Origin of the sequence: Streptomyces spectabilis, assembly GCF_008704795.1 — a bacterium.
Lineage (GTDB): Bacteria > Actinomycetota > Actinomycetes > Streptomycetales > Streptomycetaceae > Streptomyces > Streptomyces spectabilis.
Genome location: NZ_CP023690.1, coordinates 7,932,733 through 8,394,105, shown reverse-complemented (window position 1 = coordinate 8,394,105; position 461,373 = coordinate 7,932,733). Strand labels below are relative to the sequence as shown.

At 73.7% G+C, this 461,373-nt stretch carries 238 protein-coding genes, 1 tRNA gene and 4 pseudogenes (2 of these 243 cut by a window edge); 85 read left to right on the top strand and 158 right to left on the bottom strand.

Annotated elements, in window-relative coordinates; translation table 11 throughout:
* The 3 genes in view from CP982_RS35685 to CP982_RS35675 are tightly spaced (at most 3 nt apart) and all read right to left on the bottom strand, a layout consistent with a single transcriptional unit that may run on beyond the window.
* A protein-coding gene (locus CP982_RS35685) for a succinate dehydrogenase/fumarate reductase iron-sulfur subunit (RefSeq protein WP_150514245.1) crosses the window boundary here: on the bottom strand, nucleotides 1-41 show its start. Its footprint begins 706 nt before the window's first position; the window shows 41 of its 747 coding nt (coding positions 1-41); the start codon lies at nucleotides 39-41; its stop codon lies off the left edge, out of view.
* Entirely contained in the window at nucleotides 38-1,987 is a 1,950-nt protein-coding gene (locus tag CP982_RS35680; protein WP_150514243.1) for a fumarate reductase/succinate dehydrogenase flavoprotein subunit, read from the bottom strand. The genes CP982_RS35685 and CP982_RS35680 overlap by 4 nt, the downstream gene beginning before the upstream one ends.
* A gap of 3 nt (nucleotides 1,988-1,990) precedes the next feature.
* Nucleotides 1,991-2,698, bottom strand: coding sequence for a succinate dehydrogenase (locus CP982_RS35675; RefSeq protein ID WP_150514242.1), 708 nt, complete (start codon nucleotides 2,696-2,698; stop codon nucleotides 1,991-1,993).
* 94 nt (nucleotides 2,699-2,792) lie between these two features.
* On the opposite strand from CP982_RS35675, the gene CP982_RS35670 reads away from it, so the two are divergent.
* Both CP982_RS35670 and CP982_RS41965 read left to right on the top strand, forming a co-directional pair.
* A complete protein-coding gene (locus CP982_RS35670; RefSeq protein ID WP_150514241.1) occupies nucleotides 2,793-3,677 on the top strand; it encodes a LysR family transcriptional regulator in 885 nt (294 codons plus the stop codon).
* Between the two features lie 190 nt (nucleotides 3,678-3,867).
* A complete protein-coding gene (locus tag CP982_RS41965) occupies nucleotides 3,868-6,696 on the top strand; it encodes a hypothetical protein (protein WP_170316562.1) in 2,829 nt (942 codons plus the stop codon).
* Between the two features lie 15 nt (nucleotides 6,697-6,711).
* Here CP982_RS41965 and CP982_RS35660 read toward each other — a convergent pair whose 3' ends face one another.
* From CP982_RS35660 to CP982_RS35650, 3 genes are all read right to left on the bottom strand, one after another.
* A complete protein-coding gene (locus tag CP982_RS35660) occupies nucleotides 6,712-8,844 on the bottom strand; it encodes a putative bifunctional diguanylate cyclase/phosphodiesterase (RefSeq protein WP_144322163.1) in 2,133 nt (710 codons plus the stop codon).
* Nucleotides 8,841-9,653: an SAM-dependent methyltransferase gene (locus CP982_RS35655; RefSeq protein WP_150514240.1), complete on the bottom strand. Its 813-nt coding sequence runs from the start codon at nucleotides 9,651-9,653 to the stop codon at nucleotides 8,841-8,843. The genes CP982_RS35660 and CP982_RS35655 overlap by 4 nt, the downstream gene beginning before the upstream one ends.
* 283 nt (nucleotides 9,654-9,936) lie before the next feature.
* A complete protein-coding gene (locus CP982_RS35650; protein WP_150514239.1) occupies nucleotides 9,937-10,902 on the bottom strand; it encodes an SCO0930 family lipoprotein in 966 nt (321 codons plus the stop codon).
* A 287-nt stretch (nucleotides 10,903-11,189) separates the two neighbouring features.
* On the opposite strand from CP982_RS35650, the gene CP982_RS41960 reads away from it, so the two are divergent.
* Complete coding sequence (locus tag CP982_RS41960) at nucleotides 11,190-11,828, top strand: hypothetical protein (protein WP_170316561.1); 639 nt, start codon at nucleotides 11,190-11,192, stop codon at nucleotides 11,826-11,828.
* Nucleotides 11,829-11,844: 16 nt separating this feature from the next.
* Nucleotides 11,845-12,609, top strand: a complete 765-nt coding sequence (locus CP982_RS35640; RefSeq protein ID WP_150514238.1) for a bestrophin-like domain — start codon at nucleotides 11,845-11,847, stop codon at nucleotides 12,607-12,609.
* Here the strand turns inward: CP982_RS35640 and CP982_RS35635 are convergent.
* Both CP982_RS35635 and CP982_RS35630 read right to left on the bottom strand, forming a co-directional pair.
* A complete protein-coding gene (locus tag CP982_RS35635; RefSeq protein WP_150514237.1) occupies nucleotides 12,543-13,529 on the bottom strand; it encodes an aldo/keto reductase in 987 nt (328 codons plus the stop codon). The genes CP982_RS35640 and CP982_RS35635 overlap by 67 nt on opposite strands.
* A gap of 38 nt (nucleotides 13,530-13,567) precedes the next feature.
* Nucleotides 13,568-14,512 (bottom strand): Rossmann-fold NAD(P)-binding domain-containing protein, encoded by a 945-nt coding sequence (locus tag CP982_RS35630; RefSeq protein WP_150514236.1) that lies wholly within the window; start codon nucleotides 14,510-14,512, stop codon nucleotides 13,568-13,570.
* A 121-nt stretch (nucleotides 14,513-14,633) separates the two neighbouring features.
* Between CP982_RS35630 and CP982_RS35625 the strand changes: the two genes are divergently transcribed.
* A complete protein-coding gene (locus tag CP982_RS35625; RefSeq protein ID WP_150514235.1) occupies nucleotides 14,634-15,599 on the top strand; it encodes a LysR family transcriptional regulator in 966 nt (321 codons plus the stop codon).
* On the opposite strand, the gene CP982_RS35620 is transcribed toward CP982_RS35625, so the two are convergent.
* Nucleotides 15,574-16,434, bottom strand: a complete 861-nt coding sequence (locus tag CP982_RS35620) for an SAM-dependent methyltransferase (protein ID WP_150514234.1) — start codon at nucleotides 16,432-16,434, stop codon at nucleotides 15,574-15,576. The genes CP982_RS35625 and CP982_RS35620 overlap by 26 nt on opposite strands.
* A 541-nt stretch (nucleotides 16,435-16,975) precedes the next feature.
* Between CP982_RS35620 and CP982_RS35615 the strand changes: the two genes are divergently transcribed.
* The 3 genes from CP982_RS35615 (at nucleotide 16,976) to CP982_RS35605 (ending at nucleotide 19,681) form a co-directional block, all read left to right on the top strand.
* Nucleotides 16,976-18,295, top strand: coding sequence for an alpha/beta hydrolase (locus tag CP982_RS35615; RefSeq protein WP_170316560.1), 1,320 nt, complete (start codon nucleotides 16,976-16,978; stop codon nucleotides 18,293-18,295).
* A gap of 258 nt (nucleotides 18,296-18,553) precedes the next feature.
* Complete coding sequence (locus CP982_RS35610) at nucleotides 18,554-18,868, top strand: YidB family protein (protein ID WP_150514232.1); 315 nt, start codon at nucleotides 18,554-18,556, stop codon at nucleotides 18,866-18,868.
* Nucleotides 18,869-19,159: 291 nt separating this feature from the next.
* Nucleotides 19,160-19,681: a hypothetical protein gene (locus CP982_RS35605; RefSeq protein ID WP_150514231.1), complete on the top strand. Its 522-nt coding sequence runs from the start codon at nucleotides 19,160-19,162 to the stop codon at nucleotides 19,679-19,681.
* Nucleotides 19,682-19,770: 89 nt separating this feature from the next.
* On the opposite strand, the gene CP982_RS35600 is transcribed toward CP982_RS35605, so the two are convergent.
* On the bottom strand, nucleotides 19,771-20,259 hold the full coding sequence (locus tag CP982_RS35600) for a hypothetical protein (protein WP_150514230.1): 489 nt from the start codon (nucleotides 20,257-20,259) through the stop codon (nucleotides 19,771-19,773).
* Nucleotides 20,260-20,699: 440 nt separating this feature from the next.
* On the opposite strand from CP982_RS35600, the gene CP982_RS35595 reads away from it, so the two are divergent.
* A complete protein-coding gene (locus CP982_RS35595; protein WP_184925401.1) occupies nucleotides 20,700-21,293 on the top strand; it encodes a class F sortase in 594 nt (197 codons plus the stop codon).
* Between the two features lie 17 nt (nucleotides 21,294-21,310).
* On the opposite strand, the gene CP982_RS35590 is transcribed toward CP982_RS35595, so the two are convergent.
* On the bottom strand, nucleotides 21,311-22,147 hold the full coding sequence (locus tag CP982_RS35590; protein ID WP_150514228.1) for a polysaccharide deacetylase family protein: 837 nt from the start codon (nucleotides 22,145-22,147) through the stop codon (nucleotides 21,311-21,313).
* Nucleotides 22,148-22,348: 201 nt separating this feature from the next.
* Nucleotides 22,349-25,639: a bifunctional lysylphosphatidylglycerol synthetase/lysine--tRNA ligase LysX gene (lysX, locus tag CP982_RS35585; protein ID WP_184925360.1), complete on the bottom strand. Its 3,291-nt coding sequence runs from the start codon at nucleotides 25,637-25,639 to the stop codon at nucleotides 22,349-22,351.
* Nucleotides 25,640-25,740: 101 nt separating this feature from the next.
* Between lysX and CP982_RS35580 the strand changes: the two genes are divergently transcribed.
* Nucleotides 25,741-26,214, top strand: coding sequence for a universal stress protein (locus tag CP982_RS35580; RefSeq protein WP_150514227.1), 474 nt, complete (start codon nucleotides 25,741-25,743; stop codon nucleotides 26,212-26,214).
* A gap of 133 nt (nucleotides 26,215-26,347) precedes the next feature.
* Nucleotides 26,348-27,799, top strand: coding sequence for an amino acid permease (locus tag CP982_RS35575; protein WP_150514226.1), 1,452 nt, complete (start codon nucleotides 26,348-26,350; stop codon nucleotides 27,797-27,799).
* Nucleotides 27,800-27,805: 6 nt separating this feature from the next.
* On the opposite strand, the gene CP982_RS35570 is transcribed toward CP982_RS35575, so the two are convergent.
* Together CP982_RS35570 and CP982_RS35565 are read right to left on the bottom strand one after the other, a co-directional pair.
* Entirely contained in the window at nucleotides 27,806-28,033 is a 228-nt protein-coding gene (locus CP982_RS35570) for a hypothetical protein (RefSeq protein WP_144322147.1), read from the bottom strand.
* A 187-nt stretch (nucleotides 28,034-28,220) separates the two neighbouring features.
* Nucleotides 28,221-29,444, bottom strand: coding sequence for a CapA family protein (locus CP982_RS35565; protein ID WP_229878992.1), 1,224 nt, complete (start codon nucleotides 29,442-29,444; stop codon nucleotides 28,221-28,223).
* 322 nt (nucleotides 29,445-29,766) lie between these two features.
* Here CP982_RS35565 and CP982_RS35560 point away from each other — a divergent pair, with 322 nt between their 5' ends.
* Both CP982_RS35560 and CP982_RS35555 read left to right on the top strand, forming a co-directional pair.
* On the top strand, nucleotides 29,767-30,285 hold the full coding sequence (locus CP982_RS35560; protein WP_150514225.1) for a hypothetical protein: 519 nt from the start codon (nucleotides 29,767-29,769) through the stop codon (nucleotides 30,283-30,285).
* 162 nt (nucleotides 30,286-30,447) lie between these two features.
* Entirely contained in the window at nucleotides 30,448-31,068 is a 621-nt protein-coding gene (locus CP982_RS35555; protein ID WP_150514224.1) for a zf-HC2 domain-containing protein, read from the top strand.
* A gap of 66 nt (nucleotides 31,069-31,134) precedes the next feature.
* On the opposite strand, the gene CP982_RS35550 is transcribed toward CP982_RS35555, so the two are convergent.
* The 6 genes from CP982_RS35550 to CP982_RS35525 all read right to left on the bottom strand — a co-directional run bounded on the left by CP982_RS35550 (nucleotide 31,135) and on the right by CP982_RS35525 (nucleotide 38,975).
* Complete coding sequence (locus CP982_RS35550; RefSeq protein ID WP_150514223.1) at nucleotides 31,135-31,995, bottom strand: Fpg/Nei family DNA glycosylase; 861 nt, start codon at nucleotides 31,993-31,995, stop codon at nucleotides 31,135-31,137.
* 3 nt (nucleotides 31,996-31,998) lie between these two features.
* On the bottom strand, nucleotides 31,999-32,955 hold the full coding sequence (locus CP982_RS35545; protein ID WP_150514222.1) for an RNA polymerase sigma-70 factor: 957 nt from the start codon (nucleotides 32,953-32,955) through the stop codon (nucleotides 31,999-32,001).
* A 119-nt stretch (nucleotides 32,956-33,074) separates the two neighbouring features.
* A complete protein-coding gene (locus tag CP982_RS35540) occupies nucleotides 33,075-35,183 on the bottom strand; it encodes a SpoIIE family protein phosphatase (protein WP_150514221.1) in 2,109 nt (702 codons plus the stop codon).
* Nucleotides 35,184-35,267: 84 nt separating this feature from the next.
* Complete coding sequence (locus tag CP982_RS41955; protein ID WP_170316559.1) at nucleotides 35,268-36,467, bottom strand: DUF6777 domain-containing protein; 1,200 nt, start codon at nucleotides 36,465-36,467, stop codon at nucleotides 35,268-35,270.
* A gap of 517 nt (nucleotides 36,468-36,984) precedes the next feature.
* Nucleotides 36,985-37,839 carry an ABC transporter permease gene (locus tag CP982_RS35530; RefSeq protein ID WP_150514220.1) on the bottom strand — a complete coding sequence of 285 codons (855 nt, stop codon included), beginning with the start codon at nucleotides 37,837-37,839 and terminating at the stop codon, nucleotides 36,985-36,987.
* Complete coding sequence (locus tag CP982_RS35525; protein ID WP_150514219.1) at nucleotides 37,836-38,975, bottom strand: ABC transporter ATP-binding protein; 1,140 nt, start codon at nucleotides 38,973-38,975, stop codon at nucleotides 37,836-37,838. The genes CP982_RS35530 and CP982_RS35525 overlap by 4 nt, the downstream gene beginning before the upstream one ends.
* A gap of 135 nt (nucleotides 38,976-39,110) precedes the next feature.
* Between CP982_RS35525 and CP982_RS35520 the strand changes: the two genes are divergently transcribed.
* From CP982_RS35520 to CP982_RS35490, 7 genes are all read left to right on the top strand, one after another.
* Nucleotides 39,111-40,322: a sensor histidine kinase gene (locus CP982_RS35520; RefSeq protein WP_150514218.1), complete on the top strand. Its 1,212-nt coding sequence runs from the start codon at nucleotides 39,111-39,113 to the stop codon at nucleotides 40,320-40,322.
* A complete protein-coding gene (locus CP982_RS35515) occupies nucleotides 40,319-40,981 on the top strand; it encodes a response regulator (protein WP_150514217.1) in 663 nt (220 codons plus the stop codon). Before CP982_RS35520 ends, CP982_RS35515 begins: the two co-directional genes overlap by 4 nt.
* Before the next feature lie 45 nt (nucleotides 40,982-41,026).
* Complete coding sequence (locus CP982_RS35510) at nucleotides 41,027-42,478, top strand: lipase maturation factor family protein (RefSeq protein ID WP_150514216.1); 1,452 nt, start codon at nucleotides 41,027-41,029, stop codon at nucleotides 42,476-42,478.
* Nucleotides 42,479-42,604: 126 nt separating this feature from the next.
* Nucleotides 42,605-45,982, top strand: coding sequence for a CHAT domain-containing protein (locus CP982_RS43035; protein WP_150514215.1), 3,378 nt, complete (start codon nucleotides 42,605-42,607; stop codon nucleotides 45,980-45,982).
* Nucleotides 45,979-47,076 (top strand): hypothetical protein, encoded by a 1,098-nt coding sequence (locus CP982_RS35500; protein ID WP_150514214.1) that lies wholly within the window; start codon nucleotides 45,979-45,981, stop codon nucleotides 47,074-47,076. The genes CP982_RS43035 and CP982_RS35500 overlap by 4 nt, the downstream gene beginning before the upstream one ends.
* On the top strand, nucleotides 47,073-47,726 hold the full coding sequence (locus CP982_RS35495) for a DUF6338 family protein (RefSeq protein ID WP_150514213.1): 654 nt from the start codon (nucleotides 47,073-47,075) through the stop codon (nucleotides 47,724-47,726). The genes CP982_RS35500 and CP982_RS35495 overlap by 4 nt, the downstream gene beginning before the upstream one ends.
* Entirely contained in the window at nucleotides 47,713-47,931 is a 219-nt protein-coding gene (locus CP982_RS35490; RefSeq protein WP_150514212.1) for a hypothetical protein, read from the top strand. Before CP982_RS35495 ends, CP982_RS35490 begins: the two co-directional genes overlap by 14 nt.
* On the opposite strand, the gene CP982_RS35485 is transcribed toward CP982_RS35490, so the two are convergent.
* From CP982_RS35485 to CP982_RS35450, 8 genes are all read right to left on the bottom strand, one after another.
* A complete protein-coding gene (locus tag CP982_RS35485; RefSeq protein ID WP_229878991.1) occupies nucleotides 47,888-48,835 on the bottom strand; it encodes an amidohydrolase family protein in 948 nt (315 codons plus the stop codon). The two genes, CP982_RS35490 and CP982_RS35485, sit on opposite strands and share 44 nt — an antisense overlap.
* Nucleotides 48,832-49,146, bottom strand: coding sequence for an L-rhamnose mutarotase (locus CP982_RS35480; RefSeq protein WP_150514211.1), 315 nt, complete (start codon nucleotides 49,144-49,146; stop codon nucleotides 48,832-48,834). The genes CP982_RS35485 and CP982_RS35480 overlap by 4 nt, the downstream gene beginning before the upstream one ends.
* Before the next feature lie 16 nt (nucleotides 49,147-49,162).
* Nucleotides 49,163-50,173 carry an aldo/keto reductase gene (locus tag CP982_RS35475; RefSeq protein ID WP_150514210.1) on the bottom strand — a complete coding sequence of 337 codons (1,011 nt, stop codon included), beginning with the start codon at nucleotides 50,171-50,173 and terminating at the stop codon, nucleotides 49,163-49,165.
* Nucleotides 50,170-50,928 (bottom strand): SDR family NAD(P)-dependent oxidoreductase, encoded by a 759-nt coding sequence (locus tag CP982_RS35470; protein WP_150514209.1) that lies wholly within the window; start codon nucleotides 50,926-50,928, stop codon nucleotides 50,170-50,172. The genes CP982_RS35475 and CP982_RS35470 overlap by 4 nt, the downstream gene beginning before the upstream one ends.
* The gene (locus CP982_RS35465) at nucleotides 50,925-52,265 is read right to left on the bottom strand and encodes an enolase C-terminal domain-like protein (RefSeq protein WP_150514208.1); all 1,341 of its coding nucleotides are present in this window, start codon (nucleotides 52,263-52,265) and stop codon (nucleotides 50,925-50,927) included. The genes CP982_RS35470 and CP982_RS35465 overlap by 4 nt, the downstream gene beginning before the upstream one ends.
* A gap of 201 nt (nucleotides 52,266-52,466) precedes the next feature.
* The gene (locus CP982_RS35460) at nucleotides 52,467-53,372 is read right to left on the bottom strand and encodes an ABC transporter permease (protein ID WP_229879010.1); all 906 of its coding nucleotides are present in this window, start codon (nucleotides 53,370-53,372) and stop codon (nucleotides 52,467-52,469) included.
* Nucleotides 53,373-53,484: 112 nt separating this feature from the next.
* Nucleotides 53,485-55,032: a sugar ABC transporter ATP-binding protein gene (locus CP982_RS35455; RefSeq protein WP_150514206.1), complete on the bottom strand. Its 1,548-nt coding sequence runs from the start codon at nucleotides 55,030-55,032 to the stop codon at nucleotides 53,485-53,487.
* Nucleotides 55,029-56,141 carry a sugar ABC transporter substrate-binding protein gene (locus CP982_RS35450; protein ID WP_150514205.1) on the bottom strand — a complete coding sequence of 371 codons (1,113 nt, stop codon included), beginning with the start codon at nucleotides 56,139-56,141 and terminating at the stop codon, nucleotides 55,029-55,031. The genes CP982_RS35455 and CP982_RS35450 overlap by 4 nt, the downstream gene beginning before the upstream one ends.
* A gap of 230 nt (nucleotides 56,142-56,371) precedes the next feature.
* On the opposite strand from CP982_RS35450, the gene CP982_RS35445 reads away from it, so the two are divergent.
* On the top strand, nucleotides 56,372-57,118 hold the full coding sequence (locus CP982_RS35445; protein ID WP_150514204.1) for a FadR/GntR family transcriptional regulator: 747 nt from the start codon (nucleotides 56,372-56,374) through the stop codon (nucleotides 57,116-57,118).
* 35 nt (nucleotides 57,119-57,153) lie between these two features.
* Here CP982_RS35445 and CP982_RS35440 read toward each other — a convergent pair whose 3' ends face one another.
* Nucleotides 57,154-57,639 (bottom strand): MarR family winged helix-turn-helix transcriptional regulator, encoded by a 486-nt coding sequence (locus tag CP982_RS35440; protein ID WP_229878990.1) that lies wholly within the window; start codon nucleotides 57,637-57,639, stop codon nucleotides 57,154-57,156.
* Nucleotides 57,640-57,696: 57 nt separating this feature from the next.
* On the opposite strand from CP982_RS35440, the gene CP982_RS35435 reads away from it, so the two are divergent.
* Entirely contained in the window at nucleotides 57,697-58,539 is an 843-nt protein-coding gene (locus CP982_RS35435; protein WP_229878989.1) for an alpha/beta fold hydrolase, read from the top strand.
* 25 nt (nucleotides 58,540-58,564) lie between these two features.
* Here CP982_RS35435 and CP982_RS35430 read toward each other — a convergent pair whose 3' ends face one another.
* The 5 genes from CP982_RS35430 to CP982_RS35410 form a co-directional block, all read right to left on the bottom strand.
* The gene (locus CP982_RS35430) at nucleotides 58,565-61,582 is read right to left on the bottom strand and encodes an alpha-mannosidase (protein ID WP_150514201.1); all 3,018 of its coding nucleotides are present in this window, start codon (nucleotides 61,580-61,582) and stop codon (nucleotides 58,565-58,567) included.
* A 178-nt stretch (nucleotides 61,583-61,760) separates the two neighbouring features.
* Nucleotides 61,761-63,032: a glycoside hydrolase 5 family protein gene (locus CP982_RS35425; protein ID WP_150514200.1), complete on the bottom strand. Its 1,272-nt coding sequence runs from the start codon at nucleotides 63,030-63,032 to the stop codon at nucleotides 61,761-61,763.
* 50 nt (nucleotides 63,033-63,082) lie between these two features.
* The gene (locus tag CP982_RS35420) at nucleotides 63,083-63,994 is read right to left on the bottom strand and encodes a carbohydrate ABC transporter permease (RefSeq protein WP_150514199.1); all 912 of its coding nucleotides are present in this window, start codon (nucleotides 63,992-63,994) and stop codon (nucleotides 63,083-63,085) included.
* The gene (locus tag CP982_RS35415; protein WP_229878988.1) at nucleotides 63,991-64,965 is read right to left on the bottom strand and encodes a carbohydrate ABC transporter permease; all 975 of its coding nucleotides are present in this window, start codon (nucleotides 64,963-64,965) and stop codon (nucleotides 63,991-63,993) included. Before CP982_RS35415 ends, CP982_RS35420 begins: the two co-directional genes overlap by 4 nt.
* Nucleotides 64,966-64,988: 23 nt before the next feature.
* Nucleotides 64,989-66,293 (bottom strand): extracellular solute-binding protein, encoded by a 1,305-nt coding sequence (locus tag CP982_RS35410; protein ID WP_229878987.1) that lies wholly within the window; start codon nucleotides 66,291-66,293, stop codon nucleotides 64,989-64,991.
* 341 nt (nucleotides 66,294-66,634) lie between these two features.
* On the opposite strand from CP982_RS35410, the gene CP982_RS35405 reads away from it, so the two are divergent.
* Nucleotides 66,635-67,657 (top strand): LacI family DNA-binding transcriptional regulator, encoded by a 1,023-nt coding sequence (locus tag CP982_RS35405; protein ID WP_150514198.1) that lies wholly within the window; start codon nucleotides 66,635-66,637, stop codon nucleotides 67,655-67,657.
* A 13-nt stretch (nucleotides 67,658-67,670) separates the two neighbouring features.
* Here the strand turns inward: CP982_RS35405 and CP982_RS35400 are convergent, their stop codons facing one another.
* From CP982_RS35400 to CP982_RS35380, 5 genes are all read right to left on the bottom strand, one after another.
* Nucleotides 67,671-68,354, bottom strand: a complete 684-nt coding sequence (locus CP982_RS35400; protein ID WP_150514197.1) for a hypothetical protein — start codon at nucleotides 68,352-68,354, stop codon at nucleotides 67,671-67,673.
* Nucleotides 68,348-73,072, bottom strand: coding sequence for a CHAT domain-containing protein (locus CP982_RS35395; RefSeq protein WP_150514196.1), 4,725 nt, complete (start codon nucleotides 73,070-73,072; stop codon nucleotides 68,348-68,350). The genes CP982_RS35400 and CP982_RS35395 overlap by 7 nt, the downstream gene beginning before the upstream one ends.
* 77 nt (nucleotides 73,073-73,149) lie before the next feature.
* Complete coding sequence (locus CP982_RS35390) at nucleotides 73,150-74,421, bottom strand: MFS transporter (protein WP_150515889.1); 1,272 nt, start codon at nucleotides 74,419-74,421, stop codon at nucleotides 73,150-73,152.
* A 74-nt stretch (nucleotides 74,422-74,495) separates the two neighbouring features.
* Entirely contained in the window at nucleotides 74,496-75,266 is a 771-nt protein-coding gene (locus tag CP982_RS35385; RefSeq protein WP_150514195.1) for a helix-turn-helix domain-containing protein, read from the bottom strand.
* A gap of 197 nt (nucleotides 75,267-75,463) precedes the next feature.
* Nucleotides 75,464-75,634 carry a hypothetical protein gene (locus CP982_RS35380; RefSeq protein ID WP_229878985.1) on the bottom strand — a complete coding sequence of 57 codons (171 nt, stop codon included), beginning with the start codon at nucleotides 75,632-75,634 and terminating at the stop codon, nucleotides 75,464-75,466.
* Between the two features lie 34 nt (nucleotides 75,635-75,668).
* Between CP982_RS35380 and CP982_RS41950 the strand changes: the two genes are divergently transcribed.
* Nucleotides 75,669-75,815, top strand: coding sequence for a hypothetical protein (locus CP982_RS41950; RefSeq protein WP_161624921.1), 147 nt, complete (start codon nucleotides 75,669-75,671; stop codon nucleotides 75,813-75,815).
* 160 nt (nucleotides 75,816-75,975) lie between these two features.
* On the opposite strand, the gene CP982_RS35375 is transcribed toward CP982_RS41950, so the two are convergent.
* From CP982_RS35375 to CP982_RS35360, 4 genes are all read right to left on the bottom strand, one after another.
* Complete coding sequence (locus CP982_RS35375) at nucleotides 75,976-77,484, bottom strand: SDR family NAD(P)-dependent oxidoreductase (protein WP_150514193.1); 1,509 nt, start codon at nucleotides 77,482-77,484, stop codon at nucleotides 75,976-75,978.
* Nucleotides 77,485-77,559: 75 nt separating this feature from the next.
* Nucleotides 77,560-78,975 (bottom strand): wax ester/triacylglycerol synthase family O-acyltransferase, encoded by a 1,416-nt coding sequence (locus CP982_RS35370; protein WP_150514192.1) that lies wholly within the window; start codon nucleotides 78,973-78,975, stop codon nucleotides 77,560-77,562.
* A 156-nt stretch (nucleotides 78,976-79,131) separates the two neighbouring features.
* A complete protein-coding gene (gene htpG, locus CP982_RS35365; RefSeq protein WP_150514191.1) occupies nucleotides 79,132-81,012 on the bottom strand; it encodes a molecular chaperone HtpG in 1,881 nt (626 codons plus the stop codon).
* 154 nt (nucleotides 81,013-81,166) lie between these two features.
* Nucleotides 81,167-81,391 carry a DUF5988 family protein gene (locus tag CP982_RS35360; RefSeq protein WP_150514190.1) on the bottom strand — a complete coding sequence of 75 codons (225 nt, stop codon included), beginning with the start codon at nucleotides 81,389-81,391 and terminating at the stop codon, nucleotides 81,167-81,169.
* Between the two features lie 540 nt (nucleotides 81,392-81,931).
* Between CP982_RS35360 and CP982_RS35355 the strand changes: the two genes are divergently transcribed.
* Nucleotides 81,932-82,420: a type II 3-dehydroquinate dehydratase gene (locus CP982_RS35355; RefSeq protein ID WP_150514189.1), complete on the top strand. Its 489-nt coding sequence runs from the start codon at nucleotides 81,932-81,934 to the stop codon at nucleotides 82,418-82,420.
* Nucleotides 82,421-82,452: 32 nt separating this feature from the next.
* Here the strand turns inward: CP982_RS35355 and CP982_RS35350 are convergent, their stop codons facing one another.
* A complete protein-coding gene (locus tag CP982_RS35350; protein WP_150514188.1) occupies nucleotides 82,453-83,184 on the bottom strand; it encodes a response regulator transcription factor in 732 nt (243 codons plus the stop codon).
* Nucleotides 83,185-83,433: 249 nt separating this feature from the next.
* On the opposite strand from CP982_RS35350, the gene CP982_RS43030 reads away from it, so the two are divergent.
* The 5 genes from CP982_RS43030 to CP982_RS35330 all read left to right on the top strand — a co-directional run bounded on the left by CP982_RS43030 (nucleotide 83,434) and on the right by CP982_RS35330 (nucleotide 88,087).
* Complete coding sequence (locus tag CP982_RS43030) at nucleotides 83,434-83,565, top strand: hypothetical protein (protein ID WP_260422975.1); 132 nt, start codon at nucleotides 83,434-83,436, stop codon at nucleotides 83,563-83,565.
* Between the two features lie 881 nt (nucleotides 83,566-84,446).
* Nucleotides 84,447-85,553 carry a helix-turn-helix transcriptional regulator gene (locus CP982_RS35345; RefSeq protein WP_150514187.1) on the top strand — a complete coding sequence of 369 codons (1,107 nt, stop codon included), beginning with the start codon at nucleotides 84,447-84,449 and terminating at the stop codon, nucleotides 85,551-85,553.
* A 97-nt stretch (nucleotides 85,554-85,650) separates the two neighbouring features.
* Nucleotides 85,651-85,848: a ferredoxin gene (locus CP982_RS35340; RefSeq protein WP_150514186.1), complete on the top strand. Its 198-nt coding sequence runs from the start codon at nucleotides 85,651-85,653 to the stop codon at nucleotides 85,846-85,848.
* A gap of 301 nt (nucleotides 85,849-86,149) precedes the next feature.
* On the top strand, nucleotides 86,150-86,953 hold the full coding sequence (locus CP982_RS35335) for a class I SAM-dependent methyltransferase (protein WP_170316557.1): 804 nt from the start codon (nucleotides 86,150-86,152) through the stop codon (nucleotides 86,951-86,953).
* A gap of 66 nt (nucleotides 86,954-87,019) precedes the next feature.
* On the top strand, nucleotides 87,020-88,087 hold the full coding sequence (locus CP982_RS35330) for an acetylserotonin O-methyltransferase (RefSeq protein ID WP_229878984.1): 1,068 nt from the start codon (nucleotides 87,020-87,022) through the stop codon (nucleotides 88,085-88,087).
* A 105-nt stretch (nucleotides 88,088-88,192) separates the two neighbouring features.
* Here CP982_RS35330 and CP982_RS35325 read toward each other — a convergent pair whose 3' ends face one another.
* Nucleotides 88,193-89,446, bottom strand: a complete 1,254-nt coding sequence (locus CP982_RS35325; protein ID WP_150514184.1) for a cytochrome P450 family protein — start codon at nucleotides 89,444-89,446, stop codon at nucleotides 88,193-88,195.
* Between the two features lie 276 nt (nucleotides 89,447-89,722).
* Here CP982_RS35325 and mhpA point away from each other — a divergent pair, with 276 nt between their 5' ends.
* Nucleotides 89,723-91,354 carry a bifunctional 3-(3-hydroxy-phenyl)propionate/3-hydroxycinnamic acid hydroxylase MhpA gene (gene mhpA / locus CP982_RS35320; protein ID WP_150514183.1) on the top strand — a complete coding sequence of 544 codons (1,632 nt, stop codon included), beginning with the start codon at nucleotides 89,723-89,725 and terminating at the stop codon, nucleotides 91,352-91,354.
* Between the two features lie 29 nt (nucleotides 91,355-91,383).
* Here the strand turns inward: mhpA and CP982_RS35315 are convergent, their stop codons facing one another.
* The 15 genes and pseudogenes from CP982_RS35315 to CP982_RS35245 all read right to left on the bottom strand — a co-directional run bounded on the left by CP982_RS35315 (nucleotide 91,384) and on the right by CP982_RS35245 (nucleotide 157,653).
* Nucleotides 91,384-92,628, bottom strand: a complete 1,245-nt coding sequence (locus tag CP982_RS35315; protein ID WP_150514182.1) for a cytochrome P450 family protein — start codon at nucleotides 92,626-92,628, stop codon at nucleotides 91,384-91,386.
* Nucleotides 92,629-92,882: 254 nt separating this feature from the next.
* Nucleotides 92,883-93,857 (bottom strand): ROK family protein, encoded by a 975-nt coding sequence (locus CP982_RS35310; protein ID WP_150514181.1) that lies wholly within the window; start codon nucleotides 93,855-93,857, stop codon nucleotides 92,883-92,885.
* Nucleotides 93,858-93,872: 15 nt separating this feature from the next.
* On the bottom strand, nucleotides 93,873-94,607 hold the full coding sequence (locus tag CP982_RS35305; RefSeq protein ID WP_150514180.1) for an HAD-IA family hydrolase: 735 nt from the start codon (nucleotides 94,605-94,607) through the stop codon (nucleotides 93,873-93,875).
* Nucleotides 94,604-95,707, bottom strand: a complete 1,104-nt coding sequence (locus CP982_RS35300) for a Gfo/Idh/MocA family protein (protein WP_150514179.1) — start codon at nucleotides 95,705-95,707, stop codon at nucleotides 94,604-94,606. Before CP982_RS35300 ends, CP982_RS35305 begins: the two co-directional genes overlap by 4 nt.
* Nucleotides 95,704-96,864 (bottom strand): 3-amino-5-hydroxybenzoate synthase, encoded by a 1,161-nt coding sequence (gene rifK / locus CP982_RS35295; RefSeq protein ID WP_150514178.1) that lies wholly within the window; start codon nucleotides 96,862-96,864, stop codon nucleotides 95,704-95,706. The genes CP982_RS35300 and rifK overlap by 4 nt, the downstream gene beginning before the upstream one ends.
* A 167-nt stretch (nucleotides 96,865-97,031) precedes the next feature.
* Nucleotides 97,032-97,844 (bottom strand): shikimate dehydrogenase family protein, encoded by an 813-nt coding sequence (locus tag CP982_RS35290; protein WP_150514177.1) that lies wholly within the window; start codon nucleotides 97,842-97,844, stop codon nucleotides 97,032-97,034.
* Nucleotides 97,841-99,112 (bottom strand): 3-deoxy-7-phosphoheptulonate synthase, encoded by a 1,272-nt coding sequence (locus CP982_RS35285; RefSeq protein ID WP_150514176.1) that lies wholly within the window; start codon nucleotides 99,110-99,112, stop codon nucleotides 97,841-97,843. The genes CP982_RS35290 and CP982_RS35285 overlap by 4 nt, the downstream gene beginning before the upstream one ends.
* Nucleotides 99,109-100,170 carry a 3-dehydroquinate synthase family protein gene (locus CP982_RS35280; protein WP_150514175.1) on the bottom strand — a complete coding sequence of 354 codons (1,062 nt, stop codon included), beginning with the start codon at nucleotides 100,168-100,170 and terminating at the stop codon, nucleotides 99,109-99,111. Before CP982_RS35280 ends, CP982_RS35285 begins: the two co-directional genes overlap by 4 nt.
* Entirely contained in the window at nucleotides 100,167-101,018 is an 852-nt protein-coding gene (locus CP982_RS35275; protein ID WP_150514174.1) for an arylamine N-acetyltransferase, read from the bottom strand. Before CP982_RS35275 ends, CP982_RS35280 begins: the two co-directional genes overlap by 4 nt.
* A gap of 58 nt (nucleotides 101,019-101,076) precedes the next feature.
* Complete coding sequence (locus CP982_RS35270) at nucleotides 101,077-111,723, bottom strand: type I polyketide synthase (protein WP_150514173.1); 10,647 nt, start codon at nucleotides 111,721-111,723, stop codon at nucleotides 101,077-101,079.
* A gap of 295 nt (nucleotides 111,724-112,018) precedes the next feature.
* Nucleotides 112,019-117,454: pseudogene (locus CP982_RS35265) on the bottom strand (type I polyketide synthase); the annotation flags it as partial.
* Nucleotides 117,455-117,551: 97 nt separating this feature from the next.
* Nucleotides 117,552-128,444 carry a type I polyketide synthase gene (locus tag CP982_RS35260; protein ID WP_150514171.1) on the bottom strand — a complete coding sequence of 3,631 codons (10,893 nt, stop codon included), beginning with the start codon at nucleotides 128,442-128,444 and terminating at the stop codon, nucleotides 117,552-117,554.
* Between the two features lie 36 nt (nucleotides 128,445-128,480).
* Nucleotides 128,481-139,280: a type I polyketide synthase gene (locus CP982_RS35255; protein WP_150514170.1), complete on the bottom strand. Its 10,800-nt coding sequence runs from the start codon at nucleotides 139,278-139,280 to the stop codon at nucleotides 128,481-128,483.
* A 31-nt stretch (nucleotides 139,281-139,311) separates the two neighbouring features.
* The gene (locus tag CP982_RS42775; protein ID WP_150514169.1) at nucleotides 139,312-156,414 is read right to left on the bottom strand and encodes a type I polyketide synthase; all 17,103 of its coding nucleotides are present in this window, start codon (nucleotides 156,412-156,414) and stop codon (nucleotides 139,312-139,314) included.
* A gap of 45 nt (nucleotides 156,415-156,459) precedes the next feature.
* Nucleotides 156,460-157,653 carry a cytochrome P450 gene (locus tag CP982_RS35245; RefSeq protein WP_150514168.1) on the bottom strand — a complete coding sequence of 398 codons (1,194 nt, stop codon included), beginning with the start codon at nucleotides 157,651-157,653 and terminating at the stop codon, nucleotides 156,460-156,462.
* Between the two features lie 331 nt (nucleotides 157,654-157,984).
* On the opposite strand from CP982_RS35245, the gene CP982_RS35240 reads away from it, so the two are divergent.
* Nucleotides 157,985-159,223, top strand: coding sequence for a phthiocerol/phthiodiolone dimycocerosyl transferase family protein (locus CP982_RS35240; protein ID WP_150514167.1), 1,239 nt, complete (start codon nucleotides 157,985-157,987; stop codon nucleotides 159,221-159,223).
* A gap of 86 nt (nucleotides 159,224-159,309) precedes the next feature.
* On the opposite strand, the gene CP982_RS35235 is transcribed toward CP982_RS35240, so the two are convergent.
* From CP982_RS35235 to CP982_RS35195, 9 genes are all read right to left on the bottom strand, one after another.
* Nucleotides 159,310-160,515: a cytochrome P450 gene (locus CP982_RS35235; RefSeq protein WP_150514166.1), complete on the bottom strand. Its 1,206-nt coding sequence runs from the start codon at nucleotides 160,513-160,515 to the stop codon at nucleotides 159,310-159,312.
* 35 nt (nucleotides 160,516-160,550) lie between these two features.
* Nucleotides 160,551-161,249: a class I SAM-dependent methyltransferase gene (locus CP982_RS35230; RefSeq protein WP_150514165.1), complete on the bottom strand. Its 699-nt coding sequence runs from the start codon at nucleotides 161,247-161,249 to the stop codon at nucleotides 160,551-160,553.
* A 212-nt stretch (nucleotides 161,250-161,461) separates the two neighbouring features.
* Nucleotides 161,462-162,754 (bottom strand): cytochrome P450, encoded by a 1,293-nt coding sequence (locus CP982_RS35225; protein ID WP_170316556.1) that lies wholly within the window; start codon nucleotides 162,752-162,754, stop codon nucleotides 161,462-161,464.
* Nucleotides 162,755-162,782: 28 nt separating this feature from the next.
* Entirely contained in the window at nucleotides 162,783-163,346 is a 564-nt protein-coding gene (locus tag CP982_RS35220) for an NADPH-dependent FMN reductase (protein WP_150514164.1), read from the bottom strand.
* 82 nt (nucleotides 163,347-163,428) lie between these two features.
* Nucleotides 163,429-164,424 carry a Gfo/Idh/MocA family protein gene (locus CP982_RS35215; protein WP_150514163.1) on the bottom strand — a complete coding sequence of 332 codons (996 nt, stop codon included), beginning with the start codon at nucleotides 164,422-164,424 and terminating at the stop codon, nucleotides 163,429-163,431.
* Nucleotides 164,421-165,431, bottom strand: a complete 1,011-nt coding sequence (locus CP982_RS35210; RefSeq protein ID WP_150514162.1) for a Gfo/Idh/MocA family protein — start codon at nucleotides 165,429-165,431, stop codon at nucleotides 164,421-164,423. Before CP982_RS35210 ends, CP982_RS35215 begins: the two co-directional genes overlap by 4 nt.
* 168 nt (nucleotides 165,432-165,599) lie before the next feature.
* Entirely contained in the window at nucleotides 165,600-166,820 is a 1,221-nt protein-coding gene (gene glgC / locus CP982_RS35205; protein WP_150514161.1) for a glucose-1-phosphate adenylyltransferase, read from the bottom strand.
* 79 nt (nucleotides 166,821-166,899) lie between these two features.
* On the bottom strand, nucleotides 166,900-168,084 hold the full coding sequence (gene glgA, locus CP982_RS35200) for a glycogen synthase (RefSeq protein WP_150514160.1): 1,185 nt from the start codon (nucleotides 168,082-168,084) through the stop codon (nucleotides 166,900-166,902).
* Between the two features lie 37 nt (nucleotides 168,085-168,121).
* A complete protein-coding gene (locus CP982_RS35195; RefSeq protein WP_184925354.1) occupies nucleotides 168,122-168,871 on the bottom strand; it encodes a (2Fe-2S)-binding protein in 750 nt (249 codons plus the stop codon).
* A gap of 239 nt (nucleotides 168,872-169,110) precedes the next feature.
* Between CP982_RS35195 and CP982_RS35190 the strand changes: the two genes are divergently transcribed.
* Nucleotides 169,111-170,268, top strand: coding sequence for a DMT family transporter (locus CP982_RS35190; RefSeq protein ID WP_150514159.1), 1,158 nt, complete (start codon nucleotides 169,111-169,113; stop codon nucleotides 170,266-170,268).
* 84 nt (nucleotides 170,269-170,352) lie between these two features.
* Here the strand turns inward: CP982_RS35190 and CP982_RS35185 are convergent, their stop codons facing one another.
* Both CP982_RS35185 and CP982_RS35180 read right to left on the bottom strand, forming a co-directional pair.
* Nucleotides 170,353-171,669, bottom strand: coding sequence for a transglycosylase family protein (locus CP982_RS35185; RefSeq protein WP_150514158.1), 1,317 nt, complete (start codon nucleotides 171,667-171,669; stop codon nucleotides 170,353-170,355).
* Nucleotides 171,670-171,789: 120 nt separating this feature from the next.
* Nucleotides 171,790-172,761: an acetylxylan esterase gene (locus CP982_RS35180; RefSeq protein ID WP_150514157.1), complete on the bottom strand. Its 972-nt coding sequence runs from the start codon at nucleotides 172,759-172,761 to the stop codon at nucleotides 171,790-171,792.
* 174 nt (nucleotides 172,762-172,935) lie between these two features.
* On the opposite strand from CP982_RS35180, the gene gndA reads away from it, so the two are divergent.
* Complete coding sequence (gene gndA / locus CP982_RS35175) at nucleotides 172,936-174,375, top strand: NADP-dependent phosphogluconate dehydrogenase (protein ID WP_150514156.1); 1,440 nt, start codon at nucleotides 172,936-172,938, stop codon at nucleotides 174,373-174,375.
* Between the two features lie 10 nt (nucleotides 174,376-174,385).
* On the opposite strand, the gene CP982_RS35170 is transcribed toward gndA, so the two are convergent.
* The 4 genes from CP982_RS35170 to panD form a co-directional block, all read right to left on the bottom strand.
* Nucleotides 174,386-174,586 carry a hypothetical protein gene (locus CP982_RS35170; RefSeq protein ID WP_150514155.1) on the bottom strand — a complete coding sequence of 67 codons (201 nt, stop codon included), beginning with the start codon at nucleotides 174,584-174,586 and terminating at the stop codon, nucleotides 174,386-174,388.
* A gap of 149 nt (nucleotides 174,587-174,735) precedes the next feature.
* Nucleotides 174,736-175,392 (bottom strand): aspartate/glutamate racemase family protein, encoded by a 657-nt coding sequence (locus CP982_RS35165; RefSeq protein ID WP_184925351.1) that lies wholly within the window; start codon nucleotides 175,390-175,392, stop codon nucleotides 174,736-174,738.
* Nucleotides 175,386-175,745, bottom strand: a complete 360-nt coding sequence (locus CP982_RS35160) for a GNAT family N-acetyltransferase (RefSeq protein ID WP_150514154.1) — start codon at nucleotides 175,743-175,745, stop codon at nucleotides 175,386-175,388. Before CP982_RS35160 ends, CP982_RS35165 begins: the two co-directional genes overlap by 7 nt.
* A 77-nt stretch (nucleotides 175,746-175,822) precedes the next feature.
* Nucleotides 175,823-176,248, bottom strand: a complete 426-nt coding sequence (panD, locus tag CP982_RS35155; protein WP_150514153.1) for an aspartate 1-decarboxylase — start codon at nucleotides 176,246-176,248, stop codon at nucleotides 175,823-175,825.
* 624 nt (nucleotides 176,249-176,872) lie between these two features.
* On the opposite strand from panD, the gene CP982_RS35150 reads away from it, so the two are divergent.
* From CP982_RS35150 to CP982_RS35125, 6 genes are all read left to right on the top strand, one after another.
* Complete coding sequence (locus CP982_RS35150) at nucleotides 176,873-178,327, top strand: hypothetical protein (RefSeq protein ID WP_212669203.1); 1,455 nt, start codon at nucleotides 176,873-176,875, stop codon at nucleotides 178,325-178,327.
* A gap of 35 nt (nucleotides 178,328-178,362) precedes the next feature.
* A complete protein-coding gene (locus CP982_RS35145; RefSeq protein ID WP_150514152.1) occupies nucleotides 178,363-179,196 on the top strand; it encodes an AfsA-related hotdog domain-containing protein in 834 nt (277 codons plus the stop codon).
* Nucleotides 179,197-179,218: 22 nt separating this feature from the next.
* The gene (locus tag CP982_RS35140; protein WP_150514151.1) at nucleotides 179,219-180,046 is read left to right on the top strand and encodes a carboxymuconolactone decarboxylase family protein; all 828 of its coding nucleotides are present in this window, start codon (nucleotides 179,219-179,221) and stop codon (nucleotides 180,044-180,046) included.
* Complete coding sequence (locus tag CP982_RS35135; protein WP_150514150.1) at nucleotides 180,043-180,747, top strand: HAD family hydrolase; 705 nt, start codon at nucleotides 180,043-180,045, stop codon at nucleotides 180,745-180,747. Before CP982_RS35140 ends, CP982_RS35135 begins: the two co-directional genes overlap by 4 nt.
* Nucleotides 180,748-180,787: 40 nt before the next feature.
* A complete protein-coding gene (locus CP982_RS35130) occupies nucleotides 180,788-181,789 on the top strand; it encodes a zinc-dependent alcohol dehydrogenase family protein (RefSeq protein ID WP_268255514.1) in 1,002 nt (333 codons plus the stop codon).
* Between the two features lie 305 nt (nucleotides 181,790-182,094).
* Nucleotides 182,095-182,961 carry a LysR family transcriptional regulator gene (locus CP982_RS35125; protein ID WP_150514148.1) on the top strand — a complete coding sequence of 289 codons (867 nt, stop codon included), beginning with the start codon at nucleotides 182,095-182,097 and terminating at the stop codon, nucleotides 182,959-182,961.
* Between the two features lie 70 nt (nucleotides 182,962-183,031).
* On the opposite strand, the gene CP982_RS35120 is transcribed toward CP982_RS35125, so the two are convergent.
* Genes CP982_RS35120 through CP982_RS35105 form a run of 4 tightly spaced genes read right to left on the bottom strand, consistent with a single transcriptional unit; the run spans nucleotide 183,032 to nucleotide 186,582 of the window.
* Nucleotides 183,032-184,273 carry an FAD-dependent monooxygenase gene (locus tag CP982_RS35120; RefSeq protein WP_150514147.1) on the bottom strand — a complete coding sequence of 414 codons (1,242 nt, stop codon included), beginning with the start codon at nucleotides 184,271-184,273 and terminating at the stop codon, nucleotides 183,032-183,034.
* Entirely contained in the window at nucleotides 184,270-184,524 is a 255-nt protein-coding gene (locus CP982_RS35115; RefSeq protein ID WP_150514146.1) for a hypothetical protein, read from the bottom strand. Before CP982_RS35115 ends, CP982_RS35120 begins: the two co-directional genes overlap by 4 nt.
* The gene (locus CP982_RS35110) at nucleotides 184,521-185,129 is read right to left on the bottom strand and encodes a VOC family protein (RefSeq protein ID WP_150514145.1); all 609 of its coding nucleotides are present in this window, start codon (nucleotides 185,127-185,129) and stop codon (nucleotides 184,521-184,523) included. The genes CP982_RS35115 and CP982_RS35110 overlap by 4 nt, the downstream gene beginning before the upstream one ends.
* A 49-nt stretch (nucleotides 185,130-185,178) precedes the next feature.
* Nucleotides 185,179-186,582, bottom strand: coding sequence for an MFS transporter (locus CP982_RS35105; protein ID WP_150514144.1), 1,404 nt, complete (start codon nucleotides 186,580-186,582; stop codon nucleotides 185,179-185,181).
* A gap of 169 nt (nucleotides 186,583-186,751) precedes the next feature.
* On the opposite strand from CP982_RS35105, the gene CP982_RS35100 reads away from it, so the two are divergent.
* Nucleotides 186,752-187,627, top strand: a complete 876-nt coding sequence (locus CP982_RS35100) for a LysR family transcriptional regulator (RefSeq protein ID WP_150514143.1) — start codon at nucleotides 186,752-186,754, stop codon at nucleotides 187,625-187,627.
* A 20-nt stretch (nucleotides 187,628-187,647) separates the two neighbouring features.
* On the opposite strand, the gene CP982_RS35095 is transcribed toward CP982_RS35100, so the two are convergent.
* Nucleotides 187,648-189,312: a class I adenylate-forming enzyme family protein gene (locus tag CP982_RS35095; protein WP_170316555.1), complete on the bottom strand. Its 1,665-nt coding sequence runs from the start codon at nucleotides 189,310-189,312 to the stop codon at nucleotides 187,648-187,650.
* Nucleotides 189,313-189,865: 553 nt separating this feature from the next.
* Here CP982_RS35095 and CP982_RS35090 point away from each other — a divergent pair.
* The 6 genes from CP982_RS35090 (at nucleotide 189,866) to CP982_RS35065 (ending at nucleotide 198,067) form a co-directional block, all read left to right on the top strand.
* Nucleotides 189,866-190,669 carry a hypothetical protein gene (locus tag CP982_RS35090; RefSeq protein WP_150514141.1) on the top strand — a complete coding sequence of 268 codons (804 nt, stop codon included), beginning with the start codon at nucleotides 189,866-189,868 and terminating at the stop codon, nucleotides 190,667-190,669.
* 84 nt (nucleotides 190,670-190,753) lie between these two features.
* Nucleotides 190,754-191,428, top strand: a complete 675-nt coding sequence (locus CP982_RS35085; RefSeq protein ID WP_229879672.1) for an O-methyltransferase — start codon at nucleotides 190,754-190,756, stop codon at nucleotides 191,426-191,428.
* Complete coding sequence (locus CP982_RS35080) at nucleotides 191,425-192,678, top strand: 3-deoxy-7-phosphoheptulonate synthase (protein ID WP_308294321.1); 1,254 nt, start codon at nucleotides 191,425-191,427, stop codon at nucleotides 192,676-192,678. Before CP982_RS35085 ends, CP982_RS35080 begins: the two co-directional genes overlap by 4 nt.
* 92 nt (nucleotides 192,679-192,770) lie before the next feature.
* Nucleotides 192,771-193,103: an antibiotic biosynthesis monooxygenase family protein gene (locus CP982_RS35075; RefSeq protein WP_150514140.1), complete on the top strand. Its 333-nt coding sequence runs from the start codon at nucleotides 192,771-192,773 to the stop codon at nucleotides 193,101-193,103.
* 147 nt (nucleotides 193,104-193,250) lie between these two features.
* Nucleotides 193,251-194,663 carry a helix-turn-helix domain-containing protein gene (locus CP982_RS43025; RefSeq protein WP_150514139.1) on the top strand — a complete coding sequence of 471 codons (1,413 nt, stop codon included), beginning with the start codon at nucleotides 193,251-193,253 and terminating at the stop codon, nucleotides 194,661-194,663.
* Nucleotides 194,664-194,887: 224 nt separating this feature from the next.
* The gene (locus CP982_RS35065) at nucleotides 194,888-198,067 is read left to right on the top strand and encodes a M20/M25/M40 family metallo-hydrolase (RefSeq protein WP_150514138.1); all 3,180 of its coding nucleotides are present in this window, start codon (nucleotides 194,888-194,890) and stop codon (nucleotides 198,065-198,067) included.
* Nucleotides 198,068-198,175: 108 nt separating this feature from the next.
* Here the strand turns inward: CP982_RS35065 and CP982_RS35060 are convergent, their stop codons facing one another.
* Both CP982_RS35060 and CP982_RS35055 read right to left on the bottom strand, forming a co-directional pair.
* The gene (locus CP982_RS35060; protein ID WP_150515881.1) at nucleotides 198,176-198,595 is read right to left on the bottom strand and encodes a cold-shock protein; all 420 of its coding nucleotides are present in this window, start codon (nucleotides 198,593-198,595) and stop codon (nucleotides 198,176-198,178) included.
* Between the two features lie 131 nt (nucleotides 198,596-198,726).
* Nucleotides 198,727-200,379, bottom strand: coding sequence for a flavin monoamine oxidase family protein (locus CP982_RS35055; RefSeq protein ID WP_184925348.1), 1,653 nt, complete (start codon nucleotides 200,377-200,379; stop codon nucleotides 198,727-198,729).
* 136 nt (nucleotides 200,380-200,515) lie between these two features.
* Between CP982_RS35055 and CP982_RS35050 the strand changes: the two genes are divergently transcribed.
* Entirely contained in the window at nucleotides 200,516-201,262 is a 747-nt protein-coding gene (locus CP982_RS35050; protein WP_150514136.1) for a hypothetical protein, read from the top strand.
* A gap of 134 nt (nucleotides 201,263-201,396) precedes the next feature.
* Complete coding sequence (locus CP982_RS35045; protein WP_150514135.1) at nucleotides 201,397-201,678, top strand: DUF5988 family protein; 282 nt, start codon at nucleotides 201,397-201,399, stop codon at nucleotides 201,676-201,678.
* A 115-nt stretch (nucleotides 201,679-201,793) separates the two neighbouring features.
* Here CP982_RS35045 and CP982_RS35040 read toward each other — a convergent pair whose 3' ends face one another.
* The 3 genes from CP982_RS35040 to CP982_RS35030 all read right to left on the bottom strand — a co-directional run bounded on the left by CP982_RS35040 (nucleotide 201,794) and on the right by CP982_RS35030 (nucleotide 206,165).
* On the bottom strand, nucleotides 201,794-203,989 hold the full coding sequence (locus CP982_RS35040; RefSeq protein ID WP_229879670.1) for an MMPL family transporter: 2,196 nt from the start codon (nucleotides 203,987-203,989) through the stop codon (nucleotides 201,794-201,796).
* Between the two features lie 68 nt (nucleotides 203,990-204,057).
* Nucleotides 204,058-205,638 (bottom strand): PH domain-containing protein, encoded by a 1,581-nt coding sequence (locus CP982_RS35035; RefSeq protein WP_150514134.1) that lies wholly within the window; start codon nucleotides 205,636-205,638, stop codon nucleotides 204,058-204,060.
* On the bottom strand, nucleotides 205,635-206,165 hold the full coding sequence (locus CP982_RS35030; protein WP_150514133.1) for a PH domain-containing protein: 531 nt from the start codon (nucleotides 206,163-206,165) through the stop codon (nucleotides 205,635-205,637). Before CP982_RS35030 ends, CP982_RS35035 begins: the two co-directional genes overlap by 4 nt.
* Nucleotides 206,166-206,361: 196 nt before the next feature.
* On the opposite strand from CP982_RS35030, the gene CP982_RS43020 reads away from it, so the two are divergent.
* On the top strand, nucleotides 206,362-207,642 hold the full coding sequence (locus CP982_RS43020) for a sensor histidine kinase (protein WP_170316553.1): 1,281 nt from the start codon (nucleotides 206,362-206,364) through the stop codon (nucleotides 207,640-207,642).
* Between the two features lie 273 nt (nucleotides 207,643-207,915).
* Here CP982_RS43020 and CP982_RS35020 read toward each other — a convergent pair whose 3' ends face one another.
* The gene (locus tag CP982_RS35020; protein WP_030689541.1) at nucleotides 207,916-208,578 is read right to left on the bottom strand and encodes a response regulator transcription factor; all 663 of its coding nucleotides are present in this window, start codon (nucleotides 208,576-208,578) and stop codon (nucleotides 207,916-207,918) included.
* Between the two features lie 9 nt (nucleotides 208,579-208,587).
* Nucleotides 208,588-209,784 (bottom strand): sensor histidine kinase, encoded by a 1,197-nt coding sequence (locus CP982_RS43015; protein WP_170316552.1) that lies wholly within the window; start codon nucleotides 209,782-209,784, stop codon nucleotides 208,588-208,590.
* Nucleotides 209,785-210,206: 422 nt separating this feature from the next.
* Here CP982_RS43015 and CP982_RS41940 point away from each other — a divergent pair, with 422 nt between their 5' ends.
* A complete protein-coding gene (locus tag CP982_RS41940) occupies nucleotides 210,207-210,407 on the top strand; it encodes a hypothetical protein (protein WP_170316551.1) in 201 nt (66 codons plus the stop codon).
* 126 nt (nucleotides 210,408-210,533) lie between these two features.
* Here CP982_RS41940 and CP982_RS35010 read toward each other — a convergent pair whose 3' ends face one another.
* From CP982_RS35010 to CP982_RS34990, 5 genes are all read right to left on the bottom strand, one after another.
* The gene (locus tag CP982_RS35010; RefSeq protein ID WP_150514130.1) at nucleotides 210,534-211,280 is read right to left on the bottom strand and encodes a thioesterase II family protein; all 747 of its coding nucleotides are present in this window, start codon (nucleotides 211,278-211,280) and stop codon (nucleotides 210,534-210,536) included.
* Between the two features lie 139 nt (nucleotides 211,281-211,419).
* Nucleotides 211,420-212,538, bottom strand: coding sequence for an agmatinase (gene speB / locus CP982_RS35005; protein WP_144322087.1), 1,119 nt, complete (start codon nucleotides 212,536-212,538; stop codon nucleotides 211,420-211,422).
* Nucleotides 212,539-212,618: 80 nt separating this feature from the next.
* Nucleotides 212,619-213,890 carry a cytochrome P450 gene (locus tag CP982_RS35000; RefSeq protein ID WP_150514129.1) on the bottom strand — a complete coding sequence of 424 codons (1,272 nt, stop codon included), beginning with the start codon at nucleotides 213,888-213,890 and terminating at the stop codon, nucleotides 212,619-212,621.
* On the bottom strand, nucleotides 213,890-214,840 hold the full coding sequence (locus CP982_RS34995; RefSeq protein WP_150514128.1) for an ACP S-malonyltransferase: 951 nt from the start codon (nucleotides 214,838-214,840) through the stop codon (nucleotides 213,890-213,892). The genes CP982_RS35000 and CP982_RS34995 overlap by 1 nt, the downstream gene beginning before the upstream one ends.
* A gap of 62 nt (nucleotides 214,841-214,902) precedes the next feature.
* Nucleotides 214,903-216,342 carry a class I adenylate-forming enzyme family protein gene (locus CP982_RS34990; RefSeq protein WP_150514127.1) on the bottom strand — a complete coding sequence of 480 codons (1,440 nt, stop codon included), beginning with the start codon at nucleotides 216,340-216,342 and terminating at the stop codon, nucleotides 214,903-214,905.
* Between the two features lie 398 nt (nucleotides 216,343-216,740).
* Between CP982_RS34990 and CP982_RS34985 the strand changes: the two genes are divergently transcribed.
* The gene (locus CP982_RS34985) at nucleotides 216,741-218,207 is read left to right on the top strand and encodes an ArnT family glycosyltransferase (protein ID WP_150514126.1); all 1,467 of its coding nucleotides are present in this window, start codon (nucleotides 216,741-216,743) and stop codon (nucleotides 218,205-218,207) included.
* A gap of 77 nt (nucleotides 218,208-218,284) precedes the next feature.
* On the opposite strand, the gene CP982_RS42750 is transcribed toward CP982_RS34985, so the two are convergent.
* The 8 genes from CP982_RS42750 to CP982_RS34925 all read right to left on the bottom strand — a co-directional run bounded on the left by CP982_RS42750 (nucleotide 218,285) and on the right by CP982_RS34925 (nucleotide 327,434).
* Nucleotides 218,285-230,941, bottom strand: coding sequence for a type I polyketide synthase (locus CP982_RS42750; protein WP_229879608.1), 12,657 nt, complete (start codon nucleotides 230,939-230,941; stop codon nucleotides 218,285-218,287).
* 124 nt (nucleotides 230,942-231,065) lie between these two features.
* Nucleotides 231,066-247,013, bottom strand: a complete 15,948-nt coding sequence (locus CP982_RS34960; protein WP_170316550.1) for a type I polyketide synthase — start codon at nucleotides 247,011-247,013, stop codon at nucleotides 231,066-231,068.
* A gap of 115 nt (nucleotides 247,014-247,128) precedes the next feature.
* Nucleotides 247,129-257,313, bottom strand: coding sequence for a type I polyketide synthase (locus tag CP982_RS34950; protein ID WP_150514125.1), 10,185 nt, complete (start codon nucleotides 257,311-257,313; stop codon nucleotides 247,129-247,131).
* Entirely contained in the window at nucleotides 257,314-272,928 is a 15,615-nt protein-coding gene (locus tag CP982_RS34945) for a type I polyketide synthase (protein WP_150514124.1), read from the bottom strand.
* Nucleotides 272,929-273,160: 232 nt separating this feature from the next.
* Complete coding sequence (locus tag CP982_RS34940; RefSeq protein ID WP_372503534.1) at nucleotides 273,161-287,311, bottom strand: type I polyketide synthase; 14,151 nt, start codon at nucleotides 287,309-287,311, stop codon at nucleotides 273,161-273,163.
* 133 nt (nucleotides 287,312-287,444) lie between these two features.
* Nucleotides 287,445-302,417: a type I polyketide synthase gene (locus tag CP982_RS34935; protein WP_150514122.1), complete on the bottom strand. Its 14,973-nt coding sequence runs from the start codon at nucleotides 302,415-302,417 to the stop codon at nucleotides 287,445-287,447.
* Between the two features lie 39 nt (nucleotides 302,418-302,456).
* Nucleotides 302,457-312,170, bottom strand: a complete 9,714-nt coding sequence (locus tag CP982_RS43010) for a type I polyketide synthase (protein WP_372503469.1) — start codon at nucleotides 312,168-312,170, stop codon at nucleotides 302,457-302,459.
* Between the two features lie 90 nt (nucleotides 312,171-312,260).
* The gene (locus CP982_RS34925) at nucleotides 312,261-327,434 is read right to left on the bottom strand and encodes a type I polyketide synthase (protein ID WP_150514120.1); all 15,174 of its coding nucleotides are present in this window, start codon (nucleotides 327,432-327,434) and stop codon (nucleotides 312,261-312,263) included.
* A gap of 307 nt (nucleotides 327,435-327,741) precedes the next feature.
* On the opposite strand from CP982_RS34925, the gene CP982_RS34920 reads away from it, so the two are divergent.
* Entirely contained in the window at nucleotides 327,742-328,686 is a 945-nt protein-coding gene (locus CP982_RS34920) for an ABC transporter ATP-binding protein (protein ID WP_150514119.1), read from the top strand.
* The gene (locus CP982_RS34915) at nucleotides 328,683-329,498 is read left to right on the top strand and encodes an ABC transporter permease (protein ID WP_150514118.1); all 816 of its coding nucleotides are present in this window, start codon (nucleotides 328,683-328,685) and stop codon (nucleotides 329,496-329,498) included. The genes CP982_RS34920 and CP982_RS34915 overlap by 4 nt, the downstream gene beginning before the upstream one ends.
* A 58-nt stretch (nucleotides 329,499-329,556) precedes the next feature.
* On the opposite strand, the gene CP982_RS34910 is transcribed toward CP982_RS34915, so the two are convergent.
* Entirely contained in the window at nucleotides 329,557-331,185 is a 1,629-nt protein-coding gene (locus CP982_RS34910; RefSeq protein ID WP_150514117.1) for a flavin monoamine oxidase family protein, read from the bottom strand.
* Between the two features lie 556 nt (nucleotides 331,186-331,741).
* Between CP982_RS34910 and CP982_RS34905 the strand changes: the two genes are divergently transcribed.
* The gene (locus CP982_RS34905; protein WP_150514116.1) at nucleotides 331,742-332,491 is read left to right on the top strand and encodes a P-loop NTPase family protein; all 750 of its coding nucleotides are present in this window, start codon (nucleotides 331,742-331,744) and stop codon (nucleotides 332,489-332,491) included.
* 41 nt (nucleotides 332,492-332,532) lie between these two features.
* Here the strand turns inward: CP982_RS34905 and CP982_RS34900 are convergent, their stop codons facing one another.
* The gene (locus tag CP982_RS34900) at nucleotides 332,533-335,382 is read right to left on the bottom strand and encodes a helix-turn-helix transcriptional regulator (RefSeq protein ID WP_150514115.1); all 2,850 of its coding nucleotides are present in this window, start codon (nucleotides 335,380-335,382) and stop codon (nucleotides 332,533-332,535) included.
* A gap of 1,270 nt (nucleotides 335,383-336,652) precedes the next feature.
* Between CP982_RS34900 and CP982_RS34895 the strand changes: the two genes are divergently transcribed.
* Nucleotides 336,653-337,984 carry a glycosyltransferase gene (locus CP982_RS34895; RefSeq protein ID WP_212669202.1) on the top strand — a complete coding sequence of 444 codons (1,332 nt, stop codon included), beginning with the start codon at nucleotides 336,653-336,655 and terminating at the stop codon, nucleotides 337,982-337,984.
* Nucleotides 337,981-338,682 carry a 4'-phosphopantetheinyl transferase family protein gene (locus tag CP982_RS34890; protein ID WP_229879326.1) on the top strand — a complete coding sequence of 234 codons (702 nt, stop codon included), beginning with the start codon at nucleotides 337,981-337,983 and terminating at the stop codon, nucleotides 338,680-338,682. Before CP982_RS34895 ends, CP982_RS34890 begins: the two co-directional genes overlap by 4 nt.
* A 187-nt stretch (nucleotides 338,683-338,869) precedes the next feature.
* Here the strand turns inward: CP982_RS34890 and CP982_RS34885 are convergent, their stop codons facing one another.
* Nucleotides 338,870-339,439: a TetR/AcrR family transcriptional regulator gene (locus CP982_RS34885; protein ID WP_150514114.1), complete on the bottom strand. Its 570-nt coding sequence runs from the start codon at nucleotides 339,437-339,439 to the stop codon at nucleotides 338,870-338,872.
* A 354-nt stretch (nucleotides 339,440-339,793) separates the two neighbouring features.
* On the opposite strand from CP982_RS34885, the gene CP982_RS34880 reads away from it, so the two are divergent.
* Nucleotides 339,794-340,390: a dihydrofolate reductase family protein gene (locus CP982_RS34880; protein ID WP_150514113.1), complete on the top strand. Its 597-nt coding sequence runs from the start codon at nucleotides 339,794-339,796 to the stop codon at nucleotides 340,388-340,390.
* A gap of 83 nt (nucleotides 340,391-340,473) precedes the next feature.
* Here CP982_RS34880 and CP982_RS34875 read toward each other — a convergent pair whose 3' ends face one another.
* The gene (locus CP982_RS34875; RefSeq protein ID WP_170316547.1) at nucleotides 340,474-342,357 is read right to left on the bottom strand and encodes an ABC transporter ATP-binding protein; all 1,884 of its coding nucleotides are present in this window, start codon (nucleotides 342,355-342,357) and stop codon (nucleotides 340,474-340,476) included.
* A gap of 167 nt (nucleotides 342,358-342,524) precedes the next feature.
* On the opposite strand from CP982_RS34875, the gene bglX reads away from it, so the two are divergent.
* Entirely contained in the window at nucleotides 342,525-344,801 is a 2,277-nt protein-coding gene (gene bglX, locus CP982_RS34870) for a beta-glucosidase BglX (RefSeq protein WP_150514112.1), read from the top strand.
* A 17-nt stretch (nucleotides 344,802-344,818) separates the two neighbouring features.
* On the opposite strand, the gene CP982_RS34865 is transcribed toward bglX, so the two are convergent.
* Complete coding sequence (locus tag CP982_RS34865; protein ID WP_150514111.1) at nucleotides 344,819-345,691, bottom strand: GNAT family N-acetyltransferase; 873 nt, start codon at nucleotides 345,689-345,691, stop codon at nucleotides 344,819-344,821.
* Between the two features lie 232 nt (nucleotides 345,692-345,923).
* Here CP982_RS34865 and CP982_RS34860 point away from each other — a divergent pair, with 232 nt between their 5' ends.
* Together CP982_RS34860 and CP982_RS34855 are read left to right on the top strand one after the other, a co-directional pair.
* A complete protein-coding gene (locus CP982_RS34860; RefSeq protein WP_150514110.1) occupies nucleotides 345,924-346,982 on the top strand; it encodes a medium chain dehydrogenase/reductase family protein in 1,059 nt (352 codons plus the stop codon).
* 156 nt (nucleotides 346,983-347,138) lie between these two features.
* A complete protein-coding gene (locus CP982_RS34855; RefSeq protein WP_229879328.1) occupies nucleotides 347,139-349,256 on the top strand; it encodes an ABC transporter ATP-binding protein in 2,118 nt (705 codons plus the stop codon).
* Here the strand turns inward: CP982_RS34855 and CP982_RS34850 are convergent.
* From CP982_RS34850 to CP982_RS34835, 4 genes are all read right to left on the bottom strand, one after another.
* A complete protein-coding gene (locus CP982_RS34850; protein WP_150514109.1) occupies nucleotides 349,216-351,159 on the bottom strand; it encodes a helix-turn-helix domain-containing protein in 1,944 nt (647 codons plus the stop codon). The genes CP982_RS34855 and CP982_RS34850 overlap by 41 nt on opposite strands.
* Nucleotides 351,160-351,215: 56 nt before the next feature.
* Nucleotides 351,216-352,652, bottom strand: coding sequence for an MFS transporter (locus tag CP982_RS34845; RefSeq protein ID WP_150514108.1), 1,437 nt, complete (start codon nucleotides 352,650-352,652; stop codon nucleotides 351,216-351,218).
* A 70-nt stretch (nucleotides 352,653-352,722) separates the two neighbouring features.
* On the bottom strand, nucleotides 352,723-353,520 hold the full coding sequence (locus CP982_RS34840) for a 3-hydroxybutyrate dehydrogenase (protein ID WP_150514107.1): 798 nt from the start codon (nucleotides 353,518-353,520) through the stop codon (nucleotides 352,723-352,725).
* A gap of 111 nt (nucleotides 353,521-353,631) precedes the next feature.
* Nucleotides 353,632-354,654 carry an extracellular catalytic domain type 1 short-chain-length polyhydroxyalkanoate depolymerase gene (locus CP982_RS34835; protein ID WP_150514106.1) on the bottom strand — a complete coding sequence of 341 codons (1,023 nt, stop codon included), beginning with the start codon at nucleotides 354,652-354,654 and terminating at the stop codon, nucleotides 353,632-353,634.
* A 172-nt stretch (nucleotides 354,655-354,826) separates the two neighbouring features.
* Here CP982_RS34835 and CP982_RS34830 point away from each other — a divergent pair, with 172 nt between their 5' ends.
* Complete coding sequence (locus CP982_RS34830; protein WP_150514105.1) at nucleotides 354,827-355,258, top strand: VOC family protein; 432 nt, start codon at nucleotides 354,827-354,829, stop codon at nucleotides 355,256-355,258.
* Nucleotides 355,259-355,291: 33 nt separating this feature from the next.
* On the opposite strand, the gene CP982_RS34825 is transcribed toward CP982_RS34830, so the two are convergent.
* From CP982_RS34825 to CP982_RS34815, 3 genes are all read right to left on the bottom strand, one after another.
* Nucleotides 355,292-356,116 (bottom strand): S1 family peptidase, encoded by an 825-nt coding sequence (locus CP982_RS34825; protein WP_150514104.1) that lies wholly within the window; start codon nucleotides 356,114-356,116, stop codon nucleotides 355,292-355,294.
* 186 nt (nucleotides 356,117-356,302) lie between these two features.
* Nucleotides 356,303-356,788 (bottom strand): phospholipase, encoded by a 486-nt coding sequence (locus CP982_RS34820; protein ID WP_150514103.1) that lies wholly within the window; start codon nucleotides 356,786-356,788, stop codon nucleotides 356,303-356,305.
* Between the two features lie 363 nt (nucleotides 356,789-357,151).
* Nucleotides 357,152-357,694 (bottom strand): heme-binding beta-barrel domain-containing protein, encoded by a 543-nt coding sequence (locus CP982_RS34815; RefSeq protein WP_150514102.1) that lies wholly within the window; start codon nucleotides 357,692-357,694, stop codon nucleotides 357,152-357,154.
* A gap of 706 nt (nucleotides 357,695-358,400) precedes the next feature.
* Here CP982_RS34815 and CP982_RS34810 point away from each other — a divergent pair.
* The 3 genes from CP982_RS34810 (at nucleotide 358,401) to CP982_RS34800 (ending at nucleotide 362,642) form a co-directional block, all read left to right on the top strand.
* A complete protein-coding gene (locus CP982_RS34810) occupies nucleotides 358,401-358,826 on the top strand; it encodes a nuclear transport factor 2 family protein (RefSeq protein ID WP_150514101.1) in 426 nt (141 codons plus the stop codon).
* Nucleotides 358,827-358,906: 80 nt separating this feature from the next.
* Nucleotides 358,907-359,272, top strand: coding sequence for a nuclear transport factor 2-like protein (locus tag CP982_RS34805; RefSeq protein WP_150514100.1), 366 nt, complete (start codon nucleotides 358,907-358,909; stop codon nucleotides 359,270-359,272).
* Nucleotides 359,273-359,354: 82 nt separating this feature from the next.
* Complete coding sequence (locus CP982_RS34800) at nucleotides 359,355-362,642, top strand: AfsR/SARP family transcriptional regulator (RefSeq protein ID WP_150514099.1); 3,288 nt, start codon at nucleotides 359,355-359,357, stop codon at nucleotides 362,640-362,642.
* Between the two features lie 28 nt (nucleotides 362,643-362,670).
* On the opposite strand, the gene CP982_RS34795 is transcribed toward CP982_RS34800, so the two are convergent.
* From CP982_RS34795 to CP982_RS34770, 6 genes are all read right to left on the bottom strand, one after another.
* Nucleotides 362,671-362,988: an AzlD domain-containing protein gene (locus CP982_RS34795; RefSeq protein ID WP_030681519.1), complete on the bottom strand. Its 318-nt coding sequence runs from the start codon at nucleotides 362,986-362,988 to the stop codon at nucleotides 362,671-362,673.
* Nucleotides 362,985-363,614 (bottom strand): AzlC family ABC transporter permease, encoded by a 630-nt coding sequence (locus tag CP982_RS34790; RefSeq protein WP_170316546.1) that lies wholly within the window; start codon nucleotides 363,612-363,614, stop codon nucleotides 362,985-362,987. The genes CP982_RS34795 and CP982_RS34790 overlap by 4 nt, the downstream gene beginning before the upstream one ends.
* A gap of 149 nt (nucleotides 363,615-363,763) precedes the next feature.
* Nucleotides 363,764-364,702, bottom strand: a complete 939-nt coding sequence (locus tag CP982_RS34785; protein ID WP_150514097.1) for a branched-chain amino acid transaminase — start codon at nucleotides 364,700-364,702, stop codon at nucleotides 363,764-363,766.
* The gene (locus CP982_RS34780) at nucleotides 364,699-365,133 is read right to left on the bottom strand and encodes a nuclear transport factor 2 family protein (RefSeq protein WP_150514096.1); all 435 of its coding nucleotides are present in this window, start codon (nucleotides 365,131-365,133) and stop codon (nucleotides 364,699-364,701) included. The genes CP982_RS34785 and CP982_RS34780 overlap by 4 nt, the downstream gene beginning before the upstream one ends.
* 35 nt (nucleotides 365,134-365,168) lie before the next feature.
* Nucleotides 365,169-366,467 carry a DUF6421 family protein gene (locus CP982_RS34775; RefSeq protein ID WP_229879335.1) on the bottom strand — a complete coding sequence of 433 codons (1,299 nt, stop codon included), beginning with the start codon at nucleotides 366,465-366,467 and terminating at the stop codon, nucleotides 365,169-365,171.
* Nucleotides 366,464-367,042 carry a bacilysin biosynthesis protein BacA gene (locus CP982_RS34770; protein ID WP_212669201.1) on the bottom strand — a complete coding sequence of 193 codons (579 nt, stop codon included), beginning with the start codon at nucleotides 367,040-367,042 and terminating at the stop codon, nucleotides 366,464-366,466. The genes CP982_RS34775 and CP982_RS34770 overlap by 4 nt, the downstream gene beginning before the upstream one ends.
* Nucleotides 367,043-367,541: 499 nt before the next feature.
* On the opposite strand from CP982_RS34770, the gene CP982_RS34765 reads away from it, so the two are divergent.
* Nucleotides 367,542-368,423: an alpha/beta fold hydrolase gene (locus CP982_RS34765; RefSeq protein WP_150514095.1), complete on the top strand. Its 882-nt coding sequence runs from the start codon at nucleotides 367,542-367,544 to the stop codon at nucleotides 368,421-368,423.
* A gap of 118 nt (nucleotides 368,424-368,541) precedes the next feature.
* On the opposite strand, the gene CP982_RS34760 is transcribed toward CP982_RS34765, so the two are convergent.
* The 7 genes from CP982_RS34760 to CP982_RS34730 all read right to left on the bottom strand — a co-directional run bounded on the left by CP982_RS34760 (nucleotide 368,542) and on the right by CP982_RS34730 (nucleotide 376,197).
* On the bottom strand, nucleotides 368,542-370,458 hold the full coding sequence (locus CP982_RS34760) for a DUF2264 domain-containing protein (protein ID WP_150514094.1): 1,917 nt from the start codon (nucleotides 370,456-370,458) through the stop codon (nucleotides 368,542-368,544).
* Nucleotides 370,455-371,435 (bottom strand): hydroxyacid dehydrogenase, encoded by a 981-nt coding sequence (locus tag CP982_RS34755; RefSeq protein ID WP_150515871.1) that lies wholly within the window; start codon nucleotides 371,433-371,435, stop codon nucleotides 370,455-370,457. Before CP982_RS34755 ends, CP982_RS34760 begins: the two co-directional genes overlap by 4 nt.
* Nucleotides 371,436-371,458: 23 nt before the next feature.
* Nucleotides 371,459-372,316: a carbohydrate ABC transporter permease gene (locus CP982_RS34750; RefSeq protein WP_150514093.1), complete on the bottom strand. Its 858-nt coding sequence runs from the start codon at nucleotides 372,314-372,316 to the stop codon at nucleotides 371,459-371,461.
* Entirely contained in the window at nucleotides 372,313-373,293 is a 981-nt protein-coding gene (locus tag CP982_RS34745) for a carbohydrate ABC transporter permease (protein WP_150514092.1), read from the bottom strand. Before CP982_RS34745 ends, CP982_RS34750 begins: the two co-directional genes overlap by 4 nt.
* A 31-nt stretch (nucleotides 373,294-373,324) precedes the next feature.
* A complete protein-coding gene (locus tag CP982_RS34740; protein ID WP_150514091.1) occupies nucleotides 373,325-374,653 on the bottom strand; it encodes an ABC transporter substrate-binding protein in 1,329 nt (442 codons plus the stop codon).
* A gap of 212 nt (nucleotides 374,654-374,865) precedes the next feature.
* The gene (locus CP982_RS34735; protein WP_150514090.1) at nucleotides 374,866-375,978 is read right to left on the bottom strand and encodes a substrate-binding domain-containing protein; all 1,113 of its coding nucleotides are present in this window, start codon (nucleotides 375,976-375,978) and stop codon (nucleotides 374,866-374,868) included.
* A 145-nt stretch (nucleotides 375,979-376,123) separates the two neighbouring features.
* Nucleotides 376,124-376,197: transfer RNA gene (locus CP982_RS34730), tRNA-Pro, on the bottom strand.
* Between the two features lie 136 nt (nucleotides 376,198-376,333).
* Here CP982_RS34730 and CP982_RS34725 point away from each other — a divergent pair.
* The 4 genes from CP982_RS34725 (at nucleotide 376,334) to CP982_RS34710 (ending at nucleotide 380,140) form a co-directional block, all read left to right on the top strand.
* On the top strand, nucleotides 376,334-376,864 hold the full coding sequence (locus CP982_RS34725; protein WP_150514089.1) for a DUF309 domain-containing protein: 531 nt from the start codon (nucleotides 376,334-376,336) through the stop codon (nucleotides 376,862-376,864).
* 12 nt (nucleotides 376,865-376,876) lie between these two features.
* Nucleotides 376,877-377,653: a precorrin-6A synthase (deacetylating) gene (gene cobF / locus CP982_RS34720; RefSeq protein WP_150514088.1), complete on the top strand. Its 777-nt coding sequence runs from the start codon at nucleotides 376,877-376,879 to the stop codon at nucleotides 377,651-377,653.
* Between the two features lie 65 nt (nucleotides 377,654-377,718).
* Nucleotides 377,719-379,797 carry an MDR family MFS transporter gene (locus CP982_RS34715; RefSeq protein WP_170316545.1) on the top strand — a complete coding sequence of 693 codons (2,079 nt, stop codon included), beginning with the start codon at nucleotides 377,719-377,721 and terminating at the stop codon, nucleotides 379,795-379,797.
* A 151-nt stretch (nucleotides 379,798-379,948) separates the two neighbouring features.
* Complete coding sequence (locus tag CP982_RS34710) at nucleotides 379,949-380,140, top strand: hypothetical protein (RefSeq protein ID WP_150514087.1); 192 nt, start codon at nucleotides 379,949-379,951, stop codon at nucleotides 380,138-380,140.
* A 22-nt stretch (nucleotides 380,141-380,162) separates the two neighbouring features.
* On the opposite strand, the gene CP982_RS34705 is transcribed toward CP982_RS34710, so the two are convergent.
* The 11 genes and pseudogenes from CP982_RS34705 to CP982_RS34655 form a co-directional block, all read right to left on the bottom strand.
* Nucleotides 380,163-381,350: a thiolase family protein gene (locus CP982_RS34705; RefSeq protein WP_150514086.1), complete on the bottom strand. Its 1,188-nt coding sequence runs from the start codon at nucleotides 381,348-381,350 to the stop codon at nucleotides 380,163-380,165.
* Nucleotides 381,351-381,515: 165 nt separating this feature from the next.
* The gene (locus tag CP982_RS34700; protein ID WP_150514085.1) at nucleotides 381,516-382,217 is read right to left on the bottom strand and encodes a class I SAM-dependent methyltransferase; all 702 of its coding nucleotides are present in this window, start codon (nucleotides 382,215-382,217) and stop codon (nucleotides 381,516-381,518) included.
* A 63-nt stretch (nucleotides 382,218-382,280) separates the two neighbouring features.
* A pseudogene (locus CP982_RS34695) lies at nucleotides 382,281-388,973 on the bottom strand (type I polyketide synthase); the annotation flags it as partial.
* Between the two features lie 85 nt (nucleotides 388,974-389,058).
* Complete coding sequence (locus CP982_RS34690; RefSeq protein ID WP_372503532.1) at nucleotides 389,059-395,577, bottom strand: type I polyketide synthase; 6,519 nt, start codon at nucleotides 395,575-395,577, stop codon at nucleotides 389,059-389,061.
* A gap of 19 nt (nucleotides 395,578-395,596) precedes the next feature.
* Nucleotides 395,597-406,333 (bottom strand): type I polyketide synthase, encoded by a 10,737-nt coding sequence (locus CP982_RS34685; protein WP_425329817.1) that lies wholly within the window; start codon nucleotides 406,331-406,333, stop codon nucleotides 395,597-395,599.
* Between the two features lie 210 nt (nucleotides 406,334-406,543).
* Nucleotides 406,544-407,773 carry a cytochrome P450 gene (locus tag CP982_RS34680; protein ID WP_150514081.1) on the bottom strand — a complete coding sequence of 410 codons (1,230 nt, stop codon included), beginning with the start codon at nucleotides 407,771-407,773 and terminating at the stop codon, nucleotides 406,544-406,546.
* 145 nt (nucleotides 407,774-407,918) lie between these two features.
* Nucleotides 407,919-408,785, bottom strand: coding sequence for an aminotransferase class IV (locus tag CP982_RS34675; protein ID WP_150514080.1), 867 nt, complete (start codon nucleotides 408,783-408,785; stop codon nucleotides 407,919-407,921).
* Nucleotides 408,782-410,875, bottom strand: coding sequence for an aminodeoxychorismate synthase component I (gene pabB, locus CP982_RS34670; RefSeq protein ID WP_150514079.1), 2,094 nt, complete (start codon nucleotides 410,873-410,875; stop codon nucleotides 408,782-408,784). The genes CP982_RS34675 and pabB overlap by 4 nt, the downstream gene beginning before the upstream one ends.
* Nucleotides 410,876-410,959: 84 nt before the next feature.
* Nucleotides 410,960-416,773 (bottom strand): annotated as a pseudogene (locus tag CP982_RS34665) (type I polyketide synthase); the annotation flags it as partial.
* Nucleotides 416,770-417,831: a 3-deoxy-7-phosphoheptulonate synthase gene (gene aroF / locus CP982_RS34660; RefSeq protein ID WP_229879346.1), complete on the bottom strand. Its 1,062-nt coding sequence runs from the start codon at nucleotides 417,829-417,831 to the stop codon at nucleotides 416,770-416,772. The pseudogene CP982_RS34665 and the gene aroF, both read right to left, overlap by 4 nt.
* 140 nt (nucleotides 417,832-417,971) lie before the next feature.
* On the bottom strand, nucleotides 417,972-418,997 hold the full coding sequence (locus tag CP982_RS34655; protein ID WP_150514077.1) for a 4-aminobenzoate N-oxygenase: 1,026 nt from the start codon (nucleotides 418,995-418,997) through the stop codon (nucleotides 417,972-417,974).
* A 378-nt stretch (nucleotides 418,998-419,375) separates the two neighbouring features.
* On the opposite strand from CP982_RS34655, the gene CP982_RS34650 reads away from it, so the two are divergent.
* On the top strand, nucleotides 419,376-420,893 hold the full coding sequence (locus CP982_RS34650) for an AMP-binding protein (RefSeq protein ID WP_150514076.1): 1,518 nt from the start codon (nucleotides 419,376-419,378) through the stop codon (nucleotides 420,891-420,893).
* A gap of 93 nt (nucleotides 420,894-420,986) precedes the next feature.
* On the opposite strand, the gene CP982_RS34645 is transcribed toward CP982_RS34650, so the two are convergent.
* From CP982_RS34645 to CP982_RS34630, 4 genes and pseudogenes are all read right to left on the bottom strand, one after another.
* Entirely contained in the window at nucleotides 420,987-421,784 is a 798-nt protein-coding gene (locus CP982_RS34645; protein WP_170316544.1) for an AfsR/SARP family transcriptional regulator, read from the bottom strand.
* Between the two features lie 705 nt (nucleotides 421,785-422,489).
* Nucleotides 422,490-423,464: pseudogene (locus CP982_RS34640) on the bottom strand (FAD-dependent oxidoreductase); the annotation flags it as partial.
* Nucleotides 423,465-423,487: 23 nt separating this feature from the next.
* On the bottom strand, nucleotides 423,488-424,942 hold the full coding sequence (locus tag CP982_RS34635) for an FAD-dependent oxidoreductase (RefSeq protein ID WP_150514073.1): 1,455 nt from the start codon (nucleotides 424,940-424,942) through the stop codon (nucleotides 423,488-423,490).
* A gap of 95 nt (nucleotides 424,943-425,037) precedes the next feature.
* Nucleotides 425,038-426,486: an FGGY family carbohydrate kinase gene (locus CP982_RS34630; protein WP_150514072.1), complete on the bottom strand. Its 1,449-nt coding sequence runs from the start codon at nucleotides 426,484-426,486 to the stop codon at nucleotides 425,038-425,040.
* A 363-nt stretch (nucleotides 426,487-426,849) separates the two neighbouring features.
* Here CP982_RS34630 and CP982_RS34625 point away from each other — a divergent pair, with 363 nt between their 5' ends.
* Nucleotides 426,850-427,845, top strand: a complete 996-nt coding sequence (locus CP982_RS34625) for a hypothetical protein (RefSeq protein ID WP_150514071.1) — start codon at nucleotides 426,850-426,852, stop codon at nucleotides 427,843-427,845.
* A gap of 92 nt (nucleotides 427,846-427,937) precedes the next feature.
* The gene (locus CP982_RS34620) at nucleotides 427,938-429,464 is read left to right on the top strand and encodes an amino acid permease (RefSeq protein WP_184925575.1); all 1,527 of its coding nucleotides are present in this window, start codon (nucleotides 427,938-427,940) and stop codon (nucleotides 429,462-429,464) included.
* An 87-nt stretch (nucleotides 429,465-429,551) separates the two neighbouring features.
* Here the strand turns inward: CP982_RS34620 and CP982_RS34615 are convergent, their stop codons facing one another.
* The 6 genes from CP982_RS34615 to CP982_RS34590 all read right to left on the bottom strand — a co-directional run bounded on the left by CP982_RS34615 (nucleotide 429,552) and on the right by CP982_RS34590 (nucleotide 434,361).
* Nucleotides 429,552-429,986, bottom strand: coding sequence for an ankyrin repeat domain-containing protein (locus CP982_RS34615; RefSeq protein ID WP_150514070.1), 435 nt, complete (start codon nucleotides 429,984-429,986; stop codon nucleotides 429,552-429,554).
* Nucleotides 429,987-430,029: 43 nt separating this feature from the next.
* Complete coding sequence (locus CP982_RS34610) at nucleotides 430,030-431,160, bottom strand: hypothetical protein (RefSeq protein ID WP_150514069.1); 1,131 nt, start codon at nucleotides 431,158-431,160, stop codon at nucleotides 430,030-430,032.
* Between the two features lie 110 nt (nucleotides 431,161-431,270).
* A complete protein-coding gene (locus tag CP982_RS34605) occupies nucleotides 431,271-431,849 on the bottom strand; it encodes a GNAT family N-acetyltransferase (RefSeq protein WP_150514068.1) in 579 nt (192 codons plus the stop codon).
* A gap of 17 nt (nucleotides 431,850-431,866) precedes the next feature.
* Nucleotides 431,867-432,592, bottom strand: a complete 726-nt coding sequence (locus tag CP982_RS34600; RefSeq protein WP_229879348.1) for an SDR family NAD(P)-dependent oxidoreductase — start codon at nucleotides 432,590-432,592, stop codon at nucleotides 431,867-431,869.
* A gap of 112 nt (nucleotides 432,593-432,704) precedes the next feature.
* Entirely contained in the window at nucleotides 432,705-432,893 is a 189-nt protein-coding gene (locus tag CP982_RS34595) for a hypothetical protein (RefSeq protein ID WP_150514067.1), read from the bottom strand.
* A gap of 124 nt (nucleotides 432,894-433,017) precedes the next feature.
* Nucleotides 433,018-434,361, bottom strand: coding sequence for a radical SAM protein (locus tag CP982_RS34590; protein WP_150514066.1), 1,344 nt, complete (start codon nucleotides 434,359-434,361; stop codon nucleotides 433,018-433,020).
* A gap of 307 nt (nucleotides 434,362-434,668) precedes the next feature.
* Between CP982_RS34590 and CP982_RS34585 the strand changes: the two genes are divergently transcribed.
* Nucleotides 434,669-436,111 (top strand): CAP domain-containing protein, encoded by a 1,443-nt coding sequence (locus tag CP982_RS34585; RefSeq protein WP_150514065.1) that lies wholly within the window; start codon nucleotides 434,669-434,671, stop codon nucleotides 436,109-436,111.
* Between the two features lie 37 nt (nucleotides 436,112-436,148).
* On the opposite strand, the gene CP982_RS34580 is transcribed toward CP982_RS34585, so the two are convergent.
* From CP982_RS34580 to CP982_RS34555, 6 genes are all read right to left on the bottom strand, one after another.
* A complete protein-coding gene (locus tag CP982_RS34580; RefSeq protein ID WP_150514064.1) occupies nucleotides 436,149-437,156 on the bottom strand; it encodes a Gfo/Idh/MocA family protein in 1,008 nt (335 codons plus the stop codon).
* Entirely contained in the window at nucleotides 437,153-438,169 is a 1,017-nt protein-coding gene (locus tag CP982_RS34575) for a Gfo/Idh/MocA family protein (RefSeq protein WP_150514063.1), read from the bottom strand. The genes CP982_RS34580 and CP982_RS34575 overlap by 4 nt, the downstream gene beginning before the upstream one ends.
* A gap of 114 nt (nucleotides 438,170-438,283) precedes the next feature.
* Entirely contained in the window at nucleotides 438,284-439,069 is a 786-nt protein-coding gene (locus CP982_RS34570) for a carbohydrate ABC transporter permease (protein WP_229879349.1), read from the bottom strand.
* Between the two features lie 112 nt (nucleotides 439,070-439,181).
* Nucleotides 439,182-440,129, bottom strand: coding sequence for a carbohydrate ABC transporter permease (locus CP982_RS34565; protein ID WP_150514062.1), 948 nt, complete (start codon nucleotides 440,127-440,129; stop codon nucleotides 439,182-439,184).
* Nucleotides 440,126-441,394, bottom strand: a complete 1,269-nt coding sequence (locus tag CP982_RS34560) for an ABC transporter substrate-binding protein (RefSeq protein WP_150514061.1) — start codon at nucleotides 441,392-441,394, stop codon at nucleotides 440,126-440,128. Before CP982_RS34560 ends, CP982_RS34565 begins: the two co-directional genes overlap by 4 nt.
* Before the next feature lie 65 nt (nucleotides 441,395-441,459).
* Nucleotides 441,460-442,587: an ROK family transcriptional regulator gene (locus tag CP982_RS34555; protein ID WP_150514060.1), complete on the bottom strand. Its 1,128-nt coding sequence runs from the start codon at nucleotides 442,585-442,587 to the stop codon at nucleotides 441,460-441,462.
* Nucleotides 442,588-442,796: 209 nt separating this feature from the next.
* Between CP982_RS34555 and CP982_RS34550 the strand changes: the two genes are divergently transcribed.
* The 7 genes from CP982_RS34550 (at nucleotide 442,797) to CP982_RS34520 (ending at nucleotide 451,162) form a co-directional block, all read left to right on the top strand.
* On the top strand, nucleotides 442,797-443,615 hold the full coding sequence (locus CP982_RS34550) for an SAM-dependent methyltransferase (protein WP_150514059.1): 819 nt from the start codon (nucleotides 442,797-442,799) through the stop codon (nucleotides 443,613-443,615).
* Nucleotides 443,616-443,717: 102 nt separating this feature from the next.
* A complete protein-coding gene (locus CP982_RS34545) occupies nucleotides 443,718-444,752 on the top strand; it encodes an SPFH domain-containing protein (RefSeq protein WP_150514058.1) in 1,035 nt (344 codons plus the stop codon).
* On the top strand, nucleotides 444,749-445,648 hold the full coding sequence (locus CP982_RS34540; RefSeq protein WP_150514057.1) for an NAD(+)/NADH kinase: 900 nt from the start codon (nucleotides 444,749-444,751) through the stop codon (nucleotides 445,646-445,648). The genes CP982_RS34545 and CP982_RS34540 overlap by 4 nt, the downstream gene beginning before the upstream one ends.
* Nucleotides 445,649-445,792: 144 nt before the next feature.
* Nucleotides 445,793-446,767, top strand: coding sequence for a helix-turn-helix domain-containing protein (locus CP982_RS34535; protein WP_170316543.1), 975 nt, complete (start codon nucleotides 445,793-445,795; stop codon nucleotides 446,765-446,767).
* A 142-nt stretch (nucleotides 446,768-446,909) separates the two neighbouring features.
* Nucleotides 446,910-447,971 carry a mechanosensitive ion channel family protein gene (locus tag CP982_RS34530; protein ID WP_150514055.1) on the top strand — a complete coding sequence of 354 codons (1,062 nt, stop codon included), beginning with the start codon at nucleotides 446,910-446,912 and terminating at the stop codon, nucleotides 447,969-447,971.
* Between the two features lie 325 nt (nucleotides 447,972-448,296).
* The gene (locus CP982_RS34525; protein ID WP_150514054.1) at nucleotides 448,297-449,709 is read left to right on the top strand and encodes a family 2B encapsulin nanocompartment shell protein; all 1,413 of its coding nucleotides are present in this window, start codon (nucleotides 448,297-448,299) and stop codon (nucleotides 449,707-449,709) included.
* The gene (locus CP982_RS34520) at nucleotides 449,696-451,162 is read left to right on the top strand and encodes a cysteine desulfurase (RefSeq protein WP_150514053.1); all 1,467 of its coding nucleotides are present in this window, start codon (nucleotides 449,696-449,698) and stop codon (nucleotides 451,160-451,162) included. The genes CP982_RS34525 and CP982_RS34520 overlap by 14 nt, the downstream gene beginning before the upstream one ends.
* 32 nt (nucleotides 451,163-451,194) lie before the next feature.
* Here CP982_RS34520 and CP982_RS34515 read toward each other — a convergent pair whose 3' ends face one another.
* From CP982_RS34515 to CP982_RS34505, 3 genes are read right to left on the bottom strand one after another with little or no spacing between them, the layout of a single operon-like run.
* A complete protein-coding gene (locus tag CP982_RS34515; RefSeq protein ID WP_150514052.1) occupies nucleotides 451,195-451,992 on the bottom strand; it encodes an ABC transporter permease in 798 nt (265 codons plus the stop codon).
* On the bottom strand, nucleotides 451,979-452,632 hold the full coding sequence (locus CP982_RS34510; protein WP_150514051.1) for an ABC transporter ATP-binding protein: 654 nt from the start codon (nucleotides 452,630-452,632) through the stop codon (nucleotides 451,979-451,981). Before CP982_RS34510 ends, CP982_RS34515 begins: the two co-directional genes overlap by 14 nt.
* Nucleotides 452,629-453,285, bottom strand: a complete 657-nt coding sequence (locus CP982_RS34505) for a TetR/AcrR family transcriptional regulator (RefSeq protein ID WP_170316542.1) — start codon at nucleotides 453,283-453,285, stop codon at nucleotides 452,629-452,631. Before CP982_RS34505 ends, CP982_RS34510 begins: the two co-directional genes overlap by 4 nt.
* Before the next feature lie 395 nt (nucleotides 453,286-453,680).
* Here CP982_RS34505 and CP982_RS34500 point away from each other — a divergent pair, with 395 nt between their 5' ends.
* From CP982_RS34500 to CP982_RS34485, 4 genes are all read left to right on the top strand, one after another.
* Complete coding sequence (locus CP982_RS34500; protein ID WP_150514050.1) at nucleotides 453,681-454,466, top strand: AfsR/SARP family transcriptional regulator; 786 nt, start codon at nucleotides 453,681-453,683, stop codon at nucleotides 454,464-454,466.
* 153 nt (nucleotides 454,467-454,619) lie between these two features.
* On the top strand, nucleotides 454,620-457,379 hold the full coding sequence (locus CP982_RS34495) for a polyketide synthase (RefSeq protein WP_150514049.1): 2,760 nt from the start codon (nucleotides 454,620-454,622) through the stop codon (nucleotides 457,377-457,379).
* A complete protein-coding gene (gene redW, locus CP982_RS34490) occupies nucleotides 457,376-458,545 on the top strand; it encodes an L-prolyl-[peptidyl-carrier protein] dehydrogenase (protein WP_150514048.1) in 1,170 nt (389 codons plus the stop codon). The genes CP982_RS34495 and redW overlap by 4 nt, the downstream gene beginning before the upstream one ends.
* A gap of 63 nt (nucleotides 458,546-458,608) precedes the next feature.
* Entirely contained in the window at nucleotides 458,609-458,929 is a 321-nt protein-coding gene (locus tag CP982_RS34485; protein WP_150514047.1) for a RedY protein, read from the top strand.
* 90 nt (nucleotides 458,930-459,019) lie between these two features.
* Here the strand turns inward: CP982_RS34485 and CP982_RS34480 are convergent, their stop codons facing one another.
* From CP982_RS34480 to CP982_RS34470, 3 genes are all read right to left on the bottom strand, one after another.
* Nucleotides 459,020-459,694 (bottom strand): response regulator transcription factor, encoded by a 675-nt coding sequence (locus CP982_RS34480; RefSeq protein ID WP_150514046.1) that lies wholly within the window; start codon nucleotides 459,692-459,694, stop codon nucleotides 459,020-459,022.
* A 420-nt stretch (nucleotides 459,695-460,114) separates the two neighbouring features.
* Complete coding sequence (locus CP982_RS34475; protein WP_150514045.1) at nucleotides 460,115-461,353, bottom strand: nitroreductase family protein; 1,239 nt, start codon at nucleotides 461,351-461,353, stop codon at nucleotides 460,115-460,117.
* Nucleotides 461,354-461,367: 14 nt separating this feature from the next.
* A protein-coding gene (locus CP982_RS34470) for a 4'-phosphopantetheinyl transferase family protein (RefSeq protein ID WP_150514044.1) crosses the window boundary here: on the bottom strand, nucleotides 461,368-461,373 show its end. 756 nt of this gene lie beyond the right edge of the window; the window shows 6 of its 762 coding nt (coding positions 757-762); its start codon lies beyond the right edge, outside the window; it ends in the stop codon at nucleotides 461,368-461,370.

The following is a 461,373-nucleotide window of genomic DNA, read 5'->3' as shown; positions in this document are numbered from 1 at the left end:
CCGGCATCGCGCTGGCGCCAGACGCGCAGGGTGAGCTTCATGCGTAGCTCCGCTGAGTGGGGTGGACGTACTCGAAGACCAGGTCTTCCTTGTGCAGGACGGGGGCGGCGCCGGTGGCGGTGAACTCCCAGGCGGCCGCGTAGGAGAACTCCTCGTCCCTGCGGGCGGCCTCGCCGTCGGGGGTCTGGGACTCCTCCCGGAAGTGGCCGCCGCAGGACTCGGCCCGGTGCAGCGCGTCGAGGCACATCAGCTCGGCGAGCTCCAGGTAGTCGACGATGCGGTTGGCCTTCTCCAGGGACTGGTTGAACTCCTCGCCGGTGCCGGGCACCTTCAGGCGCCGCCAGAACTCGTCGCGGATCTGCGGGATGCGCTCCAGGGCCTTGCGCAGACCCGTCTCGGTGCGGGCCATGCCGCAGAACTCCCACATGAGTTCGCCGAGTTCGCGGTGGAAGGAGTCGGGTGTGCGGTCGCCGTCGACGGCGAGCAGCCGCGCGACCCGCTCCTCGGTCTCGCCGATCACCTCGCGCACCGCCGGGTGCTGGTCGGTGACCTCCGACTGGTGCGGGTTCCTCGCGAGGTAGTCGTTGATGGTGGACGGCAGGACGAAGTAGCCGTCGGCCAGGCCCTGCATGAGGGCGGAGGCGCCGAGCCGGTTCGCTCCGTGGTCGGAGAAGTTGGCCTCGCCGATGGCGAACAGGCCGGGGACGGTGGTCTGGAGGTCGTAGTCGACCCACAGGCCGCCCATCGTGTAGTGCACGGCCGGGTAGATCCGCATCGGCACCCGGTACGGATCCTCGTCGGTGATCCGCTGGTACATGTCGAAGAGGTTGCCGTACTTGGCCTCGACGGCTCCCCGGCCCATGCGCCGGATGGCGTCGGCGAAGTCCAGGTAGACGCCCTGGCCGCCGGGGCCCACTCCCCTGCCCTCGTCGCAGACGTTCTTCGCGGCGCGGGACGCGATGTCGCGCGGGACGAGGTTGCCGAAGGAGGGGTAGATGCGCTCCAGGTAGTAGTCGCGCTCCTCCTCGGGGATCTCGTTCGCCGGGCGCGTGTCGCCCTTGGCCTTGGGCACCCAGATGCGGCCGTCGTTGCGCAGCGACTCGCTCATCAGGGTCAGCTTCGACTGGTGGTCGCCGGTGCGCGGGATGCAGGTGGGGTGGATCTGGGTGAAGCAGGGGTTGCCGAAGTAGGCGCCGCGCCGGTGGGCCCGCCACACGGCGGTGGCGTTGGAGTTCATGGCGTTGGTCGACAGGTAGAAGACGTTGCCGTAGCCGCCGGAGGCGAGGACGACGGCGTCCGCGAAGTACGTGTCGATCTTGCCGGTGACCAGGTCGCGGGCGACGATGCCGCGCGCGTGGCCGTCGACGACGATCAGGTCGAGCATCTCGGTGCGCGGGTGCATCTCGACGTTCCCGGCCGCGATCTGGCGGCTGAGCGCCTGGTAGGCGCCGAGCAGGAGCTGCTGGCCCGTCTGGCCGCGGGCGTAGAACGTGCGGGACACCTGCACGCCGCCGAAGGAGCGGGTGTCGAGCAGTCCGCCGTACTCGCGCGCGAAGGGCACGCCCTGCGCCACGCACTGGTCGATGATCTCCACCGAGATCTGTGCGAGCCGGTGCACGTTGGACTCGCGGGCGCGGAAGTCGCCGCCCTTGACGGTGTCGTAGAACAGGCGGTGCACGGAGTCGCCGTCGTTGCGGTAGTTCTTGGCGGCGTTGATGCCGCCCTGCGCGGCGATCGAGTGGGCGCGGCGAGGCGAGTCCTGGTAGCAGAACTGCACGACGTGGTAGCCCTGTTCGGCGAGCGTGGCCCCGGCGGAGCCGCCCGCGAGGCCGGTGCCCACCACGATCACGGTGTGCTTGCGGCGGTTGGCGGGGTTGACCAGCTTGGCCTCGAAGCGGCGGGTGTCCCAGCGCTCGTTGACCGGCCCCCGCGGCGCCTTGGTGTCGGCGACCGGCTCTCCGGTGGCGTAGTCGGCAAAGGAATTCATCGGTCAGCTCACCACTCCGGTCATGACGCCGACGGGGACGGAGACGAAGCCAGCGGTCAGCAGGAGCGCGAGGCCGTTGGCGCAGGTCTTCAGGGCGCGGTCGCGGGCCGCGCTGCCCACGCCGAGGGTCTGTGCGGCGCTCCAGAAGCCGTGCCGCACGTGGAAGCCGACGGCGACCACGGCGACGATGTAGACGACGTTGCCGTACCAGGTCGAGAAGGTGTCGATGACGTTCTGGTACGGGTGCAGGTGCTGGTACTCGCCGGGGTGCGCGGTGCCCGTCGTCAGGTCCAGGATGTGCCAGACGATGAACAGGCCGACGATGACGCCGCCCCAGCGCATGGTGCGCGTCGCATAGCTGCTGCGCGGCTTCTTGTGCACGTACTTGGTGGGGCGCGCCTTGAGGTCGCGCTTGCTCAGCTGGTACGCGGAGACGGCGTGCGCGACCACGGAGACGACGAGCACGACCCGGATGACCCACAGGGTCCACTCCCAGCGCATCACGGGCCCGCCGAGGGTGCGCAGCCAGTGCGCGTAGTGGTTGAAGTCGTCCGGGCCGAAGAAGATCTTGAGGTTCCCGATCATGTGCGCGACCAGGTAGAGCAGCATGATCAGGCCGCTCACCGCCATCACGGTCTTCTTGCCGACGGTGGAGTCCCACACCGTTCGCGGAAGTGACGGCCGTCGGTCCGTCCGGGTTGCCAGAGCCATGCCAGCAACGCTACGGCCGAAGGTCCCGATCAGTCCAAGAGATGATGGCGCTCATCTCCATAGGTTGAGACTATGGAAAGTCTAGGGTGTAGGCATGCAGTTCCAGCAGCTCTTGTATTTCGTCGCCGTCGCCGAGACCCGGCACTTCACGCGGGCCGCCGAGCGGGTGCACGTCTCGCAGCCCTCGCTCTCGCAACAGGTGCGCGCCCTGGAGAAGGAGCTGGGCGCCGAGCTGTTCAGCCGGGCGCGCGGCAACATCACGCTCACCGACGCGGGCGAGGCGCTGCTTCCGCTGGCCCGGCGCATCCTCGCCGACGCCGACACCGCGCGCATCGAGGTGCAGGAGCTGGCGCAGCTGCGCCGCGGCCGGGTGCGCCTCGGCGCGACCCCGAGCGTCTGCACCGGTCTGCTGCCGCAGGTCCTGCGCGACTTCCACGACCGGCACCCCGGCATCCAGCTCCTGATCGAGGAGGGCGGCAGCCACGACCTCGTCCGCCAGCTCGCGCGCGGCGCCCTCGACCTGGCGCTCGTGGTGCTGCCGCTGCCCAGCCCCTCGCCCGCCCTGACCACGGTGGAGCTGCTGCGCGAGGACCTGGTCGTGGTGTCGTCGCCGGACGCCCCCGACACACCGGACTTCGGCGCGACGGCCCGCGTCGCCGACCTCCAGGGCGAGCGCCTCGTGATGTTCCGGCACGGCTACGACCTGCGGGAGCTGACGGTCGCGGCCTGCCGCGCGGAGGGTTTCGAGCCCGAGTTCGCCGTCGAGGGCGGCGAGATGGACGCGGTGCTCGGCTTCGTGCGCGCGGGCCTCGGCGTCGCCGTCGTCCCCCGCATGGTCGCCGAGCGCGCGGGCAGCGGCCTGCGGATGACGCCGCTCGCCCGGCCCCGCCTTCGCCGCACGATCGCGCTCGCCCACCGCAGCGACGTGGCGCCGCCGCGCGCGGCCCGGGAGTTGCAGCGGATGCTGCTCGCCCGGTGAGGGGCGACGCGGCGTGCGGCGGCGTGATCGGGCGCACGCCGCGTGATGCGCCGGAAAGAGTGCGCCCCCGATCCGCTCCCGTGCGCCCGTCAGAACGGCATGTGCGTAGGAGATTTCCCGCCAACCGATACCTCCCGGCCACCACTCGCCCGGCCCTACCCTGGCTCTCCGAACGCGGGAGGGGGCGCGCATGGGGGCTGCGCGGGGCGTGCGCCACGGGCTCGCCAGGGCTGCTCGCGCGACGGCCGCGCTGCTGCTGTGCGGCGTCGTCGCGGCGTGTGTGACGTGGGCGTCGGACGAGTGGGGTGACACCGCGCGCGGCCAGGTCCTGGCACAGCGGACGGAGGCCGACAGGGCGCGGAATCCGTTCCCGTGGTGGCAGGACACGAAGAAGCCGCCCGACCAGGTGCCCGTGGGCACCCGCCGGGACACCCCGGGCGACGGCAGCAGCGGCGAGGTCGCGGTGCGCATCGAGCGCACGCCCGAGAAGTCCTGGCGGGCCGTGGTCCGCTACCGGCTGCGGCTGCGCGCGGCGGATCCGCTCGCGAACCGCCTCCGGGCGTGGCCGGACCAGTTCGCCCAGGTATCCAGCAGTCTGCCGGGCGGCTACGCCACCGCCGTCGCCCTGCACGGCGGGATGCGGCGGCCCGGTTACCCCCACTGGTGCGCGGTCAGCCAGCCGTCGGCGCGCGACAGGGTGACGGTCACCGCCGAACACCGCGTCACCTTGACCGCCGCCATGGCCGCGGACGGCATCACGTACGCCATCGGGTCCGCCTTCAAGGACGAGAGGGGTCAGCTGGTCCCCCGGCCCCGCCTGCCCGGCCGCTGGGCCTGGAGCATCGAGGTGCCGCGCGGCTGGGGCCTGGCGGTCAGCGGCCCGCCGACCCGGCAGACGGCCCGCGCGGTCACCTTCGTCCTGACCCGCGAGGGGAACCCCGGCCGGGTGACGGCCCGCCTCCTGACGTCCCGGGAGGCGGCCGCCGCCGCGCTCGGCTCGCCCGCTCCGCAGGACCCGCCGGGCAGCAGCCCCGAGGCCCTGCTGTCCCTCGTCGTCCTGGGCGTCGTGGCCTGCGCCGCGCTGACCGGCTACCGCACCACGCCGGGAGGGGGCCCGCGCGCGGGCCCCCTCGTGCCGCTCGTCGCGGTGGGCCTCGCCGTCGCCCTGGGCGCGCTCCTCATCGACTCGTACTCCACCCACTGGAAGGTGCTCTCCTGGCTGTGGGGAGGCCTCGTGTACGGCCACACCGGGCTCGTCTCGGAGCCGCTGCCCATGGAGTCGCGCACCCAGGGCGCGCTGCTCGGCACCGTCCTGTTCGTGCTCCCCGTCCTGACCGTCGTCGTCAGTCACCGGCGGCGCGGCGCCCGCTGTCCCGCAGTCGTCGAGTCGGGCGTCCTCGCCGCGCCCACCGCCGCCCTGGTCCTGCTGGCCTGGCTCATGGGCGGCGGCACCTGGACGCGGGCCGTCGTCACCTGTCTCGTCACCGCCGCGCTCGCCGCCTGCGCCGTCTACGCGGTCCTGCGCCTGCGGCTGTGCGGGAACGCGGCGCGCGCGTGGGCGGTGCCGCTCGCCCTGGCCGCCTGGACCGCGGCGATCTCCTGCGTGGTGCTCCAGGTCCTGCCCTGGGAGACGGACCTCGCGACGCCGTTCACCGGGCAGCGGCTCTTCACCGGCCGGAGCGCCGGGGCGTCCTGGCCGCTGCTCTTCACCCTGGTCGTGCCCTGGGTCACCGCGCTGCTGCTCGTCGTCGTCCCGCTCCTGCCGCCCGCGGCCCGCGTCGGCCGGACGGGGCGCCTCGCGCTCGCGGCCGTCCTCGTCCCCGCCCTGCTCCCGTGGTGGACCGTCATGACCTCCACGGACCGCCCCGCGACCAGCGACCTCCTGGCCCAGCTCGCCGGGCAGTGGCCGGGTGACAGCCTCGTCTACGGCGTGCGCACCATCGCGCCCGGCGCACAGGTGATGTGGTGCGCGACGGTCGCCGTCCTGCTGGCCCAGCTCTACGCCACCGGCGTGGAGAAGGGCCGCTGGGGCGCGGGGGCGCGCCGGAACTGTCTCGCCCTGCTGCTGTGCGCCGCCGCGGCGACCGTCATCGGCGCCCCGAACAACTGGCTGCCGTACTGGACGACCGCCGCCGCGCTCCTCGTCGCCTGGGCGGGCGCGCACCTCTTGCTGCCCTCCGGCCGTGCGGAGCGCGCCCGGAAACTGCACGGCCTCTCCGGCGCCGCGCACGCCCGGCTGCTCAACTCCCTGGCCCGCGCCCTGCTGTTCGCCGAGGGCCGGCACCGCTTCCTGACGTCGTCACGGGGCACCCTCGCCGACACCTCGCTGCCCGCCGACAGCTGGGAGGAGAAGTGGCAGAGCCTGCGCCGGCCCACCGCCGCGGACGCGGCCCGGGAGACGGCGCGGCTCAAGGGCGTCGCGCTCGGCGGCTCCGCGGGCCGCGCCGCCTGGTCGAACGGCGTCGCCGCCGCGGCGGCCACCGCGCTGCTCACCCTGCCGTGGACGGCGTGGACCGCGTGGCAGGCCGAGGGCTACAGCGGCGTACCGGAGTCGGTGACCGTGGCGGGCGCGCCGACCTGCGTCTGGCTGGCCCACGGCTTCACGTACGGCTATCTGTATCCGTGGCTGCGCGGCAACACGCCCGTCGGCAAGGCGGGCTGGCTGTGGGCGGTGATGTCGGCGGTCCAGCTCCTGCTGCTCGTCCCGCGCCTGCGGGTGCCCCAGGGGCCGACCGCGCTCTCCGTCTTCCTGATCCTGGCGCAGAGCACCGTCATGGCCCTGGGCCTCGCGCTGTACTGGGAGATGCGCCTCGTCCGCCGGGCCGACCTGCTGTGGGGTCACATCCGCAACTTCCGCCGCCTGTCGTCCCTGGCCACACCGGTGAGCGCGGTCCTGGTGGCGGCCGTCGCCGCGGTCGCCACCGTCCTGGCCACCACGTGGGCGAGCAACGTCACGGCCCCGGTGGACACCCCCAGCCCGTCCCACTCCACGACGACGGCGCCACCCGGAGAGCCCTGAGGCGGCCCGCCCGCCTCAGGGCACGTCGGCGAGCGCCAGCTCGTGCAGCCGGTCCGGCGGCCCGGGCCGGGCGTAGTACCAGCCCTGCGCGGTGTCGCACCCCAGCTCCCGCAGCTGGTCGGCCTGCGCCCCCGTCTCGACGCCCTCGACCGTCACGGCCAGGTCCAGGCTGTGCGCGAGCGACACGATGCCCTCGACGATCTTCAGGTCGACGGGGTCGACGGGGTAGTGCTGCATGCCCTGTGTGAAGGCCCGGTCGAGCTTCAGGACGCTGACCGGCAGGCGCCGGAGGTTCGCCAGGTTCGAGTACCCCGTGCCGAAGTCGTCGAGCGCGATGTCGACGCCCATCTCGGCGAGCCGCCGCAGCGGCTTGAGCAGGTCCTCGTCGGCGCCGATCAGCGCGGACTCGGTGACCTCCAGGCAGAGCGCGCCGGGCGCGAGCCCGGTCCGCTCCAGGATCTCCACGGTGTCGGAGACCAGGCCGGGGTGGGTGAGCTGGCACGGTGAGAGGTTCACGTTCACGCGCAGCGGTCCCGCGTGCTCGTGCCGGGCCTGCCAGGTGTAGGCCTGGCGCACGGACTCCTCCAGGACCCAGCGGCCGAGCGGCACGATGAGCCCGGTGTGCTCGGCGAGCGGAATGAATCGGTCCGGTCCGATGACGCCGTGCTGCGGGTGCAGCCAGCGCACCAGCGCCTCGGCGCCGCGCACACTGCCGTCCTCCAGATGCACGAGCGGCTGGTACTCGATGAAGAACTCGCCGCGCTCCAGGGCCACCGGCAGCGCCGTCGTCAGGCCGTGCCGGGTGATGGCGCGGGCGTCGGCCTCGGGGTCGGCCAGCTCGTAGCGGTTGCCGCCCGCGTGCTTCGCGCGGTACATCGTGATGTCGGCGCTGCGCAGCACCTCGGCGGCGCCGCGCTCGGCGGCCGGGCCCTCGACGATGCCGATGGAGCCGCGCACGGTCAGCTCGCGGCCGTCGACGCTGATCGGCGTCGCGAGCGCGTTCATGATGCGCCCGGCCAACTCGTCGACCTCCCGCTCCGTGTCGGGTCCGGTGGTCAGCGCCACGAACTCGTCGCCGCCGAGCCGGGCCACCATCTCTCCGGGCGCGGTCGCGCAGGCCTGGAGGCGGTCGGCGACTTCCACGAGCAGCCGGTCGCCCGCCGCGTGCCCCAGGCTGTCGTTGACCGTCTTGAAGCCGTCGAGGTCCAGGTAGCAGAGCCCGAACCGGGCGCGCTCCCCCGCCGCGAGCGCCTTCTCCAGGCGCTCGAAGAACAGCGTGCGGTTGGGCAGTCCGGTGAGCGCGTCGTGCGTCGCCTCGTAGCGCAGGCGCAGGTTCAGGAGCCGGCGCTCGGTGGTGTCCTCGACGAGCGCGAGCTGGTACTGGGGCACCCCGTCGGCGTCACGCAGCAAAGAGACCGTCAGATTGGTCCACAGGACGGTGCCGTCGGGGCGGTAGAAGGCCTTCTCGACGCGGTAGTGCTCGCGCTCGCCGTGCACCAGCTCCTCGTAGAGCTTCCACACGTGCGGGGAGTCGTCGGGGTGCGTCCAGCTGCCCACGTTGCGCCCGCGCAGATGGTGCTCCAGGCCGCCGAACATCCGCACGAGGGCGTCGTTGACCTCCAGGACGGTGCCTTCGAGGTCGGCGATGCCGATGCCGACCGCGGCGCCGTGGAACACCGCGCGGAAGCGGGCCTCGCTCGCGTGCAGGGCCTCGGCGACGGTGCCGCGCGCGTCGAGCGCCGCCCGGGATATGGCCTCCTGCTCGGCCAGGGTGCGCGTCCGCAGCGCCCGCGCGAACCCGGCGGCGACCGCGTGCTGGATGCGGGCGCAGCGGGCCCGCAGCTCCTCGCGCTCCCCCTCGGCGCCGCAGTACAGGACGAGGTAGGCGTCCACCACGTTCAGGGTGCGGCTGAGCGCCTCCGGCTCGGTGCAGTGCGCCTCGACCAGGGCCGCGCCGACCGCCTCGCCGGTGGCGGCGCGGAACGGCCGCTCGTCCAGGGCGTCGCGCAACCACCGGGCGAGCGGCTGGAGTTGCCGCTCGAACTCGGGCCGGGTCAGCGAGGTGGCGGTCACCGGGAAGAGCGCGCGACTCCAGATCGTGGCGAATCTGCGCAGTCTGTCCTCCGGCCCGTCCGGCTCCGCGCTCAACGCTTGCGTCCCACGCCGGCGAAACCGGAGAAGGACCAGGGGTCCTCGTCCGCGAGCTCCGTGTCGGCCCGCCACTGCGGCATCGGCACGAGGCCGGGTTCCACCATGTCGTATCCCTCGAAGAACCGCGCGATCTCGGCACGCGATCGCATGATCAATGGATTGCGGATGTCGTTGTACACGCCGACGGCGCCGGCGGCCTGCTCCTGCGGAACCGGTATCCCTTCGTACGAAATGTGCGTGACGGCCAGCAGGCTGCCGGACGCCGTCGCGTCCCGCAGCTCTCCGACCGCCGCGTAGGGATCGTACGCGTCCTCGACGAAGTGGAGTATGGCCGACAGAAGAAGCGCAGTCGGCTTGTCCAAGTCGATCAGCGCCCTGACCTCGGAACTGCCCAGGATGTCCCGGGGTTTGCGCAGATCGGCGAAGACCGCGTCGTATCGGGGCTCGCCGTCCACGACCGCGCGGGCGTGCGCGACGGCCACCGGGTCGTGGTCCACGTACACGACGCGCGCCCCCGGGGCCGCGGCCCGGACCACCTCGTGGACCGCCCCGAAGGACGGCAGGCCGCAGCCGATGTCGAGGAACTGGTCGATGCCCGCCTCCACGGCGAAACGCACGGCGCGGCGGGTGAAGGCACGATTCGCCTGAGCGATCTTGGGTAACCCGGGCAGGAACTCGAGCGCCCGGCGCGCGGCCTCCCGGTCCGCCTCGAAGTTGTACGAGCCCCCCAGGTAGCAGTCGTTGATCCGGGCCGCGCTCGGCATCGCGATGTCGATGCCGGGCGGAGCCCAGGCGGGACGCTCCATCAACACTCCAAGGCTTAGACATCGGGCGGAGGCGAGCCGGTGTTCGAGGGTGAGGCTACTGATCGCCAGCCAAGGGAGCGAGTCAAACCGGAAATTGGCCGTCCGTTCTCGGTCACTGCCTGGGTGGCTGCCGGTGGCACATGCCGTACGCACCCTGAGAAACGCCAAAGAACCGGCCCATTCCCTCCGTTTGGTACGGAAGGAACGGGCCGGTCGGCCGGGTGCGTCCCGGGCCCCGGGGCGGGGCGCCGGGCGGACCGGGTGCCGCGCGGCGGCGGGGGCCCTACTGAGCGGCGCGCACCGCCTTGCCGTCCGGGGCCGCGGCGAACCAGGTGCCGCCCACACCCTGGCCGTTGGTGTCACCGGGCTTCTTGTCCCCGGCAAAGGTGTACAGCGGCCAGCAGTCGATCGTCTGCTGCTTGCGGCCGTCGGGGCGGTCGAAGGTGACGAACCCCTTCTCCAGGATGCCCTTGGTGTCGTTCTTGGCCACGGGCTCCACGACCGGCCACTTCTCCAGGCAGGCGCCGGTGCAGGCGGACTTCATGGGCCAGGCGGAGTCCTTGGTGAAGCGGTAGACCGTCATGCCGTTCCTGTCGACGACGATCTCGCCGAGCTCGGGGTCGTTGCGCGTGGAGAGCCCGGCCCGCTCGGCGGGCCGCGCGGCGCCCGCACCGCCGCCGGGGGCCGCGGGCTTGGCCTTCTTGCCGTCGGGCGCCGAGGCGAACCAGGTGCCGCCCACGCCCTGCCCCTTGGCGTCACCGGGCTCGGCGTCCTTGGCGAATCGGTACATCGGCCAGCCGTCGATGGTCAGCTGCTTGCTGCCGTCGGACCGGGTGACCTCGCCGAGCAGGGACTCGTCGACGCCGGGGGCCGCCTCCGCGCCCTTCGCGGGCACCACGGGCCAGGCCTGCTCACAGGCGCCGTCGCAGTTCGACTTCGGCGGCTGCGCGGTGTCCTTGTCGAAGCGGTACAGCGTGAAGCCCGCGCTGTCCGTGACGACCTTGCCGAGCTTCTTGCTGTCCCGGACGGCGAGCTGCCCCGCCGACTTGGCCTTGGCCGCCCCCTTCGCGGCGCTGCCCGAGTCGGCGCCGTAGCCGTCACCCGAGCCGTAGCCGTCCCCGGCGGGCGCCTCGTTGCCCACGTTCTGGCCCTTCGGGGACTGCTCCCCCTCGTCCTGACCGCACGCCGTCGTCAGCGCCAGCACGGCCGCAGCTGTCGCTACGAGCGAGGCGCTCCGCCAGGTCTTCATCTCTCACTCACTCCCGCTCCGCTTGGGTGGTGCGCCGCCCACTGGCGTCGCACATGGCCCTAGGTACGGGTGGGGCGGGGGAGAGCGTTCAACACCGGTTCAAGATTCTTTGCGGGCGGGCACGGGGCGGGAACCAGGGGGGCAGGGGTCGCAGGGCCCGCACGGCGCGCGGAGCGGCGCTCCCGGGTGGAGCCCCCGCGCGAACCCGCGTGCGGGCGCTCCCCCCTTCGGTCGATTCGCCTCAGGTTTGCGCGTGAGCCGGTCGCGCGCCCCCCATGATCTGCGTCGTGCCCGGATCCTCCAGGGGCTTCCTCGCCCCCGTCACACGCGTGTTCGCGCTGCTCACGCTCGCCCTGTTCGTCGGCCTTCCGGCGGGCTCGGCCGTCGTCGAGGCCGACGCCTGCGCGTACGCGTCGACCGGCCCGGGCGGGACGGCCACGGCTCACGCGGGCGGCGGTCACTGCCCTCCGCCGCCCACGAAGCCGCCCAAGCCGACCCCGCCGAAGCCCACCCCTACCCCTCCGAAACCCACGCCCACACCTCCGAAACCGACGCCGCCCAAGCCGACGCCCCCGAAGCCCACTCCCCCGAAGCCGACGCCGCCCGCGCCGCCGCAGCCCCCGGCGCCGCCGCGGCCCGTGCCGCCTCCCCCGCCGCGGCCCGCGCCGCCGTCGCCCCGGATCGCCCCGCCGACGCCCGCGCCTCCCGCGCCGTCGGTCAAGCCTCCGCCCCGGCCCGCGCCCCCCGCGCCCCGGCCCACGCCCTCACCACGGCGCCCGGACCGCGCGCCGGAGGCCGTGCACTACCCCGCGTACCACACGGCCCCGCGCAAGAGCCCGCCCCGCGACGGGCCTTCCCTCGTCCATCTCACCCTGCTCATCACCGCACCCGCGGTACTCGCCGTCGCCGCGCTGCGGCCGCGCTGACCGCCGGAGGACTCCCTTGACGGAATGGCTTGTTCTCACCCTCGCGATGGCCGCCGCGTGCGCCGTCGTGCTCCTCATCGTCGTGCTGCGGCACTGGCGGAGCTCCACAAACGCTGACGTATCGGAGACTCCGGACGTGATGGAGTACATGACGATGATGATCGGCGTGGTCTACGCCATCGTCCTCGGCCTGGCCATCGCCGGTGTCTGGGAGGCCCGCAGCGCCGCCCAGGACCACGTCCGTACCGAGGCCCAGGCGCTGCACGAGGTGCATGAGCGGGTCCGTGTCTACCCCGCCGAGGTCCGCGACCGCATCCGCGACGACGTAAGGGCGTATGTCGGCCATGTGGTGACGAAGGAGTGGGACCAGATGGCCGACAACGGTGAACTCACCCCGCGCGGCACCGCCCTGCTGGCCACGCTCCGCCACGACGTCACCGACTACGAACCCAAGTCCGACTTCGAGGCCCAGGCCTACCAGCCCCTCATCGACCAGGTGGCCCTCGCCGACGACGCGCGCGGGGCCCGCGGCGACAGCGCGGAGGCCACCATGCCGGGGGTCGTCTGGTTCGGCCTGATCACCGGCGGCCTCGTGACCGTCGGCCTCATCTTCGCCTTCCAGATCCGCCGCAACGTCCGCGAACTCGTCCTCGCGGGCCTCTTCTCCGCCCTGATCGCCTTCCTGCTCTTCCTGATCTGGGACTTCGACGCCCCTTACAGCCGCGGCATCGCGGCCACGGCGGAGCCCTTCGCGCTGCTCTTCCCCGGCATCGACGGCTGACGCCACGCCGTCCCGCCGGACGCGGCCGCCCCCGGGGCCGCCGCGTCCGGCGCGTTCAGGAGGGCCAGCTCCTCCTCGGTGAGGGTGAGGTCCGCGGCTCCCGCGGAGTCCCGCACCGACGCCGGGCGGCTCGCTCCGGGGACGGGGATCAGCACCGGCGAGCGGGTCAGGAGCCAGGCGAGCGCGATCTGCTGCGGGCTCGTGCCGCGGGCGGCGGCGACCCGGTGGAAGGCCGTACCGGCCGACGCCCCGCCCGAAGGCCCGTCCAGGGAGCTGCGGGAGATGCCGCCGAGCGGACTCCAGGGCAGGAACGCGAGCCCCAGCTCGGTGGCCAGGCGCAGCGCCTCCTCACTGTCCCGGACGGCGGGCGAGTACTGGTTCTGCACGGAGACGAGACCCGCCCCGAGGATCGCGTGGGCCTCCCGGATCTGGCCGGGCGTCACATTGGAGACCCCGGCCGCCCTGATCGTGCCCGCGTCGAGCAGTGCGCGCAGGGCGCCGACGGATTCGGCCCACGGCACGTCCGGGTCCGGCTTGTGCAGCTGGTACAGGCCGATCGCCTCGGTGCCGAGGCGGCGCAGCGAGCCCTCGGCGGCGCGCTTCAGATGACCGGGGGTGCCGGTGACCGTCCAACTGCCGTCGCCGGGCCGCCCGCGCCCGCCCTTCGTGGCGACGAGCACCCCGGAGGTGTCGCCGCCGTAGCGGGCCAGGGCGCGGGCGACGAGTTCTTCGTTGTGCCCCCTCTCGCCCGCGTGCCAGTGGTACGAGTCGGCGGTGTCGATCAGCGTGACGCCCGCGTCGAGGGCGGCGTGGACGGTGGCGACGGCCCTGTCCTCGTCGGGCCGCCCCTCGATGGACAGGGGCATGGCGCCGAGGCCGATGGCGCTGACGGTGGTGTCGCCGATGCGGCGGTGCTGCACGAGTGTCTCCTGGAGGGTGGTTCGGAACGGGGTCCGTGTCAGGCCGCCGCGGCGGTACGCGCGGTCGCGAGCGCTTCCGCGACGGCGCCGGGCAGCCAGTCGGACGTGTGGGAGAGGCGGAAGCCGAGCCGTCCGGCGCGGGCGTTGTCCATCGCGTAGTGGCGGTCGAGGGAGAACGGCGACGCGTCCTGCCCGGTGGCGACGGTGCGGTACCTCGGCGCGCGGCCGGTCCGCTCGGCGATCGCCGCCGTCAGGTCCATGACGTCGAGGGGGCCGTGCGAGGCGGCGTTCAGCGCGCCGGTGAAGTCCGAGCCGGTCGCCGCCCAGCGCAGCAGGGCCGCGATCTCCTGGTGGTGGACGAAGACCGTGGGCAGCGGATCGCGGTGCACGGCGATCTCCGCGCCCCGCAGGATCCGTGACACGTAGTGGTCGAGGCGGCCCGTGAACTCCCGGGCGCCGCCGCCGAGCACGTGGGCGCTGCGCACGGCGGCGAACGGAAGGCCGCCGTCCCGCGCGAGGACCGCCTCCGCCTGGCGCTTGCCCTCGGCGTAGTGGGCCGCGCGGAACTCCGGGTCGTGCCAGGGCAGGTCGAGGCGGACGGGCCAGGTCTCCGGGTCCACGGCGGTCTCCGGCACCGGGGTACGGGACGAGGTGTGCGGCCACGCGGCCGTGGCCGGGTCGTACACCTCGATCGTCGAGGTCATGACGTACCGCCCGGCGCGGCCGCGGAAGGCACGGGCGGCGACGGCGGCCTGGGCGGGCGTGTAGCAGACCTGGTCGACGACGACGACGAAGGTGCGGGAGCCGAGGGCCGCGGCGAGGGCGGCCGCGTCGTCGCGGTCGGCGACGAGGTGCCGGACGCCGGGAGGCGGGGGCATGGCCCCGCGGTTGACCACGGTGACGTCGTGGCCGTCCGCGCGCAGGCGCCGGACCAGGAGTTCGCCGAAGTACCGGCTGCCGCCGATGACGCAGATGGTTGCCATGGGGACAACCCTGGCGGGACATCGACCGCAGCAGAACTGGTCACTTACTGTTCTCGTGTTAAGTACGACTGACGACCGTGGCACCCGGGTGGGGCGGTCGGCGAACGGCTGAGGGTGTCTCGTGATCGATGTGCAGCGGCTCCGCGTGCTCCGCGCCGTGGCGGAGCACGGCAGCTTCAACCGCGCGGCCGCGGCCCTGCGCCTCACCCCGTCGGCCGTGTCCCAGCACGTCGCGGCCCTGGAGCGGAGCCTCGGCGCGGCGGTCGTGACGCGCAGCACGCGCGGGGTCGCCCTCACCGAGCCCGGCCGGGTCATGGTGGACGCCGAGGCCGTGACCGCGGAACTGGCCAGGGCCCGGGCGCGGGTGGACCGGCTCGCGGCGCCCCGGCCCCGGCTCACGGTGGCCACCTTCACCAGCGGCGGCCGGGTGCTGCTTCCCGGGGCCCTGACCCGGTTCGCGGCGGAGCATCCGCAGACGGACCTCACGGTGCTCGAACGGGAGCCGGAGGACAGCGTGCGCCTGGTGTGCGAGGGCGCGGCGGACCTGGCGCTCGCCTACCACTTCGACGGGCCCCTGGCCGACGGCGGCCCGGACGGCCGCCCCGGTGTGGTGTGGACGCCGCTGCTCGACGACCCGCTGTCGGCCGTCCTGCCCGACGACCACCCCCTGGCGGCACGGCCGTCGGTGGACCTCGCGGAACTCGCCGCCGAGCGCTGGGTGCTCGGCTGTCTCAAGACGGAGGCGTATCTGCGCCGGTACGCCGCCCTCGCGGGTTTCGAGCCGGTGATCCGCGGCACCACGACGGACTACTTCTTCGCGCGCTCCCTGGTCGCCGCGCGGGTCGGCGTCTCGCTGGTCCCGTCGGTGGCGCTCGCCCCGGAGCTGCCCGGGGTGAGAGCCGTGCCGGTCCTGCCCCCGGCCCTGACCCGCCGCATCGGCATGGCGACGGCGTCGGGGCGGCACGGCCATCCCCTCGCGGAGGCGTTGGCCCGGGCGCTGCGGGCCGAGGCCGGGGTGCTCGATCCGGCCGTGCCCCGCGACCCGCCGGGGCCGCGTGCCCTCACGCCCCGGGGCGGCGGCCGCTGAAGATGCCCCAGCGCAGGCGCCCGGCGCGGGCCGCGTCCACCCACAGCGGCAGATTGCCGAGCAGTCCGTCGACGTAGCCGGGGCTGATGACGGCGCGCAGTTCGGCCTCCTTGGCGCGCGTCTCGTCGGTGAGGCGGACGTAGTGGCGCACCACCTGGTCGCTGTGGTCGGCGAAGTCGACCGCGTCCAGGCCGAGTCCGGTGAGCCGCTCCCGGTAGAAGGCCGGGGTGGCGAGCGCGTCCACGCCGAGGCGGGACACGGCCGCGTGCAGGACCTCGGGGGGCGTCGCATCGTCGGCCATCAGGTCGGTGAAGGCCAGGGCCCCGCCGGGCTTGAGCACCCGTACGGCCTCGCTGAGCACCCGGTTCCGGTCGCCGCTGTGGCAGAACGCCTCCAGGGAGCACACGGCGTCGAAGTGGCCGTCGGCGTACGGCACGTCGTGGAAGGAGCCGGTGACGACCTCGATGAGGTCGCCGAGGCCGCGCTTGGCGTTGGCCGCGCGGTGCCGCTCGTTCTGGGCGGTGCTGAGGTTGAGCGCGACGACCCGGCAGCCGAAGCGGTCGGCCAGGTAGCGGGCGGTCCCGCCGTATCCGGAACCGAGGTCCAGGACGGTGCGCTCCGGGCCGACGGTGGCCCGGAGCCGGTCCGCGAGTTCCTGGACGGTACGCCGGGAGGCGTCCGCGATCGGCTCCCGCTCGTGCGCGTAGATGCCGGTGTGAATGTCCTCGCCGCCCCACACGATGTCGTAGAACGCGTCGACGTCACTGGTCTCGTAGTAGCGGCGCGTCGCGTCCTCGCCCGTGCTCGTGCCCGCTGCGGTCACGTCCTCGCTCATGGTCTCCTGCCACCTCTCGCCGGTCGGCCTCGCTGCCCTTCGGGGGCCATGGACCAAGCGTCGGCGTCTTCGCAGCGAAGATCAACGAGGGCGAATCAGCCACACCGGAACCTGCGGACGCCCGCTCGGCGACGGCCGTCGCGGTGCGTGCGCGCCGGGCCGGGACCGTCCATGGGGAGGCATGGACGCCGATCCCGCCCGGCTGCCCGGCGGGCCACCGGCGCATCGCAGGGGAAGTACCGGTGGCCCCGCCGCACGGATGCCCCCGCAGTCCCCCGTCGTGCCCCATCCGTGCGGCATATGCGCTATGGAACCCCCTCGTGGTGCGGTCCGGGGAGTGTGTGCGCCGCCCCAGTTCGGGTGCGGCGAGCACACGGCGTGTGACCCGGATGGCGCCACCGCGCGCGCCCCGTCCGCGCGCCCCCTCTCGCACCGAGCCCGCGCGCCCCCGCGGCTCCCGCCCTGCGGTACCGCCCTGACCAGCGCACTCTGAGGGGGAGACCTGCCCCGGAGCGGGGCAACCGTCAGGAAGCGAGCGCGTGTGGAGCGGGTGGTGACGGCCGGGGGGCCGCTGGACTGGTCGCTGGTGGCCGGAACCGTACCGGTCCTGGTGCGGGCGCTCGGCGCGCTGGGGCTCGCCGTGCTGCTTTTCTCGCGGGACCGCCGCTGGTGGACGCGGCTGCTGCCCGCCGCGCTCGTGCTCGCCGCGCTCCTGTCGTTCCTGGTCCCGGTGGTGGTGGACGACTGGTGGCAGCCCTTCCCCGACGCGCTGCCGACCGACGTGGTGGTGTGGATCGGGGTGGCGGTCCTCGGCGTGTGCCTCGCCTTCTTCCGGATGCCGACGCTGCGCCTGCGCGGCCGGGCCGGGGCGCTGGCCGCCGGGGCGTGCGTGGTGCTCCTCGGCCTCTGCGAGGTCAACATCCACTACGACAACTACCCGACCCCGCGCACCCTGCTCGGGCCGCAGGACACCGTCGGCTTCAAGGAGGCCGCCGGGCGCGCGGAGCCGCTCGTCGAGGTGCCGCCGGGCAAGGCGGTGTCCGAGGTCTGGCGGGCCCCGGACGGCCTGCCCGCCAAGGGCACGGTGTCGAAGACCCCGATCCCGGGGACGAGGTCGCACTTCGACGCCCGGGACGCGTACGTCTATCTGCCGCCCGCCTACCAGGCGTCCCCGCGGCCGCCGCTGCCCGTGCTCGTCCTGATGGCGGGGCAGCCGGGCTCGCCGGAGGACTGGATCACCTCGGGGCAACTGCCGGACATGATGGACGACTTCGCCGCCGCGCACGCGGGCCTCGCGCCCGTCGTGCTCGTCGTGGACCCGCTCGGCGGCTCCTTCGACAACCCGCTGTGCATGAACTCCCGGCTCGGCGACGTCCAGACGTACCTCGCAGAGGACGTGCCGCACTGGGCGGCCACCCACCTCCAGGTCGCCTCCGGACGCGCGCACCGGGCGATCTCCGGCCTGTCCAACGGCGGGACCTGCTCGCTCCAGATGGCGGTGAACGCGCCCGGCCGGTACGGCTCCTTCGTCGACATCTCCGGGCAGGACGAGCCGACCCTCGGCAGCCGCGAGAAGACCGTCGACGCGGCCTTCGGCGGCGACGAGAAGGCCTTCGAGAAGGTCAACCCGCTCGACGTGCTCGCGCGCGAACGCTTCCCCGACACCTCGGCCGTCTTCGTCGCGGGGAAGGACGACTCCACCTACCGGCCGCAGGCGCTCAAGGCGTACGCGGCCGCGAAGAAGGCGGGGATGAAGGCCGCACTCGTCGAGCTTCCCGGCGGTCACAGCTGGCAGGTGTGGCGCCCCGGCCTCCAGGAGCACCTGGGCTGGATCGCGTCCCGCACGGGCCTCACGCCGTGATCGCGTGCGCCCGCGCTCCCAGCTGCCGGAACGACGTTGACGGAAACGGAACGTCGCTGACGGAAAACGATCCGGAATAGCGGTTCCTGACGGGTCAAATCGCCCTGCCACATGGCAAGTTCAGTATGCCTTCACCCGATCGGGCAACCCTCGAACACCTACGCCACGTCTGGTCCCACGAGGGCAGCGCGGAGGCAGTGAGTCCGCCGCCCCGCCCTCGGAACCACCGATTCAGTTATCGCTTGCAAGGAGATAGACATGGCTGCCATCGACGCCCCCTCCACCCCCCTGGAGCTGTTCCTCATCACCACCCTCTTCGACGGTGGCCACATCGCCCCCGCGATCGAGGAGCTGCGCGCGGCCGGCCTCGGCGACAAGGTCGACTCCTGGGTCGGCACGGGCGAGAACCAGCCCCTCGCCGCCGACGAGCTGACCAAGGCGCTCGGTGACAACATCGCCCGCATCGCCGCCCTCCTGGGGCTCGGCGCGGACGAGGTCGCCGAGAAGGCCGCGGCCGCCCTTCCGGTCACCTTCGACGCCCTGAGCCCGGAGGGCAAGGTCGTCACCCAGTAGGGCGCACCGCCCGGCTGATGCCCTTGTTCCGCTGATCCCGATCCGCTGAACGACGCGCCGCCCGGTGTCCGTGACCCTCGTCGCGAGGGGCACGGCGCCGGGCGGTTCTCGCTGTCCGGGCCAAGCGCGCCACGCCGTGGTTCCCCTGTCCGGCCCACAGGAATGCCCCGTTCGCACGACAGCGATCGCGGCGCATCTCCGGCCTACCTAGCGTTCACCGCATCGAGGTGCGTATCAGGCGCCGGCGGAAGAAGGTCCGCGGCCGCTCCTCGGGGACCCGGAGGATTCGCCATGCGCGCGATACGCGTCGCCTCGGCCGCCCTGCTCACCACCGCCGCCCTGGCCCTCACCGCACCCACCGCGGGCGCGGCCGTCGCGGGCGACGAGAACATCACCTCGTTCGGCTTCCGCGTCACGCCCTCCACGATCGCCGCGGGCGGGCAGGTCACCCTGAGCGTGGACGGCTGTGAGAACAACACCAAGGTCACCTCCGGCGTGTTCGACGACGTCACCATCCCCAAGGGCCAGTCGTCGGCCACCGCGCACGTCTTCTGGGACGCCAAGCCCGGCGCCATGTACGAGGTGACGTTCACCTGCGGCCAGGAGTCGGGCAGGACCGACCTCACCATCGCCACCGGCAGCGGCCGCTCCAGCCCCGGCACGCACCACTCCAGGGGCGTCCACGCGGGCGTCGGCGGCAGCGCGGGCGGGTTCGACGGGCACCAGATCGCCGTGGGCGGCGCGCTGATCGCGGGCGTGCTCGGCACGGCGTACTACTGGACGCGCCGCCGCACGGACGCCGACCACACCTGATCCCCGGTCACACCGCCCCGTACTCCCGGGGCACACACGGCCGACCGGCCCGGCGCGGAAGGGGACGCGCCGGGCCGGTCGTGGTCTGTTCACACCCGGTTCTCGGACCGGCGCCGCATCCAGAACACACCGCCGCCGACCACGGCGGCGGCCACCAGGGCCCCGCCGATCGCGATGTCGGTGCTGGTCGCACCCGCCGTGGTACTGCCGCCGAGGCCGCCGCGGGCGGCACCGTGGATGACGGTGAAGGCGTGCGGGCGGGTGAGCGGCGGCTTGCCGTGGCAGTGCGCGGTGATGTCGTAGGCGCCGGGGTGGGCGTGGTGGTTCACGGTGACGGTGGCGCTGGACGTGGTGCCGCCGGGGATCTGCTTCAGATCGGTCTTCGGGAAGGCGGGCGACTCGACGCTGCCGGGGTGGTCGCAGCCGTCGACGGTGACCGTGAGCTGGCCGCCGCGCGCGATCACGCTGGGCATGGCGACGATGTTGCTGGGTCCTGCCCAGGCGGCGGCCGTCGGCGCGGCGAGGCCGACGACGGCGCCCGCGGCGACGACGGCCGCCAGTGCTCGAGAGTTACGCATGGAATTCCTCCGCGAGAGGCACCCCGGGGAAACCATTTCCCCGGTCGTTCGGCGAGAGCGCCCTCAGACAGACCCTCAGACGGGGTGCGTACAGGCGCATTTCGGGGATCGTCCGTCCTGGTGAGAGGACACGCCGGGATGTGTCCGTACGCGTGGCCATCACCGCAGGTCACGGACCGTCAGAAAAAACCTGTGGGCGGCGACTCGGATGGCGCAGACCGCCTTGTCCCGCCACCCGTTCGCGCCCGCCCTTTCGCATGCCGCGCGCGCTGCACTTAGCGTTTTCGTACGTGCCACGGACACGGCGGGAACGCCGGGTCGAGAGGGGATAGGGAATGTCGTCGTCCCAGCCGTTCGAGCCCGCGAAGCAGTCTGCTGACACGGCCACGTTCGAGGAGTGCGAGGAGGAGCGGCCGCGCAAGCGCGCGCCGTGGGGCGCGATGGCGCTCGTGCTGCTCACCGGGCTCGCGCTGATCCGCAACGGCTCCGGCGAGTTCGACGTGGGCCCGCCGCAGCCCGCGTCGGCCGCGGCGGCGGACCGCGCGCCCGCCGAGGCCGACGGCGCCCCCGCGCCCCTGGCGTTCTCGGCGGCGGACCGCGTCCGCGTCAAGGCGATCCGCGTGGACGCCCCCGTGATGGCGGTCGGGCTCGACGCGGAGGGCTGGGTGGACGCGCCGCCGCCGGACGACCCGAATCTGGCCGGCTGGTTCACGGGCGCGGTGTCGCCGGGCGAGAAGGGGACGTCCGTCCTGGTCGGGCACGTGGACAACCAGCAGGGGCCCGCGGTGTTCTACGGCCTCGGCTCGCTCAAGAAGGGCAACCGCGTCGAGGTCCGGCGCCAGGACGGGCGCACGGCCGTCTTCGAGATCTACGGCATCGAGGTGTTCGCCAAGAACGACTTCCCCGGCCATCGCGTGTACGGCGACACGGGCGTGCCCGAGCTGCGCGTCATCACCTGCGGCGGCGGCTTCTCCAAGCAGAGCGGCTACGACGGGAACGTGGTGGTGTTCGCCCGCCTGGTCGACGTGCGCTGAGCCTCGGGGCGCGGTGCTCATACGCGATAGCGGCTCGGCACCGTGAGGTGGAATCCGGCGTCCAGGAGCTCGGGCAGATAGGTGTCCAGGGCGTGCACGCTCTGGGTGCGGTCGCCGCCCGCGTCGTGGGACAGGACGACGACGCCGGGGCCCGCGCCGTTCAGGACGCGCTGGACGATGGTGCCGGTGCCGGGGGTGCGCCAGTCGAGGGTGTCGACGGTCCAGGCGAGCGGTTCCATGCCGAGCTCGGCGCCGAGGTGGAAGGCCGCGCGGTTCCAGGCGCCGTAGGGGGCGCGGAACCACAGCGGGGGCGTGCCCACGGTGCGCTCCACCACCTCGCAGGTGCGCTCCATCTGCTCGTGGATCGCGGCCCTGCCCAGGGACGGAAGCAGCGGATGGCTCCAGGTGTGGTTGCCGATCACGTGCCCGTCGTCGGCCATCTGCCGCAGCAGGTCCGGGCTTTCCGCCGCCATCTCGCCGCACACGAAGAACATCGCGCGGGCGTCGTACCGCCGCAGGGTGCGCAGGATGGCCGGGGTGTAGCGCGGGTCGGGCCCGTCGTCGAAGGTCAGGACCATGGCGCGGGCGCGGCCCGGAAGCCGCAGGATCGGCGCCCTGCGCACGGCGGGGCGGGCGGGCGCGGCGCGCCGCGGCCCGGGTCCGGTCATGGGCCGCAGCCGGTACGCGGAGGGCTTGCGGGCACGGAGGGCCCCCGGCCCCGCGGCGGGGGTGGCCGTCCGCCCCGGGGCGCCCGCGCGCTCGGCGCCGACGCAGCCGGTGGTGGCGGCGAGTCCGGCGACGGCGGCGCCGCGAAGGAGCGCGCGACGCCCCGGAGGCAGTTGATCGTCTTTCATGACTAATGCCTCGCACGGCCGAAGCCCCGGGCCTCTCAGCAACACTGCGCCGACGGCCGAATACACCCGATCGGACCAGCCCGGGCAGCGCCCCGAAGGGGCGCGGGGCTCTGCCCATATGCGGCTCCGCCGCGTGGGCGCGACCAGCCACGACGCACCGGCAGGCGACCGACGGCCCATCGCAGCAAATCCAGCGAAGCGTCAACGGCGGCGGACCAGGGGGAACGGGAGCGTCTCGCGAATGGTCAGGCCGGTGAGGAACATGACGAGCCGGTCGACGCCGATGCCGAGGCCGCCGGTGGGCGGCATCGCGTACTCCAGGGCGTCGAGGAAGTCCTCGTCCAGCTCCATGGCCTCCGGGTCGCCCCCGGCGGCGAGCAGCGACTGCGCGGTCAGGCGGCGGCGCTGCTCGACGGGGTCGGTCAACTCCGAGTAGGCGGTGCCCAGTTCGGTGCCGAAGGCGACGAGGTCCCAGCGCTCGGCCAGGCGCGGGTCCGCGCGGTGCTGGCGGGTCAGCGGGGAGACGTCGGTGGGGAAGTCCTTGTAGAAGGTGGGCAGCTGGGTCCGCTCCTCGACGAGCCGCTCGTACATCTCCAGGACCACGTCGCCGCGCCCGTCGTCGGCTGTGTACGGCACGTGGGCGCGGTCGCACAGGCGGTGCAGGCGCTCCAGCGGCGTGTCGGCGTCGAGCTCCTCGCCGAGGGCCTCGGACAGCGCGCCGTGCACGGTCTTGACGGGCCAGGGCCCTGAGATGTCGTACTCCTGGCCGTCCTTGCGGGCGACGGGCGTGCCGAAGGCGGCGGTGGCGGCGCCCTGGATCAGCTCGCGGGTGAGGTCGAGCATCACGTCGTAGTCGGCGAAGGCCTGGTAGGCCTCCAGCATCGTGAACTCGGGGTTGTGCTTGTACGAGACGCCTTCGTTGCGGAAGGTGCGGCCCATCTCGAAGACCTTCTCCAGGCCGCCCACGCACAGCCGTTTGAGGTACAGCTCCGGGGCGATGCGCAGATACAGGTCGAGGTCGTAGGCGTTGATGTGGGTGGTGAAGGGCCGGGCGTTGGCGCCGCCGTGGATCTGCTGGAGCATCGGCGTCTCGACCTCCAGGTAGCCGCGGTCGAGCAGGCCCTGGCGGAGCGCCTGGACGGCGGTGGAGCGGGCCCGCACGACGTCGCGGGCGGCGGGGCTCGCGACCAGGTCGAGATAGCGGCGGCGCACCTTGGCCTCGGGGTCGGCGAGGCCGCGGCGCTTGTCGGGAAGGGGGCGCAGGCACTTGCCGGTGAGCTGCCAGGAGGTGACGAAGACGGTGAGCTGGCCGCGGTCGCTGCGGCCGACCTCGCCGGTGGCGGTGACGTGGTCGCCGATGTCGGTGCGGGCGGTGAAGGCGTCCAGGACGGCGGGGCCCGAGCGGTCGCGGGTGAGGGCGAGCTGGAGGTCGCCGGACCAGTCGCGCAGGACGGCGAAGACGACGCCGCCGAAGTCGCGCACCAGCATGACGCGGCCCGCGACCGTGACCCGCTCCCCCACCAGGTCCGGGCCGATCGCGGCCAGTTCGTGGGTGCGCGGCGGGATGCCCACCGGGTAGGGGTCGACGCCTTCGGCGCGCAGCCGCTCCAGGGCCCGGTGGCGGATGCGGACCTGCTCGGGCAGCGCGTCGAGGGGGTCGAGCCCGGCGTCGGCGCGGCCGCCGAGGCCGAGCGCGGCGATGGACGGCAGGCCCTCGGTGGTGGCGGGCTTGGTGACGCCCCGGGGCTTGTGGCCCTTGCCCCAGAGCTTGCGCAGCGAGGGCACGGAGACGAAGCCCTCGGCGATGCCGGAGGCCAGGCCGATGCGGGCGAGCGAGCCGGTGTCGCCGTAGCAGAGGAACCGCGGGTACCACTCGGGGTGGTACTTGGCGTTGGAGCGGTAGAGGGCCTCCAGCTGCCACCACTTGGAGAAGAAGAGCAGCAGCTTGCGCCACAGGCGCAGGACGGGGCCCGCGCCGATGCGGGCGCCCTCCTCGAAGACGGAGCGGAACACCGCGAAGTTCAGCGAGATCCGCCGTACGCCGAGCTTGGGCGCCACGGCGCACACCTCGGCGACCATGAACTCCATGACGCCGTTGGGCGCACTGCGGTCGCGGCGCATCAGGTCGAGCGAGATGCCGTCCCTGCCCCAGGGCACGAAGGACAGCAGGGCGAGCAGCTTGCCGTCGGGATCGAGGGCCTCGACGAGCAGGCAGTCGCCGTCCTCGGGGTCGCCGAGCCGGTCGAGCGCCATGGAGAAGCCGCGCTCGGTCTCGGTGTCCCGCCAGGCGTCCGCCCTGTCGACGATCGCCTCCATCTCCTCGTCGGTGAGGGTGGCGTGGCGGCGGACGCGGGCGGTGGCGCCGGTGCGCCGGACCCGGTTCACGGCCTGGCGCGTGACGCGCATGTCGCGGCCGTCCAGGTCGAAGTCCGGCACGTGCAGGATGGCCTCGTCGCCGAGCTGGAGCGCCCCGAGCCCGGCGCGGGCGAAGGCCGTCGCGCCGTCCTCGGACGCGCCCATCACGGCGGGCGCCCAGGCGTAGCGCCGGGCCACGTCGAGCCAGGCGCCGATGGCGTGCGGCCAGGCCTCGCGGTCGCCGACGGGGTCGCCGCTCGCCAGGCAGACGCCGGCCTCGACGCGGTAGGTGACGGCGGCCTTGCCGCTGGGCGAGAAGACGACGGCCTTGTCGCGCCGGGTGGCGAAGTAGCCGAGCGAGTCCTGGTCGCCGTAGGCGCCGAGCAGGGCCCGGATGCGGGGCTCCTCGTCGCCGTGCAGGGCGGCTTCCATGCGCTGGGAGCGGAAGAGCGTGGCGGCGGCGTTCAGCAGCGCGAGGGCGCCGAACAGGCCGAGGAAGAAGTACAGCGGGCGCGGCGGTGAGCCGTCGAAGTAGTCGTGGCCCTGCAGGAGGCCGCCGCAGACCCGGTTCGCCGCCCACAGCAGCCGCTCGCCGCGGGGCAGCGTGCCGGGGAAGAGCTCGACGAGGCCCCAGCCGAGGAGGACCGCGATGCCGAGCCCGGCGGCGAGCACGGCGACGGCCCGCCACAGGGCGCCGCGGCGCGAGTCGGCGTAGAACTCGGCGCGCGCCAGGATCAGCACGACGAGCGCCACGCCGCAGACGACGAAGGACGGCAGCGACTCGCCCCAGTAGCCGAGGGCGAAGCCGAGGACGTCGAAGGCGACGAGGAGGCCCAGATAGACCACCACGAGCCACCAGGCGACCTTCTTGCGGGCCGCGATGGCCGCGGCGAGCAGGAAGAGGAAGACGGCGTAGGCGAGGTTCGGGCTGACCGGCACGGTGAGCTGGTCGAGGAAGCGGATCACGGGCCGCAGCAGCCGCCGCAGCGGCGCGATCACGGCGAGCACCGCGCAGCACAGGCCGAGGGTGCCGAAGAAGGCCGCGAACACCTCGGGCACGCGGTTGAGGCCGCTGACGCGGAGGCCGCCGGGGCGCGTGCCGCCCGCGGCGCCCGGCTCCTGCACGGTGGCACTCATGGTCACGACTGTAAGAACAGGTGGGGCGCGCCGCCCGTCGAAGGCCCGGAGCGGTGAGGCCGCCGGACCGCGGAACGGGGTCCTCCGATAGCCTCGGAAGCGTGACCGAAGAGCCGATTCAGCAGCCGTCCCAGCAGTTCGAACGGGGCACCGACGGCCCCAAGGTGATCGTCGTCGGTGTCGACGGCTCGGATTCCTCGCTGCGCGCCGCGGCATATGCCGGTGGCCTGGCCCGACGGCAGCGGGCGCTGCTCGCCGTGGTGTACGTCCAGCCGGTGCTCGCGGCGGGCGCCGCGCTCGGGGCGCCGGTCGCGGAGACCACCGACGAGATCGCCGAGGGTCTGATCGCCGAGATCCGGGACGCCACGGAGCGCGTGAAGGGCATATTCGACGTGCGCTGGGAGTTCCACACCTTCCGCGGCGACCCGTACAACGGCCTGGTCACGGCCGCCGACGAGCTGAAGGCCGACGCCGTCGTGGTGGGCGCGTCCGAGCAGGCGGGCCACCGCATCGTCGGCTCGGTGGCCGTGCGTCTGGTGAAGGCCGGGCGCTGGCCGGTCACAGTGGTGCCGTAGGGCCGACCGGGGGAACCTCGCCCGCGCGAAGGGGGCGCGCCGACGCGTGGTGCGTGGTGTCTTCCGCGCCGGATGCGCCTGAGCCAGGATGATCCGCCAGCAGCCGACCGCCGTCAGCGAAGAGGTGAGGCTCATGGCCGGACTACGGATGGGGCAGGGCGTCCTGCGGCGCAAGCCCATCGAGCACATCGAGGAGACCGAGGCGGGCGGCGGTGGCACGCGGCTCACCCGCTCCCTCGGCCTGTGGCAGCTCACCGCGATCGGCGTGGGCGGCATCATCGGCGCCGGGATCTTCACGCTCGCCGGGACCGTGGCGAACGAGAAGGCCGGGCCCGCGGTCCTCATCTCGTTCCTCATCGCGGGCGTCGCCAGCGCCGCCGCGGCGTTCTCCTACGCCGAGTTCGCGGGCCTGATCCCCAAGGCGGGCTCGGCCTACACCTACGGCTACGTGGTGCTCGGCGAGATCACCGGCTGGTTCATCGGCTGGGACCTGCTCCTCGAGTACACGGCGATCGTGGCGGTGGTCGCGATCGGCATCTCCGGGTACTTCAACTTCCTGCTGAACGAGATGGGCGCGGACCTGCCGAACTGGATGCTGGGCGCGCCCGGCACCGGTGACGGCCACAAGGTGGACCTGTTCGCCGCCGTCCTGTGTCTGTTCATCGCGTACATGCTCACCCTCGGGATCAAGAACGCGGCGCGCTTCGAGATGGTCGTCGTGGTCCTGAAGGTGCTCGTCGTCCTCCTCGTCATCGGCGTCGGCTTCTTCCACGTGGAGACCGGCAACTACTCGCCGTTCTTCCCCTTCGGCGTCAGCGGCGCCTTCACGGGCGCGGCCACGGTGTTCTTCGCCGTCTTCGGGTACGACGCGATGAGCACGGCCGCCGAGGAGTCCAAGGACGCGCAGCGCCACATGCCGAAGGCCATCCTGTACTCGCTGGCGATCTCGATGGTCCTGTACGTCCTCGCCTGTCTGGTCCTGACGGGCATGCAGGACTACAAGGACATCGACCCGGAGAGCGGCTTCTCCTCGGCGTTCAAGGCGGTGGGCCTGAGCGGGCTCGCGGACGTGATCGCGGTGGGCGCGATCATCGGCATCCTCACGGTGATGTTCACGTTCATGCTGGGCTGCACGCGCGTGTGGTTCTCGATGAGCCGCGACGGGCTCCTGCCGAAGTGGTTCGCCAAGACGCACCCGACGCGGCACGTGCCGACGCGCGTGACGTGGATCGTCGGGTTCGCCTCGGCCGCGATCGCCGGATTCCTGCCGATCGGCGAGGCGGCGGAGCTGACCAACATCGGCATCCTGCTGGCCTTCGTCGTGGTGTGCATCGCGGTGATCGTGCTCCGCTACAAGCAGCCCGACCTGCCGCGCACCTTCCGCTGCCCGGGCATGCCGGTGGTGCCCGCGATCGGGGTGGTCTTCTCGATCTGGCTCATCACGTTCCTGGAGTGGCAGACCTGGGTCCGCTTCGCGGTGTGGTTCGCGGTGGGCCTGGTGGTGTACTTCGCGTACTCGTACCGCAAGTCGGAACTCGCCCGGAGCGAGCGGGGCGAGCCGCGGGACCCGGGTCCGGCCGCGTGAGCTCCCTCAGGGGGTGAGGAGGTCCACGACGGCGCCGGTGAGCCCGCTGACGACGGCGCTCACGAAGTCCACCACCCACTGCCCGAGGTCGGTCGGGACGACGAGCACGACGAAGAGCAGCACCACGGCCGCCATCAGCAGGTCGCCGGACCGCCCTCCGGTTAGCGCGTGGCCGCGCACGCGCAGCACGATGACGACGGCCAGCAGGAACGCCACGTTGATCGACATGCTCACCCGGCAGGCCTCCCGTCAGGCGTGGCACCGGCGCGGCGCCGGACGCACCCCACCCTTCCTGCATAGCCATAGCGGGGCGCCGAAGGGGTGGCTTTACCCGTGATTGACGGTGAAAAGCCACCCCGAGGCTGGAATCGTGGGACGTCTGGGCGAGGGCCCGCGCCCCTTCGGCCTCAGGGGGCGGCCCTCACTTCCCCATCACCAGACCGTCCTCGGCGGCACCGCGGCTCAGGACGACACGGCGGATGCGGTCGCGCACGTCCCGTACGTCGGCGCCCCGGTCCAGGGCCGCGTTGAGGTTGACGACGCGTCCGGCCCCGGTGTCGAACCAGTGGGGGACGAACTCGGCCTTCGCCACCTCCCAGCGGCCGCCGGGTGCCGCGGGCGGGGCGAAGGTGAAGCGGCCGACAGTGCCCTGGTTGCCGCGCGGGTCATGGGCGCCCGCGTGGTTGATCATGTCGCCCGCGATCTGGTCGCCCATGCCGTAGACGACCCAGGTGCCGTTGACCTTCTCGTACGCCTGCGGCACGTGGGCGTGGGTGCCGAGGATCAGGTCGATGTCGGGGCGGCCCGCCGTGCGCGCGGCCGTCAGCTGGCGGCCCAGGCGCAGCTGCTGACGGTCGGGCGCGTCCTGCCATTCGGAGCCCCAGTGCAGCGAGACGACGACCACGTCGGCGCCCGCCGTCCGGGCGGCGCGGGCGTCGGCGACGATGCGCTCGCGGTCGATGAGGTTCACCGACCAGGGCCTGCCCTGGGGCAGCGGGATGTCGTTCGTGCCGTACGTGTAGGCCAGCTGGGCGACCTTCGCGCCGCCCGCGCGCAGCCAGGCGGGCGAGCGGCCCTCGGTGGCGGTGCGGCCCGACCCGGCGTGCTTGATGCCGGCCTTGTCGAGCGCCGCGAGGGTGCGGTGGATGCCGGCGGTCCCGGCGTCGAGGGTGTGATTGGAGGCGGTGGAGCAGGCGTCGTAGCCGGTCGCCTTGAGGCCGGTGGCCACCTGCGGCGGGGACTTGAAGGTGGGGTAGCCGGTGTAGTCGCCGTTCGCGCCGTACACCGTCTCCATGTGACAGATCGCCAGGTCCGCGGGGGCGACGACGCGCCGGGCGCCCGCGAGCATCGGCGCGAAGTCGTAGCCGTCGCCGCCCGCGTCCGCCCGGGCCTTGCGGATGATCGAGGCGTGCGGCAGGACGTCGCCGGAGGCGACGAGCGTGAACGGGCGGGACGCGCCCGTGCTGCCGCCCGCCGCGGAGAGGGCGGGCGCGGGCTGCTGCCGGGAGTCCCGGCGCTCGTCGTGGTCCGGCGCGGCGGGGGCGCCGCAGGCCGCGGTGGCGGCGGCCACCGCGGCCGCGAGGAGGGCCAGGGCCCGGTGGGAGGGGTGCGGGTGCCGGGCGGCGGCCCGGATGCGCTGTGTCATCGGCCTGTCTTCCATCCGAGGGGAACATAGGGGGAACATATGAGGGGAAATCAGATAAACAGATACGGATGGTGGGACAGGTGGTGGTCAAGGACCAATGCCGCCCATATCACTGAAACGGACCTCAACGCAGCGTGATCTGAGCGGAAAAACACAGAGGCGCCGACCTGCGACGAAACCGCACGGATGGTCAAGGCTCGGCAAAGTGCCTTGCTCAGCACCCCCGTTGGGTAATCGTCTTGGCTCATCCGTGTTCCGGGTTGGGGGGCCAGAAGCCGGTGACGCACACACGGAGCCTGGAAAGCTAGGAAGGCGGAGCGTGATGCTGCACGAGAGCACGGGCGGCACCGGAGGCCCCAGCGGAGACGAGCTGACGGTGCCGATGGCGTGGCTGTACGCCGAGTACATCGCGGACGAACTGCTGCGCACCGGTGACCTGATGCCACCGACGTCGTTCGAGTACCGGGCGGGGCGCGACGCGCTCGCGCTCACGATCTTCCTGTCGGACACGCGCGGCGAGCTGTCCGGCATCCGCGTGGTCTCGCAGCTGGAGACATGGCTGTCCCTGACGGCCCACGACGAGGAGTGGCAGGACTGGGTGCGCGAGCGCATGGACGGGGCCACGGCGGACGCGATGGCCGCGCGCGGGCCCGCGCCCGACCTCGTGCTCGCCGAGGCCGCGTGGCGCTGGCTGGAGGAGACCGAACTCCTCGCCCCCGACCTGGACGCGGTGCCCGGCGGCGGTCCCGCCGGGCCCGGCGAGGACGACGTGCCGAAGGTGTGGACCCCGGCATGGCAACTGGGGCTTCCGCTCGGCCACTTGGCGATCCAGCTCTTCTGACCGCCGCTCGGCGGGCGTCGGCGGGGCCGGTCCCGGCCGCCCCGGCGCCGCGCCGCGCGCGGTCGGCCGGCTCCGGGTGCGGCGTTCGGCCCGTTGAGTGATTCGGTGGCCGCTTCCGTACGGAAGGGCAGGCACGGAGCACCCCCACCGACAAGGAACGTCATGAGGTCCCTGGAGCGCCACCGCGACGCCGGAGCCTATGCGCTCGGCGTCCTCGACCGGGCGGACGCGTTCCGCTTCGAGGACCACCTCATGGACTGCCCGCACTGCCGGGCCGAGGTCGACGAACTCGCCCTGCCCGCGCGGATGCTGCGCGCCCACGGCCGGGAGCTGCCGCCCGTCCCCGACCCGCTGCTGCTCGACCGCCTGCTCGGCGAGGCCGCGCGCTCGCGGCGCCTCCGGCGCAGGGCCTGGCTCGGCGCCGTGGCGGCCGGTCTGGCGCTCGCCGCCGCCCCCACCGCGGCCGTGCTCAACCCGGCGGATCCCGCCCCGCTGCGCGCCGCCGCGACCGACGCGCGCGGCGACCTCGCGGCCGTCCTCACCGCCCGCCCGTACGCCTGGGGCACCGCGGTCGACCTCCGGGTGCGGGACGCGGCGGGGCGGCGCGTCTGCGCCCTCGTCGCCGTCGGGGTCGACGGCGCCGAGGAGACCGTGACGACCTGGCGCGGCGCGGGGCGGGCGCTGACGACGCACGGCGGCACGGGGCTCGGCCCCGACCGCATCGACCACTTCGAGGTACGCGCCGCGGGCGGAGCCAGGCTGCTCACCCTCCGCCCCCACTGACGTGGGGCAACCCCGGCACAGGGGACCGGGGTTGCCTCTCCGCCCCCTGCTTCCGGGCCGCTGCGGCTACTTCAGGAGCCGCGACATGCGGCGGTCGGCCAGGGGCTTGCCGCCCGTCTGGCACGTCGGGCAGTACTGGAGGGACGAGTCCGCGAACGACACCTCGCGGATGGTGTCGCCGCAGACCGGGCACGGCTCACCGGTGCGGCCGTGGACGCGCAGGCCCGACTTCTTCTCCGCCTTCAGCCGGGCGGCGGCCAGGCCGTGGGCGCGGGCCACCGCCTCGGTGAGGGTGGCGCGCAGGGCGGCGTACAGACGGCTCGTCTCCTCGGCGGTGAGACGGTCCGCGCGCTTGAAGGGGGACATGCGGGCGGCGTGCAGGATCTCGTCGCTGTAGGCGTTGCCGACGCCCGCGATCAGGCTCTGGTCGCGCAGCGCGCCCTTGAGCTGGCGCGGCGCGGAGGCGAGGAGGTCCGCCAGGCGCTCCTCGGTGAAGTCGGCGGCCAGCGGGTCCGGGCCCAGACGGGCGATGCCGGGGAGCGCCCCGGGCGCGTCCGTCACGTACACCGCGAGGCTCTTCTGCGTGCCCGCCTCCGTCAGGTCGAAGCCCGCGCCGGTCTCCAGGGCCACGCGCAGGGCCAGCGGGCCCTTGCCCGGCCGGGGCGCGCCGCTCGGCAGCGGGTCCTGCCAGCGCAGCCAGCCCGCCCGCGCCAGATGCGTGACGAGCCACAGGCCGTCCGCGTCGACGGCCAGGAACTTGCCGTAGCGGGCCACACCGGTGACGGTCCGGCCTTCCAGTGCCGTCACCGGCGGGTCGTACGTCTTCAGGACGCTCACCGCGACGGGCAGCACGCGGACGATCTCGTGCCCGGTCAGCTCGCCGCCGAGGAACTCCCGCAGCGCCTCGACCTCCGGCAGTTCCGGCATCGCTCACCTCTCGTCGCGCCGCGCGTCCCTGTCAGCATCCTCGCGCCCCGGGAGGCTCGCTGCATCCGCGGCCGGGACCGGCCGCTCTCCCCTGTCGAGGGCGCGCACCGTCTCGGCGCGGTGCAGCTTGTCGGGGTTGCGCATGCCGTACAGACCGGTGATCCGGCCGTCGTGGATCTCGAAGGCGAGCAGCCAGTCGAGCGCGCCGTCGACGACGAACCGGGCCGCGGGCATGCCGTTGTACGTGGCGTGCTCGAAGCTGGTCGTGTCGGTGCCCGCGCGGGCCACGCCGAGGGCGAACCGGGCGACGTCCTCGCGGCCGGTGATCGGGCGGCGGGCCGCGGTGACCTTGCCGCCGCCGTCGGAGAGCACCACGACGTCGGGCGCGAGGAGGTCCATCAGCGGCTGCACCTCGCCGCTGGCCGTCGCGAGCAGGAAGCGCCCGACGACATCGCGGGTCGCGGCGGAGTCGGGTTCGAAGCGGCGCCGCCGCGCGTGCACGTGGCGGCGGGCGCGGTGGGCGATCTGCCGGGCGGTGGCCTCGGTCTTGCCGATCGAGGCGGCGATCTCGCCGTGCGTGTAGCCGAACACGTCATGCAGGACGAACACCGCGCGCTCGGTGGGGTTCAGGGTCTCCAGGACCAGCATCATGGCCATGGACACCGACTCGGCCAGGATCGCGTCGTCGCTCACCTCGGGCGCAGTGCGGATCGGCTCGGGCAGCCACGGGCCGACGTAGTCCTCACGCCGTGCCCGCACCGAGCGCAGGTGGTTGAGGGCCTGCCGGGTCACCACGCGGACCAGGTAGGCGCGCGGGTGCTCGACCTCCGCGGGGTCGACCGCGCGCCAGCGCAGATAGCTCTCCTGGAGCACGTCCTCGGCGTCGTCGGCGCTGCCGAGCATCTCGTAGGCGATGGTGAACAGCAGCGGGCGGTGTGCGGTGAAGGCGTCCTCGGCCATGCGGTTCCTCTCCTGACCGGCCTCGCGGTCGCGCGGTTCGTTTCCTGACCGCCCATCGAGACACGGCGCGGCGGGAAACCGTGACAGCGCGGCGCTGTGATCTCCTTCACGCCCGCGGGTCAGGCCGCGCCCCGCACCGGGACGACGAACTCGCACCACACGCACTTGCCGCTCCCCCGCGGGTCCACGCCCCACACGTCCGCGAGCCGGTCCACGAGCAGCAGGCCGCGCCCCGAGACGCCGTCGTCGGAGGCCTCGCGCAGGCGCGGCAGCGCGCTGGAGGAGTCCTCCACGTCCACGCGCAGGCGCCGGTCGGCGCCGCTGACGACGCGCAGGGTGACGATGGCGGGCCCGTCGGTGTGCATGAGGGCGTTGGTGATCAGCTCGTCGGCGGCCAGCTCGATCTCGTCGGCCCGGCCCCGCGCGCCCCAGGCGCGGACGGCCGCGCGGATCATGTGCCGGGCCTCCGCGAGCCCTTCGGGGTCGCCGGGAGCGACGTGCTGCTTGAGCCGTCCGCCGGAGCGCGGCGCGTCCACCGCGACGCGGCGCAGCAGGAGCAGCGCCGCGTCGTCGTCGCCCCGGCCGTCGTCGACGCGGCCGCACAGCAGGTCGGCGAGGCGCTCCAGGTCGCGAGGGCCGGTGCTGACCAGTTCGGCGAGCGCGCGGGTGCCGTCGTCGAGGTCGGCCCCCGGCTCCTCGACGAGGCCGTCGGTGTAGAGCAACAGGGTCTGCCCGGGGTCGAGTTCGTGGGTCGTGACGGGGTAGTCGAGCCGCCCGAACTCGGCGGAGAGGCCGAGCGGCAGGCCACCGTCGACGGGCACCCGGCGGCAGGTGCCGTCGGTGAGCCGGCACAGCGGGTCGATGTGCCCGGCGCGCACGAGCTGCACCACGCCGGTGGACAGGTCGGCCTCGGCGTACAGACAGGTGGCGAAGCGGTCGGTGTCCAGCTCGTGCAGGAAGCCGGAGGCGCGGGCCACGACGGTGGCGGGGGTGTGGCCCTCGGCGGCGTACGCGCGCAGCACGATGCGCAGTTGGCCCATGACGGCGGCGGCGTGCGTGTCGTGGCCCTGTACGTCGCCGATGACGGCGCCCACGCGGCCACCGGGCAGCGGGATGACGTCGTACCAGTCGCCGCCGACGTCGCGGCCGAGGGCGGCGCTGCGGTAGCGCACGGCGATGTCGGCGCCGGGCACGCCGGGGATGGTGCGCGGCAGCATGGCCTGCTGGAGCCCCTGCGCGAGGTCCTTCTCCTGTTCGTAGAACATGGCGCGCTGGAGGCTCTGGGCGATGCTGCTGCCGAGCGCCACGATGACGTTGCGCTCCTCCTCGGTGAAGCCGGTCCTGTCCTGGTAGAGCAGGCCGAGCGCGCCGATGGGCCGGGCCTGTGCGATCAGCGGCAGATAGGCGGCCGCGGTGATGCCCAGGTGCTCGATGTGCGGCCACAGGATCGGGTACGAGGACGCGAAGTCGTCCGGCGACTCGATGAAGCGCGGGGAGAGCGTGCGCACGGTCTCGCTCATCGGGTACGGCTCGTCGACCCGGGTGACGCGGGTGCCGGCCACGTAGCTGCCCGAAGGGCCCTCGGCGACGAGGCGGATGCGCCCGGACTCGACGAGGCCCATGACGATGTTCGACGCGCCGAGGTTGGCCAGGCCGTGCTTGTCCTTCAGGACGTCGATGACGTCGGCGACGGTCCGGGCGTGGGCGAGGGCCGCCGTGGTGTTCTGCACGATGCTCGTGCGGCGGCGCCGGTCCGCCTCCGCCTCGACGCGTTCGCGGTGGGCCGTCCGCTCGCTCAGCTCGCGGGTGGCGTCGCGCACGATGCCGACGATGCGCAGCGGGCGGCCGGTGGCGTCGCGCAGGATGTGGCCCTGGGTGTGGGTCCAGCGCAGGGTGCCGTCGCGGCGGCGGACGCGGAAGTACGCGCCGTAGGTGCGGCTGCCGTCCTTCATGGCCTGCGAGACCTGGCTGTCCAGGCGGTGGGCCTCCACGGGCGGCACCCGCCCGGCGAGGCTCTCGGGCCGGTTGTCGAATTCCTCGGGGCGTACGTCGAACAGGGCGAGGGCTTGCTCGTCCAGGTACAGCAGCCTGCTGTCCAGGTCCCAGTCGAAGCTGCCCATGCCGAGTCCGGGACCGTACTTGGCGAGGAAACAGCAGGTGGCGGCGGATGCGGAGCCGCCGCAGCAGCGCCGCATGGCCGCCTCGACACCTTCCGTGCCCGCGTCCATGGGCCAACGCTAGGCGCACCCGGGGGCGGCCGCATGTGCACGGCGTCGTCCCTGGTGGGGGCGGTCTTCGGGGGTCATCGCGGGTCACCCGGGGAAGGAGTCGGGGCCGGTGGGGCCTTCGGGCAGGCCGGGGAGGTCCGGCTCCGTCTCGGGGCCGACGCCGGGCCCGGTGTCCTGGCCGGGCGGCGGCGCCGTGTCCGGCTCCAGGGGGTCGCCGGTCGAGGGGCAGCCGGGCGGGAGCGGGGACGGGACGGCGCCCTCGGGGGTCGGCAGGCCGGGCGTGGGACAGTCGGTGGACGTGGTGTCCTCGCCGGGGGTGGTGCCCTCGTCGGTGCCGTCGGTGCCGTCGGTGCCGTTGGGCTCCAGGCTCTCGTCCGAGCCGGTGGGGTCGGGGTCCTGACTGGTCTCGTCCGGCGTCGTCTCGTCCGGCGTCGTCTCGTCCGGCGTGGTCTCGTCGGGCGTGGTCGGGTCCGTGGGGTCGGTGGGGGTCGGGTCCGGGGGCGGTACGGGGCGGTCGTCGCCGCCGTCCTCGTCGCCAGTCCGCCGCTCGATCCAGGTGTTGTTGGTGATGTTGATGATCGTGATGTGGGTGATCGGGCGGGGTGCCGGGGTCACGACGATCACCTGGGTGGGCCGGTAGCCGCTCCAGGGCTCGCCGCTGTGGCGCGGGGCCTGCCGGAAGGCGACGGGCGGCTTCAGCGGGTTGCCGCAGGCGCAGCGCACCCGGGGCAGGCCGCGGTCGTCCACGAGGACGGCGGTGCCCGCCTGGAGCACGGACTGGAAGCCGGTGGCGTGCCCGTCGCGGTAGCCGTGGTTGGTGATCCGGGTGTCGGCGCGCAGCACGACGGGGGTGAGGCCGCGCAGGTACGACGGGATGCCGTTATCCGCGATGCCCGACGCCTCGGCGAAGGCGCGGGCCTTGGCGGAGTCGGCGGTCAGAAAGCGGATCTGCCGGCCGACGTCGCAGCTGCCGGTCCGGTGCGTGCCGCCGTAGAGGCCGGGCGTGCCGCCCGCGAGGGAGCGCAGGCCCTGGTCGGTGGGCGAGGCCGAGCCGGTCGGCGAGGGCTGCGGCGAACGGGTGACGGGCGGGGGGCTCGCGGCGGCCCTGGCGGTGGACGCGGTGAACGGGGCGGGGCCCTGCGCGGCGACGGGCTGGAGGAACAGCTCGCGCCCGCTGTCGGCTGTGTCCTTGGTGCCGTCGCCGCCACCTCCTGAGCAGCCCGCGGCCGCCAGGGCCGCGGCTATCGCGAAGGTCGTCGCATAGGTCCGGAACGTCGCACCCACAGGTGCCTCCCGCCTGTCGCCGGGCAGATTGGCCCCCTATTGTCTGAACGGCCCTCTGGCGACCCGCAAGCGGAGTCCCGGGGGCGGGGGGCAGGCAGCACGGGGCGGAGCCCCATGCGTCGGGCGGGCCCCAAGGCCGGGAACCGGACAGCAGGACGGGGCTGGCAGGCTGCGCCGCCAGGGCACGCGAGCGGCGTCTTGAGGCCCCGGAGGTAATCCCACGTAAGCCGGGCCGAAGCCCTGGGACGACGGGACAGGCAGGCAGCAGGGCACGCGGCGGGTGGATCCAGGAGCGGGGACCGGACCCCGGAAGAAGACCCACGCACCTACGCGGGGCGGAGAACCAGGTACGACGGGACAGGCGAGCAGCAGGGCCACGAACCGTGCACGACCGGCGCGCGGTGCCCCGCCCGGGCCGGGCAGGAGGCGCGGGCCGGACGGAAGTGCGGGTGGCGGGCGCGGGTGTCCCGTGGTGCCCGCGCCCGTTGCCTCCCCCGGTCGGGGGCCCCGGTCCCGGTCACTGGTCCCTGCGATGCACCCCCGCCACCGTGACCAGCACCGCCACCGAGGTCCACACCGCGTACACCGTCCACGCGCCGCCCGTCGACCACGGGAAGGGGGTCGCGAAGGTGGCCGGCTGGGTGAGGCGCTGCCAGGCCTCCAGCGGCATCGTGTGCGACGCCAGGGCGGACCAGTACCGGTCGGAGCTGAAGACCACGGGCAGGATCAGGAGCGTGCCGACGGCCAGGACGATCGTCGTGCCCATGTGCCGTACCAGCGTGCCGATCGCCATGCCGGTGAGCGCCCCCACGGGCAGCAGCAGCGCCGAGGCCGCGACGACGCGGACGGCACCGGGGTGGTCGAAGGGGACGCCGAGGTCGCGCCCGGACAGGATGGCCTGGGTGGCGGCGAAGGAGGTCACCGCGATCAGCGCGCCGAGCACGGTCATGACCGCGGCGAGCACGGCGGCCTTGGCCGCCATCACGGAGCGGCGCGCGGGCACGGCCGCGAACGTCGTGCGGATCAGGCCGGTGCCGTACTCGCCGGTCACTGTGACGGCGCCGACGGCCCCGGCCGCGAGCAGCAGGATCGTGGCCGCGTTGCCGGTGAAGGCCTGCTGGAGCGACATGCCGTCCTGGATGAAGTCGGCCCGGCTCCCCGCGTCGCGGCTCGTCCAGTAGCGGTAGGTGTCGTAGGCCGTACCGGCGTTGAAGCCCGCGACGGCGAGGAAGATCACGACGTACGACCATGGGGTGGAGCGCAGCGACCACAGCTTGAGCCACTCGGCGGCGAGCAGGTCGCGGAAGCGGGCGGGAGGCTCGGCGGACGCCTCGGCGGCGACCTCGCTGGGCAGGGTCAGATGCGCGGTCATCGGGACTCTCCTGTGCGGGAAACGGCTTCGCCGGTACGGGAACGGGGTTCACCAGTGCGGGCCGAGGGCTCGGACCTGCGGGAACGGGGCTCGCCGGCACGGGAACGGGGTTCACCGGGGCGGGCAGAAGGCTCGCCCGTGCGGGCAGAGCACTCACCGGTGCGGGCCGAGGACTCACCCGTGCGGGAGCGAGGTTCGCCCGTGCGGGCCGAGGGCTCACCGGCGCGGGGAAAGGGCTCGCCCGCGCGGAATTCGGCGCTGTCCGCGGTGAGTTCCATGAAGGCGTCCTCCAGGGAGGCCTGGCGCGCCACCAGTTCGTGCAGCGGCAGGGCGTGGCGGCAGGCCAGGTCGCCGACCCGGCCCGCGTCGAGGCCGGTCACGGTCAGGCGCGGCCCGTCCCGCAGCACGGTGGCGCCCGCGGCGGTCAGCACGTCCACGAGGTCGGCCGCGCGGGGCGTGCGCACGCGTACGCCCGCTCCGGTGCCGCGGGCCGCGAACCGCTCCAGGCTCTCGGCCGCGATGAGCCGCCCGCGCCCGATCACGACGAGGTCGTCGGCGGTGTGCTCCATCTCGGACATCAGATGGCTGGAGACGAAGACGGTGCGCCCCTCGTCGGCCAGGCGCCGGAACAGCCCGCGCACCCACAGCACGCCCTCCGGGTCGAGGCCGTTGAGCGGCTCGTCGAACAGCAGCACCGGCGGGTCGCCGAGGAGCGCGGCGGCGATGCCCACGCGCTGCTTCATACCGAGCGAGAAGCCGCCGACGCGGCGCCGGGCCGCGTCGGTGAGGCCGACGTCGGCGAGGACCTCGTCGACGCGGCGGCGCGGGATGCGGTTGGACCGGGCGAGGACGGCGAGGTGCGCGGCGGCGGTGCGGCCGCCGTGCACCTCCCCCGCGTCGAGCAGCGCGCCCACGTGGCGCAGGCCCCGCGGGCGGTCGCGGAAGGCGCGGCCGCCGACGGTGACGGCGCCCGACGTCGGGTCGTTCAGGCCGAGGATCATCCGCAGGGTGGTGGACTTGCCCGCGCCGTTCGGCCCGAGGAACCCGGTGACGCGGCCGGGGCGCACGCTGAACGTCAGGTCCTCGACGGCCGTGGTGGGGCCGTATCGCTTCGTCAGCTCCATGGCTTCGATCATGGGGACAACGCTGCCGCGGACAGCGGCCGTTCGGCATCGGACCGGGGCTGACACTTGGCGGTGCGCCGGTGTCGACCGAGGGTGTACACCCCTGGTCCGATGCCTGTCGTCGATCATCTGGCTACCATTCCGGGCATGTCCGCGACACCGGCTCCACCCCTGTTCGAGCGCCGCTCCCCGGCCACCTGGATGGTGCTCGCCTGGTGCGCGGGCTCGGCGCTCACCTTCCTCTTCCGGTTCCGGCTGCCCGGTGAGTCGGAACCGTCCGTCTGGCCGGGCGTGCTGCTCTTCCGGTGGGACGGCATGGTGACCCTCGCCCTCGCCACCGCCGTCACCCTGGCGGGCTGCGTCCGTCTCGAACGCCGTCCGCTGCGGGGCCTCGCGCTGCTGCTCGCCGGTTCCGCCCTGGGGGCGATGCCGCTGAGCGTGGGCGAGATCCCGCTGCTCCAGTTCCTCGCGGTCGACGTCGCGCTGTACTTCGTCGCGGCGTCCCGGCCGCGCCGCACCGGCGCCGCGGCGCTCGCCCTCGCGCTCGGCACCCTGGGCGCGTACCTCGCCGTGCGGGTCCTCAGCGGCTGGCCCGTCGGCACGTCCGCCGAGCTGACCGTGGCGCTCACCGCCGTCATCGCCTGGCTGCTCGGCCGGGCGACGCACGAGTCCCGGGCGCACGCCGAGCAGGTGCGCGCCCAGGCGGCCGCGCAGGCGGTCACCGCCGAACGGCTGCGGATCGCGCGCGAACTGCACGACATGGTCGCGCACACCATCGGCATCGTGGCCCTCCAGGCCGGTGCCGCCCGGCGCGTCATCGACACCCGGCCGGAGCTCGCGCGCGACGCCCTCGGCGCGGTGGAGACCGCGAGCCGCGACACCCTGTCGGGCCTGCGCCGGATGCTCGGCGCGCTGCGGCGGGCCGAGCCCGGCGAGGCCGCCGAGGCGGCGCCGCTCGACCCGAGCCCCGGCCTCGCGGACGTCAACCGGCTCGCCGCCCGCACGACGGCCGCCGGGGTCCGCGTCGACGTGCGCTGGCTCGGCACGCCCCGGCCGCTGCCGCCGGAGGTCGACGTGTCGGCGTACCGGATCATCCAAGAGGCGGTCACCAACGTGGTGCGGCACGCGGGCACCGGGTCCTGCCGGGTGACCGTGGAGCGGCAGAGCAAGGAGCTGCGGATCGAAGTGGTCGACGAGGGGAAGGGCACGGGCACGGCGGACAGCAGGGGTTCCGGATACGGGCTGCTCGGCATGCGGGAGCGGGTGAGCCTGCTGCACGGCGAGTTCTCGGCCCGGCCGGGCCCCCGAGGGGGCTTCCGGGTCGCGGCGCGGCTTCCGGTCCCGGCGGGTGCGCGATGACGGTCCGCGTCCTGCTCGTCGACGACCAGCCCCTGGTGCGGGCGGCCCTGAGCATGGTCATCGCCGAGGCGGAAGGCCTCGAAGTCGTCGGCGAGGCCGGGGACGGCGCCGAGGCCGTCCGCCTGACCGGCGAACTCGCCCCCGACGTCGTGGTGATGGACATCCGCATGCCCGGCGTGGACGGCATCGAGGCCACCGGCCGGATCACCGCCGCCGGGGGCGCCACCCGGGTCGTGGTCCTGACGACGTTCGACGACGACGAGTACGTGTACGGGGCGCTGCGCGCCGGGGCGTCCGGGTTCCTCGTCAAGGACATGGCCCTGGACGACATCCTGGGCGCGGTGCGCGTCGTCGCCGCCGGAGACGGGCTCATCGCGCCGAGCGTCACCGGCCGCCTCATCAAGGAGTTCGCGGAGCGCCCGGCCGCCGCCCCCGCGCCGGAGCGGCCGCGGATCGGGGGCATCACCGACCGGGAGCGGGAAGTCCTGGCCCTCGTCGGCGGCGGCCTGTCCAACACCGAGATCGCCGAGCGCCTGTGCATCAGCGTGGCCACGGCGAAGACGTACGTGACCCGGCTGCTCGCCAAGCTCGACGCCCGCGACCGGGTGCAGCTGGTGATCATCGCGTACGAGACGGGGCTGGTGGCACGGTCGCGGTGACCCCGCCGAGGGGACCGACGGCTCACTCAGCGTCACAATGGGGAGGTGGAGTGGTTCACGGCGGACGGGTACTGGCTGAGCCGCCTGGTCTTCCAGCGGGCGCTCGCCGCGGTCTACCTGGTCGCCTTCCTCGGCGCGGCGCTCCAGTTCCGCGCGCTCATCGGCGAGCGCGGCATGCTGCCGGTGCCCCGGTACGTGGCGCGGGTGCCGTTCCGCGCGGCGCCGAGCCTGTTCCAGCTGCACTACTCGGACCGGTTCTTCGCGGGCTGCGCCTGGGCGGGCTGCGCGGTCTCCGCGGCGCTCCTCGCGGGCGTGGACGGCCTGCTTCCGCTGGGGGCCGCGATGGCGCTCTGGCTGGTGCCGTGGGTGCTGTACCAGTCCGTCGTGAACGTGGGACAGACCTGGTACGCCTTCGGCTGGGAGTCGCTGCTCCTCGAAGTCGGCTTCCTCGCCGTGTTCCTGGCGGGCGACGACGTCGGGCCACCGGTCCTGGTCCTGTTCCTGCTGCGGTGGGTCCTCTTCCGCGTCGAGTTCGGGGCGGGTCTGATCAAGATGCGCGGGGACGCCTGCTGGCGCAGGCTCACCTGTCTGTACTTCCACCACGAGACCCAACCGATGCCGGGGCCGCTGAGCTGGTTCTTCCACCGGCTCCCGGGCCCGCTGCACCGCGTGGAGGCCGCGGCCAACCACGTGACCCAACTCGCGGTCCCGTTCCTCCTCTTCACCCCGCAGCCGGTGGCGACGGGCGCGGCCTGTCTGATGGTCGTCACCCAGCTGTGGCTGGTGCTCTCCGGGAACTTCTCCTGGCTGAACTGGCTGACGGTCGTGCTCGCCCTGTCCGCCGTCGACTTCCGCCTGTTCCTCGGCGACGCGGCGAACCCGCCGACGCACCTCGCCGCCGCCCCGCTCTGGTACGAGGTCCTGGTCATCGCCGTCACCGTCGCGCTGCTCGGCCTGAGCCACCGCCCGGCGCGCAACATGCTGTCCCGGCGGCAGGTCATGAACACCTCCTTCGACCCGCTGCACCTGGTCAACACCTACGGCGCGTTCGGCAGCGTCAGCCGGGTGCGCCAGGAGGTGGTGATCGAGGGCACCGCGGACGACACGCCCCGGCGGGACTCCGAATGGCGGGAGTACGAGTTCAAGGGCAAGCCGGGCGACCCGCGCCACTGGCCCCGCCAGTTCGCGCCCTACCATCTGCGGCTCGACTGGCTGATGTGGTTCGCCGGGCTCTCCCCCGCGTACGCGCGCGCCTGGTTCGGACCGCTGGTGGAGCGCCTCCTCGAAGGCGACCGGGACACCCTGCGCCTGCTGCGCCGCTGCCCCTTCCCCGACCGGCCGCCGCGGTACGTGCGGGCCCGCCTCTACCGCTACCGCTACACGACGTGGCGCGAGCTGCGCGCGACGGGCGCGTGCTGGGAGCGCACGTACGTACGGGAGTTCCTGCCGCCGACCCGGCTCGACGCGGTGCGGGGCCGGGAGCAGGAGCGCGGATAGTACTCCGGCACGCCCGCCTTGTCGCGCGGCGTGGACACCCTCGGCGCCCGGCCCCTACCGTGCCCTCCAGAGGAGAGGAAGGGCCCGCGCCAGGGGGTGCGCGGCGGGCGCCTCCCGGGGGGAACGATGGACTACTCGTCCGTCCTGCGGTTCCGATGGGACTGCCAGGACTGCGGCGCGGCGGCGGACGACGAGACGTACCTGGCCGTCGACGCCGACGCACGCCCCGATCTGGTCGAGAAGGTGATCAGCGGCGAGATACCGGCGGTCACGTGCCCCGGGTGCGCGGCCAGGACCTGCCAGGGGGTGCCGCTGCTCGTGTACGGCAGCCGCTCCCTGCCGCAGCTGTTCTTCTTCTGCCCGCAGGACTCGTCGGCCGCCGCCGACGAGGCGAACCGGAAGACCTATGTGGACGCCCTCCTCGACCGGCTCGGGCCGGTCAGCGCCGAGGAGGCGGAGGAGTACGGCGTCGTCTCCCTGCCCTTCGAGGCGGCGCCCGTCTTCCTGCGCCCGTACGTCTCGGACGGCGTCCCCGCGCCGGAGTCGGGCTCCTTCACCGCCAAGGCCGGGAGCGGACCGCCACCGGCCGAGGCGCTGCGGATCCTCGACCGGATCATGGCGCGGTGGCCGTCCGGCTTCGGCAGGTCCGTGACGCACGGGCCGGCCGGCGACGAGCTGGTCCGTCTTGCCGAGCGGGGCCTGGACCTGCTCGGCGGCGGCGAGGACCATCCCGAACTGCGGACCACCCTCCGGATGTGCCTGGGCCAGGCCCTGTGCGCGACGCACCGCGACGACGAGGCGGTCGACGTCGAACGCGGCATCGGCCTGCTGCTCCGCGCGGCCCGCGGCCTCACCCGGGACGAGCACGCCCCGGCCCGGGCCATCGCGCACCTCGAAGTGGGGCGCGCCTACGGCAGGCGGCCCGTCGGCGACCACCGCGCCGACCAGGAGCACGCGATGCGCCATCTGCGCACCGCCCTCGAAGTGGTGGATCCGCAGACGGACGCGCGGACGTGGGCGCGAGCGCGGACCGAGCTGGCGATCGTGCTCATCGAGCGGGGCACCCAGTCGGACCCGGAGGAGACCGAGGAGGCCATCGGCCTCCTGAAGCCGGTCGTCGAGCGCCTGGACCCCGCCGACGCCAAGCACGTGTGGTGCGACGCCCAGAGCCTCCTCGCGGGGGCCTACAACGTGCGGCTGCGGGGCGATCCCGCCGTGAACCAGGAACAGGTCATCCGCCTGTACGAGCGGCTCAACGAGGTCGAGTCGGAGCGGACCGACCCCGAGCAGTGGGCCAACACCCAGGCCCGGCTCGCGGTCTCGCTGTGCAAGCGGATCCGCGGGGACAGGCGGGACAACCTCCTGCGCGCCCGCGAGCACGCGCTGCGGGCGCTCCGCGTCTACGAACGCGTCGGGGACCGCCGCGAAGCGTCCAGCACGTACGACAAACTCGCCCTGGTCGCGCACCTCCTGGAGGAGTACGACGAGGAGGTGCGCCTGCACCGGGCCGCGCTCGCGGACCGCCCCAGGGGCACCACTCCGCTCCTGTGGGCCCGCAGCACGGTCAAGCTCGGCTTCGCGCTGCTCCAGCAGGCGGAGCGGGGCGCGACGGACGATCCGGTGGCGACGGCCCACCAGGGTCTGCGCCAGGTGCGGGAGGCCGTCGACGCCTACGCAGGGCTGCCGACCGCGGCGGAACTCGCCCTCGTCCACAGCCAGGTGGCGGACGCCGCCCGGCGCTGCCGGGCGCTCGACCCGAGCCGGGACGCCGAGCTGCGGGAGCTGGAGGTGACCGCCCTCGGCACGGCCGCGGCCCAGGCGCACGACCGTCCTGAGATCCTGCGCGACGTGTCGACGGGCCTCGGCGACGCCGTCGCCGCCCGGGGCGACTGGAGCCGGGCGAGCACCGCGTACGGGCAGGCAGTGTCGGCCGACGACGAGATGTTCCGGTACTGCCTGGTGAGCGCCTCGCGGGAGCGGCACCTGAGGTCGGCGGGCGACCTGCACCAGCGGGCCGCGTACGCGCTCGCCCGCGCGGGGCGGCTCCAGGACGCGGTGCTGTGTCTGGAACGGGGCCGGACGCGCACCTTCAACCTGGCGCTCTCGCCGGACCACGCCCAGCTCAAGGAGGTGTCCGGGACGGCCCCCGAGGCGCACGCCGCGTATGTGCGGGCCGCCGAGGCCGTGCAGGCCCTGGAATCCCGCAACCGCGAGCTGGGCAGACCGCGGTCCGCCGCGGGCGACGGACGGCGCGTCGAGGCCGCCGAGTACGAGGTGGGCGGACTCCTGGAGGAGGCCCGCGCCGGGCTCGCGGCCGCCGTCGCCCGGATCCAGGAGCTCCCCGGCATGGAGACGTTCCTGAGGCACACGACGTGGGACGACGTCCGGGCCGCGGCCCGCCCCGGGGAGCCGCTGTGCTTCGTCGCCTGCGCCCCGGCCGGGAGCGTGTCCCTGATCGTCCGGCACGAGGGCGACGCGGGGCCGGGGCTCGAAGCCGTCCGGTCGCCGCTCACCGCCGAGGAGGCCACCGCCCTGGCCCAGGAGGTCGCCGGGGCCGCGCGGGCCGCAGGGCGCGGCCTGCGTCCCCTGCTCGCCCGGCTCGGCAGCCGTCTGGTCGCGCCGCTCGCCGACGCGCTCGGCCCGGCGGCGACGGGCGCGGTCGTGGTGGCCTGCGGTCCCCTCGCCCACCTTCCGCTGCACGCCGCGACGCTGCCCACCACCGGTGAACCGCTGCTCGCCACGCACACGGTGGCCTACGCCCCGTCGGTGCGGCTGCTCCTCGCGGCGCGGCGGCGGGCCGCCGCCGCGCCCTCCGTCCCCGTCCTCGTCGCGGCGTCCGACTCCGGCGCGGACAGCGGCATCCTCGCCGCGCAGGAGGCGCGGGCGGTGACCCGCCTGTTCGCCGCCGCGGGCGAGGGGCACCACGTGACCCGGGACCTGCTCGCCGAGCTCGCCCGCGCCACCCACGTGCACCTGGCCTGCCACGGCGCGTACGACCCGGACGACCCGCTCGCCTCCGGGCTCGACCTGGACGGCGGCCGCGTCACCCTGGCCGATCTGCTCGACGCCCGGCCCCGGCCGCTGGAGCGCGCCCGGCTCGTGACGCTGTCCGCCTGCGAGTCGGGGCTCGTGGACGCCCGGCTGCCCGACGAGGCGATCGGCCTGCCCACGGGCATCATGCTCGCGGGCGGGGCCGGGGTGGTGTGCACGCAGTGGGAGGCGCGCGACACCGCCGCCGTCCTGCTCATGGTCGCCTGCTACCGGCGGCTGCTCGGCCTCGACACCGAGCGGCGCCCCGGCGCGCCGCCACCGCCCGGACCGCCCGCTCCCGCGAGCGCCCTGCGGGGAGCCCAGCTGTGGCTGCGGTCCGCGACCGTGCCCGAACTGCTCGCCCTGGAGGAGCTGCCCGCCGAGGTCCGCCACCGGCTGACGTCCGACGGCGTACCCGAACGGCCTTTCGCGCACCCCTACTTGTGGGCGCCCTTCGCCCTGGTGGGCACATGACGACGCCACCTCCCGGACTGGACTTCGCGACCCTGGAGCGGTTGCCCGCGTACGCGCGGATCGCGCGGCTCCAGATCGTCGAACTCCCCGGGTTCCGGGACGCGACCACCCCCGACGTCGTGGGCTGTCTGCTCGGCTGCCTCTGCCTGGCCTACGCCGAGGAGGAGCGCTACGAGGAGGCGGTCGGCGCCGGTCGGCGGGCCCTGCGGATCGCCACCGAACAGGCCCCGGACGACGCGGCCCTCCTCGGGCACGTGTGGCTGAACCTGGGCGTGGCCCACAGCCGGGCCGGTGACCTCGCGCAGGGACTCGCCGCGCACCTGGAGAGCTGGACGCACTGCCGCCGGGCCGACGCGCGGGAGACGCTGGTCAAGGCCGGGGGCAACGCCTTGCTCGCGCTGGAGTCCGGGCAGCCCACGGGCGAGCGCGAGCTGGCCTTCCTCCAGGACTGCCGCTCCGTCTTCGAAGCCGCGGGCCTGCGCCCGCAGACGGCGCGCGCCTGCCGCCTCCTCGGGGCCGCCCTCGTCGACCGGGGGCGGGCGGCGGACGCCGTCGGCGTGCTGGACCAGGTCCTCGCCCTCACCGAGTCGCATGGTGGGGCCCGGACGATGCGGCGCGAGACGGTACGGCTCCTGGGGGAGGCGGACCGGCAGCTCACCGGCGGGGCGGGCGCACCGGCCCTCGGCCCCGGTCTGCTGTCGGAGGTGCACGCCCTCGTCGCCGACGGGGTGGAGAGCCTGCGGCGGGAGCGGACCGACCGCGCGACGACCTGCTTCTCGCGCGCGCTCGCCCTCCTGGAGCGGCGCGGCCGGGAACCGCAGCGGATGCTCGCCGCCTTCCTCCTGCTGGTGCTCGCCCGGCTCGCCCGGGCGCAGGACAACGAGGCCGCCACGGCCGGGCTGCTCGGGCGGGCCGCGGCGGAACTGTCGCGGGTCGGCCGGGCGCAGGGCGAGTGGGTGAAGCTGCACGCGCACCTGGGCGACCTGGACGATCTGCTGACACTGGCGCAGGGTGTGGCGTGGGAAGCCCGGCGCGGCGACGGTGGCCGGGGCGGCGGACGTGGCCGACGGACACGGCGAAGGGGGCGTGGATGACGCCGGGCACCGTCCAGCAACTGGCGATCGTGGTCCTCCTCGTCCTGCCCGGGACCACGTACCTCTTCGCCAGGGAGGGCTTCCTCGGCATCCGGGAGGCCGAGCAGGAGAGCGGCAACCGGATCCTGCGCGCCCTCGGGGTGGGTGTCCTGCTCGACACGGCGTACCTGATCGCCGCCGGACCCCAGCTCGTCCGGCTGCTGCGGGGCGGCGGCAGGACGCCGCTGGCGGGCGTCGCCGACCATCCGCGCGTGTTCGGCCTGTGTCTGCTGCTGCTCGCCGTCGTCTGTCCCGCCCTGCTCGCCTGGCTCGAGGCCCGCTGGGTGCGGCGACGGCGCGCGGCCCTGCACGAGCGCACCCCCACGGCGTGGGACGCCCTGTTCCAGGACCGCGGGGCGTGTTACGTCCGCGTGCGCCTCAAGAACGGCGGCTGGGCGGGAGGCTGGTACGGAACGCGTTCGCGCGCCTCCGCCTATCCGCAGCCCGGCGACCTCTTCCTGGAATCCCAGTACCGCATGGAGGCCGACGGCTCGTTCGGCCCTCGGCTGCCCCAGACGGGCGGCCTCTACGTACGAGCGAGCGACCTGGACCTCGTGGAGATCCATGAACCGCGCCGCCGGAACCGAGGAGACACCGATGACCGATCCTGACGCACCGTCCACCCCCGCCGACCGCGTTCCCGTCACCCCTGTCGAGCCCGACGAACTCGACGACCTCGGCGTCTGGGCGGGGGCACCGCGCGGCACGCACAAGCCCAAGGCCGAGGAGTTCCCCGAGGAGGAGGCCCTGCCGCCGGAGGGTCCCGCCGGGGTCACGCCCTCGGTCCCGGCGGGCCCGCCGGACCAGGAGAGCTGAGGCCGCCCGGGGCACGGGCGCGCTCCGGCAGGCCGTACACGCGCCGGGCCGTGCCCGCGAACACCTGCGTACGCTCGGCGGGGCTCAGTTCCCCCGCCAACGCCCGTGCCGCGTCGACGACTTGGCCGTACGAGGCGGCGAGCGCGCACACCGGCCAGTCCGAGCCGAACATGAGCCTTCCGGGGCCGAAGGCCTCCAGGGCCGTGTCCGCGTAGGGCCGCAGGTCCGCCACCGTCCAGGTCGCCCAGTCGGCCTCGGTCACCAGGCCCGACAGCTTGCAGACGGTGTTCGGCAGGGACGCCAGGACGCGCAGCGACGACGCCCAGGGTGCGAGGGCGCCGGACGCCACGGGCGGCTTGCCCAGGTGGTCGAGGACGAAGGTGACCTGGGGCAGGCGCGCGGCCGCCTCGGCGCACAGCGGCAGCTGGTCCGGGCGCACCACGAGGTCGTACACGAGTCCGGCGTCCGCCACGGCGGCGAGTCCGCGCCGCGTGTCCGCGCGCAGCAGCCACTCGGGGTCGGGGTCGCCCTGCACCTGGTGGCGGATGCCCACCAGGTGGCGCCCGCCGGGGAGTTCGCGGAGCGCGGCCAGGGTGTCGGCGACGCCGGGCCGGGTGAGGTCGGCCCAGCCGACCACCCCGGCGACCAGCTCGCTGCCGGCCGCGAGGGCGAGGAGTTCCGGGGTCTCCTCGGGCACGGTGACGGTCTGCACGAGGACGGTGGCGGTGACGCCGTGCGCGCGGGCGTGCGGCGCGAGGTCGGCGAGCGAGAAGCCGCGCCGGATCGGGGCCATCGCGGGACCGGTGATCCACTCCTGGTCGCGCACGGCGAGGTCCCAGACGTGGTGGTGGGCGTCGACGATCGTCTCCGTAGCGGCAGTTCGCACCTCGTCCGCCCGCGTCACGGCAGCTCCCACACGATGGGGAGGCCCGCGGCCGCGCCCTCGGCGGAGTAGTCGTGGACCACGTCGAGCAGCTCGGCCATGCGGGCCTGCCAGGCCGTGTTCACCGGCAGCCGCTCCAGCTCCGCGAGCAGGCGCGCGTAGTCCGCGCACTCCACGACGTGGAACAGATCGGCCCCGCTGCGCCAGATCGTCCACGACGTGGCGCCCGCCGCGTGGATCGCGGTGGCCAGCTCGGCGGGGACCTCCCGGTGGGCGGCCTCGTAGGCGTCGATCCGGTCCGCGCGGACCTTGGTGTGCAGGGCGACTCTCACGACGGCCCCTCCTTCCTCATGGTGTCTCCTCCCCCGGTACGGGCACGTGCGGCGGCAGCAGGCCCAGGGCCCGTGCCTGCGTCCAGAACGCGGCGGGCACGTCCACGGCGAACTGCGCCACCGCGTCCCGCACGTGGTGCGGGGCGTGGACCCCGACGAGCACGCTCGTCACGGCCGGGTGCCCGAACGGGAAGGCGAGGGCCGCGGCGCGCAGGCCGATGCCGTGCCGTCCGGCGAGCGCGCGCAGCCGCCGGGCCCGGTCGAGCAGTGCGGGCGGCGCCTGGGCGTAGTCGAAGCGCGCCCCGTCACGGGGGTCGGCGAGGAGCCCGGAATTGAAGACTCCGCCGATGACGACCGACACGCCGCGCTCGTGCGCGGCGGGCAGGAGGGCGGGCAGCGCGGTCTGGTCGAGGAGGGTGTAGCGGCCCGCGCACAGCACGGCGTCCACGTCCGTGTCGCGGACGAAGCGCGTGAGCATCGCGGCCTGGTTCATGCCCGCGCCGATCGCGCCGACGACGCCTTCGGCGCGCAGCCGCTCCAGGGCCGGATAGGCCTCGCGGAAGGCCTGTTCGCCGTGGTCGTCCGGGTCGTGGAGGTAGACGACGTCCACGCGGTCGAGGCCGAGCCGGGTCAGGCTCGACTCCAGGGAGCGGCGCACCCCGTCCGCGCTGAAGTCCCAGCGGCGGCGGTGCGCGGCGGGCACGGCGAAGCCGCCGTCGGCCAGGTCGTCGCCGCGGACGGGCCCGGTGACCGGTTCCAGGAGCCGCCCCACCTTGGTGGAGAGCGTGTACGCGGCCCGGGGGCGCCCGCGCAGGGCCGCGCCGATCCGCCGTTCGGACAGGCCGAGGCCGTAGTGCGGGGCCGTGTCGAAGGAGCGCAGGCCCGCGTCCCAGGCCGCGTCCAGGGCACGGGCGGCGTCCTCGTCTCCGACGGGCGCGTAGAGGTTGCCGAGACCGGCGCCGCCGAGGGACAGCTCCGTGACGGCGACCGGGCCGCGGCCGAGGCGCCGGAGGCGTAGGCCGCTCACCGGGGGGCCGTCTGCCGGAGGCGCAGGCCCTGCATGCCGCCGTCGACCGCGAGCGCGGTGCCGGTGGTGGCGCCGGACAGCGGGCTCGCCAAGTACGCGATGGCGCCCGCGACTTCCTCGGCGCCGACCAGGCGGCCCGTGGGCTGGCGCGCCTCCAGGGCGGCGCGTTCGGCGGCCGGGTCGGGGGCGGCGGCGAGCAGACGGCCGACCCACGGCGTGTCCACGGTCCCGGGGTTGACGCAGTTCACCCGGATCCCCTCGCGGACGTGGTCGGCCGCCATGGCGAGGGTCAGGGAGAGCACGGCGCCCTTGGACGCCGAGTACAGCGCGCGCTGTGGCAGTCCCGCGGTCGCGGCGATGGAGCAGGTGTTGACGATCGCCGCGTGCGCGGAGCGGCGCAGGTGCGGCAGGGCGGCGCGGGTCGTGCGGACCAGGCCGATGACGTTGACGTCGAGGACGGCGTGCCACTGCGCGTCGTCGTTGTCGGCCACGGTGCCCTGGGCGCCGATGCCCGCGTTGTTGACGAGGACGTCCAGGCCGCCGAGGCCTGCGGCCGCCGCCGCGACCGCGTCCCGTACGGCCGTGTCGTCGGTGACGTCGGCGGTGTACGCGCGCAGCGGCCCGGCCACGCCGCTCGGGTCCAGGTCGAGCACGGCGACCCGGGCGCCGCGTGCGGCCAGGAGGTCGGCGGTGGCCCGGCCGATGCCGGACGCGCCGCCGGTGACCAGGGCGGTCAGGCCCTCGAAGTCCGTCATGCGGCTGCTCCCTTCCGCTGCGCGCGGTCGGCGGCCCAGAACGCGCCGTCGGGGTAGGTGAACCGGGCGATGGACTCGGCGCGCATCGTCGCCGAGAATCCGGGGGCGGTGGGCGCGGCGTAGTGCCCCGCGCGCATCCGGACGGGGTCCGTGAAGTGCTCGTGGAGGTGGTCGACGTACTCGATGACGCGGTCCTCGGTGGTGCCGGACAGGGCCACGTAGTCGAACATCGACAGGTGCTGGACGAGTTCGCACAGGCCGACACCGCCCGCGTGCGGGCACACCGGGACGCCGAAGCGGGCGGCGAGCAGCAGGATCGCGAGGTTCTCGTTGACGCCGCCGACGCGGGCCGCGTCGATCTGGAGGACGTCGACGGCGCCCGCCTGGAGCAGCTGCTTGAACACGATGCGGTTCTGGACGTGTTCGCCGGTGGCGACCTTCACGGGCGCGACGGCGTCGCGGATCGCGGCGTGCGCGAGGACGTCGTCGGGGCTGGTGGGCTCCTCCACCCAGTACGGGTCGAACTCGGCGAGGGCGCGGGTCCAGCGCACGGCCTCGTCGCGGTTCCAGCGCTGGTTGGCGTCGATGGCGAGGCGGATGCCGGGGCCGATGGCGGCGCGGGCGACGCGGCAGCGGCGGAGGTCGTCGGCGAGGTCGGCGCCGACCTTGAGCTTGATCTGGGTGAAGCCGTCGGCGACGGCCTGGCGGGCGAGGCGGGTGAGCTTCTCGTCGCTGTAGCCGAGCCAGCCGGGCGAGGTGGTGTAGCCGGGGTAGCCGTGCGCGCGCAGCCGGGCCTCGCGGGCGGCCGCGCCGTCGCGGCCCGCGCGCAGGAGCGCGAGGGCGTCCTCGGGCGTGAGCGCGTCGGCGATGTAGCGGAAGTCGACCTGGGAGACGAGCCAGGCCGGGTCGGCGTCGGCGAGCAGCTTCCACAGCGGGGTGGCGGCGCGCTTGGCCGCCAGGTCCCAGACGGCGTTGACGACGGCGCCGATCGCCATGTGCATCACGCCCTTCTCGGGGCCGAGCCAGCGCAGCTGGCTGTCTCCGATCAGGTCGCGGTGGAGCGTTCCCGGGTCGGCGCACAGCGCGTCAAGGGGGCGCCCGACGACATGGGCGCGCAGCGCCTGGACGGCGGCGACCTGGACGTCGTTGCCGCGTCCGATGGTGAAGGTGAAGCCGTGTCCTTCGTGGCCGTCCTCGGCGTCGGTGCGCAGGACGACGTAGGCGGCCGAGTAGTCGGGGTCCGGGTTCATCGCGTCGGACCCGTCGAGCTCCCGCGAGGTGGGGAACCGTATGTCGTAGGTGTCGACCGCCGTGACGCGGCGGGGAGTCGGGGACACAGAGGGCCTTTCCGGAAGGGAGGCGGGAGGCGACGGCTTAGGGCCTGTCCGGTGGGTCGGCGTGGAGCAAGGAGCGGCGTGTGGTGCGTGCGATCGCAAGGCGCCGGGATGTCCTCGTAGCGGAGCTACTAGGGCATCCCGGCAACGCCGCGAGCGTGCGTGCCAGGCGTCGCGACGCCGCGCCGACCCACCGGACAGGCCCTAGTCCTGGGCACGGCCCGTGGTGAGGCGGGCGATCATCAGGGCGACGAGGATGATTCCGCCGTAGATGGCCTGGATCCAGAAGGAGGGCACCTGGGCGAGCGTCAGCAGGTTCTGGACGACGCCGAGCAGCAGGACGCCGGTGAGCGCGCCGAACATGGTGCCCTTGCCGCCGTCCAGGCCGATGCCGCCGATGACCGCCGCGGCGAACACCGTGAAGATCATGTTCTGGCCCTGGTTGGCGTTGATGGCGCCGACGTAGCCGGTCTGCATCAGGCCCCCGACGGCGGCGAGCGTACCGGCGACGACGAACACGCCGAGCGTGACGCGCTCCACGCGGATGCCCGCGGCGCGGGCCGCGTCCGCGTTGCCGCCGATCGCGTACAGGGCGCGGCCGACCCGGTGGTACTTCAGCACGAGGCCGGTGGCGCCGAACGCGGCCGCCGCGAGCCACACGGAGACCGGCACGGTCAGGAACGTGGAGGTGGCGAGGGTGAAGAAGGGCTCCGGCATGCCGAAGAGCGTCTTGCCCTCGGTGGCGCCGACGAGCACGCCGCGCAGCACGATCAGCATGGCCAGGGTCACGATGAAGGCGTTGAGCTTCAGCTTCACCACGAGGACGCCGTTGAAGGCGCCGATCGCCGCGCCCACCAGGACGATCGCGAGCAGCCCTGCGGCCGTGGGCAGTTCGGTGCCGAATCCGGCCTGTGCGGCGGGCAGCACGAGCAGCGCGCCCAGGGCGGGCGCGATGCCGACGACCGATTCGAGGGAGAGGTCGAACTTCCCGGTGATGAGGACGAGCGACTCGGCGAGGACGACCATGGCGAGGGCCGCGGACGCGCCGAGGATCGAGATGAGGTTCCGCTCGGTCAGGAACGAGTCGTTGACGAAGGCGCCGAGCACCATGAGCAGCAACAGGGCGGGGACGAGGGCGAGTTCGCGGGCGCGGCGCAGCAGGGCGGCCTTGGCCGCGCGGGGCTCCGCGGCCCGCAGGGGGGCGAGCGGGGGTGCCTTGGTGTCAGCCGTGTTGGTCACGGGCCACTCCTTCGATGGAGGCGATCAGCTCGTGGTCGTGCCAGCCGGCGGGGTGTTCGGCGACGACGCGGCCGTGGAAGAGGACCAGGACGCGGTCGCAGCGCCGCAGGTCGTCGAGTTCGTCGGAGACGACGAGCACGGCGGTGCCGTCGTCGCGGGCCCGGTCGACGCGGGCGAGCAGGGACTCCTTGGACTTCACGTCGACGCCCGCGGTGGGGTTGATGAGGACGAGCAGCCGCGGCTCGGAGGCGAGCGCGCGGGCCATGACGACCTTCTGCGCGTTGCCGCCGGAGAGGTCGGACACGGGCTGGTCGGGGCCCTCGGCGTGGATGTCGAGCCGCTCGATGAGCTCACCGGCGAAGGCCCGCTTGCGGTCGGCGGAGACGAAGCCGCGGCGGCCGAGCCGGCCGAGGACGCTCAGGGTGGCGTTGTCGCCGATCGACAGGGAGGGGACGAGCCCTTCGCCGTGCCGGTCGCGGGGCACGCAGCCGACCCCGGCGCGCAGCGCGGCGGGCACGTCGCCGAAGGGCAGCGGGGCACCGTCGAGGGTCGCGCTGCCGCCGGTCGGGGTGTGCAGGCCCGCGAAGGACTCCGCCAGGTTGACCTTCCCGCTGCCGCTCGACCCGGCGAGCCCGACGACCTCGCCGCGGCGCACGGTGAGGTCGACGCCGTCGTACGAGGGGCTGGTGAGTCCGCGCACGTCGAGCAGGACCGGCGCCGTCGCGGGCACCCCGGCCCCGGCCGGGGTGGCGCCCCCGGTCGGCGCCTCGCCCGCCATGGCCTCCACCAGGGCGGCGCGCGGCAGGGCGGCGACGGGCGCGGTGGTGATCCAGCGGGCGTCGCGCAGCACGGTGACCGTTTGGCACACCTCGTACACCTCTTGCAGATGGTGCGAGATGAACAGGAAGGTGACGCCCGACTCCTGGAGCGCGCGCATGCGCGTGAAGAGCCGCTCGATCTCGCGCTTGTCGAGCTGGGCGGTCGGCTCGTCGAGGACGATGAACCGGGCGCCGAGGCCGAGCGCGCGGGCGATCTCGACCAGTTGCCGGTCCTCGACCTTGAGGTCGGCGGTGCGCGCCTCGGGGTCGACGCGCACGTCCCAGGTGCGCAGCACGTCGGCGGCCTCCGCCCGCAGGCGGCGCCAGCTGATGAGTCCGCCGCGGCCGCGCGGCTGCCGGTTGATGAAGAGGTTCTCGGCGACGGTGAGGCCGGGCACGACGGTGGGCTTCTGGTAGACGCAGGCGACCTTGCGGCGCCAGGCGTCGCGGTCGGCGAGCGGCGGCGCGGGCTCGCCGTCGAAGGCGATGCGGCCCGCGTCCGGGGCCTGGAGCCCGGTGAGGAGGGAGACGAGGGTGGACTTGCCCGCGCCGTTGCGGCCGACCAGGGCGTGGGACTCACCGGCCCGGACGGTGAGCCGGCCGTCCTGGAGGGCGACGGTGGGTCCGTACCGCTTGACGATGCCGCTCGCCTCGACGAGCGGCGGGGCGTCGGGGGCCGCGGGGGCGGGGATCGCGGGGCTCGGCGTCGTCATCGGACCGCGTTGCCCCACAGCTCGGCGTCGTCCACGTTGGCCTTCGTGACGAGCGGCGCGGGCAGCTGGTCCTCCAGATTGCCGCTGGGCAGCTTCACGATGGTCGAGCCGTGGTCGGTCGGGCCCGGCGCGAACTTCTTCCCGTTCATCGCGGCCTTGATGTAGTACATGCCGTACTTGGCGTAAGCGTCGGCGGGCTGCGAGACGGTGGCGTCGATCCGGCCCTCGCGGATGGCGTCGAACTCCTGCGGGATCCCGTCGTTCGACACGACGGTGATGTGGCCCTTCTCGCCCGCCTTCTTGAGCATTCCCTTGGACTTGAGGGTCTGGAGCGTCGGCGCGAGGTAGACACCGCCCGCCTGCAGGTAGATGCCCTTGATGTCGGGGTGGGAGTTCAGCAGCGTGTCCAGCTTGGAGGCGGCGGTGTCCGACTCCCACTTGGCGGGGATCTCCAGGACCTTCAGGCCGGGGTACGTGTCCTTGGCGCAGTCGCGGAACGCCTTGGAGCGGTCGCGTCCGTTGACGGACGCGAGGTCGCCCATGATCTGCACGACCTTGCCGCTCCGGACCTTCTTGCCGAGGTAGTCGCAGGCCTTCTTGCCGTAGGCGACGTTGTCGGCGCGGACGACCATCGCGACCCTGCCCTTCTCCGGCGCGACGTCCACGGCGACGACGGGGACGCCCTTGCGCTCGGCCTGGTCGAGCCCCGCGGAGACCGCGGCGCTGTCCAGCGGGGCCACGACGAGGCCCTTCACGCCTTGGTTGAGCTGGTTGTTGATGTCGGTGATCTGCTGCGAGGGGTCGCTGTTGGAGTTCACGGTCTTGAGCGCGTCGACGTCCTCGGCCTTCGCCATCTTCGGTACGTAGTCGTTGTACGACTGCCAGAACGGCGAGGTGAGCAGCGGCAGGACGACGCCCACCTTGCCCTCGCCCCCGCCGCCCGGCCCTCCGGTGTCCTTGGTGCTGCCGCAGGCCGCGAGGGCGAGGGCGGCGCAGGCCACCGCGGCGGTGGCGCCGAGCGCCCGCGACCGCCGGGGCCTGCCGGTGGTGTTCCGCACTCCGGTGGTGTGCCGCACTCCAGTGGTGTTCCGCGCTGTGCTGCCGACCATCTGACGGCTCCTCATCGAGCGAGACTGAGCGGTATCGGGCGGTATCGGGCGGTGCCGAGCGGTGCCGAGCGGGAATCAGCCGCGGTTCAGCGGCGGATGGGCGAATATTTATCAGACCACTTGCGGCGCACAACACCCCTCGACGCCAAGTTTTCCGGCATTCCAGCCGTAGTGGTCGGACCACATCTCTGGCTACACTGCGCGGCACCCGGCAAGCGAAGGAGCGTCACGTGAACCAGGCCCCGCAGAGCGCCGCGCCCGCACAGAAGGGCACCGTGACGCAGCGGGCCATCGAGCAGATCAAGACCATGATCGCGGAAGGGCTCCTGGAGCCGGGCCAGCGCCTGCCCACCGAGCGGGACCTGGCCGCGCAGCTCGGCATCTCGCGCAGCTCCATGCGCGAGGCCATCCGGGCCCTGACCGTGCTTGGCGTCCTGGAGGCGCGGCACGGCTCGGGCATCTACGTCACGCAGCTGGAGGCCGGTGACCTCCTGGAGACCTTCGGCGTGGTCGCGGACCTGACCCGCGGGCCCCGTCTGGTGGAGCTGCTCGAAGTGCGCCGCGTCCTGGAGTCCACCGCCACGAGCCTGGCGGCCGCGCGCATCACCCCGGCCCAACTGGCGCAGGTGGAGGGTCACTTGGCGGCGATGAACGCCACCGACGACCCCGAGGAGATCCTCTCCCACGACCTGGCCTTCCACCGCGCGATCGCCCTGGCGGCGGGCAACGACACGATGGCCGCGATCCTCGAAGGCCTGTCGTCACGCACCTTCCGGGCCCGGGTGTGGCGCGGCTACCAGGAAGAGGGCGCCTTCGAACGCACCCGGCGCGAGCACGACCGCATCCACCGGGCGCTGGTGGCCCGCGACCCGGAGGCGGCACGGGCGGCGGCGGCCGCCCACGTGGGCGAGGTGGAGGCCTGGCTGCGGGGGCAGTACGAGCAGCAGCCCAACGCCCGTGCCACAGCCGGGAGTTGAGCACAGGCGGCGGGCGAACTCGCCCCACCGCGGACTCAGTCCACGTCGACGTCGTCGAACAGCTCCAGCATCCGCGTGAGGACGTGCACGCACGCCGTCACGTCGGCATCGGTGATGTCGCCGCGCACCTGGCGCATCACGGCGTGCTCGCGCGCGGTCGCGGCCGCGATCGCCGACTCCCCCTCCGGCGTGAGCCGGATCAGGGACGACCTCCGGTGGGCGGGGTTCGGCGCCGTCGCGACCAGGCCGCGCGCGGCCGCGTCGTTCACCATGCGCTGGACGAACTGACGGCTCAGGGACTGGGCGCGGCCCATCTGCGGCACGGTCAGGGGGCCGTGCCCGCGCAGCAGGTCGAGGACCGCGCGCACCCCGACGGACAGACCCTCGATCGACTCGGCCTGCTCCACCTTGCGCTGCGTACGCCGGTACAACGGGCCCACCAGGTCGAAGACTTCGGTGAGACGGTCGGCGAGGGCGTCGGGGTCGAGGGGCTCGTCGGGGTTCCGCTGCTCATCACTCACCCCCGCATCATGACACCTCGGTTGCCATCCCGCCGCCCACATGACACCTTGGTTGTCATGAATGACGCTTCTGCTCCGCGCGGGGCGGACCGCTCCCGCCTGCACACGTTCGCGACCGACGACGGCACGCTCGCCTACCGCGACACCGGCTGGGGCGAGCCGCTCGTCCTGCTCCACGGCGGCTTCCTCGACCACCGCATGTGGGACGACCAGACGGATGACCTCGGCCGCCACCACCGGGTCATCGCGCCGGACGTGCGCGGCCACGGCCGGTCCGCGAACGCGACCCGACCGTTCCGCCAGACCGACGACCTGGCCGCGCTCCTGCGCCATCTCGACGTCGGCCCCGCGGTCGTCGTCGGCCTGTCGATGGGCGCGGGCATCGCGGTCGACACCGCGCTCGAACACCCGGACCTCGTCAGCGCCCTCGTGGTCTGCGGCGCGGGCACCAGCGAGCCCGAGTTCACCAACCCCTGGGTGCTCGCCATCCAGGCCGAGTGGGCCCGCGCCACGGCCGCGGGGGACGCCGCGGCCTTCGTCGACGCCACCATGCTGTTCGCCGCTGGCCCTCACCGGTCGCTCGGCGACGTCGACCCGGACGTCGTACGACGCCTGCGGGAGATGACGGAGCAGACCGTCGCCAAGCACAGCGGCGCCGAGGCCTCCCACCTCGTGCCCGTCACCGACACCTGGGCCCGCGCCGCACGCCTGACCCTGCCGCTCCTGGCCGTCACCGGGGACCTGGACACCTCCGACAACATCGGCATGGCCCAGCGCCTGGCCCGCTCGGTGCGCGACGGCCGCACGGCGACGGTCACGGGCACCGCGCACTACCCGAACATGGAACGCCCCGAGGCCTTCAACGCGTTGCTGCGCGACTTCCTCGCGGCGGCGGACTGACCGCCGCCGCGAGGAGCACCGCCCGTCAGGCGCGCCGCACCCGCAGCGTCACCAGCTCGAAGGGGCGCAGCGACACGGCGATCGCGCCCCCGTCGCGCTCCGGCGCGTCCGCACCGGCCAGGGGCCGCTCCAGGAGGTCGGTCACGTCCACGGCCGCCGCCTCGAAGCCGAGGCGCAGCGTGGTGCGGGCCCGGCCGCCCTGCGCCTCGTGGAAGCGGATCACGACGTCGCCGCTGTTGTCGTCGGCGAGCTTGACGGCCGTCACGACCACGGCGTCGTCGTCGACGCTCACCAGCGGCGCGACGTCCGCCCCGGCCCCGGCGACCCGCCGCTCCGGCAGGTTGATCCGATAGCCCTCGCGCACCGCGTCCACGATGCCCGCGCCGGGCGCGAGCGCGTGCCGGAAGCGGTGCACGCCCTGGTCGGTCTCGGGGTCGGGGAAGCGGGGCGCGCGCAGGAGCGAGACACGCACCGTGGTGGTCGTCCCGGCGTCCGTGTCGCGCACCGTGCGGGTCACGTCGTGGCCGTACGTGGAGTCGTTGACGAGGGCGACGCCCCAGCCGGGCTCCTCGAAGTGCACGAAGCGGTGGTTGCAGGCCTCGAACTTCGCGGCCTCCCAGCTGGTGTTGGTGTGGGTGGGCCGGTGGAAGTGCCCGAACTGCGTCTCGGACGCGTACCGCTCGGCGTGCACGTCCAGCGGGAAGGCCAGCTTGAGGAACTTCTCCGTCTCGTGCCAGTCCACCTCGGTGTCGATGTCGAGGCGGCGCTGCCCCGGGGCGAGCGTCAGGACCTGCGTCATCCGCGAGTCCCCGAAGCGGCGCTCGACCCGCACGGACGCGCCCTCGCCGGGAGCGACCTCCGTGGCCTCGGTCAGGTCCGTGACGGTGTGGCGGTAGAACTCGTCGACGTCCCAGGCGTCCCACATGTTCGGGAAGTCGGCGTGCAGCTGCGGCAGGTTCACGGCCTGCCCCGGCGCGACCGTCTCCCGGCCGGACACCAGGTCGCGGGCGGAGACCACGAGCCCGCGCGCGTCGACCTCGACCCGCAGCAGGCCGTTGTCCAGGACGTAGCCGCCCTCGGCGCGCGCGGCGATCGCGGACTGCCCCTCGGCCACCGGGGCGTGGGCGCCGCCCGCGGGGACACCGCCGCGGACGTGCGGGGTGGAGTTGAACACGAGGGTGCGCGACCCCTCGCCCGCGAGGGCCCGCTGCGCCGCGTCGACGATCGCGTTCAGGTCTTCCGCCACGGCCGCGTACGTCGCCCGGGCCTCGCGGTGCACCCAGGCGATCGACGAGCCCGGCAGGATGTCGTGGAACTGGTGGAGCAGCACCGTCTTCCAGATCCGGTCCAACTCCTCGTACGGGTACGGGAATCCGGCGCGCACCGCGGCCGTCGCCGCCCACAGCTCGGCCTCGCGCAGCAGGTGCTCGCTGCGGCGGTTGCCCTGCTTGGTGCCGGCCTGGCTGGTGAGCGTCGCGCGGTGCAGCTCCAGATAGAGCTCGCCGACCCACACCGGCGCGTTCGGATACTCCGCCTCGGCCTTCTCGAAGAACTCCGTCGGGGTCTCCCACCGCACGGTCGGCGAGCCCTCCAGGTTCCGCAGCCGGGCCACCTTCGCGATCATCTCGCGGGTGGTGCCGCCGCCCCCGTCGCCCCAGCCGACCGGCGCGAGGGAGTGCCGGGCCACGCCCTTGTCCTTGAAGTTCCGCGCGGCGTGCGCGATCTCGCTGCCCTTGACCGCGCAGTTGTAGGTGTCGACGGGCGGGAAGTGCGTGAAGATCCGGGTGCCGTCGATGCCCTCCCACTGGAAGGTGTGGTGCGGGAACTTGTTGGTCTGCGACCACGAGATCTTCTGCGTGAGCAGCCACTTGGAGCCCGCGGCCTTGATGATCTGCGGCAGGCCCGCGGCGAAGCCGAAGGTGTCCGGCAGCCACGCCTCGTCGTTCTCGACCCCGAACTCCTCGATGAAGAAGCGCTTGCCGTGCACGAACTGCCGGGCCATCGCCTCCGAGCCCGGCATGTTCGTGTCGGACTCCACCCACATGCCGCCCGCCGGTACGAACCGGCCGTCGGCGACGGCCTTCTTCACCCGCGCCCACACTTCGGGCCGGTGCTCCTTCACCCACGCCCACTGCTGCGCCTGCGACATGGAGAAGACGAAGTCGGGGTCGTCCTCGAGCAGGCCCGTCATGTTGGACGTGGTCCTGGCGACCTTCCGCACGGTCTCGCGCAGCGGCCACAGCCACGCCGAGTCGATGTGGGCGTGCCCGACGGCGCTGATGCGGTGCGCGGAGTCGTGCGCGGGCGCGGCGAGGACGCCCTCGAGGCGGGCGCGGGCGGCGGCGGCCGTGCCGTTCACGTCCTGGAGGTCCACGGCGTCGAGCGCGCGGTCGACCGCCCGCAGGACCTCGTGGCGGCGGCCCGAGTCCTCGGGCAGCTCCTGCATCAGCTCGCCCAGGACCTCCAGGTCCATGACGAGCCCCCACACCGTCTCGTCGAACACGGCGAGGTCCATCCGCTCCAGGCGGTACTGCGGCTCGCTGCCCGCGGTCTCCTTGTCACCCAGCTGGGTGGGCAGGAAGGGGTGGTAGTCGAGGAGGACCGGGTTGGACGCGGCCTCCACGCGCAGCTCCACGGTCTCGCCGCCCTCGGCGGGAGCGGCTATCCGCACCCACTGGTTGCGGGGGTTGAGTCCCTTCACCGGGGTGCCGTCCGGGCGGTAGACGAGGCCCTCGCACTGGAAGCCGGGCATGTTCTCGTCGAAGCCGAGGTCGAGGACCGCCTCCACGGTGCGGCCCGCCCAGGCGGCCGGGACGGTCCCGCTGATGTGGAACCAGCTGGTGCCCCAGGGGGCGCCCCAGCGCGCCCCGACCTCGATGGGCTCGGGGGTGGCGGCCAGGCCTTCGGCCACGGGCACCGGTTCGCCCGGGGCGGTCCAGACGGCCACGGTCAGGGGGACGGACTCGGGGTAGACGGCGGGGCGGATGCGCTCGTCGAGCACGCGCTTGAGCCGGCCTTCTACGAGCTTGCGGTCGTCGTGCATGAGGGTGTCTCCATGGGTCGCGCGTGAGTGGCTGAGGCAGGGGCGATCTTTCAGCCCGTCCGGCGTTTGAGGACGAGGCGCGGAGCGCCGAAAACGGGGTCCAAGGGGGCGGAGCCCCCTTGTTCGGGAAAGGGCGGGTCAGGGGCGTCCCACGAGGGCCGACGGGGGACGGGGACGATCAGAGGACGTCGGACGGGTGGACCACCTCCGTGATGCCGCGCTCAGCGAGATGGCCGTGGTCGGAGACCCGTTCGGCCAGTACCAGCGCGGGCCGCACCCCTTCCCCGGCAAGCCGGGCGAAGGCCTCGAAGACGTCCCCGCCGGGCCCGCACCGGGCCCGCCGCCCCGCGCCGGGCCCGACGTCCACCACCACGGCCGTGCTCCGCGCCGCGGGCACCTCCCAGCGCTCCTTGGCGAGCCGGGCGAGGGCGGCACCGGCGGGCTTCACCCGACCCTCGTTCGTCAGCAGCCCCAGGCTGTACTCCAGCTCCGGGAAGTCCGCGAGGGTGCGCGAGACGTCGTGGGAGCACCACCAGGTGACGCCCCACACGTCAGCGCAGTCGAGCGCGGCCGTCACGGTCGTCTCGGTGAACGCCGCCGCGTCCGCCGCCGGGATGAGCGGGGCGGGCGCGCCGACCTCCTGGAGCCAGACGGGCCGGTGCGGGTCCACGGCCCAGGCCTTGGACAGCTCGATGAGGTACGCGGCGTGCTGCCCGGTCGCGGCCCCGTCGCGCCCGTGGCGCTGCGCGGTGCCGTTGAACACCCACGAGTGCACGGCGGTGACGGACCCGAGCCGCGCGGCCTGCGCGGGCGTGAACGGCTGGTCGTCCTGGTACCAGGCCGCGTCGTACTCGGCGTGCAGGTGGAGGCGTCCGGGCGCCCCCTCCTCGCACGCGGCGAGGACCTGCCGCAGCCAGGCCTCGGCCTGCTCCTGGGTGATCCGGTCGGGGTCGGGGTGCGGCCCGGCGGCGAACTGGTTGATCTCGTTGCCGATGGTCATGCCGATGAAGTTGGGCCGGTCGGCGAGCGCGGCGGCGAGGGTGCGCAGATACTCCCGCTGGCCCGAGATCACGTCCGGGTCGGTGAAGAGGTTGCGCCGGTGCCAGGTCTGCGTCCACGCGGGCAGGAAGTCGAAGCTGGACAGATGGCCCTGGAGGCCGTCGACGTTGACGTCGAGCCCGCGCTCGGCGGCGGCGTCGGCGAGCGCGACGAGCTGCTCGACGGCGCGCGGCCGGATCAGGGTGCGGTTGGGCTGGAAGTACGGCCAGATCGGGAACACCCGGACGTGGTCGAGGCCGAGCGAGGCGATGGCGTCGAGGTCACGGCGTACGGAGTCCAGGTCGAAGTCGAGCCAGTGGTGGAACCACCCTTCGCTGGGGGTGTAGTTGGCGCCGAAGCGGGGCGTCGCGGCGGGGGCGCTGCCCGTGCCGGGCAGGTCGTCTGACGTCAAGGCGGATCCTGGTTCTGGTGGCGATGGGGCGGGTGATCGGCGCGGCGGGGTCAGCCCTTGACGGCGCCCTCTCCGACCCCGCGGAAGAAGTACCGCTGGAGACAGGCGAAGAGCACGATCAGCGGCAGCACGGCGATCACCGTGCCCGCGGCGACGAGGCGCTCGTCGTTGGCGAAGGTGCCGTGCAGATAGTTGAGGCCGATGGTCAGGGTGAACTTGTCGGGGTCGCTCAGGACGATCAGGGGCCACAGGAAGTCGTCCCATGCGCCCATGAAGGCGAAGATGGCCACCACGGCGAGGGTGCCCTTCACGGCGGGCAGCGCGATGCGGAAGAACCGCTGCCACACGTTCGCCCCGTCGACGAACGCGGCCTCCTCGATCTCGTACGGGACGTTGAGGAAGGCGTTGCGCATCAGCAGCACGTTGAGCGCCGAGACGCAGCCGGGCAGCAGCACGCCGACGAGGGTGTTGTTGAGGCCGAGGTCCCGCATCGTCGTGAACTGGGCGATGATGATGCCCTCCACGGGCACGAGCATGGCCAGGATGAACACGAGCGTCGCCGCCTTGCGGCCGCGGTAGCGCAGCCGGGCGAGGGCGTATCCGGCGAGGGCCGCGCCCACGCAGTTGGTGACGACGTTCGCCGCCGCGACCTTCAGGGAGTTGAACGCGTAGTCCCACACCGGGATGGTGTCGGCGACGCGTTCGTAGTTGTGCAGGGTCGGGTCGGACGGCAGGAACTTGGGCGGGGAACTGAAGATGTTCTCGTGCGGCCCCTTGAGGGACGTCGAAAGCTGCCACAGGAACGGGCCGATCATCAGGGCGAGGACGGCGAGCAGCAGGACGTAGCGCAGGGCGAGCTCCCACACGCGCATGCGGCGCCCGTTCTCGTCCGTGGGCCGCCACTTCCGCGGCCGCGGGGCCTCGGCACGGACCGCTTCGGTGTCCGGGGTCGTGGTCGTCATCGGTTCTCCTTCCGGTCCGCGCGCAGCACGAGCAGCATCAGCGCGACGGTGACGACGAAGATGACGACGGAGATCGCGGAGGCGTAGCCGACGCGGCCGGTCAGGCCGGTGCCGGTGCGCTGCACGAGCATCACGAGCGTGGTGTCCTCACCCGCGGGCCCGCCGGTCGGCCCCGCCATCAGATACACCTCGGAGAAGACCTTGAACGCGGCCACGGAGGACAGCGCGGCGACCAGGACCATGGTGGAGCGCACGGCGGGCATCGTGACGCTGACGAAGCGGCGGACCGGTCCCGCGCCGTCGACGGCGGCGGCCTCGTGCAGTTCGCGCGGGACGTTCGCGAGCGCCGCCAGATAAATGATCATGTAGTAGCCGAGGCCCTTCCAGACCGTGACGGCCATGGCGGAGAACAGCAGCAGCCACTGGTCGCTGAGGAAGCCGACCTTGCCCGCGCCGACCGCCTCCAGGACGGCGTTCACCAGGCCCCGCTCGTCGAGCATCCACACCCAGATCAGGCCGACGACGACGATGGAGGCGACCACCGGCGTGTAGAAGGCGGACCGGAAGAACGTGATGCCCGGGATCTGCTTCTGCACGAGCATCGCGAGCAGCAGCGGCAGGATGACGAGCGCGGGTACGACCACGAGGACGTACAGGGTGCTGTTGCGCAGGCCGATCCAGAACATGTCGTCGTGCAGCAGCTCGCGGAAGTTGGCGAGGCCCACGTACTTACCCTCGACCAACTGCCGTTTGTCGGTGAAGGAGTTGAGCACCGTGCTGACGAACGGATAGAGGATGAACCAGCCGACGATCACGAGGCCGGGGGCAGCGAACAGCCAGGGGCTGGTCGGCAGCTGCCTCCGGACGCGGCGGCCGGCGCGAGGGGCGCGCGCGGCCTTCGTCGCCCTGGGCGCGCCCCCGGCGGGCGGCGCCGGGGACGTGGCGGGACTGGGGGTCTTCATGGCGGTCATGGCTGACGTTCCTGGTCGCTGGGTCAGCTCTGCTGGAGCAGTCGGTCACACTGCTTGACAGCGTTGTCAAGCGCTTCCTCGGGACTGTCCTTGCCCTGCAGCGCCTTGGCGACGGAGTTGCGGAGCGCCACCTTCATCTGCTCGCTGAACAGCACGGGGGTGTAGTTCACCGCGGTCTTCAGGGACTTGGCGGCGGCGATGCGCACGCGCGTCTCGTCCGTGCCGTCCGCCTTGGTGAAGTACGGGTCGTCCAGGGAGCCCTTGGTGCTCGGGAAGATCGCGACCTTCTTGGCGAAGGACATCTGGCGCTGTGCGTCGGTGACGAAGTGCGCGAAGGCGACGGCGGCGGGCGTCTGCTTGGTGCGCTTGTTCACCATCACGCCCATCACGTACATGTTGTCCTTGCCGGTGGAGCTGATCTGCGGCGTGATGCCGATGTTCTTGTAGAGGGCCGGGGCGTCCTTCTTGAACTTCTCCAGGTCCAGGGCGCTGCCCGGGTTCATCGCGACGGCCTCGGTGAGGAACTTCTTGCCGGTCGACTCGGGCGTCGCGGTCAGGGCCTGCCCGTCCAGGGCCTTGGCGTCGTACAGCTTCTTGTACTTCGTGAGCAGTTCGACGCCCTTGGCGTCGTTGAAGGTGAAGCCGGTGCCTTCCTTGTTCATCAGCGGGACGCCGTAGCGGCCGAAGTCCTCGATGGTGGGGACGTTGGCGAGCGTGGCGATGTCGCCGTCGCTCTTGTCCGCGATCTCCAGGGCGTCGTCGAAGAGCTGGTCGTACGTCTTCGGCGGCTTGCCCGCGTCCAGGCCCGCCTCCTTGAACAGCCGCTTGTTGTAGAACAGCGGCCCGGTGTTCAGGTACCAGGGGAAGGCGAACGTGCCCTGCACGCCCGGGACCTGGTGGCTCTTCCAGGCGCCCGGCAGATACTCCTTCTCGTACTTGCCCGCCGCCTGGTCGAGGTCGAGGGCGATGCCCGCCTTGGCGAGCGGTGCCACCAGGTCCGGCGAGACGTTCACGACGTCGGGCAGGGTGCCCCCCGCGGCGTCCGCGCTGATCTTGTCGGCGTAGCCCTCGCCGGGCTGGTCGACCCACTTGACCTCGGTGCCCGGGTACTTCTCCTCGAAGTCGTCGACCAGGCCCTCGAAGTACGACTTGAAGTTCGCCTTCAGGTTCCAGGTCTGGAAGGTGATCTTGCCCTCGACCTTGCCGGAGGCGTCGGTCGAGCCGCCGTCGTCACCGCCGCCGCAGGCGCTCAGGGCCAGCAGGGAGGCGACGGCGGCGGCCGCGGGGACCGCCCTGCGGGGGCTGCGGAATATCCGGGAATGACGCACGTGAACGGCTCCTTTGCTCGGCCCGGCGTATGGCGGCGCGGGCCACCGGCAGCGGTGGCGAACCACTTTGTGTCGCAGAATCGCACCGAGGCAGACCCTGCATGGAGTTCCGGTGAAAAGTCAATGGATTGGTGTCGGTTCGTCTTCTCCGAGGCCGTGCCGCCTCGCTAACTCGCAGGTCAGAGCAGTTGGTTGAAAACCTTGTCACCAACAGCTAATGCGCTTTAGGGTGTGCTAGCTCAAGCGCATTAGTACCTGCGCGGCCGGGGTGCATCGGGCACTCCGCACGCGGAAAGGGGCAACGGGTGCAAGGCAAGCGGTCACCGGCTCGCCGGCCGACCATGAAGGACATCGCCCGGCGTGCGGGGGTCTCCGAGAGCGCCGTCTCCTTCGCGCTCAACGACAGGCCCGGGGTCTCCGAGGTCACCCGTGACCGGGTGCGCAGGGTCGCCGAGCAGCTGGGCTGGCGGCCCAGCACGGCGGCGCGCGCCCTGTCGGGCGAGGGCGCGGCCACGGTCGGCCTGGTGGTGGCGAGACCCGCCGCCACGCTCGGCGTCGACTCGTTCTTCCTGCAGCTGATCTCGGGCATCCAGGAGGTCCTGGCCGAGCGCCAACTGGGCCTGCTCTTCCAGGTGGTGGAGGACGTCGAGGCGGAGTGCGCGGCCTACCGGCGGTGGTGGGCGGAGCACCGGGTCGACGGCGTCCTCGTCGTGGACCCGCGCACCGACGACCCGCGGCCCGCGCTCCTCGAGGAGCTGGGCCTTCCCGCGGTGGTCACCGGCGGCGTGCCCGACCCCGACCGGCCGCCGCGCGCGGGGCTCTCGACCGTGTGGGCCGACGACGCGGGCGCGATGGCGTCCGTCGTCGGCCATCTGCACGCGCTCGGGCACCGCCGCATCGTGCACATCGCCGGGCTCCCCGGCCTCGCGCACACCGAGCGCCGCGTACGCACGCTGCGGGCCGAGGCCGAGCGCCGGGGCCTGAACGGGGTGCGGTCGGTCACCACCGACTACTCGGACGCCGAGGGCGCCGCCGTGACCCGCCGGGTGCTGCGCTCGGCGGCGCCGCCGACGGCCCTCGTCTACGACAACGACGTGATGGCCGTCGCGGGCGTGGCGGCCGCGGCCTCGCTCGGCTTCGCCGTGCCCGCCGACGTGTCGGTCGTGGCCTGGGAGGACTCGGCCCTGTGCCGCATGGTGCACCCGTGGCTGACCGCCCTGTCCCGGGACACGGTGTCGTTCGGCCGGACGGCCGCGCGCGAGCTCCTCGGCCTGCTCGACGACGGTCCCGCGGGCACGGTGCAGGTGCCGCTGCCGACGCTGATCGAGCGGGAGAGCACGGGCGCGGCGCGCGCGGCGGGGTGAGGCGTCCGCGCGGTCACGCGAGGCGGCAGCGCGCCTCGACGCCGCCGAGCTTGCCCGTCAGGCGGATCACCCGGCCGAGGCCCTTGGGGACGATGCGGGCGCGCAGGGTCACCGCGGCCTCCACCGGCGTGTCCGCCGGGGCCGAGACGAGCAGCCGCAGCTCCTCGTTGACGTGCAGGAAGGCGCGGTCGGATGTCCTGAAGTCCCAGTAGGCGGTGGTGAATCCGACGCCGGAGGACGTGATGCGCGGGCAGTACACCGTCTTGCGCCGGGTGACCTGCGGGGACAGCTGCGCGCCGAGCCCGGAGGCGGCCACGTTGAAGCTGAGGCCCGCGCCCAACGTGGTCTCCAGCTCCACGGGGCTCTCGCCGTCGACGAGCGTGGGCGACATGTCCGCCACGACCGCGCCGGGCGAGGGGGACAGATCGATCACCAGGCGCGACCAGCGCACATCGGTCTCCGGATGCGTCTGGACCACACAGATCAGCGGGATGTCGTGACCGGTGCGGCCCGGCTCCGCGCCGGCCACGCGCCGCACGGTGCCCCGGGCGAGCCCGATCCGGGTCTCGCGCCGCAGCAGGGTGACCGTGGTCTCGCCGACGGGGGCCAGGGCGCGGTCCTGCTCGTCCTCCTCCACGGCCGGGGTGACGAGGTCGATCAGCTCGTATCCGGCGGGCAGGCCGGTGGCGGTCAGCACGGGGTGCTCCCTGGGGTCGCGGAACGGAGGTCGGGGCGCGGGGCGCGCCAGTCGCCGAGCAGGCAGAAGGCCGCCCAGCGCTCCAGGCGGTCGCCGCCCGGGCGGTCGCGGGCGGCGCGCACGGCGGCGCGCAGCGCGGTGCCGGGCGCCTCGCCCGCGGCGGTCAGATCGTGGAAGTCGCCCATGAGGGCGGCCGTGGAGGCGTCCGGCACCCGCCACAGGCTCATCACCAGGGACCGCACGCCCGCGTACAGCAGGGACCAGCTGAGGCCGAGCGTGTCGTCGGTGCGGCTGGTGCGGCCGAGGCCGGTCTCGCAGGCGGACAGGACGGCGAGCCGCACGCCGTGCAGGTCCTGGCGCAGGATGTCACGGGCCGTCAGGACGCCGTCGGCGAGCACGAGTCCGGAGGACAGCGGGTCGGCGGCGTCGAAGGAGGCGTGGCAGGCGGCGTGGAACACCTCCGCGTCGGGCAGGCCGCGCAGCACCCGCTCCCGGGTCGCCCGCTCACCGAGCAGCGGGGCGCGGCCGAGGCGCTCGCCGAGGGCCACGGCCTCGCCGCGCGCGTGCGGCAGGTCGCCGCCGGGGTCGCCGAGGACGAGGGCGCCGCCGCCCGCGACGGGGGTGCGGTGGGTGAAGGTGCGCAGGAGCGAGACGGTCGGCAGATACGTCACGGCGTTGCGGTCGATGAGCGCCCCGGAGGCGTCGGGGCACAGGGCGTGGAAGGGCACGTGGTGCAGGGCGCCGGTGGGGCAGATGACGACGGTGTCCTCGGGCCGGGTGAGCGCGGCCAGCGGGGCCACGAGCGGGTCGAGGACGCGGTGGAAGAGCCCCGGCATGTCCTCGGCCATCTCGCGGACGCGCCCGGCGCTGCCCAGGTTGTCCGCGACGAAGCGCAGCACCGCCGCGCCGTCGGCGTCCACCGGGGTGACGCGCACGGCGCCACCGTCACCGTCGCCGCCCAGCGTGAAGAGGGCGATCTCACCGGTGTCGAGCAGCGCGTACGAGGCCACCACCGTGCGCTGTCCGGCGAGTTCGCGGGAGACGGCGCCGGGGTCCGTGACGGTGGCGCGGCGGACCGCGACGTACTCCTCGGCGAGCGGGCCGTACCCGGCGAGCTCGCGCCACAGGGCGTCGAGGCGCGCGGTGAGGTCGTAGTGGCGCTGCCAGTCCACGGCGGGCCCCGCCGCGAGGGCCGCGCGCTCGCCGATGAGGGCCGCCTCGTCGGCCAGGAGGGCGGGCGGTACGCCGTCGGGCGCGCGGAGCTGGGCGGTGCTCATGGCGTCGAGCAGGGAGCGGGCGCGCAGCCGCTCGGACGCGGTGAAGGCCGCGGCGACGTGGTGGCGCGGGTCCTGGTCCGCGCGGGCGGGACGGTCCGCGGCCCGGCCCGCCGCGCCGCGGGCCTCGCTCTCCGCGCGCCGCAGGCGGTAGCGGGTCAGCAGTTCGTACGCCTCGGCCCGGCCGTCCGTCAGGTGGGTGCGCCGCTCGGGGTCCGGTTCGGCCGCGCGCACCAGGTCGGCCAGGTCCACGCCGAGTTCGAGCACGTCGGTGGCCGTGTACGTCTCGCCGTACTCCCAGGCCGCGTGGGCCATGGGCAGGATCGCGGGCCAGGCGCGCTCGGCGGACAGGACGCGGTGGCCCCGCGTCGCCGTGGGCTCGCCCCGGGGCGCCCAGAACAGCGGGTCGCCCTTCTGCCCCGGCACGCCCGACAGCTGCAGGACCTGCTCGTACGCGAGCACGGCGTGGCCGAGGTCGGGCCAGCGGCGCAGCACGGCGGCGGTGGCGAGCCAGTCCTGGGCGAGCCGGTCGGCGTTGCCGGAGTTGCGCATCCGGGCTTCGGCGAGGTGGTGCAGGGCCATGCGCGGGAAGCCCTGTTCGCCGAGGACCACGCCCAGGTAGTGGTGGACGGTGGCGAGCGCGACCGGCACCGGGGAGCGCAGCGCCTCCCGCTCGGCGAGCGGCAGGGCCTCGTGGAACCAGCTCAGAGCGCGCTCCCGCTCCCCCAGCTGGTGCCAGGCCATGGCGAGTTCGACGAGCGACACGATCCGCTCATGGTCGCTGGCCGGGACGTCGGCGGTGATCTCGTCGAGCCTGCGCTGGTAGTCCTCGGCCGCGGCCGCGTCGCCGCAGCGGCGCGCCACCCGGGCGAGGTCGCGGTACAGCGCCGCCCAGCCGTCGAGGCTGCTGAACTGCCCGAAGTCGAGCCACGGGGCACGGCCCGCGCGCTCCCGCTCGTGCTCGTCGGTCACCAGCCACCGCTCGGCCTGGCGCAGCAGGTCGTACGCCTCGCTGTAGCGCCCCATGTCGTCGAGGACGGCCGCGGCCTGCTTGAGGGCGTCCGCGAGCAGCCGTGCCCGGCCGGGCTCCTCGGGGTCGCCGGTGGGCCACTGCTGGTCCAGGTGCTCCGCGAGCTGTACGCCGCGCCGGGCGAGCAGCAGGGAGCGCTCGAAGTCGCCCGCCTTGGCGGCCCAGTGGAACACCATCATCCGCAGGGTGTCGAGGGCGCCGGGCCAGTGGTCCGCGCCCTCGGTGCGCAGCCAGGTGTCGAAGCGGTCGTCGTCGGTGGCCGCGGCGAGCAGCTCGCCGAGCGCGGGCTCGCGCTCCCGCACGGCGGCTTCGAGCTCGGCGGGCAGCGCGGCGTTGATCCCGGTGCCCGAGGTGGGTCCGGAGACCGGCAGGCCGATGGGTCCGCCGTAGGGGGCGCCGAAGCGCGCGGGCTCGTGGGGTTCGGCCGCCGCGGGCTCGGCCGTCACAGGTGCGTCCGCCGGAGGTCCGGCCGCGGACGCGTCGGCGTCCGGGGGTTGCGGCACGGTCGCCTCGGCGGCCGGTTCGGGTGCGGGCGGGGGCACGGCGGTCCGGGGCGGCAGCGCTTCGAGGGACTGCCGGGCGCCGCCGTAGCCGGGGTCGAGAGCCAGCGCGCGTTCGTAGGCGCGCCGGGCCTCGTCCGCACCGTCGAGCGCGTCGCGGAAGGTGTCGCCGAGGAAGCGCCAGGCCATCGGCGTCTCCTCGACGGCGAGCGACTCCTGGAAGTAGACCCGGGCGAGCCCCATCTCGCGGCGGACGAAGTGCACGTCGCCGAGCATCAGCAGGGCGAGCGAGCTCTCCGGGTCGGCGTCGAGGGCGCGTTGGTAGTACGTCGCCGCGTCGGCGTACTCACCGCGGTGGAAGTGGTGTTCGCCGCGGCCGATGAGCTCGGACGCCTCGCGCTGGGCGCGGGTCACCAGGGAGACGCCGAGGAGCTTCGCCACCTTGGCCGCGAGGCCCGGCTCGTCCTCGGCGAGGCGCTGGAGCTGGTCCGCGCCCTCCGGGCTGCCCGCGATCATCGCGGCCCACAGCTGGGCGGCGACCTCGCCCGGCGGCACGCTTCCGCTCTTGGGGTCGATGAGCAGTTCGCCGTCCTTGAACAGCGCGTACACGGGCGGACGGGCGGCGGGGGCGGGGGCGTTGCCCGTCGTCGGCAGGACGTCGGTGATGCGGCGGCCGCCGGTGATGCGGGCCAGCTCCTCGTCCCACTCCCCCGCCTCCGGGCGCAGCCTGGCGGCGAGGAGCAGCACGATCAGCTCGACGAAGGGCTCGTCGTCGGGCACCGGCGGGTCCGAGATCCGGGAGCGCAGCAGCGCGACGGCCTCGTCCAGGCGGCCCGCCTCGGCGTAGGCGTTGGCCAGCGGCCGGACCGCCTGCGGGTCCGCGGGGTCGTCGGCCACGAGGTCCGTCAGGACGCGGATCTCGCGGGCCGTCGCGCCCCGGGCCCGCAGATGGCGGGCGAGCGTCCAGCGGAACCTCGGGGCGTCCGGGTAGGCCGCGAGCGCCCGGTCGCCGAGCGCCGCCCACTCCAGGAGCGCCTCGTCGCCACGCTCTCCCTCTTCGCTCCCGCTATCGCTCTCGCTCTCGCTCTCGCTCTCCGACAGCCTGTCGACGAACGCGTTCCTCCAGGCGATCCACAGCTCGGCCTCCGCGCCCGGCCCCCACCGGTCCAGCCAGCGCTTCAGGGCCGCTTCCCGGCTGCCCTCCTCGTGGTCGCCGTCCTCGGCGACCGTGGCCACCACGTCGTACGCCGCGCGGCGCACCCTCAGCGCGCGGCGGAGCACGGCGAGTTCGTACCCGCACATCTCCTCCAGCGGGTCCAGCATGTCCCGGGCGGCCTCGGGGACCTCGGCGAGGGAGTCGCGGTCGGCCTCCTCGTCGGTGAGGGCGGCTCCGACGGTGCCGAGGGCGAAGGCGACGCCGTCGACCCGGGCGGCGGCCGGGTGCGCGGCGAGCGAGAAGTGGCGGTGCGCCTCGTCCCGGTGGCCGATCGCGTCGGCGGCGATGCCGTGCACCAGGTGGGTCTGCGCGGCCAGCATCTGGGCGACGCGCCGGGCGTCGCTCCGGCGGGGGTCGCGGCCGACTCCGAGCGCGGCAACGACCGCTTCGAGCACGTCGGCCAGGAGCCCGGCCTCCGCGCGCACCCGCCAGGGGTCCTCGCAGGTCGCCCCGTACGCGAAGAGGTCCGCGAGCAGGCTGGTCGTCGCGTCGGCCGAGCGCTCCGCCACGTCGTCGCGGCGGGCCGCGGGCGGCAGGGCCGCGAGGGCGCGCAGCCGCTCCTCGGCCGCCGCCCGGTCGACCGCCGGCGCCTGCGGCGCCCGCGCGGTCCCGCGGGCCCCCGGAACATCGGGCGGCTGCGGTCCGAACCGGTCGTGCATCGACCTGGCCCACGTCACCAGCATGGTCAGCCCCAGCACCGCGTCCCCCTCACGCCGTCCGTCACCTCACCCCCCAGGTAACGCGGTGAGCGGCGCCGCGGTTCCACCGCGTCACGTCAACGTTCCGCCGCCGAATCGGAGTTGACCAGCGGGAACCGATCCGCGGGTGCGCCGGGAGCGGCGGCCGGTTCCGTGCGGCGCGCCCACAGCGCGGCGCCCGCGAGCAGCACGGCGGCGCCGAGCAGCCAGCGCGCGGTCCCGGCCGGCAGGAGCCCGGCGGCCAACCCCGTGAGGGCGCCGACCAGTTGCAGTGCGAGGGACTGGACGGACAGCGCGGTGGCCCGGCCCTCGCTCGTCACCCGGTGGTGCAGCAGCTCGTTCTGGCTGGGGTTCGCCGCGCCGAGGCCCAGATACACGAGCGCGTAGCCGCCGACCGCGAGGAGCACGGGGGCCGGTCCCGTGGCGGTCGCCGTGACCGCGAGCAGCAGAAGGCCGCCCCCGGCGGCACCGAGGCAGAGCAGGACGGCGCGCTCCCCGCCGCCGGCGAGGCGGGCGACGGGCGGGGCGAGCTGGCTGCCGAGGGCCGAGCACAGGAATCCGCCGCAGGCGAGTCCCGCGAAGACCACCGCGCCCGACTCCGCCGCGCCGGTCAGGTCTGCGGCGCGGCCCGGGGTGAGCAGTTCGACGGTGACCAGGGCGCTGCCCGCCGCGCCCGCGCTGAGCACGACCCGGCGCACCAGGGCGTCGCTGCCGCCCAGGCGGATCCCGGCGGCGATGGCGCCCGGGACCTCGCGCAGCACGCCGCGCAGGGTGGCGCGGGGCCGTGGCGGCTCGGGCAGCGCCGTCAGCACGTACACGATGAAGGCGAGCGCGACGGCCACGCCGAGCAGCGCCGGTACGGACAGCGGCAGGACGAGCCCCGACGTGGCCTCGTCGAGGCGGCCGCCGAGGTCGGGGCCGAGCCCGAGGAGCCAGGGCAGCGCGCCGCCGACGAGGGTGCCGACCGCCAGGGCGACGGAGGTGGCGGTGGCGCCGCGCGCCAGGCCGGTGCGCAGCTCGGCGTCGGGTCCCGCGCTCGCCTGCACGGTGTCGACGTACCAGGCCTCCGCGGGGCCGCTGGACAGGGCGCGGCCCGCTCCCTTGAGGGCCATGGCGAGGGCGAGCACCCAGGCGGTGGTGCCGAGCGCGTGCAGGGTGAGCGCCACCGCGTCGAGCGCGCCCGCGGCGGCGAGTACAGTCCGGCGGCCGAGGACGTCCGCGAGTCCGCCGGTGGGCAGTTCGAGCAGCGCGGCGGTGAGCGAGTGTGCGGCTATGCATCCCGCGACCGCCGCGAGGGCGAGTCCCCGCTCGGTCATCAGCGGGACCATGGGGGCGATGGCGAGGCCCATCGGCAGCCAGAACAGTCCGCTGGCGATCACGTACCGGCGCCGGGCGACGCGGGGGGCGAGGGGCTGCCGGACCGTCACGACGCACCCCAGCTGACGTTGCGGTGCCCGCCGGGGCCGTCGTGGCCGTGGGGGACGCCGGGCCCGTCCGGTCCGTCCGCGCCGGGTTCCTCCGGCCCCGCGGGCCCGCCTCCGGAAGCGGTGCTTCGCTCCGCCCCGCCGGGCTCGTCGCCTTCGCCGGGTGCCGCGAGCGGGTCGTACTCCCCCGGCATCCGCGCCGCCACCGGCAGGGTCGCGGCGAAGACCACGACCTGCTCCGCCCGCGGGTCCTCGGCGTCCCGCTCCGTCAGCTCCGCCAGCTTCCCCTCGAAGGCCTGCCACAGCTCGGCGAGGGAGTCGGCCGTCAGGCGCGGCATGAGGTCGGTGATCCCGGCGTGCCGGCGCCACTCGGGCCCGATGCGCCCGGCGTCCAGGTCCCGCTCGTACCGGGCCAGGGAGCGGTGCAGATGGTCGAGCTGGCGCCGGGCCATGCGGCTCATGAAGGCGCGGCCCGCCGGCGAGGCGTCCATCTCCTCGTTGTTCCAGCTGGTGACCGCGTGCACCGGGCGCCAGCGCCGCTCGCGTCCGTCGCGGTGCTCGGCCTCGGCCACGAACCCGTACTTCGCCAGGACCCGCAGGTGGTAGCTGGTGGAGGCGGACGACTCACCGGTCTTCACGGCGAGCTCGCTCGCCGTGGCGGGGCCGTCCGCGCGCAGCAGGCCGAGCAGAGTGATGCGCAGGGGGTGGGTGAGGGCCTTGAGGGCGGCGGCGTCCCGCTCGGGGTCGAGGACCCGGTTTTCGTCAGCCATATGGGCAGCGTAGGTCGCCGTCGCCACTTTCCAAAAGAGTTTTTGCAGAGTTTCTTTGGGAAAGTCGTGCACGGCCCGGGCGCGCCCCGGGACGCGACCCCGGGCGGGGCCCGAGACGGCCGGGAACGTGCGGCGTCGACAAACACCCCGCGCCGTGGGGACGGCGCGGGGTGTGTGGTGCGTGCGGGCGGATACCGTCAGTCGATACCCGGCAGGATGTGCGGCTCGGCGAGGTCGTCCTCGTAGCCGGCGAGACGGATCGGGGCCGCCTTGGCCCAGGCCTCCAGGTTGCGGAGCTGCTTCGGGCGGCCCGCCCGCTCACCGCCGGCTTCGGCCGGCTTCTCCTGCTTCGTCAGATCTGGTGTCACCGCGCACTCCTCTGTGTCGCGTAACGGACAAACGATGCTCATTGCTTTCGCTGTCTTCGCGGTCGCGGTGGCGCCGGATGCGGGCGGGATCGCGGCCGTGGTGGCGAGCCTGTCCCTGGACGGCCGCGAGGCGGTGGTGGATGCCTTCCAGCCGTCCGTTCGCACCAGATTAACCAAATGAGCGGGAGTCTGCTCGATAGCGCTAGACCTAAGGGGTGACTTCCGGACATCCGCCTGCGGGCGGACGCCGCGTCACCTCCCGGACGGGCGCGCGGCTCTTGACTTCCGGGCGGGCGCGCTCTCTCGGCCTCCCGGCCGAGGGTGCGCCCGCGCACGGGAGGTCACCACTTGCCGGGCGCGTAGTCCTTCAGGAAGACGCCGTACACGTCGTCGCCCGCCTCGCCGCGCACGACCGGGTCGTAGACGCGGGCCGCGCCGTCGACCAGGTCGAGCGGGGCGTGGAAGCCCTCCTCGGCCAGGCGCAGCTTGTCGTAGTGGGGGCGCTCGTCGGTGATCCAGCCGGTGTCGACCGAGGTCATGAGGATGCCGTCGGTCTGGAACATCTCCTGGGCGCTGGTCCGCGTCACCATGTTCATCGCGGCCTTCGCGGCGTTGGTGTTGGGGTGGCCCGCGCCCTTGTAGCCGCGGCCGAACACGCCCTCCATCGCCGAGACGTTGACGACGTACGCGCGCTTGCTCGCCGCCTTGCGCGCGGCCTCGGCCATCACCTCGCGCAGCTTGCTGATGAGGATGAACGGCGCCGTGTAGTTGCACAGCTGCGTCTCAAGCAGCTCCACGGGGGAGATCTGCTCGATGGACTGCACCCAGGTGTTGCTGTCCACGACGTCCGGCACCAGGCCGCCCGCGTCGATGGCGCTGCCGTCGCGGTGCCGCTCGACGCTGGCGTTGCCCGCGACCAGGGCGAGGTCGGCGACCTTCTGCGCGTCGAGCCCGGTGGCCCCGAGGGGCAGCGCGGCGAGGCCGTCCACCGCGCCGGAGTTGAAGGCGCCGATCACGTGGTGGGCGGGCAGCTCGCCGGCGGGCAGCGGGGCGCTCTCGCCCTCGACGAGCGCGGCGTAGGCGGAGGGCAGCCGGCGCACGGTCTGGGTGGCGTTGTTGATCAGGATGTCCAGCGGGCCGCGCTCGGCGACCTGCTCGGCCAGGGCCACGGCCTGGGCCGGGTCGCGCAGGTCGATGCCGACGACTTCGAGGCGGTCGATCCAGTCCGCGGAGTCCTCCATGGCCTTGAACCGGCGGATGGCGTCCTTGGGGAAGCGCGTGGTGATCGTGGTGTGGGCACCGTCACGCAGCAGCCGCAGCGCGATGTACATGCCGATCTTGGCGCGGCCGCCGGTGAGCAGCGCGCTCTTGCCGGTGAGGTCCGCGCGGGCGTCGCGCTTGGAGCGGTTCAGGGAGGCGCACTCGGGACAGAGCTGGTGGTAGAAGTAGTCGACCTCCACGTACCGCGTCTTGCAGGTGTAGCAGGAGCGGGGGCGCTGGAGTATCCCCGCGATCTTGCCCGCCTCGGTGACCGACGACGGCAGGATGCCCTCCGTCTCGTCGTCGATGCGCTGCGCGGAGCCGGTGGCGGTGGCTTCGGTGACGGCCTTGTCGTGGGCGGTCTTCGCGGCCCGGCGCTCCTGGCGGCGGCGCTGCTTCACGGTGCGGTAGATCCCGGCCGTGGCGCGGCGCACCGTGATCGCGTCGGGGTGGTCGACGTCCAGCTCGTCGAGCTCCTCGAGCACGCTGAGGCAGACGGCGAGACGCTCGGGGTCGATGCCCGGACCGTACGCTTCGACGCCGGCGACGGCGCCGGTGCCCTCCTGCTGGCTCTCGTCTGTGACCGTCATCGCCGCTGTCGTTCCTCATCGCGCTCGTGCCGCGGCTCGCCTGGGATCGACCGCGGATACTCCAAAAGCGGAACTTTACGTAGCGCGGGGGTCCGGTATCAAACTCGTCCGGTCGTCGCAGGCGGCCACGAGCCCGGCGAGCTCCGCGCGCACGCAGGCCGCGAGCCGCTCCAGGTCCGGCACCGCCGCCGCGTCGGCGACCAGGCCGTAGTGGACGCGCCCCCGGTAGGTGGAGACCGCGACGGCGAGGGCCTGGCCGTGCGCGAGCGGGGCGAAGGGGTAGACCTCGGTGAGCGGGCAGCCGCCCAGGGCCAGGCCGAGGCTCGGCAGGGGCACGCTGGTGACCAGGACGTCGAAGAGCAGCCGGGCGGCGTGGGCGAGGGACCGGCCGCCGACGCGGTGCCCGAGCGAGGGCACGTGGTCGGCGAGCAGCGCGACGGCGCCCGCGCCGCGCGTGGGTCCCGCGTCCTTGTTGCGGTCCATGGCGGCGCGCACCGCGGCCAGGCGCGCCAGCGGGGCGGGGTCGTCGACGGGCAGCCGGACCAGATAGCCGGAGAGGCGGTTGCCCTGGGGGTGAGCGGCGCGCGGGCGGCGGCGCGACACGGGGACGAGGGCGCGCGGCGCGACGCCGTCGCTGCCGTCGCCGCGCTCGTCGAGCCAGCGCCGCAGCGCCCCGGCGACGACGGTGATCAGGACGTCGTTGACGGTGCCGCCCGCGGTCTTGCGCACGCGGTGCACGTCGTCGAGGTCGAGCAGGACGCCCGCGGTGCGGCGCGTGCCGGTGGGCCGTGAGGTGAGGGCGGCGGAGGAGCGGGTCCCCCAGGTCGCGCGGGCCACCGCCGCGCCGATGCCGAGCGCCCGGCCGGCGTCACCGACGGCGGCGAGGGCGGCCGACGCGGCACGGCCGGGCACGGCGGCGACGAGGCCCGGCAGCTCCCGCGGGTCGAGGGCCCGCCACCACGGCGGGTGCTCCTGGGGGTGCTCCCGCGGGTGGGCGGCGCGTACGGCCGTGGGCGCGGTGCTCGCGGCCGGGTCCATGACCGCGGCCGCGAGCGTGAGCGCCCGCAGTCCGTCCGCGAGCGCGTGGTGGAACTTGAAGAGCACGGCGAAGGACCCGCCGTCCGCGCCGGGCAGGACGTGCGCCTCCCACGGCGGCCGGTCCCGGTCGAGCGGCTGCTGCAGCAGGGCGCCCGCCGCCGCGTGGAAGTCCCGTACGGGCGCGGCGAGCCGCACGTGGTCCAGCGGGTCGAAGCCGGGCGCGGGGTGCCGCGCGGCGCCGCCGAGGGGCAGCAGCACCCGCCGGATGCGCAGGCGCAGGCCCGGCACGGCGGCGGCGCGCGCGGCGAGCAGTTCGGCGGCGTGCGCGGCGGCCGAGGGCGAGTCGGCCGTGAAGACGCCCAAGGCCCCCAGATGCATGGGGTGTTCGGCGGACTCGATGCTCCAGAAGGCGAGATCGAGGGGTGCGAGCAGGTCTGAGCTCTCAGAGGTCATGGCTTGCTCTCGCGTCGATGACGGGGAGCAAGCAGCCAATCACCCTCTGACAATTACGGTCAAGTACGATCTAGCTACGTACAGTTAACGCCTCATGAAGGCCCGCACCCCTCGCCCGCACCCCTCGTCCGTACTCCTTGCCCCCCTACGGGTGGGTCACACCGTCCTGGCGAGGCGGTCAGCGAGCAGCTTGGCGAAGCGCGCCGGGTCCGCGAGGTCGCCCCCTTCCGCGAGCAGGGCGGTGCCGTACAGGAGCTCGGCCGTCTCGGTCAGCTCCGGGGCGTCGGCGCGCTGCTCGTGCGCGGTCCTGAGCCCGGTGACCAGCGGGTGCTCGGGGTTCAGCTCCAGGATGCGCTTGACCGCGGGGACCTCCTGGCCCATCGCCTTGTACATCTTCTCCAGCGTCGGCGTCAGCCCCTCGGCGTCGCTGACGAGGCACGCGGGCGAGCTGGTCAGACGGGTCGTGAGCCGGACGTCCTTCACGTCGTCGAGGGTCTCCTTGAGCCAGCCGAGCAGCGGCGCGTAGCTCCCGGACTCCTCCTCCGACAGCTCCTCGTCGGCAGGCAGGTCGACCGCGCCCCGCGTGACGGACTGGAACTCCTTGCCCTCGTACTCCGCCACTCCCTCGACCCAGATCTCGTCCACCGGGTCGGTGAGCAGCAGGACCTCGTACTCCTTGGCCCGGAAGGCCTCCAGGTGCGGGGAGTTCTCGACCTGCGCGCGGCTCTCGCCGGTCATGAAGTAGATCTTGTCCTGGCCGTCCTTCATCCGGGAGACGTAGTCGGCCAGGCTCGTGGGCTCCTCGCCCGCGGTGGAGCCGAAGGACGCGATGTCGAGGATCGCCTTGTGGTCCTCGGACCGGTCGAGCAGGCCCTCCTTGACGGCGGGGCCGAACTCGCGCCAGAACGTGCGGTACTTCTCGGCGTCGTTCTTCATGAGGTCCTTGACCGTGGACAGGACCTTCTTCGCGAGGCGGCGGCGGATCAGCTGGATGTGCCGGTCCTGCTGGAGGATCTCCCGGGAGATGTTGAGCGACAGATCGGCCGCGTCCACGACTCCCTTGACGAAGCGGAGGTGGTCGGGCAGCAGCTCGCGGGTGTCATCCATGATGAACACGCGCTTGACGTACAGCTGGACGCCGTGACGGGCGTCGCGCTGGAAGAGGTCGTGCGGGGCGCGCGACGGGATGAAGAGCAGCGCCTCGTACTCGAAGGTGCCCTCCGCCCGCATCTGGATGACGTCGAGCGGGTCCGTCCAGTCGTGGCTGATGTGCCGGTAGAACTCGCGGTACTCCTCGTCGTTGACCTCGGACCGGGGCCGCGCCCAGAGCGCCTTCATCGAGTTGAGGGTCTCGTCGCCCATCCGGATGGGGAACGAGATGAAGTCCGAGTACCGCTTGACGATCTCCCGGATCTTCCGGTCGTCGGCGTAGTCGTACAGCGCGTCCTCTTCGTCCGCGGGCCGCAGGTGGACGGTCACCGAGGTGCCTTCCGGCGCGTCCTCGACGGTCTCGATGGTGTACGTGCCGTCGCCGTCCGACTCCCAGCGGACGCCCTGTTCCGTACCGGCCTTGCGGGTGACCAGGCCGACCTTGTCGGCGACCATGAACACGGAGTAGAAGCCGACGCCGAACTGGCCGATCAGCTCGGCCGACGCCGCGTTCTCCTTCTGCTCCTTGTTCCCGTCGTTCCCGTTGTTCCCGTTGTTCTTGTTCTCCTTGAGGCGGCGCAGGGTCTCGGCCGTGCCGGACCGGGCGATGGTGCCGATGAGCCCCACCACGTCCTCGCGCGACATGCCGATGCCGTTGTCCCGCACGGTGAGAGTGCGGGCCTCGGCGTCCGCCTCGATCTCGATGTGCAGGTCGTCGGCGCGCAGCGCGTCGTCGGTGAGGCCGGCGAGGCGCCGTTTGTCCAAGGCGTCGGAGGCGTTGGAGATCAGCTCGCGCAGGAAGATGTCCTTGTTCGAGTAGATCGAGTGGACCATCAACTGCAGGAGCTGCCGCGCTTCCGCCTGAAACTCCAGCGTCTCGGTGCTCATTGCGTCCCTTCACTAGCCTGATGTACACAGATCGGTCACAGAATGTGCGCGCGTGCGCACATCGAAATCTGGCACACCGCCGCCTGCCCGGACAAGCGGCCACGGCATACGGCGGGCCCTCCCCCGCGTCCTGCCGGGTGGAGGGCCCGCCGTCTCACTCCGCGACGTACGTGCGCTGGGTCCATACGAAGACACGCAGTTCACGGTCGTCGACGCGGGTCGTGTCGGTGCTGGCCTCGAAGTGTTCGTAGCGGTTGCCGCACAGCACCTTGACCTTGTCCACGCTGGGGTCCGGCAGATAGTGCAGTCGGTCCTCGTCCGTGATCAACGAGCGAGAGCCGCCGCTGAGGAACACGTTGGGAGTGCCGTGGTCGACCATGGTTCATCCTCACCTTCGGGGCCAGCGGTTCCGGTTGTGGCGCTGAACTTGGGGTTCCGGGAGGGTGGTTGCGGCAGGGGGAAACCTCGGATCAACGGAAACACGGTCGCCTCTCGGCTCATTCAGTCGGCTTCCGCCATTCCCGACCTCGAATTCTGCCGCTGTCCGGTGACTCACGCCGTCCGGTGGCTCGCGAACGACTCCGCAACGAGGAGATCTTTTCCGTACGGAAAGCCGTTCCGCGCCGTTCCGCGCCGCACCCCCAACCCCCGCTCCCTCAAGGAACTGTCGCCAGCGTACGCGGCGGGTACGGGCAGGGGTATAGGTACCGGCGCCCACATCTGCCCTCAGCATCAGGTCTACCAATGCTAGTAGAGTCGCCGCTCCTCGTGCCGGGGCGTACGGCCGCCGCCCGCGCGCCACCGGAACTATCAATTCTGATGATGGCGCGCCGTGCCCGGTGTCGGGATTATGGGGGCGCCCCACGGTTCGCCGGTCGTCCGCATCCCGAAGGTATTGCAAGGAATTGCGAGGTGCACCTTGAGTGTCGTGCTTCTCCTGAACGGACCCAACCTGGGCGTTCTGGGCCGGCGTGAGCCCGAGATATACGGCACCGACACGCTCGCCGACATCGAGGCGGCGGTCGCCGAGGAAGTACGTGCCCAGGGATGGGAGGTCCTCTCCGTCCAGCACGACGGGGAAGGGGACCTCGTCGGCGCGATTCACCGGCACGGCGAGAGCACGGTCGGGGCCATCGTCAATCCGGGCGCCCTCATGATCGCGGGATGGAGCCTGCGCGACGCGCTGGCGAGCTACGCGCCGCCGTGGGTCGAGGTGCATCTCAGCAACGTGTGGGCCCGCGAGCGATTCCGCCACGAGTCGGTGATCGCTCCGCTGGCGAGCGGGGTCGTGGTCGGCCTGGGGGCCTTCGGCTACCGCCTGGCCGCCCGGGCCCTGTTGCACCTCGCCGCGGCACCGCGGCACAGCCCGCACTCCGCGAACGGCGAGGTCGGCGGGCGGACGCCGTAGCGACGCCCGCGACCGCGGCGGGTCCCGCGCGGCTACGGCGAGTCGCGCGCGCCGGGTGACGGCACGGTGCCGAGCCGGAATCCGATCCCGCGTTTGGTCTCGATCCAGTCGTAGGAACCGAGCTTCTGCCGCAGCGCCCCGATGTGCACGTCCAGCGTCCGCGTCGAGCCGAACCAGTGCTCGTTCCACACCCGGGCGATGATGGCCTTGCGGGTGTGCAGCGTTTCGGGGTCCTCCATCAGCATGGCGAGCAGGTCGAACTCCTTGGGGGTCAGCCGCACCGGCCGTCCGTGCAAGGTCACGTCCCGGTTGCGCGGATTGAGGCGCAGCGGCCCCGCGACCAGGACCTCACCGGCCTGAGCGGCTGCCCCCGGAGAATTCTGGCCGACCGGACAGGGATACGAGCGGCGCATGACGGCGTCCATGCTCGCCTGCAATTCGTGGAGCGAGTCCGATTTCACCACGCAGTAGTCCGCTCCGGCGTTGAGCGCGAGGACCCGGTCGATCTCATTGACGCAGGGGCCGAGGATGATGATGGGCACCGACGCCTGGTCGCGGATTCTTTTGCAGACCTCGCGACTGTCCATGCCCGGGGTGGAGGAGTCGAGCAGCAACAGATCGAAATCGCCGAAGTTCTCCAGGGCCTGGGCGCTGGTCGGCACCGAGATGACGAAGTACTTCGCAGGGAGCGGTGGGTGGTGCAAGGCAGTGCTCAGACGCGCATCATTGCTTACCAGCAGAACGCGTGTGGATGGCTTTCCCAAAGCGCTTCCCTCCAGAAATACTGATGACCTGCCCGGCTCCTCTTGCCTCGATCTGAACTACCCGCCCCCCATTGATCCGACCTGAAGACCTACCCGGCTGATATCGCGCCGAAACGGTAGCTGTTGTTCCGGCTTGAATTTTGCTTGAGTGAACTGGCGGGAGATGCGCGGCAGTTGTCGCCGCCGGCGCGGAAGGAACCCTGGATACGAGTGGTGACGCCGTTGCCGCCGGGCCGGACAGAGCCCCCGGTGATCACCGGGCCCTGCCGCGCCGAAGCGGGAGGCCGCTCCCCCGACCGACTCGCGGGCCACTTCTCGCACAAGGTCCACTCCGTCCTGGACGGTCGCTCCGCACCCGGCTGCCGCAAGGCCCGCACCTGAATCACCCGCCGCCCCGGCCGGGCCGAACTGCCCGCCCCACCAGCCCACTTCGCCCGAGCGGCACACCCGGGCGCGCTCGCGCAGGCACCCACCGTGCCACACCAAGATCATCCTGCAAAGACCCCGAAAGCCCCTGCCGCCACGCGATCCGGCCGCCCCGCAACATGACGAGTCACAGCCAAGCAGGCGCGAATGCACGGGTTACTCGCCCGTAAGTCCGCGCACTGCCGCTAAGGTAAGAAACTGGCCACGGCAAGGAATTGGCCACGGGAATGCCAGGCCCCCGGAAGATCGCTGCAAAATCGGTCAAATCGCAAGCGACACCTCCGCGCGCCCGCCACAGCTTTGAAATTATGCTTCACCTCCGCTGAAGTGCTCCTGCACTTGCGGGGCTTAACGTTGGATCATCGGAACATGTCAGATGCAACTTGAGCCCCCGCCCCCTTCCCGCCAGTTCCGTCTCATCGGCACCGACTCGTGCCGCCGCTGCGGCATGTCTGCCCGCCTTCGGTCGGCGAAGCCGGCGCCACGCGGTAGTCGACGAGGCGTCATATAGCGGTGGCGCGCGCCCCCTTGCGCGCCTGTCCGCCATCACGACAACCGCGCTCGCGCACGCCCCCGTGATCGGTGCTGCCGGAACCGCGCGCGGACCACCAGGCGTTAGTGATGATCCACTGACAGGAGATGTGATGCTCGATTCACCGTTCCGCCTGCAGCTGCCGCCATCCCTTTACGTCATGGGAGCCTGCGAGAACAGCTCCTGCGAAACCGTTCGGCTCGCCACACTCTCCTTTTCCGCCTGGTCGCGCGGCGATCTCACAGAAGGCCTGCGCCTCGCGGAAAGAGCCGGGAAAACAGCACCGGAGTGCTCGGGGAAATGCGTGGGCCTCGCCAGGATCTGGCACTCGGCGCTCCTGGTGAGAATCCGCGAACCGGCGGCCGGAGCACGCGTGCTCGCGGGCGTGGCGGAACTGACGGCCGCCACCACGAAATCCGGCGGCCTGAGGGCGGCCTCACTGACGTGCGCGGCGGAACTCGCCTTCACCCAGGGGGACATCGACACCGCGGTCGACCTGGCGGAGAAGGGGGTGCGCGAGGCACAGCAGCTCGGCCTCACCTGTCTGCTCCCCGAGGCGCACGCCGTGATGGCGCTCAGCGCCCTCAGGCAGGGCAACATGAGCGTGAGCTCGGACTTCGCGAACCAGCTCCGGGACGACGCCCTGCTCGGGCAGACGGTCCACCGCCCCAGCCAGTGCGCCTGGGCGGCGGCCCAGCTCCTGGAGGTGCAGGGCGGTGCGACGAGCGCCGCCCACCTCGTCGTCGGCATCATCACGGACGACCAGCTCATCCTGGAGCTCCTGGCCGCGCAGCCGGCCGCCGCCGCCTGGCTCGTCCGGGCCGCGCGGCAGCTCGGCGACGAGGTCCTCGCCAAGCGGGTGGCCGCCGAGGCGTCCGAACTCGCCGCGCGCAACAGCGGCGTCCGGTCCGTGGAAGCGGCGGGAACGCACGCCGAGGGTCTCCTGGCGGAGAATCCGGAATTCCTGGTCGCCGCGGCCGAGGCGCACCGGGATCTGTGGGCGGCCGCGTCCGCCTACGAAGACGCCGGAAAACTGCTCGCGGACACGCTTCAGGAGCGTGACCGGGCGGTGGACGTCCTCGAACGGGCGGTGGACGGATACTCGAAGTCCTCGGCCCCGCGCGATGCCCGCCGGGTCGTGAGCAGGCTCCGGTCACTCGGTGTGCGGCGCGGCCGCTATCCGCAGTACGCCACCCATGACAGCGTGAAGATCGGCTCCCTCACCAATTCGGAGGTGGCCGTCGCCGAGCTGGTGAGCCAGGGCTTCACGAACTCCCAGGTCGGCGAGCGCCTCTTCATCTCCGGGCACACGGTGGCATTCCACCTCAAGAAGATCTTCCGCAAGATGAACGTGGCCTCACGCGTCGAACTCACCCGTACCTGGAGCCGGATTTCGAGCGCCGACTACTGAGCCAGGAACCGTAGTTCGACGTCCAGTGGTAACGTTACCCGGCTGCGAGCCGGGACATTCTACGAGGCAATTCACCGTGCCGCGGAGGCGAATCCCCATGAGGATCATCGCGGACGCCGACAAATGCGTCGGCTCCGGCCAGTGCGTTTTCACCGAACCGGACCTGTTCGACCAGAGCGAGGACGAGGGCACGGTCGTCGTCCTCAACGCCGAACCCGAGGGCGAACTCCTGGAGCGCGGGGCCCGCGAGGCCGTCGACAACTGCCCGGGCCAAGCCCTCTCCCTGACCGAATGAACCGACCGAATGAACCGCCGGAATGAACGACGGAACGAACTGACGGAACGAACTGACGGAACGAACTGACGGAATCAGCCGCACCTCTCCGGGCAGCGCGGCCTATCAGGTCGAGGGATGCCAAGTGCGGTCGGGGCCGTCCTAGGCTGCGAAGCCGCGGAACGGTTCCAGGAACGGGCCCGCGCGCTCATCCCTTCCGGCGTCCCGGGCGCTCATGACCGCGGTGTCGCGCGAGTGCGGTGTGCCGTTCGGCTCGCGCTCGGGCCGCCGCGGTCTTCCCGGCAGAGAGAGGACTTCGTCGATGACCGCAGTCAACGCCTGGCTGGCCGAGGACTACGCGCAGGTGAACGCGCCCCACATCAAGACGGCCCTGGCCGCGCTCGAACGCGCTGGCGGCGCCCTGGAGAAGGGCGGCACCTTCGCCGAGATCGGCTGCGGCACCGGGGAGGTCGCGCGGGCCGTCGCGGAGCGGGGCTTCGAGGTGTGGGCCAGCGACGCCTCCCCGTCCATGGTGGCGGCCACGCGGCAGCGGTGCGCCGGGCTCTCCGTGCGGGCCGAGGTGTGCCCGGCCGAGCAACTGGAGCTGCCGCGCGGCCGGTTCGACCTGATCCACTCCTCCTGGGTGCTGCACTGGCTGACCGGGGCCGAGGAGCCGCTGCGCCGGATGGCCCGTGCGCTGCGCCCGGGCGGCCATCTCGTACTCCAGTGGTCCGGCGCCCAGCCGCGCGGCGACGGCGCGGGGATGTTCGGGATCGTGCGCGAGGTCTCTGGCAGCGCGAAGTGGAAGGGCCTGCTGGCCTCGGCGCCGCCCGCGATGCGGGACTACCCGGCAGAGGAGGTGGCGGAGGTGCTCCGGGACGCGGGCCTCGAACTGGTCGACTACGACCCGGCGATCGTGCACGCCCTGGGCGGGAACGGCTCCCTGCCGTCCGACGCGGAGCTGGCCGAGATGCGCAGGCGGTACAAGCTGATGGGCTTCGCCACGCAGGCCGACGCGCTGGGCGAGCGCGTCGACGAGTTCGTGGACGAGGTGCTGCTGGCGGCGTTCGCCGCGGGCAAGGCCGGTCTCCACCACGCCAGGATCGTCGCCCGGCGCCCCGAGTGAGCCCTGCCGATCCGGCGAAGTCGGCCCAGCGAACCCGACCCGGCGAACCCGAAGGAATTGAGTGCGATGAATGCAGTGGCCACGTTCACGCGCCTGCGCGAGTACATGGTGGGGCCCTCGCGGTTCATGATCCTGCTGTCCTGTTTCGAGCTCGGCATCGTCGACGCGCTGCGCAAGCGGCCCGGCATGACCGCGGCCCAGCTCGGCGAGGCCGTCGGCGCCAAGCCGGACGCCGTGGAGCAACTCCTGCACCTGCCCGTCAAGGAGGGTTTCGTCGCCTTCGACAAGGCGTCCGGCGGCTACTCCCTCGACGCGTTCGCGGACGTGTCCGAAGCCGATCTCCAGCGGGTGCTCCCCGTCCTGAACATGATCAAGGTGGTCATGCTCCGGCAGCTGTTCTACCTCACCGACAGCGTCAGGACCGGCGGCATCGTCGGCCTGGACAAGCTGTACGGATTCGAGGGGAACCTGTACGAGGCCGTGGCCGAGCACCAGGACCTGCGCGAGTCCTGGGCGACGATGATGGACGACGTCACCGCCCACATGGACCCCTGGTTCTTCCGCAACATCCACATACCGCCCGGCTCGCAGGTGCTCGACCTGGCCGGGAACACCGGGCTCGGCGCGATCCTGACCTACCGTCTGAAGGCGTCGCCCGGCCTGCGCGTGACGACGTTCGACCTGCCCGAGAAGGAGGACGAGTGCCTGGAGAACTTCCGGGCCCAAGGTGTGGCGGAACACTGCTCCTTCATCGGCGGCGACGTCTTCCGCAGCGTCCCCAAGGGGTTCGACGTCGTCCTGATCAAGCACTTCCTCGACATGTTCGACAAGGACGACGTGCGCACGATCCTCAACGGCGTGAGCGAGGCCCTGGAGGTCGGCGGGAAGGTCAACATCCTGGTGCCGGTCTACCCCGAGGACATCGGGGAGCCCAGCAGCGTCGGCGTCGACATCTTCCCCGCCTACTTCCTCGGCTGCACCATGGGCCAGGGCGGGCCGCAGAAGCTGTCGACGTACCGGAAGTGGCTGGAGGAGGCCGGGTTCCGGGTCACCAGGACGGTCGCGCAGGACCTCACCACCATGCCGGGGGCCCTGATCGCCCACGGCATCCTGTGCGCGACGAAGGTCGCCTGACCGTGCCGGGCGCCGTCGACGCGCCCTGATCCCACGCACCGTACGCCCGTACTCCCTCGCCCCCGGGATCTCCGGGAGGGCGAGGGAGTACGGGCGTACGCGCGCTCAGGCGAGGCGCAGCGGGAGCTTCTCGACGCGGGTGACGCCGGGGCGCAGCGTCCAGACGATCTCCTCGCGCGGCACCGCGAGGGACATCCCGGGGAACCGCTCGAACAGCGCGTGCAGCGCCACCTCCGCCTCCTGGAGCGCCAGCGGAGCTCCGAGGCAGTAGTGCGCCCCCTGTCCGAAGCCGAGGTGGCTCTGCCCGGTCTCGCGGCCGATGTCGAGGCGCTCGGGGTCGTCGTACCGGCGCGGGTCGGTGTTCGCGGGCAGGATCAGCGGCATGACGGTGGCGCCCGCGGGGATCGTCACGCCGCCGAGCTCGACGTCCTGCGACGGGTGCCGGGGCAGTCCCCACTGGGTCGGGCCGAGCCGCATCAGCTCGTTCACCGCCTGCGGCCACCGGGACGGGTCGGCCCGGACGAGGGCCAGTTGGTCCGGGTTCTCCAGGAGGGCGAGCACCGAGTTGGCGAGCAGGTGCGTCGTCGTCTCGTGCCCGGTGATCACCAGGGTGAAGACCAGGGTGACCATCTCCCGCTCGGAGAGCCGGTCGCCGTCGTCCTCCTGGGCCTCGACGAGCGCGGAGATCAGGTCGTCGCGCGGCTCGGCGCGCCGCCGCGCGATCGCCTCCAGCATGTGGTCGACGCACTCGCGCATGACCCGCGGGAGGCGCTCGCGGTGCTCCGTGGGCGAGGACAGGCAGTGCCCCCACTCGAACCAGGGCGCGCGGTCGGCCTCGTCGATCCCGACGAGCTCGCAGATCACGGTGAACGGGAGCGGATAGCAGAACGCCGTCAACAGGTCGACGGGCGCGCCGTCGCGGCCCGCGTCGGCCATCGCGTCGAGCAGCGACGTGGTGATCTCCTCGACCCGGGGGCGGAGCCGGGCCACCCGGCGTGCCGTGAACGCCTTCGAGACAAGGCCGCGCAGGCGGCGGTGGTCGGCGCCGTCGATCTGCATGAGCTTGTCTTCGAGGTAGTCGACCAGGTCGGTCGGCAGATTGAGCTGGCGCATGATCGTCGTACGGGTGTCCGGGGCGTCGGGCACCGACGCCGGGTTGTTGTGGAAGCGTGGGTCGGTGAGCACCTGGCGGACGTCCTCGTAGCGGGTGACCAGCCACATCGGGCGTCCGCCCATGATCGAGCCGGTCAGGGTCGGCGCCTGCTCACGCATCCGCGCGTACGCGGCGAACGGGTCGGCGATCAGATCCGGCGAGAGCAGGTCGACCGGCTCGGTCGCGTTCTCGGCGGTGGCTGTCATGGGTCTCCCCTTCGGCGTCGAGGATTTCGCGGCGGCGGAGCTGAATAGGGCACGGCGGACCCGGACTTTGAAGTTCCCGGGTCCGTACGGCCCTTGACACGACTCTTCGGCAGGCTAGGGCAGGAATAGCCGGTGGCGTATCCCTCAACCTGGTAAGGTTTTCCGCTTCTTGACACGTTTCGCGCCCTGGAATACTGTTCCAGCGATTTCCGGCACGGTGGAATTCAGCTCTTCCAGCAGTGCGTATCTGTGAGGTTTTCCTTGACGCATTTCGAAGTGCCTTCGGACCCCACGGACGCGGATGTCGTCGTCGTGGGCAACGGACCGGTCGGTGCCGTGCTTTCGGTGCTGCTCGCCCAGCGCGGCCTGCGCGTGACCGTGCTCGAGCGCCGCCGCCGGCCGTATCCGCTCCCCCGGGCGACCAGCTTCGACGGGGAGACGGCCCGGCTCCTCGCCGCCGCCGGCATCGGCCCGGACCTCGGCCGGATCACCGAGGCGGCCAACGGCTACCAGTGGCGGACCGCCGCGGGCGCGGCGCTCCTCGACATCCCCTTCACCACGGCGGGCCCCTACGGCTGGCCGGACGCCAGCACGATGCACCAGCCCGCCCTGGAGGAGCTGATCGCGGCCAGGGCCGCGGCGCTCGGGGTCACGGTCCTGCGCGGCCACGAGGCTGTGGGGATCGCCGACGGCGAGCGGCGGGTGGAGGTGACGGCGGCCACCGGCGACGGCACCACCCGCGTCCTGTCCGCACGGTGGGTCGTGGGCTGCGACGGCGCCAACAGCTTCGTGCGCGACCACCTCGACGTGCCCGTCACCGACCTCGGGTTCTCCTACGAGTGGCTGCTCTGCGACGTCGAACTGCGCGAGCCGCGCGCGTTCACCCCGACCAACGTGCAGCTCTGCGACCCGGCCAGGCCCACGACCCTGGTGGGCAGCGGCCCCGGGCGGCGGCGCTGGGAGTTCATGCGCCTGCCGGGCGAGAGCGCCGCCGAGCTGAGCGGGGACGCGGCGGCCTGGCGGCTGCTCGCCCCGTTCGGCGTCACCCCCGACACCGCGACGCTGCTGCGCAGCACCACGTACATCTTCCAGGCCAGTTGGGCCGACCGGTGGCGCGTGGGCCGCGTCCTCCTCGCCGGGGACGCGGCCCATCTCATGCCGCCGTTCGCCGGGCAGGGCATGTGCTCCGGCATCCGGGACGTGGCCAATCTGGCGTGGAAGCTGGATCTGGCGCTGCGCGGGCGGGCGGCCCCGTCGCTCCTGGACAGCTATGCGGAGGAGCGCCGCGCGCAGGCCAGGGAGGCGATCCTGGCGTCGGTCCAGCTGGGCCGGCTGATCTGTGTGACGGACCCCGTGGCCGCCGCCGAGCGGGACGCGACCGTGCTGGCGGGCCGGCGCGGGCGCGCGCCGTCGGGGCCGGAGCCCGCGAGGCCGCTCCCGGGCGGGCTGCTGCACCAGCGGTCCGCGGGACAGGCACCCGCGGGCGCGGTCGTCCCGCAAGGGCGCGTGGACCGGGACGGCTCCTGCGGGCTCTTCGACGACGTCGTGGGCCGCGGTTTCGTGCTGCTGACCACGGATGACCCGCGGGCCGCGCTCGACGCGGAGCGGCTCTCCTTCCTCGACGGTCTTACGGCCCACGTGGTGCGGCTGGTGCCACCCGGAGCCGCGGCGAAGGACGCGCCCTTGGCCGTGGACGCCGCGGCGCCCGGCGTCGTCGAGGTGGTGGACACCGATGACGTCTACCGGCCGTATCTCGCCCGGTTCGGGGCGACGGCCCTGCTGGTCCGCCCGGACTACCACGTCTTCGGCGCCGCGAGCGGGCCCGACGGCACCCGGGAGCTGCTCGACGACCTGCGGGACCAGCTGCGCGCACCGGTCCCGGCCGGCGCACCGCGCGGGGCCGTCTGACGGGCCGTCGCACGATCCGCCGCGGGCGGTCAGGCGAGGCGCAGCGGAAGCTCCGCGACCCGGGTGAAGCCGGGCCGCAGCGCCCACGGGATCTCCTCGCGCGGCACCGCGAGGGACATCCCGGGGAACCGGTCGAACAGCGCCCGAAGCGCGACCTCCGCCTCCAGATAGGCCAGCGGCGCGCCCAGGCAGTGGTGCACCCCCATCCCGAAGCCGACGTGGCTCCCGGCGCCCCGGTGGACGTCGAGGCGCTCGGGGTCTGCGTACTTGCGCGGGTCGGTGTTCGCGGCCAGGAGCAGCGGGGTGACCGCCGAGCCCGCGGGGATCCGCACGCCGCTCAGCTCGACGTCCTGCGCCGCGTACCGGGGCTGCGCGAACTGGGAGGGGCCCAGACGCATGAGTTCGCGCACCGCGGGCTGCCAGCGGGACGGGTCCTCGCGCAGCAGGGCGAGCTGGTCGGGGCGTTCCAGGAGGGCGAGCACGGAGTTCCCGAGGAGGTACGTCGTCGACTCGTGGCCTGCGGTCACCATGGTGAAGACGAGGGTGACCATCTCCCGGTCGGAGAGCCGGTCGCCGTCGTCCTCCTGGGCCTGGATCAGCGCGGAGATCAGGTCGTCGCGCGGCTCGGCGCGGCGGCGCCGGATCACGTCCGTGACGTGTGCCGAGCACTCGCGCAGGATGGTGGGGAGGTGCTCGACCTGCATCAGGGACAGCACCCGCCCCCACCCCGACCACTGCGGCCGGTCCGCCTCGTCGATGCCGACCAGCTCGCAGATCACGGCGATCGGCACCGGGTAGCAGAACGACTCGACGAGGTCGACGGGCGTGCCGTCGCGGCCCGCTTCGGCCATGCCGTCGAGCAGCCGCGCGGTCAGCTCCTCGACGCGCGGGCGCATCTCGGCCACCCGTCGCGCGGTGAACGCGCGGGAGACCAGCTTGCGCAGCCGGGCGTGCGGGGCGCCGTCGAGGTTCATCATCGCCTTGGCGATGAGGTCCTCCACGTCGGACGGGATGTTGAGCTTCTTCAGGATGGCGTGCCCGCCGTCGGGGCTCTCGCCCCGTACGGAGGCCGGGTCGGTGACGAACCGCGGGTCGGTGAGGACGAGACGCACGTCGTCGTAGCCGGTGACGAGCCACATCGGTGACCCGAGGACCGTGCCGGCCAGGACCGGCGCCTGCTCGCGCATCCGCGCGTACATCGCGAAGGGGTCGGCGGTCAGGTCCGGCGAGAGCAGGTCGATCGGCTCGGTCGCGTTCTCGGCGGTGGCTGTCATGGGGGTACCCCTTCTGCGTCGAGGAAAGTGACCTGCTGACCCACCGGCGGGCGACAGGAACAGGGACGGGCTCTGCCGTACGGGGCGGCGAATGACCGGCGTCCGGTATTTCTCCGTGCTCCACTTCTCCGTGCTCCGGCGATTCCCCGTGCTCCGCCGATACGCCGTGCTCGCCGATACGCCGTGCTCCGCCGATCCTCCGTGCTTCGCCGATACGCCGGACGATAGGCCAGCCATAACTGGTTGAGCACCCCTCAACCTGATAAGGATTCCCGGCTGTTCTCCCGACGCTCCGCGGAATCCGGAAAGGGGCGTGGTGCGATCAGGCGGGCCAGCGACACCGCGCCGTGCAAGGAGGAAAGGCCGCCGAGCGCGGCCCGCTCCACCGGGAGCGGGGGCAGGCCGGGGCGGGCCAGTTCCGTGACGTGGTCGGCGACGAGGCCGGCGAATCCGGGGATGCCGCTCGCGAAGCCGCCGCCGACGCGTACGAGGCGCGGCCGGAGCAGCTCCTGGACGCCCACCGCCGCGGCGGCCAGGGCCCGGCAGGTCCTGCGCAGCGCGGTGACGGCCCACGGCCGCCCGTCGCCCCAGGCCGTGAGCAGGTCGTCGAAGGTGACCGCGCTCCCCCGCAGCCGGTGCGCGCGGCGCAGTGTCGCGGGGCCCGAGGCCAGCGCCTGGAGGCAGCCCCTGCGGCCGCAGTCGCACCGCGGGCCGCTCAGCTCGACGACCATGTGCCCGGCCTCGAAGGAGCCGCGGCCCGGCCCGGGGCACGGCTCGCCCCCCAGGACGAGGCCGCCGCCGACGCCCGTACCCACGCCGAGGTAGAGCAGGTCGTCGCAGCCCGAGGCCCTGGACTCCGCGAGCGCGCCGAGGTCGCCGTCGTCCGCCCAGGCGAGGGCCGCTCCGGGGAACAGCGGGCGCAGGGCCGCGCCGAGGTCCGTGCCGGTCCACTCCGGTCTGCCCGGCCAGGCGCGGACGTGCCCGTCCGGGTCGACCGTCGCGGGCATCGCGACGCCCACCACCCGGAAGGGGACACCGAGGCGCGCCCGCAACTCGTCGACGGTGTCGGCCAGTTGGCGTAGGTCTCGGGCGGCGCTGTGCCGCGGGTGCCACGCGAACGCGCTCTCGTGGACGCACTCCGCGTCGGTCTCCGCCCGGAAGGCGACCTTGGTGCCCCCGATGTCGACACCCAGGTACAGGGCGCTCTCCCCGGCCGGGGCGCTCTCCATACCGCGGGCCCTTCCTCAGGCGCCCGGCACGGGCGGGCACAGGTCCAGCAGGTCGGCCGGGCGGCGCAGGACGGCGTCCGGCCGGGCGGCGAGCAGTTCGTCCGCGTCGTCCACGGCCCACAGCGCGGCGATCGCGGCCACTCCGGCGCCCTGGGCGCTGGCGAGGTCGGTCGGCGCGTCGCCCACCATGAGGGCCTCGTCGGCCCTCACCCCGAGCAGGCGCAGGGCGTGCTCCACGATGTCGGGCGCGGGCTTCGGCCGGGGCACCTCGTCCGAGCCGAGCACATGGGCGAAGAACGGCAGGAGGCCCAGTTGTTCCAGCAGGGAGCGCGCTCGCGGCCCGCTCTTGCCGGTGGCCACCGCGAGCTTGATCCCGCGTACGCGCAGGGTCAGGAGCAGTTCGACGACGCCCTCGAAGACCGGCACCTTGGGGGCGAGGCGGTAGCTCTCGCGGACGAACGGCTCCTCCATCTCCAGGGGCAGGCCCATGATCCGCATGATGTCCGGGAAGTAGCGCCCCAGGTGGCGCCGGTACTCGTCGAACGGGGCCGGGCCCTCGCCGACGACCTCCTTGTAGGCGAGGGCGAACGCCTCGTTCATCACGGCGAAGCTGTCGACGATGACGCCGTCCAGGTCGAAGACCACGGCGCGCCTGACGGGCGCGAGCGTCGCCGCGGTCCTCTCTCCCCGGCCTTTCGCGTGCTCCTCGTCCAGTACGTCGGACGGCTCTCCCGATACCGCTGATGTCATGGGTTCTCCCCCGTCCACCGCCCGGCGGGCACGTCGTTCCGCGCGGGTGCGGAACGGGCCGAGGCGTAGAAGTCCTCGATGACGCGGACCGTCGTGCGGGCCTCGCCGACGGCCCTGCCGCGGCTGCCCGGTTCCTTCAGGGCGGCGGCGAGGCCGTCGAGCTGCCGCCGGTACTCGTCGCCGATCGGCTCGTCCGGCACGGGGACCGCCGTGGTGGTGCCTTCACGAGTCAGTGTCAGGACCGACGCGGGGTGGCGGTTGGGGCTGAAGCCGAACGTGCACCGCAGCTCGGCGGTGCCCGCGCTGCCCACGAGCTGGACGCGGGTGACGTCCAGGGCCTCGTGCGACGCCCATCCCGCGCGCAGCGACACGGAGATCCCGTCGGCGCGGACGAGGAAGCCCCGCGCGGTGTCCTCGACGTCGCCGGGGGCGCCTGCGGCCTCCGGCCGGTCACGGCGCCAGGCCGCGCCCCAGGCGGCGGCGTTGACGAAGTCGCTCGACGTGACGCCGACGACCTGGGTGAAGGGGACCGGGCCGAGCAGCGAGGCGAGCGTGTCGAAGAGGTGCCAGCCGAGGTCGAACAGCACGCCGCCACCGGCCTCGTCGCGCCGGGTGAACCAGCCGCCCGCCCGGGGGACGCCGCGCGCCCTGATCCAGGAGAGGTCGGCGTGCCGGACGTGGCCGAGGTCCGGCACCAGGCCCGCGAGGGCCGCCACGTCACCGCGGTGCGGGGCGGCACTGCCCGCGAGGAGCGTGGCGCCGCCGTCGCGTTCGGCGGCTTCAAGGACGTCGGCCTCGGCGGCGGTCAGACAGACCGGCTTCTCCAGGAAGACGGGCACGCCCCTGCCGAGGAGGGCTCCCGCCACCTCGGCGTGCAGATGGTTGGGCACGGCGACGACGGCGAGGTCGACGTCCTCGGCGGTGAGGGCGCCCGCCGTCGGGTGCACGGGAACGCCGAGGGCGGCGTCGAAGGCGGCCCGCGCCGCGGGTTCGGTGTCGACGGCGGCCACCACGTCGAAGTCGGCGTGCGCGCGCAGCCGCGGCAGCCAGAGCTCACGGCCCGCCCAGCCGAGCCCGACGACGGCCGTCCTGACGCTCATATGGCGGCCACAGCGTCCGCGACGATCGCGGCGGTCTCGTGCTGGGCCTGCTCGGCGGCGAGCAGCACCCGGTGGTGGAGCCAGACGCAGTCCCGGCTGATGGCCTCCGTGCGCGGGCAGCGCTCGGCGACCTCGTCGGGCGTCTCGTCGGGCGCGCCGATCTCCCAGAAGGCGTCGGTGCGGTAGATCGCGCGGAAGCCCGCGAACGCCGGGACGCCCGCCTCCACGAGCCGGTCGACGAGCGCGTTGCGCTGCTCCTCGCCGATGCCGGGGACGCGGAACATCGCCATGTAGTGCGAGGGGAAGTCGGTGCGCTCGTCGCCGCGCTGCGGGACCACTCCGTCGATCGCGCCGAGGAGTCCGGACAGGAGCGCCCAGCGCCGTTGCCGGGTGGTCACCTGCTGTTCGAGGCGGCCCAGTTGGGCGCGGAGCACGGCCGCCGAGAACTCGTTGAGGCGCAGATTGGATCCGGCGATCTCGTGCAGGTACCGGCGGTCGGTGCGGGGCCGCCCGCAGCTGTGCCGCAGGAACGCCGTCTCGTACATCTCCGTGTCGGGGAAGAGGACGGCACCGCCCTCGCCCGCGGTCATGAGCTTGCCGTTCTGGAAGCTGAACGCGGCGACGGAGCCGAGTTCGCCGACGCGCCTGCCGCGCCACCGGGCGCCGTGGGCGTGCGCGGCGTCCTGGAGCAGCGGGACGCCCGTGTCGGCGGACAGCTTGGCGAGGGCGTCCATGTCGGCCATGAAGCCCGCCATGTGCACGGGCATGATCACCCGGGTCCTCGGCGTCACGGCGGCGGCGGTCGCCGCCACGTCGATGGAGTACGTGTCCTCGTCGACGTCCACCGGGACCGCGACCGCGCCGAGCCGCTGGGCCGCCTGGGAGGAGGAGATGAAGGTGAAGGCCGGGACGACGACCTCGGTGCCGGGGCCGACGCCCATGCACTGCAGGGCGAGTTCGAGCGCGTGCGTCCCGTTGGTGACCGCGAGGGCGTGGGCGGCGCCGTGGTGGTCGGCGAACTCCCGCTCGAAGGACTCGACTTCGCTGCCGCCCATCCGCCACCACTGGCCCTGTTCGAGGGCGCGGACGAGACCTTCGCGCTCCGTCTCGTCGTACTGCGGCCACGCGGGGAATTCCGGCGTCTGTCGCACGTTCATGTTTCTCCAACCATGGATCGGCTCGACGCGGGGTGCGGGACAGTCGGGGCCGCGTGCCGCGGAGGGGAGAAAAGATGACCAACAGGTCCAAAGTAGAGGCCTGGCGACGCCCCCGCATCCCTCGGTCAGGTAGTCGGCGCGCCCTCGGTCCTGCACCGGGCCGGGCCTCAGGAAAGCCCGAAGAAGGCCTGGTAGGCGTCCAGTTGGCCTTCGAGCATGTGAATGCCGTGGTGGACGGGGTGGCCCAGGGCGGCCGCCTCGCGCAGGAGCCTCGTCTCGCGGGGCTTCATCACGATGTCGGCCACCACGCCGCCCGGCGGCAGTCCGTCCGGCGAGAAGGGCAGCGGGTCGTCGGGGCGCAGGCCGAGCGGGGTCGCGTTGACGGCGATGTCGACGTCCCGCAGGTGCGGTCCGTCCAGCGCGCGGACCCGGCCGGGCCAGTGGGCGTCGAGGCGGGCGACGAGGGCGCCGAGCTTCGCGGTGTCCGTGTCGTACGCGGACAGGCGGTCGACGCCCGCGGCGAGGAGGGCCGCGGCGATGGCGCTGCCCGCGCCGCCCGTCCCGACGAGCGCCACGTGGGCGCCCTTGGGCCGGTGTCCGGCCGCGACGAGCCCCGTGACGAAGCCCGAGCCGTCGAAGTTCTCGGCGAGCCAGGCGCCGTCGGCCTCCCGGCGCAGCACGTTCGCGCTGCCGACGATGTCCGCGGTCGGGCCGCACCGGTCGGCGAGCCGGCGTACGGCCACCTTGTGGGGCACGGTGACGAACATGCCGTCGAGGTTGTCGATCCCCCGCAGGCCGCGCACGACGGCGTCGAGGTGCGGCGGCCGGGCGTGCACCGGCACGAGCACGGCGTCCATGCCGAGGCGTGCGAAGAGCGGATTCATCAGGGCGGGCGCCTGGACCTGGGCGACGGGGTCTCCCAGGACGGCGTACAGCCGGGTGGTGCCTTTGATGGGCGTGCCGGGAGGGTGTCCGGTCATCGCAGCCTCACCTCTCTGTTCGTTCTGTTCGTTCTGTCCGTTCCGTCCGTCACACCGGCCGCCGCGAGGTCCGCGACGGCGGTGGCGAGTTCCCTCGACTGCTCCGCGTTGAGGCGGGGGTCGCAGGCCGTGCGGTAGCGGGCGGGCAGGTCGGCCGCGGTGAGGCCACCGGCGCCGCCGACGCACTCCGTGACGTCGTCGCCCGTCAACTCGACGTGCAGGCCGCCGGGGTGCGTGCCGAGGCGCCGGTGCACGGCGAAGAACCCGGCGATCTCGTCGAGGACGTGCCGGACCTCGCGGGTCTTGTAGCCGTTCGCCGCGGTGTACGTGTTGCCGTGCATGGGGTCGCACTGCCAGATCACCTGGTGTCCCGAGGCGGTGACCTTCTCCACGATCGCGGGCAGGACGGCACGGATCCTGGTGTGCCCCATGCGGCTGATCAGGGTGAGGCGTCCCGGTTCGCCGTGCGGGTCGAGCCTGCGCACGTAGTCGACGGCCTGCTCCGGGGTGGTACGGGGGCCGATCTTGAGGCCGATCGGGTTGGCGAGGAGGGCCGCGAACGCGATGTGCGCCCCGTCGGGGTCGCGGGTGCGCTCGCCGATCCACAGGAAGTGTCCGAGGCCGCTGGCCAGACGGGGCTCCGGCCCGCTGGTGTCCACGCGCAGCGAGGACCGCTCGTAGTCGAGCACGAGCGCCTCGTGGCTGACGTAGCGGCCGCTCTCGCCGGGCGGCGGCCGCGTGCCGGGGCGGAAGTCCCGCACCACGGCCATCGCGCGCGCGGCGTCGGCGCGGGCCCGCAGCATCCGGGCGGGGTCAGGGGTGCGGGCCGCGGGCGTGGGCTCGATCGAGTTGACCAGGTCGCCGCGGTAGACGGGAAGACCCCGCGCGTCGAGGGGCCGGGAGCGCGGCTTGGCGTACTGCCCGGCCATCCGGGCGACTTCGACGACCGGCCGTCCGGTGCGGCGGGCGAGGAGCGCGGCCATGTCGGCGAGCACGGTCAGGTTGGCCCGCTGGTGGGCTTCGGTGTTCTCGGCGAAGGCTTCGGCGCAGTCCCCGCCCTGGAGCAGGAACGCCTCGCCGCGCGCGACCGCGGCGAGCCGGTCCGCGAGGCGCGCGGTCTCGGCGGGCGTCACGAGCGGGGCGGCCCGGCTCAGGGACGCCACCACGGCTCGTGCCCGCTCCGGGTCCGGCCAGTCCGGCTGCTGGGCGGCCGGTCTCGCCAGGGCCGCCGCCAGTTCGCCGGCCAGGAGGCGGTGCGCGCGGCTCACGTCCGGGCCACGTGGGTGGTGGCGTCCCCGACGAGGTCGGCGAGGGGCGCCCGCGGCATCTCCTCCAGGACGCGCGCGACCGCCTCGGGCGGCACGTCGCTCACCAGCTCCGCGCCGGCCGGGCCGTCCAGGACGAACGCGAGACCCGTGATGGCCTTCTTGTCGTGCCGCATCAGCCTGAGCAGGGCCTCGGGTTCGACCTCTGCGGGCAGTGCGGCGGGCAGGCCGTAGTACGCGACGACGTCGTGGTGTTCCGCCACCCGCGCCGGGCCGATGCGCCCCAGGGCACCGGCGAGGCGCCCCGTGAAGACCGTTCCGACGGCCACCGCCTCGCCGTGGCGCAGGGCGTAGCCGGTCGCCTTCTCCAGGGCGTGGCCCAGCGTGTGGCCGTAGTTGAGGACGTGCCGCACGCCGGTGTCCCGCTCGTCCGCCTCCACGACACGGGCCTTGAGGGTCACGCTGGCCGTGATCTGTTCCACGAGCGGAAGGCCGCGCAGGTCGGCCGCGCCGATGAAGTGGCAGCGGGCGATCTCTCCCAGGCCGTTGCGGAGTTCCCGGCGCGGCAGGGTCGCGAGGTAGTCCGTGTCGCACAGCACCGCGCTGGGCTGCCAGTACGCGCCGACGAGGTTCTTCCCGGCCGGCAGGTTCACCGCCGTCTTGCCGCCGACACTGGCGTCGACCTGGGCGAGCAGCGACGTGGGCAGGTGGACCACGGGCACGCCCCGGTGGTACAGCGCGGCCGCGAGGCCGACCACGTCGGTCGTCGTGCCGCCGCCGCAGGACACGACGACGTCCGACCTGGTGAGCCCGAACCGCACGAACTCACCGCACAGCGACTCCACGGTGGCGAGGGTCTTGTCCCGCTCGCCGTCCCTGGCCCGCAGCAGCAGGGTCTCCACGCCGGTGTCGGGCACCCACTCCTCGGGGCGCGCCGACACGACGACGGCCCGCCGGGCGCCGAGGCGCCGCACCACGTCGGCGAGCGACGCGCGCACGCCCGGGCCGATCAGCACGTCGTACGCGTGACCGTCGAGACGCAGCACCACGGTGGCCATCATGTCGCCCAGTCGCCGGACAGGATGCGGAAGACCAGGTCGCGGTGCTCGTCGTCGTCCTTGATCGTGCGCACCTCTTCACGGCCGTCGCGGACCGTCAGGTAGCGCCGTCCCTTCAGCACGACCTGGCCGTTGTCGAAGGTGCGGCCGCACAGGACGTCCTGGCCCCCGTGGGCCCCGGTGGCCGCCTCGATCTCCCCGAAGATGCGGTCCGTTCCGCGGGCGATCGGGCACGCGTCGGACGCCGTGGGGGCGGCCGCGTACTCCCGGTTGAGGTACTCCTCCAGCTCCTTCCAGTCGCTCCACCGGCGGGGCGTGGTCGTGAAGGTGTAGACGACGCTCCACCGGCTGACCCGCCCCCGGCGCTGGAGGGCGAACCCGGGCCCGTTCTCGACGAGGCGGTACTGGCAGCCGTACTGGCTCTGCACCGCGTCGGTGATCCGCAGCGGCTCGATGTAGTTGGGGCCCGGGTAGCCGACGTCGACGAGCCACTCCTCGCCGTCCAGGGCGACCCGGCTGAACATGTGCTCCACGTCGAGCCCGAAGTTCTCGCGGCCTTCGGCGGTGCTGCCCGCCATCAGCGTGACGTCGTAGCCGAGTTCGCCGAGCAGCCGGTGGAAGAGCCGAGCGAGCTGGAAGCAGGTGCCGCCGTGCCCGTCGACGACGCTCGTCTCGAACATGGCGTCCTCGTCGAGGTCGACGAGCCGGATGCCGTCGCGGAGGTCCTGCGCCGCGCCGTTGTACGGGATCGCCATGAGGTGGTTCTTGTGCAGCTTCCGCAGCGTCCCGGCGTCCACGCCGGTCTCTGTGCCGCAGCCGATCCGCTGGAGGTAGTTGCCCACGTCGAACACGTCGTCGCCTCTTTCTGCTCGCTGGGGATTCACGTCGTGATGGCCCGGGGCACCGGGATCACCGGGTTCCTGCGGAGGTCGCTGCCGGGGCCGCTGCCTGTGCGCCGCACAGCAGCGCGTGCAGGTGCGCGGCGAGCGCTCCTGGCGTCGGGTGGTCGAAGACGAGGCTGGGAGCGAGTTTCCGCTCGGTGAGGGCGCGCAGCCGGTTGCGGAGCTCGATGGCCGTGAGGGAGTCGAAGCCGATCTCGAAGAGCCCCTGGTCGGCGTCGATGTGGTACGTCGTGCCGTGGCCGAGGACCGCGGCCACCTGCGACCGCACCAGGTCGAGCAGCAGCTGCGCCTGCTCGGCGGCGGGCAGTGCGGCGAGCCGCTCGGCGGGCCGCCGGTCCTCGTCTCCTCCGCCCGCCGCGTGCGCCAGGTGCCGGCCGGCGCGTACGAGGCCGCGCAGCAGGTGCGGCACCCCGCCGCCGGCCGCCGCACCGGCCCGCACGCCGCGCAGGTCGAGCCTGGCCGGGACGAGGAGCGTCTGCCCGGACCCGACGGCGGCGTCGAACAGCTCCATGCCCTCCGTCGGGCTCATCGCCGTCAGACCGCCGCGTCGGCTCATCCGGCTCTTGGTGAGGTCGTCCGTGCGGGCGGCCATGCCGGTGCTCTGCTCCCACAGCCCCCAGGCCAGCGAGAGCGCGGGCAGGCCCGCCGCCCGCCGGTTGGCCATGAGGCCGTCGAGGAAGGCGTTGGCCGCGGCATAGCTGCCGCTGCCCGCGCCCATGAAGACGCCCGACACGGACGAGTAGACGACGAACGCGTCCAGATCCAGGCCGCGCGTCAGGTCGTCCAGATGCCGCACCGCCTCCGCCTTCGGCGCGAACACCCGCTCAAGGCGCTCCGGAGTCAGCGCCCCGATCACGCCGTCGTCCGTCACGCCCGCCGTGTGGACGATCCCGGTGAGCCGATGTTCGCGGCCGTCCGGCACGGCCGCCAGCAGGGCCTTGACCTGGTCGCGGTCGGACAGGTCACACGCTACGACCGACACCGTCGCGCCCTGCCCGGTCAGCTCGGCCACCAGCTCCGGCACGCCCTCGGCGTCCGCTCCCCTGCGACTGGCGAGCAGCAGCCGTCGTACGCCGTACCGGGTGACCAGGTGCCGGGCCGCGAGCGCCCCCAGCGATCCCGCGCCCGAGATCAGGACCGTACCGTCCGGCCCGAACGCCACGGGGGCGTGCGGGACTTGGCCGGTGACGCGGGCGAGGCGGGGCACGGAGAAGCGCGTGCCGCGCACCGCCAGCTGTGGCTCACCGCTGACGAGGACGGTGCCCAAAGCATGTTCCATATCGGTTTGGGTGTCGGTGTCGAGCAGGACGATCCGGTCCGGGTTCTCCGCCTGCGCGGCGCGCACCAGGCCCCACACCGCCGCTCCCGCCGGGTCGGTCACCGCTCCGTCGCCCGCGGGCACCGCGCCCCGGGTCACCACCAACAGCCGCGACTCCTCAAGGCCGGCCCCGGCCAGCCAGCACTGCACCACGTCGAGGACCCGGGAGGCCAAGGACAGCGCCGCGGCCTCCTCGTCGCCGCCGACGGCGTCCATCACCGCCAACGCCGGGGCCGCCGCCGTGCCCGACTCCACGTCGTCGGCCAGTGTCGCCACCTCTTCCGCGGTGGCCACCGCCACCCACGACGGCGAGCGCCGCACCTCCCGCACCGGGGGCAGCTCGGTCCACTCCACCCGGAACAGCGAGTCGACGCGCGCCGTGCCCGACGCCGTCTCCAACTGTTCGGCGGACACCACCCGACCCACCAGCGAGTCCAGCGTCACGACCAGGCCACCGGCCTCGTCCACCGCCTCCAGGGACAGGGCGTCGCGCTCGGGCCTCGCCACGCGAACCCGCAGCGCCGAGGCGCCTGCCGCGTGCAGTTCGAGCCCGTTCCAGGCGAACGGCAGCCGCAGCTCAAGTCCGTCCTCACCGCCGGAGGCGCTGTCGGTGGCCGCCGTGAGCGCCGCCACGGCGTTCAGCATGGTCGAGTGCAGGGCCGCGTCGAGGAGCGCGGGGTGGATGCCGAACCTGCCCGCTTCCCCGCGCTGCTCCTCGGGCAGCGCGACCTCCGCGAACACCTCGTCGCCGCGCCGCCACACCGCCCGCACGCCCCGGAACGCGGGGCCGTAGCCGTAGCCGCCCCGGGCGAGCAGGCCGTAGCCGTCGCCGATGTCCACCGGCTCCGCTCCGGGCGGCGGCCAGGCCGCGAAGTCGTAGCCGCCGCGGGCACCACCGGGTCGGCCGCTGGCCGCGAGGAGTCCGGTGGCGTGCCGCGTCCACGCGTCCGCGCCACCGTCGTCGGCGTCCTCGCGCTGGGAGTACACCTCCACGGTCCGCCCACCCGTCTCCCCGGGCCCGCCCACCGCGACCTGCACCCGCACCCCACCACGCTCGGGCACCACCAAAGGCGCCTCGATCACCAGCTCTTCGAGAACCCCGCACCCGGCCTCGTCACCGGCCCGCACCGCAAGCTCCACAAGTCCGGTGCCCGGGACCAGTACGACTCCACTCACCGCGTGGTCGGCCAGCCAGGGGTGCGTCCGCAACGACAGACGTGAGGTGAAGACCAGGCCGTCGGACTGCGGCAGCCGCACCACCGCGCCCAGCAGCGGGTGTGCAGCCCCCGCGAGTCCCAGCGACGCCGCGTCGGTGGCCGACTCGGCCGGCTTGAGCCAGTAGTGCCGGTGGTCGAAGGCGTACGTCGGCAGGTCCGCGCGCGCCAACTGGGCCCCGGCCCCGGCGGGCAGCGCGCCCGCCCACTCCACGTCCACTCCTCTGACGAACAGCTCGGCCGCCGACGCCAACAGCCTGCGCAGGCCGCCCTCTTCACGCCGCAGCGACCCGGTCACCACCGCCACGCTGTCGGCGTCGTCGACGATCTCGGTGATCGGCTGGACCAGTACGGGGTGGGCGCTGACCTCCACGAACACGCCGTGGCCCTGGCCCAGCAGCTCCACGACCGCCGGGCCGAAGCCCACCTGGCCGCGCAGATTGCGATACCAGTACTCACCGTCCAGGACTCCGGCGTCCTCCACCCAGCCACCGGTCACAGTCGAGTAGAACGGCACCGTGGGAGCCTTTGCGCTGACCTCGGCCAGGGCTTCGGCGAGGGTGTCGCGGATGTCCTCCACGTGGCGGGTGTGGGAGGCGTAATCCACGGCCACGCGCCGCACCCTCACCCCGTCATCGGAGAGCACCTGGAGGACCTCGTCCAAGGCCTCGGCATCACCGGCGACCACCACGGAGGACGGCCCGTTGACGGCCGCGACCTCAACCCGGTCCGACCAGACCTCCAGACGACCGGCCGCCTCGCCCTCGCTCAGCGCCACCGACGCCATGCCCCCACGACCAGCGAGCCGCGCCGCGATGGCCTGGCTGCGCAAGGCCACCACCCGCGCCGCGTCCTCAAGGGACAACGCGCCCGCCACACAAGCGGCCGCGATCTCCCCCTGCGAGTGACCGAGCACCGCATCCGGCTTCACTCCCACGGACGCCCAGACCGCCGCCAACCCCACCATCACCGCGAAACTCGCGGGCTGCACCACATCCACCCGCTCCAACAGGCCGGGCTCGACCTCACCCCGCAATACGTCGACCAGCGACCAGTCCACCAACGGCTCCAACGCCGCCGCGCACTCCCCGACCCGCTCGGCGAACACCGGCGAGCAGTCGAGCAGTTCACGCCCCATCCCCACCCACTGCGAACCCTGCCCCGGGAACACCCACACCACCTTGCCCGGCACGCCAGAAGCCGCAGCCCTGCCGGACACCACCCCAGCCGCGTCCTCACCCCGGGCCAACGCCCGCAGCCCGGCCAGAGCCTCCGCAGACGAGTCGGCCACCACCACCGCACGCTCACCAAGAACCGCCCGCCCCGACACCAACGCCCCCGCCAACGAGACACCACCCGCACCCGACTCCACATACGACACAAGCCGATCAGCCTGACCCACCAACGAACCCGCACTACGCGCCGACACCACCAACGGCACCACACCCGCCCACACCGGCCCCTCCACCACCGGCTCCTCAAGGCCCTCCTCCAGAATCAGATGCGCATTCGTCCCACTGATCCCGAACGACGACACCCCAGCCCGACGCGGACGCCCGTTCCGCGACCACTCCCGGCCCTCGGTCAACAGCTCCACCGCACCCGCCGACCAGTCCACCTCGGCCGTGGGCTCATCCACATGCAGGGTCGGAGGCATGACACCGTGCCGCAGCGCAAGCACCATCTTGATGACACCGGCCGCGCCGGCGGCCGCCTGCGCATGACCGATGTTCGACTTCAACGAGCCCAGCCACAAGGGCTGTTCGGGGTCCCGCCCCTGCCCGTACGTCGCCAGGAGCGCCTGCGCCTCGATCGGGTCGCCGAGGACCGTCCCGGTGCCGTGGCCCTCCACCACGTCCACATCGGACGGGGACAGACCCGCGTTGGCCAGCGCCTTGCGGATCACGCGCTGCTGCGAGGGGCCGTTCGGGGCGGTCAGGCCGTTGGAGGCGCCGTCCTGGTTGACCGCGCTGCCCCGGAGCACCGCGAGGACGCGGTGGCCGCGCTCCCGCGCCGCCGAGAGGCGCTCAAGGACCACCAGGCCGACGCCCTCGGACCAGCCGGTGCCGTCGGCCCCCGCGGCGTAGGACTTGCAACGCCCGTCCGTGGACAGGCCTCGTTGGCGCGAGAACTCCACGAAGGCCCCAGGTGTCGCCATCACGGCGACGCCCCCGGCGAGGGCCATCGAGCACTCCCCCTGCCTCAGCGCCTGCGCTGCCAGGTGCATCGCCACCAGCGACGACGAGCACGCCGTGTCCACCGTCACCGCAGGACCCTCGAAACCGAAGGCGTACGACACCCGGCCCGACGCCACACTCGGCGCCGATCCGGTGCCCGTATAGCCCTCCACGTCCTGTGCGGCCGCGCCCATCCCATAGCCCTGGGTGGAAACGCCGGAGAACACCCCGACGTCCGTTCCCTTCAGCGACAGCGGATCGATGCCCGCCTGCTCAAGCGCCTCCCACGAGGTCTCCAGGAGCAGCCGTTGCTGCGGGTCCATGGCAAGGGCCTCGCGCGGTGAGATGCCGAAGAACCCGGCGTCGAAGAGCCCCGCCCCCTGGAGGAAGCCGCCCTGACTGGCGTATGACGTACCGGCGTTGGCAGGGTCCGAGTCGAACAAGCCCTCCAAGTCCCAGCCCCGGTCCTCAGGAAACCCCGACATACCCTCACGACCCTCACACACCAACCGCCACAAACCCTCCGGGTCCACCACCCCACCCGGAAGACGGCACGCCATCCCCACGATCGCAATCGGCTCATCAGGATCCACGACGACGGGCGCGGCGGAGGCGACGGCTCCGTCCGCCGTCTCGGCCAATTCCTCGCGCAGGTAGCGGGCGAGCGCTTCCGGGGTCGGGTAGTCGAAGACGAGGGTGGCGGGGACCTTGAGCGCGGTCGCCTCCCGCAGCCGGTTGCGCAGTTCCACCGAGGTGAGCGAGTCGAAACCGGCTTCGTTGAACGCCGTGTCCGGTCGCACGCCCCCGGGGCCGGTGTGCCCGAGCACGACCGCGGCCTGGGTGCGGACCAGGTCCAGCAGCAGGGCATCCTGCTCCGCCTCGGTGAGTCCGGCCAGGCGGCGGGTCAGTTCGCCGCCGCCGGAGGAGGCGGCCCGCGCCTGCTGCCGACCCGTCCGTACGAGGCCGCGCAGCAGGTGGGGAACCGCCCCGCCGGATGCCGCACCGGCGCGCGCCGCCCGCAGGTCCAGCTTGATCGGGACCAACAGGGCGTGCCCGGACGCCGCCGCGGCGTCGAACAGCTCCATGCCTTCGGCGGGCGTGATGGCCAGCACGCCGCCACGGTTCGCGCGTGCCTGGTCCACCTCGTCCAGGTGCGCGGTCATGCCCGCGGTCTGCTCCCACAGACCCCAGGCCAACGAGAGGCCGGGCAGACCGGCGGCCCTTCGGTGGGCCATCAGCCCGTCGAGGTAGGCGTTCGCCGCCGCGTAGTTGCCCTGACCTGCCGATCCGAAGACCCCTGACGCGGAGGAGTAGACGATGAACGCGTCCAGGTCCAGGCCCAGTTCACGGGTCAGCTCGTCGAGATGGCGCACCGCGTCCACCTTCGGCGCGAACACCCGCTCAAAGCGCTCCGGAGTCAGCGCTCCGATCACCCCGTCGTCCAGCACCCCTGCGGTGTGGACGACGCCTGTCAGAGGGTGCTCGTCCGGGACCGATGTCAGCAGGGCCTTCACCTGGTCGCGGTCGGAGACGTCACACGCCACCACCGACACCGTCGCGCCCTGCTCGGCGAGTTCGGCCACCAGCCCGGCCACACCCTCGGCATCGGCGCCCCGGCGACCGGCGAGCACCAGATGCCGTACGCCATGCCGCACGACCAGATGGCGGGCCACCAGGCCCCCCAGGGAACCTGTTCCACCAGTAAGTAGAACGCTCTTTCCAGCACCGAATACGTTCCCCGCCCCCGCCACCCCAGCCGAGACACGAGCGAGCCTGGGCACGGAGAGAGTCCCCCCACGCACCGCGACCTCTGGGGCTCCGTCGGCGAGTGCCGCTCCCAAGGCCGCGTCCGGCGTGCCTTCGGCCGCGGGGTCGGCGTCCAGGAGGAGGAACCGGTCCGGGTTCTCCGCCTGCGCGGCACGCACCAGACCCCACACCGCCGCACCCGCCGGGTCGGTCACCGCACCGCCGCCCGCAGGCACCGCACCCCGGGTCACCACCACCAGACGCGACTCCTCAAGCCCGGCCGTGGCCAGCCACGCCTGTACGACGCCCAGGACCCGGGAGGTCACGGCGAGCGCCGCGTCGGCGCCCGTACCGCCCACGGCTTCCAGGACGGCCACCGTCGACGGCTCGGCGCTCCCGGCGAGGGCCGCCACGTCGTCGGCGGTGGCCACCGGGGCCCAGGTCGGCGCGTCCCCCCGCGCCAGGGGCAGCTCGGTCCACTCCACGGCGAACAGCGCGTCGGTGACCGCCGCGTCCGCCGCGCTCTCCAACTGCCCGGCGGACACCGGCCGTGACACCAGCGAGTCCATCGTCACGACCAGGCCACCGGTCTCGTCCGCCGCCGTGAGGGACACGGCACCGGGCCCGCCGGGCGTCAGGCGTACGCGGAGTGTCGCGGCACCGGCGGCGTGCAGCACCAGGCCGTTCCACGCGAACGGCAGCACGGGCTGGTCTGGGCCCTTCGCGGCCGTGTCCGCGGTGGCGGCGAGCATCCCGGCGTGCAGGGCCGCGTCCAGGAGCGCGGGGTGGATGCCGAACCTGTCGGCGTCCTTGCGCTGCTCCTCGGGCAGGGCGACCTCCGCGAAGAGCTCCTCGCCGCGCCGCCATACCGCTCGCAGGCCGCGGAAGGCCGGTCCGTAGCCGTAGCCGCGTTCGGTCAGTCCGTCGTAGAAGTCGCCGGGGCGCACGTCCATCGGCTGTGCTCCGCGCGGCGGCCAGGCGGCGAAGTCGAAGCCGTGGTGGTCCTGGGTCGGGGCGGTGGCCGACAGGAGGCCGGTGGCGTGTCGCGTCCAGGTGTCGGCGGCGTCGTCGTCCTCGCGCTGGGAGTAGACCTCGACCGGGCGAGCGCCCGTCGTACCGGGTGCGCCCACTGCTACCTGCACCCGCGCCGCGCCGCGCGCGGGCACCACCAGGGGCGCCTCGACCACGAGTTCTTCGAGGGCCCCGCACCCGGCTTCGTCACCGGCGCGCACCGCGAGTTCCACGAGGCCGGTGCCCGGGAGGAGTACCACGCCACCGACCGTGTGGTCGGCGAGCCACGGATGTGAGCGGAGCGAGAGCCGTGAGGTGAGGACGAGGCCGTCGGACTGCGGCAGCCGCACCACCGCGCCGAGCAGCGGATGCTCCGCCGCCGTCTGCCCCAGCGACACGGCGTCCGTGGCCGACTCTCCGGGCTGTAGCCAGTAGTGCCGGTGGTCGAAGGCGTACGTCGGCAGGTCGAGGTGCGCGGACGTGGCTCCGGCGGGCAGCAGGCGCGCCCAGTCCACGGCCACGCCGCGCACGAACAGCTCGGCCAGCGAGGTGAGGAGCGTCCGCTCCTCGGGGCGCCCGTCGCGCAGGGCCGCGACGCAGGTCACCCTGGTGGTGGCGGTGGCCGTCTCCTCGACCAGGCCGGTCAGGGCCGCGCCAGGGCCCAGTTCCACGAACAGCGCGCCGCCGAACTCCACGGCGGCGGCGATGCCCTCGGCGAACCGCACCGGGCTGCGCACGTGCTCGGCCCAGTACCGGGGATCGGCGAGTTGGCCGGGCTCGGCGAGCCGCCCGGTCACGTTCGAGATCACCGGGATCGCGGGCCGCCGCCACGCCACATCGGCCAGCTCGGCGGTGAAGTCGGCCAGCATGGGCTCCATCCGCGACGAGTGGAACGCGTGCGAGACCGTGAGGCGCTTCGTCTTGTGCCCCCGTTCCCGCAGCAGGCCCGCCGCGGCGAGGACGGCGTCCTCGTCGCCGGTGAGCACGAGGGCGGACGGGCCGTTGACGGCCGCGACCTCCACGCCCTCGCCCAGGAGCGCGGCGGCCTCCTCCTCGCTCGCGACCACCGCGACCATGGCGCCGCCCGGCGGCAGCGCCTGCATGAGCCGCCCCCTGGCCGCGACGAGGCGGGCCGCGTCCGGCAGTGTCAGCGCGCCCGCGACGTACGCGGCGGTGACCTCGCCGATCGAGTGGCCGATCACCGCGTCCGGGCGTACGCCCCAGGACTCCACGAGGCGGGCGAGGGCGCTCTCGACGGCGAAGAGGCCCGCCTGGGTGAACACCGTCTGGTTCAGCAGGTCGGCGCTGCCCGCCACCGTGCCGAGGACGACGTCGCGCACCGGATGGTCGACCCGGCCGGCGAGGCACGCGTCCAGGTGCGCGCAGGCCTCGTCGAAGGCCTCCGCGAACAGCGGGTGCCGGTCGTACAGTTCGCGTCCCGTGCCCACCCGCTGCGAGCCCTGCCCGGGGAACACCCACACGACCTTGCCCGGCACGCCCGAACCGGCGACCCGGCCGGACACCACACCGGCGGCGCTCTCGCCCCGCGCGAGCGCGCCGAGCCCTGCCAGCGCCTCCTCGTGGGTGCGGGCGACCACCACGGCACGCTCGTCGAGCAGGGCCCGGTCCGACAGGAGTGCCCCGGCGACACCCGCCAGGGGCGGGCCGTCGGCGTCGGGCCACCGGGTCTCCCCGTACGCGGCGAGGCGCGCGGCCTGGCCCGCCAGTGCCCCGGCGCTGCTCGCCGAGACGACCAGCGGCACCGCGCCCCCGGGCTCCACGCGCTGCGCCGGGACCGGCCCGGTCGCGTCGGCGGGTGCTTCCTCCAGGATCAGATGGGCGTTGGTTCCACTGATCCCGAACGAGGAGATCCCGGCCCGGCGCGGGCGGTCGTCGCGCCGCCAGTCCCTGGCCTCGGCCAGCAGCTCGACCGCGCCCGTCGACCAGTCGACCTCGGTGGTGGGCTCCTGGACGTGGAGCGTGGGAGGCATGATGCCGTGCCGCAGCGCCTGCACCATCTTGATGACGCTTGCCACCCCGGCGGCGGCCTGGGTGTGCCCGATGTTGGACTTCAAGGAGCCGAGCCACAGGGGCTGTTGCGGGTTCCGTCCCTGCCCGTACGTCGCGAGGAGTGCCTGGGCCTCGATCGGGTCGCCCAGGGCCGTGCCGGTGCCGTGGCCCTCCACGACGTCGACGTCCGCCGAGACCAGTCCGGCCCCGGCGAGGGCCCGGCGGATCACCCGCTCCTGCGAGGGGCCGTTGGGGGCGGTGAGGCCGTTGGAGGCGCCGTCCTGGTTCACCGCGCTGCCGCGGATGACCGCCAGGACGCGGTGGCCGCGCTCCCGAGCGACCGAGAGGCGCTCCAGGGCCACGACGCCCGCGCCCTCGGCGAGTCCCATGCCGTCGGCGCCTTCGGCGTACGCCTTGCACCGGCCGTCGGAGGCCATGCCGCGTTGCCGGGAGAACGCCACGAAGGTGCCGGGCGTCGACATGACCATCGCGCCTCCGGCGAGGGCCATCGAGCACTCGCCCTGCCGCAGCGCCTGCGCGGCCAGGTGGATCGCGACCAGCGAGGAGGAGCACGCCGTGTCCACCGTCACCGCGGGCCCCTCGAAACCGAACACGTACGACACCCGGCCCGACGCGACGCTGCCCGCGACGCCCGTGCCGGTGAAGCTCTCCAGCTCCGGGGCGACGACCCCGGCACCGGCGCCGTAGCCCTGGCTGGACACTCCGGAGAACACCCCGACGTCGGTGCCCTTCAGCGACAGCGGATCGATACCCGCGTGCTCAAGCGCCTCCCACGAGGTCTCAAGAAGCAGCCGCTGCTGCGGATCCATCGCAAGGGCCTCACGCGGCGAGATGCCGAAGAACCCGGCGTCGAAGAGCCCCGCCCCGCGCAGGAAGCCACCCTGGTCGGTGTAGGACGTACCCGGGTTGTCGGGGTCCGGGTCGAACAACCCCTCCAACTCCCAGCCCCGGTCGTCGGGGAAGCCCGACACCGCGTCGCGTCCCTCGGACACCAGGCGCCATAGATCCTCGGGGCCCGTCACCCCGCCCGGCAGCCGACAGGCCATCCCCACGATCGCCACCGGCTCGCCCGCGTGCGCCGATCCCTGTTTCCGCAGCTGGTGCAGTTCCGTCGTGACGCGCTTGAGGTACTTGAGGAGCTTTTCGTCCGTGGCCATGTGTTCAGTCCTCACGAAGGTTGGATGGCGCCTCGGAGCCTCGAACCCGGGCTCAGACAAGCCCCAGTTCGTCGTCGATGAAGTCGAGGACTTCGTCGGCCGAGGCGGATTCCAGCTGGTCCGCGACCGTGGCGGCGTCCGGCTGCCCGAGCACTCCGTTGCACCTGGCCACCAGGCCCTGAAGGCGGAGCGCGACAGCGGACTTCATGGCCGCGTCGAGGGGCAGCCCACCGATCAGCGCCTCCACGTCCTCGATGCCCGCGTGCACGCGGGCGAGCACGTCGTCGCCGACGCCCAGTTCGTCGCGCAGATGGCGGGCGAGGACCAGCGGGTTCGGCTGGTCGAAGACGAGCGTGGCGGGCAGCTTCAGGCCGGTCGCCTCGCGCAGCCGATTGCGCAGCTCCACCGAGGTGAGCGAGTCGAATCCGACGTCCTTGAACGCCGTGTCCGCCCGTACGCCGCCCGGCCCGCTGTGCCCGAGCACGACGGCGGCCTGCGTACGCACCAGGTCGAGCAGCAGGGCCTCCTGCTCCGCCTCGGCGAGCCCGGCCAGGCGGCGGACCAGCTCGCCCTCGCTCGCGGACGTCGCCCGCGCCTGCTGCCGGGCCGCGGGCACGAGGCCACGCAGCAGGGCCGGTACCCCGCCGCCGCCCGCAGCACCGGCCCGTACGCCCTGGAGGTCCAGCTTGACCGGCACGAGCAGCGCCCGCCCGGACGCCACGGCGGCGTCGAACAGCTCCATGCCTTCGGCGGGCTTGATCCCCACGACACCGGTACGGTTCGCGCGCCGGCTCATCCGCTCCTGGTCGGCCGTGCTGAGGTGGGTGGTCATGTGGGTGGCGTGCTCCCAGGTACCCCAGGCCAGCGAGAGGCCGGGCAGACCCGCCGCCCTCCGGTGCGCCATCAGCCCGTCCAGGAACGCGTTCGCCGCCGCGTAACCACCACTGCCCGCCCCCATGAACACGGACGACGCCGACGAATAGACGACGAACGCCTTCAGATCCAGGCCGCGCGTCAGCTCGTCGAGATGCCGCACCGCCTCCACCTTCGGCGCGAACACCCCCTTCAGCCGCTCCGGAGTCAACGCCCCGACCACACCGGCATCGAACACACCCGCCGTGTGGACGACACCCGTCAACCGGTGCTCGTGCCCCTCCGGTACGGACCCCAACAGGGCCTTCACCTGCTCACGGTCGGAGACGTCACACGCGACGACCGACACCGCCGCGCCCAACCCGGTCAGCTCGGCCACCAACTCCGGCACGCCGTCCGCTTCCACACCCCGCCGACTGGCAAGCACCAAGCTGCGCACCCCGTGCCGGGTGACGAGATGGCGGGCCACCAGCGCGCCCAACGACCCGCCACCCGAGACCAGGACGGTACCCTCCGGCCCGAACACCGGCGCCCTGTCCGGCACTCGATCCGGCACGCGGGCGAGCCGAGGCACGGAGAGAGTCGCCCCGCGCACGGCGATCTGGGGCTCGCCGCTGGCCAGGACCGCGCCCAGGACCGCGCCCGGAACGCCGTCCTCCGTGGGGTCGGTATCCACCAGGACGATCCGGTCCGGGTTCTCGGACTGCGCGGCACGCACCAGACCCCACACCGCCGCTCCCGCCGGGTCGGTCACCGCTCCACCGCCCGCAGCCACCGCACCCCGCGTCACCACCACCAACCGCGACTCCTCAAGATCCGCCTCCGCCAACCACGCCTGCACCACCCCCAACACCCGGGTGGTCAGGGCCAGTACCGCGTCCACCTCATCGCCACCGACAACCTCCAAGACGCCCACCACCGGGACGTCGGCGCTTCCGGCCAGGGCCACCACCTCCTCCGCGGTGGCCACGGTCTTCCACGTCGGCGCGGGCTCCCCCACCGGGGCCGGGGGCAGCTCGGTCCAGTCCACGTGGAAGAGCGAGTTGGCGACCGTGGCCTCCGTCGCCGCCCCCAACTGCTCCGCCGACACCGGCCGGGACACCAGCGAGTCCAGCGTCACCACCAAGCCACCGGTCTCGTCGGCGGCTTGCACGGACAGCGCGTCGGAGCCGCACGGGGCGACCCGTACGCGCAGCGCCGCGGCACCGGCGGCGTGCAGCACCAGGCCGTTCCACGCGAACGCGAGGGTCGGTTGCCCGGAGTCCTCCGCCGTCGGGTCCGCCGCGGCGGCGAACGTCCCGACCTGAAGGGCCGCGTCCAGGAGCGCGGGGTGGATGCCGTACCGGCCCGCCTCCTTACGCTGCTCCTCCGCCAGCCCGACCTCCGCGAACACCTCGTCGCCGCGCCGCCACGCTGCCCGCACGCCCTGGAACGCGGGACCGTAGCCGAAACCGCGTGCGGCCAGGCCGTCGTAGAAGCCGCCCGGCTCCACCTCGACCTTCCGCGCGCCGGGCGGCGGCCAGGCGGCGAAGTCGTACCCCTGCTCCTCCCCCGGCAGGGGTGTCGCTTGCGATGCCGTCAGGAGTCCGGTGGCATGCCGTGTCCATGTGTCGGCGCCGGCGTCGCCCTCGTGTTGGGAGTGCACTTCGAGTGTGCGCGCGCCGGTCTCTCCCGGTGCGCCCACCGCGACCTGCACCCGTACGCCGCCGTGCTCGGGCACCACCAGCGGCGCCTCGACCACCAGCTCTTCCAGAGTCCCGCACCCGGTCTCGTCCCCGGCTCGCACCGCCAGCTCCACGAGTCCCGTACCGGGAAAGATGACCGTATCCCCGACGGCGTGATCGGCGAGCCAGGGGTGGGAGCGGAGCGAAAGGCGGGACGTGAAGACCAGGCCGTCGGCGTGCGGCAGCCGCACCACCGCGCCAAGGAGGGGATGATCGGCCGCCGTCTGCCCCAGCGAGGCCGCGTCGGTTGCTGTCTCGTCCGGCTTGAGCCAGTAGTGGTGGTGGTCGAAGGCGTACGTCGGCAACTCCACACGCGCGGTCCCAGCCCCGGCCCCGGCTCCGGCCCCGGCGGGCAGCACGGCCGCCCAGTCCACGGCCACACCCCGCACGAACAGCTCCGCCATCGAGGTCAGCAGCCGCCGCAGGCCGCCCTCCTCACGCCGCAGCGTGCCCGCGACCACCACTTCGGTGGCGGTGTCCGTCCCGTCGACGATTTCGGTGACGGGCTGGACCAGTACGGGGTGGGCGCTGACCTCCACGAACACGCCATGGCCCTGCGCGAGCAGCTCGGCCACGGCCGGGCCGAACCGCACCTGGCCCCGGAGGTTGCGGTACCAATACCGGGCGTCCAGCATCCCGGCGTCCTCCACCCAACCACCGGTGACGGTGGAGTAGAACGGCACCACCGGGGCTTTCGGGTTGACCCCGGCCAGGGCTTCGGCAAGGGCGTCGCGGATGTCCTCGACGTGGCGGGTGTGCGAGGCGTAGTCCACGGCCACGCGCCGGACCCGCACGCCGTCATCGGAGAGCACCTGGAGGACCTCGTCCAAGGCCTGGGCATCACCGGCGACCACCACGGACGACGGCCCGTTGACGGCCGCGACCTCGACCCGGTCCGACCAGGGCCCCAGACGACCGGCCGCCTCCTCCTCGCTCAGCGCCACCGACGCCATGCCCCCACGACCAGCGAGCCGCGCCGCGATGGCCTGGCTGCGCAACGCCACCACCCGAGCCGCGTCCTCAAGGGACAGCGCACCCGCCACACAGGCCGCCGCAATCTCACCCTGCGAATGCCCCAGCACCGCGTCCGCTTCGACCCCGACCGACGCCCAGACCGCCGCCAGACCCACCATCACCGCGAAACTCGCGGGCTGCACCACATCCACCCGCTCAAGCAACTCGGGCTCGACCTCACCCCGCAGTACGTCGACCAGCGACCAGTCCACCCACCGCTCCAAAGCGGCCGCGCACTCCCCCACCCGCTCGGCGAACACCGGCGAGCAGTCGAGCAGCTCACGGCCCATCCCCACCCACTGCGAACCCTGACCCGGGAACACCCACACCACCTTGCCCGGGTCACCGGAACCGGCGACGCTCCCCGACACGACGTCCGGGACGCTCTCGCCCCGCGCCAGCGCCCGCAGCCCGGTGAGCGCGTCCTCGGCCGAACCCGCCACCACCACCGCGCGATCGTCCAGCAACGCCCGGCCCGACACCAACGCCCCGGCCACACCGGCCAACGGCACCCCCTCGGTGGCCTCGACGTACGCCGCGAGGCGCGCGGCCTGCCCCGAGAGTGCCGCACGGCTCCGTGCCGACAGCACCAACGGCGCCACACCCACCCACACCGGCTCCTCCGAAACCGGCTCCTCGGGCACCTCCTCAAGGATCAGATGAGCGTTGGTCCCGCTCACACCGAACGAGGACACCCCAGCCCGGCGTGGGTGCGCGGCGCGCGGCCATGCGCGCGCCTCCGTCAGGAGCTCGACCGCGCCCGTCGACCAGTCGACCTCGGTCGTGGGCTCCTGGACGTGGAGCGTGGGCGGCAGGACGCCGTGCCGCAGCGCCTGCACCATCTTGATCACGCTGCCCACGCCGGCGGCGGCCTGCGTATGACCGATGTTCGACTTCAACGAGCCGAGCCACAGGGGTTGGTGGGCGTCCCTGTCGCGCCCGTATGTGGCGAGGAGCGCCTGGGCCTCGATGGGGTCGCCCAGGGCCGTTCCCGTGCCGTGGCCCTCCACCGCGTCCACGTCGGACGGGGAGAGGCCCGCGTTCGCCAGGGCCCGGCGGATCACCCGCTGCTGCGAGGGACCGTTGGGGGCGGTCAGGCCGTTGGAGGCGCCGTCCTGGTTCACCGCGCTGCCCCGGAGGACCGCGAGGACGCGGTGGCCGCGCTCCCGGGCCATCGAGAGGCGTTCGAGCACGACCACGCCCGCGCCCTCGGCAAGGCCCATGCCGTCGGCGCCGTCCGCGAACGCCTTGCACCGCCCGTCCGTGGCCAGGCCCCGCTGCCGGGAGAACGCCACGAAGTTGCCGGGCGTGGCCATCACCATCGCGCCACCGGCCAGAGCCATCGAACAGTCGCCGTGCCGCAGCGCCTGCGCGGCCAGATGGATCGCGACCAGCGAGGACGAGCACGCCGTGTCCACCGTCACCGCGGGACCCTCGAAGCCGAACACGTACGACACCCGACCCGACGCCACGCTGGGTGTCGCGCCCGTGCCCGCGAAGCCCTCCGACTCCGGTGTCACCACCCCGGCACCGGCCCCGTAGCCCTGACTGGAAACGCCGGAGAACACCCCGACGTCGGTGCCCTTCAGCGACAGCGGATCGATGCCCGCGTGCTCAAGCGCCTCCCACGAGGTCTCAAGAAGCAGCCGCTGCTGCGGATCCATGGCGAGGGCCTCACGCGGTGAGATGCCGAAGAACCCGGCGTCGAAGAGACCTGCCCCGCGCAGGAAACCGCCCTGCCTCGTGTACGACGTACCGGCATGGTCGGGATCCGGGTCGAACAGCCCCTCCAGATCCCAGCCCCGGTCGTCCGGGAAGTCGGAGACCGCGTCGACGCCGTCGGCCACCAGCCTCCACAGCTCGTCCGGCGACGACACACCACCCGGATACCGGCACGCCATCGACACGATCGCGATCGGCTCCCGCGCCTGGTCCTCGACCTCGCGCAGACGCTTGCGGGCGTCGCGGGCGTCGGCGATGGCCCTCTTGAGGTAGTCGCGGAGTTGTACCTCGTCAGCCACTGAATTCAGCTCCCAGGAATTCGATGCGTGCGCTTGCTGTGGATGCGGGTCGGTCGGTCGACGTGCCGTACGGGTGCTGCTCGGTCGAGCCGTGTTCAGTCGGGTCCCGCTCGGTCGGGTCCTGCTCGGTCGGGTCCTGCTCGGTCGGGTCTGCCCGGTCGGGTCCGCTCGGTCGCGTCCCGGAGCCGAGCCCTGTTCAGTCGAGCCGGTCGAAGATCGCGAACAGCTCCTCGTCGCTCGCGGTTTCGAGATCGTCGTCGGCGCCGTCCACGGAGTCCGGTGCCTCGTTCCGGCGTCCCGCCACTTCGGTCACCTCCGCCGCCTCTGCCGCCTCTGCCGCCTTCAGGAGTTCCCGCAGGCGTACGGTGATCCGGTCGCGGGCCTCCGCGTCGCCCGCCGCCGTCTCGATGGCCGCCTCCAGTCCGGCGAGCCCGGCAAGGACCGGGTCGGCGGGGGACGCGCCGCCGACAGCGAGTTCGTCGAGCAGGTAGGCCGCCAGGGCGAGCGGGGTCGGGTGGTCGAAGACCAGGGTGGCGGGCAGCTTCAGACCGGTCGCCCCGCGCAGCCGGTTGCGCAGCTCCACCGCCGTGAGCGAGTCGAACCCGGCTTCGTTGAACGCCGTGTCCGCCCGTACGCTCCCCGGGCCGGTGTGCCCGAGCACGACCGCGGCCTGAGTGCGTACGAGGTCCAGCAGGAACTTCGTACGCTCCGCCGCGGGCAGCCCGGTCAGACGGTCGGACAGCCGCTGGCGATCGCCGTCGGCGCCTGCCGACGCCCGCGCCGGTTGCCGGGACGCGCGGACGAGGCCGCGCAGCAGGGGCGGCGTCCCGCCCCCGGCCGCCGCGTCCGCACGCGCCTCCCGCAAGTCCAGCTTGACCGGGACCAGCAGCGGCCGCCCGGACGCCACAGCGGCGTCGAACAGCTCCATGCCCTCACCGGACTTGAGCGCCAGGACTCCCCCGCGTCCCTCACGTCGGCTCATCCGAGTCCTGGTGAGGTCGTCGATGGTGTCCGCCATGCCGGTGGTCTGCTCCCACGGGCCCCAGGCCAGCGAGAGGCCGGGCAGACCCGCCGCCCGCCGGTGCGCCATCAGCCCGTCCAGGAACGCGTTCGCCGCCGCGTAACCACCACTGCCCGCCCCCATGAACACGGACGACGCCGACGAATAGACGACGAACGCCTTCAGATCCAGGCCGCGCGTCAGCTCGTCGAGATGCCGCACCGCCTCCACCTTCGGCGCGAACACCCCCTTCAGCCGCTCCGGAGTCAACGCCCCGACCACACCGGCATCGAACACACCCGCCGTGTGGACGACACCCGTCAGCCGACGCTCACGATCGCCCGGCACGGCCGCCAGCAGGTCCCTCACCTGGTCACGGTCGGACACGTCGCACGCCACCGCCGACACCGCCGCGCCCCGCTCGGTCAGCTCGGCCACCAACTCCGGTACGCCGTCCGCTTCCACACCCCGCCGACTGGCAAGCACCAGGCTGCGCACCCCGTGCCGGGTGACGAGATGGCGGGCCACCAGCGCGCCCAACGACCCGCCACCCGAGACCAGGACGGTACCCTCCGGCCCGAACACCGCCGCCTCGTCCGGCGCTTGATCCGTCGCGCGGGCGAGCCGAGGCACGGACAGGGTGGTGCCGCGGAGGGCGATCTGGGGCTCGTCGGTGGCGAGCACCGCGCCCAGCACCGAATCCAGTACGGAACCCACCTCGACACCGGCAGCAGTCGGGTCAAGGTCCAGCAAGACGATCCGGTCCGGATTCTCCGACTGCGCGGCCCGCACCAGACCCCACACCGCCGCACCCGCCGGGTCGGTCACCGCTCCACCGCCCGCAGGCACCGCACCCCGGGTCACCACCACCAGCCGCGACTCCTCGGAGGTCACCCCGGCCAACCACGCCTGCACCACCCCCAACACACCCGAAGACAAGGCAAACACCGCGTCCTGTCGGTCACTACCGAAGGCCTCCAACACCGCCGCCGACGGCACAACCGCACCCTCCGCCACCTCCTCCACCAACACCGCCACCTCATCAGCAGCAACCACCGGCATCCACGACAGAGCCGAACCAACCCCCTGCACCGGAGGCAACTCGGTCCACTCCACATGGAAGAGCGAGTTGGCGACCGTGGCTTCCGTCGATGCCCCCAACTGCTCCGTCGACACCGGACGGGACACCAGCGAGTCCATCGTCACGACCAGGCCACCGGTCTCGTCCGCCGCCTCGACCGACAGCGCGTCCGGCCCACTGGGCACGACACGCACCCGCAGCGCCGAGGCACCGGCCGCATGCAGCACCAGGCCGTTCCACGCGAAGGCCAACACCGGCTCTCCAGAGGCCTCCGCCGTCGGGGCCGCCGCAGCGCCGAAGGTCCCGGCTTGAAGGGCCGCGTCCAGGAGCGCGGGGTGAATGCCGTACCGGCCCGCCTCCTTACGCTGCTCCTCCGCCAGCCCAACCTCCGCGAACACCTCATCGCCACGCCGCCACACCGCCCGCACACCCTGGAACGCCGGACCGTAGCCGTAGCCGTGCTCGACCAGGCCGCCGTAGAGGTCCCCGATGTCGACGGGCTGCGCTCCCGGCGGCGGCCAGGCGGCGAAGTCAAAGCCGGTGCCGGTGCCAGCGGCGTCCGACCGGGCCGTGGCCGACAGCGAGCCGGTGGCGTGCCGCGTCCATGTGTCGGCGCCGCCGTCGTCCTCGCGCTGGGAGTACACCTCCACCGTCCGCGCGCCGGTCTCGCCGGGTCCGCCCACCGCGACCTGCACCCGTACGCCGCCGTGCTCGGGCACCACCAGCGGTGCCTCGATCACCAGCTCTTCCAGAACCCCGCACCCGGTCTCGTCACCGGCTCGCACCGCCAGCTCCACGAGTCCCGTGCCCGGCAGGATCACCACACCCCCGATCGCATGGTCGGCGAGCCAGGGCTGCGTCCGCAGAGACAACCGTGAGGTGAAGACCAGGCCGTCCGACTGCGGCAGCCGCACCACCGCGCCAAGGAGCGGGTGATCCGCCGCCGTCTGCCCCAGCGAGGCCGCGTCGGATGCCGACTCACCCGGCTTGAGCCAGTAGTGCTGGTGGTCGAAGGCGTACGTGGGCAGCGCCGCAAACTCTGATCCGGTCCCCGCGGGCACGATCGCGGACCAGTCCACGGCCACGCCCCGCACGAACAGCTCCGCCATCGAGGTCAGCAGCCGCCGCAGGCCCCCTTCGTCGCGCCGCAGCGACCCGGTCACCACCGCCGCACTGTCGGCGTCGTCGACGATCTCGGTGATCGGCTGGACCAGGACGGGGTGGGCGCTGACCTCCACGAACACCCCGTAGCCCTGCGCGAGCAGATCAGCCACCGCCGGGCCGAACCGCACCTGGCCCCGCAGATTCCGATACCAGTACCGGGCGTCCAGCACCCCGGCGTCCTCCACCCAACTGCCCGTGACAGTCGAGTAGAACGGCACCACCGGGGCTTTCGCACTCACCCCGGCCAGGGCTTCGGCGAGGGTGTCGCGGATGTCCTCGACGTGGCGAGTGTGGGAGGCGTAGTCCACGGCCACGCGCCGCACCCGCACCCCGTCCTCAGCGAGCACCTGTAGAACCTCGTCCAGAGCCTCGGCGTCGCCCGCGACCACCACGGAAGACGGACCATTGACGGCCGCGACCTCAACCCGACCCGACCAGGGCCCAAGACGCCCGGCCACCTCCTCCTCACTCAGCGCCACCGACGCCATGCCCCCACGTCCAGCGAGCCGCGCCGCGATGGCCTGGCTCCGCAACGCCACCACCCGCGCCGCATCCTCAAGCGACAGCGCACCGGCCACACACGCGGCCGCGATCTCCCCCTGTGAATGGCCCAGTACCGCATCCGGGATCACTCCCATGGATGCCCACACCGCCGCCAACCCCACCATCACCGCGAAACTCGCGGGCTGCACCACATCCACCCGCTCAAGGAACTCCGGCTCGACCTCACCCCGGAGTACGTCGACGAGGTCCCAGTCCACCCACCGCGCCAAGGCGGCCGCGCACTCCCCCACCCGCTCAGCGAACACCAGCGAAGAATCGAGCAGCTCACGGCCCATCCCCACCCACTGCGAACCCTGCCCCGGGAACACCCACACCACCTTGCCGGGTGCGCTCGAACCCCCGCTTCCTGACACCAGGTTCAGGTCACTCGCACCCCGCGCCAACGCCGTCAGCCCGGCCAGTGCCTCCTCGTCCGATCCGGCCACCACCACCGCACGCTCGCCGAACACCCCACGCCCCGACACCAACGCCCCGGCAACACCCGCCAGCGTGACGCCACCGGCACCGGACTCCACGTACGACGCGAGCCGACCGGCCTGACCCGCCAGCGAAACGGCACTGCGCGCCGACACCACCAACGGCACCACACCCACCGGCAGCGACTCCCTAACGACCGACTCCTCAACGGCCGACTCCTCAGGCGCCTCCTCCAGAATCAGATGCACATTCGTCCCACTCACACCGAACGACGACACACCCGCCCGCCGCACACGCCCACCGCGCGGCCACTCCCGCGCCTCCGTCAACAGCTCCACCGCACCCACCGACCAGTCCACTTCCGTCGTGGGAGCCTGTGCGTGCAGCGTGGGCGGCAGGACACCGTGGCGCAGTGCCTGCACCATCTTGATGACGCTGGCCACGCCGGCGGCGGCCTGGGTGTGCCCGATGTTGGACTTCAACGAGCCGAGCCACAGCGGCTGTTCCGGGTCCCGGCCCTGCCCGTACGTCGCGAGCAGCGCCTGCGCCTCGATCGGGTCACCCAAGGCCGTCCCGGTGCCGTGGCCCTCCACGACGTCCACGTCCGCGGGGGTGAGTCGCGCCGTGTCCAGGGCCCGGCGGATCACTCGCTGCTGCGCGGGGCCGTTGGGGGCGGTCAGGCCGTTGGAGGCACCGTCCTGGTTCACCGCGCTGCCCCGCAGTACGGCCAGGATCCGGTGCCCGCGCTCGCGTGCCATCGACAGGCGCTCAAGGAGTACGACGCCGACCCCCTCCGCGAGCCCCATGCCGTCGGCGCCGTCCGCGAACGCCTTGCACCGGCCGTCGTCGGCCAGGCCGCGCTGCCGGGAGAAGGCCATGAAGGCTCCGGGCGTGGCCATCACCATGGCGCCACCGGCCAGAGCCATCGAGCACTCGCCCTGCCGCAGCGCCTGTGCGGCCAGGTGCATCGCCACGAGCGAGGACGAGCACGCGGTGTCGACCGACACGGCCGGGCCTTCGAAGCCGAAGGCGTACGACACCCGGCCCGACGCGACGCTGCCCGCGAGCCCCGTGCCCGCGAAGCCTTCCACTTCCGGGGCGATCACTCCGGTGCCGTAGCCCTGACTCGCCACACCGGTGAAGACCCCGACGTCGGTGCCCTTCAGCGAGCCCGGGTCGATCCCGGCCGCTTCCAGGGCCTCCCACGAGGTCTCCAGGAGCAGCCGCTGCTGCGGATCCATGGCGAGGGCCTCACGCGGTGAGATGCCGAAGAACCCGGCGTCGAAGAGACCTGCCCCGCGCAGGAAACCGCCCTGCCTCGTGTACGACGTACCGGCATGGTCGGGATCCGGGTCGAACAGCCCCTCCAGATCCCAGCCCCGGTCGTCCGGGAAGTCGGAGACCGCGTCGACGCCGTCGGCCACCAGCCTCCACAGCTCGTCCGGCGACGACACACCACCCGGATACCGGCACGCCATCGACACGATCGCGATCGGCTCACCCGTGTCGGCCACCACGGCGGTCGGGGGTGCGGACTCGGGTGACACGTCGCCGAGTGCGTCGCGCAGATGGCGGGCCAGGGCGAGTGGGGTCGGGTGGTCGAAGACGAGCGTGGCGGGCAGCTTCAGGCCGGTGGCCTCGCGCAGCCGGTTGCGCAGCTCCACCGCCGTGAGCGAGTCGAACCCCGCGTCCCTGAACGCGATCTCCGTCTGTACGCCCCCCGGCCCGGTGTGCCCGAGCACGACCGCGGCCTCGGTGCGGACCAGCTCCAGGAGGAAGGCCTCCTGTTCGGCCGCCGCGAGCCCGGCGATGCGGGCGGACAGTCGCCGGTGCTCGTCGCTGGTGTCCGCCGCCCGCGCGAGGTGACGGCCCGCTCGTACGAGGCCGCGCAGCAGAGGGGGCACCACCCCGCCGTTCGCCGTGTCGGCGCGCAGTCCACGCAGGTCCAGTTTGACGGGCACCAGCAGCGACTGCCCGGACCCCGCGGCGGCGTCGAACAGCGCCATGCCCTCGGCCGCCGCGATCGCCTGCACGCCACCGCGGCTCGCCCGCGCCCTGTCGACGCTGCTGAGGTGCCCGGCCATGCCGAGGCTCTCCTCCCACAGGCCCCACGCCAGCGACAGGCCGGGCAGGCCCGCAGCCCGGCGGCTGGCCATCAGGCCGTCCAGGAAGGCGTTGGCCGCCGCGTAGCTGCCCTGGCCCGCGCCGCCGGACAGGCCCGCCACGGACGAGAACACGATGAACGCGTCGAGGTCCAGGTCGCGCGTCAGCTCGTCGAGGTGCCGCACCGCCTCCACCTTCGGCGCGAACACCCCTTTCAGCCGCTCCCGGGACAGCGCCGCGATCAGCCCGTCGTCGAAAACGCCCGCCGTGTGGACGACACCCGTCAACCGGTGCTCGTGCCCCTCCGGTACGGACTCCACCAGAGCCTTCACCTGCTCGCGGTCGGAGACGTCACACGCGACGACCGACACCGTCGCGCCCAGCCCGGTCAGCTCGGCCACCAACTCCGGCACGCCGTCCGCGTCCACGCCACGCCGACTGGCGAGCACCAGGCTGCGCACCCCGTGCCGGGTGACGAGATGGCGGGCCACCAGCGCGCCCAACGATCCGGCGCCCGAGACCAGGACGGTACCCTCCGGCCCGAACACCGCGGGACCGTCCGTGACATGACCGGCGACACGGCCGAGCCGGGGCACGGAGAGGGTCGCCCCGCGCACGGCGATCTGGGGCTCGCCGCTGGCCAGGACCGCGCCCAGGACCGCGCCCGGAGCACCGTCCTCTGTGGGGTCGGTGTCCAGCAGGACGATCCGGTCCGGGTTCTCGGACTGCGCGGCCCGCACCAGACCCCACACCGCCGCTCCCGCCGGGTCGGTCACCGCTCCACCGCCCGCAGGCACCGCACCCCGCGTCACCACCACCAACCGCGACTCCTCAAGAGCCGCCTCCGCCAACCACGCCTGCAATACCGCCAGCACCTGGGAGGTGAGGGCCAGTACCGCGTCCTCCTCATCGCCTCCGACAACCTCCAGGACCCCAACCGCCGGGACGTCGGCGCTTCCGGCCAGGGCCACCACCTCCTCCGCGGTGGCCACCGGCACCCACAGCGGGGTCGGCTCCAGCACTTGCGGCGACGGCAACTCGGCCCACTCCAGCTGGAACAGCGATTGGGTGACCGTGGTGTCCGTCGCCGCCCCCAACTGCTCCGTGGACACCGGACGGGACACCAGCGAGTCCATCGTCACGACCAGGCCACCGGTCTCGTCCGCCGCCTCGACCGACAGCGCGTCCGGCCCACTGGGCACGACACGCACCCGCAGCGCCGAAGCACCGGCCGCATGCAGCACCAGGCCGTTCCACGCGAAGGCCAACACCGGCTCCCCAGAGACCTCCCCCGTCGGATCCGCCGCCGCGCCGATCGTGCCCGCCTGAAGCGCCGCGTCCAGGAGCGCGGGGTGAATGCCGTACCGACCCGCCTCCTTACGCTGCTCCTCCGCCAGCCCAACCTCCGCGAACACCTCATCGCCACGCCGCCACACCGCCCGCACACCCTGGAACGCCGGGCCATAGCCATAGCCTCGCTCGGCCAGCGCTTCGTAGAAGCCCCCCACCTCGACCGGTTGCGCGCCGCGCGGCGGCCAGACGGTGAAGTCGACGCCGCCGTTGCCACCCGGCCGTGCCTCTGCCGAGAGGAGGCCGGTGGCGTGTCGCGTCCATACGTCAGCCTCGTCGCTGGTGTCCTCGCGCTGGGAGTACACCTCTACCGTGCGCGCACCGTTCTCCCCCGGGCCTCCCAGCGACACCTGCACCCGCACACCACCGTGCTCGGGCACCACCAGCGGCGCCTCGACCACCAGCTCTTCGAGAACCCCGCACCCGGCTTCGTCACCGGCCCGCACCGCCAGCTCCACCAGACCGGTGCCCGGTACGAGCACCGCATCGCCCACTCGGTGGTCGACCAGCCAGGCATGCGTCCGCAACGACAGACGTGAGGTGAAGACCAGGCCGTCGGACTGCGGCAGCCGCACCACCGCACCCAGCAACGGGTGATCCGCCGTCGCCTGCCCCAGAGAGGCCGCGTCAGTGGCTTGCGCGGCCGGCTTGAGCCAGTAGTGCTGGTGGTCGAAGGCGTACGTCGGCAACTCCGGGCGCGCCGACCCGGCCCCTGCCCCAGCAGGCAGCACGGCCGCCCAGTCCACGGCCACGCCCCGTACGAACAGCTCGGCCATGGAGGTCAGCAGTCGCCGCAGGCCCCCTTCGTCGCGGCGCAGCGACCCGGTCACGACGGCGTCGACACCGCTCTCGTCCACAGCCTCGGTCACCGGCTGGACCAGGACGGGGTGGGCGCTGACCTCCACGAACACACCATGGCCCCGCGCGAGCAGCTCGGCCACGGCCGGCCCGAAGCCCACCTGACCCCGAAGGTTGCGGTACCAATACTCGCCGCCCAAGACCCCGGCGTCCTCCACCCAACTACCCGTGGCAGTCGAGTAGAACGGCACCGCCGGAGCTTTCGCACTCACCTCGGCCAGGGCTTCGGCGAGGGTGTCGCGGATGTCCTCCACGTGGCGGGTGTGGGAGGCGTAGTCCACCGCCACGCGCCGCACCCTCACCCCGTCATCGGAGAGCACCTGGAGCACCTCGTCCAGGGCCTCGGCATCGCCCGCGATCACCACGGACGACGGCCCGTTGACGGCCGCGACCTCAACCCGGTCCGACCAGGCCTCCAGACGACCGGCCGCCTCGCCCTCGCTCAGCGCCACCGACGCCATGCCCCCACGTCCAGCGAGCCGCGCCGCGATGGCCTGGCTGCGCAAGGCCACCACCCGAGCCGCGTCCTCAAGGGACAACGCACCGGCCACACAAGCGGCCGCGATCTCCCCCTGCGAGTGACCGAGCACCGCATCCGGCTTCACTCCCACGGACGCCCACACCGCCGCCAACCCCACCATCACCGCGAAACTCGCGGGCTGCACCACATCCACCCGCTCCAACAGGCCGGGCTCGACCTCACCCCGCAATACATCCACCAGCGACCAATCCACCCACCGCCCCAGGGCAGCAGCACACTCCCCCACCCGCTCAGCGAACACCTCTGAGCAGTCGAGCAGTTCACGCCCCATCCCCACCCACTGCGAACCCTGCCCCGGGAACACCCACACCACCTTGCCCAGCCCACCCGAAACAGCACTGCCGGACACCAAATGCGGATCACCCTCCCCCCGGGCCAACGCCCGCAGCCCGGCCAGAGCCTCCGCAGACGAGTCGGCCACCACCACCGCACGCTCACCAAGAACCGCCCGCCCCGACACCAACGCCCCGGCGACCGAGGCCAGCGACACCCCGTCGTCGCCGTCGGACTCCAGACGCGCAGCCAGCCGCTCCGCCTGGCCCGCCAGCGATGCCCGGCTCCGCGCCGACACCATCAGCGGCACCACGCCCACCGAAACCGGCCCCTCCGACACCGGCCCCTCGGGCGCCTCCTCCAGAATCAGATGCGCGTTCGTCCCGCTCATGCCGAAGGCGGACACCCCGGCGCGGCGCGGGCGCCCGACGCGCGGCCACTCCCGCGCCTCGGTCAGCAGCTCCACCGCGCCCTCGGACCAGTCCACCTCGCCCGTAGGCTCGGCCACATGCAGGGTCGCCGGGAGGAGCCCGTGCCGCAGCGCCAGGACCATCTTGATCACACCGGCCACACCGGCGGCCGCCTGAGCGTGACCGATGTTGGACTTCAACGAGCCGAGCCACAAGGGCTGTTCCGGTTCACGGTTGCGCCCGTACGTCGCGAGCAGCGCCTGCGCCTCGATCGGGTCACCCAAGGTCGTGCCGGTCCCGTGTCCCTCCACCGCGTCCACATCGGCCGGGGAGAGGCCCGCGTTCGCCAGGGCTCCGCGGATCACCCGCTGTTGCGCGGGGCCGTTCGGGGCGGTCAGGCCGTTGGAGGCGCCGTCCTGGTTCACCGCGCTGCCCCGCAGCACGGCCAGGACCCGGTGACCACGCTCCCGCGCCACCGATAGACGCTCCAGGACCACCACACCCACACCCTCGGCCCAGCCCGTGCCGTCGGCCGACGACGAGAACGCCTTGCACCGCCCGTCAGGCGCCAGACCCCGCTGCCGGGAGAACTCCACGAAGGCGCCGGGCGTCGCCATCACCGTCGCACCACCGGCCAGGGCCATCGAGCACTCACCCTGCCGCAGCGCCTGCGCCGCCAGGTGCATCGCCACAAGCGACGACGAACACGCCGTGTCCACCGTCACCGCAGGACCCTCGAAACCGAGCACATACGACACCCGGCCCGACGCCACACTCGTCGAGCCGCCGGTGCCCGCGAAGCCTTCCACCTCCGGCGTCACCACACTGGCTCCCGGGGCGACGTACCCCTGTGTGAACACCCCGGAGAACACCCCGACATCGGCGCCCTTCACCGAACCCGGGTCGATCCCGGCCGCCTCCAGCGCCTCCCAGGAGGTTTCGAGCAGCAGCCGCTGCTGCGGGTCCATGGCGAGGGCCTCACGCGGCGAGATGCCGAAGAACCCGGCGTCGAAGAGGCCCGCCTCATGCAGGAAACCTCCCCGCCGCGTGTACGACGTACCCGCGCTCTCGGGCTCCGTGTCGAAGAGGCCCTCCAGGCCCCAGCCCCGGTCCTCGGGGAAGCCCGACACCGCGTCCCGGCCCTCGGACACCAGCCGCCACAGATCCTCCGGGCCCGCCACTCCGCCCGGCAACCGGCACGCCATCCCCACGATCGCCACCGGCTCGCGGGAGGCGTCGCGGAGACGGCGGTTCTGCTGCTTCAGCGAGCCGACTTCCTCCAGCGACTTCCGTAGCGCCTGGACGACTGTTTCATACGACGCGCTCACTTGAGTTCCCCAATCAGCCAGCGGTTTCGAAGGTCTTCAGTCGCCGAGCGCCAGGTGCACGAGATCGTCGACGTCCAGCTCGGCGATCGCCCGCTTCTCCTCGGCTTCGTAGGCCTCGTCGGACGCGCCGGTGTCCGGTTCGCCGTCTCCGTCGCCGAGTGCGGCCAGCTCGACCAGGGCGTCCATCAGTCCGGCCGCGCGGAAGCGGGCCAGTGGGAGGGACGCGAGCGCGCGCCGCAGCCGCGCCTCGTCCAGCTCCTGGCCGCTCGCGCCGTCGTCCGGGAGCAGTTCACGGTGGAGGTGGCGGGCGAGGGCCAGCGGGTTCGGATGGTCGAAGATCAGCGTGGCGGGCAGCTTCAGGCCGGTCGCCTCGCGCAGCCGGTTGCGCAACTCCACCGCCGTGAGCGAGTCGAACCCGACCTCGTTGAACGCCAAGTCCGCCCGCACACCCGACGGCCCGGCGTGGCCGAGCACGATCGCGGCCCTCCCCCGGACCAGGTCGAGGAGCAGTTCTTCCTGTTCCCCCGGTGCCAGTCCGGTGAGCCGGTCGGCAAGGCGGCGCCGCTTGTCACCACCGTCCGCCGCCTGCGCTGACTGCCGACCGGCGCGTACGAGGCCCCGCAACATGTGCGGCACCCCGCCGCCGGCCGCCGCGTCGGCCCGTACGCCGCGCAGGTCGAGCCTGGCCGGCACCAGCAAGGACTCCCGGGACCCCACGGCGGCGTCGAACAGCTCCATGCCCTCCTTCAGCGCCATCGCCTGCAGTCCGCCCCGGCGGTTCATCCGGTTCCTGGTGAGGTCGTCGGTGTTGGCGGCCATGCCGCTGGTCTGCGCCCACAGGCCCCAGGCCAGCGACAGGCCGTGCAGTCCTGCCGCCCGCCGGTTGGCCATCAGGCCGTCCAGGAAGGCGTTGGCGGCCGCGTAGCTGCCGCTGCCCGCACCCATGAAGACACCGGACACGGACGAGTAGACGACGAACGCGTCCAGATCCAGGCCCAGTTCACGGGTCAGCCCGTCGAGGTGCCGCGCCGCCTCCGCCTTCGGCGCGAACACCCGCTCAAGCCGCTCCGGAGTCAGCGCCCCGATGACACCGGCGTCCAGCACGCCCGCCGTGTGCACGATGCCGGTGAGCCGGTGGTCGTGGTCGTCCGGCACGGTCGCCAGAAGCGCCTTCACCTGGTCGCGGTCGGAGACGTCACACGCGACGACCGACACCGTCGCGCCAAGACCGGTCAGCTCGGCCACCAGCTCCGTCGCACCCTCGGCGCTCTGACCCCGTCGGCTGGCGAGGAGCAGCCGCCGTACGCCGTACCGGGTGACCAGGTGCCGGGCCACGAGACCACCGAGCGACCCGGTGCCGCCGGTGATGAGGACGGTTCCCTCCGACGTGAACACCGCCTGACTGTCCGGTACTTGAGCCGGTACGCGGACGAGCCGGGGGGCCGAGAAGGCCGCTCCGCGCACCGCGATCTGGGGCTCGTCGGTGGCGAGGACCGCGCCCAGCACCGAATCCAGTACGGAACCCACCTCGACACCGGCAGCAGTCGGGTCGAGGTCCAGCAGGACGATCCGGTCCGGATTCTCCGACTGCGCGGCCCGCACCAGACCCCACACCGCGGCCGCCGCCGGATCCGCCACCACCGCGCCCTCACCCGCAGGCACCGCACCCCGGGTCACCACCACCAGCCGCGACTCCTCAAGCCCCACCCCGGCCAACCACGCCTGCACCACCCCCAACACCTGCGAGGACAACGCAAGCACCGCACCCTCACCCTCACCCCCGACGGCCTCCAACACCGCCGCCGACGGCACACCCGCGCCCTCCGCCACCTCCTCCACCAACACCGCCACCTCATCAGCAGCAACCACCGGCATCCACGACAGAGCCGAACCAACCCCCTGCACCGGAGGCAACTCGGTCCACTCGACGCCGAACAGCGAGTGGGCCACCAGCGTGTCCGCCGCCCCCAGCCCGTCGACGGACACCTCCCGCCACGTCAGTGAGTCCGCCGTCACCACCAGGCCGCCTGCTTCGTCCGCCGCCTCCAACGCCATGGCGTCGGGCCCGCCGGGCACCAGCCGAACCCGCAGCGCCGATGCGCCCGCGGCGTGCAGCACGAAGCCGCCCCAGTCGAGCGGTTGCCGCGGCGCCTTGCCGTCCTCGGCCGCGGCGCCCGACTCCCCCGCGTGCAGGGCCGCGTCGAGGAGGGCGGGATGAATGCCGAAGCCACCCGCTTCCTTGTGCTGCTCTTCCGGCAGCGCGACCTCTGCGAACACCTCGTCGCCGCGCCGCCACACCGCCCGCAGGCCCCGGAACGCCGGACCGTACGCGTAGCCCCGCTCGGCGAGGTCGGCGTAGAACTCCCCGATCCCGACCGGGTCGGCACCGGGCGGCGGCCAGGCCGTGAAGTCGAAGCGTGTGCCGCTGTCACCGGGCCGGTCGGCCGCCGACAGGAGGCCGGTGGCGTGCCGCGTCCACACGTCCGCGTCAGCCTCGTCCTCGGCTTCCTCGCGCTGGGAGTACACCTCCACCGTGCGCGCACCGTTCTCCCCCGGTCCGCCCACCGCGACCTGCACCCGGACCCCACCACGCTCGGGCACCACCAACGGCGTCCCGATCACGAGGTTGTCCAGCGCCCCGCACCCGGCCTCGTCACCGGCCCGCACCGCCAGCTCCACGAGGGCGGTACCCGGGACCAGTACGACTCCACTCACCGCATGGTCGGCCAGCCAGGCATGCGTCCGCAACGACAGACGTGAGGTGAAGACCAGGCCGTCGGACTGCGGCAGCCGCACCACCGCACCCAGCAACGGGTGATCCGCCGTCGCCTGCCCCAGAGAGGCCGCGTCAGTGGCTTGCGCGGCTGGCTTGAGCCAGTAGTGCTGGTGGTCGAAGGCGTACGTCGGCAGCTCCGGGCGCGCCGACCCGGCCCCTGCCCCAGCGGGCAGCACGGCCTCCCAGTCCACGGCCACACCCCGCACGAACAGCTCGGCCATCGAGGTCAGCAGCCGCCGCAGGCCCCCTTCATCCCGGCGCAGCGACCCGGTCACGACGGCGTCGACACCGCTCTCGTCCACAGCCTCGGTCACCGGCTGGACCAGGACGGGGTGGGCGCTGACCTCCACGAACACCCCGTGCCCCTGCGCGAGCAGCTCGGCCACGGCCGGGCCGAAGCCCACCTGACCACGCAGATTGCGATACCAATACTCGCCGTTCAGGACCCCGGCGCCCTCCACCCAGCCACCGGTCACGGTCGAATAGAACGGCACCCTCGGCGCCTGGGCGACAATCCCAGCCAACGCCTCCGCGAGGAGGCCTTGGATGTCCTCCACGTGACGGGTGTGCGAGGCGTAGTCCACCGCCACCCGCCGCACCCTCACCCCGTCCTCAGCGAACACCTGTAGAACCTCGTCCAAGGCCTCGGCATCGCCCGCGACCACCACGGACGACGGCCCGTTGACGGCCGCGACCTCGACCCGATCCGCCCACCTCTCAAGCCGCGCGGCTGCCTCACCCGCGCTCAAAGCAACGGACGCCATGCCCCCACGCCCGGCCAGCTCCGCAGCAATGGCGCGGCTCCGCAACGCCACCACTCGGGCCGCGTCCTCAAGCGACAGCGCACCCGCCACGCACGCGGCCGCGATCTCCCCCTGCGAGTGACCGAGCACCGCATCCGGCTTCACTCCCACGGACGCCCAGACCGCCGCCAACCCCACCATCACCGCGAAACTCGCGGGCTGCACCACGTCCACCCGCTCAAGGAACTCGGGCTCGGCGTCACCTCGTAGTACGTCGACGAGGGACCAGTCCACCCACCGCTCCAGGGCGGTGGCACACTCCCCGACGCGCTGGGCAAACACCGGTGAGGAGTCGAGGAGTTCACGGCCCATGCCGACCCACTGCGAGCCCTGCCCGGGGAACACCCACACCACCTTGCCCGGCACGCCAGAAGCCGCAGCCCTGCCGGACACCACCCCAGCCGCGTCCTCGCCCCGGGCCAACGCCCGCAGCCCGGCCAGAGCCTCCGCAGACGAGTCGGCCACCACCACCGCACGCTCACCAAGAACCGCCCGCCCCGACACCAACGCCCCCGCCAACGAGACACCACCAGCACCCGACTCCACATACGACACAAGCCGACCAGCCTGACCCGCCAACGAACCCGCACTACGCGCCGACACCACCAACGGCACCACACCCACCCACACCGGCCCCTCCACCACCGGCTCCTCAAGCCCCTCCTCCAGAATCAGATGCGCATTCGTCCCACTGATCCCGAACGACGACACCCCCACCCGCCGCGCACGCCCGCCACGCGGCCACGCCCGGCCCTCGGTCAACAGCTCCACCGCACCCGCCGACCAGTCCACCTGGTGGGTGGGCTCCTGGGCGTGCAGCGTGGGTGGCATGACCTCGTGGCGTAGCGCCTGCACCATCTTGATCACGCTGGACACACCGGCAGCGGCCTGCGTGTGTCCGACGTTCGACTTCAACGAGCCCAGCCACAGCGGCTGTTCGGGGTCCCGCCCCTGCCCGTACGTCGCCAGGAGCGCCTGGGTCTCGATCGGATCGCCCAGGGTGGTTCCGGTGCCGTGGCCCTCCACCACGTCCACGTCGGACGACGAGAGGCCCGCGTTGGCCAGCGCCTTGCGGATCACGCGCTGCTGCGAGGGCCCGTTCGGGGCAGTGAGACCGTTCGAGGCACCGTCCTGGTTCACCGCGCTGCCCCGGATGACCGCGAGGACGCGGTGCCCGCGCTCGCGCGCCACCGAGAGGCGCTCAAGGACCACGAGTCCCACGCCCTCGGACAGCACCGTGCCGTCCGCGCCGTCCGCGTACGCCTTGCACCGGCCGTCGGCGGCGAGGCCGCGCTGCCGCGACATGCCGAGGACGCCGATCGGGGATCCCATCACGGCGACGCCCCCGGCAAGGGCCATCGAGCACTCCCCCTGCCTCAGCGCCTGCGCGGCCAGATGGATCGCCACCAGGGACGACGAGCACGCCGTGTCCACCGTCACCGCGGGACCCTCGAAACCGAAGGCGTACGACACCCGGCCCGACGCGACACTGCCCGCCGTGGCGGTGGTGACGAAGCCTTCGAGCTCGGCGGGCATGTTGCTGAGGGATTCCAGGTAGTCGTGGATGGAGACGCCGGAGAAGACGCCGATGTCTCCGCCGCGTGTCGCGGTCGGGTCGATTCCGGCCCGCTCCAGGGCCTCCCAGGAGGCTTCGAGGAGCAGCCGCTGCTGGGGGTCCATGGCGAGGGCTTCACGCGGTGAGATGCCGAAGAACCCGGCGTCGAAGAGCCCCGCCTCCTGGAGGAAGCCGCCCTGACTGGCGTACGACGTACCGGCGTTGTCAGGGTCCGAGTCGAACAGGCCCTCCAAGTCCCAGCCCCGGTCCTCAGGAAAGCCCGACATACCCTCACGGCCCTCACGCACCAACCGCCACAAACCCTCCGGGTCCGTCACCCCGCCCGGCAGACGGCACGCCATCCCCACGATCGCAATCGGCTCATCAGGATCCACGACGACGGGCGCGGCAGAGGGGGTGGCGCCGTCCGCCGTCTCACTCAGCTCCTCGCGCAGATGGCGGGCGAGCGCCACGGGGGTCGGGTAGTCGAAGATCAGGGTGGCGGGCAGTTTCACGCCGGTCGCCGCGCTCAGCCGGTTCCGCAGCTCGACCGCGGTCAGGGAGTCGAACCCGATGTCGCTGAACCCCCTTGTGCCCTGGGACAGTTCGGGGCCGCTGAAACCGAGCACCCCGCCCGCCTCGCCCTGGACGAGGGACAGCAGAAGGTCCTCCTGCTCGGCCCGGGGCAGCCCGGCGAGGCGGCGGGCCAGGCCGCCACTGTCCCCGGCCGCGGCCCGCGCCACGCGTCGGCCCGCGCGGACGAGGCCACGCAGCAGGTGCGGCACCCCGCCGCCCGCCGCCGCCTGGGTCCACAGCGTGCGCAGGTCCAGCTTGATCGGCACGAGGAGCGCCTGGCCCGTGTGCAGGCCGACGTCGAAGGCGGCCAGGCCCTCGGCCGGGGTCATCGCGAGGACGCCGCCGCGGCTCATGCGCGCCTGGTCGACGCTGCTGAGGTGCGCGGTCATGCCCGCGGCCTGCTCCCACAGGCCCCAGGCCAGTGAGATGCCGGGCAGGCCCGCGGCCCGGCGGGCGGACATGAGCCCGTCGAGGTACGCGTTCGCGGCGGCGTAGTTGCCCTGCCCCGCCGACCCCATGAGCGCGGCGGCGGACGAGAACACGACGAACGCGTCGAGTTCCATGCCCAGTTCACGGGTCAGCTCGTCGAGATGGCGCACCGCGTCCACCTTCGGCGCGAACACTCCGGCGAGGCGCTCCGGGGTCAGGGTTCCGATCACTCCGTCGTCGAGCACTCCGGCCAGGTGCACGATCCCGCTCAGGCTGTGCTCGCCCGGGACCGATGCCAGCAGGGACCGGACCTGCTCGCGGTCGGAGACGTCACACGCCACCACCGACACCGTCGCACCCTGCTCGGCGAGTTCGGCCACCAGCCCGGCAACACCCTCGGCATCCGCACCCCGGCGACTGGCAAGCACCAGATGCCGTACACCGTGCCGCACGACCAGATGGCGGGCCACCAGGCCCCCCAGGGAACCTGTTCCACCAGTAAGTAGAACGCTCTTTCCAGCACCGAATACGTTCCCCGCCCCCGCCACCCCAACAGAGACACGAGCGAGCCTGGGCACGGAGAGGGTCCCCCCACGCACCGCGACCTGCGGCTCGTCGCTGACAAGGGTCGCGCCGACAGCGGGAGTCAAAGGTCCGTCCGTCGCGGGGTCGGTGTCCAGGAGGAGGAACCGGTCCGGGTTCTCCGCCTGCGCGGCACGCACCAGACCCCACACCGCCGCACCCGCCGGGTCGGTCACCGCACCGCCGCCCGCAGGCACCGCACCCCGGGTCACCACCACCAGCCGCGACTCGTCGGAGGTCACCCCGGCAAGCCACGCCTGCACCACTCCCAGGACCCGGGAGGTCAGGGCGAGCGCCGTGGCCTCACGGTTCTCACCGTCGCCGCCGAAAGCCTCCAGGACGGCCACGGGCGGGGCGGTCGCGCTGCCAGCGAGGGCCGTCACGTCGTCGGCGGTGGCCACCGGCGCCCAGGTCGGCGCGTCCCCCCGCACCAGGGGCAGCTCGGTCCACTCCACGCCGAACAGTGCGTCGTCCCGGCTCCTGTCCGCCGCCGCGTCCAGCTGGTCGACGGAGACCGGCAGCGACACCAGGGAGTCCATCGTGAGGACCATGCCGCCGGTGTCGTCGGCGGCGTGGAACGACAGCGCGTCGGGGCCGCACGGGGCCACGCGCACACGCAGCGCGGAGGCGCCCACGGCGTGCAGCAGCAGCCCGTTCCACGCGAACGGCAGCACCTTGCGGTCGTCGTCGGGGCGGGCGAAGGCGTTCGTGTGGAGGGCCGCGTCGAGGAGCGCCGGGTGGATGCCGAACCCGCCTGCCTCCTCCCGCTGGTCCTCGGACAGCGCGGCCTCGGCGAAGACCTCGTCGCCGCGCCGCCACACGGCGCGCAGGCCCTGGAACGCCGGCCCGTACGCGTAGCCGCGCTCGACCAGGTCGGCGTAGAAGTCCGTCACCGGGACCGGCTCCGCGCCGGGCGGCGGCCAGGCCGTGAAGTCGAACTCGCGCCCGGGTCCGGGCACCGCGGGCGAGGCCGCCAGGAGGCCGGTGGCGTGCCGCGTCCAGGCGTCGTCGTCCTCGCGCCGGGAGTACACGTCCACGGTCCGCGAACCCGTCGCGCCCGGACCGCTGACCGCGACCTGGAGCCGCACCCCGCCGCTGTCGGGCAGCACCAGCGGCGCCTCGATGACGAGTTCCTCCAGGAGGCCGTGGCCGAACTCGTCGCCCGCGCGCACGGCAAGGTCGACGTACACCGTGCCGGGGACGAGGACCACGCCGCCGATGGCGTGGTCGGCGAGCCAGGGGTGCGAGCGCAGCGAGAGGCGTGAGGTGAAGACCAGTCCGTCGGACTGCGGGAGCGGTACGACCGCGCCGAGGAGCGGGTGGTCGGCTCCGGCGAGGCCCAGCGCCGCGGAGTCCGTGGCGGAGGCGCCCATCCGGATCCAGTAGTGCTGGTGGTCGAAGGCGTACGTCGGCAGGTCGACGCGCCGCGAGGTGGCTCCCGTGGGCAGCGTCCCGGCCCAGTCCAGCGGGGTGCCGCGGACGAACAGCTCGGCCATCGAGGTGAGGAGGCGCCGGGGGCCGCCGTCCTCGCGCCGCAGGGTTCCGGTCACCACCACGTCGGCGTCGGCGGCGTCGACGGCCTCGGTGATCGGCTGGACCAGTACGGGGTGGGCGCTGATCTCGACGAACACCGTGTGCCCCTGGCCGAGCAGGTCGGCGACGGCCGGGCCGAACCGCACGGGCTCGCGCAGGTTGCGGTACCAGTACGCGCCGTCCAGGGCCCCGGCGTCCTCCACCCGGCCACCGGTCACGGTGGAGTGGAACGGCACCGTCGGTGCCTGCGCGGTGATCCCGGCAAGGACCTCGGCGAGGGTGTCGCGGACGTCCTCGACGTGGCGGGTGTGCGAGGCGTAGTCCACGGCGACGCGCCGGATGCGGACGCCCTGGTCGTCCAGCGCCTCCAGCGCCTCGTCCAGGGCTTGGGCGTCGCCCGCGACCACGACGGAGGAGGGCCCGTTGACAGCCGCGATCCCGACCCGGTCCGACCAGGGCGCCAGACGTCCGGCCGCCTCGCTCTCACTCAGCGCGACCGATGCCATGCCGCCGCGCCCGGCGAGGCGCGCCGCGATGGCCTGACTGCGCAAGGCCACCACCCGGGCCGCGTCCGCAAGGGACAGGGCGCCCGCCACGCACGCGGCCGCGATCTCGCCCTGGGAGTGGCCGAGCACCGCGTCCGGTTCGACCCCGACCGATGCCCAGACCGCCGCCAGACCCACCATCACCGCGAAACTCGCGGGCTGCACCACGTCCACTCGCTCAAGGAACTCGGGCTCGGCGTCACCTCGTAGTACGTCGACGAGGGACCAGTCCACCCACCGCTCCAGGGCAGCAGCGCACTCCTCGACGCGCTGGGCGAACACCGGTGAGGAGTCGAGGAGTTCGCGGCCCATGCCGACCCACTGCGAGCCCTGCCCGGGGAACACCCACACGACCTTGCCGGGCGTGCCCGCCCCGGTCACCAGACCGGTCGTGTGCTCGCCGCGCGCCAGGGCCCGAAGGCCGGTCAGCGCCTCGTCGGCCGTGCCCGCCACCACGACCGCGCGTTCGCCGAGGACGGCCCGGCCCGTGGCGAGGGTCCCGGCGACCGCGGGGAGCGACGCTCCGTCGGGGCCCGACTCCAGGTGCGAGGCGAGGCGTTCGGCCTGGGCCGCGAGCGAGGCCGTGGTGCCCGCCGAGACCACCAGCGGCACCACACCGGAAGGCTCCGGCTCCGCCGCGGCCGGAGCCTCGGGCGCCTCCTCCAGGATCAGATGGGCGTTCGTGCCGCTGGCGCCGAACGCGGAGATCCCGGCCCGGCGCGGACGGCCGTTCCGCGCCCAGTCCCTGGCTTCGGTGAGCAGTTCGACCGCGCCCGCCGACCAGTCCACCTGCGGGGTGGGCGCGTCCACGTGGAGGGTCGCCGGGAGCACGCCGTGCCGCAGCGCCTGGACCATCTTGATCACACCGGCCACGCCGGACGCCGCCTGTGTATGGCCGATGACGGACTTCACCGAGCCGAGCCACAGCGGTCGCCGCGGGTCCCGGCCCTGCCCGTACGTGGCCATCAGCGCCTGGGCCTCGATCGGATCGCCGAGGACCGTGCCCGTGCCGTGGCCCTCCACGGCGTCCACGTCGGCCGGGGCGAGGCCCGCTCCGGCGAGGGCCTTGCGGATCACCCGCTGCTGCGCGGGGCCGTTGGGGGCGGTGAGGCCGTTGGAGGCACCGTCCTGGTTGACGGCGCTGCCCCGGATGACAGCGAGGACCTGGTGGCCGCGCTCGCGCGCCACCGACAGGCGCTCCAGGAGCACCACGCCCACGCCCTCGGCCCAGCCGGAGCCGTCGGCGCCTGCGGCGTAGGACTTGCAGCGGCCGTCGAAGGCGAGCGCCCGCTGCCGCGCGAAGCCGACGAAGCCGCCCGGCGTCGCCATCACCGTCGAGCCGCCCGCGAGCGCCATCGCGCACTCGCCCCTGCGCAGCGCCTGCGCGGCCAGATGGATCGCCACGAGCGACGAGGAGCACATGGTGTCGACGGTCACCGCGGGGCCTTCGAGCCCCAGGGTGTACGCGACGCGCCCGGAGGCGACGCCGCCCGCGGTGCCCAGGGCGCGCTCCAGGCTGAGGAACCCCTCGAAGCCGCTGAGGTCAGGGGCGTAGTCCTGGTGCACGATCCCCGCGAACACGCCGACGTCGGCGCCGCGCATCGAGTGGGGGTCGATCCCGGCGCGTTCGAAGGTCTCCCAGGACACTTCGAGGAGCTGCCGCTGCTGCGGGTCCATGGCGAGGGCCTCGCGCGGCGAGATGCCGAAGAACCCGGCGTCGAACCGTGCCGCGTCGTGGAGGAAGGCGCCTTCCCGTACGTACGTCGTACCGGGGTTGTCGGGATCGGGGTGGTAGAGGCCCTCGACGTCCCAGCCCCGGTCGTCGGGGAAGGCGCCGTAGACGTCGGCGCCTTCGGACACCACGCGCCAGAAGTCCTCCGGGCCGCGGATGCCACCGGCGTAGCGGCAGGCCATGGAGACGATCGCGACGGGCTCCGCGGCGGCCGCGACGAGTGTGCTGTTCTCCTGCTGAAGCCGGGCGTTCTCCTTCAGCGAGGCACGCAGTGCCTCAACGACCTGCTCGTCTGGCGCCGGCATAGCCATCCTTCCGGGACTCGTTCGGTGGTGGTCAGCTCGTCGTGCCCAAGGCCCGTTGGACCAGGTCGGCAACGTCCATCGCGTCGATCAGTTCCGCGTCCGCGCTCACATCGGTATCCGTATCGGCCTGAGTCCCAGTCCCGGTCCCGGCATCCGCCTCGGCGAGGCCGAGGAGGGCGTCGAGCACCCCGGCCTCCTTGAACCGGGCGAGCGGCACGGACGCCAGGACCCGCCTGAGGTCGTCCTCCCGCCCCGCGAGAGTGTCGTCGGCCTCCCGGAGGAGCTCGGTGCGCAGATGGCCGACCAGCGCCTCCGGGGTGGGGTAGTCGAAGATCAGCGTGGCGGGCAGGCGCAGTCCGGTCGCCCCGTGCAGGCTGTTGCGCAGATTGACGGCGGCCAGCGAGTCGAAGCCGACCTCCTGGAAGGCCTGGCGCGGGCCGATGCCCTCCGCGCCGCCGTGGCCGAGGACCGTCGAGGCGTGGCCGCGGACCAGGCGCAGCAGGAGGCGGTTCTGCTCGGCGTCGGAGACCGCCCGCAAGGAGGCCGCGAGGGATGCCGCGGCGTCGCTGTCCTCGCCGTCGTCCCGCGCCGCGTCGAGGACCGCCTTCGCCTCGGGCAGCTCGGCCAGCAAGGGGCTGCCGCGCACGGACGTGAACGCGGGGACGAACGCGCCCCAGTCCATGTCGGCCACCGTCACGAACTTCTCGTCGCCCCGCGCCGCCTGCACCATCGCGGTCACGGCCAGCTGCGGCGCCATGGGCAGGACGCCCCGGCGGCGCAGCTGGGCGAGGGCGGCCTCGTCCATGCCGACGCCAATTCCGTCGAGGGCTCCCCAGGCGATCGACGTCGCCCGCAGCCCCCGGGCGCGGCGCCGCTCGACCAGGGCGTCCAGGACCGCGTTCGCCGCTCCGGACAGGCCCTGCCCGCCGCCGCCCCACACGCCGGCGATCGAGGAGAAGACGACGAACGCGTCGAGCGGCGTGTCCTCGAACAGCTCGTCGAGACACACCGCCGTGTCCACCTTGGCCGCGAACACCTCGGCGACGTCGTGCGCGCCGGTGTCGTCGACGGCGCTGGTCCAGGTGAGGTCGGCCGCGTGCACGACCGCCGTGAGGGGCTGCTCCGGGTCGGTCTCGGACACGAGGCGCACGAGCGCGTCCCGGTCGGTGTCCGCGCAGGACTCCACCACGGTGGCGAGACCCAACCCGGCGAGTTCGGCCCGGAGTTCGGCAGGTCCGCCGTCGGGTGCGTGCGGGGTGGTGGTGACGAGGAGCCGTTCGACGCCGGAGAGCGCGAGCCACAACGAGACGTGCCTGCCGAGCCCTTCGGCGCCGCCGGTCACCAGGACCGTGCCCCGGGGCTGCCAGGCGTCGGCGCCGGTGGACTGCGGCACGGCCTTGCGGACCAGCCTGCGCGCGTAAACGCCCGACCTGCGGACCGCCAGCTGGTCCTCGCCAGTGGCGGAGTTCAGCACGCCGAGGAGGTACGGGGCCGTGCGCGGGTCGGCCGCGGCGGGCAGGTCGATCAGGCCGCCCCACCGGTCGGGCCGTTCGAGCGCGGCGGCGCGGCCGAGGCCCCAGAGCGCCGCCTGGGCCGGTGCGGTGAGGGTGTCGTGGATGCCGATGTTCACCGCGCCCCTGGTGACGCACCACAGCGGCGGGGTGGCGCCGGTGTCCCCCAGGGCCTGGATCAGGGCGAGCGCCGCCGCCGTGACGGCGGCCGGGTCCTGCGGGCCGCCGCGCGTGCCCCGGTCCAGGGAGAGCAGCGAGAGCACCCCGGCCACGTCGTGCGCGGCGAGGACTCCGGCAAGGCGCTCGGCGAGCCGCTCCCGGCTGCCGTCGCACACGCCGACCTCCAGCGGCACCGCGTCGAGCCCGAGACGGGTCAGCTCCTCCAGGAGCGCGTCGGTTCCGCTGTCGTCGGTGCGTTCGGCGGGTACGACGACCAGCCACCGGCCACCGGGCACCCCGGCGGCTTCGCGTGCGAGGGGCTGCCAGGTGACGTGGTAGCGCAGCTTCTCGGCCGTCGACCGGCGGCGGCGCTTCCCGCGCCACTCGGCGAGCACGGGCACGAGGGCGGTGAGCGCGCCGAGCTGGTCGCCCGACGCCGTCTCCAGGAGTTCGCCGAGTGAGTCCACGTCGGCCTGCTCGACCGCGGCCCAGAAGTCGGAGTCCTCGCCCTCGGCCGCGTCGGCGGCGCCGACGGCCGTCTCGGCCTCGCGCAGCCAGTAGTGCTGGCGGTCGAAGGCGTACGTCGGCAACTCCGTGTACGCGGCCCCGGAACCGGGCGGCAGCACACCGGCCCAGGAGACGGCCACGCCCCGTACGAACAGCTCGGCCATCGACGTCAGCAGCCGCCGCAGGCCGCCCTCCTCGCGCCGCAGGGATCCGGTCACCACCGCGTCGGCGTCGACGGCCTCGCTGACGGGCTGCACCAGGACGGGGTGGGCACTGACCTCCACGAACACGCCATGGCCTTGCGCGAGCAGCTCGGCCACGGCCGGTCCGAAGCCCACCTGACCGCGCAGATTGCGGTACCAGTACGCGCCGTCCAGGGCCCCAGCGTCCTCCACCCAACTGCCCGTGACAGTCGAGTAGAACGGCACCACCGGGGCTTTCGCACTCACCCCGGCCAGAGCTTCGGCGAGGGTGTCGCGGACGTCCTCGACATGGCGGGTGTGCGAGGCGTAGTCCACCGCCACGCGCCGCACCCGCACACCGTCATCGGAGAGCACCTGGAGAACCTCGTCCAAGGCCTCGGCATCGCCCGCGACCACCACCGACGACGGGCTGTTCACCGCGGCCACCTCGACCCGTCCCGCCCACGGCTCCAGGCGCGGGGCCGCGTCCTCCGCGCCAAGGGCGACGGACGCCATGCCGCCGCGCCCGGCCAGCGCGGTGGCGATGGCCTGGCTACGCAAGGCCACCACTCGGGCCGCGTCCTCAAGGGACAACGCACCCGCCACGCACGCGGCCGCGATCTCGCCTTGCGAGTGACCGAGCACCGCGTCCGCTTCGACCCCGACCGACGCCCACATCGCCGCCAGAGCCACCATCACCGCGAAACTCGCGGGCTGCACCACATCCACCCGCTCAAGGAACTCGGGCTCGACCTCACCTCGTAGTACGTCGACCAGCGACCAGTCCACCCACCGCTCCAACGCGGCCGCGCACTCCCCGACCCGCTCGGCGAACACCGGCGAGGAGTCGAGCAGTTCACGCCCCATCCCCACCCACTGCGAACCCTGCCCCGGGAACACCCACACCACCTTGCCGGGCGCACGCGATGCGGCGCTGCCGGACACCAGGTGGGGACCGCTCTCGCCCCGGGTCAGCGCGCGCAGCCCGGTTAGTGCCTCCGCAGGCGAGTCGGCCACCACGACCGCACGCTCACCGAGGACGGCCCGACCCGACACCAACGAACCGGCCACCCCCGCCAGCGACGAACCACCGGCACCCGACTCCACGTACGACGCGAGCCGACCGGCCTGCCCGGCCAACGAGCTCCGGCTGCGCGCCGACACCACCAACGGGACCACACCCACCGGCACCGGCTCCTCCGACACCGGCTCCTCAGGCAGCTCCTCAGGCGGCTCCTCCAGGATCACGTGGGCGTTCGTGCCGCTGGCTCCGAAGGCGGAGACCCCGGCCCGGCGCGGACGGCCGTTCCGCGGCCACTCACGGCCCTCGGTCAGCAGCTCCACCGCGCCCGCCGACCAGTCCACCTCAGCTGTGGGCTCGTCCACATGCAGGGTCGGAGGCATGACGCCGTGCCGCAGCGCAAGGACCATCTTGATCACGCCCGCCACGCCCGCGGCGGCCTGGGTGTGGCCGATGTTGGACTTCAACGAGCCGAGCCACAGGGGACGTTCGGGGTCCCGCTCCTGCCCGTACGTGGCGAGGAGCGCCTGCGCCTCGATCGGGTCGCCGAGCGCTGTGCCGGTCCCATGGGCCTCCACCACGTCCACGTCGGACGGAGACAGCCCCGCGTTCGCCAGGGCCCGGCGGATCACCCGCTGCTGCGAGGGGCCGTTCGGGGCGGTGAGCCCGTTCGAGGCGCCGTCCTGGTTCACCGCACTGCCCCGCAGCACCGCGAGGACGCGGTGGCCGCGCTCCCGCGCCACCGAGAGACGCTCAAGGAGCACCACGCCCACGCCCTCGGACCAGCCGGTGCCGTCGGCCGTCGAGGAGAAGGCCTTGCAGCGCCCGTCGGCGGACAGACCGCGCTGCCGGGAGAACTCCAGGAAGGCGTCCGGGCCGGCCATCACGGTCGCACCACCGGCCAGGGCCATCGAGCACTCACCCTGCCGCAGCGCCTGCGCGGCCAGATGGATCGCCACCAGGGACGACGAACACGCCGTGTCCACCGTCACCGCGGGACCCTCGAAGCCGAACGCGTACGACACCCGGCCCGACGCCACGCTCGACGCCGTGCCGGTCATGAGATAGCCCTGCACGTCCTCGGGCACCTGGTGGAGCCGGGTCACGTAGTCGTGGTGGACGATCCCGGTGAAGACGCCGATGTCGCTGCCCCTGGCCGACAGGGGGTCGACGCCCGCCCGTTCCAGGGCCTCCCACGACGTTTCGAGGAGCAGCCGCTGCTGCGGGTCCATGGCGAGGGCCTCGCGCGGCGAGATGCCGAAGAGCCCGGCGTCGAACCGCGCGGCCTCGTGGAGGAAGCCGCCCGAGCGCGTGTAGCTCGTACCGGGGTGGGCCGGGTCCGGGTGGTACAACCCCTCCAGGTCCCAGTCGCGGTCCACCGGGAAGCCCGAGACCGCGTCCCGGCCCTCCACGAGCAGCTGCCACAGCTCCTCGGGGCTGTCGGCACCGCCCGGCAGCCGGCTGCTCATCGCGACGATCGCGATCGGCTCGTCGGAGGCCGCCGCCGTCGTGGTGGGCGCGGGCACCACGGGCCGCTCGCCGAGCAGTTCGGCACGCAGGAAGCCCGCGAGGTGGTCGGGGGTCGGGTAGTCGAAGACCAGGGTGCTGGGCAGGTCGACGCCGGTGAAGTCGCGCAGGCGGTTGCGGAGCTTGACCGCGCTGAGGGAGTCGAAGCCGAGGCTGTTGAAGGGCTGCCCGTCGTCGAAGCCGTCCCCGTCGCGGTGGCCGAGTACGACCGCGGTGCTCTCCCGCACCAGGGCGAGCACCACCCGGTGCTGCTCCGCGGCCGGAAGGCCGGCCAGCCGGTCGGCGACGGTGTCTCCGGGGCCTTCCTTCCGCGTCACCACGCGGCGGGTGACGGTGCCGGAGGCGGCCGGTGCGTCGGCGGCCTCGTGCGCAGCGGGGTGCTCATCGCCCGCGCCGTTCCCGCTCGGGGCCCTGAGGTCCAACGGGCCGAGCGCCGCGACGGGTTCGCCGTCCGCGTCGGCCAGCTCCAGCAGATGGCGGCCGTCCCGCTGGGGCGTGATCCGCAGCCGCAGGGCGGCGGCGCCCTCCGCGTACACCGCGAGACCGGCGCAGGCGGCGAGTTCACGGTCCGGGTGGGCGTCGTCGTCCGGTGCGGGGTCCGCGGCGGTACGAGCGGCCAGGACGCGCAGGGCGGTGTCGACGAGGACCGGGTGCAGCGTGAACTCGGACGCCTCGGCGGCCAGTTCGCCGGGGAGCGTGATCTCCGCGCAAGTGCGGCCGTCGTGCCGCCACACCCGCGCCCCGGGCAGGAGAACAGCGGCGTCCGAGGCGGGCGGCTGCCAGGTCCGCAGGTCGAAGGCCGGGCGCGGCGCTCCGGGGACGAGCACCGCTCGGGCGTGGCACGTCCAGGGCTCCCGCTGCGGGCCGTCGGCAGCGGGGCGGCCGTGGACGGCGACGCGGCGGCGGCCGTCCGGGGCCGGGGCGGCCACGGACACCCGCACGTGGGTGTGGCCGCGCTCCGCCACCGTCAACGGGGCCTCGACGGCGATCTGTTCGACGCTGCCGCAGTCCACTTCGTCACCGGCCCTGACGATCATGTCCAGGAGTACGGCGGCCGGGATCCTGGTGGTGCCGTCGGCCGCCGGGGGTCCGGGGAGGCGGCCCGGTCCGCGCGGCGCGAGCCGTCCGGTGAGCACGACGCCGCCGCTGCCGTCGGCGTCGCCCGGCACGTCGACGACGGTGCCGAGCAGCGGGTGCCGGGCGCTGGTGGTGCCGAGCGCTTCCGCGCCCGCCGGTGCGGCGCCGTCGGACTCGACCCAGTACCGCTGGTGCTGGAAGGCGTAGGTGGGCAGGGCGGTTCCGAGCGCCGCGTCCGGGTCTCCGAGTACGGCCGTCCAGTCCACCCGGGCGCCGCGCACGTGCAGTTCCGCGAGCGCGGTCAGGACGTCGACGGCTTCCGCGCCGTCCTTGCGCAGGGTGGCGACGCAGCTCCGCTGCGGTGCGCCGGGGGCGCCGTGCGCCAGCGCGGCGAGGGCTCCGCCCGGGCCCAGTTCGAGGAACGTCGTCGCGCCCCGCCGGCCCAGCTCGGTGACGGCGTCGCCGAAGCGGACCGTGTTCCGCACCTGGTCGGCCCAGTAGCCGGGGGTGGCGAGCTGCCCGTCCCCGGCGAGGCCGCCGGTGAGCGTGGAGACGACGGGAAGGTGACCCGGCCGGTAGGGAAGGCGCTCCGCGACCGCGCGGAACTCGTCGAGCATGGGTTCCATGAGCGGCGAGTGGAAGGCGTGGCTCACCGACAGCCTGCGCGTCTTGCGGCCCCGGCGCGCCAGTTCGTCGGCGGCGGCGAGCACCGCGTTCTCGGCGCCGGAGAGCACCACGGCGTCGGGGCCGTTGACCGCGGCCACGCAGACCGCTCCCCGTGCGCGGGCGAGCAGCGGTGCGACGTCGGCCTCGGTGGCCTGCACGGCGACCATCGCGCCGCCTTCGGGCAGGGCCTGCATCAACCGGCCGCGTGCGGCGACCAGTTCGCCCGCTTCGGCCAGGCCGAGGACGCCGGAGACGTGCGCGGCGGTGAGCTCCCCGATGGAGTGCCCGGCGAGGAGGTCCGGCCGCACCCCCCAGGACTCGAAGAGCCGGAACAGCGCCGTCTCCAGGGCGAACAGGGCGGCCTGCGTGTACATGGTCCGGCCGAGGAGTTCGCTGCCGGGCGCTCCGGGCGCGGCGAACACCACGTCGTGCAGGGGGCGTGCCACGAGCCCGCTCAGATGCTCCTCCACGGCGGCGCACGCGGCGGCGAAGGCGTCCCGGAAGACCGGGTACGTGGCGGCCAGTTCGCGGCCCATGCCCGCCCACTGGCTGCCCTGACCGGTGAAGAGGACGGCGAGTCCGCCCGCGACCGGGGTGCCGGAGACGACCGCGGGGCTCTCCTCGCCCCCGCCGATGGCGCGGAGGTCCGCGCCGAGCCGCGGCCTGTCGGAGGCCAGGACGACGGCGCGGTGGTCGAGCCGGGGGCGTGTGGTGGCGAGGGCGTGCGCCACGTCGGTGAGGCGTGCGTCGGGCCTGCCGTCGAGGAAGCGGGCGAGCCGGTCGGCCTGGCCGCGCAGCCCGGCGGACGTCCGCGCCGACAGGGGCACGGGCACCGGCACCGGGAGCTCCGCCGCGTCCCGAGGGGCGGGCCCGGGCGCGGGGGCAGCGGTCTGCTCGGGGGCCTCTTCCAGGACGACGTGCGCGTTGGTGCCGCCGATGCCGAAGGAGGACACCCCGGCCCGGCGCGGCCGGCCGTTCCGCGGCCAGTCACGGGCCTCGGTCAGCAGCTCCACGGCGCCCGCGGACCAGTCGACGCGCGACGAGGGGCGGTCCACGTGCAGCGTCCTGGGGAGCGTGTCGTGGCGCAGGGCCATGACCATCTTGATCACGCCCGCGACGCCCGCCGCCGCCTGGGTGTGCCCGATGTTCGACTTCACGGACCCGAGCCACAGCGGCCGTCCGGCGGGCCGGTCCTGGCCGTACGTCGCCAGGAGCGCCTGCGCCTCGATCGGGTCGCCCAGCGTCGTGCCGGTGCCGTGCGCCTCCACGGCGTCCACGTCGGACGGGGCGAGGCCCGCTCCGGCGAGGGCCCTGCGGATCACCCGCTGCTGCGCGGGGCCGTTGGGGGCCGTCAGGCCGTTCGACGCGCCGTCCTGGTTCACGGCGGAGCCGCGGACCACGGCCAGGACGGGGTGGCCCAGGCGGCGGGCGTCGGAGAGGCGCTCCACGAGGAGCAGTCCCGCGCCCTCGGACCAGCCGGTGCCGTCGGCGCCGTCCGCGAACGCCTTGCACCGGCCGTCGGGGGCGAGCCCGCGCTGCCGGGAGAACTCGACGAACGTCTCCACGGTGCCCATCACCATCACGCCGCCCGCCAGGGCCATGGAGCACTCGCCCCGGTTCAGGGACTGCGCCGCCATGTGCAGGGCCACCAGGGAGGAGGAGCAGGCCGTGTCGACCGTGATGGCGGGGCCCTCGAAGCCGAAGTGGTAGGCGACGCGGCCGGAGGTGACGCTGCCGGAGCCGCCGGTGAGGCGGAACCCCTCCACGCCGGACGCCCGGTGCATCCGCACGCTGTAGTCGTGGCTGTTGACGCCGACGAAGACGCCGACGTCCCGCCCGGCAAGGGCGGTCGGGTCGATCGCGGCCCGCTCGAACGCCTCCCAGGACGTTTCGAGCAGCAGCCGCTGCTGCGGGTCCATGGCGAGGGCCTCGTTCGGGGAGATGCCGAAGAAGGCGGCGTCGAACCCGGCGGCGTCGTCGAGGAAGGCGCCGTGGCGCACGTAGGTGGTGCCCTCGTGGTCGGGGTCCGCGTGGAAGAGCCGGTCGGTGTCCCAGCCCCGGTCGTCGGGGAACTCGGTGACCGCGTCGATCCCTTCGGACACCACCCGCCAGAGGTCCTCCGGGCTGTGGGCTCCGGCGGGGAAGCGGCACGCCATGGCCACGATCGCGATCGGCTCGTCGGCCGTCCGCGCGGGTGCGCCGGTCTCGGCCGGAGGCTCCGGCCGTACGCCGAGGAGCTTCTCGCCCAGGTGTCCGGCGAGCGCGGCCGGCTTCGGATAGTCGAAGATCATCGCCGGGGAGAGGGTGAGCCCGGTCGCGGCGGCGAGCCGGTTGCGCAGCTCCACGGCGGTCAGCGAGTCGAACCCGGCCTCCTTGAAGGTCCGGTCCGCCCGCACGGCGTCGGCGGTGGTGTGCCCGAGCACCTCGGCGGCGTGCCTGCGCACCAGGTCGACCAGGGCCTCGGTCCGCTCGGCGGCGCCGAGTCCCGCGACGCGCTCCCGCAGCGACGCGGACCCGGCGGGGGCGGCCGCCCGCGCCGTGGGCCGCGGCGACGGCGCGAGGCCGCGCAGCAGGGGCGGCAGCGGCCCCTCTGCGGCGGTCGCCCGCAGGCCGGGTACGTCGAACTTGGCCGCCACCAGCGGACCGGCCGTGCGCAGGGCGGCGTCCAGGAGCGCCATGCCCTCGGCCGAGGACAGGCCCACCATGCCGATGCGCCGGTTGCGCCGCAGGTCGGCGGCGCCCAGGTGCTCGGTCATGCCGCTGGCCGTCGCCCAGTAGCCCCATGCCAGGGACACCGCGGGCAGTCCCGCGCGGTGGCGTCGGCGCGCCAGGGCGTCCAGCGCGGCGTTGGCCGCGGCGTAGTTGGCCTGCCCGGGGTTGCCGAGGACACCCGCCGCCGAGGAGTACAGGACGAACGCGGCGAGGTCCAGGTCCCGGGTCAGCTCGTGCAGGTGCAGGGCGGCGTCCAGCTTCGGCCGCAGCACGGTGTCGACGCGTTCGGGGCTCAGCTCGGTGAGCACCCCGTCGTCCAGGACCCCGGCGGCGTGCACGACGGCGGTGAGCGGATGCGCGGCCGGTATCGCCCGCAGCAGCCGCGCCACCTGGGCGCGGTCCGCCGTGTCGCAGGCGGCGACGGTGACGGACGCGCCGAGTCCGGTCAGCTCGTCGCGCAGTTCCGGGGCCTCGCCCCGGCGCCCGGCCAGGACCAGGTGCCGGACGCCGTGCGCCGTGACCAGGTGCCGTGCCGTCACGGCGCCGAGCGTTCCGGTGCCGCCGGTGATCAGTACGGTGCCCTCGGGGTCGAGCGGCCGGGGCAGCGGCCCGCCCTCCGGGACGGGCACGGGCACGGGCACGCGGGAAAGGCGGGGCACCGTCGCGACACCGCCGCGCACCCTCAGCTGCGGTTCACCGCTGAGCACCACGGCGGGCAGGGCGTCCCGGGACGCCTCGTCGAGGTCCACGAGGACGATCCGGCCCGGGTGCTCCGACTGCGCCGAGCGCACCAGGCCCCACACCGCGGCCGCGTCGAGTTCGGCGCAGTCCGCGGTGACGACGGCGATCCGGGTCTCCGCGAGGGCGGGCTCGGCAAGCCAGGCCTGGAGCACGGCCAGCGTCGCATTGACCGGGACACGGGGGTCGGCGGCCGCGCGCACTGCTTCGTGCACGAGAACGTCAGGGACGGCCCGCCCCGTCCCGTCCGGCCCGGCGACGGCAGTGACGTCCTCGCCGGTCACCACGGTCACGAGGTCGAGCGGGCACTCGACGGCGGGCAGCGGCAGCGCCGTCCAGTCGACCGCGAACAGGGCGTCGCCCGCCAACTCACCTGCACTCAGGGCCTGTTCGGGAGACAGGGCTGCTGCTCCGCGTACGGATGCGACGGTCATCACGGGCTGCCCCGTGGGGTCGGTGAGGCACAGGCCGGTGCCCTCCAAAGACGTCTCGCCCGCTCGCACGCGGAGCGCGGTGGCGCCCGACGCCAGCAGGGTCACCCCGGTCCACACCGCCGGAACCATGCCGTCGGGGACGACCGTGCGGGCGGCGGCGTCCAGCAGCACGGGGTGCACGCCGTAACGACCCGCGTCACGCAGCGCGGCGCCGTCCAGTGCGACGTCGGTCGTGGGTCCGGCCGCCGAGACCTCGGCGGCACCGGTCGACAGCGTGCCGTGCGCGTGGCGGGTCCACCGCGCGTCCAACGGGGCGTCCCCGGCACGGGAGTAGACCTCCACCGACCGCCGTCCCGTGCCGTCCGGCTCCCCGACGACGACCTGGACGGCACGGCTGTCCCGCCGCGGCAGCACCACGGGCGCGTCGACGGTCAGTTCGTCGAGTACGGGCGTCGCGGCGAGGTCGCCGAGCCGGATGGCCACCTCGACCAGGGCCGCGTTCGGCGCCACGACCACGTCCGCCACCAGGTGGTCCCCGAGCCAGGGCTGCGACCGGAGCGACCACCTCGATGTGGCCATGAGACCACCGGAGTCCGGCATGCCGACGACCGCGCCGAGCAGCGGATGACCACCCGCCGTCTGCCCGAGCGAGGCCGCGTCGGTGGCCTGCGCGGCCGCATCGAGCCAGTAGTGCTGGTGGTCGAAGGCGTACGTCGGCAACTCCATGTACGCGGAACCGGATCCGACCCCGGCGGGCAGCACGGCCGCCCAGTCCACGGCCACGCCCCGTACGAACAGCTCGGCCATGGAGGTCAGCAGCCGCCGCAGGCCCCCTTCGTCGCGGCGCAGCGACCCGGTCACGACGGCGTCGACACCGCTCTCGTCCACGGCCTCGGTCACCGGCTGGACCAGGACGGGGTGGGCGCTGACCTCCACGAACACGCCATGGCCCTGCGCGAGCAGCTCGGCCACGGCCGGTCCGAAGCCCACCTGACCACGCAGATTGCGGTACCAGTACGCGCCGTCCAGGGCCCCGGCGTCCTCCACCCAACTGCCCGTGACAGTCGAGAAGAACGGCACCACCGGGGCTTTCGCACTCACCCCGGCCAGAGCTTCGGCAAGGGTGTCGCGGATGTCCTCCACATGACGGGTGTGCGAGGCGTAATCCACGGCCACGCGCCGCACCCTCACCCCGTCATCGGAGAGCACCTGGAGGACCTCATCCAAGGCCTCGGCATCACCGGCGACCACCACGGACGACGGCCCGTTGACGGCCGCGACCTCAACCCGGTCCGACCAGGCCTCCAGACGCCCGGCCGCCTCGCCCTCGCCGAGCGCAACCGACGCCATGCCACCCCGCCCGGCCAACCGTGCGGCAATGGCCTGACTCCGCAACGCCACCACCCGGGCCGCATCCTCAAGGGACAGCGCACCCGCCACACAGGCCGCCGCGATCTCGCCTTGCGAGTGACCCAGCACCGCGTCCGCTTCGACCCCGACCGACGCCCACACCGCCGCCAACCCCACCATCACCGCGAAACTCGCGGGCTGCACCACATCCACCCGCTCAAGAAACTCGGGCTCAACCTCACCCCGTAGTACGTCGACCAGCGACCAGTCCACCCACCGCTCCAACGCGGCCGCACACTCCCCCACCCGCTCAGCGAACACCGGCGAGGAGTCGAGCAGCTCACGCCCCATCCCCACCCACTGCGAACCCTGACCCGGGAACACCCACACCACCTTGCCCGGCGTGCCCGAACTCCCCCTTACAGACACCAGGTTCGGCCCACTCTCGCCCCGCGCGAGCGCCCGTAGACCGGTCAGCGCCTCCGCAGACGATTCGGCCACCACCACCGCACGCTCGTCCAGGACGGCCCGGCCCGACACCAACGCCCCGGCAACACCCGCCAGCGTGACGCCACCAGCGCCCGACTCCACGTACGACGCGAGCCGACCGGCCTGACCCGCCAGCGAAGCGGCACTGCGCGCCGACACCACCAACGGCACCACACCCACCGGCAGCGACTCCCCAACGGCCGACCCCTCAGGCGCCTCCTCCAGAATCAGATGCGCATTCGTCCCACTCACACCGAACGACGACACACCCGCCCGCCGTGCACGCCCACCGCGCGGCCACTCCCGCGCCTCCGTCAGCAGCTCCACCGCACCCACCGACCAGTCCACCTCGGCCGTGGGCTCGGCCACATGCAAGGTGGCCGGGAGGAGCCCGTGCCGCAGCGCCAGGACCATCTTGATCACACCGGCCACACCGGCGGCGGCCTGGGTGTGCCCGATGTTGGACTTCAACGAGCCGAGCCACAGCGGCTGTTCCGGGTCCCGGCCCTGCCCGTACGTCGCGAGCAGCGCCTGCGCCTCGATCGGGTCACCCAGGGCCGTCCCGGTCCCGTGGGCCTCCACCGCGTCCACGTCGGCCGCGTTCAGCCCGGCTGCGGCGAGCGCCTTGCGGATCACGCGCTGTTGCGACAGGCCGTTGGGGGCAGTCAGGCCGTTGGAGGCGCCGTCCTGGTTCACCGCGCTGCCCCGCAGCACGGCCAGGACCCGGTGCCCGCGCTCCCGCGCCACCGACAGGCGCTCCAGGACCACCACACCCGCGCCCTCGGCCCAGCCCGTGCCGTCGGCCGACGACGAGAACGCCTTGCACCGCCCGTCAGGCGCCAGAGCCCGCTGCCGGGAGAACTCCACGAACGTACCCGGCGTGGCCATCACCGTCGCGCCTCCGGCGAGGGCCATCGAGCACTCGCCCTGCCGCAGCGCCTGCGCCGCCAGATGGATCGCCACCAGGGACGACGAGCACGCCGTGTCCACCGTCACCGCGGGACCCTCGAAACCGAGGACGTACGACACCCGGCCCGACGCCACACTGCCCGCCGAGCCCGTGCTGGCGAAGCCCTCCACCTCGGGTGCGACGAGGCCGGTACCGGTCGCCCCATAGCCCTGGCCGAACACGCCGGAGAACACCCCGGCGTCGGAGCCCTTCAGCGACAGCGGGTCGATGCCCGACCGTTCCAGAGCCTCCCACGACGTTTCGAGGAGCAGCCGCTGCTGCGGGTCCATGGCGAGGGCCTCACGCGGCGAGATGCCGAAGAACCCGGCGTCGAAGAGCCCCGCCCCGCGCAGGAAGCCTCCCTGGTCGGTGGAGGAGGTGCCCGCACGGTCCGGGTCCGTGTCGAAGAGGCCCTCCAGGTCCCAGCCCCGGTCCTCGGGGAAGCCCGACACCGCGTCCCGCCCCTCGGACACCAGCCGCCACAGATCCCCCGGGCCCGCCACTCCCCCCGGCAACCGGCACGCCATGCCCACGATCGCGAGCGGTTCGCCGGGGTCGGCCGCGAGGGCGGGTTCGGTCACCGGCCGGGTGACTCCGCCGAGGATCTCCGCGCGCAACCGGGCCGCCAGGGCCTCAGGGGTGGGGTGGTCGAAGACGACGGTGGTGGGCAGCGGCAGGCCCGTGCTCTCCGTCAGCCGGTTGCGCAGTTCGACGACGGCCATCGAGGTGAGGCCCAGGTCGCGGAAGGCCCGGTCGGACGGTATCGCTTCGGGCCCCGACCGATGCAGCACGGCGGCGGCGTGCGTACGGACCAGGTCGTCGAGGAGCACCCGTCGCGCACGCTCGTCCAGAGCGGCGAGGCGGTCGCGCAGTGCCGCCGTGACGGCCTCGTCGGGTTCGCTCCTCCGGGACGGCGCCTGCTCCGCCAAGGCCGCGAAAAGGGGCAGCAGTTGAGAGCCGTCGGCAAGTACGCCCGGGTCGATGGACAGGAGCGTCGGCGGGTTCGTCAGCGGGTTCGCCGTCAGGGCGAGGTCGAACGCGGAGAGCAGCGGGCCGCACGCCCACCCGATGCCGTCGTCCGCCGGGCCCGGGTCGGCGGGCCCTCCGACGCGGGCGAGGAACGTGCCGGGCAGATTCCGCAGCCGCCGGTTCCGCACCACCGCCTCGACCAGGGCTCCGTCGACAGACACACCAGACGCACGAGACTCACCAGACGCGCCAGACACGCCCACGCCGGACACCGCCACGAAGGCGGCCAGTTCACTCCCGGCAGTCAACTCATCGATCAACAGGGCCAGTTCGGGGTCATCGGCAGCGTGCACCACCGCGCTCACCGGGCGGGGCGCATCGGCGAGTGCGGCCCGCAGCGGCTCAGGATTCCGCCCATCGGCAGCCACGCGTACGATGCCCGCCCCCGTCGGAGCCGGTGCGGCGACGGACTGCGTACCGGCGTCTGCGACGGAGTCGACCAGCAGGAGGCTCTCCGCCTTGTGGACCGTGACGAGCCGGTGCGCGAGCGCCGCGCCGTGCTCCGTGTCCGCCCCGGTGACCACCACCGTGCCGGTGGCTCCGGGCCAGGCTTCCGGCCCCGGCCCGTCGGCCACCGGCAGCCGCCTCAGGCGTGGGGCCAGCAGGTTGCCCGACCGCACCGCCGTCCGCGGCTCGCCGGAGGCGAGCGCGGCGAACAGCGTGTCCGGGCCCGCGTCGGCGTCGAGGTCCAGGAGGGTGAGCGCCCCCGTGCCCTCCCCCTGGAACTCCTCCTGGAACTCCTCCTGGAAGAGCGGGGCGACCGCCCACAGCGGGGCTTCGGCCACGTCCTGCGGGCCGTCCTCCGCGGTGGCCGCGACGGCGGCGCGGGTGAGCAGCACGAGGCGGGTCGTCGCCGACTCCGGACGTTCCAGCCAGGCCCGCAGCTGATCGGCCAGCAGCCGGGCGGCGGCGCGGCCCGCGGCGATCGCGGCCCCCGGTGCCGACGGGGCCGACTGGGCCGACGGGGCCGACGGGGCCGACGGCCGTACGACGACCGCCGCTTCGGGAGCCGTGCCCCCGTCGGCCACCGCCGCTCCGAGCGCCGTCAGGTCCGGGTAGTGCCGTACGTCGACACCCGCGGCCTTGAGGACGGTGCCGAGTTCGGCCGCCGGGCCCGTCGGACCGACCACGGCCCAGTTCCGCGCCGGGAGGCCGGGGTCCCCCGGTGCCGTCACCGGGGCCCAGTCCAAGGTCAACAGCCCTTCGTGGTGGCCGCTCGCCGCGTACCGCAGCCTGCTCGGCCGGTCGGCGAGGAAGCGCCTCCGCGTCTTGCCGGACGCGGTCCGGGGGATGCCGGTGACCTCGTGGATCCGCTCCGGCACCTTGTACGCGGAGAGCCGCTCGCGGCACCGGTCGAGCAGGGCCGCGGTGTCGAAGCCGGCGGGGCCGGGGACCACGTACGCGACGGGCACCTCCCCGAGCGTGTCGTGCGGCGCGCCCGCGACGGCCGCGTCGGCGACGCCCTCGACGGTGCGCAGGACCGCCTCGATCTCCTCGGGGTGGATGTTCTCACCGCCGCGGATGACGAGTTCCTTGATCCGGCCGCGGATGGTGAAGTACCCGGCGTCGTCGCGCCGGGCCAGGTCGCCGGTCCTGTACCAGCCGTCGCGCAGCGCCTCCGCGGTCGCCTCGGGGCTGTTGTGGTAGCCGACCATGACGTTCGGCCCGCTGACCCACACCTCGCCCTCCTGCCCTGCGGGGACGTCGAGCCCCGTCCTGGGGTCGACGACGCGGACCCCGACGCCCGGCACGGGCAGACCGCAGGAGCCGTCGACGCGGGCGCCGTCGGGCGGGTTGACGGTGATGGCCCCGCAGGTCTCGGTGGAGCCGTAGGCGTCGACCAGTGGGACCCCGAAGGTGTCCTCGAAGTCCCGGCGCAGGCCGGGCCCGGTGACCGCGCCGCCGACGAGGCCGATCCGCAGGGCGGGCGCGGAGAAACCGTTCTGCCGGGCGGCCGCCACCAGATGGTGGTACGTGGTGGGGACCCCGGCGAGGAACGTCGTGCCGTCCTCGTGGAGCGCCTTGATCACGTCGTCCGCGGAACTGCCGTCCATGATCCGGGCGGTGGCGCCGACCACGGTGACGGACAGGACGCACGCGATGTGCGAGAGGCTGTGGAAGAGCGGCAGCGGCCAGAGCACCCGGTCCCGCTCCGTCAGGCCCGGTATGGGGACGTAGCAGGAGGCCACGGACCAGAGGCAGTTGCGCTGCGTCGACAGGACTCCCTTGGGGCGCCCTGTCGTCCCGGACGTGTAGAACATCCAGGCCACGTCGTCGAGGCCGAGGTCGTCCCGCGCGGGCACGGGCGGCTCGGTGACGGCGAGTCCGTCGTACGCGTGCGCTCGCGGCCCTTCACAGTCCTCGGCCCCCGCCGGGACCTCACCCGTCACCAGCAGTGTGGTGGCGGGGCCCACGGCCGCCGAGCGCCGCAGCCGCTCCGCCCGCGCGGTGTCGGTGATGACCGCCGTGGCGCCGCTGTCGGCCAGTACGTACTCCAGTTCGGCGAGGGCCGAGGCAGGATCGAGTGGCACGCCGATGCCGCCGGCGCGGACGACCGCGAGGTAACTCTCCACCGTGGCCACGGTGTTGCCGAGGCAGATGGCCACCCGGTCGCCGCGGGCCACGCCCAGGCCCGCGAGGTGACCGGCGAGCCTGCGCGTCCGCGCCTCCAGGCCGCCGTAGGTGACCGTCCGCCGGTCGTCCTCGAAAGCCACCTTGTCGGGGTGGCGGGCCGCGTTCTCCAGGAGTGCGACGGGCAGCGGCTTGATGAGGTCGGTGCGCACGATGCCGCGGTTCCTTTCGGAGGGAGAAGGAGGCTCACCGGTGGCTCACCAGGAGACGGGAAGGCTCTTCACGGCGAAGACGGAGCCCTTGAGCCGGAGCGGCACCTCGTCCGTCCCGACGGCGAGGCGCAGGTCGGGAAATGCCCCGAGGAGGGCCGCGATACCGGCGCGCAGTTCGACGCGGGCGAGATTCTGGCCCAGGCACTGGTGGATGCCGTAGCCGAACGCCACGTGCCCGGCGGTGTCGCGGCCGACGTCCAGCTTCTCGGGGCAGGTGAATTTGGCGGGGTCGCGGTTGGCCGCGGGCAGCGACACCGTCACGGTGTCGCCCTTCTTGACCGTCTCACCGTTCAGTTCGATGTCTTCAAGGGCGGTCCGATAGGTGTGGTACTGGTTGACGGTGAGATAGCGGAGGAGTTCCTCGACCGCGCCGTCGAGTTTCTCCGGATCCGCGCGGACGAGCGCCAGTTGTTCCGTGTGGTGAAGGAGTGCGAAAACACCGACGGACAGCGCGCTCTCCGTGGTCTCGTAACCGGCGAACAGCATCAGGACGACGATGTTGCACAGTTCTTCCGTGGTCAGCCGACCGTCCACGACCAGGCGGCTGAGGAGGTCGTCGCCCGGCTGTTTCCGCTTCCTCTCGATGACCTCGACGAAGAAGGAACTCGCCTTCTCGAAAGCGGCGGCGACCTCCTGCGGGTCCGCGTCCGGGTCGTGCAGGAGCGTCGGCGCGTGCTCGTAGTGTTCGCGTTCGCCGTAGGGAAGGCCGACCAGCTCCGAGAGGACCCTCAGGACGAGCGGCCTGGCGAAGGTCTCCACCAGGTCGGCGGGCGCCCCGTGCGCGCGCATGACGCCGATCTGCTCGGCGGCCACGGCCTCCACGCGCGCCGTCAGCAGGTTCGCCCTGCGTACGGTGAACTCGCCGGTCAGCAGCCGTCGGTAGCGCGTGTGGTCGGGCGGGTCCATGTGGATGAACATCCCGGGTATCTTGGGGTGGTTCGGCACCTGCTGGCCTTGGTGGGTCACCGGGAAGTGCCCGATCTCCGTGCTGTGGCTGAACCGCGGATCGCCGAGGACCCTGCGCACCACATCGTGTCCGGTGGCGAGCCAGCCCTCGTGCCCGTCCGGGTAGGTCATCCGCGCCAGCGGCCGCTCGGCACGCAGCGCGTCGAACACGGCGGGAGGGTCGAACTGATGGGTCCGCGCCCACGGCACCTCATAGGAAATCGCGTCGCTCATGGAATCCTCCCGCTCGGGGTAATGTCCAGCGTTCGCCGCGGCTCGCGGAAATGACGTGTACGGGCGCGAACACGGGGTCATGGACCAAGCAGCGGAATTCCGAAAGACACGGGATGCGCACTGCGCGCATGCTGCTTGAATCTCTGTGGCCAGGCTAGTCGAGGGGGGACGGCGCGGAATCCCCCAACCTGGTAGGCCCGGCCGCCGGGTCGGCCGGAACGGCCCGCGGCCTGGCGGAGACTACCCACGCTGGTGATGGCCCCACGGTATCCGGTGGGCAAAAATGATCAGGCTTCGGACATGCCGGCGCCGGCAGAAGGGTCATTCATTCATGACGACAGCCGCAATTCAGCGTGCGCTGACACCCACCGAGAAAATCTATGCCGACGTGGAGATGTACGTGGGCTACACGGTGCGCACCGTCGGCCGACTGGATACTGCCGCGCTGCGGACCGCCTACGCGGCGGTGTGCCGCGCGCATCCGCAGCTCGCCGCCCGGCTCGAAGCCGACGCCGGCGGGCTCGTCTTCGTGGCGTCCGGCGCCCCGCCCGAGGTCCAGGTCTGCGAGGGCGATCCCGACCACCCGCTGACCGGCGTGGAGTTGGACGAGTACCGGATGCTGAGCGCGGTCAACGTGGTGCGCGACGGCACCGACGCGAGCGTGACCCTGCTGACCCATCACAGCATCGCCGACGCCCACCACTCCATCGAGCTGCTCTCGGCCCTGTGGGCCTGCTACGCCGACGTGGTCCGGGGCGCGCCCGTCGACCTGCCGCGGCAGCCGTACCCGCGGTCCCTGGAGGACCTGCTCGCCGAGCGCGGCATCCACCGGACGGCGTCCGGCGACGAGGACGCGTCGGCGCCGCTCAGGACCGTGACGGAGCTGCCCGCCTCCGCGCGGGTCCCGATCGTGCGGCACGTGGTGCAGCACCGCCTGACGCAGGCTCAGACGGCTGCCCTCGCGGAGCTGGGCCACCGCGAGCAGGTGACGCTCAACGGCCTTCTGTCGGGCGCCGTCCTCCTGGTCGAGGCCGAGGTCCGGGGCCTGCCGGTGTCCGAGCTGCTGTTCCGGTACACGGTGAACCTGCGCGGCCGCCTCACTCCGCCGATCGGCCCGACCGAGGGGACGAACGTCGTCGGGGGCGGCCTCTTCCGGGCCGCCGACGACGTGGAGCCCAGCGCCGTCGCCCTGGGCCGTGCGCTGGGCGAGCGGCTGCGGGCGGGGCTCGCCGACGGTTCCATCCAGCGCAGCCTCCTGGACATGGTCACCCGGCCCGCGCCGCACGCGAGGCCGAGCGCCACGGGCCCGGCCCCCGCCGTGGTCAGCGTGTCGAACTGGGGCGTCGTGCCGACCCTGCCGACGCCGGACGGCCTGCTCCTGGCCAACTTCCACTCCTCCTCGCGCAGGAAGGTGGCCCCCGGTGAGTTCGCGGCCATCGGCGGCTATGTGGCCACCACCTTCGACGGGCGGACGGGCATCGACCTGGCGTGGCCCGAGGGCGATCCGGAGCTGCCGGGGCGCCTGGACCGCCTGCGGGAGGGGATCGACCGCCTGACGTCGCGGATCTGACCCGCGGTCGGGTCCGCGACCACGGACACGACGCTGCCGGAGCCCTGATGCCAGGGGCTCCGGCAGCGTCACGCGGCGTCCCGTCCCTACCAGGTGACCGGCAGCCGGTGCACGCCGTAGGGGATGACCAGGTCGTCCCGCATCGGCAGGTCCTCCGCGGGCACCGCGAGGCGCAGCGCGGGGAACCGGGCGAACAGGGCGGGGAAGGCCACGCGCATCTCGACGCGGGCCAGTTGCATCCCCAGGCACTGGTGCACGCCGTAGCCGAACCCCAGGTGCCCCACCGCGTCGCGCCGGATGTCGAGCGTGTCCGGGTCGCCGAAGCGCGCCGGGTCGCGGTTGGCGGCCTGGACCGAGAACGCCACCGACTCTCCGGCCCTGACGACCTCCCCGGCCAGCTCGACGTCCTCCAGCGCCGCGCGGGAGCCGGTGTGCACCACGCTCATGTAGCGCATCAGTTCCTCGACGGCACGGCCCGCGAGGTCGGGACGCGCGCGCAGGGACGCCAGTTGGTCCGGTCGTTCGAGGAGCGCCCAGGTGCCCAGGGCCAGCATGTTCGAGGTCGAGTCGACGCCCGCGTGCATCATGACGGCGCACAGGCCCACCAGTTCGTCCTCGGTGAGGTCGGACGTCGTCAGCTCGCTCAGCAGGTCGTCGCCGGGAGCGGCGCGCTTGGCCGCCACCAGCTTCCGGAAGTACTCCTGCATGTCGGCGTACGTCATCTCGACGTACGCCGCGACGTCCGCCGCCACCGCGGCGGCGTCGTCGGCCCCGCCGACCGGCGGGTGGAAGGTGGCGCGGTCCCGGAGCGGCACGCCGAGCAGGGCGCAGACCATCAGCGTCGGGATCGGGCGGGCGAAGAACTCCATCAGGTCCAGGGGGCCGCCGTGCCGCTCCATGGCGTCCAGCTTCCCGGCGACGATCTCCTCGGCGCTGCCGGTGAGGCGGCGCATCCGGCGCATGGTGAACTTGCCCGCGAGCAGCTTGCGGTAGCGCGTGTGCTCCGGCGGGTCGATGTGGAGCATGTCGCCGGGCAGCGGCGGGAACCCCCGGCCGATGTCGGCCAGGGGCCAGTGCCTCCTGTCGTTGCGGTGGCTGAAGCGCGGGTCGGCGAGCACGGCGCGCACCACCGCGTGGCCGGTGGCCAGCCAGCCGACGTGACCGTTCGGGAACTCCATGCGCGTCAGCGGGGCCCCGTCGCGCAGTTCGGCGAGGCCCGGAGGCGGGTCGAGCGGGCAGCCGGCCGCGCGGGCGGTGGGCAGGCCCGTCGGCGTGGCGGGCGTTTCGGTCATGACGGCACCCTCGTCGGCGGGTTCGGGGGGGGCACTCAGTCGCGCGTCGCCTCTAGGAGCCAGATCGGCAGCAGTGTGGCGCCGCTGTCGTCGGTGTCGAGCTGCCCGCCTTCGTAATCCTTGCGCAGGGGCTCGTCCAGGACGGTCGTCGTCAGGTGCTGGGCGCGCAGCGTGGTGATGGACCAGCCGGGGCCGCTGAAGGCGTCCCGTATGGTCTGCTCGGTGATCGGCTCGGGGCCCGCCGCGGCACCGCGCGAGCACCACTGGAGCAGCCGCCCGCCGGGCCGCAGGACCCGGGCGATGGCGTCGGCGTAGGTGCGGCGGCGGTCCGGTCCGAAGCAGTGGAAGACGAGGCTGCTGGTCACCGTGTCGAACTGGTTCTCGTAGCCGTCCAGGCTCGTCGCGTTGCCGACGGCGAAGGTGACGTCGGCGCCCTTCTCCGCGGCCCGGGCGCGCGCCTTCTCGACCGCGGTGGGCGCGACGTCGAGGCCGGTCACGCGATAGCCGCACCGGGCCAGGTGGATCGCGTTGTCGCCGACGCCGCTGCCGATGTCGAGGACGTCGCCGACGACGCGGCCGGCCCTTTCCAGTTCGACCAGGACCGGCTGCGGTCCGCCGATGTCCCAGGGCATCCGCTCCAGCACCACGCCCTCCACCAGGGAGCTGGTCCGATACGCGTGTTCGTAGTCCAGGGTCGTCGCGTCGAAGTGCTGGTATGCGTTGTCGTCGGTCATCCGGTCCGTCCCTGTCGTCGACGATTGGCTGGTGGCATCTCCCAGGGTGGGGCAGCGGCGGCCCGCGGGAGCACTCCTCAACCTGGTAATTTTCGCGGGCGTTCCGGAATGCGCCGGAATTCAGGGCGAGCCGGTCCGCGGCGGAATTCCGCTTTTGAACGGCGTGTTCTCGTACGGCATTTCCGTACGCCGCATTTCGAGGGGCGGGCGCGTCACGCGTCGGGCGCGTCCCAGGTCACGGGGAGGCTGTGCAGCCCGTACACGGCCATCTTCTCGCGCAGCGGCACCTGGTCGGCCGGGACGGCGAGGCGCAGGCCGGGCAGGCGCCGCAGCAGTTCCGGGAAGGCGATCGTCATCTCGCTGCGGGCGAGTTGCTGGCCGATGCACTGGTGGATGCCGTGCCCGAAGGCGAGATGGGTGCGGCGCGGGCGGCTCACGTCGAGGGCGGCCGGGGTGTCGTAGTGGCGCGGGTCCCGGTTCGCCTCGGACACCGAGATGATGACCAGGGACTCGGCGGGGATGGTCCGCCCGGCGATCTCGACGTCCTCGGTGGTGGTGCGCAGCAGGCCGTGGTGGACGATGGACAGATAGCGCAGCAGTTCCTCGACCGCGCCGTCCATGAGTTCGGGGCGGTCGCGCAGCGCCCTGAACTGCTCGGGGTGTTCCAGGAGGGCGAAGGTGCCCAGGGACAGCATGTTCGCGGTCGTCTCGTGGCCGCCGACGAGCAGCAGGTTGGCCATGCCGACGACTTCCTCGTCGGTGAGCGCCGGTTCGGTGTCGGAGCGGATGAGGTCGGACAGCATGTCGTCGGTGGGCGTCGCGCGCTTGCGCCGCACCTGGCCGAGGATGAACTTGCGCAGTTCGTCGAGGGCCGCCAGCTGCTTCTCGAACGGGATGTCCAGATTGAGCAGTTCCTCGGTGCGGGCCTGGAACTCCCCGCGTTCCTCGTAGGCGACGCCGAGGAGTTCGCAGATCACCAGGGACGGCACGGCGAGGGAGAAGTCCCGGACGAGGTCGGCGCCGGTGCCCCGGGCGAGCATGGCGTCGATGCGCTCGGTGACGATCTCCAGGATCCGCGGTTCCAGCTGTCGTACCCGGCGCAGCGTGAACTGCCGGGTCAGCATCCTGCGGTAGCGGGTGTGGTCGGGCGGGTCCATGGCGATGAAGTTGCCCGCGACCGCCTCGTCGGCCATGAGCTGGGCGCGCAGCTGGGCGGGCAGCTTCACGACCAGCGGGTTGCGCAGCCGGTCGGAGCTGAGCCGGGGGTCGCTGAGCAGCGTGCGGCCCTCCTCGTAGCCGGTGACGAGCCAGCCGGTGCTGCCGTCGGTCAGGGCGACCTCGCGCACCTCGCCCTGGTCGTGGTGGTCGCGGAGCATGGGGGGCGGGTCGAAGGGGCAGCCGCCGCGCTCGGTGAACCCGGGCGGAAAGGGCAGTCGGTAGACCGAGGGGGTGGTGTCCTCCGGCGGCGTGGGCCCGCTGGCGGGCGCCGCGGTCGGCAGGCTCATCGGTGGTCCTCCTTGCGCGTGCGGTGGTTCACGTCCGGCGCAGCGGCGCGAGCGTGTGGGTCCGGGTGATCAGTTCGCTGAGCATCCGCTGGAGCGCGGCGTCGTGGCGTCCGGCGGGGGTGAAGGTCTCGTACTGCTCGAAGTCCGTCAGGAGCGACAGGTTGACCTGGGTGTACACGGGCGAGAGCTGGACCGCCGCGGCGATGGTGCGCAGGTGCTCGACGGCCCGGACGCCGTTGGCGCTGGCGCCGTAGCCGACGAACGCGGCCGCCTTGTCGTTCCACTCGTTGTAGACGAAGTCGATGGCGTTCTTGAGCGCGGCCGGGATCGACCAGTTGTACTCGGGGGTGACGAACACGAACCCGTCGAGCTCGGCGATCTTGGCGCTCCAGGCGCGGGTGTGGGCGTGTTCGTACGCGCCCATGCGCGGGGAGCGCGGCTCGTCGAAGAGCGGCAGGTCGTAGTCGGCGAGGTCGACGAGTTCGAAGTCCGCCTCGCCGTGCGTACGGGCCGCCTTCTCGACCCACTGGGCGACCTGGGGTCCGACGCGGCCCGGCCGTGTGGTGCCGAGGATGATCCCGATCCTTGTCATGCGCGTCTCTCCCTGTCACGGCGGAGCGGTGCGGGGCGCGGGGCCCCGCACCGCTCCGCTGAGGCTGGACCGAGCGGGTCCGCTACGGCCGTACGGGCTGCGGTGCGGCGACGTCGACGGTCTCGCCGGTGCGCGCCGATGCGTAGGCTGCCCTGATCAGCCGGAGTGTACGCGCGCCGGTCGCGCCGTCGGGACCGGCCCGGTGGCCGGTGCCGACCGAGGTGAGGAAGGCGTCGAGCACGGCCGCGTACGGGTCGTCCGCGGCCGTCGTCCACCGTTCGCGGGCCGTGGCGGCGTCGAAGCCGCCGAGCAGTTTGGGGCGGGCCGTGAACTCGACGCTGCCCCGTTCGCCGACGAAGGTCATGGTGGGTCCCGCGCCCGCGTGGTGGTGCGCCGGCGGGCTCCAGCCGCAGTCGAGGGCCGCGACGGTCCCGCCGGCGTAGCGCACGGTGAGCAGGGCCGCGCTCTCGATGTCCGGGTCGCCGCTGAGGACGCTGTTCGTCTGGGCGTACACCCGCACCGCCGGTTCGCCGTCGAGCAGCGTGTCCACGAGGTCGAGGAGGACGGGCGCGTGGGTGCGCAGGACGCCGCCGACGGCCGGGTCTCCGGGGCCGTCGTACGCCCCGTGGACGGTGGTGAGCGGGCCGATGGCCGCGCCGTCGGCGAGCTGCCCGCGCACGGCGGCGAAGGCCGGGCTGACGCAGGCCGGTGCCGCGAGGGTCAGCCGCACCCCGGCGTCGTCGCAGGCCCGTGCCATGGCCTCGGCGTCGGCCTCCGTGTCCGCGTGCGGCTGTTCGCACAGGACGTGGGCGCCGATCTCGGCGGCCCGCTCGACCAGTTCGCGGCGGCGGGCGACCTCGCTCGTCACGACGACGGCGTCGGGGCGCAGCGCGAACGCCTTGTCCCAGCTGTCCGCGTACGCCGCGGCGAGCCGCCGGGCCGCCGCCTGCCCGCGGGCCGGGTCGTCCGGGGCCCCGTCGGGGTCGGCGAGAAGCAGGTCGACGCCGGGCGCGGCGTGCAGAAGGCCGGCGTACGTCGCGGCGCGCTCGTGGGCGAACGATAGGACGGCGACCTTCATGCGGCCCCCTTCACGGGCAGTTCCACGGCGCGGCCCGTGTGGGCGGATTCGGCGGCGGCCTGGGTGATGCGGACGGCGGCCAGCGCGTCCCGGGGGCCGAGGCGCGGCTCGGGGCCGCCCCGGAACGCCCGGGAGAACTCGCGGATCTCGGCGCTGAACGGCGATTCCCCGTGCGGGCCGAAGGCCCCGGCGTCGCCGCCGAACACCGTGATCTCCTGGGGCCATTCGGAGTCGTGGAGCACCGTGCCGCCGGTGCCGGAGACCTGGTACGCGACGCGGATGGGCGGGTGCGGCGTCGCCGTCCACCGGCTCACGATCCGGCTGAGCGCGCCGTCGGCGTGGGTGAGGACGGCCGTGCCGACCGCGAAGGCGCCCTCGGGGGCCGGTGCGGCGATCTCGCCCTGGTAGTGGGCGTGCACGCGGACGACGTCCCCGAAGATCCAGTAGGCGATGTCGACGCCGTGCAGCATCTGGTCGGTGAGGATGCCTCCCGAGCGGGCGGAGGCGTGGCCGGTCCAGGGCCGCGGGTGGTATCCGGCGACGTCGAACCTGGCGACCGCGCCCGCGCCGAGCCCGCCCGCCGCCACCAGGTCGTGGAGGCGGGCGAACGCGGGGGCGAAGCGCGCGTTGTGGGTCGGGCAGAGCCGCACCCCGGCCCGCTCCGCCGCGGTGACGATCTCCTCGGCCTGCGCCACGCTGGCGGCCAGCGGTTTCTCGCACACCACGCCGACGCCCGCCGCGATGGCGGCCAGGGCGATCGCGTGGTGGCTGTTCGTCGGGGAGCAGATGTCCACGACGTCCGCTCCGTCCAGCGCCTCGTCCAGGGTGTCGACGGCCCGCGCACCGTACTCCCGGGCCAGGCCGGGGGCGCGGCCGTCCGTGGAGTGGACGCGCACGGACGCCCCCGTACCGGTCCAGGCGTCGAGGTGCAGCCGTGCGATCAAGCCTGCGCCGATCAGGGCCACCTCCAGCGGCCGCGCGCCGTCCCCAGCTCTGCTTTCGGTCAAGTGAGGTCCTTCGGGTGGAGTGCTGCCGTGGCGAGCGGGCCGGCGACGTCGCTCCCGGCATGGCTGCCGACGCACTGCGGGTCTGAAGTGCGCTCAGTCTCGCCCGTGCCGCCCGCCGGGACCATCACCAGCGTGGGTAGTCTCCGCCGGGCCCGCCGCCCGGGCCGCTCACTCCGGGACGCGCTGCCCCTTGCCGAGGGCGATGACCCCGGCCCGCGAGACCGTGTACAGCTCGGCGTCCCGCTCGGGGTTCACGCCGACCGTGGCGCCGGGCGGGACGTCCACGTTCTTGTCGAGAACGGCGCCGCGCACCACCGCGCCCCGGCCCACGCGCACGTTGTCGTGCAGGACCGAGCCCTGGACGACCGCGCCCTCCTCGACCGTGACGCCGGGCGAGAGCACGGACCGGGTGACCTGGCCGCGGATGACGCAGCCGGGGCTGACGACGGACTCCCCCGCGATGCCGCCCGCGCAGAACTTGGCGGGCGGGAGCTGGCCGGGGTGGGTGTAGATGGGCCAGCAGCGGTTGTCGAGGTTGAACACGGGCTGGTCGGAGATCAGGTCCATGTGCGCCTCGTAGTACGCGTCGAGCGTGCCGACGTCGCGCCAGTAGCCGTGGTCCCGGGCGGTCTCCCCCGGCACGTGGTTGCCGTCGAAGTCGTACACCTGGGCGAGGCCGCGCTCGGTGAGCATGGGCAGGATGGAGCCGCCCATGTCGTGCGCCGACTCCTCGTCCTCGGCGTCCTGGCGCAGGGCGTCCACGAGGGCCTTGGTGGTGAAGATGTAGTTGCCCATGGAGGCGTACACCTGGTGCGGGGCGCCCGGGAGCCCCGGCGGGTCCTGCGGCTTCTCCAGGAAGCGCTCCACCAGTGTGCCGTCGCGCGCCGGGGTGATGACGCCGAACTGCCGGGCGTCCGCGCGCGGCACGCGGATCCCGGCGACGGTGACGCCCGCGCCGGACTCGACGTGCTGCTCCAGCATCTGGCGGGGGTCCATGCGGTACACGTGGTCGGCGCCGAACACCGCGACGTGCTGGGGCTGTTCGTCGTGGACCAGGTTCAGGGACTGCAGGATCGCGTCCGCGCTGCCCAGGTACCAGCGCGGCCCGAGGCGCTGTTGGGCGGGGACCGGCGTGACGTAGTTGCCGAGCAGGCCCGACATGCGCCAGGTGGTGGACACGTGCCGGTCCAGGGAGTGCGACTTGTACTGCGTGAGGACGCAGATGCGCAGGATGTCTCCGTTGACGAGGTTGGAGAGGACGAAGTCGACGAGTCGGTAGGTGCCGCCGAAGGTCACCGCCGGTTTCGCGCGGTCGGCGGTGAGCGGCATCAGCCGCTTGCCCGCGCCGCCCGCGAGCACGATCCCCAGTACCGAAGGTCCGCCGCGCATCGCCGCCCCCTCATACCGCCCTGTGGGTCCTGACCGCTGCTCCACGGGGCCGCTCGCCCCCTGGTGTCCGTGTGCCCGCTCACGCCGCTTTGAGTACGTCCTCGTACACCTCGACCGTGCGCCGTGCCACCGTGTCCCAGCCGAACTCGCGCCGGGCCCGGTAGCGTCCGGCCGCGCCCATGGCCGCCGCCCGGCGCGGGTCGGCGGCCAGACGGTTCAGGAGCAGGCCGAGGTCGTGCTCGAAGCGTTCCTCGTCGTGCCGGTCGTAGGGCGCGAGGAGTCCCGTCGTGCCGTCCGCGACGACCTCCGGGATGCCGCCGACGCGCGAGGCGACGACGGCCGTGCCGCAGGCCATCGCCTCCAGATTGACGATGCCGAGCGGCTCGTACACCGAGGGGCACACGAACACCGCCGCGTGGCTGAGGAGTTGGACCACCTCGGGGCGGGGCAGCATGCGCGGGATCCAGTGGACGCCGTCGCGGGCACGGCTCAGCTCGGCGAACAGGGCGCGGAACTCCCGGTCGATCTCCGGGGTGTCGGGCGCGCCCGCGCACAGCACCAGCTGGACGCCGGGCTCCAGGCTCCGGGCGGCGCGAAGCAGATGGGGCACGCCCTTCTGCCGGGTGATGCGGCCGACGAACAGGACGTACGGGCGGCCGGGGTCGACGCCGTGCCGGGCGAGGGCGCTGGTGCCCGGGTCGGGGCGGTACAGCTCGGTGTCGATGCCGTTGTGGACGACGCGCACCTTCGCGGGGTCGACGGCCGGGTAGCAGGCGAGGATGTCCTCGCGCATGGCGCCGGAGACGGCGATGACGGCGTCGGCGGCCTCGACGGCGGTGCGCTCCGCCCAGCTCGACACGGCGTAGCCGCCGCCCAGTTGCTCGGCCTTCCAGGGGCGCAGCGGCTCCAGCGAGTGCGACGTCATGACGTGCGGGATGCCGTGCAGGAGCTTGCCGACGTGGCCCGCGAGGTTGGCGTACCAGGTGTGGGTGTGGACGAGGTCGCGGCCGTCGAGCGCGGCCGCCATGGCGAGGTCGACGGACAGGGTGCGCAGCGCGTCGTTGGCGGTGTCGAGCGCGCTCCACGCGCGGTGGCGCACCACCTCGTCGGCGGCATCGGCGTCGTCGGCGGCCGCGTCGGCGCCCCAGCAGTGGACGTCGAGGTCGGTCAGCGCGCGCAGCTCGCGGGCGAGGAACTCGACGTGGACGCCCGCGCCGCCGTAGACGTCCGGAGGGTACTCGCGGGTGAGCAGTCCCACTTTCACGAGCGGAGCCCCCCGTCGTCGGCCGGCCCCCTCATGGTCACCCAGCGGGCGCTTCGAGGGAAGACCGCTGCGGCGGCCGGTCGAAGCAGCAGTCGCCGCACAGGCCGCCGTTCGGGCAGCGGTAGTACAGACAGCAGCTGCGCCGCCGGAACGCGGTGCCGTCCAGGGTGCCGGTGGAGCGCAGCTCCGGCAGGGCGAAGAGGTCGGTGGCGAGCGCGAGCGCCCGCTGCCCCACGTCGGGGCGGCCGGTCCGCCGCGCCCAGGCGTCGAGTTCGCGGGCGGCGCCCGCGAGGGCCGAGCCCGCGTTGCCGCGCAGGAGGGCCGGGGAGACGCGGTAGCGGGCGCGCAGGGCGGCCGCGAGCGGGGCGAGGTGGCCGTCCAGGACGACGTCCCGGATGCGCGCGGCGTCGGCCGGGAAGGTGCCGTCGCCGCTGAGCCACAGGTCGTCCGGCGAGCTGCCGTCGGCGTCCCAGCGCAGCAGGCGCGGATCGAGGTCGGGCACGCGCCCGTACAGGGCGGCCGGGCCGAGCGCGAGGGACCACAGCCGGGCGGCGAGGCCGAGGTGGGCGATGGAGGCCGCGACGCGCGGTTCGGGAGCGGCGAGCCGGGCGGCGACCTTGGTGACGCGGAAGGACAGCGGGTCACCCTCCGTGACCGCCCTGCCGATCTCGTACACGCGTGCGACCATGGGGAGTGTCCGCTCCGGCGGCTCCCCCGTCCGCAGGGCGAAGAAGCCGCCGACGGATCCGACCACGTCCCAGGCGATGTCAGGGCTGCGAGATGTCACCGCAGCAGTACATCAGAAGCCCCCGACCTCGTGGGTAACCAGACCTGGGGAGGACATACGGGAGGTCGTACTCCATCGGTAGTAGGACGGATTGACTGCTCAGGGACGACGACTTGGCGCGCTCCGCGCGACATTGTGGTGAACATGGAAGCCGACCGCACGCCGCACCGTTCGCACCGGACGTTCGGGCACGACACGTACCGGGCCGACCGGCGCTGCCCTCACCGGCGGAGCGCCTCATGAGCGCCCTCGCGCTGTCCGTCCTGCTCTCCCTCGTCTCCGCCGTGGCGTACGCGGGCGGGGCGATCCTCCAGGAGCAGGTGGCGGCGAAGGCCTCGCAGCACGCGTACGCGCCGCTGCGCCGCGGCATGTGGTGGGTCGCGGTGGTCCTGAACGGCCTGGGCGGGCTCCTGCACGTCGTGGCGCTCGCCTACGGGCCGCTGAGCCTGGTGCAGCCGCTGGGCGCCCTGACGATCGTGTTCGCCCTGCCGATGGCGGCGGTGTTCGTGCGCCGCAAGGCCGGTGCCACCGCCTGGCGCGGCGCCCTCATGGCCACGCTCGGCCTCGCGGGCCTGCTCTCGCTGACCCAGGCCGCCGACTCCCGGTCCCTGGCCGACACCGAGCGCGTCATGCTCGCGCTCGGCACGGGCGGGGCCGTGGTCTGTCTGATGCTGCTCGCGCACGCGGTGCACCGGCACCCGGCGGTCCGCAGCGTGCTGCTCGCCACGGCGGCGGGCATCGCCTTCGGCATCTCCTCGGTCTTCACCAAGACGGTCGCGGTGGACTGGGACGCCCACGAGCCGCTGACCCGGCAGGTCCCGAGCCTCGCGGTGATCGCGGTGCTCGCGGTGGCCGGACTCCTCCTGTCCCAGGCCTCCTACCGGGGCGCGGGCCTCGCGGCGCCGCTGTCCACGGTGACGGTGGTGAACCCGGTGATAGCGGCCGCGGTCGGCCTCACCCTGTTCGGCGAATCCTTCCGCTACGGGGCCATGGGTACGGCGGTGGCGCTGACCTGCGGTGTGATCGCGGGAGGCGGCCTGATCCTGCTGACCACGGAGCGCATCGGGGCGGAGGCGGCCCCGGCCGCGGCCCGCGACGACGCCGCACCGGCCGCGCCCCGCGACGAGCGGCCCGCGGAGCCGGTGGCCCGCTCGGCCCCGGCCGCCCGTGTCTCCCCCGCCACGGCGGAGGAGACGGCGTCCACGGTCATCGAACAGCGCCCGCCAGGCCATGACGAGCGCCCCGCCGCCGACGCGGGCACACGGGCACGGCCGGGCGAACAGGCCGCCCCGGAGCAGTCGTTCCTGCCCGAGGGCCTCGCCGGGCTCGCGGGCGTACCGATGCAGCCGGTCATGCAGGGGTTCCCGCGCGCGGACGCCAGGACGGCGCGCGCGTAACCGGCAGCGGAAGCACTCGTACGGGCCCCGGTCTCCCACGGAGACCGGGGCCCGGCGCGTACGTGTGCCCGGGGCGCGGGCGGCTCAGATGCGGACGCCGCGCGCCCGCAGATACGCCAGCGGATCGACGTCCGAGCCGAAGCCCGGGCCCGTGCGGATCTCGAAGTGCAGATGCGGGCCCGAGCTGTTGCCGGTCGACCCGGAGCGGCCGATGCGCTGGCCCGGGACGACCTTCTGCCCGGCCTTCACCGAGAGCGCCGACATGTGGCCGTACTGCGAGTACCTGCCGTCGGTGTGCCGGATGACGACCTGGTAGCCGTACGAGCCGCCCCAGCCGGACTCGACGACCGTGCCCGCGGCGACGGCCTTGACCGACGTGCCCGTGGGCACGGGGAAGTCGACGCCCGTGTGGTAGCCCTTCGACCAGGAGCTGCCGGACGCGCGGTAGGGCGTGCCGATCGACGCGGCGACGGGCGCCGTGGCCCCCGACTGCGCCGAGGTGGCCGGTTTCGCCTTCTGCCGCGCGGGGGCCGTGTCGCGCTTCGGGGCGGGCCTGGCCTGCTTCCTCTCCTGCTGCTTGGGGGGCTTCGCCGGGGCGTGCGCGCGCTGCTTCTCGGGCGCGCGCTCGGGCGGCCGCGCCGGGCGTTCCTTGCCCTCCGGCTTCCTGCGCTCGGGCGGCCGCGCGGGGCGCTTCTCCTTGCCGTCGGCACCGCGCAGCGAGAGCCGCTGGCCCGGGGTGATGAGATCCGGATCGTCGCCGATGGCACGGCGGTTGTTCTGGTAGAGCTGCGGCCAGCCGCCCCGCACCCGGCGCTCGTCGGCGATGCCGGAGAGGGTGTCGCCGCGCACCACCGTGTACATGCGGGCGGTGCCCGCGGCGGACTGCGGGGTCACCTCGGGCTTGACGTCCTTGACGGTGCGCGGCGGCTTCGGCGCGGTGCGTCCGCCCTCCGCCCTGGCGTCGTTCGCCGTGCCCGTGCGCTTCTGGGGCGCCGTGGCGGGCTTGATGTCCGGGGTGTCGCCGCCCCGGGTCAGGCCCGCCCGCACCGAGCACACGGGCCAGGCGCCGGGGCCCTGCCCGTCGAGGACCTTCTCCGCGACGGCGATCTGCTGGTCCTTGGTGGCGAGGTCGGCGCGCGGCGCGTACCGCGTGCCGCCGTAGGCCTCCCAGGTGGACTGGGTGAACTGCAGGCCGCCGTAGAAGCCGTTGCCGGTGTTGATGCTCCAGTTGTTCGTGGACTCGCAGGCGGCGACCTTGTTCCAGGTGTCGACGTCCGCCGCGTGGCCCGTGCCCGCGGACACCAGGGGCAGCGCGATGCCCGCGCCGCCCGCCGTCACGGTGAGCGAGGCACGGTTGATCCGGCTCGGCTGGTACCGGCGATGCCGGCCTCGTAAGGCCATGAAAGCCCCCTCAGACACGCGTTGTACGCAAGGTCACACGTCAGCCACAGGACAGGGCGCAAGCTAGCCGGTCCGTCGTCGTTGTGACAAGAGTGCGGCGCCGAGAGGGCGTTGAACTGGTCATTTCCTCAAATGCCCCGGAAGCCACCGGAGTTGCACATCCTGGAGGAAGACGCCCCCGCCCTCGTGGTCGTTGAAGCGGTAGACCTCCATCGACCGCTCGCTGCCCGTGTAGGCGTTGAAGGCGGCGAAGACCGTCGACGGCGGGCAGGTCTCGTCCTCCAGGGCGGCCGAGAACAGTGCGGGCGCACGGCCGCGCGCCGCGAAGTGCACGCCGTCGAAGTACGAAAGGGTGCGGAAGACCTGGTCCTCGCTCCCCCTGCGCGCCCGCAGGTACAGGCCGATCTCCCGGTACGGAGGCCGGGCCGTGAGCGTCGCCGCGCGCGGGAAGTCGCACAGGAACGGCACGTTCGGGCTGATCGCGGCGAGGTCCGGCACGAGTCCGCCGACGGCGAGCGTGATGCCGCCGCCCTGGCTGTCGCCGACCGCGGCCACGCGCGCGGCGTCCACCAGCGGATGCGCCCGCACCGCCTCGACGGCCCGCACGGCGTCCGTGAAGACGCGGCGGTAGTAGTAGTCGTGCGGGTCCTCGATCCCGCGCGTCAGGAAGCCCGGGTACGCCGGCGCACTTCCCACGGGGTCGGGGGTGTCGCCCACCGAGCCGCCGCTGCCCTGCCCGCGCGTGTCCATGATGAAGTGCGCGAACCCGGCCGCCGACCACAGCAGTCGCTCGTGCGGAAGGCCGCGTCCGCCGCCGTACCCGATGTACTCGACCACCGCGGGCAGCGGTGCGCGCGCTCCCGCCGGGAGCAGCAGCCAGCCCTTGACGGGGTGGCCGCCGAAGCCCGCGAAGCTCACGTCGAAGACGTCGACCGAGGCGAGCGGCACCTCCACGGGCGCGAACCGGACGTCCAGGTCGTGCTCCCGCGCGGCCGCGAGGGTCTTCTCCCAGAAGGCGTCGAAGTCCTCGGGCTCCGGCAGGTCCGGGCGGTACCGGCGCAGTTGGTCGAGCGGCAGGTCGAAATGCGGCACGGGCGGCTCCTCCTTCGGGCACGGTGTCCAAGGTCACGGTACGCCGCGGAGTGATACTGACGGGCGGACGCGTTACCTACGACACATGCGTCACCCATGACATGCGCGGCACGTCGGGCAGTGCGCCGGACGGTCGCGGTACTTCGGACCTCCCAGGAACCCAGGAGCCAGCACATGAGCAGTTCAGCGCAGATCGGCGTCACGGGTCTCGCGGTGATGGGGCGCAACCTCGCCCGGAACTTCGCCCGCAACGGCTTCACGGTCGCCGTGCACAACCGCACCGCGGCCAAGGCCCGCGCGCTCGTCGACGAGTTCGGCGACGAGGGGGACTTCGTGTACACGGAGACCGCGAAGGAGTTCGTCGCGGCGCTCGAGCGCCCGCGCCGCCTCGTCGTCATGGTGAAGGCGGGCGAGCCGACGGACGCCGTCATCAAGGAGTTCGCGCCGCTGCTCGAACCGGGCGACATGATCGTGGACGGCGGCAACGCGCACTTCGCGGACACCCGCCGCCGCGAGCGCGAACTGCGCGAGCTCGGCATCCACTTCGTCGGCGCCGGCGTCTCCGGCGGCGAGGAGGGCGCGCTCAACGGCCCGAGCATCATGCCCGGCGGCTCCGCCGAGTCCTACGCGGCGCTCGGCCCGATGCTGGAGAAGATCTCCGCGAAGGCCGCCGACGGCAGCCCCTGCACGGCGCACATCGGCCCGGACGGCGCGGGCCACTTCGTGAAGATGGTGCACAACGGCATCGAGTACGCGGACATGCAGCTGATCGCCGAGGCGTACCAGCTGCTCCGCGAGGTCGCGGGCTACTCCCCCGCCGAGATCGCCGACATCTTCCGCACCTGGAACCGGGGGCGCCTCGACTCCTATCTGATCGAGATCACCGCCGAGGTCCTGGCGCACGTGGACGCCGCGACGGGCAAGCCGTTCGTGGATGTCGTCGCGGACCGGGCCGAGCAGAAGGGCACCGGCCGCTGGACCGTGCAGATCGCGCTCGACCTGGGCGTGCCGGTGTCGGGCATCGCGGAGGCGGTGTTCGCCCGATCCGTTTCGGGGCACACGGATCTGCGCGCCGCCTCGCGCGGCCTGGCGGGGCCGGCCGCCGAGCCGCTGTCCGACAAGGAGGCGGCGGCCTTCGCCGACCGCGTCGAGCAGGCGCTGTACGCCTCGAAGATCGTGTCGTACACGCAGGGCTTCCACGAGATCGCGGCGGGCAGCGCGGAGTACGGCTGGGACATCGACCTGGGCGCCGTCGCCTCGATCTGGCGCGGCGGCTGCATCATCCGGGCGGCGTTCCTCGACCGCATCCGCGCCGCGTACGACGCGCGCGCCGATCTGCCGAGCCTGCTGGCCGACGAGGGCTTCGCGCGCGAGATCGGCGCGGCGCAGGACGACTGGCGCGCCGTGCTCGTCGCCGCGACGCGGCAGGGCGTGCCCGCGCCGGGCTTCGCCGCGGCCCTCGCCTACTACGACGCGCTGCGCGCGGAGCGGCTGCCCGCCGCTCTCACGCAGGGGCAGCGGGACTACTTCGGCGCGCACACCTACCGCCGTACGGACCGCGAGGGGTCGTTCCACACGCTGTGGGGCGGCGACCGCTCGGAGGTCGAGGCGTAGCCCGCAGGCCTCAGCTCATCGGCTCGGGCGTCGGGTCCGGATCCGGTACGGGGTCCGGGCCCGGCGGCTTCGGCACGGGGGACGGCGGGGGCTGCGGCACGGGCACCGGGCCCGGGGCGGGCCTCGGGTCGGGCGCGGGCTCCGGGCCGGGGTCCGGGAGGGGCCCCGGGGTGGGGCCCGGCGGGACGGGGTCGGGGAACGGGTTGGTCATGCTTCCTCCCATCGGCGGGTGGAGGCGGCCGGCACCTCTCCGGCGGAGACGACCGCCCGTGGCGGCGCGGGGGCCGCAGGCCCCCACTCTCTCCCGCCTCGCGTGCCCGCGCGCGCCGAGTCCACTCCTCCCGGCGGTGCGCACGCCCACTAGGGGCGCGGCCCTGCGCACAGCGCGGCGGCGGCACGCAGGCCGGGGCGCGGGCTCGCGAGGACCGGCACACGGACGGCACCGCGGGCGGCGGCGTCCGCCATCGAGGCCTGGGCGAGCACGACGACGTCGGCGCCGTCGGCGGCCGCCCGCTCGACCGCGGCGGCGATCAGGCTCACATACCCGTCCCGGTCCCCCGCCTCGAAGCGCTCCCAGGCGCCGTCCACCACGACGGTACGCACGTCCACGGGGCGCGCGGCGCGCTCGGCCTCCTCCGTCAGGAGGGCGACGGTGGGCCCGAGGGTGCTGGCGACCGTGGCGAGGACGGTGACCGCGGGGCCCGCCGTGACGGCGGCGGCCGCCATGGGCCGGTCGACGCGCAGTACGGGCGCGCCGAGCGCGGCGGCGCGGGCCTCGGCGACGCCTCCGATGGTCGAGCAGGTGCACAGGACGGCGCCCGCGCCGTCGGCGACGGCCCGCTCCAGGACCGACCCCAGCTCGTCCGCGACGGCCTCGGGCCCGTCGCGGCGGGCGCGGTCGAGCAGTTCCTCGTGCACGAGGTGGCGCAGGGCGAGTCCCGGATGGTCCGCGTCCCGGAGTGCGTCGAAGACCGGCACATGGACGGGCGAGGTGTGCAGGAGCGCGAGGGTCACCATGTCGACGGGTCGTCCTCGACCTTGGCGAGCGCGGCCTCGACGAGCGCCGGGGAGGGCGCCGGGACCTGGTGCCGCCGCGCCCACGTGGCGACGTACGGGCACAGCGGCACGACCGCGCGGTCCTCGCGGGCCGCGCGCGCGTACAGCTCCGCGGCCAGGGCGCTCGCGATGCCGCGGCCCTCGTGGGCGGGCGGCACCTCGGTGTGCACCGGCACGAGCGCGGGCTCGGGCGCGGCGAGGGTGAAGTAGACGATCTGCCCGACGACCCGGCCGTCCTCCTCGGCGAGCAGGAGGCCGCGCGCCCGGTCGTCCCGGATGCCGAACGGCCGCCCGGCCGCTTCGGTGTCGCTCATCGTCGCCGCTCCTCGCCGCGCCCGGCCGGGCGCCGTCTGGCCGTACCGCTGTCGCGCGGTGCCGTCGCGCGGTGCCGCTAGGCGCGCGCCGCCGCCTGTGGGGAGCGCGCCATGTCGGCGGCGCCCGGCACCGGCGCGGCGGCGTCGTCGCCGAGGGCCACGACGCGGTTGCCCTCGTCGACGTGCACGACCCGCGGCCGCAGGGCACGGGCCTCGGCGTCGTCGACCTGGGCGTAGCTGATGATGATCACCTTATCGCCGGGGTGCACGAGGTGCGCGGCCGCGCCGTTGATCCCGATGACACCACTGCCGCGCTCGCCCTCGATGGTGTACGTCTCCAGGCGGGCGCCGTTGGTGACGTCGACGATGTGGACGAGCTCGCCGGGCAGCAGGTCGGCCGCCTCCAGGAGGTCGGCGTCGATGGTGACGGAGCCGACGTAGTGCAGATCGGCCTGGGTCACCGTGGCGCGGTGGATCTTGGATTTGAACAGGGTGCGAAGCATCGGGGTACTCCTGAGGTGTGGGCTCCCTGCCTGCCTTTTTGCAGGTCAAGTGCTAGGGCCGCACCTTACATCCCGCCGCGCGCCCGGGGCAGCCCTCGCTGGGCGGCGGGATTCCCCGAGGCCGCGCCCTCTCCGTTTGCTGTGCGCATGACGTAAGGACTCGCCCATGGCCCTGCAAAAACTGCGTAGTATTTGTCGGCGCGCCGCGAGATCGGCTTTTCCGATCCAACCGGCGGCGAGATACATCAGATTGACTCGAATGGGGTGGACCGACGCGCCGGGGAGGTAGCGCCAGGAGGGCTTCCTGCCAACGTCCACCTGCGTGTACTGCCTGTCTGTTCGCCTCTCGTAGGAGAGCCGCGATTCCTACGGCTGATCAGCGGCCAACCGGAACCACCCTGATTTATTTCTGCCGCACCACAAAACTGGCTCATTCCTTTCGGCAGCGAAAAGACATCGTTGAGTGCCTGCACCACGCTTCGTACAGTCGTTTCCGGTAGGCAAACCCTCCCCAGTTGCCACTGCCGTGACGGAGCGTCAATTGTCCGCACGCCTCCGGGGATCCTTCCGTCCCCTCGGCGCCGCGTCCACACGCAGAGAACAGTCGGCATCGTTGGAGTAGTAATGGGTCGGCAGGCCAAACCCGGAAGCAAGGCGCACCGCAGGCAGTTGCGTGATCGTCTGGCCGCTCTGGGATTTCCAGAAGAGATCATCCCCGCCCGGGTCGCGGAACACTTGATCGCGAAGTGTCAGATCCGACCGCGCACCGCATGGCGATTGGCAGCCGATCTGTCACTGGACCAGGCGGCCCGTCACTACAACGTCATTCGCGGGGACGCGGGTGCGGGCATGCGCGGCTCTCGCATCTGGGAATACGAGCAGTGGCCGGACCGTGGTGTCCGGCCGACCCTGCCTGCGCTGCGCACCCTGGCCCAGGTGTACGGCGCGGGCTTTCGGGATCTGCTCGATCTCTGCGATCTGGAGCAGCTGCCACCCGGCTATCTCGCCGAGTACCACGCTGCGGCGGCGGGAGCACCCGGCACGCCGTCCGTCGCGGTGACCGGGCAGCAACCGCAGGGGGCCGCGGTGCCCACACCCTCTCGCGCGACCGCGGTCGTCGGGGAGAACGTGCTGGCCGAGGCCATGATTCTGACCAAGACAAACGTCGACGACGTCCAGCTGGACGACCTGTGGTCGGACATGACCTACCTCGGCAACGCCTATGCGCACGCTCCGCCCGCATCCGTTCTCCGTCAGTTGTCCTTGGTGCGGGAGCGGGCGGCGGCCCTGTTGAAGAACCGTCAACGGCCGAAGCAGACACGAGATCTGTATGTGATGAGCGCGAAGTGCTGCGCGATGATGGCATGGACTTCTGCCGATCTGGGACGGTACGACACCGCGCAGGAACTCAATTCCGCAGCTTGGCTCTATTACCAGTACGCCGATGACCCGCTCGCGCGGCGCTGGGTCCGCACCGCTCAGGCGCGGGTCGAGTACTGGGCGGGCAATGGCGCCGAGTCCGCCCGCCTCGCCGCGGACGGGTTGGCCGCCAGGGTGGGCAAAGGCATGGCCGACGGACCGCTGATCCTGGCGGAGGCAAGAGGGTGGGCAACCGTTCAGGCGGAGCAGCGGGTTCTCGACGCCGTCGGACGGTGGGCGAGGATCGAGGACGTCGACCCGGCGATCGCCGAAGAGGACCGGTTCTTCAACATCAGCAAAGACCGACGGCACTACATGGCAGGAACATCACTGCTGTCGGTGGGGCGTACCGATCTCGCGCTGAAGGAACTCCGCACCGCACGCCAGGCATACGGGGCCCTGGCACCGGAGCTCCGGTGGGAAGTGATGGAACTGATGATCCGGATCGAGAAGGCCCGCGCCTATCTGCGCCTCGGCGAGCTCGACGGCGCCGCTGCCGAGCTCGAACCGTTTCTCTCCACGGATGTCGGCGAGCAGCCCGACATGGTGCGCGCGGTGCTGAAGGCGGTGGCCACGGAACTCGCCGCCCCACGGTGGCAGCACACGAAGGCGGCCCGGGACTTGATGGATTCCTTGTCAAGCGCACAAATGTCTGTCTGACATCGGGGCGGGCCCGGTGGCGAAGGGGGAACATCGTGCTTCATGAGTCGGCGGGCGCCGCTGCGGATCGGCGTCGATCGAGTCGGTCGCGACCGGAAGGCGAAGGCGAAGGAGGTGACTTACGGCATGTCATTCTGGTGGCGGACAGGTTTGCGCAGTTCGCCGATGGCGAGCAGGTCCTTACGGTCTCGGAGTGCACCGCGCTGGCCGCCGCCGGCAAGGCGGAGCCGGCCGACGGTGAATGGATGCTGCACCTCGGCCAGGGAATCGAGCGATCGGATCTGGACGCGCTGTTGGACGACGGCGCGACCAAGAAGGGATCCGGAATGCGCCTCGCGGCCCCGGGACTTCCGCTCTCCCGGCCGGTACGGCCCCCAGTGGTGCACAAGCATCGCGCGGAGAACGTCCTGCTCGCGGATTTCCGGAACTTTTCGGCGACGCACTGTGCGGCCGGGCTCAGAATACACAGGGACAACGAGCACCTCCTTGACCATCACGCCACGCGGCATGTTCCAGGAATGCTGATCGTCGAGGCCATGCGGCAGATCTGCACCGCGCAGTTCGAGACGAGCCACCGGCCCGGATCGCCATCCGAGTACGCGGGCATATGGCACCGCATCGACATAAGCTTCGACAGTTTCCTCTTCCCGCTCCACGCGGAAGTGCACTCCGTGATCACCGAGTTCGACGAGGCGAGGAAATCCAGTCTTCGGTTCCGTACGACGACGTCGGCGCGCCAGAACGGCGGGGTCGTGGCCAGGGCCGAAATCGAGTACTCCATGGTCAAACAGGAACGTATCGACCTTCTGGAACACCGCAAGGCGGCCGGGGCCGTTCAATCGCAGCTCGCCGGGCCTCAAGGACTCTGACGGGCAAGGAAAGGGAGCGGAGATGGTTGACAAGCAGGGGACCGAACCCAGGTCGGATTTCGATCGGGGACTGCATCTGATGCGGCGCATGGGCGAACTGGAACGCCCGGCGGTTCTCGACCTGTTCGAGAGCGTGAACGAGGGCGCGTTCGGCGAGCAGTGCGTCGCGTTCATCTATGGGAATGTCTACCACCGGGAGGGGCTTTCGCTGGCGGAACGGCAGTTGGCCACCATCGGCACGCTGACCGCTCTCGGATACGCGTCCGCGCAGCTTCGGTTCCACGCCAAAGCCGCACTGAACGTCGGCTGCGACCGGCGGCAGATCATCGAGTCCATCATCCAGGTCAGTTCGTTCGCGGGTTTCCCAGCCGTGCTCAACGCGCTCCTGGCGGTGAAGGAACTCCTTGCCGAACCGGGGAAGGCGGAAAGCCCGTCCGACGAGGCGGACCCCACACGGTCATCGGGTGCGGAGGACGACCGGTACGAACGCGGCCTTGCCGTCATGCAGCAGGTGGACGGCGAAGCGGGCAAGCAGGTGGTGGCGGCTCTCCAGGACATCGCGCCCGACCTCGCGCGGTACATCATCGAGTTCACCTTCGGTGAGATCTACCCTCGGCCGCATCTGGACCTGCTCCGTCGGGAGATCGTCACGGTGGCGGCCTGCACCGCGCTCGGCTCGGCACTGCCACAGCTGAAGGTGCACATCCACGGACTGCTGAACGTGGGCGGCACCCGGCAGCAGGTGGTCGAGACGGTGCTGCACGTGGCGTTCTACGCCGGATTCCCGGCAGCGCTCAACGCCATGGCAGTGGCGCGGGAAGTGTTCGCCGACCGCGTCGAGGACCGATGAACGAGATCCGCAAGGTTCGTCTCGTCGCGCTCGACTGCGACGGCGTACTCATCAATGACACCTACCTGGCCGTCATCGAGCGCTTCGTCACCCGGCACGGGGGCTGCTACGACGCGCGGGCCGAGCGGGACATCGTCGGTCTGCGGGACGTGGTCGTGGCCGAACGCATCGGGCGGCTCTGCGGCCTCGACCAGCCGGTCGCAGACACGCTCGCGGCGATCTGGGCGGAACGGGAGCAGTATCTGCGCGAGCGGCCCATCAAGGCCCGCGACGGTGTCGTGGACCTGTTGACATCGCTCCGGAACCTCGACGTCCGGGTGATCTGCTACGGCGGGCGGAAGCGGGAGCACACGTTCGACCACCACCTCGGGCACGTCGTGGGCCTCCTCGACCCCGAGCACCCCTACGTGAGCATCAATGAGCACAGACCGGGCGTCGCGTGGATCGTGCGCGACGTCATCGGCTGCGATTTCGACGAGGCAGTCTTCATAGACGACGTCAGCCGGGTGGCCGAAGCCGCGCGGGAACACGGGTCCGGCTTCGTCGGCTTCCCCAGCGGCGCCGCTCATCGGCGGCAACACCAGTTCATGGTGGAGGGCGGGGTGCGGCACATCGTCAGCTCGCTCAGCGAGATCACGCCGCGACTGCTGGCACGTATCGACGGGGAACTCGCCACGTCGAGCCACTGGAGCACGAGATGACGGAGATGACGGACTCCCCCCTTCGAGACTTGGATCAATCGTGAAACTCTTCTGCACAGCGAAGCCAGGTGCCGGCTTGGTTCGACGGGAACGCGACATCCCTGAACCCGGTCCCGGCCAGGTGCTTGTCCGTATGCGCGGATGGTCGGTCAACTTCCGTGACCTGATGATCGCGAAAGGGCTCTATCCGAAGCCGGTGAAGCCCGACGTGGTGGCGCTCTCCGACGGGGCGGGCGAGGTCGTGCGGGTCGGTGCGGGCGTGACCCGGTGGGCGCCGGGCGACGGCGTCGTCGGACTCTACTTCCCGCGGTGGCTGTCGGGTCCGGGAACCCCCGGCAGGACCGCGGACGAACTCGGCGGCACGGTGGACGGTGTGCTGGCGGAGTACGTGACGTTCGGCGAGGACGCCGTCGTCGCCGTACCCTCGCACCTCGACTTCGGTGAAGCCGCCACGCTGCCGAGCGCGGGTCTCACCGCATGGCGGGCAGTCATGGAGGAAGCCCGGTTGACGCCCGGCACGAGTCTGCTCACCCAGGGCAGCGGCGGCGTCTCGACGTTCGCGCTGCAGTTCGCGTCGCTGGCCGGTGCCCGGACCGTCGCCACCTCCAGCTCCGACAAGAAGCTTGAGGCCCTCAAGGCGCTCGGCGCCACGGATGTGATCAACTACGTGACGACGCCCGCGTGGGGAACCGCGGCGGCCGAACTCACCGCCGGCGGTGTCGATCACGTCGTCGACGTGGGCGGCGCCGGAACCCTCCCGGAGTCCGTCAACGCCGCTCGGGTGGGCGGGCACATCAGCGTCGTGGGCGTGCTGGCGCACGGAAGCGGTCTCGATCCCCTGCTGGTGCTCGCCAAGCAGCTCACCCTGAGAGGGCTCACCAACGCCAGCCGGGAGTCGTTCGAGGAGATGAACCGAGCGGTCGAACGGCATGGCCTGCGGCCGGTGATCGACAAGCGCTTCGGGTTCGACGAGATCGACCGGGCGTACCGGTACCTGGAGTCCGGCGTGCACATCGGCAAGATCGTCGTCGACGCGGGCTGAGCTCCGTCCAGCGACGCGGGCCGCGTCCCGCGGAGCCGGCCGCCAGGGTAGGGCGCTTCGCTCCCGCAGGGTAAATATGGCTGCCCTCCCCGACGTACTCGCTGGTCAACGCAGTGCGCGGGCGGAAAACTCCCGTGTGCCAACAGGGATGGCAACGCATCGACCGGACGACTCATAGTGGGACTGACCGGCCGTCGAGGCCGTAGGTCCCGCAAGGAGGTGACGGTGGATCGTCCGTGCTCACCGGGCATGGTGTGCGGAACGGCGGACGACACCGTCACCACCGGAACAGGTGTGAGTCAACGATGCAGCGCGACATCGAGGTGAAACTTCTCCGCACTCTGCTGGCCGTCGTCAACGAGGACGGATTCTCCCGGGCCGCACAGTCGCTCCACGTCACCCAGCCGACCGTCAGCCAACAGATCCAGCGCCTTGAGTCGATCGTCCGGGCGCCCGTGTTCCAGCGCGCCAAGCGGCCCCCCATGCTCACTCCGGTGGGCCGGGAACTGGTGGCGCACGCCCGGCGCGTCATCATGTTGAACAACGACGTCATCAGCCGCGTGTCGGCGCTGTCCAGTCAGGACTCGTTCACCATGGGCTGCTCGACCCACTTCGCCGACGGGCTGGGGACGATGCTCACCCGGCTGGCGGTGGAGCGCCCCCACATGCGGTGCTCGATGGTCACAGGCCAGAGCTCCGCGCTCGCCGACGGGGTCCGCACGGGGGAGCTCGAAGCGGCGTTGCTGCTCGGCACGGCCACCCCCCGCTCCGACCTGCTGGGGCGACTGCGGCTCGACTGGTTCGGCCACGCGTCGCTGACAGCCGGAAAACGGATACCCATCGCTCTGCTCGGCGGCCGCTCGGCGCTCAGCCTGCACATCGCCGAGACCCTCAATCGCAACAGCGTCCCCTGGTACTCCCTCACCGGGTGCGCCGACCCGGTGGCCCTGCTGGCGTCCGTCCAGGCCGGCTTGGCCTACACGGCCCTATGCGCGAACGCCCATGTGAAGCAACCGGCGATCCGCCAGGCGCCGCCCGGCTCCCTGGGACCCGCGCCGGCGCCCCTGCCGGTGTACCTGGCCTTCTCCGCCACGGCCCGCGAGTCCGTCGTGGACGCGGCGCGGGTGGCGGCCCGGACCGTCCTGGAAAGCGCGCCTGTCTCTCCGCCCTGAGCGGAGGGCAGGACTGGTCTTCGCTGCCCCGCGCGCGAGAGGCCACCGCCGGAGGTGGATCCGCCGCCGCTCAGTACGAGCTGCGGGCCGCCCCGCGCGCCGTCAGCTTCGGCCCGTACGGCGCGGAGTCCAGCCACTCGCCCGCCCTGCGGCCGACCGTGGCGACCGCTGCCGCGGCGCGCTGCCGGAGCCAGAGGGACGGACTGCGGGCCAGCATGTGGTCCAGCGCGGAACCGGCGCAGGCCCGGTTGTAGAGGGCCGCCTCCTTGCGCTCCTGGGCGAAGCGGCTGACGGCCGCCCCGGCGGCGGCCCGGTCACGGCCGGCTTCCAGCGCCTGGAGAACCGCCCCCACCGCGCGGACCGCGTCAGGAATGCTGGAGTTCATCCCCCGGGCGCCGAACGGGGCGAACAGGTGGGACGCCTCGCCCGTCAGCAGGATCCGCCGGTGGGCGTCCGTGAAGTCGGCGGCGACCTGCTGGGCGAACCGGTACGTCGAGACCCAGCGGACGCGTTCGCCGTACGCCTCCGGCAGGACCCGCGGGATCCAGCGGCGCAGCCCCTCCGGAGAGAGGAACCGCATCGGATCGTCGTCCACCCGTAGGTTGACATCGACCCGCCAACCGCCCGCGAAGGGCAGGGTCAGCACGTTGCGGCCGCCGAGGTCCGGGTGCCGGTAGTGGAAGGTCCGCTCGATCGGCATGGGGTGGTGCTCCGGGTCGTCCTCGAGGTCGACCACCACGAAGGTGTTCGGGGAGCGCGGCCCCTCCAGCGGGCTGCCGCATGCGGCGCGCAGCACGGAGCGCGAGCCGTCGGCGGCCACCACGTAGTCGGACCGCCACTCGCGTCCGGCCGAGTCCGTGAGCAGGACGCCCTCGGCAGTGCTCCGCGCCGAGGCCACCTCCACGTCCCAGTGGAACGTGACGCCCTGCATGCGGCAGGCGGCCACCATCAGGTCCTCGGTGATCACCTGCGGCAGACTCGTGAAGTGCGGCAGTCCCCCGCGCGCCGTCTGCGGGTAGGTGCGGGCGTAGATCTCCTCGCCCGCCCAGTACGAGCGCTTCGTCGCCCACAGCAGGCCGCGGCCGGCCACTTCGTGGCCGAGTCCCGGGCTGAGCCGCTCCAGTTCGCGCAGCGAGGCGCCGTGCAGATAGGCGGCACGGCTGCCCGGTCGAACGGCGCCTTCCGTACGGCGTTCCAGGACCACGGCGGGCAATCCGGCGGCGCGCAGGGCCAGGGCGGCGCTGAGGCCCGCCGGGCCGGCGCCCACCACGAGGACCGGGTGGCCTGCGGAACTGTCCGTGCTCGCGCTCATCCCGTCTCCTTGGCGAGGTGGAGGGTGTCGGAGGTGAAGCTGACGATGCGGCCATCGAGGCCACCGGTGAGGGCCGCGTGCCACACCGCGGCGCGGATCACCGCACCGTCACGGCGGAGCACGGCCTCCGGTTCGTGCGTGCGCAGCTCGACGTAGTCACCGACGTGCTGTGTGGTCAGGCCGGCGGCCTCGGCGGCACGCACCACGGGCTGGAACTCGGGCACGTCGAGCACGTACAGGGCGAGGCTCACAGACCAGCTCCTTCCGTGCTCTTGCGGATCAGTTCCGCCTTGCGCCGCCACAGCGATTCCACCGACGGGCGCGGGGACTCGGCGACGTCGGCGAGCGCCCTGACCGTCAGTTCGGCGTCCCGGGCGTCGATGTCGGACATCGCGCGCAGAGGGCGGGTGATCTCCAGTTGGATGCCGTTGGGGTCGTCGAAGTAGATCGACTCGATGAGTTCGTGGGCGAGCGGCCGAGTGACACGGATGCCGCTGGCCTTCAACCACTCGCGCCAGGCGTGGAGTTCCAGCTCGGTGTCGACGTGGAAGGCCACATGTCGGGAGCGGTGCATGAGGTCGCTGGGGGCGCTCTCCTCCGGCAGCCCGAAGTAGTAGAAGAACGCGATGCGGTTGCCCGCCCCCGCGTCGAAGAAGAAGTGCACGAAGTCCGGGTAGTCCTCGGTGACCCAGCCGTTGGCGGTGATGGCGTGCACCAGTGGCATTCCGAGGGCCTGGGTGTAGAACTCGACGGTGGCGCGGGGCTTCCAGGTGACGTACGCGAGATGGTCGACCCCGTTGACGCGCAGGGTCGGTGCGCCGGCCCGGGGGCGGGCGGACGGTGACGCGGTTGCCAATGCTCCTCCTGAGATGGGGCGGGGCGCTGCGGGCCGGGGCCGGGGCCCGTCAGCCCGCGGTGCGCCCCTTGAGTCCGGTCCCGGCGACGACGGCCCCGAACAGCAGGCTCACGCCGCCGACGACGAGCGCCCACTTGGTGCCGTCGGCGTTGGTCGACGACAGGTTGAGAGCCACGCCGAGGACGGCCACGCCGAGTAAGGCGCCGACCTGGCGGGCCGAGTTGAGCGCACCGGCACCGATGCCGGCCAGATCGGGCGGTACGGAACTCGCCATGCCGGCGACCAGTGCGGGCAGGGCGAAGGACACACCGAAGCCGAACGCCAGCAGACCGACCACGGTGACGCCGAGGGCGAGCGCGGAGTCGTCGGTGAACGGGGCCTGCAGCAGGGCGCCGATGCCCATCAGGGCGAACCCGAGGGTGGCAGGGCGGCGCGGGCCGATCCGGCCGACGAGCCGTCCGGTGTAGATGGGGTTGAAGGCGGTGGGCAGGGTCAGCGGCAGAAAGGCCAGACCGGCGCTGAGCGAGGAATAGTGCCGGCCTTCCTGAAAGAACAGCGACAGCACGAACAGCAGCCCGGACAGGCCGAAGTTCGCGATCAGACCCACCCCCAACGCGGTGGAGAATCCCCGGCTGCGGAACATGCGCAGCGGAAGCATCGCCGCGTCCTTCGCCCGTGACTCGGCGGCGACGAACACCGCGGCCGCGAGGGCCGTCAGGACGAAGGCGCCGACCACCGCGCCACTGCCCCAGCCCGTGTCCGGGCCCTCGATCAGCGCGTACGACAGCGCGCCGAGGGTGACGACGGCGCTGAGCTGGCCGGTGACGTCCAGACCGCTGCGCTGCTTCCGCGGTGTCTCCGGGGCCAGGCGCAGGGTGATGACGAGGCTGATCAGAGCCAGCGGCACATTGATGAGGAAGATCGCGCGCCAGCCGACGGTGTCGGTGAGCGCGCCGCCGACCAGGGGGCCCGCCGCGAGCGCCACACCGGTGATCGCCGCCCAGTTGCCGACGGCGCGGGCGCGGTCGGCCGGGTCGCTGTAGGCGTGGGTGATCACGGCGAGCGAGGCGGGAAGCATCAGCGCACCGGCCGCGCCCAGAGCCAGGCGCAGCGCGACCAGGGCGCCCAGGGAGTCGGCCGCGGCACAGACGCCGGACAGGACGCCGAAGGCCACGAGGCCGCAGACGAAGACCCTGCGGCCGCCGAGTCGGTCGGAGAGCCAGCCTGCGGTGAGCAGCAACGCGGCGAAGGTGATCGTGTAGCCGTTGGTGACCCACTGCAGGCCGCTGAGGCCGACGTGCAGTGAACCGGAGATGGCGGGCAGCGCCACGGCGACGATCGTCGTGTCCAGCAGGACCATGAAGTAGCCGAGCGAGAGCCCGATCAGCAGGGTCGCCGAGGGCTTCTCGATGCGCGCCGGTGCGACGGAAACGGCTTCCGCCTGCGTCGACATGTTTCTCTCCTTCATTTCGACAGCGCTAATGGGCCGCCATACACACGGAGTTGACGGAGTTGCAATCCATTCAAGCGGAACCGAAAGGCGCTCTGCCGCCGGTGACGACGGGAATGCCCTATGGGTAACATCGGCTCAGCCGATCGGTGTTCGAGGGGGGAGCCAAGACATGGAGTTACGGCATCTTCGGACGTTCGAGGCGGTCGCCAGGACGCTGAGCGTCACCCAGGCGGCCCGGGAGTTGCACTACGCGCAGTCCAGCGTCAGCGACCAGATTCAGGCACTGGAACGCGAGCTCGGGGTGGAGCTGCTCGACCGCTCGCAGCGGCAGATTCGGCTGACGCCGCAAGGCGTGGCGCTGTCGGAGTACACCGAGCGCATCCTCAAGCTGATGGAGGAGGCACGCTGGGCGGTGAGCCGACCGGACTCGGAGGTCGCGGTCGGCGCACTGGAGACGGTGTGTCTGCATCTGCTGCCCGAGGTGCTCTCGCGCTATCGCTCGCTCCATCCGGAGGCACGGGTACGCATCACTCAGGACAATCGGGGTGAGCTGTACAAGGCGGTGCGCCGGGGTGACCTCGATGTGTGCCTGACGTTCGGCGACGCGCCGACGGACGCGGGGCTGCGGGCCGAGACCCTGGGCGAGGAGCCGTTGGTGGTCATCACCCCGCCGGACCATCCGCTGGCCGCACGCCGGCGGGTGCACCTCGGGGAGCTGGCATCGGAGCCTTTCCTCGCCACCGAACGCGGCTGCGGCTTCCGGCAGATGTTCGACGACTCCTTCTCCGGCCGGACCGCGAAGGAGCCGGTCGCGGAGGTGTCGAGCATCGGCACCCTCAGCGCGTGCGTGGCCGCGGGCATGGGGTGCGCGCTGCTGCCGTCCCTCGCGGTGCGCGCCCAGGCGCGCCGGGGTGAGATCGCTGTCGTCGAGGTCGACGACGTGTCCCTGCGCACGTCCATCACCATGACGTGGCTCGACCGGAACTCGTCCAACCCGAACCTGGCCGGTCTGCAGTCGGTGCTGCGCGGACAACGGGACGCCTGAGGCGGCCCCGGTCACCCCGGTCATCGGGCGGCCTCCGCGCCGCCCGGCCTCAGCGCCGCGGCGCGCCCGGGGGGCCGCGCGGGGAGAGGGGGCAGGGGGATCGCCCTCAGCCGGGCGCGGGCCGTCTTGCCGGTGACCGTCGTGGGCAACTGGTCGACCACGACCAGTTGTTCGGGGAGTTTGTAGGTGGCAAGGCCCTTGGCCACCAGATGGCTCGTGATGTCGTCCAAGGTCACGCGCTCGCCCCGGCGGAGCGCCACGACCAGGCAGGAACGCTGGCCGAGTCGCGGGTCGGCGCGCGCGACCACGGCGTGCTGCGCCAACTGCGGCAGGTCGCTCAGCAGTTCCTCCACTTCCAGCGCGCTGTACTTCAGCCCGCCCCGGTTGATCATCTCGTCGGCGCGGCCCCGGTAGACCACCGAGCCGTCCGGCTCAAGGGCGGCCCGGTCGCCGGTGCGCAGCCAGCCGTCCGGGGTGAGCGCGGCCCGGGTCAGCTCCGGGTCGAGGTAGTAGCCGGAGAACATGAAGGGACTGCGGTACTGGAGTTCACCGGTCTCGCCGGGCGCGGCCGGCTCGCCGTCCCGGCGCCGTATCCGCACCTCGGCGCCGGCGGCCGGCCGCCCGATGGTCCCGACCGCCTCGGGCGGATCGCCGACGCGGGTGTACGTACCGGCGCCGACCTCGGTCATCCCCCACTGCACGACGAGGTGCGCCCCGAAGGTGCGGCGTACCTCCTCGGCCAGTTCGCGGGGCACGGGCGCGCCGCCGGTGCGTACCTCCCGCAGCGTCGGCGAGCGCGTACCCGTGTCGTATGCGGGCAGGGTCAGCAGGTCGCGCAGTTGGGCCGGTACGGCGAAGGCGGTGGTGGCGCCGACCGCGTCCAGAGCAGCGGCGAACCGGCCCGGCTCCCAGCCGTCGAACAGGCCGACGGCCCCGCCGGTGACCAGGGCGAGATGCACGGACAACAGCCCGAAGGCATGGCTGAGGGGGCTCGCCGACACGATGGTGTCGGCGGCGCCGAATCCACCGTCCGCCGCCACGGCCGCCGCGTTGCCGAGGAGCCCACCGTGGCTGTGGGCGCACAGCTTGGGCCGCTGGGAGGTCGTCCCCGAGGACGCGAGCAGCACCAGCGGAGCCCGCGGGTCGGTCGGCGCGGGCGGCAACCGCACGCCCGGGTCCGCTTCCTCGTCGAACAGCTCGGCCAGATCCCGCGGACCGTCGGCCCCAGGACGGGCGGCGGCCGCGTGCGACACCCACAGGTGCCGCAACCCGGCGCACCGCTCGCGCAGGCTGACGATCTCCTCGCTACGGTCCTCGCCTCGCCTGACCGCTGCGGCGGCCAGCGCGACCGCACCCGACCGCTCGATCAGCCGCTGCGTCTCGCGGGTGCCGTAGGCGGAGTGCAGGGGCAGCAACAGGATGCCGAGCCGGGCGGCGGCCGCGTGCAGCACCACCAGCTCCCAGGAGTTGGGCAGCGCGACGGCCAGCACGTCGCCGCCCCCCACACCTCGCCGGTGCAGCGCGGCCGCGGTGCGCTCGGCCTGGTCCAGGCAGTCCCGCCAGGTCCGCCACCGGCCGCCGTCCCACACGGCGGGTGCCGTACGGCACGCGGCCGCGCGTTCCAGGGCGTCGGTGAACGTGCGGGACACCGGCAGGGATTTCGTGCGGGCAGGAGGAGCGTTCACAAAGAAACCTCCGTAGCGGCAGAACGATGCGGACGCTGTCTTGCGCATACGGATTCTGTGCGGCGCCCGAACCTTTCGTCCAGCGCCGCCCGATAAGAAATCCCGATGGTCCGCGCATCACCGGCACACCATAAGGAACCTCAATACAAGGGCTTTACCAGCAGCGCACGAGGACCTTGTGCCTGCTTTCACCCGCTGATCGTTCGACCTCATCGCAGGCAACCATCGACGGAATCGGCTCCGCGCGCCGCGTCATCGCAGCTCGGCGCCCGAATACCTGCGGGCGCGGGCTTCGCAGCCGACAAGAAACATCAATACAGAAAGAGGGGAGTCCGCTTCCAGCATTCGCGAGGAACGCCTTCCTCGGATCGATCGATTCTACCGAATCATGGCATCGACAGAATCGAAGGGTCGCATTTCCCCAGGTGACAGGCGCGCACGGGCAGCGTGAACGCCCTTTTCGAAGCAGAAAACGCAGCCGCCACCCGACCGCCCTTGCTTATGAGCGGGTTTTCGTCACAGAATTCCGACAGCTCTAAGGCAGGAGGCACCAATGAATTTCGTACGTTCCTCTGGCATCGCCGAGCACCAAACCCGTCCGACTGACGGTTCGGCCATCACAGGGGCGTTCACCGAGGCGGATCGTCACCGTCTGGAGGAAGTGATACGTGACGCCCGGTTCGCCAGCACGGTACCGGCGTCCGAACTCGTCGCACCGCTGGCTCCGCGGGGGACCGCAGCGGTGCTGACCGAGCGGGAGTGCGTCTTCGACCACTGCGCGGTCCTGCTGTTCCCCCGCACCCTGACGACGGGCCTTCGCTATCTGGAGGCGCGGGGGCTGGCTCCTTCGCCGACCGTCCCCAGCACCGTGGTGCGCGCCCGTCTGTCCGAGCGCCATGGACTGGATCCGGCGAACTGCGAGGTACACATCACCCGACTGCGGCTCCAGCTGCCGGACGGGCGGCGGCACGCCGCGGTCGAGGTCTTCCTCTTTCCTCGTGACAGCAGTGCGTTCGACGAGCGGATCGCGGCGACCGAAGCCGGGTGCGGCTTCGAGAACCACACCGCGTTCGTGCTGGCCCGGCCCTCCTCGCCGCTGCTGTGCCGACTCGTCACCACCTGGCACACCGACGCCGGGCTGCTGTGGGAGGGCGGCGGACACAACCCTCACGAGGGCGGCCCCCACGGCTCCACCGTCACCTACTTCGTCCGCAACCACCACTTTCCCGGCCGACGGCGCTTCGAACTGCACAGCTCCGGCGACCTGCGCGCCGCGACCATCGGTCTTCCGCGTCCGGCCGAGGCGGTCCGCCGTGTCTACGCCGCCTGGCTGTCCGCCGGGGGCACGGTCACCTGAACCGACCACCGGGCGCACCCCGTGGGGCCGGTTCCTCCACTCGGCCCCGCGGACCCATTCCTCTCACCACCATCGGGAGACCCCGTGCTGCGGAACGACACCTTCAGGAACATCGCGCTCACATCCGAGCTGCACGACTATCTGCTCACCCAGGGCAGGATGACCCCCGACCCTCTCTTGGCGGAACTGGCGGAGCGGACCCGGACACTCACACCCGATCAGGCGCACATGGTGGTCGCCCCCGAGGAGGCCGCGCTCCTGACCTTCCTGGTGCGGTTGCTCGGCGCCCGGAACGTCGTCGAAGTGGGCACGTTCACCGGCTCCTCCTCGCTCTGCCTGGCCCGCGGCCTCGCCGCCGACGGCTCCTTGATCACCTGTGACATCTCGGCCGAATGGACCGATCTGGCCCACGAGTTCTGGATCCGTGACGGTGTCGCCGACCGCATCGAACTGCGTCTCGGCCCGGCCGTGGACACCCTGCGCGCCCTGCCCGCCGAGCCGCACCTGGACCTCGCCTTCATCGACGCCGACAAACCCGGTTACATCGACTACTGGGAGGAGTTGGTGCCACGGATGCGGCCTGACGCGCTGATCCTGGTCGACAACACGCTCTTCAGCGGGCAGGTGATCGACGAGTTCCCGGGCGAGAAGCCGGCCGCCGTGCACGCCTTCAACGAACACGCCCGCGAGGACGAGCGCGTGGAGCTGGTCATGCTCGCCGTCGCCGACGGCCTGACCATGGCGCGGCGGCTCCCGTGATCGGCCTCTCCCGCCCCGGATATCCGCTCCACGCCCTCGCCGTCGAAGTTCCCCTCCACGATCTGGACGAGGACTTCCCGCGCGACCTCGGCGCGGCCGCACAGCAGCCGGACTGGACCGACTCCGTCCAGGTCGCGGCGGCCCGCGCCGAGCTGGCCCGCCTTCCGGGCCTGGTGACCTGGGAGGAGATCCGCCTGCTGCGGACCCTGCTCGCCGAGGCCGCGAGCGGCCACTACCTGGTGATCCAGGCGGGCGACTGCGCCGAGGACCCCGCCGAGTGCGAACCAGCGACGGTCATGCGCAAGGCGGGCCTGCTGGACGCGCTCGCCGGGGTGATGGTGGCGGGCACCGGCCAGCCGGTGGTGCGCATCGGGCGGATCGCCGGTCAGTTCGCCAAGCCGCGCAGCGCCACCACCGAGCACGTCGACGGCGTCGAACTGCCCGTCTACCGCGGCCACCTGGTCAACGGCCCCGAACCGACCGCCGAGGCCCGCCGCCCCGCCCCCCGGCGCCTCCTTGAGTGCTACTACGCCGCCCATCGCGCCGTGACGTATCTGCGGCAACGCACCAGTGACTGGACCCTGCCCACGGGGGCACCGGTGTGGACGAGTCACGAGGCGCTGGTGCTCGACTACGAGTTGCCGCTGCTGCGTCGCACCGCGGCCGGCCACGTCCTCCTTGCCTCCACGCACCTGCCGTGGATCGGTGAGCGCACCCGCCACCCGGACGGTCCGCACGCCCGGATGCTGGCGCAGGTGACCAACCCGGTCGCGTGCAAGGTCGGGCCTGCGACCCGGCCGGAGGATCTGCTCGCCCTGTGCTCCCGCCTCGACCCCGACCGGGAGCCGGGGCGGCTCACGCTGATCTCCCGGATGGGCGCGGCGGCGGTCCGTACCGCGCTGCCCCCGCTGGTCACCGCGGTGCGCACGGCCGGGTACAGGGTGGCGTGGCTGTGTGATCCGCTGCACGGCAACACCGTCAGGTCGCCCTCGGGCGTCAAGGTCCGTTCGGTCCGGACGGTGGTCGCCGAAGTCCGCGCGTTCCTGGACGTGGTGGCCGCGGCAGGGGGAACGCCCGCGGGGCTGCACCTCGAAACCACGCCGCACGACGTGGCCGAGTGCGTCTGGACGGACCCGGCCGAACTCGACGCCGGGGCCGCCGGAGCCACCCCCTCGTCCCTGTGCGACCCGCGGCTCAACCCGGCACAGGCGGTCGAGGTGGCCCGCGCGTGGACGGCGGCCCCCTCCTGAGGGCTGCCGGGCCTTCCCCGGCCGTCCGTCGCCCGAGTCCTGCCGACGAGTGATCAGCCCTAACCATCGACGACGAAAGGCACGTGACCCCCATGACCGAGACGATCATCCGCACCGACGACGGCACCTTCGCCATGATCAACGTGTTCGAAGTGGAGCCGGAGAAGCAGCGGGAGCTGGCCGAGGTGCTCAGCGAAGGCGCCGAGAAGTTCATCCGCCACCGGCCCGGCTGCATCTCCGTCAACATCATGACCAGCCGCGACGGCAAGCGCCTCGTCTACTTCGCGCAGTGGCGCAGCAAGGCCGACATCAAGGCCACCATGGGTGACCCGGATGTCCAGGTGTACCGCGACCGGGCCGCCGCGCTGGGCACGCCCGACCCGCACACGTACACGGTCTTCGCCGTCCACCACCCGGAAAGCTGACGGCTCGCCCGTCCTCCGGCTCCGCCACCCCGGGCCACCGCGGGCGCCAATTCCCCCTGTACGTATAGGTGTTGGAAGAATCAACCTTGGAAGAATCAACCTCACCTGTCACACTGACCCCAGGGGGAGCCCGGTCGGGGAGGGGCCATGTCCGTCGGCATGTCACAGGCGGTCGACCCGGGGTGGGCTGAGTTCGGGCGGCAGTTGCGCTTCCACCGGCGGCGGGCCGGACTCACCCAGTTGCAGCTCGGTCGGCGGGTGGGCTACCACCACAGCTTCATCAGCCGGCTGGAGAGCGGCCTTCGGGAGCCGCCCTTCGACCTGGTGAGCCGGCTCGACGCCGTCCTGGAGACCGGGGGGCAGCTCGCCACGGCCATCTCCTCGCCGCGGCAGTCGCTGTGCGTGCCCGGCCGCTTCCTGACGGCACCGACGCTGTTCTCCCCGATCCCCGGAGCCGACACCCCGGGGATCGAGGTCCCCCTGACCGCCCAGCCGTGGCCCGCGCGGCTGCCCGACGAGGGCCTGGCCTGCCCGCTGCACGGCACGGTGGGCTGCGCGACGCCCGACCGGAGCTCGGTGGCGGACCTGCTGAGCGGGCTGACCAAGCCGTACGACCGCGCCAGTGAGGTGCTCGGCGCGGAGGTGGAGCTGCTGCACGGCCTCACCGCCGTCCTCGCCTGTCTGATCCGCGAGGCGTTCGCCCAGGTCACCGACGCGTGCGTGACCACCGTCGAGCGCCTCCTGCGCGGCGTGGCCCGCTGGGCCGAGGCGGTCAACTCCACCGGCCGCCTGCCGTACGGCCAGTTGCGGCTCGCCGCACAGTACGCGCAGGTCGCCGGGCGGCTGCGGATGGAGCGGGGGCAGAGCGGCGTCGCCATGGCCTGGCTCGGGCACGGCCTGCGGTGGGCGGACGCCGCCCAGGACGCCGAGGCCCGGGCGACGCTCCTCAGCGACATGTGCACCCTCGTCCGGCTCGACGGGGACGCCGCGTCGATGCTCGTGTACGCGGAGGCCATCGGCGCGGTGGACGCCAAGCGGCGCTGGATGACGACCCTGGCGGACCTCTACCAGGCGCGGGCGTACGCGCTGAGCCACGACTCCGCCGCGTGCCGACGGCACATCTCCATGGCCCGGCGCAGGTTCGCCCGCCTGGACGACCGGGACCGCCTGGAAGCGCCCTGGCTGTCGGGGGCGGAGGGCGTACTGCGTCTGGAGTCGGCGATCGGCGGGGCGCTGCGCGACCTCGCGGTGATGACGGACGACCGCGCGGTGGCCCGGCGCGCGATCGAGGCCACCGCCCGGTCGTACGCGCTGCTTCCGCCCGTGATGCAGACCACGCGCCTGCTGCTCACGCTGCGCCTGGCGGACAGCTGGGCGTGCGCCGGTGACCCCGTCGCGGCGGTCGCCCTGGCGCAGCCTGTCCTGAAAGAGGCCCTGAGCGCACGCGAGTTGATGATCACCGCCGAGTTGCGCGGGCTGCACAGCCGGCTCGCCGGGCGCTGGGGCGACCTGCCGGAAGTCCGGGAGTACCGCGAGCGGCTGCGGAGCCTGTCGGAGTGACGCCGGGCCCCGCCCGGCGCGCTTGCCAGTTCTTGACAAGACGTGCCGGACGCCCGAAATCCATTGACCGGGGCCCGGGCCGATGTGAGGGTTCCGCCAGCCATGAGGGTGTCATGTCACCGTCAGTACAGATGCGGACCACCGGGCACGGCCGCGGGAACCGACGCGCGCACGCACTCCCCCATGGCCCAGCCGAGCCTCAACACCTCTCACAAGGAGCCGTGATGCTCAGAAGATCCGCAGCGGCCGGGATAACCCTGGCCATGGCACTCGGGGTGGTGGTGGTACCGGCATCCTTCGCCTCGGCCGCGCCCCCCGCGGGCAAGCCGGACCCCCGTGCGAAGGCCGTCGCCGCCGCCGACAAGGCGGCGCGGAGCGGCCTCGACTCGCTCGCCAAGGGCCCCGAGGAACAGTACGACCGGCAGCAGGTCATCCCCTGGGGCAAGGGCCTGTACTCCGTCGCGTACGAGCGCACCTACCGCGGCCTGCCGGTGGTGGGCGGTGACGCGGTGGTCCTCGCCGACGGCGAGGGCAAGGTCCGCTCCGTGCACGCCGCCACCGACGCGACGATCTCGGTCACCACCAAGGCCGAGGTCAAGGCCGCGCAGGCGGTCAGGACCAGCCGCGCCAAGCTGGCGTCGGTGACGAAGGTCGCGTCCAAGCGCCTGGTCGTCCGGGTCGAGAAGGACGCGCCCGCGCTCGCCTGGGAGACCGTCCTGACCGGCAGGACCAAGGCGGGCGACCCCAGCAGGCTGCACGTCTTCGTCAACGCGCTCACCGGCAAGGTCGTCGACACCTACGACGACGTGCGCGCGGGCACCGGCCGCAGCAAGTGGAACGGCCCCAGCCCGCTGACCATCGACACCTCCCGGTCGGGCACCAACTACGTCCTGCGCGACACCACACGGCCCGGCCTGCAGTGCTCGGACTACAACGGCGGCCTCTTCACCAAGGCCACCGACGACTGGGGCACCGGCAACCCCACCAGCCGGGAGACCGGCTGCGTCGACGTGATGTTCGCGGCGCAGAAGCAGTGGAACATGTTCAAGGAGTGGTTCGGCCGCAACGGTCACGACGGCAACGGCCGCAGCTGGCCGGTGCGCGTGGGCCTCAACCAGCTCAACGCGTACTGGGACGGCTCCTCCGTCACCATCGGCCACAACAGCGCGAACGAGTGGATCGCCGGGGTCGACGTCGTCGCCCACGAGTTCGGCCACGGCCTGGACTCCAACACCCCCGGCGGGGCGAACAACGAGAGCGGCCTCGGCGAGGCCACCGGCGACATCATGGGCGCCCTGACCGAGGAGTACATCAACCAGGCCGCCCCCTACGACACCCCCGACTACACCGTCGGGGAGATGGTCAACCTCCAGGGCCGCGGCCCGATCCGGAACATGTACGACCCGAGCAAGGTCAACAACGACCCCAACTGCTACTCCGCGTCGATCCCCGGCACCGAGGAGCACAAGGCGGCCGGGCCGATGAACCACTGGTTCTACCTCCTCGCGGAAGGCTCCAACCCCGGTGGCGGCAAGCCCACCAGCCCCACCTGCAACAGCAAGCAGGTCACCGGCGTGGGCGCCAAGAACGCCGGCAAGATCTTCTACGGCGCCATGCTGCTCAAGACCAGCGGCATGACGTACAAGCGCTACCGCACCGCCACCCTGACCTCGGCGAAGAACCTGGACGCGAGCTGCGACCTGTTCAACGCCACCAAGGCCGCCTGGGACGCCATCAGCATCCCGGCCCAGCCCGGTGACCCGACCTGCGAGGGGCAGCAGAACGACTTCTCGCTCGGCCTGAGTCCGGCCTCCGGCAAGGTCGAGCCGGGCGCCTCGGCCACGGCCACGGTCAACACCACGACCGTCACCGGCAGCGCCCAGCAGATCTCGCTGACCTCCACCGGCGCACCCACCGGAGTCAGCGTCACGTTCGACCCGGCGACCGTCACCTCCGGCGCCAACTCCACCCTGAAGATCAGCACCTCGGCGTCCACCGCGGCCGGCACCTACCCGATCACCGTCACGGGCACCGCGGGCACCAGGACGCACACCGCCCAGTACACGCTGACCGTGGGCGGCGGCGGCAACCCGACGCCGCCGCCGGACATCGACGTGGCCAAGGTCCAGGCGCATCTGACGCAGCTCAACACCATCGCCTCGCAGAACGGCGGCAACCGCCGCGCCACCGGGCCCGGTTACCGCGCCTCCCTCGCCTACGTCAAGGGCAAGCTGGAGGCCGCCGGATACCAGGTCACCGAGCAGACGTGCGCCTCCGGCTGCTCCGCGGGCGCGGGCAACAACCTGATCGCCGAGTGGCCGCGGGGCAACGCGGACAACGTCTACATGTTCGGCGCGCACCTCGACGGCGTGGCCGCGGGACCCGGCATCAACGACAACGGCTCCGGCTCCGCCGCGATCCTGGAGGCCGCGCTGGCCCTGGCGCAGAACAACCCCACCATGAAGAACCGCGTCCGGTTCGCCTGGTGGACCGATGAGGAGCAGGGCCTGAACGGCTCCGACTACTACGCCAGGACCCTCAACGGCACCGAGCGCGCCAAGATCAAGGCGTACTACAACTTCGACATGGTCGGCTCGGTCAACGCCGGCTACTTCATCAACAACCTCAACTCGGCGGCCTCGGCCCCGATGAAGGAGTACTGGACGTCGCTCAACCTCGCCCCGCAGGAGAACGTCGAAGGGCGGGGCCGGTCGGACGACGCGTCGTTCCAGCAGGTCGGCATCGCCACCTCCGGCTACGCCACCGGCGCCTCAGCGACGAAGTCCGCCGCCGAGGCCGCGAAGTGGGGCGGCACCGCGGGCCGCGCCTACGACCCGTGCTACCACTCCGGCTGCGACACCACCGCCAACATCGCCGCCACCGCTCTGAACCGCAGCTCGGACGGGGTCGCGTACACGATCTGGAAGACGTCCGTGGGCGACGAACCCGCCCCCACCGACGACTTCTCGATCTCGGCGGACCCGGCCACGGGCACCGTCGAGCCGGGTTCCTCCGCGAAGGTCACCGTCGCCACGGCCACGACCAGCGGCAACGCACAACAGGTGAAGCTCTCGGCGTCGGGCGCCCCGGCAGGGGTGAGTGTCACCTTCAGCCCGGAGTCGGTCACCTCGGGTGAGTCCTCCACCGCCACCGTCGAGGTCGCCGCGGGCACGGTCGGCGGTACGTACACACTGACCTTCACGGGCGCCGGGCAGGTCAGCCACAGCACCACCTACACCCTCACCGTGCCGGGCGGCGGCGAGACCACCTGGCAGCTGGGTGCCACCTACACGGCCGGGGACGTCGTGACGTACGAGGGCGTCCGCTACCGCTGCGTCCAGGGCCACACCGCCTACCCGGGCTGGGAGCCGCCGAACGTCCCCGCCCTGTGGCAGCCCGTCTAGCACGTCAGGAGTGACGACCGGCGGTCCCTGCGGGGGACTTCGGTGACGGACGGGGGCGGTGGGGTGCGCGCACCCCACCGCCCTTCGTCGGCTCCGCGCGAACCGGCGTCAGGAGGCGACCCAGCCGTGCTCCCGCGCCAGTTCGAGCACACAGGCCCGCACGCGCTTGATCTGGTCGCCGGTCAGGGAGCCGACGGAGTCGAGCAGGGCCTCCGTCAGCTCCTGGGCGAACTCGTCGGCCGGGGAGACCTCCCCGTCACCGGCCGCGGGGGCGGCGGACCGGGCCGCGAGGCCGCCGCGCGGCAGCTGGTGGGAGGTGGACTGATGGACCAGGCGGATGTTCGACGCCTTGGGCCCCTTGTCCCCCATCTCCAGGAAGAACTCGACCACGCTGCCCTCTTGGTAGAGGTACTTCTCGCCCACGAGGTCGTTCGCGTGCATGAACACGTCCTCGTCGCCCGTCTCGGGAGCGATGAACCCGTAGCCGCGGACCTCGTCGAACCGCAGGACCTTCCCCACCGTCAGCACACCCATGCCACCACACCTCGCCACAACCGCACGGTGAGGAACCGCCCTGTGCGGGCCCCACCGATGACCGAATCTTTACGGAGAACCTACCGTGCCCGGTGTCCCGCCGCCCAGGGCGCCTCTGTGCCGCCCTACCGTGCCCGGTGTCCCCCGTGGTCGCCCCGTTCCCTCGCGAGCTCGCTCAGCACCGCCTCCGCGCAGGAGACGACCCCTTCGATCGAGCCGGGGTCGGGCGTCCAGCAGTCGCTGACGAGGTGCACCGCCTCGCCGGGCAGGGGGCGGCGCACGCGGGGCGCCACCGCCTCGGGGTCGTGGCCGGGCCGCCACACGTGCCAGGCCCCGTCGTGCGGTGGCCGGTTCCAGTCCTGTCGGCGGGCGAGCAGCGGGGCCGCGAGGCCGGGCAGCCCGTGCATGCGGGCGACGAGGCGGTGGGCCCGCTCGACGGCGGCCGCGTCGGGCTCGCGCGCGGAGGGGTGCGGCGGCTCGACGGCGTGCCACGCCTCGGTGGCGGGTCCGCTCGGGTACGCGGCGAGCAGCAGCGCCGGTCCTTCACCGCGGGCGGCGGCGGGCGGCGGGCAGGTGCCGCCGTACCAGAGCTGGCGCAGCGGCAGGTCCGTCGTGGCGCGGCCGCGCGTCAGGCCCAGGCGGCGCCACCACGCCGTCTCGTACAGCAGGAAGAGCTTGTGCGCGGGCACGGCGTCGAGGGCCGCGAGGTCCGCGCGGAGCCGGGGGGTGAAAGGCAGCCCGTCCTGGGCGAGCCGGCGCAGCGGCCCCGGCGGCAGGGCGAGCAGGACCGTGCGCGCGTGGACGCGCAGATGCTCTCCGGTGGCGCGGCCCCGCGGGTCCTCCAGGGCGAAGGTCAGCAGATAGCGGGGCGGGGGCTCGCCGCGTTCCGCCGCGGTTCGGGCCGCGCCCGGCTCCGCGCGGTCGATCCGCAGGAGCCGGTGGCCGAGGCGCAGGCCCCCGCCCGCCGCCGTGAAGCGGTCGCACAGGGCGAGGGGCAGGCTCTGCATGCCGTGCCGGAGCGTCACGTACTCGGCGTCGGGCGGGGTGCGGAAGAGCAGGCCGAGCTGTTCGGCGGCGTTCTCGCCGCTGGTGGCCACGTCGTAGCCACCGGTGTCGTGCAGGAGGGCCACGGCCTGTGCGCCGAGGACCGCCCGCAGGGCGTCGGCGTAGGTCGTCCGCCACAGCGGGAGTCCGCCGACGGCCGCCCGGTCCCGGTGCGCGCGGAACGCCGCGGCCGTGCGCGCGGCCCGGTGCGCGTCACCCTGTTCGACGGCTGTGTGGTGGGTCCGGCGCAGCTCGGTGAAGCCGGGCACGAGGGCGTCGGCCGCGCGCCGCACGAGGTCTTCTGGTGCCAGGCCGCGCTCCTGCTCCGCCAGGTCGTACGGAATCCTCGCGGGGTCGGTCAACTCGCGTTGGCGCAGGGTCACTCCGCGGACGTGGACGAGGTTCTCGGGGCGCCCGAAGTCGAAGGGCACGAGGTCGCCCGTGAGTCCGGCCCGGGCCACGGCGTCCAGGACCCGCCGCAGTCCGCGGTGCAGCCGCATCGCGCCGAGGTCGGCGACCGGGGCGTCCGGCCCCTGCCCCATGCGCACCGTCCACAGCCGTCCGCCCACCCGGTGCGTGCGCTCGAAGAGGGCCACACGGCCGCCCCGGGGATGTCCGGCGGATTCCCGCTCACGGGCGAGCTGTTCGGCCAGGAAACAGCCTCCGATTCCGGCTCCGACTATCGCCGTGTCGAGTAACGCGAGGGCGGGTGGTGGTTCTTGAGTGTGCGTCACCGTGTTTGCCCTTGCATGGTTTACCGCACTCTGCTGGTGATCTACAGTCGCGCTCACGCAGACGTCTTAGCACATTCGGGTTCCCTGCCGATGTGAGAACCCGGAAGCACCGCCTCAGCGCGTGGGAGAGGTACCCATGATCTTCCGTAAAGAAATCGCCGCCGAAACCGCGGACGCCTATGGCACGTTGGCCGCCTACTTCCAGGACGTACGGTCGTTCTTCGAAGTCCTGAGCGTGCGTTTCAACCTGCCCGAGTACGGTGTGCGGCTGCGGCCCGTAGCCGGGAACGAACTGTTCTCGAACGCCAACAGCTATCTGCTCTCCGACGACAGCTCCTACCCGTACTACCTGTGGCTGCCGAGTTGGCTGGGGCGCTTCTACATCGACGCCGACCGGATCGCGGACGGCCTGCGCGCCGACGACGTGAGCACCGCGCACGCGCGCCACATCGCCTTCGTCTGGCCGTGGCTGGGCTTCAACGACGCCTATGTGAAGGACGCCGAGGAGCCCGAGTGCTGGTTCGGCGTGGCGGACCCCAGGCCGCAGGACCCGCACGAGACGGTCCGCGCCACGGCGCAGAGCCTGTTCAACCACTTCCGCCTGGAGCACACCCTCGACGGCGCGCACGAGGGCTGGCTGACCGGCCACTTCACGCCCGATCCTGCGGTGGGCTGCAACCTCACGGGCCGCTGGCACCTGCGCCGGGTGCCCCTGTCGGCGCTCACCAGCTACTACGAGGTCGAGAAGAACCTCATCCGGCCGCTCGGCGAGAAGTTCAGCGCGCTCGGCGCCGCCCCCGCCGAAGCCGAGCAGCCGCCCCTGCCGGAGCTGAACGGGCGGCAGCGGCACCCGGACCCGGTCCCCGCCACTGTGCGTTCGTGAACTCTTGAGACCGCTTCGAGGCCGAACGCCGCAGGCGCATAGGGGTCATTGAGGGGTGTCGGAGGGCTTTCCGAAGTCCGTGCGGCCGCAGAACAATCACTCCGAGTCCGAGGTGCCAAGACGAGAGGTGACCCATGCGAGGAATCGACCCCAGCATCTCCGCCATCACATTGAACTCCGTCCACCTCGAAGGCGGCCCGAGCACCCTTTCCGGAACCGTCGTCCTCGCCGAGCTGAATGACGTGATCTGCTCCGCGGAGAAGATCAAGATTCGGCACGGAAACGGCTATGAACACTACGAGTTCATTGACGCTCAGGGCGGGGTGGGCGGGGCCCGCACGAATTCCCCGGCACATGACGGGGGTTCCGACCCGCTGAAACTGCGATGGGTGGGCCGCACGAAGATAGCCGAGTAGTCCGGGGGCTCGCCCGGCCCCCTTGCATGCCCCTTCGATCCCCCACTTCGATCCCCCACGGAAATCGCGCCCCACCGCTGCGGCGGTGGGGCGCGATTTCCGTGGGGCGTACCGGTCAGTCGCGCCGACCGCCCTGGGGCGGGTACTGCGCGTACGGCGAACCGCTCTGCGCGGGCACCGGCCGCTGGTAGCCGTCGTGCGGCGGCACGCCCCGGTTCGGGGCGTCCGGTGTGATCCGGCGCGGCCACCACGCGGCCCGGCCGAACAGGGCGGTGAGGGCGGGAGTGAAGAACATCGCCATCACGAAGGCCGAGATCATGATGCCGAAGGCGACGGCGAACCCGATCTGGGCGAGCGAGACGTCGCTGGCGAGCAGCATCGAGGCGAACGTGCCCGCGAGGATCACACCGGCGGCGGCCACCGTCGGACCCGCGTGCTGGATGCTCTTGGCGGTGGCCTCCCGCGGGCCGAGCCCTTCCTTCGCCTCTTCCCGCAGGCGCGCGACCATCAGGATGTTGTAGTCGGTGCCGATGGCGACCACGAACAAGTACATGATGACCGGCAGGAAGAAGGTCAGGCCCGACTGGCCCTCGATCTGCTGGAAGAGGATCACGCTCGCGCCGAGCGTGGCGCCGAAGCCGAGCGCGACCGAGACCATCAGATAGACGGGCGCGACGACGCTGCGCAGCAGCAGGCCGAGGATGAGCATGATGAGCGCGGCCGCCGTCGGGAAGACCACGGAGAAGTCCCGGTTGACGGCCTTGTTGATGTCGACGAACACCGAGGTGACGCCGCCCACCTTGGTCTCCGTGCCGGGCGGGGCCTGCTCGTGGGCCGTGGTGCGCAGCGGGCCGCGCACGATGTCCATGGCCTCGCGGCCGTTGGGGTCCATCGTCAGGACGGCGTTGAACTCGGCGGTCCTGCCGTCCTTGCTGAGCTGGGCGCGGGAGGCGTCACCGACGCCCTTGACCTGCTTGAGCTCGGCGACGAAGGCCTTCATGTCGGCCTCGTGGAGCTTCTCGCCGTTCGTGGAGCGCATCAGGACGGTGCTGGGGTTGGTGCTGCCCGCGGGCAGGTCCTGGCTCATGGCGTGCAGGGCGACCTGCGACTCCTTCTTGGAGTTCTCGTCCTCCTGGCTGGCGAACGTCGGCTTGTAGCCGAGGGCGCCGAGGGCGAGGACGATCATGAGGAGCCCGGAGCCGACCACGAACCGGCCGGGGTGGCGGGCCACGGACCGGCCGAGGGCGCCGAACCGGGCCGCGCGCGGCTCCCGCTGCCAGGACTTGGACGGCCAGAACACCTTGGTGCCCATGAGGGAGATGATCGCCGGGATCAGCGTGAGACAGGCGATCAGGGTCACGCCGATGGCGATGGCGAGCGCCGGGCCCATCGAGACGAGGAAGCTGAGCGAGGAGAGCAGCAGCGCGAGGAAGCAGACGATGACGGCTCCGGCGGCCGACGCGATGGCCTCGCCGACGCGGCCGACGGCCGAGACCATGGCGGTCTTCGGGTCCTCGCCGAGCCGCAGCCGCTCCCGGTAGCGGAACATCAGGAAGAGGATGTAGTCGGTGCCGACGCCGAAGAGCACCACGATCAGCAGTGACGACACCGAACTGTCGGCCTTGAGGTGGAACACCTTGGCGCAGGTGGCGATCAGGCCGTTGGCGATCTGCGAGACCAGCGTGATCCCGACGATGGTGAGGACGGTGATCGTCGGGCTGCGGAAGATGATCGTCATCAGGACGATGATCAGGCCGATGGTGCCGAGGAAGATCAGCGAGTCGGCTTCCTTGGAGGCTTCCTCGTTGTCCAGCTGGGTGGCCGCGTCACCGGTGACGCCCGCCTTCAGTCCCGAGTCGGCGACCAGCGGCTCCAGATCGTCCCGCATGTCCTCGACCGCGTGCTGCTGGCCCTTGTCACCCGCCTTCACGTCGGCCATCGACACCATCACCGTCTGCACCTTCTTGTGCGGCGACGGCGGCGCGGTGATGACCTGCTCCACCTTCTCGTACTTCTTGGCCTTCAGCGCCTTGCCGACCTTGTCGACCTTCGCGGAGTCGGCGGCGTTCAGGGCCTTGCCGTCCTCGCGCGTGAACACCACGATCGCCGAAGGGCTGAAGCCCTTGGGGAACGCCTTCTCCTGGATCTTCTGGGCCTGGATGGACTCGTAGTGCTTGGGAAGGAACTCTGCTTGGTCGGTTGTGGTGGTCAGCGACGGCGCGAAGCCGATCACGGCCGCCCCGGCGATGAGCCAGGTGATGATCACCAGCCACCGGTGGCCGACGACGAAACGTCCTAGGGCTTTGAACACGGTTCCTTCCTCCACTCCGGATCCGCTCCGGAGTACTCGGTCTTCTGCTCTTTCGACGGGCTTGGGAGTTACTCGGCGGGCGACGGCTCGGGGGCGCGGAACGGTGCGACGAGGCCGGGCAGCGCCGCCTCCGCGAAGCGCAGCCCTTCGGCGACGTCCACGTCGCGGATCCGGACGGCGCCCTTCCCGGCGGCCGTCGTGGCGGTCAGCGTGAACAGTCCGGCTCTGCGCTGGGCGTACGACTGTCTGCCGGTGAAGCCGACGATCGCGCCGCGTCGCAGCGCCACCGTGCGGCGCACGAACGTGCCGTGCCGTACGACGATGTAGTCGCCGCTGAGCGCGTGGCCGAGGCCGCGGTAGGCGTCCCGGGCAAGCGCGTAGCCGCAGCCCGCGGTGAACGGCGCGGCCGCCGCGGCGGTCCACCACGGCAGGAGCCCGGCCGCCGCCCCGGCCCCGGTGAGCGCGGCCGCCGCGGCCGGGGCCAGCAGACAGCCGCGCACCAGGCGGCGGCGCAGCGCGGCCCGGGGGTGACCGCGCAGCGCCACGCGTTCGATCGGCGACGACGCCTCGTTCAGGACGTCGGCCGTCACCCGGTGCGCGGCGTTCAGGGGCGCGGGCGGCAGGAGCTGCGCCGGGTGCGAGAAGCGGCCCGCGGCTCCGCCGAGGCCCGTGGCCAGGAGGGTGAGCCGGGCGGCGGCGACCGCGCGCAGCGGCAGCGGCCGGCTCAGCTCGACGCCGCAGACGCGCCGTTCGGCCACGGACACCGAACGGGAGGTGAGCAGGCCGCGCGTGAGGTGCAGGGCGCCTTCCGGCTCCCGCTCGATGCGGTGCCCGTACCAGGCCTCGGCGAAGGACACGAGGGAGCCCGCGACCCCGATGGCGAGGAGCACGGCCGCCACGGCGGCGACGGCCACCGCGATCGGCAGCGCGTCGAGACGGTCCCATGCGTCCCGCGCGACGCGGCTTTCGGTGAGGTCGAGCCCGAGGGTGTCCAGGAGCTTGGAACCGCCGGTGACCACGGCCAGGACGCCGGCCAGGCTGGTGACGGTCAGCGGCGCGTACCGGGCCCAGGACCAGCGAAGGCGTGCGAGCGGCACCGGCAGAGCGGGGGCCGCGTCGGCGCCGTCCGGCCCGCCGCGGTGCAGGAGCAGCGCCCGGAACCGCACCGCCTGGGCGCGCGAGATGCCGTCCAGGACCAGTTCGTCGTCCTCGCTCTTGCCGGTGCGCTCGCCCGTGCCGACCTTGACGGCCGCCAGGCCGAAGAGCCGGTGTACGGGGTTGGCCGTGAGGTCGGCGCTGCGGACGCGGTCGCGCGGTATCGACTTGTCGGTACGGAACAGCAGGCCGGAGCGCAGCTCCAGCTCGCCGTCGGTGATCCGGAAGCGGGTGGTGCGGTAGCGCACCCACTCGTGCCCGGCCTGCACGGCGGCCACCACGATGTAGGAGCCGAGCACGATCCAGCCGTGGGTGTTGAGCAGGTCACGGGCCAGGAACATGGTGGCGAGCAGGGCGGCGGCCGGGCCCGCGAGCCAGCTGACGCTCACGACGACCATGCGCGGGTGCAGCCGCTGCCAGGGCTCCCCGGCCACGGGGGGCGCGGGGGCGCGGGGCGGGCTCGGCACGTCGGGGCCCTTCGTCGCCGTCGTCACGTGCCGTCCTCGCGCAGGGCGCGGACGCGCTCGGTGAGGTCGCGGACCATCTCGGTCGCGAGCGTGTCGTCCAGGCCCGCGATGGTGACCGGGCCCGCCGCCGACGCGGTCGTCACGGTCACCGCGGACAGGCCGAACAGCTGCATGAGCGGGCCCCGCTTGGTGTCCAGGGTCTGGATGCGGGTGAACGGCACGACGCGCCACTCCCGGACGAACCAGCCCGAGACGGCGCACACCGCGGCGTCACCGGCCTCCCAGCGGTGCACGCGGTAGCGGTACCAGGGGGTGAGCAGCGCGTAGCCGACGCCGAGGGGGCACAGGACCGCGAAGACGGGCCACAGCCACGACGGCGCGTCGGGGAGCGGCGCCAGGGCCGCGAGGGCGGCGAGGACCGGCGCGACGACCAGCACGTTCTGCGTCGTCCACCAGTAGACGGCGCGGCGGTCCAGGCGCCGGGCAGGGCGCGGCGCGCCCAGCGCGTCCGGCACCGGCTCCGGCACCGGCCGCTGCCGCGTCTCGTGTGGCACTGCTCCTCCGCCCCTTCGGCCTGCTGCGTGACACCAGCCAAACAAGCGGGGCGGCGGAGCAGGCAGAGCGGTTCGTGTGCAGTGGAAGCGACCAAGGTTGCAACTTCGGCGGCGCGCTACCCACTTTCGTACGCTCCCCTGTGTCCTATGGACCACATGTGCGTGTGCGGCGCGGGGGCGCCGTTAGGGTGACCGCGTGATAGGGCCGATTCGATGGTTGGGCCGCAGCGCCGTTCAGGACACCATCCTCGTCGCCGCACTCATCGCACTCAACGTCTTCGTCGCCTTCTGGAGCGGCTTTCCCCGAGAGGATCACCCGCGGTTTGGGCCGTGGGCGGGGTTGGGGTTGCAGGTGGTTGTGGTGGTGGTGTTGGTGGTGCGGCGGGTGTGGCCGTTGTGGGTGTTGGGTGTGGCGACGGTGTCGGCGGTGTTGATGTCGTTGTCGGTGTGGTGGGTGCCGGGGTTGTTGGTGACGTCGGTGGATGGGTCGGGGGTGTGGGTGCCGTTGGCGGCGCCGTTTGCTGCGTATTCGGCGGTGGTGTATTCGTCGCGGCCGCGGGGTGCGTGGGTGTTGACGGGTGTGTTGACTGTGGTGGCGACGCGGTTGTGGGAGTTGTCGTTCGCGGTGGCGGCGTCGGGGGTGTTGTTGACGGCGGTGCCGGCGTTGTTGGGGATGTATGTGGCGGCGCGGCGGGGGTTGATCGCGGCGTTGACGGAGCGGGCGGAGCGGGCGGAGCGGGAGCAGTTTTTGTTGGCGGAGCGGGCGCGGGCGGAGGAGCGGGTGCGGCTTGCGGGGGAGATGCATGATGTGGTGACGCATCGGGTGTCGTTGATGGTGTTGCAGGCGGGGGCGTTGCGGGTGGTGTCGTCGGATGAGCGGGTGCGGGCGGAGGCGGAGGGGTTGCGGGCTGCGGGGTGTCAGGCGTTGGAGGAGCTGCGGGATTTGGTGGGGGTGTTGAGGTCGCCGGAGAGTGCGGCGGGTGTGGTGGGGGCGGTGGGTGATGGGGGTGGTGTGTCGGGTGGTGTGGGGGTGGGTGATTTGGGGTTGTCGGTGTTGGTGGAGGAGTCGCGGGCGGTGGGGGTTGAGGTGGAGTTGAGTGAGGTGGGGGATCGTTCGGTGTCGTCGCCGGTGGTGGCGCGGACGGCGTATCGGATTGTGCAGGAGGGGTTGACGAATGTGCGGAAACACGCGCCGGGGTGTGGGGTGTGGGTGGAGGTGCGGTATGAGGCGGACCGGGTGCGGTTGCGGGTGCGGAATACGGCGCCGACGGGGTTGGTGGACCGGGAGTTGGCGTCGAGTGGGTCGGGCAGTGGTTTGAAGGGGTTGCGGCAGCGGGTCGAGCTGGTGGGCGGCACGTTCGAGTTCGGGCCCCGCCCCGACGGCGGCTTCCACATCGAATCCGAGCTCCCGATCTACGTCCCCACGACGCGCAGCTGGATCCGCCCACGGCGCCCACGCGTACACGGGCAGGGCTGACCCGCACAGCAACCGCTCGATCGCCCCGGCTGACGGGGCCAGGACCTGTCTGCGACGGGGCCGGGCAGCGAGGGGCTGGGCCCGACGGCGGCGCCCACGCGCTCGGGCAAGCCCGACGAGAAACCCTCAGCCGTATAGCGGCCACCCGGCCGGGACCTCGGCCGCCCCGCCACAGAGCGACCCGAACAGCGACGGACGGGGCTCGACCGCTGCTCCCCCGCCGAAACCGCGCTGCCGGCCGGCCGGGCCCGTCGGGGCGGGCCGGCGATGCGGTCAGCGGCTGACGAGGCCCGCGTCGTAGGCGAGCAGGCCCGCCTGGGTCCTGTTGGTGCACTCCAGCTTGACGAGCATGCGGGAGACATAGCCCTTGACGGTCGCTTCGCTCAGGAACAGCTTCGTGGCGATCTGCGCGTTCGACAGGCCCTCGCCGAGGCAGGTGAGCACGTCCGTCTCGCGCTCGGTGAGCTTGCCGACGAGGGCCTTGGCCCGCTCGCGCGCCGCGTCCTCGTCGGACGAGGCGGCCACGATGCGGCGCATCGCCACGGGCGAGAGCACCGTGTGCCCGTCGGCGGCCACCCGGACCAGGCCGATCAGATCCTCGGGCGGCGTCGACTTCACCAGAAATCCACTGGCGCCGCTGCGCAGTGCCCGCATCACATACTGATCGGCGTCAAAGGTGGTGAGCGCCACCACTTTCGGCGGCTGGTCCAGTTTCATGATGCATTCGATGGCGGTGAGGCCATCCACACCCGGCATCCGCAAATCCATGAGGACGAGATCGGGGCGATGCCGCATCACGGCCTCCACCGCCGCGGCTCCGTCGTGGGCGGCGTCGACGACGTCAATATCCTCGGCCGAACCCAGAATCGTTCTCAAATGTGCGCAGACCATGGGTTCGTCATCGACGACCAGCACCTTTACGACTTCATGCCCCATGCGGACAGTCTATCCATGGCTCGCTTCCAGAGGCAGTACGGATTCGATGTGGAAGCCGCCGTCGGGGCGGGGCCCGAACTCGAACGTGCCGCCCACCAGCTCGACCCGCTGCCGCAACCCCTTCAAACCACTGCCCGACCCACTCGACGCCAACTCCCGGTCCACCAACCCCGTCGGCGCCGTATTCCGCACCCGCAACCGCACCCGGTCCGCCTCATACCGCACCTCCACCCACACCCCACACCCCGGCGCGTGTTTCCGCACATTCGTCAACCCCTCCTGCACAATCCGATACGCCGTCCGCGCCACCACCGGCGACGACACCGAACGATCCCCCACCTCACTCAACTCCACCTCAACCCCCACCGCCCGCGACTCCTCCACCAACACCGACAACCCCAAATCACCCACCCCCACACCACCCGACACACCACCCCCATCACCCACCGCCCCCACCACACCCGCCGCACTCTCCGGCGACCTCAACACCCCCACCAAATCCCGCAGCTCCTCCAACGCCTGACACCCCGCAGCCCGCAACCCCTCCGCCTCCGCCCGCACCCGCTCATCCGACGACACCACCCGCAACGCCCCCGCCTGCAACACCATCAACGACACCCGATGCGTCACCACATCATGCATCTCCCCCGCAAGCCGCACCCGCTCCTCCGCCCGCGCCCGCTCCGCCAACAAAAACTGCTCCCGCTCCGCCCGCTCCGCCCGCTCCGTCAACGCCGCGATCAACCCCCGCCGCGCCGCCACATACATCCCCAACAACGCCGGCACCGCCGTCAACAACACCCCCGACGCCGCCACCGCGAACGACAACTCCCACAACCGCGTCGCCACCACAGTCAACACACCCGTCAACACCCACGCACCCCGCGGCCGCGACGAATACACCACCGCCGAATACGCAGCAAACGGCGCCGCCAACGGCACCCACACCCCCGACCCATCCACCGACGTCACCAACAACCCCGGCACCCACCACACCGACAACGACATCAACACCGCCGACACCGTCGCCACACCCAACACCCACAACGGCCACACCCGCCGCACCACCAACACCACCACCACAACCACCTGCAACCCCAACCCCGCCCACGGCCCAAACCGCGGATGGCCGTTGTCCACATTGCCGATGGCGACCAGAACGTTGGCCACGATCAGGGCGGTGAGAAGAAGGAGGTCGGACGCCACGGGACGGAACGTCCTGGTCCGCTGTGATCCGGCCGTCTTGACGTGCGGCACGACAAGCCCACCCCCGTACATGTCGGCTTCGCGCTGTGTGGGTCGTGGAGAGCTTAATGCGTGCTGCCTGCAGACCGCATCCACCGCCCTGACCTGCGGCTTTGACGCCTTCTTAACGTCTTTGGGGGCTTCCGCACGGTACGCGCGCCGACAGCACCGTGCACCCCGGGCCCGGAGCACGCCAGGTCCACGAGAGGGGGAACGCGTCATCCGGTCACAACTTTCGTCGGTAGCGGTACCAACGTTTCCCCCTGCCCCGCCGGATGCCCGGAGCGATTGAATAAGTGTTGTCGGCGAGCCGGTGGGAACACCGGGAAGCGGAACGAGAAGCACGAGAGTGCTCACCCCGTACAGAACATTTGAGGAGCGGCATGCTGTGGGTCGGCATCGTCCTGGCGGTTCAGGGAATCGGTTCATTCCTGACTGAGCGCATCTGGGACACAAAATTCGGTGTCACGGCATTGCTGCCGGAAGACACTCCCTCATGGGTGAGCCTGGCGATCGGAATTGTCGGCCTGCTCATCCTCGCGTTCTGCGTGAGTTCACGATCCCGCAAGTCCGTGCACAGCTGAATTCCATAGACTCCCGGTGGCCGGTTCTCCCCCGTAACTGGCCACCGGGTCATTCTTGGCCGCTCACGAATCGGCGGGGCGGTCACCACGTCAAGTCCTGTGGTGACCGCCCCGCCGATTGCCGTGCTACGACGTGAGGTGCTCCTTCAGGACGGCGATCACGTCCTGGGCGTGGTCAGTGAGGTAGAAGTGGCCGCCGGGGAACACCTTCATGTCGAAGGAGCCCAGGGTGTGCGGCTCCCACGCGCGCGCCTCGTCGAGGGTGGTGCGCGGATCGTCGTCCCCGACGAGGACGGTGATGGGGCTGCCGATCTGCGCGCCGGCCTCGGGGCGGTAGGTCTCGATGGCGGTGTAGTCGCTGCGGATCGCCGGCAGGACCATGCGCAGCAGCTCCTCGTCGCCGAGCACCCGCGGGTCCGTGCCGCTGAGCTTGCGCATTTCGGCGATGATGCCGCCGTCGTCGCGCTGGTGGACGTTCTCGGGCCGGAACCGGGAGGGCGCGCGGCGGCCGGAGGCGAAGACGTGCACGGGCGCCTGCCCGTCCTTCTCCAGGCGCCGGGCCACCTCGAAGGCGAGGACGGCGCCCATGCTGTGCCCGAAGAAGGTCAGCGGCAGCGTCGTGTGGCCGCGCAGCGCTTCGGCGATCCGGTCAGCCATCTCGCCTATGGTCTCGATGCCCCGCTCCGTGTGGCGGTCCTGGCGCCCCGGGTACTGCAGCGCGATCACGTCGGCGACCTCGCTCAGGGCGGCCGACACCGGGAAGTAGAAGCTGGCGGAGCCGCCCGCGTGCGGGAAGCAGACAAGACGGCGGCGTGCGGCGGGAGCGGGGTGGTAGCTGCGGACCCACAGGTCGGCGGAGGCGGCTGTCGTCATGACGGTTTCCATCCAAGGTGGTCGGTGGCGTCGGTACGGGTCGAAAGGGCGGCGAACAGACCGAAGGCGGGCCTCAGCCCGCCTCCGACGGCGTGCGCACAGGCGATTCCGTACGCACGGGAACAGCATGCACCCCAACTCACTTGAGCGGGAAGCGGACTTCTCCGGCCACGATCGGGTTCGCGTAGTTCTTGCTGGAGATCTTGATGCGGTTCAGGGCGAGGCCTGTCAGCGCCTCGAAGACGGCCCTGCGGGCGTTCATGGCGGTGGAGTAGCCCGCGTCCAGGTGCGGGGCGACCTCGACCACGTCCATGCCGACCAGGTTCGTCTCGTGCGCGATGCGGCGCAGCGCGGTGAACAGCTCGCGGGTGGTGAGCCCGGCGGGCTCGGGGGTGCCGGTGCCGGGCGCGAAGGCCGGGTCCAGGACGTCGATGTCGAGGGACAGGTACACGTGGTCGGCGACCGCGCGGGCCTCCTCGATGACCTTGTCGATGACCGCGGCGAAGCCGATCCGCTCGATCTCGGCCATGAAGTGCGAGCGCATCCCGGCCCGGCGCATCCAGTTGAACAGCTGGTCGTCGGGGCCCGAGATGGTGCGGATGCCGACCTGGATGACGTTCGGGCCCGGCACCATCTCCTCGTCGATGAGGCGCCGGATGGGCGTGGTGTGGGTGGCGCGGTGCCCGAACAGCTCCTCGTGGCAGTCCGGGTGCGCGTCGAAGTGGATGACGGCGATGGAGCCGCGCCCGTGCACCTCCGACAGGGCGCCCACGCTCGGCCACAGCAGCGAGTGGTCGCCGCCGAGGACGACGGGCCGGGCCCCGACCTCGGCGATCTCGCGTACGAGGCCGCGGATGGGCTCCATGGAACGGCTGATGTCGAAGGGGTCGACGGCCGCGTCGCCGTAGTCGACGACCTTCAGGATGTTGAACGGGTTGACCCGGGTCGCGGAGTGCACGAACCCCTCGGGGGTGGCGTACAGATAGCGCTCGTCGGCGCGGATGGCACGCGGACCGTAGGCGGCGCCGCGGTGCCCGCTGGACACGTCCACGGGGCAGCCGACCACGGCCACGTCCACCTCGCCCGCCCGCAGGTCCTCCTGGGTGAGGGCGAGGGGGACGCCCATGAAGGTGGGCACGCCCGAGTAGGACGGCTGGACGTAGTAGCGGCGCAGGTCGATGGGGCCGGGCTCGCGCCGCGGGAAGGTGGAGCGATCGACCTCCCGCCGCCAGGCCTCGGACTCGGGTGTCTCGCTCATCTCTCTCCTCGGATACGGGGGTGGTACGCGACGGCGCCGCGCCCCGACGGGGGGGCGCGGGCCGCCGAGGGGGCGCGGTGCTATCGGGCCGTGCCGCTGACGGGCAGCCGGGTGCAGCCGCTGATCACGGGCGAGCTGCGGCGCTGGACGCGGCCGGCGACGCGCAGCTCGGGCAGGCGTTCCACCAGGACGCGCAGCGCCGTCTCGCCCTCCATACGGGCCAGCGGGGCGCCGATGCAGTAGTGGATGCCGCCGGAGAACGACAGGTGCTCGGCGGGGTTCTCGCGGGTGAGGTCGAAGCGGTCCGGCTCGTCGTACGCCGCGGGGTCGCGGTTGGCGGCGCCGATGAGGACGACGACGGAGCTGTCGGCCCGGATGTGGTGGCCCGCGAGGGCGATGTCCTGGTGCGGGACGCGCTGGGCCTGGAGGGCGGGCGAGTCGTAGCGCAGGGTCTCCTCGACGGCGCGCGGCGCGAGGTCCGGGTCGTCCTTGAGGAGGTTCCACTGGGCGCGGTCGCCGGTCAGCGCGAGGACGGCGTTGCCGATGAGGTTGGTGGTGGTCTCGAAGCCGGTGACGGCGAGGACGGTGCAGAAGGCGAGGAGTTCCTCGGTGGTGAGCTTGCCGTCGCCGTGGGCCGTGGTGAGACGGCTGATGAGGTCGTCGCCGGGGTCCTTCGCGCGCAGCTCGATCAGTTCGCTGAAGACCTGGTCGAGGTCGTCGACGGCGGCGCGGAACTCCCGTGCCATCTTCAGGGACTTGACGCCGTCGATGACGGGGCCGACCTTGCGTCCGGCCCGGACGAACCGCTCGTGGTACTGCTCGGGCACGCCGAGCAGCTCGCCGATCACGAGCAGCGGCAGGGGCCCGGCGAAGTCCTCGATGAGGTCGAAGCCGTCGCGTCCGGCGGCCTCGTCGAGCAGGCCGTGGCAGAGCTTCTCCACCTGGATCCGGTACTTGCTGATCATCTTGGGTCCGAAGGCGGGCTGGGCGAGCCTGCGGAGCCGGGTGTGGTCGGGCGGGTCGAGGCCGAGGATGGAGCTGTTCCAGGGGATGTCGGCCATCATCTCGTGCCCGGGTACGCCGCCTTCCTCACGGTTCAGGAACAGCGTGCGGTCGCGCAGGATCCTGCTGCCGAGCTCATGGCTGCCGGTGACCCAACTGCCCAGGTGGCTGCGGTGGATGGGGCCGCGCCGGCGGACCTTCGCATAGAGCGGGTACGGGTCCTCCTTGCCCTGGAGCAGATGGGTGAAGGGGTCGCCGAAGAGTCCGAAGGCGCGCAGGATCGCGCGGGTCACGCCGAGCTTGGCGCTGAACTTGAACCCGGCCGACTTGCTGTCCATGAGCGTGGTCATCACTGCTCCTTGCGCGGGGCGGTCCGGGTGGGCCTGAGGGCCTGCTCGGGGCCGAGGGCCACCACGTCGAAGTGGCGGGTGGTGACGTCGAGCCGGTGGATGAGCCGGTCGGGCCCGGTGACGCTGACCGCTCCCACGCCCTGGGCGCGCAGGGTGTCCACGACGGGGTGCCAGCGGACCGGGTGGTCGAAGGTGTCGAGGAGCAGGGTGCGCATCTGCTCGGCGCTCGTCACCAGGGAGCCGTCGTGGTCGGCGACCACCGGGAGCGAGGGGTCGGCGAGGTCGAACCTGGCGAGGACCTCCTCCTCGACGCGGGCGCGCAGACCCGTCAGGATCCGGCAGTGCGCGGGCGGCTTCATCGAGTACAGGGAGTAGCCGCCGACGGCGCTGATGCGCCGCTGGAAGGATTCGAGGATCTGCTCGCGCATGGTGACCATGTGCATGCCCTCGTCGAGATGGCCGGAGACCTCGTGGAACTCGCCGCGCTCGGTCAGCTCGCCGAGGACCTCGGCGAGCGCCGCCTCCGGCACGCGGGTGAGGGTGAGGGTCACCAGGTCCTGGTGCTCCTGCTCGAAGAACCGCTGCTCGCACAGGGCGAGTTCATAGGTCAGGCGGGTGGCTTCGGCGAACGGCAGGGCACCGCTGAACGCCGTCGCGGCCTTCTGGCCGAAGCTGAAGCCGACGCAGAGGTCAGGGCTGAGGCCCTGGGTCTCGACGGCCCGGTCCGCGAGGGCCACCGAGTTGATGAAGAAGGCGACCTGGGCGAACTCCCCGAAGTCCACCGCCTGGGTGCGGAAGCCGTCGAGGACCGACCGGCCGAGCGCCTCGTCGGCGGCGGCGAGGCGCCCCCGCACGAAGGGGTCGATCATCATGAACTTGCCCACGTCGGTGAAGCGCGAGGGCCCCATGCCCGGAAACACCACGGCGCTGCGTGCCTGGTCGGTCGTCATCGTGTCCGCTCTGTCTGTCTGTGCTGGTCGTGCGGTCTGTACGGGTGCCGGGCCTGGGCGGCTCAGCCGGAGGAGGCGGCGAGTTCCGCCGTGGCCCGCTCGGCCGCCCGCTGTTCGAGGGCCCGCCGGTCGGGCTTGCCGTTGCGGTTGAGCGGGAAGCTGTCGATGACGACGACCCTGTTGGGGTGTTCGTACGACGGCAGCGCGTCCTTGATGCGGCTCCGCCACTCGGCGACGTCCCGGCCCGTGGGGTCCTCGACGAAGAAGACCAGCTCGGCGCCGCGCGCGTCGTCCGGCAGGGCGATCACCTTGACTGTGCAGCCCGCGGCGGCGGCCCTCCGCTCGATGATCTCCGGGTAGAGCGTGTACCCCATGCGGTGCACGGCGAGTTTGCGGCCCGCCACGAACACGTTGCCGCCCTCGTCGAGGTGGCCGAGGTCTCCGGTGCGGTACCAGCCCTGGGCGACGGGGGCGAGGGTGCCGTCCTCGGCGAGGTAACCGGCCATCATGTCCGGGGTGTTGACGACGAGCTCGCCCATCTCCCCGGCGGCGAGGACGTTGCCCTCGTCGTCCTGGACGGTCAGCTCAAGGCCCTTCATGACCTGGCCGCAGGCGACGGGGTTGTCGGTGGTCGCGAAGGCGATGTTGCCCAGCTCGGTGCTGCCGTAGCTGTCGAGCAGCGGCCGGCCGAAGTCGTCGACGTACGCGTCGGAGAGCGCCGGGTCGAGCGGGGCGGCGCCGCTGCAGAACATCCGGACGCGGCCGAGGGCGGCGCGCACGTCGGCCTGGCGCCGGGCGAGGTTGAGCATGCTGCGGTAGGTGGCGGGGGTGGCGTCGACGACGGTCACCCCGCACTGGCCGCCCATGAGGAGCGACCGGTCGAGCCGCCGGTGCGGCGCGACGATGAGGGAGCACTCGGCGAGCCAGGCGATGAGCACCATCGACAGGCCGTACTGGTGCGCGAAGGGCAGCAGCGGCAGGAGGACGTCGCCGGGGCCGTGGCCCATGTGGTCGGCGTTGCGGCGCAGGTTCTCCAGGAACCGGCCGCCGTTCTTGACCACGCCCTTGGGGGTGCCGGTGGAGCCGGAGGACCACATGATCAGGCCGTCCGGCAGGGCGCACCACGCGTCGAAGTCGAGCGCCGGCTCGGTCGGGACCAGGCCCGAGGCCTCGACGAGGAGCTTGTACAGATAGACGGCGTCGCGCGTCTCGGCGGGCATGGGAGCGTCGTCGTCGTACAGGCACAGGCGGGCGCGCGTGCGCTCGACGATGCGCGCGGTCTCGCGGGCGTGCTCCTGCTGGTCGACGAGGACGACGGAGGCGCCGACGTGCATCAGCGCGAAGAACGCGTTCAGCCAGGCCGCCGAGTTGCCGGCCTTGAGCAGCACCCGGTCGCCCGGCCCGACGCCTTCCGCGCGCAGGACCATCGCGACCCGCAAGGTGTCCTGCTCGAATTCAGCGAAGGTACGCGCCGAATCTCCCGTGAAGATGTTCGGTGTCATCAAAGCCGCCCCCTTTCCCGGTTCTGAGATTTCCCGGTTCTGAGAATCAACGGGCACGAAAAGGTCGAGCAATTCTCCCGCCCCGGTCCAGTCGCCGGGGAGCTAGCGTAAAAGCTAGGCGGAACCCGGGCGCCAGAGAACCCCTATCCTCCCCCTAGCACCCCCTGAGCAGGCAACTTGCCGCTCACAGGGGCAAGCTGACGGGCCGTGCGAGCCGCTACCTTCGACCGTGTTTCAGGCCATCTACTTCATTAGCCGCGGAGGCCCCGGTGGGAGTTCGGACGAAGGCCGGTCAGGGACCGGTCGAGGACCAGGATAAAGAACGGCAGGAGACATCCGCGATCCTGCCGGAGGAAGAGGAAGGAAAGGAAGGGGCAGCGCGGCGGAATTCCGCGGGCGTGCCGGAGTTCGCCGGCCGCTGGGCGGGCGCGGTCGCGGGCGCGTCCGGGCTCGCTCTGCTGCTCGTCAGCACGCGGTACGGCTACCAGGGCGACGAGCTGTACTTCCTCGGCGCCGGGCAGCACCTGGACTGGGGGTACGCGGACCAGCCGGTGCTCCTGCCGCTGCTGGCGCGTGCCGTCGACGCGCTGTCCGGCGGCTCGTTGTTCGCGCTGCGGCTGCTGCCCGCGCTGCTCACCGTGGCGGGGGTGCTCGTCGCGGCCCTCATCGCGCGCGAGTTCGGCGGCGCCCGGCGGGCACAGCTGCTCACGGCGGCCGCCTACGGCTTCGCGCCCGCCGTCCTGATCAGCGGGCACGCCCTGTCGACGATGGCGGTCGACCTGTTCCTGTGGACGCTGGTGAACTGGCTCCTGGTCCGCTGGGTGCGCACCCGCGAGGACCGGCTGCTGCTGTGGGCGGGCCTGGCGACGGCGCTCGCGCTGCAGGGCAAGTATCTGATCGTCGGCTACTGGCTCGTCGTCGCGGTCGCCGTGTTCGCCGTCGGCCCGCGCGAGCTGCTGCGCCGCAAGGAGCTGTGGATCGGCGCGGCCGTCTCCGTCGTCACGTCGCTGCCGGGGCTCGTCTGGCAGGCGCGGCACGACTGGCCGCAGCTGGAGATGTCCCAGGTCCTCGCCGACGAGGGCATCCTGGGCGGCCGCGCGGGCTTCCTGCCGTATCTGGTGGTCCTGTCCGGCGGCGTGTTCACCGTCGTCCTGGGCTACGGCCTGGTGCGGCTCCTGCGCTCCCCCGAGCTCGCGCCGTACCGGTTCCTGGCCTGGACGTTCCTCGGTCTGACGGCCGTGTTCCTGGTGACCGGCGGCCGTCCCGCGTACGTGGTGGGCGCGTTCGCGCCGCTGTGGGCGGCGGGCGCGGTCGCGCTCGGCCGCGGCGAGGGCGCCCGCTGGTGGCGGTGGCTGGCCGCCTGGCCGGTAGTCGCGCTCACGGCCCTGGTGTGCGTGGCGCTGTCCCTTCCGGTGTATCCGGTGTCGCAGGTGACGAAGACCGAGCAGCCCGACAACAACCCGATGACCGCCGAGACGCTGCGCTGGCCGCACCTGATCGACGCCGTCGAGAAGGCGTACCGGACGCTGCCCGCCGACGGGCGCGAGCGGGCCGTCGTGGTCACGCAGTACTACGAGGAGGCGGGTGCCGTCGACCACCTGGGCGCCGGCCGCGGCCTGCCGTCCGCCTACAGCGGCCACCGCGGCTACTGGTACTTCGGCGCGCCCTCGGACTCCTCGGGCCCTGTCCTGTACGTGGGCTCGGACGTCGCGAAGCTCAAGCCGTACTTCAAGACGGTGAAGAAGGCCGCGAAGGCGGCGGGCGGCCCCGGCGAGAGCTTCGTCGACGGGGTTCCGGTGTGGGTGCTCGACGGCCGCACCAAGCCGTGGTCCGAGATCTGGAAGGACTACGGCCACCTGTCCTGACCGCGCCTGCGGCGCCTCTCACGCGGACGGCCCCGCCCCCACCGGCCGGTGGGGGCGGGGCCGTCGTGCTGGACCGCTCAGAGCCGTTCCAGCCACTCCTCCACGGCGCGCGCCGTGCTGCGGGAGTGCTCCTCCATCACCGTGAAGTGGGTGCCGGGCACGTCCACGGTGGAGTGCTCCAGCTTCCAGGACGGGCGCCAGTCGTAGTCCTTCGTCCACTCCATGAGCGGCTCGCCCGCCCGGACCAGGAGCGTGGGCGCCGCGACCTCCTCGGGCAGCAGGCCGAGGAACATGTAGCGGGCCATGGCGGTCACCCAGGCGTCGCCCCAGTCGTTGTCGTCCGCGCCGGGCACCGAGTCGTAGCGGTCGCTGAGCTGTTCGCCCATCGCGGCCGCCATGTCGCCGAGCGCCTTCTCGTCGACGTAGGTGTCGACGAGCACCACACCGGCTGGCCCGGCGCCCCTGCGCTCCAGCTCCCGCGCCACGGCGTGCGCGACGAGACCGCCGGAGGAGTGCCCGGACAGGACGTACGGCTTGTCGCCGACGTGCCGCCGCACGGTGTCGGCGTGCAGCCGCACCAGCGCCTCCTTGTCGGCGGGCAGCAGCTCGCCCTCCAGGAAGCCGGGGTGCGTGATGACGCTGACGTCGCGCCGGTCGCGGAAGTACGCGCCGAAGCGGGCGTAGTCGTAGGCGCTGGAGCGGCCGACGTACGAGGTGAACAGGACCAGGGCGGTCTCCTCCACCCCTGCCGCGGCGCGCGCGAGGGTGAACGGGGCGCGCGGGGCGCCGAGTTCGGCCTCGTCGGTGAACGAGGCGCGGAACCGCGCCATGGTGCGCAGCAGCGGGATCAGGTCGTCGGCCCGGCCCTGCCGCGCGGCCTCGTCGTACAGCTCGGCGAGGCCGGTCGCGGGCCGGGGCGCGGCCGGGGCCGCGGCCGGCGCGGGCTCCTGCCGGACCGGCAGCGGACGCCGCGCCGCGCGCGCGGCCTCGCTCCCGGGCCGGTCCGCCGGGGGCAGGGCCTGCTCCAGCTCCTGCGCGAGGCGCTCGGCGAGGGCCCTCGGGGTGCGGTTCTGGAAGACCAGGGTCGCGGGCAGCCGCAGGCCGGTGGCGGCCGTGAGGCGGTTGCGCAGCTCGACGCCGGTGAGGGAGTCGAAGCCGAGCTCCAGGAAGCCCCGTTCGTCCTCGACGCGGTCGGCGGAGGCGTGGCCGAGGACGGCCGCGGCCTGGTCCCGTACCAGCGCCCCGAGCAGTTCGGCGCGCTGGGCGCCGGAGGCCGCCGCGAGGCGGCGTGCGAACGCCTCCGCCTCGGACGCGGCGGCCCCTGCGGCGGTGCGTCGGGCGGGCACCCGCACCAGGCGCCGCAGCAGCGGCGGCACGGCGTCGCCCCGGTGCGCGCCCGCCCGCAGGGCCGCCGTGTCCAGGCGGACGGGCAGCAGCAGCGGCGCGCCGAAGCGGCGGGCGGCGTCGAGGAGTTCGACGCCCTCCGTGGACGACAGCGGCAGGACGCCGCCGCGCGAGATGCGGGTGCGGCGGGCCTCGTCGAGGTGGCCGGTCATCTCGCTGCTCTCGGCCCACAGGCCCCAGGCGAGCGAGGTGGCGGGCACGCCCCGGGCGCGCAGGTGGTGTGCGAGGGCGTCCAGGAAGGCGTTGGCCGCCGCGTAGTTGCCCTGGCCCGGGCTGCCGAAGGTGGCGGCCGCGGAGGAGAACAGGACGAACTCCGCCAGGTCCTGCCCGGCCGTCAGCTCGGCGAGGTGCAGGGCCGCGTCGAGCTTGGGCCGCAGGACGGCGTCCACGCGCTCCGGCGTCAGGGACGTCACCAGGGCGTCGTCCAGGACTCCCGCGGTGTGCACGACGGCGGTCAGCGGGTGCGCCGCCGGGACCGTGGCGAGGGTCGCTGCCAGGGCGTCGCGGTCCGCCGCGTCGCAGGCGACCACGCGGGCCTCGGCGCCGAGGGCTTCGAGCTGTGCCACGAGGGCGGCGGCGCCCGGCGCGTCCGGGCCCCGGCGGCTGGTCAGGAGCAGCCGGCGGGCGCCGTGCTCGGCCACCAGGTGGCGGGCGACGAGGGCGCCGAGGGTGCCGGTGGCGCCGGTGATCAGGACCGTGCCCTCGGGGTCGGGGGTACGGGCTTCCTGCGGCTCCCCGGCTCGCGGGGCCGTCGCGGGCACCAGGCGCGGCGCGAGCAGCGCCCCGTCGCGCACGGCCAGCTGCGGCTCGTCCAGGGCCAGGCCGTGGGCGAGCAGGGCGGCGGCCGTCCTGCCGTCGGCCCGGTCGTCGGTGCTGCCCAGGTCGAGCAGCACACAGCCCGCGCCGTCCGGGCCGCCCGCCTGCTCCGACCGGGCGGAGCGGGCCAGGCCCCAGACCGCGGCGTGCGCCAGGTCGGGCACGTCACCGCCGTCGGTGGCCACCGCGCCCCGGGTCACCAGGACCAGGCGGGTGGCGCCGAGGCGCGGCTCGGTCTGCCAGGTCTGGAGCAGGCCGAGCGCCCGGTGCAGGGCGGCGCGGGCCCGGGCCGCGGTGGCTTCGGCGGCCGCGTCCGGGTCGGGTCCCGGCGCGAAGGTGACGAGCACCGCGTCGGGCGCTGCCGCACCGGCGGCGAGGGCCGCGCCGAGCGCGTCGACGTCGGCGTAGGCGTCCACGCGGGCGCCGGACGCGGTGAGTTCGGCGCCCGCCTTCAGGTCGTCGGGGCCGACGGTGGCCCAGGTCAGGGCCGTGGCGTCGGCCGGGCCCGAGGGCAGCGGCGTCCATTCGACGCCGAACAGCGCCTCGCGCCGCCCACCGCCGGAGGCCGCGCGCAGCTGCTCGGGGGCGACCGGGCGCAGTTCCAGGGAGTCGGCGCGGGCGACCGGCGCGCCGGTGTCGTCGGCGAACAGCAGGGCCACGCCGCCGGACGCGGCGGGGCACACCCGGACCCGCAGCACGGTCGCACCCCGCGCGGCCAGGGAGACACCGGTCCAGGCGAACGGAAGGCGCACCCCGTCCGTCTCCGCGAAGGGGGCGAGGGCCACGGCGTGCAGGGCGGCGTCGAGGAGCGCGGGGTGCACGCCGAAGGAGCGGGCGTCGCGGTGGGCGCTCTCGGGCAGCCGCACCTCGGCGTAGACGGCGTCGTCCGCCGAGTCCCGCCAGGCGGCGCGCAGCCCCTGGAACGCCGGGCCGTAGGCGAGCCCGCCCTCGGCGAGGCCCTCGTAGAACCCGTCGAGGGGCACGGCTTCGGCGCCCTCGGGCGGCCACACGGCCAGGGCCGGGTCCGTCTCCTCGTACGCGGTGCCGGCGAGGGTGCCGGTGGCGTGCCGGGTCCACGGGGCGTCGGTGGCGCCCTGGGCCCGGGAGGAGACGGTCAGCGGGCGGCGCCCGTCGGTGTCGGGGGCGCCGACCAGGACCTGGAGCGTGACGGTGTCGTCGCCGTCGACGACCAGCGGCGCCTGGAGGGTGAGTTCCTCGACGAGCCCGCAGCCGACCTCGTCGCCCGCGCGCAGCGCCATCTCCACGTACGCGGTGCCCGGCAGGAGCACGGTCCGGCCGACGGCGTGGTCGGCGAGCCAGGGGTGGGTGCGCCGGGAGAGCCGTCCGGTGAGGACGTACTGGTCGGCGTCGGCGAGCTCCATCCGGGCGCCGAGCAGCGGGTGCCCCGCCGCCTCGATGCCGACGGAGGCCACGTCGCCCGCTCCCGCGGCGGCGGGCTCGGGCCAGTAGCGCTCGCGCTGGAACGCGTACGTGGGCAGGTCGAGGGTGGTGCGGGCGCCGGGCAGGAGCGCCGCCCAGTCGAGTTCGGCGCCGTGGACGTGGGCCGCGGCGAGGGCGGCGAGCAGCCGCTCGGGGCCGCCCTCGTCGCGGCGCAGGGAGCCGAGCGCGACGGCGCTGGTGTGCGCGGCGGCGTCGATGGTCTCCTGCACCGGGACGGTGAGCACCGGGTGGGGGCTCATCTCCAGGAACAGGCCGTGCCCTTCGCCGAGCAGACCGCGCGTGGCCTGCTCGAAGAGGACGGTGTGGCGCAGGTTGCGGTACCAGTACCCGGCGTCCATGGGGACGTCCAGCCAGGTGCCGGTCAGCGTCGAGTACAGCGGAATCTCGGCCGCCTTCGGGGTCACCTCCGCCAGGGCCTCGCCGATCCCGGCCTCGATCTGCTCCACGTACGAGGAGTGCGAGGCGTAGTCCACCGGGACGGTGCGCGCCCGGACGCCCTGTTCGGCGCAGCGGGCGACCAGCTCTTCGAGGGCTTCGGGGTCGCCCGCGACGACGACCTGGGACGGGCCGTTGACGACGGCGATCTCCACGCGGCCCGCCCAGTCCGCGAGGAGCGTCTCGGCCTCGGCCTTCGGCAGGACGAGGGAGACCATGCCTCCCTGGCCGGACAGTTCGCGGATCGCCCGGCTGCGCAGGGCGACGACGCGGGCGGCGTCCGGCAGGGAGAGCACGCCCGCGACGCACGCGGCGGCGATCTCGCCCTGGCTGTGGCCGACGACGGCGGCGGGCTTCACCCCGGCCGCCTGCCACACCGCAGCCAGCGACACCATCACGGCGAACAGGACGGGCTGGACCACATCGACGCGGTCGAAGTTCTCGCCGCCCAGCTCCTCGGTGAGGTCCCAGTCCACGAACGCGGACAGGGCGTCGGCGCACTCCCGCATCCGCGCGGCGAACACCGGGCTGGCGTCCAGGAGTTCGCGGGCCATGCCCGCCCACTGCGCGCCCTGGCCGGGGAAGACGAACACCGGGCGGACCGTGCCGCCGGGGGCGCGGCCCACGACGACGTCACGGCCCTCCGTGTCGCCCTGCGCCAACCGGTCCAGGGCGGCGAGGAGTTCCGGGCGCCCGCGCCCCCGCACCACGCCGCGGTGCTCGAACCGCGAGCGCGCCACGGCCAGGGACAGGCCCACGTCGGCGAGGTCGGCGTCCGGGTGCGCGAGCAGGTGCTCCCGCAGCTGTCGCGCCTGGGCCCGCAGCGCCTGCGGGGTCTTGCCGGACAGGGCGAGGGGCACCAGGCCGGGGACGACCTGCGGCGCTTCGGCGGTCTCGGGCGCGGCGGCCGGGGCGGCGGCCTCCGGTGCCTCTTCGAGGATGACGTGCGCGTTGGTGCCGCTGATGCCGAAGGAGGAGACGCCCGCGCGGCGCGGCGCGCCGTCCGCGCGGCCGGGCCAGTCCCGGCTCTCGGTGAGCAGCTCCACTCCCCCGCCGGACCAGGCGACTTCGGGGGTGGGGGCGTCCACGTACAGGGTCTTCGGCAGCACACCGCGGCGCATCGCGAGGACCGTCTTGATGACGCCGCCGACTCCGGCGGCGGCCTGGGTGTGGGCGATGTTCGACTTCAGCGAGCCAAGCCACAGCGGCCGGTCGGCCGAGTGCTCCTTGCCGTAGGTGGCGATGAGGGCCTGTGCCTCGATGGGGTCGCCGAGGGTGGTGCCGGTGCCGTGCGCCTCGACGGCGTCCACGTCGGCCGCGGTCAGGCGGGCGTCGGTGAGCGCGGCGCGGATGACGCGCTGCTGGGACGGGCCGTTGGGCGCGGTCAGGCCGTTGCTGGCACCGTCCTGGTTCACGGAGGAGCCCCGCACGACCGCGAGGACGGGGTGGCCGTTGCGGCGCGCGTCCGACAAGCGCTCCAGGACGAGCATGCCGACGCCCTCGCCCCAGCCGGTGCCGTCGGCCGCCGCGGCGAACGACTTGCAGCGGCCGTCGGGGGCCAGGCCGCGCTGGCGGCTGAACTCCGCGAACGAGGTGGGCGTCGGCATGACGGCCGCGCCGCCCGCGAGCGCCATCGCGCACTCGCCCTGCCGCAGCGCGCGCACGGCCAGGTGCAGCGCGACGAGCGAGGAGGAGCAGGCGGTGTCGACGGTCACGGCCGGGCCCTCGAAGCCGAAGGAGTACGAGAGGCGGCCGGAGGCGACGCTGGCCGCGTCGCCGGTCATGACGTAGCCCTCGACGCCTTCGGCGCCGTGCAGCGTGGTCGAGTAGCCCTGGGTCGACAGGCCGACGAACACGCCCGTGTCGCTGCCGCGCACGGTGGCGGGGACGATGCCCGCGCGCTCGAAGGCCTCCCAGGACGTTTCCAGGAGGAGCCGCTGCTGCGGGTCCATGGCGAGGGCTTCGCGCGGGTTGATGCCGAAGAACTCGGAGTCGAACTCGTCGGCGTCGTGGAGGAAGGCGCCGGTGGTGACGTAGGTGAGCCCCTCGTCGCCGTCGGCTCCGTCGAGGTCGGCCGAGGCGGCGACGTCCCAGCCGCGGTTCACGGGGAAGCCGGTGAGGCCGTCCTCGCCCGCGAACACCATGCGCCACAGGTCCTCGGGCGAGCGTACGCCGCCCGGATAGCGGCAGCTCATGGCGACGATGGCCACGGGCTCGTCGCCGACGCCGACGCCGTTGACAGCCGCGGCGGCCGGGGCGGCGGGTTCCGGGAGCGAGCCGAGGAGTTCGCCGCCCAGGTGGGCGGCGAGGGCGACCGGCGTGGGGTAGTCGAAGACGAGGCTGGCGGGCAGGCGGAGCGCGGTGGCGCCGTTGAGGCGGTTGCGCAGCTCGACGGAGGTCAGCGAGTCGAAGCCCAGCTCCTTGAACGCCTTGGCGGCGTCCACCGATTCGAGCGACGGGTAGCCGAGGACGGCGGCGACGTTGTCCCGGACGACGTCCACCAGGGCCTGCTCGCGCTCCTGCGCCCCGAGCCCGGCGAGGCGCTCGGCCAGCGACTCCTGTCCGGCCCCGGCCGTGCCCACCTGGGCGGCGGCCCTGCGGACCTGGGCCCGCACGAGGCCGCGGAACAGCGGTGGCACGTCCGCGCCGAACTGCTGCCGCAGGACGTCGAGTTCCAGCTTCATCGGCACGAGGGCGCCGTCGGCCTGGGCCAGCGCCGCGTCGAACAGGGCGAGGCCCTCGTCAGCGGACAGGGCCGCCACGCCCGCACGGTTCATGCGGTCGATGTCACCGTCGGCGAGGGCTCCGGCCATGCCTCCCTGGTCGGCCCACAGGCCCCACGCCAGCGAGGTCGCGGGCAACCCCAGCGCACGCCGGTGCTGGGCCAGAGCATCCAGGAAGGCATTGGCGGCCGCGTAGTTGGCCTGCCCCGCGCTCCCCAGGACACCGGCGGCGGAAGAGAACAGCACGAACGCCGACAGGTCCAAGTCGGCCGTCAGCTCATGCAGGTTCGCGGCCGCGTCCACCTTCGGCCGCAGCACCGTGTCCAGACGCTCCGGCGTGAGCGACGTCAGGATGCCGTCGTCCACGACACCCGCCACGTGCACGACCGCGCTCAGCTCGCCACGCACCTCGTCCAGGAGCGCGGCCAGCGCGTCCCGGTCGGCGACATCGCACGCGGCGATGCGTACGCGCGCGCCCAACTCCTCCAGCTCCGCACGGACCTCGCCCGCGCCGGGCGCGGCCTCACCGCGTCGCGAGACCAGCAGCAGATCCCGTACGCCGTGCACACCGGCCAGGTGCCGCGCCACGACCCGGCCCAGACCACCCAGAGCACCCGTCACCAGGACCGTGCCCTCGGACGCGAGACGGGGCGGCAGGGTCAGCACGACCTTACCGACGTGCTTCGCCTGGCTCAGATACCGGAACGCCTCCGGCGCCCGCCGCACATCCCACGCCGTCACCGGCAACGGCTCCAGCACCCCCCGCTCGAACAGGGACAGGATGTCCGCCAGCATCTCGCGGATGCGGTCGTGTCCGGCGTCGATCAGGTCGAAGCTGCGGTACGTGACTCCGGCGTGTTCCGCGGCGATGGCCTCGGGGTCGCGGAGGTCGGTCTTGCCCATCTCCACGAAGCGCCCGCCACGCGGCAGCAGCCGCAGTGAAGCGTCCACGAACTCCCTCGCCAGGGAGTTGAGGACCACGTCCACGCCCCGGCCCTCAGTGCCTTCGACGACCGAGGCCTCGAAGTCGAGCGTGCGGGAGGAGGCGATGCGGGAATCGTCGATGCCGAGGCCCCGCAGGACGTCCCACTTCCCGGCGCTCGCGGTGCCGTACACCTCGGCGCCGAAGTGCCGGGCCAGCTGCACCGCGGCCATGCCCACACCACCGGCGGCCGCGTGCACGAGGACCGACTCGCCCGCTTCCAGACCGGCCAGGTCCCGCAGCGCGTAGTACGCCGTGAGGAACACCGTCGGCACCGACGCGGCCCGGGCGAAGGACCAGCCCTCGGGGATCCGCGCCAGCATGCGCGCGTCCGCGACCGACAGCGGGCCGAAGGCCCCCTCCAGGAGACCGAGGACCCGGTCGCCGACTTCGAGGCCGCTCACCTCCGAGCCGACCTCGACGACGACACCGGCACCCTCGGTGCCCATCACCGCGTCGCCCGGGTACATGCCCAGGGCGATCAGCGGGTCACGGAAGTTGACACCCGCAGCACGCACCTCCACGCGCACCTCACCGGGGCCCAGCGGCCTGCCTCCGGACACGTCGGCGTCCTCGGCGACGGGCAGCAGCGCCAGGTTCTCCAGGGTGCCCTTCCCGGTCACGCCGAGCTGCCAGTTCTCACCGGCGGGAGCCACGAGCGCGCCGCCGCCAGCGCGCGTCAGGCGCGGGGCCCACACCACGTCCCCGCGTACGGCGACCTGCGGCTCGTCGAGCGCGAGGAGGGCCGGCACCTGAGTCAGCGACGCCGCCGAGCCGTCGACGTCGACGAGGGCGAGGCGGCCCGGGTTCTCCGACTGCGCGGACCGCAGCAGACCCCACACCGGGGCGTCCACCAGACCCGCGGTCGACACCACGTCACCCGCGCCCACACCCACGGCACCGGACGTCACCACGACCAGACGGGAGTCCTCCCCGCCCTCGAAGGCCAGCCACTCCCCCACGACGCCGAGCGTGCTGTTCAGGGAGGCGCGCACCGATACGGCCGTACCGCCCGCGCGTTCCCCGCCGACGCACGTGACGAAGACGGACTCCGGTACGGGAGTCCCGCCCTCGACCGCCGCGGCGAGGGCCGCGACATCCGCGTAGGCCGCCACCGTCGCGCCGATGCCCTCCAGAGCGCCCCGCAGACCCAACTCGTCCGCGCCCAGGACGGCGTACACGCCACCGGCCGTCACGGAGGACGCGGGTACCACACTCCAGTCGACCCGGAACAGGGAGTCGTCGCGGCCGCCCTGTACGGCGCCCGCGTCGGGCGCGGCGATGGGCCGCAGGACGAGGGAGTCCACGGCGGCGACCGGCTGCCCCGCGGTGTCGGCGACGGTCATGGCCACGCCGTCCGTTCCGGCGGCGGTCAGGCGGACGCGCAGCGCGGAGGCGCCGGTCGCGTGCAGGGACACACCGGTCCAGGAGAAGGGCATGCGGCCCTGCTCGGTGTCGGACACGAACGTGCCGAGGCCCAGCGGGTGCAGCGCGGCATCGAGGAGCGCCGGGTGCAGGCCGTACGCACCGGCCTCCTCCCGGTCCGCCTCCGGCAGCGCGACCTCCGCGAAGAGCGCGTCGTCGCGCCGCCAGACGGACCGCAGGCCCAGGAAGGCCGAGCCGTAGCGGAACCCGGCGGCGACCAGGCTCTCGTACAGCTCCTCGGTGTCGGCCCGCTCGGCGTCGGCGGGCGGCCACTGGGCGAGGTCGGCGTCGGCGGGGCGGGCCGCGGGGGCGGGGGCGAGCGTGCCGGTGGCGTGGCACAGCCAGGGCTCGTCGGACCACAGGTCGTCGGCGGACACGTGCTGGGGCCGCGAGTAGAGGTTCACCGGGCGGCGGCCGAAGGCGTCGGCGGCGCCCACGGCGAGCTGTATCTGCACGCCGCCGCGCTCGGGCAGGACGAGGGGCGCCTGGAGCGTCAGCTCCTCCAGGTGCGCGCAGCCGACGCGGTGTCCGGCGTGCAGGGCGAGTTCGACGTAGGCCGTGGCGGGTAGCAGGACGGTGCCCGCGAGGGCGTGGCCCGCGAGCCACGGGTGGGTGGCGAGCGACAGCCTGCCGGTGAAGAGGTAGCCGTCCATGTCGGCGAGGGCGACGGCGGCGCCGAACAGCGGGTGGTCCGCCGGGTTCAGACCGGTGGCGCGCGCGTCGCCGACGCCGCCGACGGCGGGACGCGGCCAGTACCGCTGGTGCTGGAAGGCGTACGTCGGCAGCTCGACGCGGCGCCGGGACTCGACCGGGGCGTACAGCGGCGCCCAGTCGACGGTGGCGCCGCGTACGTGTGCCTTGGCGAGGGCCGTGAGGAACGTGTCGGCCTCGGGGCGGTCCTTGCGCAGCGCTCCGACCAGGCCCGCCTGTGCGGCGGGGTCGGTGAGCGTGTCGTGGGCCATCGCCGTGAGCACGGAGTCCGGGCCCAGCTCCAGGAGCGTCGAGACGCCGAACTCGGTGAGGGCGTTCAGGCCGTCGTGGAAGCGGACGGCTTCGCGGATGTGCCGCACCCAGTACTCGGGGTCCTTCAGCTCGGTGGGCCGCGCCAGTTCACCGGTGAGGTTGGAGACGACCGGGAGCGTCGGGTCCTGGTACGTCAGGCCTTCGGCGACCTTACGGAAGTCGTGCAGGGCGGGGTCCATGAGCGGGGAGTGGAAGGCGTGCGACACCTTCAGCCACTTCACCTTCCGGCCCTCGCCCCGCAGGGTCTGCTCCAGACCCTCCAGCACCACACGGTCGCCGGAGAGCACGATCTGCTCCGGGCCGTTCACGGCCGCCACGCCTACGCGGTCCGACACGTCCGCCAGCAGCGGCAGGACGTCGGCCTCCGCGATCTGCACGGCCAGCATCGCGCCACCTTCAGGCAGCGCCTGCATCAACCGGCCCCGGGCCGCGACCAGTTGCGCCGCATCCTCCAACGACCACAGCCCGGCCACATACGCAGCAGCCAGCTCACCAATGGAGTGACCGCCCACGACCTCCGGGCGTACGCCGACGGACTCGACGAGACGGAACAGGGCGACTTCCATCGCGAACAGCGCGGGCTGCGCGTATCCCGTCTGCTCAAGCAGCCCCGCATCCGTACCGAACATCACGCTCTGGAGCGAACGTTCTATCCACGGATCAATATGAGCACACACCTCGTCCAGCGCATCCGCGAAGACCGGGAACGTCTCGTACAACTCCCGGCCCATCCCGATCCGCTGACTGCCCTGACCGGTGAACAGGACGGCCAAGCGGCCCTCGGCGACCGCGCCCGACACGACGTTCTGGCCGCTGCCGCCGGAGGCGATCGTCTCCAGGCCCGCGAGGAAGTCGGCGCGGTCGTCTCCGAACACGACCGCGCGGTGTTCGAGCGGCGACCGGCCCGAGAGGAGCGACCAGCCCACGTCCACGCTGTCCAGGCCGGTGTCGGCCGTGACGTGCTCGCGCAGCCGCTCGGCCTGCGCCCGCAGCGCCTCCTCGCTACGGCCGGACACCAGCCACGGCACCGCCGTGACCGGAGCCACCGGCTCCACACGCTCGGCAGACTCCTCGACCGGCGCCTGCTCCACGATCACGTGCGCGTTCGTGCCACTCACGCCGAAGGACGAGACGCCCGCGCGGCGCGGGCCGCCGTCCTCGCGCGCGGCCCACGTACGGGACTCCGTAAGGAGTTCGACGGCTCCGGCGGACCAGTCGACGTGGGTGCTCGGGCGGTCCGTGTGCAGGTTCTCGGGCAGGACGCCGTGGCGCATGGCCATGACCATCTTGATGACGCCGGCGACGCCCGAAGCGGCCTGGGTGTGGCCGATGTTGGACTTCACCGAGCCGAGCATGAGGGGCCGCTCGGCGGGCCGGTCCTGGCCGTACGTGGCAAGCAGGGCCTGCGCCTCGATGGGGTCGCCGAGGACCGTGCCGGTGCCGTGGCCCTCGACGGCGTCGATGTCGCCGGTGGCGAGGCGGGCGGCGGCGAGGGCCTGGCGGATGACGAGCTGCTGGGAGGGGCCGTTGGGAGCGGTGAGGCCGTTGCTGGCGCCGTCCTGGTTGACGGCGGAGCCCCGTACGACCGCGAGGACCTCGTGACCGTTGCGACGGGCGTCGGACAGGCGCTCCAGGGCGAGGACGCCGACGCCCTCGCCCCAGCCGGTGCCGTCGGCGGCGTCGGCGTACGGCTTGCAGCGGCCGTCACCCGCGAGACCGCCCTGGCGGCTGAACTCCGCGAACGCTCCGGAGGTCACCATGACCGCGACGCCACCGGCGAGCGCGAGGTCGCACTCGCCCTGCCGCAGGGCCTGCGCGGCCAGGTGCAGCGCCACGAGGGACGACGAGCAGGCGGTGTCGACCGTCACCGCGGGGCCTTCGAGGCCGAACACGTACGACAGGCGGCCGGAGATGACGCTGGAGACGTCGCCGGTGAGCAGATAGCCGTCGACGCTGTCCGGGGACGCCATGAGGGCGGGGCCGTAGCCCTGGGCGGTGGCGCCGACGAACACGCCGGTGCGGCTGCCGCGCAGCGAGGCCGGGGGGATCCCGGCCCGCTCGAAGGTCTCCCAGGTGGCTTCCAGGAGGAGCCGCTGCTGCGGGTCCATGGCCATGGCCTCGCGCGGGGAGATCCCGAAGAAGGCGGCGTCGAAGTCGCCCGCGTCGTGGACGAAGCCGCCGCCGCGCTCCGGGCCCTCGGGCGTGCCGTCGCCGGTGCGCCCGGCGAGCGCGTCGACGTCCCAGCCCCGGTCGGTGGGGAAGGCCGAGAGCGCGTCCCGCCCGTCGGCGACGAGCTGCCACAGGTCCTCGGGACCGCGTACGCCGCCGGGGTAGCGGCAGCTCATTCCGACGATGGCGATGGGCTCGGGCTCCTCCGCCTCCACTTCGCGCAGCCGCTGGCGCGTCTCGTGGAGGTCGGCGGTCACCCGCTTGAGGTAGTCGAGGAGCTTTTGCTGGTCCGCCATCGGAAACTCACCTGTTCGCGTAGTCACAGAAAAATCGCGCAGCAACGAATGCGCGCAGTAACGGAAGAACCGCGCTGAGGGGGGCCGACCGGGCCGGTGCCCCGGCCCGGTCGGCCGGTTTCGGTCAGGACACGCCGAACTCCTTGTCGATGAAGTCGAAGACCTCGTCGGCGGAGGCCGACTCCAGCTGCGAGGAGACCTTCTCGCCGTCGGCGGGCGCCTCGGCGTCCGTGCCCTTCCACTTCGCCATCAGCGCTTCGAGCCGCATCGTGATGCGCATGCGGTCGCCGTCGTCCGGCGCGATGGTGCCGAGGCCCGCCTCCAGGCGGTCCAGCTCGCGCAGTGTGGAGTCCACGCCGTCGGCGTCGTCCTGGAGCAGTTCCCCGCGCAGGTACTGGGCCAGGACGGCGGACGTCGGGTGGTCGAACACGAGGGTGGCGGGCAGCCGGAGCCCAGTGGCCTTGTTGAGGCGGTTGCGGACCTCCACGGCGGTCAGTGAGTCGAAGCCCAGCTCGCGGAAGGCCAGGTGGGCGTCCACGGCCTCCGCGTCGCCGTAGCCGAGCACGGCGGCCGCGTGCGTGCGCACCAGGTCGAGCAGGATGACCTCGCGCTCGGGCTCGGTGAGCGGCGTCAGACGGCGGCGCAGCTCGGCCGCCGCGTCGTCGCCGGTGTCGGCCTCCGCGACCGTCTCGGCCGCCACGGACCGCGCGTAGCGGCGCACCTCGGGGATGTCACCGATGAACGGGCTGGTCCGGGCCGATGTGAAGGCGGGCGCGAACCGCTCCCAGTCCAGGTCGGCGACGGCGAGGAAGGTCTCGTCGTGCGCGACCGCCTGGGCCAGGGCCGTGACCGCGAGGTCCGGCGCCATCGGCCGCAGACCGCGGCGGCGGAACTGCTCCTCGCCGTCGTCCCCGGCCATGCCGCCCCCGGCCCACAGGCCCCAGGCGACGGAGGTCGCGGTCAGGCCGCGGGCGCGGCGCTGCTCGGCGAGCGCGTCGAGGTGGGCGTTGGCGGCCGCGTAGGCGCCCTGGCTGCCGCTGCCCCAGACGCCCGCGTTGGACGAGAAGAGCACGAAGGCGTCAAGGGCCGACGTGGCCAGGAGGTCGTCGAGGTGCGCGGCGCCCGCGACCTTCGCCTCCAGGACGGCGGCGATGTCGGCGGCGGACATCTCTGCCAGGGGCTGGCCCTGGCCGACGCCCGCGGCGTGGAACACCGAGCGCAGCGTGTGCCCGTCCTCGGTGAGCCGGTCGAGCAGTCCGGCGACGGCCTCGCGGTCGGCCACGTCACAGGCCGCGATGGTCACCTTGGCACCCAACTCCTCCAGTTCGGCCCGGAGTTCCTCGGCGCCGGGCGCGTCCGGGCCGCGACGGCTGGTCAGCACCAGGTGCTCGGCGCCCTCGCGGGCCAGCCAGCGCGCCACGTGCCCGCCGATGGCGCCCGTACCACCGGTGATCAGGGCGGTGCCGCGCGGCGCCCACTCCGCCGCCGGGCCGTCGAGCGGAGCCCGTACGAAACGGCGTACGAGCACGCCCGCCCGGCGCACCGCGAGCTGGTCCTCGTCACCGGCGCCCGCGAGGACCGCGGCGAGCTGGGCCGCGGCCCGGCCGTCGACGGTCTCCGGCAGGTCGACGAGTCCGCCCCAGCGGTCGGGGTGCTCCAGGGCCGCGACCCGGCCGAGGCCCCACGCCTGCGCCTGACCGGGCCGAGCCGGGGCGTCGGCGCGGCCGGTGGCGACGGCGCCGCGCGTCACGGCCCACAGGCGTGCGCCGATCCCGGCGTCACCGAGGGCCTGCACCAGTGCGACGGTGCCCGCGAGTCCGGTGGAGACGCCCGGGTGGTCGGCCAGGGCGGACTCGTCGAGGGCGAGGAGGCTGAGCACGCCGTTCGGCTCCCCGTCCGCCGTCGCGGCGTGCTCGTACAGCCGCACGGTCAGCGACTCGCGGGTCATCTCCCCTGCGGGGACACGGAGTTCGTCGACCTGGGCCCCGGCTTGCGCGAGGGCCGCGACGACCTCCGTGGCTTCCGTCGCCTCGGGCACGACGACCAGCCAGCGGCCCGGGAGGCCGATGGCCGGAAGGGCGCCCGCGAGGGGCTGCCAGTCCACCTGGTAGCGCCAGCTGTCGACGGTCGACCGCTCGCGCCGCTGCCGCCGCCAGGACGACAGCGCCGGGAGCACGGCACCGAGGCCGGCGGCGGAGGAGTCCTCCACCGCGAGCTCGACGGCCAGCTGCTCCAGGTCCTCGCGCTCCACCGCGTCCCAGAACCGGGACTCGACCTCGTCCGTGACCATTACGGACTCGCCATCCGCGTCCTGGTCGGGGGCCAGCATCCAGTAGTGGTCACGCTGGAAGGCGTAGGTGGGCAGGTCGACGAGGGCGCGCTTGCCGGGGACGAGGGCCTTCCAGTCCAACTCCGCGCCGTACGTGTGCGCTTCGGCGAGCGAGGCCGTGAGGCGATCGGCACCGCCCTCGTCGCGGCGCAGGGAGCCGAGCGTGGCCGCCGGACTGTCCGTGGCGTCGATCGTCGCCTGCACCGGGACCGTCAGGACCGGGTGCGGGCTCATCTCCACGAACAGGCCGTGGCCCTCGGCCAGGAGACCGCGGGTGGCGTGCTCGAACAGGACCGTCTGGCGCAGGTTGCGGTACCAGTAGCCCGCGTCCATGGGGATGTCCAGCCAGGTGCCGGTCAGGGTCGAGTACAGCGGGATCTCGGCGGCCTGCGGGCTCACCTCCGCCAGGGCTTCGTCGATCTGGGCCTCGATCTGCTCTACGTACGAGGAATGCGAGGCGTAGTTCACCGGGATCGTCCGGGCCCGGACATCCTGGGCCACGCACTGCGCGACCAGCTCCTCCAGCGCCTCCGGCTCACCCGACACCACCACCTGGGCCGGGCCATTGACGGCCGCGACCTCGATGCGGCCCTCCCAGCCCGCGACCAGCTCCCGCACCTCCGCCTCGGGCAGCGGCACCGAGACCATGCCGCCCTTGCCCGACAGCTCACGGATCGCCAGGCTGCGCAGCGCCACCACCCGGGCGGCATCCCGCAGCGAGAGGGCCCCCGCCACGCACGCGGCCGCAATCTCACCCTGGCTATGGCCGACCACGGCGGCGGGCTTCACGCCAGCCGCCTGCCAGACAGCCGCCAGCGACACCATCACCGCGAAGAGAACGGGCTGGACCACGTCCACCCGGTCAAAGTTGTCCCCGCCCAACTCCTCCAGCAGATCCCAGTCCACAAACTCCGACAGGGCATCCGCGCACTCCCCCATCCGCTCCGCGAACACCGGGCTCGACTCAAGGAGTTCGACCGCCATCCCGGCCCACTGCGAACCCTGACCCGGGAACACGAACACCGCACGCCCCGCACCAGTCACCGCACGCCCCGTGATGGCAGCACCCGCAGCGAGGCTCTCAAGCCCGGCGAGCAGCTCCTCACGGTTCCGCCCGAGGACGACACCCCGGTGCTCGAAGCGGGACCGGGCGGCGGCGAGGGACCAGGCGACGTCGGCCGGTTCGAGGTCGGGACGGGCGAGCAGGTGCTCGCGCAGCCGTGCCGCCTGGGCTCGCAGGGCGGTCTCGCCCTTCGCGGAGAGGGCCAGCGGGATCCCTCCGGCGACGACGGGCGCCGGGGCCTCGGTGTCCTCGTCGGCGGTGGGCTCGTCGGCCAGGGGCGGCTGCTCCAGGATCACATGGGCGTTGGTGCCGCTCATGCCGAAGGAGGAGACGCCCGCGCGCCGGGGCGCGTCCGCGCGCTCGGGCCAGTCACGGGCCTCGGTGAGCAGCTCCACGGCGCCTTCGGTCCAGTCGACCTCGGGCGTCGGCTCGTCGATGTGCAGGGTCTGCGGCAGGACGCCGTGCTGCATGGCGAGGACCATCTTCATCACGCCCGCCACGCCGGAAGCGGCCTGGCTGTGCCCGATGTTGGACTTGATGGACCCCAGCCACAGGGGCTCCCCGCTCGCGGGGCGCTCCTGTCCGTACGTGGCGAGCAGCGCCTGGGCCTCGATGGGGTCGCCGAGGGTGGTGCCGGTGCCGTGCGCCTCGACCGCGTCGACATCGGCGGCCGTCAGGCGGGCGTTGGCGAGGGCGGCGCGGATGACGCGCTGCTGGGACGGGCCATTGGGGGCGGTCAGGCCGTTGCTGGCGCCGTCCTGGTTGACGGCGGAGCCCCGTACGACGGCGAGGACCTTGTGGCCGTTGCGACGGGCGTCCGACAGACGCTCCAGGAGCACCATGCCGACGCCCTCAGCCATGCCCATGCCGTCTGCGGCGGCCGCGAAGGCCTTGCAGCGGCCGTCGTCGGCGAGGCCGCGCTGTTGGCTGAAGGCGATCAGCGCGCCGGGCGAGGACATCACGGCGACGCCGCCCGCGAGGGCCAGCGAGCACTCGCCCTGGCGCAGCGCCTGCGCGGCCAGGTGCATCGCGACGAGCGACGACGAGCACGCCGTGTCGACGGTGACCGCCGGGCCTTCGAGGCCGAAGGTGTACGAGATGCGGCCGGAGACGACGCTGGGCGCGCTGCCGGTGAGGATGTGGCCCTCGGCGCCCGCGGACACCTGGCCGGGGGCGGTGCCGTAGTCCTGGTAGTTGGTGCCGACGAACACGCCGGCGGTCTCGCCGCGTACGGCCTTGGGGTCGATCCCGGCGCGTTCGAACGCCTCCCAGGAGGTTTCGAGGAGGAGCCGCTGCTGCGGGTCCATGGCCGTGGCCTCGCGCGGCGAGATGCCGAAGAAGGCCGGGTCGAAGGCGCCCGCGTCGTGGAGGAAGCCGCCTCCCCTGGTCGTGGTGGTGCCGGGGGTCTCCGGGTCCGGGTCGTAGAGGTGGGCGATGTCCCAGCCGCGGCCCGCCGGGTAGCCGCCGACGACGTCGGCGCGGTCCTGGAGGACCTGCCACATCTGCTCGGGGCTGCTGATGCCGCCGGGGTAGCGGCAGCTCATGGCGACGATGGCGATCGGCTCGTCGGTGGCCGCCGCGACGGGCGCGACGGCGGCGGGAGCGGCGGCCGCGCCGGTGCCGAGGACCTGAGTGCGCAGATAGGCGGCCAGGGCGGTGCCGTTGGGGTGGTCGAAGACGACCGTGGTGGGCAGCTTCAGACCGGTGGCGGTGCCGAGCCGGTTGCGCAGGTCGACGGCGGTGAGCGAGTCGAAGCCGAACTCGCGGAAGGCCCGCTCGGGGTCGAGGGCCCCCGCGGACTCGTAACCGAGGACCGCGGCGGCGTGCGTCAGCACGAGGTCGACCAGGGCGCGGTCCTGCTCGGGCGCGGCGAGGCCGGTCAGGCGCTCGCGCAGCGCGGACGCCTTGGACGAGGTCACGGTGTCGGTGTCGCCGCCCTCGGTTCCGCCCTGGGCGGCGAGGACGCGCTGCGCGTCGGGCAGATCCGCGAGCAGCGGGCGGGCCCGGCGCGAGGTGAACACGGGCACGAACTGGTCCCAGTCCACGTCGGCGAGGGCCAGGAACGTCTCGTCGTCGTCCAGGATCTGCCGCATCCCCGCGAAGGCCAGGCCCGGGTCGAGGAACGGCAGGCCCTGGCGGCGCAGTTGCTCCGGGTCGACGTCGACAGGCGCGCTGCCGCTCAGATGCGGGTTGACGACGTTCCACACGCCCCAGGCGATCGAGGTGGCGGTCAGGCCGCGGGCCCTGCGGTGCTCGGCGAGCGCGTCGAGGTGGGCGTTGGCGGCCGCGTAGGCGGCGTGCTCGCCGCTGCCCCACACGCCCGCGATGGAGGAGAACAGCACGAAGGCGTCGAGCTCCGCGGCCGCCTCGCCGTCCAGGAGTTCGTCCAGGACGACGGCGCCCGCGACCTTCGCCGCGACGATGTCGGCGAACTCCGCCAGGGTGGTGGTGGCGATCGGCGCCAGTTCGATGAGCGCGGCGGCGTGGACGACGGCGCGCAGGGTGTGCCCGTCGGCGGCGAGACGGCCCAGGAGCGCCGCGACGGCGTCGCGGTCGGCGACGTCGCAGGAGGCGATGGTCACCTGGACGCCCATCTCCTCCAGCTCTGCCTGGAGTTCCGCCGCGCCGGGGGCGTCCGGGCCGCGGCGGCTGGTGAGCACCAGGTGCTCGGCGCCTTCCCGGGCCAGCCAGCGGGCGATGTGCGGGCCGAGGGCGCCGGTGCCGCCGGTGACCAGGACGGTGCCGCGCGGCGTCCACGCCGAACCGTTCTCCCGGACGGGGGCAGGGTCAGGGGCGGAGGCGGCGGGCTCGGCCCGGACGAGGCGGCGCACGAAGACGCCGGAGCCGCGCACGGCGAGCTGGTCCTCGTCGCCGACGCCCGACAGGATCCCGGCGAGGCGGGCCCCAGCCCGGCTGTCGACGCTCCCCGGCAGGTCGACGAGTCCGCCCCAGCGGTCGGGGTGCTCCAGGGCCACGACGCGGCCGAGGCCCCAGGTCTGCGCCTGGGCGGGGCTCTCCACCCGGTCGTCCCGGCCGGTGGACACGGCGCCGCTGGAGACGGCCCACAGGCGGGCCGCGACGCCCGCGTCACCGAGGGCCTGTACCAGCGCGACGGTACCGGCGAGCCCCGCGGGCAGCACGGGGTGCGCCGGGTGCGGCTCTTCGGCGAGAGCGAGCAGGGAGACGACACCGGCGAGCCCGGCGGCGTCCGCGACGCCGTCGCGCAGCCGCTCGGTCAGCGTCTCACGCGTCAACTCCGCGCCGGATACGGGGAGTTCGACTGCCTCGGCACCGGCGTGCGTCAGCGCCTCCACGACACCCGCGGTCCACGGGTGCGTGGCCGCCTCCTCGGGTACGACGACCAGCCACCGGCCCGTGAGGACCGGCCCCGGGAGGCTGCCCGCGAGGGGCTTCCAGGTGACGGTGTAGCGCCAGCTGTCGATCGTGGACCGCTCGCGCCGCTGCCGCCGCCACGACGACAGCACCGGCAGGACGGCACCGAGCTCGGCGGCGGAGCCGTCCGCCACCTCCAGCTCGGCCGCCAACTGCTCCAGGTCCTCACGCTCCACGGCCTCCCAGAAGCGTGCCTCGACCTCGTCCACGACGGGGGCGGACTCGGCGCCCGGCTCGGCCTCCGGGGACACCAGCCAGTAGTGCTGGTGCTGGAACGCGTACGTCGGCAGGTCGACGAGGGTGCCGGGGACGAGGGCCCGCCAATCGAGATCCGCGCCCTGCGCGTAGGCCTCGCCGACGGAGGCCATGAGCCGGTCGGCGCCGCCTTCGTCACGGCGCAGCGAGCCCAGGGCCACGGCCGCGCCTTCGCGTCCTGCGGCCTCGATGGTGGCCTGGACGGGGACGGTGAGGACCGGGTGGGGGCTCATCTCCAGGAACAAGCCGTGGCCTTCCGCCAGGAGGCCTCGGGTCGCGTGCTCGAACAGGACCGTCTGGCGCAGGTTGCGGTACCAGTAGCCCGCGTCCATGGGGATGTCGAGCCAGGTGCCGGTCAGGGTCGAGTACAGCGGGATCTCGGCCGCCTGCGGGCTCACCTCCGCCAGGGCTTCGTCGATCTGGGCCTCGATCTGCTCCACGTACGACGAGTGCGAGGCGTAGTCCACCGGAATGGTGCGGGCGCGGACGTCCTGGCCGGTGCAGTGGGCGACCAGCTCCTCCAGCGCCTCCGGCTCACCCGACACCACCACCTGGGCCGGGCCATTGACGGCGGCGACCGAGATGCGCTCGCCCCACGCGGCGATCAACTCACGGACCTCCTGCTCGGGCAACGGCACGGACACCATGCCGCCCTTGCCGGACAGTTCACGGATGGCGAGGCTGCGCAGGGCCACCACCCGGGCGGCATCCCGCAGGGACAGCACACCCGCGACGCACGCGGCGGCGATCTCACCCTGGCTATGGCCCACCACGGCGGCAGGCTTCACCCCGGCCGCCTGCCAGACAGCCGCCAGCGACACCATCACCGCGAAGAGAACGGGCTGGACGACATCGACATGGTCGAAGTTGTCCCCGCCCAACTCCTCCAGCAGATCCCAGTCCACAAACTCCGACAGGGCCTCCGCGCACTCCCCCATCCGCTCCGCGAACACCGGGCTGGACTCCAGGAGTTCGACCGCCATCCCGGCCCACTGCGAACCCTGCCCCGGGAACACGAACACCGGACGGACGGTGTCGCCCTGGGCACGGCCCACGGCCACGCCCCGCGCGGCCGCGTCGTCCCGCTCCAGGCCCTCCAGGGCGGCGAGCAGCTCCTCGCGGTCGCGGCCGAGGGCGACGCCCCGGTGCTCGAAGCGGGAACGGGCGGCGGTGAGCGACCAGGCCACGTCCGCGGGCGCGAGGCCGGGGTGGGCGAGCAGGTGCTCGCGCAGCCGTCCGGCCTGGGCCCGCAGGGCCTCGGGCGTCTTGCCCGACAGGGCCAGCGGGATCACTCCGGTGACCACCGTCGGGGCGGGGACCTCGTCGGACGCGGGGCGCTCGGCCTGCTCCGCCTCCTCGATGATCACGTGTGCGTTGGTGCCGCTGACGCCGAACGAGGAGACGCCCGCACGGCGCGGCGAGCCGTCCCGGTCGGGCCAGGTACGGACTTCCGCGAGGAGCTCCACGGACCCGGACGACCAGTCCACCTCGGGGGTCGGCGCGTCGAAGTTCAAGGTCCGCGGCAGGACGCCGTGGCGCATGGCCATGACCATCTTGATGACACCGGCGACACCGGCGGCGGCCTGGGTGTGGCCGATGTTGGACTTCACCGAGCCGAGGAGCAGCGGCCGCTCGGCGGGGCGCTCCTTGCCGTACGTGGCGAGCAGCGCCTGCGCCTCGATCGGGTCGCCCAGGGGCGTGCCGGTGCCGTGGGCCTCGACCGCGTCCACATCGGCGGTCGTCAGGCGGGCGTTGGCGAGGGCCTGCATGATGACGCGCTGCTGGGAGGGGCCGTTGGGGGCGGTCAGGCCGTTGCTGGCGCCGTCCTGGTTGACGGCGGAGCCCCGTACGACCGCGAGGACCGGGTGGCCGTTGCGACGGGCGTCGGAGAGCCGCTCCAGGACGAGCATGCCGACGCCCTCGCCCCAGCTCGTGCCGTCCGCGGCGGCCGCGAAGGGCTTGCAGCGGCCGTCGGGGGCCAGGCCGCGCTGGCGGCTGAACTCCAGGAAGGTGCCCGCCGTGGGCATCACCGTCACGCCGCCCGCGAGGGCCATCGTGCACTCGCCCTGGCGCAGCGCCTGCGCCGCCAGGTGCAGCGCCACGAGCGAGGAGGAGCAGGCCGTGTCGACCGTCACGGCCGGACCTTCGAGGCCGAAGGAGTACGAGATGCGGCCGGAGGCGATGGCACCGGAGCTGCCGGTGCCGAGGTAGCCGCCGAGGTCCTCGGGGACGCTGCTGAGCTGGGAGCCGTACTCGTGGTAGATGAGTCCGGCGAAGACGCCCGTCGGGCTGCCGTGCAGCGTCGCCGGGTCGATGCCCGCGCGCTCGAACGCCTCCCACGAGGCCTCGAGGAGCAGCCGCTGCTGCGGGTCCATGGCGAGGGCCTCGCGCGGCGAGATACCGAAGAACGCCGCGTCGAAGTCACCCGCGTCGTGCAGGAAGCCGCCCTCGCGGGCGTATGTGGTGCCGACCTGGTCGGGGTCGGGGTCGTACAGGGACGCGGTGTCCCAGCCTCGGCCCTCCGGGAACTCGGTGATGGCCTCCTCGCCGTCGGTGAGCAGCCGCCACAGGTCCTCGGGGCTGCCCACGCCGCCGGGGAAGCGGCAGCTCATGCCGACGATGGCGATCGGCTCGTCCTGGGCCGCCGCCACGGTCAGGGGTGCCGCCGCGCCCGCCGCCGCGGACTCCGCGAGGCCGCCGAGGAGTTCGCCGCCCAGGTACTGGGCGAGGACCTTGGGCGTGGGGTAGTCGAAGACGAGGCCGGCGGGCAGGCGGAGCGCGGTGGCGCCGTTGAGGCGGTTGCGCAGCTCGACGGAGGTCAGCGAGTCGAAGCCCAGCTCCTTGAACGCCTTCGTGGGCGCGACGTCCTCACCGGAGGCGTAGCCGAGGACGGCGGCCACCTGGGCGCGGACGAGGTCGAGCAGGGCGCGCTCGCGGTTCTCCGGCTCCAGCGCGGCCAGTTGGTCGGCGAGCGAGGTGCCGGCCGCCGCGGGCCCGGCCTCGACGACGCGCCGGGTCCTGGCTCCCCCGCGGACGAGGCCGCGGAACAGCGGCGGCACGTCGCCGCCGAACTGCTGCCGCAGGACGTCGGTGCGCAGCTTCACCGGCACGAGGGCCGCGTCGGGCCGCGCCAGGGCCGCGTCGAACAGGGCGAGGCCCTCGTCGGCGGACAGGGCCGCCACACCGGCCCGGTTCATGCGGTCGATGTCACCGTCGGCGAGGGCTCCGGCCATGCCGCCCTGGTCGGCCCACAGGCCCCACGCCAGCGAGGTGCCCGGCAGACCGAGCGCACGCCGGTGCTGGGCCAAGGCGTCCAGGAAGGCATTGGCGGCCGCATAGTTGGCCTGCCCCGCGCTGCCGAGCACCCCGGCGGCGGAAGAGAACAGCACAAACGCCGACAGGTCCAAGTCGGCCGTCAGTTCATGCAGGTTCGCGGCCGCGTCCACCTTCGGCCGCAGCACCGTGTCAAGTCGTTCCGGAGTGAGCGAGGTCAGGATGCCGTCGTCGACGACACCCGCCACATGCACGACGGCACTCAGCTCGCCACGCACCTCGCCCAACAGGCCCGCCAGCGCGTCCCGGTCGGCGACATCGCACGCGGCGATCCGCACCCGCGCGCCCCACTCCTCCAGCTCCGCACGGACCTCCTCCGCACCCGGGGTCTCGGCCCCACGCCGCGAGACCAGCAGCAGATCCCGTACGCCATGCGCACCCGCCAGATGCCGCGCCACGACCCGGCCCAGACCACCCAGAGCACCCGTCACCAGGACCGTGCCCTCGGGCTCGAAGCGGGGCGGCAGGGTCAGCACGACCTTACCGACGTGCTTCGCCTGGCTCAGATACCGGAACGCCTCCGGCGCCCGCCGCATGTCCCACGCCCTGACCGGCAGCGGCTCCAGCACACCCCGCTCGAACAGCGAGAGCACCTCGGTCAGCATTTCCTGGATGCGGTCGGGCGACATCTCCGCGAGGTCGAAACTCTGGTAGGCGACGCCGGGATGGGCGGTGGCCACGGCCTCGGGGTCGCGGAGGTCGGTCTTGCCCATCTCCACGAAGCGCCCGCCACGCGGCAGCAGCCGCAGCGAGGCGTCCACGAATTCCCTCGCCAGGGAGTTGAGGACCACGTCCACGCCCTGGCCGTCGCTGGCCGCGAGCACGGCCGCCTCGAAGTCCAGGGTGCGGGAGGAGGCGATGCGGGAATCGTCGACGCCGAGGCCCCGCAGAACGTCCCACTTCCCGGTGCTCGCGGTGCCGTACACCTCGGCGCCGAAGTGCCGGGCCAGCTGCACCGCGGCCATGCCCACACCACCGGCGGCCGCGTGCACCAGAAGGGACTGGCCCTCCTTGAGGTCGGCCAGGTCCCGCAGCGCGTAGTACGCCGTGAGGAACACCGTCGGCACCGACGCGGCCCGGGCGAAGGACCAGCCCTCCGGAATCGGCGCCACCATGCGCGCGTCGGCCACGGCCAGCGGGCCGAAGCCGCCGTCGATGAGGCCGAGGACGCGGTCGCCGACTTCGAGGCCGCTCACCTCGGAGCCCGCCTCGACGACGACACCGGCACCCTCGGTGCCCATCACCGCGTCGCCCGGGTACATGCCCAGGGCGATCAGTGCGTCACGGAAGTTGACACCCGCCGCACGCACCTCCACGCGCACCTCACCGGCGCCCAGCGGCCGACCGGCCCACTCCGGGGCGTCCTCGGCGACGGGCAGCAGGGCGAGGTTCTCCAGCGTGCCCCGGTCCGTCACGCCCAGCTGCCAGGACTCCCCTGCCGGGACGGCGAGAGTCGCGACGTCGGCGGCGGCACGCGTCAGGCGCGGGGCCCACACCACGTCCCCGCGTACGGCGACCTGCGGCTCGTCGAGGTCCAGGGCGCCGGGCAGCAGCGTGAGGGAGGCTTCCGTGCCGTCGACGTCGGCGAGGACGAGGCGCCCCGGGTTCTCCGACTGCGCCGAGCGCAGCAGACCCCACACCGGGGCATCCACCAGACCGGCCGTCGACACCACATCACCGGCACCCACACCCACCGCGCCAGAGGTCACCACGACCAGACGGGAGTCCTCACCACCGCTGTAGGACAGCCACTCCCCCACCACGCTGAGGACGCTGTTCAAGGACGCACGCACCGAAGCGGCCGTACCGCCGTCACGCTCCCCACCGACACACGTTACGAAGACGGACTCCGGTACAGGAGCACCGCCCTCGACCGCCTCGGCAAGGGCCGCCACATCCGCGTACGCCGCCACCGCCGCACCAGCGCCCTCAAGGGCACCAAACAGCCCCAACTCATCGGAGCCAAGCACCGCGTACGCAGCCCCCGCCGTGACAGCAGGCGCGGACACCACACTCCAGTCCACCCGGAACAGCGCGTCGTCGTCAGTGCCGGACACGGCGTCCAGTTCGCCCGCCGCCAGGGCGCGCAGGACGAGGGAGTCCACAGCGGCGACCGGCTGGCCGGTCTCGTCCGCGGCGGCCAGGGTCACCGCGCCGGACTCGGCGGGCGTGAGGCGGACGCGCAGCGCCGCGGCACCGCTCGCGTACAGCGAGACGCCGGTCCAGGAGAAGGGGAGCCGCGCTCCCGCCCCGTCGGCACCCACAGCGGTGAGGGCGAGTCCGTGGAGCCCGGCGTCGAGCAGCGCCGGGTGCAGGCCGTACCCGGCGGCCTCGTCGCTCTCGCCCTCCGGCAGGGCGACCTCCGCGAAGACCTCGTCGCCGCGCCGCCAGGCCGCTCGTACGCCCTGGAAGGCCGGACCGTAGCCGAGGCCCGCGGCGGCGAAACCCGCGTAGAGCTCCCCGGTGTCGACGGCGGTGGCGCCGGCCGGGGGCCACTGCGCGAGGTCGGCGTCCTGCCGCGCGGCGCGGCCGGAGTCGGCGACGGCGAGAACGCCCGCCGCGTGCCGGATCCACGGCTCGTCCGGCACGTCGTTCTGGCGCCGGGAGTGCAGGGTGAAGGTGCGGCGTCCGGACTCGTCCGGCTCCTCCACCCACAGCTGGAGCTGTACGCCGCCGTCCTCGGGCAGGACGAGCGGGGCCTCCAGGATCAGCTCTTCGAGCAGGTCGCAGCCGACCTCGTCACCTGCCCGCACGGCCAGCTCGACGAAGGCCGTGCCGGGCAGCAGCGTCCGACCGGCGACGGCGTGGTCGCCGAGCCAGGGGTGCGCGTCCACCGACAGCAGGCTCGTGAACAGGCGCGCCTCGCTCCCCGCGACCTCGACGGCCGCGCCGAGCAGCGGGTGGTCGGCCGCGGCGAGTCCGGCCGACGTCACATCGCCGGTGAGCGCCGGGGCGTGCAGCCAGTAGCTCTGCCGCTGGAAGGCGTAGGTGGGCAGGCCGACGCGGCGCCGGGACTCGACCGGGGCGTACAGCGGCTTCCAGTCGATGGTGATGCCGCGTACGTGCAGCTTGGCGAGGGCCGCGAGGAAGGCATCGCCCTCCGGGCGGTCCTTGCGGGTGGCCGCGACGAGCCCGGACTGGCTCTCAGGCTCGGTGAGCGTGTCATGGGCCATCGCCGTGAGCACGGAGTCCGGGCCCAGCTCCAGGAGCGTCGAGACGCCGAACTCGGTGAGGGCGTTCAGGCCGTCGTGGAAACGGACCGCTTCGCGGATGTGCCGCACCCAGTACTCGGGGTCCTTCAACTCGGCGGGTCGCGCCAGTTCACCGGTGAGGTTGGAGACGACCGGAAGCGTCGGGTCCTGGTACGTCAGCTTGGCCGCGACCTCCCGGAAGTCGTCCAGGGCCGGGCCCATCAGCGGCGAGTGGAAGGCGTGCGACACCTTCAGCCACTTCACCTTCCGGCCGTCGCCGCGCAGCGTCTGCTCCAGACCCTCCAACGCCGCACGGTCGCCGGAGAGCACGATCTGCTCCGGGCCGTTCACAGCCGCTACGCCCACGCGGTCCGACACGTCCGCCAGCAGCCGCAGGACGTCGACCTCCGCAGCCTGGACAGCGAGCATCGCACCACCCTCGGGCAACGCCTGCATCAACCGACCCCGGGCCGCAACCAGTTGCGCCGCATCCTCCAACGACCACAGCCCGGCCACATACGCAGCAGTCAGCTCGCCGATCGAGTGACCGCCCACCACCTCCGGACGTACGCCAAAGGACTCCGCAAGGCGGAACAGGGCGACTTCCATGGCGAACAGCGCGGGCTGCGCGTATCCCGTCTGCTCAAGCAGCCCCGCGTCCGTACCGAACATCACGCTCTGGAGCGAACGTTCTATCCACGGATCAATATGAGCACACACCTCGTCCAACGCATCCGCGAAGACGGGGAAGGCCTCGTACAACTCCCGGCCCATCCCGGCCCGCTGGCTGCCCTGACCAGTGAAGAGGACGCCCAGGCGGCCCTCGGCGACCGCGCCCGACACGACGTTCTGGCCGCTGCCGCCGGTGGTCAGCGACTCCAGGCCGGTCAGGAACTCTTCGCGGGTGCGGCCGACGACGACCGCCCGGTGTTCGTGCAGGGCACGGCTGGACAGCAGTGACCAGCCGACCTCGACGGTGTCCAGGCCGGTGTCGGCCGTGACGTGCTCGCGCAGCCGCTCGGCCTGCGCCCGCAGCGCCTCCTCGCTACGGCCGGACACCAGCCACGGCACCGCCGTGACCGGAGCCACCGGCTCCACACGCTCGGCAGACTCCTCGACCGGCGCCTGCTCCACGATCACGTGCGCGTTCGTACCGCTCACGCCGAAGGACGAGACACCGGCGCGGCGCGGCGCGCCGTCCTCGCGCTCGTCCCACGGCCGCGACTCGGTGAGCAGTTCCACCGCGCCGGCGGACCAGTCGACGTGCGTGCTCGGCCGGTCCACGTGCAGGGACTGCGGGAGCACGCCCTCGCGCATCGCCATGACCATCTTCATGACGCCCGCGACTCCGGCCGCGGCCTGCGTGTGCCCGATGTTGGACTTGATGGAGCCCAGCCACAGCGGCCGGTCACCGGGACGCTCCTGGCCGTACGTGGCAAGCAGGGCCTGCGCCTCGATGGGGTCGCCCAACGTGGTGCCGGTGCCGTGGCCCTCCACGGCGTCGATCTGCTCGGGCGCGAGGTGGGCGTTGGCGAGGGCCTGAAGGATGACGCGCTGCTGGGACGGGCCGTTGGGGGCGGTGAGGCCGTTGCTCGCGCCGTCCTGGTTCACGGCGGAGCCCCGTACGACCGCGAGGACTTCATGACCGTTGCGGCGGGCGTCGGAGAGGCGCTCCAGGAGCAGCAGACCCGCTCCCTCGCCCCAGCCGGTACCGTCGGCGGCGTCGGCGTACGGCTTGCAGCGGCCGTCGCCCGCGAGACCGCGCTGCTTGCTGAAGTCGACGAAGGTGCCCGGCGTGAACATCACGGTCACGCCGCCCGCGAGGGCCAGTGAGCACTCGCCCTGGCGCAGCGCCTGGACGGCGAGGTGCAGGGCGACGAGCGACGAGGAGCACGCCGTGTCGATGGTGACGGCGGGGCCTTCCAGACCGAAGGTGTAGGCGACCCGGCCGGAGACGATGCTGCTGGACGCGCCGGTGCCGAGGTAGCCCTCGACGTCCTCGGGCACGGAGTGCAGGCGCGAGGCGTAGTCGTGGTACATGACGCCCGCGAAGACGCCGGTGCGGCTGCCGCGCAGCGAGGCCGGGTCGATGCCCGCCCGCTCGAACACCTCCCACGAGGTCTCCAGGAGGAGCCGCTGCTGCGGGTCGGTGGCCAGCGCCTCGCGCGGCGATATCCCGAAGAACGAGGCGTCGAACTCGTCGGCATCGTGCAGGAAGCCGCCCTCGCGGGCGTAGGACGTACCGGAGTTGTCGGGATCCGGGTCGTGGAGCGCGTCGGCGTCCCAGCCGCGGTTGGTGGGGAACGGCGTCAGGGCGTCGGTGCCCTGGGAGACGAGCCGCCACAGCTCCTCGGGGGTGCGGACGCCGCCGGGGTAGCGGCAGCTCATCGCGACGATCGCGATGGGCTCCTGGTCCCGCTCCTCCACCTCGCGCAGACGGCGACGAGCTTGACGCAGGTCGGATGTCGTCCGCTTGAGGTAGTCCCGAAGCTTCGCCTCGTTCGACATCTCTCGTCAGCTCCTCGTGGTGGTGATGAAGGCCGCGCTCAGCGCGCCGGTCGTACGGTTCACTTCGGGTCTTTCGGCTGCTTCGGGCACGTCTTCGGGTACGTCTTCGGGCATGTCAGGTGAGGCCCAGCTCGTCGTCGAGCGCGTCGAAGAGTTCCTCGTCCGAGACCGTGTCCAGGTCGAGGTCCAGGTCGTCGTCCGCCGGGCCGCCCGCCTGGGCCCCCTGGCTCCGGGGTGAGCTCCAGCGCGACAGGAGGGTCTGCAGCCGGATGGTGATCTTCGATTGGGCGATGCTGTCCGCTTCCATCGCGAGCAGGGCCGACTCCAGGCGGTCCAGTTCGTCGAGCACGGAGAGGCCGGAGAGGCCGGAGAGGCCGCCCCCGCTCCCCGCGTCGCCGAGCGGCAGCGCGGTGGCGAGGTGGGCCGCCAGGGCGGCCGGGTTCGGGTAGTCGAAGATCAGCGTGGCGGGCAGCCGCAGGCCGGTGGCCCCGTTCACGGCGTTGCGCAGTTCGACGGCGGTGAGCGAGTCGAAGCCCAGCTCCCGGAAGGCGCGGTGGGCCTCCACGGCCGCCGCGGACTCGTAGCCGAGGACGGCCGCCACGTGGGCGCAGACCAGTTCGGTGAGCACCTTGTCGCGCTCGGCCGCGTCGAGGCCCGCCAGCTGGGCGAGCAGGGGTGCCTGGCCCGCCGGTTCGGCCGCGGCCCCGCCGCCGGCCGCGGCGCGCCGTGCCGGGGTGCGGACGAGGCCGCGCAGCAGCGCCGGTACGCCGTCGGCGTCGGTCTCCGCCGCGGCCCGCAGGGACGTCGCGTCCAGGCTCAGGGGGACGAGGGCGGCGGGCGCGTCGGCGGTGGTGACCGCCGCGTCCAGGAGGGCCAGGCCCTCCTCCGTGGACAGCGGGGCGACACCGCCGCGGGCCATGCGCTGGCGGTCGGCGTCGGCGAGGCCGTCCGTCATCTCGCTCTCCTGGGCCCACATGCCCCAGGCGAGCGAGGTCGCCGGGAGGCCCTGGGCGCGGCGGGCGGCCGCGAGGGCGTCCAGGAAGCTGTTGGCGGCGGCGTAGTTCGCCTGGCCCGCGCCGCCGAGGACTCCGGCGGCGGAGGAGAACAGGACGAACGCGGACAGGTCGCGTCCGGCGGTGAGTTCGTGCAGGTTGAGCGCCGCGTTCACCTTGGCGCGCAGCACGGTGTCGACGCGCTCCGGGGTGAGTGAGGTGACGACGCCGTCGTCGAGGACGCCCGCCACGTGCACGACCGCGGAGACGTCCGCGCCCTTGGTGTCGAGGAGCCCGGCCAGGGCGTCCCGGTCGGCCACGTCACAGGCGGCGATCGTCGCCGTGGCACCGAACTGGGCCAGTTCGGCCAGCAGTTCGTCCGCCCCGGCGGCCTCCGGGCCGCGACGCGAGACGAGCAGCAGGTCGCGTACGCCGTGACGCTCGGCCAGGTGGCGCGCCACCTGCCGTCCCAGGCCGCCGAACGCGCCCGTCACCAGGACGGAGCCCTCGCCCCAGGGGGCATCGCTCCCGCCGGTGGCCGCGACGCGGGCCAGGCGCGGCACGAACGCCGTACCACCGTGGACCGCCACCTCGGGCTCACCGGAGGCGAGCACAGCGGCGAGTACGGACTCGTCCGGACCTGCGGCGGTGGGGCCGTCGGTGTCCGTGTCCACGAGGACGAACCGGCCCGGGTGTTCCGAGCGGGCCGACCGCACCAGGCCCCACACGGCCGCGCCGACCGGGTCCGCCGCGCCGTCACCGGCGGCGACGGCGCCGCGCGTGACCACCACCAGCGGCAGCGTCTCGAACCGCTCGTCGGCCAGCAGGCCCTGAACCACGCCCAGCGCCTCGGCAAGGCGTGCCGACACGGCCTCCGCGCTCACCGCGCCCTCGGCGCCGCCGGCCCGCCACACCACGGCGTCCGGCAGCTCCTCGCTCGCTCCGAGGTCATCGTAGGAGGTCAGCGCCATCGTGGCGGCGGCAGGCAGGGGCTGCGGCCGCCACTCCACGTGGAACATCGAGTCGTCGGCCGCGCCGCCGCCGAGCCGGTCCACCGCGACCGGCCGGAAGACCAGCGAGTCGACGGTGGCGACCGGGTCGCCGAGCCCGTCCGAGACGGCGAGCGACACACCGTCGCCGCCCGCGGGGGCGAGCCGCACGCGCAGCGTGGACGCCCCGGTCGCATGCAGCGCCACACCGCTCCAGGCGAACGGCAGCCGCGCGCCGCTGCCCTCGGCCCCGGTGTCCCGGGGCACGCCGAGGCCGAGCACGTGCAGAGCCGCGTCGAGGAGCGCGGGGTGCAGGCGGAAGGCCTCCGCGCCTTCGGCCTGCCCCTCCGGGAGCGCGACCTCGGCGAACACCTCGTCGCCGCGCCGCCACGCGGCACGCAGCCCCCGGAACGCCTCCCCGTACGCGAAGCCCAGCTCCGTCAAGTGCGCGTACAGGCCCTCGACATCGACCTCGGCGGCGTCGCGCGGCGGCCACTCGGCGAGCCGGAACTCCGCCTTCCGCAGCCCGCCGCCGGCGAGCACGCCGGTGGCGTGCGCGGTCCACCCGCCGTCGGCCGCGTAGTCGTCGCGCTCCTCACGCGAGTGCAGGACGACCGCGCGCCGCCCGTCCGCGTCCTCGGCTCCTACGCCGACCTGGAGCTGTACGGCACCACGCTCGGGCAGCACCAACGGAGACGCCAGCGTCAGTTCCTCAAGGACACCGCAGCCGACCTCGTCACCGGCCCGCACCGCCAGCTCCACGAACGCCGTGCCCGGCAGCAACACCCGCCCCGCCACCGCGTGATCCGCCAACCACGGATGCGTCGCCAGCGAAAGCCGCCCGGTGAAGAGGTGGCCGTCCGAGTCGGCCAGCGGCACGGCCGCACCCAGGAGCGGGTGCCCCGCCGCGACCAGACCCGTCGCCGACACGTCGCCCGCCGCGCCCGCTCCCGTGCCCGCGCTCGGCCAGTAGCGCCGCCGCTGGAAGGCGTAGGTGGGCAGCTCGACACGGCGGCGCGGCGCCGTGTCCGCGTACAGCGGCGTCCAGTCGACCTCGGCTCCGCGTACGTGCAGCTGCGCGAGCGCGGTCAGGAACGTGCCGGGCTCGGCGCGGTCCTTGCGGACGGCGGCAACCAGGCCCTTCTGGGCGGCCGGGTCCGTGAGCGTGTCGTGCGCCATGGCCGTGAGCACGGCGTCGGGGCCCAGTTCGAGGAGCGTCGTGACGCCGTGCCCGGTGAGGGCCTTCAGGCCGTCGTGGAAACGGACCGCCTCGCGGACGTGCCGGACCCAGTACTCGGGATCCCTCAGCTCGGCGGGATCGGCCAGCTCACCGGTGACGTTCGAGACGACCGGCAGGCTCAGCTCCCCGTACGTCAGGCCCTCGGCGACCTTACGGAAGTCCGCGAGAACGGGGTCCATCAGGGGCGAGTGGAAGGCGTGGCTGACCTTCAGCCACTTCACCTTCCGGCCCTGACCGCGAAGCGTCTGCTCCAGGCCTTCGAGCCCGCCGCGCTCACCGGAGAGCACCAGCTGCGCCGGGCCGTTCACCGCCGCCACACCCACACGGTCGGCGATCCCGTCGAGCAGCGGCAGCACGTCGGCTTCCGTGGCCTGGACGGCCAGCATGCCGCCGCCCTCGGGCAGGGCCTGCATCAAACGACCCCGCGCCGCCACCAGTCGGGCCGCGTCCTCGAGGGACCACAGCCCGGCCACATACGCGGCCGCCAGCTCACCGATCGAGTGCCCGCCCACAATCTCCGGACGTATGCCGAAGGACTCCGCAAGTCGGAACAGCGCCACCTCGATCGCGAACAGCGCAGGCTGCGCATAACCCGTCTGCTCAAGCAGCCCCGCATCCGTACCGAACATCACGCTCTGGAGCGAACGTTCTACCCACTGATCCAGATACGAGCACACCTCGTCCAACGCGTCCGCGAACACCGGGAACGTCTCGTACAACTCCCGGCCCATGCCGATCCGCTGGCTGCCCTGGCCGGTGAAGACCACCCCGAGGCGGCCCTCGGTGACCGTGCCGGAGACCACGCCCGGGCCGCCGGAGGCCAGTGCTTCGAGGCCTGTGCGGAGTTCATCGCTGCCCCGGCCCAGGACGACGGCCCGGTGTTCGAGTGCGGACCGGCCCGTGAGCAGCGACCGGCCGACGGCCACCGGGTCCAGGTCGGGGTGCGTGACCATGTGCTCGCGCAGCCGGTCGGCCTGCGCCCGCAGGGCCTCCGCGCTGCGGCCGGACACCAGCCAGGGCACGGCCGTGACGGGGGCGACCGGCTCCACGACCTCCACGGGTTCCTCGATGGGGGCCTGCTCCACGATCACGTGGGCGTTCGTACCGCTCACGCCGAAGGACGAGACGCCCGCGCGGCGCGGCCCGCCGTCCTGGCGCCCGGCCCACTCGCGCGTCTCCGCGAGGAGTTCGACAGCGCCCGCGGACCAGTCGACGTGCGTGCTCGGCCGGTCCACGTGCAGGGACTGCGGCAGGACCCCCTGGCGCATGGCCATGACCATCTTGATGACGCCCGCGACACCGGCGGCGGACTGGGTGTGGCCGATGTTGGACTTCACCGAGCCGAGCCACAGCGGCTGACCTTCGGGACGCTCCTGGCCATAGGTGGCAAGCAGCGCCTGCGCCTCGATCGGGTCGCCCAACGTGGTGCCCGTGCCATGCGCCTCGACCGCGTCGACATCGGCGGCCACGAGGCCCGCGTTCGCCAGGGCCGCACGGATGACGCGCTGCTGGGACGGGCCGTTGGGCGCGGTCAGGCCGTTGCTGGCACCGTCCTGGTTCACGGCGGAGCCGCGTACGACCGCGAGGACTTCGTGACCGTTGCGGCGGGCGTCGGAGAGGCGCTCCAGGAGGAGCAGGCCGACGCCCTCGCCCCAGCCGGTGCCGTCCGCCGCCTCCGCGAACGGCTTGCAGCGGCCGTCGGCGGCCAGGCCGCGCTGGCGGCTGAACTCCAGGAACGCGGCCGGGCTCACCATGACGGTGACACCGCCCGCGAGGGCCATGTCGCACTCGCCCTGGCGCAGCGCCTGCGCCGCCAGGTGCAGCGCGACCAGGGACGACGAGCACGCGGTGTCGACGGTGACCGCCGGGCCTTCGAGCCCGAAGCTGTACGAGATGCGGCCGGAGACGACGCTCGTCGCGTCACCCGTCATCAGGTAGCCCTCGACGCCCTCCGGGGCGTGGGCGAGCCCCGCCGACCAGCCCTGGGAGCAGGCGCCGACGAACACGCCGGTGCTGCTGCCGTGCAGGGCCGATGGTGCGATGCCCGCGCGTTCGAACAGCTCCCAGGAGGTCTCCAGGAGGAGCCGCTGCTGCGGGTCCATGGCGAGGGCCTCGCGCGGCGAGATGCCGAAGAGCCCGGCGTCGAACTCGGACACGTCGTAGAGGAAGCCGCCCTGCGCGGCGAAGCCGGTGTCGGCGGAGCCGCCCTGTTCCGCCCCCCAGCCCCGGTCGGTGGGGAACACCGAGATCGCGTCGGTGCCCTCGGCGACGAGGCGCCACAGGGCTTCGGGGCTGGTGGCGCCGCCGGGGTAGCGGCAGCTCATCGACACGATCGCGATCGGGTCGTCATCGTCGGCGCCCGCCACGCGCCCGGCCGCGACCACGGCCGTCTCGGGCTCCTCCACCAGCTGCGTACGCAGGTAGCCCGCGAGCGTGGCGGACGTGGGGTAGTCGAAGACGAGGGTGGTGGGCAGCTTCAGGCCGGTGGCCGTGGCGATGCGGTTGCGGACCTCGACCGCCGTCAACGAGTCGAAGCCCAGCTCACGGAAGGCACGCGACGGCTCGACCGCCTCCGGACCCGCGTAGCCGAGCACGGCCGCGGCGTGGCCGCGTACGAGATCGAGGAGCTGCCGCTCCTGCTCGCGCTCCGGGAGGCCCGCGAGCCGCTCGGCCCACTCCGAGCCCGCACCCTTGGCGCCGGCCGGGGCGGCGGCCGTCTCGGGCTCGGCGAGCACCCGTCGCACCTCGGGCAGGTCCCCGATGAACGGGCTGGGCCGCGCCGAAGTGAACGAGGGCACGAACCGCTCCCAGTCCACGTCCGCGACCGCCAGGAACGTCTCGCCGTGCGCCACGGCCTGGGCGAGTGCCGCCACCGCCAGCTCCGGCGCCATCGCCGTCACGCCACGGCGCCGCAGGTGCTCCTCGGCCTGCGCGTCGGCGGCCATGCCGCTGCCGCCCCAGGCGCCCCAGGCGACGGAGGCGGCGGGCACGCCGCGGGCCCTGCGGGCCTCGGCGAGGGCGTCGAGGTAGGCGTTGGCGGCCGCGTAGGCGCCCTGGCCGCCGCCGCCCCACACGCCGGAGTTCGACGAGAAGAGCACGAAGGCGTCCAGGCCTTCGGAGTCGACCAGTTCGTCGAGGTGGGCGGCGCCCGCCGTCTTCGCCCCGTACACCTCAGCGATGTCGGCGGCGGACATGTCCGCGATGGGGAACGACGGGCTCACACCGGCGGCGTGGAAGACGGAACGCAGCGTATGGCCCTTCGCCGTCAGCTCGTCCAGGAGTCGTACGACGGCATCGCGGTCGGCCACGTCACAGGCGGCGACGGTGACCTGGGCGCCCAACTCCTCCAGTTCCGCCCGGAGTTCGGTCGCGCCGGGCGCGTCCGGGCCGCGGCGGCTGGTGAGCACCAGGTGCTCGGCGCCCTCGCGGGCCAGCCAGCGCGCCACGCGCCCGCCGATGGCGCCCGTACCGCCGGTGATCAGGGCGGTGCCGCGCGGCGCCCACTCCACCTCCGGGCCGTCGAGCGGCGCGTGCGCGAACCGGCGCGTGAACACGCCCGTGTCCCGCACGGCGAGCTGGTCCTCGTCGCCGAGCCCCGTGAGGATCGACGTGAACCGGGACGCGGCGCGCGTGTCGTACGCCGACGGGAGGTCGATCAGACCGCCCCAGCGGTCCGGATACTCAAGGGCCACGACCCGGCCGAGGCCCCACAACTGGGCCTGCTCCGGGCTCTCGACACGGTCGCTGCGGCCGGTCGACACGGCACCCCGGGTGACCGCCCACAGCCGGGCCTCGATGCCCGCGTCGCCGAGGGCCTGCACGAGGGCTACGGTCCCGGCCAGCCCGGCAGGCACACCCGCGTGCTCCGCGTGCGGGGCCTCCTCGAAGCCGAGCAGCGACACCACTCCCGACAGCTCCGCGTCAGCGACTTCCCGCAGCCGGACGGCCAGAGCCTCGCGCGTCAACTCCCGCGCCATGAAGCGTAGTTCGGACACCTGCGCACCGGCCTGCGTCAGCGCCTCGACGACACCGGGCGCCCAGGCGTGCTCGCCCGCGCTCTCCGGTACGACGACGAGCCAGCGGCCCGTCAGGGCGGGCACGGGCAGGCCGCCCGCCTGCGGCTTCCAGGTCACGCGATAGCGCCAGGTGTCGATCGTGGACCGCTCGCGCCGCTGCCGCCGCCAGGACGCGAGGCCCGGGAGGACCGCGCTCAACGAACTCTCGTCGACATCCACGAGAGTGGACGTCAACTGCTCCAAGTCCTCGCGCTCCACGGCCTCCCAGAACCGGGACTCCACCTCGTCCGTGGCCGACGCGGCCTCGGCGTCGGCGTCCTGGTCCGGGGCCAGCATCCAATAGTGGTCGCGCTGGAAGGGGTAGGTGGGGAGGTCGACGACGGTTCCGGCGCCCGGGCAGAACGCCTTCCAGTCCAGTTCGACGCCGTACGTGTGGGCTTCGGCGAGGGACGCCGTGAGGCGGTCGGCGCCGCCCTCGTCGCGCCGCAGGGAGCCGAGGGTGGCGGCCTGGCTGTCGGTGGCGTCGATGGTGGCCTGCACCGGGACCGTGAGGACCGGGTGCGGGCTCATCTCCAGGAAGAGGCTGTGGCCTTCGCCGAGCAGGCCACGGGTGGCGTGTTCGAACAGAACGGTCTGGCGGAGGTTGCGGTACCAGTAGCCCGCGTCCATCGGCACGTCCAACCACGAACCGGTCAGCGTGGAGTACAGCGGGACCTCGGCAGCCTGCGGGCTCACCCCCTCAAGAGCCTCACCGATCTGCGCCTCGATCTCCTCCACGTACGAGGAGTGCGAGGCGTAATCGACGGGGATCGTACGAGCGCGGATGTCCTGACCCGTGCAGCGCGCGACCAGCTCCTCCAGGGCCTCCGGCTCGCCGGAGACGACAACCTGGGCCGGGCCGTTGACGGCCGCGACCTCGATCCGGCCCTCCAGACCCCCGATCAGCTCGCGTACGTCCTGCTCCGGCAGCGGCACGGACACCATGCCGCCCTTGCCGGACAGCTCACGGATCGCCAGGCTCCGCAGAGCCACCACCCGCGCGGCATCCCGCAAGGACAGAGCCCCCGCCACACACGCGGCGGCTATCTCGCCCTGGCTGTGACCCACCACGGCGGCGGGCTTCACCCCGGCCGCCTCCCAGACGGCGGCCAGCGACACCATCACCGCGAACAGCACGGGCTGGACGACGTCGACACGGTCGAAGCGGTCACCGCCCAACTCCTCAAGGAGGTCCCAGTCCACGAACTCGCCCAGCGCCTCCGCGCACTCCCGCATCCGCTCCGCGAACACCGGCGACTCATCGAGCAGTTCACGTGCCATCCCGGCCCACTGCGAACCCTGCCCCGGGAACACGAACACCGGACGGACCACCCCGCCGAGCGCACGGCCCGTGAGGGCACCCCCGTCGGCAAGGCGCTCAAGCCCGGCAAGGAGGTCGTCCCGGTCGCGGCCGAGGACGACGCCCCGGTGCTCGAAGCGCGAGCGGGCCACCGCCAGGGACCAGGCCACGTCGGCCGGTCCCAGACCGGTGTCGGCGAGGAATCGCTCGCGCAGCCGTGCCGCCTGGGCCCGCAGGGCCTCCGGGGTGCGGCCCGAGAGTGCCAGCGGGATCACGCCCGGCACCACCGAGGGCGCGGCGTCCTGATCACCGCCGCCGGGCTCGGGCTCGGGCTCCCCTATCTGCTCCACGATGACGTGGGCGTTCGTACCACTGACGCCGAAGGAGGAGACGCCCGCGCGGCGCGGGCCGCCGCCGTCCCGCTCGGCCCACTCGCGGGCCTCGGTCAGCAGCTCGACGGTCCCCGCCGTCCAGTCCACCTGCGGGGTCGGCTCGTTGACGTGGAGCGTCTGCGGCAGCACCCCCTCGCGCATCGCCATGACCATTTTGATGACACCGGCGACACCGGCGGCGGCCTGCGTGTGGCCGATGTTCGACTTCAGCGAGCCGAGCCACAGCGGCCGGTCGGCCGAGTGCTCCTTGCCGTACGTGGCGATCAGGGCCTGCGCCTCGATCGGGTCGCCCAGGGTCGTACCGGTGCCGTGCGCCTCCACGGCGTCCACGTCGCCCGGCTTCAGGCCCGCGCTCGTCAGGGCGTCACGGATGACACGCTGCTGGGAAGGACCGTTCGGCGCGGTCAGGCCGCTGCTGGCGCCGTCCTGGTTGACGGCGGAGCCCCGTACGACCGCGAGGACCTTGTGGCCGTTGCGACGGGCGTCCGACAGGCGCTCCAGGAGCAGCAGGCCCGCTCCCTCGCCCCAGCCGGTGCCGTCCGCCGAGGCGGCGAAGGACTTGCAGCGGCCGTCCGTCGACAGACCGCGCTGGCGGCTGAAGTCGATGAACGTGCCCGCCGTGGGCATCACGGTCACACCCCCCGCGAGGGCGAGGGTGCACTCGCCCTGCCGCAGCGCCTGCGCGGCCAGGTGCAGGGCGACCAGGGACGACGAGCACGCCGTGTCGACGGTGACGGCCGGGCCTTCGAGTCCGAGGGTGTAGGCGACGCGGCCGGAGACGACCGAGCCCGCGTTGCCGGTGCCGATGTAGCCCTCGACGCCTTCCGGCAGGGCGTGCAGTCGGGTCGCGTAGTCGTAGTACATGACGCCCGCGAAGACGCCGGTGCGGCTGCGGCGGAGCGAGACCGGGTCGATGCCCGCCCGCTCGATCGCCTCCCACGCGGTCTCCAGGAGGAGCCGCTGCTGCGGGTCCATGGCCGTGGCCTCGCGCGGCGAGACGCCGAAGAACGAGGCGTCGAACTGGGGGGCGTCGTAGAGGAAGCCGCCCTCCGCGGTGTAGCTGGTGCCCTGCTTGTCGGGGTCCGGGTCGAACAGCTCGTCCGTGTCCCAGCCGCGGTCGGCGGGGAACGCGGAGATCGCGTCGGTGCCGTCGGCGACGAGCCGCCACAGGTCCTCGGGCGTGTTCACGCCGCCCGGGTAGCGGCAGCTCATGCCGACGATCGCGATGGGCTCCTGGCGGGCGTCCTCCAGTTCCCGCACCCGGCGGCGGGCGTCGCGCAGGTCGGTCGTCGCCCGCTTCAGGTAGTCGAGGTACTTCTCCTCGTTCGCCATTTACAGCGCCTCCTCGAAGCGGTCGGGCCGGTCCGTGTCCGAGCCTGTGTCTGAGCTGATGTCTGAGCCGGTGTCTGAGCCGGTGTTCGGGCTTGTCTCTGCGGGAGTGCAGAGTTCGTCGTCAAGCAGGTCGAAGAGTTCGTCGGCGGTGGCGCCTTCGATGTCCTCGAGCTCCTGCCGCCGCTCCGTGACCGGGGCGGCGGTGTCGCGCGTGGTGTCCCAGGCGGTGAGCAGCGACCGCAGCCGACCCGCGACGCGGTCCCGTTCGGTGCCGTCGGTGTCGCCGCCGACGGCCTTGAGGACGCTCTCCAGGCGGTCGAGCTCCGTGTCCAGGTCGCCGGGGGCGACCGGGGTCACGGCCGTGGCGGGCAGTTCCTCCGACAGGTACTCGGCCAGGGCGGCCGGGTTCGGGTAGTCGAAGATCAGTGTGCTGGGCAGCCGCAGTGCGGTCTCGGCGTTGAGGCGGTTGCGCAGCTCCACGGCCGTCAGGGAGTCGAAGCCGAGCTCCAGGAAGCCCCGGCTCAGCTCGACGGCGTTCGGCGACGCGTAACCGAGCACGCCCGCCACGTGCGTACGGACCAGGTCGAGCAGGATCCGGTCGCGCTCGGCGCCGGAGCGGCCCGCCAGGCGCTCCACCAGGGAGTCCGTGCGTGCGGCGCTCGCGGCCGTGGTGTCCGGGCCCGCGCTGCGGGCGCGCCGGACGGCGGGCCTGACCAGGCCCCGGAAGAGCGCGGACAGCGTCTCCTGCGGCTGGGTGCGCAGCGCCGCGGTGTCGATGCGGATCGGGACGAGCGCCGGGTGCTCGCTCTCCGGGGCGAGGTCGAGCAGGGCCAGTGCCTCGTCCGTGCCGAGCGCGAGGATGCCGCCGCGCGCCATGCGCTGGAGGTCGGCGTCGGCGAGGCCGCCCGTCATGTCGCTGTCCTGGGCCCACAGGCCCCACGCAAGGGCGGTCGCCGGGAGCCCCTGGGCGCGGCGGGTGGCCGCGAGCGCGTCCACGAAGCTGTTGGCCGCCGCGTAGTTGGCCTGCCCCGGACCGCCGAAGACGCCGGACGCCGAGGAGAACAGGACGAACGCCGACAGGTCGAGGCCCGCGGTCAGCTCGTGCAGGTGCAGCGCCGCGTCCACCTTCGGCCGCAGCACCGCCTCCACACGCTCCGGAGTCAGCGAGGAGACCACACCGTCATCCAAGACCCCCGCCACATGCACGATCGCCGAAAGCTCCGCGCCACGCTCGTCCAGGAGCGCCGCCACGGCGCCCCGGTCGGCCATGTCGCACGCGGCCACCGTCACCTTCATGCCCAGCGCCCGGAGTTCGTCGCGCAGTGCGGTCGCCCCTGTGGCGTCCAGGCCTCGGCGCGAGACAAGAAGCAGGTCCCGTACGCCGTGACGCTCGGCCAAGTGCCGCGCCACGACGCGCCCCAGGCCGCCGAACGCGCCCGTCACCAGGACCGTGCCCTGGCCCCATGGGGTGTCGTCGCCGTCGGCGGACGCGGCCGTGACCCGGGAGAGCCTGGGCACCCAGAGCGAGTCGCCCCGCACGGCTGCCTCCGGCTCGCCCGACGCCAGCACGGTGCCGAGCACCGACACGTCGATGCCCGCGTCCATGTCCGCGTCCGCGTCCACATCCACGAGGAGGAAGCGGCCCGGGTGCTCCGAGCGGGCCGAGCGCACCAGGCCCCACACGGCGGCGCCCACCGGATCCGGCGCCGCGTCGCCGACAGCGACCGCGCCCCGCGTCACGACGACGAGGCACGAGGACTCCGACCGCTCGTCCTTCAGCCAGCCCTGTACGACACCCAGCGCCTCGGCCAACCGCGCCGACACGACCTCGGGCCGCAGCTCGCCACCGGACCCACCGGCCTCCCACACCACCGCCGCCGGAACGTCCCCTCCGGCGTCCAGCTCCTCGTACGAGACGTACGAGGCCGACTCGGCGGACGACGACGCCAGGGCCTGGGGCGTCCACTCCACGTGGAAGACGGAGTCCGCGTGCGGGTGCCCGCCGCTCATCCGCTCGATGAGGTCCTTCGACATGGGCCGGAAGACGAGTGCGTCGACCGATGCGACCGGCGTGCCCGTGGTGTCCGCGACCTCCAGGGAGACGCCGTCCGCGCCGTTCGGCGCCAGGCGGACGCGCACGGTGGCGGCGCCCGCGGCGTGCACGGTGACTCCGGTCCAGGTGAACGGCAGTCCACCGGTGGCCGGTTCCGTGTCGACCGCCGCATCCCCGGCAGCACCGATGGCCCGGGCGTGGAGGGAGGCGTCGAGGATCGCCGGGTGCAGGCCGAAGGAACCGGCCTGCGTGTGCTCGCCCTCCGGCAGCGCCACCTCGGCGAACACCTCGTCGCCGCGCCGCCAGGCGGCACGCAGCCCCTGGAACACCGGCCCGTAGTCGTAGCCCGCCGTGGACAGTTCCTCGTAGAGCCCGTCGACCACGAGGGGCTCCGCGTCGCGGGGCGGCCACGACCTCAGATCGTCGGACGCGGCGGGCGCGTCCGGCACGGACTCGGTCAGGGTGCCGGTGGCGTTCTTGGTCCAGGCGTCGGCCGACAGGCCCTCGGTTCCGTCGCCCGGCTCCGGGCGCGAGTGCAGGCTGAGGGGCCTGCGCCCGGCACCGTCGGGAGCCTCGACCCGCAGCTGCACCTGGATGCTGCCGCGCTCGGGCAGCACGAGCGGCGCGCCGAGGGTCAGCTCGTCGAGTACGCCGTAACCGATCTGCCCGCCCGCGTACGTGGCCAGCTCCACGAAGGCCGTGCCCGGCAACAGGACGCGCCCGGCCACCGCGTGGTCCGCCAGCCACGGATGCGTGGCCAGCGAGAGCCGCCCGGTGAAGAGGTAGCCGTCGGCGTCCGCCAGCGGCATCCCCGCGCCCAGCAACGGGTGCCCCGCCGGCACGAGCCCCGCGGACTCGACGTCGGCGACACCGGCGGTCTGCCGGAGCCAGTAGCTCTGGTGCTGGAAGGCGTAGGTGGGCAGGTCGACGCGGCGCCGGGACTCGACCGGGGTGTAGAGCGGTGTCCAGTCGACGTCGGTGCCGCGTACGTGCAGCTGCGCGAGGGCGGCCAGGAAGGTGTCCGGCTCCGGGCGGTCCTTGCGGACAGCGGCGACCAGGCCCGCCTGCGCAGCCGGGTCCGTGAGGGTGTCATGCGCCATCGCCGTCAGGACGGCGTCCGGGCCCAGCTCCAGGAGCGTCGACACACCCTGGCCGGTGAGGGCGTTCAGGCCGTCGTGGAAGCGGACCGCTTCACGGATGTGCCGGACCCAGTACTCGGGATCCTTCAGGGCAGCTGGATCGGCCAGTTCACCGGTGAGATTGGAGACCACCGGAAGCGACACATCCTGATACGTCAACTGCCGTGCCACGCGCCGGAACTCGTCCAGAGCAGGGTCCATCAGCGGCGAGTGGAAGGCGTGCGACACCTTCAGCCACTTGACCTTCCGGCCCTCGCCCCGCAGGGTCTGCTCCAGAGTTTCGAGGGTGGAGCGCTCACCGGAGAGCACGACCTGCGCCGGGCCGTTCACAGCCGCCACACCCACACGGTCCGACACATCCGCCAGCAACGGCAGGACGTCGACCTCCGCAGCCTGGACAGCGAGCATCGCCCCACCCTCGGGCAGCGCCTGCATCAACCGGCCCCGCGCGGCCACCAGTTGCGCCGCATCCTCCAGTGACCACAGCCCGGCCACATACGCGGCCGCCAGCTCACCGATCGAGTGACCGCCCACGATCTCGGGGCGTACGCCGAAGGACTCCGCAAGTCGGAACAGCGCCACCTCGATCGCGAACAGCGCGGGCTGCGCATAACCCGTCTGTTCAAGGAGGTCCGCGTCCGTACCGAACATCACGCTCTGGAGCGAACGTTCTATCCACGGATCGATATGAGCACACACCTCGTCCAGCGCATCCGCGAAGACCGGGAAGGCCTCATACAGCTCCCGGCCCATGCCGACCCGCTGACTGCCCTGGCCCGTGAACAGGACGGCAAGACGGCCCTCGACCACCGAACCCGAGGCGAACGTTTCAAGCCCGGTCAGGAACTCCTCCTGCTCCCGGCCGAAGACCACCGCCCGATGCTCATGCACGGCCCGCCCCGACAGAAGCGACCAGCCCACGTCCACCGGATCCAGCCCGGCGCCAGCCGCAACATGCTCCCGCAGCCGCTCGGCCTGCGCCCGCAGCGCCTCCGCACTCCGGGCAGAGACCAGCCACGGCACCGCCGTGACCGGCACCACCGGCTCCACACGCTCGGCGGGCTCCTCGACCGGCGCCTGCTCCACGATCACATGCGCGTTCGTACCGCTCACACCGAAGGAGGAGACACCCGCACGACGCGGCGCATCCGCACGTTCCACCCACGCACGAGGCTCCGTAAGGAGTTCAACCGCACCCGCCGACCAGTCCACATGCGAACTCGGCCGGTCCACATGCAACGTCCGCGGCAGCACACCCTCACGCATCGCCATGACCATCTTGATGACGCCCGCGACACCGGCAGCGGACTGGGTGTGGCCGATGTTGGACTTCACCGAGCCGAGCCACAGCGGCTGACCTTCGGGACGCTCCTGGCCATAGGTGGCAAGCAGCGCCTGCGCCTCGATCGGGTCGCCCAACGTGGTGCCCGTGCCATGCGCCTCGACTGCGTCGACATCGGCAGCCGCGAGGCCCGCGTTCGCCAGGGCCGCACGGATGACGCGCTGCTGGGACGGGCCGTTGGGCGCGGTCAGGCCGTTGCTCGCGCCGTCCTGGTTCACGGCGGAGCCCCGTACAACCGCGAGGACCTGGTGACCCTTGCGGCGAGCGTCCGACAGACGCTCAAGCAGGAGCAGGCCCACGCCCTCCCCCCAGCCCGTGCCGTCCGCCGCCTCCGCGAAGGCCTTGCAGCGGCCGTCGGCGGCCAGGCCGCGCTGGCGGCTGAACTCGATGAAGGCGCCGGGGTTGGACATGACGGTCACGCCGCCCGCGAGCGCCATGTCGCACTCTCCCTGGCGCAGCGCCTGCGCCGCCAGGTGCAGCGCGACCAGGGACGACGAGCAGGCCGTGTCGACCGTCACCGCCGGGCCTTCGAGGCCGAACGCGTACGAGAGGCGGCCGGAGATGACGCTCGTCGCGCCGCCCGCCAGCAGGTAGCCCTCCACGCCCTCGGGGGTCTGCCGCAGGCCCGAGCCGTAGCCCTGCGAGGACGCGCCGACGAACACGCCCGCCTGGCTGCCGTGCAGGGTCGCCGGGTCGATGCCCGCGCGTTCGAAGGCCTCCCACGCGGTCTCCAGGAGAAGCCGCTGCTGCGGGTCCATGGCAAGGGCCTCGCGCGGCGAGATGCCGAAGAAGACGGGGTCGAACTGGTCGGCGTCGTAGAGGAATCCGCCTTGGCGGGCGTAGCTGGTGCCCCGGTTCTCGGGGTCGGCGTCGTAGAGGGATTCGAGGTCCCAGCCACGGCCTCCGGGGAACTCGGACATCGCGTCTTCGCCCTCGGCCAGCAGGCGCCACAGGGCTTCGGGGCTGGCGACGCCGCCGGGGTAGCGGCAGCTCATCGACACGATCGCGATCGGGTCGTCATCGGCGTCCACCGCACGCCCGGCAGCGACAGCAGCCGGGCCCGTCTCGGGCTCCCCCACCAGCTGCGTACGCAGGTAACCCGCGAGCGTGGCGGACGTCGGGTAGTCGAAGACGAGGGTCGTGGGCAGCTTCAGGCCGGTGGCCGTGGCGATGCGGTTGCGGACCTCGACCGCCGTCAACGAGTCGAAGCCCAGCTCACGGAAGGCACGCGACGGCTCGACCGCCTCCGCGCCCGCGTAGCCGAGGACCGAGGCCGCCTGCCCGCGCACCAGGTCGAGGAGCTGCCGCTCCTGCTCCGCCGCCGCGAGACCGGCGAGCCGCTCGGCCCACTCGGAGCCCGGAGCGCCCTGCTTGCCCGCGCCGGAACCGGCGCGCTCGGGCTCGGCCAGGGCGCGGCGCACCTCCGGCAGGTCGCCGATGAGGGTGCTGGGCCGCACCGACGTGAACGAGGGCGCGAACCGCTCCCAGTCCACGTCGGCGACCGCCAGGAACGTCTCGCCGTGCGCCACCGCGCGGGCGAGCGCGGCGATCGCCCGCTCCGGCGCCATCGCGGCCAGGCCACGGCGTCGCAGGTGCTCCGCGCCCTCGTCCCCGGCCATGCCGCCACCGGCCCACAGGCCCCAGGCCACGGAGGTCGCGGTGAGGCCGCGGCCGCGCCGGGCCTCGGCGAGGGCGTCGAGGTAGGCGTTGGCGGCCGCGTAGGCGCCCTGGCCGCCGCCGCCCCACACGCCGGAGTTCGACGAGAAGAGCACGAAGGCGTCGAGGTCACCGGAGTCCAGGAGCGCGTCGAGGTGGGCGGCTCCCGCCGTCTTCGCGCCGCACACCTCCGCGATGTCGGCGGCGGACATGTCGTCCAGCGGCTGCGTCTGCCCGACGCCCGCCGTGTGGAAGACGGACCGCGGGGTGCGCCCCTCCGCGGCGAGTTCGTCGAGGAGTCGTACGACGGCATCGTGGTCGGCCACGTCACAGGACGCAAACGTGACCTCGGCCCCCAACCCCTCCAGTTCCGCCCGGAGTTCGGCCGCGCCAGGCGCGTCGAGGCCACGGCGGCTCGTGAGCACCAGGTGCTCGGCGCCCGCGCGGGCCAGCCAGCGCGCCACGTGCCCGCCGATGGCGCCCGTACCACCGGTGATCAGAGCGGTGCCGCGCGGAGTCCACGGCTTGGCCTGCTCGGCCGGCTCGGACCGTGCGAGGCGGCGCACGACGACGCCGGTGCCGCGCACGGCAAGCTGGTCCTCTCCCCCGACTCCCGCGAGGACGGCCGTGAAGCGCGCGCCCGCCCGTGTGTCGTACGACTGCGGAAGATCGACGAGACCGCCCCACCGCTCCGGGTGCTCCAGGGCCACGACCCGGCCGAGGCCCCACAACTGGGCCTGCTCCGGGCTCTCGACACGGTCACTGCGACCGGTCGACACCGCACCCCGGGTCACCGCCCACAGCCGCGCCTGAACACCCGTGTCACCGAGGGCCTGCACCAACGCCACCGTCCCGGCCAGACCAGCCGGAACACCCGCGTACTCCGCATGCGCCGACTCCTCGAAACCGAGCAGCGACACCACACCGGCGAGGCCACCGTCGACGACACCCCTCACCCGAGCGGCCAACGCCTCACGCGTCAACTCCGCCGCTGTGACCCGCAGTTCCGTGATGTCCGCACCGGCCCGCGCCAGGGCGTCGGTGATGCCTGCCGCCCACGGGTGGTTCCCCGCGCTCTCGAGCAGGACGACCAGCCAGCGCCCGGACAGGGTGGACGCCGAAAGGGCGCCGCTCGGCAGCGGCTTCCAGGTGACGGAGTAGCGCCAGCTGTCGATCGTGGACCGCTCGCGCCGCTGCCGCCGCCACGACGACAGCACCGGCAGTACGGCCCCGAGCTCGGCGGCGGAGCCGTCCGCCACCTCCAGCTCAGCAGCCAACTGCTCCAGGTCCTCACGCTCCACCGCCTCCCAGAAGCGGGAGTCCATCTCGTTCGCGGCGACCGGTTCGGCGTCGTCCGCCGACGCGAATTCGGGCCAGTAGTGCTGCCGCTGGAAGGCGTAGGTGGGCAGGTCGGCGACGATGCGCGCACCGGGGAGAAGTGCCTGCCAGTCGAGTTCGACGCCGTACGTGTGCGATTCGGCGAGGGAGGCCATGAGACGGTCGGCGCCGCCCTCGTCACGGCGGAGGGAGCCGAGAGTGGCCGCCGGGCTGTCGGTGGCGTCGATCGTCGCCTGCACCGGGACCGTGAGGACCGGGTGCGGGCTCATCTCCAGGAACAGGCCGTGGCCCTCGGCGAGAAGACCACGTGTCGCGTGCTCGAACAGGACCGTCTGACGCAGGTTGCGGTACCAGTAGCTCGCGTCCATGGGGATGTCGAGCCAGGTGCCGGTCAGGGTCGAGTACAGCGGGACCTCGGCGGCCTGCGGGCTCACCTCCGCCAGGGCTTCGTCGATCTGGGCCTCGATCTGCTCCACGTACAACGAATGCGAGGCGTAGTCCACCGGGATCGTCCGGGCCCGGACATCCTGACCGGTGCAGTGCGCGACCAGCTCCTCCAGCGCCTCCGGCTCACCCGACACCACCACCTGGGCCGGGCCATTGACAGCCGCGACCGAGACACGCTCGCCCCACGCCGCGATCAGCTCCCGGACCTCCTGCTCGGGCAGCGGCACGGACACCATGCCGCCCTTGCCCGACAGCTCACGGATGGCGAGGCTCCGCAGCGCCACCACCCGGGCCGCGTCCCGCAGCGACAACACACCCGCCACGCACGCGGCCGCGATCTCACCCTGACTGTGACCCACCACAGCAGCGGGCTTCACCCCGGCCGCCTGCCAAACAGCCGCCAGCGACACCATCACCGCGAAGAGAACGGGCTGGACCACATCCACCCGGTCAAACCGGTCCCCGCCCAACTCCTCCAACAGATCCCAATCCACAAACTCACCGAGCGCGTCCGCGCACTCCCGCATCCGCTCCGCGAACACCGGTGATTCATCAAGGAGTTCACGTGCCATACCGGCCCACTGCGAACCCTGCCCGGGGAACACGAACACCGGACGGACCGACCCACCCAGCACCCGGCCGGTGACGACGCCCTGGGCGGTTCCTTCGCCCTCGGCCAGTCGTCCGAGGGCGGCGAGGAGGTCCTCGCGGTCGCGGCCGAGGGCGACGCCCCGGTGCTCGAACCGCGAGCGGGCCACGGCGAGCGTCCAGGCCAAGTCGTGCATGCCCGACTCAGTGGGGGACAGCAGGTGTTCGCGCAGCTGGGCCGCCTGGGCCCGCAGGGCATCGGACGTCTTCGCCGAGAGGGCCAGCGGCACCACGGGCGTCAGCGGCGCGGCGCCGTCGGCCGCCTCGTCCGGGCGGACCGGCTCGTCGGCCATGGGCGCCTGCTCGACGATGACGTGGGCGTTCGTGCCGCTGACGCCGAAGGAGGAGACGCCCGCGCGGCGCGGACCGCCGCCGTCCCGCTCGCCCCACTCGCGGGCCTCGGTCAGCAGCTCGACGGCGCCCGCCGTCCAGTCCACCTGCGGGGTCGGCTCGTCCACGTGCAGCGTCTGCGGCAGCACCCCCTCACGCATCGCCATGACCATCTTGATGACACCGGCGACACCGGCGGCGGCCTGCGTGTGCCCGATGTTCGACTTCAGCGAGCCGAGCCACAGCGGACGGTCCTCGGAACGCTCCCGCCCATAGGTGGCGAGCAGCGCCTGCGCCTCGATCGGGTCACCGAGCGTGGTGCCCGTGCCGTGCGCCTCCACCGCGTCCACGTCCTCGGTGGAGAGACCGGCACTGGCGAGGGCGGCGCGGATGACGCGCTGCTGGGACGGGCCATTGGGGGCGGTGAGGCCGTTGCTGGCACCGTCCTGGTTGACGGCGGAGCCCCGTACGACGGCCAGGACCCGGTGGCCCTTGCGGCGGGCGTCCGAGAGGCGCTCCAGGAGCAGCAGGCCGACGCCTTCGCCCCAGCCGGTGCCGTCCGCGGCGGCGGCGAAGGACTTGCAGCGGCCGTCGGCGGCGAGCCCGCGCTGGCGGCTGAACTCGATGAACGTGCCGGGGGTCGACATGACGGCGACACCGCCCGCGAGGGCCATGTCGCACTCTCCCTGGCGCAGCGCCTGCGCCGCCAGGTGCAGCGCGACCAGGGACGACGAGCAGGCCGTGTCGACCGTGACCGCCGGGCCTTCGAGACCGAAGGTGTACGAGATGCGGCCGGAGGCGACGCTCGCGGCGCTGCCGTTGCCGACGTAGCCCTCCAGGTCGTCGAGGCCGCCGGGGGCGCTCAGGAGGTGGGTGGCGTAGTCGTTGTACATGACGCCGACGAACACGCCGGTCGAGCTGCCGCGTGCGGTCGTCGGGTCGATGCCCGCGCGTTCGAACGCCTCCCAGGTGGTCTCCAGGAGGAGCCGCTGCTGCGGGTCGATGGACAGGCCTTCGCGCGGCGAGATGCCGAAGAAGGCCGGGTCGAAGTCGGCGGCGTCGTAGAGGAAGCCGCCCTCGCGCGTGTAGAAGGAACCGACGCTGTCCGGGTCGGGGTCGTAGAGCGCGTCGACGTCCCAGCCCCGGTCGGCGGGCAGGTCACCGATGGCGTCGACGCCGTCGGCGGCGAGGCGCCACAGGTCCTCGGGGGTGGCGACGCCGCCCGGGTAGCGGCAGCTCATGGAGACGATCACGATGGGGTCGTCGTCCTCGGGGGCCGTGCCCGTCGTCGTACGGGCCGTTCCCCGGGGGTGTGCCGCCGCGTCCGTGCCCAGGAGTTCTTCGAGGATGTGGCGGGCGAGGACGGTGGCGGCCGGATAGTCGAAGGCGAGCGTCGCGGGCAGGCGCAGGCCCGTCGCGGCGGTGAGGCGGTTGCGCAGTTCGACGGCGGTGAGCGAGTCGAAGCCGACCTCGCGGAAGGCCCGGTCGGGCGCGATGGCGTCGGCGGACGGGTAGCCGAGGACGGCGGCAGCGTGGCCGCGCACCAGCGTGAGGACTTCCTCCTCGCGGTCCGCCTCCGGCAGCGCGGCGACGCGCTGGGCGAGGGCGGAGCCCTCCTGCTTCCCCGCGGCGGCCGCGGTGCGCCGCTGGGGCGCGCGGACCAGAGTGCGCAGGAACGGCGGAACGCCGTCGGACGCGGCCCGGGCGCGCAGGCCCGCGAGGTCCAGGCGGACCGGCACGGTCAGCGCGTGGCCCGCGGCGTGGGTCGCGTCGAAGAGGGCGAGGCCCTCGGCGCTGGAGAGCGGGGCCGCGCCCGCGCGCGTCCTGCGGTCCAGCTCGCCCGCGCCCAGGTGGGCGGTCATCTCGCTGGCCTGGGCCCACAGGCCCCAGGCGAGCGAGGTCGCGGGCAGGCCGTGGGCCCGGCGGTGCTGGGCCAGGGCGTCGAGGAAGGCGTTGGCGGCCGCGTAGTTGGCCTGGCCGGGAGTGCCGAAGACACCGGCGGCCGAGGAGAACAGGACGAAGGCGGAGAGGTCCAGGCCCGCCGTCAGCTCGTGCAGGTGGAGCGCCGCGTCGGCCTTCGGCCGCAGGACGGTGTCCAGGCGCTCCGGCGTCAGCGCGGTGACCACGCCGTCGTCCAGGGCACCGGCCACGTGCACGACCGCCGAGAGCCCGGCGCCGGTCTCGTCCAGGAGGGCGGCGAGCGCGGCGCGGTCGGCCGTGTCGCAGGCGGCGAGCCGCACGCGCGCGCCCGACTCCTCCAGTTCCACGCGGAGTTCGGCGGCGCCGGGCGCGGCCTCGCCCCGGCGGGAGACCAGGAGCAGGTCCCGTACGCCGTGCCGGGTCACCAGGTGGCGGGCCACCAGGCCGCCCAAGGTGCCGGTACCGCCGGTGATCAGGACGGTGCCGTCACCCCAAGGGCCCTCAGCAGCCGCAGCGGCCTCCGGGAGCGGCACCCGGGTCAGGCGCGGGGCGCGCAGGGAACCCTCGCGGATCGCCAGTTCGGGCTCGTCGGTGGCGAGCGCGGCGGCCACCGGCGCGTCGGTGGTCCCGGCCGGGTCGAGGTCGAGCAGGACGAAGCGGTCCGGGTGCTCGGACTGCGCCGAGCGCAGCAGCCCCCGGACGGCGGCGGCCACCGGGTCCGGCGCCACGTCGTCGACCGCGACGGCGCCGCGGGTCACCACGACGAGGCGGGACGCCTCGAACCGCTCGTCACCGAGCCACCCCTGCACCGCGTCGAGCGCCCGCTCCAACAGGGGGCGTACGGAGGCGAGTTCGGGCCCGGCGCCGGTGGACGGCGCCTCCGTGAGCAGCGGCAGGAGCACGGTCGCGGGCAGGTCGGCGCCCTCGTCGAGCGCGGTCCTGAGGGAGTCCAGGTCGGCGTACGTCCGTCGTACGGAGGCCGGCGCGCCGGGGGCGTCGTGGCCGATGAGCACCGCGGAGGAGAGCTGATCGTCCGTCGTCGCCGGGGCGTCGACCGGCGTCCACTCCACCTGGAACAGCGCGTCGAGCCGGGGCCCGCCGGTCAGCTGCTCCTCGGAGAGGGCGCGCAGGGCGAGAGAGCCGACGGAGACCACGGGCTGCCCGGTGGCGTCGGCGGCGAGCACGGCCACGGTGTCGGTGCCCGCCGACGTGACGCGCACCCGCAGGGTGGTCGCGCCCGTGGCGTGCAGGGTGACGCCGGACCAGACGAAGGGCAGGTGCGCGCGGTCGGTCCGCTCGATGAAGTCGCCGAGGCCGATCGCGTGCAGCGCGGCGTCGAAGAGCGCCGGGTGCAGCCCGAAGGCCTCCGTGTCGGCGTGTGCCTCCTGCGGCAGTTCGATCTCCGCGTAGACGTCGCCGCCCCGGCGCCAGGCGGCGCGCAGGCCCTGGAAGAGCGGGCCGTAGCCGTGGCCGCCCGCCGTGAGGCGCTCGTACAGATCGGACACGTCGACGCGCTCGGCCCGCGCCGGGGGCCACACGGACAGCTCCGCGGCCTCCACGGACGGCTCGGCGGGCGCGGCGGGCGCGGCGGGCAGCAGGCTGCCGGTGAAGTGCCGCGTCCAGGGGGCGTCGTCGGCGTCGCCCTGCGGGCGCGCGTACAGGCTCAGTTCGCGTCGGCCGGAGCCGTCGGGGCCGCCGACGGAGATCTGGAGCTGGACGGCGCCCTGCTCCGGGACGATGAGGGGGGCTTCCAGGGTCAGCTCTTCGAGGTGGCCGCAGCCGACCTCGTCGCCCGCGCGCAGCGCGAGTTCGACGTACGCCGTACCGGGCAGCAGGATCGCGCCGTCCACCGCGTGGTCCACCAGCCAGGGGTGGGTCTGCGTCGAGAGCCGCCCCGTGAAGAGGTGGCCCTCCGCACCCGCCAGCGCGACGGCGGCCCCGAGCAGCGGGTGCCCTGCGGCCCGCAGCCCCGCGAACACCACGTCCCCGGCGCCCGCCGGGGCGGCCTTGGGCCAGTAGCGCTCGCGTTGGAAGGGGTAGGTGGGCAGGTCGACCAGGGTGCGTTCGCCGGGGACGAGGGCCTTCCAGTCCAACTCCGCGCCGTACGTGTGCGCTTCGGCGAGGGAGGCGGTGAGGCGGTCGGCACCGCCCTCGTCGCGGCGCAGGGAGCCGAGGGTGGCCGCCGGACTGTCCGTGGCGTCGATCGTCGCCTGCACCGGGACCGTCAGGACCGGGTGCGGGCTCATCTCCACGAACAGGCCATGGCCCTCGGCCAGGAGACCGCGGGTGGCATGCTCGAACAGGACCGTCTGACGCAGGTTGCGGTACCAGTAGCCCGCGTCCATCGGGACATCCAGCCAGGTGCCGGTCAGGGTCGAGTACAGCGGGATCTCGGCGGCCTGCGGGCTCACCTCCGCCAGGGCCTGGCCGATCTGGGCCTCGATCTGCTCCACGTACGACGAATGCGAGGCGTAGTCCACCGGAATGGTGCGGGCACGGACGTCCTGGCCGGTGCAGTGGGCGACCAGCTCCTCCAGCACCTCCGGCTCACCCGACACCACCACCTGGGCCGGGCCGTTCACGGCGGCGACCTCGATGCGGCCCTCCCAGCCCGCGACCAGCTCACGGACCTCCGCCTCGGGCAGCGGCACCGAGACCATGCCGCCCTTGCCCGACAGCTCACGGATCGCCAGGCTGCGCAGCGCCACCACCCGGGCGGCATCCCGCAGCGACAGCGCACCGGCGACGCACGCGGCGGCGATCTCACCCTGGCTGTGACCCACCACAGCGGCGGGCTTCACCCCGGCCGCCTGCCACACCGCCGCCAGCGACACCATCACCGCGAACAACACCGGCTGGACGACATCGACCCGGTCGAACCGGTCCCCGCCCAACTCCTCCAGCAGATCCCAATCCACAAACTCCGACAACGCGTCCGCGCACTCCCCCATCCGCTCCGCGAACACCGGAGAATCAGCCAGGAGTTCACGCGCCATCCCGGCCCACTGCGAACCCTGACCCGGGAACACGAACACCGCACGCCCCGCGCCAGTCACCGCACGCCCCGTGATGGCAGCACCCGCAGCGAGGCTCTCAAGCCCGGCGATCAGTTCCTCGCGGTCGCGCCCGAGGACGACGCCCCGGTGCTCGAACCGCGTGCGGGACGCCGCCAAGGACCAGGCCACGTCGGCCGGTTCGCATTCGGCGGTGGTCAGGAGGTGTTCGCGCAGACGGTCCGCCTGGGCCCGCAGGGCCTCGGGGGTCTTCGCGGAGAGGGCGACCGGTACCGCGCCCGCCACGACGGGGGCCGTCTCGGGCTTCGCAGCGGCCGTCGGTTCGTCGGCGGTCGGTGCCTGCTCGACGATGACGTGGGCGTTGGTGCCGCTGACGCCGAAGGAGGAGATGCCCGCGCGACGGGGGCCGCCGTCCGCGCGCTCGGTCCACTCCCGGGCTTCCGTGAGGAGTTCGACGGCGCCCGTCGTCCAGTTGACCTCGGGGGTCGGCTCGTCCACGTGGAGGGTGGGCGGCAGGACGCCGTGGCGCATGGCCAGGACCATCTTCATGAGGCCCGCGACGCCCGCGGCGGCCTGGGTGTGGCCGATGTTGGACTTGATGGACCCCAGCCACAGGGGTTCGCCGCCTTCGGGGCGCTCCTGTCCGTAGGTGGCGAGGAGGGCCTGGGCCTCGATGGGGTCGCCGAGGGTGGTGCCGGTGCCGTGCGCCTCGACCGCGTCGACGTCGGCGGCCGTGAGGCGGGCGTTGGCGAGGGCCTGCATGATGACGCGCTGCTGGGAGGGGCCGTTGGGGGCGGTCAGGCCGTTGCTGGCGCCGTCCTGGTTGACGGCGGAGCCGCGTACGACCGCGAGGACGGGGCGGCCGGCACGGCGCGCGTCGGAGAGGCGCTCGACGAGGAGCATGCCGACGCCCTCGCCCCAGCCGGTGCCGTCGGCGGCGGCCGCGAACGCCTTGCAGCGGCCGTCGGCGGCGAGGCCCTGCTGGCGGCTGAACTCGGTGAAGACGCCGGGCGTGGAGATGACGGTGACGCCCGCGACGAGAGCCATGCCGCACTCGCCCTGGCGCAGCGCCTGCACGGCCAGGTGCAGGGCGACCAGGGAGGAGGAGCAGGCCGTGTCGACGGTGAGGGCGGGGCCTTCGAGGCCGAGGGTGTAGGCGATGCGGCCGGATTCGACGGCGGCCGCGTTGCCGGTGCTCACATAGCCTTCGACGTCCTCCTCGGCTTCGAAGAGGAGCGGGGCGTAGTCCTGGCCGTTGGTGCCGACGAACACGCCGGTGCGGCTGCCGCGTACCGTCGCGGGGTCGATGCCCGCACGTTCGAAGGCCTCCCACGCGGTCTCCAGGAGGAGCCGCTGCTGCGGGTCCATCGCCAGGGCCTCGCGCGGGGAAATCCCGAAGAATGCCGCGTCGAATTCGGCGACCCGGTCCAGGAATCCGCCGTGGGCCGTGGAACTGGTGCCCTGCTTTCCGGCGGCGTCCGGGTCGTAGAGCGACTCCAGATCCCAGTTGCGGTCGGTGGGCAGCCCCGAAATGGCGTCGCGGCCCTCGGCGAGCAGCCGCCACAAGTCTTCCGGGCCGCCCACGCCGCCGGGGAAGCGGCAGCTCATCGCGGTAATCGCGATGGGCTCCTGCGCAGCGGCCTCGATGTCCTTCAGACGTTGCTGCGTCTGATGCAGGTCCGCCGAAACCCACTTGAGATAGTCGCGCAGCGTCTCTTCATTCGCCATCAAATGTCACCTGTTCAGGACGTGTGCCGCACCTGCTGGCATACAACGGACCTGTCCGCAGCCGTTTTCTCGATGACGCTATGAGGGCGCTATACGACCAACAACCCCTACCCTCCCCCTACCCGCCCCTACGGGATTTCCGCTGAATGCGGCCGAAGGGCGGGTGCGATAAAGGGGGTGGGTAGGGGCTGCCGGTTCAATTGACTACCGTTACCTAAAGGTCCTGTTCCTTTCAACCCCTGCCGAGTTGCTTCTTGATGAATTCGAGCATCTCGTCGTCGCTCGCGGCCGCCAGTTGCTCACTGACATCACCGCTGTCACCGCTCTCGTCGGCTCCGCCGGACGGCCGTGCGTCGCCGTTCTTCCAGCGGTCGAGCGCCGCCTGGAGCCGTACGGCCACCTTCGTACGGGTGATCTCGTCGGCCGACGCGACGGCGGCGAGGCTGCCTTCGAGCCGCTCCAGGTCGCCGAGCAGCAGCGTCGCGGGGTCGGCGGCGTCGGGGGCGAGTTCGGTGCGCAGGCAGTCGGCGAGGGCCGTGGGCGTGGGGTGGTCGAAGACCACCGTGGCGGGCAGGACCAGGCCGGTGAGGGCGTTGACGCGGTTGCGCAGTTCGACGGCGGTCAGGGAGTCGAAGCCCAGCTCGCGGAAGGCGCGGGTGGGTTCGACGGCCGCCGCGCCGCTGTAGCCGAGTACGGCCGCGACCTGTGCGCAGACCAGGTCGAGCAGCAGCCGCTCCTGCTCGGGCCCGGCCAGGGCGGTGAGCCGGGCCGCCAGGTCCGGTGTCTGCCCGGTGGCGGTCTGCCCGGTGCCGCTCTCGGCGGCGACGGAGAGGCGTCGCACTTCGGGCAGTTCGGCGTAGAGCCTGCTGGGCCGGACGGTGGTGAAGGCGGGCGCGTACTGCGGCCAGTCGATGTCGGCGACCAGGGCGGTGGTGCGGTCGTGGGCGAGGAGCCGGTGGAGGGCGGCGATCGCCTGGTCCGGCTGGAGCGGCGGGATCATCCCGCCGCGCAGCCGCTCGGCGGCGACGCCCTCGGCGGCCATGCCGCTGCCCGCCCACGGGCCCCACGCCACGGCGGTGGCGGTCAGGCCACGGGCCCGCCGGGCGTGCGCGAGTCCGTCGAGGTAGGCGTTGGCGGCGGCGTAGCTGCCCTGGCCCGGGCCGCCCGCGACGCCGGCGAAGGACGAGAAGAGCACGAACGCCGACAGGTCGAGGCCCGCGGTCAACTCGTCCAGGTTCCGGGCCGACCGGGCCTTGGCGCGGAACACGGTGGCGAACCGTTCGGCCGTCATCCCTTCGAGCACGCCGTCGTCCAGAACGCCCGCCGCGTGGAACACGGCGGTGAGCGGCGCGTCGGCGGGGATCGCGTCGAGGACGCGGGCGAGCGCGTCGCGGTCGGCCGCGTCGCAGGCCGCGAGGGTCACGCGGGTGCCGGACTCCTCCAGTTCGGCCCGGAGTTCGGCCGCACCGGGCGCGTCGGGGCCGCGGCGGCCGGTGAGCACCAGGTGCTCGGCACCCTCCCGGGCCAGCCAGCGCGCCACGTGCGCGCCGAGCGCGCCCGTGCCGCCCGTGACGAGGACGGTGCCGCGCGGGGTCCAGCCGGTGGCGTGCGCGTCGTCGAGGGGCGCGCGCACCACGCGGCGGCCGAAGGCGCCGGAGCCGCGCACCGCCATCTGGTCCTCACCGGGCCAGGCGCCGCCGAGGGCTCGGGCGAGCCGGGCCGCGGCCGCGGTGTCCGCCGCCTCGGGCAGGTCGACGAGGCCGCCCCAGCGCTCGGGGTACTCCAGCGCCGCGACGCGCCCGAGGCCCCACAGCGCGGCCCGCCCGGGGGCGGTCCCGTCGGTGGCGCCCACGGCGACGGCGGCGCGCGTCGCGCACCACAGGGGTGCGTCGACGCCCGTGTCACCGAGGGCCTGGATCAGCGCGAGGGCGAGTGAGACGTCCGCCGGTGCGGCGGCGTCGTCTTCGCCGTGGTCGTCGGCCGCGAGCAGCGACAGGACGCCCTCGAAGCCCTGGGGGGCGTCCGCGGTCGCCGCGCGCAGGAGTGCCGCGACGGCATGGCGGTCGGTGGCGTGACCGGGCACCTCCACGGTGACCGGGCGCACGCCGCGCTCGGCCATCAGGGCGGCGACGGCCGTGCTCCAGGGCGTGTCCGTCCGGCCTTCCGGCACGACGACGAGCCAGCTGCCCGTGAGGTCCCCGACCGCCGCGTCGGTGAGCGGCGTCCAGGACTCGCGGTAGCTCCACCTGTCGAGCGCGGAGCTCTCGCGCCGCTGCCTGCGCCAGGCCGTGAGGGCGGGCAGGACGTCGGTCAGCGGCGCGTCGTCCGGCACGGACAGGGTCTTGGCCAGCTCGGCGAGGTCCTCGCTCTCCACGGTCTCCCAGAACCGCGACTCCACCTCGTCCGCCGCCACGCCACCGTCCGCGTCGGCCGCCGTGTCCGCCGCCTCCAGCCAGTAGTGCTGGTGCTGGAAGGCGTACGTGGGCAGGTCGACGCGGCGCCGCGCGTCGGCCGGGCCGTACAGCGGTGTCCAGTCGACGCCGGTGCCGCGTACGTGCAGCTGGGCGAGGGCCGTCAGGAAGGTGTCCGGCTCGGGGCGGTCCTTGCGGACGGCCGCGATCAGGCCTGTCTGCGCGGCGGGGTCGGTGAGCGTGTCGTGGGCCATGGCCGTCAGGACGGCGTCGGGGCCCAGTTCCAGGAGGGTCGTGGCGCCGTGGCCGGTGAGGGCGTTGAGGCCGTCGTGAAAGCGGACGGCCTCGCGGATGTGCCGGACCCAGTACTCGGGGTCCTTCAGGGCGGCGGGGTCGGCCAGTTCACCGGTGACGTTGGAGGCCACCGGCAGCACGGGATCGGCGTACGTCAGGCCTTCGGCGACCTTGCGGAAGTCCTCCAGGACCGGGTCCATCAGCGGTGAGTGGAAGGCGTGGCTGACCTTCAGCCGGCGCACCTTGCGGCCCTGGCCGCGCAGGGTCTCCTCCAGGCCTTCGAGGGCGGTGCGGTCGCCGGACAGGACGACCTGCGCGGGGCCGTTGACCGCCGCGAGGCCGACGCGGTCCGCCACGTCCGCGAGGAGCGGCGCGACATCGGCCTCCGCGGCCTGGACGGCCAGCATCGCGCCGCCCTCCGGCAGGGCCTGCATCAACCGGCCCCGGGCCTCGACCAGTCGGGCCGCGTCCTCCAGGGACCACACCCCGGCCACGTACGCGGCCACGAGTTCGCCGACGGAGTGGCCGCCGACGACCTCGGGGTGCACGCCGAAGGACTCGGCGAGGCGGTAGAGGGCGACCTCGACGGCGAAGAGGGCGGGCTGCGCATAGGCCGTCTGTTCCAGGAGGTCCGCGTCGGTACCGAACATCACGCTCTGGAGCGAACGTTCTATCCACGGATCGATATGTGCGCACACCTCGTCCAGCGCGTCCGCGAAGACGGGGAACGTCTCGTACAGCTCGCGGCCCATGCCGATCCGCTGGCTGCCCTGGCCGGTGAAGAGGACGGCGAGACGGCCTTCCGCGACCGCGCCCGCGACGGCTCCCGTGGGCGCGCCGGAGGCCAGTGCTCCGAGGCCGGTCAGGAAGTCCTGCCGCTCCCGGCCCAGGACGACGGCCCGGTGTTCGAGGAGCGAGCGGCCCGTGGCGAGGGACCAGCCCACGTCGGCGAGGGCCGCGGGGTCGGCGGCGAGGGCGGGATCGGCGAGGAGGCGTTCCCGCAGCCGTCCGGCCTGGGCGCGCAGGGCGTCCGCGCCGCGCGCCGAGATCTGCCACGCGACCGCGCCCGGGCCCGCCGCGTCGACGGGCCCCGACGGCTCGGCCGCGGCCTTGGCGCGCCGGGGCGCCTGTTCGACGACGACGTGCGCGTTGGTGCCGCTGACGCCGAACGAGGAGACGCCCGCGCGGCGCGGGGAGCCGTTGCGATCGGGCCACTCGCGGGTCTGGGTGAGCAGTTCGACGCTTCCGGCCGACCAGTCCACGTGGGTGCTCGGACGGTCGACGTGGAGCGTCCGCGGCAGCACGCCGTGGCGCATGGCCATGACCATCTTGATGACGCCCGCGACACCGGCGGCGGCCTGGGTGTGACCGATGTTGGACTTCACCGAGCCGAGGAGCAGCGGCTGGTCACCGGGACGGTCCTGGCCGTACGTGGCGATGAGCGCCTGCGCCTCGATCGGGTCGCCGAGCGCGGTGCCGGTGCCGTGGCCCTCCACAGCGTCGATCTGCTCGGGTGCGAGGCGGGCGTTGGCGAGGGCCTGGGTGATGACACGCTGCTGGGAGGGGCCGTTGGGGGCGGTCAGGCCGTTGCTGGCGCCGTCCTGGTTGACGGCGGAGCCCCGTACGACCGCGAGGACTTCATGACCGTTGCGGCGCGCGTCCGACAGGCGCTCCAGGAGCAGCAGACCCGCTCCCTCACCCCAGCCGGTACCGTCGGCGGCGTCGGCGTACGGCTTGCAGCGGCCGTCGCCCGCGAGGCCGCCCTGGCGGCTGAACTCGTCGAAGGCCCCGGCGGTCGCCATCACGGTGACGCCGCCGGCGAGCGCGAGGTCGCACTCGCCCTGGCGCAGCGCCTGCGCCGCCAGGTGCAGCGCCACGAGCGACGACGAGCAGGCCGTGTCGACCGTGACGGCCGGGCCTTCCAGGCCGAAGGAGTAGGCGAGGCGGCCGGAGATGACGCTGCCGGACGTGCCCGTCATCAGGTGCCCCTCGACGCCTTCGGGGACGCTGTCGAGACCGGTCGCGTACCCCTGGAAGCCCGAGCCGACGAATACGCCGGTGGATGTTCCCCGCAGGGACTTGGGGGCGATGCCGATGCGTTCGAACAGCTCCCAGCCGGTCTCCAGGAGGAGCCGCTGCTGCGGGTCCATCGCCAGGGCCTCGCGCGGGGAGATCCCGAAGAGTCCGGCGTCGAACTCCGAGGCGTCGTGGACGAAGCCGCCCTCGGGCTTGTAGCGCGCGGCGCCTTCGAGGTCCCAGCCGCGGTCGGTGGGGAAGACGGAGACGGCGTCCGTGCCGTCGACGAGGAGCCGCCACAGCGCCTCGGGGGTGTGCGCGCCGCCGGGGAAGCGGCAGCTCATCGACACGATGGCGATGGGGTCGTCGGCCACGTCGGCGGGCTGTGCCGACGGCGCGGGGGCCGTCGTGGCGGCGGTGGTTCCGGTGAGTCCGGCCAGCAGGTGGCGGGCGAGGGCCTCCGGGGACGGGTGGTCGAAGACCGCGGTGGCGGGCAGTTCGACCTCGGTGGCGGCGGTGAGCCGGTTGCGCAGCTCGACCGCCGTGAGCGAGTCGAAGCCCAGTTCGCGGAAGGCGCGGGTGGGTTCGACGGCTTCGGCGCCCGCGTAGCCGAGCGCGGCGGCCGCCTCGGTCCGCACGAGGTCGAGCACGAGGCGCTGCCGCTCGGCCTCCGGGTGTCCGGCGAGTTCGGCGGCCCACGCCGACACCGGCGCCGCCTCGCCCGCCGCGGCGGCCCTGGCCCGCCGGGGCCGCAGCTCGGGCAGGGCGCCGATGAGCGGGCTGGGCCGGGCCGCGGTGAACGCGGGCGCGAACCGCTCCCAGTCCACGTCGGCCACGGTCAGGCACGTCTCGTCGAGGGCGAGGGCCTGCGCGAGCGCGCCGACGGCGAGGTCCGGGAGGAGCAGCCCGACGCCTCGGCGGCGCAGGTGCTCCTCGGCCTCGGCGGTGGCGGCCATGCCGCTGCCGCCCCAGGCGCCCCAGGCGAGCGAGGTCGCGGTCAGGCCGCGGGCGCGGCGCCGCTCGGCGACCGCGTCGAGGTAGGTGTTGGCGGCGCCGTATCCGGCCTGTCCGCCGCTGCCCCAGACGGCGGCGATGGACGAGAAGAGCACGAAGGCGTCGAGGTCGGCGTCCGCGAGGAGTTCGTCGAGGTGGGCGGCGCCCGCGGCCTTGGCGGCCAGCGCCTCGGCGAGGTCCGCGGGGGTGGTGTCGGTGAGGGCGAGCGCCGGGCTCACGCCCGCGGCGTGGAAGACGGAGCGGACGGTGTGCCCGTCGCCCGTCAGTCCGTCCAGGAGCCGTGCGACGGACGCGCGCTCCGCGACGTCGCAGGCGGCCACGGTGACGTGCGCACCCGACTCCTCCAGCTCCGCCTTCAGTTCGGCGGCGCCGGGGGCGTCGAGGCCGCGGCGGCCGGTGAGGACGAGGTGCTCGGCGCCCGCGCGGGCCAGCCAGCGCGCCACGTGGGCGCCGAGGGCGCCCGTGCCGCCGGTGATCAGGGCGGTGCCGCGCGGCGTCCACTCCGCCGCCGGGCGGGTGTCCAGGGGCGCGTGCGCGAGACGGCGGGCGAAGACGCCCGAGCCGCGCACGGCGAGCTGGTCCTCGACGCCCACGTCGCCGTCGGTCGCGGGGATGCCCGCCAGGGCGGTGGCGAGCCGGGCCGCGGCGCGGGCGTCGACGGCCTCCGGCAGGTCGACGAGGCCGCCCCAGAGTTCGGGGTGCTCCAGGGCGACGACGCGGCCGAGGCCCCAGACCTCCGCCTGGACGGTGCTCGTCAGCCGGTCGCTGCGGCCGGTGGAGACGGCGCCCCGCGAGACGGCCCACAGACGTGCCTGGCCTCCGGCGTCCGCCAGGGCGCGTACCAGCGCGACGGTGCCCGCGAGCCCGGCGGGGACGGCCGGGTGGTCCGCGAGGGGCGACTCGTCGAGGGCGAGCAGGGAGACGACGCCCGCGGGCTCGCCCCCGTCCCGCGCGTGCTCGCGCAGCCGGGCGGCGAGGGACTCAGGTGTCAACTCACCTTCAGATACGTGGAGTTCGAGGGCTTCGGCACCGGCGCGGGCCAGCGCGTCGGTGACGCCCGCCGCCCACGGGTGCGCGGCCGCCCGCTCCGGTACGACCACCAGCCAGCGGCCGGTGAGGGCCGGGCCCGGCAGTCCGCCGGTCAGCGGCTTCCAGGTGACGCGGTAGCGCCAGGCGTCCACCGTGGACCTTTCGCGCCGCTGCCGTCGCCACGACGACAGGACGGGCAGCACGGCGCCCAGGTCGGCGGCGGCGTCCTGTGCCACCTCCAGCTCGGCGGCGAGCCGCTCCAGGTCCTCCCGTTCCACGGCCTCCCAGAAGCGGGCGTCCGTGTCGTCCGCCGCGGGCTGTGCCGCTCCGCCCGGGGTCCGCCCGTCGACGAGCCAGAAGTGCTCGTGCTGGAACGCGTACGTGGGCAGGTCGACGGTGGCGCGGGCACCGGGGAACAGCGCCGTCCAGTCCAGCTCGACGCCGTGGACGTGGGCGTCGGCGATCGCGGCCATGAGCCGGTGCGCACCGCTCTCGGCACCGCGCGGCGAGCCGAGCACGGCGGCGGGGCGGCCGTCGGCCTCGATGGCGTTCCGCAGCGCGTCGCCGAGCGCCGCGCGCGGGCCGACCTCGACGAACAGGCCGTGGCCCGCGGCGAGCAGACCGGTGACGGCCTGCTCGACGAGGGGCTCCTGGCGCTGGTTGCGGCGCCAGTGGTCGGCGTCCATGAGGGTGCCGTCGGCCAGCCACTCCCCCGTGGTCGTGGAGTACAGGGGCACATCGGCCGGGCGCGGGGCGAGGGCGGCGAGCGCTGCGTCGTCGGAGGAGGCCCCGCCGGGCCGGTCCCGCAGGGCCGCGACGCGGGCCGCGTCGCGCAGGGTCAGGGCGCCCGCCACGCAGGCCGCGGCGATCTCGCCCGCGCCGTGGCCGACCACGGCGGCGGGCTCGACACCGGCCGCCCGCCACACGGCGGCGAGCGCCACCAGGACGGCGAAGCGCGCGGGCCCCGCCACGTCCGCCCGGTCAGCGGTCGGCTCCGCGAACAGGTCCCCGTCCACGAACTCGCCGAGCGCGTCCGCGCACTCGCGCAGGCGGGCGGCGAACACCGGTGAATCGTCGCGCAGTTCCCGCACGGCGTCGGTCCACTCGGTCCAGTCGGTCCACTCGGTGCTCTCAAGGCTCTCGGTGCTCTCGTCGGGGAAGACGAACACCGGTCGGACCGTGCCGTCCGGCGCGCGCCCCGCCACGGCCCGCGCGGCCGTGGCGGTCCCGGCCGCCAGCTCCTGGAGCCCGGCGAGGAGTTCCTCGCGGTCCCGGCCGAGCACCACTCCGCGGTGCTCGAAGCGGGAGCGGGTCGTCGCCAACGACAGGCCCACGTCCGCCGGTTCGGCGCCGAAGTCCGTCCGCAGGCGGTTCAGGAGGCGGTCCGCCTGCTCGCGCAGGGCCTGCGGGGTCTTGGCCGACAGGGCGAGCGGCAGCACGGCAGTGGGCGCCGTGGGCGCCGCGCCGCCGTCCGCCGTCGGCCCGGGCTCGCCCGCCGGTGCCTGCTCGACGATGACGTGGGCGTTGGTGCCGCTCACGCCGAACGCCGAGACGCCCGCGCGGCGCGGGGTGCCGTCGCCGTGCCGGGGCCACTCGCGCGCGCCGGTGAGCAGCTCGACCGCGCCCGCCGACCAGTCCACTTCGGAGGTGGGGGCGTCCACGTGCAGCGTCTTGGGCAGGACGCCGTGCCGCATCGCCATGACCATCTTCATGATCCCGGCGACACCTGCGGCGGCCTGCGTGTGCCCGATGTTGGACTTGATGGAGCCGAGCCAGAGCGGTTCGGCCGTCGCGCGCTCCTTGCCGTAGGTGGCGAGCAGTGCCTGGGCCTCGATGGGGTCGCCGAGGGTGGTGCCCGTGCCGTGGGCCTCGACGGCGTCCACGTCGGCGGCCGTCAGACCCGCGTTGGCGAGGGCGGCGCGGATGACGCGCCGCTGCGAGGGGCCGTTGGGGGCGGTCAGGCCGTTGCTGGCGCCGTCCTGGTTGACGGCGGAGCCGCGTACGACGGCGAGGACCTTGTGGCCGTTGCGGCGCGCGTCGGAGAGGCGCTCGACGAGGAGCATGCCGACGCCCTCGCCCCAGCCCGTGCCGTCCGCGCCCTCGGCGAACGCCTTGCAGCGGCCGTCGGTGGCGAGGCCGCGCTGGCGGCTGAACTCCACGAAGGTCGCCGGAGTGGACATCACCGAGACGCCTCCGGCGAGCGCCATGGTGCACTCGCCCTGGCGCAGCGCCTGCGCCGCGAGGTGCAGCGCCACGAGCGAGGAGGAGCAGGCCGTGTCGACGGTGACCGCCGGGCCTTCGAGGCCGAAGGTGTACGAGATGCGGCCGGAGGCGACGCTCGCGGCGTTGCCGATGCCGAGGTAGCCCTCGACCTCGTCGGGCACGTGGTCGACGCCCGCGGTGTAGTCCTGGCCGTTGGTGCCCGCGAACACGCCGATCTGGCTGCCGCCGAGGCCCGCCGGGTCGATCCCGGCGCGCTCGAACGCCTCCCACGCCGTCTCCAGGAGGAGCCGCTGCTGCGGGTCCATCGCGAGGGCCTCGCGCGGGTTGACGCCGAAGAACTTGGCGTCGAACTGTCCGGCGTCGTAGAGGAATCCGCCCCGGCGGACGTACGAGGTGCCGGTCTGCCCCGCGTCCGCGTCGTAGAGCGCATCGGTGTCCCAGCCGCGGTCGGCGGGGAACTCCGCGATCGCGTCGACGCCGTCGGCGACGAGCCGCCACAGGTCCTCGGGGCTGCGTACGCCGCCGGGGAACCGGCAGCTCATGCCGATGATGGCGAGGGGCTCGTCGGTGGCGCCGCCGGTGGCGGGCGCGGGCGGGGCGGGTGCGGTCGCGGTGTCGTCGCCGAGCAGTTCGGTGCGCAGCTGGGCGGCGAGCGCGGCCGGGGTGGGGTGGTCGAAGACCAGTGTGGTGGGCAGCTTGAGGCCGGTGGCCGCGCCCAGCAGATTGCGCAGCTCGACCGCCGTGAGGGAGTCGAATCCCAGCTCGCGGAAGGCGCGGGTGACCTGGATGTCGTCGACGCTCGGGTAGCCGAGGACGTCGGCGGCGTGCCGGCGCACCAGGTCGAGGACGGCGGCTTCGCGGTCCTCGGGGGCGAGGGCGGCGAGCCGGTCGGCGAGCGCGTTCGCGGGGGCGTGTCCCGCCGCCGGGCCCGGCGTGCCGGACTGTTCGGCGGCCGGGGCGAGGGCCGCGCGGGCCTCCGGTACGTCCGTGAAGAGGCGGCTGGGCCGCGTCGCGGTGAAGCCGGGCGCGTACTGGGCCCAGTCGATGTCCACGACGCAGGTCAGCGTCCGGTCGTGGCTCAGCTCCTGGTGCAGGGCGGCGATCGCGAGGCCGGGGTCCATGGGCGGCATCACGCCGTGCTTGAGGCGTTCGGCGGCCGCTCCCTCGGCGGCCATGCCGGTGCCGCCCCAGGGGCCCCAGGCGAGGGAGGTCGCGACGCGCCCGGCGGCGCGCCGGGTCTCGGCGAGCGCGTCCAGGGCCGCGTTGGCGGCGGCGTACGTGCCCTGGCCCGGGCCGCCGACGACACCGGCGAAAGAGGCGAAGAGCACGAACGCCGACAGGTCGAGGCCGGACGTCAGCGCGTCCAGATTGCGGGCCGACTCCACCTTCGCCCGGAACACGCCCGCCACGCGGTCCTCGGTGAGGCCGTCGAGGACTCCGTCGTCGAGGATGCCCGCGGTGTGGAACACGCTGGTCAGCGGGGTGTCGTCGGGGATGTCGGCGAGGAGCCGCGCCAGCGCGTCCCGATCCGCGGCATCGCAGGCGGCGACGGTGACCTCGGCCCCCAACCCCTCCAGCTCCGCGCGCAGTTCGGCCGCGCCGGGCGCGTCGGGGCCGCGGCGGCTGGTGAGCACCAGGTGCTCGGCGCCCTCCCGGGCGAGCCAGCGCGCCACGTGCGCGCCGAGGGCGCCCGTGCCGCCGGTGATCAGGGCGGTGCCGCGCGGCCTCCACTCCGTCCGCGGCGCCTCGCCGGACGAGGCGCGCACGAGACGGCGTACGAACACGCCGGAGCCGCGCACGGCGACCTGGTCCTCGCCCTCCAGGGCGCCGAGGGCCCGGGTGAGCCCGGTGACGGCGGCGTCGGCGGCTTCGGGCAGGTCGACGAGGCCGCCCCAGGTCTGCGGGTATTCGAGCGCGGCGACGCGGCCGAGTCCCCACACGGCCGCCTGCGCCGGGTCCGCGGGGGCCTCGGCGGGCGTGGTCGACACCGCGCCGCGGGTGGCGGCCCAGACGGTGGCGGTGCTGTCCGCGTCACCGAGGGCCTGGAGCAGAACGCCCGTGCGCAGCGCGGCGAGCGGCGCCTCACCGGCGGCGTCGGCCCGCTCGGGACCGGCCAGGGCGAGGAGCGACAGGACGCCGTTCCACTCCGTGGCCTCCTGCTGCCGCAGCAGCGCGGTGACGGCGGCGCGGTCGGTGCTCACGGCCTCCGGGACGCGCACCACGACGACGCGGGTGCCACCGGCGGCCAGGGCGCGCTCGGCGGCGGCGCACCACGGCTGCTCGGCCTGGCCCTCGGTGCCCTCGGGGCCCTCGGGCACGAGCAGCGCCCACGTGCCGGTCAGCGCGGGGCCGTACGTCGAAGCCTGCGGCGGCAGCGGGTTCCAGGTGACGCGGTAGCGCCAGGCGTCCAGCGCGGACGCGGCCCGCTGCTTGCGCCGCCAGGCCGTCAGGGCGGGCAGGACGTCGGTCAGCGGGGCGTCGTCGGCCACGTCGAGGGCGCCGGTGAGCCCGACGAGGTCCTCGTGCTCGACCGCCTCCCAGAAGCGCGCCTCGACGCTGTCGCCGGGGGCCGCCCCCTGCGCCGGGGCACCCGGGGCGACCGTGTCCAGCCAGTGGCTCTGGCGCTGGAAGGCGTACGTGGGCAGCGCGACGCGGCGCCGGGACGCGACGGGCGCGTACCGCGGGGTCCAGTCGACGGTGGCGCCGCGCACGTGCAGGCGGGCGAGCGCCGTCAGGAAGGTGTCGGGCTCGGGCCGGTCGCGGCGCAGCGCCGGGACGAGCCCGGCCTGCGCATCGGGGCCGGTGAGGGTGTCGTGGGCCATCGCCGTGAGGATCGCGTCGGGGCCCAGTTCGAGGAGGGTGGTGGCGCCGAAGTCGGTGAGGGCACCGAGGCCGTCGTGGAAGCGGACGGCCTCGCGCACGTGCCGCACCCAGTACTCGGGGTTCTTCAGCTCGTCCGCGGCGGCGAGCCGCCCGGTGACGTTGGAGACTACGGGCAGCGCCGGGTCCTGGTACGTCAGGTGCCGCGCGACCTGCCGGAACTCGTCGAGCATGGGCGCCATCAGCGGCGAGTGGAAGGCGTGGCTGACCTTCAGCCAACGGGTCTTGCGGCCGTCGGCGCGCAGCTGGACGGCGAGGTCCTCCAGGACGCCGCGGTCGCCGGAGAGGACCACCTGGGCGGGTCCGTTGACGGCGGCGAGGCCCGCCCACTCGGCGACCTCCTCCAGGAGCGGGGCGACGTCGGCCTCGGCGGCCTGGACGGCGAGCATGGCGCCGCCGCGGGGCAGGGCCTGCATCAACCGGCCGCGGGCGGCGACCAGTCGGGCGGCGTCCTCCAGGGACCAGAGGCCGGCCACGTGGGCGGCCGCCAGCTCGCCGATGGAGTGGCCGCCGACGACCTCGGGGCGTATCCCGAAGGACTCGGCGAGCCGGAACAGCGCCACCTCGATCGCGAAGAGGGCGGGCTGCGTGTAACCCGTCTGCTCAAGCAGCCCGGCGTCCGTACCGAACATCACGCTCTGGAGCGAACGTTCTATCCACGGATCAATATGAGCACACACCTCGTCCAGCGCATCCGCGAAGACGGGGAAGGCCTCGTACAACTCCCGGCCCATCCCGACCCGTTGACTGCCCTGGCCGGTGAAGAGGACGGCGAGGCGGCCTTCGGCGACCGCGCCGGTCACCGTGCCGGTGCCGATGGGCCCTTCGGCAGCGAGGGACTCCAGGGCGGCGAGGAGCCGGTCGCGGTCCTCACCGATGAGCACGGCCCGGTGCTCGAAGGCGGAGCGGCCGGTGGCGAGGGACCAGCCGAGGTCGGCGCGCCCGTCGGCGTCGGCGGCGAGCGCGGGGTCGTCGAGCAGCACCTCGCGCAGCCGGGCGGCCTGGGCGCGCAGCGCCTTGGCGGTACGCCCCGACAGCGGCCAGACCGTGGGTCCTGCGGCGGGACGTGCCTCCTGAGCGGCACCGCCTTCCGCGTCGGTGGCTTCCTCCGCCTGCCCCTGCGGCTCGGCAGCGGGGGCCTCCTCGATGATCACGTGGGCGTTGGTGCCGCTGACGCCGAAGGAGGAGACGCCCGCGCGACGCGGCGCGTTCTCCTGCTCCGGCCAGTCGCGGCGCTCGGTGAGCAGTTCGACGGCCCCCGCGGACCAGTCGACGTGGGTGCTCGGCCGGTCGACGTGGAGCGTCCGCGGCAGCACACCCTCCCGCATGGCCATGACCATCTTGATGACACCGGCGGCGCCCGCGGCGGCCTGGGTGTGCCCGATGTTGGACTTGACGGAGCCCAGCCACAGCGGCCGGTTGCGCGGCCGCCCCTGCCCGTACGTGGCGAGGAGGGCCTGGGCCTCGATGGGGTCGCCGAGGGTGGTGCCGGTGCCGTGCGCCTCCACGGCGTCCACGTCGGCGGCCGTCAGGCGGGCGTGGGCGAGGGCGGCCCGGATCACCCGCTGCTGGGAGGGGCCGTTGGGGGCGGTGAGGCCGTTGCTGGCGCCGTCCTGGTTGACGGCGGAGCCCCGTACGACCGCCAGGACTTCGTGACCGTTGCGACGGGCGTCCGACAAGCGCTCAAGGAGGAGCAGCCCCACGCCCTCCCCCCAGCCCGTGCCGTCCGCCGCTTCCGCGAAGGCCTTGCAGCGGCCGTCGGCGGCCATGCCGCGCTGGCGGCTGAACTCCACGAACGCGGTGGGCGTCGACATCAGGGACACGCCGCCCGCGAGGGCGAGTCCGCACTCGCCCTGCCGCAGCGCCTGCGCCGCCAGGTGCAGCGCCACGAGCGACGACGAGCAGGCCGTGTCGACGGTGACCGCCGGGCCTTCGAGGCCCAGGGTGTAGGAGAGGCGGCCGGAGACGACGGCCGCGGTGTTGCCGGTACCCGAGTAACCCTCGACGCTGTCGGCGGCCTCGGCGACGACGGCCGTGTAGTCCTGGCCGTTCGTGCCGGTGAACACGCCGGTACGGCTGCCGCGCAGGCTCTGCGGGTCGATGCCCGCGCGCTCGACGGCCTCCCACGCGGTCTCCAGGAGGAGCCGCTGCTGCGGGTCCATCGCGCGCGCCTCGCGCGGCGAGATCCCGAAGAAGCCCGCGTCGAACGCGTCGGCGTCGTACACGAACCCGCCCTCGCGGGTGTACGTGGTGCCCTGGTGGTCGGGGTCGGGGTGGTAGAGCCCGGCCACGTCCCAGCCGCGGTTGTCGGGGAACGCGGACACGGTGTCCACACCGTCCCGCACCAGCTGCCACAGGGTCTCGGGGGTGTCGGCGCCGCCGGGGAAGCGGCAGCTCATCGCGATAATCGCGACGGGCTCCGCGTCCTTCGACTCCAGTTCGCGCACTTTCCGACGAGTCGTGTGCAGATCCGCCGTCACCTGCTTGAGAAGGCGGCGGATTTTGTCGTCGTTCACCATCTGGCCTAGCTCCTAGATGCAAGTCGGAGAGTGCGGTGCGGCGCCCCCGCGCCACGGCGGGGGCGGGGGCGGGGGCGGCACGTCAGGGGATCGCGGGGACGCCGCGGCGGGGGAATGCGGGGGCGGCACATCAGGAGATCCCGAACTCCTTGCTGATGAAGTCGAACACCTCGTCGTCCGTCGCGGACTCCAGCTCCTCCGCGACCTGCGCGTCGTCCTCGTCGTCCGCGCCGCGGGCGCACCGGTCGAGCAGCACCCGCAGCCGCTCGGCGATGACGTCCAGTTCGTCGTCCGACGGGGCGCTCCCGGCGAGTCCCGCCTCCAGCGTGTCGAGCTGGGCCAGGAGTGCCGCCGACTCGCCGTCGCCCGGGGCCAGTTCGGCCTTGAGGTGGGCAGCGAGCGACGCGGGCGTGGGGTGGTCGAAGACGAGGGTGGTGGGCAGCGGCAGGCCGGTGGCCGCGCCGAGCGCGTTGCGCAGTTCGACGGCGGTGAGGGAGTCGAAGCCCAGCTCCCGGAAGGCGCGGCCGGGTTCGACGCGCTCCGGCCCCGGGTAGCCGAGGACGGCCGCCGCGTGCGTGCGGACGAGGTCTTCGAGGAGCCGGTCGCGCTCGGGCCCGGAGAGCGCCGCGAGCTGCCGAGCGAGGTCGGGTTCCGCGGCGCCGGCCGTCGCGCCGTCCGTACGGGCCGTGCGCTCCCGGAGGGCGCGGGCCTCGGGCAGGTCGGCGAAGAGCGGGTTGGGCGCCAGCGCCGGGCCGCCTGCCAGGTACTGCTCCCAGTCGACGTCGGCGATGACGGTGACGCCCAGGTCCTGGCCGAGGGCCTGACCGAGGGCGGTGACCGCGAGCCCCGGCTCCATCGGCGGCACGGCGCCGCCCTGTGCCCGGTCGGCGGCCATTCCGCCGCCGGCCCACGCGCCCCAGGCGACGGAGGTCGCCGTGAGGCCGCGCGCCCTGCGGTGTTCGGCGAGCGCGTCGAGCGCGGCGTTGGCGGCGGCGTAACTCCCCTGCCCGGCGCCGCCGGAGAGACCGGCGAAGGACGAGAAGAGCACGAACGCCGACAGGTCGAGGCCGGACGTCAGCTCGTCCAGGTTGCGGGCGGACTCCACCTTCGCCCGGAAGACGGTGGCGATCCGCTCCGCCGTGAGGCCGTCGAGCACACCGTCGTCCAGAACACCCGCCGTATGGAACACAGCAGCCAACGGAGCATCCTCGGGAACCGCACCCAGCACACCCGCCAACGCATCCCGATCCGCGACATCACAAGCGACGACGGCGACCTCAGCCCCCAACCCCTCCAACTCAGCCCGCAGTTCAGCGGCACCAGGAGCATCCGCACCCCGACGACTCGTCAGCACAAGACGCGAAGCACCCCGGGAAACCAGCCACCGCGCGACATGCCCCCCGATGGCACCCGTACCACCAGTCACCAGCACAGTGCCGCCCTCCGGCACCCACTCCCCCACACCCGTCACGTCCAACGGCGCCCGCTCCAAACGACGCGCAAACACCCCGAACGCACGTACGGCCACCTGATCCTCACCGGCCCACGCGCCGCCGACGACACCGGCGAGACCGGCGAGGGCCCGCGCGTCGGCGGTCTCGGGCAGGTCCACCAGGCCGCCCCACAACCGCGGGTACTCCACGGCCACCACGCGCCCCAGGCCCCACAGGGACGCCTGCGCGTGCCGGGGCGCCGGATCGGCGCCGCCCACGGTCAGCGCGGACCGGCTGGCGAGCCAGAGCGGGGCGCCCAGGTCCGCGGTGTGCAATGCCCGCACCAGGGTCAGGGTCGCGGCGAGACCGCGGCTGACCCCGCCGCGCACGGCGTGCGACTCCTCGTCCGCGGCCAGCAGGGAGAGCACGCCGGACAGTGCGCCGCCGCCGGCCGCCGCCTCCTTGCGCAGCCGCTCGGCAAGCTCCTCGCGGTCGGCCCCCTCGGTGTCCGGTACGACGACCGTACGCACCTCGGCGCCGAGTCCGCCGAGCGCGTTCACGACGGCGGCCGACCAGTCGGCGACGTCCGTGCCGCCGTCCGGCACGACGAGGAGCCACGTCCCGTCGAGCCGCGCGGCGGGCGCCTGGCCCAGCGGCTTCCAGGCGACGCGGTAGCGCAGGGCGTCCAGTGCCGACGCCGTACGCCGCTGCCGCCGCCACGACGACAGGACCGGCAGCACCTCGCCCAGCGCCCCGCCGTCGGCGCCACCGCCCAGCTCGGCGCTCAACGACGCCAGGTCCTCCCGCTCCACGGCCTCCCAGAACCGGGCCTCCACCTCATCGGCGGCGACCCCGCCCGTACGCGCGGCGGCCGGGCCCGGCGTGAGCCAGTAGCGCTCGCGCTGGAAGGCGTACGTCGGCAGGTCGACGCGGCGCCGGGACTCGACCGGGGCATACAGCGGTGTCCAGTCGACGTCGATGCCGCGTACGTGCAGCTGCGCGAGGGCGGCCAGGAAGGTGTCGGGCTCCGCGCGGTCCTTGCGCAGGGAACTGACCAGGCCCGCCTGTGCGGCGAGCTCGGTGAACGTGTCATGCGCCATCGCCGTCAGCACGGCGTCCGGACCCAGTTCGAGAAGGGTGGACACCCCCTGCGCGCCGAGCGTGCCGAGCCCTCCGTGGAAGCGTACGGCTTCGCGGATGTGCCGCACCCAGTACTCGGGATCCTTCAGCTCGGCCGCGTCCGCCAGTTCACCGGTGAGGTTGGAAACCACCGGAAGCGTCACGTCCTGATACGTCAACTGCCGTGCCACACGACGGAAGTCGTCCAGGGCGGGGTCCATCAGCGGCGAGTGGAAGGCGTGCGACACCTTCAGCCACTTCACCTTCCGGCCGTCCCCACGCAGGGCCTGCTCCAGACCCTTCAGCGCCGCACGCTCACCGGAGAGCACGATCTGCTCCGGCCCGTTCACAGCCGCCACACCCACACGGTCCGCGACGCCGTCCAGCAACGGCAGCACGTCGGCCTCCGCGATCTGCACGGCCAGCATCGCCCCACCCTCGGGCAACGCCTGCATCAACCGACCCCGAGCCACGACCAGTCGGGCCGCATCCTCCAACGACCACAACCCCGCCACATACGCAGCAGCCAGCTCACCGATCGAGTGACCGCCCACGACCTCCGGGCGTACGCCGAAGGACTCGACGAGACGGAACAGGGCGACTTCCATCGCGAACAGCGCGGGCTGCGCATAACCCGTCTGCTCAAGCAGCCCCGCGTCCGTACCGAACATCACGCTCTGGAGCGAACGTTCTATCCACGGATCAATATGAGCACACACCTCGTCCAGCGCATCCGCGAAGGCCGGGAACGTCTCGTACAACTCCCGGCCCATCCCGGCCCGCTGACTGCCCTGGCCGGTGAACAGGACGGCCAGGCGGCCCTCGACCACCGAACCCGCCAAGGCTCCGGGCGCGCCGGACGCCAGCGTTTCCAGGCCCGCCACCAGGTCGTCGCGACCTCGGCCCAGCACCACGGCCCGGTGCTCCAGCGGCGAGCGGCCGGACAGAAGCGACCAGCCCACGTCCACGGCGTCCAGTGCGCTGTCGCCCGTGACGTGGTCCCGCAGCCGCTCGGCCTGCGCCCGCAGCGCCTCCACGCTACGGCCGGACACCAGCCACGGCACCGCCGTGACCGGAGCCACCGGCTCCACGGTCTCGGCAAGTTCCTCGACTGGCGCCTGCTCCACGATCACGTGCGCGTTCGTGCCACTCACGCCGAAGGACGAGACACCCGCACGACGCGGGACACCCGCGCGCTCGTTCCACTCGCGGGCCTCCGTGAGGAGTTCGACCGCACCCGTCGACCAGTCGACGTGCGTGCTCGGCCGGTCCACGTGCAGGGACTTCGGCAGCACGCCCTCCCGCATCGCCATGACCATCTTGATGACGCCCGCGACACCCGAAGCGGCCTGGGTGTGCCCGATGTTGGACTTCACCGAGCCGAGCCACAGCGGCTGCCCTTCGGGACGCTCCTGGCCGTACGTGGCGAGCAGGGCCTGCGCCTCGATGGGGTCGCCCAGGGTGGTGCCGGTGCCGTGCGCCTCGACCGCGTCCACGTCACCGGCCGACAGACCGGCGCTGGCCAGCGCGGCACGGATGACGCGCTGCTGGGACGGGCCGTTGGGGGCGGTCAGGCCGTTGCTCGCGCCGTCCTGGTTGACGGCGGAGCCCCGTACGACCGCGAGGACCTCGTGACCGTTACGACGGGCGTCCGAGAGGCGCTCAAGCAGGAGCAGGCCCACGCCCTCGCCCCAGCCCGTGCCGTCCGCCGCCTCGGCGAACGGCTTGCAGCGGCCGTCGGCGGCCAGGCCCTGCTGCTTGCTGAACTCGTCGAAGGCGGTGGGCGTCGACATCACCGTGACGCCGCCCGCGAGGGCCATGTCGCACTCGCCCTGGCGCAGCGCCTGCGCCGCCAGGTGCAGGGCGACCAGGGACGACGAGCAGGCCGTGTCGACCGTGACCGCCGGGCCTTCGAGACCGAACGCGTACGACAGACGGCCGGAGACCACCGCTCCGGCGCTGCCGGTGAGCAGATAGCCCTCGACGCCCTCCGGCAGGTCCTGGACGCCCTCGCCGTAGCCCTGGTGGCCGGAGCCGATGAAGACGCCGGTCTGGTGGCCGCGTACGGAGGCGGGGGCGATGCCCGCGCTCTCGAACAGCTCCCACGAGGCTTCGAGGAGGAGGCGCTGCTGGGGGTCGATGGAGAGGGCCTCGCGCGGCGAGATGCCGAAGAACCCGGCGTCGAACTCGGCGGCGTCGTAGAGGAATCCGCCCTCGGCGCGGTACGCGGCCGCGCCGGTGTTCTCCCAGCCCCGGTCGGCGGGGAACACCGAGATCGCGTCCGTGCCTTCGGACACGAGCCGCCACAGGGCGTCGGGGCTGCTCGCGCCGCCGGGGTAGCGGCAGCTCATCGACACGATCGCGATCGGGTCGTCGGCGGGCGCGGGCGCGGCGGTTCGGGTCCCGGTGGGGCCGGGCTCGTCGCCGAGCGCCTCGCGGCGCAGCTGGGCGGCGAGCAGATGGGCGTTGGGGTAGTCGAAGACGAGGGTGGTGGGCAGCTTGAGGCCGGTCTCGGCGGTGAGCCGGTTGCGGACCTCGACCGCCGTGAGGGAGTCGAAGCCCAGCTCGCGGAAGGCGCGGGCGGGCTCGACGGCCTCCGCGCCCGCGTAGCCGAGCACGGCCGCGGCATGGGCCCGTACCAGATCGAGGGCCACCCGCTCCTGCTCGGGCTCCGGCAGGGCGGCGAGCCGCCCTGCCCACTCGGAACCCTCCACGGCGTTCATCGCGGTGGGCGCGGAGACCGTCTCCGGCCCCTGGAGGGCGCGCCGTGCCTGCGGCAGTTCGCCGATGAACGGGCTGGGCCGCGCCGCGGTGAAGGCGGGCGCGAACCGCTCCCAGTCCACGTCCGCGACGGCCACGAACGTCTCGTCGTACGCCACCGCCCGGGCGAGCGCGGCGACCGCGAGCCCCGGCTCCATGGCCGTCACGCCGACGCGCCGCAGCGCGTCCTCGGCCTCGGGACCGGCCATGCCGCTGCCGCCGCCCCACAGGCCCCAGGCGACGGAGGTCGCGGTCAGGCCGCGGGCGCGGCGCTGCTCGGCGAGCGCGTCGAGGTGGGCGTTGGCGGCCGCGTAGGCGCCCTGGCTGCCGCTGCCCCACACGCCCGCGTTGGACGAGAACAGGACGAACGCGTCGAGCGAGCCGGTGTCGAGGAGTTCGTCGAGGTGCGCGGCGCCCGTGACCTTCGCCTCCAGGACGGCGGCGATGTCCGCCGTGGTCATCGTGGACAGCGGCTGCTCCTGACCGGCACCGGCCGCGTGGAAGACGGAGCGCAGGGTGCGCCCGTCCGCCGCGAGTTCGTCGAGGAGCCCCGCGACCGCGTCCCAGTCGGCCACGTCACAGGCGGCGACGGTGACTTCGGCGCCCAGTTCCTCCAGCTCGGCCGTCAGCTCGGCCGCGCCCGGGGCCTCCGGGCCGCGGCGGCTCGTCAGGACGAGGTGGTCGACGCCCTCGCGGGCCAGCCAGCGCGCCACGTGCCCGCCGATGGCACCCGTGCCGCCGGTGACCAGGGCCGTACCGCGCGGCGTCCAGCGGGGCTCCGCGCCCCGGTCGTCGGGCAGCGGGGCGTGCGCGAAGCGGCGTACGAAGACACCCATGCCGCGCACCGCGAGCTGGTCCTCGCCACCGGGTCCCGCGAGGGCGGCGGCGAAGCGCGCGCCGGTACGGGTGTCGTACGACGGCGGCAGGTCGATCAGACCGCCCCAGCGGTCCGGGTGCTCCAGGGCCACGACCCGGCCGAGGCCCCACAGCTGCGCCTGGCCGGGGCTCACGGCCCGGTCGCCACGGCCGGTGGCGACGGCGCCTTGCGACACCGCCCACAGCCGTGCGCCGATCCCGGCGTCACCGAGGGCCTGCACCAGCGCGACGGTACCGGCGAGCCCGGCGAACACGGCTTCGTGCCCGTCGACGGCGCTCTCGTCGAGACCGAGGAGCGAGACGACACCGGTGAGTTCCGCCCCGGCGAGGTCGTGCAGCCGGTCAGCCAAGGACTCGCGCGTCAACTCCCCGGCACCGACGCGTAGTTGGACGGTCTCCGCACCGGCCCGCGTCAGGGCTTCGACGGAACCCGTGGCCCACGGGTGCTTCGCGGCACTCTCGGGCAGAACCACCAGCCACCGGCCCGTGAGGTCCGGGCCCGGGAGGCTGCCCGCGAGGGGCTTCCAGGTGACGGTGTAGCGCCAGCTGTCGATCGTGGACCGCTCGCGCCGCTGCCGCCGCCACGACGACAGGGCCGGCAGGACGGAGCCGAGGCCTGCGGCGGAGTCCTCCGCGATCTCCAGCTCCTCCGTCAGCTCCGCCAGGTCCTCGCGCTCCACGGCCTCCCAGAAGCGCGCCTCGACCTCGTCCACGGCGAACACGGGCTCCGCGCCCGGCACTTCGTCCTCCGTCAGCCAGTAATGCTGGCGCTGGAAGGCGTACGTGGGCAGGTCGACGACGGTTCCGGCGCCCGGGTAGAACGCCTTCCAGTCCAGCTCGGCACCGCGCGCGTGCGCTTCGGCGACCGAGGCGAGCAGCCGGTCGGCGCCGCCTTCGTCACGGCGCAGCGACCCCAGGGCCACGGCCGCGCCTTCGCGTCCTGCGGCCTCGATGGTGGCCTGGACGGGGACGGTGAGGACCGGGTGCGGGCTCATCTCCAGGAACAAGCCGTGGCCCTCGGCGAGGAGGCCGCGGGTGGCGTGCTCGAACAGGACCGTCTGGCGCAGGTTGCGGTACCAGTAGCCCGCGTCCATGGGAACGTCCAGCCAGGCGCCGGTCAGGGTCGAGTACAGCGGAATCTCGGCGGCCTGCGGGCTCACACCCGCGAGCGTCTCCATGATCTGGGCCTCGATCTGCTCCACGTACGACGAATGCGAGGCATAGTCCACCGGGATCGTCCGGGCCCGGACCTCCTGGCCGGTGCAGTGCGCGACCAGCTCCTCCAGCGCCCCCGGCTCACCCGACACCACCACCTGGGCCGGGCCGTTCACGGCCGCGACCTCGATGCGGCCCTCCCAGCCCGCGATCAGCTCCCGCACCTCTGCCTCGGGCAGCGGCACGGACACCATGCCGCCCTTGCCCGACAGCTCACGGATCGCCAGGCTGCGCAAGGCCACCACACGGGCCGCGTCCCGCAGCGACAGGGCCCCGGCCACACACGCGGCGGCGATCTCACCCTGGCTGTGACCCACCACAGCGGCGGGCTTCACACCAGCCGCCTGCCACACCGCAGCCAACGACACCATGACGGCGAACAGCACCGGCTGGACCACATCCACCCGGTCAAACCGGCCCCCGCCCAACTCCTCCAGCAGATCCCAATCCACAAACTCCGACAACGCGTCCGCGCACTCCCCCATCCGCCCGGCGAACACCGGGCTGGACTCCAGCAGTTCGACCGCCATCCCGGCCCACTGCGACCCCTGCCCCGGGAACACGAACACCGCACGACCCGCGCCAGTCACCGCACGGCCCATGACCACGCCACCGGCCGTCGTGGCGTCGCCCTCCGCCAGGCGGTCAAGGGCGGCGAGCAGCTCCTCGCGGTCGCGGCCGAGGACGACGCCCCGGTGCTCGAAGCGCGTACGGGCGCACGTCAGGGACCAGCCGACGTCCGTCAGGCCGACCCTGTCGTCGGCGGTGAGCAGTCGCTCCCGCAGCCGGTCCGCCTGCGCGCGCAGCGCGTTCTCGCTCTTCGCCGACAGGGCCAGCGGGATGAGGCCCGGGGCCACCGGCGGTGCGGCGGTCGGTGCGGGCCCGTCGCCGGCGTCGGCGGGAAGTGGTTCCTCCACCGGTGCCTGCTCCACGATCACGTGCGCGTTGGTGCCGCTCATGCCGAAGGAGGAGACACCCGCGCGCCGCGGCCGCCCTGTCTCCGGCGCGGTCCACTCGCGCGCCTCGGTCAACAGCTCGACGGCCCCTTCGGACCAGTCGACCTCGGTCGTCGGCGTCTCGGCGTGCAGCGTCTTCGGCAGGACGCCGTGCCGCATCGCCATGACCATCTTGATGACGCCCGCGACGCCCGCGGCCGCCTGTGCGTGCCCGATGTTGGACTTGACGGAGCCGAGCCACAGCGGCTCCCGGTCGTCGGGCCGGTCCTTGCCGTAGGTGGCGATGAGGGCCTGGGCCTCGATGGGGTCACCCAGCGAGGTTCCCGTGCCGTGCGCCTCGACGGCGTCCACGTCGGCGGCCGTCAGGCGGGCGCTGGTGAGCGCTGCGCGGATGACGCGCTGCTGGGAGGGGCCGTTGGGAGCGGTGAGGCCGTTGCTGGCGCCGTCCTGGTTGACGGCGGAGCCCCGTACGACCGCGAGGACCTTGTGGCCGTTGCGGCGGGCGTCCGACAGGCGCTCCAGGACCAGCATGCCGATGCCTTCGCCGACGCCGAAGCCGTCGGCGCCCTGGGCGAACGGCTTGCAGCGGCCGTCCGCGGCCAGGCCGCGCTGGCGGCTGAACGCGACGAGGGTGTCGGGTGTCGACATGACCGTGGCGCCGCCCGCGAGGGCCAGCGCGCACTCGCCCTGGCGCAGCGCCTGTGCCGCCAGGTGCAGGGCGACCAGGGACGACGAGCACGCGGTGTCGACGGTGACCGCCGGGCCTTCGAGGCCGAAGGAGTAGGCGAGGCGGCCGGAGATGACGCTGGTGGAGTTGCCGGTCATCAGGTGGCCTTCGAGGCCGTCGGGAACTTCCCGCAGGCTTTCGCCGTAGCCCTGCGAGGAGGCGCCGACGAAGACGCCGCCCGTACTGCCGCGCAGGGCGGCCGGGTCGATCCCGGCGCGCTCGAAGGCCTCCCAGGACGTTTCCAGGAGGAGCCGCTGCTGCGGATCCATGGCGAGCGCCTCCCGCGGCGAGATCCCGAAGAACGCCGCGTCGAACTCTCCGGCCTCGTGCAGGAAGCCGCCGCCCCGCGAGTACGTGGTGCCCTGGTGGTCGGGGTCCGGGTCGTACAGGTTGGCGGTGTCCCAGCCGCGGCCCTCGGGCAGTCCGGAGGTGGCGTCGGCGCCCGTGCCGACGAGCCGCCACAGGTCCTCGGGGTTCGCCACGCCGCCGGGGAAGCGGCAGCTCATGGCGACGATGGCGATCGGCTCGTCGGCGTCCCGCTGGGCGGCGGGCGCGGGCAGCGCCGCGCCCGGCGTCATGGGCGCCGAGGCCTCGCCGTCGGCGGCGGACAGTTCGGAGGCGAGGTGGCGGGCCAGGGCGAGCGGGTTGGCGTAGTCGAAGACGAGGGTCGCGGGCAGCCGCAGGCCGCTCGTCTCCTTCAGGCGGTTGCGCAGTTCGACGGCGGTCAGCGAGTCGAAGCCCAGGTCACGGAAGGCGCGCTCGGCGTCCACGTCGTCGCCGGACGCGTAGCCGAGGACGGCGGCGGCCTGGCCGCGCACGTGGTCGAGGAGCGCCCGCTCCCGCTCGTCCCCGGCCAGTCCGCGCAGGCGGCGCACCAGGGCGGGCGCCTCGCCGCCCGCGCCGTCCCGGTCCGCGACGGCGCGTCGGGCGGGCCCGTGGACGAGGCCGCCGAGCAGCGGCGGCAGGTGCGGGCCGTGCGCGGTGCGCAGCGCGGCGGTGTCGAGGCGCACCGGCACGAGGGCGGCGGCGCGCAGGCCGAGCGCGGCGTCGAGGAGCCCGAGGCCCTGCTCGGTGGCGAGCGGGGCGACGCCGGAGCGGGTCATCCGGTCCAGGTCGTCGGCGGTGATCTGCCCGGCCATGCCGCCGCGTTCGGCCCACAGGCCCCAGGCGAGCGAGGTCGCGGGCACGCCCTGGCCGCGCAGGGCGTGCGCGTAGGCGTCGAGGAAGGTGTTGCCCGCCGCGTAGTTGCCCTGCCCCGCGCCGCCGAGGATGCCCGCGACGGAGGAGAAGAGGACGAACGCGGCGAGGTCGGTGTCCACCGTGAGCGCGCGCAGGTTGACGGCGGCGTCGACCTTGGGTCGCAGTACGCGCTCCAGCTGCTCGGTGGTGAGCGAGGAGGTGATGCCGTCGTCGAAGACGCCCGCGGTGTGCACGACCGCCGTGAGCGGGTGCTCGTCGGGTACGCGGGTCAGCGCGGCCGCGAGGGCGTCCCGGTCCGCGGCGTCGCAGGCGACGATGTCGATGCCGACACCCAACTCGCCCATGTGCGCGGCGAGTTCGGCGGCACCGGGCGCGTCGGTGCCGCGGCGGCCGAGGAACAGCAGGTGCCGTACGCCGTGCACGGCGGCGAGGTGCCGGGCGACGAGGCCGCCGAGACCGCCGGGCGCGCCGGTCACCAGGGCGGTGCCGGACGGGTTCAGGACGACCGGGTCCTCGGTGGGTTCGCCGAGGTCGCGGGTGAGCCGGGGGACGAGCACGGCACCGGCGCGCACGGCGCACTCCGGCTCGCCGTGCGCGGCCGCGGCGGGCAGCGCCCGCAACGACTCGGGCGCGTCGTCGACGTCGGCGAGGACGAATCTGCCGGGCTCCTCCGACTGTGCGGAGCGCAACAGGCCGAGCACGGCGGTGTGCGCGAGGCCGGGCACCGGCTCGTCGGCGGTGACGGCGGCGGCGCCGCGCGTCAGGACGATCAGGCGCGCGTCGGCGAGGTGCGCGTCGGCGAGCCACGCCTGGACGAGGCCGAGCGTGTCGGCGGTGGTGGCGTGCACGGCCGCCGCGATGTCCGCAGCGGCGGCTACTTCGGCTGCCGCCGTCAGGTCCGGGGCGGCCACCACGACGCCGGGCGCGGGCACGGTGCCGTCGGCGACCGCCGCGGCCAGGTCGGCGAGGGCGGGGTACGGGGTGACGTCGACGCCGTCCTCGGCCAGGGCGCGCGCCACCGGGTCGGCGCCCGCGCCGAGCACGGCCCAGGTCCCGACCCGGTCCGTGCCGCCGGTCCGCGCCGCCACCCAGTTGACGCGGTACAGGTGCGGCACGCGGGTGCGCTGCGCGGCGAGGCTCCGGCGCGCGTCGACGGTGCGGGACACCAGCGCGCCGATCCGGGCGACGGGCGCTCCGGCCTCGTCGGCGAGGAGCACGGAGACGGTGTCGCCGCCGCTACCGGAGCGGGTTCCGCTACCGGAGCGGGTCAGGCGTACGCGCAGGGACTTCGCGCCGGTCGCGTACAGGGAGACGTCGCTCCAGGAGAACGGAAGGCGGGGCGCCTGGCCCTCGCCGCCGTCGCCGGACCCCTCCTCGTCGTGCTGCGCCAGGTGCGCCGCCTGCAGCGCCGCGTCGAGGAGCACGGGGTGCAGACCGAAGCGGCCCGCCTCCTCGCGCCGGTCCTCGGGGATGGTCACCTCGGCGAACACCTCGTCGCCGCGTCGCCAGGCGCCGCGCAGCCCCCGGAAGGCGGGACCGTACTGGACGTCCGCCGCGGCGAATTCCTCGTACAGGCCCTCGACGCCGACGGCTTCCGCGCCGCGCGGCGGCCACTGGGCCAGGTCGGAGTCGCCGGGGGCGGTGTCCGCCGTGCTCGCGGCCAGCACACCGGTGGCGTGCCGGGCCCACGGCTCGGCGTCCGCGCCGCCCGCGTCGGGCCCGGCCTCCGGCCGGGAGTGGAAGGCCAGCGACCGCCGCCCGGAGGCGTCGGCGGGGCCCACGGTCAACTGGACCTGTACGCCGCCCGTCTCGGGGACGACCAGGGGCGTCTCCATGGTGAGCTCTTCGACCAGGTCACAGCCGACCTGGTCACCGGCGCGCGTCGCCAGCTCCACAAACGCGGTCGCGGGCAGCAGCACGGCACCCGCCACGGCGTGGTCGGCCAGCCAGGGGTGCGTGCGCAGCGAGAGCCGCCCGGTGAGCAGATGCCCGTCCCCGTCGGCCAGCGGCACCGCCGCCCCCAACAGCGGGTGCCCGGCGTCGTCGAGCCCGGCCGCGGTGACGTCTCCGGCGCCGGAGTCGGCGTGCAGCCAGTAGTGCTGGCGCTGGAAGGGGTAGGTGGGCAGGTCGACGAGGGTGCGCTCGCCGGGGACGAGGGCCTTCCAGTCCAACTCCGCGCCGTACGTGTGCGCTTCGGCGAGGGAGGCGGTGAGGCGGTCGGCACCGCCCTCGTCGCGCCGCAGGGAGCCGAGGGTGGCGGCCTGGCTGTCGGTGGCGTCGATGGTGGCCTGGACGGGGACGGTGAGGACCGGGTGCGGGCTCATCTCCAGGAACAGGCCGTGGCCTTCGGCGAGGAGACCGCGGGTGGCGTGCTCGAAGAGGACGGTCTGACGCAGGTTGCGATACCAGTACCCGGCGTCCATGGGGATGTCCAGCCAGGTGCCAGTGAGGGTCGAGTACAGCGGGACCTCGGCGGCCTGCGGAGTCACCTCCGCCAGGGCTTCGCCGATCTGGGCCTCAAGCTGCTCCACGTACGACGAATGCGAGGCGTAGTCCACCGGGATCGTCCGGGCCCGGACATCCTGACCGGTGCAGTGCGCGACCAGCTCCTCCAGCGCCTCCGGCTCACCCGACACCACCACCTGGGCCGGGCCATTGACAGCCGCGACCGAGACACGCTCGCCCCACGCCGCGATCAGCTCCCGGACCTCCTGCTCGGGCAGCGGCACCGAGACCATGCCGCCCTTGCCGGACAGTTCACGGATGGCGAGGCTGCGCAGCACCACCACACGGGCCGCGTCCCGCAGCGACAACACACCCGCCACGCACGCGGCGGCGATCTCACCCTGACTGTGACCCACCACAGCAGCGGGCTTCACCCCGGCCGCCTGCCACACCGCAGCCAGCGACACCATCACCGCGAAGAGAACGGGCTGGACCACATCCACCCGGTCGAACCGGCCCCCGCCCAACTCCTCCAGCAGATCCCAATCCACAAACTCACCGAGCGCGTCCCCGCACTCCCGCATCCGCTCCGCGAACACCGGACTGGACTCCAGCAGCTCCACAGCCATCCCGGCCCACTGCGAACCCTGACCCGGGAACACGAACACCGCACGCCCCGCACCAGTCACCGCACGCCCCGTGATGGCGGCACCCGCAGCGAGGCTCTCAAGCCCGGCGAGCAGCTCCTCACGGTTCCGCCCGAGGACGACACCCCGGTGCTCGAACCGCGAGCGGGCCACGGCGAGCGTCCAGGCCAGGTCATCGGCGCCCAACTCGTCGTCCGCCCGGAGTCGTTCGCCGAGCCGGGCCGCCTGGGCCCGCAGCGCGTCGGGGGTCTTCGCCGACAGGGCCAGCGGCACCACGCCCGATATGACGGGGGCCGTCGCGGGCTCCTCGTCGGTGGCCGGTTCCTCGGTCGTCGGCGCCTGCTCGACGATCACGTGGGCGTTCGTCCCGCTCATGCCGAAGGAGGACACACCGGCGCGACGGGGCAGGCCGGCCTCGCGCTCGGTCCACTCCCGGGCCTCGGTCAGCAGCTCGACGCTCCCGGCCGACCAGTCCACTTCGGAGGTGGGGGCGTCCACGTGCAGCGTCTTGGGCAGGACTCCGTGGCGTATCGCCATGACCGTCTTGATGACGCCCGCGACACCGGCGGCGGCCTGCGTGTGACCGATGTTGGACTTCAGCGAGCCGAGCCACAGCGGACGCTCGGCCGAGTGCTCCTTGCCGTACGTGGCGAGCAGCGCCTGCGCCTCGATGGGGTCGCCGAGGGTGGTGCCCGTGCCGTGCGCCTCCACCACGTCCACGTCCGCTGCCGCGAGCCCGGCGTTGGCGAGGGCGGCGCGGATGACGCGCCGCTGCGAGGGGCCGTTGGGGGCGGTCAGCCCGTTGCTCGCGCCGTCCTGGTTGACGGCGGAGCCCCGTACAACAGCAAGGACCTTGTGGCCGTTGCGGCGCGCGTCGGACAGGCGCTCGACGAGGAGCATGCCGACGCCCTCACCCCAGCCCGTGCCGTCCGCGCCCTCGGCGAAGGCCTTGCAGCGGCCGTCCACCGCGAGGCCCCGCTGGCGGCTGAACTCCACGAACGTCTCGGGGGACGACATGACGGTCACGCCGCCCGCGAGCGCCATGGTGCACTCGCCCTGGCGCAGCGCCTGCGCCGCCAGGTGCAGCGCCACGAGCGACGACGAGCACGCCGTGTCGACCGTCACCGCCGGGCCCTGGAGGCCGAGGACGTAGGAGAGGCGACCGGACATGACGCTGGTGGTGTTGCCGGTCAGGAGGTGGCCCTCGACGCCTTCGGGGGCGTGCCGGACGCCCTCGCCGTAGCCCTGGTAGCCGGAGCCGACGAACACTCCGGCGCGGGTGCCACGCAGGGCCGCCGGGTCGATCCCGGCGCGCTCGAACGCCTCCCACGCCGTCTCCAGGAGGAGCCGCTGCTGCGGATCCATGGCGAGCGCCTCGCGCGGCGAGATCCCGAAGAACGCCGCGTCGAACTCCCCCGCCTCACGCAGGAAGCCGCCCTGGCGCGCGTAGAAGGTGCCGCGCTTCTCCGGGTCGGGGTCGTAGAGCGCGTCGACGTCCCAGCCCCGGTCGGCGGGCAGGTCGCCGATGGCGTCGGCGCCGTCGGCGACGAGGCGCCACAGGTCCTCGGGGCTCGCCACGCCGCCGGGGAAGCGGCAGCTCATGCCGACGATCGCGATCGGCTCCCGGGAAGCCGCCGCCAGCTGCTGGTTCTGCCGTCGCAGCCGCTCGGTCTCCTTCAGAGACGCGCGCAGCGCATCGACGACCGTGTCCGTAGGCCTCGTCATGTCCGGCTCCACATTTCGTGCTGCGTCAGAATCACTGCGTCAGGAATCACTGTTGTCCAAGGCCATCTGGATCAGGTTGGCCACGTCCATGGCGTCGATCGAGGCATCCGCTTCGTCGTCGTCGGGCGTCGCGGTGGCCGGGGCCGCCGTCCCGTCCGGCGCGGCGAGGCGCAGGAGGGCGTCGAGCAGGCCAGCCTCGCGGATGCGGGCGACCGGGACGGCCGCCAGGGCCCTGCGGACATCGGCGTCCGCAGGGTGATCCGCCCCGCCGGGTACGGCGTCCGGCAGGAGTTCGGCGAGGAGTTCGCGGGCGAGCTCCCCGGGGGTCGGGTGGTCGAAGACGAGCGTGCTGGGCAGGCTCAGACCGGTCGCGGCGTTCAGGCGGGTGCGCAGCTCGACAGCGGTCAGCGAGTCGAAGCCGAACTCCTTGAACGCCCGGTCCTCGCGGACGGCGGCCGTGCCGGTGTGCCCGAGGACGGCGGCGACCTCGGTGCGCACCAGTTCCAGGACGGTCCGTTCGCGGTCGGCGGCCGAGGTGGCGGCGAGCCGGTCGCGCAGCGCGGTCGCGGCGTCGCCCTCGGCGGCGGCCCCGCCACCGGCGGCGGCCGACGCGGTGGTGAGCGCGCGGCGCGCCTCCGGCAGACCGTCGAGCAGCGGGCTCGCGCGTCGCACGGTGAACGCCGGGGCGAACCGCTCCCAGTCGACGTCCGCGACGGTCACCAGCGGCTCGCGCCCGTCGAGCGCGCGCCGCAGGGCCGCGACAGCGATCTCGGGCCGCATGACCGGCAGGCCCCGCTTGCGCAGGTGCGCGGCGGCCTCGTCGTCCCCCGCCATGCCGGAACCGGCCCACGGCCCCCAGGCGATCGACGTCACGGCGCGCCCGCGTGCCGCGCGCCGTTCGGCGAGGCCGTCAAGGTAGGCGTTGGCGGCGGCGTAGGCGGCCTGGCCGCCGCTGCCCCACACGCCGGCGATGGACGAGAACAGCACGAAGGCGTCCAGCGGCGTGTCGCCGAGCAGGTCGTCCAGGTGCGCCGCGCCCGCGGTCTTGGCCGTCACGATGTCGGCGAAGTCCCGGGGCCCGGTCTCGGCGATCATCAGGTCCTGTCCCACGCCCGCCGCATGGACGACGGCGCTCAGCGGCGCGTCCGCGGGGATCCCTTCGAGGAGCCGGGCGACGGCGTCCCGGTCGGCCACGTCACAGGCGGCGACGGTGACCTTGGCCCCCAACTCCTCGAGTTCGGCGCGCAGTTCGTCCGCTCCGGGCGCGTCCGGACCGCGTCGGCTCGTCAGGACGAGGTGGGCGGCGCCGTGGCCCGCGAGCCACCGCGCCACGTGCGCGCCGAGGGCTCCGGTGCCACCGGTGACGAGCACGGTGCCGCGCGGCTGCCAGCCCTCGCCGGAGGCGGGGCCGCCGGGTGCGCGCGTGAGGCGGCGTACGTGGACGCCGGAGGGGCGGAGGGCGAGCTGGTCCTCGGTGAAGTCGTCGGCGTCGGCGCGGGAGAGGAGCGAGGCGAGGCGGGCCCCGGCGGCAGCCGGACCACCGGAGGGCTCGGCGCCCTCGGCGACCTCAACGGCCTCAGGCAGGTCGATGAGCCCGCCCCACACCTCAGGGTGCTCCAGGCCCACGACCCGCCCGAAGCCCCACACCTGCGACTGCGCCGCCGTCCGCACCGGCTCTGCGGCTCCGACGGACACCGCGCCCGACGTCACGACCCACAGCCGCCCGCCGATCTCGGAGTCGACGACGGCTTGCGTGAGCGCGAGGGTCGCGGCCATGCCCCACGTCAGGGCGGGGTCGCAGGCGCCGGTCTCCGGGTGACAGTACGGCCGCTCGTCGAGAGCGAGCAGTGACAGCACGCCCTTCACCGCGGCGCCTGCGGAAGCATGCTCTCCCAGTGTCCGCAGGCTCCGCGTCAACGCCGTGCGGTCGGCCGTCCCGTCGTCGACGACGACGCGCCTGACCTCCGCACCGGCGTCCGCGAGCGCCTTCTCGGCAGCCGCGCACCAGGGGTGTCCGGCCGCGTCGGCCGGGACGAGGAGCACCCAGGTGCCCTGGAGGGCCGTACCTGCCGCGGGCATCGCGGCTCCGGCCAGCGGCGTCCACGTGACGCCGTACCGCAGGGCGTCCACCTCGTGCCGCTCCTGCTGACGCCGGTGCCAGGAGGCAAGGGCCGGGAGGACCGACTTCAGCGGGGCCTCCCGGTCCAGGCGCAGCGCTCCGGCGAGCCCGTCCAGGTCGTCCCGTCGTACGACGTCCCAGAACTCGGCGTCCATCGCCCCGGCCTCCGCGTCCGGCACACCGGACTCCGTCGGCCGCGGCCAGTACGTCCGACGCTGGAAGGCGTACGTCGGCAGGTCGACGCGGCGCCGGGACTCGACGGGGGCGTACAGGAGCGTCCAGTCGACCTCGACCCCGCGTACGTGCAGGTGCGCGAGGGCGGCCAGGAACGTGTCCGGCTCCGAACGGCCCTTGCGCGCGGCGGCGATCAGACCCGTCCGCGCGGCGGGGTCCGTGAGCGTGTCGTGCGCCATCGCGGTGAGGACGGCGTCGGGGCCCAGCTCCAGGAGCGTCGAGACGCCCTGCCCGGTGAGCGACTTCAGGCCGTCGTGGAAGCGGACCGCTTCCCGGACGTGCCGCACCCAGTACTCCGGGTCCCGCAGCTCGGCGGGATCGGCCGGCTCGCCGGTGACGTTCGAAACGACCGGCAGGCTCAACTCCCCGTACGCCAGCCCCTCGGCGACCTTGCGGAAGTCCGCGAGAACGGGGCCCATCAGCGGCGAGTGGAAGGCGTGCGACACCTTCAGCCACTTCACCTTCCGGCCCTGACCGCGCAGCACCTCCTCCAGGCCTTCGAGGGCGGCCCGCTCCCCGGAGAGCACGACCTGCGCCGGGCCGTTCACAGCCGCCACGCCTACGCGGTCCGACACGTCCGCCAGCAGCGGCAGGACGTCGGCCTCCGCGATCTGCACGGCCAGCATCGCCCCGCCCTCGGGCAGCGCCTGCATCAACCGACCCCGCGCCGCCACCAGTTGCGCCGCATCCTCCAGCGACCACAGCCCGGCCACATACGCAGCCGCCAGCTCACCGATCGAGTGACCGCCCACCACCTCGGGGCGTACGCCGAAGGACTCAGCAAGGCGGAACAGGGCGACTTCCATCGCGAACAGCGCGGGCTGCGCATAACCCGTCTGCTCAAGCAGCCCCGCATCCGTACCGAACATCACGCTCTGGAGCGAACGTTCTATCCACGGATCAATATGGACACACACCTCGTCCAACGCATCCGCGAACACCGGGAACGTCTCGTACAACTCCCGGCCCATCCCAGCCCTCTGACTGCCCTGACCGGTGAACAGGACGGCGAGACGGCCGCCCGTCACCGCGCCGGAGGCCGTGCCCGGGCCGCCGGACGCGAGGGACTCCAGACCGGTCAGGAAGTCCTCGCGGTTCTGCCCGAGGACCACTGCCCGGTGCTCGTGGGCGGTGCGTCCCGAGAGCAGTGACCAGCCCACGTCGACGGGGTCGAGCCCGTCGTGACCGGTCACGTGCTCGCGCAGGCGCTCGGCCTGTGCCCGCAGGGCCTCCGGGGTCCGCGCGGACACGAGCCACGGCACGGCCGAGACCGGCGTGAGCGGCTCGGCGGTCTCCGCGCCCTCCGCGGGCCCGGCCGTCGGCGCCTGTTCCACGATCACGTGCGCGTTGGTGCCGCTGATGCCGAACGACGACACGCCTGCGCGGCGCGGCGCCTCGTCCCGCTCGGGCCAGACGCGCGCCGCTGTGAGCAGTTCGACGGAACCCGCCGACCAGTCGACGTGCGTGCTCGGCCGGTCGATGTGCAGGGTCGGCGGCAGAACTCCTTCGCGCAGGGCCATGACCATCTTGATGACGCCCGCGACACCGGCGGCCGCCTGGGTGTGGCCGATGTTGGACTTGATGGAGCCCAGCCACAGCGGCCGCTCCGCCGGGCGTTCCTCGCCGTACGTGGCGAGCAGTGCCTGGGCCTCGATGGGGTCGCCGAGCGCGGTGCCGGTGCCGTGGGCCTCCACGGCGTCCACGTCGGCGGCGGTGAGACCGGCGTTCGCCAGGGCCGTGCGGATCACGCGCTGCTGTGCGGGGCCGTTGGGGGCGGTGAGGCCGTTGCTGGCGCCGTCCTGGTTGACGGCGGACCCGCTGACCACGGCGAGGACTTCGTGGCCGTTGCGGCGGGCGTCCGAGAGCCGCTCCAGGAGGAGCAGGCCGACGCCCTCGCCCCAGCCCGTGCCGTCCGCCGCCTCCGCGAAGGCCTTGCAGCGGCCGTCGGCAGCCAGGCCGCGCTGACGGCTGAACTCGATGAAGGCGCTCGGCGTGGACATCACCGTGACGCCGCCCGCCAGGGCCAGGTCGCACTCGCCCTGCCGCAGCGCCTGCGCCGCCAGGTGCAGCGCGACGAGGGCCGAGGAGCAGGCCGTGTCCACGGTCATGGCGGGGCCTTCGAAGCCGAAGGCGTACGACAGGCGGCCGGAGACGACGCTCGCCGCGTTGCCGGTGCCGATGTAGCCCTCGGCGCCGTCGGGCGCGTCCTTCAGGAGGTCGAGGTAGTCCTGGCCGTTCGTGCCCGCGAAGACGCCGGTGCGGCTGCCGCGCAGGGCCGCCGAGTCGATGCCGGCGCGCTCGAACAGCTCCCAGGAGGTCTCCAGGAGCAGCCGCTGCTGCGGGTCCATGGCGAGGGCCTCGCGCGGCGAGATGCCGAAGAAGTCCGCGTCGAACTCGCCCGCGTCCGGCAGGAAGCCGCCCTGGCGGGCGTAGGTGGAGCCGGGCGTGTCCGGGTCCGGGTCGTACAGCGACCGGGTGTCCCAGCCCCGGCCCGCGGGGAACTCGCCCAGTGCGTCGACGCCGTCCGCGACGAGCCGCCACAGGTCTTCCGGTCCGCGTACGCCGCCGGGGAAGCGGCAGCTCATCGACACGATGGCGATGGGATCGCCGTCCGCGCGGACGGACGGCACGGGCTCCGCGGCGGCGGGCCCTGTGAGGTCGGCGCCGATGAGGAGGCCCGACAGGTAGTCGGCGACGGCGTGCGGCGAGGGGTGGTCGAAGACGAGGGTCGCCGGGAGCGTCAGACCGGTCGCGGCACCGAGGCTGTTGCGGAACTCCACCGAGGTGAGCGAGTCGAACCCGAGCCCCTTGAACGCGCCGTCCGAGGGCACCGCGTCGGCCCCGCCGTGCCCGAGCACCGTGGCGGCGTGGGTCCGTACGAGGTCGAGCAGTGCCCGCTCGGCGTCACCGCGCGACAAGGCCGCCAACTTGCCCTTCAGAGCGGGCTGTTCGGACGCTGAAGGTCCGGTGTGGCGCGCCGCGCGGAGGGCGGCCACCTCCGGCAGGTCGTCGAAGAGGGTGCTGTGCCGGGCTGCCGTGAACCCGTCGAGGAACCGGTCCCAGGCCACGTCGGCGACCACGAGCGCCGCCTGCCCTCCGGACGCGGGGGCGGTCGCCAGGCGCAGCGCCTCGGTGGCCCGCGCCGGGTCCATGACCGGCAGGCCCGCGCGGCGCATGCGCTCCTCGGAACCGTCGTCGGCTGCCATGCCGCTGCCGGCCCATGGGCCCCAGGCGAGGGACACCGCGGGCAGTCCCGCCGCGCGGCGCCGCTCGGCGAGCGCGTCGAGGAAGGCGTTGGCGGCGGCGTAGTTGCCCTGGCCGGGCGCGCCCACCGTGCCGGTGAGCGAGGAGAACAGCACGAAGGCCGTGAGGTGCTCGCTGTCGCGCGTCAACTCGTGCAGGTTCAGGGCCGCCTGGGCCTTCGGCCGGAAGACGGTGGCGATCCGCTCCGCCGTGAGGCCGTCGAGCACACCGTCGTCCAGAACACCCGCCGTATGGAACACAGCAGTCAACGGAGCATCCTCGGGAACCGCACCCAGCACACCCGCCAACGCATCCCGATCCGCGACATCACAAGCGACGACGGCGACCTCAGCCCCCAACCCCTCCAACTCAGCCCGCAATTCGGCGGCACCAGGAGCATCCGCACCCCGACGACTCGTCAGCACAAGACGCTCAGCGCCCCGGGAAACCAGCCACCGCGCGACATGCCCCCCGACGGCACCCGTACCACCGGTCACCAGCACAGTGCCGCCCTCCGGCACCCACTCCCCCACACCCGTCACGTCCAACGGCGCCCGCTCCAAACGACGCGCAAACACCCCGAACGCACGTACGGCCACCTGATCCTCGCCCGCCGAGGCCGCGAGGACCTGGGCGAGACGTGTCACCGCACGCGCGCCCACCGTCTCGGGGAGGTCGACGAGGCCGCCCCAGCGCTCCGGGAGTTCGAGAGCCGCGACCCGGCCGAGCCCCCATACCGCCGCGGCGTCGGCGTCGGCCGCGAGGTCCGACGCGCCCACGGCGACGGCGCCCCGCGTCGCCACCCACAGCGGTGCGTCCACGGATTCGTCGCCCAGCGCCTGGACGAGCGCGAGGGTCAGGAGGACTCCGGCCGGTACCTCCCCGGCCGTCGGTGTGTCCGCCGCCGCGGGCGCGCAGGCCAGCAGGGAAAGGACCCCGGCGACCGTTTCACCGCGGCCCTCGCCGTCGCCGGGGGCAGGGTCGGTGAGGGCGTGCCTGAGCAGTTCCCTCAGCGTGGCACGGTCGGCGTCCCGAGCGCCCACGCGCAGGACGCGGGCGCGGGCACCGCCCTGTTCCAGGGCTCGTACGATCCCGTCGACCCACGCCTCATCGGGCGCTCCGGCACCGGCCACGACGAGCCACGTGCCGGTGAGGCGGCCCGGCGCCGCCTTGCCGAGCGGCTTCCAGGTGGTCCGGTACCGCCAGCGGTCCAGCTCGGAGCGCTCCTGCCGCTGGCGCCGCCACGCCGTGAGCGCGGGCAGCACGGACCGGAACGGCGCTTCCTCGTCGACCTCCAGCGCTCCCGTCAGCGCCTTGAGGTCCTCGGCCTCCACGGCCTCCCAGAAGCTCGCGTCCACGGGGTCGGCCCCGTCGCCCGCGGTGGCTGTGGGGCCCTGCGTCAGAGGGTTGAGCCAGAGCGTCTGGTGCTGGAAGGCGTAGGTGGGCAGGTCGACGCGGCGCCGGGACTCGACCGGGGCGTACAGCGGTGTCCAGTCGACGTCGATGCCGCGTACGTGCAGCTGCGCGAGGGCGGCCAGGAACGTGTCGGGCTCCGCGCGGTCCTTGCGCAGGGAACTGACCAGGCCCGTCTGCGCGGCGGGCTCGGTGAACGTGTCGTGGGCCATGGCCGTCAGGACGGCGTCCGGACCCAGTTCGAGAAGGGTGGCGGCACCGAAGCCGGTGAGGGCGTTCAGGCCGTCGTGGAAACGGACTGCCTCGCGGATGTGCCGCACCCAGTACTCGGGGTCCTTCAGCTCGGCGGGCCGCGCCAGTTCACCGGTGAGGTTGGAGACGACCGGAAGGCTCAACTCCCCGTACGTCAGTCCTTCGGCGACCTTGCGGAAGTCCGCGAGGACGGGGTCCATCAGCGGCGAGTGGAAGGCGTGCGACACCTTCAGCCACTTCACCTTCCGGCCCTCGCCCCGCAGGGTCTGCTCCAGAGTTTCGAGGGTGGAGCGCTCACCGGAGAGCACGATCTGCTCCGGCCCGTTCACAGCCGCCACACCCACACGGTCCGCGACGCCGTCCAGCAGCGGCAGCACGTCGGCCTCCGCGATCTGCACGGCCAGCATCGCGCCGCCCTCGGGCAGCGCCTGCATCAACCGACCCCGCGCCACGACCAGTTGCGCCGCATCCTCCAACGACCACAGCCCGGCCACATACGCAGCAGCCAGCTCACCAATCGAGTGACCGCCCACGACCTCCGGGCGCACGCCGAAGGACTCGACGAGACGGAACAGGGCGACTTCCATCGCGAACAGCGCGGGCTGCGCGTAACCCGTCTGCTCAAGCAGCTCCGCGTCCGTACCGAGCATCACGCTCTGGAGCGAACGTTCTATCCACGGATCAATATGAGCACACACCTCATCCAGCGCATCCGCGAACACCGGGAACGTCTCATACAGCTCCCGGCCCATCCCGACCCGCTGACTGCCCTGGCCCGTGAACAGGACGGCAAGACGTCCCTCGACCACCGAACCCGAGGCAAGCGCTTCAAGCCCGGTCAGGAACTCCTCCCGCTCCCGCCCGAAGACCACCGCCCGATGCTCATGCACGGCCCGCCCCGACAGAAGCGACCAACCCACATCCACCAGATCCAGCCCGGCGTCAGCCGCAACATGCTCCCGCAGCCGCTCAGCCTGAGCCCGCAACGCCTCCGCACTCCGGCCCGACACCAGCCACGGCACCGCCGTGACCGGCACCACCGACTCCACACTCTCAACAGGCTCCTCCACCGGAACCTGCTCCACGATCACATGCGCGTTCGTACCGCTCACACCAAAGGACGAGACGCCCGCACGACGCGGCCGACCGGCGTCGGGCCAGGCCCGCTCGTCGGTCAGCAGCTCGACGGCTCCGGCTTCCCAGTCCACGAGGGAGTTCGGCCGGTCGATGTGCAGTGTGCGCGGGAGGGTTCCCTCGCGCATCGCCATGACCATCTTGATGACGCCCGCGACACCGGCGGCGGCCTGCGTGTGACCGAGGTTCGACTTCACCGAGCCGAGCCACAGCGGCTGGCCGTCGGAACGGCCCTGGCCGTACGTGGCGAGCAGCGCCTGCGCCTCGATCGGGTCGCCCAGGGTCGTACCGGTGCCGTGCGCCTCCACGGCGTCCACGTCGGCGGCGGTGAGACCGGCGTTCGCCAGGGCCGCACGGATCACGCGCTGCTGTGCGGGACCGTTGGGCGCGGTGAGGCCGCTGCTGGCGCCGTCCTGGTTGACGGCGGAGCCGCGTACTACGGCGAGGATCTTGTGGCCGTTGCGCTGGGCGTCCGAGAGGCGCTCCAGGAGGAGCAGGCCGACACCCTCGCCCCAGCCCGTGCCGTCCGCCGCCTCGGCGAACGCCTTGCAGCGGCCGTCGGCGGCGAGCCCGCGCTGGCGGCTGAACTCCACGAATGTGTCCGGCGTCGACATGACGGTCACGCCGCCCGCGAGCGCGAGCGAGCATTCGCCCTGGCGCAGCGCCTGTGCCGCCAGGTGGAGGGCCACGAGCGACGACGAGCACGCCGTGTCGATGGTGACGGCGGGGCCCTCCAGGCCGAAGGTGTACGAGACGCGGCCGGAGGCGATGCTGCCCGCGCTGCCGTTGCCGAGGTAGCCCTCGAACTCTTCGAGGCCCTGGGGGTTGCTGAGGATGCGGTTGCCGTAGTCGCCGTACATGACGCCGACGAAGACGCCGGTGCGGGAGCCGCGCACCGACAGCGGGTCGACGCCCGCCCGCTCGAACGCCTCCCACGTCGCTTCGAGGAGGAGCCGCTGCTGCGGGTCGATGGCGAGCGCCTCACGCGGTGAGATGCCGAAGAACGCCGGGTCGAACTCGGCGGCCTCGTGCAGGAATCCGCCTTCGCGCGCGTAGCTCTTGCCGGGGCGGCTCGGGTCGGGGTCGTGCAGGTCCGCGTCCCAGCCCCGGTCGTCGGGGAAGGGGGAGATCGCGTCCCCGCCCTCGGCGACGAGCCGCCACAGGTCTTCCGGGCCGGCTACGCCGCCGGGGTAGCGGCAGCTCATCGCCACGATCGCGACGGGCTCCCGGCTCACGGACTCGGCGTCCTGTAGACGCTGCCGGGTCTGATGCAGATCCGCGGTAACTCGCTTGAGGTACTCGCGGAGTTTCTGCTCGTTCGCCATTCGGTGCGACTCCTTCAACGCAGAGGGCCGCACCCATCACATCCGGGGGAGGGTAGGGCAACAACCCCTACCCTCCCCCTAGGGGCCCCTTTACGAATTTCCGCGCATTACCGCGACCCGCGGTCAGGAAACGCCGAGTTCATTGTCGATGAAGTCGAACATGTCATCGTCGTCGGCGTCCTCCAGCTTCTCTGTGATGTCGGCCGCCTCGGCCTCCCCCGGCTCCCCGGCGTCAAGGCTGCCGAGCAGGGCTCGCAGCCTGCCGCGTACGGCGGTCCGCTCGGCGTCCGCCAGCGGGCCCGCGGCCAGGGCCGCTTCCAGACCCGCGAGCTCGGCGGCGACGCCGCCGGCCCGTGGCCCTTCGGCGCCGTCCGCCGCGCCGCCGTCCCGGGGAAGGGTCTCGTCCAGGTGGGCGGCGAGCGCCGCGGGCGACGGGTGGTCGAAGATGAGCGTCGCCGGAAGCCGGAGCCCGGAAAGGGAGTTCAGCCTATTCCGGAGTTCCACCGCGGTGAGCGAGTCGACCCCCAGTTCCAGGAATCCCCGGGTGGCGCCAATTGCCTCGGGACCGGAATGCCCGAGCACCGTCGCCACATTACCGCGTACCGCGTCGAGCAGGGCCCGCTCCCGTTCCGGGGCGGAAAGTCCGGCCAATTCCCGGACGAGCGCGGGGCCCGTGCCGTTCGGCTCCGCGGCGCTCCCGGAGCGGGCGAGCGCCCTGTCGACCCTGCGGGCCGGGGCGCGGACGAGGTCCGAGAACACGGGCTGTACGCCGTCGGGTCCCGCGGAGGCCCGCAGGGACGCGGTGTCCAGGTGCATCGGGACGAGCACGGCGGGTGCCTCGGGCGCGGCCAGGGCGACGGCGGTGTCCAGGAGGGCCAGGCCCTCCCTCGTGGACAGCGGAGCGACGCCGCCGCGTGCCATGCGCTGGAGGTCCGCGTCGCCGAGGCCCTCCGTCATCTCGCTCTCCTGGGCCCACACGCCCCAGGCGAGCGAGGTCGCGGGGAGCCCCCGCGTGCGGCGCACGGCGGCGAGGGCGTCCAGGAAGCAGTTGGCGGCCGCGTAGTTGGCCTGGCCGGGGCTGCCGAGGACTCCGGCCGCGGAGGAGAACAGGACGAACGCCGACAGGTCGAGGCCCGCGGTCAGCTCGTGCAGGTGCAGCGCCGCGTCCACCTTCGGCCGCAGCACCGCCTCCACACGCTCCGGAGTCAGCGAGGTGACCACACCGTCATCCAAGACCCCCGCCACATGCACGACCGCCGAAAGCTCCGCGCCACGCTCGTCCAGGAGCGCCGCCACAGCGCCCCGGTCGGCCATGTCACACGCGGCCACCGTCACCTTCGTGCCCAGCGCATGGAGTTCGTCGCGCAGTTCACCGGCGCCGGACGCCGCTTCGCCCCTGCGGGAGACGAGCAGCAGATCGCGGACGCCGTAGTGCTCCGCCAGGTGCCGCGTCACCAGGCGTCCCAGGCCGCCGAAGGCACCGGTGACCAGGACGGAGCCCACGCCCCAGGGCGCGGCCTCTTCCCCGGCCGGGGCGGCGGCGACCTTCGTCAGTCGGGGCACCCACACCGAACCGCCCCGTACCGCGGCCTCCGGCTCGCCCGACGCCAGGACGGCACCGAGCACGGCCGCGTCGATTTCGGAGTTCACATCGGTGTCCACGAGGACGAAACGGCCCGGGTGTTCGACCTGCGCGGACCGGATCAGACCCCACACGGCGGCGCCCACCGGATCCGGCACCGCGTCACCGGCCGCGACAGCGCCCCGCGTCACGACGACCAGCCGCGAGGACTCCAGCCGCTCGTCGGCCAGCACACCCTGTACGACACCCAGTGTCTCGGCCAGTCGCGCCGACACGGTCTCGGGCCGCAGCTCACCACCGGACCCACCGGACTCCCACACCACGACAGCCGGAACATCCCCTCCGGCGTCCAGCTCCTCGTACGAGACGCACGTGACAGGTTCCGGGGACGACGACACCAGGGCCTGCGACTTCCACTCCACATGGAACAGCGAGTCGTTCGCCGCCCCGCCGCCGAGCTGCTCGGCCGTGACCTGGCGCGACACCAGCGAGTCGACGGTGGCGACCACCTGCCCGCTCTGGTCCGCCAGGGTCAGCGACACGGCGTCCGTCCCCACCCCGACCAGCCGGACGCGGACCGTCGCGGCGCCCGCCCGGTGCAGCCGGACCCCGCTCCAGGCGAACGGCAGACCGAGGCCCTGGCGCTCCTCGCCGAGGAGCAGGGTGGAGTGCAGCGCGGCATCGAGGACGGCGGGGTGCAGGCCGAACGCCGTGGCGTCCGCCGCCTCCTCCTCCGGGAGCGCGACCTCGGCGAACACCTCGTCGCCGCGCCGCCACGCGGCACGCAGCCCCTGGAACACCGGCCCGTAGCCGTAGCCCGTCCCGGCCAGCCGGTCGTAGAGGGAGGCTGCGTCGTCGATCGGCTCCGCGTCACGCGGCGGCCAGACGGTCAGGGCTTCGGGCTCCGCCTCGTCGGTCACGGCGGCCAGGAAGCCGGACGCGTGCCGCGTCCACGGCCCCTCGGAGTCACGCGCGTCGCGAGAGTGCACGCTCACCGGGAAGCGTCCGTCCGCGTCCTCGGCTCCTACGCCGACCTGGAGCTGTACGGCACCACGCTCGGGCAGCACCAACGGAGACGCCAGGGTCAGTTCCTCAAGGACACCGCAGCCGACCTCGTCCCCGGCCCGCACCGCCAGCTCCACGAACGCCGTGCCCGGCAGCAACACCCGCCCCGCCACCGCATGATCCGCCAACCACGGATGCGTCGCCAGCGAAAGCCGCCCGGCCAGAACATACCCGTCACCACCGGCCAGCGGCACCGCCGCACCCAGGAAGGGGTGCCCCGCCGCGACCAGACCGGTCGCCGACACATCCCCCGCCGCACCCGCAGCCGCACGCGGCCAGTAGCGCCGCCGCTGGAAGGCGTACGTCGGCAGGTCGACGCGGCGGCGCGCCCCGGCGTAGAGCGGCGTCCAGTCGACGTCGATGCCGCGTACGTGCAGCTGCGCGAGGGCGGCCAGGAAGGTGTCCGGCTCCGCGCGGTCCTTGCGGACAGCGGCGACGAGCCCGGACTGGCTCTCCGGCTCGGTGATGGTGTCATGCGCCATGGCTGTCAGGACGGCGTCCGGGCCCAGCTCCAGGAGGGTCGTGACGCCGTGCCCGGTGAGGGCGTTCAGGCCGTCGTGGAACCGGACCACCTCACGGATGTGCCGCACCCAGTACTCGGGATCCTTCAGGGCAGCTGGATCGGCCAGTTCACCGGTGAGATTGGAGACCACCGGAAGCGTCACATCCTGATACGTCAACCGCTGCGCCACGCGCCGGAACTCGTCCAGAGCAGGGTCCATCAGCGGCGAGTGGAAGGCGTGCGACACCTTCAGCCACTTCACCTTCCGGCCGTCCCCACGCAGGGTCTGCTCCAGACCCTCCAATGCCGCACGGTCGCCGGAGAGCACCAGCTGGGACGGGCCGTTCACGGCCGCCACACCGACGCGGTCCGACACGTCCGCCACCAGCGGCAGGACATCGGCCTCCGCGATCTGCACGGCCAGCATCGCCCCGCCCTCGGGCAACGCCTGCATCAACCGGCCCCGAGCGACCACCAGTTGCGCCGCATCCTCCAACGACCACAACCCGGCCACATACGCAGCAGCCAGCTCACCAATCGAGTGACCGCCCACCACCTCCGGACGTACGCCAAAGGACTCCGCAAGTCGGAACAGCGCCACCTCGATCGCGAACAGCGCGGGCTGCGCATAACCCGTCTGCTCAAGCAGCCCCGCATCCGTACCGAACATCACGCTCTGGAGCGAACGTTCTATCCACGGATCGATATGAGCACACACCTCGTCCAACGCATCCGCGAAGACGGGGAAGGCCTCATATAGCTCCCGGCCCATGCCGATCCGCTGACTGCCCTGGCCGGTGAACAGGACGGCAAGACGTCCCTCGACCACCGAACCCGATACAAGCGCTTCAAGACCGATCAGGAACTCTTCGCGCTCCCGCCCGAAGACCACCGCCCGATGCTCATGCACGGCCCGCCCCGACAGAAGCGACCAACCAACGTCCACCAGATCCAGCCCGGCGTCAGCCGCAACATGCTCCCGCAGCCGCTCAGCCTGCGCCCGCAACGCCTCCGCACTCCGGCCCGACACCAGCCACGGCACCGCCGTGACCGGCACCACCGACTCCACGGTCTCCGCAGGCTCCTCCACCGGAGCCTGCTCCACGATCACATGCGCGTTCGTACCGCTCACACCAAAGGACGAGACACCCGCACGACGCGGCGCGTCCGCACGCTCCACCCACTCACGCGGCTCCGTAAGGAGTTCAACCGCACCCACCGACCAGTCCACATGCGAACTCGGCCGATCCACATGCAACGTCCGCGGCAGCACACCCTCACGCATCGCCATGACCATCTTGATGACACCGGCCACACCGGCCGCCGCCTGCGTGTGACCGATGTTGGACTTGATGGAGCCCAGCCACAACGGCCGCTCTGCCGGACGCTCCTGGCCGTACGTGGCGAGCAGCGCCTGCGCCTCGATGGGGTCGCCCAGGGTCGTACCGGTGCCGTGCGCCTCGACCGCGTCCACGTCACCGGCCGACAGACCGGCGTTGGCCAGCGCGGCACGAATGACGCGCTGCTGCGAGGGACCGTTCGGCGCGGTGAGGCCGTTGCTCGCGCCGTCCTGGTTCACGGCGGAGCCACGGAGGACCGCCAGGACCTTGTGCCCCTTGCGGCGGGCGTCCGACAGACGCTCAAGCAGGAGCAGGCCCACGCCCTCCCCCCAGCCCGTGCCGTCCGCCGCCTCCGCGAAGGCCTTGCAGCGGCCGTCGGCAGCCAGGCCGCGCTGGCGGCTGAACTCCACGAACGTGTCCGGCGTCGACATCACCGTGACGCCACCCGCCAGGGCCAGATCGCACTCGCCCTGGCGCAGCGCCTGCGCCGCCAGATGCAGCGCGACCAGGGACGACGAGCACGCCGTGTCGACCGTCACCGCCGGGCCTTCGAGACCGAACGCGTACGACAGACGGCCGGAGACGACGCTCGCCGCGTTGCCGGTGCCGAGGTAGCCCTCGCCCCCGTCGGGGGCGGTGCGCAGGACGTGCTCGTAGTCCTGGCCGTTGGTGCCGGAGAAGACGCCGGTGCGGCTGCCGCGCAGGGTCGCGGGATCGATGCCCGCGCGTTCGAAGGCCTCCCACGCGGTCTCCAGGAGGAGCCGCTGCTGCGGGTCCATGGCGAGGGCCTCGCGCGGCGAGATGCCGAAGAAGTCCGCGTCGAACTCGGCCATGTCGTGGAGGAAGCCGCCCTCGCGGACGTAGCTGGTCCCGGCGTGGTCGGGGTCCGGGTGGTAGAGCTCGGCGACGTTCCAGCCGCGGTCGTCGGGCATGTCGCCCATGGCGTCCCGGCCGTCGCGCAACAGCCGCCACAGCTCTTCGGGCGAACCGACGCCGCCGGGGAAGCGGCAGCTCATCGACACGATCGCGATCGGGTCGCCATCGACCGGCGTGCCCGCACCCGCTCCCGCTCCCGACGGGGCGGCGTCCAGGTCCCCGGCGCCGTCGGGCGCGAGGCCACCGAGCAGCTCACTGCGCAAGTACGTGGCGAGGGCCGTCGGGGTCGGGTGGTCGAAGATGAGCGTGGCCGGGAGGTGGAGTCCGCTGGCTGCACCGACGAGGTTGCGCAGTTCGACCGCCGTCAGCGAGTCGAAGCCCAGGTCCTTGAAGGGGCGGGCGGCGTCCACGGCCTTGCCGACGGGGTAGCCGAGGACGGTGGCGACGTGATCACGGACGAGGTCGAGGACCGCCCGCTCCCGCTCCGCCGCCGGAAGGGCCGTGAGGCGCTCCGCGAGCGAGGCGGTGGCCGGGTCCGCGGCCCGCACCCGTTCCGGCCCGGCCGTCGCCTTCCCCGCCGGGTCGGCCGTGAGGAGCTGGTCGAACAGGTGGCAGGGGCGTGCCGTCGCATGGCTCGGCGCGTACCGGTCCCAGACGACGTCGGCGAGGGTCACCGCCGCGGCGCCATCCGGCGCGGCGAGAGTCGCCGCTATGGCGGCGACGGCCAGGTCCGGTTCCATCGCGGGCATGCCGCTGTCCCGTACGCGCCGCTCCACCACTCCGCCGTCGGCCGCCATGCCGCCACCGGCCCACGGGCCCCACGCCAGGGACAGGCCGGGCAGGCCGAGGTCGCGGCGGTGCGCGGCGAAGGCGTCCAGGAAGGCGTTGGCCGCCGCGTAGTTGCCCTGACCGCCGATGCCCATCGAGCCCGCCACGGACGAGAACAGCACGAAGGCCGTGACGTGCTCACTGTCGCGCGTCAACTCATGGAGATTCAGGGCTGCTTGGACCTTCGGCCGGAAGACGGTGGCGAACCGCTCCGCCGTGAGACCGTCGAGGACGCCGTCGTCGAGGACGCCCGCCGTGTGGAACACGCCGGTCAGCGGCGCCTCCTCGGGGATGTCCGCCAGGAGCCGCGCCAGCGCCTCCCGGTCGGCGACGTCGCAGGCCGCGACCGTCACGCGTACGCCCGACTCGGCCAGCTCGGAGCGCAGTTCGGCCGCGCCGGGTGCGTCGAGGCCGCGGCGGCTGGTGAGCACCAGGTGCTCGGCGCCCGCGCGCGCCAGCCAGCGCGCCACGTGCCCGCCGAGGGCGCCCGTGCCTCCCGTGACGAGGACCGTGCCGCTCGCCGTCCACTCCCCCACCGGGGCGTCGCCGGTCGCCGCGCGCGTGAGGCGTCGTACGAACACTCCCGAGCCGCGCACCGCGAGCTGGTCCTCACCCATCGCCGCGCCGCCGATCGCGTCGGCGAGCCGCAGCCGGGCCCGCTCGTCGGGGTGCGGCGGCAGGTCGACGAGGCCGCCCCAGCGCTGGGGCTGCTCCAGTGCGGCGACCCGGCCCATGCCCCACACGGGCGCCTGCCGCGGCGCCGTGAGACGGTCCGAGCGCCCGGTGGTCACCGCGCCGCACGTGGCGGCCCACAGCGGCGCCGTGACCTCGGTGTCCCCCAGGGCCTGGAGCAGGGCGAGCACTCCTTCGAGCCCGACGGACACGGTCGGGTGGTCGGCACCCTCGCTGTCATCGAGAGCGAGCAGCGACAGGACGCCTCGCGGCAGCTCCGACTCGCCCTGTCCGTGCATGAGTTCGCGCAGCTTGTGGGCCAGCGCCTCGCGGTCGGCCTCGTCACGGCCCACCGCGATCCGGGTCACGCGCGCGCCGCGCTCCTCCAGGCCGGCGACCGCCGCCGCCACCCAGGGGTACGCGTCCTCGTCGGCCGGCGCGACCACCCACCACGTGCCGTCGAAGGCCGCCGGGGCGAGGCCCGTCAGCGGCTTCCACGACTCCTGGTACCGCCACCGGCCGACGGTGGAGGTCTCACGCCGCTGCCGCCGCCACGACGACAGGACCGGCAGCACCTCGCCCAACGCCCCGCCGTCGGCGCCACCGCCCAGCTCGGCGCTCAACGACGCCAGGTCCTCCCGCTCCACGGCCTCCCAGAACCGGGCCTCCACCTCATCGACTTCGCCCCCACCCGCGGGGACGGCCGCGAACTCCGTGAGGTCGAGCCAGTAGTGGTCGCGCTGGAAGGCGTACGTGGGCAGGCCGACGCGGCTCCGGGACTCGACCGGGGCGTACAGCGGCGTCCAGTCGACGCCGATGCCGCGTACGTGCAGCTGCGCCAGAGCGGCCAGGAAGGTGTCCGGCTCCGCGCGGTCCTTGCGGACAGCGGCGACCAGGCCCGACTGTGCGGCGGGCTCGGTGAGCGTGTCGTGGGCCATCGCCGTCAGGACGGCGTCCGGGCCCAGCTCCAGGAGGGTCGTGACGCCGTGCCCGGTGAGGGCGTTCAGGCCGTCGTGGAACCGGACCACCTCACGGATGTGCCGCACCCAGTACTCGGGATCCTTCAGGGCAGCTGGATCGGCCAGTTCACCGGTGAGATTGGAGACCACCGGAAGCGTCACATCCTGATACGTCAACCGCTGCGCCACGCGCCGGAACTCGTCCAGGGCGGGATCCATCAGCGGGGAGTGGAAAGCGTGCGACACCTTCAGCCACTTCACCTTCCGGCCCTCGCCCCGCAGGGCCTGCTCCAGAGTTTCGAGGGTGGAGCGCTCACCGGAGAGCACGACCTGCTCCGGCCCGTTCACAGCCGCCACACCCACGCAGTCCGACACATCCGCCAGCAACGGCAGAACATCGGCCTCCGCGACCTGCACGGCCAGCATCGCCCCACCCTCCGGCAGCGCCTGCATCAACCTGCCCCGAGCCACGACCAGTTGCGCCGCATCCTCCAACGACCACAGCCCGGCCACATACGCAGCAGCCAGCTCACCAATCGAGTGACCGCCCACCACCTCCGGACGTACGCCGAGGGACTCGGCAAGGCGGAACAGGGCGACTTCCATCGCGAACAGCGCGGGCTGCGCATAGCCCGTCTGCTCAAGCAGCTCCGCGTCGGTACCGAACATCACGCTCTGGAGCGAACGTTCTATCCACGGATCAATATGAGCACACACCTCGTCCAACGCATCCGCGAACACCGGGAAGGCCTCATACAGCTCCCGGCCCATCCCGACCCGCTGACTGCCCTGGCCGGTGAACAGGACGGCAAGACGTCCCTCGACCACCGAACCCGATACAAGCGCTTCAAGCCCGGTCAGGAACTCCTCCCGCTCCCGCCCGAAGACCACCGCCCGATGCTCATGCACGGCCCGCCCCGACAGAAGCGACCAACCCACATCCACCGGATCCAGACCGGCGTCAGCCGCAACATGCTCCCGCAGCCGCTCAGCCTGAGCCCGCAACGCCTCCGCACTCCGGCCCGACACCAGCCACGGCACCGCCGTGACCGGCACCACCGACTCCACACTCGCGGCGGACTCCTCCACCGGAACCTGCTCCACGATCACGTGCGCGTTCGTGCCACTCACGCCGAAGGACGAGACACCCGCACGACGCGGCGCGTCCGCGCGCTCGGTCCACTCGCGAGCCTCCGTGAGGAGTTCGACCGCACCCGCCGACCAGTCCACATGCGAACTCGGGCGGTCCACGTGCAGGGTGGGCGGCAGCACGCCCTCGCGCATGGCCATCACCATCTTGATGACACCGGCGACACCGGCCGCCGCCTGCGTGTGACCGATGTTGGACTTCACCGAGCCGAGCCACAGCGGCTGGCCTTCGGGACGGCCCTGGCCGTACGTGGCGAGCAGCGCCTGCGCCTCGATGGGGTCGCCCAGGGTCGTGCCCGTGCCGTGCGCCTCTACCGCGTCCACGTCGCCTACAGACAGACCGGCGTTGGCGAGAGCGGCACGGATGACCCGCTGCTGGGAGGGGCCGTTGGGGGCGGTGAGGCCGTTGCTGGCACCGTCCTGATTGACGGCGGAGCCCCGTACGACCGCGAGGACTTCGTGGCCGTTGCGGCGAGCGTCCGACAGGCGCTCCAGGAGCAGCAGGCCCACGCCCTCGCCCCAGCCCGTGCCGTCCGCCGCCTCGGCGAACGCCTTGCAGCGGCCGTCGGCGGCCAGGCCGCGCTGGCGGCTGAACTGGACGAACGTGTCCGGTGAGGCCATCACCGTCACGCCGCCCGCGAGCGCCATGTCGCACTCGCCCTGGCGCAGCGCCTGCGCCGCCAGGTGCAGGGCGACGAGGGAGGCCGAACAGGCGGTGTCGACCGTCACCGCCGGGCCTTCGAGGCCGAACGCGTACGAGAGGCGGCCGGACATGACGCTCACGGCGTTGCCGGTGAGGACGTGGCTCTCAATGTCCTGGGGGACGGCGGCCATGCGGGAGATGTAGTCGTCGCCGTTGGAGCCGACGAAGACGCCGGTGCGGGTGCCGCGCAGGGTCGTGGGGTCGATGCCCGCGCGTTCGAACAGCTCCCAGGAGGTCTCCATGAGCTGGCGCTGCTGCGGGTCCATGGCGAGGGCCTCGCGCGGCGAGATGCCGAAGAAGTCCGCGTCGAACTCGCCCGCGTCCGGCAGGAAGCCGCCCTCGCGGACATAGCTCTTGCCCGCCCGGTCGGGGTCCGGGTCGTACAGTGCGGCGAGGTCCCAGCCCCGGTCGGCGGGGAACTCGCCCATGGCGTCGCGGCCGTCGGCGACGAGCCGCCACAGGTCCTCGGGCGAGCGGACGTCGCCGGGGAAGCGGCAGCTCATCGCGACGATCGCGATGGGGTCGCCGTCGGGGTCGACGGTGGTGGCCACCGGCGCGGGCGTGCCGCCGGTCTCCGCCGTGGCGCCGAACGCCTCTTCACCCAAGTAGGCGGCGAGCGAGGTGGAGTTGGGATAGTCGAAGACCAGGGAGGCGGGCAGGCGCAGGCCGGTGGCGGCCTGGACGCGGTTGCGCAGCTCGACGGCGGTGAGCGAGTCGAAGCCCAGTTCGCGGAAGGCGCGGGCCGGGTCGACGGCCTCGGGCGACGCGTGGCCGAGGACGGCGGCCGCCTGGGTGCGGACGAAGGTGAGGAGGGCGGCGCCGCGCTCGGTGCCGGGGAGCGGGGCGAGCCGCCGCATCCAGTCGGGCCCGGTGGCGGCGTGGCCCGCGGGCGCCGCAGCGGAAGCCGGGGTGGCGGCTCGCCGTCGCACCTCGGGGAGCGTGTCGAAGAGCCGGTTGGGGCGGGCCGCGAGGAAGCCGGGCAGGAAGGTGTCCCAGTCGACGGCGGCGACGAGGACGGTGGCGTCGCCGCGTTCGACGGCGTCCCGCAGGGCGGCGACGGCCGGTTCGGGTGCCATCGGCGGCATGCCGTCGCGGCGCGACCGGTCGGCGCGCACCGCCGTGTCGGCGAGCCCGGCGCCGTCCCAGGTGCCCCAGGCGACGGAGGTGGCGGGAAGGCCGTCGGCGCGGCGCTGTTCGGCGAGCGCGTCGAGGTAGGCGTTGGCTGCCGCGTAGTTGGCCTGGCCCGCGTTGCCGAGGGCGCCGGAGGCCGAGGAGTAGAGGACGAACGCGTCCAGGTCGAGGCCGCGGGTGAGCTCGTGCAGGGCGGTGGCCGCCGACGACTTGGGGCGCAGTACGCCGTCGAGGCGCTCGGGGGTGAGGGCGTCGACGACGCCGTCGTCCAGGACGCCCGCCGTGTGGATCACGGCCGTGAGGGGTGTGTCGGTGGGGATGGCGTCCAGGAGTGCGGCCAGGGCGTCCCGGTCGGCGACGTCGCAGGCGGCGATGGTGACGCGGGCGCCCAACTCCTGGAGTTCGGTGCGGAGTTCCTCGGCGCCGGGCGCGGCGGGGCCGCGGCGGCTGGTGAGGACGAGGTGCTCGGCGCCCTCGCGGGCCAGCCGGCGCGCCACGTGCCCGCCGAGGGCGCCGGTTCCGCCGGTGACGAGGACGGTGCCGCGCGGGGTCCAGCGGGTGGCGCGGGTGAGGTCGGCGCCGGTGGCCTCGCCCCTGACGAGGCGGCGTGCGAAGACCCCGGAGCCGCGCACGGCGAGCTGGTCCTCCTCGCCTCCGTCGCGGGCGGCGGCGAGGATCGCGGCGAGTCGGGTGCCCGCCCGCGCGTCGTGGTCGCGGGGCAGGTCGACGAGGCCGCCCCAGCGGTCGGGGTGTTCGAGGGCGACGACCCGGCCGAGGCCCCACAGGTGGGCCTGGAGGGGGTGGTCGAGGCGGTCGCTGCGGCCCGTCGAGACGGCCCCTCGCGTCAGGGTCCACAGCCGTGCCTCGGCTCCGGCGTCGCCGAGGGCCTGCACCAGGGCGAGGGTGCCCGCGACCGCGGCGGGTACGGCTTCGTGCCCGTCGACGGCGGACTCGTCGAGGCCGAGCAGCGAGACGACGCCGACGGGCCGCGCCGCACCGCTCGCGGCCGTCTGGAGCAGCCGCTGCGCCAGGTGGGCGCGGGTCGCCTCGCCCGCGCCCAGGGCGAGGACGACGGGTTCGGCGCCGGCCGCGGTGAGGGCTTCGGTGACCCCGGTCGTCCACGGGTGTGCGTGCGCGCTGTCGGGCAGGACGACGAGCCACGGCCCGGTCAGCCGGGCGGGCGGGAGGGTGCCGCCGGGCAGCGGCTGCCAGGTGGCGCGGTAGCGCCAGGCGTCGATGGTGGCGCGTTCGCGGCGTTGGCGCCGCCAAGCGGAGAGGCCGGGCAGGACCTCGCTGAGCGGGCCCTGCGCGACGACGCCGAGGGTGGAGGACAGCTCGTCCACGTCCTCGCGTTCGACGGCCTCCCAGAAGCGGGCCTCCGCGTCGTCCGTGACGGCGGCGTGCGGCGTGCCGGTGTCGGTCCGCTCCTCGGTGAGCCAGTAGTGGCGGCGCTGGAAGGGGTAGGTGGGCAGGTCCACGACGGCGTGCTCGCCGGGCAGGAGGGCCTGCCAGTCGAGTTCGGCGCCGTGCGCGTGGGCTTCGGCGAGGGAGGCCGTGAGACGGTCGGCGCCGCCCTCGTCGCGGCGCAGGGAGCCGAGGGTGGCGGCCTGGCTGTCCGTGGCGTCGATGGTGGCCTGGACGGGGACGGTGAGGACCGGGTGCGGGCTCATCTCCAGGAACAGGCCATGCCCCTCGGCGAGGAGACCGCGCGTCGCGTGCTCGAACAGGACCGTCTGGCGCAGGTTCCGGTACCAGTAGCCCGCGTCCATGGGGGTGTCGTCGGCGAGCCAGTCGCCGGTCAGGGTGGAGTACAGCGGCACGTCGGGCGTGCGGGGCGCGACGGGGGCGAGGACCCGCTCCAGGTGCTCCTCGATGGCTTCGACGTGCGCGGAGTGCGAGGCGTAGTCGACGGGGATGGTGCGGGCGCGGATGTCCCGGGCCACGCACTGCGCGACCAGCTCCTCCAGGGCCGCCGCGGCACCGGAGACCACGACGTGCGCGGGGCCGTTGACCGCCGCCACCGACAGGTCGTCGCCCCACTGGCCGAGGATCTCGCGCACCTGCCGCTCGGGCAGCGGTACGGAGACCATGCCGCCCAGGCCGGAGAGTTCGACGATGGCCTGGCTGCGCAGAGCCACCACCCAGGCCGCGTCCTCCAGGGACAGCGCGCCCGCGACGCACGCGGCGGCGATCTCGCCCTGGCTGTGGCCGACCACGGCGGCGGGCTCGACTCCGGCCGCGCGCCAGACGGCGGCGAGGGACACCATCACGGCGAACAGGACGGGCTGCACGATGTCGACGCGGTCGAAGTTCTCGCCGTCCAGCTCGTCGAACAGGTCCCAGTCCACGAACGGGCCGAGGGCGTCGGCGCACTCCCGCATGCGCGCGGCGAACACGGGTGAGTCGGCGAGGAGTTCGCGGGCCATCCCGGCCCACTGCGAGCCCTGGCCGGGGAAGACGAACACGGGGCGGGCCGCCCCGGGGACCGTACGGCCGGTGACGGCGCCACCGGCCGCGAGGCTGCCGTCCGCGAGCCGTTCGAGGCCCGCGAGGAGCTCGTCGCGGTCGCGCCCGAGCACCACGGCGCGGCGCTCGAACCGGGAGCGGGTGACCGCGAGGGACCAGGCCACGTCGAGCGGTTCGAGACCGGGCCGCGCGAGCAGCCGCTCCCGCAGCCGCCCGGCCTGCGCCCGCAGCGCGTCCTCGGACTTCGCGGACAGGGCCAGCGGCACCCGGCCGGATATCACCGAGGACGCGGAAGAGCCGTCGGACTCACCGGACGCCTCGGGCTCACCGTCCGGGCGGGCGGCCGTCGGTGCCTGCTCCAGGATCACGTGCGCGTTCGTACCGCTCATGCCGAACGACGACACGCCCGCGCGCCGCGTCCCGTCCTCGCGCCCGGGCCACTCCCGGGCCTCCGTGAGGAGTTCGACGGCGCCCGCCGACCAGTCCACGTGGCTGCTCGGCCCGTCGATGTGCAGGGTCTTCGGCAGCACGCCCTGCCGCATGGCCTGGACCATCTTGATGACTCCGGCGACACCGGCGGCGGCCTGCGTGTGACCCACGTTGGACTTGAGCGAGCCCAGCCACAGCGGCCGGTCGGCCGAGCGCTCCTTGCCGTACGTGGCGATGAGGGCCTGGGCCTCGATGGGGTCGCCGAGGGTGGTGCCGGTGCCGTGCGCCTCGACCGCGTCGACGTCAGCGGGCGCGAGGCCCGCGTCCGCGAGGGCCGCGCGGATCACGCGCTGCTGCGAGGGCCCGTTGGGCGCGGTGAGGCCGTTGCTGGCGCCGTCCTGGTTGACGGCGGAGCCCCGTACGACCGCGAGGACCTCGTGACCGTTGCGGCGGGCGTCCGACAGACGCTCCAGGACGAGCATGCCGACGCCCTCGCCCCACGCCGTGCCGTCGGCGCCCTGCGCGAACGGCTTGCAGCGGCCGTCGGGGGCCAGGCCGCGCTGGCGGCTGAAGGCCAGGAAGGAGCCGGGCGACGCCATCACCACGACGCCGCCCGCGAGGGCCAGCGCGCACTCGCCCTGGCGCAGCGCCTGCACGGCCAGGTGCAGGGCGACCAGGGAGGAGGAGCAGGCGGTGTCGACCGTCATGGTCGGGCCCTGGAGGCCGAGGGTGTAGGCGATGCGGCCGGAGGCGACGCTGGCGGCGGTGCCGGTGACGAGATAGCCCTCCAGGCCGTCTCCGGCGTCGCTGAGGCGGGGCCCGTACTCCTGGGTCTCGGCGCCGACGAACACGCCGGTGCCGGAGTCGCGCAGCGAGGCGGGGTCGATGCCCGCGCGCTCCAGTGCCTCCCAGGACGCTTCGAGGAGCAGGCGCTGCTGCGGGTCCGTGGCGAGGGCCTCGCGGGGTGAGAGGCCGAAGAAGTCGGCGTCGAACTCGCCCGCGTCGTGCAGGAATCCGCCTTCGCGGACGTAGGAGGTGCCGGGCCGGTCGGGGTCGGCGTCGTACAGGGCGGACAGGTCCCAGCCGCGGTCGGCGGGGAAGCCGGAGATGGCGTCCACCTCGTCGGCGACCAGCTGCCAGAGCTCTTCGGGGGTCTCGACGCCGCCGGGCAGGCGGCAGCTCATGGCGACGATGGCGACGGGCTCGTCGTCGGCGCGGCGGGCCGCGGGGACGTAGGTGTCGTCGGCGCTGTCGAAGAGTTCGGCGCGCAGATGGCGGGCGAGCGCGTCGGCGGTGGGGTAGTCGAAGACGGCGGTGACGGGCAGCCGGAGGCCGGTGGCCCGCTGGAGGCGGCGGTGCAGCTCCACCGCGGTCAGGGAGTCGAGGCCGAGGTCGAGGAAGGGGCGGGACAGGTCGCCGGAGGGGCGGTCGGCGTCGGCGCCGCCGAGGACCGCCGCGACCTCCCCGGTGACCACGGCGCGCAGCCGCCGCTCCTGCTCCGCGCGCGGGCGGCCTTCGAGCGCGACGCGCAGGTCTCCCGCTTGCGCCGAGGCCTCCGGGTGAGAATGGGCTGCGAATTCCTCGAAGTCGCTCATTGTTCCACTCCGTAGCACCGGCCGTGATGGCTTTTCAGAAATGTCTGACTGTACGTCGGGAGATGCCCCGACCGCGTACTCGGGTAAATTCAGGGAGAGCGTCCCGGAAATCGTGCTCTGAATTCCTGACCGCGCTTCGGATAAATTTGCCCACAATACCGTTGCACGGTAACAGCGCGCATCCGCGATCCCTACCCCTAACAAACCCCTAGGGGGCTGCGGGGCCGGGCAGATACAGGGGTGTTCGGGATTCCCGCCCGCCTCTAGGGTCGGCGGCGTGGAATACGCTGTCCGGGTTGAGAATCTGGTGAAACAGTACGCGGCCGACGCACGCCGCGTGGTCGACGGGCTGAGCTTCGAAGTGCACCGAGGTGAGGTGTTCGGCCTGCTCGGCCCCAACGGCGCGGGGAAGAGCACGACGGTGGGCATGATGACCACCCGGGTGCGGCCGACCTCGGGCGAGGTCGTGATCGACGGCGTGGACGTCGTCGCCCGGCCGAGACAGGCCAAGCGGGTGCTCGCGGTGGTGCCTCAGCGCAACAACCTCGACCGCTCGCTCTCGGTGCGGCAGAACCTGCTCTTCCACGCCACCTACCACGGCATCCCGCGTGCCGAGCGGCAGCGCAGGGCGGACGAGCTCCTGGAGCAGATGGGCCTGGCCGACTACCGGAAGTCGAAGGTCGACGACATGTCCGGCGGGCAGGTGCAGCGCGTGATGATCGCGCGGGCGCTGATCCACCGGCCGAGCGTGCTGTTCCTCGACGAGCCCGCGACCGGACTCGACCCGCAGGCACGGCTGTTCGTGCACGAGCGGGTCGCCGAGCTGTCCGAGCGCGGGGTGACGGTGGTGCTCACCACCCACGACATGGACGAGGCCGCCAAGCTCTGCGACCGCGTCGGCATCGTGGACCGGGGCACCCTGCTGGCCCTCGACACCCCCGAGGGCCTGGGCACGCTGCTGCCCGCGCACTCGACGCTCGCCCTGACGGTGCGCTCGCCGCAGGGCGCGGCGCCGGTGGTGAAGCTGCTCGTCGACCTGCCGGGGGTGCGCCAGGTTGACGAGGTCGACCCGGAGACGCCGCCCGCGGACGCGTGCCGGCTGCGCGTCTACACGGACACCGAGCCGGTCGAGGCGCTCCAGCCGGCCCTCGCCGCGCTCACCGAGCGGGACTACCGGGTCACGGACGTCGGCATCGGAAAGGTCTCCCTGGAAGACGTCTTCCTTCACCTCACCGGAAAGAATCTGCGATGACCGCCACGACTGCGACGGCTTCGACGACCGAGGCCGCGCCGGCCTCGCGGCAGCTGCACACCTTCGGCGCCATCATGTGGCGCGATGTCTTCGTCGCCCTGCGCCAGTTCCCCACGTTCATCGGCCAGGCCATCATCCAGCCGTTCTTCACGCTGTTCGTGTTCGGCGTGCTGCTGAGCGACGCGGGCTATGTGGACGGCGACTACAGCTCCGTCCTGCTGCCCGGCGTGCTCGCCCTGAACGGATTCCTCGGCGGCATGCAGAACACGGCACTGCCGCTCGTCGTGGACTTCTCGTACACGCGCGAGATCGAGGACCGGCTCCTTTCGCCCATCTCGCTGCGCCTGGTGGCCGTGGAGAAGATCCTCTTCGGGGCGCTGTACGGATTCGTGGCGTCGCTGCTGATGACGCCGGTCGGCATGGTGCTCCTCGATCTGTCGTGGCCGCTCAGCCGGACCGTGCCCGCTCTCGGGATCGCCGCGCTCGGCGCGCTCGCGGGGGCGTCGATCGGCCTGTGCCTGGGGACGTCCGTGAACAGCGACAAGGTGGACGTGATGTTCACGCTCGTCCTGATGCCGCTGCTGTTCACGGGCTCGACGCAGTTCCCGCTCGTCGCGCTCGACGAGGTGCGCTGGTTCCAGGTGATCTGCGGCGCCAATCCGCTGTCGTACGCCAGTGAGGGCATGCGGGCCGTGACGTCGCCGAGCGTGGAGCACGTGCCGCTGCCGATCACGCTGATCGTGCTCGTCGGGTCGATCGCGCTGTTCGCGTCGATCGGCGTACGCGGCTTCCTGCGGCGCGCGCAGGCGTGAGTCCGTGAGCACGGCGAAGGGCCCCGGAGCAGACGCTCCGGGGCCCTTCGCCGTGCTGTCAGTCGTCGGGCAGGTCGATCGGCGCGAGCGAGGCGAACAGGTCGCCGGGGCCCGGGTTCAGCGGCTGGGTGGCGCCGCCGAGGTGGCGCAGCACGCCCCAGTAGGCGTTGAGGCCGGTCGTCACGGCGCCCTCGGCGAAGCCCGCGGTCCAGGAGACGTCGTCGCCGGCGAGGAAGAAGCCGCGCTGGTCCCGGGTGAGGCCGTCCTGCATGAAGTGGGTGAACAGGCGCCGCTGGTAGCGGTAGTGGCCCGGCAGGTTCGCCTTGAAGGCGCCCTGGAAGTGGGGGTCGGTCTCCCAGGTCACCGTGCGGGGCGGCGCGATGACGCGGGAGCGGATGTCGACGTCCGGGTAGATGGGGGCGAGCGCGTCGAGGACGCCGTCCAGGCGCTCCTGCGCGGTCAGCGGGGCCATCTTCAAGGAGTCGTCGTTCCAGGTGTACGACAGGCACATGACGCCGGGCCGTTCGGGGCCCTCGTCGAAGAGGTAGACGCCGCGGGGCATGCGGTCGGTGAGGGTGGTGCTCATGACCTCGCGGCCGGTGAGCGGGTCGCGCTCGCGCCAGAACGGGCGGTCGACGAGGACGAACAGCTTGGACGAGCCCATGTAGTGGCTGCGCTCCACGGCCGTCCACACGGGCGTGGGCAGCAGCGCCGGGTCGCACCGGACGTTGGTGACCAGGGTGCGCTTCTGCGGGGTGAAGACGGCCACGGGGTAGGTGTGGGCGGTGCCGTCGTGCTCGTGGACGGTGATGCCGCGCGGGCCGCGCTCCAGGCGGGCGACGCCGCCGCGGGGCCCGCCGCGGTGCAGCGACTCCAGGGAGGTCCCGGCCGGCCAGTGCGCGAGCTCGTCGGGCGCGTGGGACCACAGGCGCAGCGGCAGCTGCTGGGAGCCGCCGACGACGAGCCGGTGGTCGTCCTCGGCGCCGGTGTAGACGACCCGCAGGATCTCCAGGATGGAATTGGGGAAGTCGGTGTCCCAGCCGCCCGCGCCGAAGCCGACCTGGCCGAATATCTCGCGGTACTTGAAGGACTGGAATGCGGGTGACCGGGCGATGAAGCCGTAGAAGGATTGGTCGTCCAGGGCGCGTACCAGCGGGTTCCAGATGGCTTTGATGGCGGCGGTGTCGCGGCGGCGGATGGCGTCGTCCATGGCGAACAGCTCGGCGTGCTCCTGCAGGGCCTTGTCCCAGGCCATGCCGACTTCCTGGTAGACGTCGGGGAGTTCGCCCGCGTGCCGGGCGTAGTGCCGGTCGTCGCCGAGGGCCACGACGGTGGAGCCGCTGGCCTCGGTGAGCGGGTTGGGGAAGGGCCGGGTGCGCAGGCCGACCAGGTCCATGTAGTGGCGCAGTGCCGTCGCCGACGCGGGGAAGCGCATGGCGCCGAGTTCGGCCACGGCGTCGGGGCGGCTGTCGAACGCGGCCGAGCGCATGCGCCCGCCGACGGCGCCGGCCTCGTGGACGACGGGGCGCAGCCCGAGCCGCATCAGCTCGTACGCGGTGACGAGGCCCGATATCCCCGCCCCGATCACGGCGACGGGCGTCCCCGACTCGGCCGCGGGAATTTCGCCGAGGCCGTGCGGACTCGCCAGCCATTCGTCGTACGCGAAGGGAAAGTCCGGGCCCAGCATCGTTAGGGAATCTGGTGTTCCGAGACGCGAACTACCGTTGAGGGCAACCAACGGATACTCCTCTGACCGTGGTGGAGGCCGGCCCGGCGTACGTTCCAGACGGCCGCGGGGGAGCCGGGCTGCGGCAGCAGGAGGAAGGTCCGCGATCAGCACGGCCCGTGCCCTGCCCCACGGGGGCCGGTCGGGCCCGCGAATCGCCTCCGATACACGGCACGTCTGACGGTGCCCTTGATTATCTCGGTGCCTTCGGGGGACGGAGAAACCCCTCAACGTCCCCTTACGGCTCCTAGAGGTAGGTGGCCCGCACAGCGGGGCCCGTGCGCGGCCGCTGTTGCGTTCACACGCAGAGCACCGTAACGCGCACCGAACGAGGGTTCTCAAGGGGCACGAAATGTTGCACGGGATGCAATGAGTACTTTAGTAGCGCGGCTTCGATCCTGAAGACTGTACGAAAGTCAGGAGCCGCCTTGAAATGATCTATGGTGGCCGCACCACACGCCCGGATCGGTTCCCGCACAACGGAATTGTTCAACAATCACTATCCAGAGGAGGCCTCATGCGTCCAGGGCCGGACAGCCGAAGGTTCGCGGTGCACGACCACCGTCCGGGCGCCGCGCCCGCCGGAACCCGGCCGGAGGCGATGGCCCTGGAGGTGCGGCGCACGGACGGCGGCGCGGCGGCGCCACCGCACGCGTCCGGGCACGACGACCGCCTCCTGCGGGTCGAGCGCCACGCGTGTCTCGCGGTCGTCTCCGCGGACGACTCGGCGGACCGGTTCCTGGACGGGCTGCTCGACGACGACGGGGGTCCGGGCCGTGCCGTCGCCGTGCACGGGGTGGATCCCCGTACCGAACCCGACGCCGTGCGGCGCCTCGTCGGGGTGGTCCGTTCGGGCATGCCGTTGCCCGAAGGGGCCGTTCACGATGCCCTTGTGGGCACGGCTCTGCGGCAGGGTCTGCCCCCGGAGGCGGCCGTGGAGCGCGCGACGGACTTAGCGGCCGCCCTGGGTCTTCGGTCCGTCGAGCGCACGCCCGTCGCCGCGCTCACGCCGGGCCAGCGCTCCCGCACCGCTGTCGGCTGCGCGCTGCTGCACGTGCCGAAGCTGCTCCTGCTGTGCCGCCCCCTGGACGACGTGGACGAGGTGTCGGAGCAGGTCCTCCACCGGGTCCTCGGGCGCTACGCGGCGTCGACCGGGACCGTGGTGTTCTCCACCGGGTCCGCGGAGGTGGCGCGGCGCATGACGGACCGTCTGTTCATGGTCTGCGACGGGCAGGTGCGCTGCGGCAGCCTGCCGACCGCCCGCTGACGGAGCCCCGCGTCCTCGCGCCCGCAGGGGCGCCGACCGGGTCAGCACGCCGTGTCCGCCAGCAGATCGTGCGGGAGGTCCTTGCGGCGGGAGACGTTCAACTTCCGGTAGACCCGGGTCAGATGCTGTTCGACCGTACTGACGGTGATGAACAGCTTCCGCGCTATCTCGCGGTTGCTGTGCCCGAAGGACGCGAGGGACGCCACGCGCCGCTCCGCGTCGGTCAGCTCCTCCGCCGGGCAGACCTCCCCGTCCCGCGCCGGGCGCTCCGCCGCGCCCGCCTCGCCGTCGCCGTACGGCAGCAGCTGTTCGCACAGCGCCTCCGCCCGCGCGTCCCGCGCGATGCGCCACGCCCGCCGGGCCATCATGCGCGCCTGGCCGAGGTCGCCCAGGGCGTGGTGGGAACGGCTCAACGCCCCCAGGGCCCGGACCAGTTCGAGCCGGTCCTCGCACTTCTCCAGTTCCTCGATCGCCTCGTGCAGCGCGTGGTGGTGCCGCCGCAGGCCCGACACCTCGGCGAGCACGCGCAGCGTCTGGGCGCGGGTGCGGGACTGGCCGGGGCCGCACTTGGCCAGCTGCTCCCTGACGAGCCGGTCGGCCTCGGCCTCGCCGCCGGTGCGCAGATGCATCTCCGCGGCCGCGGACCGCCACGGCACGAGCGCCGGCTGGTCGATGCCCCAGCGCGTCATCAGCTCGCCGCAGGTGAGGAAGTCGTCGAGGGCCGGACGCACGCGCCCCATGGCGGCGTAGAGCTGACCGCGCGCATAGCTGAGCTCCAGGCCGTACCGGGTCTCCGGGAGGCCCTCCGGGAGATGGTGGTCGAGATACGACATGGCCTGCTCGTACTGGCCCATCGCGGTGTGGGCGGAGACCAGGGTGGCGAGGATCGAGCCGATGCCGACGCCCCAGCCCTGGGGCGAGATCCACGACAGGGCGGTGAGCGCGTACCGCACGGCGTCCGGGGCGTTGCCCTGGCGCAGGGCGATGGTCGCCCTGACCGCGGACAGCGGCGCCTGCCAGCCGGGGCCGCCGAGCCTGGTGGCCTCGCGCAGCAGCGCGTCGCACCAGTGCGCGGCCCGGCCGAGCCGGTCGCAGTAGATCAGTACGGACAGGGCGGCGGTGAGCGTCTCCAGGGTGGCGTCGCTCAGCCGGGTGCCCTGTAGGACGGTCTCGGCGAGGTCGGCGGCGTGCGGGTCCACACCGCGGGACAGGACGGCGTTCAGCGCGGCGCCGACGCGGCCGCGCGGGTCGCAGCCCGGCGTCGTCAGGACGTCCCACGTGCTGTGCGGGGCGGGCCAGTTCTCGGCGCCGATGCGCTCGCGCAGCGTGGGGTAGGTGGTGCGCACCGAGCCCGACGCCAGGTATCCGCTGACGGCGGAGGCCCCCTCGTAGGCGACCTGGCCCTTGCGGGCGACCTCGGCGGCCTCGTCGAACCTGCCCTGCCACAGCAGCCCCGAGATCAGCACGGGCACGGCCTGCTCGGCGAGCCAGCCCTCGTCGAAGGCGGCGCGCAGGGCGCCCAGGTGCGGGCCGAGGGTCGAGGGCCGCACCCGCCAGGCGAGGCGGGCCAGTTCGGCGAGGATCTCGCTGCGCCGCTCCCCGCGCGGGCAGCTCTCGTCGGCCAGGTGGAGGCAGGCGATGGCGAGTGAGACGTCCTCGTCGCGCCGGGCGCGGGTGGCCGTCTCCCACAGCACGTCGAGGGACTCGGCGCCCTCGACCTCGCCGGTGGCGACGATGTGCCGGGCCACGACGGGGGGTTCGGCGCCGTGGCGGCGCAGCAGGGCCGCCGCGCGCCGGTGCAGGCCGACGCGGTCCTCGCGCGACAGGTCGTCCAGGACGGCGGTCCGCGCCAGGGGGTGGCGGAACGCGCCCCCGTCGGTGAGTCCGGCCGCCGCGAGGGTGCGCAGGGCGCGCGCGACGGTCTCGCGGTCGAGGCCGAGGAGGTCGGCGAGCGTCGCGTCGGACGCGGCGTCGTCCAGGACCGCGAGGCCCCGGGCGACGGCGAGGACGGCGTCCGCGCCCCGGTGCAGACAGCTGAGCACGGACTGCCGGTAGGCGTCGCCCGCGGGCACGGTCCGCCCTGCGGGCAGGGTGCTGTCGGCGCCCTGCACCGGGGCCCGGTGGTCGTGGTCGAGCGGTCCGTGGGCGAGCAGGTCGTGGATCAGGGCCCGGACGAGCAGGGGGTTGCCGCCGCTGAGCCGGTGGACGTCGGGCGCGAGGGCGTGGGCCTGGGCCTCGTCGAGGTGTGCGCGCAGCAGTTCTTCGGTGCCGGTCTCGCCGAGGGTGGTGAGCCGCAGCTGGGTCAGGCGGGGGTGCCGGAGGAGTTCCGCGCTGAACATGGGCCGTTCGGCGTGCGGCCCGGTCCGCAGGCCGAGGACGATGACGACGGGCTTGGCCCGCAGCTCGCGCATCGCGTACTGCAGGCACTGGAGGGAGGGGATGTCGGCGTACTGGACGTCGTCGACGAGGACGGCCAGCGGTCCGCCCCGGGCCAGGCCGCGCAGGGCCAGGGTCAGGGACCGCATCACATGGGCGCGTACGTGCTCCTCGCGCTCGTTGTCGGCGTCGCGGAGCATGGCGGTGAACTTGGCGTCGTCGAGCAGGCGCGCCACGCGCGCGGTCGTCCCGGTGTCCTGCTCCGCCATCTGGTCGGCGTGGAGGAGCAGTTGACCGAAGACCGCCATGGGCGTCCTGCGCTCGGCTCGTAAACCCGTCGCCTTGAGCACGGTCAGGCCCCGCGCCTCGGCCTCGTCGGCGACGCTGTTCAGCAACTCGCTCTTGCCGGTGGCCACCGGGCCCCTTATCAACACAACACGGGAAGGGCGCTCCGCGCTGTTCGCCAGAACGTCCTCCATGAGAGCCCACTCATCGACTCGCTCGACCAGGCTCATAGTGCGGTTTCCTCCCCGTAAGAAATTATCGCAAACTGCACTGGGCGCCTTATTCGCATATCGCCATCATCAAGGTGCCACAGGAGCCTGGAGCAGGATACCAGGGCTAATTCTGAATATCTCCGCCGGACCTCTTGGGGCACTCAGTCAACAACACAACTATGACTGAAACTTGACGGCGAGGTAGCCCCGAAAGAAGCGTGCCCACCCCCCAAATCCACGATGACTCGCAACGTTCAGCCCTCCCCACTCAGGACCGGTCTGTGATATAGGACCGGGCGGCCGGTCCGAACTATGCGGAATGGTGAACTCCAATTGTAAGAAAGGAGAACGCTCAACTGGCCATGACGCCGCGCCCCGGCGCCCATCGCGCCACCCTGTCCGGAAACATCCCTGACCACAGCCCCTACGAGGGAGCGATCCCGGCAAGCCCGACATCCCCCGGCACTACCCCCCGGGGGCCTCCGCTCCCGGGCCCATCCCCTGGATCCACTGTCGCTGCGGCTACCCAAAGGGCCGCGCTCCACGCCGATGTGACGGGCCATTACTCGGCGCCCAACAGCACTCTTGCCTGGCAGGCGTTAAGGATGCGTTAGGCAAACGCGGCGACGGACACCCCAACGGGACCTCTCCGGAACGGAAACCAAAAACAATCCAGCGGCAATCCGACGGCAAAATTCCCTGTGAAAGTTTCCGGGACGCCACCGGCACGGCCGACACCGCGACGGAGTTGCCGACGGAAGCCCCGCCACGCGGCGGGGAGCGCCCGCACCCCGGAGCGCCGACCGCGTCACATTGTTACGACCACGTTTCCGGCCACCGCTCGCTTTGACAGCGCGAACGCGAGGGGGCAACTCGCCCCGGCCGCAGGCGAACTCCGTCGAACGTCCCGGCCGCCGCCACAAAGCATTCTTTGTGCGCTGGGCCACATCGGCGGGCGCGGCACCGGGTATGCGGGACGGCCCCTCGGCGGGGCCCTAGGGGACGGATAGGGGTGGAGGGCGGTATCCGCCGCGGCTAGCCTCCGGCGGGAGGAATCACCGGCACGACAGCGGCGCCCTCGTGCGTCGGCGGCCCCCCTCCCCCGGGCCCGACGTGTCTGCCTGTGCCACGCCCCCGGGCGGTCGCCCGTGATCCTCCCGGAAACGCCTGCCGGCCAGGGCACGCCGATGTGACGCGCTCGCGTGGGACGCACGCGCGCAGACCCGTAGAGGACGACGATGGCGATAACGCAGACACCGAGCGCGCTCCGAGCCGGGAGCGTGCCCCGATGACCGTGTCCGGCCCCGGCCCCGGCCCCTGCCCCGGCTCCGCCGCCGACTCCGGCCCGGACTCCGGTTCCGGCGCCAGCTCCGGCTCGGGCTCGGGATCCGGCTCGGCCGCCGAAGAAGCCGCGGGGCCCGAAGGGCTCGGTCAGGGCGCCCCGGACGGCGTGCGCACCACCGTCACCGTGATCATCCCGACGTTCAACGAGGCGGAGAACGTCGAGGAGTTGCTCGCCCGCCTCGCCGCCGCCCTGCCCGGGCACCTGGACTGCGAGGCCCTGTTCGTCGACGACAGCACCGACGCCACCCCGGCCGCGATCGAGCGATCCGCCCTGACCTGCCCGTTCCCCGTGCACGTCATCCACCGCGAGGTGCCGGCGGGCGGGCTGAGCGGGGCCGTGGTGGAAGGCATGAAGGCCGCCGCGTCGGAGTGGCTCGTCGTCATGGACGCCGACCTCCAGCACCCGCCGTCCCTGCTGCCCGAGCTGATCGAGACGGGGCGCCGCACCGGCGCCGAACTGGTCGTCGCCAGCCGGTACGCGGGCGGCGGCAGCCACGCCGGGCTCTCCGGCCGCTACCGCGTCGCGGTCTCGCGCGCCTCGACCCTGGTGACCAAGTCCCTCTTCCCCTCGGCGCTGCGCGGCATCAGCGACCCGATGAGCGGGTTCTTCGCGATCCGCCGCGCCACCGTGCGCGCCAAGGCCGACATCCTCAAGCCGCTGGGCTACAAGATCCTGCTGGAGCTGGCCATCCGCTGCCGCCCGCGCACGGTCGCCGAGGTGCCGTTCTCCTTCCAGGAGCGGTACGCGGGCGAGTCGAAGTCGACCGTGCGCGAGGGCCTGCGCTTCCTGAACCACCTGGTGGCCCTGCGCACCGCGACCCCCACGGCCCGCATCGTCGCCTTCGGCGTCATCGGCCTGTCCGGCTTCCTGCCCAACCTGCTCGGCCTCGCCGCGCTCACGGCCGTGGGCCTGCACTACCTGCCCGCCGAGATCGTGGCCAACCAGTTCGGCGTGCTGTGGAACTTCGTCCTGATCGATCTGCTGCTCTTCCGCGGCAGGCGTGACCACCGGCACTGGGCCGACCGCCTCGGCCGGTTCGCGCTGCTCGCCAACGCCGACCTGCTGCTGCGCATCCCGCTCATCGCGCTGCTCGTCGACGGTGCGGACATGGCGGTCCTGCCCGCCACCGCGCTCGCCCTCCTGACGACGTTCGTCGTGCGCTTCGTCGCCACCGAACTGCTCGTCTACCTGCCCGCACGCGGCCGGGACGAACGGGCGGACACCGCACTCACCGAGCAGGACCGGGAAGGCCGGGAGAAGGAGGGCACGCCGTGAGCACCGGCACGCGTCAGGCGCCCCCGCCCCTGCTGGCGCGCCTCCTCCCCGAGGACGTCGTCTGCCGCGAGTGCACGCACGACCCGGAGGGCGTCGTACTGCACCCCGACGAGGAAGCCCTGATCGCCCGGTCCGTGGAGGCGCGGCGCCGCGAGTTCACCACGGGCCGGTACTGCGCGCACCGCGCCCTGGAGGATCTGGGTCGGCCCGCCGCGGCCGTCCTGCCCGACGTCAAGGGCAGTCCGCGGTGGCCCGCCGCCGTCGTCGGCAGCATCACGCACTGCGCGGGCTACCGTGCCGCCGCCGTCGCCCTGAGCGCGCGCGTCCGCTCGGTCGGCATCGACGCGACGCCGGGCGAGCCGCTGCCGGAGGGGGTTCTGGAGGCCGTGGCCCTGCCCGTGGAGCAGCGGCGCGTGCGCGCGCATCTGGAGCGGTGGCCCGAAGTGCGCTGGGACCGCGTCCTGTTCAGCGCCAAGGAGAGCGTCTACAAGACCTGGTATCCGCTGCGGCGCGGGCCGCTGGGGTTCGAGGAGGCCGACGTGACGTTCCACCGGTCCGCGGATCCGGCGTCGGGCGGGTTCACCGCGCGGATCCTGCCGCCCGTGCGCGGCCTCGGCTTCCCCCAGGAGCTCACGGGCCGCTGGCTGGCGCACGACGGCCTGGTCCTGACGGCGATCGCGCTGCGGCCCGGGGACTGAACGGCGGCCGGGCGGCACACCGGCCCGGAGCGGCGCGTCCTTCCATGGGGGAAATGGAAGGACGCGCCGCTCCGGGACCGGCCCTGTCCGAAGAGCCCTGCGGCGGCCCTTCCGCGTTCCACAGTAGGGCGGCGCACCGCGCCCCGAGTACCCCTAACCAGCCCTTACCGGGCCGCGCCGCCCGGCCTCAGCGCAGCAGCCGCTGCGGCAGCTCCTCGATGAGCTTGTCGACCGAGAACGGCGTGAGCAGGTCGGGGACCGTCAGATCGTCGATGATCAGGCCGAGCATGGCGAGGTAGAGCAGCACCACGCCGGTGCGGTCGCCGGGCAGGCCCGCGTCCAGGTGGAAGCTGACGTTGGCCTCCAGCTGCTGGGCCATGAACCGGTTCAGCTCGGCGTGGAGTTCGGGGCGGCGGGTGGCTTCCAGGCGCATTTCGAGCAGGGCCAGATGGCTGCTGCGGTCGGCCCGCATCCGCTCGACGAGCTGCTTGAGGAGCGTGACCACGAGGTCCGTGGACGGCGCCTCGCGCATCGTGTCCGCCAGCGCGTCCTCCGCGGGCAGCAGGCGCTCCTGGACGCGCTGCATGACCTGGGCGAGCAGGTCCGCGCGGTGGGCGAAGTAGTTGCTGGCCGTGCCCTTGGGGACCTCCGCCTCCGCGTCGAGCGCGCGCAGCGTGAGCCCGCGGGAGCCCTCGCGCGCGAGCACCTCGATCGCGGCGTCAAGGAGCGCGGTACGGCGGGCGGGGTTCTGTCTCATGACGTCTTCTCGATTCCCTTGACACCACTGCAAGTGAAGTACTACGTTCTTACCACTGCAAGCAGAGTACATCACCTGATGCGCTCTGGAGGCACCCCACGCGGCCCGTCCGGGCCGTCGGCAGCCCGTCCCGGGTCGTGGTCAGCGACCCGCCGAAGGAGTCCAGATGCGAGCCAACACCACCGTCCGCGCCCAGCGGCAGTTCCGCGCCGGCCAGCCCCGCCGCCCCTTCCCACAGCCCGCCAAGCCGCACTCGATGCCGCGCCCACGGCCTCTCCCGAAGCCCGGCAGCCGCGGCTGATCCGTCGCCGCCCCACCGCCACCACCACCGCCTTCCTCACCTCTGGAGCCCGTATGCGCAAGCTGACCTACTTCATCGCGATGTCCCTCGACGGCCGCATCGCCGGGCCCGACGGCTCCGACCCCACGGGCCCCGACGGCTTCTGGCCGGTGAGCGAGGACTACGTCCGCCTGCTCGCCGAGAAGTACCCCGAGACGCTCCCCGTCCAGGCGCGGTCCGCCCTCGGCATCACCGCCGATGGCACCCACTTCGACACGATGCTCGAAGGGCGCAACACGTACCAGAACGGCCTGGACGCGGGATTCACCGACTGCTATCCGCACCTGCGGCACCTCGTCTTCAGCCGGACCCTCACCGAGAGCCCGGACCCGGCCGTCGAGCTCGTCACCACCGACCCGGCCGCCAGGGTCCGCGCGCTCAAGCGCGAGCCCGGCAAGGGCCTGTGGCTCGTGGGCGGCGGCGAACTCGCGGGCGCCCTGTACGCCGAGATCGACCGCCTCGTCATCAAGCTCGCCCCCCTCACGGTGGGCACGGGCATCCCCCTGTTCGGCGAGAAGGCCCCCTTCGACCCCACCCTCTGGCAGCGCACCGAGGTGGACGCCCTGGACAGCGGCACCGTGTTCCTGACGTACGAGAAGCAGACCGCGTAGCCCCCTCTACGCCTCAGCACCGCGCGGACCCGTCCCGGGAAGGGGCGGGTCCGCGCGGTGCTGAGGGGCCGTGCGGGGCGTCGCTATGCCGCCACCTCCACGTCGTCCCCCGTGAGGAACTGCGTCCGGTACAGCTCGGCGTACCGTCCGCCCGTCAGGAGGAGTTCCTCGTGCGTTCCGCGCTCCACGATCCGGCCGTCCTCGACCACGAGGATCTGGTCGGCGGAGCGCACGGTCGACAGACGGTGGGCGATGACCACGGCGGTGCGCTCGGACAGGGCCTCGGCGAGGGCCTCCTGGACGGCCGCCTCGGAGGTGTTGTCCAGGTGCGCGGTCGCCTCGTCGAGGATGACGACCCGCTGCCGGGCGAGCAGGAGCCGCGCGATGGTCATGCGCTGCCGCTCGCCGCCCGAGAGCCGGTAGCCCCGCTCGCCGACGACGGTGTCGAGCCCGTCGGGCAGCGACCGCACGAGGTCGTCGAGGCGGGCCCGGCGCAGCACCTCCCACAGGTCGTCCTCGTCGGCGCCGGGCCGGGCGAGCAGCAGGTTCGCGCGGACGGACTCGTGGAAGAGGTGGCCGTCCTGGGTGACCATGCCGATGGTGTCGCGCAGGGAGTCGGCGGACAGGTCGCGCACGTCCACGCCGCCGACGCGCACGGTCCCGGCGTCGGCGTCGTACAGGCGCGGCAGGAGCTGCGCGATCGTCGACTTGCCCGCGCCGGAGGAGCCGACGAGCGCGACGGTCTGTCCGGGCTCGGCGCGGAAGGACAGGCCGTGCAGGACCTCGGCGCCGCCGCGGCCGTCGAGCGACGCGACCTCCTCCAGGGAGGCGAGGGAGACCTTGTCGGCGGCCGGGTAGCCGAAGCGGACGTCGTCGAACTCCACGGCGACGGGGCCCTCGGGCACCCGCCCCGCGTCCGGCTTCTCGGCGATGAGCGGCTCCAGGTCGAGGACTTCGAAGACCCGCTCGAAGCTCACGAGGGCGCTCATCACCTCGACGCGGGCGCCGGCGAGAGCCGTCAGCGGCGCGTACAGCCGGGTCAGGAGCAGGGCGAGGGAGACGACGGCGCCCGCCTCCAGGGAGCCTTCGAGCGCGAAGTACCCGCCGAGGCCGTAGACGAGGGCGAGCGCGAGAGCCGACACCAGGGTGAGGGCGGTGATGAACGCCGACTGGGCCATGGCCGTGCGCACCCCGATGTCGCGCACCCGGCTCGCCCGCTCGGCGAACTCGGCGGACTCGTCGCCGGGCCGCCCGAAGAGCTTGATGAGGGTCGCGCCGGGGGCGGAGAAGCGCTCGGTCATCCGGGTGCCCATGGCGGCGTTGTGGTGGGCGGCCTCCCGCTGGAGCCGCGCCATCCGGGTGCCCATGCGCCGCGCGGGCAGCACGAACACCGGCAGCAGGACGAGCGCGAGCAGCGTGATCTGCCAGGACAGGGCGAGCATCACGCCGAGGGTGAGCAGCAGCGTGACGACGTTGGCGACGACACCCGAAAGAGTGTTGCTGAAGGCGCGTTGCGCGCCGATCACGTCGTTGTTGAGGCGGCTGACGAGCGCCCCGGTGCGGGTGCGCGTGAAGAACGCGACCGGCATGCGCTGCACATGGTCGAAGACGGCCGTGCGCAGGTCGAGGATCAGACCTTCGCCCAGGGTCGCCGACAGCCAGCGGCTGAGGATGCCGAGGGCCGCTTCGGCGACCGCGATGACGGCGATGAGCAGGGCGTACCGGACGACGAGCGAGGAGTCGGCGCCGGAGACGATGGCGTCCACGACGTGCCCGGCGAGGATCGGCGTGGCCACGGCGAGCACCGCGGTGAGGACGCTGAGCAGGACGAACTGCGTGATGCGGCGGCGGTGCGGGCGGGCGAAGGCGGCGATGCGGCGCAGCGTCGCGCGGGCGAAGGGGCGGCGTTCCTGCTGGGCGTTCATGACGCTGTACATCTGCGTCCACGCCGTGGTTTCCATGCTCATGGAAGGAACCGTAGGACCTCAACCAATGTTGAGGTCAAGCGTGGAGGCGATCCACTCGACTGCCTCCGCCGCCTGCCTTGACCCTCCTGTACCCGCCCCGTACTTTCGCTTCGACTCTTGTGGCCACTCCCCCGCTTGCCCCCACCGTGACGTGAGAAGGCGAACACATGCGAGAGCTACGCAGGCGCACGCTGCTGTCCGGTTTGTCGGTGGTGGGTGGTGCGGCCGTCGCGGGTGGCGCCGTCAGCGCCGGGATCGCCGGGGCCGCGCCCCGGCCCGGCCGTCACGGCCGCGAGGTCGAGAAGCTGCTCGACCGTATGACTGTCGAAGAGAAGCTGGGGCAGCTCCAGCAGCTCGCCTGGGCCTGGGACACCGGCCCTGGCGGCGGCGGGACGAAGGACGTGGAGGACGCGGCGCGGGCGGGCCGCCTCGGGTCCGTCCTTTCCATCTTCGGCGCGAAGAGCACCAACGCCGTGCAGCGCATCGCCGTCGAGGAGTCCCGGCTCGGCATTCCGCTGCTCTTCGGGCTCGACGTCATCCACGGCTTCTGGACGACGTTCCCGATCCCGCTGGCGCAGGCGGCGAGCTTCGACCCCGCGGTGACGCGCACCGACGCCGAGGTCTCCGCGCGGGAGGCCCGGGCGAACGGCGTGCACTGGACGTTCTCGCCGATGATGGACGTCACGCACGAGCCGCGCTGGGGCCGCGTCGCCGAGAGCTGCGGCGAAGACCCCTATCTGACGGCGCGGTTCGCCGCCGCCAAGGTCGAGGGCTACCAGGGCCGGGACTACCGGGCGAAGGACCGCCTCGCCGCCTGCGCCAAGCACTTCGTCGCGTACGGCGGCGCCGAGGGCGGCCGCGACTACAACACCGTGGACGTGTCGGAGTCCCGGCTCCGCAATCTGTACCTGCCGCCGTTCAAGGCCGCCCTCGACGCGGGCGTGGCCACCGTCATGGCCTCCTTCAACACCATCAGCGGCGTCCCGGCGCACGGCAACGCCCACACCCTCACGGACGTCCTCAGGAAGGAGTGGGGCTTCGACGGCTTCGTCGTCAGCGACTGGACCGGCGTGCAGGAGCTGGTCGCCCACGGCTTCGCCGAGGACGGCGCGGCGGCGGCCCGGCTCGCGCTCACCGCGGGCGTCGACATGGAGATGGTCAGCACCACCCTGCGCGAGCACGGCAAGCAGCTGCTGCGCGAGGGGCGGATCAGTGAGCACCGGCTCGACGAGGCGGTGGCGCGGATCCTCGGCCTGAAGTTCGCCCTCGGCCTGTTCGACGATCCGTACGTCGACGAGACCGCGGGCGCGGCCGTCGACGGGCCGACCCCCGCGACGCGCGGGGCCGCGCGCTCGGCGGCCGCCCGCTCGCTGGTGCTCCTGAAGAACGACCGGGCCGCGCTGCCGCTCGAGAAGTCCCTCGCGTCCCTCGCCGTGGTCGGGCCGTTCGCCGACTCCGCCGACCTGCTCGGCACCTGGGTGGTCCCGGCCGCGGCGGAGAAGTACCCGTCGGTGAAGGTCCTCGACGCGATCCGGCGCGCGGCGCCGGGCGCGAAGGTGACGTACGCCCTCGGGGTCGACGCCGCGGGCGAGGACACCGGCGGCATCCCGGAGGCGGTCGCGGCCGCGCGGGCCGCCGACGTCACGGTCGTCGTCGTGGGCGAGCCGCCCGCCCTGAGCGGGGAGGCCGCGGCGCGCGCCGACATCGGTCTGCCCGGCGCGCAGGAGAAGCTGATCGAGGCCGTCGCGGCGACCGGCAGGCCGTTCGTGGTGGTGCTCGTGAACGGCCGTCCGCTGACCGTGGGCGGCTGGCTGGAGAGCGCGCCCGCCGTCCTGGAGGCCTGGCACCCGGGCCTGGAGGCCGGGAACGCCATCGCCGACGTGCTGTTCGGGACCGTCAACCCGGGCGGCAAGCTGCCCGTCTCGTTCCCGCGCGCGGTCGGGCAGATCCCCGTCCACTACAACCACGAGTCGACGGGCCGCCCGTACGCCGCCGACAACAAGTACACCTCCACGTACCTGGACCTGCCGCCGGACCCGCAGTTCGCGTTCGGCCACGGCCTGAGCTACACGACCTTCGCGATCGGCGAGCCCCGGCTCAGCCGGACCGGCATCCCCGCCCGCGCGCTGCGCGCGGGCGAGGCGGTGGAGGTGTCCGTCACGGTCACCAACACCGGCGCGCGCGAGGGCGACGAGGTGGTGCAGCTGTACGTCCACGACCTCGCGGCGAGCATCACGCAGCCGGTGCGCAGGCTGCGCGGCTTCCGCCGGGTGACGCTCGCCGCGGGTGCCTCACGGACCGTGCGGTTCCGGCTCGGCGCCGACGACCTGGGATTCTGGACGAACGACCCGCGCGGTGAATTCCGCGTCGAGGAAGGCGCGTTCGACGTCTACGTGGGCAACAGCTCCACGGCGAGGAGCAAGCGGCGGCTCACCGTGACCTGACCCGCGCGCCCCGTCCCTCAGCCCAGCTCCAGGGTGGTGATCCCGAACACCTTGTCCCGCGCGAACTCCCGCACAGGACCGGTGTACATGCGCGCCGTCGCGAACGTCGGCTTCATGCCGCGGGCCTCGACGAGGGCGACGGCGGACGTGTGGGACTCGGGCACGTCGACGGCGACGGGCGCCCCGTCCAGGTCGGCGACAAGGGCGTCCAGGAGGGCCTCGGCGTCCGCCCGGGTGTCGGCGAACAGCGGCCCGATCCGGGCGGCGTCGCGGGCCGGGCGCAGCACCCCGTACCCGGTGATCCGGCCGTCGGCGACGCAGGCGAGCGCGCGGTGGCCCGGCGTGGTCAGCCAGGAGGCGAGGAACCGGGGCCGGTCGGCAGGACAGCAGGAGCCGTCGTACGCCGCGACGGCCTCCGGCCCGAGGTCCCCGACGGGCCGCACGTGCGGGGCCACCGGGCCGGACGGCACCACGGGTCCGACGTACCGCATGCTCCGGTGGCGGAGCTCGAAGCCCGAGCGGCGGTAGTTGTCCTGCTGTGCCGGTACGCCGTCCAGGCCGACGGTGCGGTCACCGGCGTGCGCGAGGGCGGCGCGCCAGGTGGCGATGCCGTGGCCGAGGCCGCGGGCGTCGGGGCGTACGAGATAGAAGCCGAGGAACGCGTACGAGGCGCTGTAGTTGACGACGGAGATCGCCGACACCGGCTCGCCGTCGACACGGCCGATGAAGAATCCCTTTGGGTCCTGGGCGAAGAAGGACTCGGCGTCCCGCAGCCCCGGGTTCCAGCCCTCGTCCGCCGCCCAGCCGGTGACGACGCGCCAGTCGTCGAGCGTGGCGGTGGTCATGCTGAGCCGGCCGGGGGCGCGCCGTCCGGGGGCCGGATTCTCCATCGCCGTACCTTCCTTGAGCGAGTGTGCGCGCTGACCGCGCGGCTTTCCCATCCTGCCCCGCGGGGCGCGCCGGTCAACGCTCGGGCCTCGCGCGTCCCGTCACGACCGCGACTTCCATTAGAGGCTATAACTCTCGCGAGAACATCATTGACAAGATGGGGACGTGGGGCGCATTCTCTCGTTAGAGGTTCTAACTCAAGCGAGACCCACACCCCCCAGAAGAGGTCCAGACATGCGCAAGACCACCGAGGTCGTGCTCCCCGGGATCGTCGAGCCCGAAGGGCTCAGCGTGCGGCGGCGGCCCGCCCCGGCCCCGGGCCCTGGCCAGGCGCTGCTCGCCATGGAGGCCACCGGCGTCTCCTTCGCCGAGCAGCAGATGCGGCGCGGCAAGTACTTCGACCAGCCGCCGTTCCCCTTCGTGCCGGGCTACGACCTGGTGGGGCGCGTGGTGGCCACAGGACCCGGTGTGGACCCCGCCCTCGTCGGGGGCCGCTTCGCCGCGCTGACCAAGACCGGCGGCTGGGCGAGCCATGTCCCCGTGGCCGCCGCGGACCTCGTCCCCGTACCGGAGTCCGTCGCGTCCGCCGACGCCGAGACGCTCGTGGTGAACGGCGTCACCGCCTGGCAGATGCTGCACCGCACCGCGAAGGTCCGGGCGGGCGACACCATCGTGGTGCTCGGCGCGAACGGCGGCGTCGGCTCCACGCTGGCCCAGCTCGCCCGGATCGCGGGCGTCCGCGTCATCGGCACCGCGTCGCGCCGCCACCACGACGCGCTGCGCCGGCTCGGCGTCACGCCCGTCGACTACCGCGATCCCGAGCTGTACGGACGTCTGCGCGGCCTCGCGCCCGACGGTGTGCGGGCGGTCTTCGACCACGTGGGCGGCGAGGCGGTCGTGGAGTCCTTCCGGCTCCTCGCGCCGGGCGGCACGCTCGTGTCGTACGGGACGGCGTCCACGCGTGACGTGGCGGGGTCGTCGAAGGCCCCGGTGCTCAAGCTGTTCGCGCGCCTCGCGCTGTGGCAGGCGCTGCCGAACTCCCGGCACGCGCGCTTCTACAACATCTGGGCCGGACGGCGCCGCGCCGACGCCTTCCGCGAGCGGCTGCGCACGGACCTGGCGCAGGTCTTCGCGCTGCTCGCCGACGGCAGCCTGACCGCCCAGGTCGCCGCGCGCGTCCCGCTGTCACGGGCCTCCGAAGCCCTGCGCCTGGCCGAGTCCGGCACGGTCACGGGCAAGGTCGTCCTGGTTCCGGACGACACCGAGCCCCACGGCGGCCCCTGCGACAAGTGAACGTCGCACGAGCGCACTTCGGGCCCCATTCACTGCCATTCCAGGCCGATTTCACCCCATCCCGCGCAGATTGCGCCCGCCGTACCCCGCCGGGGCCGCTCCCCCGGGAAGGTGGACCAAGGACCCGAAAGGGACCACGGACACCTGGGAGGCAATGTGCGGCAGCACCATCCAGCACGAGCCCGCGCGCGGAAGCGGCGGCGCGGCCGGACGGGCGCGGACCCGGCCGCGCCGCCCGAGCACGCACCGCCGGAACAGCTGCTCTTCGGGGGGCGGTTGCGCAGTTCGTGGGGCTGGACCGTGCACGAGGGTGCGCAGCTCAAGACGTCGTTCCTCACCATCCTGCGGCAGATCCCCACGCTCGTCGGGCACACGGCCGCCCTCGGCTGGCGGGCCGATCCCGTGGCCCTGGTGGTGGTCGCGGTGGCGCAGTTGGGCCAGGCCGCGGCCACCGCGTTCGGGCTGCTCGCCACCAACCGCGTCCTGGTGTCGCTGTTCGCGGCGGGCCCGACCGCCGAGCGGGTGCAGGACGCGCTGCCGTCCCTGATCGGGGTCGCCGCCGCCAGCGCGCTCGCGGCGACGCTGCGGGCCGTGTCCTTCGCGGCCTCGGGCGGACTCGGCCCGAAGGTGGAGCGCATCGCCGCGCTCTCCATGCTGAAGCACGTCATCCGGGTCGAGATGGAGCACATGGAGCGCGCCGACTTCCACGCGGCCCTCGACTCCGGGCAGCACGGCCAGACCGCGGCGCGCCGCCTCATCGAGCACACCCTCGGCATCGTCGAGGCCGCGATGGCGCTCCTCGCCGTCAGCGGGGTCCTCGCCGTGCTGCACCCGGCGCTGCTCCCGCTGCTCGTCGCGGTGATCGTGCCGAAGGCGTGGGGCACCGTCCGGGCGGCCCGCCGGACGTACGAGTCGGTGCAGGTGTGGCTGGAGCACGTGCGCCAACTGGGCGCCCTGCGCCGCCTGTTGATCTCGCAGGACGCGGCGCCGGAGCTGCGGGTGCACGGCGCGGGTCCCTTCCTCCTCGACCAGTTCGACGGGATGGCGGCGCAGGCGTCGGACGAGCAGACGCGCCTCGCGCACCTGGAGGCCCGCACCGACCTCGGCACGTCGGCCCTCTCCGGCCTGACGGCGGCGGTGACGTACGGCCTGCTGGCCTGGCTCCTCACGCACGGCCACATGCCGCTCGCCTCGGGCGCGACGGCCGTCCTCGCGCTGACCAGCGGCACGGCGGGGCTGCGCCGCCTGGTGACGAACATCCATCACCTCTACGAGCAGAGCCTGTTCATGACGGACCTCATTCGGGCCCGCGAGGAGGCGAAGCGGCGCGCCATCCCGGCCACGGGAGCGGCGGTGCCCGAGCCGCCCGCGGAGATCGCCTTCGACCGGGTGACGTTCCGCTACCCCGGCCGTGACCGCGACGCGCTCGACGAGGTGTCCCTCAGCGTCCGCAAGGGCCAGGTGATCGCCCTGGTCGGCGCGAACGGCTCCGGCAAGACGACCCTCAGCAAGCTCCTCGCGGGCCTGTACCTGCCGTCGTCGGGCACGGTCGCGTGGGACGGCACCGATCTGCGCGCGCTCGCGCGCGACGACGTGTTCTCCCATGTGGCCCTTGTGCCGCAGGACTTCCAGCGGTGGCCCTTCACCGCCCGCGCGAACGTGGCGATCAGCCGCCCGGACGCGATCCACGACTCCGCGCGCCTGGACGCGGCGGCCGCGTACGCCGACGCGCAGCGCGTCCTCTGCGAACTCCCGCACGGCTGGGACACCTTGTGCGAGAAGGGGTACGAGGGCGGCGTCGACCTCTCCGGCGGACAGTGGCAGCGCATCGCCCTGGCCCGCGCCTACTTCCGGGACGCGGGCGTCCTCATCTGCGACGAGCCCACCAGCAGCATGGACCCGGCCGCCGAGATCGACGCCTTCGACAAGATCCGCGCGCTCGCCTCCGCAGAGCAGACGATCGTCCTGGTCACGCACCGGCTGCACAGCGTCAAGGAGGCCGACGTCATCTTCGTCCTGGAGGAGGGCAGGCTCGTCGAGCACGGCGACTTCGCCACGCTCATGGCCACCGAGGGGCCGGGGGTCTTCCGGCGCCTCTTCGAGCTCCAGTCGCACCAGTACCGCACGGACCCGGTCGGCACGGACGGCGCCGCCGGCCCGCACGGCCCGGACGGGCCGCTGCCCGCCGGCACCCTGGACGGGGTGCCCGCGCAGCCGCGCCGGGCCCGCGCGGCTAGGCCGGACGGGGCCCCGGCGAGCGGCTCAGGCGGTTGAGCCGCAGGGCGAGCTGGAGCTCCAGGGCGCGGGCGGGGCTGTTCCAGTCGGCGCCGAGGAGCCGCGCGGTGCGGTCCAGGCGCTGCACGACGGTGTTCACGTGGACGTGCAGCACGTCCTTGGCGCGGGACAGGCTCGCGCCCTGGTCGAAGTAGGCCTCCAGGGTGCGGACGAGGTCGGTGCCGCGTCGGGTGTCGTAGTCCAGGACGGGCCCGAGGACGCGGTGCACGTACCCGGCGACGTCCGTACGGTCGCCGAGCAGGACCCCGACGAAGCCGAGGTCCGGCAGGCTCGCGCCCTCCCCGGTGCGGCCGAGGGCGGTCAGGGCCTGGAGGCAGCGCAGGGCCTCGGCGTGGGCGGCGGGCAGCGGCGCGGGCCCGGTGGCGGGGCCCGCGGCGCCGACGGTCACCGGGGCGCCGAGGGCCTCGCCGAGTTCGGCGGCGAGGCGGGCGGCGAGCGGGCCCGGCTCGGCGGTGGGGGCGAGCAGCACGACGTGGCCGCCCAGCGGGCCCGCGAGGCCGCGCAGGGTCCGGGCGTGGCGTATCGCCCGGGTGGCCAGGCGGGCGCGCAGGTCCGGTTCGCCGTGCAGGACGAGCACGGCGGTCGGTTCGGTGAGGTCCACGCCGAGGCGGCGGGCGCGCAGGGCGAGCGTCTCGGCCCGGCGCGGGTCGGTGGCGTGCGCGGCGGTGAGCAGGTCGTCGAGGAGTTCGCCGCGCACCCGGTCCTCGGCCTCGGCCACCGTGCGGCGGAGCAGCAGGAGCAGCGCGGTGTCGAGGCTGGCGCGTTCGAACAGGCGCCGGTCGCTGTCGGTCAGGTCGGGGCGGCCGCCGAGCGCGATGCTGCCGAGGAGTTCGGGCCCGGCGAGCACGGCGGAGACCCAGACCCCGTCGTCGGGCACGGCGCGGCCCCCGGAGCGGGACGCGGCGATGCCGCGGGCGGGCGGGGTCGGCGCGGCGGCGCCCACCCGGGCCAGTTCGGTGCCGTCGGCGTCCTGGATGACCAGGCCGCCGTCGAGGAGCGCGGCGATCTCGGCGGCGACGTCGGCCACGTCGCCGCCGCGCAGCACGATGTCGGTGAGCCGGTCGTGCGTCTCGGCGGCGCGGCGCAGCGCCTCGCTCTGCGCGTGCGCGGTGGCGGTCGCGGCGTTCAGCTCCACGAGCGCGGCGCGGGTCTCCTCCAGGAGGCGGGCGCTGTCGATGGCGACGGCGGCGTGGTCGGCGAGCGAGGCGAGCAGCGCGATCTGGTCGGGGGTGAAGTCGCGCGGGCTGCGGTCGGCGGCGTACAGGACGCCGATGACGCGGCTGCCCACGCGCAGCGGCACGCCGAGGATGCCGCGCAGGCCCTCCTCGCCGACGGCCGTGTCGATGGCGCGGGTGTGCTGGAAGCGGATGTCGGCGCGGTAGTCGGCGCTGGCGTAGGGCCGGGCGGTCTGGGCGACGAGCCCGCCGAGGCCCTCGCCCATGCCGAGCCGCAGTTGCTGGAAGGTCGCGGAGGCGCAGCCGTCGGTGACGCGCATGAACGTGTCGCCCTCGACGGGGTCGTTGAGGGTCAGATACGCGACGTCGGTGCGCAGCAGCAGCCGGGCCCGGCGCACGATGGCGCGCAGGACCGCGTCCAGGTCGCTGAGTGCCGCCAGGTCGCTCGCGGTGTCGAAGAGCGCGGACAGCTCGGCCTCGCGGCGGCGGTGCTGGTCGAGGGTGCGGCGGACGGCGAGGGCCGCGTCGGTGGCCTCCTCGATGAGGGCGAGCTGCGTCCGGTCCGCCCCGGCGGCACGGGCCGCGGCCGCGGGGCGGGCGAACTGCTCGGCGGGGGCGTGCCGTCCGAGGAGGTCGAGCAGTTCCCGCAGGGCCCCCGCGGTGTCGGGGGCGGGTGCGGTGCCGGGGCGGGCGTGGGCGGATGCCATGGGGGCGGCTGCCTTCCGACGTGCGGGGGTCTCCACGACCTCGGCGGCGGGTCGCGTCAGGAGGGGTCGCCGGAGCGTACCGGCGCGGGCACGCTCCCGGCCTCCCCCGGTGCGCCCGGCTCCCCCCGCCCGTCCGTCTCACCCGGCGCGGCCGCGTCCGCCCGCAGGTCCCGTCCCCGGGTCTCGCGCGCGAGGGCCACGGTGAGGGTGGTGACCACGGCGGCCAGACACAGGTACAGGGCGACGGGCGCCGACGAGTCGTACTCCTTGAGGAGGTGCACCGCGATGATCGGCGCGAGCGCGCCCGCGACGATGGAGGCGAGCTGCGAGCCCATCGAGGCGCCGGAGTAGCGCACCCTGGTGTCGAACATCTCGGAGATGAACGCGGCCTGCGGCCCGTACATGGCGCCGTGCAGGAGCAGCCCCACGGTGACCGCCGCCGTGATCACGGCGAACGACCCGGAGTCGACGAGCGCGAAGAAGACGTACGCCCACAGCGCCATGCCCACCGAGCCGATGAGCGTCACCGGCCGCCGCCCCACGCGGTCGGACAGGGCGCCCCAGGCGGGGATGGCGACGAAGTGCACGGCGGAGCCGATGAGGACGGCGTTCAGGGCGGTGCTCTTGGGCAGGTCCAGGTGTTTGGTGACGTAGACGAGCACGAAGGACGTGAGGACGTAGTACGAGATGTTCTCGCCGAAGCGGGTGCCGATGGCGGTGAGCACCTGCCGCCAGTTGGTGCGGAACACCTCGACGACGGGCGTCTCCTCCTTGACGCCCCGCGCGGCGGCGGCATCGGCCTTGGCGCGCGCTTCGAGGAACAGCGGTGACTCGCTGACGGAGATGCGGATCCACAGGCCGACCATCACCAGGACTCCGGACAGCAGGAACGGGATGCGCCAGCCCCACGATTCGAAGGCGGCCTCGGACTGCACGGCGGCGAGCAGCGCGAGCACGCCGGTGGCGAGCAGATTGCCGCCGGGGGCGCCCGACTGCGGCCAGGACGCCCAGAACCCGCGGTGCGCGGCGCCCCCGTGCTCGGAGACGATCAGGACGGCGCCGCCCCACTCGCCGCCGAGCGCGAAGCCCTGCACGAGCCGCAACACGGTGAGCAGCACGGGGGCGCCGACCCCGATGGCCGCGTACGTGGGCAGCAGCCCCATGGCGAAGGTGGAGCCGCCCATCAGCAGGAGGCTGACGACGAGCAGCTTCTTGCGGCCCACCTTGTCGCCGTAGTGCCCGAAGACGACGCCGCCGAGCGGCCGGGCGAGGAAGCCGATCGCGTACGTGATGAAGGCGATGAGGGTGCCGGTGAGCGGGTCGGCCGTGGGGAAGAACAGGTCGTTGAACACGAGCGCGGCGGCGGAGCCGTAGAGGAAGAAGTCGTACCACTCGATGGTGGTGCCGACGAGGCTCGCGGCGACGACGCGGGGCAGGCTCGTGCGCGTGCTCGGGGGCGAGGGCGGGGGCGGGGTGCTGGGCAGGGAGGCCATGGCGCCACTTCCAGGTGTTCGGCGGGGACGGGCGGTCGTGCGGGGAGCTCCGGGCGGCCGGGGACGGCGGTCAGGTCGCGGTCCAGCCGCCGTCGAGGGGCAGGGAGGTGCCGGTGACGAAGTCGGCGTGCGGTCCGCACAGCCAGAGCACGGCCGCGGCGACCTCCTCGGGTTCGATGAGCCGCTTCATCGGGGAGCGGGCGAGGAGCACGTCGCTGACCACGGCGTCGTCGCTGACGCGGTGGGCGGCGGCCTGGTCCTGGATCTGGCCCTCGACCAGGGGGGTGCGGACGTAGCCGGGGCTGACGCAGTTGCTGGTGACGCCGTACGGGGCGCCCTCGACGGCGGTGACCTTGCTGAGGCCTTCGAGGCCGTGCTTGGCGGCGACGTAGGCGCTCTTGAAGGCGCTCGCGCGCCGCCCGTGGACGCTGGAGATGTGGACGGCGCGGCCCCAGCGCCGCGCGTACATGTGCGGCAGGGTCTGCCGCAGGAGCAGGAACGGGGCGGTGACCATGACCTGTTGGACGAGCGTGAACCGCGCGGGCGGGAAGTCGGTGAGCGGGGCGACGTGCTGGAGCCCGGCGCTGTTCACGAGGACGTCGACGGCGGTGGGCAGCGCCGCGATCGCCTCCGCGTCGGCGAGGTCCGCGGTGTGCGCGTGCCCGCCGACGGCGTCGGCGACGGCCTTCGCGGCGGCCGCGTCGATGTCCACGACGTGGGTTTCGGCGCCCGCCGCCGCGAGGGCCGCGGCGCAGGCGCGGCCGATGCCGCTGCCGCCGCCGGTGACGAGGGCGGTGCGGCCGCGCAGGTCCACGGCCGCCGAAGGGGCTCCGCGGGCGGCGGAGTTGAGGTGAGGTCCGCTTGTCATAGCCGGAAACCTAGGGTCGGCGCGGAGGCTCGCCCATGTGGCCGGGCACCACAGTTGCCACCGGACCTGTGGTGCCCTGCTCCATGAGCGCGTGCGGCCACCGGGCCCGGGTCAGGTGTCGAGGCCCCAGGCGCGGCCGAGGCGGTGGGCCGCGCAGAGCCCGACGTCCAGGAGGTGGGGCCCGGCCGTGCCGCACCGCTCGCCGCCGGTGCCGGGGTCCACGGGCTGGCCGTGCCCCATCCCGGTGACGCGGTACGTCTCCACGGCGGGGGCGCCGCCCGGTCCCCGGAAGACCTGGTGCGGGTAGCCGGCGACGGTGTCGGTGACGTCGGCCGTCAGGTCGGCTCCGTGCACGTCGGTCCACTGCTCCGTCAGGTCGGTCATGTTGACGGGGTTCACCTTCTGGTCGGCGGTGCCGTGAAGGACGGTGAGGGTGGGCCAGGGGCCGCCGTAGCCGGGGCGCGCGGCCCGTACGCGGTCGCCCCACTGCCGCGGGCCGAGCCCGCCGCCGGAGCTCATGCACACCCAGGGCGAGGCGGCGGCCTGGGCGCAGCCGTAGGGGAGTCCGGCGACGACGCCGCCCGCCGCGAACCGCTCGGGGTACGCGGCCATCATCACGGAGGTCATGCCGCCGCCCGCGGAGAGCCCGGTGACGTACACGCGCCGGGAGTCGCCCGCGAGGTCGGCGAGGTGCCGGTCGACCATCTGCGCGACGGACGCGGCCTCGCCGAGTCCGCGGGTGGTGTCGCCGGTCCGGAACCAGTTGAAGCACGAGGAGATGTTGTTGACCGGCTGCTGCTGCGGCAGCACGAGGGAGAACCCCCACCGGTCGGCGAGTTCGGTCCAGCCGCTGCCGGTGCCGTATCCGGCGGCGTTCTGTGTGCACCCGTGGAGGACGACGACCACGGGCCGCCCGGCGGCGAGCCCGTCGGGAACGTAGCGGAACATCCGTAACTGCCCCGGGTTGGTGCCGAATCCGGTGACTTCCTGGAGGGCCGCGGCACCGGCCCGGTGCGGTGCGGCGACGGCGGGTGACGTGCCCGGCAGGAACGCCAGGACGAGGAGGAGGGCGAGGGCCAGGACGGGCGGTCCCGTCCGGCGGCGGTCGTGCGGTGCGGCTCGGGTCTCGGTCATACGCGGGGACTGTAGGAGCCGGTGCGGTCCCGACCTATGGGGCACGGGACCACAACTCGCGCGCGGCGGATGGAGGTTGGCAAGGGGGCGGGGGGTTCGAAGGCGCGGCCCTGGGAAGGAAGAGTCGCAGTGTCAGCTCCGTAACACCGAAACGCTCCTGGAAGGCAGTCGCATGACGGACCTCGACTCCCCCGCCCCGCGGTTCCACCTGGCCATGCCGGTCGACGACCTGGCGGCCGCCCGGCGCTTCTACGGCGGCGTGCTCGGCCTGGAGGAGGGCCGCAGCTCGGACGCCTGGGTCGACTGGAACCTGCACGGGCACCAGTTCGTCACGCACCTCGCGCCGGAGCGCGCGCCGCGCGTGCACAACCCCGTCGACGGGCACGACGTGCCGGTGCCGCACTTCGGCCTGCTCCTGAGCGTCCCGGCGTTCCACGCGCTTGCCGAGCGGCTGCGCGCGGCGGGCACCGGGTTCGTGATCGAGCCCTATGTCCGCTTCGCGGGGCAGAAGGGCGAGCAGTGGACGATGTTCCTGCTCGATCCGGCCGGGAACGCCCTGGAGTTCAAGGCGTTCGCGGACGACTCGCAGGTGTTCGCCGTCTGACGGCCCGCGCCGCGCGCCGCGTCGGGGCCCCGGTCAGCCGTTGCGGCCGGTCGTCCTGTGGATCCAGCCCGCGTAGGCGGGCGCGCTGGTGTAGAGCCCAGGGCCCTCGCTGCAGCGCACGCCCGGGGCGCCGGGGCCCGAGGTGACGCCGATGAGTTCCCAGCGCCCCGCGCGGTCCCGCTGGAGCTGCGGGCCGCCCGAGTCGCCGTTGCACGCCATGGCCTTCGGCACCTGACTGATCGTGCACAGACGGGTTCGGTCCGCGTAGCCGGGCGCGCACTCCGAGGCCGCTCCCCTGCGCGTGTCGAGCTCCTGGAGCCGGTCGGGGAAGACCCACTCGGCGGGGTCGGGGGCGTCGTCGACGGTGCCGAAGCCCAGGATCCGGGTCGGGGTGCCGGGCCGCCCCGGCTTGTCGGCGATGCGCAGGGGCTTCTCGGCGACCGGGCGGTCCAGGCGGATCAGGGCGACGTCGTCGCGGTTGGGACCGGCGCCCTCGCCGTTCCTGTAGCCCGGGTGGGACACCGTCTTCGCGACGGACCGGACCGTGCCCCCCGACTTCTTCCACTCGCTGCCGATCCGGACGGTGCCGTCCAGGGTGACGAGCGTCGGGTCCACGCAGTGGGCGGCCGTGAGCACCCACTGAGCGTCGATCAGCGATCCGCCGCAGACGCCCTTGAACGTGGGGTCGTCCACGCCCGTCACCGGGATCGACACCATCGCCGGGTAACGCCGCGTGGAATCCTTCCCGTTGACGACGGCTTCGGCGCTGCCGGCCAGCAGGACGGCGCACGCCGCTCCGGCCAGGGCCACCGCGGCGGTGCGCGCCACCGTGCGGCGCGAGGACTTCAGGCTGAACACTGGATCTCCCATCCGTCGGGCATCGCGGCGTCCGGTCGGACATCGCGACGTGCTCAGCCTCCGCGATCAAGAGGAACTGATCCATCCGGTCAGCGGGCCCCTCCGGGGTCCGGCCAGCAGGCCCAGGAGGGTGGGGAAAACCCCAGGGGCCGCACGAGAACCCCGGGGGCCGCCTCACCGGCTGCTTCAGGCCGCCGCCTTGGTGTGGGTGGGCGCGACGCTGCCGAGCTTGTCGACGGCCTGGTAGTACGTCCAGGCCGTCGCGTCGCACGCGGTCTTCTTCGCGCCGCTGTAGGCCGCGCAGACTCTCTTCAGGTCGGCGTAGAAGGCGCTGTCGACGCGGGCCTTGTTGGCGCTGAAGGCCCCCATCTCCTTGTAGTTGCGGTAGCCGAAGTCGTGGCGGGCGCAGGCCGTCTGGAAGGGGAAGCCGAAGGGGTTGTCGGGGGACGAGGAGCAGTAGTCCGTGGACCAGTTGAACTGGTAGGCGCTCCACGCCCCCTGGTTGGCGCGGGCCGCGGCCCAGGCCCTGTAGCTGCCCGCGTCGGTCTGCGTCCAGCGGCTGAGCACCTGCGCCTTGTCCGCGGGAACGGCGGATGCGGGGGCTGCGGCCAGGCCCGTCCCGAGGGTGAGGGCGGCGGCGCTCACGGCCAGGGTGGCAAGTCGACGTCGCATGAGGGGGTCCTCCTCTGTGCGGGCCCGTGGCGGGCCTCTTGTGGGGGGGGTGCGTGCCACGGCACCGCGCCCCGAGCGCGCGGTGCCGCCGTACTCATTGATCACCACTGACCTGACGGCCGGTGGACGAACGCACCGCGCGGGCCTTTCGACCTGATGGCCGAATGACCGCGTCGGCATCTGAGCTATGCGGCACGGGAGTTGGCTCGAAACCTGCTGGCCGACCACGCGCGGCACAAACTCACGCAAGCCCCCCTGCGCGCCCCTCCCGGGCCTGCGCGCGGCGCGCGCGGGACGTCTCGTCGGCCGGGACAGCCGCTCCCCCTCTTCGACGTCTACGACACGTACGACCTCTTTTGTCGGCTAGTGGGCGCGCCGGAGTGTCGCCGAGAGGTGGTGCTGGAGCGGCTGGCCCACCGCCGCCAGGTCATGGGTGAACGCGAGCGTGCCGTCGTCGGCCAGGGCGTAGCGGCGGCGGGTGGCGTCGACCCGTTTGGCCGTGAGGGTGAGGGCCACCTGGTGGGTGGCGAGGTCGACGGTGCCGTCGGCCGCGGCGCCGGTCGCGACCTCCACGATGCCGGTGGGCTGGGAGATGACCGCTTCCACGTGGCCGTCGGCCAGGAGCCGCCACCACCCGCTCTCCCGGGCCGCGGGGCGCAGCGGTCCGCCGTCGGCGTCGAGGATCCACGCCCGCGCCTCGTAGCGCAGGAAGGGCCTGCCGTCGTGGCTGAAGGTGACCTCCTGCGCGTAGGCGAAGTCCCCTTCGAGCGTGGGATAGCCGCCGTCGCCCAGGCCGTGCCAGGTGCCGAGGAGGCCCGTCACGGGCGCGAGGTGGGCGTGCGGCGCGGGGGTGCCGTCGGGTCGGTGGGCGTCGGGGAACGGAATCTCCGGTACGGGCTGCGTCACGGTGTGCGCTCCAAGGTCGGGGCCGGGCCGGGGGCCGAAGCCGGGACCACAGGCTAGGGCCTGTCCGGTGGGTCGGCGTGGAGCAAGGAGCGGCGTCAAGGGGGTCCCCCCTGTTCGAGCGGAGCCGAGAACTTGGGGGCGCGTGCGATCGCAAGGCGCCGGGATGTCCTCGGATGGGGTCTCCCCTGCTCGAGCGGAGCCGAGAGCTCGGGGAAGGAGCTACTAGGACATTTCGGCAACGCGGCGAGCGTGCGTGCCAGACGTCGTGACGCCGCGCCGACCCACCGGACAGGCCCTAGGGCGTCGGCGGCTCGATCTCCGTGAGCCCTTCCGCCGGTGGCCGCCGGGAGCGGTGGAGGCCCCGGGCCCGCCGCAGCCGAGACGGACGGCCCCCGCGGGCGCGCGGCGGGGCCCGTCAGCTGCCGTGCGCGGCCAACGGGAGCCGGTGGTGCGGCGATGCCCGCCGGGGAAGGCCGTACGGGCTCCACCCCCGTCAGGGGCGCGGAACACCCCCGGACGGGGGTACTCCCCTCCCTCCGTCACCTGCGGCCACGCGTGCTCAACCACGGCGCACCGCCAACTCGTGGCGCGAAACCGGCGACTGCCTTACGCTCCCCGCCACAGGCGCACCACACTGGGACTCCACGACCAGCGGGCCGGCCGTGCGGCCGGTCCTGCCGTCAGCCACAGACGAGGAGTTGGTGAGATGTCCACGCACTCCCCCGAGACGTCCGCGCGGGCCACCAGAGAAGTGATCGACGCCTATCTGGCCCGGCTCGCGGACCGGGACCTGGACGGCGCGGTGCGGCTCTTCTCGGAGTCGGCGGAGTTCCTCGCCCCCGGCTCGCCCGCGGTGCCGTGGTCGGGGAACCGCACCGGGCACAAGGGCGTGACGGAGTTCTTCACCACGCTGCACGAGTACTTGCAGCCGGAGGAGTTCACCGTCACGCACATCGTCGTCGACGGCGAGCAGGGAGTGATCATCGGCCATCTGCGGGACACCGTCAAAGCCACGGGCAAGCCGCTGACCACGCCCTTCGCCGCGCACCTCACGGTCGTCGACGGCCGGGTCGCGCGCTACCACCTGTTCGAGGACACCCACGCCCTGCACCGGGCCGTCACCGACGGCTGACCGCCCGCACCACGACCGGAACGACCGGAACGACCGGGAACCACCCCGAACCACCCCGAACCACCAGGAGAGCAGCGGAGATGACCTCCTCCAGCGGCAGGCCTTCCCACCCGGCGGTACGCGCCTTCGTCGACGCGGTCAACGCCCAGGACCAGCAAGCCCTCTGGACCGTCCTCGCCAAGGACGCCACCGTGATCGACGTCGGCACCGAGCGCGACCTCCACGCGTGGGTGGAACGGGAGCTGTTCTCCTCGCACGCGCGGATGGAGGTGGTGCGCGAGTCGCCCGACGGCCTGTGCGTGAGCGCCCGCTTCCACAACGACATCTGGAACGACATCGACACCGCCTGGGAGTTCACGGTGTCGGACGGCGTGATCCGGCGCTTCGTGACGGGCCCCGACGAGACCGGACCCGACCAGTCCGGCGAGGCCCCGTCCGGGCCCTGACCCGGCGGGAGCGGCAACCGGACGGGGGCGGAACAGCGACTACTAGAGCAGGGACCGCCAACCGGGAAGCAGAGGGAGTCGAGTGAGCCGCATCTCGGAGCCCCAGGAGGCGCAGACACCGCGGGAGTCGGTGCGCATCCGGCTCCTTGGCCCGGTGAGCGTGGAGGTCCAGGGCCGCCACGTGGGCCTCGGACCACAGCAGCGCGCCCTCCTCGCCGCCCTGGCGCTCGCCCGCGGCCCCGTCAGCACCTCGCGCCTTGCCGAGCTGCTGTGGGAGGGCGAGGTCCCGGACGGCGCCGTGAGTTCGCTGCGCACCCACGTCCTGCATCTGCGCCGCATCCTGGAGCCGGGCAGCCGGGCCACCTCCGGCTTCGCGGTCCTGGTCAGCGCGGGCGCGCGCAGCAACACCAGCTACACGCTCCAGGTGGCCGACGAGCAGGTGGACGCGCTGCGCTTCGTCCACCTCACCGACCAGGCCCGCAAGGCCGCAGCCGACGGCGACGCCGCCACCGTGGTCGCCCTCCTCGACGAGGCGCTGGCCCTGTGGACGGGGCCCGCGCTCGAAGGCGTCAGCGACCGCAGCTTCGCCCTGGCCGAGACCGACCGTCTCGAAGAGCTGCGCCTGGTGGCCCGCGAGGACCGCGTCGACGCCCTCGTCGAACTCGGCCGCTATGAGGCGTCGATGGCCGAGCTGACCCCGCTCGTACGGGAGTATCCGCTGCGCGAGCGGCTGCGCCGCCAGCTGATGCTGGCCCTGTACCGCTCGGGCCGGCAGGCGGACGCCCTCGCCGCGTACCGGGAGTTCTACCAGCTCCTCGACGACGAGGTCGGCATCGAACCGGGCCGCCAGCTCAAGGAGCTGCACCAGCGCGTCCTCGTCGGCGACCCCGCGCTCGCCCCCGAGCGGTCCCCGGCCCCCGCGGCCCCGCCCGCCGCGCGCCCGGTCCCCCGTCAGCTCCCGCCCGACGTCGCCAGCTTCACCGGCCGCGCCGACCAGCTGCGGGAGCTCGACACGCTGCTCTCCCGCTACGACACGGGCCCGGGGCAGACCCTGGTGATCTCCTCGGTCTCCGGGATGGCGGGCGTCGGCAAGACCGCCCTCGCCGTGCACTGGATGCACCGGGTGGCCGACCGCTTCCCCGACGGCCAGCTGTACGCGAACCTGCGCGGCCACGCCGCCGAGCCCCCGACCACCGCCGACGAGGCCCTCGGCCAGCTCCTGCGGGCGCTCGGCGTCGGCACCGGGCACCTGCCGGAGAGCACCGACGAGAAGGCCGCCCTGTACCGCTCGCTCCTGGCGGGCAAGCGCGTCCTGATCCTGCTCGACGACGCGGCCGGGCTCGAACAGGTGCGGCCGCTGCTCCCCGGCTCGCCGACCTGCTTCGTCGTCGTCACCAGCCGCAATGACCTGCGGGGCCTGACCGCCTTCCACGACGCCCACCGGGTGAGCCTCGCGGTCTTCGGCGAGGACGAGGCGCTCGCGCTGCTCGGCCGCGTCATCGGCGCGGACCGGGTGCGCGGCGAACCGGACGCCGCCGCCGAGGCCGTCCGGCTCTGCGGCCTGCTGCCGCTCGCCGTACGGATCGTCGCGGCCCACCTCATCGGCGACCGGCATCTGCCGATCGCGCGGATCGTCGGCCAGCTGCGCGCCGACCGCCTGGGCGAACTCGCCCTCGACCAGGAGCGCCACACCGGCGTGCGCGGCGTCCTCGCCCTGTCCTACCGCTCCCTGCCCGCCCCGGAGCGGGAGGCCCTGCGGCTGCTCGCGCTCGCCCCGGGCCCCGAGGTGTCCGTGCCCGCCGCGGCCGCCCTGACCGGCGCCGCGGTGCCCGCCACCACCCGCCTCCTCGACCAGCTCACCGCCCGCAGCCTGCTGGAGACCCACCGCCCCGGCCGGTTCCATCTGCACGCCCTCGTCCGCCTGTTCGCCGGGGAGCGGGCCGCGGCGGAGGACGCCCCCGCCGTGCGCGACGAGGCCGTCGGCCGCCTGCTCACCTGGTACCTCGGCACCGCCGAGCAGGCCGCGTGCCAGCTGTACGGCACGTTCTACTCCTGGTACGCCGCCCGGCCGCCGGAGCCGGACGGCTCCCCCACCGCTCCCCTGGCCTTCAGGAACGACACCGCCGCCCTGGCCTGGCTCGACGACGAACGGCCCGCGCTGCTCGCCTGCGCGCAGCACGCGGTGCGCCACGGCCCGCGGCCCTTCGCCTGGAAGTCCGCCCTGGCCGTCCACGGACACCTGATGGAGCACGGCAGACGCACCGACTGGCTGCGGGCCGCGCACGCGGGGCTCAAGGCCGCCGAGGCCGAGGGCGACGACCACGCGCGGGCGGTGATGCACTGGAGCCTGTGCTACGTCCTGTGGGAGCTGGCCCGGCACGAGGAGGCCCTGGAGCACAGCGCCCGCGCCGACGAGCTGTTCGCGCGGGCCGGTCAGCCCGTGGAGCGGGCGGGCGCGGTGCTCGGCCTCGCCGCGTCGCACCGCGAGCGGGGCGCCCTGGAGCAGGCGGCCCACGACGCCGAGCGGGCCCTGGCCCTCTACCGCGAGGGCGCGCAGCCCGCCGGGGAGGCGTGGGCCCTGTTCCTGCTCGGCCGCGCCCGGCTCGACCAGGGCGACGCGGAGGCGGCGCGCCGCCACTTCGACGAGGCGGGGGCGCGCGCCGAGGCCTCCGGGGACCAGCACACCGTCATGCTGTCGCTGTGGGGCCGCGCCACCGTGCAGCACGCGCTCGGCGCCATGGAGGAGGCACAGCGGCTGCTCACCCGGGCGCTCGCGGTGGACGGCAGGCTCCTGGCCACCTATGCGGCGGAGGGCGCCCTCACCGCCCTCGCGGCGGTCTGCCGTGACGCGGGGGACCCGCGGCTCGCGCTCAAGTACGCCGTGGACGCGCTCGGCGTCACCCACCGCACGCGCCGCCGTCTGATCGAGCCGGACGCCCTCAACACGATCGGCACGGTGCTGCTGCGCCTCGACGACCTGCCCGGCGCCCTCGACCACCACCGGCGGGCCCTGGACGCGGCCCGCGCGGCGTGCTGCCGCAGGGCCGAGGTGGAGGCGTGCCTCGGTCTCGCCGCCGTGCACCGGCACCTCGACGAGAGCCGCGAGGCCCTGGCGTGCACCCGCCGGGCCCTGAGCACGGCCCGGCAGACGGGGCTCGGGCTCGCCGAGGGCGCGGCCCTGACCGAACTCGCACGTGTCCATCTGGCCCTGGGCCAGACCGCGAAGGCGGCCCGGGCCGTCGAGCGGTCCGTGCGCCTGCACCGGGCCACCGGCCACCTGCCGGGCCTGACCGAGGCCCTGGAGTTCGCGGCGGCCGTGGAGCGCGCCGGGGCCGCCGCGGCCGGGCACCCGGAGGCCGACACCGGCTGAGCGCGTCGGCGCGGGGGCGCGGGCGGGGTCAGCCGAGCGCGCGTACGCCCGCCGTGACCGCCGCGGCCACCAGGACGACGAGCGGTACGGGGGCCTTCAGCCGCCAGGCGACCAGGGCTCCCGCGAAGCCGGCGAGGCGCGCGTCGAAGGTCATGCCGTGCGCTCCCGCCGAGCCCACGAGCTGCGTGACGACCAGGACGGCGAGCAGCGCGGGCGTCAGGTACTCCACGAACCGCGGGAACCAGCCGGGCAGTTCACGGTCGCCCATCACCAGGGAACCGGCGCCCTTGATCAGGAACGTGGTCACCACCAGGGCGCCTACGACGATCCACGGGTCGTTGCTCATGGCTTCCTCCCGGCCCACCAGGTCCAGCCGACGGCGACGGCGCAGGCCACGGCGATGGCGGAGTCGGGCACCGCGACCGCGGTGAGGACGGCGGCGGCCACCGCGGCCGTCGCGGCCGCCGACCGTTTGCGGGCGGTGCCCAGATGGGGGGCGAGCAGCAGGAAGAACAGCACCGGGGACACCGCGTCCAGGCCGTAGTTGAGGATGTCCACCGCGCGGAAGGGGCCGATGGCCCCCGCCAGGGTGCCCAGGACCCAGCCGAGCCAGAGCACCACGCCGGAGGAGAGCAGCCGCACCCGGTCGAACCGTCCGTCGGCGTCGCTCGCGATGGCCCAGGACTCCTCGATCACCAGCTGCGACTCGACGGCGCGGCGCGCCCGGCCGCCGCGCAGGGCGGGCAGGATGGCGAAGCCCATCACCAGGTACCGCAGGTTCAGGAGCGTCCCGGCGACGGCGGCGGCCGCCCAGCCGCCGCCGTTGACGATCACGGAGACCGCGGCGAACTGCGAGGAGCCCACGAAGACCAGACCGGACATCGAGGTCGCGGCGAGCGCGGTGAAGCCCGCGCCCTTGGCGAGGACGCCGAAGGACACGCCGAAGGCGAAGATCGCGACGGTGAAGGGCACGGCGGCGCGCGCCCCCTCGGCCCAGGCGGCCCGCTGTCCGCCGGGCGGGGCGGGCCGCGGGCTCGACCGGCGAGACCCAGAGGACTCAGAGGACTCAGAGGCCCCGGAAGACCCGGAGGACCCGGAGGACCCGGAGGGCTCGGTACCGGTCATCCGGTGTCGCTCCCCGCGCCCGCCGGGGCCGGATACCCCGACCGGTCCGCGCCCCCGGCCCGTACGGCGCGCGCGTACGCCTCGGTGAGGGCCGCGCCGACCTCGCCGAGCGGGAAGCTCCTGCCGTCGACGCCGGTGACCGGCTGCACCTCGTACGCCGTGCCGGTCAGGAACACCTCGGTGGCGCGGTCGAGTTCGGCCGGGGCGAGGTGGCGCTCGACGACCGGGAGGCCGAGGCCCCCTGCCAGGCCGATGACGGTGCGGCGGGTGATCCCGTCCAGGACGCACTCCGGCGGCGGCGTGTGCAGTTCCCCGTCGATGACCAGGAAGAGGTTGGCGCCCGTGGCCTCGGCGAGGCGGCCCCGGTGGTCGAGGAGCAGCGCGTCGTCGAAGCCCGCCTCCTCCGCCTCCTGCCCGGCGAGCGCGCCGATGGCGTACAGGGCGGCCGCCTTGGCGCGGATCGGGGCGGTGTCGGGTGCGGGGCGCCGCCAGCGGGAGGTGCGAAGGCGGATGCCGCGCGGCCCTTCGGTGAAGATCCGGGGCCAGGGCCAGGCGGCCACGGCGAGGTGGACGCGGCTGTCCGGTGCCACCAGGCGCAGGGTGTCGCCGCCGCGCCAGGCGACGGGGCGCACATAGCCGTCGGTGAGGTCCGCCGCGGCGACGACCTCGCGCGTGACGGCGTCCAGCTCGGCGGCCGTCCACGGCAGCGCGTAGCCCATGTGCCGGGCCGAGGCGACGAGCCGGGCGCTGTGCTCGGAGAGCGCGAAGACCCGGCCGTCGTAGACCCGTTCGCCCTCGAAGACGCTGCCGCCGTAGTGCAGGCCGTGGCTGAGGACGTGGAGGCGGGCCTCGCGCCAGGGCACGAAGGCCCCGTCGAGCCAGATGACGCCGTCCCGGTCGTCGAGCGGCGGGACGGGCGGGGCGGCGCCGCTCATGTGGCGAACCCCCGGTCGGCGTAGGGGAACCCTTCCAGTTCGTTCGCGTCGCGGGTGTCGTCGCGCGGCGACGCGTAGTAGATGCGGACCTCGTCGATCAGGCCGGTGTCGTCGAAGCGGTAGACCTCCGCGCCGCGCAGCACCTTGCCGAGGCGCGGCTTGAAAGCGGTCCACTCGCAGACGGCCGTACGGGTGTGCTCGTCGGCGTAGACGGCGTCGACGGCCCAGTGGGAGCCGTTGGCCCGCACGTCGGCGCCCCAGCGCTCCACGATCGGGTCGATGCCGTGCACGGGCCCCGCCATGCCGTGGGCCAGGTAGTGCACGACCTCTTCGGAGAGGCAGGTGGCGAACAGGTCGCGGTCGACCTTGTTGCACGCCTCGAAGTACCGCCGCACGGCGGCCTCCAGCGCGGCCCGGTCCAGGTTCCCCATGGCTGTACGCCCTTTCGTGGCTCGGCTCTGCGCGGTCACAGCTCGGCCGGTGCGAAGCGCGGCGGGGGCGCCGCGGCGAGCCGCTCCCGCGCCCGCACGAGCGCCCGCTGGTCGTCGGTGAAGGCGTACCGGTCGCCCTCGGCGCCCTCGCGCAGCTGGGTCCGTACGAGCGCCTTGGCGGCCGCGCGGTACTCCGCGGGAGTGCTGACGGCCGCTTCCATACCCTCGACGGCGGCGACCAACTCCCGCAGTCCGTCGATCACCCGGTCGTGGTCCAGGCGGAGCAGCCCGGTCCGGTCGGTGGTGAGGGCGCGGCGCTCGCGCAGCCAGGAGTAGAGGAACACGCCGGTGCCCGCGTCGAAGTTGCGCACGGCGTGGGCGTCCAGCGGGTACCGGAACATCCGCTCCAGGAGGATCATGGCGATCTGCTCGTCGGCGTACGGCACTGCGGGGTCGGCGTGGCAGGCGAGCGCGGTCCTGGCGTCGACCTTCAGCTCCTCCAGGAGGCCGATGAACCAGTTCATCTTGAGCTTGATGTGCCGGTCGAGCGGCCATCGCCCCTGGTGGTGGAAGTAGTCGTGCAGATATCCCCAGACGGCCCGCGCCTGGTAGCAGGCTTCGGGGTCCATTCCGGTGGAGGCGCGGGGCACGGAGCCGGGGGTGAGGACGGCGCGCGCGGACGGCACGGCGTACGTCTCGTGGATCCGGCGGAACTTGCTGAAGAAGAAGATCGCGTAGGCCTGTTCGGCGACCTTGTCGTGGGCGGCGACGTTCTCCGGGAAGAAGACGATGCAGTTGCCGTCGGCCAGTCCCGCGCTGCCCGCGATGAGGACGGCGGCCTGGCAGTTGTTCTTCGGGTGCGGATAGTGCTCGGCGAGGTCGGGCAGCGCGTCGGGCTCTTTGCGGCGTACGAGGAAGAACTCCAGTCGCTTGCCGACGGGCGGCACGCTGTTGGTGGTCCGGACGGGGGCGAGGAACGCCGCCCAGTCGCCGTCGGCCGGGGCGGTGAGCGCGTCGCGGCTGCGGGCGAAGTGCGGCGGCGTGTCGAGTCCCGCGGCCAGCCAGCCCTCGATGTCGGCGGCGAGCGCGTCGGCCTGCGCGGCCCTGCCGTGCCCGGCGAACCAGCGGGTGGCCTCGTCCTTGACGGCGAGCAGGGCGCGGCGGTCGGCATCGTCGGGGGCGGGCACGGTGCCGTCGTCGCGCTGGCGGCTCCGGAAAGCGTTGACGCGCGGCAGCAGGCCGCGGCCGAGCCGTTCGGCCTCGCCGAGCAGGTCGTCGTGGAGGCGGTGGGTGCCGCGCACCGGGCCGAGCACGCCGTTCGTCGTGCCGCTCACCGGCCGTGCTCCCGCATCTGGTGGACGGTGTAGACCATCGGGACCTCGCCGAAGCTGCGGACGATCCGCAGGCCCTGGGCGCGCGCCGCGACGACGGTGGTGACGCAGCCCTCGGCCTTGCCGTCGGCGCAGTCGATGGCCGCCTGCGCGTTGCTGGTCACCAGCTGCCGTGCGCTGGTGGGGGCCACGAGCCCGGCCGGGGCGGGGTGGGTGGCCACGGTGCGCGGCTCGCCGTGCGTGCCGGGCGCGGCGGCGAGCACCATTTCGAAGGTGGGCCACAGGAAGCAGTCGACCATGCGGCAGGTGAGGAGGTTGCCGAAGACGAGCGTGTGCAGCTCGGGGTAGACGGCGCAGGCCACCAGGGCGTGGGCGCCGGTCCTGGGCACGCTCGCCATGGCGTCCTCCAGGGACGTGTGCAGGACGACCTGCCCGTCGTTCTGAAGTCCGTGCCGCTGGAACCACAGATGGGCCGCCGACTCCAGATTGGTGCCGGTCGGGCCGAGGGTGTGCAGATAGCGAATGTCACCGATCGACGTCGGCGAAAGCGTGTCGACGCATGTTTGTTCCCCCGTCATCATGCCACTCTCCAGAGTTTTCTGAATTCCCCCGCGCATACCGGTCGCCCATGCTGGTCACACGCATCGGTCACAGATACCGGTCGCGCCTGTCGACGGCGTCGAATTTCTCCGGGTGACGCCCGGCGCGACACGCGCTTCGCGTGCCGCGCCACTGGGCCCGCGTCGGCGATCCTAGGCAGCCCCGGCCCGCGGCGGCCAGCGCGGCGGTGCCGCACCGACGGGTTTTCCACACCCTGGCCATTTCGACCCGATCAGCTGTCCGGAAATCCCGCGAAAAACTCCGCTGTTGGGGGTGACGCATGCCCTGCTTTCATCGACGGATCGGTGTTCCGGCGTAGGCATCGCGTCATGTGGGAGCGCGCCGGGAGGCCCGGTCGGCACCCGGTCGCTCCCGGGTCACGTCACGTTCTCGCTCCGGCGGCGATGAGTTTCGCCGGGGCCGGCCGTCTTATGGGTGACAGCGGCCGCGCCGACCGATGAGACCCGAGGAGACACCATGACCACGAAGCTCGACACCTACACCCTGGACACGTCCGGTGCCACTCTCACGTACGACGTTCGGGGCGGGTTGGGGGACACGGGCGCGGACCACCCCGTGCTGCTGCTCATCGGCTCGCCGATGGACGCCGCCGGATTCACGACACTCGCCTCGCACTTCGACGACCGGGTCGTCGTCACCTACGATCCGCGCGGCACCGGGCGCAGCGTCCGGACCGACGGCGAGGGCGAGTTGACGCCGGACGAGCACGCCGAGGACCTGCGGCGGCTCATCGAGGCGCTCGGCTTCGGGGCGGTGGACGTGTTCGCCAGCAGCGGCGGGGCGGTGAACGGCCTCGCGCTCGTCACGCGCCATCCCGGCCTGGTGCGCACGCTCGTGGCGCACGAGCCGCCCGCGGTGCGGACCGTGCCGGACCACGAGCAGGCGTGGGCGGCCGTCGAGGACATCCACCGGACGTACCGGCGCGAGGGCATGGGGCCCGCGATGGCCAAGTTCATCGCGCTGACGATGCAGAAGGGACCGCTGCCGGACGGCTACGCCGACGCGCCCGGGCCGAACCCGGCCGACTTCGGCCTCCCGACCGAGGACGACGGCTCCCGCGACGACGCGCTGCTCGGGCAGAATCTGCGCGGCTGCTGCGGCTACCGGCCCGACTTCGACGCCCTCGCCGCCGCGTCCACGCGCGTCGTCATCGCGGTCGGCAAGGAGTCCGAGGACGAGCTGGCGGCCCGCTCGGGCCTGGCGATCGCCGAGCGCCTCGGCCTGGCCCCGGAGGTCTTCCCCAGCCACCACGGGGGCTTCCTGGGCGGCGAGTACGGCCAGCACGGCGAGCCGCAACCGTTCGCGACGAAGCTCCGCGAGGTACTCGACACGCGCTGAGCGACAGGGACGACGAGCACGCAGCGCAACCTTCAAGCCCGTCCGGCGGCTGGCGACGAACGCACAGCGCAACCACCAAGCCCGTCCGGCGTTTGAGGACGAGCGCGCAGCGCGACGATCAAGCCCGTCCGGCGTTTGAGGACGAGGCCGGAGGCCGGTCAACCGCGACCCCCTCATGCCGCACCCGCGGCTCGAAGCCAACCGTGGTCCGCGAGCCGTCCGCCCACCGCACCAGCACCTCGCCACCGGACAGGACGACCTCACGGACGGCGGAGGCGAGCGGCAGCGGCTCCGCGCTCAGCGAGGCCAGGGCCACGAACACCCCGGTGCCCCCGGCGGCGGCCGAGAGCCGGGGCAGCCGCACCCACGGCTCGTACGCCGTGCCCGCGGGGGCCCGCACCTCGTCCGGCCCATCCCAGCCGTACAGGCCGAGGAGTTCCGAGCGGAGCGCCCGCGTGGCCCAGCCGGTGAGCGTCACCCGCGCGCCGGGCGGGGCGCCCACGACCCGGTGGACCCGCACCTCGTACCGGCCGCGCGCGACGGTCACGCTGTCGACGCGCAGGCCGGGCACCATCGGCGGTCCCGAGCCGAACACCGGCCGGTGCCAGGAGGCGGCCCAGCCCCAGCCGTCGCCGTGCCCCGCGCCCAGCGGGCGGATGCGGCGCCGGACGCTCGCGACGCCGTCGACCACCACCGCCAGATGGTTGTCCGCGGTGTTGCCGGGCGAGGTGGGGCCGGTGTGCGTGGAGTACGCGAGCCGCCCGTAGTGCGGGTCGTCCCGCGCCGCGGACTCGCCCTCGTGCGGCCGGACGTGGTCGCTGCCGTGGTTGTGCAGGCGGACGATCCCGTCCGCCCGTGTCGCCTGTACGAGGAGACCCGGCGCGGGCAGCGCGAGCACCCGGTCCCCCGCCTCGCTCGGCGCGGGCTCCTCCGTCGCCGTCCACAGCGGGTCGCTCGCGGGGGCGAGCAGCGCCACGAAGGCCTTCGCCGCCCAGTACGGGGAGGCCGGGCCCGAGTAGGCCTGGAGCGTGGCGGCGTGCGGCCCGTGCCAGCCGAGGCTCAGCAGCCCGTCGGCGGTGAGCGCGCCGCGGTCGAGGAAGTGGCGCAGGGCCCCGCTGGCGACGCGGCGCGACGTGCCGGGCGACAGCGGGGTGTGCCCGGTCACCGCGCCGACGCCGATGGCCGCCGCGGCGGCGAAGCGGTAGGTGAGCGAGCGCCCGAAGTGGACCGGCGCGCCGTCCCCGCCGAAGAGCAGCGCGTAGCCCTCCAGGTGCGCGCGAAGGCGCGGCCCGAGCCGGTCCGCGAGGGCCGCGTCGCCCGTCAGGTGCGCGTGCAGCAGCGGATACAGGTGCAGGGCCCAGCCGTTGTAGTGGTCGAAGGCCCGCCCGTCGCCGTCGGCGTACCAGCCGTCGCCCCGGTACCACGTCTCCAGGAGGCCGAGCGCACGCTCCATGGCGCGCGCCGTCGCCTCGTCGCCGCGGCCGACGGACTCCAGGAAGGACGCCACCGTGAAGGGGAACAGATACCAGTTGTTGGGCGAGGGGACGTGGGTGAGCGCGCCGCGCAGCCAGCTCTCCGCGCGGTCCCGCACGGCGTCGTCGAGCCGGTCCCACAGCCACGGCCGGGTCAGCGCCAGGCCGAGCGCGACGGACGCCGACTCCACCATCGGCTGGCCCTGTACGTGGTGGTCGAGGATCAGCGGCCACGACTCGGTGTCGTCACGGCCGGGCGTGCGGGTGCCCGCCGCGAGGCCCCGCGCGTACCGCTCGAGCCAGCCGTGCGGGTCCGCGCCGCCCGCCCCCGCGACCCGGAAGCCCGCCGCGAGGAACGTACGGGCATAGCCCTCCAGCCCGTCCGAGCGGACCCCGGACGCGGAGGGGCGGCCCGGCAGGTCGAGCAGGGCGCCCCCGGGCGTCGCCCAGCGCCACGCGGCGCCGAGCAGCCCGTCGGCGACGGCTTCCCAGTGCGCGCGGGTGTACCCGGTGTGCGGGCTCAGGTCCCGGTCGTCCGCGGGCAGGTCGAAGGGGATGCTCATGCCAGGTACGCCAGCCTTTCGCGTCGTACGGGATGGGCGAGGCCCGCGCCCGCGGCCCAGCGGGCCACCTCGCCGACGGCCGTGTCGGCGAGGCGCTGCCACTCGCTGCCCTGGGAGCCCGCGAGGTGCGGGGTGATCAGGGCGCCGGGGCAGTCCCACAACGGGTGGCCGGGGGGCAGGACTTCGGGGTCCGTCACGTCGAGCACCGCCCGGATCCGGCCCGTGCGCACCACGTCGGTGAGGGCGTCCTGGTCGACGACCGCGCCGCGCGAGGTGTTGATCAGGGTGGCTCCCCGCCGCATCGAGGCCAGCAGCTCCCGGCCGACCAGGCCGCGGGTCGCGGGAAGGAGCGGCGTGTGCACGCTCACCAGGTCGCCGCGCGCGAAGAGTGCGGGCAGGCTCACCGGCTCCGCGCCGAGCTCGGCGGCCTGCGCGGCGGTGACGTACGGGTCGTGAAGGAGCACCTCGAAGTCGAAGGGGCGCAGCAGCTCGATGACCCGGCGGCCGATCAGCGAGGCGGAGAGGATGCCCACGGTGCGGCGGTAGTTGCCCACCTCGCGGGGGGTGAGCAGCCAGTCGGCGCGCTCGCGGTCGCGGCGGTAGTCGCGGGCCCGCTCCAGGACGTGCTTGCCGTGCAGCAGGATCATCGCGAGGGTGTACTCGGCGACCGGCAGCGCGTTGGCCGCGGCGGCCGACGACACCGCGAGGCCCCGTTCCCAGCAGGCGTCGGTGACGTGCGCGCGCACCGAACCGGCCGCGTGCACCACGGCCTTGAGGCGGGGTGCCGCCGCGAGCGCGTCGGCGTCGAGCGGCGGGCAGCCCCAGCCCGTCACGAGGACCTCGACGTCGGCGAGCACCTCCTTGGCGCGGGCGGTCGTCAGGTCGTCGAGCGCGGGCGGCGGCGCCAGGTCGCAGACCTCGGCGAGCGCGGCGAGCGAGCGCGGGGCGAAGACGGCCGCCGCGGCCCGCGACGACATGGCGAGGGCGGTGCGGGGCCGGGTCACTTGACCGCCCCCGCCGTGAGGCCGGAGCGCCAGAACCGCTGCAGGAGGGCGAAGGCGAGTATGAGCGGGACGACCGCGAGCAGCGAGCCGGTGATCACGACCGGGTAGTACTCGGGCGAGACGGTCGCCTGGCTGTTCCACTGGTACAGGCCGAGGCTCACCGGATAGAGGTCCTGGTCCGACAGCATCACCATCGGCAGGAAGAAGTTGTTCCAGATCGCGGTGAGCTGGAAGAGGAACACGGTGACGAGACCGGGGCCGAGCATGCGCAGACAGACGCGGACGTACGTCGTCAGCTCGCCGGCGCCGTCGACGCGGGCCGCCTCCAGGACCTCGTCGGGCACGTAGCCCTGGCTGAAGACCCGGCCCAGATAGACGCCGAACGGGTTGAAGAGGACGGGGATGAAGACCGACCAGAAGGTGTTGACCAGACCGGTCTCGGAGGCCAGCAGGTACAGGGGCAGTGCGAGGACCGTCTGCGGCACCATGACCGCCGCGAGCACCAGGCCGAACAGCTTCTCCTTGTGCCGGAAGCGGTACTTGTCGAAGGCGTAGCCGCAGGCGACGCTGATCAGCGCGCCGAGCGCGGCGCCCAGGACGGCGTAGAGCAGGCTGTTGCCGTACCAGCGCCCGTACAGGCCGCCGTCCATGGCGAACACGTCCTTGACGTTCTGGACCAGGGAGAAGTCGCCGAAGGACAGCAGGCTGCTGCTGAAGAGGGCGTCGCGGGTCTTCGTCGCGGCGAGCACCAGCCACAGGACGGGCAGGAGCGTGTAGAGGACGCAGAGCGCGACGACCGCGTTGACCGTGGCCCGGCCGAGCAGGCGCGGGCGCGTGGAGCTGTGCGCGCTCATCGGGTGGCTCCCTCGGCCCGGTCGACGCGGCTCGTCCAGCGGGTGACGCCGTAGGACACGGCGACGGTGAGGGCGAGCAGGATCACCGAGGCCGCGGCCGCGAGCGAGTAGTTGTTGCGGGTGAAGGCGGCGTCGTAGACGTACATGCTGGGCGAGAACCGCGAGTTGATCATCTGTGAGGACTGGCTGAGCAGCATCGGCTCGGTGAACAGCTGGAGCGCCCAGATCAGGGTGAACATCGCGACCACCACGATCGAGGAGCGCACGAGCGGCGCCTTCACCTGGAGCGCGGTGCGCACCGGCCCCGCCCCGTCGACGACCGCCGCCTCGACGACCTCGCGCGGGACCGCCTGGAGGGCGGCGTAGAAGACGACCATGTTGTAGCCGAGGTTGCTCCACAGGGCGATGTTCACGATCGACGGCAGCGTGGTGTGCAGGCCGAGGAAGTCCACCGTGATGTCCGCCTTGTTGAGGGCGTCGATGACCGGGCTGATGCCGGGCGTGTACAGGTAGAGCCAGATCAGGGCGGCGATGATGCCGGGCACCGCGTGCGGCAGGAACAGGCCGAGCTGTGCCCAGGCGCGCAGGCGTACGACGCCGGAGTCGAGGAGCAGCGCGAGGGCGAGGGAGCCGAGCACCATCAGCGGGATGTAGAGCAGGCAGTAGAGCGCGACCGTGCCGAGCCCGGACAGGAACGTGGGGTCGGTGAGCACGGCGGCGTAGGAGCGCGCGCCCACGAAGACGGTGCGCTCGGGGCCGAAGCCGAGGCCCGGCTGGTCGTCGCTGAAGAAGCTCAGCCACACCGCGGTGCCGACGGGGACGAGGAAGACGGCGGTGAGCAGGAGGAAGAACGGGGCCATCAGGACGCCCGCCGCGGTGTGTCTGCGGCGCTCGGCCACGCGTCGTGCCGTGCGCCCGGGCACGTCGGCGGTTGGCTCGGGGGCGGCCGCCGCGGGGGCGTGGACCGTCGCGGTCATGGGTGTCACCTGCCTTTCGGGGTGCGGGCGTTCAGGTGGAGTGCTGGGTGGTGGCCAGGCCGAGCGCCTTGAGGTCGGGCATCGTGCCGTCCTGCGCGGCGCGCACGGAGGACAGGAGGGTGCCGGAGCCGTTTCCGGCGCGGGCGAAGGCGTCCTGCATGACCTTGCTGGTGGCGGTCATCCGGGGGCCCCACGTCCAGCCGTCGCGGATCTTGCGGGCCTCCTCGTCGAAGAGCGCGTAGACGTCCTGTCCGCCGTAGTAGCCGCGGTCGAAGGCGGCGCGGCCGACCGCCACGAGCTCGGACGCGGCCGGGTACTGGCTGCTCGCGCCGCTGGAGAGCCGGGCCTTGAGGGCGTCGGGGTGGCTGACCTGCCATGCGATGAACTCCATGGCGGCCTCGGGGTGTCCGCAGTCCTTCGTCACGGTGAAGGTGGAGCCGCCGTGCGTGCCGACGGCGGGCCGGGCGGGGTCCCACTGGGGCAGCGGGGCGATCCGCCACAGGTCCTTCTGGCCCGGCCGCGCGTTCATCTGCGCGCCCGCCTCCCAGGCGCCGCTGAACCGGGTCAGGACCAGGCCGCCCGCGATCTGGGCGTCGGCCAGCCGGCTCTCGACGGCGTTGACGTGGACGAGGTCCTCGTCGATGAGGCGCTGCCAGTACGCCGCCACGCGCCGGGTCGGGGCGTCCGCGAGGGAGACGTTCCAGGCGCCGTCGGAGGTGTCGAACCACTGGGCGCCCGCCTGCCAGGCCCAGGCCGCGAAGTGCGTCGCGCCGTCCGTGGGGAAGACCGCCGCCCTGCGGCCCTTGCCGAGCCGCCGCACCTCGCGGGCGAGCGCGGCGAACTCGTCCCAGGTGCCCGGGACGTCGAACCCGTGCTTCTCGAAGAGGTCCCTGCGGTAGTGCAGCACCATCGGCTCGACGTCGAGCGGCACGCTGTACGTGCGGTTCTCGAACGTGGTCAGCGCGAGCGCCTGGGGCAGCAGCTCGGCCCGCAGCCCGTCGCCGAGCAGCGGCGTGATGTCGCGGGCGACGCCGTCTATGGCGAAGCCCGGCACCTGGGGGTACTCGATCGTGGCGACGTCGGGCGCGTTGCCGGCGCGCGCCGCGTTGCTGAGCTTCGCGTACCCGCCGTGGTTGCCGGACGGCACCTGCTCGAAGTCGACCTGAATGTGGTCGTGCGTCCGGTTGAACGCGTCCACGACCTCCTGGCTGCCGCGCAGCGCGGACCAGAAGGTGAGGGTGGTGGGGCCCTTGGTGCGCTGCTTGGCCTCACTACAGGCGCCGAGGGCACCGGTGAGCGGCAGCGCGGTGAGCGCGCCGAGCACTCCCCGACGGCTGGGGCGGCTGTGTCGACCAGGCATGGGCGCCTCCCGCGGCTCCTGCGTGTTCGAGTCACGGGAATACTGATCGCCTGAACGAACTTGGTCAATAGACCGATCAGAAGAAGATGAACCGATCAAACGCTCATCACGGTGCGGCAGTTGGCGCCCGTCAGGGGCGCGGGGCTGTGCTCATATGCGGCTCCGCCGCGCGGGCGCGACCAGCCCCGGACGGCCCGCAGACGAGGGGCGACCTAGCGCGGCGATACCGAGTCGCGCAGCGGTCGGGTCGAGCCGCGAACCTTGAGCTCCGGCAGCAGTTCCAGCCGCCGCACCGGCCCAGCGCCCAGCGCCAGGCGGCGCAGGAGCAGCTCGGCCGCCGCCCGGCCGATGTCCGCCTTGGGCGGGGACACGGCCGTCAGGGGGGTGCTGCCGAGCGCCGCGACCACGTCGTCGTAAGCGATCACGGAGCAGTCCTCCGGCACCCGGACCCCGGCGTCACGCAAGCCCTGCACCAGCATCAGCGCGTCCACGTCGCCGTGGAGGACCGCGGCCGTCGCCCCCCGCTCGGCCAGCAGCGACGGCAGGTCGACCGGCTGCCGCGCGGCCGGCGCCGCCGGGTCGGGCACCGCGCCGGGAGAGCTGAGGGCGAGCGCCCACGCGTCCACCCCTGGGTGGTCCGCCGCGATCTCGGTGAACGCCGCGCGCAGGGCGCGCGCCGTCGGGCTGTCGTCGCGCGCGGCGAGGACGATCCGCCGGTGCCCGATCCCCGTGAGGTGCTCGACGGCGAGGTGGACGCCGTACCAGTGGTCCGTGCACACCGCGTCGACGGCGTGCAGCGCGCCCCCGCGCCGGGGCCTGCGCTCCATCACGACCGTGGGCACCCCCACGCGCGACAGCCACGCGTAGTCGGCCTCCTCGACGGCCCGGCTGCGCCAGCGCGGCGCGATCAGCAGGCCCCGCGCGCCGTCCGCCAACGCCCGCTCCACCAGCGGCTGTTCGGCGCCCGGCGCGGCCGGTGCGATGTGCAGCGCGATGCGGACGCCCGCCTCCTCGAAGGCGGACCGGGCACCGTGCAGCGTCTCGTGCAGATACGAGTGGCGCTCGGGCACCACGACCGCGACCGGGCCGCCGTCGGCCGTGGGCCCGGGCGCGCGGGGCGCCGGGCGCTCGGCCTCGTCCGTGACCGGCCTTGCCACGCCGTGGCCGCGGCGCAGCTTGCCCTCGCGGGCCAGTTCCTCCACGTCGCGCCTGAGGGTCACCACGGACACCGCGAGCTCCGCCGCGAGATCGCTGACCCGGGTCGCGCCGCGCGACCGCACCGCGGCGAGGATCCGCTGCCGCCTGAGGTCCACCGGTTCGCGCATGCTGCTGCCCCCTCACCCACCGCTGTTCGTTTGAGCGCTTGCCCGAGCGCTTCGCACGGCGGCAGCATAGCCAGCGGTCGCGGAACGACCGAGGGGCCGTTTCAGATCTCTCTGAAACGGCCCCTCGACTCGCGACTTCGCAAAGTCGGGACGACAGGATTTGAACCTGCGACCCCTTGACCCCCAGTCAAGTGCGCTACCAAGCTGCGCCACGTCCCGGTGCGTTCCTCGCGGTGTGTGTTCCGCGTGATCACGCAGGTAGAACTCTACCCCACCTGCGGGGGTGGTTCCGCCGCCCCCGCCGCAGGTCACCGCCCGGGCGCGGGGTGCGGGCCCGCGGCGGGAGAATCACCGCATGACGAGCGCACTTGGACCAGGCGGCCGGGACCGGGACACGGAGGGCCGGGCGCGCAGCGCGCGGCCGCGCGACGGGCTCGGGCGACCGCTGCCGTACGGGACCGAAGGCGTCGAGCGGCAGCCGGAGGGCGTGACCCGCACCCCCGCCGAGACCCTCGCCGAGGCGCAGGCGCTCCTCGACGCCGGGCGGCCCTTCCACGCGCACGAGGTCTTCGAGGACGCCTGGAAGTCGGGGCCCGGGCGGGAGCGCGGCCTGTGGCAGGGGCTCGCGCAGCTCGCCGTAGGACTCACCCACGCGGCGCGCGGCAACGCGACGGGCGGGGCGCGGCTGCTCCGCAGGGGCGCGGGCGCCGTCGCGGCGTGGAGCGCGGCGGAGCCGGGCCGCGAGCGGCCGTACGGGATCGGCGTGGCGGAACTGCTCGCGTGGGCGCACGCGTTGGCCGCGCGGGTGGAGCGGGGCGAGGTGCCCGTCGACGCGGCGGCGGCCGCGCCGGAGCTGGCCCCAGGACCGGCGCGCGGGGACGGGTGACACACTCCTGACGTGCGAAGGATTCATGTCATCGGGATCGGCGCGGGCGACCCGGACCAGCTCACCCTGCAAGCGGTCAAGGCGATGGGGGACACCGATGTGTTCTTCGTCCTGGACAAGGGCGCGGAGAAGGAGGACCTCGTCGCGCTGCGCCGGGGCATGCTCGACGCCCACCGCCCGGACGGGGCGTACCGCGTCGTCGAGGCCCGCGACCCGCGGCGCGACCAGGAGGCGGACCGGGTCGCCTACGCCGGCGCGGTCGACGACTGGCGCGGCCGCCGCGCCGACCTGTATGAGCGAATGATCGCCGACGAGCTCGGCGCGGAGGACACCGGCGCCTTCCTGGTGTGGGGCGACCCCGCGCTGTACGACAGCACGATCGCGATCCTGGAGGACGTCATCGGGCGCGGTGCCGTCGCCTTCGCGTACGACGTCGTGCCCGGGGTCAGCAGCGTGTCCGCGCTCGCCGCCCGGCACCGGGTGGGCCTCAACCGCGTCGGGCGCCCCTTCCAGGTCACCACCGGGCGCCGCCTGAGCGACGAGGGTTTCCCCGAGGGCGTGGACGACGTGGTGGTGATGCTGGACGCGCGGCAGGCCTTCCAGCGGTACGCCGACCGGGACGACCTGGACATCTACTGGGGCGCCTACATCGGCACGCCCGACGAGATCCTCGTCTCCGGGGCGCTGCCCGAGGCGGCCGGGCGCATCGGGCGGCTGCGGGCCGAGGCCCGTGCGCGCAAGGGCTGGATCATGGACACCTATCTGCTGCGGCGGCGTCCGCGGGACTGAGCGGCCCGTCACCGGACCGGACGGCCCGGCATGCACCCGCCCGGGACCGGTGTGAGGGTGTGCCTGTGACCGTCACCGAGCACGCCGAGGCCGCGCGGGCACCGGAGCAGGGCCCGCCGGTCCTGGACCGGCGCCGCCGCAATGTCGTCTTCGTCACGATCATGCTGGGCGTCCTGCTCGCCGCGCTCGACCAGACGATCGTCGGCACCGCCCTGCCGACGATCGTGTCGGACCTGGGCGGCGCCGCGCACATGTCGTGGGTGGTGACGTCGTACCTGCTCGCGGAGACGGTCGCGACGGTCCTCGTCGGCAAGTTCGGTGACCTGTTCGGCCGCAAGGTCGTCTTCCAGGTGTCGGCGGTCGTCTTCATCACCGGCTCGTTCCTGTGCGGCCTGGCCACGAACATGTCGCTGCTCATCGCCTGGCGGGCGATGCAGGGCATCGGCGCGGGCGGTCTGATGGTCACGGCGATGGCGCTGATCGCCGATGTGATCCCGCTGCGGGAGCGCGGCAAGTACCAGGGCGCGATCGGCGCCGTCTTCGGTGTGTCCACGGTCATCGGACCGCTGCTCGGCGGCCTGTTCACCGACCATCTGAGCTGGCGCTGGGCGTTCTACGTCAACGTGCCCATCGCGATCCTGGTCGTCGTGGCCGCCGCCCGCACCATCCCGTCGGTGAAGTCGGCGGCGCGGCCCGTCATCGACTACCTGGGCATCGCCCTCGTGGCGATCGGCTCCAGCGCGCTGATCCTGGCGACGAGCTGGGGCGGCAACGAGTACGCCTGGGGTTCGGGCGTCGTCATCGGCCTGTTCGCGGGCGGGCTCGCCGCGCTCGCGGGCTTCTGCTGGGCGGAGACGCGCGCGGCGGAGCCGATGCTGCCCATGCGCCTGTTCGCGAACCCCGTGTTCACGGTCTGCTCGGTCCTCAGCTTCATCGTGGGCTTCGCGATGCTCGGCGCGATGACGTTCCTGCCGACGTACCTCCAGTACGTCGACGGGGACTCGGCCACGATCTCCGGCGTGCGGACGCTGCCGATGGTCGTCGGGCTGCTCATCGCGTCGATCTTCAGCGGCAACGTGGTCAGCAGGACGGGCACGTACCGGATCTTCCCGATCGTGGGCGCCCTCGTGATGGCGGCCGGTCTCTTCCTGATGTCCCTGATGGGCAGCGCGACCAGCGCCTGGCTCGAGTCGCTGTACATGTTCGTGCTCGGCGTCGGCATCGGCCTGTGCATGCAGGTCCTCACGATCGCGGTGCAGAACACGGTCGCGTACGCGGACCTGGGCACCGCGACGTCCGGCGTCACGTTCTTCCGCACCCTCGGCAGCGCCTTCGGCACGGCCGTGTTCGGCACGATCTACGCCAACACGCTGGCCCCGAACCTCCGGGACGGGGTCGCCGAGGCGGCGCGGACCGGCGCGGCGCCCGAGGCGGTGATCGCGAAGGCCTCGCAGAGCCCGGAGGGCCTGCACGAGCTGCCGGACGCGGCGGCGGCGCCGCTCGTGGAGGCGTACGCGGACACGATCCAGACGGTGTTCCTGTGGACGGTGCCGGTCGCCCTCGCGGGGTTCGTGGTGGCGCTCTTCCTCAAGGAGGTGGAGCTGCGCGACAGCGCGCGGATGAGCTCCAACGACATGGGTGAGGGCTTCGCCTCGCCGTCGTCGGCGGGCGACTCGGCCCGGCTCCTGGAGCTGGCCGTGGGCAACATCCTGCGCCGCAAGGGCCTCGGCACCGCGCGCAGCGTGATCCAGCGGTCCGACACGCGCCTGGACCTGGCGGGCGCCTGGGCGGTGATGCAGGTGGCGCTCTTCACCCGCCTGGTCGGCCACGCGAACCTGAACCTCATCGCGGTCCGGCGGCAACTGCCGCCGGAGGTCCTGGTGCCGGTGTTCGACCGCATGGTCGACGAGGGGTACCTGAGCCGCAGCGGCACCCTGTTCCAGCACACTCCCGCGGGCGAGCGGGAGGCCGAGGTCATCGGCAAGGAGTGGGCGCGCTGGCTCGGCGAGGAGCTGGCGAAGGACGGCAGGCCCCCCGAGGGCGGCGGGGTCCAGGACGACGCCCGGCTGATGGCGGCGGTCGACGCGATCGCCAAGCGGCTGCTCGCGGAGGACCTGGCGCAGGGGCTCGTCGACGCGCGCTGAGCGCCCCGGGGGACGCGCGACCTGCCATCCCTTTCCGTCGATCGCCGGCGCCAAACGCTTTCCGTGGGATGAGTCCGCCTTATCCGTGGTGCTCGGGCGGGATGGTTGACCCCGCCGTGGCCAGGGCGCGGGCCGTGGCGTTGTCTCGGGCATGGAGACCGACGGCGCAATCCCCCAGGTACACGCCCGGCTCGTCGGGGCGTACTGGCTCGACTCCCCCTACCTCAAGGAACCGCGGTGCTGCTGTTGCGCCCCGGCCCGGACCGCCCGGCCATGGGGCGTGACGGCGGTGGGGCTCGCCTGTCTGGCCCTGGCGCTCGCCGTGGCAGTCACGCTCACCTAGCCGGGCGCGCGAGGGCCTCGGGTCAGTCGCGCTCGACGAGCAGGGCGCTGCCCTGCCCCACGCCGACGCACATCGTGGCGAGGCCGCGGGTGGCACCGGTGCGGCGCATGCGGTGCAGGAGCGTGGTGAGGATCCGGGCGCCGGAGCAGCCCAGGGGGTGCCCCAGGGCGATGGCGCCGCCGTCCGGGTTGACCAGGTCCGGGTCGATGCCGAGCGTGTCCACGCAGGCGATCGCCTGGGCGGCGAAGGCCTCGTTGAACTCGGCCTCCCGCACGTCCGCGACGGACCAGCCGGCCCGGGCCAGGACCTTGCGCGTGGCGGGCACGGGTCCGATGCCCATCACGTCCGGGTGGACGCCCGCGCTGGCCCCGGCCACGTACCGGCCGAGGGACGTGAGGCCGAGGTCGCGCAGCGCCTCCTCGCTGACGAGCAGCAGGCCCGCGGCGCCGTCGTTCATCGGCGACGCGTTGCCCGCGGTGACGCTGCCGCCGTCGCGGAAGACCGGGCGCAGCTTGCTGAGCTTCTCGTACGAGGTGTCCTCGCGGATGCCCTCGTCGGCGTCGACGACGGTGCCGTCCGGGGTGGTGACGGGCAGCAGCTCGGCGTCGAAGTGGCCGTTCTTGCGCGCGGCGGCGGCGCGCTGGTGGCTGCGCAGCGCGAAGGCGTCCTGGCGCTCGCGGGAGACGCCGTGGCGCTCGGCCACCTCCTCCGCGGTCTGCCCCATGGACAGGAGGCCGTGCAGCTCCTTCATCCGCGGGTTGACCAGGCGCCAGCCGAGGCGGGTGTCGGCGGTCTCCATGCGGTGCGGCAGCGCCTCGTCGGGGCGCGGCAGGACGAACGGGGCGCGGCTCATGGACTCCGAGCCGCCCGCGACGACGATGTCGGCCTCGCCGGAGGCGATGGCGCGGGCCGCCGTGGTGACGGCTTCGAGGCCCGACGCGCACAGCCGGTTCACGGTGGCCCCGGGCACGGACTCCGGGAGGCCCGCGAGCAGCGCGGCCATGCGGGCCACGTTGCGGTTGTCCTCCCCCGCCTGGTTGGCGGCGCCCCAGTAGACGTCGTCGACGCGGGCCGGGTCGAGGTCCGGCACGCCGTCGAGAAGGCCGCGCACGACGGTGGCGGCGAGGTCGTCGGGGCGGACGGAGGACAGGGCCCCGCGGAGCCGCCCGATGGGGGTGCGGCGGGCGGCGGCGAAGTGAACGGTGCGCACGGCGACTCCGGAGCGTGTACGGCCGACAAGCGGTTAATTAGCGCTGCTAGTTTCGGAGTGTACGTGGCGCCCCGGCCCGGGGGAAGCACGAAGGCCGCCCCGCCCCGGCCGCTCCCCCGGGGCCGCGTGCGCGCGGCCCCGGGAAGCCGTCCGGGCCCGGCGGTCTCAGGAGGGCGTCCAGCCGCGGAAGATGCCGACGCACCCCCGTACGGTCAGATCGTGGCGGTCGAAGTGCTGGTCGAGCTGTGCCCGCAGGTCCTCCAGGTGGTCGTCCTCGTTGTGGAAGGCGCCCCGCTTGTTCAGCATCCGCAGCGCCCGGCGGGCGGAGCGGGACACCGGGACGCCGCCCGTGAGCACCGTGGTGCCGAAGACGACACCGCCGGGGCGGACGACGGCCGCGGCGTGCGCGAGGGCGATCCCCTTCTCGCGCAGGCTCCCCGGCACGCAGTGCAGCAGGTAGCTCATGCCGACCGAGTCGTGCGACTCCTTCGGCACGGGCAGGGGCTCCAGGACGTTGGCGCGGACCGTGGCGACCTCGTAGCGCCGCAGCCGGTGGGCCGTGTGCGCCAGGGAGTTGGGGTTGAGGTCGACCAGGGTGATCCGGGGCTGTGCCACGGGGAACCGGGCGTGGTGCAGCAGATAGCCGCTGCCCACGCCGATGTCCATGTGGCGCGCGCCGACCTCGGTGTCGTACAGCGTCCGGGAGACGGCGGGCGGGCACCCCCACAGGAGGGGGGCGGTGCCGCGGTAGACCGTGAGGTCGTAGAGGTTGAGGAACGGCTTCGAGTACCCCGACTGCCCGTCGATCACGGCCTGGTCGAGGTGGTCGATGGGCTTGCTGCCGCTGGGGCCGTTGGACGTCATCATGCTCCTATGGGTGGTCGGGGGGCCGTGTCCTCAGTGCGGGTCGGCGAGCCAGTCCCGCACCGCGCGCAGGGCGGGCCCGCTGTGCTCGCGGACGATCGAGAAGTGGGTGCCCGCCGTGTCGACGGCGGTGTGCGGCAGGTGCCAGCACGGCCGCCAGTCGTCGGGTACCCCACCTGAGCCCGGTTCGTCGAAGGCCGGTTCGTCGAAGGCCGGTTCGTCGAAGGCCGGTTCCGAGGCGCGGACGAGCAGGGTGGGCGCGTCGATCGCGTGCGGGCGCCACGTCTCGAACAGATGGGAGTAGTGCGCGAGGGCGGTGAGGTACGCGTCGTCCCCGGCCTCCTCCGTCCACAGCACGTCCGGCGAACCGGCGGCGCGGGCCCGGTCGATCCGCGCGTGCAGCCGCGGGATCATCGCGCTGCCGGGCCAGTGGCTGTCGAGGAGGACCACGGCCGCGGGGCCCGCCCCGCGCTCTTCGAGGACGGCCGCGGTGGCGTGGGCCATCCAGCCGCCCGCCGAGTAGCCGAGCAGGACGGCGGGGCCGGAGCCCGCGCGTTCGACCGCGTCGGCCAGGAGGCGCGCGAGGGCGTCCACGGACGCGGGCAGCGGCTCCTGCCAGGTGAACCCCGGGACGGGCTGGGCCCAGACGTCGTGGTCGCCTTCGGCCGCGGCGGCCAGGCGCGCGTACTGGGGCGCGCCCGCGCCGACGGCGAACGTCGGGAAGCAGACCAGGTCGGGGCCCGCCGACGCGGATCCGCGCGCGAGGCGGACGCGGGGCGGGCACAGCCGCTCGTCGGGCGCGTCGAAGGTGGGGCGGAACCGGGCGACGCCGCGGACCAGTTCGTGGAACTCGTCGGTGCGGCCGAGCTCGCCCGCGCGGGCGAGCAGCGGGCCCAGGGTGAACCGCGCGCCGGAGGCGGGCTCCGCGTCGCCGGTGCCCTCGGGCCCCGCCGTCTCCCACCGGTCCGCAAGGAACCGGGCCACGTCGGTGACGGTCGGGTGCTGGAAGACGAGGGCCGGCGGGAGGCGGAGCCCGGTGGCCGCGCCGAGCCGGTTGCGCAGGTCCACCGCGGTCAGCGAGTCGAAGCCCAGCTCCGGCAGGTTCCTGTCGTCGGCGACCGCGGCCGCGTCGGCCAGCTTGAGCACGGCCGCGACCTCGGCGCGGACGAGGGCCGTGACGAGTTCCCGCCGCTCGTCCGCGGTGGCCGCGGCGGCCAGGCGGGCACGGAACTCCCGCCCCCGCTCCGCCCGCGCCGAGCCGCGCCCGCCCCCGGCCCGTGCGCCGCCGAGCGGCGATCCGGTCACATCGGGCCAGTAGCGCTCGTGCTGGAACGCGTACGTGGGCAGCTCCACGAGCCGGGCGCCTGCGTCGGCGAGCAGCGTGTCCAGGCCCACGGCCACCCCGCCGACGTGCAGGCGGGCCAGGGCGGCCAGGAGCGCGCTCACCGTGGCGCCGTCGCGGTCCGACTCCAGGAGGTCGTGCGCCCCTTGGGCGGCGGGCCACCGCAGTGCCTCGTCGGGCGCGCCGCTCTCCCGGGCGAGGCGGGACCAGTGCTCCGGCGTGGAGAGTTCCTCGTACGAGACCGGGCGGCCGGTGCGGCCGGAGACGAGGGGGATCGCGGGCGGGCGGAACGTCAGTTCCTTGGTGACGCGGTGGACACCGTCGGCCTCGCCGTCGAGGGCGACGGCGAGCGCCACCGCGTCGGCCAGGGACAGGGCGCCCGCGCAGTGCGCCGCGCTCACCTCGCCGACGCCGTGGCCGACGAGGTGGTCGGGGGTGACGCCCCAGTGCTCCAGGAGCCGGAACAGCGCGACGTGCTCGGCGAAGCGGGCCGGGGCGCCGGTCGCCTCGGGCGCGTCCGGGTGCGCGGCGCACGCGGCGGCGACTTCTTCCAGGGCGGCCGCGTGGACGGGGAGGTGAGCGTACGCCGGGTCGGCGGGGCCGGTCCGGGCGGCGGCGCCGGTGCCGTTGCCGGTGCCGCTGCCACTGCCGGTGAAGCGGAACGCCACCCTTCCGCGCGCGCGGGCCGCGCCGCGCAGGACGTGCGGGGCGTCCGGCTCCTCCTCCCCGCCGTCCGCGAGCAGCGCGAGGCCCGCGAGGAGCGTCTCCCGGTCCGCGCCGAGGACCACGGCCCGGTGCTCCAGGGCGGCCCGGGTGCTCGCAAGGGAGCACGCCACGTCGACCGGGGCGAGGTCGGGGCGGTCCGCCGCGAACTGCCGCAGACGCTCTGCCTGTTGGCGTACGGACGTCTCCGTCTTGCCGGAGAGGACCCAGGGCACGGCGGGCAGCGCGGCGACCGGCCGCGGCTCCGCTGCCGGGTCCTCGGCCTTGACGGGCTCGGTGGGTGCCTGCTCCAGGATCACGTGCGCGTTCGTACCGCTGATCCCGAACGACGAGACGCCCGCCCGCCGTGCCCGGCCCGTGTCCGGCCACGGCCTGGCCTCGGTGAGGAGTTCCACGGCGCCCGACGACCAGTCCACGTGCCCGGACGGGTCGTCCACGTGCAGGGTGGGCGGCAGGACGCCCTGCCGCAGCGCGAGCACCGTCTTGATGACGCCGCCCACCCCGGCCGCGCCCGCCGTGTGGCCGATGTTGGACTTCAGGGACCCCAGCCACAGCGGCGACCGCGCGGGCCGCCCCTGTCCGTACGTGGCCAGGAGCGCCTCCGCCTCGATGGGGTCGCCGAGGGTGGTGCCGGTGCCGTGCGCCTCGACGGCGTCGACGTCGCGGGGGTCGAGTCCGGCGTGGGCCAGGGCCTGGCGGATCACGCGCTGCTGGGCGAGGCCGTTGGGCGCGGACAGGCCGTTGCTGGCCCCGTCCTGGTTGATCGCGGAGCCGCGGATCACGGCGAGGACCTCGTGGCCCTCGCGCCGGGCCCGCGACAGGGGCTCCACCAGGAGCACGCCGACGCCCTCGCCCCAGCCGGTGCCGTCGGCCGCCGCGGCGAAGGCCTTGCACCGGCCGTCGGGGGCGAGGGCGCCCTGCGCGCTGAACTCCACGAAGGCGCCCGGCGTCGACAGGACCGTGACGCCCGCCACCAGGGCCGCCGTGCAGTCGCCCTGCCGCAGGGCCTGCACCGCGAGGTGGAGGGCGACCAGGGACGAGGAGCACGCGGTGTCCACGGTCACGGCGGGGCCTTCGAGGCCGAAGGCGTAGGCGAGCCGCCCGGACGCGACGCTCGTGGAGGTGCCGGTCATCAGATGCCCGGCGCTCTCGTCGGGGTCCGCGGTGAGCAGCGGCAGGTAGTCCTGGCCGCTGAGGCCCACGAACACGCCGGTGCGGCTGCCGCGCACCGCGTCGGGCGCCAGCTTGGCCCGCTCGAACGTCTCCCACGCCACCTCCAACAGGAGGCGCTGCTGCGGGTCCATCGCCAGGGCCTCGCGAGGGCTGATCCCGAACAGGAGCGGGTCGAACCGGTCGGCGTCGTGCAGGAATCCGCCGCGGCGGACGTAGGTGCGCCCCGGGGTGCCCGGGCTCGGGTCGTACAGGTCCGTCTCGTCCCAGCCGCGGTTGGCGGGGAACGACGAGGTCGCGTCGCGGCCCGACGCGACCAGGTCCCACAGCTGCTCGGGCGAGGCCACGTCGCCGGGGAACCGGCAGCCCATCGCGACGATCGCGACCGGCTCGTCGGCGCCGGGCGCCACCGCCACCGGGGCGGCGGCCGCCTCTTGACGGCCCGTCAGAAGGGTCCGGAGGTGGGCGGAGAGGCGCTCGGCCGTGGGGTGGTCGAAGACGGCCGCGGGGGAGATCCGGACGCCGGTCGCGGTGGCGAGCCGGTTGCGCAGCTCCATCGCCGTCATCGAGACGAAGCCGAGGTCGGTGAAGGCCTGGGTGGCGTCGAGGTCCGCCGGATCCCGGTGGAGCACGGCGGCGGCGTGCTCGCACACCGTCTCCAGGACCAGGCGCTCCCCCGCGCTCTCGGGCAGCTCCGCGAGGCGCTGCCGGAACCGGGCGGCCGCGCTGTCGTCGCCCTCCCGGGCCGAGACGGCGGCCAGGGCCCCGTCCGGCCAGTAGCGGCGGCGCTGGAAGGCGTGGGTCGGCAGGTCCACCAGGCGGGCCCGCGGCCCGACGCGGCTCGACCAGTCCACGCGTACGCCCTGGACGTGCGCCTCGGCGAGGGAGGTGCCCACGCGCCGGGCGTCGCCCTCGCCGCGCCGCAGCGAGGTGAGGACGGTGCCTTCGGCGGCGGCGCCGTCGAGGATCTCGTGCACGGACACCGCGAGCACCGGATGCGGGCTGACCTCCACGAACGTGCGGTGCCCCGCCGCGAGGAGGTCGCGCACGGTGGGGTCGAAGCGCACCGTTCGGCGCAGGTTCCGGTACCAGTAGGCGGCGTCGAGCCCCTCGGTGTCGAGGAGGCCGCCGGTGACTGTCGAGTGGAACGGGATCCCGGCCGGGCGGGGCGCGATGTCGGCGAGCACGGCGAGGAGTTCGGCCTCCAAGGTCTCGACCTGCGCCGAGTGCGAGGCGTAGTCCACGGCGACGCGTATCGCCCGGACGCCTTCGCTCTCGGCGGCCGCGAGGAGTTCGTCCAGGGCCTCGGCGTCGCCCGAGACGACCACGGAGGACGGGCTGTTGGCGGCGGCGACGGCGAGGCGCGCGCCCCACTCGGCGAGCCGCTCGCGCGCCCGGTCGAGCGGCAGCGCGAGGAACGCCATGCCCCCGCTGCCCGCGAGGCGCTCGGCGACGAGGCGGGAGCGCAGCGCGACGATCCGGGCCCCGTCCTGGAGGGAGAGCGCGCCCGCCACGCAGGCGGCGGCGATCTCGCCCTGCGAGTGGCCCACCACGGCCCCCGGCTCGACGCCGTACGAACGCCACAGCTCGGCGAGGGAGACCATCATCGCCCAGAGCGCGGGCTGCACCACGTCGACGCGGTCGAGCGAGGCGGCGCCCTCGGCCCCGCACACGACGTCGACGAGCGAGAAGTCGACGTGCGGGGCGACGGCTGCGGCGCAGGCGCGCAGGCGGTCGCGGAAGACCGCGGAGTCGCGGTACAGGTCCGCGGCCATGCCCTGCCACTGGGCGCCCTGGCCGGGGAACACGAACACCGGCTTCCCCGGCTCCCGGGCGACGCCCTCCACCACGCCCGCCGCGCTCCTGCCCTCCGCCACGGCGTCGAGGCCGGCGAGGTAGCCGTCGCGGTCGTCGGCCAGCACGATCGCGCGGTGGTCGAAGGCGGTGCGCGAGGCCAGGAGCGCGTGGCCGACGTCGGCCGGGGACAGGTCCTGGCGCTCCCGCAGGTGGTCGCGCAGCCGGGCCGCCTGCTCCCGCAGGCCCGCGTCGCTGCGCGCGCTGACCAGCCACGGCACGGGGGCGGCGGAGGCGTCCTCGGGCGTCGCCGGGTCCGCGGGTGCCGGGTCCGGAGCCGGGAAGCCGTCGTGGTCCGCCTGCTCCAGGATCACGTGCGCGTTGGTGCCGCTGATGCCGAAGGACGAGACGCCCGCACGGCGCGGGCGCCCGGTGTCGGGCCAGGCGCGGCCCTCGGTGAGGACCCGTACGGTGCCCGGGGACCAGTCGACGTGCGGGGTCGGCTCGTCGACGTGCAGGGTGGGCGGCAGGGCGCCCCGGCGCAGCGCCATCACCGTCTTGATGACGCCGCCGACGCCCGCCGCGGCCTGCGTGTGGCCGATGTTCGACTTCAACGAGCCCAGCCACAGGGGCCGTCCTGCCTCCCGCTCCCGTCCGTACGTGGCGAGCAGCGCCTGGGCTTCGATCGGGTCGCCGAGCGCGGTGCCGGTGCCGTGCGCCTCCACGGCGTCCACGTCACCGAGGGCGAGGCGGGCGTTGGCGAGGGCCGCCCTGATGACGCGCTGCTGGGAGGGGCCGTTGGGCGCGGTCAGGCCGTTGGACGCGCCGTCCTGGTTCACCGCCGAACCCCGCACCACGGCAAGGACCGGGTGTCCGTTGCGCCGCGCGTCGGAGAGCCTCTCCAGGAGGACGAGTCCCACCCCCTCACCCCAGCCGGTGCCGTCCGCCGCCGCCGCGAACGCCTTGCACCGGCCGTCCGGAGCAAGACCGCGCTGCCTGCTGAACTCCACGAACATGCTCGGTGTCGGCATCACCGAGGCGCCGCCCACCAGGGCCGTGGCGCACTCGCGCTGGCGCAGCGACTGCACCGCCAGGTGCAGGGCCACCAGCGAGGCCGAGCACCCGGTGTCCACGGTGATCGCCGGGCCTTCCAGGCCGAACGTGTAAGCCAGACGGCCCGAGAGGACGCTGGCGAGGAACCCCGTGGAGTAGCCCTCGAAGTTCTCCCGGGCGCCCTTGAGCAGCATCGCGTACTCCTGGCTGCTGGTGCCGACGAAGACGCCGGTCCTGCTGCCGCGCAGCGCGGCCGGGGGGATGCCCGCGCGCTCGAAGGTCTCCCAGGACACCTCCAGGAGGAGGCGCTGCTGGGGGTCGAGGGTCAGCGCCTCGCGCGGGGTCACGCCGAACAGGCCCGCGTCGAAGGACGCCACGTCGTCGAGGAAGCCGCCCTCGCGCGCCACGCTCGTGCCGAGGCGGTCCGGGTCCGGGTCGTAGAGCCCCTCGACGTCCCAGCCGCGGTCGTCGGGGAACGGCGCGACCGCGTCGCGCCCCGAGGCGACCAGGTCCCACAGGTCCTCGGGGGAGCGGACGCCGCCCGGGTAGCGGCAGCCCATCGCGACCACCGCGACCGGCTCCCCCGCCGCCTCCTCGACGTCGCGCAGGCGCTCCCGCGTCTCGTGCAGGTCGGCGGTCACCCGCTTGAGGAAGTAGCGAATCTTGTCTTCCGTCACCATCTGAAATCCACCTCGTCGAGACGTCACCGATGTCCGCTCGCGTGCGTGACGCGACGCGGCGAAAGCCAGGCCTCCCCCGCCGTCAGGAGATGCCGAGCTCGTTGCTGATGAAGTCGATGACTTCGTCGTCGCTCGCCAGGTCCAACTCGTCCGCGACGGCCGCGCGCCCGGACTCCTCGGCCCTGCCGCGCGCTCCCTCGCCCCACCGCTGGGCGAGGGAGCGAAGCCGTGCCGCCACCCGCTCCCGCTCGTCGTCGTCGAGCCCGTCGCCGTCGAACGACGCCGCCCAGGCGTCGAGCCGGGACAGGAAGGAGTCGACCCGCGAGCCGAGGCCCGGAAGGAGTTCGGCCCCGATGTGCTCGCTCAGGGCCGCCGGGGTCGGATGGTCGAAGACGAGCGTGGTGGGCAGGGCGAGACCGGTCGCGGCGCCCAGGCGGTTGCGCAGCTCCACGGCGGTGAGCGAGTCGAACCCGAGGTCCTGGAAGGGACGCTGCGGTTCCACGCTCTCGGGCGTCAGATGCCCGAGGACCAGGGCGATCTGGCCGCGCACCAGGTCGAGCACGGCCGCGCTCCGCTCCTCGGGCGCGAGCGGCCCGAGGCGCTCCCGCAGCGCGTCCCCGGCGCCCGCGCCCGGCGCCGCGGCGGGGGCGAGGGCCAGGCCGCGCAGCGGCGCGGGCAGGTCTCCGGCCGCGGCGGCCGTGCCCAGGGCCGCCACGTCGAGCCGGACCGGCACGAGGTCCGCCGTGCCGGCGGCGAGCGCCAGGTCGAGCAGCGCGAGGCCGTCCTCGGTGGACAGCGCGCCGACGCCGGAGCGGCCCATGCGGTCCCGGTCGGCCTGTCCGAGGGCGGCCGCCATGCCGCCGCTCCAGGGCCCCCAGGCCAGGGACGTCCCGGGCAGGCCCGCGTCGTGGCGGTGCCGGGCGAGGGCGTCGAGGAAGGCGTTGGCCGCGGCGTAGTTGGCCTGGCCGCGGGTGCCGATGGTGGCCGCCGCGGACGAGAAGACGACGAACGCGGCCAGGTCGCCGTCCCGGGTGAGCTCGTGCAGGTGCCAGGCGCCGTCGGCCTTGGGGGCGAAGACCGTGCCCATCCGCTCGGGCGTCAGCGACTCCAGGGCGCCGTCGTCCACCACGCCCGCGGCGTGCACCACGGCGGTCAGCGGATGCGCGTCCGGCACCGCGGCGAGCAGGTCCGCCACCGCGTCCCGGTCGGCCACGTCGCAGGCGACGGCCCGCACGGTCGTCGCGCCCGCCGCCGCGAGGCCGGTCAGCTCGGCAAGGAGGCCCGCCATGCCGTCGGCCTCGGCTCCCCTGCGGCTGGCGAGCAGGAGGTGGCGCACGCCGTGCGCGCGGACCAGGTGGCGGGCCACCTCGCCGCCGAGCGCGCCGGACGCGCCGGTGACCAGGACGGTGCCCTCCGGGTCCCACGCGGTCGGCATGGTGAGGACGATCTTGCCCACGTGCCGGGCCTGGGCGAGGTGGCGGAAGGCCGCGGGCGCCTTCCGCACGTCCCAGGTGGTCACCGGCAGATGGCGCAGGCCGCCGTCCTCGAACAGCCGCACGATCTCGGTGAGCATGGCGCCGACGCGCTCGACGCCCGCGTCCATCAGGTCGAACGCGCGGTAGGCGACGCCCTCGTGGCGGTCCGCGACCTCGGCGGGGTCGCGGACGTCGGTCTTGCCCATCTCGACGAACCGGCCGCCGGGCCGCACCAGGCGCAGCGAGGCGTCGAGCAGGTCGTGCGCCAGGGAGTTCAGGACGACGTCCACGCCGCCGCCGCTCGCCTCGGTGAAGCGCGCCTCGAACGCGTCGGTGCGGGAGGAGGCGAGGTGCGCGTCGTCGACGCCGAGGGCGCGCACGGCGTCCCATTTGGCGGGGCTCGCCGTCGCGAACACCTCGGCGCCCAGGTGCCGGGCGAGCTGTACGGCGGCCATGCCGACGCCGCCCGCCGCGGCGTGCACGAGCACCTTCTCGCCCGGCCGCACGCCCGCCAGGTCCACCAGACCCTCGTACGCGGTGAGGAACGCGACGGGGACGGACGCGGCCTCGGCGAAGGACCAGCCCCGGGGCGTGCGGGCGATCAGGCGGTGGTCGACGACCGCCACGGGCCCGAGGCATCCGGCGGCGAGGCCGAAGACCGGGTCGCCGGGGGCGAGGCCGGTGACGTCGGGGGCCACTTCGCTGACGACGCCCGCGATCTCGCCGCCCAGGGCCCGCTGGTCGGCGACCATGCCGAGCGCCATGACGACGTCGCGGAAGTTGAGGCCCGCCGCACGCACCGCGACCCGGACCTGGCCCGGCGCCAGGGGTGCGGCGGCCTCCGGGCTCGGGGCGAGGGCGAGGTCGTCGGCCGCGCCCCCGTCGGTGAGGTCGACGCGCCACTCCCGTACGCCGGTCGGGGGGACGAGGGTGCCCGCCGGTACGCCGCGCGCGAGGCGCGGCACCAGCGTGCGGCCCGCCCTGAGCGCGAGGTGGGGTTCGTCCCCGGCGAGCGCGGTGCGCAGCGCCGCCACCGACGCGGGCGCCCCGTCCACGTCCGCCAGGGCGAACCGTCCCGGGTGCTCCGACTGCGCGGAGCGCACCAGGCCCCAGAGCGCGGCGGCGGCCAGGTCGGTGATCCGCTCGTCGGCCGCGGTCGCCACGGCGCCGCGGGTCACGACGGCCAGGCGCGCCGCGGCGAGCCGGGGGTCGCTCAGCCAGGTGTGGAGCACGGCGAGCACGGACGAGGCGAGGGCACGGGCGGCGCTCGCGGGGTCCTCACCGGCCCCGGCGCTCTCGCCGTGGCTCTTCAGGAGCACCAGGTCCGGGGCCGCCGCGCCGGAGTCGAGCGCGGCCAGGAGCGCGCCCGGGCCGGCGTGGGCGGGCACGCCCAGCTCGGCGGCGAGGCGGTCGTCGCCCAGGACGACGCAGTGCGGGGCCGGTTCGGCGGCGGTGGCGGGCGCAGGGAGCCAGCCGACGTGGAAGAGGGTGTCGTGGGTGCGGGTCGCGCGCAGCTGCTGCGCGGAGACGGTCCGGGTGACGAGGGCGCCGACCGACGCCACCGGAGCGCCCCGCTCGTCCCACAGGGACAGGCTCACCGTGTCCGGGCCCGCCGGGGCGAGGCGCGCCCGCAGGGTCGGGGCGCCCGTGCCGTGGAAGGTGACCTCCTGCCAGGAGAACGGCACCCGGACGCGGCCCTTTCGCTCCGCCGCGTCGTCGTCGAGGAGCGCCACGTGGAGGGCGGCGTCGAGCTGGGCCGGGTGGAGGCCGTAGCCGCCCGCGGCGGACCGCGGGGCGGCGGGGAGCGCGATCTCCGCGTACAGCTCGTCGCCCTTGCGCCAGGCGCGCGCGAGGCCGCGGAAGGCGGGGCCGTACGCGAAGCCCGCGTCGGCGAGGCCGTCGTAGAAGCCGTCGAGCGCGACGGGTTCGGCCTCCGCGGGCGGCCAGGCCTGCCCGGGGCCCGGCGGCGCGGGGGCGGCGTCGGGGGCGAGGGCGCCGCGCGCGTGGCACGCCCAGGGTTCGTCCGGCGCGGCGTCCTCGGGCCGCGAGTACACGCCGAGCGCGCGGCGGCCCTCGTCGCCCGGCGCGCCGACGCGCACCTGGAGGTGGACGGCGCCCCGTTCGGGCAGGACCAGCGGGGCCTCCTGGGTCAGCTCCGCGAGGCGGCGGCAGCCGGCCTCGGCACCGGCGCGGAGCGCCATCTCGACGACGGCGGTGCCGGGCACGAGCACGGAGCCCAGCATGACGTGGTCCGCGAGCCAGGCCTCCGTCCGCCGGGACAGCGTGCCGGTCAGGACGAGGCCCTGGGCGTCGGCGAGCTCCAAGGAGGCGCTGAGGAGCGGGTGTTCGAGCCCGGCGAGCCCGGCGGCGGTGACGTCGGCGACCGCGCCGGACGCGGTCCAGGGGAAGCCGCGGCGCTGGAAGGGGTAGGTCGGCAGGTCCACCGGGCGGGCCCCGGCGAGGAACCGGGTCCAGTCGGCTCCCGCGCCGTGGACGAAGGCCGTGGAGAGCGCGGTGAGCGCGGTGTCGGCCTCGGGCCGCCGGGAGCGCGCCACGGGGATCACCACGGCGCCGGTGCCCGCCGGTTCCCCGGCGAGGCAGTCCTGGGCCATGGCGGTGAGCGTCCCGGAGGGGCCCACCTCCACGAAGGCGCGGGCGCCCGCCGTCACGAGGCGGCGCATCCCGTCGTGGAAGCGCACGGTCGCCCGGGCGTGGCGCACCCAGTACTCGGGCGAGCAGAGCAGGTCCGCGCCCGCGAGGTCGCCGGTGACGTCCGAGACGATCGGGAGGGTGGGCGGGTGGAAGGTGAGCTTCTGCGCGACCTGCCCGAACTCGTCGAGCATCGCGGCCATCTGGGGCGAGTGGAAGGCGTGGCTGACGCGCAGCCTGCGCGTGCGGCGCCCCTCGCCCTCGAAGTGGGCGGCGATGGCGAGCACGGCCTCCTCGGCGCCGGACACGACCACCGACGACGGGCCGTTGACGGCGGCGAGGGCCACGTCGTGCGCGTGCTCGGCGAGCCACGGCCGCAGCTCCGCCTCGGTGGCCCGCACCGCGACCATCGCACCGGTGCCGGGCACGTCCTGCATCAGCCTGCCGCGCGCGGCGACGAGGGCGCACGCGTCCTCCAGGGAGAGGACCCCGGCGACGTGCGCGGCGGCCAGCTCGCCGACCGAGTGCCCGAGCAGCAGGCCGGGGGTGAGCCCCCAGTGCGTGAGCAGGTGGTACAGCGCCACTTCGTACGCGAACAGGGCGGGCTGGGTGTACGCGGTCTGTTCGAGGAGCGCGGCCGTCGGCGTGCCTTCGGGGGCGAACAGGACGTCCCGCAGCGGCCGTTCGAGGTGCGGGTCCAGGTGCGCGGCGACGGCGTCGAGCGCCTCGGCGAACTCCGGGAACGCGGCGGCCAGTTCGCGCCCCATGCCCGGGCGCTGGCTGCCCTGCCCGGAGAAGAGGAAGGCGAGGCCGCCGTCGACGGCGGTGCCCCGCACCAGGCCCGGCGCGGGCCGGTCCGCGGCAAGGGCGGCGAGTCCGGCGAGCAGTTCGTCCCGGTCGGCGGCCCACACCACGGCCCGCTGGTCGAGGACGGCGCGGGTGGTCGCGAGGGACAGGCCGAGGTCCGCGGGGCGGGCGGCGGGCCGGGCGCGGACGTGCGCGGCGAGGCGCTCGGCCTGGTCCCGCAGGGCCTGCTCGCCCCGGGCCGAGACCACCAGCGGTACGCGGCCGCCGGGGGCCGCGGCGCGTGCGGCGGGCTCCGGGGCCTCGCTCGGCGCGGTGTCCTGGGGCGTCTGTTCCAGGATCACGTGCGCGTTGGTGCCGCTGATGCCGAAGGACGAGACGCCCGCGCGGCGCGGGCGCCCGGTCTCGGGCCAGGCCCGGTTCTCGGTGAGCAGCCGTACGGTGCCCGATGACCAGTCGACGTGCGGGGTCGGCTCGTCGACGTGCAGGGTCCTGGGCAGCACGCCGTGCCGCATCGCCATGACCATCTTGATCAGCCCGGCGATGCCCGCCGCGCCCTGGGTGTGGCCCAGGTTCGACTTGACGGAGCCCAGCCACAGGGGGCGTCCGGCCTCCCGTTCCCGGCCGTACGTGGCGATGAGCGACTGTGCCTCGATGGGGTCGCCCAGGGTGGTGCCGGTGCCGTGCGCCTCCACGGCGTCCACGAAGTCGGCCGAGAGGCGGGCCGTGGCGAGGGCGCGGCGGATGACGCGCTGCTGGGAGGGGCCGTTGGGCGCGGTCAGGCCGTTGGACGCGCCGTCCTGGTTCACGGCCGAACCCCGCACCACGGCGAGGACCGGGTGTCCGTTGCGCCGCGCGTCGGAGAGCCTCTCCAGGAGGACGAGCCCGACGCCCTCGCCCCAGCCGGTGCCGTCCGCCGCCGCCGCGAACGCCTTGCACCGGCCGTCCGGAGCAAGACCGCGCTGCCTGCTGAACTCCACGAAGATGCCCGGCGTCGTCATCACGGCGGCGCCTCCGGCCAGGGCCAGGTCGCACTCGCGCTGGCGCAGCGACTGCGCGGCCAGATGGACCGCGGCGAGGGAGGCCGAGCACGCGGTGTCCACGGTCATCGCCGGGCCTTCGAGGCCGAACGCGTAGGCCAGGCGCCCCGAGAGGACGCTGGCGGCGCCGCCCGTGACCTGGTGGCCCTCGCTGCCCTCGGTCGCCGGGGCGCCGTTGCCGACGGTCATGAGCACCGAGCCGATGAACGTCCCGACGGGCTCGCCGCGCAGCGCGCCGGGGTTCACGCCCGCCCGTTCGAAGGTCTCCCAGGCGGTCTCCAGGAGCAGCCGCTGCTGGGGGTCCATGGCGGCGGCCTCGCGCGGGCTGATGCCGAACAGGTCCGCGTCGAAGTCCCCGGCGCCGTCGACGAAGCCGCCTTCGAGGGTGTACGTCCGGCCCGGCCGGTCGGGGTCGGGGTCGTACAGCGCGTCGGTGTCCCAGCCCCGGTCCGCGGGGAAGGGCGACATCGCGTCGGTGCCGGTCTCCACCAGGCGCCACAGGTCCTCCGGGGACCGCACCCCGCCGGGGTAGCGGCAGCCCATCGCCACGACGGCGATCGGCTCCCGGGCCGCCGCGGTCAGCTCCCGGTTCCGGGCGCGCAGCGTCTCGACCTCCTTGAGGGAGGCCCTCAGCGCCTCGACGAACCTCTCGTCACCAGCGGGCATCGTGGTCCTCCGTGTTCGTGTGCGCTCCGTTGTCCAGGGCCATGGCGAGCAGCCCCTCCGAGTCCAGCTGGTCGATCGGGGCGGGCTCGTCCCCGGCCCGCGGCGGCGGCTCCTGCCCGGCCGGGCGGCCCGCGAGCTCCAGGAGGGCGTCGAGCAGGCCCGCGTCCCGCAGCCGGGGCAGCGGGATCGCGGCGAGGGCCGCGCGCACCGCGGCCTCGGTGTCGCGCCGGGCGTCGTCCGCCTCGTCCGCCGGGGCCAGTTCGGCGGCGAGCCGCCCGGCGAGCGCGGCGGGCGTGGGGTGGTCGAAGACCAGGGTCGCGGGCAGCCGGAGCCCGGTCGCGGCGGTGAGCCGGTTGCGCAGCTCCACGGCGGTCAGCGAGTCGAACCCGAGGTCCTTGAAGGCCCGTTCGTGCCCCACGGCCTCCGGCGACGGGTGGCCGAGCACGGTGGCGGTCTCGGCCCGCACCAGGTCGAGCAGGTGCAGGTCGCGCTCGGCCGGGCTCAGCGCGGCCAGGCGGCGGCGCAGCGCGGCGGCCCCGGCCGCCCGGGTCGCGCCGCGCCGCTCCGAGGCCCGGACGAGGCCGCGCAGGACCGGCGGCAGGGCGTCGCCGCGCGCCCGCAGCGCGGCCGTGTCGAGCCGCATGGGCAGCAGCAGCGGATCGGTGCCCGCCAGGGCCGCGTCGAAGAGGGCGAGGCCTTCGTCGGTGGCGAGTTCCCGCAGGCCCGAGCGGGCCGCCCGGGACCGGTCGAGCCCGGCCGTCATGGCGCTGGTGTCGGCCCACAGGCCCCAGCCCAATGACAGTGCGGGCAGGCCCTGTCGGCGGCGGCGCGCGGCGAGGGCGTCCAGGAAGGCGTTGGCCGCCGCGTAGCTCCCCTGGCCCGCGCTGCCGAGCGCCGCGGCGGCCGAGGAGAACACGACGAACGCCGCCAGGTCCTGCCCGGCCGTCAGCTCGGCCAGGTGGAGCGCGGCGTCCGCCTTGGGCCGGAACACCCGCTCGACGCGCTCCGGGGTCAGGGCCGCGATCACCCCGTCGTCCAGGACCCCGGCGGCGTGCACGACACCGTTCAGGGGGTGCGCCGCGGGCACCGCGCCGAGCACCGCGGCGAGCGCGTCCCGGTCGGCGACGTCGCAGGCCGCCCAGGTCACCCGGGCGCCGTGGCCGGTCAGTTCCGCGCCGAGCCGGGCGGCCTCGTCGCTCTCGCCGCCGCGGCGGCTCACCAGGAGCAGACGGCGCACGCCGTGCGCGGTGACGAGGTGCCGGGCCACGGCGCGGCCCAGGGTGCCGGAGGCGCCGGTGACGAGCACGGTGCCGTCGGCGTCCCAGGGCGCGTCGCCTCCGTCCGCGCGGGGCGCGCGTTCGATACGGGGCAGGAGTATCCGGCCCGCGCGGAGCGCGAGTTGGGGCTCGTCCGTGGCCAGGGCCGCGGCGAGCGCGGCGCCGGAGTCGGGGTGGTCGTCCAGGTCGACGAGGACGAACCGGCCGGGGTGCTCCGCCTGGGCCGAGCGCACCAGGCCCCAGACGGCCGCGGCGGCGGGGTCCACGAGGTGCTCGTCGTCGGGTGTGCCCTGGGCGCCGCGCGTGAGGAGGACGAGCCGGAGCGCGGGGGCCTGGTCCGCCGGGCGGTGCTCGGCCCGCTCGCTGTCGGTGTCCTCGGCAAGCCAGCCCCGCAGCAGGTCCAGGGTCCGGCAGGTCAGGGAACGGGCGCGGGCCGCGTCGTCCTGGCCCTCGGCCGCGGCCAGCGGCGCGAGCACCGCGTCGGGGACGGCCGCGCCGGACCCGATCGCCGTACGGTACGCGGACAGGTCAGCGAACTGCCCAGCACTGGCGGGCAGTTGGTCGGCCGCGTCGCCGAGCACCGCCCACGCTCCGGGCGCCCCGGGTGTCGTGGCGGGTGCTTCCGCCCAGGCGAGCCGGTACAGGGAGTCCCCGGCGCCGCCCGCGGCCCGCAGCTGCTCGGGCGAGACGGGGCGGGCGGCCAGGGAGCGCACGGTCACCGCGGGAGTGCCGTCGGCGTCCGTCACCAGGACGGACACGTCCTGGGCCGTGCCGGGTGAGACCCGTACGCGCACGGCGGGGCCGCAGGGGCCGTGGAAGTCCACGTCATTCCAGGCGAACGGCATGGCCGCGCCGTCGGCGTCCGGGGTGCGCAGCAGACAGGAGTGAAGGCCCGCGTCGAGCAGCGCCGGATGGGCGCGGTAGCGGTCCGCGCCCGCGTGGTCCTCGGCGGGCAGCGCCGCCTCGGCGAGGATCTCGTCGCCCAGGCGCCAGGCGGTGTGCAGGCCGCGGAACGCGGGCCCGTACGCGAGGCCGATGTCGTCCATCCGGTCGTAGAACTCCGTGAGGTCGACGGGCACGGCCCCCGGTGGCGGCCAGGCGCCGTCGAGGGCGGGCGGCGCCTCGGCCGCCTCCTCGGTGAGCAGGCCGCGGGCGTGGCACGTCCAGGGGTCCTCCGGGGGCGCGTCCTCGCGGCGCGCGTACACGCCGAGCGCCCGCGTACCGTCGTCGTCGGGCGCCGCGACCCGGACCTGGAGGCGTACGGCGCCGCGTTCGCCGAGGACCAGCGGTGCTTCCTGGAGGAGTTCCCCGATGCGCGGGCAGCCGGTCCCGGCCCCGGCCAGGGCGGCCAGTTCGAGGAAGGCGGTGCCCGGCACGACCACGGTGTCGCCCACGGCGTGGTCGGCGAGCCACGGGTGGGTGTCCAGGGACCAGCGCGCGGTGAGGAGGGTCTCCGGCGAGCCGGCGAGTTCGACGCGGGCGCCGAGCAGCGGGTGGTCGGCGCTGTGCAGGCCCGCCGCGGTGACGTCGCCGGAGCCCGCGGGCGCCTGGAGCCAGTACCGGCGCCGCTGGAACGCGTACGTCGGCAGGTCCACGGCTTGCGGCGCGCGGCCCGCCCACGCCGCCGTCCAGTCGACGGCGACCCCGCGGGTGTACGCCTCGGCGACCGAGGCCGAGAAGCGGTCGAGGCCGCCCTGGTCGCGGCGCAGGGACCCCACGGCCACGCCCGTCCGCTCGGGGTGCTCCGCCAGGGTCTCGGCGACGCCCACGGTGAGCATGGGGTGGGGGCTCGTCTCGACGAAGGCGCCGTGGCCGCGCGCGAACAGCTCCTGGACGGCGGGTTCGAAGCGCACCGGCTCGCGCAGATTGCGGTACCAGTAGGCGCCGTCGAGTTCGGCGGTGTCCTTGAAGCCGCCCGTCACCGTGGAGTAGAAGGCGACGTCGCCGGTGCGCGGGCGCAGCTCCGCCAGGTCGCGGCCGATCCGCTCGCGCACCGCCTCGACGTGGGGCGAGTGCGAGGCGTAGTCCACCGGGATGCGGCGCGCCCAGGCGCCGGTCTCCGCGCAGCGGGTGAGGAGTTCGTCCACGGCTGCCGTGTCGCCCGAGACCACCACCGAGGCGGGGCCGTTGACCGCCGCGAGCGCCAGGCGCCCGTCCCACGCGGCCACCAACTCCTCGGCCGCGGCGGCGGACAGGGCGAGGGAGACCATGCCGCCGCGCCCGGCGATCGCGGTCAGGGCCCGGCTGCGCAGGGCGACCACGCGCGCCCCGTCGTCGAGGGAGAGGCCGCCCGCGACGCAGGCCGCGGCGATCTCGCCCTGCGAGTGCCCCACCACGGCGGCGGGTTCGACGCCGTAGGAGCGCCACAGCTCGGCGAGGGACACCATGACCGCCCAGAGCGCGGGCTGGACGACGTCGACCCGGTCGGCGTCGACCCCGGCCTCAGCCCCCCGCACGACGTCCACCAGGGACCAGTCGACGTACGGGGCGAGCGCGTCGGCGCACGCGGTCAGGCGCTCGCGGAAGACCGGCGCGGCCTCCCAGAGCCCGGCGGCCATGCCCGCCCACTGCGCGCCCTGGCCGGGGAAGACGAATACCGTCCGGCCCGGGTCGCCGGCGAGCCCCTCGACGACGCCGGGCGTCTCCCGGCCCTCCGCCACGGCGGCGAGCCCCGCGAGCAGGGCGTCCCGGTCGCCGCCCAGGACCACGGCCCGGTGCGCGAGCGCGGCCCGTGCCGTAAGGAGCGAGTGCGCCACGTCGACGGCGTCGAGCGCGGGCTCGGCGGCGAGGCGCTCCCGCAGCCGGGCGGCCTGGGCGCGCAGCGCCGTCCCGGTCCTGGCGGACACCGTCAGCGGGACGGGGCCCGCGGGGGCCCGGGACGCGTCGTCTCCCCCGGGCGCCGGCGGGCCCGCGCCGTCCGCCGTCGCGGGTGCCTGCTCCAGTACGACGTGCGCGTTGGTGCCGCTGATGCCGAACGAGGAGACCGCGGCCCGGCGCGGGCGGCCCGCGGCAGGCCAGGGGCGGGCCTCGGTGAGCAGCTCCACCGCGCCCGATGACCAGTCGACGTGCGGCGACGGCGCGTCCACGTGCAGGGTGCGGGGCAGCACGCCCCGACGCAGCGCCATGACCGTCTTGATGACCCCGGCGACGCCCGCGGCCGCCTGCGGGTGGCCGAGGTTCGACTTGACCGAGCCCAGCCACAACGGCCGGTCGTCGGGCCGCTCCTGGCCGTACGTCGCGAGGAGCGCCTGGGCCTCGATCGGGTCGCCGAGGGTGGTGCCGGTGCCGTGCGCCTCCACGGCGTCCACGTCGGCCGGCGCGAGCCGGGCGGCGGCCAGGGCCTGGCGGATCACGCGCTCCTGGGAGGGGCCGTTCGGGGCGGTCAGGCCGTTGCTCGCGCCGTCCTGGTTGACGGCGGAGCCGCGGACGACCGCGAGGACGCGGCGGCCCGCGCGGACCGCGTCCGACAGGCGCTCGACGAGGAGGACGCCCGCGCCCTCGCCCCACACCGTGCCGTCGGCGGCGGCCGCGAACGGCTTGCAGCGGGCGTCTGCGGCGAGCGCGCCCTGCCTGCTGAACTCGGTGAAGGCGTGCGGGGTGCACATCACGGTGACACCGCCCGCGAGGGCCCGGTCGCAGTCGCCGCCGCGCACCGCCTGCACGGCCAGGTGCAGCGCCACGAGCGACGACGAGCAGGCCGTGTCCACCGTGACGGCCGGTCCCTCGAAGCCGAAGGTGTACGCGATCCGGCCGGTGGCGACGCTGCCGGACCCGCCCGTGCCGAGGTAGCCGCCCGCGTCGTCCGGGACGCCCGCGTGCCGCGAGGTGTAGTCGTGGTACATCAGGCCGGCGAACACGCCGGTGCGGCTGCCCCTGAGGGTGGTGGGGTCGAGGCCCGCGCGTTCGAGGGCCTCCCAGGAGACTTCGAGCAGGAGCCGCTGCTGCGGGTCCATCGCCACCGCCTCGCGCGGGCTGATGCCGAAGAACTCGGGGTCGAAGCCCGCGGCGTCGCGCAGGAAGCCGCCCTCCGCCGCCCGGGTGGCGGAGCCGGGGTCCCAGCCGCGGTCGGTGGGGAAGGCGGAGACGGCGTCGCCGCCCCGGTCCACCAGGCGCCACAGGTCCTCCGGGGACGCGACGCCGCCCGGGAACCGGCAGGCCATGCCGACGATGGCGATGGGCTCGTCGGCGGGGGCCGCGGCCGGGCCGCGCACCGGCGCCCGCACCGGCGCGCTCCGTCCGGTCAGCCGGTCCAGGAGGTGCTCGGCGAGGGCCTGCGGGGTCGGCCGGTCGAAGACGAGCGTGGCGGGCAGGCGCAGGCCCGTCACCCGGGCGAGGCGGTTGCGCAGCTCGACCGCGGTGAGCGAGTCGAAGCCCAACTCCTTGAAGGCGAGCCCCGGTTCGACGGCGGCGGGCCCCGCGTAGCCGAGGACGGCCGCGACCTGGGCGCGGACCACGTCGAGGACCTTCGCGGCCCGGTCCCCCGGCGCGAGCGCGGCGAGGTCGCGCGTCAGGGCGGAGTCGTCGGCGGCGCCCGCGGCGGCGCGCCGGGCCGGTGGCCGCACCAGGCCGCGCAGCAGCGCGGGCACGCCGTCGGCGGCGGCCCGGGCGCGTACGGCGGACAGGTCGAGGCGGGTGGGGACGACGACGGGGAGCCCGGCGGCGAGGCCCGCGTCGAGCAGGGCGGCGCCGTCCTCGGCGGTCAGGCCTGTGACGCCGGAGCGGCGCATCCGGTCGCGGTCGGCGTCCGACATCCGGACCGTCATGGCGCTGGTCCGCTCCCACAGGCCCCAGGCCAGGGACAGGGCGGGCAGACCGCGGGCCCGTCGTGCGCGGGCGAACGCGTCGAGGAAGGCGTTGGCGGCCGCGTAGCCGCCCTGGCCCGCCGTGCCGAACGTACCGGCCGCCGAGGAGCACACGACGAACGCCGAGAGGTCCGCGTCCGCGGTCAGTTCGTGCAGCTGGACCACCGCGTCGACCTTGGGCCGGAACACGGTGTCGAGCCGGGCGCCGGTCAGGGCGGACACGATGCCGTCGTCGAGTACGCCGGCGGCGTGGACCACGCCGCGCAGCGGATGGGCGTCCGGCACGTCGGCGAGGACGGCCGCGAGGGCCGCCCGGTCGGCGAGGTCGCAGGCGGCCCAGCGCACCGAGGCGCCCGACGCGGTGAGCCGCTCGGTCAGTTCGGCGGCCTCGGGCGCGCTCGCGCCGCGGCGGCTGACCAGGAGCAGGTGCCGCACGCCGTGCGCCATGACGAGGTGTCGCGCCAGGACGCCGCCGAGCACGCCGGCCGCGCCGGTCACCAGGACCGTGCCGTCGCCGTCGAAGCCGCCGGTCGCCTCGGGGGCAGCCACGGCCACCCTGCGGAGCCGGGGGACGAGCGCCTCCCCGGACCGCAGGGCCAGTTGCGGCTCGTCGCCGCGCAGGGCGGCGGGCAGCGCGTCGGCCGACGGCTCCCGGCCGTCCCAGTCGACGAGTACGAGCCGGTCCGGGTGCTCCGCCTGCGCGGAGCGGACCAGGCCCCAGGCCGCCGCGAGGGCGGGCTCCACGGGGTCGTCGTCGTGCGCCGCGACGGCGCCCCCGCTCACCAGGACGAGCCGCGCGGAGGCGAACCGGTCCTCGCCGAGCCATTCCTGAAGGAGTGTCAGGGTCGCGCCGACGGTCTCCCGGGTGGCCGTGGGCAGGTTGCCGGAGCGGCGCGGCAGCGGGGCGAGCACCACGTCCGGGGCGTCCTCCTGGCCGGTCACGGCCGCGAGGTCCGGCGCCCGGCGCACGGCGGCACCGGTGGCCTCCAGGGCCGGGGCGAGCGCGTCGAGGCCGTCGAGGACCGTCCAGGACGCGGGCGGCGCGGAGACGGCGGCCGGTGCCGGGGCCCAGTCCACGGCGAACAGCGCGTCCGTCGGCTGCCCGGCTGCCGGGCCCAACCGGTCCAGGGACACGGGCCGTACGGCGAGGGACTCCACGGAGAGGACGGGGGCGCCGGTCGCGTCGGCCGCCTCCAGGGCGACGGCGTCAGGCCCCAGGCGGGTGATCCGCACGCGCAGCCGGGTGGCGGCGACCGCGTGGACCTCGACACCGGACCAGGAGAACGGCAGGCGCGGCCCCGCGTCCTCGGCCGCCCCGCCGTCGCCGCGGTCGAGGGCCACCGCGTGCAACGCGGCGTCGAACAGCGCCGGATGGACCGCGAACCCCTCCGGCTCGGCGCCGTCGGCGAGCGCGACCTCGGCGAACAGCTCGTCCCCGAGGCGCCAGGCGGCCCGCAGCCCCTGGAACACGGGGCCGTACCGCAGGGACAGCTCCGCCAGGTCCGCGTACGCCCGCTCCACGGGAACGGGTGCGGCGCCCGGTGGCGGCCACGCCTCCAAGGCCTCGCCGCCGCGCGGGGCGGCGGTCGCGAGGGAGCCGACGGCCTGGGTGGTCCACGGCGCGTCCGGGGCGTCCTCGGGGCGTGCGTGCAGGGTGAGCGCGCGGGTGCCGTCGGCGTCGGCGGGGCCGACGACGGCGCGCAGCTGGACGCCGCCGCGCGGCGGGAGCGGCAGCGGCGCCTGCAGGGTCAGTTCCGCCACGCGGTCGCAGCCGGTCTGCCCGGCGGCCTGGACGGCCAGTTCCAGGAGCGCCGTGCCGGGCAGCAGCACGGCCTCGCCCACGGCGTGGTCGCCGAGCCAGGCCTGTGCGTCGCGGGACACGCGCCCGGTGAGCAGGGTGCCGCCGGAGTCGGGCAGTTCGGTGACGGCGCCCCACCACGGGTGGTCGAGCGGGTTGAGGCCGACGGCCGTGACGTCCCCGGCGGCGGGGGCGGCGTCGAGCCAGTAGCGCTGCCGCTCGAAGGCGTACGTGGGCAGCTCCACGCGGCGGGCGCCGAGGCCCGCGAAGAGGTGCTCCCAGTCGGGCGAACGGCCCCCGGCGTGGACGGCGCCGAGGGCGCGCAGGAAGCGGTCGAGGCCGCCGTCGTCCCGCTGGAGCGTGCCCGTGACGAGGGCGTCCCCGCCGAGGTCGCCGAGGGTCTCGGTGAGGCCGAGGGCGAGGACGGGGTGCGGGCTGCACTCGATGAACGCCCCGTGCCCGGTGGCGGCGAGCCGCTCGACGGCGTCGGAGAGCCGCACCGTCCGCCGCAGGTTGCGGAACCAGTAGTCGGCCGTCAGCTCGTCGCCCGCCAGGACGTCGCCGGTGACCGTCGAGTACAGGGGGAGCTTCCCGGCGCGCGGGCGCAGCTCCGCGAGGTCGGCGAGCAGGTCCGCGCGCAACAGCTCGACCTGCGGGGAGTGCGATGCGTAGTCCACCGCGACGCGCCGGGCGCGGACGCCGTCCCGTTCACAGTCGGCCATCAGCTCGTCGAGGGCCGCCGGGTCGCCGGAGACGACCACGGACGCGGGGCCGTTGACGGCGGCGAGGGCGACGCGGTCGCCCCAGCGCTCCAGGCGGGCGCGGGCGTCGTCGGCCGACGCGGCCACCGAGACCATGCCGCCCGCCCCCGCGAGCTCGCGGGCGATGAGGCGGGAGCGCAGGGCCACGACGCGGGCGCCGTCGTCGAGCGAGAGCGCGCCCGCCACGCAGGCCGCCGCGATCTCGCCCTGCGAGTGCCCCACCACGGCGGCGGGTTCGACGCCGTAGGAGCGCCACAGCTCGGCGAGGGACACCATGACCGCCCACAGGACCGGCTGGACCACGTCGACGCGGGCGGCGGCCCCGGCGGCGGCCGTTCCGAACACCACCTCGCGCAGCGACCAGTCGACGTACGGGTCGAGCGCGGTCGCACAGGCGAGCATCCGCTCGCGGAAGACGGGGGACGCGTCCCACAGCTCCACGGCCATGCCCGCCCACTGCGAGCCCTGGCCGGGGAAGACGAAGACGGCCTTGCCGAGGTCGCGCGCCACCGACTCGACCAGGTCCGCGCCGGGCTCGCCCGCGGCCAGGGCGCCGACGCCGCGCAGCAGTTCGTCGGTGCGGCGGCCGACCACGACGGCCCGGTGGGCGAGGGGCGCGCGCGTGGTCGCGAGGGCGTAGGCGACATCCACCGGGCGGAGCCCCGGCCGGTCCTTCACGTGGTCGCGCAGCCGGGCCGCCTGGGCACGCAGCGCCTCGGGGGTCCGGGCGGAGAGCACCCAGGGCACCGGTGGCGGGGCTGTGTCCCCGCCGTTCGCGCCGGTCGCGGCCCGGCTCTCCGGGGCCGGGCCGGGGGCGGCGCCCCCGGTGTCCGCAGCGGGATCGTCCGCGGCCTCTTCGACGATGACGTGGGCGTTCGTGCCGCTGATGCCGAACGACGACACGCCCGCCCGCCGGACCCTGTCGGTCCTCGGCCACGGCCTGGCCTCGGTCAGGAGCCGCACGGCGCCCAGGGACCAGTCCACGTGCGGGCTGGGCGCGTCGACGTGCAGCGTCCGGGGCAGCGTCTCCTCGCGCAGCGCCATGACCATCTTCATGACGCCCGCGACGCCCGCGGCCGCCTGGGTGTGGCCGATGTTCGACTTCAGCGACCCCAGCCACAACGGCCGGTCCCGGTCGCGCTGTTGTCCGTACGCGGCGAGCAGGGCCTGGGCCTCGATGGGGTCGCCGAGGGAGGTGCCCGTGCCGTGCGCCTCCACCGCGTCGACGTCGGCTCCGGTGAGCCCGGCGCCCGCGAGGGCGGCGCGGATCACCCGCTGCTGGGAGGGGCCGTTCGGCGCGGTGAGGCCGTTCGACGCGCCGTCCTGGTTGACGGCGCTGCCGGTGACGACGGCGAGCACGGGGTGGCCGTGGCGCCGCGCGTCCGAGAGGCGCTCCACCAGGAGGATGCCGATGCCCTCGGCGAGCCCGGTGCCGTCGGCGCCCGTGGCGAACGCCTTGCACCGGCCGTCGGGGGCGAGCACGCGCTGGCGGCTGAACTCCAGGAGCGTGGCCGGGCTCGACATCACCGTGACGCCGCCGGCGAGGGCGAGGTCGCACTCGTCGTCGCGCAGCGCCCGCACGGCCAGGTGCAGGGCCACGAGGGACGAGGAGCAGGCCGTGTCCAGGGTGACGGCCGGGCCTTCGAGGCCGAAGGTGTAGGCGACGCGGCCGGAGGCGACGCTGGCCGCGCGGCCCGTCTCCAGCTGCCCCTCGTACTCCGTGAGCGCGCTGTCCTTCCGGTCCGTGTAGTCCTGGCCCATCATCCCGGTGAAGACGCCGGTGCGGCTGCCGCGCAGCGCGTCGGGCGCGAGCCCGGCGCGCTCCAAGGCCTCCCAGGAAACCTCGAGGAGCAGCCGTTGCTGGGGGTCCATCAGCAGGGCCTCGCGCGGGCTGATCCCGAACAGGCCCGCGTCGAACGACGTGACGTCGGCGAGGAACCCGCCTTCGCGCGCGTAGGTGGTGCCCGGCCGCTGCGGGTCGGGGTCGTAGAGCCCCTCGGTGTCCCAGCCGCGGTCGGTGGGAAGGGCGGAGATGCCGTCCGTGCCCGAGCCGACGAGTCGCCACAGCTCCTCGGGGGACGTCACGCCGCCGGGGAAGCGGCAGGCCATCGACACCACGGCGATCGGCTCGCGGCCCGCCTCCCGGACGGCCCGCAGCCGCTCCCTGGTCTGGCCCAGCTCGGCGGTGAGGCGCTTGAGGTAGTCGAGCGTCCTGTCGTCATCGGTCATGTCGAACGTGCTGCCCTTCCCGGAGTGATGTCGGACCTCATGGGCCCGAAGGGTCGACCCCTCTGGTCACGCGGCGCCGAAGCGCAGCGGCAGTGCGTCGGGCCCGGACACGCCGGTCGAGGGCCGCCAGGTGATCGGCCCGGTCACCCGGGGCGCGTCGAGGCGGGCCGTCAACGCCACGAGCGCCTCGGCCATTTCGAGGCGGGCGAGGGCCGCGCCCAGGCAGAAGTGCGTGCCGCCGCCGAAGGCCAGGGTGCCCGGCTTGCGCTCGACGGTGATGTCGAAGCGGTCGCCGTCCTCGAACACCAGCGGGTCGCGCTGAGCGGAGTGCGCGCACAGCCACACCGGGGTTCCGGCCGGGATGAGCAGGTCGTTGAAGGTGAAGGTCTCGGCCGCCGCCTTGGTGGCGACCACGGTCGTGGTCGGGCACCAGCGCAGCACCTCCTCGACCGCCTGGGGCGCGAGTTCGGGCCGCTCGCGCAGCAGCGCCCACTGCTCGGGGTGCTCGGAGAACGCCACCATGGCGTGGCCGAGCTGGTGGCTCGTGGTCTGGTACCCGGCGACCAGCAGGGTCGCGATCAGGGTGCGCAGCTCGCGGTCGTCGAGCGCGTCGTCCTCCCGCTGGGCGCGCAGGATGTCGGAGAACAGGTCGTCTCCGGGGTTCTCCTTGAGCTTCCGCACGACCTTCTCGAAGTAGCCGTACATGCCCGCGAGGCCCTCTTCCACCTCGCTCACGCGGCTCTGGTCGGGGCCGAGCGCGAGGACCAGGTTGGTGTTCTTGCACCAGCGGCCGACGACGGCGTGGTCCTCCGGCGGGAAGCCGAGCATCTCGCACACCACGGCGGCGGGCAGCGGATCGGCGTAGGCGTCCACGAACTCGCACGCGCCCCCGGCGGCCGCGAGTTCGTCGGCGAGGCGCTCGGCGGTGGCGCGGATGAACGGCTTCAGGGCGTTGATGCGGCGGGAGGTGAACCCGTGCGTGACCAGGCCGCGCAGTCGGCGGTGGTCGGGGCCTTCGAGGCTCTGCATGAAGTCGCGCATGAACTCGCGCACCAGGCCTTCGGAGGGCCCGACGAGGTCGACGACCTCGCGGAAGCCGGAGACCAGGCGCGGGTCACGGGACAGGCTGTGCGCCTCGGCGTAGCGGAGCACCAGCAGGCCGAGGGGGGTGCCCGCGATCCAGGAGCGCTCCCTGGCCTCGGCGACCTCGGCGGAGTCCCAGACGAACGCCGGATCGGTGATGTCCAGGAACGGCAGGTTCTCCCAGGCTGTCTCGGTCTCTTCGACGGTCGTCATGCTCGGTCCTCTTCTCGGGAGTTCGGGAGGGGCGCTTCGCGGAGAGGGGCGCTTTTCGAGGAGGAGGCGCGCTGCCGCTCCGCATTCTGCGCAGCGGCTCTTGGTGCCTTCTTGAAGCCGACTTGGATCTTGGAAGGGGCGCTCGTCACAGGGGTTCGCCGGGCACGTCGGCGTACCGTTCGGTGAGCGTGGCGGTCAGGGCGGTGACGTCCGGGTCCCCGGCGAAGGCCACGTCGTCGACACAGGCCACGGGGCGCACCCCGAAGGCCGCGTTGGTCGCGAACGCGGCGCGCAGCGAGCCGAGTCCGGCCCGGGTGAGGGGCGCGTCACCGACCGGTACGCCCGCCCCCGCGGCGGCGTCCCGCAGCAGGCGCGCGGTCACCCCCGGCAGCGCGCGGCCCCGGGGCCACAGCAGCCGGGTCCCGTCCCAGAAGCAGACGTTCCAGGTGGTGCCCTCCAGGACGTGGTCGTCGTGGTCGAGCAGCAGGGCGTCGTCGAAGCCGCGCCGCCGGACGTCCGCGCGCAGGCGCAGCGTGCCGAACAGACCGGTGTGCTTCACCTCCGGCAGGTCCCGTACGTACGTGGCAGCGGTCAGCCGCAGCGGTGGCGGCGCGGCGGCGGCCGCGGGCCGCGTGCTGAGCAGCGCGGTCGGGGCGGCCGTGCCGGGTCCTTCGAGGGTCGTGTCCGTCGCGCACACGGTCACGCGCACCGTCAGGGGCGCCTCGTGCGCGCGGGCGACGCGCCGCAGCGCCGCCCGGACGCCGTCGGTGAGGCCGGTCGCGGTGTCCGGGTCCGTGCCGAAGAGCGTGCGGCAGTCGTCGGCGAGGCGCCGCAGATGCAGGCCGAGCCCGCGGACGCGGCCCCGTTCGACGCGCAGGGTGGTGAAGTGGCCGTAGTTGTACAGGGCGAGGGCGGCCAGGTCGCCGGGGGCCGCCGGGCTGCCGTCGAGGCGGGTGACGGCCGCGGGCGGCCGGGGCGCGGCGGCCGGGGCGGCGGGGCGCGGGCCCGTCACGGCGTGCTCCGCTCCGGCTCGCCTGCCGCGTCGAGCTGCGCGTGCGCCCGCACCAGGGCGTGGCCCTTGAGGAGCACCTCGTCGAACTCGTCGTCCGGGTCGGAGTCGAGGACGATCGCGCCGCCCGCGCCGATGACGGTGCCGGAGGCGGAGGTCACCGCCGTGCGGATCACGATGTTGAGGTCCGCGCCGCCGCAGAGCCCGAAGTAGCCGATGGTGCCCGAGTAGATGCCGCGGGCCTCCTGTTCGAGGCGGTCGATGATGGCCATCGTCCGCAGCTTCGGAGCGCCGGTCATCGAGCCGCCGGGGAAGCAGGCGCGGACGCAGGCGACGGGGTCCACGTCGTGCCGCAGGCGGCCGCGGACCGTCGTGACGAGCTGGTGCACCGTCGCGTACGACTCGGTGACCATGTACGCGGGGACGCCGACGGAGCCCACCTCGCAGACCCGGCCGAGGTCGTTGCGGAGCAGGTCCACGATCATGAGGTTCTCGGCCCTGGTCTTGGCCGACGCGGCCAGGGAGCGGCGCAGCGCCTCGTCGCTCACCGGGTCCGCGCCCCGGGGGGCCGTGCCCTTGATGGGCTTGCTCTCCACCGTGCCGTCGCGCTCGACGCGCAGGAACCGCTCCGGGGACGAGCAGACGACGCTGACGTCGCCGAGGCGCAGATAGGCGGCGTACGGCGCGGGGTTGAGGCCGCGGAGCTTCAGGTGGTAGGCGAGCGGGTCCTTCAGGGGCGGCAGGCGGACGCGGTTGGTCAGGCAGATCTCGTAGCTCTCGCCGCTGCGCAGCTGGTCGAGGCAGTCCTCGATGTCCTCGACGTACGCGGCGCGGTCGCGGCTGAGGACGGCCCGGTCCGAGGGCGCCGCGGACACCGGTGCCGGGGCCGGGGCGGGGGCCGCGTCGGGCAGCGAGCGGACCTCGCGCGCCATGTCGTCCACCCAGGCGCGGGCGCCGTCGAGGGCGTCCGCCGCGCCGGTGCTCAGGGCCAGGACGTAGGTCCTGTCCTCCAGGTGGTCCACGGCGACGAGGCGGTCGGCGAACATCCAGGCGGCGTCCGGGGTTTCGGCGCTGTGGACGTTCGGGCTGCCGCACTCCCCCTTGAGTTCGTAGCCGAAGTAGCCGACGTAGCCGCCGTTGAGGTCGAAGGGCAGGTCGGGCGCGGGCAGGCCGCGGGTGCGCAGCCGGTCCTGGAGCACCTCGAATATGGTGCCGGGCTCGGCGCGTTCGCCGGTGGCGTCGCGGACCGTCACCGAGGTGTCGCCGGTGCGGTAGGTGAGCGTCTCGGCGAGCGGGCCCGTGTCGTCGCCGAGGAAGGAGAACCGGGCCGGGCCAACTCCGGGCGCGCTGCTGTCCAGCCAGAAGGAGTGCGTGCTGGCGGCGTACCGCGAGGTGAACAGGGCCTCGGTGGCGACGGCCCGGTCGACGACCTCGACCACGGCCCGCAGATGGGTGCTGGGGGTGTCGCCGAGGGGCGGGGACCAGCTGGCCCGCTCCGGCGGCGCGGCGGCGTAGTGGCCGCCTATCAGTTCGGCGAAGTTGCGCAGGAGCTGGGCGCCCCACTCGCTCGCGACGGACTCCGGGTGGAACTGGAGGCCCCAGCGCGGCAGGGTGCGGTGGCGCAGCGCCATGACGGTGCCGTCCTCGGCCCAGGCCGTGGCCCGCAGCGCGGCGGGCAGGGGTTCGAGCACCCGCAGCGAGTGGTAGCGCACCGCGGTGAACCGCTGGGGCAGGCCGTCGAAGAGGTCCTCGCCGCCGTGGCGGACCCGGGTCAGATGGCCGTGCCGGGGCGTGCCGGGCTCGACGCGGCCGCCGTAGTGGTGGGCGATCGCCTGGTGCCCCAGGCACACCCCGAGCACCGGCACGTCCTCCCAGCGGTCCAGGACCTCCTGGCAGAAGCCGAGGTCGGTGGGGCGCTGGGGGCGGCCGGGCCCTGGTGAGATCACGACGCAGTCGAACGCGGCCGGGTCGTGCTTCGCCCACGCCGGGTCGTCGTTGACGAGGACCGTCGGTTCCTTGCCGTACACCTGGGCGAGGAGCTGGAACAGGTTGTAGGTGTAGGAGTCGTAGTTGTCGATCAACAGCGCGCGCATCGAGCTTCCTTCTCGGTTCGAGCGGACCGGATCGTGGCGGACCGGATCGTGGGACCGGATCGTGGCGGGCGGGGCCCCGGGGACCTACTCGCTGAGCATGTCGTCGATGAGGTCGAAGACCTCTTCCCGGGAGGCCGAGCCGAGCCGGTCGAGGGCCGCCTCGTGCGCGCCCGGCCGCTCGCTCCCGGCGTCGGCCCGCGGCGCGGGCACCGGCTGGTCCCCGGCGTCCGGTACGAGCAGCGTGCGCAGCTGCTGCCCGAGGGCCAGCGGCGTGGGGTAGTCGAAGACGAGCGTGGCCGACAGGCGCAGGCCCGTGGCGCCGCCGAGCCGGTTGCGCAGTTGCAGCGCGCGCAGCGAGTCGAAGCCGATGTCGGTGAAGGGGCGCCGCTCGCCGACGGTCCTCGGGTCGTCGTAGCCGAGGACGGCCGCGACATGGCCGCGGACCAGGTCGAGCAGGAGCTCGTCCTGCTCGGGCGCGGACAGGCGCCCGAGCCGTTCGGCCAGGGACTCCTGCCCGGGCGCGTCCCCGGCCTCGGCGGTGGCGCGCCGCACCGGGGTGCGGGCGAGCCCGCGCAGCAGGGGCGGCACGTCGTCGGTGGCGCCGCCGCGCAGGCCCGCGGTGTCCAGGCGCAGCGGGAAGACGACGGGTTCGCCGGTGGCGCGGGCCAGGTCGAACAGGGCCAGGCCCTGGTCGCTGGAGAGCGGCTTGACGCCGGAGCGGGCGATGCGGCGCACGTCGGTGTCCGCGAGGTCGCCGGTGAGGCCGGAGCGCGCGTCCCACAGGCCCCAGCCGAGGGCGAGCGCGGGTTCGCCCGCGGCGTGGCGCCGGGCGGCCAGGGCGTCCACGAACGCGTTCGCCGCCGCGTATCCGGCCTGCCCGGCCGGGCCGAGTGCGCTCGACACGGACGAGTACGCCACCAGCGGCACGCCGGCCGCGGCCGTCAGCTCGTGCAGGTGCCAGGCCGCGTCCGCCTTGGGGCGCAGCACGGCGGAGACGCGCTCCGGCGTCTGCGCGGCGAGGACGCCGTCGTCCAGGACGCCCGCCAGGTGCACGACGGCCGTCAGCGGGCGGTCGGCGGGGATCGACTCCAGGGCGCCCGCCAGGACGTCGCGGTCCCCCGCGTCGCCCGCCACCACGTGGAGTTCGGCGCCTTCGGCGCGCAGCTCCCGCAGGAACGCGTCCGCGCCCGCCGCGCCGGAGCGCGCCACGACGGTCAGACGGCGCACTCCGTGAGTCACCACCAGGTGCCGGACCAGGAGTTGGCCGAGGGTGCCGAGGCCGCCCGTGACCAGGACGGTGCCGTCCGTGCGCCACGCCGGTGCGTCGCCGGGGCGCGCCGGTGCGGGGACGCGCGCGAGGTGCGGGGTCAGCAGGGCCCCTGCGCGCACGGCGAGCTGGTCCTGTGCGCCGTCCGCGGCGGCGGGCAGCGCGGCCAGGGAGGCGGCCGTGCCGTCGAGGTCCACCAGAGTGATGCGGCCGGGGTGCTCCGACTGCGCGGAGCGCACCAGGCCCCAGACGGCGGCCAGGGCGGGGTCGGGTGCCGCCGAGGGGGCCTCCGAGAGGGCCGCCGCGACCGCGTTCCGGGTGAGGACGACCAGGCGTGTGTGCGCGAGCCGGTCGTCGGCCGACCAGTCCCGCACGGCGGTCAGGACCCGGTGCACGGCCCGGTGCGCGGCCGCGGCCAGGTCGGCGCCGTCGGCCGTGGCGGGCTCCGCGAGGACGACGACGTCGGGCGCGGCGGCGCCCGCGGCCGTCTCGGCGCGCAGCGCCGCCACGTCGGGGTGGGCGGTGCGGACGACGCCGCACGCGGCGAGGGCGGCGTCCGCGTCGGTGCCACCGGGCCCGATCCAGGCCCAGCGCGAGGCCCCGGGCGCGCCGGGGGCGGGCAGCGGCCCCGGCCGCCACTCCAGGCGCAGCAGCGAGGCGTCGGACAGGGCCGCGGCCCGGCGCAGGGCCTCGGCGGTCACCGGGCGCATGCCGAGGGCGTCGACCGTCACGACCGGGCGTCCCGCGGGGTCGGTCGCGGTGAGGGACAGCGCGTCGGGCTCGGTGCGGCGGATGCGGGCCCGGAGCCGGGCGGCGCCGGTGGCGTGCAGGGTGACACCGGTCCAGGAGAACGGCAGCCGGGTCGGGGCGCCGCCGTCGGCCGCGCCGGGCCCGCCGGGCAGGGCCGCCGCGTGCAGCGCGGCGTCGAACAGGGCGGGGTGCAGGCCGTAGCGGTCGGTGCCGCCCGCGGCCTCGGGGAGTTCGACCTCCGCGCAGAGCTCGTCGTCGAGGCGCCAGCAGCGCCGCAGTCCCTGGAAGGCGGCGCCGTAGTGGAGCCCCGCCTTGGCCAGCTCGCGGTAGCAGTCGTCGAGTTCGACCTCCTCGGCCCCGGCGGGCGGCCAGCTCGTCGGCTGCGCGGTGGCCGGGCGGGCCGCGCGCGCGAGGGTGCCGCCGGCGTGCCGGGTCCACGGCTCGTCGGCGGCCGCGTCGTGCGCCCGGGAGTAGAGGGTGACGTCGCGCCGCCCGGCCGCGTCGGGCCCGGCGATGCTCAACTGGACGCGCACGGCGTCCTGTTCGGGCAGGATCAGCGGGGCTTCGAGGACCAGTTCCTCCAGGACGTCGCAGCCCGTCTGCGCACCGGCGTGCAGGGCGGCCTCCACGAGCGCGGTGCCCGGTACGACGAGGACGTCCGCGACGGCGTGGTCGGCGAGCCAGGGGTGCGTGCGCGCCGAGACGCTCCCGGTGAAGAGCGTGCCGCCGCTGCCGTCCGCCAGCGGCACGGCGGCGCCGAGCAGCGGGTGGTCGACGCCGTCGAGCCCGGCCGCCGCCACGTCCGCCACGGGCGGGGCCGCGTCCTCCAGCCAGTAGCGGCGCCGCTGGAAGGCGTACGTCGGTACGTCCGCCGGGCGCGGCGCGGCGTGCCGGAAGGCCTCCGTCCAGTCGACGGCGACCCCGTGCGCGTGGGCCTCGGCGACCGCGGTCAGGAACCGGCCGACGCCGCCCTCGTTGCGCCGCAGCGACTCGACGGTCAGGGCGTCACGGCCGACGGTGTCGGCGGCGGCGTCGGCCGTCTCCTGGATGCCGATGGTGAGCACGGGGTGCGGGCTCATCTCGATGTACGTGGTGTGCCCCGAGGCCAGCAGCCGGCCGACGGTGCGGTGGAACTGGACGGTGTGGCGCAGGTTGTCGACCCAGTACGTGGCGTCCAGAGCGGTGGTGTCGATCGGTTCACCGGACACCGTCGAATGGAACGGCACGGTGGCCGGGCGCGGCCGGATGCCGGAAAGCGCCTCGACGAGCGTGTCGCGGATCTCCTCGACCTGCGCCGAGTGCGAGGCGTAGTCCACCGGGATGCGGCGCACGCGCACGCCGTCCCGCTCGAAGGCCGCCATGGCCTCGTCGAGGGCGGTGGAGTCGCCGGAGACGACCACGGACCGGGGTCCGTTGACCGCCGCGACGGACACGGCGCCGTCCCACGGCGCGAGGCCGCGCCGCACCTGGTCGACGGGGGCCACGACGGAGACCATGCCGCCGCGGCCCGACAGGACCCGCAGGGCGCGGCTGCGCACGGCCACGACGCGGGCCGCGTCGTCCAGCGAGAGCGCGCCCGCGACGTGGGCGGCGGCGATCTCCCCCTGCGAGTGGCCGACGACGGCCGCGGGTTCGACGCCGAAGGAGCGCCACAGCGCCGCCAGGGAGACCATCACCGCGAACAGCGCGGGCTGGACGACGTCGACGCGCTCAAGGGTCGGCGCTCCGGACTCGCCGCGCAGCACCTTCGGCAGCGACCAGTCGACGTGCGGGGCGAGGCTCGCGGCGCAGGCCTCGATGGACTCGCGGAACACCGGCGATGCGCTCATCAGCTCGGCCGCCATGCCCGGCCACTGGGAGCCCTGGCCGGGGAAGACGAAGGTGACGCGGTCGCGCGCCGTGGCGGTGCCGAGGGCGGTGTGCTCGCCCTGGCCGCCGTACGCGCCGTCGGCGGAGTCGGCGAGCGCCGCGAGGCGGGCGGCGGCCTCGGCGCGGTCGGCGGCCACCACGACGGCCCGGTCCGCGAGCGCGGCGCGCGTCGTCGCCAGGGAGTACGCCAGGTCCGCGTCGGGCGCCTCGGGGTCCGCGGCGAGGAACTCCGCGATCCGCCGGGCCTGGGCCTTGAGGCCGGGCCCGCCGCTGCCGGAGACGAGCCAGGGCAGCGGGCGCGCGGGCGCGTCCTCGTCGGCCGCGGCGGGCGGGGCGGGGGCCGGGGCCTGGGGGGCCGGGGCGGCCTGCTCCACGATGACGTGGGCGTTCGTCCCGCCCACGCCGAAGGAGGAGACGCCCGCGCGGCGCGGCCGCCCCGCGTCGGGCCAGGGTTCGGCCCCGGCGAGGAGCCGCACCGCGCCGGAGCCCCAGTCGACGTGCGGGGTCGGCTCGCTGATGTGCAGACTGCGCGGCAGCACCCCGTGGCGGATGGCCATCACCATCTTGATGACGCCGGAGACCCCGGCGGCAGCCTGGGTGTGGCCGATGTTGGACTTCAGCGAGCCGAGCCACAGCGGCTGTTCGGCCGTCCGTCCCTGGCCGTAGGTGGCGAGCAGCGCCTGGGCCTCGATGGGGTCGCCGAGCTGGGTCCCCGCGCCGTGGGCGTCCACGCAGTCCACGTCCGCCGTGGTGAGCCCGGCGTGGGCGAGGGCCTGGCGGATGACGCGCTGCTGGGCGGGGCCGTTGGGCGCCGTCAGGCCGTTGGAGGCGCCGTCCTGGTTGACGGCGGAGCCGCGGACCACGGCGAGGACGCGGTGCCCGTTCCTGACGGCGTCGGAGAGGCGCTCCAGGAGGAGCACGCCCACGCCCTCCGACCAGCTGCTGCCGGTGGCGTCGGCGGAGAACGAGCGGCACCGCCCGTCCGGGGCGAGCCCGCGCTGCCTGCTGAACTCGACGTAGCCCCAGGGCGTCGCCATCACGGTGACGCCGCCCGCGAGGGCGAGGCGGCACTCGCCCTTGCGCAGCGACTGGGCGGCCAGGTGCAGGGAGACCAGGGAGGACGAGCAGGCGGTGTCGACGGTGACGGCGGGCCCTTCGAGGCCGAGGGCGTAGGCGAGGCGCCCGGAGGCCACGCTCGGCATGCTGCCCACGACGCGGTAGCCCTCGGCGCTCGGCGGCACGTGCCGGATGCGGGCGCCGTACTCGCTGTACATGATGCCGACGAACACGCCGGTGCTGCTGCCGCGCAGCGAGGTCGGGTCGATCCTGGCGCGCTCCACGGCCTCCCACGCCGTCTCCAGGAGGAGGCGGTGCTGGGGGTCGATCGTGACGGCCTCGCCGGGGCTGATCCCGAAGAAGTCGGCGTCGAAGTCGGCGGCGTCGTACAGGAATCCGGCGTGCCGGGTGACGGTGGTGCCGACGTGGTCCGGGTCCGGGTCGTGGGCGACGGTCCAGCCGCGGTCGCGGGGGAACTCGGAGATCGCGTCGGTCTCCGAGTGCACCAGGTGCCACAGGTCGTCCGGCGAGCGCACCTCGCCGGGCAGGCGGCAGCCCATGCCGACGATGGCGATCGGCTCGTCCACGGCCCCGCCGCCGGGTGCGGTGTCGTCGGCGGCCGCGGCGGGCTCGCCCAGCACCTGTGAGCACAGGTGGGCGGCGAGCCCCTCCGGCGTCGGGTAGTCGAAGAGGGCGGTCGCGGACAGGGCGACGCCCGTCGCCTCGCTGAGGCGCTCGCGCAGGCGCGCGGCGGCCCGGCCGCGCACGCCCTGCGCCCCGAACGCCCGGGCGGCGTCGAGCGGCGCCGGGTCGCCGCGGTCGAGCGCGGCCGCCGCGTGCGTGCGGATCAGGTCGAGCAGCAGCCGGTGCCGCTCGACGTCCCCCGCCTCCGTGAGCCGTCGGCGCAGCGCCCGGTCACGTCCTTCGTTCCGCTCCACCGTCGCCTCCTCGGTCATCGGCTCACCATCGCGCGCTCGGCGACCGGCTCCACCGGCTCCGCGCTGTGCAGGATCCGTGCGGTCCGCGCCACCAGGGCGCCGAACGCGTCGGGCGTGATCGCCTGTTTCCCGTCGCACAGCGCGGTACGGCCCTCCTCGTCGACGTCGACCATCACGCCGTCGGCGCCCGCGACGGCGGCGGCCGCGGCCAGCGGGGCCACCAGGTCCGCGTGCCCGCAGGCGTGGCTGGGATCGACGATCACCGGCAGATGGCTGAGCCGCTTCAGGAGCGGCACGGCGGTGATGTCCAGGGTGAAGCGGCTCGCGTCCTCGAAGGTGCGCACGCCGCGCTCGCACAGCAGCACGTTGCCGTTGCCCGCCGCGAGCAGGTACTCGGCGCTGTGCAGCCACTCCTTGACGGTGCAGCCGAAGCCGCGTTTGAGCAGGACGGGGCGGCCGGTCAGCGCCACCTCGCGCAGCAGCGGGAAGTTCTGGGCGTTGCGCGTGCCGATCTGGAGCACGTCGGCGACCTCGGCCACGGCCTCGACGTGGGCGGCGTCGACGACCTCCGTGACGACGCCGAGCCCGGTCGCCGCGGCCGCGTCGCGCAGCAGCGCGAGCCCGTCGGTGCCGAGCCCCTGGAACGCGTAGGGGGACGTTCGGGGTTTGAAGGCGCCGCCCCGCAACAGGTGCGCGCCCCGGGCCCGTACGTCCCTCGCCACGGTCATCAGCTGGTCCGCGCTCTCCACGGCGCAGGGCCCGGCTATCCAGGTGAAGGAGCCGCCGCCCACGCTCCGGTCGCCGACGCGGACGGCGCTCGGCTCGCCCGTGGCCGCGAAGCTGCTCAGGGGCGGTGACTGCGCGCTGTCGACGACGGCTTCGACGGCGGCGCTGGCGCGCAGCACGGCCATGAACTCCTCGCCGTCGGGCGAGGCCGGGGCGAGGTCGGGGAAGGTGACGAGGGTGTGGCGGCCGGCCCGGCAGTGGAACGACCGGTGTCCGTCGTGCCGCCACGCGGAGGTCAGCCGACTCTGTTCGTCGAGCGGCACAAGGGGGCGGAGGCGGGCAACGATCATCAGGTCACCTTTCTGCGGCGGTTCTGCGGCTGTCGGAGGTCGGCCGTGCGGGCGGCCGTTGACGGGCCGTGCGGGTCCTTCGGCGGTCCTTCGGGCGCGGGTGCGGCCTTCGGCGGGGCCCGGCCCTCCCCCGCGCGGCCTCAGCGGGGCGTCGCCGCGCCGGGCGACCACGCGGGCCGCTCGGGGAAGTCGAAGTCGACCTCACCGGTCAGGCCCAGCTGCTCGACCATCCGCTGCGCGCCGGAGAAGTCGCGGACGAGCCGCCCTCCGGAGGACATCGCCCGCAGGTCGCCGACGATCTCGTCGGCGCCGCGGATGCCCGCGCCGTCCAGTTCGAGCCGCAGCGTGGAGAGGTCCTGCGCGGCGAACGCCTCCAGGGCGAGCGGCAGACAGCGCACCAGGGTGCGGCGCTGTGCGGGGTTCATCCGCTCGTACAGCTCCCTGACGACCTCGGTGACGACCGAGCCGTGCGCCGTCTCGTCCCGCAGGTGCAGGGTGGTGACGAGGGAGTGCATGGGCTGGATCGAGTCGTCCCGGGCGAGCAGGGCGAGCAGGGAGTTGATGCAGGTCTCGGCGACCGCGCCCCAGACGAGCACGGCGACGTGGCGCTCCCACTCCTCGGGCATCTCGGCGAGGAGGCGGCACAGCCGCCGGTAGGTGACGAGCGGCGGCTGTTCCGGCCGGGTGCGCACGCCGCGCAGCTCCCGGGTGCGGGCGATGGCGAGCATGTGCATGTACGTGTGGAAGCTCTCGTCCACGACGGCCTGCTGCACGCTCTGGCGCACCAGGGGCGCGTCACCGCCCGGGAAGACGCCGCACATGACGAGGTCGAAGGCGGGCTCGGCGATGAGGTGCTCGGTGGCGATGACGCGCTCGTTGTAGCCGATCCACAGGCCGGTGAGGACCTGTCGCCGCTGGTCGGGACCGGCCGCGAGGAACCGCGGGTGCTCCGCGAACGGCACGATGTGAAGCGGGTAGTCGGGCAGCGCCGGGTCGTAGTCGGCGCTCTCGTCCATGACCTCGGGCCTGGTCGTGACCGCCGCCCGGCGCGGCCAGGCCCGCACCAGGCGGCGCAGCGTGTCACTGCCGACGCCGTGCTCCTCGGCCCACCCTCGGGCGGCCCAGGTGGTCAGCACGCCCGACACACCCGCCTCCTCGTATCGCATGGTTCCTCCCCGCCTCGGCACCCGTGGCCCGTGGTGCCGGTGCATCGTCACCGGCCGCTCTTGGCGGTTTCTTGGAGGCGACTTGGCGAGCGCCGACCGAGGCTTTCTGGATGCCGATCGGGGATGCCAGGATGAGGACGAGGCGCGGTGACGCGGGCGTGTGGCCCCGGCGCGTGCACCGCCCGGAGTGACAGCACCGCCGTCGGTGTCCGCCGTGTTCAGGGCCGTCCCGGCCGCTCCCGTCCGCTCGATCCCGCCGCTCGTCGCTCCCTCGCTTCTCCGTCGTCCCCGGCACCGCTTCTCCGTCGTTCCCGGCACCGCTTCTCCGTCGTTCCCGGCACACCACTTGTCTCCGGCACACCACTGTGAGGACGCATCATGCTCGTTCCGCTCACCACGGCCGACTTCCTCGACCGCGCCGAGGCGGCCGCCGCCGGGCGCACGGCGCTCGTCGACGAGCCGGGGCAGCCGGCCGTCCCGGTGCCGACGACGACGTACGGCACGCTCCTCGCGCGCATACGGGCCTGGCAGGCCGGTCTGGCCGCGCTGGGTGTCGGCGCGGGCGAGCGGGTCGCCGTCGTCAGCCCCAACTCGTCGCGTCTCCTTGAGCTGTTGTACGCCGTGACGGCGAGCGGGCGGATCTGCGTGCCGGTGAACTACCGGCTCACGCCCGAGGAGATCGCGTACATCCTGCGCCAGTGCGACGCCTCGGTCGTGTTCGTCGACCCCGACGTGGAGGCGGTCCTCGGCTCGGTCGACGTACCGAAGCGGTTCGTCCTCGGGGAGCAGACCGAGACGGAGGTCATGCGCTTCGGCGTCGAGCCGCGCCCCTGGGCGCGGCCGGACGAGAACGCGGTGGCGACCCTCAACTACACCTCGGGCACCTCCGCCCGCCCCAAGGGCGTCGCCCTGACGCACCGGAGCATCTGGCTCAACGCGATGACGTTCGGCGTGCACGGGCGGATCTGGGAGGGGGACGTCTATCTGCACACCCTGCCCACGTTCCACTGCAACGGCTGGGGCGTGCCGTTCCTGCTCGCCGGGCTCGGCGCGCAGCAGGTGCTGCTGCGCCGGATCGACGGTACGGAGATCCTGCGCCGGGTCCAGGAGCACGGCGTGACCCTCGCGTTCGGCGCGCCCGCCGTGTGGGACGCGGTGATCCGGGCGGCCCGGGACTGGCCGGGAGAGGTGCCCGGGCGCGGGCGGACGCGGGTGGTGTGCGCGGGCGCGCCCGTCGACGAGCGGCTCGTCGCCCAGGTGGAGGAGACCCTCGGCTGGGAGTTCCTCCAGGTGTACGGCCTGACCGAGACGACGCTCCTCACCTTCAACCGGCGGCTTCCGGGGGCGCCCGGCAGCGGCGGTCTGACGCGTGCGGGCGCGCCCGCCCTGGGCGTGCGGATGCGGACCGGTGAGCGCGGCGAGGTCCTGGCCCGCTCGAACATGGTCCTCGACGGCTACTGGCAGGACGAGCGGGCCGACGGGGCCGCGCTGCGGGACGGGTGGTTCCACACCGGCGACGCCGGGTCCTTCGACGACGAGGGGCACCTGCTGCTCTTCGACCGGCTGAAGGACGTCATCGTCACCGGCGGCGAGAGCGTGTCGTCGGTGGAGGTCGAGGACTGCCTCCTCGGCCATCCGGACGTCGCGGAGGTGGCCGTCATCGGCGTGCCCGACGAGCGCTGGGGCGAGACCGTCAAGGCGGTCGTGGTGCCCGCCGCGGGGGCCGCGCGGGACGCGGCCGGGATCATCGCGTACTGCAAGCGGCGCCTGGCCCGGTACAAGGCGCCGACCAGCGTGGACTTCCGGGACTCCCTGCCGCGCACGAGCAACGGCAAGGTCCGCAAGAGCCAGTTGCGCGAGCCGTACTGGGCGCACCAGGACCGGCGCATCCACTGAGGCGGCCGCCCCGTGCCGTGAGGCCGCCCCGTACCGCCGGGGAGGAGCACCGTCCCGGCGGGACGGGCCTCCTCCCCCGGCGGTCCGTCGGCGTCAGTGCAGGACGCACACCCGCCCGACGAACTCGTCACGGAGGATCCGGCCGAAGAGCGCACGCAACTCGCGGCCCGGGTCCACGCCGAGCTCCTGCGCGAGGGCCCGGCGTATCCGGTGGTACACGCGCACCGCCTCCGCCTGCCTGCCCACCTCGCACAGGGCGACCATCAGGAGCCAGCCCAGACGCTCGCGCGTGGGATACCGCGCGCTCAGCGCGGCCAGCTCGGCCACCACGGTGCCGTTGTCCCGGCCCCAGGCCAACTCGGCCTCCCACAGGGCCTCCCAGGTCATGAGGCGCAGCTCCTCCAGACGCGTCGCCTCGCGCACGGCGGGTTCGTAGTCGCCCAGCTCCGCGTACGGCGCGCCGCGCCACAGCGCGAGCGACTCCTCAAGGGCCCGGCACGCCTCCGGGTAGCGGCCCGCCCGCAGCAGCCGCCGTCCGGCGCGCAGTTGCCCCTCGAAGCGGCAGGCGTCCACGCGCTCCGCCTGCACCGCGAGCAGATAGCCCTGCGACTCCCTGCGCAGCACGCGGTTGCGCCCCCGGGGCGGGCCGTCCGGCTCCAGCTGGCGGCGCAGATGGGACACGTAGCTGTGCAGGCTCGCGACCACGTTGCCGGGCGGCCCCGCGGGCCAGATGGCCTCCGTGAGCCGTTCGGTGCCTATCACCTGCCCGGGAGCCAGCAACAGGGCGGAGAGGACCGCGCGTTGCCGCGCGGGACCCAGGGGCAGCGGTCCCTCGGCCGACCACACCGCCAGGGGCCCAAGAATGTTGAACGACAAATTGTCCGGGAACACTGCTGGAAATTGCGCAACACCTTTCACAGCTTTCACAGTCATCAAGTTTTCCCTCTGGTGCCACCCGTTTCCCATGGCCACCCGGTTTCCCCCTCGCGAAGATCGATACGACGTCGGCACCGGCGGTCAAGGATCCTGGCCGACCTGCTCCTGTACTTTTCGCTGCGCACTGCATGAGTAAAGAGGGGGAAGCGTTCCCCACATCACCGCGCGTTACTCTAGGCCAGCTTCCTGAGAGAGCACGTCCCCCACTGATGCGCCGCCGTGGCGTGAAACTGAGGGTGCTTCAGCAGTTTCGCCCGAGATACATTGGGAAGTTGCGTAATCTCGTCGAAGATCTTGGCTTCCCTCCCGTCGCAGCAGGCCCGGGGCGAGAAGAGGGGCGAGGGGACACAACGGATCGCGTGCAGGCGCCCTGAGGCGATGAGATTGCATTGTTCACCCCTTCCCCAGGGGCGACGAAACGATCACGCAATTCAAGACAGTCCCGCACCTGCGGAACCATGTCTTCGAATAGGCAACTACACCGGGAGAACGCGCGCCCTTAACGAGCCGCAGGCTGGCCGATACTCCCTGGGAAAGAGGAGATTCCGCCACCCCATTGGCGTGCGCCCGTCACCGCGCCGGTGTACGCCCGAAGACCCCGGTGGTTGACGGTTCATTTTTGGCGTCAATTTTTCGCTATCGAGCGGACGCCGCGCTCCGCCACGCGCCGGACGCGAGAAAGCGCCGCACCGACTCCGCCGCGCGCCGCCCTTCCGCCGCCACCACCCGCGCGGGCTCAACGGCGTGGGCCACATTCCCGACCGCGAACACGCCGTGGAGCCCCGTGCGGAAGGCCGCGTCGACGTCGAGGCCCCGGGTGCCGGGCGCGAGCGGCACTCCGCCGCGCCGCGCGAGGTCGTGGTCGGGGACGAAGTCGCCGGTGAACACCACGGTGTCGCAGGCGACCTCGGCGCTCAGCCCGGCGCGGTGGCGCAGGCGCACGCCCGACAGGCGCCCCCGGCCCATGAGTTCGGCCACGTCCGCGTCCGTGAGCAGGGGGATCCCGTGCCACAACCGGGCCGAGGCGACGCGTGCGGCCGGGGCGTCGGGCCTGCCCGCGGGCGTCACCTGGGCCACGACCCGGACCCCGGCGCGCCGCAGCGTGTCCAGGGCCGCGTACGAGACGGTCTCGGCGCCGACGACGACGGCCCGGGTGCCGACGTGCTGCCCGAAGAGGTGGACGGCCTGCTGGAGTTCGCCGGTGGTGTAGACGCCCGCGGGCCTGCTGCCGGGCACGAGGCGCGCGGCGCGGGGCCGTTCGCGGGCCCCGGTGGCGAGCACGACGGCACGCGCGGTCAGCCGCTCAAGGCCGCGGGGCGAGGTCGTGTCGAGGGTGCGGGGCCCCGCCCACCCGGTGGCCGTGACGCCGGTGCGCACGGTGGCGCCCGCGCGCACGGCCGCCTCGACGCACCGCCGCGCGTAACGGGGCCCGCTCAGGCCGGGGAGGGCCAGGCCCGCGACCGTGCGGTCGCCGAAGCCGCCGTGGTGGCAGTGGCGCGGGACGCCGCCCGCCTGCCGCTCGCGCTCCAGGACCTCGACGCGGCCCGCGCCCGCCGCGGCGAGCGCCGCCGCGGTGGCGAGGCCCGCCGGGCCCGCGCCCACGACCAGGACGTCGACCGCGCGTGCGCGCCTCATGGGGGTCTCCCGCCGCTCGTCGTTCATCGCCGTGCCACCCGGTCGCGTCCGTCGAGGAGTGCGCGTACGGCGGCCCCGCAGTGGAAGCCCTGGCACCGGCCACCGCGCGCCCGGGTGCGGCGGCGAAGGCCGTCGCCGCTGACCGGCGGGACCGTGCTGCGCAGGGCGTCACGGATCTCCCCGAGGGTGACGCGTTCGCAGTGGCAGACGAGGGTGCCGTACGCGGGGTCGGCGGCGATCAGCTCGGCGCTCTCGTAGGGGCGCGGGAAGGCCTCCCCCAGGTTGGGCATCCGCACCGGCGCGAGGTCCCGGGCCGCGCCGAGGCGAAGGCCCGTGTCGGCGAGCAGCCCGGTGACGTGCGCCGCGATGGCCATGGAGGCCGTCAGGCCGGTGGAGCGGATGCCGCCGACGGTCACGTAGCGCTGCCGCGGCCGGGCGTCGATGCGGTAGTCGTCGTACTCGGTCGCCGCGCGGAGCCCCGCGTAGACGGCGGTGACCTCCTCGTCGAGGAGCGGCGGCAGGAGGCGGGCGCCCTGGCGCCGCAGCCCGGCCAGGCCCTCGGCCGTGGAGCCGGTGGCCCGCTTGTCGTCCAGGTCCTCCGCGGTGGGGCCGAGCAGGACGTTGCCGTACACCGTCGGCGCGACGAGGACGCCCTTGCCGAGGGCGGTGGGCACGGGCAGCAGGATGTGGCGCACGAGGTCGCGGGCCGGCTTGTCGAAGACGATGAGCTGGCCGCGCCGGGGCGTGACGGTGAAGGTGTCGTGGCCGAGCATGCGGTCGACGGTGTCGGCGTACAGGCCCGCCGCGTTGACGAGGTAGCGGGTGCGCAGGAGCCCCCGGCCGGTGGTGAGGACGTGGACGTCCCCGTCCTGGGCGACCGCCGTCAGCGGGCTGCCGAGGTGCAGGTCCACGCCGGAGCGCACGGCCTGCGTCGCGTAGGCGAGCGGTGTCGTCCAGGGGCAGATGACGCTCTCGCCGGGCACGGCGAGTGCGCCGAGCACGCCGGGACCGAGGTGGGGTTCGCGGGCCCGCACGGCGGCGGCGTCCAGGAGCGCGGCCTCGTGGTGGCCGTTGCGCGAGGCCTTGTCGAGCAGGCCGGGCAGGGCGGCCAGTTGCTCCTCGTCCCAGGCGATCAGGAGCGCGCCGACCGGCTCCACGGGGATGCCGGTCTCGGCCGCGTACGCGGCGAGCCGCCGCTGCCCCTCGCGGACGAGCCGGGCCTCCAGGGAGCCGGGCACGGCGTCGAAGCCGGTGTGCAGGATCGCCGTGTTGGCCTTGGACGTGCCCTCGCCCACGTCGTCGGAGGACTCGACCACCGCGATCCGCAGCGCGTGGCGGGCCAGTTCGCGGGCGACGGCCGTGCCGACGACGCCCGCGCCGACGACGGTGACGTCGTACGTCGCTTCCGGGAGCACGCCGGAGCGGGTGACGCGGCCCTGCCGCTCGGACGTCGTACGGTCGTGTCGCTCGGTGCTCATGGGTCCGGCTCTCGTCCCTCAGGGGTCGTGCGGGCGGTTCGTTCGAGGGGCGCGCGGCCCCGCCGCCGGGGAGGCGGGGCCCCGGCGCGCGGCGGTCATGACGGAGGGGTGCGCTCCAGGAGTGCCGTCACGTCGGCGCGGAAGGCCGCGCGGCGCGTCGCGGCCTCGTCCGGGCCGATCCGCGGCTCGTACACGGCGGCGGGCCGCCACTCGGGTACGACGTCCTGAAGGCCGAGCCTGCCGTCCAGGCCGAGGCGCGCCACCGCGCCCACGCCGAGCGCCGTGACGTCCGGCAGGGCGGAGACCTCGACGGGCCGCTGGAGCAGGTCGGCCTGGGTCTGCATGAGCAGCGCAGAGCGGGTCAGGCCGCCGTCGACGCGCAGGCTCCGCAGCGGCTCGCCGAGGTCGGCGGCCGCGGCGTCGGCGAGCTCGGCGACCTGCGCGGCGACGCCCTCGCACAGGGCCCGCACCAGGTGCCCGGGGGTGGTGTCCAGGCCGAGGCCGGTGAGGGAGCCGCGCGCGTCGCCGCGCCACCAGGGGGCGGCGAGCCCGGCGAGCGCGGGCACGAAGGTGACGCCGCCGCTGTCCGGCACGGCCGAGCCGACCGGGTCGAGGTCCCGCGCACCCTTGATCACGCCGAGGTCCGTGAGCCAGCGCACGGCCGACGCGGCCGTGAGGACCTGGCCGTCCAGGCAGTAGCTGCTGCGGCCCCCGAGGCGCCAGGCGACGCAGGCGACCAGGCCGGAGCCGCCGCGCCGCGGCCGCTCACCGGTCTGGGCGAGCAGGAACGCGCCGGTGCCGTAGGTGCACTTGGCGCTTCCGGGCTCGGTGACGTCCTGGGCGAGCAGCGCGGCCTGCTGGTCGACGAGGAGGCCGGTCAGGGGCAGCTCGGCGCCGAAGGCGTCGGTGGTCCCGACCTGCTCGGCGGCGTCGACGACGCGGGGCAGCTCCTCGCCGTCGAGCCCGAAGAGGGCGAGGGCGCGCTCGGACCAGGTGACGGAGTCCAGGTCGAGGAGCTGGGTGCGGCCCGCCGTGGCGGCGTCCGTCACGAAGGCACCGGTGAGCCGGTGGACCAGCCAGGCGTCGCTGGTGGTCACCACGCCGCGGCGGGTGCGGTGGCGGCGTATCCACGCCATCTTGGGCGCGGCGAAGTAGGGGTCGAGCGGAAGCCCGGTGAGGTCCCTCAGCTCGTCGGCGTGCGCGGCGAGTTCGGCGCACAGGGGCTCGGCGCGGCGGTCCTGCCACACCAGGGCGTCGGTGAGCGGCTCGCCCGTGGCCGGGTCCCAGGCGAGGACGGTCTCGCCCTGGTTGGCGAGGCCCACGGCGGCGACCGGCTCACCGGCGCGGTCGAGCGCCTCGCGCCCGGCGTCGAGCACGGAGGCGAGCAGTTCGCCGGGGCCGACCTCGACGAGGCCGCCGGGCAGATGGCGGGGGCGGACGGGCGCGCTGCCGGAGGCGATCACTCCGCGCTCGGGACAGACGACGAGGGCCTTGGTGCCGGAAGTGCCCTGGTCGACGGCCAGAACCGGGCCGCCGGCCGTCATCCGCGGCCTCGTCCGCGCCCGGGGGCGGACACCGCGCAGTAAGTCGTGATCACGGCGGCAGCCTGCTACAGGCGGCGGGGGACCGTCAAGGGACGGGGAGCACCCAAAGCGCGCATTAGGGACCGCTGTTGAACGAGCGAGAAACCAAAACGCACACCGGCGCGCCGCGTTGACACAAGTTGGTCAAGAAAGATCCGAGGACTGCCCAGTAATCGGAAGTCTCCGCTCTACACTGACCGCCGAACAACAAGACTCACTCGCACATCAGTTCATCACTCACGGAACGCGCAGACCACAGCCTCACCCCCAGCCCGTGCCGAGCCCGTACCCAGCAGTCCGCAGCCAGCCCAGAGGACCCAGCCGATGCCCTTAGCCCGCCCGGTGTATCACCCGGCCGGTCACGACGCGCCGCTGCGCGCCGTGCTCCAGGACCTCAAGGCAGGCCGCTGGGTGTCGACGAGGAACCTGCTCACCGAGACCCCCGACTGGGGCCTGTGGACCCAGCGCACCCAGGTCCTGGCGGCCGCCGTCGCCGGCTCCGACGTGGTGCGCGCCTGGCTCGCCGAGGAGCCGCGCAGCGTCGCCGCCACGGTCCTGCACACCCGGGTCACGGTGGAGCGCGCCCTGCGCGCGCACCGGGCGGGCCACCGCCACACCAACGACCTGTGGCGCGAGGCGAACTCCGCCTGCCGCATCGCCTCGCAGACCTCCCCCGAGGACCCCGTTCCCTGGATCTGCCTGCTGGCGCTCGCGCAGCTCGACGAGGGCCAGCGGTGGGACGAGCACCGGGTCGCGGCACCCGAGCCGATGCTGTTCCCCGGCCCGTGGCAGCTCCTCGCCGAGGCCGAGAAGCGCGACCCCGGCAACCGCGAGGCGTACCACCGCATGCTCCAGTTCGCGTACCACCGCAGGCCCGGCGCGCCGCTGACCGAGGCGGTCAACTTCGTGCACTGGGCGTCCGCCGCGGCGCCCGCGGGATCGCCCCTGCACGTGCTCCCGCTGTACGTCCGGGTGGAGCGCTACCGCCGCGAGGGCGGCAGCGAGCGCGCGCTCGACCTGCACTGGATCGCGGAGGACGCGACGCGCGGCGCGCTGCGCGCGCTCCAGCTGTGGTTCGACCACGCGCAGCCCGAAGCGGCCTCGCTGCTCGACCTCAACTACCTGGCGCACGCGCTGTGGGGCGCGCACCACTTCCACGACGCGGTGCGGGTGTTCGAGGCCCTCGACCCCTTCTACGCCGTCGTGCCGTGGACGTACCGCACCACGTCGCCGGGCGACGCGGACGCCGCCGCCGAGGCCTTCGTACAGGCCCGGGCGCGCTGCCTGCACGCCGCGCGCGGCCCCGGCCCGCGCGACTGACCCCCTCCCCCACACCCAGCAGCACCCTTCGTCACCCCCGTCCCGACACCCCCTCACACCCCCGCACCCCCGCTCTCCCCGGAGGTTGATCCGTGTCCCGCACCACCGTGTCGAGTCCTGCCGCGATACCACCGCTCCCCGACGAGGAGCAGCGGCTCAGGGAGCTCGGCTACCAGCCCGTCCTGGCCCGCCGCATGGGCGGCTTCGGCAACTTCGCCATCAGCTTCTCCGTCATCTCCATCCTGTCCGGCTGCATGACGCTGTACGGCTTCGGCCTCGGCACCGGCGGGCCCGCGGTGATGATGTGGGGCTGGGCCGGAGTCGGTCTGATGGTCCTGTTCGTGGGCCTGGCCCTGGCCGAGGTCACCAGCGCCTACCCCACGTCGGGCGCCCTCTACTACATGGCGGACCGGCTCGGCGGCAGGCGCTGGGGCTGGTACACGGGCTGGCTCAACCTCCTGGGCCTGCTCGGCGCGATCGCGGGCATCGACTACGGAGCGGCCCTGTTCAGCGGCGCCCTGCTGAGCATGCACACCGACTTCCACCCGACGGCCGGCTCCACCTTCGTGATCTTCCTGGGCATCCTGCTCCTGCACGCGCTGCTGAACCTGTTCAACGTCCGGCTCGTCAGCCTCCTGAACTCCATCTCCGTGTGGTGGCACCTGGCGGGCGTCGCGGTGATCGTCGGCGTCCTCGCGATCGTCCCCGACTCGCACCAGTCGCCGTCGTTCGTGTTCGGCGAGTTCGTCAACGACACCGGCTGGTCGAGCCCGGTGTACGTGTGCATGATCGGCCTGCTGCTCGCCCAGTACACGTTCTCCGGCTACGACGCCTCCGCGCACCTGTCGGAGGAGACCAACAACGCCTCGGTGACCGCCGCGCGCGGCATCGTGCGCGCCATCTGGGTCTCCTGGGTCGCCGGGTTCGTGCTGCTCGCCGGGCTCACCTTCGCCATCCAGGACTACGTCGGCACCCAGGAGAGCGCGACCGGCGTGCCGCCCGCGCAGATCTTCATCGACGGGCTCGGCACGTCCGGCGCCACCGCGCTGCTGCTCATCGTGATCGTGGCCCAGCTCTTCTGCGGCAACGCCGAGACGGCCGCGGCCAGCCGCATGGTCTTCGCCTTCAGCCGCGACAACGCGCTGCCCGGCTCCGCGGTGTGGCGCAAGGTGAGCCCCAAGACGCAGGTGCCGGTCCCAGCGGTGTGGCTCTCGGTCGGCCTCGCGGGCGTCATCGCGCTGCCGTCGCTGTACTCCGAGACCGCCTACGGCGCCGTCACCGCCATCAACGTCATCGGCATCACGCCCGCGTACGCCATCCCGATCCTGCTGCGTCTGAAGGCGGGCGACCGGTTCGAGCCGGGGCCGTGGAACCTGGGCCGGTGGAGCAAGCCCGTGGGCTGGATCGCGGTGTGCTGGGTCGCCTTCGTGACCGTCCTGTTCTGCCTCCCGCAGTCGTCGCCGGTGAACGTCGACACCATGAACTACGCGTCCATCGCGCTCGCCGTGGTCCTCGTCCTCGCCACGATCTGGTGGTTCGTGGCGCGGCGCACCTACAGCACCCCGGCCGCGTACGGCACGGACAAGGAACAGGCGGAGATCGCCGAGGGCATCGTCTAGCCGGGAGCGCCCCGAAGGGGCGCGGGGAACTGCGCGACCGGCCACGGACAACCCGCAGGTCTCTGCACAGCGTTCGCGGCACAGCGCTCAGGCGGCCCTCTCGGGCGAGATCGCGCCCGCCGCGAGCAGGACGGCGGCCGTCTCGGAGTGGGCGCCCTCGCGCGCCCACTCCAGCGGCGACCAGCCGGCGCCGTGCTCCTCGCGGAGGTTCGGATCGGCGCCGTGCGCGAGCAGTTCGCGCACGGTCGCGGTGTGCCCCCAACAGGCGGCCGCGCACAGGGGCGTGCCGTCCGCGCCGAGTCCGGCGCTCTCGGCGTCCGGGGCGGCGCCCGCCCTCAGGAGCACCCGGGCGACGCCCGTCCTGCCGTTCACGGAAGCCTCGTACAGCGGGGTGACGCCCTCCCGGTCGGGGCGTCCCGGGTCGGCCCCGGCCCGCAGCAGCGCCCTGACCCGAGAGGCGTCACCGTGCAGGACGGCCTCGAAGAGACGACGGGAGTACTTCTTCCGCTTGCGTTCGTTCACCGGGCCGAGGCTAATTGCCGCACAGCGGGTGTGACCAGCGAATTCAGGCGTCGAAGCGCTCCGTGTAGGCCTCGGTCGGCGGGTAGGGTGCCGCCCTGGTCATCCCGCACGACCAGAAGGCCGAGGTGCCCGGCGTGCGCGCGAGGTCGTTGACGTACGGTGCCGGGGCGGGGCCCACGGGGCCGCGCACGATGGTCCAGGTGCCCGCGTCGTGGCGCAGATACGTGCTGCGGGTCTGGTCCTGGTGGTTCCAGGCCGATATCCACGCGGGGCGGCCCTGCGCGTCACCCGCGATCGAGGAGAGCGAGCCGAGGGTGAAGCCCGCGTCCACTTCGCTCCAGGCGGTGCCGTCCCAGTGCCGCAGGATGGGGTTGCCGGGACGCCCGGGAGGCCCGCCGACGCCGAACTCGTTGCCCACGACCCAGACGTCGTCCGCGGCGACCGCGTGGACGTCGGCGATGGTCTGCCGGAGGCCCAGGAACGACGGGAGCACCGTCCACGATCCGTTCCACCGTGCCACGAACCCGACCCAGCCGCCGCCCGACGCCCGGTCGCCGCAGACCCAGACCTCCTCGGGCGTGCGCAGCACCACCCGGTACAGGTTCACGCCCGGCGCAGGCAGCGGGTCGAGCCACCGCCAGCGCTTTCCGTCCCGGTGCAGCAGCCGGTTGGAGCCGCCCCGGGTGCCGGTTACCCACACCCGCCGGTCGGCCCCGACGGCCACCGCGCTCAGGCGCACGTCCGGCTCGCCCTTGCCGGGGAACGCGGCCTCCCGCCAGGTCGTGCCGTCCCAGCGGAGCAGCGGGCTCGCGCTGCCGACGGGCTGGCCCACGCTCCACGCCGCGTCGGCGCAGACCCCGGCGACGTCGATCAGACGCCCTTCGTAGGCCGGCGAGGACACGTCGGTCTTCGACCAGGCGGTGCCGTTCCAGACCATCGCGAGCGCCCGCGAGGGCGACGAGCCGCCGACTGCCTCCTCGCCCACGGCCCAGGCCAGTCGGGGCCCGGCGGCGGCGATCCGGCGCAGCTGCGCGGGCGGCGTGCTGCCGGGCGCGGGCACCGCCTGCCAGCCCTGCGTCCGCGGCGCCGACGCGGCGGCGCGGACCGCGGCGGGGCCGAGCGCGATCCCGGACAGCGCGCCGAGCGTCCCTGACACAAATCGTCTTCGTCTCACGGCTGGTTCCCTCCACACGGGTGGGCCGGACAGGAGGGACCACACTGGGACGCCCGCACGGGCGGGGCTAGGCACCCGGGTGACAAAACCCGGACGTCCCGCCAACTGCCCTACGGCTCGCGGTCGTTGAGGATGACCTGGAACAGCCGGTGGTCCTGCCAGGCGCCGTTGATGTGCAGATAGGAGGGGGCCAGGCCGTACTCCGTGAAGCCGCACTTGGCGAGCACCCGCTGCGAGGCCGCGTTGTGCGGGAGGGTGCCCGCCTCCAGGCGGTGCAGCCGCAGGTCGGCGTCCGCGGCGGCGCACACCGCGGTCACGGCGGCGGTGGCCAGGCCGCGCCCGGTGTACACCGAGTCGATCCAGTAGCCGAGGTCGGCGCTGCGCAGCGGGCCGCCGACGATGTGGGAGAGCGCGATGCCCCCGGCGACGACGGCCTCCTCGCCCGCTCGCGCCCCGGACTCGTCCCACAGCAGCCAGCGCGCCCGCAGCCCCTGCGCACGCTCCTGCTCGTACGCGCGCAGCAGGGCCAGCTGACCGGCCGTGGTGAAGAACTCGGGCGGGCGCTCCGGGTCCCACGGGCCGAGGTGGGCGCGGCTGCGGTCGTAGGCGCGGGCGAGGGCCGCGGCGTCCGCCGTGGTCGACGGGCGCAGCACGATGTCGTCGGTGAGCCGAACGGTGCGCAGCTCCACGTTCTTCCCCCCTCCCGTCACATCCCGCCCGCGACGCGCAGCACCGCGCCCGTCGCGTACGAGGCGTCGTCCGACAGGAGCCACGACACGGCCCCGGTGATCTCCTCGGGGCGGCCGGAGCGGCCCATGGGGATGAGGTCGGCGAGCTTCGCCGGACGCTGCGGGTCCTCGTGGAACTCGGTCCAGATGATGCCCGGGGCCACGCAGTTGACGCGGATGCCGATCCCCGCGACCTCCTTGGCGAGGCCGACGGTCATGGCGTCCGTGGCGGCCTTGGTCGCGGCGTAGTGGACGTACTGGCCGGGGCTGCCGAGGGTGGCGGCGGCCGAGGAGATGTTCACGATCGCGCCCCCGCCGGTGCGGGTCATGTCGCGCACGGCGCGGCGGGCGCAGAGCAGATAGCCGAGGACGTTCACGTCGAGGGCGCGGCGCATGCCCTCGGCGTCGGCCTCGGCGAGGGGGCCGTTCGGGCCGCTGACCCCGGCGTTGTTCACCAGGCCCGTGACCGGGCCGAGTTCGGCGGCGGCGGTGTCGAAGAGCCGGTCCACGTCGCGCTCGTCCGCCGTGTCGAGGGCGACGGTGACGCAGCGGCGCCCGGTGGCGCGGACGGCGTCCGCGGTCTTCCCGGCGGCCTCGGCGTCCGAGCGGTAGCCGAGGGCTATGTCATGTCCGTCCTGCGCGAGCCGCAGGGCGACGGCGGCGCCGATGCCACGGCTGCCACCGGTGATCACGGTCACGTTCACGGGTGCCTCCGACCCTTCGGGATCTTGTGGCCGCAGTGTAGGCACAGCGGCGCGGCCGAAGGGCCGGGAGCGGACGAGCGGGAGAAGGGGCCCGCTCGCCCGCCCGCTCAGATCACGGGGCGAGGCACCCCGTGGCCGGCACCTCGGCCGGAACCCCGAGGCTGGCGGGGTCCACGAGGCCCGTCACGTCCTGGACGGCGCAGTCGACGACGGCCAGGGGGTCCGGGATGGCACTCGCGGGCGCGGCGACCGCCCCCAGGAGAGCGAGCGTTCCGACGGCGAGGGCAGCGATACGGCGCATGAACAGCCTTTCTGCGTACGAGGTGGGTTGATTCCCCGCAGAGCTGCCCTCCGTGATGTCCCGATATCCGCCCTGTCACCCGGAAGAGGCCGCTGAATCGATCCCGCACGGCGCCCGGGGCGCGCTACACCTTCTCGGGCGCCTCGGGCGCCGCCTGTTCGGCCGGGAGGCTGTCCATGAAGGAGCTGACCGAGAACACCGCGTTGCCGGGGCCCGCCGGACCGTATCCGGGCGGCGAGGAGAGCCCGAACTCCTCCATCGTCGCGCGGTACTCCTGGAGCAGCCGCACGTGGTACTCGAGGGGCGCGCCCAGCGGATTGGCCTTGCCGAGCGGGGTCGTGGGCTCCGGGCACCAGGTGGTGAAGCGCGGCGTGATGCCGTGCGCCATGAAGTAGCGCAGGCCCTCGACGGTCGAGTCGATGGCCTCGTCCACGGTCTTGAAGCCGAACGGCTCGGCCATCTCGACGCCCGCCACGAAGTTCGGGATGACGTTGCGCGCCCCGAAGACCTCGGCGGAGTCCAGGATGCGGCGGTGCCACTCGTCGCGGCCGACGTAGCGCTCCTTGCCGGGGCAGTACAGCTCGAAGAGGCGGCGGTCCCACACCTCGTAGTTCGGGTGGTAGATGCGCACGCCGTAGTCGTGGAAGCGCTGGACGTCCTCCTTGGGCAGCGCCTGGGCGACGACCTTGCCGATCCAGCGGCCGGGGAAGCGCTCCTCGATGGCCTTGGCGTACTGGCCGTAGAAGTCGGCCTCGTCCTTGCCGCCGATCTGCGAGGTGACGGCGCCGCCGGTGAGCGTGTACGCCGTGGACGTCTTCGCGGTGTCGTACTTGTCGATGATCTCCAGCGCCTCCAGGACCTCCTCGACGGGCTTGACGCCCGTGTACGGGCGGCCCGCCGCCTTGTGCTGGCGCCAGTTGTGGTTGATGTCGCAGTACTGGCACTCCTCCTTGGCGCCGAAGTACTGGCAGACCCGGAAGACCGTGAGGTAGATCAGGTAGCCCCACTGGATGGTGGGCGCGACCTCCATGACCGACTTGCCGTTCGCGAGCTTGTGCCGGTAGTACTCCGGCATCGGCGGCACGCCGACGTCGGAGATGCGCTGACCGTCCAGGTAGAGGCCGAGCACGCCGTCGCCGTCGGCGGCCACGCGGTACGGGGACGACGGGTTGACGCGCACCGACACCACGGTGCGGCGCAGCTCGTAGGGGCCGCCGGTGAGCACGATCTCCTCCGGCGGGCGGCGCAGGGCCGCGGCGCCGAGCTCGGGCAGGGTGCCGTGGTCGAAGGAGAAGATGAAGTACGACTTCGGCTTGATGTCGCCGGAGGCCTCGTTCGCGCTGTCGCTGAGCGCCGACTCGTCGAAGGCCACGCCACCGCGCAGCAGGTCCTCCTTGATCACGGCCTCGCGCGGCACCAGCGGATGCCGCTGCATGAGTCCTTCGATCAACTCCGTACGCCTGGGCATGGGGCGGGCACCTCGGATCCTGTCGGGTCTTGACTTATTTGTCATGTTTTGCCGGTTCTGCCGGTGTGCGTGGGATCGCCACGTACGAGGTCCACGCTAATACCGTCGCGCGGCGTGCCGAACCCGGCTCCGGTCGCGGGCGTGCGGAGGCGCCCTCGCCGCGCGCGGGAGCGGGGCAGGACCCGGCCGTGACACCGTGCTCCGGCAGCGTCCCCGCGGTGCGGGAACCCGGGCGGCGGGCCCGTGCGTTCTCCCGGCAGCGCCCGGCCGAGACGGGCACCACCGACCCGACCCACAGGCGGCGCCCATGATCGAGCTGGTCCCCGGCGGCAATACGCCCCTGCCCGACGGCACCCTGACGCTGCGCGTGCCCGGCCCCTTCGACCTGTCCGCCCTGATCACCGGCGACAGCGGCAAGGTGGCGGGCGACGCGGACTTCGTGTTCTACAACCAGCCGTCGGCCCCGGGCACCCGCCTGGCCGGGGACACGCTGACGGTCGAGGCGAGCCGGCTGCGGGCCGGCGCGAGCCGCGTCACCCTGGTGGTCAGCCCGGCGGAGCCCGACACGCCCCTGGGCCGGCTGCCCTCGATCGTGCTCCAGGTCGGCGGCCCGCGCGGGCAGGCCCTCGCGCGGTTCGCCCCGCCTCCCCCGCGCCAGGAGACCGTGCTGCTGCTCGCCGAGATCTATCGCCGGGGCACCGCCTGGAAGCTGCGGGCGATCGGCCAGGGGTATGCGGAAGGGCTCGCGGGGGTGGCGCGGGACTTCGGCCTCGAAGTGACGGAGGAGCCCGCGGCGGCGGGCGGGGCCGGTGCGGCGGCGGGTGCGACCGGGCCCGCGGCGGGCGGGCGCGGGGCCGCGAGCGAAGCCGTCACCGTCGTCATGCCCCGGCCCCGCACCGCCGCGGCGCCCGCCGCACCGCCGCCTCCGGGTCACGCACCCGCGCGCGCACCGGCCGGGTCGGCGCCACCGGGCCCGCTCCAGGACTTCCTCACCCGGGTGAACTCCGCGCGTGCGGCCGCCGGTGCCCCGCCGGTCCAGTGGGACGCCCGCCTCGCCGATGCCGCCCGCACGCACGCGGCGGGCATGGCGGCGCGCGGGGTCCTCGGCTCCGAGAGCGCGGACGGCACCTCGCTGTACCAGCGCGTGGCAGCGGGGGGCTATGCGTATCTGACGATCGGCGAGCACCTGGTGTCCGGACCGCCCACGCCGACCGACCTCCTCGACTACTGCCTGGGGGACGACGGCTCCCGGCGGACCGTCCTGGACCGGGCGTACACCCACGTCGGCCTGGGCCAGGTGCCGGACGCCCGCTCCGGCGACGTGTTCTGGACAGCGCTGTGGGCCGAGCCGCTCACCCCGCAGGGGCTCGCCCGGTGCACGGCCGAGGTGCTCACGCTCACCAACGGCCACCGGGCGGCCGCCGGGCTCCGGCCCCTCGCACCGGACCCCCGGCTCACGGCCGCGGCGCAGGCCCACAGCGCGGACATGATCGCCCGCGCTTTCTACGCCCACACCGCGCCGGACGGCAGCGAGCCCTGGCACCGCGCCGCGGCGGCGGGCAGCCCCCACCGCGCCGTCGGGGAGAACATCGCCTGCGGCCAGCGGTCCCCCGCCGAGGTCGTCGACGGCTGGATGAACAGCCCCGGGCACCGGGCGAACATCCTCAAGCCCACGTTCACGCACCTGGGCGTCGGCTTCGCGGGGGGTGGGTCGGCGGGGACGTACTGGACGCAGCTCTTCGGGGGCTGAGCAGCTCGCGCCGTGCCCCGCGCCCCTTTGGGGCGTCTTAGAGGGGCGTCGGTGTTCCCTGTCGGGCCGAGGTGTAGGCCGCCTCGACGATGCGTAGGGTGCGCAGGCCTGCGGGGCCGTCGGCGGTGGTCGTGCCGGTGGGGTCGGGGCCGAAGAGGAAGGCGCGCAGCATCCGCGCGTCCAGGTCCACGCCGTAGGGCAGCTCGACGCCGCGGCCGAGGCGTTCGCTGAAGCCGTGCACCTTCTGGTCGAAGGCGTCCATCTCCAGGGTGGCGCGCTCGCCGACGACGGTGAGTTCGAGGCCGCCCCAGGAGGGGTGGGAGCGCGGGTGGGACCAGCTGCAGTCGATGGTGGCGACGGCGCCGTTGTCGTAGGTGACGGTGACAAGGCCGCTGGTCTCGGTGGCGACCTCGCCTTCGTACAGGAGGTTGTTGGTCTGCGCGTACACCTCCACGGCGCGGGCCCCGAGCAGGTCGTCGAGCAGGTCGGCGATGTGGACGGTGTGGTCCATCAGGGCGCCGCCGCCCGCCAGTTCGGGGTCGGCGAACCAGCGGCGCGCCCGCGTGGGCATGTGCCCGTTGTTGGCGCCGGACACGGCGAGCACCCGGCCCGTGTCGCCCCCGGTCACGGCACGCTTGACGGCCGCGTACGCCGGGCTGAAGCGCACCGGGTACGCGACCGCGAGGCGCACCCCGGCGGCGCGGCAGGCGGCGACCATCGCCTCGCCGTCCGCCACGGTGGCCGCGAGCGGCTTCTCGCACAGCACGTCGACGCGGTGCGCGGCGGCCAGCTCGACGAGCGGGCGGTGACGGGCGTTCTCCGAGCACACCACGACGGCGTCGGGCCGCCAGGCGAGGGCCTGCGCGTAGGTGTCGGCGTACGGGACGTCCAGGGACGCGGCGAACGCGCGGCCGCGCACCTCGCCGGGCGCGGCGGACGCGGTGTCCGGGTCGCTGCCGAGGACCTCCACGCCCGGCATGTCCCGCAGCAGCCGCAGATAGGCGGCCGCGTGGACGTGGGCGAACGACAGGACGGCGACCTTCATCGGCTGCTCTCCTCAAGGTCCACGGCCCGCCCGGTGCGGCTGGACTCGATGGCGGCGCGCGCGACGCGCACCGCGGCGACGCCGTCGTCGGCGCGCACCCGGGGCACGAGCCCGGGGTCGTCCCAGGACGCGGCGAACTCGCGCAGCTGGGTGAGGTAGGGGCTCTCGGTCATGGGCGTCGACGGGATGCCCTCGTTCGGGGCGCGCACGCCCTGGGCGGTGATGCGGAAGCCGGGCGCGGCGGCCGAGTCGTGGTGCAGCAGCCCGTCGGACCCCGCGACGCGGAACGTGGTGCGGAACGGCTGGTCCGGCAGCCCCCACAGACCGTTCACATGGCTGATCGCGCCGGAGGCGTGGGTGAGGACGGCGGTGGCGGTGACGACCTCGGCGGGGGTGCCGGTGGCGAGTTCGGCGCCGCGCGTGCGGGCGTACACGCGCACCACGTCGCCCGCGATCCAGCGGGCGATGTCGATGTCGTGCACCATCAGGTCCATGAGCACCCCGCCGGACTGGGCGGGGTCCCCGAACCAGGGCGCCCACTGCGGGCGCGCGGCGGCGCGGGTGAAGCGCAGGACGGCGAGCCGGCCGAGGTCGCCGCGCACGACGGCCGCGCGCAGGGCCGCGTACGCCGGGAAGTAGCGCACGACGTGCGCGGGGTGCAGCCGGACGCCCGCGGCGACGGCGGCGGCCGCCATCCGGGCCGCGTCCGCGGCCGTCAGGGCGAGCGGCTTCTCGCAGACGACGTGCCGCCCCGCCGCGACGGCGGCGAGCACCAGCTCCTTGTGGGTGGGGGTGGGGGTGCAGACGTCGACGGCGCGGCAGTGCTCCAGGAGCGCGTCGAGGGTGGGCACGGCGGTGACGGGGTGGCCGCGCCCGGCGTACTCCGCGGCGAGCTTCTCGCCCGAGCCGTCCTGGGTGTGGACGACGACGGTGGCGCCCAGGTCGAGCCAGCCGGGCAGATGGGCGCGGGCGATGCCGCCCGCGCCGAGCAGGCCGATGGGAAGCGGTGGCATGAGGGAGATGACCTCTCTTCGAACGTCGCTCTCGGAACGTCGGCTCTCTGTGCGTCGGTGGTGTGCGGTCCCCGGGCCGCGCCGGGGTTCTCGTACGTCAACTCCGCGGCGCCGTCATCCCTTCACTCCGGAGGCCGCGACGCTCTGTACGAAGTGCCGTTGGAGCAAGACGTAGACGAGGAGCATCGGCAGGCTGGCTATCAGCGAACCGGCCATCATCACCGGGTAGTTGGTCTCGTACTGGCCCTTCAGGGAGGTCAGGCCCGCGCTGATCGGCATGGCCTCGGGGTCGGTGTTGACGATCAGCGGCCACAGCAGGTCGTTCCAGGCCGCCATGGCGGTGATGACGGCGAGCGCGGCGAGGGCGGGTCGGATCAGCGGCAGCATGACGGACCAGAAGATCCGGAAGGAGCCCGCGCCGTCGATGCGGGCGGCCTCCTCCAGCTCCCGGGGCAGCGCGAGGAAGGCCTGGCGCAGCAGGAAGGTGCCGAACGCGCTGAACATGCCGGGCAGGAAGAGCGCGGGCGCCGAGTTCAGGAGCCCGAAGCTCTGGATGATGTCGTACTGCGGCAGGACGAGCAGGGAGCTGGGCACCATCAGGACGGAGAGGAACAGGCCGAAGAGCAGGTCGCGGCCCCGGAAGCGCATCCGCGCGAACGCGTAGGCGGCCAGGGAGCAGAACACGAGCTGGCCCGCGGTGCGCCCCAGCGTGTTGAGCGCGCTGTTGGTGAGCATCTCGCGGAACGGCAGCGCCGTGAACACCTCGTCGAAGCTCGCCCCCCGCCAGTCGTCGGGCAGGAACGTCGGCGGGACGCGGGAGACCTCCGCGAGCGACTTCAGGGCGGTGAGGAGCTGCCAGAAGAAGGGGAAGACCATCACGAGCGCGCCGAGACAGAGCACCGCGTGGGTCGCGACCGACCCCGGGTTCAGCCGGGGGCGTCGGGCGCGGCCCTTCTCTGACGTCGCGTCAGCGTTCGCTGCTTCAGGGGCTGTTGTACGAGTCGCTGTCGTGTCACCCATAGTGCACCCACCTCCGCTGGAGCCTGAACTGGAGATACGTGAGGCCCGCGATGAGCAGCATCAGGAGGAAGGCCAGGGCGGCCGCGGCGCCCTGGGCGTTCTCGACGAACGCCCACTTGTAGAAGAGGCCCACGACGGACTGGGTGTCACCGACCGCCGGGTTCTTCTCGCCCATCATGATGTAGATCAGGTCGAACACCTGGAGCGACTGGATCATGCAGATCACGGACGCGAAGAAGATCGTGGGGCTGAGCAGCGGCAGCGTGATGGTGAAGAAGCGCCGCACCGCGCCCGCGCCGTCCAGCTCGGCGGCCTCGTAGTAGTCCCGCGGGATGCCCTTGATGCCCGCCATGAAGATGATCAAGTAGTAGCCGGTGGTCGACCAGACCATGACGGCGCCGATGGCGAAGACGGCCGTGGAGGGGTCGGAGATCCAGTAGCGGCGGTCCACGCCGAACCAGCCGAGGACCTCGTTGAGGAGTCCGAAGTCGCCGTTGTAGAGCCAGTTCCAGACCAGGCCGACGGCCACGGGCAGGGTCACGAACGGCACGAAGTACAGGGCGCGGTACAGCGGGACCGCGCGCAGGCCGCGGCGGTTGAGCAGGGAGGCGATGACGAGGGCGAGGGGCAGCGCGGTCAGGCCGATGCCGCAGTAGACGAGGGTGTTGCCGAGCGCCTGCCAGACGGTGACGTCCTTGACGACGCGGGCGTAGTTGTCGCCGCCGATCCAGGTGTGGCCGCCGAAGGGGCCGAACTCGGTGAAGCTGAAGTAGAAGGTCTGGATCATCGGCCAGAAGTAGAAGAGCGCGAAGCCCAGGCCGAGGGGGGCGATGAACAGGTACGCGGCGCGCTGGTCGCGGCTCGCGGGGCCGGTGCCCGCGCCTCGGGCGGCGCGCCGGTCGGCCGCCTTCGCGGCGGCGGTCGCGGGGAAGACACTCATCGGTCGCGCTCCTCCTTCAGGGCCCGGTCCATCTGCTCGCCCAGAGTGCGCGCGGCCCCCTCGATCCCGCCCTTGCCGCTGAACGCGGCGCCGAGGAGCGGATATTGGAGGTTCTCCCAGACGGCGGTGTTCTTCGAGCTGGGGTAGGGGACGGCGTACTTCTCCATGTCGATGAAGGACTTGAGGTCGAACTCGGGCATCGACTTCATCCAGGCGTCCTGCGTCCCGGCGTAACTGGAGATCGTCACGCCGAGTTCGGCTTGGATCTCGGCGGCCTCGCGGCCCGCCATGAAGTGGACGAACTTCCAGGCCGCCGCCTTCTTGTCGCTCTTGGCGGAGATCACGTTGGCGAGGCCGTGGATGACGGTGGCCCGGCGGCGGCCCCGGGGCAGGACGGTGACGCCGCCGTGGTCCTTGAGCGCGGGCACGGCGTACATCTGCCCGGACATCGCCGACACGTCGTACACCATGGCCACCTTCTCCGACCAGTAGCGCACCCGGGCGACGTTCTCGACCATCGCGCTCTGCGGCGGCGACCAGCCGCGGTCGATCATGTCGGTGAGGAACCGCAGGCCCTCGATGGTCCGGTCGTCGCCGAACCCGGAGCGGCCGTCGCGCAGGACGTAGCCGTCCGCGGCGAAGACGGTCGGATAGATGACGAACTGGCGGTGCATCTCGGCGGCGAAGCCGTGCACGCGCTCGTGCGGGTCGGTCAGCTCGGCGGCCGCGGCGCGCAGGTCGTCCCACGTCCAGGTGGGGTCGGGGTAGGGGACGCGCGCCTTGTCGAAGAGGGCCTTGTTGTACCAGAGCCCGATGGTGTCGAAGTCCTTCGGGATGCCGTACTGGGTGCCCTCGTAGGCGTAGAGCCGCACGAGCTGTGCCGGATGCCTCTCCAGCGGGGTGGCGTCGCGCGCGATGCGCTCGGCGAGGGGCTCCAGGACGCCGTGGGCCGCGTACAGCTGGAAGTTGACGGCGTTCATCCAGAACACGTCGGGGGCGGTGCCGCCGCGCATCGAGGTCTTCAGGGTGGTCCAGTAGCTGGCCCACGGGGTGAGCTCGATGCGCACGGATATCCCGGGGTTGCGCTCCTTGAACGCCGCGATGATCCGCCGCATGCCCGGCACCTGCGCCGGGTCCCACATGCCGTACGAGAGCGTGGTGCGGCCGCCGCCTTCGCTGCCGCCGCCGCCCTGGTCCGCGCAGGCGGCGAGCGCGGGTGCCGACGCCGCCGCAAGACCAGAGCGGAGGAGGGTCCTCCTGCGCATACGCGCCTCCGCTTCGACTGGGGATCCTCGAATGGGGATCGGGGGTGGGGGCCGCCGGGCCTCGCCTAGTCGGCCGTGTCCGCGAGCAGTTCCTCCTCCACGAGGTCGAGTGCCTTGCGCACCGCGCCGAGGGCCACGCCGCGCTCGCCGAGCGAGCTGACCGCGATCCTCGGCAGGTGCAGCGTCAGCGGGCGCAGCCGCGCCTCCAGGGGCGGCACGAGGTGGGTGCCGAGCGGTGTCGCGCCGCCGGTGAGCACGATCAGCTCGGGGTCGACGGCGAGCGCGAGGGCGGCGATGCCGGGCGCGAGCCGCTCGGCGAAGTCCGCGAGGGCGGCGAGCGCGCGCGCCTCCCCGGCGTCCGCGGCGCGCGCGAGCGCGGCCACCTCGGACTCGCCCGGGCGGCGCGGCCCGGGCCAGGCGAGGGCCTCCTGCGCGGTGTCGAGGCCGAGCAGCGGCAGCAGGCCCAGCTCGCCCGCGCCGCCGCGGCCGCCCCGGTGCAGCCGCCCGCCGATGGTCAGGGCGCAGGACACGCGGTGTCCGGTGAGGACGCAGACGACGTCGCCCGCCAGCGTCGCGGCGCCCTGCCAGCGCTCGGCGAGCACGGCGAGGTTCACGTCGTTCTCGACGAGGGTGTGGCCCGTCTCGCCGTCGGAGAGCAGCCGCCGCAGGTCCACGCCCGACCACTCGGGCACGACGACGGAGGTGAGGTGGCCGCCCGCGTCGACGACGCCGGGCACGCCGACGCAGCGCGCGAGGACGGTGTCGCGGCGCACGGCGTGCGCGTCGAGGAAGGCGTCCATCGCGCGCTGGAGCAGTGCGAGCCGGGGCCCTCCGCCCAACAGCGGGTCGATGTCGGCGCGTTCGGCGGCCAGGACGGTGCCGCCGAGGTCGGCGAGGAGCAGCACCATCTTGTGCAACCCTATGTCCGCGCCGAGCACGTGTCCGGCCTCGCTCCGGAAGCGGAACCGCCGCGCGGGACGGCCCCGCGCGCGCTCCCCGGCCGCCGCCTCCGTCACCCAGGCCCGTGCGACGAGGTCCTCCAGGACGGCCTCGACGGTGGGCCGGGACAGGCCGGTGCCCGCGGCGAGTTCGGCGAGGGTCTGGGGGCTGCGGCGGTGCAGGGCGCGGAGGATGACGGTGGTGTTCAGGCGGCGCAGTCCGGCCAGGTCGTGGCCGCGCGTCCGTTTTCGCATCACTTCTGCACCCCGGAAGTCGTGGTGGAGCAGCCCCGTTGACGGGCGAGAGCCCGTCGCGGCCGGGATTTGGTAGGAGAGTTGCATAAAGGAACGCCGACGGGAAGACCCCGCGCACGGACTTTCGTACGGACCTTCACACGCGTCGCGCACCGCCCCTCGCGCGCTCCGACCACACGAACACCCGGACACTCAGGAGGAGTTAGGGCATGGCAGCAGCACCCTCGGACGGCGAAGGCAGCGCCGACATCGACACCGGCAGGCCGCACCCCGCCCGCGTCTACGACTGGTTCCTGGGAGGCGCCCATCACTTCCCGGCGGACGCCGAGTTCGGTACGCGGATCGTGGCGCTCGACCCGACCGCCAAGTACGGCGCCCGGCACAACCGCTGGTTCATGCAGCGCGCCACGCGTCATCTCGCGGGAGCGGCCGGAGTACGCCAGTTCCTCGACATCGGCAGCGGCATCCCGACGGAGCCGAACCTCCACCGCGTCGCACAGGACATCGCACCCGAGGCGCGGGTCGTGTACGTGGACCACGACCCGCTGGTCCGCGTGCACGCGGCGGGGCTCCTCAGCGGCACCGGGGCCGGGGCCACGGCGTTCGTCGAGGCGGACGCGCGCGACCCCGAGCTGATCCTCGAACGCGCCGCGGAGGTACTGGACTTCGCCCGGCCCGTGGCCCTGTCGCTCATCGCCGTGACGCACTTCCTCACCGACGAGGACGGCGCGCACGCCATCGTCGCGCGCCTCCTGGACGCGCTCGCGCCCGGCAGCCACCTGGTGCTCTCGCAGCTGTCGGGCGACGAGGAGACCGCGTGGGTCGGCGAGGCCGTGGACCGGTACACGACGGGCGGCGTCACACTCGTGCCGCGCACCCGGGCGCAGACGGAGCGGTTCTTCACCGGGTGCGCGCTCCTCGCGCCCGGCCTGGTGCAACCGCCCGACTGGCGGCCCGGACTCGGGGTCGGCGAGGTGCGGGACGGGACGCTGGTGCCGCTCCACGCGGGGGTGGGCCGGAAGGAGTGAGCGACGGCCCGCCGGACCGGCCCCGCCCACCCTTTCGGGTCACCTTGACGATAAGCGGCCGACCTCATATCGTCGAGGTGACGAAAAACGGGGAGGTCCACCATGGCCGACATCACCCGGCGCCTCGGCCTGCGCCATCTGCGCTCCGCGCCCACCGCCCACATCCGCCACCACCAGGGCGGCCGGCTGCGCCACGACGGGCCGGGGCTCAGCTTCTGGTTCCGGCCGCTCAGCGCCGCCCTGTCCGAAGTGCCCGTCGACGACCGGGAGCTGGCGGTCGTCTTCCACGCCCGCACCGCCGACTTCCAGGACGTCACCGTGCAGGCCACCGTGACGTACCGGATCAGCGACCCGGCGCTCGCGGCGGCCCGTCTCGACTTCTCCGTGGACCCGGACACCGGCGCCTGGCGGTCCGCTCCCCTGGAGCAACTGTCCACCCTGCTCACCGAGTCGGCGCAGCAGCACGCCCTGGACCTGCTGGCCCGCACGCCGCTCGCGGCCGCGCTCGCCGACGGGGTCGCGGCGGTCCGCGAGCGCGTCACCGAGGGCCTCGCCGCCGAGCCGCGGCTGCCCGCGACGGGCATCGACGTCGTCGCCGTACGCGTCGTCGCCATCCGGCCCGAGCCCGAGGTGGAGCGGGCCCTGCGCACCCCGGCGCGCGAGCGCGTGCAGCAGGACGCCGACCGGGCGACGTACGAGCGCCGGGCCGTGGCCGTCGAGCGCGAGCGCGCCATCGCCGAGAACGAGCTGGCGAGCCGCATCGAACTCGCCCGTCAGGAGGAGCGCCTGGTCGAGCAGCGCGGCACCAACGCGCGCCGCGAGGCAGAGGAGAACGCCGCGGCCGACGCCGTGCGCGCCGAGGCGGAGGCCGCCCGTACGGTACGGCTCGCGCGGGCCGAGGCAGAGGCCGCCCGTGCCGTCGGCGAGGGCCGCGCGGCGGCCCAGACGGCCTGGCTCGCCGCGCACGCGACCGCCGACGCCGCCACCCTGCACGCCCTCGCCGCCACCCGCCTCGCCGAGAACGTGCCGCGCATCGAGAGCCTCACGCTGTCGCCGGACGTCGTCACGGGGCTGCTCGCGAAGCTCGGCCGCGGCTCCGGGAACGGCTCCGGCGCGTCCGGCGGCGGGCGGTCATGAGCCTCGCACCGCGCGCCGTCCTCGTGCACCGGCGCACCGAGTACGAGGAGCTGATCGCCCGGCACGGCACGCACGGGCACGCGGCGTTCTTCCTGTCCTCGCGCGGGCGCGCCGTCGAGGAGGTGGCCGAGCGGCACCGGCGCGCCAAGGGCGCCCTCGCCGACGTGGCGGCCGCGGTGCCGCTGCGCTGGCGGCACACCCGGGTGGAGCGCGCGGACCTCGACCGGTTCCTGTTCGCGCCCGAGGACGTGGTGGTCGTGGTCGGGCAGGACGGGCTCGTCGCCAACGCGGCCAAGTACCTGACGGGCCAGCCCGTCATCGGCGTCGACGCCGAGCCGGGGCGCAACCCGGGCGTCCTGGTGCCGCACCGGGCCGCCGACACCGCGAAGCTGCTCCCGCACGCGGCGGCGGGCGCCGCCGGGGCCGCGGAGCTCACCATGGCCGAGGCCGTCACCGACGACGGCCAGCGCCTGCGCGCCCTCAACGAGATCTACGTCGGCGCCGCCGGACACCAGACCGCCCGCTACCGCATCGGCTCCGCCGCCGACCCCTCGGGCCCGGAGGCCCAGGCCTCCTCCGGCGTGGTCATCGGCACCGGCACCGGGGCCACCGGCTGGCTGGGCTCGCTCCGGCGGCAGTGTGCCGACGGCCCCCGCCTCCCGGGCGCGACCGACCCCCGCCTGCTGTGGTTCGTACGCGAGGCCTGGCCGTCCCCCGCGACCGGCACCACCCTGGTCCGCGGCGAGCTGACGGCCGGCCAACGCCTGTGGCTCACCGTCGAGTCCGACCGCCTGGTCGCCTTCGGCGACGGCATGGAGAACGACGCCATCGAACTCGGGTGGGGGCAGAGCGTGCGCGTGGGCGTGGCGGAGGGGGCGCTGCGCCTGGTCGCCTAGAGCTACAGGTCCTTGCCGGCGGATTCCAGGTTCGCTCAAGGTTTCCGCAAGGCGTGCAGGCGCATGGTGGGTTCTTCGACGGTCCGCCGCCGCGGGCCACGGGGGAAGCCGAACCCGCCCCTCCGGACGAAAGGGCAGGGACGAGTGAGAGAGACGACCTTCACCACCGAGGAGCTGCCCGCGGGAGAGCGGTTCGAGGGCTGGTACGAACTGGCCTCCCGCGTCCTGATCCCCACCCATGTGCGCCGCGACGACACGACGGAGTTCCAAGCCTCGACGCTGGTGCGCGGTTCGCGCGCCCTCCAGTTGGCGACCGGCACCGTGGGGGCGTTCTCCGCGGAGCGCACCGAGAAGCTGATCCGCAGGTCGGACCCGGAGCGCTACCTGCTCGACGTCGTCCGGACCGGCACCGGCCTGGTCTGCCAGGGGAGCCAGGAGGCCTACCTGAACGCCGGTGACCTCGTCCTCACCGACTCCTCGCAGCCCTGCCGGGCACGGCACGAGACCGGAATCCACGAGAGCCTCGTCGTCCCCAAGGCCCTCCTGCCCTTCACCGCGGCCCAGCTGGCACCGCTGCTGGCCCGCCGCCTCGACGGCGACACGGGCATCGGAGCGGTCCTCTCCCGCTGCCTGTACGAGCTGGCCCGGCCGCGCACCCCCGCTCGCGCCGCGGACATCGAGCGCCTTCTCGACCCCGCCCTGGAACTGCTGACCACCCTGCTGGCCCACGAACTCGACAGCCAGGGCACGCTGACGCCCAAGAGCCAGCAACAGGCTCTGCTCGCCCGGATCACGTCCTTCGTCCACCAGCACCTGGGTGACCCCGGCCTCTGTCCCCGGACCGTCGCCCACGCCCACCACATCTCCCTGCGCCGTCTGCAACAGGTCCTGGCCACCTCAGGCCTCACCCCCGCGGCCCTCATCCGCACCGAACGCCTCCACCAGTGCCAACGCGCCCTCACGGACCCCGCGCAGACCGACCGCACCATCCAGTCCATCGCCACCCGCTGGGGCTTCACGAACCACGCCCACTTCACCCGCCTCTTCCGCGCCACCTACGGAATGCCACCCGGCGAGTACCGGGCCGCCCACGGCGGGCTCGGGCGGCCCCGCGAATGACGCGCCTGGTGCGAAGAGCGCAGGTGGGGCCCGGTGCGGAGGGTTCGTTCGGGTAGGGCAGGATGGGCGGCCGTGTCATCGCGCGGAGGCGTACGCGCCACCGGGGGCACGGAGCGAAACGGCCGACCACGGGAGCCCATTGATGGACCGAGCCCTCACCCTGCACGACCTGATGTTCGCCGGGATCGCCGTGGTCTGCGGCTTCGCGGCCGCGCTGCTCGCGCGGGCGACACTGCGCTGGCTCGGCGTGCGCGCGACCCGCACCCGGTGGAACGGCGACGACGTGATGGTCGACGCCGCCCGCGCCCTGGTGCCGTGCGCCGCGATCGTGGCGGGCCTGGCCTCGGCGGCCGCCGCGCTGCCGCTGACGTCCCGTACCGGACGGAACGTCAATCTCGTCCTGACGGCGCTGCTGATCCTCGCCGCGACGGTCACCGCGGCGCGGATCGTGGCGGGGCTCGTGAAGGGCCTGGCGCAGTCCCGCTCCGGCGTGGCGGGCTCGGCGACCATATTCGTGAACATCACGCGCGTCATCGTGCTCGCGATCGGCTTCCTCGTCGTCCTGCAGACCCTCGGCGTGTCCATCGCGCCGCTGCTCACCGCTCTCGGCGTGGGCGGGCTCGCGGTGGCGCTCGCGCTCCAGGACACCCTGGCGAACCTGTTCGCGGGCGTGCACATCCTCGCCGCGAAGACCGTGCAGCCCGGTGACTACATCCGGCTGAGCAGCGGCGAGGAGGGCTACGTCGTCGACATCAACTGGCGCAACACGGTGGTGCGGAACCTCTCCAACAACCTCGTGATCATCCCGAACGGCAAGCTCGCCGGCACCAACATGACCAACTACAGCCAGCCGGAGCAGGAGCTGTCGATCCTGGTGCAGGCGGGCGTCGGCTACGAGAGCGACCTGGACCAGGTCGAGCGCGTGACCATCGAGGTCGTGGACGAGGTGATGACCGAGATCACCGGCGCCCTGCCCGACCACGAGGCGGCCATCCGCTTCCACACCTTCGGCGACTCGCGGATCGGCTTCACGGTGATCCTGGGCGTGGGCGAGTTCAGCGACCAGTACCGGATCAAGCACGAGTTCATCAAGCGGCTGCACCGGCGCTACCGGGCCGAGGGCATCCCGGTCCCCGCGCCGACGCGGACCGTGACCGTCCGGCAGGGCGAGCTGCCGGTGGCGATCCCGCACCAGCGAAGCTGATCGGTTTATGTGCAAGCCCTTGCATAAGCGGTGCTTTAGGGGTCGCGAACCGCTGGCAAGGGGGCAAATTGAGCCGCATATGCCGGGTGGACGTGTCCGGCCGGGCGCGCGGGGCAGGACATCCCCGCCGTACTGAGCCGGACTGCCCCGCGATTGGCTCCCAAGTTCGGTTTTTTCCGGCCGAACACCAAAAGTAGTTGAAAAAACACACCTTGTGGTCACGGGACCGCGAGAAGACGATCGGCCCTGCCCGACTTCGCCCGGCGCCATCGCGCCCGTCGATGCCGGCGACGCCCTCGTCCCCGTTCCCTCCTGGGAGGTCCCCGTGAACGACCGCCTTTCGCTCGCACCGGATTCAGCACGGCAGCTCGCGACCGCGACCAAGACGGCGCCCCAGATGCTCGGCACCACGCCGCGCTATCTGCTGCGCGCGCTGCCCTGGGTGGACCTCAAGTCCGGCGTGTACCGCGTCAACCGCCGCCGCACCTTCGTCCTGGGCGATGACCGCATATCGACCCACAGCGACGGCGGCTCACCCCGAGTCGTCCCCGGTGACCTGCGCGAACTGCCCTATCTGCGGGACGCGGAGGAGTCCTGTCTCACCGAACTCGCCGACGCCTTCACCGAGGTGCGCTTCGAGCCGGGGCAGGTCCTCGCGCAGGAGGGCGACCCCGCGGACCGCCTGTGGATCATCGTGCAGGGCCGCGCCGAGAAGCGCGTGACCGGCCGCTACGGCGAGGAGCAGCTCATCGAGGTGATCGGTGACGGCCAGTTCTTCGACCTCGGCGCCTGGACCCGCGAGGAGGCCACGCCCTACCGCGTGCAGGCCCTCACCCCCGGTCTCGCCCTGTGCGCCGAGCGCCGCGCCCTCGCGGCCCTCGCCGACCGCGACGAGAACGTCCGCGCCTCCATGACCGCCTACGCCTCCGGCAACGGCTTCCGGCCCGGCGCCGAGGTACCGGTGGACCTCACCTCGGGCCACGTCGGCGAGCCCGACCTGCCCGCCACGTACGTCGACTACGAGGACACTCCGCGCGAGTACCACATGACGCTGGCGCAGACGATCCTGCGCGTGCACACCCGCGTCCACGACGTGTACAGCGGCGACTTCGACCAGACGCGCCAGCAGGCGCTGCTCACCATCGAGGCGCTGCGCGAGCGGCAGGAGTCGGCGCTGCTCAACCACCCCCAGTTCGGCCTGTTCCACAACGTGGCGCCGGGGCAGCGCGTGCAGACCCGCACCGGATCGCCCACGCCCGACGACCTCGACGAGCTGCTCTCCCGGGTGTGGAAGCAGCCCAGCTACTTCCTCGCACACCCCAAGGCCATCGCCGCGTTCGGCCGGGAGTGCACGCGGCGCGGCGTGCCCCCGGTCACCGACAGCAGGTTCGGCAGCCCGCTGCTCACCTGGCGCGGGGTGCCGCTGGTCCCGTCCGACAAGGTGCCGTTCAGCAACGGCGTGCGGGCGAACGGCTCCAGCGGCTCGGCCGCGGCCGTCGGCACCACGGAGATCCTCCTGATGCGGATGGGCGAGGCCGACCGCGGTGTCGTGGGCCTGCGCCCCGGCGAGGTCTCCGACGAGGTCGAGCCCGGTCTGTCCATGCGGAACATGGGCACCGACCAGAAGGGCATCACCTCGTACCTGATGACGGCGTACTTCAACACGGCGGTCCTGGTCGAGGACGCCATCGCCGTGCTCCAGAACGTCGAGGTGAACAACTACCATGACTACTCCTGAGGTTCCCGACCTCCGGGCACTCCTCCGGACACCCGCACAGGCGCCGGCACCGGCGCCGGCGCCCCCGACCGCGGTACCGGCGATGCCCGCGGCGCCCGCAGAACCCGCGGTGCCCGCGACTCCGGTGACCGAGATGCCCGCCTCGCCGGCGGAGGTGCCCGGAGCCACCGCCCCGGCCCCGGCGCCCACGTCCCCCGAGAACGCCCTGTCGGCCCTGCCCGCCACCACCGCGCCCGGCGCCTTCTCCCCCGAGCAGGCCCGCAAGGACGTCCCGATCCTGCACCGGACGGTGAACGGGCACCCCCTGGTCTGGCTCGACAACGGGGCGACCACGCAGAAGCCGCGCCAGGTCATCGAGGCGCTCTCCGCCTACTACAGCGCGGCCAACTCCAACATCCACCGGGGCGCGCACACCATGGCGCGCGAGGCCACCGAGCTGTACGAGGCGGGCCGCACGGCCGTCGCGGAGTTCCTCGGGGCCGAGTCCCCCCAGACCATCGCCTTCGCGCGGGGCACCACCGAGGCGATCAACCTGGTGGCGCAGAGCTGGGGCCGCTCCGTCATGGAGCCGGGCGACGAGATCCTCGTCCCGGTCCTGGAGCACCACTCCAACATCGTCCCGTGGCAGCTCCTCGCACAGGAGACCCACGCGCGCGTGGTCCCGGTGCCGCTCACGCCCGAGGGGGAGATCGACCAGAAGGCGTACACCGACCTGCTGTCCGCGCGCACGCAGCTCGTGGTGATCAGCCAGGCGTCGAACGTCCTCGGCACCGTGCCGCCGGTCGAGGAGATGACCGCGCTCGCGCACCGCTACGGCGCGCGGGTCCTCGTGGACGGCGCGCAGGCCGTGGCCCACATGCCGGTGGACGTACAGCGGTTGGGCGCGGACTTCTACGTGTTCTCCGGGCACAAGCTGTTCGCCCCGACGGGCATCGGCGCGCTGTACCTGAAGCCGGAGATGGCGGAGCTGATGCGCCCGTGGCAGGGCGGCGGCAACATGATCGAGTCGGTGAGCTTCGAGCGGACGACGTTCGCGCCGATGCCGCACCTCCTGGAGGCGGGCACCGGCCACATCTCCGGTGTGGTCGGGCTCCTCGCCGCGATCGACTGGCTGCGGTCGTTCGACCAGGAGGCCGTCGCCGCGTACGAGACCGCGCTGATGACGTACGCGACGCAGGCGATGGCGACGGTTCCGGGCCTTGAGGTGATCGGGTCCGCGGCCGAGCGGATCGCGGTGCTCACCTTCACGCTCGCGGGCCACGACCCGGCCTCGGTCGCGGACTGGCTCGACCGGGACGGGATCGCCGTCCGCGCGGGCCACCACTGCGCGCAGCCCGCGCTCGCGCACTACGGCCTGGAGTCCGCGGCCCGCGCGTCGTTCGCGCTCTACAACACCTCGGAGGAGGTGGACCAGTTGGTGGCGTCCCTGCGCCGTCTGCAGGCCGCCGCCTGAGCGGCGCGGGGGCGCCGGGACCCGGACCGCCGTCAGCGCGTGGGCCGGCGGCTCCGGGTCCTGAAGTGGAACACGACCAGGCCGACGACGGCGAAGAACGCCGCCCAGGCCAGGCCGAGCCCGAGATAGCGCCACAGGACGGTGTCGCCGAGCGAGCCTCCGGCGGAGAACTGCATCGGCCCGAACGAGGGGAAGTACTGCAGGACGGGCTTGTTGGCGGCCGGGTTGCCGAGCGGGTTCTGCAGGAACGTGTCGGTGAGCCCGCCCATGATGATGAGGAAGAAGCCCTCCAGGTCGTTCTTGACCAGGACGCCGAGGAACAGGCCGAGCGAGCCGTAGGTGAGGGTCATGGCCAGGAACCCGGCGAGGATCGTGGCCCAGCCGGTGAAGCCGGGGCGCCAGTAGAGCAGCAGCGTGAGCGCCGTGTAGAGGGCGATCGTGCCCGCGACGATGGCGATGGCCAGCATCTTGGCGCCGATCAGGGTGGACTGGCGGTACCCGGCGAAGGCGAGGCGCTTGTCGAAGGCGAGCGCCTTGCGCACCGCGTCGAAGACGACGAAGCCGGAGATCATCGTGAGCGAGTTGAGGCCCGCGGTGATCAGCGTGATGTGCTTGCCGTCGACGTGCAGCATCTCGCCCGTCGCGTACAGCTTGAAGTCCAGGGCCTTGTGGCCGGCGATCGAGGTCATCAGCAGGTACCAGACCGGCACGAAGAGCACGAGGAGCAGGGCCGCGAGGCGGTTGCGGCTCTGCTCGCGCACCGAGAACCGCAGCGCGGTCGGGAACTGCCCGAACAGCGGCCGGTCCGTGAAGACGTCAAACTGCGGCATGGCGGCGCTCCTGCTCCTCCTCGGACCTGCGCGGCGCGAGGCGGCCGTCGACCAGGTCGGCGAGGACGTCGAACCGCTCCTGCTCGAAGACCAGATGAGTGATCACGACGACGGCCTTGTCCCGCTCGTGCAGCTTGTCGACCAGGTCCCAGAAGCGCAGATACGTCTCCCAGTCGAAGCCCTGGTACGGCTCGTCCAGGAGCAGGACGTCGGGGTCGTGGAGCAGGGCGAGGGTGAGGTTGAGCTTCTGCCGGGTGCCGCCGGAGAGGTCGCCCGCGGCCGTGGAGCGGTACTTGTCGTAGCCGAGGAGGTCGACCAGTTCGTCGGCGCGGTCCAGGCTGCCCAGCCGGTGCGCGGCGGCGAAGTAGTGCAGGTGCTGGTCGACGGTGAGGTTGGCGTTGAGCACGGGGTCCTGCGGGCAGTAGCCGAGCTCGCCGCTGAGCCTCACCTCGCCCCGGTCGACGGGCAGGGTGCCGGCGATGGCCTTGAGGAAGGTGGACTTGCCCGCGCCGTTCTCACCGACCACGGCGACCAGTTGGCCCGGTTCGACCGTGAGGTCGGCGCCGCGCAGGACCTGGTGCTTGCCGAACGCCTTGTGGATGTCCCGGGCGGTGAGTGCGGGCTCCGGCCTTGTGGTCATGCCTGGCCTCCTTCTGCTTCCGGTGCTGTGGGCTCCGCGCTCAACCCGCCCGCGTAGATGCTCAGGAGCTCCGGGCCCCAGCGGGCCAGGCCCATAGCCGACAGCGGGTCCACGCCGAGGACCGCCGTGAGCTGGTCCCGCAGCAGGAACACCGAGAGGTCGTTGACCAGCAGCAGCGCGGCGCGCACCTGCGGGTCCCTGCCCCGTGACGCGGCGCCGGACTCGGCGAGGCCGTCGAGGGTCTCCCTGCTCATCGCATACAGCCGGTGGAACAGGCCGCGGCCCGCCTCCGAGTCGGACAGCAGGAGCCGGCGCAGATAGCCGGGCAGCGGCGACCCCACGGGCAGGTGGCGCAGGAAGACCTCGCCGAGCGAACTGGCCGTGGCGGACCTCGGCTCCTCGAACAGGTCCGGCCCCTCGTCCGCCGTCAGCTCGCCGAGCAGGCGCTCGAAGACGGTGAGGACGTAGTGGTCGACCTCCTGGCGCAGGCCGTCCTTGGAGCGGAAGTGGTGCACGACGAGCCCCGGGGAGACACCCGCCGCCGTGGCGATCTGGCGGACGGTGACGACATCGGGCCCCTGGGCGGCGAAGAGCCTCAGGGCCTCGTCTCGGATGACCGCCCGGGTCGTGCGGTCGTCGGGCATTGAACGCATGTACAGCAGACTAAACGCTCGTTCAATCGCTTGTCCAGCGAGGCGGAGCCTCCGCCTCCGCGACCATCCGTTGAGGCGTCCGCCGACGCGTCTCAACGGATGGCCGATCCGGCACTCCGGAAATCGCTGCGGTATCCGTCCGGGAAACCCGTCAGGCGGTCGATGGCACCGCACTCCCGTTCCTGGGAAACTCGTACGCAACCGAAAAGGAGTGGGGCTGATGGTGCTCCTGCGCCTCCTTCCGCCCGGACGAGCGGACTTCTCCGTCAGATGACGCCTTTCACCGCCCGCTGACACTTCTGCTGCCCACCGGCACCTTTGCCGTCCACCGGCACCATTCGCCGTCCATTCGCTGTCCATCGGTGCCTTTCGCCGTCCATCGGGGGAGGAACGACATGCACATCCATATCCTGGGGCCGATTTCCGTGGCCACGGAGGGAAAACGCCACGGAATCCAGGCCAACAAGGTGCGGGCGATGCTCGCCGCGCTCGCCCTCGACGCGGGCCGGGCCGTCTCGCACGCGGACCTCGCGGACGAGCTGTGGGCGGGCCAGCCCCTCGGCAACACCCGCAACGCGCTGCAGGCGCACGCCACCCGGCTGCGCAAGGTCCTCGACGGGCACGAGGCGCGGCCCCGGGGAACGACCCTGCTGCGCGCGGTGCGCGGCGGCTATCTGCTCGACGTGCCCCCGGGCTGCGTCGACGGCAACACCTTCCTCGACCTGGCCACACGCGGCGCCGCGGCCCTCGACGTGTGCCCGGAGCGGGCGATCGAGCTGCTCCAGGCCGGGCTCGAACTGTGGCAGGGGCCCGCGCTCCTCGACGCGGGCGACGGGCTGCGCTGCCGGGGCGCCGCCGCGCTCTTCGACGAGCGGCGGCTCACGGTCCGCGAGGACCTGATCCGTGCCCGCCTCGCCGTCGGCGACGCCTCGCGGGCGGTGGCCGAGCTGCGCCGCCTGGTCGCCCAGCACCCGCTGCGCGAACGCTTCTGCGAGCTGCTCATGCTCGCCCTGTACCGCACCGGGCGGCAGGCGGAGGCGCTGGAACTGTTCCACGTGACGCGCCGAAGGCTCGACGAGGAGCTGGGCGTACAGCCAGGAATCGTGCTCCAGCGGCGCCACACGGAAATCCTGTCGCAGGACCCGGCGCTTTCCCTGTCCACCGTCCCCGCCGCCTCGTAAACACACTCCCGCGACTTCTGGAACATATTCCGCGCCTTTCCTCGGCGCCCCATCCGTCACTGCCGACATTTCGCTGGGCGCGCGCCCGTCGTCACCCGTGCTTTCCTTCCCGCTCTCCGGCGGGACCCCGACAACCGCAGGAGCAGCCACGACATGACGTCCGATTGGCAAGCCCGCCGGGCCACTCCCGCGCGGCCCGGCGAGCCCCTCGCGATCGTGGGGATCGCGGAGCTCGACCCGGACGGGCTCGACGACGTCGTGGTCGACGTCGCCCGGTTCGGCATTCCCCCGATGCAGGCCAGGTCCATGAACCGGATGCAGCTGCTGATGCTGGAGGCCGCACGGCGCTGTCTGGCGGACGCGGGCCACCCCGAGCGGCCGCTGCCCGCCGAGCGCACCGACGTCGTCACCGGCCTCTGCTTCGCCCTCGACCGCCAGCACGCCAACGCCGTACGCATCGAACTCCCCCGGTACGCGCGGGAGCTCGAGCGCGCCGCGCGGGCGGCCGGAGCGGCGCCGGACCGGGCCGAGCGGGCCGCCGCCGAGCTGCGCGGGCAGCTCGCGCCGCACCTCGGCGGTTCGCCGCACGACCGCGTGGGCGAGATGGCGAGCACGATCCCGGCGCGGATCGCCGCGGCCTTCAAGCTGCGCGGGCGCACGCTCGCGGTGGAGTCCGCGGAGGCGACGTCGTTCGTGGCGCTCGCGCACGCGGCGGACCAGCTGCGCGCCCGGGCGTCGGACGCGGTCCTCGTCCTGGCCGGGCAGCGGCGCGAGAGCCCGTTCGTCGCCGAGGCGCTCGCGGCGAAGTCGGTGTCCGGCCCCGGCGGGGCGGAGGCCGACGGGACGCGCGACATCGCCGAGGGGGTGGGTGCCGTGCTTCTGAAGCGGCTCTCCACGGCCGTGCGGGACGGGGACCGCGTCTACGCCAGCGTCCTCGACTGCACGCTGCGCCACGACCCGCGCCCGGGCTGCTTCCGGCACTCGCACTCCGTCGCGCTGCGCCACGACGCCGCCGCCGACTCGCTGCGGGCCGCGGGGGCCGACCCCGACACCGTCCAGTACGTCGAGTGCGCGGGCTCGGCGGTCGCCCGGGAGGCCGCCGCCGAACACGAGGCCCTCGCCCGGCTGCACGCCGAACGCGCGCCGGGGGCCGTCGTGCTCGGCGCGGGCGACGGCCGGGCGTTCGCCCACGCGGGGCTCGCCTCGGTGAGCAGGGTCGCCCGCGCGCTGCGCGAGCGCCGCTACCCGGACCCGCCGCCCGGCGGCGGGGAGCCCGAGGGGGCGCCCTTCCGGCGGGCGCGCGTAGGCGAGGAGTGGAGGCCGGGCCCCGGGGCGCCGCGCCGGGCCGTGGTGCACGGGGCGTCCCTGACGGGGACCTTCTGCCATCTCGTCCTCGAAGAGCACCGGCGCGGGGCTCCGGCCGGGCCGCGCGCCCGGTCGCGGAGCGGGCCGCGCGCGGTGCCGGTCGCGGTGGTCGGGCTCGGCGGGCGGTTCGCCGGTGCGCCCGACGCCGCCGCGTTCTGGCAGGTCGTCGGCTCGGGCCGGACCCGGATCGGCCCGGTCCCCGACGACGTCCTCGACCGGGACCTTTACCACTGTCCCGGCGCGCTCAGCCTGACCCACTCGTACACCGACCAGGGCGGCCACGTGCCGGTGCCCGAGGAGCCGCCGGACGACCTGGCGGTCCTTCCGCTGCGGTACGCGGCGATGGACGGCGCCCAGCGGCTCGCCCTCGACGTCGCGGCGGAGCTGTTCGCGGGGCGCCGGGACCTGTCCGGGCGGGGCGTGGTCGCCGTCGGCACCACGCTGGGCCTGACGAAGGAGCGGCGCGCCCACACCGACCTCGTCCTGGCGGGACTTGAGGACACCGTCGCGACGCTGCCCGCGCTCGCCGGGCTCTCGGCCCTTGGGAAGAAGAAGCTCCTGGAGCGGCTGCGCGAGCGGACCGCGCGCGACGCGGCCGAGCCGTCGCCCGCCCTGCTCGACGGCTGTCTGGCCAGCGGTGTCGCCGCGCTGCTCGCCAACGAGTACGGACTCGGCGCGGTGCCGCTCGCGGTGGAGGCGGCCTGCGCCTCGTCCCTGGCCGCGCTCGACGTCGCCGTGGGCGCGCTGCGCTCGGGCGCCGCCGACTTCGCCGTCGCGGGCGGCGTCGAACTGGCCTGCACCACCCGGGACATGGTGCTGTGCTCCGCGCTCGGGCTGCTCTCGCACAGCAGGAACGCGCCGTTCGACGCGGCCGCCGACGGGTTCACCCCGGGCGACGGCTGCGGCCTCTTCCTCCTGAAGCGGTACGACGACGCGCGGCGCGACGGCGACACCGTCCACGGGGTGATCCGCGCCGTCGGCGCGTCGAACGACGCCAAGTCGCTGATCGCCCCGGACGTCGCGGGCCAGGTGCGGGCCATGCAACGCGCCTTCGCCCAGGTGGACTTCGAGCCCTGCACGGTGGACTACCTGGAGGCGCACGGCACCGGCACCAAGGTGGGCGACCGGGTCGAGATCGCCGCCGCGGCCCGCCTCTACGCGGGCGGCCCGCGCGCGGGCGCGCTGCGCATCGGCTCGGCGAAGTCCTTCTTCGGGCACACCTTCGCGGCGGCCGGCAGCGCGGGCCTGCTGCGCACGCTGCTCGCGCTGCGGGCGGGCACGCTGCCGCCCAACACGCTGCTGCGCACCCTGAACCCGGCGCTCGGCCTCGCCGCCATCCCGGCCGAGATCGCCACCAGGGCCGAGCCGTGGCCGCGTCCGTCCGGCAGGCCCCGGCGCGCGGCCGTCAGCTCCTTCGGCACCGGCGGCATCAACTACCACGTCCTCGTGGAGGAGGACCCGGCGCACCACACACACCACACGCACCGCGAACACCACGAGCACCGTGAGAACCGTGAGAACCGTGAGAAGGGGTCCGGACCGCGATGAACTTCGCCTTCGACGACGACACCGAGGACATGCGCGAGGCCGTCGAGCGGTTCGCGCGCCGCGACCTCGCGGACCCGCCGCCGGACGGGGCCCTCGACCCGGCGGAGTTCCGGCGGCGCTGGCAGCTCGCGGGCAAGCAGGGCGTGGTCGGCAGCGTCGTACCGGAGCGCTACGGCGGCAGCGGGCTCGACGCGGTGACGGCGGCCGCGGTGATGGAGGCGCTCGGCTACGGCTGCCCGGACACCGGCTTCGCCTTCTCCGTCGCGGCACACCTGTTCGCGGCGGTGATGCCGATTGCCGAGTTCGGCACCGAGGAGCAGAAGCGGCGCTGGCTGCCCGCGCTTTGCTCGGGCGAGCGGATCGCGGCGCACGGCATCACCGAGCCGGACGCCGGTTCGGACACCCTTGCGCTGCGCACCCGCGCGGTGCGCGACGGCGACTCCTACGTGCTGGACGGTGCCAAGGCGTTCACGACGAACGCGCCGGTCGCCGACGTGTTCGTGGTGCAGGCGGCGACGGCCCCGGGCGGCGGCTTCTTCGGCCTGACCGCGTTCGTCGTGGAGGCGGACACGCCGGGCCTGTCGGTGGGGCCGCCGTACGACAAGGTGGGGCTTCGCGGGTCCCCGACGGCCGATGTGCGCCTCGACGGCTGCGTGGTGCCCGCGAACGCCGTGCTCGGCGCCGAGGGCGCGGGCGCGAGCGTGTTCGCGGGCTCCATGAAGTGGGAGCGCACCTGTCTGTTCGCGGCCTATCTCGGCGCGATGCGGCGGGTCCTGGAGTCCACCGTCGCGTACGCGGGGCAGCGCGAGCAGTTCGGGGTGCCGATCGGCGGCTTCCAGGCGGTCAGCCACCGCGTCGTCGACATGACGCTCGCGGTGGAGTCGGCGCGGCTGCTGCTCTACCGGGCGGCGTGGGGGCTCGCGCGGGGCAGCGAGGACGAGGTGGCGCCCGCGCTCGCGAAGCTCGCGGTGAGCGAGGCGGCCGTGCGGGTCGGCCTGGACGCGGTCCAACTGCGGGGCGCGCTTGGGGTGTTGAGCGGGGAGGCGGAGACGCTGCTGCGGGACGCGCTGCCCTCGCGCATCTTCTCCGGCACCAATGAGATCCAGAAGAACAACATCGCGCGGGCGCTCGGCCTGGGCGGCAGCCGCCGCGGTACGCGCCGCTGAGCCGGACCGGCGACATGCCCTCCGGGCACCCGGAAGTCCAGGACGTCGAGAGGAGAACGGATCATGACGGTCATCGTTCACCGCATCCGGCTGCACGACGGCGTGGCGCCGGACCGCTTCGAGTCCTGGGTACGGGACGTGGACTACGCGACCTGTCCTGAACTGCCCGCCGTGCGCGCCTTCGGAGTGCAGCGCAGCGCGCACGGCGAGGACGGCGGCCCGGCCGAGTACTTCGAGATCATCGAGGTGACCAGCGCGGCGGACTTCGAGCGGGATATGCGGTCGGAACCGTTCCGTCGGCTTGTCGCCGATTTCGAGAAGATGGCCGCCGTGGTCGACGAGTGGTCCGGCGAACGGGTGGGTTCCGGATACCGGGCCGAATGATTTAACGGGTTCGCGGGAGCGAGGCCGGGAAGCGGTGAAAGGGCCTCCGGTGAATAGCGCTCGGCTCCCGGATCCGGAAGCCCGCCCCGTTCACCCTTCTTGGCCCCGGAATTCAGCGGTCCGACCAATTGCCGCCATCAATCCGGACTCATAAGCAATGGCAACGGCCTGGGCGCGTGTGCCGACACCCAGCTTTCGGAGCACATGGTGGACATGGGATCTGACGGTCGCCATGGACACCGAGAGTTTCTCGGCGACTTCGGCGTTCGACTTGCCCTGGGCGAGCAGCAGCATCACCTCGGACTCGCGCGGGGTGAGCTCCGCCGCCATGCGCGCGGAGCTGCGGGAGACCCCTTGCTGGGGCAGGCGCTCCAGGGTGCGCCGGGCGGCGGCGGGCATCACCATGGTGGCGCCCGCGCTCACCGTCCGCAGCACGTGGATCAGGTCGTCCGCCGAGGAGTCGGGGGCCAGGACCGCTCGTACGCCGATGCACAGGGCCTCGACGGAACGGTGCGCGGACTCGGCCTTGGCGATCAGGATGATCTTCGTCAGGGCGGCGAGCTCCGCGAGCTCGCCCTTGTCCTCGAAGCCGAGCGCGGGGGCCACTACGATCATGACGTGGGGCGCGAGCTCGGCGACGGCCGCGGCGGATTCACGGCCGGTGGTGAAACCCATGACCTCGATGTCGGGCTGCTGGTCGAGCAGCGCGCGCAGCGCGGCGGACATGATCGACTCGTCACAGCACACCAGGACGCGGATCTTCATGCCTCGCCGCCTCACCGCAGCTCGTCCGGGCGTGGATCGCGGCGCCGGGGGGACCGGGCCGCGTCACTCGTCAGGGCGTCACGCGTCACGGCATCACACCCGGGCGGGCCGGCCGCACCGGCCTCGGGTCCGCGTCCGGCAGGTGCCCCTTGCAGCAGTGCCCCATCTCGCCGCCCCCTTTTGAATGACACGACCATGTGCCTTCGGGTACCCCTCGTCGCCGCTGCGCGCTATCGAACGCATCTGCTGTTCGACGGTGCACTTCACCCCGGGCCGCCGCGCCTTCCCTCCGGAATCGACGCAGGCACGTGGGTGCGGAATATTCCGTCCGCACTGCAACAGTATGTGCGCGCAACTGGCATCTGGGCGAGCTTTATGGAAAGAAGCATGAAAATGGCTCGAAACCTCGCGGGTCGAAACTCAGATCGTCCGCAGGGGCGCGTGGGCGGGACGGCGGTGGGAGCGCGGGAACCCCGATACGCCCGCCGCATCCGTGGCGGGGCGGCCCAGCCTGCTGAGGAAAATCGCCTGTCCCGGAATGCGGAACCGATCCTCCAGAGCGTGCCGCAGGTCGTCGTACTGGAGTACGGCGCTGAGAGGATGCAGAACCAGTCCTTCCGCGGTGGCGCCCAGCCAGTAATCGGCCAGTCGTGCCCCGCCCTTGACACCGTCCGCGAGCGTCGGCGTAGGCGTACCGGTCAGGCTCAGGACGGTCAGGGCGGGCGTGGGGCGCACGATGCGCGCGAGCTGCCGGGCGAGCAGGCCGGGGTAGCCGACGTGCCGCAGCAGGCGCATCGTCGTGGGCGCGAGCGCGAGCCTGCGCGCCCACTCCCCCGGCCGGGACAGCGGCCCGAACAGCTCCGCGAGCGTGAAGCCGTCCCCGTGCGCGGCGGCGTCCGCGGCGCTGAACCGCAGATACGCGTGCGTCTCGCGCCAGGCGGGGCCGTGGCTGAAGTCCCGCCCCGCGTGCCGGGCGACGAAGTCGGCGAGCGCGGCGCGGTCGGCGTCCGACGTCAGATGGCGCACGCCGACGTCCGCGTCCCGCGCGACGGCGGTGCCCGACGGCGCCGCGAGGCGGTCCAGGACGTCCGGTGCGACGGGCTGCGGGCGGTAGGGGGCGCGGTGGGTGCGGCGGGCCTCCGCGGTGTCCCGCAGAGCGCGCAGGTCCTCGGCCGTGCCCCCGGGCGCGGGGCGCAGCCGGGCCACGCACAGGGGCGCCCAGGTGCGGGGCCAGTCGGCGGGGCCCGGCTCCGGCCACGGCCAGCCCGCCTCCAGGGGCCCGTCCAGGCCGCCGGGCGCGAACCGGAGGCCGTCCACGGCCCACCCCTGCGCGCCGAGCGCCCGCAGCAGCAGTTGCCCGTACGCGCCACAGCTGACCAGCATCTCCCCGTGGAGCGAGGGCAGCGCGCGCAGCCGCCGCTCGCGGTCCAGGGCGAGGACGAGGTACTGGTCGCCGCCCGGCGCCCCCGTCACGGCCCGCGCGGCGGCGGCCCGGGCCCCGCCCCCGCGGGCCCAGGCCACGCCCCAGGGCTGGCAGTTGTGGGAGGAGGGGCTGAGCGCGGCGACGCGCACGGCCGCGCCGAGGGCGGCCTCGAAGCCCGGGTCCGTGGGTACGGCGCGCGCGGCCGTCCCGGGCGCTTGGGTCCAGTCAGCGGTCATGGGGGTCGCTCTCCTCAGCT

What these genes read in the sequence shown, in the direction of transcription:
- CP982_RS35560 (WP_150514225.1), top strand. Translation starts at nt 29,767, where the DNA reads ATGCTGCACGAGAGCACGGGCGGCACCGGAGGCCCCAGCGGAGACGAG.
- CP982_RS34515 (WP_150514052.1), bottom strand. Translation starts at nt 451,992, where the DNA reads ATGCCGCAGTTTGACGTCTTCACGGACCGGCCGCTGTTCGGGCAGTTC.
- CP982_RS35050 (WP_150514136.1), top strand. Translation starts at nt 200,516, where the DNA reads ATGATCTTCCGTAAAGAAATCGCCGCCGAAACCGCGGACGCCTATGGC.
- CP982_RS34745 (WP_150514092.1), bottom strand. Translation starts at nt 373,293, where the DNA reads ATGACCGCGACGGTCCACGCCCCCGCGGCGGCCGCCCCCGAGCCAACC.
- CP982_RS34925 (WP_150514120.1), bottom strand. Translation starts at nt 327,434, where the DNA reads ATGAGCGACTTCGAGGAATTCGCAGCCCATTCTCACCCGGAGGCCTCG.
- rifK (WP_150514178.1), bottom strand. Translation starts at nt 96,864, where the DNA reads ATGAACGTGCGACAGACGCCGGAATTCCCCGCGTGGCCGCAGTACGAC.
- CP982_RS34700 (WP_150514085.1), bottom strand. Translation starts at nt 382,217, where the DNA reads ATGATGACGTCCAACGGCCCCAGCGGCAGCAAGCCCATCGACCACCTC.
- CP982_RS35360 (WP_150514190.1), bottom strand. Translation starts at nt 81,391, where the DNA reads ATGGTCGACCACGGCACTCCCAACGTGTTCCTCAGCGGCGGCTCTCGC.
- lysX (WP_184925360.1), bottom strand. Translation starts at nt 25,639, where the DNA reads ATGAGTGCCACCGTGCAGGAGCCGGGCGCCGCGGGCGGCACGCGCCCC.
- glgC (WP_150514161.1), bottom strand. Translation starts at nt 166,820, where the DNA reads ATGCGCGGCGGACCTTCGGTACTGGGGATCGTGCTCGCGGGCGGCGCG.
- CP982_RS34960 (WP_170316550.1), bottom strand. Translation starts at nt 247,013, where the DNA reads ATGTCGAACGAGGCGAAGCTTCGGGACTACCTCAAGCGGACGACATCC.
- CP982_RS35245 (WP_150514168.1), bottom strand. Translation starts at nt 157,653, where the DNA reads ATGAGCGACGCGATTTCCTATGAGGTGCCGTGGGCGCGGACCCATCAG.
- CP982_RS35160 (WP_150514154.1), bottom strand. Translation starts at nt 175,745, where the DNA reads ATGAGCGACACCGAAGCGGCCGGGCGGCCGTTCGGCATCCGGGACGAC.
- CP982_RS35670 (WP_150514241.1), top strand. Translation starts at nt 2,793, where the DNA reads ATGCAGTTCCAGCAGCTCTTGTATTTCGTCGCCGTCGCCGAGACCCGG.
- CP982_RS34835 (WP_150514106.1), bottom strand. Translation starts at nt 354,654, where the DNA reads ATGACCGAGACCCGAGCCGCACCGCACGACCGCCGCCGGACGGGACCG.
- CP982_RS34750 (WP_150514093.1), bottom strand. Translation starts at nt 372,316, where the DNA reads ATGAGCGCGCACAGCTCCACGCGCCCGCGCCTGCTCGGCCGGGCCACG.
- CP982_RS34885 (WP_150514114.1), bottom strand. Translation starts at nt 339,439, where the DNA reads ATGAGACAGAACCCCGCCCGCCGTACCGCGCTCCTTGACGCCGCGATC.
- CP982_RS35595 (WP_184925401.1), top strand. Translation starts at nt 20,700, where the DNA reads ATGGCGCTCGTGCTGCTCACCGGGCTCGCGCTGATCCGCAACGGCTCC.
- panD (WP_150514153.1), bottom strand. Translation starts at nt 176,248, where the DNA reads ATGCTTCGCACCCTGTTCAAATCCAAGATCCACCGCGCCACGGTGACC.
- CP982_RS34915 (WP_150514118.1), top strand. Translation starts at nt 328,683, where the DNA reads ATGACCGCCACGACTGCGACGGCTTCGACGACCGAGGCCGCGCCGGCC.
- CP982_RS35470 (WP_150514209.1), bottom strand. Translation starts at nt 50,928, where the DNA reads ATGACGGACTTCGAGGGCCTGACCGCCCTGGTCACCGGCGGCGCGTCC.
- CP982_RS34650 (WP_150514076.1), top strand. Translation starts at nt 419,376, where the DNA reads ATGCTCGTTCCGCTCACCACGGCCGACTTCCTCGACCGCGCCGAGGCG.
- CP982_RS35330 (WP_229878984.1), top strand. Translation starts at nt 87,020, where the DNA reads ATGAATGCAGTGGCCACGTTCACGCGCCTGCGCGAGTACATGGTGGGG.
- CP982_RS34770 (WP_212669201.1), bottom strand. Translation starts at nt 367,042, where the DNA reads ATGACGGGGGAACAAACATGCGTCGACACGCTTTCGCCGACGTCGATC.
- CP982_RS35120 (WP_150514147.1), bottom strand. Translation starts at nt 184,273, where the DNA reads ATGAGCGCGAGCACGGACAGTTCCGCAGGCCACCCGGTCCTCGTGGTG.
- CP982_RS35390 (WP_150515889.1), bottom strand. Translation starts at nt 74,421, where the DNA reads ATGGGCCTCGCCATCGCCCCCATGGTCCCGCTGATGACCGAGCGGGGA.
- bglX (WP_150514112.1), top strand. Translation starts at nt 342,525, where the DNA reads ATGCGAGAGCTACGCAGGCGCACGCTGCTGTCCGGTTTGTCGGTGGTG.
- CP982_RS35610 (WP_150514232.1), top strand. Translation starts at nt 18,554, where the DNA reads ATGGCTGCCATCGACGCCCCCTCCACCCCCCTGGAGCTGTTCCTCATC.
- CP982_RS35335 (WP_170316557.1), top strand. Translation starts at nt 86,150, where the DNA reads ATGACCGCAGTCAACGCCTGGCTGGCCGAGGACTACGCGCAGGTGAAC.
- CP982_RS35300 (WP_150514179.1), bottom strand. Translation starts at nt 95,707, where the DNA reads ATGAGCGTCAGGACGGCCGTCGTCGGGCTCGGCTGGGCGGGCCGTGAG.
- CP982_RS34765 (WP_150514095.1), top strand. Translation starts at nt 367,542, where the DNA reads ATGACCACGAAGCTCGACACCTACACCCTGGACACGTCCGGTGCCACT.
- CP982_RS41965 (WP_170316562.1), top strand. Translation starts at nt 3,868, where the DNA reads ATGGGGGCTGCGCGGGGCGTGCGCCACGGGCTCGCCAGGGCTGCTCGC.
- CP982_RS34820 (WP_150514103.1), bottom strand. Translation starts at nt 356,788, where the DNA reads ATGCGACGTCGACTTGCCACCCTGGCCGTGAGCGCCGCCGCCCTCACC.
- CP982_RS35140 (WP_150514151.1), top strand. Translation starts at nt 179,219, where the DNA reads ATGGTTGACAAGCAGGGGACCGAACCCAGGTCGGATTTCGATCGGGGA.
- CP982_RS35435 (WP_229878989.1), top strand. Translation starts at nt 57,697, where the DNA reads ATGAATGACGCTTCTGCTCCGCGCGGGGCGGACCGCTCCCGCCTGCAC.
- CP982_RS34865 (WP_150514111.1), bottom strand. Translation starts at nt 345,691, where the DNA reads ATGGAGAATCCGGCCCCCGGACGGCGCGCCCCCGGCCGGCTCAGCATG.
- CP982_RS34555 (WP_150514060.1), bottom strand. Translation starts at nt 442,587, where the DNA reads ATGCGAAAACGGACGCGCGGCCACGACCTGGCCGGACTGCGCCGCCTG.
- htpG (WP_150514191.1), bottom strand. Translation starts at nt 81,012, where the DNA reads ATGAGCACCGAGACGCTGGAGTTTCAGGCGGAAGCGCGGCAGCTCCTG.
- CP982_RS35135 (WP_150514150.1), top strand. Translation starts at nt 180,043, where the DNA reads ATGAACGAGATCCGCAAGGTTCGTCTCGTCGCGCTCGACTGCGACGGC.
- CP982_RS35165 (WP_184925351.1), bottom strand. Translation starts at nt 175,392, where the DNA reads ATGGTGACCCTCGCGCTCCTGCACACCTCGCCCGTCCATGTGCCGGTC.
- CP982_RS35010 (WP_150514130.1), bottom strand. Translation starts at nt 211,280, where the DNA reads ATGACGACAGCCGCCTCCGCCGACCTGTGGGTCCGCAGCTACCACCCC.
- pabB (WP_150514079.1), bottom strand. Translation starts at nt 410,875, where the DNA reads ATGCGCGCGCTGTTGATCGACAACTACGACTCCTACACCTACAACCTG.
- CP982_RS34735 (WP_150514090.1), bottom strand. Translation starts at nt 375,978, where the DNA reads ATGCGCGAACCGGTGGACCTCAGGCGGCAGCGGATCCTCGCCGCGGTG.
- CP982_RS35490 (WP_150514212.1), top strand. Translation starts at nt 47,713, where the DNA reads ATGACCGATCCTGACGCACCGTCCACCCCCGCCGACCGCGTTCCCGTC.
- CP982_RS35385 (WP_150514195.1), bottom strand. Translation starts at nt 75,266, where the DNA reads ATGGCTGACGAAAACCGGGTCCTCGACCCCGAGCGGGACGCCGCCGCC.
- CP982_RS35500 (WP_150514214.1), top strand. Translation starts at nt 45,979, where the DNA reads ATGACGACGCCACCTCCCGGACTGGACTTCGCGACCCTGGAGCGGTTG.
- CP982_RS34510 (WP_150514051.1), bottom strand. Translation starts at nt 452,632, where the DNA reads ATGACCACAAGGCCGGAGCCCGCACTCACCGCCCGGGACATCCACAAG.
- CP982_RS35240 (WP_150514167.1), top strand. Translation starts at nt 157,985, where the DNA reads ATGACGACAGCCGCAATTCAGCGTGCGCTGACACCCACCGAGAAAATC.
- CP982_RS34595 (WP_150514067.1), bottom strand. Translation starts at nt 432,893, where the DNA reads ATGCGCCGTATCGCTGCCCTCGCCGTCGGAACGCTCGCTCTCCTGGGG.
- CP982_RS35540 (WP_150514221.1), bottom strand. Translation starts at nt 35,183, where the DNA reads ATGGACGCGGGCACGGAAGGTGTCGAGGCGGCCATGCGGCGCTGCTGC.
- CP982_RS35225 (WP_170316556.1), bottom strand. Translation starts at nt 162,754, where the DNA reads ATGAGCCTGCCGACCGCGGCGCCCGCCAGCGGGCCCACGCCGCCGGAG.
- gndA (WP_150514156.1), top strand. Translation starts at nt 172,936, where the DNA reads ATGAGCAGTTCAGCGCAGATCGGCGTCACGGGTCTCGCGGTGATGGGG.
- CP982_RS34990 (WP_150514127.1), bottom strand. Translation starts at nt 216,342, where the DNA reads ATGACACCGAACATCTTCACGGGAGATTCGGCGCGTACCTTCGCTGAA.
- CP982_RS34740 (WP_150514091.1), bottom strand. Translation starts at nt 374,653, where the DNA reads ATGCCTGGTCGACACAGCCGCCCCAGCCGTCGGGGAGTGCTCGGCGCG.
- CP982_RS35310 (WP_150514181.1), bottom strand. Translation starts at nt 93,857, where the DNA reads ATGGAGAGCGCCCCGGCCGGGGAGAGCGCCCTGTACCTGGGTGTCGAC.
- CP982_RS35530 (WP_150514220.1), bottom strand. Translation starts at nt 37,839, where the DNA reads ATGACCGCGCATCTGACCCTGCCCAGCGAGGTCGCCGCCGAGGCGTCC.
- CP982_RS34780 (WP_150514096.1), bottom strand. Translation starts at nt 365,133, where the DNA reads ATGGGGAACCTGGACCGGGCCGCGCTGGAGGCCGCCGTGCGGCGGTAC.
- CP982_RS35565 (WP_229878992.1), bottom strand. Translation starts at nt 29,444, where the DNA reads ATGACACAGCGCATCCGGGCCGCCGCCCGGCACCCGCACCCCTCCCAC.
- CP982_RS34550 (WP_150514059.1), top strand. Translation starts at nt 442,797, where the DNA reads ATGGCAGCAGCACCCTCGGACGGCGAAGGCAGCGCCGACATCGACACC.
- CP982_RS35420 (WP_150514199.1), bottom strand. Translation starts at nt 63,994, where the DNA reads ATGACGACCACGACCCCGGACACCGAAGCGGTCCGTGCCGAGGCCCCG.
- CP982_RS35430 (WP_150514201.1), bottom strand. Translation starts at nt 61,582, where the DNA reads ATGCACGACGACCGCAAGCTCGTAGAAGGCCGGCTCAAGCGCGTGCTC.
- CP982_RS35515 (WP_150514217.1), top strand. Translation starts at nt 40,319, where the DNA reads ATGACGGTCCGCGTCCTGCTCGTCGACGACCAGCCCCTGGTGCGGGCG.
- CP982_RS35150 (WP_212669203.1), top strand. Translation starts at nt 176,873, where the DNA reads ATGGGTCGGCAGGCCAAACCCGGAAGCAAGGCGCACCGCAGGCAGTTG.
- CP982_RS34710 (WP_150514087.1), top strand. Translation starts at nt 379,949, where the DNA reads ATGGAGACCGACGGCGCAATCCCCCAGGTACACGCCCGGCTCGTCGGG.
- CP982_RS34805 (WP_150514100.1), top strand. Translation starts at nt 358,907, where the DNA reads ATGACCTCCTCCAGCGGCAGGCCTTCCCACCCGGCGGTACGCGCCTTC.
- CP982_RS35370 (WP_150514192.1), bottom strand. Translation starts at nt 78,975, where the DNA reads ATGACCTCTGAGAGCTCAGACCTGCTCGCACCCCTCGATCTCGCCTTC.
- aroF (WP_229879346.1), bottom strand. Translation starts at nt 417,831, where the DNA reads ATGATCGTTGCCCGCCTCCGCCCCCTTGTGCCGCTCGACGAACAGAGT.
- CP982_RS35215 (WP_150514163.1), bottom strand. Translation starts at nt 164,424, where the DNA reads ATGAAGGTCGCCGTCCTATCGTTCGCCCACGAGCGCGCCGCGACGTAC.
- CP982_RS34850 (WP_150514109.1), bottom strand. Translation starts at nt 351,159, where the DNA reads ATGGCATCCGCCCACGCCCGCCCCGGCACCGCACCCGCCCCCGACACC.
- CP982_RS34830 (WP_150514105.1), top strand. Translation starts at nt 354,827, where the DNA reads ATGACGGACCTCGACTCCCCCGCCCCGCGGTTCCACCTGGCCATGCCG.
- CP982_RS41950 (WP_161624921.1), top strand. Translation starts at nt 75,669, where the DNA reads ATGCTCATTGCTTTCGCTGTCTTCGCGGTCGCGGTGGCGCCGGATGCG.
- CP982_RS34545 (WP_150514058.1), top strand. Translation starts at nt 443,718, where the DNA reads ATGGCCGACATCACCCGGCGCCTCGGCCTGCGCCATCTGCGCTCCGCG.
- CP982_RS35520 (WP_150514218.1), top strand. Translation starts at nt 39,111, where the DNA reads ATGTCCGCGACACCGGCTCCACCCCTGTTCGAGCGCCGCTCCCCGGCC.
- CP982_RS35525 (WP_150514219.1), bottom strand. Translation starts at nt 38,975, where the DNA reads ATGATCGAAGCCATGGAGCTGACGAAGCGATACGGCCCCACCACGGCC.
- CP982_RS43035 (WP_150514215.1), top strand. Translation starts at nt 42,605, where the DNA reads ATGGACTACTCGTCCGTCCTGCGGTTCCGATGGGACTGCCAGGACTGC.
- CP982_RS34565 (WP_150514062.1), bottom strand. Translation starts at nt 440,129, where the DNA reads ATGAGTGTCTTCCCCGCGACCGCCGCCGCGAAGGCGGCCGACCGGCGC.
- CP982_RS34795 (WP_030681519.1), bottom strand. Translation starts at nt 362,988, where the DNA reads ATGAGCAACGACCCGTGGATCGTCGTAGGCGCCCTGGTGGTGACCACG.
- CP982_RS34520 (WP_150514053.1), top strand. Translation starts at nt 449,696, where the DNA reads ATGACTACTCCTGAGGTTCCCGACCTCCGGGCACTCCTCCGGACACCC.
- CP982_RS34905 (WP_150514116.1), top strand. Translation starts at nt 331,742, where the DNA reads ATGCGTCCAGGGCCGGACAGCCGAAGGTTCGCGGTGCACGACCACCGT.
- CP982_RS35325 (WP_150514184.1), bottom strand. Translation starts at nt 89,446, where the DNA reads ATGACAGCCACCGCCGAGAACGCGACCGAGCCGGTCGACCTGCTCTCG.
- CP982_RS35270 (WP_150514173.1), bottom strand. Translation starts at nt 111,723, where the DNA reads ATGGCCACGGACGAAAAGCTCCTCAAGTACCTCAAGCGCGTCACGACG.
- CP982_RS41940 (WP_170316551.1), top strand. Translation starts at nt 210,207, where the DNA reads ATGCTGTGGGTCGGCATCGTCCTGGCGGTTCAGGGAATCGGTTCATTC.
- CP982_RS35235 (WP_150514166.1), bottom strand. Translation starts at nt 160,515, where the DNA reads ATGACCGAAACGCCCGCCACGCCGACGGGCCTGCCCACCGCCCGCGCG.
- CP982_RS35315 (WP_150514182.1), bottom strand. Translation starts at nt 92,628, where the DNA reads ATGACAGCCACCGCCGAGAACGCGACCGAGCCGATCGACCTGCTCTCG.
- CP982_RS34895 (WP_212669202.1), top strand. Translation starts at nt 336,653, where the DNA reads ATGACCGTGTCCGGCCCCGGCCCCGGCCCCTGCCCCGGCTCCGCCGCC.
- speB (WP_144322087.1), bottom strand. Translation starts at nt 212,538, where the DNA reads ATGAGCGAGACACCCGAGTCCGAGGCCTGGCGGCGGGAGGTCGATCGC.
- CP982_RS35405 (WP_150514198.1), top strand. Translation starts at nt 66,635, where the DNA reads ATGAAGGACATCGCCCGGCGTGCGGGGGTCTCCGAGAGCGCCGTCTCC.
- CP982_RS34725 (WP_150514089.1), top strand. Translation starts at nt 376,334, where the DNA reads ATGACGAGCGCACTTGGACCAGGCGGCCGGGACCGGGACACGGAGGGC.
- CP982_RS35590 (WP_150514228.1), bottom strand. Translation starts at nt 22,147, where the DNA reads ATGAAAGACGATCAACTGCCTCCGGGGCGTCGCGCGCTCCTTCGCGGC.
- CP982_RS34655 (WP_150514077.1), bottom strand. Translation starts at nt 418,997, where the DNA reads ATGCGATACGAGGAGGCGGGTGTGTCGGGCGTGCTGACCACCTGGGCC.
- CP982_RS34530 (WP_150514055.1), top strand. Translation starts at nt 446,910, where the DNA reads ATGGACCGAGCCCTCACCCTGCACGACCTGATGTTCGCCGGGATCGCC.
- CP982_RS35415 (WP_229878988.1), bottom strand. Translation starts at nt 64,965, where the DNA reads ATGACCGCCATGAAGACCCCCAGTCCCGCCACGTCCCCGGCGCCGCCC.
- CP982_RS43025 (WP_150514139.1), top strand. Translation starts at nt 193,251, where the DNA reads ATGTCCGTCGGCATGTCACAGGCGGTCGACCCGGGGTGGGCTGAGTTC.
- CP982_RS35495 (WP_150514213.1), top strand. Translation starts at nt 47,073, where the DNA reads ATGACGCCGGGCACCGTCCAGCAACTGGCGATCGTGGTCCTCCTCGTC.
- CP982_RS34860 (WP_150514110.1), top strand. Translation starts at nt 345,924, where the DNA reads ATGCGCAAGACCACCGAGGTCGTGCTCCCCGGGATCGTCGAGCCCGAA.
- CP982_RS35255 (WP_150514170.1), bottom strand. Translation starts at nt 139,280, where the DNA reads ATGCCGGCGCCAGACGAGCAGGTCGTTGAGGCACTGCGTGCCTCGCTG.
- CP982_RS35105 (WP_150514144.1), bottom strand. Translation starts at nt 186,582, where the DNA reads ATGTCGACGCAGGCGGAAGCCGTTTCCGTCGCACCGGCGCGCATCGAG.
- CP982_RS34845 (WP_150514108.1), bottom strand. Translation starts at nt 352,652, where the DNA reads ATGGCCTCCCTGCCCAGCACCCCGCCCCCGCCCTCGCCCCCGAGCACG.
- CP982_RS35545 (WP_150514222.1), bottom strand. Translation starts at nt 32,955, where the DNA reads ATGGCCGAGGACGCCTTCACCGCACACCGCCCGCTGCTGTTCACCATC.
- CP982_RS34540 (WP_150514057.1), top strand. Translation starts at nt 444,749, where the DNA reads ATGAGCCTCGCACCGCGCGCCGTCCTCGTGCACCGGCGCACCGAGTAC.
- CP982_RS35460 (WP_229879010.1), bottom strand. Translation starts at nt 53,372, where the DNA reads ATGGTGCTCGGCGCCTTCGTCAACGACTCGTTCCTGACCGAGCGGAAC.
- CP982_RS34875 (WP_170316547.1), bottom strand. Translation starts at nt 342,357, where the DNA reads ATGAGCATGGAAACCACGGCGTGGACGCAGATGTACAGCGTCATGAAC.
- CP982_RS34935 (WP_150514122.1), bottom strand. Translation starts at nt 302,417, where the DNA reads ATGACGAGGCCTACGGACACGGTCGTCGATGCGCTGCGCGCGTCTCTG.
- CP982_RS34900 (WP_150514115.1), bottom strand. Translation starts at nt 335,382, where the DNA reads ATGAGCCTGGTCGAGCGAGTCGATGAGTGGGCTCTCATGGAGGACGTT.
- CP982_RS34500 (WP_150514050.1), top strand. Translation starts at nt 453,681, where the DNA reads ATGCACATCCATATCCTGGGGCCGATTTCCGTGGCCACGGAGGGAAAA.
- CP982_RS35220 (WP_150514164.1), bottom strand. Translation starts at nt 163,346, where the DNA reads ATGACAAGGATCGGGATCATCCTCGGCACCACACGGCCGGGCCGCGTC.
- CP982_RS34785 (WP_150514097.1), bottom strand. Translation starts at nt 364,702, where the DNA reads ATGAGCGGCGCCGCCCCGCCCGTCCCGCCGCTCGACGACCGGGACGGC.
- CP982_RS34910 (WP_150514117.1), bottom strand. Translation starts at nt 331,185, where the DNA reads ATGCTGGGCCCGGACTTTCCCTTCGCGTACGACGAATGGCTGGCGAGT.
- CP982_RS34505 (WP_170316542.1), bottom strand. Translation starts at nt 453,285, where the DNA reads ATGCGTTCAATGCCCGACGACCGCACGACCCGGGCGGTCATCCGAGAC.
- CP982_RS34560 (WP_150514061.1), bottom strand. Translation starts at nt 441,394, where the DNA reads ATGCGCAGGAGGACCCTCCTCCGCTCTGGTCTTGCGGCGGCGTCGGCA.
- CP982_RS35045 (WP_150514135.1), top strand. Translation starts at nt 201,397, where the DNA reads ATGCGAGGAATCGACCCCAGCATCTCCGCCATCACATTGAACTCCGTC.
- CP982_RS34590 (WP_150514066.1), bottom strand. Translation starts at nt 434,361, where the DNA reads ATGCCCAGGCGTACGGAGTTGATCGAAGGACTCATGCAGCGGCATCCG.
- CP982_RS35550 (WP_150514223.1), bottom strand. Translation starts at nt 31,995, where the DNA reads ATGCCGGAACTGCCGGAGGTCGAGGCGCTGCGGGAGTTCCTCGGCGGC.
- CP982_RS35065 (WP_150514138.1), top strand. Translation starts at nt 194,888, where the DNA reads ATGCTCAGAAGATCCGCAGCGGCCGGGATAACCCTGGCCATGGCACTC.
- CP982_RS35340 (WP_150514186.1), top strand. Translation starts at nt 85,651, where the DNA reads ATGAGGATCATCGCGGACGCCGACAAATGCGTCGGCTCCGGCCAGTGC.
- CP982_RS35675 (WP_150514242.1), bottom strand. Translation starts at nt 2,698, where the DNA reads ATGGCTCTGGCAACCCGGACGGACCGACGGCCGTCACTTCCGCGAACG.
- CP982_RS34840 (WP_150514107.1), bottom strand. Translation starts at nt 353,520, where the DNA reads ATGACAAGCGGACCTCACCTCAACTCCGCCGCCCGCGGAGCCCCTTCG.
- CP982_RS35000 (WP_150514129.1), bottom strand. Translation starts at nt 213,890, where the DNA reads ATGACCACGCTCATGGACAGCAAGTCGGCCGGGTTCAAGTTCAGCGCC.
- CP982_RS35620 (WP_150514234.1), bottom strand. Translation starts at nt 16,434, where the DNA reads ATGAGCGAGGACGTGACCGCAGCGGGCACGAGCACGGGCGAGGACGCG.
- CP982_RS34575 (WP_150514063.1), bottom strand. Translation starts at nt 438,169, where the DNA reads ATGCCACCGCTTCCCATCGGCCTGCTCGGCGCGGGCGGCATCGCCCGC.
- CP982_RS35230 (WP_150514165.1), bottom strand. Translation starts at nt 161,249, where the DNA reads ATGACCGACGACAACGCATACCAGCACTTCGACGCGACGACCCTGGAC.
- CP982_RS34480 (WP_150514046.1), bottom strand. Translation starts at nt 459,694, where the DNA reads ATGAAGATCCGCGTCCTGGTGTGCTGTGACGAGTCGATCATGTCCGCC.
- CP982_RS34995 (WP_150514128.1), bottom strand. Translation starts at nt 214,840, where the DNA reads ATGACGACCGACCAGGCACGCAGCGCCGTGGTGTTTCCGGGCATGGGG.
- redW (WP_150514048.1), top strand. Translation starts at nt 457,376, where the DNA reads ATGAACTTCGCCTTCGACGACGACACCGAGGACATGCGCGAGGCCGTC.
- CP982_RS35090 (WP_150514141.1), top strand. Translation starts at nt 189,866, where the DNA reads ATGAATTTCGTACGTTCCTCTGGCATCGCCGAGCACCAAACCCGTCCG.
- CP982_RS35575 (WP_150514226.1), top strand. Translation starts at nt 26,348, where the DNA reads ATGGCCGGACTACGGATGGGGCAGGGCGTCCTGCGGCGCAAGCCCATC.
- CP982_RS35290 (WP_150514177.1), bottom strand. Translation starts at nt 97,844, where the DNA reads ATGACCGGACACCCTCCCGGCACGCCCATCAAAGGCACCACCCGGCTG.
- CP982_RS35555 (WP_150514224.1), top strand. Translation starts at nt 30,448, where the DNA reads ATGAGGTCCCTGGAGCGCCACCGCGACGCCGGAGCCTATGCGCTCGGC.
- CP982_RS35600 (WP_150514230.1), bottom strand. Translation starts at nt 20,259, where the DNA reads ATGCGTAACTCTCGAGCACTGGCGGCCGTCGTCGCCGCGGGCGCCGTC.
- CP982_RS35305 (WP_150514180.1), bottom strand. Translation starts at nt 94,607, where the DNA reads ATGACATCAGCGGTATCGGGAGAGCCGTCCGACGTACTGGACGAGGAG.
- CP982_RS35455 (WP_150514206.1), bottom strand. Translation starts at nt 55,032, where the DNA reads ATGACGACGCCGAGCCCCGCGATCCCCGCCCCCGCGGCCCCCGACGCC.
- CP982_RS35655 (WP_150514240.1), bottom strand. Translation starts at nt 9,653, where the DNA reads ATGGAGCGTCCCGCCTGGGCTCCGCCCGGCATCGACATCGCGATGCCG.
- CP982_RS35605 (WP_150514231.1), top strand. Translation starts at nt 19,160, where the DNA reads ATGCGCGCGATACGCGTCGCCTCGGCCGCCCTGCTCACCACCGCCGCC.
- CP982_RS35125 (WP_150514148.1), top strand. Translation starts at nt 182,095, where the DNA reads ATGCAGCGCGACATCGAGGTGAAACTTCTCCGCACTCTGCTGGCCGTC.
- CP982_RS42750 (WP_229879608.1), bottom strand. Translation starts at nt 230,941, where the DNA reads ATGGCGGACCAGCAAAAGCTCCTCGACTACCTCAAGCGGGTGACCGCC.
- CP982_RS35185 (WP_150514158.1), bottom strand. Translation starts at nt 171,669, where the DNA reads ATGGCCTTACGAGGCCGGCATCGCCGGTACCAGCCGAGCCGGATCAAC.
- CP982_RS35170 (WP_150514155.1), bottom strand. Translation starts at nt 174,586, where the DNA reads ATGACCAACCCGTTCCCCGACCCCGTCCCGCCGGGCCCCACCCCGGGG.
- CP982_RS34585 (WP_150514065.1), top strand. Translation starts at nt 434,669, where the DNA reads ATGATCGAGCTGGTCCCCGGCGGCAATACGCCCCTGCCCGACGGCACC.
- CP982_RS34495 (WP_150514049.1), top strand. Translation starts at nt 454,620, where the DNA reads ATGACGTCCGATTGGCAAGCCCGCCGGGCCACTCCCGCGCGGCCCGGC.
- CP982_RS34630 (WP_150514072.1), bottom strand. Translation starts at nt 426,486, where the DNA reads ATGACGGCCGGCGGCCCGGTTCTGGCCGTCGACCAGGGCACTTCCGGC.
- CP982_RS34580 (WP_150514064.1), bottom strand. Translation starts at nt 437,156, where the DNA reads ATGAAGGTCGCCGTCCTGTCGTTCGCCCACGTCCACGCGGCCGCCTAT.
- CP982_RS34625 (WP_150514071.1), top strand. Translation starts at nt 426,850, where the DNA reads ATGCCCTTAGCCCGCCCGGTGTATCACCCGGCCGGTCACGACGCGCCG.
- CP982_RS35680 (WP_150514243.1), bottom strand. Translation starts at nt 1,987, where the DNA reads ATGAATTCCTTTGCCGACTACGCCACCGGAGAGCCGGTCGCCGACACC.
- CP982_RS35075 (WP_150514140.1), top strand. Translation starts at nt 192,771, where the DNA reads ATGACCGAGACGATCATCCGCACCGACGACGGCACCTTCGCCATGATC.
- CP982_RS34760 (WP_150514094.1), bottom strand. Translation starts at nt 370,458, where the DNA reads ATGAGCATCCCCTTCGACCTGCCCGCGGACGACCGGGACCTGAGCCCG.
- CP982_RS34680 (WP_150514081.1), bottom strand. Translation starts at nt 407,773, where the DNA reads ATGACGACCGTCGAAGAGACCGAGACAGCCTGGGAGAACCTGCCGTTC.
- CP982_RS35020 (WP_030689541.1), bottom strand. Translation starts at nt 208,578, where the DNA reads ATGGGGCATGAAGTCGTAAAGGTGCTGGTCGTCGATGACGAACCCATG.
- CP982_RS35650 (WP_150514239.1), bottom strand. Translation starts at nt 10,902, where the DNA reads ATGAAGACCTGGCGGAGCGCCTCGCTCGTAGCGACAGCTGCGGCCGTG.
- CP982_RS35630 (WP_150514236.1), bottom strand. Translation starts at nt 14,512, where the DNA reads ATGGCAACCATCTGCGTCATCGGCGGCAGCCGGTACTTCGGCGAACTC.
- CP982_RS34880 (WP_150514113.1), top strand. Translation starts at nt 339,794, where the DNA reads ATGCGCAAGCTGACCTACTTCATCGCGATGTCCCTCGACGGCCGCATC.
- CP982_RS34475 (WP_150514045.1), bottom strand. Translation starts at nt 461,353, where the DNA reads ATGACCGCTGACTGGACCCAAGCGCCCGGGACGGCCGCGCGCGCCGTA.
- CP982_RS34635 (WP_150514073.1), bottom strand. Translation starts at nt 424,942, where the DNA reads ATGAGCACCGAGCGACACGACCGTACGACGTCCGAGCGGCAGGGCCGC.
- CP982_RS35100 (WP_150514143.1), top strand. Translation starts at nt 186,752, where the DNA reads ATGGAGTTACGGCATCTTCGGACGTTCGAGGCGGTCGCCAGGACGCTG.
- CP982_RS35190 (WP_150514159.1), top strand. Translation starts at nt 169,111, where the DNA reads ATGAGCGCCCTCGCGCTGTCCGTCCTGCTCTCCCTCGTCTCCGCCGTG.
- CP982_RS34755 (WP_150515871.1), bottom strand. Translation starts at nt 371,435, where the DNA reads ATGTCGTCGCGGGCCGCGGCGGCCGTCTTCGCCCCGCGCTCGCTCGCC.
- CP982_RS34945 (WP_150514124.1), bottom strand. Translation starts at nt 272,928, where the DNA reads ATGGCGAATGAAGAGACGCTGCGCGACTATCTCAAGTGGGTTTCGGCG.
- CP982_RS34485 (WP_150514047.1), top strand. Translation starts at nt 458,609, where the DNA reads ATGACGGTCATCGTTCACCGCATCCGGCTGCACGACGGCGTGGCGCCG.
- CP982_RS34950 (WP_150514125.1), bottom strand. Translation starts at nt 257,313, where the DNA reads ATGGCGAACGAGGAGAAGTACCTCGACTACCTGAAGCGGGCGACGACC.
- CP982_RS34810 (WP_150514101.1), top strand. Translation starts at nt 358,401, where the DNA reads ATGTCCACGCACTCCCCCGAGACGTCCGCGCGGGCCACCAGAGAAGTG.
- CP982_RS35375 (WP_150514193.1), bottom strand. Translation starts at nt 77,484, where the DNA reads ATGACGGTCACAGACGAGAGCCAGCAGGAGGGCACCGGCGCCGTCGCC.
- CP982_RS35280 (WP_150514175.1), bottom strand. Translation starts at nt 100,170, where the DNA reads ATGATGGCCACCGTGGTGCTGCGTCTCGACGGTCACGCGTACGACGTG.
- CP982_RS35450 (WP_150514205.1), bottom strand. Translation starts at nt 56,141, where the DNA reads ATGGTCGGCAGCACAGCGCGGAACACCACTGGAGTGCGGCACACCACC.